Genomic DNA, 452,083 nt, shown 5'->3' on the forward strand with positions numbered 1-452,083 from the left:
GGGCTGCGCTTCCTTCAGCTTCTGATCGACCATAGCGGCCAGATCCGAAGCGGGGAGGGTCAGTTGGTAGCCGCGCTTGAGGCCTTCGTTCTGGGTCTCTGTGACCTGCATGTCATATCCTTCGTATGGTGCGGGTGGAGGGACTTGAACCCCCACGCCTTGCGGCGCCAGAACCTAAATCTGGTGCGTCTACCAATTTCGCCACACCCGCATTGTCCAGTGGCGGCGCCAGCTGGCCCGCCACGAAAATCCGCGCCGTTCTATCAAAGCACTGCACGGGGTGCGAGGGGAAAATCACGCCCAACCGCAAAGGATAGCAGGTATTTGCTTGGGCAGATCGTCCGCTTTCACAGAGAGCGGCTGGCTCTGAGTGGATATGGGCGGGATTTGGGCGGCATCAAGGGCGCTGCACCGCCGCTGCCCGTGCAGCCAGCGACCGAAAGTATATTTCCGTCATCGTATTCTGCACCAACGTGCTTCAACATCGAATCGCCTGTTCAGATCGCGCTCATGCTTTCTGAGGTTCACCGCGAAGGGCGCGCAGATGTCGTTCGGCTACCGAATTCACCTCTGCCCCGACCAGGATCACGATTGCGGAAATCCACAGCCACATCATCAGAACGATTACCGCGCCTAGCGTGCCGTAGGTTTCGTTATAATTCGCGAAATTTGCCGCATACCATGAAAACAAGGCCGAAGTGCCGACCAGACCTATTGTCGCAATCAGCGCACCGGGTGAGACCCAACTGAAATGCGCATCGTTCCGGCTTGGACCCCAGCGATACAGCAGGCTGATCGCCAACATCAGCACGGCAAACATGATCGGCCAGCGGATGGCAGAGACAAAGCCTCTAGTCTCCTCTGGCAGGGGCAGCCAGTTCAGGACCGCAGGCAAAACGGCGATGGTCCCGATCAGGGCGATCAGCAGGAAGATGGCACCGATGGTCATCGCCAGAGAGACGAGATTAAGCTTGATGAAGCCACGCTCTTCCTTCTGGAACCACGCGACGTTCAACGCGTCCATCAGCGCCTTCATGCCGCCATTCGCAGACCAAAGCGTTGCAAGCAGGCCCGCGATACCCGCAAATGACAAGGCAGTCCCGGGAGAGCTTACGATGGATTCGACCTGACCGCGAATGATGTCGAGGGCAGAGGGTGGGATGAACTCTGCCATATTATCAAGTTGTTCGCTGATGACGGCAGGGTCGGCGACAAGTCCGAATATGGATACCAAAGCTGTGATGGCGGGAAATAAAGCCAGCAATCCGAAGAATGTGACGCCGCCCGCGACAGAGGTGACGCGATCCTCTCCGATCTCGCTTACTGTGCCTTTCAGCACAGCCACCCATTCCTTGGGCTTCAACCCCCAGGCGGAGTTTGGCGGGTTTGCGCGAGGGCGCGGAAGCGGGTCATCTTCTTGATGACCCTTGCCAGACCTATCCGATCTGTTTTCGTCCGCGTCTGTTCCCTCATGGCGATTTTCTTCGCCGATCTCGTACCGCTTGCGAATTTCTTCCGGCAGCGGGTCGAAGATGGCTTCGGACACGCTTCTTTCAGGAGGTCTCGCCATAGATCAAAGGTTCCGCATGCGCCGGTCTTCGTCGCTCATCTCTGCCTTGGTGTAACGGGCGGTGCTATCGTCCGATGCCGGTGAGCGCTTCGGATCGTCCGAACTGCGCGTTCCCAGGAACTCCTGCAACCGATCAGCGGCGTCACTGAAGTTGCGCATGATTTCGTCGCTGTTGGCGGACACGGTCCTGAACCCCTCAAGCGCGGTTCCTGCCGCCCCGATCAGCGCGACGATGTTGCGGGCAGCGCTACCAATTCCATCGCCAAACCCTTCAGATTGTTGCGCACGCCTGCGACGAGCGCGTTGGGCCGCTGCCCTTATCTCAGCCGCCTGGTCATCGTAGTCAATGAAATCTGCGTTGGCGCGGGCGCGCATCCGGGCACGCCGCTGCGGCCCCATCGAGGCATAACGCGGCGCGTGACGGGGACGCGGACCCTGTACGGGGCGCGGGCGGTCTTCTTCGCTGTCGCCGGAAACCGCGCCAGCAGCCGCGCGCGCGGCAAGTGCACCGACGGTCAGCGCAAGACCGACTCCGCCCCAGATCAACAGTGTCGATCGTAGGTCCTTGGGCGGCGGCGCGTCGTCAGCAGGAATATGGCCTTCGGGAACCGGACGCGGTCCATGTGGTGTATTGGTGGTCACATCAGCAAAGCGAGACATGGTTCGGTCCCTTTCCCTTTCAAATCGGAGTTACTTGCAAAACGAGCGGCAGCGCAGTTTCGTTCCAGTTTATCCGATGTAGAAATGCTAATCGCGCCGGATATTTCGGTCGACGGAGGTTGCCAACCCGATCCGGGCGGGGCTGCCCCGCTCAACGAAAAACCGCGCCGATCTGATCGGCGCGGTCCCAATTTTTGCGATGAAGGCGTTGCGCTTATTCGCCGGCAGCAGCCGTCGCTTCCGAGCCCTGATCGTCGTCTTCATCACGCGAAGCTGACCCGATATCATCGAACAGTTCCGAGATTTCGAATTCGGCAGCAGCGTCTTCTTCCGCGGCCAGATCCTGAATCGACTTGCCAGCGGCCTGAAGCTCTGCTTCTTCGTTCGAGCGGGCGACGTTCAGCGTAATCTCGGCCTCGACTTCCGGGTGAAGGACGACCTTGATCTTGTGCAGACCAAGCTCCTTGATCGGTGCGCCAAGAACCACTTGCTTGCGGTCGACCTCATGACCGGCTTCGTTTGCTGCGTCTGCGGCGTCACGCGGGGTGACCGAACCATACAGCGCGCCAGCATCGGATGCCGACCGGATGACGATGAAGGTTTCGCCGTCAAGCTTGTCAGCGAATTTCTGAGCGTCGGCCTTCGATTCGTCGTTTTTCGCGACGAGCGCGGCTTTTTGCGCTTCAAACGCGGCGACATTGGCGTCAGAGGCACGCAGTGCCTTTCCCTGCGGCAGCAGGAAATTGCGGGCGTAACCTTCCTTGACCTTCACCACGTCGCCCATGGCGCCGAGCTTGGCCACGCGTTCCAGCAGGATGACTTGCATGGGTCTTCCTCCTTATTTCACAACGTATGGCAGCAGTGCCAGAAAGCGCGCGCGCTTGATGGCCTGTGCCAGCTTACGCTGGTTCTTTGCCGAAACCGCGGTGATGCGCGACGGCACAATTTTGCCGCGTTCGCTGATATAGCGCTGCAGCAGGCGGGTGTCTTTATAGTCGATCTTGGGGGCGTTATCGCCACCGAACGGATCGACCTTACGACGACGGAAAAACGGTTTGTTCGCCATATCTCGATCTCCTTAGTTGTCGCGGTCGCGACGCTCGCGGCGTTCGCCACGCTCTTCGCGTTTCTGCATCTGAACCGACGGACCTTCTTCGTGGGCGTCGACCTTGATCGACATCACACGCATCACGTCGTCATGCAGGCGGGCCAGACGTTCCATTTCCTGCACTGCGGCCGAAGGCGCATCGGTGCGCAGGAAGGCATAGTGGCCCTTGCGGTTCTTGTTGATCTTGTAGGCGAGGGTGCGCACACCCCAGTATTCGCTGTCGATCACCTTGCCGCCATTATCGGCCAGCACGGTGGAAAAATGTTCGATCAGCCCTTCGGCCTGCGTATTCGACAGGTCCTGACGGGCGATCATCACATGCTCATAAAACGGCATGTCAGACCTTTCAGTTTCAAGGCGGCTTCAACGGCGGGAAAACCCTTCCACGCCCCGCCACGAGGGGCCTGCCGGTTTCGCGATTGCGGAAGGATAGGGCCTTATAGCCGGGGATTCCGCTTTTGCAAGGCGATTCGTGCTTGTGCAGGCGCCAGCTTCACGGCTTCGACAGCCAAGGAACTCTGCCGGCGGCTGGCCGTTCATTGTGCAGAATGAAGGAGTATTAAATGACCAATCCATTCAAATCACCTGTATCACTGACCGCGTTCATCCTGACCGGTGTCATGTCTTTGCCCGCCTTCGCGCAGGATGCGGCAACAGATGATGCGCCCGCGACAGAGGCTCCCGCTACTGAAACGCCCGCTGAGGCAGCTCCGCCTGCCGATGGGGGAGGCGATCCGATGCAGCGTCCGGGCAACGACGACACGGTACCGACCGCCGGAACCTACAGCTTCGATCCCGCCCACAGCCAGATCGTCTTTGAATATAACCATATGGGCTTTTCGACCTCGCATGGCTTCGTGAACGGGGTGGAGGGTACGCTGAACATCGATCCCGACGACCCCTCCGCCGCGACGGTAGAGGCGTCCTTCCCGCTCGACGCACTGCGGACGGTGGATGCAGAACTGGATCAGCATGTGATGGGTCCGGATTTCTTCAACGTTACCGGCGAAGTCCCTGTTGTGACCTTCAAATCCACCAGCGTCGAAGCAGATGGCGATGATGAGGCTCGCGTCACAGGCGATCTGACGCTGAATGGTGTGACCAAGCCCGTCACGCTTGAAGTGGAGTTTGAGGGTGCTGGCCTTGATCCCATGACCCAGGCAGAAACGGTTGGTTTCAGCGCCGAAGCGGAAATCAAGCGTTCTGACTTTAACCTCGGTGCGTTTGCGCCTGCGGTCAGCGATGAGGTCGAGTTTGAGATCAACGTCGAAGCGAAGAAAGACGGCTGAACCGCAAAGATGACCAATCTTCGAAAGGGGTCGCGAGATGCGGCCCCTTTTTTGTCGGGGGCCAAGGTCCGGAGGCCCTCGTCTTTGTGCCTGTCCGTGCTATGCCGGGTCGCAGAACAGCGCGGCGATAGGAAGCGGAATGGCACTTGAAGATGCGAAGAACGAGGTGGATCAGGCGTTCACAAGGAAAGATCCGCGAGGCCTCAGCTTTGAGAACGCCTTTGCTGGTGCGACATCCTTTCTGCGGCGGCAATATACCAAGGATATGGCGGGCTTTGATCTTGCGATAACCGGCATTCCTTTCGATCAGGCGGTGACGCATCGCCCCGGCACGCGCTTTGGGCCGCGTGCCATTCGTGAGGCATCGACGCTGCAACCCTACGATCCCCCCTATGGCTGGGGCTACGATCCGCTCGGCGAAATGGCGATTGCGGATGCTGGCGACATGGCCTTCGACTATGCCAATACCCGCGAGGTTCCCACCCGCATAAAGGCACATATCGCAGGATTGCTGGAGCAAGGAGTCGGCACTATCACGCTTGGCGGCGATCATTTCATCACCCTGCCGATCCTGCGCGCCTATGCCGAACGTCACGGTCCCGTTGCGCTGATCCAGTTCGATGCCCATTCCGATACATGGGCCGATGACGACCCCGACCGGATTGACCACGGCACTTTCCTTTACAAAGCGATCCGCGAAGGTATCGTCGATCCCTCTGCCAGTGTCAGCATAGGTATCCGCACCGAGAATCCTGATACGCTTGGGGTCACGATCCTCGATGCGCCATCAGTTCACCGTGATGGCATCGACGCCACTCTGACCCGCATTCGCGACGTGGTGGCAGATCGTCCGGTCTATATCACCTTCGACATTGACGCGCTTGACCCGGCCTTCGCACCGGGTACGGGCACGCCGGTCTGGGGCGGGCTGGCAAGCTGGCAGGCAGCGGCGCTGCTGCGCGGGTTGGCGGGCGTGAACTTGCTGGGCGGCGATGTGGTCGAGGTCTCGCCCCCATATGACACCACAGGTGCGACCGCGATTGCCGGCGCCCATGTCGCCACGGAACTGATCTGTCTTTACGGCTGGACGCGGCGGCGGTAATCCGGGCGGATGTTGCCAGAAGACCGCCTTCAACAGATTGCTCAGCGTTTCGAGTTTCTCGAAGCGAAGCTGAATGCCGGCCCCGCGCCCGATGAAATCGCGGCGATCAGCCGTGAGTATTCAGAGCTGAAGCCGCTCGTCGCCCAGATCGATCATTGGCGCACTGCAAAAGACGGATTGGATCAGGCACAGCAGATGCTTGCCGACGCCGATATGCGCGAACTGGCCGAGGAAGAGATTACGCGCCTCAAGTCTGAGCTTCCGGAGCTGGAGCAGGCGCTGCGCATCGCACTTTTGCCGAAGGATGCCGCTGATGCGCGCCCTGCAATTGTCGAGATACGGCCCGGTACGGGCGGCGACGAAGCGGCGCTTTTCGCTGGTGATCTGCTTGCGATGTATCGCCGCTATGCCGAGACGCAGGGCTGGACCTTTCAGATGCTTGACCTGAGCGAGACAGAACTGGGCGGTGTAAAGGAAGCGATTGCGCGGATCGAAGGCGAAGGCGTTTTCGCACGGCTGAAATACGAATCCGGCGTCCATCGTGTCCAGAGAGTGCCTGAGACGGAATCGGGCGGTCGGATCCACACCTCTGCCGCGACGGTTGCCGTTTTGCCCGAAGCGGCAGAGGTCGATATCGACATCCCGGCCAATGACATCCGCATCGACACTATGCGTGCATCTGGCGCGGGCGGGCAGCATGTGAACACCACCGATTCGGCGGTTCGCATCACGCACCTGCCGACGGGAATTGTCGTGACCAGCAGCGAAAAATCACAGCACCAGAACCGTGCCAACGCGATGGCTGTGCTTCGCGCGCGCCTGTATGATCTGGAACGTGAACGCGCCGATAACGAACGTGCCGCGGACCGAAAATCGCAGGTTGGAAGCGGCGACCGTTCGGAACGTATCCGGACCTATAATTTTCCGCAGGGCAGGATGACGGATCACCGCATCAACCTGACGCTATACGCGCTCGATAAGGTGATGCAGGGCGATTTGACCGAAACCATAGACGCGCTGACGTCGCATGATCAGGCGGCGAAGCTGGCGGCGCAGGAATGAACTTGCAGGACTGGCTGACGGCAGCAGAGCACAGGCTGAAGGACGCTGGGCTTGAGAATGGGAAACATGAGGCGCGCGCACTGGCGCATGCCGCCTTAGAAGGTCGCATTGCGCCGCTGACGGATCGCAGTAAGCCCATTTCTGCCAAGTTGTTGGCCAAGCTGGACCGGATGCTTGACCAACGGGCGGCACGACAACCTCTTAGCCAGATCACCGGAAAACGCAGTTTCTGGAAGCATGATTTTCTGGTCACGCGCGATACGCTCGACCCGCGTCCCGACACGGAAGCACTGGTTGAGGCTGCGTTGAACGCGCAATGGGGCAGCGTTTTGGATCTCGGAACCGGGACAGGGGCGATTCTGATCTCGCTTTTGGCAGACCGACCGGAAGCATCGGGTGTTGGAACTGACATTTCGGAAGATTCGCTTGCAGTTGCACGGCAGAATGCCGCGAAAATCGGCGTGAAAGCCCGGTTCGTCGAATCCGACTGGTTTGCGAATGTGACCGGACGTTTCGATCTGATCGTGTCAAACCCCCCTTATATCGCATTGTCGGAGATGGACGAACTTCAGCCGGAAGTGCGCGATTGGGAGCCGCATCTTGCGTTGACCGATGGGGCTGACGGGCTGACCGCCTATCGTCAGATTGCAACGGATGGACCTGCGCACCTGAACAACGGCGGCACGGTCATGGTTGAGATAGGCTGGCAACAGGGCGAAACGGTCAGCAATATATTCAGGCAGGCGGGGGCTGTGGTCGAAGTGCTGAAGGACCTTAACGGAAATGACAGGGTGATTCGGGCGAGTTATGATAAGACTCTGCCTTGAAACATGCTAAACTAGGCCCACATTCCACCGAAGATTGGGAAATCTTCACTTTTTGCTTGTAACGCTGGCCTTGCCGTGCTTATTGCGGCGCAGGTGTTGGCGGACAGCAGTCCACCGCACTGACCAGCCACGACATTGCTGAAGCCTTCAGGCGGAGAAACCGCACCTCGGGCAAGAGCAGGTTGTCGCGGGCGAGAAGTAATTCCAGACCACTGGATAAAGTCAGGCTAATGAGATCATCGAAATCCCGTTCGCGCTCGAAGTCGAACCGTCAGCGTTCACTCGGTAATGTCGTAAACCGCGTATTTGATTCTTCGGGTCCCGAGGGCAAAGTTCGCGGTACCCCTCAGCAGATCATTGACAAATACCTTGCACTGGCGCGTGACGCCCAGCTGTCCAATGATCGCGTGGCAGAGCAGGCCTTTCTGCAACATGCCGAGCATTACACAAGGATGCTGGGCGAGGCGCAGAGAGAACAGGCAGAACGCCAGCAGCAGCAACAGCAGCATCACCAGAACCAGCAGCAAAATGGTCGCGGCGATGACCATCAGCACCGGACTGGCGAGGATAACCGCGATGGCAACGCGCCGCGGAATGATGGCAACGAACAGCCCCGCGCCGAGGCTCAGCCAGAGCGTCGCGATCAGCCTGACGCCCCTGCCGCCCCGCAGCCCGCCGAACAGGCGGCAGCAGAGGCCCCAACGGTTGAGCAGACGCAGCCCACCCGCGCGCCGCGCAACTCGCGTCGTCAGTCCGCAGCGCTTCCTGACGCGGTAAGCACAGACGCCGAAAGCGGCGAGGCCAGGGTGGAGACGCCGGAGGAAAAGACGCCGCCGCGCCGGACCCGTGCCCCACGCAACCCGTCGGCAGCACCCCGTTCGCGTCGCAAGACTGCGACAGAAGCGACAGACGATACAGCCGCGCCTGACAGCGCCGAGCAGGGTTGATCGTTCAAGACTTTGAAGAGGTAAGGCGGGTCACGAAAGCGGCCCGCCTTACTTTTTCAGGTACTATCAAGGGTCAGACGTGAAATGGTGCAGAAGGATACCGCAATGGAAACTGTCACAGGTGGCTGCCTCTGCGGTCGGGTGCGTATCGCGGCGACTGGTCAGCCTCTTCGGATTGGCATCTGTCACTGCCGCGACTGCCGCAAGCATCACGGCGCGATTTTCTACGCGGCAGCCATTTATGAACGTGATTCAGTAAAGGTTTCGGGCGCAACGCAGGACTATATGGGCCGCCATTTCTGCGCCAATTGTGGCTCCTCCGTCTTTGCCGTCACCGGGGCGGAGTTCGAGTTTCATCTGGGTGCGGTGGATGAGCCGGATGCCTTCATTCCGCAGTATGAATGCTGGACAACCCGACGCGAGGCCTGGCTACCCCCATTTCCGGTCAAGGCGCGCTATCCAAAGGATCGCGAATAAATCCGTGCAGCGATTGCGACAATGCGCGTCAGACGCCGGCACCGTTTTGCCGCGCCTGTTGAAGCAACCGGGCGAGCATGCAGAAATGTTCCAGATCAATCTCTTCTGCCCGCGCGGTCGGTGGGATGCCCGCCTGACCCAGCATGTCCTCCATCTCTGGATGTAGCCCGCGAAGCGAAGCGCGCAACATCTTGCGTCGCTGGTTGAATGCGGCCGCCGTCAGTTGTGACAGGATCGCCGGATCGGCAGGATAGCGCGGCTGAGCCAGAGCGGTCAGATGGACGACAGCCGAGTGAATTTTCGGCGGCGGAACGAATGCTTCTGGCGGCAGCGTCATGACGATCCGGGCGTCAGCCCGCCATTGCGCCAACAGCGCCAGCCGCCCATAGGCTTTGCTGCCGGGCTTCGCCACGATCCGCTCTGCCACTTCTTTCTGGAACATCAGCGTCAGGCTGTCCCAGAAGGGCGGCCATTGCTTTGGGGTAAGCCAACGGATGAGTAGTTCGGTGCCGATATTATAGGGCAGATTTGCCGCGACACGAATCGGCGGAGTCAGGTGCGCCAGCGGATCAATTTGCAGTGCATCGCCGTGCAGGACTGTCAGGCGGTCCGGATAGGCCGCGCCGATTTCGGCCAAGGCAGGCAGGGCGCGTTCATCCTTTTCGATGGCAAGAACATGTCGGGCGCCTTCGGCAAGAAGGCCGCGCGTCAGCCCGCCGGGACCCGGACCGATCTCCAGTATGTCGCTATTGGCAAGATCGCCGGCCTGACGTGCAATCTTGGCCGTCAGATTAAGGTCGAGCAGAAAGTTCTGGCCAAGGTTTTTCTTCGCGCGGAGATCATGCGCCGAAATCACCTCGCGCAGCGGGGGCAACCCGTCAATCGTGCTCATGCGATGCCCCGCTTCTGCGCCATCTCCCAGGCCATGCGCAGCGCAGCAATGGCACTGGCGGCGTCCGCGCGACCTTGCCCTGCAATGTCAAAGGCTGTCCCGTGGTCGGGCGAGGTGCGGATAAAGGGCAGGCCAAGCGTGACGTTGACCCCACCGGCGAAATCCAATGTCTTGATCGGGATCAGAGCCTGATCGTGATAGGCACAGACCGCCGCATCGTAGCGGCTGCGGGCAGGGGCGTGAAACATGGTGTCGGCAGGCAGAGGCCCTGAGAGGTTCAACCCGTCATCCCGCAGCTGATCAAGAAGACCCGCAATCCAGCCGATTTCCTCTTGCCCCATTGCGCCACCCTCACCCGCATGAGGGTTAACGCCTGCGACCGCAATCCTTGGTGCAGCAATGCCGAAGTCACGGATCATGCCCGCATGGGTGATCCTGATCGCGTCCTCAAGCACCTTTGGCGTCAGCGCATGCGGGACTTCAGAAAGGGGAATGTGGATTGTCGCTGGGACGACGCGGCACGGCGGTTGAACATTTGTCGAGGCCAGCATCATCACGACATCAGCGCCGCCAGCCAAATGCGCGAGATATTCGGTATGCCCTGGATAGGGGAAGGACGCGCCATCCTTCAGCGCCTTCTTGTTGATCGGCAAAGTGCAGATAGCCGAAACCTGTCCATCCGCTGCCAGTGCGACCGCTCGTGCGATCACGTCGATCACGCCTTGCGCATTTGCCGTATCTGCACGCCCAGGCGTTGCCGGCGCTGCAAAATCATGACGAAGGACGGGCAGCGTGCCTTGCGGCAAATCGCTGAAATCAGTGACCTCGGCCCATTTGCAACCTTCCGGCAGATGGCGAGGATCGCCCAGCCAAACCATCGGGACGCCAGCAGCCAGCATCAAAGGCGCGAGTTCCGGCCCTATCCCGGCGGGCTCCCCACAGGTGACGATGACCGGGCGTTGCAAATCAGTTCCGCCGAATAACCGCGTCCGCCATGAGTTCCGCCAGATAGGCATCGGCGGCAGTGGTGATCTTGCGATTGAAGATCTGCTCTCGCACCGATTCGCGCTCGGGGATTGCGTTCGGATCGGCTTCAGTAACCGTTTCACCATCTGCGGTTGCCGTGGCGACAGGCCCGGCGTCCAGACCGGACAGCAGCGCCGGGCGGCGATCACAAAGCATGAGTACTTCACCGGCACCACCACGATCCACGACGGTCGCCTCATTATTGTCCATAGAGGCGAGGCGGATGCCGATGTAATCCGGGATCGCGCCCTGGCTGGCATTCATGCGCTGCACCTGCTGATCGGGCAATCCGTTCGCGAAAACGTAAAGCTCATCACAGGACCGCGCCTTCGCGGCCGCATTCTGTGCATTCGCCATATCGCCAAAGGTCACGGTCATGTAGTCGATCTGCTGTTCGTTCGCACCGGGGCGCAGCTGACCCTGCGTATCGCGCAGATAGAACATGACCACGGCGCCTTCCACCGAAAGGGGTGGTGTCATCTGACCGGGCTGAAGGGCAAGGATGATCTGCCGCAGGCTTGGCGGCATATTGTCGACCTGCATCCAATCCAGCCTGCCGCCACGTGCGCGCGACGGCGTGGCCGAATACTGGCGCGCTGCCTCGGCAAAGCCGCCTTCGGATTGAACGCTCGCCCGGATTTGTTCGGCACGCGCCATGGCGGCGTCTTCCTGACCCGGCGGGGCAGGGATGATCAGTTCGGACAGCAGGACCTGCGTAATCAGCGGCGTTTCGACGATCCGTTTCAGGGCCTGATCGACCTCTGCATCCGACACGCTGACCGTTGGCACGATCCGGCGGCGCACGACCTCTCTCCACGCGACGCCAGCCTTGACGAAGTCGCGATAGGCCTGAGGGTCGATCCCGTTGCGTTCCAGAACCTGAATGAATTCGCCAGTCGTCAGCCCGGCACGACCGGCAAACTCTGACAGCCCCTCTTCAAGACCCTGATCACTGACCTCGACCCCAAGCTGATCTGCGGCCGCAACGCGCAGGCGATCCTCGATCAGGACCTTTTCCACTTCTGCCTCAGTCGCTGCGGGCGCGTTCAGGACTTGCATAAAGCGTTGCCGCTGTTGAATTTCGTAACGGGTGACAACAGAGTTGTTCACATAGATGGCAGGCGAGAAATCCTGCGCCGCAACCGGGATTGCTGCCGGTCCGGTCAAAGTCGCCGCAAGCGCAACGGAAAGAAGAAACTGCCGCATGAACCCATGCCCCCTGTTGATTTGCCGTCAATCTAGCGCAAGCAGTTGCGCCGCGCCACCGTGCCCTTGCCTTCGGGTGCACGCCCGAACCCGCCCAGCCGGATCGACAGGTCGATGTCGGTATCCGGGTCAACCTCTGCCGTATCGGTGAAACGGCGAGAGGCCGCCAGTTCGACGCTTATGCACTCATTACGATAGGCCACACCGAACCCGGCTTTCTGCGCGGCACTTTCCTCGAGATCATAGCGGCCATGCGCGCTTGCCCACCAGCCCTCTGCCACCTGCCAGCCGACCTCACCTGTCAACTCTGACAGATCCTTGGTCCGATCCTCGAAACGATCGGCCTCCATCCACAGATAGCCAAGGCTGAACTGCAGGCCAGGACGCAGCCAGCCCACGCGCAATTCGTCGCGCGTGATGTCGAGATTGTCGTCAAGCAGGGCGCGATTGGCGATCGTCAGTCCCGAATTGTTGGCATAGTGACCGGCAATCAACCAGTCAGAGCTTGATCCGCGCTGAATCAATGGTGTGACATCATCGTCAGAGACATCGCCGTCGCGGAAAACGCGCCCTGCTGCAAGTGCCAGCGACCAGCCCGTCGGATCGAACCGGGTCCAGGTGACGCCGACATTCGCCCGCAGACCGGTTTCCTGCACATCCCAGCCGGGATAGCGCGACAGGGAAAAAAGATTCCCCTCGTCAAACTCGACCTGACGGCTGTCTTCATTTGGAATGTCGTCCTGGTTCCGCTTTGGCGACCAGACGAGCTGTGCGACGGGTTCCAGAACATAGGACGCATAGCCGTCGCTGCCGGTCATTGGAAAACGAAGCTCTGTCGAAAGCCACGGGGTTACGCGCGTGGCAGTATCGTCAAAGCGTTCATCGTCGCGAATAGTGTAGAAATCGGCGGTCACCCCGGCTGCCCCGGTCGCGACGAGTCCGCCGCCCAGAATCTGGGTGCGCTGCCAGTCCAGTGCCAGCGAGCTGCGCGCCATGTCTCGTCCGATTTCGTCATCGCCAGATGGGCGTCGGCGTGCATGCGTCGACCATTCCAGTTCAGCGACACCGCCCCCTGCACGCCAGCGTTGCACCCACATCAGATCCGCGACCTGCGCCGGAGAGGTGGAGTTATCCTCGTCATCGCGCAAGGAATGATAGTTCCCGATGCGTGCCCAGACCAGCTTGTCGGCTGTAACCCTGTCGAGGGTCAGGCCGCTCCACAACCGATCCGCGTCGGAAATATCGTAGTCCAGCAGATAGCCTTCGTCTGAAGCAAGCTGAACCTGCATGCCCAGCCGATAGCCGCGCGGCAATTCCCATTGTGCCGCGCCAAACAGATAGCCGCGCGTTTCCCCGTCGCGGATATCGTCACGCGTGATCGCCCCGTTCCACTCCATCGCGCCGTTCCAGAATGCCTGACGATAGCGCAGCATGAGCGTTTGCGTATAGGAGGCAGAGATATACGGCGTGATCGTCAGATCGGCGTGATCCCCGAGTGTTTTGAAATAGGGCACCATAACCCCAAAACCCAGTTTGGAGGTCGTCCGGAATTGAGGGCGCAGAAAACCTGACATTCGGTCCACTGTCGGGTCGGGCGCTGTCACACGCCCCGGCCATGCGGCGATGGGAAGGCCGAATGCACGAAGTTGCGGGTTGTCGAAGATCAGAATGTTTTCCTGATCGTCATGCACGATCTGACGGGCGCGTATTTCCCACAGAGGCACCGGGTCATCTGCGCAGATACGGCAGGACGACGCCACAACATGGTTGAGCGTCGTAAACCGTCCATCGCCCGTTAGCGTAACCTCGGTCGCCGCAAGCTGCATCTCACGCGCAAGAACCATGCGGGCACCCCGTAACATACCCTCGCGTAAGTCCTGACTCAGCTGGGCCTGATCCGCGATCAGGATCGCGTCGTCTTCTGTCCCGGCAAGCGCCGGCCTGGTCAGGTGGATCGGCCCGGTGATGGTCATTTCGCCAGTGCTGCCATCGTATCGGACCTGATCGGCAACCAGCCGCGCGCCCTGATACCACACGACGACGCCGCCCGATGCGGTCAGCGTTCTGTCACCCGACAATGTGATGTAATCCGCCAAGAGAGTCGCGGATTCGCCATCGGCCAAGCCTTCGTCGCCACTGATCGTCACATTTTTCGGCCGGTTGCTGACAGTTCGTGTCAGCCTGCTCAGCTCTGTTCCATCGGCATAGGGCGCGTTGGTGTCGCTTTCTTTGGTGGGCGCAAGTGCCGGGCCGTCAGCACCGTCATAGGCGGGATCATCCATCCACCAGGGTGTGCCGGACAGTTCCTGAGCAAGGGCTGGTTCAGCCGCAAGGCAGATGGCTGCGATTATCAGGCGGTTCATCATCCGTCCTCAAGCTGCAATAGGGCGCCAACGGCAAATAAAAGCGCGATGACAGGCGGCGCCCAGCCGGCAAATGCCGGGGCAAGGCCCGCGCTGTCGCCCAGAATCTGCGCCATGCTGCGTAAGAAGAACAGGCCCAACCCCGCGGTAAAGGCAGCCATGACCAATCCACCCGTCTTTCGGCCCCGCAAATGCCGGATTGTGAAGACTGATGCAATCATGACCATTGCTGCCAGTGTAAGGGGCAGCGCAAGCTCCATTTGCAGCCAGACACGGTGCCGAAGGGCAGAGAAGCCGGCGCGTTCAAGCCCGGCAATATAGTTTGGCAACTCCCAGATCGGGACCGCTTGAGGGCTGCCAAATCCGTCCCTGATGCGATCGGCGGTCAGCTCGGTGGGCAGGTTAAGGCTATCGGTCCGGCTGGCGCTCGCTTCGGGGTTCGGGTCCTCCAGCGACCATTGCTTCACATCGGACAGTTGCCAGTTGCCCTCGGTCAGGATTGCCTCTTTTGCCTCGATCCGGGTGGCAGGGCCAATCTCCGGCTCGTAGATAATAAAGCTCGCATCATAAAGCCGTGTCGCATCCGGGCTGGTTCGCGCGGCGCGGATCATCATCTGGCCACCCTCGCCACCGATGGCCTGTCGCAACCAGACGGCATCCTCGCTGAGGCTGACGGTTTGCGACGTGCCGGATTCAATTCGCGCGACCGCTGCAGAATAGTGCGATTCAGTTGCGGCGACCATCGGGTTCAGGACTGCCACGGCAAAGGTACCGATCAGGGCTGCCATGAAGGCCGGAGCGGCCACGCTGGACAGTGCAGACCGGCCAGACGCACGAATGGCCACCATCTCCGATGTTCGCGACAAAGCAAGAAACAGCATAATGCCTGCCAGCAAGCCCACCAACGGCAATATGTCGTAGAAGCTGCCCGCAACAGACAGCGCTGATAGTCGAGCCGCCCCGCCAAGTGTAATGCCATCGTCGGAAAAACGCCGGATCTGTTCCACCATGTCGATCAGCAGCAGAATGGCCAGAAATACACCCGCCAGCAGCAGGAATGCGCGCAGATAACGCAGCGCAAAATAGCGGGCAAGGATCACGTTGCCTCCTCCGCCTGATGGCGGGGCCGCCGTGGTCGCGCCGCCAGCCACAGAAGGACAACACAGATCAGGCTGCCAGCGGCGGATGGCAGGTAAACCAGCGGCCATTTGGATGCGTCGTCACCCGCCTGATTGGAGGCCCAGTTCGTCAGTAACTGCACAAAGATCAACGCCACCACGGCCCAAGCGATCTGCCGCCACACCCCGAAACGGGAAAACCCGCCGACCAGAAGCGCCGCGAACCCGAGCATCGCTGCGACGGGCGACAGAAGCGGCTGGGCGATACGCTCATGTGCCTCCAACCGGGCGCGATCAGCTTTGGCCCCGGTTGCGTTTAGCAATGTCTCATCAGGTGATAAAAGGCGCAGGGTCGAATAGTCTCGCAAATCGCGCCCGCTGCTGCCGGAACCGCCGATCAAACCGCCGAGGTCATAGGCCATATCCTCGAACCGGGTCACGGAAATGCGCGGCGTCTCGCCTAACGATTGAAGCGCCTGGATCATGCCATCCATCATGATCAGCTTAGGCCCGGTCTCGGACCTGACGATCAGCGCTTTTTCGGCACTGTAAGAAACCGCGGAATCGGGTTCGCGGGCGTCTTCCAGAAAGATACCCTCAAGCTCTCCGATCGGTGAGATCTCGCGGATGAAAAGGGTGATGCCGCTGACTGGATATTGGAAAACCCCCGGATTAAGGAACTGCGCCGTCACATTCTCTGCAATCTGCTCTTGCCGGTCGGCTAGCCGTGCGCGCGCCAATGGGACAAGGGCATGAACCAGAACCGCCACCATCAAGCCGACCATCAGACCGAAGACCAGAACCGGCCGGGCAAGACGCCAGGGTGACAGCCCGGATGCCTGCATCGCGACAAGTTCGGATTCGCCGGACATACGATTGGTCCCGTAGGCGGTGGCGGCAAATGCCGCGACAGGCAGAACGACAGAGATGACAAGCGGCAGGGTCAGGATCGTGAATTCCAGCACCACAAGCGCGGTCTGGCCGTCGCCTATCAATGTTTCGAACAGTGATACGGCCCGGTTCACCCAGTACACCGCCACCAGCACAAGCGCGAAGAAGCCGAAAAAAATCAGCATCATCTTCAGGATGTATCGGTCGATGCGGGTCATGTTTGGTTCCTGCGGTTCGACCCTGATTAGCCCTTGCTGCGCAATTGGGAAAGCCCGACGATCCTATCTTCATCTGGTCAATCAGTTGATGCAGCGATAGGTTTCGAGCCGGCATAAACAGGAGCGCATTGCATGACCCATCCGGTTGAGATTCAGTTTACAGAGACAGCAACCGAAGGCCTGACCGACCGCAAGGGCCGAATTGCGATGGTTCTGGACGAGGGTGCAAAGCTTCCTGCAAAGCTGCCTCGCAGCGCAAGAAACGCGATTGCCCGTGGCGCCGGATCACGTGATTTTCAGAAGCTGAAGGCCGGTGATGCAATCACCATAGCATGGCCGGCCGGATGGGAAGCCGAATCGATCATGCTTGTGAAGCTGCCCCGCAAAGCTGGCGTGGGCGATGCGCGCAAGGCGGGCGCGAGTATCGGTGCCGCACTCGGTTCCGGTGAGGTTCTGGTTATTGCAGGGAACCATCCGAGGTCGTCCGAGATCGCACTCGGTCTTGCGCTGCGCGGCTATGATTTTTCGACCTACAAGACACAGAAAAAAGATTCGGATGCGCCTGACGGCGATACAGAACGCCTGCCGCAATCCGTTCAGGGCCGAAACGCGCGTGATGCTGTGCTGAATGATGCCGCAGGGGCCGAGGCAGCCCGTCCGGCTGAAACCGAAGAAACCGATAGCGATCCCGCACGCGCAAAGGTTACTTTCATGTGTGCCAAGCCAGAGGAGCTGGCGAAGGTTTCCGTCGACAATGCGGCCGTTGCGGAAGGGGTCTTTTTCACCCGCGATCTGGTAAATGAGCCGGCGAATATCCTGACCACCAGCGACTTCGCGCTCCGGCTGAAGGCGATGGAGGCGATTGGTCTGGATGTTGAGGTGCTTGAAGAAGATCGGCTCGAAAAACTAGGGATGCGCGCTTTGCTGGCGGTCGGGCAGGGGTCTGTCTCGCCCTCCAAGGTCGTTGTGATGCGATGGAATGGCGGCGACGCAGATGAGGCGCCGGTCGCGCTTGTCGGCAAAGGGGTCGTTTTTGATACCGGCGGCATCTCCATCAAGCCGTCCGCCGGTATGGAAGAAATGACGATGGATATGGGCGGCGCGGGCGTTGTCGCAGGCACGATGCGCGCGCTTGCCTTGCGCCGGGCGAAGGCCAATGTGGTCGGTCTGGTCGGGCTGGTGGAAAACATGCCCGACGGTGCGGCCCAACGTCCGGGCGATATCGTCCGCTCGATGAAGGGTGACACGATTGAGGTCATCAATACGGATGCGGAAGGGCGCTTGGTGCTGGCCGATGTGCTCTGGTATGCGCAGACGCAATTCGAACCCAAGGCCGTGGTTGATCTCGCGACACTGACGGGCGCGGTGATTATTGCCCTTGGTCATGACAATGCGGGCATTTTCGCCAACGATGATAAGCTTGCTGCCCAGTTGCTGGACGCAGCCAAGGCAGAGGGCGAGGGTGCCTGGCGTCTGCCGCTTGGCCCTTCCTATGACAAGCTTATCGACAGCCGCCTTGCCGATATCAAGAACACGGGCGGACGTGCGGCGGGGTCCATCACGGCGGCGCAGTTCCTGCAGCGCTTCATTCGCGAGGAGCAGGCTTGGGCGCATATCGACATTGCCGGTGTGGCACTGCCACCCGGCGGGTCGGATCTGGCACCCAAAGGCGCTTCGGGCTGGGGCGTCATGACGCTGAACCGGCTGATCCGCGACAATTTTGAGGGGTAAGCTGGCCTTATGGGCAATGCCTTGTTCTATCACCTGACGCGCTCAAACGCTGAAACGCTGTTGCCGCAGCTTATCGGCAAGGCGATGGGTGCAGGCTGGCGGGTGGAAGTGCGCGGACAGGATATGGCGAGGCTTGAGGCGCTTGATACGGCCATGTGGATGGGTGACGGCTTTCTGCCGCATGGCATGGCGGGCGGGGCGCATGACGAAAGGCAGCCGGTTCTGCTGCGACAGGCAGACAGCCCGCCCGCTGCCAATGGCCCGCAATGTGTCATGGCCATAGACGGTGCGGAAGTCGCTGCCGCAGAGGCGGCTGCCGTGACGCGCGTATGCATCGTATTTGACGGGAATGACTCGGCTGCATTAGATCGAGCCCGCGAACAATGGCGCAGTCTGTCAGCGGCGGGAATTGCGGCTGAATACTGGTCAGAGGCCGGTGGACGATGGGAAAAGAAGCGCTGAGCGCCTATCGCTCCAGCACCATCGTTTCGCCTTCGAACCCGACCCGCGCAAACCGGCGCAGATAGGTCATACCCAGCAAAGAAATATCCAGATCGCCCTGAACGACGTCGGCGCTGACATCCTGATCGCTGATATTACCAATCTCAACCAGCCCGATCGTGACCGGCGCGGTCGATACGGTCCCATTGGCGGTGGAAGCGAAGCCTACGAATCTGAGCGTGTCGACATCAATCCCGGCACGCTCTGCATCGGCTTGGCGCAGCGCAATATCGCTTGCGCCTGTATCGACCATGAACGGGATTTCGGTGCCGTTCAACCGCAGATCAATATAGAAATGCCCGTCACTGGCCATAGGCAGTTCGATACGGTTGCCATCGACAATCTGCGGCGGGGCGACATGGCTGCGAATATCGTCCCAAAGCCCAAAGCCCGCGATCAGCGCAAGGAAAATAAGGCCCCACGCCAGCATTTGCCGGATGGATTTGCTGAAATCATTCCGCATCTCGGTGATCAGATAGCCGCCGAGCGCTAGCAGCAGCAACACGAAATATGCAATCCGTGGCCAATTGTCATTCATGAATAAAGCCCCGTGCCGCGCAGCCCATCGATGATGAATTGCACAGAGAGCGCGGCCAGAAGCATCCCCAGCAGTCGGGTGACGACCATGGTGCCCGTTCTGCCCAGCAAGCGCGACAGCGGGCCTGCTAGAAAGAAAAACAGCATGCAAAGCCCGAGGACGGAAAACATGACGATATGGATGATCAGGGCGTGGACCGCGCCGGGCTCTTGCCCGACCAGCAGGATCATGGTCGCTAATGCACCCGGTCCGGCAAGCAGCGGGGTGGCAAGCGGAAAGACCGAGGGGTCATGATCTTCATCGGCCGATTGCCCTTCTCGCCGCTCGGTCCTGCGCTCAAAAAGCATGTCGAGGGCGGTCAGGAACAGCAAAATCCCGCCAGCGATGCGGAAGGCCGACAGTGAAATCCCGACGAACTCAAGAATCTTTTCGCCGGCCAGCCCGAACATGGTCAGCAGGATCGCGGCAATGATCGTCGCGCGCCAGCCGATACGCAGCCGTTGCGCATCGGTCATACCCGGTGTCAGCGCGATAAAAAGCGGTGCCAGCCCGACAGGGTCAATGACCACGAAAAGTGTAACGAAAGCAGTGATGATCGAGGCCATATCCATGCCTCGCTTATGGCCCACCATTCGTTCGCTGCCAAGACGCAGCATCTCTGGATCCCGGATCCAAGGCGCGACGAAGTTCTGCAATTGTTTGTGAACGCCGCGATTGGGGGGGCAGGTCGGCCCAGAGCCGTCATGTTCCGGCACTTCCGTGTTGATGATGGATTTCCCGTGGGTCTGGGGGGCGGCGCATGGAATTCGACATAACTTCACGGGCTGTGATGCATCGCATGCAACCGAAACTTCGCTTTGCAAAACCCCAACAGACACCCTAGATGTATTGCGTCATCGGGCGATCCTGCCCGAGGAGGGATTAAGACATGCTGAATAATATCGGTCTTCCTGGCCTTCTGCTTATCGCCGTTGTCGTGCTTGTCCTGTTCGGGCGCGGAAAGGTGTCCTCGCTGATGGGCGAAGTCGGCAAAGGGATCAGTTCGTTCAAGAAGGGCGTCAAGGAAGGCAGCGAAGAGGTTGAAAGCTCCGGACATGAGCTTTCAGATGATCTGAAGCGCGAAGAGGCCCGTCGTGACGAAAAACTGCGCGACGTAACCCCGGAAGATCAGAACCGGCTTTGAGGCCATTTCAGCGCGATGCGCTGTCTTAAACGGGGTGAGGTTGCCGCGTGTTGGATATCGGCTGGAGCGAGCTTTTGCTCATTGGCGTCGTCGCGCTGATCGTGATCGGTCCGCGCGACTTGCCGCATATGTTTCGTGCGCTCGGCCGGATCACCGGCAAGGTCAGGTCCATGGCCCGGGAATTTTCGTCGGCGATGGAGGATGCGGCGCGTGATTCGGGGCTCGATGAGGCGACGAAATCACTTAAGGACGTTCGCAGCCTGACATCGAAACGCTCGCTTGGTGTTGATGCGCTTGATCGCGCGGCTGACAGGTTCGAAAAATGGGACCCGAAAATCCCGTCGTCGCGTGCTTCCGCACAACCTGATCCCGCGGCAACCGGCAAGGCCCCGGCAGAGGGGCAAAGCCCGGCCTCGGCGCAGTCGGCAACAGACGCGCTACCCCCAAAACAGGAAGAGCCTTCCGGCCAGCGTCGCCTGCACGCCGTCCGGCGCAGTGAGTCAAAGGACGCCTAAGGTGAATGCGAAGACCGACAAACGGGACGACATAGATGACAGCTCTGCCCCGCTGATTGAGCATTTGGCCGAGCTTCGCACCCGTTTGATCTGGTCGGTTCTGGCTTTCGTGATCGCTATGGTTCTTTGCTATGCGGTCTGGAACCCTGTCTACAATTTCCTGACCCGTCCGATCTGTTCGGCGCTTGAAGGGCGCGGCCAGGAATGCGGCCTTATCCTGCTGAAGCTGCAGGAGGGGTTCTTTGTTGCCATTCAGATCAGCTTTTTCGGCGGCTTCATTCTGGCCTTTCCAATCATCGCCTATCAGCTTTGGCGCTTTGTCGCGCCGGGTCTGTATCGCAGCGAAAAGCAGGCTTTCCTGCCATTTCTCATCGCGTCGCCGGCGATGTTTTTTCTCGGCGCTGCATTTGCGTATTACATAATTCTTCCGATGGCGTACGACTTCTTCCTTGGCTTCCAGCAGGGACCGCTTGCGTTGCCCGACGATCCGGAAGCCAGTGAAGTCGCATCAACCGCTATGGCGGGGATCGTGTTTCAGGGCTCTGTCAGTGAATATCTGGCGCTGACGACGAAGTTTATTCTGGCCTTTGGGCTTTCCTTCCAGCTGCCGGTCGCCTTGACGTTGCTTGGCAAAGCCGGGCTGGTGTCCTCCGAAGGTCTGGGCAGCATGCGCAAATATGCGATCTTGCTGATCCTGCTGCTGTCTGCCGTTGTCACGCCGCCCGATGTCATCAGTCAGGTGGTTCTGTTTACCGTCGTCTACGGCCTTTACGAGGTCTCGATCCAGCTGGTGCGCCGCATCGAACGCCGCCGCAACGAAGAGCTTCGCGCCCAGGGGTTGCCCGTAGAAGATGAATGACGACACGCTGACACGCATTGCCGAGGCGTTGGAACGCCTTGCCCCGGCACCAGAACCGGACCCCAGCTTTGCCGAGGCTGATGCTTATGTCTGGCACACCAATCCGGACCGTCTGGAAGCCGTGACGAAGGTCAACAGGGTGGAGCTGTCGCAGCTGGTTGCAATAGACCGATCGCGCGACACTCTGCTGGCGAACACCTTGCAATTCGCGCGGGGCCATGCGGCCAACAACGCCCTTCTGTGGGGTGCACGCGGGATGGGTAAATCCTCGCTCGTCAAGGCTGTCCATGCCGAGGCACGCGCGCAGGGCCTGCCGCTTGTGCTGGTGGAAATCGCGCGCGAGGATCTCGACAGTGTTGGCCGCCTGCTGGCTGTGCTTGGCAAGGCAAAGGGTCAGCGCTTTTTGCTTTTCGCGGATGATCTGTCATTCAGTCACGACGATACTCAGTATAAGTCGCTGAAGGCGGTGCTGGATGGCGGGCTGTCGGGGCGACCGGATAATGTGATCCTTTACGCGACATCGAACAGGCGTCACCTGATGCCGCGCGATATGATCGACAATGAACGTTCAACCGCGATTCATCCGGGCGAAGCAGTTGAGGAAAAGGTGTCCTTGTCCGACCGTTTCGGGCTCTGGCTGGGCTTTCATCCTTGTGCTCAGGATGAATATCTGCAGATGATCCGCGGCTATTGCGATGCCTACGGGCTGGAGATTGACGACGACGCCCTGCGCTCGGAAGCCATTGAATGGCAGGCGACGCGGGGTGCGCGCTCAGGTCGCGTGGCGTGGCAATTCTTCACTGATCTTGCCGGGCGTAAGGGCATCAGCCTGTAAATTTGGCCGCCTTTTGTAAAATGGAAGATCATGCAAACACTTGCGTGATTCTCTTGCTTGGTTTCATTTGTAAATGATGAGCCAGAAATCACAAACCGCCAGACTGTCAGCCGGCACGCGCATCCGCCAAATGCGGTTGGCTCAGGGTCGCGCTCAGGCCGAGGTCGCGCATGAGGCGGGCATTTCACCGGCCTATCTGAACCTGATCGAGCATGACCGGCGCAATCTGACGGCGGATGTCCGGGCCCGACTGGCGCAGGTTCTTGGCGCAACGGAGGAGGAGCTGGAGTCCGGCCGCGAAGAATCGCTGCTGGCCGGGCTGCGTGTGGCCGCCGCGACTGCACCATCTGGCGTGGTTGTCGAAACAGAGCGTATGGCAGAGCTGGCAACACGGACGCCGGGTTGGTCGGCGCTGATTGTCGCGCAGTCGCAGCGGGTTGATGCTCTGGAACGGCGACTGGCTGGCCTGTCCGACCGAATGACCCGCAATCCATACTTGTTGGACACGCTGCACGAGGTTCTGTCGGCCGTTACGTCGCTTCGTTCGACCGCGTCGATTCTTGTGCAAGAGCCGGACATGCAACCCGATTGGCGCGGGCGCTTTCATGGCAATCTGGACGAGGACAGCAAACGCCTTTCAGTAACCGCGCAATCTCTTGTCGCCTATCTGGAAAGCTTCGAGCAGGATGCAGCGCTGCTGCCCCCTCAAGAGGAGTTTGAGGCGTGGATTGCCGATGGTCGTCCAGATGGTGGCCTTGCAACCGATGCCGCAAAAGAACTGGCAACCAATTGGCTTGGGCTTGAAGAAGCGGATCGTCAAGCGCTGCCCGATTCAGTTTTGCGAGACTGGGCAGGGGACAATCCGTTTGAGCTAGCGCTGATGGTCAACCAGCCAATTGACCTGGTTCTGCGCAGGCTTGGTATTTTCGAGGCGGAATCGGGGTTGATGGTTTGCGACGGGGCCGGCGGTGTCATTTTCCGCCGTCCTGCCCGCGGAATGGGCGCATCCCGTGCCGGTGATCCCTGTGCAATGCTGCCGATATTTGAGGCTCTTGCGCAGCCCGGCAATCCGATTGAACGCGTCGTTGAGACCGAAACCGGGCAGCGTTTCGTCGCGACTGCCTTCGCGCGACGCTTGCCCGCGGATACACTTGCGGCCCCGGTCCTAAGTCAGGCCTCTATGCTGCTTCGCCCGACCACCCAGGACGCCGCAACGGTCGTCGCAGTCGGACCGACCTGTCGTATCTGTCCGCGCACCGAATGTCGCGGGCGCCGCGTCGCTTCGATCCTTCAGAGATGACGATTGGCTTTGCTGGCGGCTTTGACAAGGCGATGCGAGCCGTGCCTAATCTGCGCCGACTTGGGGGGACCGCTATGTCTTCGGGAATTGATATCCTGCTCATTGAAGATGAGCCGAACATCGCCGAGGCGATACAGTTTATTCTGTCGCGCGATGGCTGGCGGGTGGAGCATTGGTCCGAAGGCGGTGATGCAATGGCGCGGATACGCCAGCATCTTCCCCGGCTGATTATCCTCGATGTTATGTTGCCGGTGCGGTCCGGTCTGGAGGTGCTGGAAGACCTTCGCAAGGTTAAAAAAGTTTCTCACACGCCCGTCCTTCTGCTAACCGCACGCGGCACCGGCGGAAACGGGGGTATCAGTGCCGGTTCCGCCGACAGGATCTTGTCGAAACCGTTCGACAATGCGGAGTTGCGGCAGGTGGTGCACGAAATTCTGGGTGCCAAGGGATGAGCCTTCCCAGTGACCGCCCGATCTTTCTGGAACGTGCAGCCTACCGGCGCCGCAGGCTGCAGGACGCCGCTCGTCTGCTGCCGATTGTAACGATTCTGGCCATGCTGCTGCCAATCTGGCTGTTGCCGGTCCTGTTGTCCGGTGCGGCGGGAATGGTGATCGTCTTTTCCATTTGGCTGGTCGTGATTGTCATCTCGGCGGCATTGCATGTGCGTCTGGGGCGTGCTGCGCGTGAGGCTGCGGCGGATGAGCTTTGATACACTCATCTTTGTCGCTCTGTTCTATGTCGGGCTGCTGTTTGTTATCGCATGGGCGGCCGACAGGGCCGCTTCTCGCGGGCGGACGCGTTGGTCTGACAAACCGCTTGTCTACACGCTTTCGCTGTCGGTCTATTGTACGGCATGGACCTTCTATGGCGCTGTCGGCTACGCCAGCCGTTCCGGTCTGGAATTCGTCACGATCTATCTTGGCCCGACAATTGTGCTTGCGGGCAGTTGGTGGGGGCTTCGCAGGCTTGTGCGCGTCGCCCGGATGCATCGCGTCACCTCTGTCGCAGACCTGATTTCGGCCCGGTTCGGAAAGTCTAACCCGCTGGCGGCGCTGATTACGTTGATCGCCCTGATCGCGGCAACGCCGTACCTAGCGCTGCAACTTCAGTCCATTTCGCTTTCATTTGCGGCCTTCAGCGCGATGGACATGCCCTCTGGCCCGCTGGAAAGCTGGGTCGCCGTGGGTCTGGCGGTTTTCGCCATCCTGTTCGGTACGCGTAACGTCGCCGCGGATGAACGTCATCACGGTGTTGTCATGGCAATCGCTGTTGAGGCGGTGGTGAAGCTGATTGCCTTTATCGCCTTGGGCACATGGGTGATATGGGGGCTGGCAGGCGGTCCGGCCGATGTGCTGGCAAAAATTGCCGAAAGGGCAGCGCAGCCTGATGCCGCAGGCTGGGCGCTGCGCCCCGACAGATGGACCGCGCTGATCGCGATTTCCGCTGCCGCCGTGCTGACACTGCCCCGGATGTTTCAGGTTCTTGTTGTCGAGCCTGCCGATGAAACGCCGCTGAACTCTGCCGCATGGGCCTTCCCGGCCTATCTTATGGCAATGTCCCTTTTCGTTCTGCCGATTGCTGTGATCGGAAAGGAATTGCTGCCCGCAAATGCCTCACCCGACCTGTATGTTCTGCATCTGCCATTGTCGCAGGGCGCCGATAAGCTGGCGCTGCTGGTTTTTCTAGGAGGGTTAAGCTCTGCCACGTCGATGGTGATTATCAGTGCGATTGCACTGGCAACCATGATCTCGAACCATTGGCTGGTTCCGGTGTTTCTGGCATTGCGCAGGATCGACGCATCCGATGCCGCACCCGCCGATATTCGGGGTCCCCTGCTGGCCTCTCGCAGGATTGCTATTCTGGCGGTGATTGGTGCCGGTGCGGGCTATCAGGCCATCGGCGGCGGTCAGGCGCTTGCAGCAATGGGAACGGTTGCTTTTGTCGGTGTGGCACAGCTTCTGCCTGCCATGCTTGGCGGGCTGATCTGGCGTGGCGGCACCAGAATCGGTGCATATCTGGGTATTTGTGCAGGTGCGGCGTTATGGATGGTATGGGTCTTCCTGCCGTCGCTCGGAGTTGTCCGAGTTCCTGATTTCGGGCCGATAGACCCCCTTGCCGGTGCCGTTTTTTTATCTCTCGGCCTGAATGCAACCCTGTTCACCGTTGTCTCGCTTCTGACCCTGCCAGACCCGCAGGAGCGTGTTCAGGGCCTTTCCTTTGTCCACGCGGTCGCGCCAGAGGCAGCCGCCGCGACATCTGCCATACGGCCAGCAAGCGCGGTGCGCGCCGAAGCATTGCTGGCGCTGACGCGTCGGGTCTGGGGCGGGGATGAGGCGCTTTTGTTCTTTCGCTCCGAAGCGGACAGGCAGGGTAAATCCGGGTTCCTGCCGGACGTGAATTCAGGATTTCTGTCCCGCCTTGAGCGGCGTCTGGCAGGCGCGATGGGGACGGCCACCGCTCATGCCATGCTGGCACAGGTGGCGGGTCAGCGTCAGACCACGATGGCCGAACTGATGGCCGTCGCAAGCGAAGCCCATAGTGCCAAAGAGCGCGCGCGGCAGCTTAAGGACGACTCGGATGAATTGGCGCGCACCGCCCGTCGGTTGCAGGAAGCCAACGACCGACTGACCGCGCTTTCGGTTCAGAAGGACGCGTTTCTGGGGCAGATCAGTCATGAGCTACGCACGCCGATGACCTCTGTCCGGGCATTTTCAGAACTGTTGAAACTGCCCGACATTTCGACGGAGGAACGTGAACGCTTTGCTAGCATCATCCACGAAGAGGCGTCGCGACTGACGCGCCTGCTGGACGATTTGCTTGACCTGTCAGTTCTGGAAAGCGGCGAAGCGCGCCTGTCGCCGACTGTCTTCAATTTGCACGACCTGATTTCCCGCGCCATAGAGGCCAGCTCTGCACTGGATAGCGGGAAGGAGTTGAGGGTTGATCGCGATATCCCTGCCGAGCAGATCATGCTTATCACCGACGCTGATCGCTTGTTGCAGGTGTTGATCAATCTTGTTGCGAATGCCCGGAAGTATTGCGACGCCGCCCGGCCTCTTCTGACGATCCGAGCGCGAAGGTTGCCGCATAGTGTTCAAATCACGGTCATGGATAACGGTTCGGGCATTCCTGCAGAGAAGCAGGATCTTGTGTTCGAAAAATTCTCTCGCCTGAACGATCCTTCTCGTGCGGGGGGCGCGGGGCTGGGACTTGCCATTTCTCGGGAGGTGATGACGGCATTGGGCGGTGCCATCACCTATCTGCCAGGCTACGATGGTGCCGCGTTCAGGCTGGAACTTCCGCTGCGTCCTCCGAGCCTCGGGCAACCTGACGAAGCCGCCTAAACTGAATATCAACCTCTGCTGTGCAAACTGTTGGCCGATACGAATTACGCGGGCGGCACATGGACACACAGGAAGACTCGGCCAAGCGGAAAGCGGGCCGCGCGCAGGAACGCCGGGGCGGAGGTGGAACGCGCGCGCTTCTTGCCATGTATGTGATGGGTGCCAACCCGGCAGGCGCGGTAGAGGAAGGGTCAGATACCGGCCCCAAACAGACCCGTGAAAGGGCTATTTCCAACGCAATAGGCCGCGCAGCGCAGCGTTGCTATGATCTGCCAAGTTTTCCCATTCAGGCGTCAACCGGACGCAACACGATCGCTGAGATCGTCGAAACGCTGCCAGAGCGTTCGCTGGTCCTGATCGTCGAAGGAGAGGAAGTACCCCATGGCATCGTCGCGCTTTCGCCAGGCCTTCTTGCCGCCATTATCGAGGCGCAGGCAACAGGACGCGTGTTCGCCCACCCGCCTGTAGAACGGCGACCGACCCGAACGGATGCATCACTCTGCGCGGATTTTGTTAACACAGCTTTGTCCGAACTGATTGACGAACTGGGCCAGGTAAATGCCATATCTGCGCCCGGACGCTTTCGCTATGCAAGCTTCGTAGAAGATCCGCGCCCGTTGGCGCTGATATGCGATGACATACACTATGACCGCTTTAAACTGGACATACGATTGGGCGAAGGTGGGGTGAGAGAGGGGAGCTTTCTGGCGTATCTGCCCGCCAGGGTGGATGAACACGCGCAGGAGCGCGTGCGAGCGCCTGATATAGATTCAAGCCGGGTTGAACCCGCTAAACAGCAAAGAAGCCTTCATGGCGCAGTGCAGGCCATACCCGTTGCGTTGGAAGCTGTCCTCTGCCGAAAGTTGGTCAAACTTCATGAGATCCGGTCGTGGAGCGCCGGCACAACGATTTCCTTGCCGGCCGGTGCAATGGGCAGGACTCAGCTGGAAACGCGCCCGAACCTGTGTCTAGCGGTCGGTAAGCTGGGTGAGATGTACGGACAAAGGGCGATCCGGATTCGCGGGGAAGCGGCCGGCTCAGCCGAACCAAGCCTCTCTGATCCCGGTGAAACGTCTATTGATGCCGATCCTAGCAGCTCGGAGCGCGACTTGGTCGGCGCGCGGCCGGCAGCCGCTTCGCCATCGGTCGAGGCAAACGTTTTTGCCGACCAGGCTGAAGGCGATGATGTCCTTATGACGCCGCTGCCCGAACAAGAACCACCCCTTTGTGATATAAGTTCACCTGATGCATTTCGTCAGGAGGGCGGCATCTGGCCCGATGAAGTGGGCAGCGATCAGGATGAAGCCATCTGACCGGTGAACCGGTACAAAGCGCAAACTCCGAGAACCCTGGTCTTTCCGACCTGTCCTTCGACGCGCTGCATTTGCCACGCCAAAAGTGTAAATTGGTGCTTCCGCGCTTTTGCACTTGAAATATGAACAGTCTGGTCGCATTTAACCTCGGCCCGCGGCTCCCGCAGGCAAGCTATCAAGGAGTGACCATGGCCAAGGAAGAAATGCTCGAATTTCCCGGCGTCGTGAAGGAACTCCTGCCTAATGCGACATTCCGGGTCGAGCTTGAGAACGGCCATGAGATCATCGCGCATATGGCGGGAAAAATGCGGAAGAACCGCATTCGTGTCCTCGCAGGCGACAAAGTTCAGGTGGAAATGAACACATATGACCTGACGAAGGGCCGCATCAACTATCGGTTCCGCTAAACGATTAATTCGTCGCGGCGGGTCGCGGCTGTTTTCACCGTCCGCATTTCGGGATAGGTCGATGCGATCTGAATGATCGGCATTGATATGAATAGCAACCGACCACGACTTGTCCTCGGCTCTGCCAGCCCGCGGCGGCTGGAACTACTTGGCCAGATTGGCTTCGCCCCTGACGAAGTTCGGCCTGCCGACATTGACGAGACACCGCTGCGCGGGGAGGCCGCGCGAGATTATGTTCGCAGGATGGCGACAGAGAAATGCGCGGCTGTAACGGCAGCGCGTGGCGAATCTGTGCTGACGGCTGACACGGTTGTCGTCGCCGGGCGGCGCATTCTGGGCAAGCCCGTCGACCGTGACGAAGCGCGCAGCTTCCTGGCGCTTCTGGCCGGGCGGCGCCATCGGGTCATGACGGCTGTCGCATTGAAATATGACAGCCAGTATTGGCAGCGTCTGGTCGAAACCACAGTCAAACTTCGACCGCTGGAAAATTCAGAAATTGAAGCTTACCTGCGCAGTGACGAATGGCAGGGCAAGGCGGGCGGATACGGCATTCAAGGTCGCGCGGGGGCTTTTGTCAGTTGGATGTCGGGTTCATTCAGCGCAGTGGTTGGCCTTCCGCTGTCAGAAACCGCGACCCTGTTGCGTATGATAGGGCTCACCCCTTCGGAAAGGGCATGATCGGATGAAGGGAAACCAGCTTCTGCTTGGTCAGATATTTGGGCGCGATGCGGCTGCATATTGCGTTGATGGTCGCCTGCAGGAACTTGCAATCGATCCCGGCGCGCTCGTTGCATTTGCGCCGGGCGCGATCCTTCGTGGAAAGGTTAACCGGCTGCTGAAAGGGCAGGGCGGCGTGTTTGTCACCTTGCCCGACGGTGAAAGCGGCTATCTGCGGGACCGTTCCGGGTTGAGAGAGGGGCAAACGCTTCTTGTGCAGGTGAACGGCGTCGCGGAAGAGGGAAAGGCGATTCCGCTGTCGTCGCGCCTGCTGATTCGCGGGCGCTACTGCATCGCAACCCCGGATAGACCGGGGGTGAACGTGTCGCGCAGCATCCGTGACAGCGAGCGACGCGATGAACTGAGATCGCTGGGCGAGGGGCTGCTGGCGGGCCGAAGCTGCGGCCTGATTATCCGCAGCGCGGCTGACATCGCCGCCGAGGATGTTGTCGCAGATGAAATCGCCCAGCTTCTGGATCTGGCTCTCGCAATTTCAAATGATGACACCGGACCCGTCGAACTTCTTCTCGACGCCCCGGCGCCCGCCGATATTGCATGGCGGGACTGGGCGGATGCCGAGGGCGCTGATCCGCGGCAGGACGGACCGCTTCCGGATCATGTGGCGGACGCGATTGCAGATTTGTTGCACACGACCGTCCTTTTGCCGGGCGGCGCACGTGCTGAGATAGAGCCGACGCGGGCCTTGGTAGCAATAGATGTGAACACCGGGCGCGATACCTCGCCAGCGGCGGCTTTGAAGGCCAATATCGCCCTTGCCAGAGAGTTGCCGCGACAGTTGCGCCTGCGTGGCCTCGGCGGCCAGGTCGTCATCGACTTTGCGCCGATTTCCAAACGCGAGCGCGGAACGCTTGAACAGGAACTGAAAAAGGCCTTCAGGTCCGATGGCGCGGATACGGCGTTGTCCGGGTGGACGCAGTTGGGTCTTTTCGAACTCAGCCGCAAAAGGGATCGAATTCCGCTGTCGCTTTTTGCAAAGGAGGCATGATGTCGCGCTGTCCGATCTGTGAAAAACCAAGCAATCCCGCCTATCGTCCGTTCTGTTCAAAGCGCTGCGCGGATGTGGATCTGGCCCATTGGTTGCGGGGGGACTACGTCATTCCAGGAGACAAGGCCCACCCGACATCGTCAGAAAACGATGAATGACGTTTTCGCACTGGACAGCGCTGCGAGGCTTGCGTAAATACGCCCCACCTCAGCCAAGGCTGACGTGCCCGGATAGCTCAGTTGGTAGAGCAGCGGATTGAAAATCCGCGTGTCGGTGGTTCGAATCCGCCTCCGGGCACCATTTAACCACAAACATCAGCAAATTCAGATGGTTGCGGGACTTCTGTTTGTCTGATTCTCTTTCCGTCAACCTTTTGGTCCGAGTGTGTGTCGCTAATGCGATCTGCCTTCGATGACCGATAAAACCAGCGGAGTGTGTCGTGGTGCCACCGCTGTTGGACACGACGATGCTGTGGGGTTCTCGGCGGAGCAGGTGCCGGTACAGCGCCGCCCGGATTCTGCGCGACCTGTCTCGTCATCACGTGGTTATGCATCCTGACCCTTCTGTATCGTAGATCTGCTAGCGTGACCCCGTCACGTGTCCCGGCCAGGACCCGTGACGGGGTGGTGCGCGACGTCTGACCCTTGTGGCATGGCCACGCTTCTTAGCCTGTCGGCACCGCCTCTCCTTCATTGTCTCGAACAGTTGCCAGCGGCCCTCGTGGGACCGCGTATCAGAAGGAGGAGAGCATGGAGAAGGTAACACACGGTCGGATCATCGGGATAGATGTGAGCCGAGACTGGCTCGATATTCACTGCCTTCCGGACGGTCAGCGTCATCGCATCCCCAATACCGATAATGGCCATGTCGCGGTGTCCGATCTCGCTCACGACCAGAGAGCCGTCGTCTGTTTCGAAGCGACGGGTGGGCAGGAATGGCGGCTCTGGTCCTATCTTCAGGATGCAGGCGTCGAGGCCCGCCAAGTGCCGCCGGCCCAGGTCAAGGCCTTCGCGCGCAGCCTTGGAACCCGAGCAAAGACCGACAGGATCGATGCCGAACTCATAGCGCGCTTCTTGGTCTTCAGACCCGAGGCAGGACGAACACTTCCCGCCGAACATCTACGTCTTCTCAGGGCCTTGACCACCAGACGGGTACAGGTGGTCGAGATGCGAAAGCGGCTTCTGGCGCAGATCCGGGCGCATCAGAAATCGGGAACGGCAGAGCTGTTCGAGGATATCGATGTGGAGTTGAAGGAGAGGTTGGATGTTGCGATCACCGAGTTGGAAAGCAGAATTTCAGAGCTTTTGGGGCGCTACAGGCATCTCGCGGACACCGCGCGGATCCTTCGTTCCGTTCCCGGCATCGGACCAGTCGCCAGCTCAACGCTGATCGCCGAACTTCCCGAACTCGGCGCTCTCACCGGCGAAGAAGCTGCGGCCCTGACCGGTTTGGCACCAGTGGCGCAGGACAGCGGAACGTTGCGTGGCAAGCGCGCAATCGCCGGTGGTAGACGCGCCCTACGACATGTCATGTTCCAGGCAGCGCTGGTTGCCTCGCATCATAACCCGACACTCAAAGCGTTCGCTGATCGGCTCCGTAAAGCCGGGAAACCACACAAGGTCATCGTCACGGCCGTCGCGCGCAAGCTCGTCATCATCGCCAATGCTCTGTGCAAAAGCCGACGGGAATGGGAGCACAGACACCCCTGAAAGATACAGTTGCTAGGTAAGTGGCGAGTACTGGGCAAAAGCTGGATCCTTGAGCATGCCAAATTGCTTATCAAGAACAACCGCGGCAATCCGGTTCATGCGTCGCAAGGACGCCTTTGCCACCACAATTATTGGCTATGCCCGCTAGGTTTTCACCTGCCTCTGGTGCTGTCGAAGCGTCGATGAAATGTCGAATTTTAAAGGGAATGGTCTTTCGGGGATCATAAAATTTCAGATAATCCATGGTCATAAATCTGCCCCGAGACGGTTTACATTCATGCTGCCATTGGGGCAGTTTAGCGATGTAGCCAAGGCAGGCCTGCTTCGCGGGCTCGAATGGGTGGGAGTGCGGATCTTTTGCGTCACCGCGTGATGCTGTTTGGTTCTGCTGCCCAAGAGAAAATCGAAAGGTCTCATGTTGAACGCAGACGCTGCGCTATCGGTTGAACGATTATTCAAGGTGTTCGGAGAGCAACCTGAAAGGGCGATCGAACTTTACAATAATGGGTTGGACAAGGACGAGGTATTCGCAAAAACCGGCATGACGATCGGCGTCTGCGACGCCAATTTTGAGGTTCGGGAGGGCGAAATTTTCGTCGTCATGGGGCTTTCCGGGTCTGGCAAGTCGACGTTGGTGCGTATGCTGAACCGGCTGATCGAACCGACTGCTGGCGCGATTGTGGTGAAAGGTCAGGACATTGCCAAAATGTCCGAGAAGGAACTGAATGACTTCCGCCGCAAGCATATCTCTATGGTGTTTCAGTCGTTTGCTCTGATGCCTCACATGACGGTGCTGCAGAACGCCGCATTCGGTTTGGAACTGTCAGGTGTGCCGCTGGCAGAGCGTGAAAAGCGGGCACAGGCCGCACTGGAGCAGGTCGGGTTGGGGCAGCATCCGAAAAGTTATCCCAACGAATTGTCGGGCGGTATGCAGCAGCGCGTCGGGCTGGCGCGGGCACTGGCGAATGATCCTTCGATCCTTCTGATGGATGAGGCTTTTTCCGCCCTCGACCCGCTGATCAGAACCGAGATGCAGGATGAATTGCTGGAGTTGCAGGAAAAGGAAAAGCGCACCATCATCTTTATCTCTCATGACCTGGATGAGGCGATGCGGATCGGTGATCGGATCGCCATCATGGAGGCAGGGCGTGTCGTACAGGTGGGCCGGCCCGATGAAATTCTGAACAATCCGGCAGATGACTATGTACGCTCCTTCTTCCGCGGTGTGGACATCACCGGGGTGATCTCCGTCGGCGATATCGCACAGAAAAAACAGGTGACTGTGCTTGATGGTGAGGGCAAGATCCACTCGGCGCGCGAACGTATTGCCGCTGCCGACCGCAACTACGCCTATGTGGTCGATGGTGCGCAGAGGTTCCGGGGTATCGTCTCGGCCCGAAGTCTTGAGGCCGAAATGAAGACTGCGAATCCGAAAATATCGAACGCATTCTTGCCGGATATTCCGACGCTTTCTTCCCGTGATGTGATCGGCGACGTGATCGGTGCGGTGAACTCAGCGCCCTGCGGTTTGCCGGTCGTTGACGAAAACGGCCGATATCGTGGCGTCGTGTCTCGGGCCGTCCTGCTCGGTGCTCTGGAGAGGGAGGGCGAAGATGGCTGATCATCTTTCCGAAGAAGGCATAGTGCTGGCACAAGCCGATACGGCTGGGGACGCTGCCGATCCTTGGGCGCAGGGCGGTGCAAGCTCGGAAGCAGCACCCGGAGAGGCCCCGGTTGGTGCAAGTGCTGGCGGCGAAGCTGAAACCGGCGCTCAGGAAGCCGCCGGGGCCGATGCAGACAATCCTTGGGGTACAGGTTCCACCGATGCAGCCGAAACGACGACGCCGGACTGGCTGTCTGGTGGCGGCGGCGCGCAGGAACGGAGCTTTGATTTTCTGAACCCCTTCGATCAGGCTGTCATCCCGATCGAGTCCTGGGTTGAGGATGCATTGGACTTCGTCGTTTCGAACTTCAGGCCGGTCTTTCAGGCGATTCGCTGGCCGGTGGATGGCGTATTGACGGCCATCGAATCGGCACTTCTTGGCGTGCCCTCGCTGATCATGGTCGCTTTGATCGGGCTGCTTGCGTGGCAGGCGGCGGGCCCAAGGCTGGGAATTGGTGCACTGGTCTCCTTCGTTTTCATCGGCCTTATCGGCGCGTGGGATGAGGCGATGGTGACGCTTGCGCTTGTGTTCACCTCGGTCTTTTTCTGTATTCTCATAGGTCTTCCGGTCGGGATCTGGCTGGCGCGAAATGACCGTGCGGCAAAGATCATGCGTCCGATCCTCGATGCGATGCAGACAACGCCGGCCTTCGTTTATCTGGTGCCTATCGTGATGCTGTTCGGGATCGGGAATGTTCCGGGCGTCGTTGTCACGATTATCTTCGCCCTGCCGCCACTGATCCGTCTGACAAACCTGGGCATCCGGCAAGTGCCCGCTGATCTGATCGAGGCCGCCAAAAGCTTCGGCGCATCTGATCGCCAATTGTTGCGCAAGGTGCAGCTTCCGGTTGCCATGCCGACGATCATGGCAGGGGTTAACCAGACCCTGATGCTTGCATTGTCGATGGTGGTTATCGCCTCGATGATCGCGGTAGGCGGTCTGGGGCAGATGGTTCTGCGCGGTATCGGCAGGTTGGATATGGGACTGGCAACTGTCGGAGGTCTGGGCATTGTACTGCTTGCCATCATCATCGACCGCATGACGCAGTCGATGGGCGTATCCAAGCGGGATCGCGGAAATGTCGCATGGAATGAACGTGGCCCGGTCGGCCATGTCCGCAGGCTGTTGGGCCGTCGAGACGAGGGGCGGTCAGAACGGGCCAATCCGGCGGAGTAAATTTCACTCTCGAACCCACGCACGGCGCAAACAGCCGTCAAAGAAATCGAACCCGAAGAGCTTCAACGGAGGAAGTAGACATGCTCAATAAAATGACACGCAGCAGCATCGCGGCACTGACAGCGGCGGGAATCGGCCTGTGCTCGGCCAGTGCAGCGCTTGCGCAGGACATGCCCGGTGAAGGCGTGACTGTCACCCCGCTGAAATCCTCGATTGCCGAGGAGACGTTCCAGACGCTTCTGGTGATGAAGGCATTGGAAGAACTGGGCTATGAGGTCGAGGATATCCGCGAACTCGAATACGCGGCGGCCCATGTTGCCATTGCGAATGGCGACGGCACATTCCTTGCCGATCACTGGAACCCGCTTCACGTCGACTTCTTCAACGAAGCAGGCGGGGATGAGAAAATCTACCGTGAAGGCGTTTATTCGCCGGGTGCAATCCAAGGATACCTGATCGACAAGGCGACCGCCGATGAACACGGCATCACCAACATCGAACAGATGAAAGACCCGGAAATTGCCGCGCTGTTCGACAACAACGATGACGGAAAGGCCGATCTGACCGGCTGTACGCCGGGTTGGGGTTGCGAACAGGTGATCGAGCATCAGCTGGATGCGTTCGAGCTGCGCGATACCGTGACGCATAATCAGGGCTCTTATTCGGCGATCATTGCTGACACGATCACCCGTTTCCAGAACGATGAGCCGATCTTCTACTATACCTGGACGCCTTACTGGGTGTCCGGCGTGCTGGTGCCGGGCGAAGATGTCGTCTGGCTGGAAGTCCCGTTCTCATCCCTTCCCGGCGAGAGGTCCGAGGTTGATACGACGCTGCCGAACGGTAAGAACTACGGTTTCCAGGCCAATACGCAGCATATCGTCGCCAATAAAGAGTTCACGGATGAAAATCCGGCGGCGGCGAAGCTGTTTGAAATCATGGAAGTGTCTTCGAACGACATCAGCGCACAGAACCTGCTGATGCAGGATGGCGAAGATTCCGAGGAAGATATCGAACGCCATGCGACTGGCTGGATCGAGGCCAACCGCGAAACCTTCGACGGCTGGCTGGAGGAGGCCCGCGCCGCTGCCGAGTAAGTCGGCGTCGCCAGTCTTGGCGCAGCAATATGAAATTTATCCCGGCCATACGGCCGGGATTTTTCGTGGCGATCGGCATTGACCGATTCTACTGTAGCGCCGCAGAGAAGCGTCAGGTTGTTCGGCAGTCACGCCCTGGATTGAGAAGGCGAAGCATTTTTTTGCGACAGCCCACATGATGCGATGGCTTTGTCGAGGGACTTTGCGGTTCCTTCGGCTCAAACGCATGTTCCGGCCGGCGGGGAACAATATAAATAGAAACAGTGTGTTATGACCGGCATGAATAACTAAGCGCTGAACACTGTTCGGTTCCTGCTGAGAATGATCGGCCAGGCTTTGACAGAGCCGAAGAATTTTCGAACATTTACCGGTCGCAAACGCGGCTGATCTGTAGCGGGTACTTTACCAATATGCTTGTTGTTTCCGAGCGATAGCGTATCATTCAGCCATGTTTCGTAACCTCATGTCACGCCTGTTCGATCAGGATGAGAAAAGTGCTCCGCTGCAAGAACAGGACGCGGAAGTCGCGATTGCGGCCCTGCTTGTGCGGGTTGCCCGCGCGGATGACCGCTATACGGCGCAGGAAGCGGCGCGGATCGACCATATTCTGGCAAGACGGCGTGGGCTGGATGACAATGAGGCGGCAGAGCGTCGTGCAGCCGCCGAAATGATCGAGGGGGAGGCACCAGATACGGTACGCTTCACACGGCAGATCAAGGACCGCATCGCTCTGGATGACCGGACGGGTGTGTTGGCGGCCCTGTGGGAAGTCACCTATATCGACGGAAAGCGCTCGCCAGATGAGGAATCGCTGGTCCGGCTTGTTGCCGGGCTATTGGGCATCAGTGACCGCGATTCTGCCCTGATCCGACAACGCGTTCTTGCCGATCTTGGCGTAAGCGAAAGCTGACGCGACCTTTCAAGACCAGCTTACTTCGGCCAAGAAGATGTATCCTGCGCCATAGATCGTCTTGATGAGTTGCGGGTTCTTGGGGTCTTCGCCAAGCTTGCTGCGCAGCCGCGAGATACGGACATCTATGGCGCGATCGAAGCTGTCGCCACCAGCCGAACCAAGCGATTCCTGCATTTGCGCACGAGAGATCAGGCGGCGAGCACTTTCAAAGAAGATGCGCAGGATCTCTGCTTCGGCATGGCTCATCGGCGTTTCGCTGCCTTCGGGCGAGGTCAGAAGGTAGCGGTCGAAATCTGCGGTCCAGCCGGCGAACCTTGCACGACTGCGCTGATCCGTAGCCGTCTTGCCAGTGGGACGGCGCAGTCGCGCGCGCAGCCTCGCCAGAAGCTCTGCCGGCTCGAATGGCTTGATGATGTAGTCATCCGCGCCCAGTTCCAGCCCAATGACACGGTCCTGCACTTGCGCGCGCCCGGATACAATGATGATAGCCGCGCCCGACTGCATCGCCAGCCGGTGGACCAGTGCCAGGCCGTCGCGGTCCGGCAATCCAAGATCGACCAGACATGCATCCGGGGTGATATGACGAAGCGCTGCCTCAAATTCTGTCGCGCGGGCAAAGCCCATGATGCGGAACCCTGCCGCCTCCAGTGCATCTGACATGATTCGCCTGATCTCCGGCTCGTCCTCAAGAATGGCGACGAGTTGCTTCTCGCTGTCTTCAGTCATTCAGCACCCTGTTAAACGTTTCTGAAAGCGATCCTGCGTCGAACGGTTTGGTCAGAACGACCCCGCCCACGGATTCACGCAGTGGATCGCCCGGCGGAAGGGCGGTCATCAGCACCGTCGGCGGACCCGAAGAGGTGCTGAGTTCCGAGCCTAGACCATCACCCAGCTGGATATCCGACAGAATAACCGAAATTTCGGGCAGGTCCGCAAGTTGCCTTGCCTCGTGAAGGGTCGCCGCCTCTACCACCGAATGACCCATGCCGGTCAGCATGGTACGCAGCACTTCGCGCAACTCGTCATCATCTTCGACCAGAAGGATCATCTGAGGGCGCACCGGATAGTAAGGCAGGCGCAGGCGGGCGCGCGCCCCAGGCGTCTCGCCCCGGTTGGAAAGATGGAGCGTGCCGCCCGCTAGCTTTGTCTGATCGAAAACCATCGCCAGACCAAGCCCCGAACCCTGTCCCTGCTTCGTTGTGAAAAATGGTTCTGTCGCGCGGGTAAGCGCTTCTGGCGTGAAACCAGGACCGGTATCGGTCACGATGATCTCCAGCCAAGGGGCTGCGGCGCGGGCTTTTACCTTTATTTCGCCCGGCTGACCGTCGAGAGCATCGCGGGCGTTGAGGATCAGGTTAAGAATTGAATCCTGCAATTGTCCCGGATCAACCATCAGCGGCGTGTCGGAAAGATCGCATTGCAGTTCCAGAAGCATATCCGGCCCCAGACTGGGGCGGGCCATGTTGCACAGATCCTGTAGCAACGGCCCTACCTGCACCGGCTCTCGAGTGGTTCCAGGTGGTGCCGCGATCTGGCCGATCCGATCCAGCAGTTGCACCCCGCGCCGCGTGGCTGCCAATGTCGCCTGCACGTCGCTTTTAGCGTCATCTGGCAGGTTGGCGCGAGAAAGCCGGTCCTGAAGTCCAAGTATGACGGTCAGCAGGTTGCCGAAATCATGCGCCAGACCGGATGTGATCTTTGCGGCAAGCTCTCGGCGGGAGGCATGCGTAAGCGCCTCTCGCACCTCGACCTCGGCGGTGACGTCAGTTGAAAGGATATAAACGCCATTTCCCGCGCGATCCGGCGTCAACGCAATACGAATTCGGCGCCCCGATTCGGCGTCGCTCATCTCAAAGACCTGGCTGCGTCCGGCAAGCGCATTTTCCAGATAACGCCGCAGAACCGCAAAATTCGCCGGACCAAGGACCTGTTCGACCGTCAGCCCGACAATGTCGCTGCGACGGCCCGGAAATATCTGCGGAAGCTGCCCGTTAGAAAACAGATAGCGGAAATCGGGGTCCATATGGGCGATATGCGCGGCCACCATTTCGGTAACCTGGCGTGTCCGCGCTTGCGTCTCGGTCACGACCCGCTTGGTTTCCTGCAAAGCCGATATTGTGGCAGCCAGCTTGCGGTTTGCAGCGGCCAAGCGCTCTGCGTGATCCAGCACCTGCTCCGATAACACCTCAGAGCGTACTCGCAGAAGCTCTTCTTGGCGGCGCATGTCGGAGATGTCGGTATAGACCGTAACCCATCCGCCTTGCGACAGCGGCGCGCCTTCAACAGCCAACCATTGTCCGTTAGATCGCTGACGTTCCATGTAATGGGGCTGAAAAGTTCGCGCTTGCTCGACCCGCACGCGTACAGCTTCATCGGGATCGTCTTGCGGGCCATACTCACCCCGCACGACAAGGTAGCGTACTATATCTTCGAAATATGCACCGGGTCTGGTCAGGTTATCGGGCAGGCCAAGCAGTGTTTGGAACTGGCTGTTCGCTACCGCAAGGCGTAAATCGGAATCGAAAATGGAAATGGCCTGACCGATGAGGTTCAGCCCCGACTGCATCAGTTCAGCCCGTGAATTTCCGATGATCATCCCATCCTCCGAGCATCTGATTAGCACCGTGACCGGGTTTCGTGAAGCGCGTTACAATTTGTTAGAATCGCGAAAAATTCCAGCAAGTATCAGGCGCCAGGTTACGCATACCAATCAGTGGACGAATAAGAATCCGCACTGGTTGGCAGCCGACCCCCGCCAACGGGCCGGAAATGGGAGGAGACATGGCGAACACAGCCGAACCCGCCGCAGCGGGTCTGCAATCCATACCCGCGCTTCTGGCGCGTAACGCCGAAAGGCTGGGTAATCGCCCGGCCTATCGGGAAAAGGAATTTGGCATCTGGCAAAGCTGGACCTGGTCTCAAGCAGCCGAAGAAATCCGGGCACTGGCCTTGGGGATGCTGAATCTGGGTCTGGAAAGGGGCGACCATGTTGCCGTTATCGGCCGGAACCGTCCCGCTCATTACTGGGCAATGATGGCCGCGCAAATGTGCGGTGCGATTCCGGTTCCTCTTTATCAGGACGCCGTCGCGGAAGAGATGGCCTATGTCATGAACCACTGCGGCGCACGCTTCGTCGTCTGCGGTGATCAGGAACAGGTCGATAAGGTGCTGGAGATCGGCGATGACGCGCGGTCGGTCGAGCAGGTCATTTATACCGACAAGCGCGGTATGCGGAAATACGACCACGGCCACATGAACGCGCTTGCCGATGTGCAGGAAGAGGGGCGGGCCGCAGCGCAACGTCTTTCCGCAGAGCTTGACGCCCGCATCGCCGAGCTGGATTACGACAGCACATGCGTGATGCTTTATACCTCTGGCACGACGGGCAAGCCCAAGGGCGTTGTCCTGTCCAACCGCAACATTATCGAAACGGCGAAAAATACCAGCGAATTTGACGGCCTGACCTATCGTGATGAGGTTCTGGCCTATCTGCCGATGGCATGGGTGGGCGATTTCATCTTCTCGATGGGTCAGGCGACGTGGACCGGCTTTACCGTGAACTGCCCGGAAAGCGCGGCCACCATGATGACCGATCTGCGAGAGATCGGTCCAACCTATTTCTTTGCACCGCCACGCGTGTTCGAGGGTCAGCTCACCAATGTGATGATCCGGATGGAAGATGCCGGTCGTTTCAAGCGGTGGCTCTTCAAGCGCTATATGGCCGTGGCCAACCGCGTCGGCCCTTCGCTTCTGGATGGCAAGCCGGTGGGTCTGGGCGGTCGGCTGTCTTATGCCCTGGGTAAGCTGTTCATCTATGGTCCGCTGAAGAACACGCTGGGCTATAGCCGCATCCGCGTGGGCTATACGGCGGGCGAGGCGATCGGGCCGGAGATTTTCGATTTCTACCGCTCGCTTGGGATCAACCTGAAACAGCTTTACGGCCAGACCGAGGCATCGGTCTTTATCACCCAGCAGCCCGACGGCGGCGTTCGTTCCGATACTGTCGGCGTGCCATCACCAGGTGTGGAGTTGAAAATCGGTGACACCGGCGAAGTGTTCTATCGCAGCCCGGGCACCTTCGTCGAATATTACAACAATCCGGAAAGCACCGCCTCGACCAAGGACCCCGAAGGTTGGGTTGCCACCGGGGATGCCGGTTTCTTTGAAACCGAAACCGGCCAGCTTCGCATCATCGACCGGGCCAAGGACGTGGGCAAAATGGCCGATGGCAGCATGTTCGCGCCGAAATTCGTTGAGAATAAGCTGAAATTCTATCCCAACATCCTTGAAGCCGTGGTGCTGGGAAATGGCCGCGACTACTGCACCGCGATGATCAATATCGACCTGAACGCGGTTGGCAACTGGGCAGAGCGGAACAACATCCCCTATGCCTCATATCAGGAACTGGCCGGGCATCCGCAGGTCTATGCGACGATCAAATCCCATGTCGAAGAGGTCAACCGTTCCGTCGCCGAGGATGAGATGCTGTCCGGCTGTCAGATCCACCGCTTCCTTGTTCTGCATAAGGAACTGGACGCCGATGACGGGGAACTGACCCGCACCCGCAAGGTCCGCCGCAATGTGATCGCAGAGAAATTCTCTGATCTCGTCACCGCGCTCTATGACGGTTCCGACAGCGTCTATACGGAAACCGAAGTCACCTATGAGGACGGGCGCAAGGGCAAGATCAAGGCGACGCTGAAGGTTGAAGATGCGGCCGTTGTGGCAGGCGAACAGCAGAAGGTGGCGGCAGAATGATGGAAGCGAATTTACACGACACCCCCGCACCGACTGAGGGCTACACCACCGCAGATGGCCGCCAGATCGGCCCCGTGGTGATGGACCTGAAGAACATCACCCTGCGCTTCGGCGGCGTGGTGGCGATCAAGGATATCAGCTTTGACATTCGTCAGGGAGAGATCCGCGCCATTATCGGGCCGAACGGTGCGGGCAAGTCCTCGATGCTTAACGTCATCTCGGGCTTCTACACTCCGCAAGAGGGCGAGGTTTGGTTCAAGGGTTACAAACGCGGCCCGATGCGCCCCTATCAGGTGGCGCGGCTAGGTATCGCGCGGACTTTCCAGAATATCGCGCTGTTCGACGGCATGTCGGTTCTGGACAACATCATGACCGGGCGGCTGAACAAGATGAATGCGGGCTTCCTGTCGCAAGCGCTCTGGTGGGGTGCCGCAGAACGCGAAGAGGTCGTCAACCGCGAACAGGTTGAAAAGGTCATCGACTTTCTGGAAATCCAGAACATCCGAAAGACGCCGGTGGGTCGCCTGCCATACGGGCTGAAAAAGCGCGTTGAACTCGCCCGCGCTTTGGCTGCCGAACCGCAGATATTGCTGCTGGACGAACCCATGGCCGGCATGAATGTCGAAGAGAAAGAGGACATGTCCCGCTTTATCCTCGACGTGAACGACGAATTCGGCACGACCACTGTCCTGATCGAACATGACATGGGCGTGGTCATGGACCTGTCCGACCGCGTCGTCGTCATGGATTACGGCCGCAAGATCGGCGACGGCACACCGGATGAGGTGCGCGGCAATCAGGAAGTCATCGACGCATATCTGGGGGTGGCCCATGACTGACGCTATTCGCAAGGGGGCCCGCTGATGGACCAGCTTCTTTTCGCATCCGAGGTCTTCATCAACGGTCTGATGACCGGGGTGATGTATTCCCTCGTCGCGCTTGGCTTTGTACTGATCTACAAGGCATCTGGCGTGTTCAACTATGCCCAGGGCGTGCTGGCGCTGTTTGCCGCGCTGACGCTGGTGGGCATTATGGAAGGGCAGATCCCCTTCGCGCACCTGATAAACGCGGTTTTCGGCACGCATCTCAGCCATTTCGGATGGACCGTTCCCGCCGTGCTGGCGATCATCCTGACGGCTGGCGTCATGGTGATACTGGCGATTCTGATTGAAAAGCTGGTGCTGAAACATCTGGTCGGGCAGGAGCCGATCATTCTGTTCATGGCAACCATAGGCCTGGCCTATTTCCTTGAAGGCGTGGGCGACGTGATGTGGGGCGCCGACATTAAAACCCTTGATGTGGGGCTGCCGCAGGGCATTTCCGATGCGGTTGAGCAGACGACTGCAAACTGGTTCGGCTATGGTTTCTTCATCGACCGGCTGGATATCTGGGCGACGATTATCGCGGCCCTGCTGGTCGCGGCCCTGGTGGCCTTCAGCCAATACACCAAGCAGGGCCGTGCGATGCGCGCTGTGGCTGACGATCATCAGGCGGCGCTTTCGGTCGGGATCAGCCTGCAATTCATCTGGATCATGGTCTGGTCCATCGCCGGTTTCGTGGCACTTGTCGCGGGCATCATGTGGGGCACCAAATCGGGCGTGCAGTTCTCGCTGTCGCTGATCGCGCTCAAGGCGCTGCCGGTGCTGATGCTGGGCGGCTTCACTTCGATCCCCGGCGCGATTGTCGGCGGACTTATCATCGGCGTGGGCGAAAAGCTGTTCGAGTTCTTCGTCGGCCCCATGGTCGGCGGCGCGACCGAGAACTGGTTCGCCTATGTGCTGGCGCTGATCTTCCTCGTCTTCCGGCCGCAGGGCCTGTTCGGCGAACGCATTATTGAGAGGGTTTGACGATGTTCTACCGCGAGGCAGGCGATTTCAAGACGACCTATCGCGACGATGGGCAAACGTTCCCGATCAAGCTGGACCGCTTGGGCTACTACGCGATCCTGTTCGTAGCCGCCCTGGTGATCCCCTTCATCATCAACGACTACTGGGCCAACGCGATCCTGCTGCCGTTTCTGATCTATGCGGTGGCGGCCATCGGGCTGAACATCCTTGTGGGCTATGCCGGACAGGTCAGCCTTGGCACCGGCGGGTTCATGGCGGTGGGGGCGTATTCGGTCTATAAGCTGATGACCGCCTTCCCGGATGTCAGCATCATCATCCATATCCTTCTGGCAGGCGGAATGACCGCGCTTGTCGGCATTGCATTCGGCCTGCCCAGCTTGCGGATCAAGGGCTTTTATCTGGCCGTAGCGACGCTGGCGGCGCAGTTCTTCCTTGTCTGGCTGTTCAACAAGGTGCCGTGGTTCTACAACTATTCCGCCTCGGGTCAGATCAACTCGCCTGAAAGGACCGTGCTTGGCTGGGCCGTCACCGGACCCGCCGCCAGCCCGTCGGCGAAATATATCATCTGCCTTCTGTTCGTCATCTTCGCGGCATGGGTGGCGCGGAACCTGACGCGCGGCACATATGGGCGCAAATGGATGGCCATCCGCGACATGGACATCGCGGCGGAAATCATCGGGGTGAACCCGCTCAGCGCGAAGCTGTCGGCCTTTGGTGTCAGTTCGTTCTTCGTGGGTATCGCCGGTGCGCTTCTGTTCGCCGTATATCTGGGCGCGGCAGAGGTGACCGAGGCGTTCGGTATCAACAAATCCTTCCTCGTCCTGTTCATGGTTATCATCGGCGGGCTGGGATCGATCTTCGGCAGCTTTGCGGGGGCCGCGTTCCTCGTGATCCTGCCGGTGTTCCTGAAAAACGTCCTTGTCGGCACGCTTGGCTGGCCGACGGACCTTGCCGCCCATTTCGAACTGATGATCGTGGGCGCGCTGATCATCTTCTTTCTCATCGTCGAGCCGCACGGACTTGCGCGGCTGTGGCGCTTGGTGAAAGAGAAACTGCGGCTGTGGCCGTTCCCGCATTGATAAGCAGAACCGGTGCATCCGGCAAATTAACCCTTGGGAGGAGACCAAGTATGAAACTGAAATTTACCGCACTGGCAGCCGCAGCCATGATGGCCGCAGCACCCGCCATGGCCGATCTGATCGTGCCGAACCTGTCCTATCGCACCGGCCCTTATGGCGCGGGCGGCACCCAATATGCCGACGGGTTCAACGATTACTTTACCCTGCTGAACGAACGCGATGGTGGCATCGGCGGAGAGATCATCCAGGTCCCTGAATGCGAAACCGCCTATAACACGGAAAAGGGCGTCGAATGCTATGAGGCGACGAAGGAAGGCGCATTGGTCTTCAATCCGCTTTCCACTGGCATCACCTATCAGCTGATCCCGAAAGTGTCGGTTGACGAAAAGGTGCTGTATACGCCCGGCTATGGCCGCACTTCGGCCAAGAATGGCAAGGTGTTCGAATGGGTCTTCAACGCGCCGGCCAACTACTGGGACGGGGCTTCGGTCGCGATCAAGTATCTGCTGGATGAGAACGGCGGCGATCTGAATGGTAAGAAGATTGCCCTCGTCTATCACAACTCGGCCTACGGCAAGGAGCCGATCCGCACCCTTCAGGAACTGGGCGAAAAGCACGGGTTCGAACTGATGGAAGTCCCGGTCGAGGCCCCCGGCCAGGAACAGAAATCGCAATGGCTGCAGATCCGCCGCGACCAGCCGGATTACGTGCTGATGTGGGGCTGGGGCGTGATGAACCAGGTGGCCATTCAGGAAGCCGCCAATATCCGCTTCCCGATGGAGAATTTCATCGGTATCTGGTGGGCCGGTTCGGAACTGGACGTGCAGCCCGCGGGCGATGGGGCCAATGGCTATAAATCGCTGACCTTCAACGGTGTCGGCACGGATTATCCGCTTTATGATGACCTCCAGACCCATGTCATCGACACCGGCAAGGCGTCGCAGGGCGGCGAGCATGTCGGCTCGGCCGTGTATTCGCGCGGCATGTATGCCGCAGTCGTCATCGCCGAGGCGATCCGCAAGGGTCAGGAAATGGCGGGCACGTCTGAGATCACCCCGGCGCAGCTTCGCGAAGGGTTCGAACAACTGGAGATGACGGATGAACGGCTGGTGGAAATCGGCCTGCCCGATTTCGGCCCGGCCTTCTCGCTGTCCTGTGCAAATCACGGCGGCAACGGGATGGCGCGTCTGCAGCAATGGGATGCAGAAGCCGGTCAGTGGAACCTGATCACGGAGTTCACCGAACCCGATGCCGAGATCCTTGATCCCCTGATCGCCGAGGATTCGACTGCTTACGCCGCTGAAAACAGCCTTGAAGAGCGTAGCTGCGAATAAGCCACTTACCCCGGCGGATTGTTCGCCGGGGTCACCACCTGCCGTAAGGAAACGCCATGCTTGACGCCACGCCAACGACCGAGAACCTGCTGGAAGTCAACAATATCGAGGTGATTTATAATCACGTCATCCTCGTGCTGAAGGGCGTCAGCCTGTCGGTGCCGAAGGGCAGCATTACCGCGCTTTTGGGCGGCAATGGTGCTGGCAAGACGACGACGCTGAAGGCGATTTCCAACCTGCTGGCATCTGAACGCGGAGAGGTCACAAAGGGCAGCATCACTTATCGCGGAGAGCGTGTGGCCGATCTGAACCCGGCCTCGCTGGTCAAGAAGGGCGTCATACAGGTCATGGAGGGCCGGCATTGCTTCGAACACCTGACGGTCGAGGAAAACCTGTTGACCGGCGCCTATACGCGCGGCGACGGTGCGGCGGCGGTCAAGGCCGACCTTGAAATGGTCTACAATTATTTCCCTCGCCTGAAAGAGCGTCGCAAGTCGCAGGCGGGATACACCTCGGGCGGTGAACAGCAGATGGTGGCGATGGGACGCGCGCTGATGTCGCGTCCTGAAACGATCCTGCTGGACGAACCCTCGATGGGTCTTGCCCCGCAGCTTGTCGAACAGATCTTCGATATCGTGAAGGCGGTGAACGAAGGCGAGGGCGTGACCTTCCTGCTGGCTGAGCAGAACACCAATGTCGCCCTGCGCTTTGCCCATTACGGCTACATTCTGGAGAATGGTCGGGTCGTGATGGACGGTAAGGCCGATGCATTGCGCGAAAACCCGGACGTCAAGGAATTCTATCTCGGCATGTCTGACAAGGGCAGGAAGAGTTTTCGCGATGTCCGCTCTTACCGGCGTCGCAAACGCTGGCTGTCGTGAGGTAAGCGTCCGACATGTGGCAGAGCGGAAGAATGGGGGAAATGTGATGGGCGGATTCTACGACGATCTGGAAATGCGCAGCGATGAAGAGCGTCACGAATGGCTGGAAACATCGCTGCCAATCGCAATCGGTCGCGCAAAAACAGCCCCGGCACTTGCGCGGCTTCTTCGCGATGTGGAGCCTAATGATATCCGCGATCGTGCAGCGCTTGCTGCTTTGCCCGTCATCCGCAAGGCGGAACTGACCGAAGCCCAAAAGAAGAACCCGCCCTTCGGTGGGTTTGCGACGCGGTTGGCGGCAGAATTCGATTATATCTTCCAATCGCCCGGTCCCATTTATGAGCCCGGCCGACGTGGTGCGGATTGGTGGCGCCTTGGCCGCTTCTTGCACGCCTTGGGCGTCGGAAGGGGCGATATCGTCCAGAACTGCTTTGCCTATCACCTCACCCCGGCCGGAATGATGTTCGACAGTGCAGCGCATGCCGTCGACGCCGCCGTGTTGCCCGCGGGTACCGGGCAAACGGACCTTCAGGTGCGCGCTGCCGCGGATATCGGATCAAATGTTTACGCAGGCACACCGGACTTTCTGAAGGTGATCCTGGATCGTGCGGATGAGCTTGGCGAAAAGCTGGCCATAACACGCGCTGCCGTCGCAGGCGGGGCGCTCTTCCCGTCTCTGCGCAGTCACTACGCGGATCGCGGGATCACGACGCTGCAATGCTATGCCACGGCGGATCTCGGCAATATCGCCTATGAATCTGAAGCGATGGAGGGGATGATCGTTGATGAGGGCGTGCTGGTAGAGATCGTTCGCCCCGGCACCGGCGACCCGCTGCCCGATGGCGAGGTTGGAGAGGTTGTGGTCACAACGCTGAACCCGGACTATCCGCTTGTGCGCTTTGCGACGGGCGACCTGTCTGCCGTTATGCCCGGCACATCGCCATGCGGGCGGACAAATATGCGCATCAAGGGATGGATGGGACGCGCAGATCAGACCACGAAGATCAAGGGCATGTTCGTTCGTCCGGAACAGGTGGCCTCTCTGGTGGCCCGGCACCCAGAAATTTCCCGCGCCCGCGTCATTGCCGATCGCGCGGGAGAGATGGATACGATGACCGTCCAGATCGAAAGCCCGCGCGGGGCCGAATCCGAATATGCAGGCTCTGTTGTTGAGGCGCTGAAGATGAAGGGTCGGGTTGAAATCCTCGCACCCGGAAGCCTGCCGAATGACGGATTGGTGATCGAGGACCGCCGCAAATACGACTGATCGCATCAGGCGTTCAGAACGTGGGCCGGCGAATGTCTTGCCAGCGGCCGCCCTGATTCAGAACTTCTGCGGCACGTACAGGTCACGCGGAAGAACGTCACGCTCGTAATCCGGATTGAAAACCCGATCCGGCAGCGTAATGTTGTCATGCGGGATTTCGGTATATGGCATCAGCGAAAGCAGATGCGCCATGCAGTTGAGCCGCGCGCGCTTCTTGTCATTACCTGGCACGATATACCACGGTGCCTCGGGGATATTCGTGCGCTCGAACATCTCTTCCTTGGCTTTGGTATAGGCCTCCCACCGGACGCGGGCCTGAAGGTCCATCGGTGACAGCTTCCACTGCTTCATCGGGTCATGAACGCGCATGAGGAAGCGCATCTGCTGTTCCTCATCTGTGATCGAGAACCAGTATTTCACCAGCCTGATGCCGGAACGGACCAGCATGCGTTCGAATTCAGGGACGTCGTCGAAGAATTGCTGAACCTGATCTTCGCTGGCGAAACCCATGACCCTTTCGACGCCGGCGCGGTTATACCAGCTGCGATCGAACAGCACGATTTCGCCGCCGGCGGGCAGGTGCGGGACGTAGCGTTGGAAATACCACTGCGTTTTTTCGCGGTCGGACGGGGCGGGCAGCGCAACGACGCGGGCGACGCGTGGGTTAAGGCGCTGCGTGATCCGCTTGATCGCGCCCCCTTTGCCGGCGGAGTCGCGGCCCTCGAAGATGACGACGACCTTTTCCTTATAGTGGCTGACCCAGTCCTGAAGCTTGATCAGCTCTGACTGAAGACGCAAAAGCCCTTGAAAATAAGCCTTTCGGTCCATCTGGTTGGGGTGGGTATCGCGATAGATCTGCTTGATTTCCTGGCTGAGAACGGCGTCCTCAAGCTCAAGCTCATAGTCCTCGTCCAGCGTGTCCTGAAGCTCTGCTTCGAGCCAGTCCTGCGGTTGGTCTTCCATCACGTCCTCCGGGTCAACATGGCGGATATAAGCGCGAATTGTGACGGTTTTGTAGGGGCTAAAGGTGTATGATCCGCGTAGAGAACTTGTGTATATCCCGTATATAAAGCGTATATACAGCTTGGACTGGCAATACGCGACCGAAAGCAAGCCCATCCCAAGTCAGATAATTCGCGACCCTCTCTCTTCGCGGGCAGGGGCGCACTATATCCGTTTTGAGGGCGCGTTGCGAGGCAGCCGTCTTAACGAAAACGGCTGGTCACCTTCGCCGATCACTGAAACAGCGCCAGTATGCGTGGCGCCGTTTACATGACATATCGTGCTTGCCGGGCTTTGCCGCGTTCAGACCAGCCTGGCGCCTTCCTTCGCCGCCTCGACAAAGCCGTCGAAGAGGGGCGCAGGGTCGAAGGGTTTGGACTTCAGTTCCGGATGGGCCTGCACGCCGATGAACCAGCGGTGATCGGGGTATTCGACCGCCTCGGGCAATTTGCCATCGGGCGACATGCCCGAAAAGGACAGGCCGGCCTCTTCCAGTTGCGGGATATAGCTGGCATCGACCTCATAACGGTGGCGGTGGCGGTCCTCGATCTCCAACGCGCCGTCATAGGTGTCGGAGATGCGCGAGTCGGGTTTCAGTACCGCCGTATAGGCCCCAAGGCGCATGGTGCCGCCCTTGTCGTCGGACAGGCTGCGCTGCACCTTGTAATTGCCCTGCACCCATTCCTTGAGGTGATAGACGATGGGGGTGAAGCGTTCCTTTCCGGCCTCGTGGTCGAATTCTTCGGAACCGGCATCTTCGATACCCGCCAGATTGCGCGCAGCCTCGATCACCGCCATCTGCATACCAAGACAGATGCCAAGGTAGGGCACATTCTTTTCGCGGGCATATTTCGCCGCAGTGATCATGCCCTCGGTGCCGCGTTCGCCGAAGCCGCCGGGCACGATGATCCCGTGATAGCCGTCAAGCAAGTGCTGGCCGCCCTCTGCTTCTATATCTTCGGCGGCGATCCAATCCGATTTTACCTTAACGCGATTCGCCATGCCGCCATGAGTCAGCGCCTCGGCAATCGACTTATAGGCATCTTCCAGCTGCGTGTACTTGCCGACGATGGCGACCTTGACGGTACCGTCGATATTGGTCAGGCGGTCCATCACCTCTTCCCAGCGGGACAGATCGGGGCGCGGGGCTGGGCTGATCTGGAAGGCGTTCAGAACAGCCTGATCGAGACCGGCGCTGTGATATGCCAGCGGTGCCTCATAGATCGACTTTAGGTCGTAGGCCGGGATCACGGCGTCCGGGCGGACGTTACAGAACAGCGCGATCTTGGCGCGTTCCTTTTCCGGGATCGGGTGTTCGCTTCGGCAGACCAGGACGTCTGGCGCAAGACCAATGGATTGCAGTTCCTTGACCGAGTGCTGGGTCGGCTTGGTCTTCAGCTCGCCCGAGGCAGCCAGATAGGGCAGCAGGGTCAGATGCATCAGGATGCATTCGCCGCGCGGGCGTTCATGGGTGAACTGGCGGATCGCCTCGAAGAAGGGCAGCCCCTCGATGTCGCCGACCGTGCCGCCGATCTCACACAGCATGAAATCGACCTCGTCGTCGCCGATGGCGATGAAATCCTTGATCTCGTTGGTGACGTGGGGAATCACCTGGATGGTCTTGCCGAGATATTCGCCGCGCCGCTCTTTCTCGAGCACATTGGAATAGATCCGACCCGAAGAGATCGAATCGGTCTTGCGCGCGTGGACGCCGGTGAAGCGTTCGTAATGGCCGAGATCCAGATCGGTTTCCGCGCCGTCATCGGTGACGAAAACCTCGCCATGCTCGAAGGGCGACATGGTGCCGGGATCGACGTTCAGATAGGGGTCCAGCTTGCGCAGGCGCACCGTGTATCCACGGGCCTGCAAAAGCGCACCAAGCGCCGCGGAGGCCAGCCCTTTGCCAAGGGAGGACACAACGCCGCCGGTGATAAAGATATAACGCGCCATGCGGCCCCCGTGAGTTCTCGAATCAGTCGTTTTCGCGGCCGCAGATAAGCGCCGTTCACGGGACTAAAGATATAACCGATTTGTCCCGTGGCCGCAACGCGGACCGCAAGTTGTCGTGGGGGCAGAATTCCTGCCCCCAAAGTGTTGGGTATCAGTTGGCCGCCGGAGGCGTGACCGGGCTGTCGGTTGCTGGCGTATCCGCTGCGGGTGCTGCCGGTTCAGCCGGTGCGGCTTCCTCAGCCGGCACAACCTCTGCAGGGGCAACTTCGGCCGCGGCGGGCGCTGTTGCCGCTGGCGCGGCAGCTTCGCCCTCTGGCGCCGGGGGTGCCACGGGGGATCCTACGCCGGGCGGGGGCACATAGGTCGGCAGCGCAGGGGCAGAGCCGTCGCCGGTTTCGCCTGACGTATCCGCACCGATGCCGATCTGGTCCAGCACCGAACCGCCCGAGGTGTTGCGTGCGGCGATGACCGTCAGCGTGAGAGAGGTGGCGATGAATGCCGCCGCAAAAATCCAGGTCATCTTTGACAGCGCGTTCGCGGCCTGACGACCTGTCATGACCCCGCCGCCGCCTCCGCCGCCGCCCATACCCAGCCCACCGCCTTCGGAGCGTTGCAGCAGCACGATGCCGATCAGCAGCAACGCTAGGATCAGATGGACGGTCAGGACGACATTTTCCAAGACTCGGGCCTTTCGATTACGGACGGGCCTATCTAGTCAGCGCAGACAGTGTTGGCAAGACGGGGACGCTGCAAAGCCATCGCAGTGTTCGTTTGTTTTCCGACCATAGGTGAATGATCGCAACGGCTGTTAACCCAGCCCCTTCTTACCCATATCCAGAAACTTCTGGCGACGCTGCTTGATGAGTTCGGCGGGCTTCTTGGCGGACAGATCTTTTAGTAGCGCGGCGATTTCCTTGCCGACCGCGTCGATGGCCGCCTCCGGCGCGCGCTGAGCACCGCCGACGGGTTCGGTCACGATCTGGTCAATGACGCCAAGTTTTTTCAGGTCTTGAGCGGTCAGGCGCAGCGCCTCGGCGGCTTCGCGCATCTTGTCGGCATCTTTCCAGAGGATCGACGCACAGCCTTCGGGCGAGATCACCGAATAGATCGAATGTTCCAGCATGACGATGCGATTCGCGGTGGCGAAGGCGACCGCCCCGCCCGATCCGCCCTCTCCGATGATGACAGAGATCAGAGGAACGCCGATCTGCAGGCATTTCTCGGTCGAGCGGGCAATCGCCTCGCTCTGGCCGCGTTCTTCTGCGCCCTTGCCGGGATAGGCGCCGGCGGTATCGACCAAGGTTATGACGGGCAGCCCGAAACGGTCGGCGAGGTCCATCAGGCGAACCGCCTTGCGATAGCCTTCGGGCCGGGCCATGCCGAAATTATGGTCGATCCGGGATTTCGTGTCGTGGCCCTTTTCGTGGCCGATCACCACGCAGGGGATGTCGTTGAAGCGGGCAAGGCCGCCCATGACGGCCAGATCGTCACCAAAGCCCCGGTCGCCTGCAAGGGGCGTATATTCCGTGAAGAGCCGTTCGATATAATCGCGGCAATGCGGCCTTTCCGGATGCCGGGCGACCTGCGTTTTGCGCCATGCATCGAGGTTGCCGTAAAGCTCCTTGAGCAGGCTGTTCGCCTTTTTGTCCAGGGCGGCCGCTTCTTTTTCAACGTCTACGGACGAATCTTTTTCGCCCATGGTCCGCAATTCTTCGGCCTTGCCTTCGATATCGGCCAGGGGCTTTTCGAAATCGAGATAGGTCATGAGGCTCTCCAGTCGTGTCGCGCCCTTATATGCGTTGCGTGCGAACAGATTGCAACGCGCGACGCTTGTCCGGCGCGCCAAGGGCGCATATCTGGGGAAACATGAAAATACCGTTCATCAATCCCGCGCCGCGGATCAGCGTCATCCGCCTGCAAGGCACCATTCGCAGCGCGTCGGGTCTGGGCGGTGCTGCGCTGAATGATGCGGGGCTTGCGCCGCTGCTGGAACGCGCCTTTACCAAGGGTAAACCCAAGGCGGTTGCGCTGGCCATCAACTCTCCGGGCGGTTCGCCTGTGCAATCGTCGCTTATTGCCGCGCGAATCCGGCGCCTGGCGGAAAAGCATGAGGTGCCGGTTCACGCCTTTGTCGAAGATGTCGCGGCCTCTGGCGGGTACTGGCTGGCGACGGCCGCGGACAAGGTCTGGGCGGATGAATGCTCTGTCATCGGATCTATTGGCGTGATTTCCGGCGGGTTCGGCCTGCAGGACTTCATCGCGCGGCACGGGATCGAGCGGCGGATCTACACGGCCGGAAAGTCGAAATCGCAACTGGATATGTTCCGTCCCGAGAAGCCAGAGGATGTTGCGCGCTTGCAAAGGCTGCTGGATGACATGCACCGGATCTTTATTGCGCAGGTCAAGGCGCGTCGTGGTGACCGTCTGGCAAACAGTGATGAACTGTTCAGCGGTGAATTCTGGCTGGCGCGTCGTGCGCAGGATCTGGGCCTGATCGACGGTATCGGACATCTTGCGCCGAAGATGCGAGCGTTGTTTGGTGACGACATCCGCTTTCAGAGCTTCGGACAGCGCAAATCCTTCCTTCGCCGCTTCGGCATCGCAGGTGCGGATCTGGCCGAGGACGCCATGGGCGCGGTCGAGGAGCGCGCCGCATTTCAAAGGTTCGGCGCATGATTAAATTTGTCATCATCATTCTTCTTCTTTTCGTCGCATTGGCACTTTTCTCTGGCCCAGGCGTTCGTCGTTTCATTGCCAAGATGCTGGGGCTGCCCAATCGTGATCGTTGATCTTCTTTTCATTGTCGCCGGCCTTGCCCTGCTGGTTGTCGGTGGCGATTTTCTGGTGCGCGGTGCGGTGGCGCTTGCCCTTCGGCTTGGCATTGCGCCGGTCATCGTCGGGCTGACGGTTCTGGCTTTCGGCACCTCGGCGCCAGAGCTGATCGTTTCGGTCGCCGCCGCTATTGGCGGTCAGCCGGGGATTGCGCTTGGCAACGCCGTCGGATCGAACATCGCGAATGTGCTGCTGATCCTTGGTGCGACGGCCGTCATCGCCCCGGCGCTGAGCCATGATGATGAGCTGAAGGTCAGTTGGGTCTATGCGGTGACGGCATCCATCCTGCTGATTGTGCTGTGTCTGCTGGGACCGCTGGTCTGGTGGCACGGTGCCATCCTTCTGGCCGGGCTGACAGCAACGCTGTATCTGCAGATCAAGCGGGCGAAAACGCGCACAGGCGACGCGCCAGAGGTGCAGGACGAACATGCAGCGCCACGCAGTATTGCCATCTGGCTTTTGATCGGTCTTGTCGCACTGCCGATAGGTGCGCAGCTGCTTGTCGAAGGTGCCAGCGATATTGCGCGGGGCTTCGGCATCAGCGATGCGGTGATCGGGTTGACGCTGGTTGCAATCGGCACATCCTTGCCAGAGCTTGCGGCATCGGTCGCGTCGGCACTGCGTGGCCGGGCGGATATGGCGCTTGGCAATGTCATCGGCTCGAACCTGTTCAATATTCTGGCGATCCTTGGGATCACGGCGTTTTTCGGGCCGCTTGATGTGCCTGCACAGATGCTGCATTTCGACCTGTGGTTCATGCTGGCGGTCACGCTGGTGATCGGCCCGTTCCTGCTGCGGCACATTGCGGTCGGTCGGGTGGCGGGCGCGGGGCTGCTGACGACCTATGCGCTGTATACCCTGTGGCTGTTGGCGGCATGAGCGTTGGCCTGATCACCGGCTCTGCGAAGCGTCTGGGTCGCGCCATGGCGCTGCAACTGTCGGAAGAGGGGCTGGACATCGCCATTCACTGCCACAGCTCTGGCACAGAGGCAGAGGAAACGGCGCAGGCGGTCCGTGCGATGGGTGTACGGGCAGAGATTTTCGCGGCGGACCTTCTCGATCTGGATGCGGTCGAAGGGTTGGTGCCGACAGTTGCGCAGCGGATGGGGCAGGTCTCTGTTCTGGTCAACAATGCGTCGATCTTTGAACATGACACGGTCCACACCGCTACCCGTGACGGCTGGGACCAGCATATCGGATCGAACCTGCGCGCGCCCTTCATACTGTCGCAGGCCTTTGCCGCGCAGGCCCCGCAGGTCGATAATCTGGGTGCAGAGCCACTGGCAACCGGGCTGATCGTGAACATGGTCGATCAGCGTGTCCTGAAGCCGACGCCAGAGTTCATAACCTATGCCATCGCGAAGGCCGGGCTGTGGGAAATGACGAAGATGCTTGCACAGGCACTGGCCCCCGCGATCCGGGTCAATGCCATCGGTCCCGGCCCGACATTGCAGGGCGCACGGCAGAGCGCGGCTGACTTTGCCCAACAGCGCGGCGCAACCATTCTGCAACGCGGCGCAGACCCCGGCGATGTGGCGCAGGCGCTGCGGTATTTGCTGGGCGCAAAGGCGATAACGGGGCAGTTGATTTGCGTGGATGGTGGCCAGCATCTGGCGTGGCAAACGCCTGATCTGCAAGGCTCGGAATAGGACGGCTTAGCTGCCGCCCATGTCAAACTGTCCACCTTTGCTGCTGCAGCAACAAAAGCATCAAGAATCCGTCATGTATTTCAGTGTTTTGTCGGCGTCAGATAAAATATGTAACAAAAACAACTACGTAACTTTGTGCCTAAAAAATAGGCAGGATAGAAATATGATCCCAAATGCAATGAATTCCGCAGTCGGGCGTATTGCACCCACAGAGTTATCCACAGAATCCGTGGATAGGTTTGCCCTTGCACTCTGTTCTCAGAACTTGCAGCCGAGCACCAGAATCACCCATTTGTAGAGACATGAGCGAATCCCAGCAGAAACTGACAGGCCGCGCCCTGATCGCAGATTACCTGAAGACCCTTGATGCTTCGCCGGGGGTTTATCGGATGCTGGGTGAAAAGGGCGATGTTCTCTATGTCGGCAAGGCGCGCAACCTGAAGGCGCGCGTGTCCAGCTATGCGCGGGGGCAGGGGCATACGGGGCGGATTTCACGCATGATCCGCGAAACCTGCTCGATGATGTTTCTGACGACGCGCACAGAGACAGAGGCGCTGCTGCTTGAACAAAACCTCATTAAGCAACTGAAACCGCGCTATAATGTTCTGCTACGGGACGATAAGTCCTTCCCGAATATCCTGGTCGCGAAGTCGCATCCGTTTCCGCAGATCAAGAAGCATCGTGGTGCGAAATCAGAGAAGGGTGATTACTACGGCCCCTTTGCCGGTGCGGGCGCGGTTAACCGGACGCTGAATCAATTGCAGCGGGTGTTTCTGCTGCGCAATTGCACCGATGCCGTTTTCGAAAGCCGGACCCGGCCTTGCCTGCTGTTTCAGATCAAGCGGTGCAGCGCGCCCTGTGTCGGCAAGATTTCCGAAGGTGATTATGGCGCGTTGGTCAATGATGCCGAGCTTTTCCTGAAAGGGCGCAGCACGAAGATTCAGGCCGATCTGGCGTCCGAGATGGCAGAGGCGGCCGAGGCGATGGAATATGAACGCGCCGCCGCCCTGCGCGACCGGATCAAGGCGCTGACGGCGGTTCAGTCAGTTCAGGCGATCAACCCGCGACGCATTGCCGAGGGTGACATCGTTGCGCTGCACATGGAAAACGGGCAGGCCTGCGTGCAGGTATTCTTCATTCGCGGCAACCAAAGCTGGGGCAATCGCGATTTTTATCCCCGGCTGGGCGGTGTGGAATCGCCTGATGAAGTGATGCAAGCGTTCCTGATGCAGTTCTACGACAACAAGGTGCCGCCGCGTATGGTGCTGCTGTCGCATGGGGTCGAGGATATGGACCTGATGCGTGATGCCCTGTCCGAAAAGGCAGGGCGGAAGGTCGTGCTCGGTGTGCCGATGCGCGGCGAAAAGGCAGAGATGGTAGAAAACGCAATTCGCAACGCCCGCGAAAGTCTGGCCCGGCGCATGTCGGAAAGTGCCACGCAAATGAAACTGCTGGAGGGGGTGGCTGATGCGTTTGATCTGCCCGGCCCGCCCCGCCGGATAGAGGTCTATGACAACTCTCACATCATGGGCTCAAACGCGGTTGGTGGCATGGTCGTTGCCGGGCCAGAGGGGTGGATCAAAAGCCAGTACCGTAAGTTCAACATCAAGGGGACAGAGATCACGCCGGGCGACGATTTCGGCATGATGAAAGAGGTCCTGACCCGTCGTTTCACCCGGCTGCTGAAGGAGGACCCGGATCGCGAATCCGAGGCCTGGCCTGATCTGCTGCTGATTGACGGCGGCGCGGGACAGGTAAGTGCCGTGCATGAAATCATGGCGGAACTGGGGGTCGAAGATATTCCCATGATCGGCGTCGCCAAGGGTCAGGACCGCGATCACGGGAAAGAGGAATTCCATCGTTTCGGCGTGCGTCCTTTTGCGCTGCGGATGAATGACCCGGTGCTGTACTTCATCCAGCGGCTTCGGGATGAAGCCCACCGTTGGGCCATTGGAACCCATCGCGCAAAACGCGCCAAGGCCGTGTCAGCGACGCCACTTGATGAAATCGCGGGCGTCGGTGCCTCTCGCAAGCGGGCGCTGCTTGCGCATTTCGGTTCGGCCAAGGCGGTCAGCGGGGCCGCTGTCGCCGACCTGATGGCGGTTGATGGGATCAGCGAAGGGCTTGCGCAGAAGATCTATGATCATTTTCGGGGATGATCCTGGCGGTTGCTGGTGGTGACAATCCTGCCAGTGCTGGCTATCCCGTAGCAGAACCGAAAGAAGGAGCGCGAGATGCTGAATGTCTATCTGTCAGGTGAAATTCACACCGACTGGCGCGATCAGATTGTCGAAGGCGCACGGGGCCTGGACGTGAGGTTTGACGGGCCCGTCACCGACCACGCGGCCAGCGATGACTGTGGTGTTGCCATCATGGGGCCCGAGGACAACAAATTCTGGCACGACCGCAAGGGCGCGCAGCTAAACGCGATCAGAACGCGCAAGGGGATCGAAGACGCCGATATCGTCGTGGTGCGGTTCGGGGAACAGTACAAGCAGTGGAACGCGGCTTTTGATGCCGGATATGCAGCGGCGCTTGGCAAGTCGCTGGTGATTATGCACGGCCCGGACCATGCTCATGCCCTGAAGGAGGTCGATGCGGCAGCGCTTGCGGTGGTCGAGCGGCCAGATCAGGTGGTTTCGATCCTGCGCTATGTGCTCGATGGGGTGCTGCCGGGATAACAGCGTCAGCCCAGGAAGCGCAGCCGATCCAAAGCGCCTTGCAGAATATAGCCGGCCGCAACCTGATCTATGACCTCTGCCCGGCGCCTGCGAGAGGTATCTGCCTCTAGCAGCGCCCGCTCTGCTGCCACCGTAGACAGGCGTTCGTCCCAAAAGCCGATGGGCAGATCGGTCAGACGTGTCAGGTTGCGGGCGAAGGCGCGGGTGGACTGGCAGCGCGGCCCCTCACTGCCGTCCATATTGCGGGGCAGGCCGAGGATGATGCCAGCCAATCCGCGTTCATCCGATATTTTCAGCAGGGCCGCCGCGTCCTGCGTGAACTTTACGCGCCTGATGACCGTAATTGGTGACGCGACCTGCCGAAGCCCGTCGCTGACCGCAACCCCGATGGTCTTGGTGCCGAGATCCAGACCGGCGATGGCGCCTGCGCCGGGCAGGGCAGAGGCAAAATCGGCGATATCTTCGTGGATCATTCCGTCAGCCCTGCCTGCTGTGCAGCTGCCTGGATCGGTGCAAGAGCGTCGGGCTCCTCCGAAAAGAGGCTCTGCGCCTCGGCATAGATTTCCTGCGCGTGTTCCATATCGCCCAGGACGCCCAGCGATGAGATCAGCCGCGCCCATTCATCGGGTGTGCCGCCCTCTGTTCCCAGCCGGGTTTCAAGCTGCTCGACCATATTGCGGACGAAAGCCTGACGCTCCTCTGGCGACATATCCGCGGCCGCTTGCATGGTTTCTGCATCCGGTCCGGGAGGTGCTGCGGATTGCGGGGGCTGGTAGTCGGGCTGGCCGGCCAGCCATGCGATGTCCTCGATCACTGCCGCGATGGCCTGGTTCCAGGGAGATTCCGGGGGCGTGTCTTCCAGCAGCGCGGCCCAGACAGGGAAGGCGCGATCAGGCCGGCCATTCTGCGCCTGCAGCAGCCCGATCATGTAACGGGCCTGTGGGTTATCCGGGTCGAGCTGAAGCGCGCGTTGGACCTCTGCCTCTGCCTCTGGTGTGATCAGCCCACCGGCTGCTTCGGTCATAAAACCGGCAAGCAGGGCATGATCGGCGGCAGTTGCTGCGTCCCCTTTCGCCTCGATCAGTCTGGACTGCGCCTGCTTTGCGGCGAGGGTATTGCCCAAACGCGCCTCATACCGGGCCAGCAAGGTCAGACCACGCACGTCATTGGGCCGTGTCGCGACCCCCTCGCGCAGTTCTGTCATCAGTGCCGCAAATTCGGCGTCAGGCTGTGGGCCGGGTGCCTGTTCTGGTTGCGCGGCTTCGGCGGCTGCCTGCGAGCTGCGGGCGGCATAGCGCGCCTCTGCCTGAGCGATGCGGGATTTCAGCGCCATATCGGGATCATCCGGTGATCCGATGCGTGCATAGACCAGCCACCCGCCGCCGATCAGTACACCCAATACAACGGCTGCCAAAATGCCATAGCGGCGCGAGGCTGCGTGAGAGCGGTTTTCTTTCTGAAACTGCTGATCGGCGCTCAGCACCTTGCGGCCGATTTCCACCCGCAGGCGCTCGGCCTCCACCGGGGAGATGATGCCGCGCGACAGGTCGCGGTCAACTTCGGTGAGCTGGTCGCGATAAATGCGCAGGTCATATGCGGCCGCCGGTTCCGCGACGGCAGCGTTGGCCCGCCAGAACGGCCACAAGATCGCAAGCGCGACAGTCAGGGTCAGGGCGATGGCAAGCAGCCAGAACATGAGGGATCCTTTTTTCTGCTGTCCTAGTTAAGCCCTTTGTGAGACCGGCAAAACCCCGCCCACGGCGCGATTGCCGGAAGTTTGATGCATATTCCTGCGGCAGATTGTTGCATCTTTGGATCCATATGCCGAGTTGCGCATTATACGACAGACTTGCACATCAAAGCGGAGCAAAAAAATCCATGGCTAACGAAGTCCGGAGCAACAACAACAACCTGTATTTCATCGTCGGCGCGCTCGTCGTCGCCGTATTGGTCATTTTCTGGCTCATGAGCGGTGGGGATGATGTGGCAGAAGGTGAAGGTGCGGGCGGCGATGCCGTCGTCACCGTTGAAACCCCGGAAGCAGAGGCCGAAGCCCCCGCAGCCGACGCCGTTGAAGCAGAAGCCCCCGTCGAAGGCGAAGCGGCACCGGCGAACTGATCCCGGCCGCAAACTGAACAGAGGCCCCGAAGCGCTGCTTCGGGGCTTTTTTCTTTTGGCTGCCATATGTTAAGCCTGCGCCCGGAACCTACGCCGATCACCTTGCGTTGCGTGGGTGACCGCAGCCGGGCAGGCAAAGGGTCTGCCCCAGACAAGAGGATGAGAATATGGCCTTTACGCTTCCCGATCTTCCCTATGCCCATGACGCGCTTGCCGCAGGTGGCATGTCGAAGGAGACGCTGGAATTTCACCATGACAAGCACCACAAGGCCTATGTCGACAAGCTGAATGAGCTGGTCGCCGGAACCGAGTGGGAAGGCAAGTCGGTGGAAGACATCGTCACCGGCACCTATGAAAAAGGCGCAGTCGCGCAAAGCGGCATTTTCAACAATGCCAGCCAGCACTGGAACCACAGCCAATTCTGGGAAATGATGGGGCCGAACCCCGGCGCGATGCCCGAAAAGCTTGAAAAGGCAATCACCGACAGCTTTGGCTCTGTCGATGAGTTCAAGAAGAAGTTCAGCGAAGCTGGCGCCGGTCAGTTCGGCTCTGGCTGGGCGTGGCTGGTTCAGAACAAGGACGGCTCGCTGGAGGTGACCAAGACCGAAAACGGCGTGAACCCGCTGGTCAACGGTCAGACCGCTCTGCTGGGCTGCGATGTGTGGGAGCATTCCTATTACATCGACTTCCGCAACGCGCGTCCGAAATATCTGGAAAACTTCCTGAACAAGCTTGTGAACTGGGAAAACGTCGCATCGCGCATGGCGTGATCCGGCTCTCAGCTTTGATGACGAAGGCCCGCCCGACCGGCGGGCCTTTTCATTTTGATGGGCGTTCGAACCGTGCGCGGCTGAGGATATTTCCGGTCTCGTCGACGGTCAGGCGCAGCACCTTTGCGCGATAGAAGAATGACAGGCGATGGCGTCCTTCGTCGTCGCCTTCGCCCCGTTCGTTTCGTGTGGTTATGGCACCGGTGGACATGGCCCGTGCTATTGCATGTTCGGGCAGGTCCAGCCCTTCGGCAATGATCTTTGCGTCGACGGTGAAGTTGTTGCCCTCGCGTGTGACGTCGGTCATGTGCACCCCCTTGCCAAGCGCTGCCCGGAAGGCGCAGCATTGCAGTGAATGATGGAAGCCTCAAGCAAGCGCCATGACGGATGACAAGCCAAACCCGGATTACGCGTCTCCTGCCTGTATGGCGAGGGAGATTGCACCGGACTATTTCGATCCGTTTGCCCGCGATGAGATCGCGGCGAAGGATGCGGCACGCTGGCGCAAGGCAGAGCGTGCGCGGCTTCTGGCCGAACGTGAGGGGGAGGATGCGGCCGCACGCCAAGCAGCCGACCGGGCGATTGCCGAAAGGCTGGACGACGTGCTTGCGACACGGTTTCACGGGCGCGACGATCTTGTCCTCGCCGGGTTCTGGCCGATCCGCGCAGAGGTCGATCTGCGTGACTGGATGGCGCGCTACAGCGAAAAGGGGTGGCGCATTGCGCTTCCCGTCGTGACCGCGAAGGATCAGCCGCTGATCTTTCGGCCGTGGTCACCCGATGCGTCGATGCGGCCGGGACGCTGGAATATACCAGAGCCGGATACGCGGGCCAGCGTGGTGCCGCAGATCGTTCTGACACCGCTGGTCGGGTGGGACAGCGCACGTTACCGGATGGGATATGGCGGCGGTTTCTATGACCGCACATTAGCGGCGCTGCGCCCGAGGCCCTACGCCATCGGCATAGGTCTGGAAGCGGGGCGCCTGCGCACGATCTATCCGCAAGCGCATGACGTTGCTCTGGACCTGATTGTGACGGACGAAAGCTCGATCTAGGCAGGGGCATCGGTGCGCAGGCTGTGCCGGGCCAATGCCGAGATCAGATCGGTCTGAGTGACGACCCCGACGATGCGAGAGCCGTCAAGAATGGGGATCGCGTCCATTCCATTGCTGGCGAGATTTGGCAACAGGGCGGCAATCGGCGTTCCGGGTGCCGCCACGGACACGCTGGTATCCATAATGCTGGCCGCGGTTGTCGGTGACGCGCCTGCATAACTGGCCCGTATCATCTGCAACTGAAGGATAAGCCCGCGGAACTCTCCATTCCCGTCAACCACTGGAAGCGAAGTAAACCCGTGGCGCAGGAACAGTGCTGCCACATCGTTTATCGGCGTGTCGGGCGAGACGCTGACCAGATCACGCGACATGATCGCGTCGGCTGTTTGCGGCCCGACCAGATGAGCTGCCGCCTGCAACTCTGCCGCCCCGATCAGCCGGGCGAGGTCCTCTACGCCAAGGTTCAGCGACTGGCGATAACGCGTCAGGATATCGACTAACTCGTCCTCGGTCAGGCCGAGCCGTTCGACAGGGACGGGGTCGTGCGTCCCGTGTGGATTGGTTTCCCCGAACTGCCTGAACGGATAGCGCCGGCCGGTCAGGTGCGCGTAGACAGCCGCTGTGATCACAAGCGTCATGGTGCCTGTCATCACGGGCACAAAGGCAAAGCTGAAGCCAATCGGCAGAATGTTCTCTGCCCCAAGCGCAACCGTCATGGCCACTGCACCGCCGGGTGGATGGGTCGCACGCAGCACCGCCATGACAAGAATGGCAAGCCCGACAGAGAGCGGTACGCTCAGCAGCGGTTCAGCGGGCAGGAATGTACAAATCCCGATCGCGACCAGTGCAGAGGCCGTATTCCCGACAATCGCGGGCCAGGGCTGCGCCAGCGGGCTGTTCGGCGCGGCAAAGACCAGAACCGAAGTCGCGCCGAAAGGGGCGATCAGATAGACAGCCAGCCAGATGTCCGGGGACAGCCATATCGCCACCACAGCGGTTGCCATCAGGCCCAGAAATGCGCCGAATCCGGCGCGAAATGCCTCTTGCGCGGGGACAGAGGCAACGGGGCCGAGTGATCGGATGTGCAGATGTCCCAGCAGGGAAGTCACGGCTTGCATGGCATTCTCAGACAGTTTCCGTGATGCCTAAGAATTGGGCGCCTGGGTTGCAACCGCCGAAGCGCGGTTTGAAAAAACGAAGGAAAATCTGGGCGTCGGTGGCCGGCCACCTGGACGAATGTTTCCATTCTTAATGAAAAAGGGGGCCGCAGAGCCCCCTTTTGACCCGTTCAAGGCAATTTCGGTCAGACGATTGTCGCCTCGGTCGCGGCGCGAATCTCGTCCTCGGTGACCCCGTCGGCGGTTTCGACGATCTTCAGACCACCCTCAACCACGTCAAGAACGCCCAGATTGGTGATGATGCGGTCCACCACGCCCTTGCCTGTCAGCGGCAGGGTGCATTCCTTCAGCACCTTGGAATCGCCGTGCTTGTTGGTGTGGTCCATGACGACGACCACGCGGCCGACCCCGGCCACGAGGTCCATCGCGCCGCCCATGCCCTTGACCAGCTTTTTCGGGATCATCCAGTTCGCCAGATCGCCGTTTTCGGCCACTTCCATCGCGCCAAGGATCGCCGCCGCAATCTTGCCACCGCGGATCATGCCAAAGCTCATCGCGCTGTCAAAATAGGATGTGCGGGACAGTTCGGTAATCGTCTGCTTGCCGGCGTTGATCAGATCCGGGTCTTCCTCGCCCTCATAGGGGAAGGGACCCATGCCGAGCATCCCGTTTTCGGATTGCAGCGTAATGTCCTTGTCACCGACATAGTTTGCCACCAGCGTCGGAATACCGATGCCGAGGTTCACATACATGCCGTCTTCCAGTTCCTCTGCCGCGCGGGCGGCCATCTGGTTGCGGTCCCAGCCTTTTGCCTCTTCCGCCATGATCAAGCCTCCTCACGCTTGCGGGTGGTGCGCTGTTCGATGCGCTTTTCATGCTCACCCTGAATGACCCGGTGCACATAGATGCCCGGCAGGTGAATGTGGTCCGGGTCGATAGAACCGCGCGGTACGATCTCCTCTACCTCGGCCACGCAGACCTTGCCGCACATCGCGGCGGGCGGGTTGAAGTTGCGGGCGGTCTTGCGGAAGATCAGGTTGCCGGTGTCATCGGCTTTCCATGCCTTCACGATGGAGAGATCGGCAAAAATTCCTTCTTCAAGGATATAATCCTCGCCGTTGAACTGCTTGACCTCTTTGCCCTCGGCGATGACCGTGCCCACGCCGGTCTTGGTGTAAAAGCCCGGAATGCCGGACCCGCCTGCGCGCATACGTTCCGCCAGCGTACCCTGGGGGTTAAATTCCAGCTCCAGCTCACCCGACAGGTACTGCCGCATGAATTCCGCGTTCTCGCCGACATAAGAGGACTGCATCTTCTTGATCTGCTTCGTGTCCAGAAGCTTGCCAAGGCCGAAGCCGTCCACCCCGCAATTGTTGCTTGCAATCGTCAGGTCCTTCACACCGCTTTTGACAAGCGCATCAATCAGCAATTCAGGAATACCGCTGAGGCCGAAACCGCCAGCGGCGATATGCATGCCGTCGAACAGCAGCCCCTCCAGGGCGGCGTCCGCGTCGGGATAAACTTTTTTCATCACGTCCTCCGAAATGGTCGGCAGTTTTGTCGCAAGGGGGTGACGCCGTGTCAATCGACGGTAGCGTTAACCGTAAGCTTTGATGCGATTTCTGCTGCGGTAAAGGCGGCGATCACCTCTGGCCGTTTGTCAGATGAATAATTAGCACCGATGGGGCAGGTCAGACCTGAGCAGTCAATTCCGGTCAATCTGGCCTCCCGCAGGAAACGGGCGCGTTTCGTCGCGCTGCCGATCAGGCCGACATATGCAGCATCGGTTCGACCTAGTGCCTCTGCTGTCAGGGTGAAATCCAGCCCGTGATCGTGGGTCATGACGACGAATGCCGCGCCGGGGCGGGCATCACGGATGGCCAGTTCGGGCAGCGGCGTCGCAACCGTGCGAACGCAGTCTAACTTGGCAATTTCATCGGTGCGTTCGTCGAACAGCGTGACTTCGAAGGGCAGAAGCGCCATCGTCCGCGCCAATGCCCGTCCGACATGCCCGGCCCCGAAGATCAGAACCTGCGGTGGCAGTGGGTGGGCGGCCGGGGCGCCTTTGTCAAATTCCAGAGTGACCCGCCCGCCGCAGCATTGCCCGGTTTCCGGGCCCAAAGTGACGACGGTGACGGCTTGATCCTCGCCGTTCCGCAACATCTTGCGGGCATGGCCGATCGCGTCGAATTCCAGACGTCCCCCGCCAATCGTGCCGCTTGAACCTGCAGCGGATACAAACATCTCCGCGCCCACATCGCGTGGGGTAGAGCCTTGTGTGTCTTTAATCCGAACGCGGATCATTGTCTCTCCGGGACTGGACCGAGTTTACAATACCCTGATGCGACGAATGCGAAAGGGCGCAGCAACCATGCCGCGCCCAGAGTTGTTGCTTGGAACTTCAGGAAAGCTCAGCCGGCATCCTTGTCGGCCGCCGCCTTTTTCGCAGGGGCTTTCTTTGCCGTGGTTTTCTTGGCGGTCGTTTTCTTTGCCGTCTTTTTGGTGGCCGTCTTCTTTGGCGCGGCCTTCTTGGCGCCCTTTTTCGGTGACTTGGCTGCTTTGGCTGCAATCAGTTCCAGAGCTTTTTCCACGGTGACGTCAGCCGGCTCCAGATCACGCGGCAGGGTGGCGTTGATCTTTTCCCATTTCACATAGGGGCCGTAGCGACCATTCATCACCGCTATCTTACCGCCATCGGGATGGTCTCCCAACTCTTTCAACGGCGCAGCCGCTGTCGCACGACCACGCGTCGGCTTGGCCGCCAGAACCTCGACCGCGCGGTTCATGCCGATGGTAAACACCTCATCGACGTCAGGCAGGTTGGCATATTTCTTGCCGTGTTTGACATAGGGGCCATAGCGCCCGATCCCGGCCTCGACCAACTCACCGTCATCTGGGTGGTTGCCGACGGGGCGGGGCAGGGCCAGCAGTTTCAGCGCCTGCTCCAGATCGACTGCATTGGCGTCCCAGCCTTTCGGGATACTGGCGCGGGGTGGTTTTGGAATTTCTTCTGTCGCCTCCCCCCGCTGGACATAGGGGCCAAAGCGGCCATTTTTCAGGCTTATTTCATCGCCCGCATCATGGCCCAGGACCCGGTCGCCAACGGTTTCCTCGCCATCCGGGGCGGAGAGGGGGCGCGTAAACCGGCATTCCGGATAGCGCGAGCAACCGATGAACGCCCCGCCAGAGCGCGCGGTTTTAAGGTTAAGCCGTCCCTGATGGCAGAGCGGACATTCGCGCGGGTCGCCCCCGTCTTCGCGGGGTGGGTACAGGTGCGGGGCAAGCGCGTCGTCGATGGATTCCAGCACCTCGCCGATGCGCAGATCGGATGTGCCATCCAGTGCCGCGGTGAAATCGCGCCAGAAGCGCCGCAACACTTCCAGATAGGCGCGGTTGCCCGAGGAGATGTCATCGAGTTCCGATTCAAGATTGGCGGTAAAGTCGTAAGAGACATAGCGCGGGAAGTATTTCACCAGAAACGCCGTAACCAGCCGGCCCTTATCCTCGGGGATCAGGCGGTTCTTGTCCTTGCGGACGTATTCGCGATCCTGAATCGTGGTGACGATGCTGGCATAGGTCGATGGCCGCCCGATGCCCAGTTCCTCCATTTTCTTGACCAGAGTCGCTTCGGTATAGCGCGGCGGGGGCTGGGTGAAATGCTGGCGGGCGGCGGCGGTTTTGCTGTCATCGACCAGAACGCCTTCTTCGGCGGCGAACGCGGCGATCTTCTTGGCCGGTTCGCCTTCGCTGATCTGGGGCAAGCGGTTGCTGTCCTCGGAATCGTCGTCGTCGCGGCCCTGATCGTAAACGGCAAGGAAGCCGTCGAACATCATCACCTGACCATTGGCGCGCAGCCCGACCTGTCCGTCGGCGCTGGCGATTTCGACGGTGGTGCGCTCCATCCGGGCGGCTTCCATCTGGCTGGCCAGCGTCCGCTTCCAGATCAGGTCATACAGCGCGCGCTGATCCTTTTCGGAAATACGCAGCTTGTCAGGCGCAACCGACATATCCGTCGGGCGGATACATTCATGCGCTTCCTGCGCATTCTTCGCCTTGTTCTTGTACATGCGCGGCGATTTCGGCAGGTATTGCTCGCCGAAACGCGATTTGATGACGTCGCGGGCGGACATCACCGCTTCGGGGGCCATGTCGATCCCGTCGGTCCGCATATAGGTGATCAGCCCGGCCTCATACAGCCGCTGCGCCGTGGACATGCAGGCCCGCGCGCCGAGGCCCAGCTTGCGCGACGCCTCTTGCTGAAGGGTCGAGGTCATGAAGGGCGGCCACGGGTTGCGCGTGGCGGGCTTGGCGGTGACGCTGCTGACCGTCAGGTCGCGGGCGTCGATGGCAGAAAGCGCCAGCCGCGCCTTCTCGGCGGTCGGAATGTCGAAACGTTCAAGCTTGTCCCCGGCAAGGCTTACAAGCTGGGCGTCGTATTCATCGCCCGAAGGTGTCGCCAGACGCGCGTGGACGGACCAGTATTCGCGGGGCTTGAAGGCCTCGATCTCCATCTCGCGCTCGACGATGAGGCGCAGCGTGACGGATTGCACGCGCCCGGCCGATTTCGCGCCGGGCAGCTTGCGCCACAGCACCGGAGACAGGTTGAAGCCGACCAGATAATCCAACGCACGCCGCGCAAGATAGGCATCAACCAGATCGCGGTCGATCTCTCGCGGCTTGGCCATGGCGTCGGTCACGGCATTCTTGGTGATCGCGTTGAAGGTCACGCGGCTGACCGATTTGCCCTTTTTCAGGGCCGGGGCGAGGGCTTCCAGCAGGTGCCACGAAATCGCCTCGCCCTCGCGGTCGGGGTCGGTGGCGAGGATCAGCGCGTCGTCGCCCGACAGCGCGTCGCGGATCGCCTTGAGGTGTTTCTTGGAATCCGAGGCCACCTCCCAACGCATATCGAAATCGGCTTCGGGATCGACCGAACCGTCCTTGGGCGGCAAGTCGCGAACATGCCCGAAGGATGCGAGAACGGTATAGTCGTCGCCCAGATATTTGTTGATCGTCTTGGCTTTGGCCGGCGATTCGACAACGACGACTGGCATGGGGAACCTCATGACGGATTTGGGCGGGGAACATGGGGGCGCAATCGGGGCGTGTCAACGGGCCGCTGCTTTTTCCCTCAACCCGCGCCGCTGGTGTGGGGCAACGATTTGCTGCGCGGTCTGCATGCGATGGACGTCCCCTGAGGGTGAAGCAGGGTCTATGGGTAACGAGACGGCGCAGTCAGGTTGGTCGAGGATTATTTCCCCGGAAAAGTGAGGGAAATTAAAATATTGCGGAGTTCAGACCAACCGCAGGCCCCGAATGGGCATCGACGTCTAACCTGTTTTGTTATTGCAGCGAAATCCGGCCACCTGCCATGCGGGTCAGTTTTCCCGCCAGTTCAAGCTGAACCAATACCGGCGACAGGATTGACGCCGGAACGCCAAGATCACGGATCAGCGAATCCTCTTCAATCGGGTTGGGCGATAGATGTGCCAGCACCTGCGATTCCAGCGTTGCGGCGTTTTGGGCTTTGCGAGGCGGTAATGGCAGGGCAGGGGAACGGGGCGCAATTGCCGCCATAGCGGAGGTCTCGCGTTGGCGCTGTGCAGGCAAAGGAGTCGTTGCAGCCGTTGACGACAGCTGCGCTGCGCCGGCCTGACGTTCGGTCGAGAGTGCCGGTATCGCCTCCAGCACATCGTCGGCATTGCGAACAAGAATGGCGCCGTCGCGAATCAACTGATTGCAACCACCGGCACGACCATCCACCGGATGACCGGGAACCGCCAGAACCTCTCTCCCCTGATCAAGCGCATTTCGTGCGGTGATCAGGCTGCCCGATTTCACCGCCGCCTCAATGATGACGACGCCCTGCGCCAGTCCGGAAATTATCCGGTTTCGAAGTGGAAAATGCCGCGCGACAGGGGCGACACCAGGCGGCTGTTCAGAGATGAGGCAACCGCGATCGCAGATTGTCGCGGCGAGGACCTTGTTTTCGACCGGGTAAATCTGATCGATCCCGCCGGCGATGACCGCCACCGTGCCATGTTTAACGCTGGCCTCATGCGCGGCGGTGTCGATCCCGCGCGCCAGACCGGCGATTACGGTGTTGCCAGCCTCTGCCAAAGCGGATGCCATGCCGCGAGCCATGCGAAGCCCCAGCGAAGATGCGTTTCGGGCGCCGATGACGGCAATCGTTGGATGCGATAGTGCCGCAGCGTTTCCTTTCACCCACAAGACGGGCGGCGCATCGGGGATTTCACGCAGCGCCGCGGGGTATTCGGGCGAATCGCAGCGGATCAGTATGGCGTTGCCTTTGCGACCGGCTTTCAATTCGGCAAGGGCGGCGGCTTCTGTGCAGGGGCTGTATTCCTTCACCCCGGCCCCACGGGCAATGTCGGGTAACGCGTCCAGGGCGGCGGCGGCGCTGCCATGTTCTGCCACCAGCCTGTGAAATGTCGTCGGCCCGACACGCCGAGAGCGAATGAGGCGGAGGAAGCTGAGATCATCATCCTTCGCGGTGGGTGGGGTGCGGGGGGAAGTGAAAGAAAACAACCTTGGAGCCTTTCCGCCTCATTCAAGGTTGTTATCCATGTAAAATGGTTAAATAACTGTTAGTTACGCAGCACTTTGACAATCTGTGTCACCCACCGCATCAAGCGGCAGCGGACCCGCCGACCGTCAGCCCCCCGATCATCAGGGTAGGAAGGCCAACGCCGACAGGAACCCATTGCCCCTGTTTGCCGCACGTGCCCATACCCGGATCAAGCGCCATGTCGTTGCCGATCGCACGTATATGCTGAAGCGCCGTCGCACCGTCACCGATGAGGGTGGCGCCCCTTATCGGATCACCGACAACGCCGTTTTTCACGCGATAGGCTTCGGTGCAGGAGAAAACGAATTTCCCGTTTGTAATATCGACCTGCCCGCCCCCGAAGCCAACGGCATAGATACCGTCTTTCAGGTCTGACAGGATCGAATCAGGTTTCGAATCGCCGCCCAGCATGAAGGTGTTCGTCATTCGCGGCATCGGCGCATGGGCATAGCTTTCGCGGCGACCGTTGCCCGTCGGTTCCACGCCCATAAGCCGCGCGTTTTGCCGGTCCTGAAGATAGCCCACCAGAATGCCGTCCTCTATCAGGGTATTCCGACCCGGCGCGCTGCCCTCATCGTCAACGCTTATCGATCCGCGCCGGTCAGGGATCGTTCCGTCGTCGATAACGGTCACGCCCGGTGCTGCCACGCGCTGACCGAGCAATCCGGCGAAGGCGGAATGACCCTTGCGGTTAAAATCACCCTCCAGCCCGTGTCCCACGGCTTCGTGCAGCAAAATGCCCGGCCAACCCGGACCCAGCACGATATCCATGACGCCAGCAGGCGCGGGTTGAGCGCGCAGATTGACAAGCGCGATGCGCAGCGCCTCGTCTACCTGGGACTGCCAATGTGCGGGCTGAATCAGGCTGTGAAGCGGGATGCGACCGCCGCCGCCGGTGCCGCCGCTTTCCCGGCGCGCATTGTCTTCGACGATGACTGCGACATTCAGTCGCGCCATCGGACGGATATCGGTCACAAGACCGCCCTCGGGACGCAGGATCGCGACCTCTTGCAGGCTGGTTGCCATAGATGCGCTGACCTGAACGACGCGCGGATCCTTTGCCCGCGCATAGGCGTCGATTTCACGCAACAGGTCGATCCGCGTTGCAATGTCGATGCCTTCCGCGGGATCGACAGGCGCGTAAAGGGGCTTGCCTCCGACTTGCGGTGGAACCGCCAGCGTGCGCCCACCATTCCCGACAGCAAGCCTGACCGTTTCAGCCGCGCGGCGCAGCGATGGCAGCGTCAATTCGGTTGAATGCGCATAGCCGGTGACCTCTCCGGCAACGGCGCGCAGCCCGAAACCCTGACTGGCGGTATAGCTGGAGCCGCGCAGCCGGCCATCGTCGAAGATAAGCGTTTCGGCATGGGCGCGTTCGACAAAAATCTCGCCATCATCGGCACCGAGGGTCGCGTCGCGAAGCACCGTCAGAGCGGCTTCGCGGTCGAAATCGCCTTCGAACGGGCGGAAAGGATCATTGGTCATGCGCGGTCCGAATTAAGCAGTGGTTTCAATTTTCAAACGTGCCGCCGGTTACCGAGGTGACTTGTCGCAAGGCGGGTTTTATGGTTGTAAACAGAAAAAGTTTGACTCGAAAGGGTGGCAGCCGCGCCCCGCTCTCTGGCGTGGTGTGCTGTCGACATAGGCAAGGGATACTCGGATGGTGGCTCCAGCGATGATGCGCCGCATGTTTGCGGCAGGTATGGGGGCGGCGGCGCTGCTTTCGGCAGGCGTAGTGCGCGCGCAAGAGGCCGCTGGCGATGTGCTGGGGGATCTTCCCGTCATCGGCAAGCCGGTGCCGCGCGGGCTGGGTTTCCAGCCAGCGTCCAGCCCCGAAGCCCTGGATCAGCAGTGGCTAGACCACTACGTTCTGATCATCATCGCGGTTGTGACGGTTTTCGTCTGCGCGCTGCTTCTTTGGTGCATCGTGCGCTACAACCGCCGTGCCAATCCGACCCCGGCACGTTTCAGCCATAACACGCCGATCGAAATCACATGGACGCTTGTGCCGATCCTGATTCTGATCGCTATCGGTGTATTCTCGCTGCCGATTCTGTTCCGTCAGCTTGCCATTCCGGAAAATCCCTCTGTGGTGATTAAGGCCATCGGCCATCAATGGTACTGGTCCTATGAATACCCGGAAGAGGGTCTGGTCTTCGACGCCCTCATGCTGCCTGAGGAAGATCTGGAGGCAAATGGCTATGCGCCGGACGAATACCTGCTGGCGACGGATAATCCTGTCGTGGTCCCGGTCGGGCAAGAGGTGCTGATGCAGTTCACCGCGACCGACGTGATCCATTCCTGGACCATCCCCGCCTTTGCCGTGAAACAGGATGCTGTGCCGGGCCGTATTGCGCAGCTGGCCTTTACCGCTACGCAGGAAGGCGTCTATTTCGGCCAGTGCTCGGAGCTTTGCGGCATTAACCACGCCTATATGCCGATTGTCGTCAAGGCCGTCTCTCCCGAGACCTATGCGGCTTGGCTGGAAGGCGCGAAAGTCGAATTCGCTGCTTCGGATCTGGAAACCGCGCAGCCGATTCAGCTGGCGTCGAAGTAAGCGCGCGTGGCCGATACAAGCACATATCAGGCGCCAAACGAGGCCGAATTCGGTGACTTTGTCGCGCTGCTGAAGCCGCGCGTCATGTCTCTGGTCGTGTTCACCGCCTTTGTCGGTCTGATTGTTGCACCTGTCGGGCTTCACCCACTGGTCGCGTTCTGCTCGGTCCTGTTTATTGCGATTGGCGGCGGCGCATCGGGCGCGCTGAATATGTGGTACGACGCCGATGTCGACGCCGTGATGAAACGGACGCAGGGTCGCCCGATTCCGTCGGGCCGTGTCGCGGCGGGCGATGCGCTTGCCATCGGGCTGGCGCTGTCGGGCATGGCCGTCATGATGCTGGGCCTGTCGGCGAACTGGTTTGCTGCGGGCTTTCTGGCGTTCACGATCTTCTTCTATGCCGTCATCTATACGATGTGGCTGAAACGCTCGACCCCGCAGAACATCGTTATCGGTGGCGCTGCCGGTGCGTTCCCGCCCATGATCGGCTGGGCCTGCGCAACAGGCGGCATCGCCATCGAGTCGCTTCTTATGTTTGCGCTGATCTTTTTCTGGACGCCGCCCCATTTCTGGGCACTGGCGCTGTTCATGAAGGAAGATTACCACAAGGCCGGCGTGCCGATGCTGACGGTCACACACGGTCGTACTGTCACGCGTCGACACATCTTCGCCTATACGCTTGTGCTTGCGCCTTTTGCCGTCTGGCTTGGACTGACCTCTATCGGCGGGCCCATCTATATGTCGGTGGCCGTTGTATTGAATGCGCTGTTCATCGCGCGCGGCTGGCAGGTCATGCAGCGCACGGATGAACAATCTTACCGCGATGGTCACAAGGCAGAGAAAAGCTTCTTCAAGCTGTCGCTCTATTATCTATTCGCACATTTTGCCGCATTGCTGGCGCAGCACTGGGTGACGCCGTGATGGCACTACGGACTGAGCATGAGCTTCACTCTCGCCGGAGGTCGCGCAATGTCGGCCTTCTGGTGGTATTGCTGGCCTTCGTTGTGCTGATATTCGGGCTTTCGGTCGTGAAGGTCTCAAACGGCAATTCTGCCGCACTTGAAGGCTTCGACCATCAGGTCAGGCCGGCGCTGCTGCCGCGCGAAGATGGCGTCGAGATTGCGCCAAACGATGATCCCGTCGCGGCGCCCGGCACACCCGCTGCGGATCAAGGTGCGAGGACCGCACCATGAGCTTGCTGCCGCGGGATAAGAACCTTCGGGTCATGGTTTCCTTGATCGGTGTGGTGCTTGTGATGGGTGCGCTGGCTTGGGCGGCGGTGCCTTTTTATAACTGGTTCTGCAAGGTCACGGGCTATGGCGGCACGACGCAGGTCGCCTCGGCAGAGACCGCTTCAGAGCAGGTTGTACTGGATGAAACCGTCACGGTCCGCTTCGACGCCAATACTGAGACGAACCTGCCCTGGACCTTCCGTCCGTTGCAGACAGAAATGGAAGTGCCGATCGGCGCAAGCGCGATGGCCTTCTATGAAGCGGTCAACAATTCGGATCGTCCCATCACCGGTCGCGCCAGCTATAATGTCGCGCCAGAGATTGCGGGCTCTTTCTTCTACAAGATCGACTGCTTCTGCTTTACCGAACAAACCCTTCAGCCCGGGGAACGGGTCGAGATGCCGGTCAATTTCGAGGTTGATCCGGAAATCGTGACAGATCGCGACGCCTATAAGGTTCGCGACATCACGCTGAGCTACACTTTCCACGAATATGATACGCCCGAAACGGCGTCGGCAGCGGGCAGTCAGGCCGCGTTGACGACGGACACGGGTGAGATCAAGATGAACTGACGCAATAGCGGGGACAGCCAATGGCGCATGCAAAGAACCACGACTACCACATTCTGCCGCCATCGCTGTGGCCGCTCATCACGGCTGTTTCGGTCTTCGTGATGCTGTTCGGCGCTGTTCTTTGGATGAAAGACAACGGCCCGTGGATGTATCTGATCGGTCTGGTCGGTGTGCTGTACTGCATGTTCGGCTGGTGGGCCGATGTGGTACATGAGGGCGAGACGGGCGATCACACGAAGGTGGTGCAGATCGGCCTGCGCTATGGCGTGATCCTGTTCATCATGTCCGAGGTGATGTTCTTCGTGGCCTGGTTCTGGGCCTTCTTCAAGAACGCGCTTTACCCGATGGGACCTGAAAGCCCGATCCGTGACGGTGTCTGGCCGCCGGAGGGTATTCAGACCTTCGATCCGTGGCATCTGCCGCTGATCAACACTTTGATCCTGCTGCTGTCCGGCTGTGCCGTGACCTGGGCGCACCATGCACTTGTCCACGACAATGACCGTAAGTCGGCCATTCAGGGCACCGCCATTGCTGTTGTGCTGGGCGTCTTCTTTACCATTCTGCAAGCCTATGAGTACAGCCACGCAGCCTTCGGCCTGTCTGACACGGTCTATGGTGGCGTGTTCTTTATGGCGACGGGCTTTCACGGCTTCCATGTCATCATCGGGACGATCTTCCTGTTTGTTTGCCTGATCCGCCTGATGCGCGGCCAGATGAGCGATAAGCAGCATGTCGGCTTCGAAGCGGCGGCTTGGTACTGGCACTTCGTCGACGTCGTCTGGCTGTTCCTGTTCTTCGCGATCTATATCTGGGGTCGCTGATCCGCATTAGCCTGTCAGATTGAGAACGGCGCAGGGGACTGCGCCGTTTTTCGTTGTCAACTGCAACAGGCCGACCCTGCCGCCTGATGATGCGTTTCGGGCACGCCGCTGGCCTTGTGATGACCTGACCTCTTGGCGCTTGCTGCGCGTTTGGGTAATGGAACAGCCAATATGAGATCATCATGACTGCCAGCCGTTCCATCATTCCGCCGCTTCTTTTCGGGGTCGTCATGACGGCTATCCTGATGAGTCTTGGTTTCTGGCAACTGCGCAGGCTGGACGAAAAGACGACCTTGCTGGCCGAAATCCAATCCGGGATTGATGCTACGCCCGTGCCTCTGCCCGCCGAAATCGACCCGGGCATGAAATATCTGCCTGTGACTGTCGCGGGCCAGACGACGGGCGAAGAAATTCTGGTTCTGTCAGGCACGAAAGAGCGCGGCGGCGGCTACAACGTCATCTCTGCATTCGAAACGGAGGACGGTCGGCGCATTCTGCTGGATCGCGGCTATATCGAACAGGACTATCGGCGCACGGCTCGGCCGCCGGTCGCTTTGAGCGTGGCGGGAAACCTGCACTGGCCGCAGGATAATAACAGTTCGACGCCGGATCCCGATCTGAATGCCGGGATCTGGTTTGCGCGCGATGTGCAGGCGATGGCGAACACGCTGGATACTCAGCCGATATTGGTTGTGGCATCAGAGGTCGAGGGCGAGGCCCAAGGCGTAGACCCGATCCCGGTCGCGATAGAGGGGATACCCAACAGTCACTTGTCATATGCCGTGCAATGGTTCCTGTTCGCTGCGACTTGCGCAGGGATGACAGCATGGCTCATCTGGCGTATCAGGCGCCGGACATATTAGGGGCAGACGATGCGTTATATCTCGACACGGGGTCAGGCCCCGGCCTTGAACTTTGAACAGGCGATGCTGACCGGGTTGGCCCGTGACGGCGGATTGTATCTGCCAGAGACCATTCCGCAGATGAACGATATCGCGGCACTTGAGGGCTTGCCTTATGGCGAGGCGGCCTTGCGTGTCATCAAGCCGTTTCTTGGCGAAAGCTTCTCGGATGCGGAACTGAGACAGGCGCTTGAGAACGCGTATAAGGATTTCGGCCATATTGCCCGCGCACCCTTGCGCCAGCTCGCCCCCGGCCATCACCTGCTGGAACTGTTCCACGGCCCAACGCTCGCCTTCAAAGACTTTGCGATGCAGCTGATCGGCCAGCTGTTCCAGATCGCGCTGAAACGCTCTGGCCAGCGAATCACAATTGTCGGCGCGACGTCGGGCGATACCGGATCTGCGGCGATTGAGGCGTTTCGCGGCTTGGATAATGTCGATGTCTTCATCCTGTTCCCGCATGGCCGCGTGTCAGAGGTCCAGCGTCGCCAGATGACTACGCCCGATGATGACAATGTACATTCGCTAGCGCTTGACGGACATTTCGACGACTGTCAGGCGCGGCTGAAAGATCTGTTCAACGACCATGAGTTCCGCGATGAAGTCGGGCTGGCGGGCGTCAACAGCATCAACTGGGCGCGGGTGCTCGCGCAGGTTGTCTATTATTTCACCGCCGCTGTCAGCCTCGGTGCGCCATCGCGAGAGGTCGATTTCACCGTGCCGACGGGTAATTTCGGCGATATCCTTGCCGGTCTGGTCGCAAAGCGTATGGGCTTGCCTATCGGCAAGCTCGTGGTCGCGACGAATCAGAACGACATTCTGCACCGTGCACTGACAACGGGCGAGTACCGTGTCGGACAGGTCGAACCCTCGATCTCGCCATCCATGGATATTCAGGTCAGCAGCAATTTCGAACGTGCCTTGTTCTGGGCCTATGACAAAGATGCAGCCGCAATCCGCCAGCTTATGGATGAGCTGAAGGCCGGTGGCTTCACCATCAGCCAAGGCGCATTGCAGGCGCTGCAAGAAGATTTCGTTTCCGGTCGCGCGTCCGAAGATGAAACGCTTGAGACGATCCGTACTGTGCGCGAAGAAACGGGCGAGATCCTTTGCCCGCATTCCGCCGTCGGTGTGAAGGTCGCCCGCGAACACCTGCGCAGCGGCGTCCCGATGATTACTCTTGCAACCGCACATCCTGCCAAGTTCCCCGATGCGGTCGAGCGGGCGGTGGGCATTCGACCAGCCCTTCCGCCCCATATGGAGGGACTTTTTGACAGGCCCGAACGGTCCGGGCGGGTTGAAAACGACGTCGCGGCGCTTAAATCGCTGATCCTTGAACGGAGAACCGCTTGACCGACACCAATATCACCACTCTGCCGAACGGGCTGCGCATCGTAACCCGCAATATGCCCGGCCTTCACTCTGCCACCCTTGGTCTTTGGGTCGCGGCGGGCGGTCGCGATGAACGGGCAGAGCAGAACGGCATTGCCCACTTTCTGGAACATATGGCGTTCAAGGGAACCGCCAAGCGTTCCGCCCTGCAGATCGCCGAAGAGATCGAGGATGTGGGCGGCTATATCAACGCATATACATCGCGCGATACGACGGCCTATTACGCACGCGTGCTGGAGGCCGATATAGGTCTGGCACTGGATGTGATTTCCGACATCGTGCTGAATCCGGCCTTCGATCAGCGCGAGATAGAGATTGAGCGCGGCGTGATCCTGCAGGAAATCGGCCAGTCGCTTGATACGCCGGACGATATCATCTTCGACTGGCTGCAAGAGGCGGCCTATCCCGATCAGGCCATCGGGCGGACGATCCTTGGCCCGGCAGAGCGCGTGTCCAATTTTGGCCGTACCGATCTGGCAGGCTTTGTCACCGAACATTACGGTCCCGGACAGATCATCCTTGCCGCAGCCGGTGCGGTTGATCACGACGCAATCGTGCGTCAGGCCGAAGCGATCTTTGGCCATCTGGCGGCGCGTTCGTCACCCGCGCGTGATATTGCGCGTTGGCAGGGTGCTGAAACGCGGCGCGTCAAGGATCTTGAACAGGCGCATTTCACACTTGCGTTCGAAGGGCCCGGCTACCTTTCGCCCGACTATCATGCGGCCCAGATATGGACGGTGGCAATGGGCGGTGGCATGTCCTCTCGGCTGTTCCAGAAGATCAGGGAAGAGCGCGGGCTGTGCTATACGATTTTCGCGCAATCGGGCTTTCACGACGATACCGGCATGATGACGATCTATGCCGGAACAGCCGCTGCCGATCTTGCTGAACTGACGCAACTGACTGTCGACGAACTGAAACGCTCGGTCGATGAAATGAGCGATGCAGAGATTGCTCGGGCAAGGGCGCAGCTAAAAGCAGGCACGCTGATGGGGCTCGAAAGCAGCTCTGGCCAGGCGGAACGCATCGCACGCTCCCTGGCGATCTGGGGCCGGGTGCCAGAGCCTGCCGAAACGGCAGAGCGGCTGGATGCCGTGACGCGTGCAGACATTGCCCGCTATGCCGAATCGCTGATCGCGCGGCGTCCGGCGATGGCGCTTTATGGTCCGGTTGATCGTGCGCCCGCGCTTGATACGCTGATAGAACGGCTTGCTGCATAATGTTTGCCCGGCGTCGTCCGATACGGTTGGAAACCGAACGGATGACCCTGCGGCTGCCGCAGCATTCCGACTTCAGCGGTTGGACAGCGCTGCGAGAGGTCAGCCGTGAATTCCTGACGCCGTGGGAGCCGGTCTGGTCTGCCGATCATCTGTCGCGCAAATCTTTCACGAACCGCGTCTACTGGGCGCAGAGAGCCAGCCGCAATGGCTCTGCCATACCGCTGTTTCTGGAGCGCAACGTCGATGGCGCACTGCTTGGCGCAATCACCATCGACAATATCCGGCGTGGTCCGGCGCAGATGGCGACTATCGGCTATTGGATCGGCGCGCCCCACGCCCGGCAGGGTTACATGACCGAGGCGATTGGTGCTGTTGTCAAACATGCCTTTACGGCGATGGAAATGTCCCGGATCGAGGCGGCATGTCTGCCCGACAATACTGCGTCGCGCGGCGTGCTGGAACGCTCGGGCTTCAAATATGAAGGCGTGGCGCAAAGCTATCTGCAAATCAATGGACGGTGGCGCACGCATGTTCTCTATGCAAACCTGCGCCACGACCGACGAGGCAGAACGGATGCGGGATAAGCGAAATGACAAGCGAAACGAAACTCAACCCGGCTGATGAGGCACTGGCGGCTTCCCTGCCGCAAGGTGTTCTGCGCGAGATCGAGCCGCGCCATCTCGAGGAGCCGCGCGGTCGCTATCACGGTCAGGCCGGTCTGCTTGCTGCGCCACGCAATGTGGATGAGGTTTCGGCAGTCGTCAGCGCCTGTGCCGAGGCCCGCGTGGGCATCGTTCCGCTTGGCGGCGGGACGGGTCTTGTCGGTGGTCAGTTGATGCCAAAGGGGCCTGCACCGCTTTTGCTGTCGATGGAGCGGATGCACGCCATCCGCAATGTCTGGCCTGAAGAAAACGTCATGGTGTCAGAGGCTGGCGTAACGCTTCAGGCGGCCCGCGATGCGGCTGAAGACAAGGGCCGCCTTTTTCCACTGTCGCTGGCGTCGCAGGGAACAGCGCAGATCGGTGGCCTGTTAGCGACCAATGCAGGTGGGGTAAACGCGCTGCGTTATGGCACGGCGCGCGCGCTTTGTCTTGGGATCGAAGCGGTCCTGCCCGACGGCAGCATCATGCGCGATCTGAAGCGTTTGCGCAAAGACAACACCGGCTATGACCTGCGCGATCTGCTGATCGGCGCCGAAGGCAGCCTGGGGATCATAACCGCAGCCAGCCTGCGCCTTGTTCCGCCCCCCGCAGCGAATGGCGTCGCGCTGATGGTTGTTCCTGATCCGGCCGCCGCATTGTCCCTTCTTGCACTGGCGGGCAGGCAGTTGGGTGATTGCGTCACGGCATTTGAACTGATTTCGGGGCAGGGACCGCGCTTCCAGATCGAAACGATGCCCGATTTGCGCCAGCCATTTGAGACACCGCCTGAATGGATGGTGCTGATAGAGATCGGGTTGCCAGGTGGGCTGGAAACCGATGCCGCACTGGAAACCCTTTTTGAAGCGGCAGTTGAAGACGGCTTGGCGGAAGATGGCCTGATCGCGCAATCTGGTCAGCAGGCCGCAGATTTCTGGCGGCTCCGCGAAGAGATTCCTGAAGCCAACCGGCTGATTGGCGCGATCTCCAGCCACGATATTTCCCTGCCACTGTCCGAGGTGCCGCGTTTTATCGAGGATGGGCGTGCGATGCTGGCACAGATAGGCGATATGCGCATCAACTGCTTCGGCCATCTTGGCGACGGAAATCTGCACTATAACGTCTTTCCTGCAGCAGGGCGCAAACGCGGGGAATATGACGAACAGCGCCAGCAGATACAGGAAGCGGTGCATGAGATGGTGGTCGGGCGCGGGGGCTCTTTCTCGGCCGAACATGGCATCGGCAGGTTGAAGGTCAGCGATCTTGAGCGTTGGGGTGATCCGGCCCGATTGGCGGCCATGCGCGCGATAAAACAAGCGCTTGATCCGCTTGGCATCATGAACCCCGGCGCGGTTCTGGCCTGATGGGGCTTGCCCACAAACAATCCCGGCCCTAGCGTCCTGATATGCTTCGCTATACTGCCCGTCGACTGATCTCGCTGCTTCTTAGCCTCGCCGTAGCGTCGGTCGTGATTTTTCTGCTGGTCGAGATGGTGCCGGGCGATCCGGCGACGTTCATGCTGGGTACCGGGGCGCAACCCGATACGCTGGCAGCGCTGCGTGAGCAGCTGGGGCTGAACCAGCCCTTGCCGGTGCGATACGTCAATTGGCTGGGCGCTGTCGTCACGGGCGATCTGGGCAACAGTTTTACCTATAAGACCCCCGTCGCGGGCATGATCCTTGACCGGATGCAGGTCTCGCTTCCGCTGGCGGTGCTTGCCCTTGTTATGGCAATCGTTATCGCGTTTCCGATCGGCCTTTTTGCAGCCGCAAGACGGGGCAGCGCGTCAGACACCGCGGTTATGGGGTTCGCGCAGGTTGGTATCGCCCTGCCGAATTTCTGGTTTGCGATGTTGCTGGTGCTTTTGTTCGCCGTGCGCCTGCAATGGCTGCCGGCGGGCGGTTTCAGCGGGTGGGGTGATCCGGTGGCAGCGCTGCGTTCGTTGTTGCTGCCCGCCATAGCACTGGCGCTGCCGCAGGCTGCGATTTTGGCGCGTGTGCTGCGTTCCTCTTTGATTGAGACGCTGGATCAGGATTATGTGCGCACGGCCCGGGCCAAGGGATTGTCGCGCAGCCAGACGCTGAACAGACACGCGCTCAGGAACGCGCTAATACCGGTTCTGACCATTCTGGGAATGCAGTTCTCGTTCCTTCTGGCTGGCGCGATCATTATCGAGAACGTGTTCTATCTGCCTGGCCTCGGGCGACTGATCTTTCAGGCCATCACCCAGCGGGACCTTATCGTCGTTCAATCGGCGGTTCTGGTACTGGTCGGGGCTGTGATCCTTGTGACATTCATCGTCGATCTCGCCTACGCGGCGGTGGATCCGAGGCTGCGTGTCAGATGAGGTGGACGCTGATCATAGGTGCGGTGCTGGCAGGCATCGCGGTTTTGGCAGCCGCGCTGTCGTTTGTCTGGGCACCGTTTGACGTCACCCAGATGGATGTCGCCAACAAGCTGCAACCACCCACATCGTCGCATTGGCTGGGAACGGACCATTTTGGCCGCGACATCCTGTCGATGGTCATGGTGGGTGCGCGAACCTCTATCGCGGTGGCGTTGATAGCAGTGGGCATCGGAATAGGACTTGGCGTACCGCTTGGGCTGATTGCGGCAGCGCATCGCGGCAGTTGGCTGGACGAGATCATTATGCGGGGCAACGACCTTGTTTTTGCCTTCCCATCTCTGGTCATCGCTATCCTGATTACGGCGGCTTACGGGCCGGGCGCCATCAACGCAATCATCGCAATCGGCATATTCAACATTCCTGTTTTCGCGCGGGTGACGCGCGGCGGGGCAATGCCGATCTGGACGCTGGATTATATCCGCGCCGCGCAGGTTTCGGGGAAGGGGCGTGCGCGCATCAGTGTTGAGCATGTGCTGCCCAACATCGCCAATCTGCTGATCGTGCAGGGAACGATCCAGTTCAGTCTTGGCATATTGGCAGAGGCCGGTCTGGCCTATGTCGGTCTGGGGGCGCAGCCGCCGATACCAAGCTGGGGCAGGATGCTGGCCGATGCACAGACATTCGTGACGCTGGCGCCGCATGTCGCAATTATTCCCGGCATGTGTATTTTCCTGACTGTTCTGGGCCTCAATCTTCTTGGTGACGGGCTTAGAGACGTGCTCGACCCGCGGTTGAAGGTGATGCGCACATGATCGAGACACGCGACCTGTCCGTCACCATTCACGGCAAGCCGATCCTCAGGGATGTGGATCTGAGGCTAGAACAAGGCAGAATTACCGGACTCGTCGGGGAATCCGGGTCGGGCAAGTCGATGACTGCCCTTGCGATCATGGGTCTCTTGCCGAACGGTTCCAACACAGGCGGGCAGGTTCTGCTGGACGGGCAGAACCTTTTGACAACGCCGGAAAAGCAGCTTTGCCGCATTCGGGGCAACAGGATCGGCATGATTTTTCAGGAACCGATGACCGCGCTCAATCCGCTGATGAATATCGGTGATCAGGTTGCCGAAGTGCTGCGTATTCAGCATGGCGTGTCACGCGATGACGCGCTGTCCCGCGCACGCGAAAAGCTGGATCGTGTCGGCCTGCCCGGACCGCGTTTCCCGCTGAGCCTTTTCCCGCATGAGCTTTCCGGCGGTCAGCGTCAGCGGGTGGCCATTGCGCTCGCTATTGCAGAAGCACCAGACTTGCTGATCGCGGATGAGCCGACGACTGCGCTTGATGTTACGACACAGGCGCAGATCCTCGACCTGCTGCGCGATCTGGTGACGACAGAGGATATGTCGCTGTTGCTGATCACCCATGATCTGGCGGTCGTTGCTGGCATAGCCGACCATGTCGCGGTCATGAAAGATGGCGTCGTCGTCGAAGAAGGCCCGACCGAGGCATTGTTCCGCGCGCAGGCGCATCCTTATACGCAGGCGCTGTTTGCCGCATCGCGACATGCGCCTGAACGCGTGCCGGTCATGGCAGACGATGCACCGATCCTTTCAGTGCGCGATGCGGTGCGCGAATATGTCCTTCCGCGCCCGTCAGCGTTCGCGCCACACCCGGTGTTGCGTGCGGTGGATGGCGTCAGTTTTGACATTCACGATGGGGAATCGGTGGGGCTGGTGGGTGAATCCGGCTGCGGCAAGTCGACCCTGACGCGCACGATACTTGGCCTCGACCCGCTGCAAAGTGGTGAAATCAGACTGGAAGGTCAGTCGGTCGCAGCGGGTTCCGACATGTCTGCTACGCTGCGCGCCAAGGTTCAGGTGGTCTTTCAGGACCCGTTTGGAAGCTTCGATCCGCGGTGGCGCGTCGACCGGCTGATTGCAGAGCCCTTCTTTCTGACCGGCCATCCGCCCGATTGGCGCGACCGTGTGGGGCAGGCGCTTGAAGATGTCGGGATAGAGCGCAGCGCGTCGCGGCGATACATCCATGAATTCTCCGGGGGGCAGCGCCAGAGGCTGGCAATCGCCCGAGCGCTGATCATCCGGCCGCGTCTTATCGTCCTTGATGAGGCGGTCAGCGCACTTGATGTGCGCGTGCGGGCGCAGGTGCTGGATCTTCTGGCCGATCTGCGGCGCAGGCATGGCATGGCCTATCTGTTCATCAGTCATGATCTGGGTGTGGTTCGTGGGGTGACCGACCGCGTGCTGGTGATGGACAAAGGCAAGATCGTAGAAAAAGGCGAAACCGCCACAGTTATGGACAACCCGCAGCATCCGACAACGCATAAGCTGATGGCAGCGATGCCGCGTATCCCTGAGGAGTGGTCGCAACCGCAGTCTGTTGCGTGAATTTGGTCATTTCCGATAGTCCTTTGTGGCGGGCCATCAAACTTTGAACAGCGCGGGGTTCGCGCGAAGCTTTCCTTCACCGCCGGCCCGCGCTAGGCATCTGCCATGAGCTTGCCCGCATTTTCCCCCGATCAGGCCGAGGCCTGGGATACCCTGTCAGAAGCACTGGAAAGTGCGGGCGTTGATCTGACCGCCGAACAGGTCATCCCGCCGCAGCCGGGCAAGGGCAGGGTGATGGCGGTCATCGGAAAGGCAGGTTCCGGCAAGACCATGATCCTTGCCGCCCTGACGGCCGCGCTGCGCGAGGCTGGCGTTGACGTTATCAGCGGTGACTACGAAGGCAAAAAACGCAAGGATCGCAGAACGGTTGCGGTGCTGGCGCCGACCAATAAGGCGGCTTTCGTGCTGAGAATGCGCGGTGTTCCAGCAACCACCATTCATCGCATTCTCTACACACCTGTTTATGATCCGGAATACGAAAAGATTGCCGACTGGCTGACCGGCTCTGGCGACCGGCCAGCTATCGAAGGTCTGGGTGACGCCGCGCTTGACCGTGCCAAGCAGTTCTACGATCTCCACGCTTCGATCCCCGGCGCGCTTGCTGCGGCTGGGCTGAGGGGGTCTGACTTCATCAAGGGCTGGAAACGGCGAGAGGATGGTCTGGACATCGGGCTGATAGACGAATCCTCGATGCTGGATGAGCGGCAGTTCGAAGACCTGCGCGAGATTTTTCCGGTGCTGATCCTGTTTGGCGATCCGGCACAGTTGGCGCCCGTCGGCCAATCCGGCGAAATGGTATTCGATAGGCTGGCCGCGCCGCAAAAGCTGACGCTCAGCCGCATACACCGTCAGGCGGGTGACAGTCCGATCCTTGATCTCGCCCATGCGCTGTCGGACGAACATCTGGATTTTGCCGGTTTCGAAAACATGGTTCGCGATGCCGCTGCCTCTGACAATCGGGTGGTCTGGGCAGAGCGCGTGGAATCCGACCTGATGGCACGCAGCCCTGTTCTGGTCTGGCGCAATGCCACGCGCATCCGGCTGATCACGGCCTTTCGTGCCGCGCATGGTGCACCGGGCGACCAGTTGCTGGCAGGAGAGCCGCTGATCTGCGACGGCCTTGAACTGCCCCTGAAGCACCGCAACAAGCGTATTGATCTGGAGGCGCGTGGGCTGATCAAGGGCGCACAGGTTATCTATCTTGGGGCTGGCAAGAAGCCCGGCTTTTCGCGGTTGCACGTGATCGGGGCTGAGGATCCGCGCCTTTCGGCAGCCTCAATCGTGAAGATCGAAACGCCGGATGAGGCAGAGCCGTTTATTCCGTTTGCCGCAAGAATGGGGGCAAGCTTTCTGCATGGTGCGGCTGTCACCATCCACAAGGCGCAAGGCTCGCAATGGCCCGATGTGCAGGTCTTCGCGCCAGATATTTCCGCCGCCGCGTGGTCTGGCCGGAACGAGGCGGGGATCCCCCTGTGGAAGCGATTGACCTATGTGGCAATCACCCGCGCCCAGGAGCGGCTGCATTGGGTGACACGGGCAAGGCTGGCGCGGCCTTCTGGTCCGCTGAGCATCAATGACCTTCCGGTTGCCGCGACCTCGCTGGAACTGGTCGCGCCGGAAACGGCAGCAAGTTGACGCTTTCGGGTTGGCCGTTTGCGCTCAGGAAGCGCGCTTGGCTTGCGGGACGCCACTTTCCAGAGATTTGATCCGCATCTCCAACCGCTCGACAAGCGCGGCGCGAGGGATTCCGGTCTCATTTGCAAGGCGAAGCAGCCCGAATTGCACGCGGGCAAGCTCCTGATAGTAGCGCGCGAAGGTGTAGTTAATGCCTGCACCGGCAACGGCGCCCAGAACCGGTACAGCCTGTGCGCCCACTTTGGTCAGCAGTCGCGTGGCGATTTGTGGTGCGAACCGGGTGACCAGCGATTGCAGGGTCCGCCCGCTTATCGCAAGGCGAGCCGCCAGCAGGGCGGTATCAGTCCCGTCATCCTCATCCAGCGGACCGCCAGTCGCGAAAATCCGCAGCGCTTCGGCCCGGATTTCATCGCTGTGCGTGTCGAGGCCATGCTCATCGGCGATTTCAAGGATCGCGCGCAGAAGAATGGTCACGGTCACAGGCAGCTCGACCATGGCGCCGGCAATACCGGCAGCACCACCAATGGCGCCGGCGGCCGTCGTGCCCAGCCGGTTGAACCAGTCGCCCCGGTCGCGCAGAACGCCGCGCGATGCCGATGCAACGCTGAACGTGCGATTGAGCGCCGAGGCAACGGCACCGTCGATGCGTTTGCGCATGAAATCAGGTAAACGCTGGATAAGTTGCTCTCCACCGCCGCCGACACGGTCGAGGATGTCCATCCCCAGTCCTCTTGCATCGACATAGCGCCGTGCCAGACGGTCGATTTCTTTCAGCACCGATTCATCCGTGATCGGTGGCAGGACAATCTGATTGCGTTCAGCCATGCGGCGCGTCCTTTCGCGGCTCTACGTCCCGGCAATTGCCGGTCTGCAGGGGCTCATCATCACGATGCGGGACGTCTGGGTCATTTTCGCGCAGAACCAGGCCCCGTATATCAACCCATGCGCCGGGTTGTAGTTCCAGCCCGAGAACCCTGTCCGGGTTGGTCGGCGGGGGCATCTCGACCTCTTCCAGCTTTTTGAAACCGAACCGCGAATAATAAGGCGCGTCACCGACAAGCATGACCCGTTGCCAGCCATGATCGCGCGCCTTGCCAAGGCTTTCCTGCATCAGCCAGGCGCCAAGGCCCTCGCCCTGTGCGGTCGGGTGTACCGCGATTGGCCCAAGCAAAAGGACCTTTCGTCCGGCGACACGAACCGGCCAATAGCGAATAGCGGCCCTGACGGTGTCGTCGGCACGCAGCAGCAGGCAAAGCGCGCGCACAGGATCCACCCCGTCGCGCAGGCGATAGGATGACAAAGCCGTCCGTCCCGGCGCGAAACACAGATCCATCAGCGTCTCGACCTCGTGCCAATCTTCCGGCCTTTCCTGGCAAAGTTCCACCCAAACCCTCCGTGATGAGCGCACATCCGGCGCGATGCGTAACACGACTTTCGGCAGTTGCAATAATTCGGTGGACGCTGACAGCGCAGGGGGGCAGGATGCGACCGCAATCAGGAGGCGTCATGTTCTACCGACCAGAGGCCGGCCACGGCCTGCCCCACAACCCCTTCAACGCCATCATCGCACCGCGGCCAATCGGCTGGATATCCACGCGTGGCAAGGATGGCGACAACCTTGCACCCTACAGCTTCTTCAATGCGGTCGCCTATTTTCCGCCACAGGTCATGTTCGCCTCGACCACGGCGAAGGAGGACAGGCCGGGGATGAAGGATACGCTGGCCCATATTGCCGAGACCGGAAGCTTTTGCGTGAATATCGCCTCGGGGGCGCTGATTGACCAGATGAATGCCTCAAGCGCCGGTCTGGCAGCCGGGGTAAGCGAGTTCGACGCCTGTGGTATCGAGGCGGCGGAATGCGAAACGATTGATGCGCCGCGCGTCGCGCGCGCCCCCGCCGCGATGGAGTGCCGGTCGACGAAGATCCAACGCCTGCCGGGAGAGGCGAACTGGCTGGTCATCGGTACCGTTACGGGCGTTCACCTTCGTGACGACTGCGTGAAAGACGGGCGGTTCGATCTGCAACAGGACGGCTGGTTGGCCCGGATGGGCTATCGCGACTATGCGAAGGTGCAGGACATATTCGAACTGGAGCGGCCGGAATGACGCAAAAGACGGTCAAAGACTATATCCGCAGCATTTATGATTTCCCGCATGAGGGGATCATCTTTCGGGATGTCACGACGCTGTTTGCCGATGCGCGGGGATTCAGGATGGCAGTCGACCAGATCCTGCATTTTTATGCCGGTCAGAAAATAGACAAGGTGGTCGGGCTGGAGGCGCGCGGCTTCATCCTTGGCGGTGCGGTCGCGCATCAGCTGTCGACGGGTTTCGTGCCGATCCGCAAAAAGGGCAAGCTGCCGGGCACTGTCATCTCGGAGGCCTATGAACTGGAATATGGCGAAGCGGTGATGGAATTGCACGACGACGCGCTGAAAGAAGGCGAGCGGGTTTTGATCGTCGACGACCTTCTGGCGACCGGAGGAACGGCAGAGGCCGGCATCAAGCTTTGCAAGCGTCTGGGTGCTGACGTTATCGGCTGTGCCTTCGTCATCGATCTGCCAGATCTGGGCGGGCGTGACCGGTTGCAGAAGCTCGGTATGCCTGTTCATGTTCTTTGCGCGTTCGAGGGCGCGTGACGTGACCCCGGCGGACAGGCCGGCAGCGGTTGATAAGGCCAATATCCTTGGCAGTGTCTGGATGGTCGCCGCTATGGCGGCCTTCGCGGTTGAAGATGTGTTCATCAAGGCAGCCGCGCGATCTTTGCCCATTGCCGAAGTTATGGTCCTGTTCGGATTGGGCGGTGCGGTGCTGTTTGCAGGCTTTGCCCTCATTTGTGGAGAGCGGCTGATCTCCGCAGCGGTCTGGTCGCCTGTCATGCGCCTGCGGATGCTCTTCGAGATATTCGGAAGGCTATTTTACACGCTCGCCATAGCGCTTACGCCGCTATCCTCGGCGACGGTGATCCTGCAGGCAACGCCTATCGTTGTGGTCGCAGGCGCCGCTGCGGTATTTGGCGAAAAGGTCGGCATCAGGCGTTGGATTGCCATTCTGATCGGCCTTGCAGGCGTTGTCGTCATCATCGGGCCCGGCACGGACAGCTTCAGCCTGCTTTCCATTCTGGCCGTTGTCGGAATGCTGGGTTTTGCTGGCCGCGACCTCGCAAGCCGCGCCGCGCCAGCAGGAGTGAGTACCGCAATCTTGGGCTTTTACGGCTTTTTAGCGATTATCGTGGCCGGTGCAGCCTACTCGTTTTGGGAAGGCGCTGCTTTCCTCTGGCCCGATGGTGTCAGTGTGCTGAACCTTTCCGGGGCGGTATTCGCTGGAATTGCTGCCTATGCCTGCCTGATGAAGGCCATGCGCACTGGCGAAGTCTCTGCCGTTACGCCGTTCCGATACTCGCGGCTGTTATTTGGCGTCGCCTTTGGCGTGCTGCTGTTCGACGAAACGCTCAGCCCGCAGATGGTTCTGGGCTCTGCCCTCATCGTTTGTTCAGGGTTGTTTATCCTTTGGCGGGGACGGCGGGTTCAGAAGTAAGCTGAACAAAATGAAGGGACGGGGATCGGGTATCACCTGTTCCGCGTTTAGTTGCTGCGACAGTCGGCCTCAGCAGCTTTTTAGGGAACATTTGGCTTTTTAGGGAACATTTGGAGAGAAGGAATTTTGATATGCGATCCTTGTTTTTATCATCTGTTGGTGCGGCGTTTATTCTATCGACCGCTGTTCTGTCGGCTCAGGAAGCGGTTGGCGACGGCCGCTCATCAGGTCCGGCAGTTAACTCAACGGTGTTTTACACGCAGGACATCGCGGCCGTGACCTCCATGACAGAGGTGTTCGGCGATGGTCAGCGACTGACCGCAGTCGCTGTCGAATATACGGCGGAGATAGCGAACGACACGCTTTCATCAGAGCAGTTCAGCGTCAGTGATCGAAATATTCTGCGCGTCTATGCCAATGAGCAGGCCGCCATGTCAAATGAGGGCAGTGACGGAAGGTTCGTGATTCTGGAACTGGATCCGGAGGACGAAAGCGCTGTTACCTTCGCTGCTGGGGTTGATGAGCCTGCACAGGCGGTCGTCGCGCAAACCGGACAGGTTGCGACAGTCACTGGCGATATGATCCCCGCAACAGAGACCGCGATCATCAACACCCGTCAGGTCAATCTGATCGTGGATGATTTTCGTCAGTTTCGCTTTACCGACCCGGAAACAGGGCTGATCCTCAACTATAACCTGTTTATTCCGAATGAATACGACGCTGATCAGGAATACCCGTTGGTGCTGTTCATGCATGACGCCGGGGTGACCGGAACCAATCCGCTGCGCACATTGGAGCAGGGATTGGGGGCTGTCTCTTTCGCTAGTCCGAGGGATCAGCGAAAGCATCCTTCCTTCGTGCTGGCGCCGCAATACCCGGTCTCACTGGCAAATGACGCCTCGCAGACGTCTGTTTACGCAGATATGACCGTTCGTTTGATAGAAGCGTTGCAGCAGGAATATTCTGTCGACCCGAACCGGCTTTACACCACCGGCCAATCAGGCGGTTGTATGACCTCGATTGCACTGAATATTAAGTATCCTGATCTGTTTGCGGCCTCGCTGCTGGTGGCGGGGCAATGGGATGTGTCGCAGGTCGCGCCTTTGGCGCAGGACAGGGTTTTCGCGATTGTTTCTCAGGATGATAAGAAGGCGTATCCAGGTATGTCGGCTATCATGGACACGCTTGAAGGGCAGGGCGCTACCGTCACGCGGGCGGTCTGGAACGGTCGTTCGACGCCCGAAGAGTTTACCCAATCGCTGGAAGACCTTCGCGCCGAAAGCCGTGACAGCAACATCTATTTCGTCGCGTTCGAGGAAGGCACTGTGATTCCCGAAGGAGAAAGCGCTGAAGGGGCGGCGGGGCACGTCAATACCTGGCCCATCGCCTATGACATCCCCGGTGTCCGTGACTGGCTGTTCGAGCAGTCGAAATGATCAGGGTCTCACGGAAGATCAATCTTGCCACGCAAGGGCACGTCTGCATGGGATGCGGCGTCATGACGCTCGATCAGGCGGTGAACGGGCGGGTAACCCTCGTCCTGATGCAGTTGTGTTAAGGCTTCGGTCACGACCGTGTCGCTGACGGTCCGACGGCTGTTGTGACGGATATAATCGTCCCAGGTTGCGATGTGATAGCTTTCCGTCCAGTGATCGGGCTTTTCCAGATCGCGCAGCAACACCCATGATCTTGCGCCGTCGCGGCGCCGGCTGTCGCGGCGTTTGACCATCAGTGACAGGAACTCCTTCGTGTCCTTTGGCGCGATGTGATAATCGACCATAATCATGATCGGCCCGGAACGACCGCGCAGGTCCAGCCCCAGTTCCGGTTCGCGGAAGCGGTTGGCGGGTGTCAGGTCCGACTGGCTGAAATCCGGCATGGGCAGCGCGAGGCCGATCAGGCAGGTGATCAGCAACCCGATTCCCGCGCCGATCAACGCCTCATCGACGCCCGATGCCTCGGCCACGGCGCCCCAAAGCCACGCGCCAGCCGCCATGCCGCCGAAAGTCACCGTCTGATAGAGCGCCAGAGCGCGTGCCACCACCCAGCGAGGCGTCGACAATTGCACGGTGACGTTGAAGAGCGACAGGGTCAGCACCCATGCCAGCCCGGCCGGAAACATCGCCAGAGCATGAGCCCACACACTATCTGTCACTCCGACAAGGATTGCCGAGGCGGCGAAGATCGCCGTACTGAACCGGACGACCCATTCATTGTTCATCCGCGCCCGGATGCGCGTGTTGGTCAAAGCACCGATAATCGCGCCCGCGCCGAAGCAGCCAAGCAGCACGCCGAACAGAAAGGATCCGCCCTCTGGGTGGGATTTCGCCACCAAGGGCAGCAATGCCATCAAAGCGGCCGCCGAGAGGCCGAAGGCGGTTGATCGGGTCAGCACGCGCACAAGGTTTGGCGACAATGCGACATAGCGAAGTCCTGCACCTACGGCAGAAACAAATGGTTCACGCGCGATGGTTCGCTGCGGATAATCCGGTCGCCAGCGGCTCATCGCGATCAGCAGAGGGATATAGCTGAACGCATTGACCATGAAGCCCACGGCCGCACCCCATGCCGCAACGATCAGGCCACCCGCCGCAGGCCCGACCGACCGCATCAGGTTAAACCCGACAGAGTTGAGCGTCACGGCCTGCGGCAGATCCTCACGCGGCACCAAATCGCCCATGCTGGCCTGCCAGGGCGGGTTGTAAAGGGCTTGGCCAAGGCCGATCAGAAAGGTGAAAGCAAGCAGGGTCCAGGGCGTGATCGCCCCTGTCCAGGCAACGAAGGCCAGTATCGCTGACATAAGCCCCATGAATGCAATCGCTGCCATCATGATCTGCCGACGGTCGAAAATATCGGCCAAAGCGCCTGAGATCAGCGCAAAAAGCATGATCGGCAATGTGTTGGACGCTTGCACCAAGGCGATGAGAGTCGCGTTGGTCGTCAGCTGCGTCATCAGCCAGGCGGCGCTTACCGCCTGAACCAGACCACCAAAGTTCGAAATGAGTGTCGCTGTCCACAGGGCGCGAAAAGCGGTGTGCCTGAAGGGCGCGAAGGTGGAAGCTTGGGGTGACATTCCGCGCAGTCTGCCCGGAACTGAAAACCCCCGCAAGCGGGTTGCGGGGGTCTTGGGATTTGGAAGCTGAGCTTGCTCAGGTTGCGCGGTTGATCAGCCTCAGCAACAACAGCAGGATGACTGCGCCGATCGTGGCCCAGATGATTTGCATGATGATGTTGCTGGATTCTCCGGCGAGCCCAATTGCGGGGAACAAGAACGACGCAATCAATGCGCCAACGATGCCGACAACGATATTTACCAAGATACCATGACCGTGACCTTTCACGATCTGTCCTGCCAGCCAGCCGGCGATGGCGCCGACGATAATTGCTACGATGATACCCATATGTCCCTTTTCCTTTCAGATGGTCCTGTAGACGAGCGTGTATCAGCAACGCGCAGTTGCGTCGCAGGTTCCAGTATTGTGCGTATGATTAATTTTCTGCAAGCATTGACTTGCGGCCTGTAGCTGCTGCGGTGATACGCTGACATTTCCGTCGCCGAATTCGGCTTGCACGAATGCGATTCGTGCTTCGGAATTGCGCCGGCCCGAGTTGACCCTTATTCGCCGCAGGGATAAACGGGCTATTAGCCCAACCCAAACGAAGCCGGGGCCCGGCTGTCGCATAAGGGAGCCTTAATAGTGGACTATCTGCTGTCCGAATACCTGCCGATCCTGGTGTTCATCGCCATGGCCTCGGCGCTCGCGCTGATTCTGATGGCCGCGGCCGCGGTCGTAGCGGTGCGTAACCCCGACCCTGAAAAGGTCTCGGCCTATGAATGTGGGTTTGAGGCATTCGACGATGCGCGGGCCAAGTTTGACGTCAGATTCTATCTGGTGTCGATCCTGTTCATCATTTTCGACCTTGAAGTGGCCTTCCTGTTCCCTTGGGCTGCCAACTTCTATCACCTTTCAGAGCTCGCCTTCTGGGGAATGATGCTTTTCCTTGGCGTTCTGACCGTGGGCTTTGCCTATGAATGGAAGAAGGGGGCTCTGGAATGGGCGTGATGGTTGGGCAGAATGTTGCGGGCCCCGACCGCGACGCGCAGGTGCGCGAGCTGTCGAATGAGTTGCAGGACAAAGGCTTTCTGCTGACCACGACCGAGGACATCATCAACTGGGCGCGCAACGGCTCGCTTCACTGGATGACCTTCGGGCTTGCCTGCTGCGCGATTGAGATGATGCAGGCTTCCATGCCGCGTTACGATGTCGAACGTTTCGGCACCGCGCCGCGCGCTTCGCCGCGCCAGTCTGACCTGATGATTGTGGCCGGGACGCTGACCAACAAGATGGCCCCTGCGCTGCGCAAGGTTTATGACCAGATGCCAGAACCCCGCTATGTCATCAGCATGGGCAGCTGCGCCAATGGCGGCGGGTATTATCACTATTCCTATTCCGTTGTGCGCGGCTGCGATCGGATCGTCCCGGTTGATATCTATGTGCCGGGTTGCCCGCCCACGGCAGAGGCGTTGCTTTATGGCATCCTGCAGTTGCAGCGGCGCATTCGGCGCACAGGCACGTTGGTGAGGTAAATCATGGCCCTTTATCCTGATACCGACGCGCTGAGCGATCTTGCGGATCTGGTGCAGGTCCGTTTTCCAGATGATGTGGAATCCGCGACCATTGCCTTCGAAGAACTGACCGTCACCGTTGGTCTGTCCGGCCTGCTTCGGTTGATCGAATTCCTGCAATCCGACGCCAATTGCCGGTTCTCGACCTTGATCGACATCACCGCAGTCGATCACCCCGAGCGCCCGGCGCGTTTCGATTTGGTCTATCAGTTCCTGTCGATGTACCGGAACCAACGTATTCGTCTGAAGGTCGCTGTGCGCGAGGATGAGCTTGTGCCGTCAGCTACCGGTATATTCCCCGGTGCAGACTGGTATGAGCGCGAGGTATTCGATCTGTTCGGGATCATGTTCTCGGGCCATCCGGACCTGCGCCGGATCCTGACCGATTACGGCTTCCACGGCTATCCGCTGCGCAAGGATTTCCCGACCACCGGCTATGTCGAGGTTCGCTATGACGAGTCGCTGAAACGCGTTGTTTACGAACCCGTCAAGCTGACGCAGGAATACCGTCAGTTCGATTTCCTGTCCCCGTGGGAGGGCGCGAAATATGTGCTTCCCGGCGACGAAAAGACCGAGGGCTAAGACATGGATGGTGATATTCGCGTCAATACTTATGACGACGGTTCGCGCGACGCGCTCACCGAAGAACAGGCGATCCGCAACTTCAATCTGAACTTCGGTCCTCAGCATCCGGCCGCGCATGGTGTGCTGCGCCTTGTCGTCGAGCTTGACGGTGAGGTTGTCGAGCGCTGCGATCCGCATATCGGGCTGCTGCATCGCGGCACCGAAAAGCTTATGGAATCGCGCACTTACCTGCAAAACCTTCCGTATTTTGACCGTCTGGACTATTCGTCACCGCAAAATCAGGAACATGCCTGGTGCCTCGCCATCGAGAAACTGACCGGGATTGAGGCGACGCCGCGCGCCAAGATTATCCGTGTGCTGTTCTGTGAAATCGGGCGGATTCTGAACCACCTGCTGGGGATTACGACAGGGGCGCTTGATATCGGTGCGCTGACGCCGCCGCTTTGGGGCTTCAAGGCGCGGGAAGAGCTGATGGTCTTCTGCGAGCGTGCTTCCGGCGCCCGTCTTCATATGGCCTATTACCGGCCCGGTGGCGTTCACGCGGACCTGCCGCCCGAACTGATCGACGATATCGAAGCATGGTGTGAGACTTTCCCGGCGCTTGTCGACGATCTCAACACGCTTCTGACCGAAAACCGTATCGTTAAACAGCGACTGGTCGATATCGGCGTCGTCACAGAGGAGGACGCGCTGAACTGGGGATACACCGGGGTGATGGTTCGCGGTTCGGGCCTCGCATGGGACCTGCGCAAATCGCAGCCCTATGACGGGTATGAGGAATATGATTTCCAGATTCCCGTTGGTAAGAACGGCGACTGCTATGACCGTTATCTGGTCCGCATGGCGGAGATGCGCGAATCCGTCAAGATCATGAAGCAGGCCTGCGAAAAGCTGCGCAAAACGCCGGGCGATGTTCTGGCGCGCGGTAAGCTGGCCCCGCCGAAGCGGGCGGCGATGAAAACGGATATGGAAAGCCTGATTCATCACTTCAAGCTGTATACCGAAGGCTTCAAGGTCCCTGCCGGAGAGGTTTATGCCGCGGTGGAAGCGCCTAAGGGCGAGTTTGGCGTCTATCTGGTGTCGGATGGAACGAACAAACCCTATCGGGCCAAGCTGCGTGCGCCGGGCTTTGCGCATCTTCAGTCGATGGACTGGATGGCGACCGGACATATGCTGTCGGACATTCCGGCCTTCATCGCGACGCTTGATATCGTCTTCGGTGAGGTGGACAGATGAGCGGCTTGCGGATGTCCGTTTTGGTTGGGCTGGCCCTGCTTGGGCTTGCCGCCTGTCAGCGTAACCCGGAAATCGGATTGTCAGCCGAGCGCGGCGGTCCGCAGGTTCTGAACCCGCAGCCGGCCCCCCCGGCGCAATAGAGTTTTCCGGCCTGCACCGGGCCGGACCATGGATTGAGATGCGCACATCGTCGGTTGGGCGCGGATCGCAACAGTAAGGAACGGATAGAAGAAGATGCTTCGCCGCCTCAGCCCTCTCCAGCCGGACTCATTCGAGTTTACGCCAGCCAACCTCGAATGGGCGCGGGCGCAGATGACCAAATACCCTGAAGGCCGCCAGCAATCGGCGGTCATTCCGGTGCTGTGGCGGGCGCAGGAACAGGAGGGGTGGCTGACGCGTCCGGCAATCGAATACTGCGCGAAGCTGCTGGACATGGCGTATATCCGCGTCCTGGAGGTCGCGACTTTTTACTTCATGTTCCAGCTTCAACCCGTTGGTACTGTTGCGCATATCCAGATTTGCGGAACGACCACCTGCATGATTTGCGGTTCGGGTGAACTGATCGCGGTTTGCAAGGAAAAAATCGCGCCTCAGCCCCATATGCTGTCCGAAGATGGCAAGTTTTCGTGGGAGGAGGTCGAATGCCTTGCTGCCTGCGCGAATGCGCCGATGGCGCAGATCGGCAAGGATTATTACGAGGATCTTACGCCCGAAAAGCTGGCCCAACTGATTGATGCGATGGCGGCGGGTAAGGTCCCGGTTCCGGGCCCGCAGGATGGGCGGTTTTCGTCCGAGCCGGCAGAGGATCAGAGTGCGCTGACCAACCTGGTACCGGCGCAAGAACAGAACAATGCCTCGGTCGCTCTCGCCTTGGATCTGAAGGACACGCTCAAGCGTATTGACGGCAGCGAAGTGCCCGTGCTGACGCCTTGGCTTCGCAAGCCTGAAGGTGCTGCAGACGACCGCAGCGGGAACAACATCCAGTCAGAGGACGAACCCCGCCCCGCCGAGGGGCAGCCGGTCGATGAAACCGGTGTGACAGAACAGGAAGCGGCGGTGAAACCCGCCGCAGAGCCCGAAGCCGACGCGCCCGCCGGGTCATCCGATGCTGAGCCGATCGGACGCCAGCCGGTGAAGCTCGAGGCCCCGCGCGAAGGTTCGGCAGACGATCTCAAGCGGATCTCCGGCGTCGGGCCGGTTCTGGAAGAACTGCTCCACTCGCTGGGTATTTACCACTTCGATCAGATATCGAACTGGGATGATGAAGAAATCGCGTGGGTCGACGAAAACCTTGAAGGATTCAAGGGACGCGTCAGCCGTGACGAATGGGTCCGGCAGGCAAGGGAATTTGTCAAGGAAAGTGACGGCAAGACCAGCTAGAATGTAACGATACCTGAACGGGGTGACCGATGCTGAAGAACGAATGCTCTCGCAATTGCTGGCTGGCAGCCGCTGTGGCTGGTCTGTTGGTATGGATATTCAACGGGACCTTCATCGGGGGCCTCGTTCTGGGGCTTATTACGTTCTTCCTTCTTGGCAGCGCTCTGATCTGGCTGGTCTGTACTGGCCGGGGTGGGGCAGCAGAAGATGCCGAGGTCCTGAGCCGCGAAGCCGCGCCTGAAAGCAGTGACGACGGCGTGCTCAATCGCGCTGAGCAGGCGGTGGTCGATGCCGGGAACGCCTTTGCCGCCGGGACCGTTGCTGCTGTCGCCAAAGGCCGTGAAGCCTTGCAGGATATGCGCGACGAATCCAAAAAACCGCACGACGATGACAACCGAGATCACGACCGTGGCGAAGATGAGCGCGAAGACCGTGACGCCGATGACGACAGCATCCTGGAACGCGCGGAAGAGCGGCTGGAGAAAGCCGGTGAGGCGGTAAAAGACGCGATGGGTGCTCTGGCTGCGCGTGGAAAGGACGCGATCAGCACGCTGAAGAACCGTGGCGATGATGATGCGGACGAAGTCTCTCCGGCAGATGGCGGACGGATGAGCCTTGCGGCAAATGTCTCTCCGGCTGGGCAGTCGGCGGTCCCGACCGATCCCGAAGATGCTGCTGCGAAACCCGCTGCGACCCCGGTAAAGCCAGAGCCTCGGACTGCTGCTGCTGACGACACTGCGGAAGCCGGCCAGCCACAGCCAAAAGCGGCTGAGCCGCAGAAGGCCACTGACGCGAAGGCCGATACGGAAGAACCCGTGTCGGCCGCTGGCCCGGACGATCTGAAAGAGATTAAGGGCGTCGGTCCTGCCCTCGAAGGGCTTTTGCACGAAAATGGCGTGACCAGCTTTGCGCAGATTGCAGGCTGGGGTGAAAGCGACATAGATCACTATGCCGAATTGATTGGCCGCATGGGCGGTCGCATCCGCTCAGACGATTGGGTGTCGCAGGCAAAGGTGCTGGCAAAGGGCGGCTCGACCGAGTTTTCGCGCCGCGTCGACAAAGGTGAGGTCTACTGATGGTCGATCGGTCGGCCCATGATGCGGCGCAAATGCGTCTTGTCGCGGTCGTGATGGCCCTGACGGCCATTCTGTGGCTGGCGGCAAACTGGGCCGGACAGCGCTTTGGCTGGCCGTCTAAATATGCGTATCTCGCGGATCTGGCCGCGATAGGTGGTTTTGTCTGGTCGCTGCTTGTGGCCTGGCGTATCTGGCAGCGCGGCAAGGCGCGGTCGGGCAAGGAAGGATAAGAACGGATGCTGTTGCAGGACAAGGACAGGATTTTCCAGAACCTTTACGGGATGGGAGACCGTTCACTGAAGGGCGCACAGTCGCGCGGTTGCTGGGATGGCACCGCCGACATCATCGCGCGCGGCCGCGACAAGATCATTGAAGAGATGAAGGCATCGGGCCTGCGCGGTCGCGGCGGCGCGGGCTTCCCGACCGGTTTGAAATGGTCTTTCATGCCCAAGGAATCGGATGGCCGTCCGGCTTATCTGGTCATCAATGGCGATGAATCCGAGCCTGCGACCTGCAAGGACCGCGAGATCATGCGCCATGATCCGCATACCCTGATCGAAGGTGCGTTGATTGCCAGCTTCGCGATGAACGCGCACGCGTCCTACATCTATCTGCGTGGCGAGTTCATCCGTGAGCGTGAGGCGCTTCAGACAGCGATCAACGAATGCTATGATGCCGGGCTGCTGGGTAAGAATGCGGCGGGTTCAGGTTGGGACTTTGACCTGTACCTGAATCACGGCGCGGGTGCCTATATCTGTGGCGAGGAAACTGCGCTGCTGGAAAGTCTGGAGGGCAAGAAGGGTATGCCCCGCATGAAGCCGCCATTTCCGGCTGGCGCGGGGCTTTATGGCTGCCCGACGACGGTGAACAACGTGGAGTCCATCGCAGTTGTGCCGACGATTCTGCGGCGCGGGCCGGAATGGTTCGCGGGCTTTGGTCGTCCGAACAATGCGGGCACCAAGCTGTTCGGCCTGACCGGCCATGTGAACACGCCCTGTGTCGTTGAAGAGGCCATGTCAATTCCGATGAAAGAGTTGATCGAAAAGCATGGCGGCGGCATTCGCGGCGGCTGGAAGAACCTCAAGGCGATCATTCCGGGCGGCGCGTCCTGTCCGGTCCTGACGGCAGAGATGTGCGAAAACGCGATCATGGACTATGATGGCATGAAAGAGCTGAAATCCAGCTTTGGCACCGCATGCATGATCGTCATGGATCAGTCGACCGACGTGATTGCAGCGATCTGGCGGTTGTCGAAATTCTTCAAGCATGAAAGCTGCGGCCAATGCACGCCTTGTCGTGAGGGCACCGGCTGGATGATGCGCGTCATGGAGCGTCTGGTCACGGGCGAGGCAGAGGTCGAGGAAATCGACATGCTGTTCGACGTCACCAAGCAGGTCGAGGGCCACACGATCTGTGCCCTGGGTGATGCGGCGGCCTGGCCGATTCAGGGCCTGATCCGCAACTTCCGTGGGGAGATTGAAGACCGTCTGAAAGCGAAGAAGACCGGGCGCATGGGCGCCATGGCGGCGGAGTAACGACGTGACGGAAGAGGCGACATCGGTTGCAGAACACCATGACCACGAACCCTTCTGGAAGCGGGCGCGTGGTTTGCAATATCTGAATTTTCTGTCGCAACTTCATTCGGAGATGCTATTCGACACGTATTTTGAGATTGGTACCAACCGAGGTAACAGCCTCTACCCATCGCGTTCGCGTACCGTGGCGGTTGATCCCTACTTCCGGGTGGAGAGAAATGCCATTGGTGTGAAGCCCGAGCTACATTTCTTTCAGTGCAGCTCGGACGAGTTTTTTGAGCGCGATTTCCTGAAGCGCAACGGGATGTCCATCAGCTTTGGATTCCTCGACGGGATGCATCTAAGCGAGTACCTGTTACGGGATTTCATTAATGCCGAGCGTAATTGCCGCGAAGGGTCGGTATTGGCGCTGCACGATTGTTGTCCTTTCAGTTACAAGATGCTGACTCGTGATACTGAAAATTTGCCGTTCCGTGAGGCATGGACAGGCGACGTCTGGAAGCTGATACCGATCTTGAGCGAACATCGGCCCGATCTGAAATTAACGGTCCTCAACTGCAAGCCTACCGGGCTAGTGATTGTGAGCGGACTCGATCCGGAGAATGACACGCTTTCGCGCAAATATGACAAGATCGTCGAAAAATGGGTCGGTATCGACTTGGAAGATTACGGCGTCACTCGCTTCAATGATCTGTTCGAGTATACGGACGCCCAGAGCTTTGCGGATGACGGATTCCCGCTGTTTTCCGATATCGCTTTGAAAAATGTTCAGGCGTTGAAGCCGGTAAAGGTGTCGACATGAGCCTGCTTTCGAACACCAACTTCGCAATGTGTCGGAATGCATTCACGAACCGCTCACCCCTCCGTGTCGGGCAGTCCATGACCGCTCGTGATATGACGCTCTCCATAAACAAATGGAGGCACGAGCCATGAAGAAACTGATCGCACTTACCCTGACCGCAGGAATCCTTGCCGCTCCGGCAATGGCGCAGGCACCGCTCAGTCAGGAAAAATACATCAATGACCGGCTGATCGCCGCGCGTGTCGCGGACCGCGTGCGCCGTGAATGCCCGTCGATTGACGCGCGGATCGTCTATGCGTGGAGCCAGGCGCGCGCTTTGAAAAAATATGCGCAGAATCAGGGTTACTCTTCGGCCCAGATTGACGCATTCCTCGACAGCAAGCCCGATAAGGACCGCATCTATGCTGCGGCCGAAAACTATCTGACCCGCAACGGCGCGGCCAAGGGGGATGCCGAATCCTTCTGCCGCATCGGTCGGGCCGAAATCGCAAGCAAGTCGGTCGCTGGCTCTTTGCTGGTGGCCAAGTAAGGACGTAAAGATGGCAGATCTGCGCACAATCAAGATCGACGGCAAGGAAATCGAGGTCGATCCGAACCTGACCCTGATTCAGGCCTGCGAACAGGCGGGCGTCGAAATTCCGCGCTTCTGCTATCATGAGCGGCTGTCGATTGCCGGGAACTGCCGGATGTGCCTGGTCGAAGTTGTTGGCGGGCCGCCAAAGCCCGCCGCCTCTTGCGCGATGCAGGTCAAGGATTTGCGGCCGGGGCCGGAAGGTGCGCCGTCCGAGGTTCTGACCAACTCTCCGATGGTCAAGAAAGCCCGCGAGGGCGTGATGGAGTTTCTGCTCATCAACCACCCGCTGGATTGTCCGATCTGCGACCAGGGCGGAGAGTGCGATCTTCAGGATCAGGCGATGGCTTACGGCATCGACTTCAGCCGCTACCGCGAACCGAAGCGCGCCAGCGAGGACCTGAACCTCGGCCCGCTGGTCGAAACCCATATGACGCGCTGCATCTCCTGCACGCGCTGCGTCCGCTTCACGACAGAGGTGGCAGGCATCACCCAGATGGGCCAGACGGGCAGGGGCGAGGATAGCGAGATCACCAGCTATCTGAACGAAACGCTGAACTCCAACATGCAGGGCAATATCATCGACCTTTGCCCGGTTGGCGCGCTTGTCTCGAAGCCCTATGCCTTTACCGCTCGCCCGTGGGAGCTGAACAAGACAGAGACCGTCGACGTGATGGACGCGCTTGGCAGCAATATCCGTGTTGATACCAAAGGTCGCGAGGTGATGCGTATCCTGCCGCGCAACAATGACGACGTGAACGAGGAATGGATCAACGACAAGACCCGGTTCGTCTGGGACGGTTTGCGCCGTCAACGATTGGATAAGCCATACGTCCGTGAGAACGGAAAGCTTCGCCCGGCAAGCTGGGCAGAGGCACTATCGGCAGCGGCATCGGCCATGAAAGGCAAGAAGCTTGCAGGGTTGGTCGGTGATCTGGTGCCGGTCGAGGCTGCATTCAGCCTGAAGCAGCTGATCGAAGGTCTTGGTGGCAATGTCGAATGCCGCGTAGACGGTGCGCAGTTGCCGGCTGGTAACCGTTCGGCCTATGTCGGCACGGCCACGATTGCAGATATCGACGATGCAAAGATGATCCAGCTGATCGGCACCAATCCGCGGACTGAAGCCCCTGTGCTTAATGCGCGCATTCGCGCCGCCTGGTCGCGTGGCGCACAAATCGGGCTGATTGGTGCTGCGGTTGATCTGACATATGACTACGCGCATCTCGGCAGTGAGCTTGCAGCGTTGGAGAAGCTGTCGTCTCAGAAGATTTCCGACGAAACGAAGGAAGCGCCGACATTGGTGATTGTCGGACAGGGCGCGATTCAGGGCGAGAACGGCGCGAATGTGCTGGCCCACGCCATGAAACTGGCTGAAAACAGCAACTCCAAGCTTCTTGTTTTGCACACGGCGGCCGGGCGCGTCGGCGCGATGGACGTTGGGGCTGTCACCGAGGGGGGTATGGGCGCGGCACTTGATGGTGCGGATGTGATCTACAACCTCGGCACGGATGAAGTTGAAATTCCGGCCGGCGCGTTCGTCATCTATCAGGGCAGCCACGGCGATCGTGGTGCGCATCGTGCCGATATTATCCTGCCTGCCGCCTGCTATACCGAAGAAAACGCGCTGTTCGTCAACACCGAAGGGCGTCCTCAGCTTGCGATGCGCGCCAATTTCGCGCCCGGCGATGCGCGGGAGAATTGGGCGATCCTGCGGGCGCTGTCAGCCGAGCTTGGCCGGCAACTGCCTTGGGACAGCCTTGCGGCGCTGCGCCGTGCGATGATTGACGCCGTGCCTGTGCTTGGCGCCGTTGATGAGGTGGCCGAAAATGAATGGCAGCCGCTGCCGGTTGAGCCTCTTGGGTCCGGAGAAATCGAGTACGCGATCAGGGATTTTTATCTGACCAATCCGATCTCGCGGTCCTCTCCGCTGATGGCGGAATTGTCGGCAATGGCGGCGGCGCGTGCTGAAGACGAAAAGCTTGCGGCAGAGTAAACGGGGGCCAGTTGGTGACATGCGCCGCAGTCAGATCATCGGGATGGGCGTCATGACGGCGCTGACCGCCATGCTGAGCGCGTGTTCCACCACAACCGATGGTGGGCTGTCGGAGCCGCCTCGCGCGAAGCCCGCGACATTGCCCGTGCGACTGGAAGGACCGACCACCGATACATCCATTCTGGGCGGTGTTTCCACCAAAAGCGGAGAGTTGCTGATTCTTGAAAACGACGGCTCTGTCACGCGCACGCAGGTCGACTCGGCACGCGGTCGTCAGACATTGCGCCAATCGGAAGAGGCCATGTTCAGCCTGACCGATGTATTGGTCGAAGATACAAGCATTCCGTTGGATGAACTGCCAAAGCCGCCGCGGGCGCAGGACATCGCCATCGAAGAATTTGCGTCGCGCCGAAGCTCTGCCCTGCCATCGCGAATTGAGCCGGCTGCGCCCGAGGCATTCAAGGGCGGCACCGTTCAACGTGTCGCGCGCCGGGGGGCGGTTGCGGGTGGCGATATGGTCGCGGTTCAGGTCAGGCTTCAGCAAGGGGTGGACGAAAGCACAGTCTTTGCCTATGCCACCTGCACATTGGCAGCATGGTCAAGATCGACAGATACGCCCTATGCGCGCCATATCCGCACGATTTCCGCCGAAGATGATGGTGATATGGTCGCAGAATCGGTTTTCACCATGTCGAAATCGACGCCTTTGGGCCTGCGGGTAATGGAAAGAGACAAGACTCTGCAGGATTGCAGAGCACACGGTATTCCCGCACGCGTTGCAGCGGTCGGGCCTGTGGAAGGGACGGAATAGAATGGCAGAATTCTGGGCATCCGGATTGGGTCACGCCATCATCCTGCTGGCGCAGGGGCTGGCAATCATCGCCTTTGTGATGATCTCGTTGATCTTCATGGTTTACGGCGACCGCAAGATCTGGGCGGCCGTGCAGTTGCGGCGCGGCCCTAACGTCGTAGGTCCGTGGGGTTTGCTTCAGACCTTTGCCGACGCCTTGAAATACGTGCTGAAAGAGATCGTCGTTCCTGCCGGGGCCGACAAATTCGTCTTCTTCCTGGCACCTTTCCTGTCAATGGTTCTGGCCCTGATCGGCTTCGTTGCCATTCCATTCGGGCCCGGCTGGGTTATGGCCAACATAAATGTCGGCATCCTGTTCATCTTCGCCATGTCCTCGCTTGAGGTTTACGGCGTGATTATGGGCGGCTGGGCGTCCAACTCTAAATATCCGTTCCTTGCTGCCTTGCGCTCTGCCTCTCAGATGATCTCTTACGAGGTGTCGATGGGGCTGATTATCATTGGCATCATCATTTCTGCCGGGTCGATGAACCTTTCGGTGATCGTGGAATCACAGCGTGGGGCAGGGCTGCTGAGCTGGTACTGGCTGCCGCATCTGCCGATGCTGGCGCTGTTCTTCGTGTCGGCACTTGCCGAAACCAACCGCCCGCCCTTCGATCTGGCGGAAGCTGAATCCGAACTGGTCGCAGGTCACATGGTGGAATACGGCTCTACCCCGTATCTGCTGTTCATGGCCGGTGAATATATCGCCATCTTCCTGATGTGTGCCCTGATCTCTATCTTCTTCTTCGGGGGATGGCTGTCACCGATACCCGGCCTGCCGGATGGCGTGCTGTGGATGGTCATCAAGATGTGGTTCTGGTTCTGGATGTTCTCGATGGTGAAGGCTATCGTGCCACGCTATCGCTATGATCAGCTGATGCGCATCGGCTGGAAGGTTTTCCTGCCGCTGTCGCTTGGCTGGGTTGTTTTCGTGGCGATCATGGCGCGCTATGAAGTTCTTGGCGGGTTCTGGGCCCGCGCAGCAGTCGGAGGCTGAGATATGTCGGAGCAAACCATCGCAAATGCACTTGCGAAAGCCAGCGAGACCGACAAAGTGGAATTCGCCCATTATCTGGCCGACCATGCAGGGCTGGATCGTGATTCACAGCATGTCCGCTCGCTGGTCGCCGCATGCGACCGTTTCGTAGCTGAACGTTTGAAGGACCGCTGATCATGGCCCTCGACCTCGCCCGCGCGACCAAATATTTCCTGATGTGGGATTTCATCAAAGGCTTTGGCCTTGGGGTGAAATATTTCTTCGCGCCGAAGGAAACCATCAACTATCCGCACGAAAAAGGCCCGCTGTCCCCGCGCTTCCGCGGGGAGCATGCGCTGCGGCGTTACCCATCAGGGGAAGAGCGCTGCATCGCCTGCAAACTGTGTGAGGCGATCTGCCCGGCGCAGGCCATTACGATTGACGCCGAACCACGCGATGACGGCAGCCGCCGGACGACGCGCTATGATATCGACATGACCAAATGCATCTATTGCGGTTTCTGTCAGGAAGCCTGCCCGGTGGATGCCATTGTCGAAGGGCCGAATTTCGAATTCGCCACCGAAACCCGCGAGGAACTGTTTTTCGACAAGCAGAAACTGCTTGAGAACGGTGACCGCTGGGAGGCAGAGATTGCCCGCAACCTTTATCTGGACGCGCCCTACCGATGAACGATGCTTTCACACGCCTGTTCCAGCAGATGGTCCAATCGGGCCAGGAAATGGCGCGTGCCTATAACCCGGCGCTTGAGCAGGTAGATACGCGGGCCTTCGAAAAGCTGATCCCGACCATGCCTGCCGATGTACTGGAAATGTGGTTTGGTAAGACCTTCAACCGTGAAGGGCTGGACGCAAAGACCCGGCTTTTGCTGACCATCGGTGCGATCACGGTGCAGGGCGCCTTGGCTGAACCGCAATTGCGGCTGACGATCCGTCAGGCGCTTGAGGCTGGTGCGACCAAGCGCGAAATCGCGGAAACTATCTACCAGATGAGCATGTTCGCGGGCTTGCCTGCCATGCAGAAGGCACTGGACATAGCAGCCAGCGTCTATGACGAGGAGGACGAGGCATGATCGCCTTCGCATTCTATTTGTTCGCCGCCATCGCCTGCCTCGCGGGCTTTATGGTCGTCATGTCGAAGAACCCGGTTCATTCGGTGCTCTGGCTGATCCTGACCTTTCTTTGCGCCGCGGGGTTGTTCGTTTTGCAGGGCGCTGAGTTCGTCGCCATGCTGCTGATCATTGTCTATGTCGGCGCGGTTGCGGTGCTTTTCCTGTTCGTGGTCATGATGCTCGACGTTGATTTCGCGGAATTGCGGGGCGAGCTTGCGCGCTTCCTTCCCTTAGGAATCCTGATCGCCGTCGCACTGCTGACCGTGCTGGGGATGAGCTTTGCCGGCTGGCAGACCGCACCGGGTGCCGACGCGCAACTGGCCGCGCCGATCCCGTCCGATATCTCCAACTCCAACGCGATCGGGACAGTGCTGTATGACCGTTACTTCCTGGCGTTTCAGATTTCCGGTTTGATCCTGCTGGTGGCCATGATCGGTGCAATCGTCCTGACGATCCGCCATCGCCGCGACATCAAGCGCCAGAATGTGCTGAAACAGATGTGGACCGATCCGAAGAAGCAGTTGGAGCTGCGCGACGTTAAACCGGGTCAGGGGCTGTGAAGTTCTTCGCGGCCCTATCGGTGGTAGCGGTCGGAGTTTTGCTGCACAGAGCAGAGGGTGATTAAGAAAAGAATCCTCTTTGATGCGTTTCGCGGCGGCGAACTAATATGGCGGAGCAAATTGCGACGTTGCTTTTTGGAGAACCGAGCTCTTGAGGCACCGAGACTACAGCAAAGATGACTGGAAATCCGCAGGTAAGTTGCGGGTGCCAGCTTCACTATTCCGATCTTCTCTGGCAGTAAGCACCTCAAACGCGTGGCGGTTTGTCCGTCTCGCGACTCAATAAGCAAGCGAAAGCGGGGGCAATGGCCTTCACAAGGGACAAGCGAGCGAAAAGATCGGCGTCAGGGGCGGTAAGCATTAAGGCTGACGTCAGGCATGCCGTGCGCGCCCTGTGTCGTGCGCGGAACGATTTCAATATGCTGAACCTGCGGGAAACCGAAGAAACCTGTTCTTGCCGAGCGTATGGCGGCGAGTAGTCAGATAAGAACGACCGGGGCCTGCTGGCGCCAGAACACGAACTGAGGGACGATACGATGATCGGAACGGGGCATTTCTTGGTGGTGGGGGCGATCCTGTTCGTCACCGGCATCTTTGGCATTTTCGTGAACCGAAAGAACGTGATCGTCATCCTGATGTCGATCGAGCTTATGCTGCTGGCGGTCAACGTGAACTTCGTCGCCTTTTCTACACATCTCAACGATCTGGGCGGTCAGGTCTTCACCATGTTCGTGCTGACTGTCGCGGCAGCGGAAGCGGCGATTGGTCTGGCCATCCTTGTGGTGTTCTTCCGCAACCGCGGTACGATTGCCGTGGAAGATGTCAACGTGATGAAGGGCTGAGTCATGGAAAAGTTCATCCTCTTCGGTCCGCTCGTCGGCTCGCTGATTGCGGGTTTTGGTTGGCGCATCATCGGTGAAAAGGCAGCCCAGATCCTGACCACCGGCATCCTTTTCCTCGCCTGTCTGATGTCATGGATCGTCTTCATCGGCTTCGATGGTGTCACGCAGCACATTCCGGTTTTCGACTGGATCGTTTCGGGCGACTTCGTTTCCCGCTGGTCGATCCGTCTGGACCGGCTGACGGCGATCATGCTGATCGTTGTGACAACCGTCTCGGCGCTCGTCCATCTATATTCGATGGGCTATATGGCCCATGACGATAACTGGACCGAGGGCGAGCATTACAAAGCCCGCTTCTTTGCCTATCTGTCCTTCTTCACCTTCGCCATGCTGATGCTGGTGACCGCCGACAACCTGCTGCAGATGTTCTTCGGCTGGGAAGGCGTGGGCGTCGCGTCCTATCTGCTGATCGGTTTCTACTACAAGAAGCCGTCGGCGAACGCTGCCGCGATGAAGGCTTTCATTGTTAACCGGGTAGGGGACTTTGGTTTCCTGCTGGGGATTTTCGCGCTGTGGTGGCTGACCCGCTCGATCTATTTCGACGAGATTTTCGCGCAGGTTCCCGAAGTCGCAGAAACAACGGTCCATTTCCTTTGGACCGACTGGAATGCGGCAAACCTGGTTGGTGTGCTGCTGTTCATCGGCGCGATGGGTAAATCGGCGCAGCTTCTGCTCCACACATGGCTCCCCGACGCGATGGAGGGCCCGACACCTGTTTCGGCGCTGATCCACGCGGCAACGATGGTTACGGCTGGCGTATTCCTCGTCTGCCGCATGTCGCCACTTTACGAATTTGCGCCCTCTGCGTCGCTTTTCATCACGATCATCGGTGCCTGCACAGCGTTCTTCGCGGCAACCGTGGGGCTGGTGCAGAACGACATCAAACGGGTTATCGCCTATTCGACCTGCTCACAGCTGGGCTATATGTTCGTGGCCGCGGGTGTTGGTGTCTATTCAGCCGCCATGTTCCACCTGCTGACCCACGCCTTCTTCAAGGCTATGCTGTTCCTTGGTGCGGGCTCGGTGATTCACGCGATGCATCATGAGCAGGACATGCGCAATTACGGTGCACTGCGCAAAAAAATCCCGCTGACCTTCTGGGCGATGATGATCGGAACGCTGGCTATTACGGGTGTGGGTATTCCGCTGACCCATTTCGGTTTCGCGGGTTTCCTGTCGAAAGACGCCATCATCGAAAGCGCATGGGTCGGCAACGGCTTTGCCTTCTGGGCATTGGTGATCGCGGCCGGGATGACCAGCTTCTATAGTTGGCGCCTGATGTTCATGACTTTCTTTGGCACCGAACGCGGTGACCATCACGCGCATGAGCACGCACATGAATCTCCGCCCGTCATGACGATCCCGCTTGGCGTTCTGGCCATCGGCGCGATTTTCTCGGGCATGGTCTGGTATGGGGACTTCTTCGGCGACCGGATCAATCAGTTCTTCCATATCGGTGGGGCCGAGTCGCATGAAGCGGCTGAGGGCGAGCATGGGGAGGCCGAGCCTGCCGGGCACGCCAGTGACGCACAAGCGGGTGGCGAAGCCGTTGCGACCGAAGCCTCAGCACAAGGCGAACATGCCCCCGCCGCCGCCGCAGAGGCGGAACATGCCGAGGGTGGGCTGAACACCGATGTGCCGGCCCCGGTTGGTGGTGCGATCTACATGCATCCCGACAACCACGTGATCCATGAAGCCCATGAAGCGCCGAAATGGGTCAAGGTTTCGCCCTTCATCGCGATGCTGATCGGTCTGTTCACCGCCTGGATGATGTATATCCGCCATCCCGAAGCCCCGGCGAAGCTGGCCGCAACGCAGCGCCCGCTTTACAACTTCCTGCTCAACAAGTGGTATTTCGACGAGATCTACGACCGTGTTTTCGTCCGGCCCGCCCGCTGGCTGGGTCGCGTACTTTGGACGGAAGGCGATGGCAGGGTTATCGACGGCAGCATCAATGGTGTGACGATGGGGCTTATCCCGCGACTGGCGCGCTTTGCTGGCCGGTTGCAATCGGGCTACATCTTCCATTATGCGCTCGCCATGGTGGCAGGTATCCTTGGCCTGCTGATCTGGGTGATGATGCGCGGGAGCATGTAAGATGACCAATATTCTCTCGATTATCACCTTCCTGCCGATCGTTGCTGCCCTGATCCTTGCAGTTTTTCTGCGTGGCGATGACGAATCCTCGCGGCGCAATGCGAAATGGCTGGCGCTGATCGCCACTTCCGCGACCTTCGTGATCTCGCTTTACGTTCTGTTCGGCTTCGATCCGGCCAATACCGGCTTCCAGTTCGTCGAGGATCGGAACTGGATCATGGGGCTGCGCTACAAGCTGGGCGTTGACGGCATTTCGGTCCTGTTTGTCATGCTGACCACCTTCCTGATGCCGATCACCATCCTGTCGACATGGGAGGTGCAAAGCCGCGTCAAGGAATACATGATTGCCTTTCTTGTACTGGAAGGGCTGATGATCGGCGTGTTTGTCGCGCTCGATCTGGTGCTGTTCTATCTGTTCTTCGAAGCCGGTCTGATCCCGATGTTCCTGATCATCGGGATCTGGGGCGGGCAGAACCGAATCTACGCGGCATTCAAGTTTTTCCTTTATACGTTCCTTGGCTCGGTCCTGATGCTTGTGGCGATGGTCACGATGTATCGCGCCGCCGGCACGACCGATATCGCCCAGCTTCTGGAATTCGATTTCTCGTCCGAGCCGATGCATTTCCTGGGCTGGACGATCTTCGGCGGATTGCAGACGCTGCTGTTTTTGGCCTTCTTCGCAAGCTTTGCGGTCAAAATGCCGATGTGGCCGGTGCATACCTGGCTGCCGGATGCGCACGTTCAGGCCCCCACGGCCGGGTCGGTGGTGCTGGCCGCTGTGCTGTTGAAAATGGGCGGCTACGGCTTCCTGCGCTTTTCGCTGCCAATGTTCCCGGTCGCCTCTGACATCTTTCAGCCGGTGGTGTTCTGGCTGTCAGCCATCGCCATTGTCTATACCTCGCTGGTGGCATTGGCGCAGTCGGACATGAAGAAGCTGATCGCCTATTCTTCCGTAGCGCATATGGGCTACGTAACGATGGGTGCGTTTGCCGCCAATCAGGCAGGCATTAACGGCGCCATTTTCCAGATGCTGTCGCACGGTTTCATTTCCGGGGCGCTGTTCCTGTGTGTTGGCGTGATCTACGACCGGATGCACACACGCGAAATCGACGCCTATGGCGGTCTGGTTAACCGCATGCCGAAATATGCGCTGATTTTCATTTTCTTCACGATGGCCAATGTCGGCGTTCCCGGCACTTCTGGCTTCGTCGGTGAGTTCCTGACACTCCTTGGCACGTTCAGGGCAAACACCTGGGTCGCAACCGTGGCGGCCACTGGCGTTATCCTGTCGGCTGCCTATGCGCTGTGGCTATATCGCCGGGTCACGCTTGGATCGCTGATCAAGGAAAGCCTGAAGACAATCACCGATATGACCCCGCGAGAGCGTTGGATCTTTGTGCCGCTCGTGGTCATGACATTGTGGCTGGGGATTTATCCGCGCGCGGTGATAGACATTACCGGCCCAAGCGTCGAGGCATTGGTGAACAACTACGCTGCCGCGACGGAAGACCTGGCTGCCGATCCTGCTGCGTATCGCATGGTCGAGGCCACACCTGCGGCAGAAGCCGCCACGGCAGAGCACTGAGAGGACCGTCATGACTTCGCTTGATTTCACGATCATCATGCCGGAAATCCTATTGGCGGCTTATGCCATGCTGGCACTGCTCGCCGGGGCCTATTTCGGCAAGGATGCGATTGCGCGGCCCATTCTGTGGGCCACGGTCGCGGTCCTGCTGGCGCTCGCCTTCTATGTAGAGGTCGGCGTCGCGCCCGAGGGCGAAGCCTTCTACGGCATGTTCATCTCTGACGCATTCTCGCGCTTCTCGAAGATCGTCATCCTGCTTTCCGCCGCCGCGGTCGTCGCCATGAGCGCCGATTACATGGAGCGGCGCGGGATGCTGCGTTTCGAATTTCCGATCCTGATCGCCCTGTCCGTGACGGGGATGATGATCATGGTCTCTGCCGGTGATCTGCTGTCGCTTTATCTTGGGCTGGAGCTGCAATCGCTGGCGCTTTATGTGGTGGCGGCAATGCGCCGCGAATCCTCGCGTTCGTCCGAGGCGGGGCTGAAATATTTCGTTCTCGGCTCTCTCAGCTCTGGGATGCTGCTCTATGGTGCGTCGCTGATCTATGGCTTTGCGGGTACAACAAGCTTTGCCGGGATCATCAATGTTGTGCATGGCGGTACGCTGCCTGTTGGGCTGCTGTTCGGTATGGTCTTTGTGATGGTCGGTCTGGCATTCAAGGTTTCGGCGGTTCCGTTCCACATGTGGACGCCGGATGTCTACGAAGGCTCCCCCACGCCGGTGACGGCATTCTTCGCCTCGGCACCCAAGGTTGCCGCGATGGCACTGCTGGCGCGCGTGCTGGTCGATGCGTTTGGTCAGGTGCCGGGCGATTGGGGACAGATCCTTGCGGTGCTGGCGGTACTGTCGATGTTCCTTGGTTCCATCGCCGGCATCCGTCAGACGAATATCAAGCGTCTGATGGCCTATTCCTCGATCGCGCATATGGGCTTTGCGCTGATGGGGCTGGCTGCGGGTACCGCGCTTGGCGTGCAGTCTATGCTGCTTTACATGGCGATTTATGCGGTGATGAATGTTGGCGTTTTTGCATGGATCATGTCGCTGGAGCGGGATGGAGAGCCGGTGACCGATCTGGCCAGCCTGCATCAATTCGCGAATGGAGAGCCGGTGAAGGCCTTTGCCGTGATGATCCTGCTGTTCAGCCTTGCGGGTGTGCCACCGATGCTGGGCTTCTTCGCGAAGCTGGGCGTGCTGAATGCGGCTGTGGATGGCGGTATGACATGGCTGGCGGTTGCGGGCGTTATCGCATCTGTTATCGGCGCGTTCTATTATCTGCGCATCGTCTACTACATGTATTTCGGTACCGATATTGAACCCGTCGGCAGCCGTATGGCACCAGTATCCGTGGTCATGCTTGTGGCTTCGGCAGCAATCGTTCTGCTGGGTGCTATCACCACATTCGGGGTGGATCGTGCGGCTGGCCGTGCGGCTGATGCGCTGATGTTAAGTGAGGGTGTCGTCGTCGAACAAGCGGCTGCGCCCGCTGCGCAACACGGTGGCTGATCAACATCCCTGGCCTGAGGGCGTTGCGCGGCATGTCCTGCCGCGCAGCCCATCCACCAATGCCGAAGCGCTGCGCATGGCCCCGAAGCTTGCCGGCCAGGCATGGATAATCACGCATGACCAGTTTCAGGGACGCGGTCGCCGTGGTCGTGACTGGGCTATGCCGAAAGGGAACTTCGCGGGTTCTCTGGTCTTGCGGCCGAAAGGCGGCGCCTCCAACGCAGCACTTTATAGTTTTGTTGCTGCATTGGCGCTTTATGATGCGCTTGGCCTGGCCGCTGGGCCATCGGCGCGTCTGGCGCTGAAATGGCCGAATGACGTCTTGTTGAACGGTGGCAAGGTCGCCGGAATTCTTTTGGAAAGTACGGGGCAGGGCGGCGAGGTCGCGGCACTCGCCATCGGGATCGGCGTGAACCTTTTTTCGGCCCCTCCGACCGATCCCGAGGCCGCATTTGCGCCGGTGAGCCTGCGCGAGGAAACCGGGATAACGGTCGGTGCAGAAGAGTTTCTCGATTTGCTGGCACCCAGCTTCTCGGCGTGGGAGCGACGCTTCCTGACCGAAGGTTTCGTCCCCATCCGCGATGCTTTTCTTGCCCGCGCCGCACGACTTGGTGAAACGATAAAGGCGCGGACAGGGACGGCTGAATTCGTCGGACGGTTTGACGGGATCGACGAAGCCGGATCGCTTATTCTGAGCACTGCCTCCGGACGCCAACTTATTCCTGCTGCGGATGTATTCTTCTGATGCTGCTTTGTATTGACACCGGAAATACCAACACGGTCTTCTCGATCTGGGATGGCGAAAAGTTTCTGTCGCATTGGCGCATCGCCACCGATCACAAGCGGACCGCGGATGAGTATTATGTCTGGCTGCAGACGCTGATCTCGCTGACCCATTTCGAACTGGATATTGATCGTTGCATTATCTCTTCGACGGTTCCGCGTGTCGTGTTCAATCTGCGCGTGCTTTGTAACCGCTATTTCAACACGCGCCCGCTGGTGGTCGGCAAGCCTGACTGCCTGCTTCCGGCAGAACCCCGTGTCGATTCCGGTGCCACCGTCGGGCCCGACCGAATTGTCAACACATGGGCCGCGCATGAGCGCCTCGGCGGTGATGTGATCGTCGTCGACTTTGGAACCGCCACGACCTTTGACGTCGCGGCGGACGATGGCGCCTATGTCGGCGGTGTGATTGCGCCCGGTGTTAACCTTAGCCTGGAGGCGCTGCATATGGGCGCGGCATCTTTGCCGCATGTTGATGTCACCAAGCCCGCGCGCGTGATCGGCACGAATACGATCGCCTGTATCCAGTCAGGAATCTTTTGGGGCTATATTGGTCTGGTCGAGGGCATCATCGGCCAGATACGCAACGAACAGGACAGGCCGATGAAGGTTATTGCAACCGGCGGCCTTGCTCCGTTGTTTGAACAGGGAACGGATGTTTTCGACAGCATCGAAGACGATCTGACCGTCCACGGGCTGCGGCTCATCTACGATTATAACAAGGAGGCGGGGAATGTCTGACCGGCTGATCTATCTGCCGCTTGGCGGCGCAGGCGAAATTGGCATGAACGCCTATGTCTATGGATATGGGCCAAAAGGTAAGGAACGCCTCATCGTCGTCGATCTGGGTGTAACCTTCGGCGACATGGACACGACACCGGGTGTCGATCTGATTATGGCCGATACGGCGTGGCTGCAGGCCAACAAGGACCGGATCGAGGCGATATTTATCACCCACGCGCATGAGGACCACGTCGGTGCGCTTGGTCTGCTGTGGGACCGCTTGGAAAAGCCGGTTCACTGCCGGAAGTTCACCGGCACGTTGGCGAAGATGAAGCTGGAAGAACGTGGCCTTTCGCCTGATGCCGTGCGCATCCACGAACCACGGCCCGATGTCGTCGAGGCTGGGCCGTTCAAAGTCCAGTTCGTGCCGATCAGCCACTCGATCCCCGAAAGCTCCGCGCTGATCATTGATACGCCTGCCGGTCGGATCGTGCATAGCGGCGATTTCAAACTGGACGGAACGCCGGTTGTCGGCGAAGCCTTCGATCCCATTCTGTGGCACGAGATTGCCGGCGAAGCGGGCGGCATAAAGGTTCTGGCCTGCGATTCCACCAATGTGTTCAACCTGCATCCCGGCCGGTCAGAGGCGCTGCTGGCGAACCCTCTGCTGGACTTCGTTATGGCGCAACCGAATCTCGTCGCTGCGACAACGTTCGCCTCCAATGTCGCGCGCCTGAAATCGCTGGCCGAGGCAGGCGTGGCGGCAGGCCGGAAGATCTGTCTGCTTGGCCGTTCGATGCGCCGGATGACACAGGTTGCGCAGGAAACCGGTGTTGTGTCCGACTTTCCGAACACGATCAGCCCTGAAGAGGCGGCAGAACTGCCCCGAAATGAGGTCATGCTGATCGTCACCGGCAGTCAGGGCGAACGCCGCGCGGCCTCCGCCCAACTCGCGCGCGGTTCCTATCTTGGTATCCGCCTGCAAGAGGGTGACAGCTTCCTGTTCAGCTCCAGCGTCATTCCGGGGAACGAGCGAGGCGTGATCCGCATCATGAACCAGTTTTCTGAAATTGGTGTCGATGTGTTTGACGGGCAGGACGGGACATTCCACGTCTCCGGCCACGCCAACCGGCCCGATCTGGAGGCGGTGCACGATCTGCTGAAGCCTGCAATTCTGCTGCCAATGCATGGCGAACACATGCATTTGCGCGAACACGCGGAAATCGGGCGAGAGAAGGGCATTGCCTCAATCGTCGCGACGAATGGTGCTGTGGTGGATATCACGGGCGACAGGCCCGAGATCGTCGACAACGTCGAAGCGGGACGAATCTATCTTGACGGGTCCGTTCTGATAGGCGCGTTTGACGGCGTGATCCGCGACCGGATCCGCATGGCACTGAACGGTCATGTCACAGTCAGCGTGATCGTTGATGAAGAGGACAATCCCTTCCCGGACGCCTGGGTCGAACCGATGGGCCTGGCAGAACGCGGGCGCTCCAACCAGCCGGTTGCCGAGCAGATCGAGTCTGAACTGGCCGAATTCCTGGAGCGTGCAGATGCCAAGACCGTTGCGGATGACAAAAAGATCGAGGACGCGGTGCGCAAGATTACCCGTCAGGTCACCATGGAAGAAATCGGCAAAAAGCCAGAGGTTACGGTCATCATAAGCCGACTGGCGCCTTGATCGCTGAATGGCGCAGCAGTTAGGCTCGGCAGCCTTAGACACGTCTTGGAGGCGGACGCGATGACTGCGACGGCATATCTGGCGGTCATCGCTCTTGCTCTGACCATGTTCGCCACGGGTCTTGGTCTGCGTGGCAGGGACTTGCAGCGCGTCGCCAAGATGCCCGGTTCAACGGTGCTTGGCCTTGCGCTGCAGTCGCTGCTGATGCCGATTTTCGTTGCGATGCTTGCCAAGGCTATCGTCCCCGCGTCGTCAGAGGGATTTGGCCTCGTCCTTGTTGCTTTGGCACCGGCCACTGTAAGCAGCCATGTTTTCGTAGGGCTTGCAGGCGGGAATTTGGGTCTGGCGCGGACCTTGACGCTGTGTTCGTCCTTCACGTCGCTGATCGCGTTCTTCTCTTTAGGTTTGGATCAGCTCTTCCCGGGGCTGGTGCAACTTATTCTGCTGGCTTATGTGATACCATTGTTGCTGGGGCTTGCATTGCCGCTTTTGCAAGCCAATCTGGCGCAGGCCATGGAGCGCCGGATGATGGTCTACGCCTCTGCGCTGACGGGGCTGACGGTTTTGGCGACGCTGTGGTCATGGTTTGAATGGGGTCACATTTCGCTGTTCTTCCTTTCGCTGACCATCGCATTCTGCTGCGGCCTGTTCGCATGGGGTGCGGGTCGAATGTTGGGTGCCGCGAAGGGCGAGGCGATAGGCTTGTCGCTGCTTATGCAGAACTTTGCGCTTCCTCTTGCAATAACTTGGGTCGCGGACGCGCAGAAAATGACTGTCGCGCCTGCGCTCTACGCCATTGCGATGTATCTGGCATCCTTCGTGCTTATCGCTGTGTGGCGCCGTTTCCGCTGATCTTCGCGGCTTGACGGATGCGACGCGGCTTGCCACATGCTGCGCCCATGTCTGACAAGCCCTTCGATCCGAATCCGACCCACCGCAATTTCTACGGCCGACGCCATGGCAAGACCCTGCGTCGTAGCCAGAAGGGCTATCTGGCCGAGGATCTGGGGCCGTTGCAGCCCACCGGGATTACGCTTCAGGACAACCCTGACCGCACGCCAATCGACCCCGCCGCGATTTTCGGTGACGACCGCCCGATCTGGCTGGAGGTCGGCTTCGGCGGGGGCGAACATATGGTCCATATGGCCGCAACCTATCCGCAGATGGGCATCATCGGGTGTGAACCCTTCATCAACGGCGTGGCCATGCTGGTGGGAAAGATCAAGTCCGCTGGGGTGGAGAATGTCAGCGTGCATCCCGGCGATGCGCGCGATCTGATGGATGTGCTGCCCGATGGCTCGATCTCAAAGGCGTTTCTGAACTATCCCGATCCATGGCCCAAGACACGGCATCATCGCCGGCGTTTTGTCACGCCAGAGCATTTGCTGCCGTTGCACCGGGTCATGGCACCGGGGGCAGAGTTCCGCGTCGCCACGGATATTCCATCATATGTCCGCCAGACGCTGGAAGAGGTGCCGAAAGCAGGTTTCCAACTTGAAAGCCTGCGTGCCGTCGCTTGGCCGGACTGGCTGTCTACCCGCTATGAACAAAAGGCGCTGCGCGAGCAGCGGACACCGACCTATATGTCGTTCAGGCGGGTTTGACGGGCAGTATTAGGCCAAGCGCGACTGCCTTTCCGGTCGGAAAACGCGACGCTTGCTGGAAGATCGCGCGAATCAGGATGCCTCGCGTTCGGCTCGCTTGGCGTCATCCCACAGACCATCCATTTCCGCTAAGTTCGATTCATCCGGGCGTCGGCCCTGCGCTTGAAGCTGCGCCTCGATAAAGCGGAAACGGCGGGTAAATTTGGCATTGGCGCCCCGTAGCGCTTCTTCGGGGTCGATATCCAGATGGCGGGCGAGGTTGGCGACCACGAACAGCAGGTCGCCGAATTCCTCGGTCAGATGGTCGTGATCAGCGCTTTCTCGGGCCTCGACCAATTCGGCAGTTTCCTCGGCAATCTTGTCCAGCACATGTTCCGCGCCCGGCCAATCGAATCCGACGCGGGCGGCGCGGTTTTGCAGCTTCACCGCGCGCGTAAGTGCCGGAAGACCCAGGGCGACCCCGTCCAACACGCCCTTTTCGGCCTTGGCAGCACGCTCGGCCGCTTTGATCGTTTCCCAATCCTTAACCTGCTGGGCCGCTGATTTGTCACGCGATTCGTCGCCAAAGACATGCGGGTGCCGGTCAATCAGCTTGTCAGATATCTTTGCGGCCACGTCTGCAAAGTCGAACATGCCCTTTTCGCTGGCCATCTGAGCGTGAAAAACGACCTGCAACAGCAGATCGCCCAACTCTGCGGGGAATTCGTCCCATGCTTCGCGTGCGATGGCATCGGCCACCTCATAGGCCTCTTCGATTGTGTAGGGAGAGATTGAGGCAAAATCCTGTTCGATGTCCCACGGACATCCCGATTCAGGGTCGCGAAGCGCCGCCATAATGTCGATCAGGCGCGTGATTTCGTCCTGATTCCGGTCGGTTGACCCTTGCTTCAGGGCGGCACTGTCAGACATGGCGATCTCCTTCGCGATCAGGGGTGCCATAGCGGACGGGGCAAGTCCACCATGCACAGCAGCCGCAGATCAAGTAACAGATTTGGCAGCTTTCTTGCCATTGACGCTTGTGAAGATTAGGTTGCGCGGCAATTCAGGGCTTTCTGGCCCCACTCCTTCTGACCTGACCTTCCGAAAGGACCGCCGATGTTCGTTTCTCCTGCCTATGCGCAAGCCGCCGGTGGCGCCGGCGGTGCGGCCGCTATTACGCAGTTTATCCCGCTGATTCTGATCTTCGTGATCATGTATTTCCTGATCCTGCGCCCGCAGCAAAAGCGCATGAAGGAACATAAAAACATGGTTGCGGCGCTGAAGCGGGGCGATCAGGTCATCACCCAGGGGGGGCTGATCGGCAAGGTGACCGATGTCAAGGAAGGTGAAGTCACCGTCGAAATCGCGCAGGGCGTCAAGGTCCGCGTTGTTCGCGCCACGATTTCGCAGGTCCTGAACGCGACCACCCCTGCCGCCGCAAATTCCTGAGGGCTTTTTAAGGCTTTTCCGACATGCTGGATATTCCGCTTTGGAAACGCGTCCTGATTCTGGGCGTGGTGGCAATCGGCCTGATCTGGGCCTTGCCGAACTTCTTCTATGGCCGTGTAGAGGCCCATAACGACGCGGTTGCCGCATCCGAAGCAGCGGGCTTTGTCAGTGATGAACAGCAGGCGGCCATAGATGCATGGCCGAACTGGATGCCGAACGGATTGGTCAACCTTGGTCTCGACCTGCGCGGCGGTGCCCATCTGCTGGCGGAGGTGAACGTTGCGGAAGTCTACAAATCCCGCATGGATGCCCTCTGGCCGGAACTGCGCCGGGTGCTGGCAGAGCAGCGCGACACCATCGGTGCCGTGCGCCGCGTGCCGGGTCCCGAAGACGAGTTGCATGTCGAAATCGAGAATGCAGATCAAATGGCAGCGGCGGTCGCTGCTGCGCGCACTCTTGCGACGCCTGTCGTCTCTCTCAGCGGTGCGGGGCAGAACGATATCGAGATTTCTGCTTCGGGCAATCAGTTGCAGATCAATCTGTCGGATGCCGAAAAAACCGCGACTGATGACCGAACCGTTCAGCAATCGCTGGAAATCGTTCGCCGCCGCGTCGATGAGGTCGGCACACGAGAGCCGACGATCCAGCGTCAGGGTGCGGACCGTATTCTGATTCAGGTGCCGGGCATCGGGTCTGCCGCTGAACTGAAAGAACTGATCGGGACGACCGCGAAGCTGACATTCAACCCCGTGATCAGCCGGACGACGGATGCGAATGCCGCGCCCGGTGTCGGCAATGCGCTTCTGCCCTCGATTGATGAAGAGGGCGTGTTCTACATTGTCGAGGATAGCCCCGTTGTAACAGGTGAAGAGCTGACGAATGCCCAACCCGGCTTCGACCAGAACAGCCAGCCTGCGGTGAACTTCAACTTCAACCCGTCGGGCGCACGCAAATTCGGCGCATACACCGCCGCCAATATCGGCCAGCCCTTCGCGATTGTGCTGGATGATGAGGTGATCTCTGCCCCGGTCATCCGTGACGCGATCACGACCGGTGCTGGCCAGATTTCCGGTTCCATGGATGTCGCCAGTTCCACCCAGCTTGCGGTCCTGCTGCGCGCCGGTGCGCTTCCGGCGGAACTCACGTTTCTTGAGGAACGCACCATCGGACCGGAACTGGGACAGGACAGCATCGATGCGGGCAAGGTTGCCTCTGCGGTGGGCTTTGTCGCTGTCATCGTGTTGATGATTGCCAGCTATAGGCTGTTCGGCGTGTTTGCCGCGATTGCGCTGACGCTGAATATCGGGCTGATCTTTGGTATCCTGTCCCTGATCGGCGCCACGCTGACGCTGCCTGGTATCGCCGGTATTGTGTTGACCATCGGTATGGCGGTTGATGCCAATGTTCTGGTTTTCGAACGTATCCGCGAAGAGCTGAAGCGTGCCAAAGGACCGGCACGGGCGATCGAGCAGGGCTACCGTCACGCGATGTCGGCCATTGTCGATGCCAACGTGACCACTCTGATTATCGCGGCGATCCTGTTTATGATGGGCTCTGGCCCGGTCAAGGGCTTTGCCGTCACGCTGGCCATCGGTATCGTGACATCCGTCTTTACGGCGCTTTGGGTGACGCGTCTGATGATGGTGATCTGGTTTGATCGCGCTCGCCCCAAGACGATAGAGGTTTGATATGGCTTGGCGACTGAAACTCGTACCTGACGAGACGAAGATCGATTTCTTCCGGTTGCAGACCTATACCTTCGGTCTGTCGGGGATTCTGGTCGTGGCTTCGCTGATTTGCCTGTTCGTGATGGGTTTGAACTTCGGCATCGATTTCCGTGGTGGAACAACCATCCGGACCGAGGCGACGCAGCCTGTCGATGTCGGTGCCTATCGCGATGCAATTGCGCCGCTGAATCTTGGCGATGTTGCAATCAGCGAAGTTTTCGATCCGACCTTCGGGCCGGAAGAACATGTGGCCCAGATCCGCATTCAGGCGCAGGAAGGGTCAGAATCCGTCAGCCCTGAAACCATCACCCGGGTCGAAGCTGCGCTGCAACAAGTCGATCCGACCCTGACCTTTCCTTCCGTCGAATCTGTGGGCCCCAAGGTTTCAGGCGAATTGATCCAAACCGCCATCAACGCGGTTCTGGCGTCTTTGCTGGCGATCTCGGCTTACATTTGGCTGCGGTTCGAATGGCAGTTTGCCGTTGGGGCTTTCGTGTCGCTTATCCACGACGTCGTCATAACATTGGGCGTGTTCAGCCTGTTTCAGATCAAGTTCGACCTGACGATTATCGCAGCGCTGCTGACCATTCTGGGTTACTCGATCAACGATACCGTGGTTGTCTTTGACCGCTTGCGGGAAAACCTGATCAAGTTCAAATCAATGGCCCTGCGCGATGTGATGAACCTGTCGGTCAACGAAACCCTCAGCCGGACCGTGATGACCTCTGGCACGACGCTTGTGGCGCTGATTGCGCTGCTGGTGCTGGGCGGTGACGTGATCCGCGGCTTCGTTTTTGCGATCACCTTCGGGATCATTATCGGGACCTACTCGTCGATTTATGTCGCGAAGAACATTGTGCTGTGGCTTGGCGTGAAGCGCGACTGGTCCAAGCCCGATCCCGAAAAACTGCCCGATCAGTTCCGGGAATCGCCCTGATGAAACTGACCGAGGTTCAGTTCCCGTCCGGCGCAAAGCCTATCGACGGTTACGGACCCGGCTTCTTCCGCGTGGGCGGTACGGTGCATCAGGGTGGTATCGTCGCATCGCCAAGCGGTGTTGCTGGCTGGTCGGGACTGGATGATCGTGCGCCGCTGAAATCGCTTTCGGGGCAGGTCGATGTTCTGCTGCTGGGCATGGGCGCGGATATCGCGATCCCGCCGCGCGATCTGCTGGACGCGTTACAGCAGGATGGCCTGATGGCCGAGGCCATGTCATCTCCCTCAGCCGCACGCAGCTATAACGTCCTGTTGGCAGAGGGGCGGCGCGTCGCCTGTGCGCTGCTGCCCTTATGAGTTTGCTCTCGGTCCAAGAACTCGCCGTAGCGCGCGGCGGGTTGTGGGCGGTCGAGGGTGTTTCCTTTTCAATTAATCCGGGAAGAGCGCTGATCCTGCGTGGTCCCAACGGTATCGGCAAAACGACACTGTTGCGCTGCGTCGCGGGGCTGCAACCGTCGGTCGCCGGGCGAATAGCGTGTGAAGCAGAGAGCATCGCCTATGCGGCCCATGCGGACGGTCTGAAAGCTGCGCTGACGGTGTCGGCCAACCTGCGTTTCTGGGCCGACATCTTCGGCCAGCCGGACATCGCACCCGCCCTGACAGCGATGAATCTGCGCGATCTGGCAGGGCGCGCGGCGGGCAGCCTTTCGGCGGGACAGAAACGGCGGCTTGGGCTCGCGCGGCTTCTTGTCACGGGCCGCCCGATCTGGGTTCTGGATGAACCGACGGTTTCGCTGGATGCGGATTCTGTCGCGCTGTTCGTGGCTGCGGTTCGCCATCATCTGAAAGGCGGGGGCGCAGCGCTGATCGCGACGCATATCGACCTGCATCTGCCAGAGGCGGATGTTCTCGATCTGACGCCATACCGCGCAAAAGCCGATACGCCGCGCGCCATTTCTGCCGGCTTCAATGAGGCTTTTGCGTGACACAGGCCTCATTTGAACCTGTGCCGCGCCGCCGAAGGAGAGCATCGTGATCGCCCTGCTGATGCGCGATCTCACGCTTGCAACACGTGCTGGCGGTGGCTTTGGCCTCGGTCTCGGCTTTTTCCTGATCCTCTGCACGTTGGTGCCCTTCGGCGTCGGCCCCGAAGGCGAAACCCTGTCAAGGATCGCGCCCGGCATTCTTTGGGTCGGTGCCCTGCTGGCCTGCCTGCTGTCGCTCGACCGTATATTCGCATTGGATTACGAAGACGGCTCTCTCGATCTTCTGGCAACGGCGCCGATCCCGCTGGAGGGGGCAGTGCTGGCCAAAGCCGCCGCGCATTGGATAACGTCGGCCCTTCCTCTGGTCGTGGCCGCGCCACTGTTCGGCCTCCTGCTTCAATTGCCGCGGCAAGCCGTCATTCCGCTGCTGCTGTCGCTGCTGATCGGCACACCGGCGCTGTCGATGCTCGGCGCTTTTGGCGCTGCCCTGACCGTCGGTCTGCGCCGGGGCGGCCTGCTGCTGTCGCTGCTGGTCCTGCCACTTTATGTCCCGACGCTGATTTTCGGGGCAGAGGCAACGCGGCGCGGTGCATCGGGGATGGAATTTACGACGCCGCTGATTTTCCTTGCCGCGATCACTTTGCTGACGCTGGCGCTGATCCCCTTCGCCGCGGCTGCGGCATTACGTATCAACCTGCGGTAAAGACTCCGCCAGCTAAAGCGGGTAAAGACTTCACCCGGACCCCGCCACGCGCTAGGAAACGCCCATGTCGATCTGGGAATATGCCAACCCCGTCAAGTTCATGAAAACCTCGGGCAGGGTGTTGCCTTGGGTCGTGGGTGGTGCTGCGCTTTTCACCGTGACCGGACTGATCTGGGGCTTTCTGACACCGCCCGATTACCGGCAGGGGGCATCGGTCAAGATCATGTTCCTGCATGTGCCAGCCGCGATGATGGCGATTAACATATGGCTGATGATGCTCGTCGCCTCGTTGATCTGGATCATCCGCCGTCACCATGTCAGCGCATTGGCTGCCAAGGCCGCCGCCCCGATCGGTGCGGTCATGACCGTAATTGCCCTTGTCACCGGCGCGGCATGGGGCCAGCCGACCTGGGGCACATGGTGGGAATGGGACCCGCGCCTGACCAGCTTCCTGGTGCTGTTCCTCTTCTATGTCGGCTATATCGCGCTGTGGGAGGCCGTCGAAAACCCCGACAGCGCCGCCGATCTGACCGGGGTGCTTTGCCTCGTCGGTTCGGTCTTCGCGCTGCTGTCGCGCTATGCGGCGATGTTCTGGAATCAGGGGTTGCATCAGGGAGCGTCCCTCTCTGTGGCCCCCGGCGAAAGGATGAGCGAGATCTACCGCTACCCTCTCTACCTCTGCATGATCGGGTTCTTTTTGCTGTTCCTCGCCCTGCTGCTGATCCGCACCCGAACCGAAATCCGCATCCGCCGCACCGCCGCCCTGCAAGCCAGAGAAACCCGCCTATGATTGAACTTGGTAAATATGCCGTTCCGGTGGCGCTGTCATACGGCGTCGGTCTGACGCTTCTGGCGCTGCTGATCTGGCAAAGCATTGCCCGCAATACCCGTGCCCGTCGTGCACTTGAACAGCAGGAGGGCCGACAGAATGCGCGTTAAACCTCTGATGCTGATCCCGCCGGTGGTGTTTCTGGGGCTGGCTTTGCTGTTCCTGTGGGGGATGGGCCGCGACGATCCCGATGGCCTGCCCTCGACCCTGATCGGGCGAGAGGCACCGCCGCTGCCGGAAACGACCCTGCCGGACAATACCCAGCTGACCGGCGACATGCTGCGCGAACCGGGCGTGAAGCTGGTGAATTTCTGGGCAAGCTGGTGCCCGCCTTGCCGGGCCGAGCATCCGACGCTGACCGAATTGTCCGAACGGTTGCCGGTCTATGGCGTCGATCTGAAGGATAACGAAGCCGACGCCTTGCGCTTTCTGGCAGAGGACGGCAACCCGTTTCACGCCATCGCCACCGATCCGCGCGGTCGCGCCGCGATTGACTGGGGCGTCACTGCCCCGCCCGAGACCTTTATTATTAACGGTGCAGGAGAGATCCTTTACCGCCACGCCGGCCCCTTGATCCGCGAAGATTACACCAACCGCTTCCTGCCCGAACTGGAAAAGGCACTCGCCGCCGAACCCCGCTGACCGTAGCGTGCGCTTCAGCGCACCACCCCCACGCACCTATTCCAGATCGTCCTGAATCCAGACCGGGCTGTGATGGACATCCACCGTCCGCAGCCTTCCCGGCCCGAGGTTCCAGAACTTATGCGGCACATCCGGCGGCCCGATCAGCACATCACCCGCCACCGCATCAATCACCTGATCGCCGACCTGATAGCGGCCATTGCCATCCAGCACGACAAACGTCTCGGCATAGGGGTGCGTGTGCAGCACTGGCCCCTTGCCGATCTCGTCGGTCTCATAGAAGGCGAGCGTGATATCTGTCCCCATCCGCTCTCCGGTGAGGCTGCCACGCCATGTATCGGGAAAGCGTTCCCATTCAGACTGGGTGATTTTCTGGGTCTTGACCATGATGCTCTCCGCTTTTTCCGGCCCTCGCCGGAAATACCAACCCATCGCGACGAAAAGCGCAACAGAGGGCGAGCGCATGCCCGTGGGATGGCGCCATAAAGGGCCGGGTTCAGCACTTTATCGCGCGCGCCCCATGTCTTCGCCGGGCGAAGGGACCAGCGTCACCAAAGCGCCTGCCCGCCGGGACGGGCAGACGCTCAGCCCGCGGGCTGCGCCCTTTTTTCTTGCGAGGTTCAAGATGCGAATGTCGGCTTTGAGACCATATTAACTAATGCTGCGCAATGCATCAGTGTCTGCTATCTGCATAGGGACGTGGTGAAGTGCTGCCGAATTGGGCCATGCCAATCAAAAATCAGGAAGACAACCGATGCCATCTTTTGAACTCTTGTCTGCCTTCGTGGTCGCGACAGCCGTTTTTGCCTACATGCCCGGTCCGGCAATGCTTTACACGGCCGCTCAGACGATGGCACGCGGCCGCAAAGCGGGTTGGTTGGCCGCACTTGGGATACACATTGGGGGGTACGCCCATGTGGCTGCAGCGGCTCTTGGCCTGGCGATTCTGTTTGAAGCCGTTCCCATCTTGTACACATTGTTGAAGTTTGCAGGTGCCGCATATCTGATCTGGCTCGGCGTGAAGCTCTTCTTTTCGCGGGACAATATTACGATGTCAGTTTTGGAAGTGGATGCAAAGTCGCCAAAGCGGGCATTCTGGGAAAGTGTCACAGTGGAGGTCTTGAACCCGAAAACAGCCATCTTCTATGTGGCCTTCCTTCCTCAGTTCACCGATTTGAGCGCTACTTTTCCGATCTGGCTGCAACTGTTCATTTTGGGGACGATCGTCAACCTCATGTTTTCGAGCGCCGACGTCATCGCGGTCGTATTGGCCGACAAGGTGTCTTCGGCACTTCGCCGTTCTGCAACAGCTGCGAAGGTTGCGCGCCGAATCGGTGGGAGCATTCTGGTGGGGCTTGGGGTGAACGTCGCTGCTTCTCGGCAATAATGTATAAGCGCCTGCCTGCTGACTATCAGGAGCCATTCTCGAGGGTATCGCAAAGGACCGCTCCGTCCCGCGTTTCGGACCTCCGCTCACCTCCTCAAAAAGGCACATCATCCTCAGCCCCCATGGGCTGCACATAGCCTGCCTTCACATTCTTGAAACCGGCCTCGAACTGGATTGTCAGCGTGTCTTCGGCGATGCCCATGATGCTGCCCTCGCCGAATTTCGGGTGGGTCACGCGGTCGCCGACGGAAAAGCCCACGGCCTCGGCGTCGATGACCACGGCGGCGGGGGTGCGGGGCTTGGCGCGTTGGTCGCCGCGTTCTGCCATGCGCTTCCAGCCGGGGGAGTTATAGACATCGGCATTGGCGGCCCGGCTGTGCATGGACGCCCCGAAATCGCCTGAGCCTGCGGCCACTGCAGCCGCGCCATAACCTTGCCCGTAAAGGCCCGGCGCGGTCAGGACTTCGATATGTTCCTCGGGCAGTTCGTCGATGAAACGCGAGGGCAGGGATGACTGCCATTGCCCATACATCCGCCGGTTGCCGGTGAAACTGATCGTCGCCAGCTTCTCGGCCCGGGTGAGGCCGACATAGGCAAGACGCCGTTCCTCCTCCAGCCCCTTCATGCCGCTTTCATCCATGCTGCGTTGGCTGGGGAACAGACCGTCTTCCCATCCCGGCAGAAAGACGATGGGATATTCCAGCCCTTTCGCGGCGTGCAGCGTCATGATGGAGACGGCATCCTGTGCCTCGTCATTGTCGCGGTCCATGACCAATGCGACATGTTCCAGAAAGCCCTGAAGATTGTCGAATTCCTCAAGCGCCTTGACCAGTTCCTTGAGGTTTTCCAGCCGCCCCGGCGCATCGGGCGATTTGTCATTCTGCCACATGGCGGTATAGCCGGTTTCATCCAGAATGCGCTCGGCCAGTTCGACATGGTTGGCCGTCGAATCCAATGCGTCGGCATGAAAGCGCCCCATCGCATCGACGAATTCGCGCAGATTGGCAGCACCCTTGCCGCCCAGAAGACCGTTGGCAATCACCGATTGCGCGCCGATCAGCAGCGGCTCGCCCAGATCGCGGGCCTCTTGCTGGATCGTCTTGACCGCCTTGTCGCCGAGCCCGCGCTTCGGCGTATTCACTACCCGCTCAAAGGCCAGATCGTCGGTGGGGGAGACCGCCAGCCGGAAATAAGCCATCGCATCGCGGATTTCCTGCCGCTCATAGAAACGCGGGCCGCCGATCACGCGATAGGACAGGCCGATGGTCAGGAAGCGATCCTCGAACGCCCGCATCTGATGGCTGGCGCGGACAAGGATCGCCACGTCGTTCAGATCGTGCTTGCCGACGCTGCGCCGCGTGCCGGAGTGGAAATCCTCGATCTCTTCGCCGATCCAGCGGGCCTCTGCCTCGCTGTCCCAATGCCCGATCAGCCGGACCTGCAAGCCGTCCTGCGCATCGGTCCACAGCGTCTTGCCAAGCCTGCCCTTATTGGCGGCAATCAGCCCCGAAGCCGCCCCAAGAATCTGCGGGGTGGACCGGTAATTCTGTTCCAGCCGGATGATCTGAGCGCCGGGGAAATCTTTTTCGAAGCGCAGGATATTGCCGACTTCTGCCCCGCGCCAACCATAGATCGACTGGTCATCATCGCCCACGCAGCAGATATTGCGATGGGCCTGCGCGAGCAGCCGCAGCCACAGATATTGCGCGACATTGGTGTCCTGATATTCGTCCACGAGGATATAGCGGAAGCGGTTCTGCCATTGTTTCAGGATATCCGGATGGGCCTGAAACAGTGTCACGCAATGCAGCAGCAGATCGCCGAAATCGACCGCGTTCAGCGCCAGAAGGCGCTGCTGATAGGCGCGGTAAAGCTGCACGCCCTTGCCGTCATAGGCAGCACCTTCATTATGGCTGACCTTGTCGGGCGTCAGCGCGCGGTTTTTCCAGCCGTCGATCATCCCGGCAAGCTGGCGGGCCGGCCACCGCTTTTCGTCGATGTTTTCCGCCGCGATCAACTGTTTCAAAAGGCGGATCTGGTCGTCGGTATCCAGAATCGTGAAGGTCGGTTTCAGATGAAAATCGCCCGCGCCGATCAACTCGGCATGGCGGCGCAGGATCTTCACCGAAACGCTGTGAAATGTCCCCAGCCACGGCATCCCTTCAATCGCATCCCCCAGTAGCCGCCCGATCCGGTCGCGCATTTCCCGCGCGGCCTTGTTGGTGAAGGTCACGGCCAGGATCTGTCCGGGATGCGCACGCGCCGTCGCAATGATATGCGCGATTCGCGTTGTCAGAGCACGCGTCTTGCCGGTGCCCGCACCCGCCAGCATCAGGACCGGGCCATCCAAAGCCTCCACCGCCTGACGTTGGGCATCATTCAGCCCGTCCAGATAGGGCGGCGGGCCAGAGGGCATGCCCATGGCGCGTTGCGACAGGCTCAGCTTGCGCTCGGCCGCTTCGAAGGGATCGTCATCCATCATTCACCGATCATAGCCGCGCAGGGCCGCGGCGAAAAGTGGTGTTCGCTAATTGTTCGTTAAATTGTCGATGCCCATCGCAGAGCGCCTCAAGTGACCAGAACGGGACGTCATCAGCCCCGGTGCTGAAGGCTGGCGAAGGTCGTCGGGTCAAGACTGTCCTGCGCGAAGGTCTCACCATTGACCAGCATCGACACCGCATCATGGGAATGCAGCGATTCCTGATGGCTGGCGATGACGCGGAAATCGCCCACGCGCGGCTCGGCAATCAATTGCTCGGCGAAACTGCGCACGGCATCTTCGACAAAGATCGGGTTGGCGGCGTTCAGTTCAGCGAAAGCCTGCTCATCCTCGCGCTTGACCATAACCTGCGTTTCGGTTGGCACGGCACGGCGGCACAGTTCGATCATATCCTCGAACCACAGCCGGTCGCTTCCTTTCATCTCGACAGAGATTCGCGCGACCGAGCGCTGCGAATGCGGTGTTGCCAGCCGCCCCCGGCTTTCCCGGGCATGTTCGGAAAGCTCCAGCGAGCAGGGGCAGGTCGAGGAATAGACGTAATCCACATGCATGATCCGCCGCCGCTCGCCCTGATGTTCGATCAGTTCAAGCGCGACATCGTAATATTGCCAGCCCGACAGGCCAGAGCGCAGCGAATCCACCCGCGTCGGATAGGAAAACCGCATCTGGATTCGCGCATCCATACTGTCCAGATCGTCCTTGTAATCATCAAGGGCCGTCTGCAGCACATCGAGGCTGAATTCCTTATCCGCATGGGCATAAAAACTGCGCATGATGCGCGACATGTTGATGCCCTTGCGATCCGCCTCCAGGCTGACGGTGCCGGTGACGCTGGTTTCCAGAGTGATCTCTCCGCCGTCCTTCAACTGATAGCGGATCGGCAGGCGGAAATTGGAAATCCCGACATGCTGGATCAGGACATTTGCGCCCACGATCAGGCTGGCCGGTCCGTTCTGAAGGTCGGGCAGGCTGGCCTTGTATTGCGGATCGACCTTGAAGTCGGCGTCATATTCGCGGGCAAGTGCCGGATAGACCGTCGGCGGGCGCGGCGTGTTCACGGGCGTCTCCATTGCAGTTCGCTGCCTGAATATAAGGCGAAACCCCGTATTCCAAAGGGGGTTCCGGCGGAAAAGGACCGATCATCGCTTTTCCCGCCGATCTTTGACACGCTATTCCAGTGCCTGTGTCAGATCCGCGATCAGGTCGTCGGGATGTTCCAGACCAACGGACAGGCGCACCAAACCCGGCGTGATGCCAAGGGTCAGCCGGTCCTCTTCGCTCAGGCGCTGATGCGTCGTCGTGGTCGGATGGGTCACGATGGATTTGGCGTCGCCCAGATTGTTGGAAATCAGGATAAGTTCAAGCTTGTTAAGCGTGTCGAACGCCGCCTGCTGGCCGCCTTTGATCTCAAGCGCGATCATCGTGCCGCCCGATCCCATCTGCGACATGGCCAGATCGTGCTGCGGGTGATCGTTCAGGCCGGGATAGATGACCTGTGACAGCCGTGCATGGCCCTGCAATGCTTTGGCAATGACTGCCGCGCTGTCAGCCATCGCCCGCACACGTAGATCAATCGTCGCAAGTCCGGTCAGCATCAGCCAGGAGTTGAACGGGCTGATCGCGCCGCCGGAATGCTTCAGATAGGGTTCCGCGACCTCGCGGACGAACTGCTTTGTGCCGCAAATTACACCGCCAAGCGCACGGCCCGCACCATCTATATGCTTGGTGGTGGAATAGATCACCACATCCGCGCCCTGTTCCACGGCACGGGAAAAGACCGGCGTGGCAAAGACGTTATCAACCATCACCACCGCGCCGACCGCATGGGCCAGTTGCGCCACAGCGGCGATGTCGATCACCTCCAGCGTCGGGTTCGACACCGACTCGAAGAAAACGGCAGTCGTGCCGGGTCGGATCGCGCTGCGCCACTGATCCAGATCGGTGCCGTCAACCAGCGTGACCTCGACGCCGAAACGCTTCAGCACATCAAGAATATACAGGTTCGATCCGAACAGTGCGCGCGCCGCCACGACATGACTGCCCGACTGGCAGACCGCCATCAGCGCCCCATTCACCGCCGCCATGCCAGAGGTGGTCGCAAAAGCGTCCTCCGTGCCTTCCAGTGCCGCAATCCGGTCCTCAAACATGCGGTTTGTCGGGTTGCCATAGCGGGCATAGATGAACTCGTCATCGCCTGCCTGCTGGAACCGCGCCTCGGCCTGTTCGGCGGTGTCATAGGCAAAGCCCTGGGTCATGAACATCGCCTCGGCCATCTCGCCATATTGGCTGCGACGGGTGCCGGCGTGTACGGCAAGGCTGCGTTTGTGCAGTTTGCGATTGTCCATGATGGGCCTCTTTTGTTGCAGTTTTGCGTTACTCTGCTGCCGTGGTCTTGGCAAGGCTGCTGCCAGTGAAGCAAGGCAGGGACGTCCAGTCGTTGCGCCAACCGAAACTATATCTTGTAGATTGTCACCACCTTGTCACAAGGCGGTCACGCCGCTGTCGCGTGGCAGGTCTATCCCGCAAGCAGCGGAAACTGCCGAAGATATTGGTCATGGCGATTTTACCGATCAATGCCGGACGGCCCCATGCGCCGGGCTTGCTGCCTTTGGCGGCACGGCTTGAATCAGACGCGCCGATCATCGTCATGATCCACGGATATCGTTACTGCCCCTTTCGCCCGGAACACGATCCGCACCGGCATATCCTTGGCCTTGACCCGCACCTGCCAGGCGCGCGCCGTCTACGGTCATGGCCGCGTGCTCTGGGCTTCACCGCCGATGGGGACGAGGGGCTGGGAATTGCCTTTGGCTGGTCGGCCCGCGGTTCGCTGGCATCGGCCTATCGCAAGGCAGGACATGTCGGCGCGGAACTGGGGCGGCTGATCGCCGAAATTTCGCAAAGAGCAGGGCGTCCGGTGCACCTGATCGGCCACTCCCTTGGTGCGCGTGTGGCCTTGCAGGCTGTTGCTGCCACTCAACCGGGCAGCGTCGGTCGCCTGATCCTGATGTCGGCGGCCGAATTGCAGCCAGAGGCAGAGACCGCGATGGACAGTCCCGCTGGCCACAAGGCAGAGGTGATAAATGTCACTTCGCGCGAAAACGATCCCTTCGATCTCGGTCTGGAGTTGCTGGTTGCCCGCGCCCGCAGCCGGGCGCTTGGTCTGGGCCTGTCCGCGCCGCGCCGGAACTGGCTGGACCTACAGATCGACGGGGCAGAGATGCGGGCAGGGCTGGCGGCACTGGGCTTTGACATCGGCGATGAAGCGTCCCGCGCCTGCCACTGGTCACCCTATCTGCGCGAGGGGCTGTTCGATTTCTACCGCGTCGCACTGGCGCAGCCGTGGGCGCTGCCGCTTCCCTTGCTGCGCGCGCATCTGCCAACCGGACAAAGCCGCCGCTGGTCAAGGTTGCTTCAGCCGCCGAAACGGCTTCAGTCCTTTTCCTTCTCCAACGCGTAACGGTTGAACAGCCCGGCATTCGCCATGAAAAAGGCGAACATGATGACCGGCAGCCCGAAGGTTTTGAAGTTTACCCAGGCTGTATCGGACATCGTGCGCCAGACGAACTCATTGGCAACCGCCATGAATGCAAACAGCAGCACCATCCGCAGGGTCAGCTTCATCCAGCCCTCGTGCTGCATCGGCAGGGCCTCGCCCATGACCAGTTCCAGCCAATTCTTGCGCAGAAGCAGCCCCAGCCCCAGAAGCCCCGCGAAAATCGCATAGATGATCGTCACCTTCATCTTCAGGAAACGCTCGTCATTCAGCCAGATCGTCAGCCCGCCGAACAGCACCACCAGAACCAGCGTCAGCAATTGCATCGCCGACAGCTTGCCGGTCAGCCGCCACAGAAGGAATGTCGTCAGCGCCAGAACCGGCACGAATATCATCGTGGCGACCACGAAACCGCCATATTCGGTGCCGCCAAGCATGACTGTACGGTTGCGCATGAACATGAACACGACGAAGAATAGGGCGAGCGGGCCATATTCCAATGCTGGTTTCACCCAGGGTGCTGGCTGCTTCATACTGTCTCCTGATCGGGCCGGTCACTGACCGCTGCCCTTTTCGCGCAGCGCGGGGCGACGGGCAAGGGCAGATCAGTCCAGCCGGACCGTAGCGAAGATCTCACCGGGTCTTGCGCCGCGCATTTCCTGAACAATCAGGGCGTGGCGCGTATCCTCTGGCAGGTCGGCCGAACGTCCGGCGCCCAAGGTGACCGTCAGGCGCAGCGGCGCTCGCCCGTCCCATCGCGACAGCTCATCCGCGCTGACGACGACATTGTGCATTTCAAGATTTTTGCCCGCATTCTCGCCGCTGCCCACTTCGACGCTGCGCGCCGGCAGATAGCGGATAAGCTGAATTGCAATGTCACCGGGCAGATTGGTCAACGGCGAAAGCTCTATCTCGCTGCGCGCCCCATCAGAGCGGCGCGAGATCGCAACATGATCGCCCTCTGCCATTTCTTGCTTCACCGCAGTCATCAGCGCGGCCGGGTTGGGGTTGTCGATCGCCGTTTCCCCGGCGACGATCACCTGCGGTGTGAACAGGCTGCGTGCGCCGCGAGACAGGTTGTAACCCTTTTGCCGGATGCTGAATTCGGGGCGGGCGAAACTGTCGCTCCAGCCAAGGTAATCCCAGTAATCCACATGCCAGCTGAGGACGAGCACATCCCGCCGCCCCTTCAGATTTCCCATCATTTCCTCTGCCGGGGGGCAGGCATCACAGCCCTGCGCCGTGAACAGCTCTACCACGATGGGAGATGGCGTACGCGGACCTTGCGGAATTTCGGGCTGCGGGGACTGCTGTGTGTTGGCAGAGGTCGGCGATCTGCGCCGCAACGCATCTGAACCGGGTGGTCCGCCGCCGCCCATCGCGTCATCCATTGCGTCAATCACGGCGTCGACGTCATCCATGATGTCGGAATAGTCGCCTTTGCTCCCCGGCTGATCCACGTCCTGCGTCTGCGCGTCACCAAATCCATCACCGGATACGAGGCCGCTTTCCGCACCATCGGCATCGTCTAAATCGTCAGCCGTTGCAGCGTGTGGACCAAGGCCGAGCGTCAGAGAAAGCAGGATAGGCAGAACGGTCTTTCGCAGCATCACAAATCGTATGTCCTTTCCTGCCCGTGCTTTTTTGTCGATGATTGCACACGGGGTTAGGCCATTGCCGCCGAAATCCCAAATCAACCGTGTGTTATGTGGCCCGACCGCACAGGCAGTTGCACTTGTGCAACAAGCTGAAATGCGGTATACATTCGTATACATTTTGTTGCGCTGCCCTTGAAAGACAGCCCCGAATGGGGCATCTCAGTTTCGAACTGTATGCCGTACCCATCCATTTGACAGGGAGGCCACCATGCCCATCGTTACCGGAACCGATACCGCCAAAACCCGACGCACGCTTGAAGCTGCAGGGCAAAGCGTTGACTACTATTCCATTCCTGCCGCTACCGAAGCTGGCCTCGGCGATTTTTCGAAATTGCCTGCCGCGCTGAAAGTGGTGCTGGAAAATATGCTTCGCTTTGAAGATGGCGGGCGCACCGTGTCCGTTGACGACATCAAGGCATTTGCCGAATGGGCGGAAAAGGGCGGCAACAACCCGCGCGAAATCGCCTATCGCCCGGCCCGGGTGCTTATGCAGGACTTCACCGGCGTTCCTGCGGTCGTTGACCTTGCTGCGATGCGCGACGGCATTACCGCGCTTGGCGGTGACGCACAAAAGATCAACCCGCTGAACCCGGTTGATCTGGTCATCGACCACTCGGTCATGATCGACGAATTCGGCACGCCCCGCGCCTTCCAGTTCAACGTGGAGCGCGAATATGAGCGTAACATGGAACGCTATACCTTCCTGAAATGGGGGCAGAAGGCGTTCAACAACTTCCGCGTCGTGCCGCCAGGAACCGGCATCTGCCATCAGGTCAACCTTGAATATCTGGCCCAGACCGTCTGGACCGACAAGGATCAGGACGGCCGCGAAGTCGCATACCCCGATACACTGGTGGGCACCGACAGCCACACCACAATGGTTAACGGCCTGGCCGTTCTGGGCTGGGGCGTCGGCGGGATCGAGGCAGAGGCCGCGATGCTGGGTCAGCCGATCTCGATGCTGATCCCCGAAGTCGTGGGTTTCCGCATCTCCGGCGCGCTGAAAGAGGGCGTGACGGCGACCGACCTCGTGCTGAAAGTTGTCCAGATGCTGCGCGAACATGGCGTGGTCAGCAAATTCGTCGAATTCTACGGCGACGGGTTGGCGAACATGCCGCTGGCCGACCGCGCAACCATCGCCAACATGGCCCCCGAATACGGCGCCACCTGCGGCTTCTTCCCGATTGATGAAGAAACCCTGCGCTATCTGGAACAGACCGGCCGCGACAAGGACCGCATCGCACTGGTCGAGGCTTATGCCAAGGAAAACGGCCTCTGGCGCGATGAGAACTACGATCCGGTCTATACCTCGACCCTGCATCTGGACCTGAACGATGTCGTCCCGGCCATTTCCGGCCCCAAGCGCCCGCAGGATCACACCCCGCTGGACGTTTCGGCCAAGGCCTTCTGGGATCTGGTCATGGGCGAACGCTTCAAGGACGAATCCGAACGCGCCGAGATCCGCTGGGATGCCGAAGGTGGCGCACGCGAACCGGGCTATGTTCCGGGCGGCCGCCATCGCGGCTTCTCCGAAGGCGAGGTCGAAGGGCAGGATTACAAACTGCATGACGGCTCTATCGTCATCGCGTCCATCACCTCCTGCACCAACACTTCGAACCCTTATGTCCTGATCGCCGCCGGCCTCGTGGCCCGCAAGGCGCGGGAACTCGGATTGGACCGCAAGCCGTGGGTGAAAACCTCACTGGCGCCGGGATCGCAGGTCGTGTCCGAATATCTGGAAGCCGCCGGCCTTCAGGACGATCTGGACGCCATCGGCTTCAACCTTGTCGGTTACGGCTGCACCACCTGCATCGGTAACTCCGGCCCGCTGGAGCCCGCGATTTCCAAGTCGATCAACGAAAACGACCTGATCGCGGTGTCTGTTCTGTCAGGCAACCGCAACTTCGAAGGCCGCATCAGCCCGGACGTCCGCGCCAACTATCTGGCCTCGCCGCCGCTGGTTGTGGCCTATGCGCTTGCCGGTGACATGAACATCGACCTGACCCGCGACCCCATCGCGAAGGACAAGAACGGCAATGACGTCTACCTGAAAGACATCTGGCCCTCCTCGAAAGAGGTGGCGGATATGGTCCACAGCGTCGTCACGCGAGAGATGTTCCAGGAAAAATACGCCGATGTCTTCAAGGGCGATGAACGCTGGCAGGGCGTCGAAACCACCGATAGCGAGGTCTATGACTGGCCCGCGACCTCGACCTATATCCAGAACCCGCCTTACTTCCAGGGCATGTCCAAACAGCCCGGCGAGATCGAAGATATCAAGGGTGCCCGCGTCCTTGCGGTCCTTGGCGACATGATCACCACCGACCACATCTCGCCCGCCGGTTCGTTCAAGGAATCGACCCCCGCCGGTCAATATCTGACAGAGCGTCAGGTCCCCCCGAGGGAGTTCAACTCCTACGGTTCGCGTCGCGGTAATCACGAGGTCATGATGCGCGGCACCTTCGCCAATATCCGCATCAAGAACGAGATGCTGGATGGCGTTGAAGGCGGCTATACCAAGGGGCCGAAGGGCGAACAGCAGGCGATATACGACGCCGCCATGCAGTATGAGGCGCAGGGAACCCCGCTCGTCATCATCGGCGGTGAACAATATGGCGCCGGTTCGTCGCGCGACTGGGCGGCCAAGGGCACCAACCTTCTGGGCGTCAAGGCCGTGATCGCCGAGAGTTTCGAGCGTATTCACCGTTCGAACCTCGTTGGCATGGGCGTGATCCCCTTCGAGTTCACCGAAGGCGACACCCGCAAATCGCTGAACCTGACCGGTCAGGAAGAAATCACCATCGAAGGCCTGGGCGAAGTGAAGCCGCTGCAAATCGTCGATGCCAGGGTGAAATATGCCGACGGCACCGAAAAGACGATCAAGCTGAAGGCCCGCATCGATACGGAGGTAGAGATCGACTATCTGAAGAATGGCGGTGTGCTACACTACGTTCTGCGGAACCTCGCAGCTGCGTAAACCCGGCAAGACAAACGGAACGAAAAACCCCCGGCCATCGCGCCGGGGGTTTTTTGTTTCGGCGGCAGCTGTGGGTTCCCGCCCAAGGCTATTGCAGCGGCTCGGCCTTGCCCGACGCATCGAACGAAAGGTTCGAATTGGGTAGGAAATCATCTATGATGTGGAACTCATCCATATCCTCAGTCGAGGTCTTATCATAATAGTCCAGTACCGCCTTGAAGAAGGTCGTTAAGTCTTTTGCAATAATCGGTCGATACTTGTCATCGTGATAGAAGGCCAGAAGCTGGTTCGCATCACCTGTATGGATACCTTGCGGATCGACCACCAAGTAATCGCCACCACCATTGTGGAACAGCGGCAACCATGCTTGATGCCACCAGTTTTTCAGATGAAAATCATATCCGATCATACTGTCAAATTCGGCTTTCGTTTGCAGCAACTCCGACAATGGCTGGAAGGCCATATTGTTGGCGAAGGTCGTGAAACCGGTTGGGTCTTGTCCGTCGTGCCAAAGGTATAGGGTCCTGACCTCATCAGGCAGGACGATCTGATATCGCGCTTCCATTCTTTCGATCTGTTCAGCGGATTGCGGAGGACGCAGGCTGGCGGCGAGTTCGGGGTGCTTGCTTTTCAGCAGCATATCAAGTTCGGATAAAAGCTCAGCCAAACTAGTTTGGGCCGATGCGGATGATGCGCCCAAAAGTGCGGCGAAAAATGCAAATAACTTAGCCATTGCCATACCGTCTTCTGTCGGAGTTAAGGTGCAAGGTTTCAACTCCAAGCATTTGCCGCGTCGCAGGAAAGTGCAAGTCATGCCCGGATCGAAGCTGCGAGAGTTTGGCAACATTGTCCGCATCAACTTCGAACAGAGTTTTTGACGCAGCGCCGATCAGCCTCGGAACAGCCCTTCGATTCGCGCGGCTTCTTCGGCCATGCCCCAGGGTGGATTGACCGTAAACATCCCCGATCCGACCATCCCATGGCCCGGTTTCGCTGGCGGGAATTGCACTTCTGATGTCAGCGCATCGGGAAAGGCCCCTTGTAATTTCTTATGCATCCGGCGCTCTCGCCCATCGCTCAGCAAGGGATACCACAGGATCAGCGTGCCGACATTCCATTTCCGGGCGATGTCTCCAATAAATGCTGGAATTTCCGCATAGTCCGACTTCACCTCATAGCTCGGATCGACAAGCATCAGTCCTCGCCTTGGGGTCGGCGGCGTCACCGATCTGGCCATCGCGAAACCGTCCTGTTTGTACAGTGTCGCATGGCCCGCGACCTCTGCCAGTGCCTCATGCTCGGCCGGGTGCAGCTCTGCCAGATGCGCGCTGTCGCCTTTGCGAAGGAAATGACGTGCAATCAAAGGCGAACCGGCATAGGCATCAGCGCCATAGCGCGCCCTGATTGCCCCAATCGCCCGCATCAGCGGATGCCCATCCGCCAGCCAGTTCTGCGCCTCTGCCCGTCCGATCCCGGCCGCGGCCTCTCCGGTTTTACGCGCCTCATCCGATGACAGATCGTATAATCCTCGTCCGGCATGGGTTTCGAGATAACTCAACGGCTTATCCTTCGCCGTCAAGTAATCCATCACCCACGCCAACAGCGCGTGCTTATGCAAATCCGCGGCGTTCCCGGCATGGTAAATGTGCTGATAGGACAACATTCGCCCTTATTTCCACGCCTGCGCAGAAATGAAAAGCGGCGACGCCCAGGGAGGAGGAGGGGCGCCGCCGCGACAACGCTGGCCCAGGGAGGAGGAGGGGCCGCGTATAACTGCGACACAGGCAGGGAGGAGGACGCCCGCGTCGCGCACACGAACCCAGGGAGGAGAAGGGGGTCCGCGTATAGGAAGCGACACAGACAGGGAGGAGAGGCCCGTATCGCTGACGTCACACCCTCGGGAGGAGGTGAGGGCTGACGTATTCTTACTAGCGGCGCCCCCGCAGGGAGGAGGAGGGCGTGGGCGCCGCTGTCACCACAAGGCTAAGGGAGGAGGTATAGCCTTGTCGTATCTGGTCGGCGGCACCTCCAGGGAGGAGGAGGGGAGGTGCCGCCTAAACCCGGACCCAGGGAGGAGGGAGGGTCGGGTATTCTATTCTTACTTGCCCCAGGCCGCTTCGCTAGCGATCCGGGTGATCATGCTGCGGTGGATGCCCAGGTCATCCAGTTCGCGTGCCGACAGGCTGGACAGTTCGGAAACGGTCTGGCGATAAACGGCGCGACGGGCGCGGGCTTCCTGCAGACGAGCAAACAGGCCCATGATGCCAGTTCCGGCGGCCCGTTCGTTGTGGGCGGTGTGGGTAAGAGTGTTCGTTGCAGCCATTGTTTTCATCTTCGTCTATATCGGTTCGTATTCACGGTGCGGCGTATCCGCGCCGTTGGGATGAAGATGGACCCAATGCTGCGCTTGCACAACGTCCAATACCTCAATGCTGCCATGCAGCAATTGCAATGCATCTCTGGGTTGTGCCGCTAATGTGACGGATTCGTTAAAGGAATTCTGATCACGCCGCCGTTATCGCGTGTCGTTTTCTCTGAAAACAGGCGTTTTTGTTCTCGGCCCGGATTGCTCATATTGCTGAATTCTGCGCTATCGCGGCAACGGTTCCGAGTGACGCTGCGTCACCAAACTCACTCACCGTTCCGGCGAAATAATCTTATTTGCAGACCAGTTTTCTTTGCAGCCTGCTATGCGGGGCAACAGGACCGCTTTGTTGGGTGGAGAACAGGCGGCGCGAGACGTGCTCAATGGCTGAATAGGATGCCAGTATCATGCGTTGTCTCGCGCGAGGGCTTTGGCGTCGTGACTGCACATCATGCAAACAGCTATGCGTACGCATCGCAATAGCCCTGCTGACTGTAAATCTGGAAATCCGGTGTTCTCGCCGCGTTCCCAATCGGTCGAAAGCCGACCGAGACTCCGGCTGGGAAAACGTGGGAACGGGTTGTCCGATGCCCGAATCACCGAGCCGTGACCTGTCGTGATTCGGGCGGTTCTGCCCTGCTCAGGTGGGAAGATCGGCGTCTTTGTCAGCCTCGTCTGGAAATTTTTGGGATTTTCCGGGATTTCGTTTGGCAAGATCTAAAAACACTACATATTGTGTAAAATTATAGTGTTTGATCTAGGACTGCTGCAGATCGGACATGCGAATTTTTATGTTCTCGAATTGTTCACGGTCAATCACGAATGCTCACGCGGCGCCGGTCCACTCTTTTCCATTGCGTCCCATAAATTCCCATGCCATCAAAGAAGCACGGAGACGGGCTAAAAGGGCGATCAAGACCCTGAAGGCGATAGCAGGCTTCATACAGGCACCCGCTTCCGAAAACGACGGTCCCAAATGTGCGAGCAGCACCTCCCCCAAGGTGGCACCAGGGACCGCCCCGCCAACGAGCGGGACCCAGAGATGGGAACGAGGGCGGCGGATCGGGCAGTGGCAGCGGCCCGGTCCGCCTTTCTTTTCCGGAGACGCCGGAAAGGAAGGGACAGGATCGAAGGAAGGGCCCGCCGGTGGCGCGCAAGTTCAGAGGCTCGGAAGAGGTAAAAGTGGATGGCAAGGGTCGCATGTCGATCCCGGCCCGCTTTCGCCGTATTTTCGAAGCCGGCGATCCTGACTGGAACCCCTCTGAACGGGTCCGCATGATCGTGGTTTACGGCCCGGATAGCTGGCAGAAGCTGGAATTTTACACCGTCGAAGCGGCAGAGCAGATCGACGAGGAAATCGACCGTTTGCCGCGCGGTTCGCAGGAACGCCTGTGGCTGGAAACCCTGATGAATGGTTTGGCCACCGAGGCGGAGATTGACACGGATGGTCGTCTGGTCCTTCCACAGAAGCTGCGCGACAAGATCGGTCTTGATAACGAAGCTTTCTTTACCTCCAAGGGTGATTTTATCGAGGTCTGGAATCCTGAAAGCTATTCCGCCTCCAGTGGCTCTCTTGAAGCGTTCATGTCGCAATTCCCGGACGATTTCGATCCGCGCAGTTTCCTTGCCAAACCTGCTGCGCCTGAAGGGACGGAGGGCTGAGGCAATGGCCGCGCCCGCAAATCCCAAAGAAAATCCGCATATCCCGGTTCTCATCGAACCCTTGATTCGGGCTGTCGAACCTGTCTCTGGCGTCTGGATTGACGGCACCTTCGGTGCTGGCGGCTATACACGGCGCTTGCTGAAGGCCGGGGCGGAGAAGGTCATCGCCATCGATCGGGACCCAACTGTCTTCCGGATGGCGGCAGGCTGGATTGACGAATATGGCGATCAACTGGAGCTGCGCGAAGGCACATTCTCGGACATGGACAGCATCGCGGGCGGTGTGGTTGACGGCGTCGTTCTGGATCTGGGCGTAAGCTCCATGCAGCTGGATCAGGCGGAGCGCGGCTTTTCCTTTCTGCGCGAAGGGCCGCTGGATATGCGGATGGGAGATGACGGTCCCGACGCGGCGGGTCTGCTGAACAGTGCAGACGAGGCTGAGATTGCCGATGTTCTGTATCATTATGGCGAGGAACGCGCGTCGCGGCGTATTGCCAGGGCGATAGTGGCTGCACGGCCGCTAAGCACGACGGCGCAGCTGGCAGAGGTTATAGCGAGCCAGTTGCCGCGCCCGAAACCCGGCCAGAGCCACCCGGCAACGCGCAGCTTTCAGGCGGTTCGAATCTGGGTCAACGACGAATTCGGTCAGCTGGCAGAGGGGCTTGCGGCAGCCGAGAGGGCACTGAAACCCGGCGGCAAACTGGCCGTGGTCAGCTTTCATTCGCTGGAAGACCGCGTTGTGAAGCGCTTTTTCCAGTCTCGCTCTGCGACCGCAGGCGGCGGTTCGCGTCACGCGCCCGCAGAGATCGTCGATGCCCCGACGTTCACGCAGCCCTACCGTCGCGCAATTGGCGCTGACGAGGGTGAGTTGGCCGTCAATCCTCGCGCACGCAGCGCGTTCCTGCGGGTCGGCATTCGAACCGACGCCCCCCCGCGCGAACTTGACCGTGATGCCATTGCCTTGCCGCGCTTGCGGCAGAAGGGCGGTGCGCGATGAAGTCTATCCTCTACTTGCTGGTGGCAATGGTGGTCATGGGGCTGGCCTTCTGGGCCTATCGCGAAAATTACCGCACGCAGGACGCGCTGAACGAGATGGAGGCGGTCCAGCGTGAGATTGCCGGTTTGCGCGAACAACTGGTCGTGCTGCGGGCGGAATGGGCCTATCTGAATCGGCCTGCGCGTCTGCGCGAACTTGTGCGGCTGAACGCCGATAAGCTCCAACTCGACCCGATCACCTCGGACCAGTTTATCGAAACCAGCAAAATTGATTATCCCCCGCCGCCGGTGAAGCACCCGCCGCGCCGGCCCGAGAATTTCGTTCCGCCCACCGGGGGCGCCATTACCGACGATGATCCGACCCCGTCCGAACAGGAGGCCCAGTGATGATCCGTAAACCTTTGCGTCCATTGGCCCGCATTCTTCGCGCCAGAGAAACCGGTCAGGACCCCGATGAGATCGAGGCCGCAAACCGGGCAGAGCGACACGCGCAAATTCAGGACCGGGCGCGAAAGCGGGCCGAGGGTCGGCTGGTGTTCATGGCCCTTGGTTTTCTTGCGGCCTTTTCCGTCGTGGGGTTCCGAATGGGCGCCTTGGCGGCATCTGATCCGGCAGAGCCGCGCGCGCAGGCGACGGGTGCCCAGATCATCAGCCAACGCGCCGATATTACGGATCGCCGGGGACGGGTTCTGGCAACGAATATGCTGACCTATAGCCTGTATGCACAGCCTAACCAGATGGTTGATGGGCGCGGTGCTGCCGACGCGCTCGCACGGATCTTCCCGGACCTGGACCGCGAACGGCTGGTCAAGGACTTCACAGACCCAAAGCGCAAGTTTCTGTGGGTGAAGAAAAAGCTCAGCCCAGAGCAGATGCAGGCGGTTCACGATATTGGCGAACCGGGGCTGCTGTTTGGGCCGCGTGAAATGCGGCTATACCCGAATGGGCGCATTGCCAGCCATATTCTTGGCGGGTCCGCTTTCGGTGTCGAGGGCGTGAACAGTGCTGAAGTGATCGGCACGGCGGGCGTAGAAAAGGCCTTTGACGGATGGTTGCGCAACCCCGCGAATGAAGGTGCGCCGCTGACCCTTTCGATTGATCTGACGGCACAATCCGCGATGGAGGAGGTCCTGTCCTCTGGTATGCGCCGGATGAATGCGAAGGGTGCGGCCGGGGTGCTGATGGAAATCGAGACCGGCGAGATCGTGGCGATGGCCAGCCTTCCGGATTTTGATCCGAATGATCGTCCTCGTCCCGCACTGAAGGGCGATCCGTCGGACAGCCCGCTGTTCAACCGGGTGGTGCAAGGCCAGTATGAACTTGGCTCGACCTTCAAGATCTTCCCGGTTGCGCAGGCGATGGACCTGAAACTGGTCAATCCGAATACGCATATCAACTCCAACAGTCCGATGAAGATCGGCAAATACAATATCAATGACTATCACAACTACGGACCCAGCCTGTCTGTGTCGGATATCATTGTGAAGTCGTCCAATGTCGGAACGGTTCGGATTGCGCAGATGATCGGGGTGGAGCGGCAGAAGGATTTTCTTGAACAGCTTGGCTTCTTCGAGCCGACAAACGTCGAGATGGTCGAGGCGCCGACGGGCAAACCTATCGTTCCGCCGCGTTGGCCTGCGGTGACGGCGGCGACGGTCAGCTTTGGCCACGGCCTTGCGGCCAGCCCGCTGCATCTTGCCTCGGCCTATGCGACGCTGGCCAATGACGGGCGCAAGGTCACGCCGACGCTGGTTCACGGCAAGAAACGCGCCGTGGGGGAGCGCGTGATTTCATCGGATGCAGCAAAGCTTTCGGTGAACCTGCTGCGTCAGGTCGTTGTGCGCGGGACTGCAAAATCGGGCAATGTCGAGGGCTATGAGGTGGCGGGCAAAACCGGCACTGCCGACAAGCCCCGGCCCGGCGGCGGCTACTATGACAATAAGGTGGTGGCGAATTTTGCATCGGTCTTTCCCTATGAAGACCCGAAATACGTGCTCGTCGTGACCTTGGACGAACCAACCGGCCAGCTTGGCGGTGGTGAAAGCCGCGTTGCTGGCGCAACAGCCGTGCCGGTTGCGGCGGATGTCATCAGAAGGCTTGCGCCGATCCTTGGATTGCGCCCTGTCGGCACGACCGATCTGCCTGACATTGAAGCGCCGCCGAAAAACAAGGTAAAGGTCGCCGCGAATCACTGACGAGGCAAAAATGAGCGATGGCGCAAAGCGGCTTTCCCGACTGGGTCTGAACGCAATTGGAGGACGGGACCCGGATGTCACCGGAATCTCGGTCGACAGCCGCACTGTAAAGGCGGGCCATCTGTTCGCGGCACTGCCGGGCTCTGCGATACACGGCGCGGAATTCATTCAATACGCGCTGCGCATGGATGCAGGTGCCGTTCTTACCGATGCCGCAGGCGCGGCGATTGCAGCCGATGTGCTGCGCGGCTGGGACGGCGCGCTTGTCGTGGCCGAAGACCCGAGGCAGGCGCTTGCCGGTGCAGCTGCGCTCTGGTTCGGACGGCAGCCGGAAAAGATCGTCGCTGTTACCGGCACCTCTGGGAAGACCTCGGTCGCGAACTTCACCCGGCAGATATGGCAGGCGCTTGGGGCTAAGGCGATCAGCCTTGGCACCATGGGCGTGCAGGGCGATTATGAGGCCAAGCTGGCCCATACCACGCCGGAACCCGTCACGCTGCACCGTATTCTTGCGGCAGCGGCGGATGCCGGTGTCACGAATGTGGCGATGGAGGCCTCGTCCCACGGCTTGGATCAGCGGCGCCTGGATGGCGTGCGGGTCATGGCGAGTGCCTTTACCAATTTCAGCCAGGATCATCTGGATTACCACGCCGGGTTTGATGAGTATTTCGCCGCCAAGGCATTGCTGTTCAACCACATCCTTGATGCCGGTGACGCGGCAGTCATCAATGTCGATGGAGAGCGCGGGCGCCAAATGGCTGACATCGCGCGCGACCGTGAACTGAACCTGACGACAATCGGCACGGCAGAAGGCTGCGATTTCCGCATTCTGGGTCAGCGTTTTGACGCGACGGGTCAGCAGCTGCGCTTCAGTATTGCCGAGCAGACCCATCTCGTCCGGCTGAATCTGATCGGCGGTTTTCAGGCCGAGAATGTTCTGGCGGCGGCGGGACTGGCGATTGCTTCGGGCGATCACCCGGATGCCGTTATCGAGACGCTCCAGCATCTGGAAACGGTGCGTGGCCGGATGCAGCTTGTCGCGCAGCGTGAAAATGGCGCAGCGGTTTTCGTTGACTACGCGCATAAGCCGGGGGCGGTGATTGCCGCGCTCAAATCGCTGCGCCCGCATGTGATGGGCCGGATCGTCGTTGTCCTTGGTGCGGGGGGTGATCGTGACAAGGGCAAGCGTCCGCTCATGGGTCAGGCAGCGCGTGAACATGGTGACGTGGTCTTTGTCACCGACGACAATCCGAGAACCGAGGATCCTGCCGCAATCCGCGCAGAGGTCATGGCCGGGGTCGGCCCCGACGCCGTTGAGGTCGGCGACAGGGCCGAGGCAATCCTGCGCGGTGTCGACGCCTTGCAGCCCGGCGATGCCTTGCTGATTGCCGGGAAGGGCCATGAGACCGGGCAGATCGTGGGCAGCGATGTGTTTCCGTTTGACGATGCAGAACAGGCGTCGGTCGCGGTGGCGGCTCTGGACGGAAAAATCTGATGGTTCTTTGGACTTCACAGGATGCGGCAGCTGCAACCGGCGGGCAGGTCACGGCGGATTGGCAGGCGAATGGTGTCAGCATTGACACCCGGACGATTCAGCCCGGCGATTTGTTTGTCGCGCTGAAGGATGTTCGCGACGGTCACGATTTTGTCGCGCAGGCACTGGAAAAAGGCGCGGCTGCGGCACTTGTCAGCCGGGTTCCGGATGGGGTGGCGGCGGATGCACCGCTGCTGATCGTCGATGACGTGCTTAAAGGGCTGGACGCGCTCGGCCGCGCAGGGCGTGCGCGCATGGGCGGCAAGGTGATCGGTGTCACCGGCTCTGTCGGCAAGACCTCGACCAAGGAAATGCTGCGTGCGGCATTGGCTTCGCAGGGCAGGGTTCACGCGGCAGAGGCATCCTATAACAATCACTGGGGCGTGCCGCTGACATTGGCGCGTATGCCCGCGGACAGCGACTTTGCGATCATCGAAATCGGCATGAGCAATCCTGGCGAAATAGCGCCACTTGCCAAGATGGCGCGTCCGCACGCGGCGCTGATCACGACAATCGCTGCCGCCCATATTGGCGCATTCGGTCATGTTGACGGGATTGCACATGAAAAGGCGGCGATCTTTCAGGGGCTGGTGCCGGCGGGGGCCGCGATCATCCCCACCGATCTGTCAACGACGCCGATCCTGCGCGAAGCGGCGGATGAGGCAGGCGCACCGATCCTCTGCTTCGGTGAAGATGGAGAGGCGCGGCTGATTTCTTCGACGCCGGAAGGTGAAAGCCTGAAGGTTCGCGCGGCGCTTTCGGGTAAGCCGATAAACTTCGTCCTGCACTCTGTCGGGCCGCATTTTGCGCAGAATGCGATCGGTGTTCTGGCGACGGTCAGTGCGATTGGGGGCGACGTTGTCGAAGCCGCGAAAGGGCTGGGCGACTGGCTGCCACCCAAGGGGCGCGGCGCCGTCGAACAACTGGGGTCGATCAGGCTGATCGACGACGCATTCAACGCCAACCCCGATTCCATGCGTGCGGGCTTGGGCACGCTGGCACGGCTTCCGGGTGGGCGTCGCGTGGCGGTGCTTGGCGATATGCTGGAGCTCGGGCCGGATGAGGCGAAGCAGCACAGCGACCTTGCCAGCGATCCGGTCATGGCATCGGTCGATCTTGTTCACGCCGCCGGTCCCCTGATGCGCCATTTTTACGAAGCTTTGCCACAATCCAAGCGTGGGCTGTGGTCAGAATCCGCCGATGGACTGGTCGAACGGCTGGACGAAATGTTGCAAGACGGCGATACGGTGCTGATCAAGGGCTCCAAAAGCTCATATATCAGCCGCGTCGTCGAGGCGCTGCGCAAGGCCGGGGACACGGCCAAAGGAACGGGGACGTAGGACGATATGCTTTATTGGCTGTACGAGATCACGGGCGGAGAAGGCCCGTTCAACCTGTTTCGCTATATCACCTTCCGTGCGGGCGGCGCGTTCTTCACCGCTCTGATCTTCGCCTTCATCTTCGGTCGCCCGCTGATCGACGCCTTGCGCCGCGTCCAGAAGAAGGGCCAGCCGATCCGCGATGACGGACCAGAGGGCCATTTCGTCAAGGCGGGCACCCCGACCATGGGCGGCATTCTTATCCTGTCGGCCTTGCTTGTCGGAACGCTGCTCTGGGCGCGGCTGGGCAACGCTTATGTCTGGATCGTGCTGATGGTAACATATGGCTATGCGGCGATCGGTTTTGCCGATGATTATGCCAAGGTGTCCAAGCATAATACGAAGGGTGTGCCGGGACGGGTTCGCATGGCGCTTGGGCTTGGGCTTGCGATGATTGCTGCGGTCTGGACGATGTTCCTTCACCCAGATGCGCTGTCCGGGCGGCTGGCTTTCCCGTTCTTCAAGGACCTTTTGCTGAATCTGTCCGTCATCTTCGTTCCCTTCGCAATGATCGTGATCGTTGGGGCAGCGAATGCCGTGAACCTGACTGACGGGCTGGACGGGCTGGCAATCATGCCGGTGATGATCGCGGCGGCGACCTTTGCCGTGATTTCCTATGCTGTCGGCAGCGCCACATTCGCCGATTATCTTGGCGTCCACCGGGTTCCCGGCACGGGCGAGCTGGTGGTGTTTGTTGCCGCGCTGATTGGCGGGGGGCTGGGCTTCTTATGGTACAACGCCCCACCCGCCGCCGTATTCATGGGCGACACGGGCTCTCTGGCGCTTGGCGGCGCACTGGGCGCGATGGCCGTGGTCACGAAGCACGAAATCGTTCTTGCGATCGTCGGCGGGCTGTTCGTGGTCGAGGCGCTGAGCGTCATTATTCAGGTGCTTTACTTCAAGCGCACCGGAAAACGTGTTTTCCTGATGGCCCCGATTCATCACCACTTCGAGAAGAAGGGATGGAAGGAAAGCCAGATCGTGATCCGGTTCTGGATCATCGCGCTTATCTTGGCCCTGATCGGGCTGTCGACACTGAAACTGCGCTAGGAGCCGGCAATGATCGTTACCGCCAACCTGCCCAGCCGCGATTTCGATGCGACCGAGGCGTTCTACGCGCCACTCGGCTTCGTGCGAAGCTGGCGCGACACCAACTGGATGATCCTGACACAGGGCGAAACCCAGATCGAGTTCTTCCCGCACCCTGACCTGAAGCCCGAGGAAAGCTGGTTCAGCGCATGTTTTCGCGTCGACGATCTGGATGCGCTGCATGAAACCTACGGCAAATTGGGATTGCCCGGCGACGGCATCCCGCGCCTGCATCCGGGCATCCAGCGGATCACGGACGATCTGCGTATGTTTGCCATCGTTGATCGTGATGGAAGCCTGATCCGTTGCTTGGGTCCCTAGGCCGCATTGCGGCGCGAATAACAGCACCTTACGATGTCTCCGCAATTCAGGGTGCCGGTCTGCGCACCATTCATGAGGTGAACGAATGATCCCGGTCCAAGGTGTTTCTGGTCAGACCATCGCCGTTCTGGGCCTGGGTCGGTCCGGCAAAGCGACCGCCACTGCACTGCAGGCTGGCGGAGCGCAGGTTGTCGTCTGGGATGATGGGCAAGAAGCCCGCGCGCAGGCAGAGGCCGATGGGCTGGAAGTGCGCGACCTGACCCGCGATGACGCCTGGACCGGCATTGCCACACTTGTGACTTCTCCCGGTATTGCGCATCTGTATCCCGCGCCCAACCCTGTGATCGCAAAAGCGATGGAACTTGGTATCCCGGTCGACAACGATATCGGCCTGTTCTTCCGCAGCTTCGCGACCCGCGACTGGGACAGCTTCGATACGATGCCGCGCGTCATCACCGTGACTGGTTCTAACGGCAAATCCACGACAACGGCGCTGATCCACCACATCCTGAAATCGGTTGGCAGACCCACACAGATGGGCGGCAATATCGGGACCGGCGTGCTGTCGCTTGAACCGGCGCATGACGGCGAGGTCGTGGTGATCGAACTATCCAGCTATCAGACCGATCTGGCCCGAGCGCTGACGCCGGATGTTGCCGTCTTCACCAACCTCTCGCCGGACCATCTTGACCGGCATGGCGGTCCGGGTGGTTATTTCGCGGCAAAGCGGCGGCTGTTCGCGGAAGGTGGTCCTGATCGCTGTGTTATCGGCGTTGATGAAGTCGAGGGGCAGTATCTTGCCAACCAGATGGCTCAGGGTCCGGCCGATGACCGTGTGATCCGGGTGTCCTCCGGCAAGAAGCTGGACGGGTTTGGTTGGGCCGTTTACGCGAAAAAGGGCTTTCTCAGCGAATACAGGAAGGGTCGGCAGGTCGCGTCAATCGATCTGCGTGACATTGGCGGTCTGCCCGGCGCCCATAACCACCAGAACGCGTGCGCTGCTTATGCGGCCTGTCGTTCGGTCGGCGTCGCACCGAGAGAAATCGAGGCTGCCTTTTACAGCTTCGCCGGGCTTCCGCATCGCAGCCAGACTGTGCGCGAAAAGGACGGGGTGCGCTATGTCAACGATTCCAAAGCGACCAATATCGACGCGGCAGAGCAGGCGCTGCAAGCGTTCAAGCGCATTCGCTGGATCGCAGGTGGGCTTGGCAAAGATGGTGGCATAACCGCGCTGCAACCTTATTTGGGCGAGGTCGTAAAGGCCTATCTGATCGGCCATTCGGCGCGCGATTTTGCCCTGCAACTGGGCGACACCCCGCATGAAGTGGTCGAAACGATGGAAGCGGCTGTCGCCAGAGCTGCCGCCGAAGCTCAGCCGGGCGAGACTGTGTTGCTGGCCCCCGCTGCCGCAAGCTTCGATCAGTATCCGAATTTCGAGAAACGTGGAGAGCACTTTGTCCGGCTGGTCAACGAGATCTGACGCGCAAGCGTCTGGTCGCGCAAGAAAAGCCCGGCCGCGCAAGAACTGTGGCTGGCCTGCTGCTTCGCCAGGGGGCTAAAAGGGGACGGTTGCTATGGGCGACTTGCCGAAAGGAATTGTGCGGACATATACCCGGCCCGCCCGTCGCCGTCGCGAATCTGAACCCAATCGCCCGAGCGCTCTCCGACGGCGGTGACCATCTGACCGCGCGACAAACGGCCAACGACTTCATTCGAAGTGCTCGGGCCCGCGCGGAAGTTCACCGAATTGCCGGTGACGTAAAGCGTATCGGTCGGTGCCTCTGCCAGGTTTTCTTGCGGCGTTTCGCCCTGATATTCGGGCGAGGGGCGCAGTTCTGGTCCCGGAAACTCTGGCTGTTGCTCCGGGGTCTGTTCGACCTGCGGTTCGTCGACGACTGCAACACCGGCGTCCGTTGCCTCTGACGGAACAACCTGTTCTGTCGGTTCGGGTGACGCCGCAACCTCTTCGGCCGCAGGTTCCAGCCGTCTGCCGTCACCCTCGCCGAACACGACAAGTATTGTCACAAACGCCAGCAGCGTCAGAAAGATCAGCTTGAACATTACCATCCCTGTCCGGCCAGATGGCCGGTTCCGTATTCGCGATACGGATTCGAAACGCTTCTGACAAGCTGGACGTTCCGGTAGCTTTTGCCGCTTTGCACAATTTCCGGCTGGACCGGGGGGCAGACGCGGCATAAATCCGTAGCATGTCCGACGATCTTATTCCCGAAGAACCCGAGAACCTAAGTTCCGAACCGCTCTCTCGCGCGATCGGAGAGCGCTATCTGACATATGCGCTGTCCACGATCATGAACCGTGCCTTGCCTGACGCGCGTGACGGGCTGAAACCAGTTCACAGGCGCATCCTTTACGCGATGCGGGAATTGCGGTTGGCGCCGAACGGCCCATTCAGGAAATCGGCCAAGATTTCCGGCGATGTGATGGGTAACTATCACCCGCATGGCGACGGCGCGATCTATGATGCGATGGCGCGTCTGGCGCAGGATTTCGCCATGCGATACCCGCTGGTCGACGGGCAGGGGAACTTCGGCAATATCGACGGCGACAGCCCGGCAGCTTCGCGCTATACCGAGGCGCGGCTCGCCAGCCCCGGCGATGCGCTGATGCAAGGTCTCAACGAAGATTCGGTTGAGTTCCGGCCCAATTACGACGGCACGCTGACCGAACCCGTCGTGCTGCCGGCGGCATTTCCAAACCTTCTGTGTAACGGCGCGTCAGGCATCGCGGTCGGCATGGCCACGAATATTCCGCCGCATAACCTGCACGAGGTCATCGATGCCTGTCTGCATCTGATCAAGACGCCGGATGCGCGTGACGATACTTTGCTGAATTTCGTGCAGGGGCCGGATTTTCCGACAGGCGGCGTGCTTGTGGAAGATGCTGAGACATTAAGGGAAGTCTACCGCACGGGCAGGGGAAGCCTTCGCCTTCGCGCACGGTGGTCGCAAGAGGATCTGGGCCGAGGGATGTGGCAGATCGTCGTATCCGAGATTCCCTATCAGGTTCAGAAGTCCCGCCTGATCGAACGGCTTGCCGAACTGATCCAGACGAAGAAAATGCCGATCCTTGCCGACGTGCGCGACGAATCCGCCGAGGATGTGCGCATCGTGCTGGAACCCAAGACCCGCAGCGTCGATCCCGCACAGCTTATGGCTGCGCTGTTCAAGGCATCGGATCTGGAGATCCGCTTTGGCATGAACATGAACGTGTTGATCGACGGGCGGGTGCCGAAGGTCTGTTCGCTCAAGGAGGTGCTGCGGGCGTTCCTTGATCATCGCCGCGATGTGCTGCTGCGCCGCTCCAACTTCCGCCTTGGCAAAATCGCCGCCCGGCTGGAGGTGCTGGAGGGCTATATCATCGCCTTCCTGAATCTTGACCGGGTGATTGAGATCATTCGGAATGATGACGATCCGAAGGCTGGCCTTCTGGCCGAAAACTGGGGGAAGGATCTAGGGACAGAGATCTTCCTGACAGAGGTCCAGGCCGAAGCCATCCTGAACATGCGCCTGCGCGCGTTGCGCCGCCTGGAGGAGATGGAGCTTCGGGCAGAGCGTGACAGCCTTCTGGAAGAGCAAGAGGGTCTGAATGCACTGGTGGCCGACGAAGATCTGCAATGGACCCGGATAACCGAAGAACTGCGCGAGGTGCGCAGCCAGTTCGGGAAGTCCGCCGATGGTGGAATGCGGCGCACCGAAATCACCACCTCGGTGGATGTGCAACCGCTCGATCTGGATGCCATGATCGAGAAAGAGCCGGTGACGGTCATCCTGTCACGGATGGGCTGGATCAGGGCGATGAAAGGCCATCAGCCGCTGGATGCCGAGGTCAAGTTCCGCGATGGTGACGGCCCGTTCATGGCGCTTCACGCCGAAACGACCGACAAACTCATGCTGTACGGATCAAACGGTCGCTTCTATACGCTGGCAACGAACGACCTGCCCGGTGGGCGTGGCTTGGGCGAACCTGTGCGCCTGATGGTTGATCTGCCGAATGACGCGGGCATTGTAGATCTGTTCCCGTGGCGGGACGGTGTGAAATATCTGCTGGCATCCAAGGCGGGCGACGGCTTCATCGTCAATGCACCTGATATCCTTGCTCAGACCAAAAGCGGCAAGCAGGTGCTCAACGGCGATGCGCTGCTGTGCAGAAGCGTCTCTGGCGATCATGTCGCGACGGTCGGCGAAAACCGCAAGATGCTGGTCTTCCCGCTGAATGAGCTGCCCGAGATGGCGCGTGGCAAAGGCGTTCGCCTGCAAAAATTCAAGGATGGCGGGCTGTCTGACGCGGTTTGCCTGACATTGGCCGAGGGGCTGCGTTGGCAGGAAAGCGGCGGCCGCACCCGGACAGAGCCGGATCTGACGGAATGGCTGGGCAAACGCGCGAGCGCAGGCCGAATGGCACCGCGCGGCTTCCCGCGGGACAACAAATTCAACTGATTCCGGATTGTCCGAGACGATCTTTTTTGACGGCGGATAGTCGAAAGTAAAACGGGGCGGATCTGACACCGCCCCGTCGTCGTAGGTACCGTCTGCGCCACTGAGGGCGCTCCACCGGTCTGTCTTAGCTGTTGATCTGCGGCGGCAGAATGACCGGATCGGGGGCTGTTTCCGCCGTCTGGTCGTGTGCCTTGCCTGCGCATCCGGCAAATGCTGGCAGCGCTGCCAGGCTGAATGCCGCAGCAAAGAGTGCTGCAAAGAATTTCGTCATGCGTGCTCCTTTCGTGTTGATGCACGTCCGGAATGATAAGGCGACGCTTCAGGTTGCCGCCTTATCCGAGCGTTGCATGATTAGCCGATTCGATCAATCGGCAGGCTCAAGGCCGCTATTTCCCGCGAACGTCCTTGTTTCCGTGAACCATTGGGCCAACGAGGTCCTCTTTTTTCCAGAAGCGGTAGAAAACGATCACGACCACATGAAGTAGAACAAGGATAAGGATCAGGTTCGCGCCGAACTCGTGATAATCCTTGGCGGCGTCACTGGTAGAGGAACTGACATAGCCCGCAAGCGGTCCCACATCCACGAAATTTTCCGATTCAGACATCATCCCGGTCAGGACTTGCGCAACAAGGGCAGCAAGCATCGCGATCACCGAAAGCGCGCCAAGCGGGTTGTGTCCCGGCCAATAGCTCGGCTCTCGCAAGAACATATGCCGCACGTAATCCCCGACTGCTTTTGGTCCGCGCAGGAAGTGTGAAAAGCGGGCAGGGGCCGGGCCGATAAAACCCCAAATCAGTCTGAAGGCCAGAAGAAAGGTAACGGCGTAGCCAAACCAGAAATGCCATTTCATGCTGGTGGGACCATAATTGCCCAGCAGCCAAGCCCCAGTTACAAAAAAGGCTAAAAGCCAGTGAAACCCGCGCAGAAGCGGGTCCCACAGCTTTACCTGGCGGACCTCTGGACGATCCGCCATGACTTAGTCCTCGCGATAGTCATCGTGGCATGCCTTACACGCACCGCCGAGTTTCTGAAGCAGGGGAGCAAGCGCTTCCTGACCGCCGCCTGCCGCTTCGCCTGCACCGGCGGCCGCTTCCCGCAAGCCAGCAAATTTCGTCGCGAAATCTTCGCTGTTCTCCCAGATTGCGGGCAACGCGTCCGTCTCTGCGCCATCGTCAGGCGACGTGCCTTCGATGAACAGTCCGGGCAGGGCGTAATTGCCGAGAGCTTCGACGTTACTGCCAGCGGTTGTGGCGGCTTCGGCATTATATTCAATATCCCCTCTGGCCATGCCGGAAAGTGTGCCCATCGAGATTGCGAGCATCTTCATATAGCCTTGACGCGCTTCGATGGCGTCCTCTGCAGCATCTGCAAGGGCTATGGCGGGTAGGGTCGCGATCACGCTGGCGAGTATAAGCTTGCGCATTCTGTCCTCCTTGAAGGGCGATGAATTCAGGTCGTAGGTCTATCCATTTCTGCTTTGCGCACATTGAATCAGGCGCATGATCGAAGCTTATTCCAGAAAAGTAACATCTCAAATGATAACCGCCGCCCGATTGCCGGGCGGCGGTCACGAGATCGTCAGCTATTCAGCTACAAAGTCAGCTATAAAGATTCTGCACGCCCACCTCTTGGTGGATCTGATTGATCATCTGGGGTTGCAGATTCAGTGCCTGGGCAAGCTGGTGCAGATACTGTGCCTCTTCCTGGCTGTCGAAGTCGATGGCCATAACTGACATCAGATAGACCTGCGGGCCAAGGCCTTGTGGCACGTCACGGGCAAGCGCTTGCGCATCAACGGGTGCCGCCATCTGTTCCCGGATGAACTGGCGCTCTTCATCGTCAAGATCGCCAAGCTCGCCCATAAGGCGCTCTTTCTCTGCATCGTCGATTTTTCCGTCTGCCTTGGCAGCCTGGATCATCGCGCGCAGCATCAGTCCGGCGACGGCGTTCTGCTCTGGCGTGGGTGCAACTTCCGGCTCACCGCCATTGCTCAGTGAGTCGTTCAGCAATTCGCCGAATGACGCGTCGTTCTGTTGTTGCGATCCCTTGTTGGCCAGCGAACCCGCCGCAGTGCCGCCAAGCAGCCCGCCCAGCAAATCACCCAGACCACCGCCGCTCTGGCCGGTGCGGCTTGTCTGACTACCCCCGGTCAGTTGGTCGAGAATGCCGCCAAGCCCGCCCGATGCGCCAGTCGAATTCGGCCCGCCATAGCGACGGCCGCTGCCCGCAGTGGTGCCGCCTGTGTTGCCTCCCAGCAGCCCGCCCAGCAGGTCACCTAGCCCGCCAGAGCCTTGCGAGCCCGATTGCGTACCGCGCGTGATCTGGTCAAGCAGCCCGCCGCCGCTGCGGCGCGAGCGCGTGTCCGAGCCAGAGGCAGTTTGCGTCTGATTGCGGTTTTTCATCATCGTGCTCATGCCTTTTGCGACCAGAACACCGGCAGCGACACGGGCGAGGGATTTCATTAAACTCATTGCTGTTCTCCACCTTCAGCAGAAAATACCGCATAGGATGCGGCATCCATCAGAATTCTAACGCAAATTTTTCTGGATGGTTCCCCCTGGTTACGTTTTGTTGGCTGACGCCGCGTGCCCTTGATTTTTCCCGATTCTGAATTTATCTCCGCCACCGATAGAAATACGGGGACCGGTCCGGCGATTGCCCCGATCAAGGAGGCCTTCATGGCAAAAGCAAAGTTTGAACGGAACAAGCCGCACGTTAACATCGGGACGATTGGCCACGTTGACCACGGCAAGACGACTCTGACGGCTGCGATCACCAAGTATTTCGGTGACTTCCAGGCCTATGACCAGATCGACGGTGCGCCGGAAGAGAAGGCGCGCGGGATCACCATCTCGACCGCTCACGTCGAGTATGAGACCGACACCCGTCACTATGCCCATGTCGACTGCCCCGGCCACGCCGACTACGTCAAGAACATGATCACCGGTGCCGCGCAGATGGACGGCGCGATCCTGGTTGTGAACGCCGCTGACGGCCCGATGCCGCAGACCCGCGAACACATCCTGCTGGGCCGTCAGGTCGGCATTCCCTACATGGTCGTCTACCTGAACAAGGTCGACCAGGTGGATGACGAGGAACTGCTGGAACTGGTCGAGATGGAAGTCCGCGAACTGCTGTCCTCCTACGACTACCCGGGCGACGATATTCCGATCGTCAAAGGCTCGGCTCTGGCCGCTCTGGAAGGCCGCGACGAGGAAATCGGTGAAAAATCGATCCGCGCGCTGCTGGAGGCCGTGGACAGCTATATCCCGACGCCCGAGCGCGCCGTGGACCAGCCGTTCCTGATGCCGATCGAAGACGTGTTCTCGATCTCGGGCCGTGGTACGGTTGTGACCGGCCGGGTCGAGCGTGGCGCTGTCAATGTCGGCGACGAACTGGAAATCGTGGGCATCCGCGACACCAAGAAAACCACCTGCACCGGTGTGGAAATGTTCCGCAAGCTGCTGGATCGCGGTGAAGCTGGGGACAATATCGGCGCTCTGCTGCGCGGTATCGAGCGTGACGGTGTTGAGCGTGGTCAGGTTCTGGCCAAGCCGGGTTCCGTGACCCCGCACACGAAGTTCGAAGCAGAAGCTTATATCCTGACCAAGGAAGAAGGCGGCCGCCACACCCCGTTCTTCGGCAACTATCGCCCGCAGTTCTACTTCCGCACGACGGACGTGACCGGGACGGTGAAGCTGCCGGAAGGCACGGAAATGGTGATGCCGGGCGACAACCTGAAGTTCGAGGTCGAGCTGATCGCGCCCATCGCGATGGAAGAGAAACTGCGCTTCGCCATCCGCGAAGGCGGCCGCACCGTCGGTGCTGGCGTGGTGTCGAAGATCATCGAGTGATGTGATCCCGTGGCGGTGCGCTTTAGCGCACCGTGCCAGAGACAACAGAAAGCCCGTCCCGAAAGGGGCGGGCTTTCATGCATCACGTCGCAGACCGCTTCTTTACTTCGCGCGGATGAAGGCCCTTCTTGGTTGCTGATATCAGCATCAGCGGATAACGATGACCCCTTTGAAAGACGGGAGTGTTCATTGACTTCGATGAGCCGCGAATGTCATTGGAGTTGAAAAAGGAAAAGGGAGTTAATGATGCATGTGATCGTGCACGCGGGTAGCCTAAAGACTGGATCTACCTATTTGCAGTCGGTCATATTGCGCAATCGCCTCAAGCTGTCTGAGGAAGGCGTGCTGGTGCCCTCGACAGGCATTGTGTCGGAGCACCATTACGATATTGCACGAGCTGCTGGATTTGGGTTCGCAGGTCAAAAGCTCTCGGACGAAACGGGACGAGAAATCCTTCAGGCTCTGTCGGATGAACTTGCGTCTTCGCCTCATCAGGCGGCTCTTCTTTCGTCGGAGCATTTTGACTTGGGTGTCGAGGCTGGGGCGATCCGCCGACTTCGCGAAGCTCTGGCTGATCACGAAGTATCGCTTGCTATATTTTTGCGCAATCAGGTGGATCTGGTACAGTCGCTCTATTTCGAGCATCTGAAATGGGGCGGGCTGAACGAATACAATAGATTCGTCCTTCATAAGGTTAGGGAAGGGGCTCTGTGGTATGAAGAGCGCATTGCGCTTTGGAAAGATGGCGGATTTAAAGTTAATGTTTTCGACTATCAGGCTGAGCGTGGCGATCTGGCCGGACGGCTGTTCTCCTTGCTGCCTCAACCACCATCACTTGCCAACCTGTCACTGCCTTCTGTGCCGCGCAATGAATCCCTGTCTCCAGAAGCGATGGAGTATATGCGCAAAATAAACCTGACCATTGCGGATGCCGCCGACAGACGCGAATTCTACGTCGGCCTGTACAAAACCTTGCACCAGAATGGTCCGCGTTGGGTCAGATCGAGACAAATGCCGCTGCCGGAGTCCCTGCACGCGCTTTTGCCTGAACTCACCAAGCGTAATCGACGGCTGGCCGAAATGCTCGGCGAAGGGGAAGGCTTTTTGCAAGGGGACCTTGTCGACTATGCTGCACAGCGAGAACAAGGCGACGCACTTGATATGGAAGGGTTCCTTTCTGACATTAAACACATGAACCTACCGATTCCGGAGGGCGTGATGTGACCGGAATGGCCAGTTCCAGCGAGTGGTCCAAGCTGTCCAGCCAAAGCGGCGGGCTTTTCGGTGTGGCTCCTTGTCACTTTCCGGCGCCACGGCTTTGATCTTCAAATTAGCCGATCCAACGGGGCGCAAATGATCTTGTCGCGAGGACGCGGGTATCTTTTCATCCACATTCCCAAGACCGGCGGGACCTCCATGGCGCTTGCCCTCGAAGCGCATGCGATGAAAGATGATCTTATGCTGGGCGATACGCCCAAAGCATTGAAACGTCGTCATAAACTGTCGCGCGCGGCTGCTCGGGGTCGGTTGTGGAAGCATTCAACCGTCGCTGATCTGGAAGGTGTTCTGGCACCTGACGAGGCTGTGGATCTGTTCGTCTTTACGCTGGTTCGAAATCCGTGGGACCGTGCCGTCAGCTATTATCACTGGCTGCGGGAGCAGACATTTGCCCATCCGCATGTTGCACTTGCGGGGCGATCGTCGTTCGCAGAATTTCTGAGGTCGCCTTCTGTTCTCGGGACGTTTCGCCGTGGCCAGTCGGAAAGCTATGTGACCACCAGTGGGGGCGTGATGTGCTGTGATCTTTTCATCCGGCTGGAGCATCTTGATCAAGACCTTGCCCCGCTAGAGCGGAAGCTGGGTTTCTCAGTATCGCTGCCTCGAATGAATGAGAGTAAACGGCTTCGCGATTATCGGGAATATTATAGCGATGAAACCGTAGCGCTCATCGGCGAGGCGACGGCGCGCGACATTGCGCTGTTCGGATATCGGTTCTAGTCCGGTTGTCGCTGTCACCGGTCGGATAGCGCGGAAAAACCGCGCCCTTGCGATCATGCTGACATCTATTGTCAGTATTTATGACCCACTATCACAGGGGTTCGCACAACGCAGGAGTGTTTCGCTTGATTGATCATATTGGACTGGCAGTTTCACACTTGGACGTCGCCCGCCGATATTATGAGGCCGTCTTCTACAAGGAGGAGGCATTATGAAAACCTATCATGGAAGCTGCTTCTGCGGTGGGGTCGCCTTTGAGGCTGACGGAGATCTGGCGGATGGAACCATGCGCTGCAACTGCCGCTTTTGCCGGAAGATGCGATATTGGGAAATGCGGCTGCCCGATCCCGACGGTTTCCGCATCACGTCGGGGAAGGAATTGCTGGCCGAGACGCCTGCTTCCGCTGGATCGGAAACGAATGACATCCATAACTGGTTCTGCTCTCGCTGCGGAATACGGCTTTGGACGGAGGGCGATATAGAGGAAATGGGCGGCCGTTTCGTTCAGGTCTGCGTCGCAGCACTGGATGACGCGACCGAGGAAGAACTGATAAACGCGCCGATCTTCTGGGCCGATGGGGCCAATGACAACTGGTGGAACCCGGCGCCAGAGACGCGTCATCTGTGATCTGCCAATGGAAAAGGCCGCGGCGAATATGCCGCGGCCTGATCCTGTCTTACGAAATCCCTCAGACGGCAGCCTTGTTAACCCCGCCTTCTGCGATCTTGGTCATCTGGCGGTCACCGTCCCAGGTGTTGTCCAGACATTCCTGCAGCTTGGCCGCATCGCCGTCCAGTCCCAGACGGTTCGCAAAGGTTCTGACGCAGCCATAGCCAGCAATCGCGTAATGCGCCATGCGCTGATACTGCGTGATGACTGCCGCATCCTGAGCGTCTTCATCGGCATATTCGGTTTCAAGCGCGTGTTTGCGGGCCTCTGTCACCAAGCCCTCCATGCCTTTGCAATGCTCGCCCGTCGGGTCGACGCCATGCTCGTTGCAAAGCGCGCTCAGCACCTCCATCCCATCGGCAATGCCCTGATTGCCTGCGATCAGCGCCTTTGAAAGTTCTTCCGATTTTGATGCGCGGCCCATTTCGGTCACGATCGGTTGCGACTGCTTGCAGGCGGAATAGAGGTCGCGAAGCTGGTCGAGATACAGATCCTTGAGGTTTTTGATGGCCATATTGGGCCTCCTTTCCAGAATGTTGGTCATCCGCCGATGTGGCTGGGATGGTTCGCATGGCCAACGCATCGCTCGAAAAGGCGTTCCGGCGAGTAGCAAAGATCAACCTGTCTGCGGTCATGATTGCGGCCAAGGCTTGACTCGCGCCCTCCACTGCGGCACCGCACAAACTCCAGCCGCAGGATTGCGGGCGGGTTTGAGGTAAGATCAATGTTTCGCTGGTTTGAAAGCAGGCTCGATCCGTATCCTTCGGATCGGCCCAAGATGCCGCCCCGCACGTTCTGGGGGTTCCTGTTTCACTACGCCCATGGCGCATTGCCCTGGCTGCTGCTGCTATCGCTCGGCTCGGCTTTGATCGCGGTGATCGAGGTGGCTCTGTTCGGCTATCTGGGTGATCTGGTTAACCGGTTGTCAGACACGCCGCGGGATCAGTTCTGGGCTGTCGAAGGCCGCCGGCTTGCCGCGATGGGGCTGCTTTTGCTGGTGGTGCTGCCTTTGTCCAATGCGTTGGCCAGCATGATCATGCATCAGACGTTGCTGGGGAACTTTCCGCAGCGTATCCGCTGGCAGGCGCATCGCTATCTGCTTCGCCAATCGGTCGGCTATTTTCAGGATGAGTTCGCAGGCCGGATTGCGCAGCGGCTGATGCAGACCGCACTCGCCGTGCGCGAAGTGGCGATGAAGATTATGGATGTCGCCGTTTATGTTCTGGTCTATTTCATGGGTGCCATCGTGCTGGCGGCCAGTCAGGACTGGCGGCTGGGGCTGCCCTTTGTGCTGTGGGGCACGGCTTATGGCATGTTGCTTTGGTATGTGGTTCCGCGTCTTGGAAAGATCGCGCAGCAGCAGGCAGACGCGCGCAGCACGATGACGGGGCAGGTTGTGGACAGCTACACCAATATCGCGACCGTCAAGCTTTTCTCGCATTCGGACCGCGAAGAGGCGTGGATGCGGACCGGAATGGACGGCTTCCTTCAGACCGTTTATCGGCAGATGCGTCTTGCGGCGACGCAGGACATCGCACTGACGACAATAAACGTGCTGCTGGTGGCTGGTGTCACTGCACTGGGGCTTTCGCTTTGGACCGGCGGCCATATCAATGTTGGCGCAGTTGCAGTGGCCATTCCGCTGGCTCTACGCTTGAACAATATGTCTCACTGGATCATGTGGGAATTTGCGGCGTTGTTTGAAAACGTCGGGACGGTGCGCGACGGGATATCGTCGCTGGCGCTGCCGCGTGCGGTTCAGGACAGGTCAGATGCAGTACCCCTAGCACCGGGACCGGGCGCAGTCGCGTTCGAGTCCGTGACCTTCCGATATGGCGCCGATGAAACCGACAGACCGCTTGCGGTGCTGGACGATCTGACCCTGCGCATCGCCCCGGGAGAGCGGGTTGGCCTGATCGGCCGCTCTGGCGCGGGGAAGTCCACGCTGATCAACCTTCTTCTGCGCTTTCATGATCTGGAAAGCGGGACGATCACGATTGACGGGCAGAATGTCGCTATGGTGACGCAGGAAAGCCTGCGCAAGGCGATTGGGGTTGTGACGCAGGACAGCAGTTTGCTTCACCGTTCAGTACGGGAAAATATCGCCTATGGTCGTCCGGATGCGAGCGAGGCCGAGATTGTCGAGGCCGCCCGCATGGCAGAAGCGCAGGAATTCATTCCCGCATTGTCCGACAGCAAGGGGCGTCACGGGCTGGATGCGCATGTGGGTGAGCGGGGCGTAAAGCTGTCAGGTGGTCAGCGCCAGCGTATCGCCATCGCGCGTGTCGCGCTGAAAGACGCGCCCATCCTTGTTCTGGACGAGGCGACCTCGGCTCTGGACAGTGAGGCAGAGGCAGCGATCCAGTCGAGACTTGATGTTCTGATGGAAGGCAAGACCGTGATTGCCATCGCGCATCGTCTGTCGACCATCGCCGCGATGGACAGGCTGGTGGTCATGGATCAGGGCCGAATTGTCGAGCAGGGGACACATACCGAATTGCTGGCGCAGGACGGCATCTATGCACGTCTCTGGGCGCGGCAATCGGGTGGCTTTCTGGTCGCGGATGACAGTGCTGCAGCCGTCGCTGAATAACGCGCGGGCAGATATTGCTGAACGCCGGTGGGGCAGGATGCCGTTCTACGATCCCTGCGCGGGATGATTGGCAGATTGCAACGCTACCCTCTTGCGCCGCGCGTCGTTCCGCACTAATCAGGCGCGCGGCTTAGGGGTATAGCTCAGTTGGTAGAGCATCGGTCTCCAAAACCGAGGGTCGTGGGTTCGAGTCCCTCTGCCCCTGCCAGTCGCCGGTGCAATATGCGCCCTTACGCGTGACCGTATCGCGAAAAGCCCGCTCATGACCATTCGCGTTCACATCGGCGCTCATAAGACCGCAACGACAGAGATGCAGCAGGCATTCCGCCGCATGCGTGCGCGATTCGCAGAATCCCGCATGGCCGTTGTCGGACCGAAGGGTTTGCGCGGCGATTGGGTTTCATTGCATCGTGCATTGTTCACGGATGATACTGAAGCGCGCGCTCGTGCGAAAACAAGGTTTGGGCGTTGGCTGCGCAGGCACGACAATCACGTCATCTCGGAAGAGAATATCATCGGGGGGATCCATCGTCGCCGTATATTCGGAGGCAATAATCAGCTTTATCCTGATGCGGCGGTAAATATCGGCCTTCTGAGAGAGCTGTTGGGCAACCCCGAGATTGAGCTGTTCCTGTCGATTCGTGACCCGGCAGAGTTCGTGACCTCTGCCTATGGTCAGGTTTTGCGCGAAGGCGTGGCGCAGGACATAGAGGATTACACCGTCGGCTATGACGTTGCGGCGCTCTCATGGGCCGATCTCGTGGAACGGCTGCGCGACTGTGAGGGCGTGAGTCGCGTCATCTGCTGGCGCTATGAGGATTACGCGCAACTGCGACCAGAGGTCATGACGATGTTGTTCGGCCCTGAACTGGCGGCCCTTGTTCCACCAGCAGAAAGGCACAATGCCGGATATTCGCAGGCTGCGTACGATCAGTTCATTGAGTGGGTGATGGACGACGTGGATGAGCCATTTGTCGAGTTGCTTAAGCGTGCGCGGGACATGTATCCAAAGCTGCCCGGCGATCCGGGCATGAGGCTGTTTCCACCGGAAACCTACGAACGCAGCCGGGAATTCTACGCCAAGGATGTCGCCCGCCTGTCCCGGATACCGGGCGCAACCCTGCTTTGGCCTGCTGGTGAAGACCCGGCTGACTTGCCCGCTTGAAAATATCACGGCTCCGGTTTATCTGGACCGCTGCAACACGAGGATTCTCATGGCCAACCCCGTTCAGTTTCTGTCACAGGTGCGCGCCGAAGCCGCCAAGATCACATGGCCGACCCGCCGCGAGGTGGTGACGACGACGATCATGGTTCTCATCATGGCGACGCTGGCTGCGATTTTTTTCTTCCTCGTCGATCTTGTGATTCGCACGGGCATGGCGGCTTTGCTTGGGGCTGTCAGCTAAAGGTGACAACGGCTCGCTGAACGATTGGCGACAATTCGTTATTTAGTGCTGTCTGATTTACCGATATCCGGTGTGGTCAGGGTTGCAATTGGTTGCAGGCGGCTGTATGTCCGCCCGACCTGCCCGAAAGTCGGCGTGCACGATTCGTTGCGCGCCGGTTTCATTTTTCGGGCCGAACAGAATTGAACCGGACGGCCTGCCGTCCAGACAACGAAGAAGAAACAGGGGTCGATCGGAACATGGCAAAGCGTTGGTATTCGGTCAGCGTCCTGTCGAACTTTGAGAAGAAAGTCGCCGAGGCGATTCGGCAGTCGGTTACGGAAAAGGAACTGGAAGATCAGATTGATGACGTTCTGGTCCCGACCGAAGAAGTGATCGAAATTCGCCGCGGCAAGAAAGTGACGTCCGAACGGCGTTTCATGCCCGGCTACGTGCTTGTGCACATGGACATGAATGACCGCACCTATCATCTGGTGAACTCGATCAACCGGGTGACGGGTTTTCTTGGTGCGCAGGGCAAGCCGATGCCGATGCGCGATGAAGAGGTCAATCTGATCCTGCATCGCACCGGTGAGGGCGGGGCAGAGGCCGCGCCGCGCAATCTCATCCGCTTTGACGTGGGTGAAACGGTGAATGTGACCGACGGCCCGTTTGAGGGCTTCTCGGGCACTGTGGAAGAAGTCGACGATGCGGCTGCCCGCATCAAGGTGACGGTCTCGATCTTTGGCCGTCCGACGCCGGTCGAACTGGAATTCACGCAGGTCGCCAAGACCGCGTGATTGGTTGCGGGAGGCGTGAGCCGTACCGCTATGTCGGCCCCAAGCGGGGCGTGATGAAGAAGGAGAGGCCAGATGGCCAAGAAAGTTGTCGGGCAGCTGAAGCTGCAAATCAAAGCGGGTGAAGCAAACCCGTCCCCGCCCGTCGGTCCGGCCCTGGGTCAGCGCGGCATCAATATCATGGAATTCTGCAAGGCGTTCAACGCCAAGACGCAGGAAATGCAGAAGGGTTCGCCCGTCCCGGTGGTCATCACCTACTATCAGGACAAGTCGTTCACTTTTGAAACCAAGACTCCGCCCGCGTCCTTCCTGCTGAAGCAGGCCGCCGGCCTGAAGCCGGTCGGCAAGCGTAACCGCGCCAAAGGCTCGGAAAAGCCCGGCCGTGCAAATGCCGGTTCGGTCACCACCAAGCAGGTGCGTGAAATCGCCGAAGTGAAGATGAAGGACCTGTCCGCGAACAGCGTTGAGGAAGCGATGAAAATCATTGCCGGTTCCGCACGTTCGATCGGCATCGAGGTGAAGGGCTAAGTCATGGCAAAGATTGCAAAGAAAAAAGCCGCCGCCCGCGCTGCCTTCGAAGGCAAGTCGAACATCTCGGTCGATGAGGCTGTGAAGCTGGTCAAGGATAATGCCTCGGCCAAATTCGATGAAAGCGTCGAGATCGCGATGAACCTGGGTGTTGACCCGCGCCATGCCGACCAGATGGTCCGTGGTGTGGTCCAGCTTCCTGCCGGCACCGGTAAGGACGTCCGCGTCGCCGTTTTCGCCCGTGGTCCCAAGGCTGACGAAGCCAAGGAAGCCGGTGCGGAAATCGTCGGGGCCGAAGATCTGGTGGAATCGATTCAGGGCGGCAAGATCGACTTCGATCGCGTCATCGCCACCCCTGACATGATGCCGCTGGTCGGTCGTCTGGGTAAGGTCCTGGGCCCGCGCAACCTGATGCCGAACCCAAAAGTCGGCACCGTGACCATGGATGTCGCGCAAGCCGTGGCCGCCGCCAAAGGTGGTGAGGTTCAGTTCAAGGCCGAGAAAGCTGGTGTTGTCCATGCAGGCATCGGCAAGGTCAGCTTCGACGCCGACAAGATCGCACAGAACGTCCGCGCCTTTGTCGAGGCTGTGAACCGTGCGAAGCCGACGGGCGCCAAAGGCACCTATGTCAAGAAAGTCTCGATCAGCTCGACCATGGGGCCGGGTGTCACGATCGACGTTTCTGACGCTGTTGCCGCGCAGTAATTGAGTTTCGGCGGGGAAACCCGCCGGATGGCGGGGCGGAGCATTCCGCCCTGTCCTGTCCGAGACGGAGGGTGGGGGAAACCCCTTAATTTCCTTCCTGAGATGGGATCAAGAACATTTTCCGAACTTCGTTCGGGTGATCTTGGGACCGTCACGGACCCGACCCGAGGCCCATCCGGGCCAAGGGAAAGTGAGAGCCGGGGAGGAATCCCCAAACTTGGAGTTAACCGTGGATAGAGCACAAAAAGAACAGGTGGTCGAAGAACTCGGCCAGATCTTTGAAAGCTCTGGCGTCGTGGTGGTTGCCCACTACGAAGGGATGACGGTTGCACAGATGCAGGACCTGCGCGCGCGTATGCGTGAAGAAGGCGGGTTCGTTCGCGTTGCCAAGAACAGGCTCGCCAAGATCGCCCTGGAAGGTAAGCCCTGCGAAAGCATCGGCGAATATCTGACAGGCATGACCGTGCTGTCCTATTCGGAGGACCCTGTGGCTGCGGCCAAGGTCGCCGATAAATACGCCAAGGATAACGAGAAATTCGTGATCCTCGGCGGTGCCATGGGTGACACGGCGCTTGATCCGGCCGGTGTGAAAGCCGTCGCTGCGATGCCGTCGCGTGAAGAGCTTATTGCTTCGATCGCTGGCTGCATTGGCGCGCCTGCTTCGAACATCGCCGGTGCGATTGGCGCACCTGCTTCGAACATCGCGGGCATTCTTTCGACGCTCGAAGAGCGCGAAGCTGCCTGATGCAACATCTTCCCGACGTGTGGACGAAATCCGACGTTGGAACACAAACTTGGAAAGAACGGAAAAATGGCTGATCTGAAAAAACTCGCCGAAGAAATCGTGGGCCTGACCCTGCTGGAAGCCCAGGAACTGAAAACCATCCTGAAGGATGAATATGGCATCGAGCCCGCTGCTGGCGGCGCTGTGATGATGGCTGGCCCGGCTGCTGGTGCAGGCGAAGCCGCTGAAGAGAAAACCGAATTCGACGTCGTTCTCGTCGAAGCCGGTGCGAACAAGATCAACGTGATCAAAGAAGTTCGCGGCATCACCGGTCTGGGCCTGAAAGAAGCCAAAGACCTCGTCGAAGCTGGCGGCAAAGTCAAAGAAGGCGCTGCCAAGGACGAAGCCGAAGAGATGAAGAAGAAGCTCGAAGCGGCTGGCGCCAAGGTAGAGCTGAAGTAATCCGGTTTTCGGATGAAGACATGGGCAGGGTCCGGGATTTCCCGGTCCCTGCCGAACCTGTCTTGAAGGACGCTGATCGGATGCCTACATGGCATCAGCTTCCTTCAGGGCATGTTCAGGTTCGGGAGCCGCGCGGTGGGACGTGCGGCAGGTATTGAACCAGAACCCCTGACATTCGCAGGCCGCACGCTCCGGGCCCCGACGGTGCGCGCGCGTCAAGACGAAAGGTGCAAAACCCCATGGCGCAGTCATATGTCGGCCAGAAGCGCATCCGGCGCGGCTACGGTAATATCCGCGAAGTTCTCGAAATGCCGAACCTCATCGAGGTTCAGAAATCCTCTTACGACCTGTTCCTGAACTCGGGCGACAGCGATACCCATTCCGATGGAGAGGGTATTCAGGGCGTTTTCCAGTCGGTCTTCCCGATCAAGGATTTCAACGAGACCGCGACGCTGGAATTCGTGAAATACGAGCTGGAAAAGCCGAAATACGACGTTGAGGAGTGTCAGCAGCGCGACATGACCTACGCTGCGCCGCTGAAGGTGACGCTGCGGCTGATCGTGTTTGATGTCGATGAAAACACCGGCGCGAAATCGGTCAAGGACATCAAGGAACAGGACGTTTTCATGGGCGATATGCCCCTGATGACGCAGAACGGTACGTTCATCGTGAACGGGACCGAGCGTGTTGTCGTGTCCCAGATGCACCGCTCTCCCGGCGTGTTCTTCGACCATGATCGCGGAAAGACGCACAGCTCTGGCAAGCTGCTGTTCGCCTGCCGCATCATTCCTTACCGCGGCTCCTGGCTGGACTTCGAATTCGACGCCAAGGATCTGGTATTCGCGCGTATCGACCGCCGCAGGAAGCTGCCGGTGACAACGCTGCTTTATGCGCTTGGCATGGATCAGGAAGGCATCATGGATGCATTCTATGATACCGTCGGCTTCAAGCTGGAAAAAGGCAAGAAGGGCGCAGAAGGCGGCTGGGTCACGCGCTTCTTCCCCGAGCGTATGCGCGGCTCGCGTCCGGCATTCGATCTGGTGAATGCAGCGACTGGTGAAGTCATCACCAAGGCAGGCGACAAGGTTACCCCGCGTCAGGTCAAGCAACTGCTCGACGGCGGCAAGGATATCGACCTTCTGGTTCCGTTCGATCAGATCGTGGGCCGCTTCATCGCGAAAGACATCGTCAACGATGAAACCGGTCTGATCTATGCCGAAGCCGGTGACGAGATCACGGCTGAATACGACAAGGACGGCGAGCTGTCGGGTGGCTTGCTGAAGTCGCTGCTGGACAATGACATCACCGACCTGCCGGTGCTGGACATCGATAACGTCAATGTCGGCGCCTATATCCGCAACACGATGGCGTCGGACAAGAACATGAACCGCGAAGGCGCGTTGATGGACATCTACCGCGTCATGCGCCCGGGTGAGCCGCCGACCGTTGAAGCGGCCTCGGCCATGTTCGATAGCTTGTTCTTCGATGCAGAGCGTTATGATCTGTCCGCCGTTGGCCGGGTCAAGATGAACATGCGTCTTGACCTTGATGCGCCGGATACGCAGCGTACGTTGCGCCCGGAAGATATCGTGGCCTGTGTCCGCGGTCTCGTTGAACTGCGTGACGGCAAGGGTGAGATCGACGATATCGACCACCTTGGCAACCGCCGCGTCCGTTCGGTCGGCGAATTGATGGAGAACCAGTATCGCGTCGGCCTGCTGCGCATGGAGCGCGCGATCCGTGAGCGGATGTCCCAGACCGAGATTGATACGGTCATGCCGCAGGATCTGATCAACGCCAAGCCGGCGGCGGCCGCAGTGCGGGAATTCTTCGGCTCTTCGCAGCTGTCGCAGTTCATGGACCAGACGAACCCGCTGTCGGAAGTCACGCATAAGCGCCGTCTCTCGGCGCTTGGGCCGGGCGGTCTGACCCGCGAGCGTGCGGGCTTTGAAGTCCGCGACGTGCACCCGACCCATTACGGCCGGATGTGCCCGATCGAGACGCCGGAAGGTCAGAACATCGGTCTGATCAACAGCCTCGCGACCTTCGCGCGCGTCAACAAATACGGCTTCATCGAAACCCCCTACCGCAAGGTTGTCGAGGGCAAGGTCACCGACGACGTGGTCTATATGTCCGCGACCGAGGAAATGCGTCACACCGTGGCGCAGGCCAACGCGCAACTCGACGATGACGGCAAGTTCATCAATGAGCTGGTCAGCACCCGTCAGGCGGGTGACTTCATGCTGAACCCGGTCGACGCCGTCGATCTGATCGACGTGTCGCCCAAGCAGTTGGTTTCGGTTGCCGCAGCACTGATCCCGTTCCTTGAAAACGATGACGCCAACCGCGCCCTGATGGGTGCCAACATGCAGCGCCAGGCAGTTCCGCTTCTGCGGGCCGAAGCGCCGTTTGTCGGTACCGGAATGGAAGCGACCGTTGCCCGCGATTCCGGCGCAGCGATCATGGCCCGTCGCGGCGGTATCATCGACCAGGTCGATGCGCAGCGTATTGTTGTCCGCGCGACTGAGAACCTTGGGGCCGGCGATGCCGGCGTGGACATCTATCGTCTGCGCAAGTTCAAGCGGTCCAACCAGTCCTCGACCATCAACCAGCGTCCGCTGGTGAAAGTGGGTGAGAAGGTCGTGAACGGTCAGGTCATCGCTGACGGTCCCTCGACCGATCAGGGGGAACTGGCCATCGGTCGGAACGTGATCGTCGCGTTCATGCCGTGGAACGGTTACAACTATGAGGACTCGGTCCTGATTTCCGAGCGGATCCACCGCGACGACGTCTATACCTCGATCCATATCGACGAATACGAAGTCGCGGCCCGTGATACCAAGTTGGGTCCGGAAGAAATCACCCGCGACATCCCGAACGTCGGCGAAGAGGCGCTGCGCAACCTCGACGAGGCTGGCATCGTCTATATCGGTGCCGAAGTCGGGCCGGGTGACATTCTTGTCGGTAAGATCACGCCGAAGGGCGAAAGCCCGATGACGCCGGAAGAAAAGCTTCTTCGCGCCATCTTCGGTGAAAAGGCGTCCGATGTGCGCGACACCTCGCTGCGTCTGCCGCCCGGTGCTTACGGGACCATCGTCGAAGTCCGCGTCTTCAACCGTCACGGCGTCGACAAGGACGAGCGTGCGCTGCAGATCGAACGTGAAGAAGTCGAACGCCTGTCGCGCGACCGCGATGACGAGCTGGCGATTCTGGAGCGTAACATCTATGCGCGCCTGAAAACGCTGATCTCGGGCAAGACCGCCGTGAAGGGTCCGAAGGGCGTCAAGTCGAACAGCACCGTCGATGACGAGTTGCTCGGCTCGATCTCGCGCGGGTTGTGGTGGCAGCTTGCCATTGGCGACGAAGACACCGCAAAGGAAGTCGAGGCGCTGCACGATCAGTTCAACGCGCAGAAGAAAGCGCTCGACAACCGTTTCGACGACAAGGTCGAAAAGGTCCGTCAGGGCGACGACCTGCCTCCGGGCGTGATGAAGATGGTCAAGGTCTTTGTTGCCGTGAAGCGCAAGCTTCAGGCCGGCGACAAGATGGCTGGTCGTCACGGCAACAAGGGTGTTGTGTCCAAGGTCGTTCCGATCGAAGACATGCCGTTCCTTGCTGACGGGACTGCGGTCGACATTGTGCTGAACCCGCTTGGCGTGCCTTCGCGTATGAATGTCGGTCAGATTCTGGAAACCCATATGGGCTGGGCCGCGCGCGGTCTGGGGATCAAGATCGATGAGGCACTGGAAGCCTTCCGTCACGGTTCCGGCGATATGTCCGGCATCCGCGAGGCCATGAAGAACGGTTATGGCGATGAAATGTACGCCGAAACCTTCGACGGCATGGCGGATGAGCAACTGATCGAGCATGCCGAGGCCGTGCGCACCGGTGTCCCGATCGCGACTCCGGTCTTTGACGGTGCCAAGGAAGGCGACGTCGACGATGCGCTGCTGCGTGCCGGTTTTGACACGTCGGGTCAGTCCATCGTGTTTGACGGCCGCACGGGTGAGCCTTTCGCACGTCCCGTCACGGTCGGTGTGAAATATTACCTGAAGCTTCACCACCTGGTCGACGACAAGATGCACGCGCGTTCGACCGGTCCGTACTCGCTCGTTACCCAGCAGCCGCTGGGTGGTAAGGCGCAGTTCGGTGGTCAGCGTCTGGGTGAGATGGAGGTCTGGGCCCTTGAGGCTTACGGCGCCGCCTACACCCTGCAGGAAATGCTGACGGTGAAGTCGGATGACGTGGCAGGCCGGACCAAGGTCTATGAAAGCATCGTCAAGGGCGAGGACAATTTCGAGGCCGGCGTGCCGGAATCGTTCAACGTTCTTGTCAAAGAGGTCCGGGGTCTGGGCCTCAACATGGAACTCCTGGATGCGGAGGAGGAAGAGTGACGGATCATCCCGTGGTGGTGCGCCGAAGCGCACCCTACGGGGTCCGGAACTGCCCCTCCCTCGCGCCACTCATTAGGAATTGAAAATGAACCAGGAAATCGCCAACAACCCGCTGAACCCGCTGGCCCAGCCGCGGCAGTTCGACGAAATCAAGATCTCGCTGGCATCACCCGAGGAAATCCTCGCGTGGTCCTATGGCGAGGTGAAGAAACCTGAAACCATCAACTACCGCACGTTCAAGCCGGAACGTGACGGCCTGTTCTGTGCGCGTATCTTTGGCCCGATCAAGGATTATGAATGCCTCTGCGGCAAATATAAGCGCATGAAGTATCGCGGCCTTGTCTGCGAAAAATGCGGGGTCGAGGTCACGCTGCAAAAGGTCCGCCGTGAGCGTATGGGCCATATCGAGCTGGCCGCACCCGTTGCCCATATCTGGTTCCTCAAGTCGCTGCCGTCCCGCATCGGCCTGATGCTGGATATGACGCTGCGCGATCTGGAGCGGATCCTGTATTTCGAGAACTATGTCGTCATTGAACCCGGACTGACCGATCTGACCTATGGTCAGCTGATGACCGAAGAAGAGTTCATGGACGCACAGGACCAGTTCGGTGCCGACGCCTTCACCGCCGATATCGGCGCCGAGGCGATCCGCACCATGCTGGCCAATATCGACCTGGATGCGACGGCAGAACAACTTCGTGAAGAGCTGAAAGAAGCCACGGGCGAGCTGAAGCCGAAGAAGATCATCAAGCGTCTGAAGATCGTAGAAAGCTTCCTGGAATCCGGCAACCGCCCGGAATGGATGGTCATGACCGTCATTCCGGTCATCCCGCCGGAACTGCGTCCGCTGGTTCCGCTGGATGGCGGGCGTTTCGCGACCTCGGACCTGAACGACCTGTATCGACGCGTGATCAACCGGAACAACCGTCTGAAGCGCCTGATCGAGCTGCGTGCGCCCGACATCATTGTCCGCAACGAAAAGCGGATGCTGCAGGAATCGGTTGATGCGCTGTTCGACAACGGCCGTCGCGGCCGCGTTATCACGGGCAATAACCGCCGCCCGCTGAAATCGCTGTCGGACATGCTGAAAGGCAAGCAGGGCCGCTTCCGCCAGAACCTGCTGGGTAAGCGCGTGGACTTCTCGGGCCGTTCGGTCATCGTGACCGGGCCGGAACTGAAGCTTCATCAGTGCGGGTTGCCGAAGAAGATGGCCTTGGAACTGTTCAAGCCGTTCATCTATTCGCGGCTTGAGGCGAAGGGGTATTCGTCGACCGTCAAGCAGGCCAAGAAGCTGGTCGAGAAAGAGCGTCCCGAAGTCTGGGATATTCTGGACGAGGTTATTCGTGAGCATCCGGTTCTGCTGAACCGTGCGCCGACGCTGCACCGTCTGGGTATTCAGGCGTTTGAGCCGATCCTGATCGAAGGCAAGGCGATACAGCTTCACCCGCTGGTTTGTTCGGCCTTCAATGCCGACTTCGACGGCGACCAGATGGCCGTGCACGTCCCGCTGAGCCTTGAGGCCCAGCTGGAAGCCCGCGTTCTGATGATGTCCACGAACAACGTTCTGTCGCCCGCCAACGGCGCGCCGATCATTGTTCCGTCGCAGGACATGATCCTTGGTCTCTACTACACGACCATGATGCGCGAAGGCATGAAGGGTGAGGGCATGTCCTTCGCCAATGTCGATGAGGTCGAGCACGCCCTTGCCGCAGGCGAGGTTCATCTGCATGCCAAGATCAATGCCCGTCTCAAGCAGATTGATGAAGACGGCAATGAGGTTATGCAGCGCTTCGAAACCACGCCGGGCCGTCTGCGCCTTGGCGCGCTGCTGCCGCTGAACGCGAAAGCGCCGTTTGAGCTTGTGAACCGCCTGCTGCGCAAGAAAGACGTGCAGCACGTGATTGATACCGTCTACCGCTACTGCGGCCAGAAAGAGGCGGTGATCTTCTCGGACAAGATCATGGGTCTCGGCTTCCGCGAAGCGTTCCGCGCCGGTATCTCCTTCGGCAAGAACGACATGGTGATCCCGGATAACAAGTGGGACATCGTGGGCGAAGTTCAGGATCAGGTGAAAGAGTTCGAACAGCAGTATCTGGACGGTCTCATCACGCAGGGCGAAAAGTACAACAAGGTTGTCGATGCCTGGTCGAAATGTAACGACCGCGTCACCGACGCCATGATGTCCACCATCGCCGCAACCCGCAAAGACGACGCGGGCGCGGAAATGGAGCCGAACTCGGTCTATATGATGGCGCATTCCGGTGCGCGTGGTTCTGTCACCCAGATGAAGCAGTTGGGCGGGATGCGCGGCCTGATGGCCAAGCCGAATGGCGAAATCATTGAGACGCCGATCATATCGAACTTCAAGGAAGGTCTGACCGTTCTTGAATACTTCAACTCGACCCACGGCGCCCGGAAGGGTCTGTCGGATACCGCGTTGAAGACGGCGAACTCGGGTTATCTGACCCGTCGTCTGGTTGACGTGGCGCAGGACTGCATCGTGCGTGAGTACGATTGTGGCACCGAACAGGCGATCAATGCCTCTGCTGCGGTCAATGATGGCGAAGTCATCTCTCCGCTGAGCGAGCGTATTCTGGGCCGTACCGCGGCAGAGGACGTGCTGGTTCCGGGCACGGATGAGGTCATCGTCCGTCAGGGCGAGCTGATCGACGAGCGCAAGGCCGATACGGTCGAGGCCGCTGGTGTTCAGAACGTCCGCATCCGCTCGGCCCTGACCTGTGAAAGCGAAGACGGTGTCTGCGCCATGTGCTATGGTCGCGACCTGGCCCGTGGCACGCTGGTCAACATTGGTGAAGCTGTCGGCATCATCGCCGCCCAGTCCATCGGTGAACCCGGCACGCAGCTGACGATGCGGACGTTCCACATCGGCGGTGTTGCCCAGGGTGGTCAGCAGTCCTTCACGGCTGCGAACCAGGAGGGCACCGTGTCCTTCGAGAATGAGGCGACCATTACCAACGACATGGGCGAGCTGATCGTCATGGCGCGGAACATGGTGCTGAACCTGATGAACAAGCAGGGCGAGCCGGTGGCTTCGCACAAGCTGTTCTACGGCTCGAAGCTGATGGTGAAGGAAGGCGAAGAGGTCATCCGTGGCCAGAAGCTGTTCGAATGGGACCCCTATACGCTGCCGATCATCGCGGAAAAGCCGGGTGTCGCAAAATTCGTTGATCTTATCTCTGGCCTCTCGGTCCGCGACGATACCGATGATGCGACGGGTATGACCCAGAAGATCGTGACCGACTGGCGCTCGACCCCGAAAGGCGGCGATCTGAAGCCGGAAATCATCGTTGTCGGTGCTGATGGCGAACCTGTTCGCAACGATCAGGGCAATCCTGTGACCTATCCGATGTCGGTGGACGCGATTCTGTCCGTCGAGGACGGGCAGGAGATCAAGGCCGGTGACGTTGTGGCGCGTATCCCGCGCGAAGGTGCCAAGACCAAGGACATCACCGGGGGTCTGCCCCGCGTGGCGGAACTGTTCGAGGCGCGCCGTCCAAAGGACCACGCGATCATCGCCGAAATCGACGGCTATGTGCGCTTTGGCAAGGACTACAAGAACAAGCGTCGTATCGCGATCGAACCGGCGGAAGAGGGGCTGGATCCCGTCGAATACATGGTGCCGAAAGGCAAGCACATCCCGGTGCAGGAAGGTGACTTCGTGCAAAGGGGTGAGTATATCATGGACGGCAATCCGGCCCCGCATGACATCCTGCGGATCATGGGGATCGAGGCTTTGGCCGACTATCTCATCGACGAGGTGCAGGACGTCTATCGACTGCAGGGCGTGAAGATCAACGACAAGCATATCGAAGTGATCGTTCGCCAGATGCTGCAGAAGATCGAGATCCTGGACAGCGGCGACACCACGCTGCTGAAAGGCGAGCATGTCGAGCGCGACGAGTTCGAGGAAGAAAACGCCAAGATCGAAGCCAAGGGCGGCAAGCCCGCGACGGGTGAGCCGGTTCTGCTGGGCATTACCAAAGCGTCGCTGCAAACGCGCAGCTTCATTTCGGCCGCGTCCTTCCAGGAAACGACCCGCGTGCTGACCGAGGCCTCGGTTCAGGGCAAGCGCGACAAGCTGGTTGGTCTGAAGGAAAATGTTATCGTCGGCCGTCTGATCCCAGCCGGTACGGGTGGCGCGACAATGCGGTTGAAGAAGATCGCAGGCGACCGTGATGCGGAAGTGATCGAGGCACGTCGTGCAGAGGCCGAGGCCGCGGCAGCGTTGGCCGCCCCGACCGAGTTCGCAGAAGCGGTCGATACCTCCGCCGAAGAAGTTTCTGCTGACGATTGATCTTTCTGAGACGCTAGATACTGAAAGGGCCGGGCGGGAATGCCTGGCCCTTTCGCATCCGACTTTTGGGAAGCACCGCCAGCGTGTCATGCTTAACGTTGTACGGTTCGGCATATGCTTTGGCTGAAGCTGCTCAACCAGCGATACTGCCCAAAACGTTCGGCATTGAATCGCCTATGTGCAATGCCTAGATTTAGCTGACGCAGGGGGTCCGTGTTGCCGATCTTGGGACTCGCGCCCTCGGGCTTGAAAGGAAGAACATGACCGATATCATTCATTCGCATCCCGTGCTGCCGCTGCGCGATATCGTGGCGTTCCCGCACATGGTCGTGCCGCTTTTCGTCGGTCGCGACAAATCCGTGAGGGCACTCGAAGCGGTCATGGCCGATGACCGTCCGATCCTTCTGGCAACGCAGAAAGACGCGGCGGTCGATGAGCCGACCGATGAAGGTATTTACCGTGTCGGCGTTCTGGCCAATGTGCTGCAACTGCTGAAACTGCCCGACGGCACCGTCAAGGTGCTGGTCGAGGGGCAGCGCCGTGTCGAAATTACGAAATTTCTGGATAATGCGGACTATTTTGAGGCTGAAGCAACACCTCTGATCGAAGAGCAGGGTGATGCAGACACCGTGACTGCGCTGAGCAATGCGGTTGCCGAAGAGTTCGAGAAATATGTTAAGATCCGCAAGAATGTCCCGGATGAGGTTGTCTCGTCCGTCGCGGAATCGACCGAACCCGAAAAGCTTGCCGATCTGGTATCTGGCCACCTTGGCATCGAAATCGCGCGTAAGCAGGAGCTTCTGGAAACGCTCGTCGTCGCTGAACGGCTGGAGAAGGTATACGGCCTGATGCAGGGCGAAATGTCTGTTCTGCAGGTAGAGAAAAAGATCAAATCGCGCGTCAAAACCCAGATGGAGAAGACGCAGCGCGAGTACTATTTGAATGAGCAGATGAAGGCCATTCAGAAAGAGCTCGGCGATGGTGAGGAGGGTTCGGACGAACTCGCCGAACTGGAGCAGAAGATCGCAGAGACCAAATTCAGCAAGGAAGCCCGCGAAAAGGCGGAATCCGAACTGAAGAAGCTGAAGTCTATGTCCCCGATGTCGGCAGAAGCGACCGTCAGCCGCAACTATCTGGACTGGCTGCTGGCCCTGCCGTGGGGTGTGAAGTCTCGGACGAAGAAGGATCTCGGCAAGGCCGAGCAGGTCCTTGATGCCGATCACTATGGGCTGGAAAAGGTCAAGGAACGCATTGTCGAATATCTGGCCGTGCAGGCGCGCAGTCAGAAGCTGAAAGGCCCGATCCTCAGCCTCGTTGGTCCTCCCGGCGTGGGTAAGACTTCGCTTGGCCGCTCGCTGGCGAAGGCGACGGGTCGCGAATTCATTCGCATCAGCCTTGGTGGTGTGCGCGATGAAAGCGAGATCCGGGGTCACCGCCGGACCTATATCGGCTCCATGCCCGGCAAGATCATTCAGGCGCTGAAAAAGGCCAAAACCACGAATCCGCTTATCCTGCTCGATGAAATCGACAAGATGGGGCAGGATTTCCGTGGCGACCCGGCAAGCGCGATGCTGGAGGTGCTGGATCCCGAGCAAAACTCGACCTTCGTGGACCACTATCTTGAGGTGGAATACGACCTGTCGAACGTCATGTTCGTGACCACGGCCAACAGCTATAACATGCCCGGGCCGCTGCTCGACCGGATGGAGATCATTCCGCTGGCCGGCTATACCGAGGATGAAAAGCGTGAGATCGCGCGCCGTCACCTGCTGCCCAAGCAGGTCAAGGCGAATGGTCTGCGCAAGGGTGAATTCAGCGTCACCGACGACGCGCTGACCCATGTCATCCGCTATTACACGCGTGAGGCTGGCGTACGTTCGCTGGAACGCGAAATTGCCAAGCTGGCGCGTAAGGCGGTGACAGAGATCCTCAAGGGCAAGGTCAAGACTGTCGAGGTCGACGCCGCGAAGGCCGAGGAATATCTGGGCGTTCGCCGCCATCGCTATGGTTTGGCCGAGAAAGAGGATCAGGTCGGCGTCGTGACAGGGCTTGCATGGACGCAGGTCGGTGGCGATCTGTTGCAGATCGAGGCGCTGAAGCTGCCCGGAAAAGGGCGCATGAAGACGACAGGTAAGCTTGGCGATGTGATGAAGGAATCCATCGACGCCGCGTCCTCTTTCGTGCGTTCCGTCGCGCCAGAGCTTGGCATCAAGCCGCCGGAGTTCGAGAAGCGGGACATCCACGTCCACGTGCCTGAGGGTGCGACACCCAAGGACGGCCCGTCGGCTGGTCTGGCGATGGTGACCTCTGTCGTGTCGGTGATGACTGGCATCCCGGTCCGCAAGGATATCGCCATGACTGGTGAGGTGACATTGCGCGGCAATGCGCTTGCGATTGGCGGGTTGAAGGAAAAGCTTCTGGCGGCCCTTCGTGGCGGCATCAAGACGGTGCTTATCCCTGAAGACAATGCCAAGGATCTGGTCGAGATCCCGGCAAACGTGAAAGAGGGGCTGGATATCATCCCGGTTTCCAACGTCCGCGAGGTTCTGAAACACGCGCTTGTGCATATGCCCGAGCCTGTCGAATGGGACGAGGCGGCCGAAGAAGCCGCTGAAGCCGCGCGTCAGGCGGCCGCCCGTGGCGAGCGTGACGGTGCGACCCGCACGGCACATTGACAGGAAAGGGGCGCGGTTGATTCCGCGCCCCCTTTCGCTTCTGCGTCGGCGCTGCGCCGAAACCCCTTGCGCAGCAATGCAGCCGGGGCTATCTAGCGCCCCACGGGTGATTAGCTCAGCGGTAGAGCGCTTCGTTCACATCGAAGATGTCAGCGGTTCAAATCCGTTATCACCCACCATTATTCCAAGAGCGCTAAGGTAAGCTTTACGGTCGCGCAGCGCCCTTAAGTGGGGCGGCTTCGCGAAGTCGTTTGTTGTCGGAATGACCTGCTGCGGAGCACACGCCGAAGGAATGCGGACGTGTAGACTTCCTATGGCGGGCTTCCCCGGCTTACGAGCGCCATTCTCCTTGCGCCTATTTTGCCGGAATGCGACAACCGCCTGATGGAAATACGCCTGAAAGCCCTGTTCGTTCATCTGCTAACTGCCTCTGGTGCGGTCTTCTCTATGTTGGCGATGCTTGCCGCCGTGGAAGAGCGGTGGTCGCTGATGTTCTTCTGGCTGATTGTCGCGCTAGTTGTCGACGGTATCGACGGCCCGCTGGCGCGGCGGTACCGGGTCAAGGAAACCTGGCCGCTATACGATGGCGTGCTGATGGATCTCATCATCGACTTCCTGACCTATGTGTTCATACCGGCCTTTGCGCTGTTCAAATCAGACCTGCTGCCGGGCTGGACGGGGTGGTTCGCAATCATTGCGATCACTTATGGATCAATTCTATATTTCTCTGACACGCGTATGAAAACGCGTGATAATTCCTTTGCAGGGTTTCCTGCTTGCTGGAATATGGTTGTTCTCGTCTTATTTGCGTTGAAGCCGAATTTTTGGCTTATCCTTCTTATCGTCGCGGTGCTGACCGTGGCGATGTTCACCAACGTAAAGTTTGTCCATCCGGTCCGCACGCAACGCTGGCGGGCCATCTCCTTGCCGATGGCTGCCGCGTGGGTGGCTTGTGGGATATGGGCGATCCTTGTCGACTTTCATCCGTCCAGCTGGGCCAACTGGGGCCTTGTGATCACAAGCCTCTGGCTGATCTTCGCGGGTGGATTGCAGCAACTGACAGAGCCGCGAGAGCACTGACGGCCGCCAGCTTGTGCCAGGCCAACGTGGATAGGCCTTGATTACCGGCGATATTTTCCCATTATACCGCCCAGCTTAGACCTTTGGGGGGAACAATGTTCCAACGCTGGACGATCACAACCGCTGCAATCGCACTTCTCACGACACCCGCTCTGGCCCAGCAGGATGGCATTACGCTTGGCATGGTGCTGGAGCCGCCGAGCCTTGATCCAACGGGCAATGCCGCTGCCGCTATCGACGAAATCGTCTATTCCAATGTGTTTGAGGGGCTGACGAAGTTCGCGCCCGACGGCACCATCCAGCCAGCTCTGGCGAGCAGTTGGGATGTGGAGGATGACGGCAAAACCTATATTTTCCACCTGCAGGAAGGCGTGAAGTTCCACGACGGTGCGGACTTCAACGCTGAAGATGTCGTGTTTTCGCTGGATCGTGCGCGGGCCGATGATTCGACCAATCCGCAGAAAACGCTGTTCGAGGGCATCGAAACGGTAGAGGCCGTCGATCCTGTCACCGTGCGGATCACACTGTCCGCCGCGGATGGGATGTTTCCGTTCAAGATGGCTTGGGGCGATGCGGTGATGCTGGATGAGGCCTCGGTTGCCAATGAAGCGACCCAGCCCGTCGGCACAGGGCCGTTCCAGTTCGGAGAATGGCGTCAGGGCGATTCCATTCGTCTTGATGCGTTCGAGGGCTATTGGGGCGACAAGCCGGCACTGAAGACCGCCACCTTCCGCTTCATCGGTGATCCGACCGCTGCCTTTGCGGCGATCATGGCAGGCGATGTCGATGCCTTTCCCATCTTTCCCTCGACCGAGACTCTGGCGCAGCTGGAGGCCGATCCCCGCTTCAAGGTCATCGTCGGCACGACAGAGGGTGAGACGATCCTGACGATGAACAAAGCCGTACCGCCGCTCGACAATGTTCAGGTACGAGAAGCGATTGCACATGCCGTTAACCGGCAGGAGATCATTGACGGGGCAATGTTCGGCTACGGCACGCCGATCGGCACGCATTTCGCGCCGCATCACCCGGACTATGTCGATCTGACCGAGCAGTCGGCCTATGACCCAGAGCGTGCCAAGGAATTGCTGGCAGAAGCCGGGATAGAGGACCTGACCCTACGTCTGGCCCTTCCGCCCACGCCCTATGCTCGTCGTGGCGGGGAGCTGCTGGCGGCGCAACTGCGTGCCGTGGGCATCGAAACTGAGGCGACCAATATGGAATGGGCGCAATGGCTGGAGACGGTCTATACGGGCAAGGATTACGATCTGACCATCATCAGCCATGTCGAGCCCATGGATATCGGCATCTATGTGCGCGATGATTACTATTTCAATTACAGCAATGATGAGTTGAAAGAGGTACTGGCAGAGGCAAACAGCACAACCGACGATGCCCGTCGTTCCGAATTGCTGAAGCAGGCGCAGACGATCATAGCCGATGACTATGCAAACGGATACCTGTTCCAGCTTGCCAAGACCGGCGTTGCAAATGCCAAGATCGAAGGGTTGTGGGAAAACTCACCGACCCCTGCCAATGATCTGTCTCAGGTTCGCTGGACGGAGTAATTAGGGCGTAAAGCGATGAAGGGGCGCCGGTCTGCGGCGCCCTTTTCAGTTGAGCATATGGTGTGAGTTACAAGGTTTCGGCCGATCAGTTGCGCAAAACGATACAGCTCAGCCCGACCGAACGCGCCCTTTGGCAGAAGCGATTTGCCTCTGATCTGGAATTCCAGCCGACCTGCGCGGTGTAGACCCGCGGCGCGCCTTTGCGCAGGGTGCGCCTGACATAGCTGACGCGCTTGCCGTCAAGGATCGGGCTGAGGGCACGGTTGAAGCGGTTGGCCTGACTTTGCGCGCCTGCGCGGGTCCGGTGTGACGCCAGGATCACGCCCCAGGGCAGAACGGGGTCACTGGCCTGCGACGGCGCAAACTCTCGCAGGGTCCGGTTTCCGGCAAGCTTTGTACAGGCGGGCAGGAAGGCTGTGTCACCATCCAGACGCAGGTCCAGTTTATCCGGCGTCGGCGGATCGTCGCGCCAACGCCAAGCGTTGAAGCCGGTGATGGCTTCGACATAATCCTGCGTCTCGTAGGGCAGGGTGCCACCGTCCTGAAGAAAGCGTGCCGCCCGGTTCTCGCCACCGTTATAGGCGACAGCGGCCAGCCCGATGGAGCCGAAATAGTCGCGCAACCGGCGCAGGTAGTTGGCTGAAACCTGAATCGCCTCTGCCGGGTTGTATGGGTCATGCAGCCCGACGATCCGCGCCGTGCTGGGGATAAACTGGGCGATGCCTTCGGCCCCGGCAGGAGAGACCGCGCTCGGCTCGAACCGGCTTTCCTTCCAGATCAGGCGCGCGAGAAAATTCTTGTCCAGACCCTCTCGCGAAGCGGCGCGTTCGATGGTCCGGCAGACATCGGCGACATAAGTTTCAGCGCGAATACAATGCAGGCCATCATCTGTGCAGCGTTCGTTTTTGGCTGCCGTTTTCGGCGCCCTTCCGTCGATGGCGTCAACGGCAGGCCGTGCCAGAGCAGTCTGCCCGCTCAGGCACAGAACCAAAACAGCAGTCAGGAATCGTCGCATTCGACCGCTCTCGCATTAACCCGTCTGTCATCGGGATTAGCAAATTGCCGGACCGGGTGAAACCTCGATCCGGCATTAGAGCGGTGATCGAATGTCAGCCCAGATCGGCTGCGGCCTTGCGCGCGCGCCGTGTGATTTTCTGTGCCTTGCGTTGGGCCTTTCGCGCCTTCTCCTGAGCTTCTTTTGCCGCGACGGTAAATTTCTTCTTGCCCTTTTCAGACGCCTTCGCAGCGGCCTTTTCAGCCTTTGCCAGTGCCTTTTCGGCCTTTGCCATTTGACGGTCGGCCTTCTCGGTCAGTTCCTTCACGGTCTCGGCGGTTTGCTTGTCGTTGATGGCTTGATTATCAGCCTGTTTTGGCGCCTTGCTCCGCGCTGATCCAGCGGTCCTGACGGGTGGTTTGGCCTTGGCGCGGCCCTGTGCGGGTTCCCTGCGTTTCGCGACTGCTGAAACGCCATTGTCAGCCGCGGATGAGGTGGATGACGCCTGAGCGGCCACCGCTTTCGGTTGAGCTGCCTTACGCGGGCCGTTGCCGCGACGATCACTCGTCTGTTTTGAGCGGGAAGAACGGGCACCCCGTGCCGCAGGTTTGCGCGGTTCCTGCGGTTTCGTGGCCCTGCGGCTTCTGGCGGCTGCCACCCCATCTGCCTTACCTGTTTTGCCGTTCGTCTTGGTTGCCCTACGGCGGCGGTTGCGCTCATTCACTGCACGTCGCGTCGCTGTTTCAAGATAGGCAGAGCGCGGGCGCGCACCCTCGGCGGCCGGTTTGCCCTCCTCGGCTTTGATGGCGCCATCCCGCGCGGCCTCCAGTTGGACGATCAGCTTTGCCAGATCTTCATCAGATTGATTGCGTAGCTTCGGCTGGCGGGATTGTGCGGAAAGCTCCTGCTCATCGGCGGAAAGGACCTTACGCTCTTCATTGGCAAAATTAGGCATGGGGTTCCCCAAAACGAACAATACCAAACTCACATAGCCTAAATGGGCCAATTAGAAAAGTTAATCAGGTATATACATTAAAAAGCCCCGGTGAATGTCGCCGGGGCTTTCCGTATTGGTGTGTTCAGGATCAGCCTTCGATGATCACGCTTTCAACGGGGCTGGTGCCCGGTGCAGCGGTCGTCATCGGCGTCTGGTTCGCGGGGATCGCGTAACCTTCCGGCGATTCAACGACCGGACCTTCGTAGCGAACGCTTTCCGACTGCGAACGGACATGAACGGTGGTGCCGTTCGGGATCCGGTTAAACAGGTCCATAATGTCCTGGTTGAACATGCGGATACAACCGGCCGAGGTCGCCTTGCCGATCGAGGAATCGTCCAGCGTGCCGTGGATACGGTAGTAGGTGTCGCGGCCATTCTGATACAGATACAGCGCACGCGAACCCAGCGGATTGTCCTTGCCGCCTGCCATGCCACCTTTCAGCGGGCCGTAAAGTTCCGGCTGCGTGCGGACCATGTTTGGGGTCGGGGTCCAGCTGGGCCATTCCGCCTTGCGCGCAATGGTCCCGTTGCCTGCGAAGTTCTTGCCGGCTGCGCCAACGGCGACGCCATAACGCTCTGCCATGCCGCCTGCCTGCACATAGTACAGAACACGCGCGAACGGATCGACGACAATGGTGCCTGCCTCCTCAGGGCCATTGTAAGGCACGGTCGTGCGCATCGTGCGTTCATTCAGATAGGCGGATTTGACAGCGCTGATCTGAATGGGCTCCCCATTCGGGCCGGTATCGGTGCGGGCTTCGTAATAGGCGGGGACGACCTTGGTCGGCGCGGCTGGTGCCGTTTGGGTGGTCGGGGCACAAGCGGCCAAGCCGACGACCACGGCAAGCGCGATAGAGATGAGGCGCATTCTGACTTCCTTCCATTTCCCCCGGGGCAGACCAAGGGCGCGAAAACGATACGGGCAAACAGATATCCGCCCTGCATATACTAGGGCTATCGCCCCTGACGACGGTCAAACGCAAGGTGTGGCGCCGCAGGTTCCCATAGATTTGAACGAAATGCGACCTTTGCGCCGCACCCGTGTCACTTTTGCCGCACCGCCTTTTTCCGCTGTGGTACGGGCAGCATCGGGGCTAGATAACGGCCAGTGTGGCTCTGGTCCACTTCGGCAACATCCTCTGGCGTGCCGCTCGCCACGATCTGGCCGCCACCGTCACCGCCTTCCGGGCCGATGTCGATGATCCAGTCGGCTGTCTTGATGACGTCGAGATTGTGCTCGATCACGACAACCGTATTGCCTTGTTCGACAAGGTGATGCAGCACTTCCAGCAGCTTGCGCACATCTTCGAAATGCAGGCCGGTTGTCGGTTCATCAAGAATATACAAGGTCTTGCCGGTGGAAGCTCGTGACAGTTCTTTGGCCAGCTTCACCCGCTGCGCCTCGCCGCCGGACAGCGTCGTCGCCTGCTGGCCGACCTTCACATAGCCAAGGCCGACCTGCATCAGCCCATCCATCTTGCGCCGGATCGAGGGTACTGCCTTGAAGAATTCCTGAGCCTCTTCGATGGTCATGGCCAGCACATCTGCGATGGATTTGCCCTTGAACAGCACCTCAAGCGTTTCGCGGTTATAGCGCTTGCCGTGGCAGGTTTCGCATTCGACATAGACGTCGGGCAGGAAATGCATCTCGATCTTGATGACGCCGTCACCCTGACAGGCCTCGCAACGCCCGCCCTTGACGTTGAAGCTGAACCGGCCGGGCTTATAGCCGCGCGCCTTGGATTCCGGCAGGTTGGCGAACCAGTCGCGGATATGGTCGTAAGCGCCGGTATAGGTCGCCGGGTTTGACCGCGGGGTGCGGCCGATGGGACGTTGGTCGATGTCGATCACCTTGTCGAGGTTTTCCAGGCCCTTGATCGTCTCACAAGGAGCAGGGGCCTGACGTGCGCCGTTCAGCCGCTGTGATGCGGTTTTGAAAAGGGTTTCAATGGTCAGCGTGGACTTGCCGCCGCCCGACACGCCCGAGACGCAGACGAACTTGCCCAAGGGAAACTCGGCGGTCACATCCTTGAGGTTGTTGCCGGTCGCGCCGACGACGGTGACAGACTTGCCGGTACCCTTGCGGCGTTCGGCAGGTACGGCGATTTCGCGTATTCCGGCCAGATACTGCCCGGTCAGGCTGGCACTGTCCGCGGCGATTTCCTCTGGCGTGCCTTTGGCGACGACCCCGCCGCCATGCACGCCCGCGCCCGGCCCCATGTCGAACACATAATCGGCATTGCGGATCGCATCCTCGTCATGCTCCACCACGATTACCGAGTTGCCCTGATCCCGCAGCCCTTTCAGCGTGGTAATCAGCCGGTCATTGTCACGCTGATGCAACCCGATCGATGGCTCATCCAGCACATAGAGCACGCCGGTCAGCCCGCTGCCTATCTGGCTGGCCAACCGGATTCGCTGGCTTTCCCCGCCCGACAGCGTGCCCGCCGCGCGGCTGAGCGTCAGGTAATCAAGACCGACATTCACCAGAAAACCCAGCCTTTCGCGGATTTCCTTGAGGATCGCGACGGCGATTTCATTCTTCTGCTTGCTCAGATGGTTCGGGGCGTCGGTGATCCAATCGAGCGCCTCGTGAATCGATTTCTCGACGACCTGCCCGACATGGTGATCGGCAATTTTGACTGACAGCGCCTCGGGGCGGAGGCGATAGCCGTTGCAGACCTGACAGGGGCGGTTGTTCTGATACCGCTCCATCTCCTCTCGGACCCAGTTCGAGTCGCTTTCGCGCAACCGGCGCTGCATGTTGGGGATGACGCCCTCAAACTTTCGCGTGACCTCGTAGATGCGACCCGCATCGTCGAAGCGGAACTTGATTTCGTCCTTGCCGGAACCATAGAGGAACAGCTTCCTGATCTTCTCCGGCAGATCGCGCCACGGGGTTTTCTTGTCGAAGCCGTAATGCTTGGCAAGCGCGTTGATCGTTTGGGTCAGGTAAGCGGATTTCGACTTGGCCCAGGGCGCAATGGCCCCGCCCGCAATCGACAGTGCCTGATCCGGCACGACCAGATGTTCGTCGAAGAACAATTCCACCCCAAGCCCGTCGCATTCGGGGCAAGCGCCCATCGGCGCGTTAAAGGAAAACAGCCGCGGTTCGATTTCCGGCAGGGTGAAACCGCTGACCGGACAGGAGAAGTTTTCGCTGAAGGTGATACGTTCGGGGTCGCCTTCCGCCGGGGCGGTTTCCAGAATGGCGATGCCGCTGGCCAGATCGAGCGCGGTGCGCAATGAATCGGCGAGCCGGGTTTCCAAACCTTCGCGCACGACAAGACGATCGACCACCACGTCGATGTTATGGCGGTATTTCTTGTCGAGTTCCGGGGCCTCGTCGATTTCGTAAAACTCGCCATCGACTTTAACCCGCTGAAAGCCCTGTTTGCGCAGTTCGAGGAATTCTTTCTTATACTCGCCCTTCCGGTCCCGCACGATGGGGGCGAGCAGATAGCCGCGCGTTCCGTCCTCCATCGCCATGATCCGGTCGACCATGTCCTGAACCTGCTGCGCCTCGATGGGCAGTCCGGTGGCCGGGCTGTAGGGGGTGCCGACGCGGGCGAAGAGCAGGCGCAGATAATCGTAGATTTCGGTCACCGTGCCGACGGTCGAGCGCGGGTTCTTGCTGGTCGTCTTCTGCTCAATAGAAATCGCCGGGGACAGCCCGCTGATATGGTCCACATCCGGCTTGCCCGCCATGTCGAGGAACTGTCGCGCATAGGCCGACAGGCTTTCGACATAGCGGCGCTGCCCCTCGGCATAGATCGTGTCGAAGGCAAGGCTAGACTTACCTGAACCCGACAACCCGGTGATGACCACCAATTGGTCACGCGGAATATCCATATCCACGTTCTTCAGATTATGCTCGCGTGCGCCGCGAATTTCGATGAACTTCTGTTCCATGGACATGTCCCGCCGTTCTGGCCCAAGCGCATCAGATAATCATTGCGCCGCAATGCACAAGCTGACAGAACATTAACAGAACAAATGGAGGAGTGAAATGGCTGTTCAGCACTATTCCGGAAGCTGCCAATGCGGCGCAATCGCCTTTGAGGCAGAGCTTGATCTGAGCGAGGTAAATGCCTGCAACTGCTCACGCTGCCGCAGGCTTGGCAGCGTGTGGAGCTTTGTGCCTGCTGAAGCGGTGAAGGTGGTCGAGGATGGGGCGACAACGGAATTTCTGTTTAACAAGAACGCGATATCGCATCTTTTCTGTCCGGTATGCGGAATCGAGGCCTATGCGAAGGGCAAGCGGGGAGAGCAGGAGGTCTACGGGATCAACGTGAACTGTCTGGACGGCGTTGATGCGCGCAGCCTTTCGGTGACGATGATCGATGGTGCCAGCTTCTGACCGGCTTAGGGGCGCTGCCCCTCGCCGCTGGCGCGGCTCACCCCGAGGTATTTGTCCACCAAAGACGATCAGCGGCGTTTGCCGAAGAACTCTTGCAGCAGGTCGCGCGATTCGGTGGCGGAGAGGCCGTCGGTGATCTCCGGTCGGTGGTGACATTGTGGGTGGTCGAAGACCTTGGCACCATGACGCACGCCGCCCATGCGCGGATCGTTGGCACCGTAATAAAGCCGCGCAATGCGCGCGGCGGAAATGGCGGCAGCGCACATCGGGCAGGGCTCCAGCGTGACCCAGATCTGGTATCCGGGCAGGCGTTCCGAGCCTGCGATCCGACAGGCGGCACGGATAACCTCAATTTCTGCATGTGCGGTCGGGTCGCTTTTTTCGCGTGTGCGGTTGCCGCTGCTGGCGATGATATTGCCCTGAGCATCGGTTATGACCGCGCCGACCGGCACCTCGCCGCGGCCGGCTGCAGCGCGGGCTTCGTCAAGAGCGCGTGGCATATGTGAGGTGAAATCGCTCATGCCGCGTTGTGACGCGCGGCAAGGATTCTGGCAAGCGGTTGGGAAATACTTCACTTCGGCGGGCAGAGGGCGTAATCATGTGCTTTCGCCGCAGGGATGCGCCAAAGGAGAATCGCGATGACCGACCCGAAGAACCCCGAAAAACCCGCTGACGCCGACCGAATCGCCAAGGTCATGGCACGCGCCGGCGTCGCCTCTCGTCGTGAGGCGGAGCGAATGATTCTGGAAGGCCGCGTGGCGGTGAATGGGAAGAAGATCGACAGCCCGGCCCTGGATGTTCTGCCCTCGGATAAGGTGACAGTTGACGGCAAGAAGCTGGACGAACCGCAGGAAACGCGGCTGTGGCTGTATTACAAGCCGGTCGGGTTGGTGACATCTGAAAATGACGAGAAGGGGCGGCAGACGGTTTTTGATGCGCTGCCGCGTGATCTGCCGCGCGTCATGAGCGTCGGGCGGCTGGACCTGAACTCGGAAGGGTTGCTGCTGCTGACCAATGATGGCGAGTTGAAGCGGCGGCTGGAGCTTCCGGAAACCGGCTGGCTGCGGCGCTATCGTGTGCGGGTGAACGGTCAGCCCAATGATCTGACCTTCGCGCCCTTGCGGCGCGGTGTCGAGATCGACGGCGAAGAATTTGCCCCGATGGAGATCAAGCTGGACAGCCAGCAAGGTGCAAATGCCTGGCTGACGGTTGGCATTCGCGAGGGCAAGAATCGTGAGATCCGCCGGGCGATGGCCCATGTCGGGCTGCAGGTGAACCGACTGATCAGGATCGGCTATGGTCCGTTCAAACTGACCGGGATGGAGGAGAACGAGGTCAGGGAAATCAAGCGCCGCGTGCTGCGCGATCAACTGGGCGGGCTTTTGACCGGTGAGCCTGAGGAGAAGGAGCGGCCATTCCGTGCGCGTGGCGCGGATGAAGAACGTTGCGGCCCTCGCCGTGATGGGGCGCGTGATGATCTTGGTCGCGACGTGGCGCCTCGTAAATTCGGAGCGCGGTCCGACGGCAATTCACCGCGTTCGCGCGTTGGCGCGGAAGGACGTTTCCGTAAGGAGCGTGATCGTGAGGATGGGCCGAAGAAATTCGGTGCGGTCCGGCAGGACGGCAGTGGCCGGCCCCGTCGTGATGATGGTGAGCGCGGTTTGTACGAGCGCGGCGATCGGGATGGTCAAGGCCGAGGCAAGCCCAAATTCAACAAGAATGCCGCGTCAGATGGTGCTGGTAAGCGGTCGTTTGGGCGTGATCCTGATGGCGAGCGTAAGCCGCGCGGCGGCAGAGATAGAGATGCGCGAGGATCGGATGAGGGGCGTCGCGGCAAGCCTTTCGGCAGGTCAGCTGACCGCCCGCATCGCGACCGCGACGAGACGCGGGGATTTGGCGGAGGTGATGGTGGCAAGCCACGACCACGCTCTGGCTTCAAACCGCGTGGGGAGGGGCCGAAGCGCGACGGTGGACCAAAGCCGCGCGGTCGCGATGGCGGTGGCAGACCGGGTGGCGGGAAGCCGGGGGGCCGTGGCGGCCCCGCGAGATCAGGTCGCAAAGGAGGGCCCCGCCGTCCCAAGGGTTAATCATTTCGTCAGGATCAGCTTGCCCGCGCGGGTGATGCGCAAATTGTAAACCTGATCGTTCAGCACGATCAGCGCCTGATTGCCTCCGGCGGTCAGGCTTTCTGCTTCATGGGTCGGCAGATTGTTCACCGGAACAATGCCGGCGCGGACGAATTCAGCGGGACGTGTCGCGGTCATAGCGTTTCCTTTCGAGAGCTGTCGAAAGTGAAATTGCGCGACCCGCCCCGGAATGTCAAAGTGTTTTTATCGGATATTATTTCTGCATGTCAGAACAGGCTGAAATACGCTGCGAAAGCTGCCTCAGGATTTCCTGATAGAGCATTGGTCCTGCGTCTATTTTTGCTCCGTTCGGTGAAATTTCGCCGCCTGTTTGCAGGTCGGTGCCATCAATTACCGCTTCAATCATGCGTGGCGATTGCCCGGCTTCGGTTAGGGCGCAGGTTGCACCGGATCCGTCGATCATTTCGCGGACCTCTCGGATGCGCGATGCCGATGGAGCGCTTGCATCGCCGATTGAGACCGTGATCGCCGCGGGCATTCCGTAGTGATCGGTAAAATAGCCATAGGCATCGTGGAAGGTAACAAATGGCTGCTCTGTCGAGCCTGCAAGCTCGGTCGTTATCTCGGCGTCCAGCGACTCGATAGTTTCTGCTGCTGCGGCAGCATTGTCGCGATAGGTCTCGGCGTTTTCGGGATCCATCTGGGCGAGGCGTTCGGCAATAAGTGTAAGCCATAGTTGGCCGTTTTTCGGATCGAGCCACGCGTGCGGGTCGGTTCCGGTGTGTTCGTGCCCGTCCTCGTGATCATGATGATGATCTTCGCCTTCGTGATCCTCATCCGTGTGGCTGTGATCGTCCTCACTGCTGCCGAATTGGCGCAGGTGCGTGCCAGGCTGGTGTAGCAACTGCATTTGCCGATCGGCACCCAGCGTATTGGCTGCGTCAGCCAGCCAGATCGTCATTTCCGGACCGATCCAGACCAGAAGGTCAGTATCCTGCAGGGCTTTGGCCTGACTCGGGCGAAGCTGAAAGTCATGGGGATCGCTTTGTGCATCAAGCAGTGAATCGACATTGCGTTCGTTGCCCATCACCTGCTGAACGAGAGAGGCAGTGACCGGCATGTCGGTCAAAACCTGAGGTGCCTCTGCCAGGGCGTGGGCAGGCGTGAAGGCCAGACCCATCAGAAAATATGCGCGCATTTCTGCTCCATTCCTTGTGAAACGCGGGAAGACATGTATGTAATAACATAACAAGTCAACCCGAATGTGATAATATAACATGATCAGGATCTTTGAGCGCCACGATCACGGCGAATGTGCCAGCACCGCCTTGGCGCGGGCCGAAGAGGTAAGCGAGGCCCAGGGGCTGCGCCTGACCCCGGTGCGCCGCAGGGTGCTGGAAATTCTTCTGGAGAGACACCGTGCCTTCGGCGCCTATGAGGTATTGGAGAGGCTGGCGGCCGAAGGGCTGGGCAAACAGCCCCCCGTCGCCTATCGCGCGCTGGAGTTTCTTGTCGAGAATGGGCTTGCCCATCGCATCCAGCGTCTCAATGCCTTTACAGCGTGCCAGGCCAGCCATGCGGACGGTGCAGCGCCTGCATTTCTGATCTGCCGGGGATGCCAGGCTGTTGCCGAGATGGATGCAGTCGATCTGCGCGCCGAACTGTCCGACATCGCAATGGAAGCGGGCTTTGCCGTTGAGCGGACAACGATTGAGGCGCTCGGGCTTTGCGCCCGCTGCGCCCGTGGTGACGCATGAACGTCGCCAAGCTTGCTCCAGTCGTCGAAGCGCAGAAGCTCACGGTACGGCATAAGGATTCAGAGAGCTATATTCTCAATGACGTTAACCTGACGATCATGCCGGGGGAAATCGTGACAGTGGTGGGGCCAAACGGTTCTGGCAAGTCGACGCTGGTTCGAGCCATTCTCGGTCATGTGAAGACAGCGCGTGGCACCGTTACGCGTCAATCCGGCCTGCGAATCGGCTATGTTCCGCAGCGCGTTCATATTGATGACCGCATTCCGATGACCGTGCGGCGCTTTTTATCCTTGCCCGATAGGGTTGGTGATGCGGACGCGGCGGCGGTGTTGGCGCGAACGGGTGCCGCCGGATTGCAGAACCGGCAGATCACGCGGCTGTCCGGCGGGCAGTTTCAGCGCGTATTGCTGGCGCGTGCGCTGTTGCACGAGCCCCAGCTTCTGGTGCTGGATGAGCCGACGCAGGGCTTGGATCAGCCGGGTATCGTCGAGTTTTATCAGCTCATCGAGGATATACGGCGTGAAACCGGAACCGCGATCCTTATGGTCAGCCATGATCTGCTGGTCGTCATGCGTGCCTCGGATCAGGTGATATGCCTTAACGGGCATGTCTGCTGCCACGGCACGCCGCAGGCCGTCAGCGCAGCCCCGGAATATCAGGCGCTGTTCGGTGCGGAATCTGCACAGACGCTGGCATTGTATCGCCATCACCATGACCATAGTCACGATGGGGCGGGTGCGTCGCATACTCACGATCACGGACATCACCATGTTTGACGATTTTCTGATTCGCGCAGTTCTGGCCGGTCTGGGGGTCGTTCTTGCCGCCGGGCCGCTGGGTTGTTTCGTGGTTTGGCGCCGCATGGCCTATTTCGGGGATGCGACGGCTCATGCGGCAATATTGGGCGTGGCGCTGAGCATTGCGATCGGCGGGCCGGTCTATATCGGAACCCTGCTTGTTGCGCTTGCGATGGGCTGGCTGGTGGCACATCTCGCCGGAAGAGGAGAGGCGATTGACACCGCGCTTGGTGTGTTGGCGCATGGTGCGCTTGCCTTTGGTCTGATCGCCGCCAGCTTCGTTCCGGGGCTGCGAACCGACCTGAACAGCTGGCTGTTCGGCGATATACTGATGGTGCAGCCGGTCGACCTTCTCTGGGTCTGGGGCGGTGCCGGTCTGGTTGTGGGACTGTTGTATCTGCGGTGGAATCGCATGATCACTGCGACCGTCAATGAAGAACTTGCGATGGCCTCTGGTGTTTCGCCTGACCGTGAAAGACTGATTCTCACACTGGCGATGGCGGTTACGGTCGCGGTTTCGATTCGTGTCGTCGGGGCGCTTTTGGTTTCAGCGCTGCTTGTGATTCCTGCGGCCTCTGCCCGTGGATTCGCGCGCGGACCAGAGCAAATGGCGATCCTTTCGACTGTTATCGGGGCTGGTGCGGTCGTTCTCGGCCTTGCAACCAGTCTTTATGCCGATACACCCGCAGGGCCCTCTATTATTGGGGCTGCAACTGTTGTATTCCTTGTTGGGCTGGTGTTTCGGCGGGGTTCCGCCTGATGTGGGACACCCTTGGCCGAGCTTTGCGCAGGCAGGAACTGGCCGATGTGGAGCGTGTTGTGAAATATGCAACAGTTAACGCAAAGCCGCCGGGGATTTGATTTAATCCGACTTTCAAAGCCAATCAGTTTGTGAGACTGTCGCTCCGATGCTGCTGCTATCAGTAGCTTTCACAAGACCAAACGGAGCATGATCATGACCAAATTTGCTACCTTCGCCCTGGCCCTCGGCCTGACCACCTCCACCGCTCTGGCCGGCGGCTATGTCGAGCCGATCGTGGAAGTCGAGCCTGTTGTTGTTGACGCTGGCCCGTCGCCTTCGTCGAACGCTGGCCTGGTTGTCCCGGCCCTGCTGCTGCTGGGCGTTATCGCCGCTGTCGCTTCGGATGACGATGACGACGACGACGACGACACCACTGCCGAATAATCATCGTCCGCTAGGACTTGATTTGAGGGGTTGGCTTTCGCCAGCCCCTTTTCATATTGTGAGCAGCTTACGATGTTTCGGCCGTAGTTACGATCCAAACAAAGAAAAGCCCGGCAATACATGGCCGGGCTGCTCTCTTAGCTTTTGTGCCGATCGGCTCAGGGCCGGATCGTCTGGATCGTGGCATAGCCCAGTTCCGGGCTGATCCATTGCCGCGAGATGGGGATTTGGCCCGAAGAGGTCACGAGGTAAGAGTTCTGAACTTCTACACCCCCGCCCTGACAGGCCTCGACCACCTGCGTCGCGCTCCAACCCGTTCCCGCGAAAGAGAAGTTCTGCCCTTCGCCCAATGCGACCGTGCAATTCAGGTTGAGCGGGCGCTCCACGCTGTCTCCTCCGATATAGCGGTTGACGCGGGTGGATTGTCCCGCACGGCGAGAACGGATCAGTGAGGCCGAGTTGCTGGCCTCTGCGACGGACAGGTCATGCCCAAGACCCTTCGTGCCAATCAATATGCCGCCGCGCATGATCAGCGCCTGTTCGTTCGTGGTCATATAGGTGCGCATCCCACCATTCTCGCCGGTCATGGCCATGACCTGCGTCGCGCCTGTGCTTTCCAGCGTAACCAATAGAAGCGGTGCCGGGTTAGCGGCAAGTGCGCGGGCGGCCATCTGTTCAGGCGACAGAGGCGCCGGTTGCTGGGCCTCTGCGTCACTGCCGCCGGTCACGCGCGCAGCGACCGGGGCGGCCGCCTGACGCAGCTGCCCCAGGATCGAACTGCCACCTTCAGGATCGGAGGTTCCGCAGGCCGAAAGCAGGACCGCAGCCGCCAGTGTCGAGGCTGTTTTCAGCATATTGGTCATCGCCAGAATTTCCCCCATCCGTCATAGAGATTGCCGGTATGGCTTTCGCGGACTTTATCATAAAGCCGACCATCCACGCGCAGGCGCGAACCGCCATCACGCGACAGTGAGCGTATCGTGCCACCTACGCGGTTCGTCGAGGGCTGGCCGGTGGCCCAGCTGACCGGAATGGACAGCCGGACACCTTTGTCGAAGGAGCCTTCGCCAAATTCCTCTTCGCTCATATCGGTTTTCGTGGCGTAGGCCCCAACGCGCCAGCCGTTTTCAAATTCGCGATTGATTTCGACCGTAGCACCTTTGTCGCCGGCGAGGTATTTGCCGATATCGACCTGCCCCCAGATACCGCCGCCGAAGTCGTAATAAGCGGATACATGGCCGGTCGTAACCTCATAGTCGCGGAAGCTGAACAACTGATCGAAGTCGCGCTTGCGCACCCTGTTCACCTCGGCACCCAGGGCAAGCCTGGAATCGACGGGCTTCCACAAGACTTCAGCCGAAACACCACCATAGGCACGTTCAAGCAAGCCAACTGTTACGCGGGTGTAAACCTGCTGTGTGGGTTTGGTGTACCAGGCCAGCGTAAGCCTCGGGATGACCGGGTCATTGTTGCCCGAGTACATTCGCCCGTCGGAACGCACGCGCGGAACGCCGAATTCGTTCACATCGGTCCCGAGCTCATCATATTCCTCGGGTGTCAGGCCGCCGCCTGGCGCTTCCTGCTCTGTCGTGCCGAAAAGGCGCTGCCGGATGGTGCCGGACAGGATCAGGCCCGGAACGATCTCATATCGCGCGCTCGCAGTCGCCCCGACCTCATAGCGATAAGGCTCATCGGGGTCGAAAAGGCTAACTGAGGCATAGGGTTTGATACCCCAGCTAAACTTCGGATAAAGACCCGGCGTGGCGACCAAAGCTGCGTCGCGCTGCGGTGCATCGACGATTTCGGCCCTTTGCGCGATATGTGCAGCGGCGGTGTTTTCCAGCTGCTCGACATCCGAGCGGCGCAGCACCACCGAGGAAGCCGGCATCCCGTTTTCCATCGAGGTGATCACGAAGGTCTCAACCGATGGGGGCAGGGCACGGGTCATCAGACGCGCCGTGCGCCCGATCGCTTCAGCCTGCGACAGATAGCGCCGGTTGTCGATACGCACCTCGGCCCGGTTGGCTGACAGCGCCATTGATTGCAATTCCTGCCCTTCGTTATCCAGAGCCTTTGCAAGCGCGTTCTGGATGACCGGATGTGCCGTTGCATCTGCCGTCCACGCGCCCGACCAGCCTTCAGGGTCCGCATTGCGTGCAGGACGCGGACGGACCGGTGCCGGGGCGGGCTCAAGCCCGGACGGGAAAGGGGAGTTGCGGGCATTCAGTGCGACAGAGCCGCGAATGCCGAACACATTGCCACCTACAGTATATGCCCCAATCTGATAGGTTTCGCCAATGCGGTAGTTCACACCAAGGTTGATCTTGCCGTCGGGTTCCTCGGCGCCGCCGTTCACCTCTGGCTCATAGTCGTCATAGGAATACTCAGCCAGCACCGACAGGCTGTCCGTCGCCTGCCACTCGACAGATGCAAAGGGTTTCGCGGTACCCGTAAACCAGTCGTCGACATTCGGTTTACCGCCCTCGTCCCCATATTCGGTTTGCCGCCATGCACCGGCCAGACGGCCCCAGCCGACGCCGCCCGACACACGCAGGCGCGGCGAAATGGTCTTTGTCGCAACCAGGTATTCGCCGGAATAGACGCCCGTGCCCATGAAATCGCGCAAACCCACCGCGACAGAGGGCTGCCAACCCTCATTCTCGTTCAACAGCTTGAACTGCATGTCAAAGCTGCGGTCTTTCAGCGAATCCCGTTGCGGGTCGAGGCCGTCGATCTGCGAATAGCGCAAGGCGGCCGTCAGGCGCGGCACCGGTTGAAAGCTAAGCGTCACACGCCGGCCATAGTCGCTTTGGCTGACGGTGGCAGACAACTCCCCCTCCGGCGGGGAGTTTGCGCTTGGCGTGTCGATCACGCCGGGCATGCCATAGCTGTTCAGCGTCTGAGCGAAGGTGGGCGATCCAACCCCTAGGGCGCTGACCGAGATCGTCAGAAGCGCTGTCGAGGCGAGAAGCACGGGGCTTATTCGGCTGTGCATGTATTCGTCCTTGGCGATAGGTTCGCGCGACTATAGGTGGCGGCGCGGCTTACGCCAATGCCGTCGCGCATTGGGGCGGCAGGTTTCCGCCCCGGTGTTGCGCATATGCCGGACGCAGGAAGCGTCCGGAATTTGCCGGCTGGATCAGCCCTGTTCGGCAGCGCCGTCTGCGGCTTCGGTGCTTGCCGCTGCCTCTGCCGGCATGGCGCAGCCCTGTTCGCGGCGCGAGCCGACACGAAGCAATGCTGTCATCGGGAACGTTTCACCTGACATGCTGTCGGTGCATTCGGCACTGCGGATATTCAGCGCAAACACGGAACCGCCCCATTCGCCGATATACTCGACACCTTGGCGATACACGATCCGGTTCACGGCGACATTTGTGCCGGACTGGTTCTCTGGCGTCTGGTAATTCGCTGTTCCACCGGCGACATCCACGCGCCAGAACGGCTCGTTTCCGCGGGCCATGAAGCCGGTGGCGTTCAGCGTCCGGGCTTCGGCGGTGGCAACCTGCGCGCGCTCGCCCTCTACCTCGACGGGGACGTCGTTGGGCGAAACGGAAGGTGCGACAAGCGGCGTCTGCATCGGATCTGCCGGTGCCGGTGCTGGCTCGACCTCTTCGGGCTGGTCCCAGGGCATGCGGAAATCCTGCAGGGCCTGCTCATCACAGGCGGCAAGGCCTAGCGGCAAAAGCGCCACGGCGTAGCGGAGTTTCATCGGTCTGTCCTTCGTTTTGGATCCGTTATATGCGGTTCTTCTGGCGGGTTTCGCCTGCCATAGCGCAATCCATACATATGCAGCAAGCACCGCGCCAGCCATGCACCCGAATGCGTCGATCGGGTATTGCCTTCTTTTTGTGCCGGATCGGCTATAATGCCTACAAAATGGGCAGAAACGCGATTATCGAGGGCCTGTGATGGCGCAAACTGCTTTAGAAACTCGCAACTGCGCCAATCAGAGGCGTTAAGGTGTCGATGATGATGATAAAAGAAAAACGACCCATGCAACCGATCAGCCTCGGCGAGATCACGCTTACGGTGCCGGTGTTTCTGGCGCCGATGGCCGGGATCACCGATCTTCCGTTCCGGCGTATGGTTGCGCGTTTCGGGGCGGGGCTTGTGGTGTCAGAGATGGTCGCCTCAACCGAGATGGTCACCAGCCGCCCGTCCCCGAGGGCATCGGTTCGTGCCCGCGCGCTGACCGAGGGCGGAACACCCGTTTCTGTTCAGATTGCGGGACGCGAGGCCGCACCGATGGCCGAAACGGCCCGGATCGTCGCGGGTATGGGGGCAAAGGTCATCGACATCAACATGGGCTGTCCTGCCAAAAAGGTGACGGGCGGGCTGTCGGGTGCGGCACTGATGCGCGATCTGGATCATGCACTGAGCCTTGTCGATGCGGTGGTCGGCGCTGTCGACCTGCCTGTCACGCTGAAAATGAGGCTCGGTTGGGACAGCGATTGCTTGAACGCGCCTGAACTGTCGCGTCGGGCAAGCGATGCAGGGGTCAGGATGTTGACCGTCCACGGACGGACCCGGTCGCAATTTTATACCGGGCAGGCGGACTGGGCCGCGATCAGAAGCGTTGCAAACCTGCCCGATCGACCCCCGTTGGTTGCCAATGGCGATATTCGCGATGCTGGCAGTGCGCTTGCAGCGCTGCGTGCATCCGGGGCAAATGCAGTGATGATCGGGCGCGCTGCTCAGGGCGCACCGTGGAAGCTTGCGGAAATCGCCCACAAGCTGCATGGCACGCCCGCACCGATGATCCCGACGGGTGCTGCGCTGTCGGACCTCGTCTCGGAACATTATGAGGAGATGATTTCCTTCTACGGTGCCGAGGTTGGCCTGCGGGTCGCGCGCAAACATCTTGGTTGGTATGCCGAGGCCAATGGCGTGGCGCATCACAAGCAATTGCTGTTTCGCGCGGCAAGCCCGTCGGAGACGCTGCGAGCGATAGGCGATGTTTTTCAGGACGCTGTCGGCGCGCAGGCCGGGGCTGCCGCATGAACTTCGCCGCAAACTTCGCCCCCGGTCCCTGCTTTGACGCTTTGCCACTGCCCGGCCTTATGCTGGATGATGGTCTGCGGCTGGTCGGGCTGAACGATGCGGCAGAGCTGTGGCTGAACCTCTCACGGCGCAGTGCGCTTGGCCACAAGCTGGATGATGAGATGATCCAGTCACGAATGCGTATCGCGCCGGACATCGCGCCGCTGATCCGGCGCGTTCATGACAATCACGGCCCGGTCGGTCAGCCACGGGTACGGTTCGAACTTGGCGATCGAGCGGGCAGCCACCAGCCGCGCTTCGGTGACCTGCACCTTGGCGCAGCCCCGGACAGCCTTCCGGGCGGGGTGATCGTCCTTATCGCGCCGACCGATGCAGCCGAGGTGATGGAGCCGGGCCACGCCGCCCGCAAGGCCGCGCGTCAGGCCATCGGAATGGCTGAAATGCTGGCCCATGAGATCAAGAATCCTTTGTCGGGCATCCGGGGCGCAGCCCAGCTTTTGTCGATGAATGTCGGTGATGAAGATCGGGAGTTCACGGATCTGATCGTGACGGAATCGCGCCGTATCGTTGCGCTTCTCGACCAAGTCGAACGCTTTGGCGACACGACTGCCCCGAACCTGAAAACGGTCAACCTTCACGATATTCTCGAGCGAGCGCGACGCTCTGCCGAGCTTGGTTTTGCCCGGAATCTGGAAGTCATAACCGAATACGACCCTTCGCTGCCCGATGCTTTGGGCGATGATGACCAGCTGATGCAGGTTGCGCTGAACCTGTTGAAAAACGCGGCAGAGGTGTTGGAAAAGGGCGTTGGCGGTCGGACGATCCGCATCCGCACCTTCTATGATGGTGCGTTGCGGCTTGGTCCGACGCCCGATTTCCCGCGCGGTCGAAAGCTGCCGCTGCAAATAGAAATTGAAGATGATGGGCCGGGCATCCCGGATGCCATCTCTGCCCAGATATTCGAGCCATTCGTTTCGGGGCGCGAGAACGGGACCGGGCTGGGCCTCGCGCTCGTGTCCAAAATAGTGACGGACCACGGCGGCTGGCTGCGCGTAGATTCGCGCCCCGGTCGCACCATTTTCCGATTTTCATTACCGAAGGCCTGACACTCATGGACGGAACCATTCTGATTGCCGATGACGACCGCAGCATTCGCACGGTCCTGACGCAGGCACTGACCCGTGCCGGGTGCCGCGTACATGCGACTGGCAGCCTTCAGCAATTGCTGAAATGGGTCGAGGAAGGGCGCGGCGATCTGGTCGTGACCGATGTGATGATGCCTGACGGCAACGGCATCGACACAATTCCGGCCATCCGCAGGGCACGTCCGGAAATGCCGGTTATCGTGATCTCGGCGCAAAACACCATTGTCACGGCGATACGCGCAACCGAGGCCGCCGCCTTTGACTATCTTCCCAAGCCGTTCGATCTGCCGGACCTGCTGTCGCGCTCTCGCGAGGCGTTGTCGCGGCGTCCCCGCAAGGCCGATCTCAGCGTCGACGAAAGCAAAATCGCCATCCCCACTCCGGCGGGGCGAGAGCCGGAAATTCCCCTGATCGGTCACGCCGCGCCGATGCAGGCATTGTTCCGGCTGGTGGCAAAGGTTTTGAATGCCGATCTGCCGGTCATGGTAACCGGACAGGCTGGTGTCGGGAAAACCACGATTGCCAAGTCGCTGCACGAGTTATCCGAACGCAGCGCCAGCCCGCTGGTGGTGCTTACCCCTGCGGACGGGGATTCCGCTTCCCTGGCGCGCGCATTGCAGGATTCGCGCGGTGGCACCCTGCTGGTCGAAAACCCGGCAGGGTTTGACCCCGCTGCGCAGACGCGGCTGCTGGCGCTGTTGGAACAATCAGACGGTGCGGACGATGCGCCCCGGCTTGTATCGACGGCGGGACCGGATCCGCAAAGCGACATGGATGAGGGTCGCTTGCGTGCCGACCTGTTCTATCGCTTGGCGGGCGCAACCATCGCCGTGCCGCCTCTGGGCTCTCGTCGCGATGATATTCCGGCTCTGGCGAAGCACCTGATGGCGCGTGCCGCCGCGCAGGGACTGGCAGAAAGGCCGCTGAGCGATGCGGTCCTGTCCGAACTGCGCAGCCTCGACTACCCGGGCAATGTGCGGCAACTGGAGAACCTTCTGCGTCGGCTTGCCCTGACCGGATCTGGTCCGGTGACGCCGGAAGAGCTGCGCGATCTGCCCGGTCAGCCGCCACAGCAGGCCCCTTCGGATTCGAGACCTGCGGCACCGCGCGGCACGGGAAACCCCGGCCAGCTTTCCGCCTCTGTCGCGGATCATTTGCAGCGATATTTCGATTTGCACGGAGACGAGCTGCCGCCGCCTGGCCTCTACGAACGTGTTCTGCGTGAGATCGAGGTTCCGCTGCTGGAAATCGCGCTTGACGCGACTGGGGGCAACCAATTGAAATGCGCGGAATTGCTGGGAATTAACCGCAATACGCTACGCAAGAAACTGAGCGATCTGAATATTCAGGTGACACGCCGCCGTCGCGTGATGTAAAACGGTCACAGCGGCGCGAAATCCGTCGCGTTTGCGCAACAAGACGCCGCCGGTAAGCGGCGCAGGATCGAGCAGAACGAGTTCATGTCAGCACCTGGACTGACATCATTACGCGGTGGCCAACTGGCCGACAAAGTGGCCCGTATGATCGCGCGCCGCCGCCTCCGGACGGGGCTGACGCTGGCGCTTGTCGCGGCAGCGCCGGTGCTGGCGATTTTTACCGTTATCGTATTGGGCAAAGTCGGCGTGACAGGTGGTTCACGGTTGCTGAGCCTCGCCCTGGTGCTGGATTTCGTCTACCTTCTGCTGGTTCTGGGGCTTGTGCTGATGCGCGTTGCTCAGATTGCTGCAGCGCGAAAACGCTCCAGTGCCGGGTCGCGACTTCATGCGCGGCTTGTCGGCATCTTTGCGCTGATCGCGATGGTGCCAACCGTGCTGGTCGCGCTTTTCGCTGGCGTCGTTATCAATATCGGATTGGAGGGCTGGTTCTCTGATCGCGTGAAAGAGGTGGTGACAAACGCGCAATCAGCCGCCGTCGCATACGAGACCGAACACAGCGATGATCTGACGGTCGATGCAAGCAGCATCGCCGAGGCGCTGCGAGAGTCCGCGCGCGCCGATCCGCTGATAAACGACGGTGATCTTCGCGTGATCCTGACCGCGCAGCAGAACCTCATTCAGCGCGGTCTGCGCGAAGCCTATGTGATCGATGCAGCCGGTGAAATCCACGCGCGCGGTGAGCGGTCCTATTACTTCTGGTATGTGGAGCCAACGCCCGAACAGTTCGACAAGGCCCGTTCCGATGGTGTCGTTCTGATCGAAGATTGGGATCAGAATTCTTTCCGCGCATTGGTCGCGCTGCCGCCGCTTGCCGACCGCTTCCTCTATGTCTCGCGCGAGGTGGATGGCCGCTTGCTGGGCCTGCTGGACGATACGCGCGAAACGATCGGTGAATACCGAGAGCTTGAGAAGGACCGGGGCAGGGTCCTGCTGGAGTTCTCTCTGGTGTATCTGGGCTTCGCGCTGTTGCTTGTCGGCGCGGCGATGTGGCTGGCGCTTTGGTTCGCGGAAAGGCTTTCCCGGCCAATCGGCAGGCTTGCGGAGGCATCCGAACGTGTCGGTGAAGGCGATCTTGATTTGCAAATACCCGAGGCCGATACCGGCGACGAAATCCAGACGCTTGGCCAGTCGTTCAACCGCATGACCCGCCAGCTGAAGGCACAGCGGGAAGAACTGGTCGAAAGCCACCGCGACAGTGACGAAAGGCGGCGGCTGTTCGACTCGGTTCTGTCCAGCGTCACCTCTGGCGTGATCGGGCTGGATGAAGACGGCGATGTTGACTTCCTGAACCGATCTGCCGCCCGCATGGTCGGCGTGGATCCGGCGCGTGATCATGACCGCCCGCTGTCCGAGGTCGTTCCGGAATTTGCGCCGCTGCTGGAACGTCTGTCAGGTTCTGTCGCGGAATCCGTTCAGGATGAAATCCGGCTGGTGCGTGAAACGCGGATGGAGAGCCTGCTGGTGCGCATGGCGGTGCGGCATGGCATAGATGGCGGGCTGGAGGGCTATGTTGTCGCCTTCGACGATGTAACGGAACTGGTCAGCGCGCAGCGTATGGCTGCATGGGGTGATGTCGCACGCCGCGTTGCCCATGAGATCAAGAACCCGCTGACGCCGATCCAGCTTTCGGCAGAGCGTTTGCGCCGCAAGTTCAACAAGATCGCCGTTGATGAGGCAGAGCGTGAGAGTGTCGATTCCTACGTCGATGTCATTATCCGCCAGACCAATGACTTGCGCCGGATCATTGATGACTTCTCGCGCTTCGCGCGCATGCCCGAACCCGACCGCAGAGAGACCGATATAGCCAAGCTTCTGCGCGATACGCTGCTTCTGCAGCAAGATGCGGTAAAGGCGGAACTTGTGTCCGATATTCCAGCCGATCCGGTGCGGATCGACTGCGACGCAACGATGATGGCGCAGGTGTTCACCAATCTGATCAAGAACGCTGCCGAAGCCATTGATGACTACCGGGAAGACGCGCCCGAAGGCTGGCGACCCGAAATCCAGGTAGCTCTGACCGAGAACCCCGATGCGGTGACGATCTCCATCGCAGATAATGGTCACGGCCTGCCCGAAGACCGCTCAAGACTGTTTGAGCCCTATGTGACCCTGAAAAAAGGCGGGACCGGCCTTGGCCTGCCTATCGTGAAGAAGATCGTTGAAGAGCACGGCGGCAGCTTCATCCTTACCGATGCGCCCCAGCGTGGCGCCCTTGCCGAGTTGCGGCTGCCCCGTGAACGCAATCCCGTGCGTATTGCACGCAAAAACAAAGAGCAGGACCAGATATGAGTGACATTCTGATCGTTGACGACGAAAAGGATATCCGAGAGCTGATCGCGGACATCCTGGAAGATGAAGGCTTTTCGACCCGGACAGCGGCAAATTCGGACGATGCGATAGAGGCGCTGAATGATGCAGAACCCGCGCTGATGATCCTTGATATCTGGCTGAAAGACAGCCGGATGGACGGCATCGATATCCTCAAGCAGGTAAAGCGCAACAATCCCGATGTGCCTGTCATCATCATATCCGGACACGGCAATATTGAAATTGCGGTCGCTGCCATCCGGCAGGGGGCCTATGACTTCATCGAAAAGCCTTTCAACATCGACCAGCTCATGGTGGTCATCAATCGCGCGATGGAAACCAACAGGCTGCGCCGCGAAAATGCGCAACTGCGCCGGGGCGAGGTCAAGGCGGCGGACATGCTGGGAAACTCTGCCTCTTTCAAGCGGATGCGCGACCAGCTGGACAAGCTGGCGAAATCGAATGGCCGGGTCATGCTGTCGGGAGAGCCGGGCGCGGGCAAGGAACTCGCCGCGCGCTATATCCATGCCCAAAGCCCACGCGCTAGCGCGCCCTTCATCGTCGTTCCCTGCGCGACAATCGAACCCGAACGCATGGAAGAGGTTTTGTTTGGCCGTGAAAGCCCGGACCGCGGCATTGAACCCGGCCTGCTGGAACAGGCGCATGGCGGGGTGATCTATTTCGACGAGGTGGCCGATATGCCCGTCGGCACGCAGCCCAAGATCCTGCGTGTCCTGACTGAACAGCAATTCGCTCGTGCGGGCGGATCAGACAAGGTGCGCGTAGATCTGCGGGTCATTTCTTCAACCAATCGCGATCTGCCTGCTGAAATCGCCGCTGGCCGCTTCCGTCAGGAACTTTTCGACCGGCTGAACGTCGTGCCGCTTGCGATCCCGTCGCTTGCCGAAAGGCGAGAGGATATTCCGATGCTCGCGGCCCATTTCGCCCAGCAATTCCACGAAGAACAGGGCCTGCCGCTTCGCGATATCGGTGAGGACAGCTCGAACGCGCTTCAGGCGATGGAATGGCCTGGCAATATCCGCCAGCTTCGCAATGTGATAGAGCGGGTGCTGATCCTCGCAGAAGATACCGGGCCGATCACCCCGGCGGAGCTGCAAGGACAATCAGCCGAGGGCGAAGGTGCCGATACGTTGACTCTTGGCCCCCGCATCACCGCACTTCCCTTGCGCGAAGCGCGAGAGCTTTTCGAGCGCGAATATCTGGTCAACCAGATCAATCGCTTTGGCGGAAATATCAGCCGCACCGCGCAATTCGTCGGGATGGAACGCAGCGCCCTTCACCGCAAGCTGAAATCGCTTGGCGTTGTCGGTGGTCGAGCCGTTGAGGAAGAAGAGAACGCCTGAACAGAAAAGCGGCGCTGACCATTTGCCGCGCCGCTTTCTTTGGTGGTCAAATACCTCGGGGGTCCGGGGGCAGAGCCCCCGGTCCTGTCCCTTCAGGTTCAGGTTGCCGAACGCAGTTGTTGCAGAAGCGTGGTGTTGGCGTAACCGTCCTGCTCCACCCCGATCCGGCGTTGGAAGGCCTTGATCCCGGCAATGGTGTTTTCGCCAATCGCGCCGTCCGGCTCACCCACATTATATCCCAGACGGTTCAGCAACCGCTGCACTTCTTCTTTCTGGTTATGCGTAAGCGATCCCGCCTCACGCGGGAAACTGCCGACAATCCCCGGCCCGCCGCTGATGCGGTTGGCCAGCATCGCCACGCCCAGCGAATAATTGTCCGATGCGTTATAGGCACGCAGCGCCATGAAGTTCCGGGTAACAAGGAAGGCCGGACCAGAGCGGCCTGCCGGTGCAATGATTCCACCCGATGGCAGCGATTGACCGCTGACCGAATGTACGCCCTGTGCCGCCCATGCGCTGCCGGATTTGGTGTTGCTGCGGCCGGTCTGGCTATAGTTGAAGCCCTGCGGCAGCCGCACCTCGACAACCGCCGGAAGCCCCGTCACCCAGCCGGAGCGGCGCAGATATGCAGCCGTCGACGCCAGCGAATCCGTCGGATCGTCCGACCAGATATCGCGGCGACCGTCGCCGTTGAAATCGACGGCATATTCCAGATACGACGTTGGCATGAACTGCGTGTGCCCCATCGCACCGGCCCAGCTACCCAGCATACCCGAGGGGTTCACGTCGCCCGCCTGAATGATCTTGAGCGCGGCGATAAGCTGTCGCGAGAACATTTCGCCCCGGCGGCCGTCATAGGCAAGTGTCGCGAGCGACGGAATGATCTGCATCCGCCCGCGATTGCCGCCAAAGTTGGATTCCATCCCCCAGATGGCCATCACGATATTGCGATCGACGCCGTAACGGCTTTCGATCTGACCAAGCGTGCCGGAATAGGTCCGCGCCAGCCCGCGACCTTTGGTGGTGCGGCTGTCGGATGCCGCGCTGTCCAGATATTCCCATACCGGGCGATTGAACTCTGCCTGACGGCGGTCCAGCCGTATGACTTCGGGATTATAGCGGGCAATGCGCATCGCATTGTCATAGACGGTTGCGCTGACGCCGGCGGACAGTGCACGTGACCGGAACCCTGCGATCCAGCGTTGCAGCCCCGCTTCAGAGGCGGGAGAGGCCGATGGGATCGGATCGGGCGATACCGATGAACCCGAGGATACGGTTGCGACCGATCCGCCGCCGGTCACTCCACAGGCCGAAAGGATGGCCAATGTCGCTGCGGTGATCGTCATTCTGGTGAATTTGCTGCTCATTCTATCCCTGCTCGTTGGTGATTGAGGTGATTTCTTTGCAACGACGATAGCCTAGTGTCCGGGTAAGGAAAACCGGACGGATCGGGTCAAAAAGCTTCGGCGGAAAATCGCGCATGACTAGTGCAACGTCTCCTCGTCGCCCGTATCGCCGAAAAGAGGTTCCATCTGGGCGATAATGACGGCGTTCTCGTCCAGGGCGCGTTGCATCAATGCGCGCTCCTGCTCGTCGATTTCATGGCCTTCGGCCTCGCGTTCGGCCAATGTGCCATATCCGGTGACATCGAGAGGCGACATTTCGGCCTGTTTCAGGATTGCCACCGTTTCACGCACGGCCTCTGCTTCGTCCTTGCCGGAGGCATAGCAGACCAGACCTGCTCCGGTTGCGCCCTTTGGCAACCCATCTCCTTTGGACCTGCCGACCTGAACCAGCAATGTATAGACTTGTTGCGCCATCGCGCCCCTCTTACTTTTCGCTGATGAAAGGGAGTGCGCGATGAGCAAGAGTTTGGCAAGGGTAGAGGCAGCGCTGAAAGATGCGGGCCTGAACACCGAGATTCGAGAGATGGATGACACGCGCACCGCCGCCGACGCCGCGGCGGCTGTCGGTTGCGAAATTGATCAGATCGCCAAATCCATCATCTTCAAGGGTGAGGAGGATGGTCATGCCGTGCTTTTTCTGACGGCAGGTGGCAATCGGGTCGATCCGGCGAAGGCCGAGCAGGCGGCAGGCCAGCCGCTTGGCAAGGCGGACGCCGCGCTGATCCGGTTGGAAACCGGCTTTGCGATTGGCGGTGTGGCGCCGGTCGGACATCTTCGCGACATTGCGGCGTTCATCGACCCGCGTCTGCTTGAGTTTGACGTGGTCTGGGCGGCGGCAGGAACGCCGCGCCATGTATTTGCGATTATCCCCGACGATCTGGTCCGTCTCAGCGGCGCGACGAGCGCGGATTTTACAAGCTGATGGAGTGGCGCGGCGAAGGCACAGTCATCGGGCGTTTCCCGCATGGAGAGAATGCGGTCATCCTTGATGTGCTCAGCCGCGAAGCAGGGCGCGTGGTTGGCCTCGTGCCGGGCGGGGCGGGGAGGTCGAAGTCGGCTTTGCTTCAGTTGGGCGCCAGGCTGTCGGTCCAGTGGCGGGCAAGGCTGGAGGATCAGCTGGGCACATTTACGGTGGAACCGGTCCGTGCGCGACCGGGCTTGCTGGGCGATGCGCTTGCATTGGACGGGGTGAACGCGACCGCCTCCCTGCTCCGGTTTGCGCTGCCAGAGCGTGATCCCCATCTCCGTCTTGCCGATACGTCCGAGGCGCTGTGGGACGCGATGGACGAAGGACTGGACTGGGCGGCTGACTATGTGCGTTGGGAAATGCTGCTGCTGGACGAGATGGGCTTTGGGCTTGACCTGACACGTTGCGCGATCAGCGGGGCCAAGGGTCCGCTATGCTATGTCAGTCCATCCTCTGGCCGGGCGGTCACCGCCGAGGCAGCGGGCGAATATGCGCCGCGCCTGTTGCGTTTGCCTGCGATGCTGGGCGGTCCACCCAGCAATGATGACCTGCAGCATGCGCTGCAACTGACCGGGCACTTCCTGCACAAATGGCTGGCGGCGGGCCATGTCGCCAAAGCGCTTCCCCCTGCGCGTGACCGGCTGGTGTCAAGGCTGAACAGGCGCTGAGGCGCCGCGCTGAACCCAAGGCGGACGCTCAGAACACCTCATCACCACGAGCCTCACGCCGCTCAAACACCATCATCAATCCTGGCCCGTTGAGAACAAGCTGACCATGATCGCGCCGCACAGAGATCGCCTGGCGTAACATGTTCAGGTATTCTGCCTCTGCCTGCATCCGCGCAGCGTCAGCGCAGGCCATAGACGTCGAGGACAGATCAAGGGCACCAAAAGCAGGTGCCGTGCCTTCCCTGCGGCCCGAATAGGCGTTGCACGGTCCCACACCTGTCAGCCGGTCATCATCAAGGCGCAGTGATACGTCCTGCACCCAAGGCAGTCCGTTTACCTCGGTCAGGATCCAGTCGATTCCGTCGATGCGCTCATCCTCGGGCAGGGCGGGGGCAGTACATCCGGCAAGAAGCGCAAAGGCGACGAATCGGAGGATCTGGGTCATGGCGTCTCCTAGCGGCAGAAATTCAAGCGATGCGGTTCAACTCTTATCCCGGCCATTCTTTCCGAAAAGCCGAGCGCATTACAGAAAAGAAAACCCCCGCGGGCAAATGCCAACGGGGGTCTTTGAACCTTATTCGGTTCGCTCGTCTTACAGAGCGCCTTCGCGCTGTGCCTTTTTACGGGCCAGCTTGCGGGCGCGGCGCACGGCCTCGGCCTTTTCACGGGCCTTCTTGACGGACGGCTTCTCGAAATGTTGCTTCAGCTTCATTTCACGGAACACGCCCTCGCGCTGAAGTTTTTTCTTCAGTGCGCGCATCGCCTGTTCGACGTTATTGTCGCGAACGTTCACCTGCATGTGGTTGTCACCACCTTCCTAGGTTAAAGTTGATCGAAATTGCAGGAAGCAGCCATATAGGCTGCATTTGTGCATTTGTCCAGCCCGGAGGGGAATATGACCGACACGCGCGACAGACTGGCTACGGCCGCCATCCAGCATGTGCCATTCGAGGGTATGAACGAAAAGGCGCTGCGGGCGGGCGCCCGTGACATCGGCCTGTCCGGGGATGTCGCCATCGCCTTTTTTCCCGGCGGCGGCGCCGATCTGGCGGCATGGATACACCGGCGCGACGATCGGCGGCTGGCTGAATGGATGGCCGAAATGCCCGGCGGCAAGATCCGCGACCGAATTGCCGACGCGATCTGGCAGCGTCTTGAGTTCGCCGATGCCGAACTCGTCAGGGCCGCGTCCGCGACGATGGCACTGCCGCAGAACCAACCGCTCGGGGCGCGTCTGATCTGGGAAACCGCTGACACGATCTGGAATGGCCTGAGCGATAGCTCGCGCGACGTGAACTGGTATTCGAAGCGTATGACGCTTGGCGCTGTCTATGCGGCCACCGTGCTGTATTGGCTGGGCGATCCGTCCGAGGATCATCGCGATACCCGCGCATTTATCGACCGCCGTATCGACGGTGTCATGCGGTTCGAAAAAATGAAAGCCTCTGCAAGAAAGGTGCCTGGTGTCAGTGTGCTGACAGATCTCGCAACCGGCTGGATCCGTGCGCCCAAGTCAACGACCCAGGAGGGCGAGGTATGACGGTTCCCGATTCGATGCGCGCGGTCGAGATCTCGGAATCCGGCGCTCCAGAGGTGCTTGTCGAAACGAAAAGGCCGGTGCCGATGCCGGGACACGACCAGATCGTGATCCGGCTTGCATATGCCGGGGTGAACCGGCCCGATGTGGCGCAGCGACAGGGGACATATGCACCGCCACCAGGCGCATCCGATCTTCCCGGTCTGGAGGGCGCGGGAACGGTTGTGGCCCTCGGCAGCGGCGTCAGCGAATGGAACATCGGCGACAAGGTTTGCGCCCTGCTGCCCGGTGGCGGATATGCCGAATATGTGGCCTGCAACGCACGCCATGCGCTGCCGATCCCCGAAGGGATGACGATGCGAGAGGCCGCGGCCCTGCCCGAGACCGCCTATACCGTGTGGTCGAACGTCATCATGCGCGGCGGATTACAGGCCGGCGAGCGTTTTCTGGTTCATGGAGGGTCATCGGGTATCGGTACGATGGCCATCCAATTGGCGCGCTCTATCGGCGCAAGGGTCTGGGCCACGGCTGGCTCTGACGAAAAATGTCGTGCGATCTCTGCCCTCGGGGCTATAGCGATAAACTATACGACCGAGGATTTCGTGAAGGTGTTGCAAGAAGCGGGTGGTGCCGATCTGATTCTGGATATGGTTGGCGGCGACTACATCGCGAAGAACCTGAAATCGCTGGATATGGATGGCAGGCTTGTGCAGATTGCCTTTCTGCAGGGCCCGAAGGCAGAGATCAACTTTGCCCATGTCATGACGCGCAGGCTGACCATTACCGGCTCAACCCTGCGACCGCAATCGGATGGTGCAAAGGCGGCGATTGCCGCGCAATTGCACGAAAAATTGTGGCCCATCATCGCCGCTGGCAAGGTCCGTATTCTGATCGACAGTGAGTACCCGCTGGCCAGTGCGGCAGAGGCGCATCGGCGCATGGAAAGCAGTGCACATATCGGAAAGATCGTGCTGAAGGTAGCAAACGACTGAGCGCCCGGCTGCTTAGCGCACCCTCTCCATGATCACGGCATCGCGGTCACAATCGCGGCGTATATCGGGTGCGCAATCACGGGGCTCAAGGTCTTTGGTCAGGCAGATGCGGACCTCTTGCAGGTCCTCGCCACGGCAGGTGACGGTGATGCCGTCGGCGCTCATGCCGGGGTTGTATTCGATAAACGCATCCTCGATCAGCTTCGGCGGGATCGAAATATCCTTGTCCAGGTCGACGAAATAGTCGGGCAGGGTGACAACGTCCCAAGCGTCCCGGGTCGCGTCATAGTAGCCCGCTGCCGACAGGCCTGTGCAGCGTCCGTGCTTTTGCCATTGATACCATGCCAGCCCGCCGGAGCCCATGATATCGGACATCGCTTCACTTTCACGCCGGGACGGATCGCGTTCGGCGGTTCGGCAGTTCGATGGCCAGCCCTGTTCATATTGCGGCCACAGGCCATGAAGGTTGAAATCAACCTTCTGGCCTGCGTCGCATTGGGTCGTGCCGCGCTTGTCGCCAGCGGATGCGCACCAGTTGGGGGACCAACTCAGCGCCAGAACGTAATAGTCGAAATCACCCGCGCGGTGGTTCTGGGCGGCAGCTGGCAGACCGATACTGCTCGTGATGATGGCGGCGATAAGATGACGCATGATGCCCCTCTGTCGGCTTTGTTGTCCTTTCATAGGGGATTGCGCCCGCCCGCGCATCCCGCGAAGTCACGATTTGGCCTTCCCCTTTGCCGCATTCGGGCCTATATAGGCTGCGAATTTTCCCGAAAACGTGGATGGCTTCGCCAAAACGCCGTTTTCCCGGCCGGGAAAGATATGCCCAAGGAGAAGTCCGATGAACAAACCGCTTATGGCCAAAGCCACCGCCGTCTGGCTGATCGACAACACAACGTTGAGCTTCAAGCAGATCGCCGATTTCGTTGGGATGCATGAACTGGAAATTCAGGGCATTGCCGATGGCGACGTGGCGACTGGTGTCAAAGGCTTCGATCCCATCGCCTCGCATCAGCTTGACCATTCCGAGATTGAGAAGGGTCAGAAAGACCCTGCATACAAGCTGAAGCTGAAGCATAACCCGGCTGCCGAGGGTGAAGAAAAGCGGCGTGGTCCGCGCTACACACCGCTGTCCAAGCGTCAGGACCGTCCGGCGGCCATTCTTTGGCTGGTGAAGTTCCACCCTGAACTGGCGGACTCGCAGATCGCAAAGCTGGTGGGCACGACCAAGCCGACCATTCAGGCGATCCGCGAGCGGACGCATTGGAATATCCAGAACATTCAGCCCATCGACCCGGTGGCTCTTGGCCTCGCCAAGCAGTCCGAACTGGATACCGCCGTGCAGAAGGCTGCGAAGAAGAGCGCGGCCGAAGGCGGTGTGATGTCCGATGATGAGCGTCGCAAGCTCGTGTCGACCGAGACGTCGCTTTCCATGACCGAAGAGCCGCGCTTGCCGACGGCGATTGCCGGTTTGGAAAATTTCAGCCTGTCGCGCGATGATGAGGAAGAAAAGCCAGAGCAGGATCTGGATGCTGACAGCTTCTTCAACCTGCCGGAATCCGACGAGAATGACGACGACAACTGATTCTTCGGAATTGGAAAGCGCGGGCAGCCTGATCGGGCCGCCCGCGCTTTTTTATTGGAACGATGTGTCGGCGTTTTTTCGCCTCAAAGAATGGTCAGGCGACGGGCTTGTGGCGATATCGCCAGACTTTCAGCACCGATCAGCCGCCGTTGATAACGGCGTCCGGCACCTCGTAGCGCTCATTCCCGATCTCGATGACGGTCAAATCGCCGCGACGTTCAGTCGTCTGATTTGCGACCGGGACAGGTGCGCCGTTCTGGAACCGGATCTCGCGCGAACCGCCGTCGGGCCAGTTCACGCGCAGGGCAGCAGCGCCATGCCCGTTGCGCGTTACGCTGAAGGCGCAGTCTCGGGTCGGCATCCCAAGGAAGTCGAACAAGGCAGCGAACCACTGGCCGCGTTATCGGCAGCAGGCGCGACGGAATTGCTTTGCGCAGGCTTGGGTGCCGGCTTTGGCGATGTCGCTGATGGCTCGGCCGGCCGGGCTGTTCCGCCAAGCGGAATTTTTGTCGGTGGTGCGACGGGCGGTCGGGTTGCAACGACAGCAGGCCGGTCAGCGGGGGCTGTTGTTCCCTGAGGTGCAGCAGGCGCCGCGGCCGGCGGTTGGGACGGGGGCGTAATATCCGATGGTGGTTGAATCGCGTTGTCTCGCGGTGCGGCATTGGCTGACGGCGCTGCGGCTGGCGCCTCTGCGCTATCGGCAGGTTCCGTTGTCTGTGTGAGAAAGTCGCTCGCCGCCCAACCGCTCAGCGCATCACCGCTCGTCGTCTCGACCCGGCACCAGTTCCGGTCATCAACCGTTTCGCAGCCCAGATTGCGCAGGGTCGCGTCATTCGCAACAGTTCCCGCAATCGCCGAACCGGTCGATGCTTCGGAACGGATGTTCAGCCTGCCGGTAATTCCTGTCACTTTCCAATAATCAGGCTCGGCATTCAGAGAGTTGGCCACGTCATTGCTCTGCGGTGTGCGCCCGGCAACGTCGATGGTCAAAGAAAAACGGGCGGCTTCATTCTCGCGTCCCGCGCTTGGCATCAAATAGGTGCGGATCAGGTAAGTGCCGCTTTCCGGCAGGGTCAGATCCGCCGACAGGCCAGAAGTGCTGCCGATATAAATTGCCTGAGATTCGCCCGGCACATCACCCGGCGCGTAGATGTTGAAGTAGGCCGACGGGTTGTCGGTGTTCATGCGGACGGTCATCCGCTGACCTGCCTCTGCCACAAGGGTGAAATCTGCGGTGTCTCTGCCAACGACCTGACCGCTGACTGCCGTTCCGGTGGCGCCGACGGCGAAAATGACCGGTTGCGTCGTGCTTTCGGCTGCGACCGGCAGCGCCAGGCAGGCCGCAAGCGCTGCGCTGCAGAGGATTCTTCCAAACATAACATGCCTCATTCTTCGTTATTCTGCCCAACCGCTTCGCAGGCGGTTTTATTTGTGATTAGCGCAAAAGCGGCCGAATGCCTCTCTGCAAACGGCCGGATTCGCGATTTCGTGTTCGTGCGTGAGCAGTCCGTCAGATAGACAGGCAGATATATTTCAGCTCCAGAAAGTCGTCGATCCCGTGGCGGCTTCCTTCGCGTCCAAGACCGGATTGCTTGACCCCGCCAAAGGGTGCCACCTCGGTCGAGATGATGCCGGTGTTCACGCCGACGATCCCGTATTCCAGCCCTTCCTGAACGCGGGTGATCCGACCGATGTCACGCGCGTAGAAATAGCTGGCCAGGCCGAAGATCGTGTTGTTGGCTTTTTCGATCGCCTCTTCCTCTGTCTTGAATCGGAACAAGGGGGCGAGGGGGCCGAATGTTTCCTCTGTCGCCACTTTCATGTCGTCCGTCACGCCTGTCACGACGGTCGGTTCGAAGAACAGACCGCCTTTTCTCTTGCCGCCGGTTGCGACCTTGCCGCCACCGTCAAGAACATCCTTGATGTGATCCTCGACCTTTTCCACCGCGTCCTCATTGATAAGCGGCCCGGTTGTCACGCCATCTTCCAAGCCGTCGCCAACGCGCAGTTTTTCGACGGCAGCGGCCAGTTTGTCGGCAAAGGCGTCATAGACCCCGTCCTGAACGTAGATGCGGTTGGCACATACGCATGTCTGGCCGTTGTTGCGGAATTTCGATGCCATGGCCCCTTCGACCGCAGCATCAAGATCCGCGTCGTCAAACACGATGAAGGGCGCGTTGCCCCCCAGTTCCATGCTGCATTTCAGAACCTGATCGGCAGCCTGCCGCAAAAGGATGCGGCCCACCTCGGTCGAGCCGGTGAAGGTCAGCTTGCGAACATTGGGGTTTTCGCAGAATTCCTTGCCGATCTCGGAAGAGCGCGAGGAGGGAACGACATTGAATATACCCTTCGGCAGACCGGCCCTTTCGCCCAGCACGGCCAGAGCAATTGCCGAAAGCGGTGTTTCCGCCGCGGGGCGCGCGACAAAGCCGCAACCGGCGGCCAGTGCCGGCGCGCATTTGCGGGTGATCATCGCATTCGGGAAGTTCCAGGGCGTGATGGATGCGGCGACGCCAATCGGCTGGCGGATCACGGTCAGGCGCTTGTCAGGCATGTGGCCAGGGATGGTTTCACCGTAGATCCGCTTTGCTTCTTCGCCGAACCATTCGATGAAGCTGGCACCATAGGCGATCTCGCCTTTTGCCTCGGCCAGCGGTTTGCCCATTTCGGCGGTCAGTATACGGCCCAGATCGTCCTGATTTTCCATCATCAGATCGAACCACTTGCGCATGATCTGTGCGCGTTCTTTGGCGGTACGCGCGGCCCAGTCTTTCATCGCTTTTGCTGCGGCTTCTATGGCGCGCGCGGCATCATTGCGTGTCAGGTCGGCTACTTCGGCAATCACGTCTCCGCGGGCTGGGTTTGTGACGGCAAAAGTCGAACCATCTTCTGCATCCACCCACGCGCCATCTACATAGCCACGGGTCTCCAGAAGCGAGGGGTCCTTCAATAGCATCTTAAGGTCTGTGGGGTGCTGGTTCATCTCTCTCTCCTCGGATTGTGTTGTTATTACGCTGGCGCTTTTGGGCTGCAATGACAAGTGAAAGCCCTGTGCCAAAATATAGGCATGATGTGATGCAACCTATCGCTGCCCAGCGGCGTTGGAGGGCAACGTCAAAATGTTCCCTCTTGACGTTATCTCTCAGGGGCGGCGCGTTCATGCGTGTCGCCCCTCCCCCTTTCCGGGCCAGAAAGTGGGTTGACGGATGCACACGATTATCATTCAGAACGACTATGCCGTTGCTTCGGCTCGACTATGGGCATTGGTCACAGAGGTCAGCCGGTTTCAGCAAGCGATGCGGGGTGTTGTCGCCTTTGAAGCTTTACCCGGCGAACGGATTGAACGCGGGCAGCGCTTCCTGTCGCGCCGATCAACGCTCGGTCTGCGGCTGGTCTACGATGTCGAGGTGCTTGCATGTGATCACGAGCGTTTGATCCTGCGCGAAACTCATGGGCGTTCGGGTAAGCAAATCTTCAAGCACACCCTCGCGGTGACCCCGGCGGCTGACGGCAGCCGTCTGACCGACAAGATCGAGGTTGAGGCAGGCCCGCTCAGTCTGATTTCAGCCTATCTCGCCCGACGTCACTTTGAGGCCCAGCACCGGGCCAGGCTGCGCACTCTGGGCTCGGAAGGCTTCTAGGGCCCACATCGTCTTGATGGCTTAACCTTTGTTGCAGCAAGAATATGTGATGCAACGGTGAGCCGGATGACGTTCTTTCTTCCGCAATCGGGCCAGTGCTGCCCGTACAAGGAAAAGGAGACTGCTATGCGTAATCTACTTGGAATGACTGCCGTCGCGTCTATGGCTCTGGCTGGTTCGGCTTTCGCCCAGACGATGGCCACAGCCGGTACTGATCTGAACATGCGCGCGGGCCCCGGTGTCCAGCACGAGGTCACTGGCGTGATCGCCGGTGGTGATGAAGTGACGGTCAATGGCTGTATTGAATCGGCAAACTGGTGCGAAGTCGTTTACAATGATATGACCGGCTGGGCATATGGAGACTATATCGCGGCCAAGGTTGGTGAAGAATTCCTGCCGATCTATCCCAACCGCGAAGAAGTCAATGTAACGGTGATTGAAGCGCCCGAGATTGACGAGGCCGAGCAGGGCCAGAACGCCGCAGTCGGTGGCGCAACGGGTGCCGCTATGGGTGCGCTGATCGCAGGGCCGCTGGGTGCCATCGTCGGTGCCACAGCCGGTACGGCCGCCGGCGCCACAGCGACAGAGCCGACGCAGGAGGTCACAACCTATATCGAGGCGAACCCGCAAGAGCCGGTGATCCTTGATGGAGAGGTCGTGGTCGGCGCGGGCGTCCCGGAAGAGGTGACGCTGTATGAGGTGCCGGATGCGCCTGAATACCGCTATGTCACGATCAACGGGCAGCAGGTTCTGGTGAACCCCGAGAACCGCCAGATCATCTATATCTACCGCTGATCCGGTTTGAAGTCAGCATTGGGGCGGGGCACATTGTGTCCCGCCTTTGCTATAGTTGCGACCAGCAAGGCTGAAGATCGCCGGCCTTCGGGGTTGCTGCGTGAACCCCCCGCGCGATGGCCCGTGCAAGCGTCGATGCGGCTGCGTGGCCCAGTTGAAATGGTGTGACGACGGGGTCAGGCAGATCCTTTGCCCCGGTCGAGACTGCAAAAACCAGATCGCCATCGAATGGGGTGTGGCTTGGCACCAGAGCGCGGGCCATCCCGTCATGCGCGGCCGTTGCCATGCGCTGAAGCGCCGGTTTGCTCAGCTTTGCGTCGGTGGCGACGATCGCAATGGTGGTCGCTTCGCCCAGTTGCTTCTCAGGCAGGAATTCCGCGCCCGGATCCGCCTGTTGTGAAATGCCCAGCCCCCCGAACTCATCGCCCAATTCCCAAGGTGCGGCCCAGAACTGTCGCCTGCCGGGTGCAACGGCAGAGCCAAGGGCATTGACCACCACCAACGCGCCGACCGTGATGCCACAGTCCAGCACGGCGGAGGCGGATCCCAAACCGCCCTTGAGTTGCCGCGTCATCGCGCCGGTTCCGGCACCGTTCGTGCCGATGGCGAAATCAAGCGCGGCATTGCTCAGTGCCGCGCGTCCAAGGTTGGAATATGGGTTTTCAGTCCATTGCTTATCGCCACCATTCGTCAGGTCGAACACGATCGCACCCGGCACAATGGGCACCCTTACTGTTCCGACCTCGAACCCACGGCCCTGGGCGCGCAACCCGTCCATCACGCCATCACCCGCTGCAAGACCGAAGGCAGAGCCGCCTGACAGGAAGATCGCGTCGACCTCTTGCACCAGTTTGTCGGGCGCCAGCAGGTCGGTGTCGCGCGTGCCCGGCGCACCGCCCATCACATGAACGGCGGCGGCAAAAGGTGCATCGCCGCATAGAACGGTCGTCCCGGAACGCAGATGGTCGTCACTGGCATTGCCGACCTGCAGCCCGGTGACGTCGGTGATCAGGTTTCGCTTTCCACGCTGCATCCTCGGCCTCCGATGCTGTTTTCTGCGGTCAATGTGACGGCGTTTTTAAGGCGGGGCAAGTCGAGCAAGGCAGGCTCGATGTATCGGAGGGTGTGGATGGTAAGGTATGCGAAAACGAAGAAGGGGCAGGGCCCACGGCCCCGCCCCCTTCAGTTGATTTGCCTAGATATCAGTCCCCGACCATGGTCGGATCGCTCTCTGGCATGGGCGGCTTCTTCAGCAACCGGCGCAGGAAGATGGGCGCGATGAAGCCCAGAATCGCTGCGATCCACAGGCCGATGGCGATGGGGGTGCTGAACAGATAGGTCCAGTCGCCATTGGACAGCACCATCGCCCGGCGCAGGTTGTCCTCCATCGCATTGCCCAGAAGAATGCCCAGGATGACAGGCACGGTCGGTATGTCCAGCTTGCGCATGACATACCCAAGCACACCGAAGCCAACCATCATCAGCATGTCGAAGCTGGACCCGGTCAGTGAGTAGATGCCGACGAAGGCGATCATGGTCACGCCCGGCAGCAGGACCCATGCTGGCACCGACAGGATATGCACGAACACCTTGACCATCGGCACGTTCATCAGAAGCAGAACGATATTCGCGATCAGCAGAGAGGCGATCAGCGACCAGATAACCTCTGGCCGTTCGGTGAACAGCAGCGGTCCGGGCGTGATATTCAGCGTCAGAAGAAGCGCCAGCAGAACAGCCGTGGTGCCCGATCCAGGCACACCAAGCGTCAGCATCGGAACCAGGGCACCGCCAGCGGCAGAGTTGTTGCCAGCTTCTGGTGCTGCCACGCCTTTTGGGTTGCCCTTGCCGAAGGTGTCCTTGTCGCGAGCGATCGACTTCTCGGACATATAGGCAAGGAACGATCCCAGCGAGGCGCCCGCACCCGGCAGAACGCCCGCGATGAAGCCGATGCCGGTTCCGCGCAGCATGGCACCTGATGTGCGCTTCAGCATCTTCCAAGGCACAAGAATCTTGCCCAGCTTCACGCCGATGGCACTGTCCTTGCCGTGGGTTTCGATGAAGAAGAAAATCTCTGCCACGGCGAAAAGGCCAACGATGGCGACAAGGAAGTCTATGCCATCCTGCAGGTGCAGGTCACCGAAGGTGAAACGCGGCATACCCGTTGTCTTGTCCAGCCCGACCATTGCAAGCGCCAGACCGATGGACGCGGACAAAGCAGCTTTCGCCTGATTGTTCGAACCCATTCCGCCAAGCGTGCAGAATGCGAGCATATAAAGCGCGAAATACTCTGCCGGGCCGAATTTATAGGCCACACCGGCAAGGTAGGGGGCGAAGATCATCAGGCCGATGGTGGCAAGGAACGCTCCGACAAAGGATGCCACCCCTGACACGACAAGCGCCTCTCCGGCCATGCCTTGTCGCGCCATCGGATAGCCGTCCAGCGTGGTCATCATCGCAGGCTCGTCACCCGGGATGTTCAGCAGGATCGAACTGATCCGCCCGCCATACATCGCACCGTAATAGACCGACGTCAGCAGGACGAGCGCCGATATCGCATCCAGACCCATCGAGAACGAGATCGGGATCAGCAGGGCCACGCCGTTGGACGGGCCAAGCCCCGGCAATGCGCCGATGATCGTGCCGACAAAGGCGCCTATGATCGCCAGCAGCAGGGTGAACGGTGTCAGGGCAAGGCCAAAGCCCATCGCAAGGTTTGATAGCGTTTCCATGTTCTACATCCCCCATCCGACGGGAAGCCCGCGCAGGCTAAGTCCAAGCACCAGGCGGAACATGACCCAAAGGCCGATCCCAAGACCGACACCCGTAATGGCCGCACGCAGCGGTTTGCCACCGATCTGCCAGCTGAGAATCCCCGATGCGATTGCCGTCGGAATGATGAATCCAAGAGGCGAAATCGCGTAGGCATAGGCGATCAGCACAACAAGCGCGATTCCAAGCTGCGCCAGCATCGGACCTGTCGGCCATTCCGCCTCTGGGTCGGGGCGCAGGATCATGACCAGCGAGCTGACAATCATCACCGTCGCGATCATATAAGGGAACAGGCGCGGGCCGACAGGGTCAGACATGAAGCTGGTCTGAATGCCAAACGCGCTGAGGATATACCCCAACGCGATGACAATCATGACCGCTCCGAAGATACGGTCGCCGCGTATCATTGCAGCAACCCGATTTCTTTGGCGATTTCCTGAATTTCGGCGACGTTCTCGGCGACGAAGGCTTCGAAGTCAGCGCCATAGACATTGTACGGCGCAAGGCCGTTTTCGACCATGGTCTGCTGCCACTGCTCGCTTTCGCCGACCTGTTTCAGCCAGTCGACCCACTTGTCGTAGTCCTCATCGCTGATGCCTTTGGGAACGTAGATTCCGCGCCAGTTCATTGCGGTGATGTCGACGCCCTGTTCCTTGGCGGTTGGCACGTCCTCGAAACCTTCGATCCGTTCATCCGACAGCACAGCAAGCGCGCGGACGTCACCGGATTTGATAAAGCCGGTGATTTCGGACAAATCGCCTGTCATCGCCTGCGCAAAGCCGCCGACTGTTTGGGTAATGGCATCGGCACCGCCGTCGAGCCCGATATACTTGACAGCGCGGGCATCACCGAAGCCTGCCTTGTCCAGCATCATCAGCACCTTGAGATGGTCAAAACCACCCACCGCAGAGCCACCAGCAAAAGCAACCGCGTTCGGATCTGCCTTCACCGCGTCGATCAGGTCGGTCAGACTCTGATATTCGCTGTCCTTGCCGACAACGATAACGCCCGGATCACCGCCGATAGCGCCGACCCAGCGAACCTGATCTGCTGTAGCACCCGCAAAAGCGTTCTCTGCCAGGCGGGTTGTCGTTGCGGAACTTGCAGCGACAAAGACGGTGGGGTCTTCGTTGCGATCAGCGACAACCTGCGCGAAGGCAACGCCGCCCCCTGCGCCGGTGACGTTGGTGACCTGCACCATATTGGGCACCAGGCCGAGATCGGTCATGATTCTGCCGATCTGGCGGCAGGTGAAGTCCCAGCCACCGCCGGGATTGGCCGGCGCGATGCATTCTTCGGCCATTGCCGGTGCCGCCGTACCCATGATCAGCGCAGCAACTGCTGCACGAGTCCAGTTTTTCATCTTGTCCTCCCATTGAATGCGCAGTGTGCGCGGACTTGCGACGATTAAAATTTGATGAAAAACTGACACCAACCTGTCACGGAATGACAAAAAGTTGAGCAGATGAGATTCCTGCTGGTTGAAGATAGCGACGAATTGGCCAAAGCAGTCGCGATGCGGCTGGCCCTTGACGGGCACGGGGTGGACCGGGCCGCGACATTGTCGGAAGCAGCGGAATTTCTGGAAAGCGCGCCATACGACCTGATATTGCTGGACATTTCCTTGCCAGACGGCGATGGCCGCGATTTTCTGGCGCGAGAGCGGATGGCGCGGCGAGATACGCCTGTGATCATGATGACAGCCAGTGCTTCGGTCAGCGACCGGATCAGCACGCTTGACCGGGGGGCCGATGATTATATCACCAAGCCTTTCGACTTTGCCGAATTGCAGGCCCGTTGCCGCGCCGTTCTGCGCCGTCATGCCGGTGCCGCCGACAGCCGCCGGCACTTTGCCGGATTCACCTTCGACGCGCTTGCCGCGACGCTGACGGTTGGCGATGAGGTCAGGGAATTGCGCGCCCGCGAACTCCGCCTGCTGGAAATCCTTTTATCGCGTCCCGGTCAGACCTATTCAAAGCCACATCTGATCGACAGACTGTTCTCTTTCGACGAGGAAGTCAGCGACAATGCCATCGAAGTCTATATCGGCAGGCTGCGCCGCAAGCTGGAAGGATCCGGCGCGCGGCTGGAGACCCTGCGCGGCGTCGGCTATCGCCTGATTCCGGAATGAGGACGCCGATTGCCGCAAATCCGGCCGGCTTCTCGCTTCGGCGCAGGCTTGTCTGGCAGTTCGTCGCGCTGTCGGTCGTGCTGGTCATCGTGCTGTTCTTCGCGGTGCGGCTTGTGGCGGAACGTGCGTCCCGCGCCAGTCAGGATGCGGTTCTGGGGGCAGCGGTGATTTCGGTCAGCGACGGCATCCGTCCTGTCGAGGATGGTCTGGAATTCGATTTGCCCTATGCCGCGTTTTCCATGCTGGGCGCGATGGGGAATGAGCGTATCTTTTACAGCCTCAGTCTGGGGCGACGGCTGGTTTCCGGTTATGAGGACCTTCCACCGCCGCCAGAGCAGCCGACGGATTTGTCCCCCATCTTCTACAATGGCGAATACAATGACAGCGCCCTGCGTCTGGCGGCGGTGACGCGGCGGGTGCTGCTGGACGATGCCATGCAAGAGGTGACGGTCGTTCTGGGCCAGACCCGCAACGGTCAGGCTGCTATCGCGCGTGAAACCGCCCGCAGCGCTGCGTGGGTCGGCTTTGGGTTCCTGTTGCTGGTGGTGCCGATGGCGTTGCTTGCCGCGCGTGCCGTGATCGGGCCGGTCGATCTGCTGACAGGTGCTGTCACGCGACGTGGGCCACAGGACCTCAGACCGGTGCGCCATCCCGCGCCGAGGGAGCTGTTGCCGTTGGTTGGTGCGCTGAACGGTTTCATCGCGCGGCTTCGCGCGACGTTGCAGCTGACGGAAACCTTCATTTTCGAAGCTGCCCATCGCATCCGCACACCCTTGTCACTGGTCAAGGTTGAGGCCGAAATCGCCCTCTCTGAAACCAGTGAGGATGAGACGCGGGCACGCCTGCGGCGGATGTTGCGTGCGATCAGCGAAAGCAGCCGCTCTGCCAGCCAGATTCTGGACCACGCGACGGTGCTGTACCGCAGCGAACAGTTCGAACCGGCGCCGGTCGATCTGGCCGCGCTTGCCTCGACGGTGCTGCGCTCTGTCGAGCCTTTGGCCGAAATGCGAGAGGTGGAAATCGTGCCACAGGGTCTGAGCGCACCATGTGTGGTGCCGGGCGATAGCCGGATGCTGGAGGTCGCATTGCGCAATATACTGGATAATGCGCTGAAATATTCCCATGATGAGGGGCGGATTCAGGTTCACCTGCGGCAGGTCGACGGACAGGCTAAATTGACGGTCATGGATGAGGGCAGGGGCCTTGTTCAGGATGACAAGCACCTTCTTGGACGCTTTCAGCGCGGCAGCAATGTCGCCGATGTTGTAGGATCGGGTTTGGGCCTGACCATCGTGGAAGAGGCAGCACTTGCTCATGGCGGTCGCTTCACCCTGACACCCGGAGAGGAGAAAGGCACATGCGCGACCTTGTCCTTGCCATTGGCCTCTTCCTAGGTCTGGCATCGCCCGCCCCGGCGTTCGAGATAGAAGAGGAGCGGATATTCGGTAATCCGGAAGGTGCCGAGATTTCCGTTATCTCGACCACTGACCTGCCCGCAATCGAGGCCGTGCTGGACGCATTCGTTGCCGCCAACCCCGACACCCGGATCAGCTATGTTCAGGCCTCAAGCGTCGAGGTGTTTCGCGCCGTGCGTGATGAACGTGCCGCTTTTGATCTGGTCATGTCCTCTGCGATGGATCTTCAGATGAAGCTGGCAAATGATGGGTTCGCGGCCTCCGTTTCGCCCGATCTGCATGATCTGCCTGACTGGGCCCGCTGGCGAGATCAGCTTTTTGGCGTGGCGCTTGAGCCCGTACTGGCCCTTGCATCGCGAAGTGGTCTGGGCGATTTGGCGCCCCCTCGTACCCGCAGGGATCTGATCGCGATGCTGCGAGAGAACCCTGACAGGTTCGAAGGTCGCGTCGCCACCTATGACCCGCAAACCTCCGGCGTTGGTTATTTCCTGATTTCTCAGGACAGCGGCCAGTCAGAAGGCTTCTGGCGCTTGGCAGAGGTGATGGGCCGATTGAATGCGCGGCTCTATTGCTGCTCTGGTCAGATGATCGACGACCTTCGCGCGGGCCGCATCACAATCGCATATAACGTCGTTGCCAGCTATGCCGCGCGCTATGCCCCTGACGATCCGGACCTGATCCGGCTGGTCCTTGAAGATTATACCTTCGCCATACTTCGATCAGCGCTTGTGCCGGTCAATGCGCCCGACCCCGCGCGCGCGACGGAGCTTCTGTCATTCCTGCTAAGCCCGGACGCGCAGGAAATCATCGCGGCGAATGCCGGTGTGGCGCTGATACCGGGTACGGGGGCGGCGCCATCGGTTCATTTGCGGCCGGTCAGGCTTGACGCGGGGCTTCTGGTGTATGGCGATCAGTTGCGGCGGGCCGGCTTGCTGGCGGAGTGGAATGCAGCCATGGTCCAGCCATAACGCATTCGGGACTGGCATGAATGTCACGCAGGCGAGCGCCAATGTAGCATCCGATTGACGCCGCCTGCCTTATCGCGAAGAAAAGGCTGCATCCGCTGTGCGGATTTAACCCATTCGGGACGTTCACATGACATCAGGCGCAAAGACGGCAGAACTTATCGGCCTTCCGCTTCTGGGCGTCATTTTCGCAATGTCCGTGCTGGAATATGGCGGCGCGGTGCTATTCGCGTGGATCGCAGGAGTGCTGTCCATCCTCGCCATCGCTATGAGTGCGTCGCGCCTGAAGCCGACACATTACATTTTCATCGCGATCGGGGTCCTGCTGACATTGCTTGCGGCCGCAACCCGCGAAGGTTGGTCCAGCGGCGTTGGCCGTGCTGTACTCAGCGGCAGTCTTGTGGTGGGTGTTTTTACTGCGCTCAGTACATTGCGCAGTGCTGCGGCGGGGTCTCGGGACATCATCGAATGCGGGCGCTTTCTGGCCCGGCAGCCGCCGGGGCTGCGATATCTGGCGCTGACTGTCGGCGGGCACCTGTTCGGGTTGATCCTGCTATACGGATCAATCGCCCTGTTGGGCTCACTGGCGACCGAAAGCACGGCGAAGGAACCCGATCCCGAGATCCGCTATCACCGGACACGCCGTATGCTTGTCGCGATACAGCGCGGGTTCATCTCTACCCTGACCTGGTCGCCGATGGCCTTTGCAATGGTCATCAGCGTGGCGCTTGTTCCCGGCGCAAGCTGGAACAGGGCGGTCCTCCCCTGTCTGGTCAGCGCGGCGCTGCTGCTGTTTGGCGGCTGGGCACTGGACACGATCTTCAAGCCGAAGCTGTCGCATCCGCCGCCGCCGCGTGCGGTAGAAACCGGAAGCTGGTGGCGCAATCTTCGCCCCCTTCTTTTGCTGTTGACCGCCGTTGTCGGTGGTACGGCCCTGCTGCATTTCACCACCGGGGTAGAGGTGATCGGCGCGGTCATGTCTCTTATCCCAGTTGTCGCGCTGATCTGGGTCTGGTTGCAGGCTGTGGGGCAAGGGCTGTCTGCTCGTGACTATGTCGGGACGCGGGTCAAGCAGTATCTGTTTGTCGAGGCGCCGGCTTATCGCGGCGAGATTGCCTTGCTGTTCATGGCAGCCTTTATTGGTAGTCTGGGATCATTCCTGTTGGTGCCGCTGGTCCGGTCATGGGGTGTTGATCTGTCGGTCGTTCCTGCATTGGGCATCCTGATCCCGCTGATCTGGATTATCGTTCTGGCGGGCCAGATCGGCATGAATCCGATCCTCGCTGTGTCGTTGATCATTCCTTTGTTGCCGACGCCCGAGGCGATGGGGGTCTCGCCAAGCGTTGTCGTGGCAGCGATTACAGCGGGATGGGCGCTGAGCGGCGCGACCTCACCCTTTACGGCATCGGTGCTGCTGCTTGGCTCTCTGGGGCAGGTGTCTGCACGCCGCGCCGGGCTTGTCTGGAACGGACCTTATGTGGTGGTCATCGGTTTGGCGCTGTCGATTTGGGTGGCAATCCTCAGCTTTATTCTGTGATGACTGGCCGGTGATGTCTCAGCCCTGAATGCGGATGAAAATCGCATCAGCGATGTCGTCCGGCAGTGCCTTCGCGCCTGTCAATCTGGCCAGATCATGCGCGCACAGGCCGATTTGCGGCAGATCACGGGTCGCGAAGATAAAGTCGAGATCGGTTGGACGCCTATTGCTGTTTTCGAGGCTTCCACGACGAACCACACAGCGAAACGGCGCGCGAACCATGACATTCAGATTCATGACCGGCGGGCCGATCAACGTGCAGTGACAGCCATCATCGCCGCTGAACCGAAATGGCGCAGAGGACGCATCGAGCCTGACCGACCCGCCTGCTGCATCAAGCACCAGACTTCCACCGCAGACCACCGTCAGACACCGATCGACGCCGGGCAGCGCCGAAAACGGCCCCGAGCGGTCGACCCGCGCCGTGCTGATCCGCCAATCGAAATCGTCGAAACCAGCACCAGGCGGATGGCAGACGACCTCTGCCGTCTTTCCACCGCCGTTCTTCCATGCCGTGAAGCGCCTGTCTGCCGCCCGGTACACCTTTGTCAGTCCGGTCAACTTCCCAATATCCGGGGAAGCCGCAACCCATTCTGACGGGCGCAGTCGATGGCCTCCTGATAGCCGGCATCAGCGTGGCGCCAGACGCCAGATGCCGGGTCATTCCACAAAACCCGTTCCAGCCGTTTTGCGGCCTCCGGCGTTCCATCGGCGCAGATCACCACACCGGCATGTTGCGAAAAGCCCATGCCGACGCCGCCGCCGTGATGCAGGCTGACCCATGTCGCGCCGGATGCGGTATTCACAAGAGCGTTCAGCAACGGCCAGTCGGATACCGCGTCAGAGCCATCCTTCATCGCCTCTGTCTCGCGATTTGGCGAGGCGACCGAACCCGAATCCAGGTGGTCCCGACCGATCACCACCGGCGCCTTCAACTCGCCCGAGGCGACCATTTCGTTGAACTTCAACCCGGCACGATGGCGGTCACCCAGCCCGATCCAGCAGATCCGCGCAGGCAGACCCTGAAAGGCGATCCGTTCCCGCGCCATGTCCAGCCAGCGGTGAAGATGTTCGTTTTCCGGGAACAGCTCTTTCATCGCCTGATCGGTTTTATAGATATCCTCCGGGTCGCCGGACAGCGCCGCCCAACGGAACGGGCCGATGCCCTTGCAGAACAGCGGGCGGATATATGCGGGAACAAAGCCGGGAAAGGCAAAGGCGTTCTCCAGCCCTTCTTCCTTGGCGACCTGCCGGATATTGTTGCCGTAATCCAGCGTCGGCACACCCGCGTTCCAGAAGCCGACCATTGCCGCGACGTGTTCCTTCATCGCGGCGCGTGCTGCGGCCTCCACTTCTTTCGGGGCGGTTTCCTGCTTGGCACGCCATTCCGCCACGGACCAGCCCTTGGGCAGATAGCCATGTACCGGATCATGGGCCGATGTCTGGTCGGTCACAATATCAGGGCGGCCGTTCGGCATCGGCTCACCCGCTTTCATCCGGCGCAGGATTTCGGGAAAGACCTCGGCAGCGTTTCCGATCAGGGCAACGGACTTTGCCTCTCCGTCCTTTGTCCAGCGGTCAATCAGGGCAAGCGCATCATCAAGGTTGTGCACCTTTTCATCACAATAACGGGTGCGAATACGGAAATCCGCGCGGGTTTCATCGCACTCTACGGCCAGACAGCAGGCCCCCGCCATCACTGCGGCTAGGGGCTGTGCACCGCCCATGCCGCCAAGTCCTGCAGTCAGAATCCATTTACCCGTCAGGTCGCCGTCATAGTGCTGCCGCCCAGCTTCGGCAAAGGTTTCATAGGTACCCTGAACGATCCCCTGCGTGCCGATATAGATCCAAGAGCCTGCCGTCATCTGGCCGTACATCATCAGGCCTTTGCGGTCCAATTCGCTGAAGTGATCCCAATTGGCCCAATGCGGAACAAGGTTGGAATTGGCGATCAGCACGCGCGGCGCGTCGGTATGGGTGCGGATGATGGCGATTGGCTTGCCGGACTGCACGATCAGGGTTTCATCGGCCTCCAGCTCCTTGAGCCCGTCAACGATGGCGTCGAAATCGTCCCATGTCCGCGCTGCCCGACCAATACCGCCATAGACGACCAGCTCATGCGGGTTCTCGGCAACGTCTGGGTGCAGGTTGTTCATCATCATCCGCAGCGGAGCCTCTGTCTGCCAGCTTTTGGCATTCAGCGTTGTGCCGGTCGGTGGGTAGATGTCGCGGGTGTTGTGACGCGGATCGGTCATGTGAACTCCTGTCAGGTGATCTCGCCGTTCCAGATGCGGCGGTGAAGCGGGTTGAAGCCGATGCGATAGACCAGTTCGGCAGGCGTCTCGATATTCCAGATGGCAAGATCGGCGCGTTTGCCGGGGGCAAGAGTGCCTGTGTCGGACAGGCCAAGCGCCTTTGCGGCGTTGCGGGTCGTGCCCAGCAGGCATTCCTCGACCGTCAGGCCAAACAAGGTGGCGGCCATGTTCATCGACAGCAGCAGAGAGGTCAGTGGCGAGGTTCCGGGATTGCTGTCTGTCGCAACCGCCATTGCCGTACCAGCCTGCCGGAAAGCGTCGACAGGTGGCTTCTGCGTTTCCCGCAGAAAGTAGAATGCACCGGGCAGCATGACCGCGACGCTGCCTGCCCGCGCCATCGCCTGCGCGTCGTTCAGCGCGGCATATTCAAGATGATCGGCCGACAGCGCGCCGTATTCCGCGGCTAGTCTGGCGCCCCCCAGATTGGACAACTGTTCAGCGTGAAGTTTAACAGGAAGGCCCAGTTCCCGCGCTTTGTCGAAAACGCGCGCGATCTGTGCGGGAGAGAAAGCGATGCCTTCGCAGAACCCGTCCACCGCGTCGACGAGTCCTTCTGAATGGGCAGCTTCCAGCCCCGGCAGGACCACATCGGTGACGTAGTCATCGTGCCGGCCCTTGTATTCCGGCGGGAGCGCGTGCGCGCCCAGATAGCTGGTGACGATGCGCACCCTGCGTTCTTCGCCGAGCTTTCGAGCCACGCAAAGCATCTTCAGCTCTGCCTCGACCGACAGGCCATAGCCTGACTTGACCTCTACTGTGCCGACACCTTCGCGGATCAGCGCGTCCAAACGGGGCAGGGCTGCCGCAAGAAGTGCGTCCTCACCGGCATCGCGCGTATCGCGCACGCTGGACACGATGCCGCCGCCGCTTCGTGCAATCTCCTCATAGCTTGCCCCGGCAAGGCGCATCTCAAACTCTCGGGCGCGATTGCCGCCATAGACAAGGTGCGTGTGACAGTCGATCGGCGCAGGGGTGATCCAGCGGCCCTCACAGTCGATGACTTTATCCGCATTGGTCGCCACATCTTCGGCATGGCCAACCTGCGCAATGCTGCCACCGTCGATGAGAATGGCGCCATTCTCTATGATGCCAAGACCATCTGCATCGGGGTGCATCGTCGCAAGGCGGGCATTCTTGAATAGTGTTTTCATCAGCTTGCCTCAAACTCCCTCTGCTGAATCAGGTTGAGATCTTGCGCAGAACCCCGGCGAAGCGCGGCGCAATTTCGTCATCAAGCGGATGGTGGCGGTTATTGATAACCTTCCGTCCCCACACATAGACATCACGGATCGCGCTGTCGCCGAGCGCGAAGATCCAGCGGTCAAGAAGCTGGTCTTGCGCAGCGGTTGCGATGAAGGGGTTTTTGTCATCAAGCACAACCCAGCTTGCCGGAGCACCAACCGCAATATGACCTGAACCGACACCCGCCGCGCGATGGCCGCCCGCTAGCGCACCCTCAAAAAGGCTGCGTCCCGTGGATCGGCCCTCTGAGCCCGCAAGACAGTTGCGGGCCTGATCGCGCAGACGCTGGCTGTATTCCAGCATGCGCAGTTCTTCCGCGACGGAAACCGATACGTGGCTGTCCGTTCCGATCCCGAAGGCGCCGCCCGCTTGCTGAAAGTCGCGGGCCGGGAAAATGCCGTCACCAAGATTTGCTTCGGTCATCGGGCAAAGCCCGACGACTGCGCCCGACGAAGCGATGCGGCGCGTTTCATCGGTGCTCAGATGCGTGGCGTGGATGAGGCACCAGCTCTTATCCACGGGCTGTTCGTCCAGCAGCCATTCAACCGGGCGGCGGCCAGACCATTTCAGGCTGGCCTCAACCTCTTTCATCTGCTCTGCGATATGGATGTGGATCGGGCCCGGATTTGGCAGGTTGCCAATGATCTGGTCGATCTGCTGTGGTGTGGCCGCGCGAAGCGAGTGAATCGCACAGCCGCAAGCCTGCCCGCGCTTTGCCGCTTCGGCCCGAACACGGTCGAGAAGCGACAGGTAGTCGTCTGTGTCGTGCAGGAACGGACGCTGCCCTTCTGTCGGTGCCTGGCCCCCGAAGTCGGAATGCGCATAGAAAACCGGCAGCAATGTCAGGCCGATTCCGCTTTGCTCGGCAGCCGCAAAGTGCCGCAGCGAAGCCTCTGCAGGGTCGTCATAGTGCTGCCCTTGCGGACCATGATGCTGATAGTGGAACTCTGCCACATGGCCGAAGCCACCTTTCAGCAACTCGATCTGCAACATTGTGGCGACTGTTTCGATGTCGTCAGGCGTCATCGTGGTGACACAACGATACATCTGTTCGCGCCACGTCCAGAAGCTGTCGCCACTTGGTCCCGCAACTTCGGCCAATCCGGCCATAGCGCGTTGGAACGCGTGGGAATGCAGGTTGGTCATCGTCGGCACCAACGGTCCTGCCGCCAGTTCAGCGCCGTCCGGGCTGCTATCGGTTTCGATCGCGCTGATATTGCCGGATGAATCGACATGGATCGTCACATCGCTTTCCCAGCCGCCGGGCAGCAAGGCCTGTCTAGTGAAGATGCGTGATTCCATTGATTCCTCTGGTCTTATATACTTGTATATGGAACCTATTCTCCCTAAGCTTTCAACAGTTTTTTTGACGGGGGCCAGAATTGAAGCAGAGAAATGCCGTTCTCGACCCATCGGCGCTGTCGAAGGCCATGCCGCTTTACGAGGCGGTTAAGCAGCATTTGGAAGAACAGATCCGGCGCGGCGTTCTGGGGCCGAATGATCGAGTGCCGTCCGAAAATGAGATCGTGGCAGAGCTTGGCGTCAGCCGCATGACGGCGAACAGGGCCTTGCGAGAGCTGGCGGCGTCAGGGCGAATTGTCAGGGTTCACGGCGTCGGATCGTTCGTGGCAGAGCCGAAGCCCAGCTCTACCCTGCTTGAGGTTCGCAATATCGCCGACGAAATCGCAGAACGCGGACATGTCCACACAGTTCGGGTTGATCTGCTGGAGGAATGTCAGGCGACAAGCAGCCTGCAGGAATGGTTCGGATGGTCCGGCAGTGGCGCATTGTTTCACTCTACGATGGTGCACTATGAGGATGGTATCCCGATCCAGATCGAAGACCGCTTCGTAAATCCTGACGTTGGCCCAGACTATTTGTCACAGGATTTCAGCCAGCAGACCGCCAATGCCTATCTTGCGACGGTCGCGCCGATTACACGCGCCGATGTCAGTATCGAGGCCGTTTTGCCCAGTCAAAGTGAGGCATTGTCGCTGCAAATTCAGCCGGGTGCGCCGTGCCTGAAGCTAAAAAGACGGACATGGGATCGCGACAGGGTCGTTACGGTAGTGTTTGCGCTTCATCCCGGCAGCAGGTTCGAACTGACGAATTCCTCGGGGCCGCAACCAGCTTAGGTTTTGCGGGCCGGTTGTGGTTCGCAGTTGGCGGGCGTAGACATCATGCGACACAAACCGATGGAGTAGTCCATGTTCGAGAATGTTCTGAAAGGCAAATCCGCAGTCGTGACCGGATCGAACTCCGGCATCGGTCTGGGCATTGCGCGAGAGTTGGCGAAGGCGGGCGCAAGCGTCGTGCTGAACAGCTATACCGATGATGAGACCGACCATAAACTGGCCGAGGATATGTCCAAGGAGTTCGGTACTGACGTTCGCTATATCCAGGCGGATATGTCGAAGCCCGAGGAATGTCGCGCGCTGATCGAAAAGGCCGGTGCCTGCGATATCCTGATCAACAATGCCGGAATCCAGCACGTCGCGCCCATCGCGGAATTCCCGACCGAGAAATGGGATGCAATTATCGCGATCAACATGTCTTCTGCTTTTCACTGCACGGCGGCCGCATTGCCTGCCATGCAGAAAAAGGGGTGGGGCCGGGTGATCAATATCGCATCCGCTCATGGTCTGACGGCCAGCCCCTATAAGTCTGCCTATGTTGCGGCGAAGCACGGCGTTGTCGGGCTGACCAAGGTGACGGCACTGGAAGAGGCGGGCAAGGGGATCACCTGCAACGCAATTTGCCCCGGCTATGTGCTGACACCGATCGTGGAAAAGCAGATCCCCGATCAGATGAAGACCCACAATATGAATCGCGAGGACGTGATCAAGAACGTCATGCTTGCGCGCCAACCATCCGGCGACTTCGCAACGGTTGAACAGATGGGCGGGACGGCAATCTTCCTGTGCAGCCCGGCGGCTGACCAGATCACCGGCACGACGATCAGTGTTGATGGCGGCTGGACCGCACTCTGATCGCAAGCCGGGGCGCTTTGCGTCCTGGCTTGATCGCTGGTCGAAGCGGCGGGCTGAAAAGAACCGCCGTTTCAAGATACCCTGTCACCTCGGTGTGAAACCCGATGAGAAGGGTGATCGGACGGCGCCGGTAATCGGCAAGAACGCCAAGCACGACAAGTAGGCCCGCTTATGCGGCAAGTTCAATCTCTTCCGCCTCGATTTCGCTTTGCAGGAAGCGCAGAAATGCCTTGATGGCCGGGCGGTTTCTGCGGGCATGAGGGAAAACCAGCCAATAACTGTTTGTGGATCGCCAGCAGTCTTTGAAAGGCTGCACAAGTGATCCTGTCGCTAATTCAAAGCGGAAGAAACGAGGGTTCAGCATGGCAACGCCTTCGCCGGCAAGTGCTGCCCGGCCAAGATGCGATTGTGCCTCGATCTCGAAACGGCGGTCTTTTTTGCAAGATAGTTCGGGCACGCCATTCATTGTCAGCCACCCATCCCAACCCCTGTAGCTGTTGTTGAGCCAGGGCAGGTCGATAATATCCTCTGGTTTGGTAACGGCACCATGTTTTTGCAGCAGCGCAGGTGACAGCATCGGCGTTACATCGGAATGAAACAGGAAATGCGAGACGAGGCCATCCCATTCGCCTGCGCCGTGGCGCAAGGCAACATCGACATCCTGCCGCGCGAAATCCACGACTTTATCGTCAGTCTCCAGCCGCACGGCGAGGTTCGGCTGCTGCAACTGAAACCGGCCGAGGCGATGCACGAGCCAGTTGCTTGAAATGGTCGTCATGGTCGAAATCGACAGCGTTTCCTGCTGACCTTCGGTTGCCGAGAAAGCCTCTCGCAGCAAATCGAACGCATCGGTTGTCGGTCCCGCAAAGCGCTTGCCAAGCGTCGTCAGTTCCAGCCCCTTTGGATTGCGCAGGAACAATTGCCCACCCAGCCGTTCCTCCAGCAGTTTTATCTGATAGCTGACGGCGGCTTGCGTCATCCCCAGCGTTTCCGCCGCCCGCGTAAAGCTCAGCTGGCGGCTGGCGGCGTCGAACACACGTAAAGCGGCGAGTGGCGGCAGTTCCATAAGCTGTCCTTATGTGATCTTGCGGTCGTTTTGTTGGTGTTCCGACCGTTTAAATAGCATTCTGATTCCATCGAGAGAAGCAGGAATAGCCCTAAAAGCGAATCCCTGCGGAATTCTGAAGCAGACGCCCGTTCCGGCGCCCCAGGTGACACAAGGTCGCTTTATGGGGTTGGAACAATGCGTCGCCATGAAAGGGAGAGACGAGATGACCATGACCCCGATCGAGCTGCCCAACGTGGCATGTATGCAATCAAACCTCGCGCGCCTGTTTCAGCGTGTTGCCAACTGGCACGAAAAGCGCCATCACCGCGCCGCCATGCGCAGATCAATCGCTGATGTGCCCGAGCAACTCAGGCAGGATATTGGCTTGGACGGAGGCGCAGCCATGCGACCCACGCGAAGCAACGGGCGAAGCCTTGACCATCACCATGTTCACGATGAATTCCCGCGCCTATGGGGATTGTGAACAGCAAAGCGGCCCGTGCGAACCCCTGTCGCGCGGGCCGTGATGTTTTGGTAAATTCGCTCAGGACAGCGCTTTCGCGACCTCTGCAGCCGACGATTTCGTCAAATCCTTGGCGAGCTCTTTCTTCAGCTTGCCCTCAAGCTCTTTGTGGTAGTGTTTGCGCAACGTCCCCAGCGTCGATGGATCGGCGACAATCGCGACCTCATCCGCTTTGTGGCGCAGGACAATACCATTCAGCCGCTCGGCCAATTGCTTGGCAAAGGTTGCCTCATCCTCATCCTTCGGCGAACGCTCATGTGGGGCATGGCCTTCGCCTTCATCGGAAAGGTTGCTCGGCGTCAGGCGCTGCACCTCTGTCAGTTCGATACCTTGCTTGGCGGTGTTGCGATACAGAATGGCGTGATGACCATCAGCAACGACAACGAGTGCATTATGTTCAAGCATGACTGCTCCTTGCTTTGTCTGGCAAGAAAACGTGTCAGCCGGATCAGGGTTCCTGACAGCCGTCGCAGAAGGATCGGATGCGTCGAATTGCCTCCGTCAGGGTCTCATCGCTTGCGGCGTAGCTGACGCGGAAATGCGGTGACAGACCGAAAGCGGCGCCGAACACGATTGCGACCCCGGTTTCGTCCAGAAGCGCATTGGCAAATGCCTCATCATCGCGGATTTCAGTGCCAGCAGCGGAGACCTTGCCGATCAGGCCTTCGATTGACGGATAAACATAAAAGGCCCCCTGCGGCATCGGGCATTCAATTCCGGGGCAGTCGTTCAACCCATTCACCACCAGATCGCGGCGACGCTGGAAGGCTTCGCGCGACATTTCGATATAATCCTGCGGCCCCTCCAACGCTTCAAGCGCGGCATATTGGCTGATCGTGCAGGGGTTTGAGGTGGATTGCGATTGCAGCTTAGCCATCGCCTTGATCAGCGGTTTCGGGCCCGCGCCATATCCGATCCGCCAGCCGGTCATGGCATAGGCCTTGCTGACACCGTTCATGGTCAGCGTGCGATCCTTGAGGCGCGGCTCTACCTCGGCAGGGGTAACGAAGGTGAAGCCATCGAAAACGAGATGCTCGTAAATGTCGTCGGCCAGTACCCAGACATCGGGAAAATCCAGCAGGACATCGGTCAGCGCTTTCATTTCTGCCGCCGAATACGCAGCGCCAGTCGGGTTGGAAGGAGAGTTCAGGATCAACCATTTGGTCTGGGGCGTAATCGCGGCGCGCAGTGCTTCGGGGTCAAGCCGAAAGCCATTTTCCGCAGGACATGGCAGGATGACCGGTTCACCACCGGCAAGCCCGACGATATCAGGGTAGCTGACCCAGTAGGGTGCCGGAATGATGACCTGATCGCCGGGGTTCAATGTCGCCAGCAAGGCATTGAAAAGGATCTGCTTGCCGCCCGATGCCACGGTGATTTCGTCGGTGGTGTATTCCAGCCCGTTCTCTCGCGCGAATTTCGCTGAAATCGCGCGTTTCAGCTCTGCCATGCCATCGACGGCGGTGTATCGCGTATGACCGGCGTCGATGGCAGCTTTCGCCGCATCGCGGATGTTTTCCGGGGTGTCGAAATCAGGCTCGCCCGCCGAAAGTCCGATAATATCGCGACCCTGCGCCTTCAGTTCAGCCACACGCCCCGTCATGGCGACCGTCGGAGAGGGCTTGATGCGGTTGATAGCGTCGGAGAGAAAGCCCATGACGTGCTCCTTGGTTTTGTCCTGCAACCGTCATAGGGTGCGCGCCGGCATGCGACAAGCGAGGGAAATGATGGAAAGTGACGAAACCCGGCTGAAGCGCCTGCAGATGCGCAGTTGGCGACGCGGGATGAAAGAAATGGACCTGATCCTCGGGCCGTTTGCAGACAGCCAGCTATCCTCCTTGTCTGACGAACTGCTTGAACAGTACGAGCAGGTGATGGGCGAAAACGATCAGGATCTGTATCGCTGGATCATCGCCAGATCGAACGGCGAGGCTGCCGGACCCGACGAGATTGCAGCCGTGCTGGATGTCATCGCCAATGCCGCATTCGGACGTTTCAGCCCGGATAATGAGCATTTTAAGAACTCACCCAAGAAGATGCGCAAAGATTAACTCAAGATTCGGCTTTTCGGGTCATCTTCCCCTTATCAAGAGGATGATGATATGCAGGCAGTAAGGCCCAGATTAGAATGTGAAACCGAAGGCAGCAATGTCGAGGCATATTTCCGCTGCCTTCAGCTTCTCGACCGGATGCACCGGCTGATGCTCGATCTTATCAAGGATGATTTCGAAAGGCTGGGTCGCGCAGATCTAACCCCGGTTCAGGCGCTGCTGCTGTATAACCTCGGCGAGGCAGAGGTGACCGCGGGAGAGTTGCGCAGCCGCGGCATGTATCAGGGATCGAACGTGTCCTATAACCTGAAAAAGCTGGTCGGGATGGGCTATGTTCATCATCAGCGCAACGATCAGGACCGACGTTCGGTAAAGGTAAAGCTGACGGACTCAGGTCAGTCGGTCTGCGAACAAATCGCCCAGCTTTTTGCCCGTCACGCGTATGAACTGGATATGTCGGGCGTTCTGGACGACCCGCCGCTGGAACGCGTCGATCAGCAGTGGCGCAGGATAGAACGCTATTGGAGCGAGCAAATCCGGTATATCTACTGAAAACCCTGCCTGGCAGAGGTTCGGGCGGCTTGCAGATCAGATCACCGCCTCTTCCAGGAACGGTTCGTTCAGAGGTATGCGTTCGAAGCGAAACGGGCTTAACTCAAGCGTCTGGAATGCGCCGTCGACAATAAGCTCTGCCACGGCGCGGCCAACCGCTGGCGATTGCTGCAATCCGTGACCTGAGAATCCGTTGGCAAACATGAAGTTGCTGATGTCCGGATGAAAGCCGACGATGCCGTTATGGTCAAGCATGTTGTATTCGTAGTGGCCCGTCCAGCATTGCCTGACTTTCAGCGCGTCAAAGGCGGGAATGCGATGCCATAGGGCAGGCCAGATCCGGTCCTCGAACTCATCATGGCAGATTTTGAAATCGTCATATCCGGCGGGGCCGTTGTCCAGTGGGGTGTTTCCGGTCAGGAACAACTCCCGCTCAGGCCGCACAAAGGTGCCCGAGAGGTCGATCATGTTCGGCATCCGCCCCGGAATAGGCGTGCAACTGGCAAAGACAAAGCTGTAGCGCTTGAATGGTGCGACCGGGATCGACAGCCCCGCCATATCGCGAACCTGCTGCGCACGGGGACCGGCCGCATTCACGAATGTGCCGCATTCGATCCTTTCGCCCGTCGCAAGATGGGCAGCGGTGACGCGGCACCGATCGACGTCCAGCCCGATCACGGCATTGTCGATATACTCGATCCCACTGCACCGCGCGGCTCGACGCAACCCGTTCAGCAGCCCCATCGAATCGAACCAACCCTCGTCACGCGAACCCCAGGCGCCGCCGCCAAGATCATCGACGTTTAACCAGGGAAAGCGATCCTTCAGCGGGCCGGGATCGAGGAAAATGGTGTGGGCGCCAAGGCCGCGCTGCAACTCCACGCGCTCCTTTGCGGCGTCGACGCCTTTTGGTGAAACGCAGTAAAGATAGCCGTGCTCGCGGAAGCCGAGATCCGGCAATGGTTCGTCAGCGTAGAAGGCGGCCATGCGTTCGGTGAAGCTGCCGATGAACTTGATCCCGAACTGGCTGATCTTGCCGGCATATAGGCCGGGCAAACATGCGGTCATGGCGCTGACGGGAATGTTGGCGGCGGAACTTGGGCCCTACGGAATTAGGGTTAACGTCGTCGCACCGGGATATACCCGGTCCGACGCGCTGAAAGCGCGGATTGCGGCGGGCGAACGTGATCCCGAAGCAATAACCGCCAGTACCGCTTTGCGTAAGTTCGTCGCGCCCGAAGATGTGCCCGAAGCAGCGTTGTGCCTGTGCTCGGACCGGGCCGCGCCCATCACAGGGGTAACGCTGCCCGTCGATGCCGGTTGGCTGACACAGGCGCCATACGCGCATTACTTGCGCGGCAATCCGATAAGGGATAGCTGACCGGGTCCGTCAGGAAAATTCCCGCGATGGTTGAATCGGGATGAAAAGGAAGCAGATGCCCAAGCGCAAACCACTCTCGACCCTTGTCTGGGAAAGCCTGTCGGGAAAGATCGCCTCGGGCGAGTTGGGGCCCGGTGCGCGGCTTCCGACCGAGGCGGAACTCTGCGCTGAATATGAGGTAAGCCGGACGGTGGTCAGGGAGGCCATCGCCAGATTGCGCTCCGCAGGGCTGGTGATCCCCCAGCAGGGTCGTGGGATGTTTGTCAGCGAGGCGCCATCGCAGCCCGGCTTCATGATCCCGGATGACGAACTGCGAACGCTTGCGGAAACCATCGCCCTGCTGGAATTGCGGCTGAGCGTCGAGGTCGAGGCGGCGGGCCTTTGTGCTGAACGGCGCAGTGACGCAGAGGCGCAAGAAATTGCGGAGTTTATGGAAGAGGTCGATGCGCGCCGTGCCGATCCCTCGGTGGTTGAAATTCACTATGACTATGATCTGCACCTGCGCATTGCCAAAGCCGCCCGGAATGCGTTCATGCTGGCATTTCTGGAATATCTTCGCCCGCTGATCGTGCCGCGCTTTCAGCTTGGTCATATCGTCACAGCGGATCTGAAGGACGGATATTACGCGCGGATCCATGATGAGCATCAGCGGATCGTCGCGGCCATTGTTGCGGGCAATCCGACGGCGGCGCGAGAGGCGATGCGCCGGCATCTGATCAACAGTCTTGAACGGCTGAAGGCGCTTGGCGCTGCGGCTGGTATCAGCGCCGACCGCTCGCCCGATGTCGATGCAGCGCGCGCGTTGTTTGCCGTTCTTTTGCAAAACAACGACGCTGAGGGCGTGAGTTAACACGCAAGCGCAACTTTACAATATGATGAGATGGTCCCGCCCGGCAAAGCTGTTGGGCCGTGTATGATTGCCTGTCAGAATGGTGTTTGCGCGCAGAGGCCATAGTTTTACTTTCCTGTTTGCCGAATTTCCTGATTTCTTAGAACCGTTCTTAACCGGAAGCTTCCTTAACGGTTCAAGCAAAGCGAGGTGTGAATGGCGACGGCATTGGTCACAGGTGCATCCGGCGGGATCGGTCTGGCCATTGCGTTGCAGCTGGCCCGCAAGGGGCACCGCGTCTATGCCATTGCCCGCAGCGAGAAGGCGCTGAACGACATGCGCGCCGCTCAGGCGGGGATCTGGCCGATCTTGCTTGATGTCACCGATCGAGAGGCTGCGGCGGCTGCACGGGACGGGCTGAAGATAGGCCTGCTGGTGAATAACGCCGGTGCCATGCGACCGCTAGGCAAATTTCGCGGATATGGATCAGGCCGATATCGACACCGCGCTTGAGGTTAATTTGAGCGCGGCCATCGCGCTGACCGGGCTGATTGTGCAACAGATGCTCAGGCGCGGGTCGGGCATATCCTGTTTACCGGATCGACAGCGGCGCATGCAACCGTGCCGAATATGGCGATCTATTCCGCCACAAAAGGAGCGATCGCTTGCTTTGCGGCAGGGCTTCGGGCGGATCTCTCGCCCTTCGGTATCCGCGCCGTCCACTGATGGAATTAGCCGACGCGGAATGGGATGCGTCGAACGAAATTAACATCAAGGGCACCTATCACATGATGGTGGCGGCGAGATTTTGGAAACGGCGGACCCGGAAACCTTCTTCTCTGTGCCGAAGTACGAACGGACGCAGCAGTTTCTGTCGCAGGTCATGGGGGACCGATCGCGATTTCAGGAAAGGCTTGCTTTTGATTGCGCCGCGACTTTGCGAGGCAAACGCGCTTCGGATGGCAAATTCCTGAAATGCCGGGCAATGTTGCAAAGGTGAACTTTCATGTCTGTCACGCTTCTTTGTTTTTTCGCGCCGCCGCGCGTCGCAATCTGAAGGGAAAGAAACATGCGGAACTCGCAACCCATGCAGCACATAAGCAGCGCAACTCAACCACGGCATGGCGGCCAGCTTCTGGTCGAATGTCTGCTGGCGCTTGGTGGGCGCAAGGCGTTCGGGGTTCCGGGCGAAAGCTATCTGGCCGTTCTTGATGCGCTTCATGACACAGAGGGGCGGCTGGATTTCGTTTTGTGCCGCAACGAAGGTGGTGCCGCGTTCATGGCGGCGGCCTGGGGCAAGCTGACGGGCCAGCCGGGACTGTGTTTCGTCACGCGCGGACCGGGCGCCACCAACGCCTCTATCGGCATTCATACGGCAATGCAGGACAGCGCGCCGATGCTGGTATTTGTCGGTCAGGTCGGCACGGACATGAAGGGCCGTGAGGCGTTTCAGGAAGTCGATTATCGTGCCGTCTTCGGCTCGTTGGCGAAATGGGCTGTCGAAATCGACGATGTTGATCGCATTCCGGAAATCCTCTCGCGTGCATGGATCACGGCGATGACCGGGCGGCCCGGTCCCGTGGTGATCGCGCTGCCAGAGGATATGCTGACCAGCCTCACGGATATACCGGCTCTGACGGCTCTGCCGCGGGTAACGGAACCAGCCCCTGCACCTGATGCAGTGGCCGAGGCGCAGAGGCTGCTGGCCGGTGCAAAGCGTCCGCTGATCCTGATGGGCGGCTGCAACTGGACGCCGGAAGGGCGCGCGGCGTTGCAGCGCTTTGCCGAAGCCTCTGACATTCCGGTCATTGCCGCCTTTCGCTATCAGGATCAGTTCGACAATCACTCTGAGGTATATGCGGGTGAGGCAGGGGTAGGGATGCCGCCCCATGTCAAAGCGTTGATCCGCGATGCCGATGCGATCCTTGCCGTGAATGTCCGCTTTGGTGAGATGACAACCGATGGCTACACGCTGCTGGATGTGCCGGTGCCGCGGCAAAAGCTGATCCATGTCCACGGATCTGATCGGGAAATCGGCAAGATCTATCAGCCGGCGCTTGGTATTCATGCCGGGCCGAACGCCTTCGCGGCGGCGCTGTCCCCGGTTGCCGGGCAATGGGCGGATTGGCGGGCAAAGGCGCGCGCCGACTGGAACGACAGCCTTTCGGTGCCGCCGCAGCCCTCGCCCGTCGATATGGCCGCAGTCATTGCCCATCTGCGAGAGGTGCTGCCCGACGACGTTATCCTGACCAATGGCGCAGGCAATTTCACCGTCTGGCCGAACAAGTTCTTTCCCTTTGGTCCGAGAGCCCGGCTTCTGGCCCCGCAATCCGGTGCGATGGGCTATGGCCTGCCTGCTGCGATTGCGGCGCAGGTTGCCCATCCGGACAGGGTGGTTGTCTGCTTCGCGGGGGACGGTGATTTCCAGATGAACTGTCAGGAACTGGGGACCGCGAAGCAGGCAGGTGCGCAGCCCATCGTTCTGATCCTGAACAATGGCACCTATGGCACCATCCGCGCCCATCAGGAACGGAATTATCCCGCCCGCGTGTCCGGGACAACGCTGGAAAATCCAGATTTCGTCGGCCTCGCGCGTGCCTATGGTTTCCATGTCGAACAGATCAGCCGGACAGAAGAATTTGCCGCCGCATTCGACCGCGCGCTCAGCTCTCCGACTGGTGCGGTGCTTGATCTGGACATCTCGGCAGAGGCGCTGACGCCGCGCCAGACCCTGACGCAAATGCGCGATGCCGCCCTAGCTGCAAAGGACACCAAATGAACTCAGCGATCCGCCTTGGCGCCGATATCGGCGGGACGTTCACCGACATTGCTCTCGATTGCCGGGGGCAGATGTTTTCGACCAAGGTACTGACGAACTATGCCGCGCCGGAACAATCCATTCTGGACGGGATTGACGTGGTTCTGGCTGATGCAGGTATCACGCCCGCTGATCTGGAAATCGTGATCCACGGCACGACGCTGGCCACCAACGCCCTGATAGAGAGGCGCGGCGCACACACGGCGCTGATCACGACCGAGGGTTTCCGCGATGTGATAGAAATGCGGACCGAGAACCGCTTTGAACAATATGACCTGAACCTGCGCCTGCCTACACCGCTGATCCCGCGCGAGGATCGGTTTCCCGTGAAAGGCCGTATTAGTGCGCAGGGCGAAGAGCTGCAACCGCTGGACGAAGCCGCATTGGCAGAACTGGCCGACCGCATCGCCGCAGATGGTTTCGGTGCCGTCGCCATCGGCTTCATTCATTCCTATATGAACCCCGCCCACGAACAACGCGCACGAGAGATTATCGCCGCCAAGACAGATGTGCCGATCTCCATCTCGGCCGAGGTCTCGCCACAGATGCGCGAGTTTGAGCGTTTCAATACCGTCTGCGCCAATGCCTATGTCCGGCCGCAGATGCAGGATTATCTCACGCGGCTTCAGGTGCGCCTGAAGGAAATGGGTGCCGCTTGTCCGGTTTTCATGATCCATTCCGGCGGCGGTCTGATCGGGGTGGACACCGCTGCAGATTTTCCCGTCCGGCTGGTCGAATCCGGCCCGGCAGGCGGCGCGATCTTCGCCGCCGACGTGGCCCAGCGCTTCGGGCTGGAAAAGGTTGTCAGCTATGACATGGGCGGCACGACGGCCAAGATCTGCCTGATCGAGGATTTCGCGCCCAAAACCGCCCGCACATTCGAGGTCGCGCGGACCTATCGCTTCTGCAAGGGTTCGGGGATGCCTATTTCCATTCCGGTGATCGAAATGATCGAGATCGGGGCAGGGGGCGGGTCGCTGGCATGGGTCGATGCCATGGGACGCATCCAGACCGGCCCGGAATCGGCGGCCTCTGAACCCGGACCTGCTTGCTATCAGCGCGGCGGTGAAAGGCCTGCGATCACCGATGCCGATCTGGCGCTTGGCAAGCTGGATCCCGACAATTTCGCTGGCGGTGCGATCAAGCTTTCGGCTGCCAAGGCAGAGGCCGCCATTTCGCGTGAGGTCGGCGAAAAGCTGAACCTTGCGACAGAGGCTGCCGCCTTCGGTATTGTCGAGGTGGTTGACGAGAACATGGCCAATGCCGCCCGCGTCCATGCGGTGGAGAACGGCAAGAATATCTCTGACAATATCATGATAGCCTTTGGCGGCGCGGCACCGCTTCATGCGTCTCGGCTGTGCGAGAAGCTGGGTATAGACCAATGTCTGATTCCGTCCGGCGCAGGCGTGGGCTCAGCCATCGGCTTTTTGAAGGCACCCTTTGGTTATGAGGCGCTGACTTCGCAGGTGGTGCGAATAGCCGACTTTGATCCGGCGCGTATCAACGCGCTGCTGGATGAATTGAAATCAACCGCAGAGAAATTCGTGCGAGAGGGTAGCACAGGCAAAATCCAGCGAGAGATCACGGCCTTCATGCGCTATGTCGGGCAAGGCTGGGAAATCCCGGTGAATCTGCCAGACCGGCCCTTCAACGATGACGATGCTGGATGGCTGCGCGACGCATTCCGCGAAGCCTATGCACGATTTTTCGGGCGCGCCATTGACGGGCTGGACGGGCTGGAAATCGAAATCGTGACATTCTCGGTCAAGGCGCAGGACGAGCGCCCTGCACCAGAGCCGCATCAGCTGGTTGTCGGCCGGCCCGGTCCGTTCAACGGCGCCAGCCGCGACGTTTTCGATCCATCAAAGGGCAGAATGGTTGCAACCTCGATCATCGAACGTGCGGATTTGCCACCCGGTGCGCGCATCAGCGGCCCGGCGATCATCACCGAGCGCGAGACCTCGACCGTTGTGACCTCCCCGTTCGACGCAGTGATGCAGACGGACGGATCTCTGCTGCTGACCCGGAAGGAGGTGCAGGCATGAAGGGAAAACCGGTTGATGCCAATAGCGAGATCCGTATGCAGGTCATGTGGAACCGCCTGATTTCGGTCGTCGAAGAACAGGCGCTGACACTGCTGCGCACGGCGTTCTCGACCTCTGTGCGTGAGGCGGGCGATCTTTCGGCGGGTGTGTTTGACCCGCAGGGCCGTATGCTGGCGCAGGCCGTGACCGGGACGCCGGGACATGTGAACACCATGGCCGAGGCAGTCGGAAATTTCATGGCGGAATTCCCGCCGGATCAGATGTTTCCCGGCGACACCTATGTGACAAACGATCCGTGGTTGGGGACAGGCCACCTGCACGATATCACGATGGTCTCGCCTTCGTTCAAGGGTGACACGCTGGTCGGTTTCTTTGCCTGCACGGCCCATGTGGTCGATGTCGGCGGACGCGGCTTCGGCGCGGATGGTAAATCCGTCTATGAGGAAGGCATCCAGATCCCGATCATGAAATTCGCCGAGCGCGGAGAGGTCAATCGCGACCTGATCCGCATCCTGCGCAGCAATGTGCGAGAGCCCAATCAGGTGATCGGCGATTTCTATTCTCTTGCTGCGTGCAACGATGTGGGGCATCGCCGCCTGATCCAGATGATGGACGAGATCGGGTTGGAATCGCTCGACTCGCTGGGGGAGTTCATATTTTCGCGCACCCGCACCGCGACCTTGGAACGCATTGCGGCACTTCCGCAGGGCGCATGGTCGAATGAACTGACGGTCGATGGCTATGACGAACCTGTGCGGCTGGTTGCAACGCTGGAAAGCCGCGGGGACACGGTCAATGTCGATTTCACCGGCAGCGACCCGGTCAGTCGCTGGGGTATCAATGTCCCGATCATCTACACGAAGGCCTATGCATGCTATGCGATGAAGTGCGTAATCGCCCCGGACATTCCCAACAACTGGGCCTCGCTGGAGCCGTTCACGGTTTCCTCTCCGGTCAATATCCTGAACGCACAGCGTCCCGCCCCGGTCAGCCTTCGCCATGTTTTCGGCCATATGGTTCCGGACCTGGTGCTGGGCGCACTTGCGCAGGCATTGCCGGGGCAGATCCTGGCGGAAGGGTCGGGCGCGTTGTGGAATATCCATATCTCCGCCCGTCCTCTGCCGGGGCAGGAGGGGCGGAATGCCGAAATCCTGATGTTCAACTCTGGCGGTATGGGGGCAAGACCCGAACTTGACGGGCTGTCCGCGACGGCTTTTCCGTCAGGTGTGATGACCATGCCGATCGAGGCGACGGAACATACCGGCCCGATCGTCATATGGCGCAAAGAGCTGCGGCCGGATTCTGCTGGCGATGGACAGTATCGCGGCGGCCTCGGCCAGGTGATCGAAATCGAAGCGGCGCAGGGCCATCAATTCGACTTTTCCGCCATGTTCGACCGCATCGCCAATGCGCCGCGCGGTCGGGAAGGTGGTTTGGACGGCAAGCCGGGGTCGGTGGCCTTGGACGATGGAACGCAGATGCGCCCGAAAGGATGGCAGCATGTGCCGCCCGGTCGCAGGCTGGTCCTGCAACTGCCCGGCGGTGGCGGATATGGCGACCCTGCCAGGCGCAGCAATGAGGCGCGGGCGAATGACGCCTCAAAGGGCTATGTATCAGGGCGCAAAGAATGAGTTTTATCTCGGAACGCCTGTCGGTTGTGAAGCCTTCGGCTTCTATGGCAGCCTCGCAGGCGGCGAAAGCACTGGCGGCAACATGCGTGGATGTCATCGACCTCGGTCTGGGCGAGCCGGATTTCCCGACACCGGCACATATCGCGGAAGCCAGTCACAAGGCCGCGATGAATGGCGAAACGCTTTATACCGCGTCTGCCGGGACGGCGGCGCTGCGTGAAGCGGTGGCGGCCAGTTTTGCCGCGCAACGGGTTGGACTATGCGCCGGACGAAATCGCCATCGCAAATGGCGCAAAGCAGGTCATCTTCAACGCGTTGATGGCCACCCTGAATGACGGGATGAGGTGATCCTGCCCACGCCCTATTTCGTCAGCTACCCAGAGATGGTGAAGCTGCTTGGCGGTGTGCCGGTGACGCCCGCATGTCGGGCTGAAAACGGTTTCCGCCTGACCCCGAAGTTCTGTGGGCGGCGATCACGCCCCGCTCGAAATGGCTGTTCTTGAACTCTCCGCCCGAAGGTGCCTTCGATGCCTATATCGGCTGCGACGAATTGATCGGCCGGCAGACGTCAGATGGCAGGCTTCCCGAAAGCGACACCGATGTGTCGGCCTACCTTCTGGCGGAAGGGCATGTTGGCTCTGTTCCCGGATCGGCCTATGGTTTGTCGCCATACCTCCGCATCTCGACAGCGACGTCAGATGAGGTGCTGACAGAAGCCGTGACGCGGATTTCCCGCGCCGTCGCCGCATTGCAACCCGCCAAGGAGACCACATCATGAGCCCGCGTTTCGACACCATCCTGATCACGGGCGCTGCCGGACGCCTAGGCAGCGAGTTGCGCCGTGGGCTTGCACCGCTTGCGCGAAAGCTGCGTCTGGCCGATGTCGACAAGATCACCGATCCGAAATCGAATGAAGAGGTTCTGACCTTCGATCTTTCAGATATGGATGCGGTGATGAAGGCCTGCGAAGGCGTCGATGCCATCGTCCATTTCGGCGGCGCGCCCCATGAACGTCCGTGGCAGGAGGTTCTGGATTCGAATATCCGCGGCAGCTATCACATCTATGAGGGCGCACGAAAACATGGCGTCGGGCGCGTGATCTATGCCTCATCCGTTCACGCGATTGGCTATCACGAACTCGAAAGTCATATCGACACCGCCGCGCCGCACCGTCCGGACAGTCTCTATGGCTTGTCCAAATGTTTTGTCGAAGATCTGGGCCGTCTTTATTGGGACAAGTTCGGGATCGAAAGCGTGATGGTGCGCATCTTCTCATCCTTTCCGGAACCTGCGGATCGCCGGATGCTGTGGTCATGGCTGTCATTTGACGATTGCGTCCGCCTTGTGACCGCCGCACTGACTGCGCCCCGTGTCGGCTTCACGGTCACGGTCGGCATTTCGGACAATATGGTCAAACCTGTCGATAATCGCCTTGCCGGGCATTTGGGCTTTCACCCCAAGGATAACACCGAACGCTTCCGCGAGGCGCTTGAGGCGCGCACGGACAAACCGGATCCGAACGCCCCGGCGGTGCGCTGCCTTGGCGGCTGGTTCGTGGATATCGGGCACCCTGATGATGAGAGCACGGAATTGAGCTGAGTACGCCTCAGGCTCCTAGCATCGCAGCGTGTCGCGCTTCTGCGCGTGTTTTTCAGAAACGGGCAGTGGCGAAGGACGATAACGTCGCGCCACAGGTCGCGCAGGCAAATCGGCAGCGTGTGCCAATCTGCAAAGCAGGTTGCAGGATGCGTTCCGGCGCACCCCTGCGCCATGACCTGATGAAGCACAGGTAAATGCACAATCACAGTTTCTAAGGATGACTGGCTGTCAGACCAGACCAATTCGAACCAATCTCAGAAACCGGCTTTCTGCTGTTCTTACGCTGCAGCAAGTCCACGCCATTCGGAGAGGGCGGCGGATCGGTTGGCTTTGAAATGTTGGCGCTTCGAAAGGTGGCGATCGAGATTGAAGTGGTTGCTGATATCGGCATGGACGGAGGCGAATTTCCGCAGGTTGCCCATGCTGCGAAAACCCATCATCGCCCGCGCGCGTCGCCGGAACGGCTGGTGCGAATTCTCAGCCCTGTTGTTCAGGAGCCGCCCCGTCATGTGCCGATCTGTTGCACCGATCTTGCGAAAGGCGGCCGGGTAGGATCGCAGCAGGTCCGTGACGATTTTTTAGGCAGGCCGTAGCGCCTGATCATTTTTTTGAGGAATTGCAATGCCGCTTTTCGGTCCCGCCGTTTGCTGACATACACATCAAGAACCTCACCCTCGTGATCGACGGCGCGCCACATATAATGCTGTACGTCGTTGATCTTCACGAAGACCTCATCCAGATGCCAGCACCATTTTGGTCCGCCATGAAATCGGGCAACCCGTTTGCGGCGGATTTCGGAGGCGAAGACGGGACCGAACCGTTGCCACTAGAAGCGCACCGTTTCATGGCAGATGTCGATTCCGCGTTCATGCAGCAGATCCTCGACATTTCGAAGCGAAAGCGGAAACCGTATATCCATCATCACAGCAAGGCGGATGATCTCGGATGCGGTCTTGAAGTAGCGGAAGGGAGAAGTTTTCGGCATGCCGGAAAGGTGGGGCGGCCATTAACCGCACGCAAGATCGGTTATCTTGACAGAGCCCCCCGACCTGCTCGAGGCCATCGTCAGCAACGATGACACCTTCACCTATGGCAGCATCGTCACCGTCCGGATCGGGGATCGGGCCCGAGGACTATATCACGGCGCTGACCGATGCCGTCATCTGCGAACTGAAAGACATGCGCGCGGACGCCCACCGATCACCCAAGAACTGGAACGACTTCCTGCAGGAATTCGTTGACGATCCCGACATGACGAAGATCATTTGCCGTGACACCGCGACTTGCCCTTCATTGCGCACGGTCCATGAAACCGTCGCGCCCCCGGGCAAGTTGGCCGCCGTTGACCACTGCAAACTGGATATCGCAGACACGCGGAACTGGCCCGATAGCGTTATGCCCCGTCAGGCAGTCTCCGCTGCAGCAAAGGAAAGTATTTCTACCACCTGAACAACCGCGTCAGAATGGGCAGCAGGGAGGCGCCGATCAGGCTGGGATCGTCGTCATTGTGTCCCAGAACCAGTTCCGGCAACGGGATTTCACGGCCCCTCCCATCGTCGGCTTTGAGTACGGCGGCCCGGATCAGCCTTTCGCGCAGATCGACGGGGGCCTCCCCTCCGAAAATGACGACCGCCGGATCGAGCAAGGCGATGATCGCACGCAATGCGATATTCAATTGCGGCGCTACCAGAGCGACCCAGCGGTCGACTGCAGGCCAGTTCGGGTCATAGTCGGCGCGTAGCTGAGCGATACTTTCGACCGCGATACCGTCCTTGTGCAATTCTTTCAGCAGGATTTGCAGCGCCGGTCTGATCTGGTTTTCTTCTTCGGTATAGACGCGCGATATTTCACCGGCATTCAGGTTGCAGCCAAGATACGGACGACCATCAAGCACTACGCCTGCGCCGAAGCCGAAATTGAACGACAAATAGGCAAATTCGGAATGCTGGCGGCCTGCGCCGGTCCACAGTTCCGCAATCGCCCCCAAAGTGGCATTATTCTCGGCAAGCGCCGGGAGACCCTCCATTGGGCCGAAACGACTTTGGAGCTCGATTTTGTCCCATCTGTCCAGACGGGCCGGAGTGCGAAAAGACGTATCGCCAGTGCTGCGGAAGCCCTGCATGGACACCCCCAGCCCGGCAATTCGGTTCGGCGGCAAGCCAAGCTTTTCGATTGTGGCAAAAATTCGGCTCTGAGTTTCAGCGATGACCCGGTCGGGTTCGTTCGGCTCTGCGTCCAGCGTTGTCGACCATCTGATTGTCCCGCCCAGATCGACGACGCAAAGGCGGCAGGTGTCAGTATCCACAGCCAGACCGAAACCGAATGCACCATCCGCACGCGTTGCAAGTTCAGGGCTGGGCTTGCCGCGGCCTTTGATCTTCGGCGGCAAGCTGTCCAGCAGGCCATTGGAAACCAATTCGGAACTGAGACGGTGAACTGTCTGCTGCGGTAGGCCTGTCGCAGCTGTCAGATCAGAACGCGAGATCGCCTGCGATTGCCTCACCATATCGAGAATCATCGAGCCGCTGCGCGATATGTCAAAAATACCGTTGTATGTCATCGCACTGAGCCGCAGCCTGCCTCTTCGCTTTCGGATGTTTAACACGCCACATCGGCGGGGTGAATTCCGCAGGGGCAAGGTGATGGTCGGACTGTCACGTTAATTTCACTCATGATGGGTAATATTGATTCGAGTGATCAACAAAAGGGGGCGGTCATCGCCATGACGGGCTTATCCGCTGATAATCTGGTAATGCGGTTCGACAAGTTCACGGCTGTCGATGGGATCGGTTTCGATGTGACCCCCGGCGAGTTTGTGACGCTGCTTGGTCCATCGGGCTGCGGCAAGACTACCTTGCTGAAGATGATCTCTGGCTTTCTGACCCCGACCGAAGGACGGATCGTCATCGGGGATAAAGACGTGACGCGATTGCCGCCTGAGGCGCGTGATACTGCGCTGTGCTTTCAGTCATACGCCCTGTTTCCGCATCTTACCGTGCGCGAAAACCTTGAATTCGGGCTGAAGCAGAAGGGTATGTCTGCCCCGGATCGCAAGGCGCGGGTCAATGAGGTGGCCGAGCAACTTGAGCTGGGCGCGCAACTGGACAAGCTGCCCAACCAGCTTTCGGGCGGTCAACAGCAGCGTGTCTCGCTGGGCCGCGCTTTGGCGATGCGACCCGGCGTCATCCTGTTCGATGAGCCGTTGTCCAATCTGGACGCCAAGCTGCGCGATCAGGTCCGGGTCGAAATCCGGCGTATTCAGCGTGAGAACGGCCTGACCGCGATCTATGTCACCCATGACCAGTCCGAGGCGCTGGCCATGTCCGACCGCATCTTCGTGATGAACAAGGGCCGTGTTGAGCAGGCCGATAGCCCGGAAGCCATGTATTATCGCCCGCGCACCAAATTCGTCGCCGACTTCATCGGTTCCGCGAATGTATTCGAAGGCATCGCGTCGGGCGGCATGATCGACACGCCAATCGGGCAATTGTCTACCGGGAACAGCACAGCGCAGGGAAAGACCGCGCTTTGCTGGCGTCCCGAGGCAGCGCGGATTTCAGAGACTGGAACGTTGTCCGGACGGGTCGTTCATCGCGCCTTTCAAGGGGCATTCACCGATCTGCTGGTCGAGACGAATGGTGCCGCCTACCGGCTTCAGGCACCGCGCACCGAACTGGAAGAGGGTGAAACCGTCCGCTTCTCAATCGCGCCCGACGACGTCATCCTGCTGGAGCAAGGGTCATGAATATCCGTAAGGCGGTAACGCTGATATTGCTGCTGTTGCCCGGACTTGGCCTGATCCTTGGGCTGATCGGCACGGTGGTCTGGATCGCTTTCGCGCAGTCTTTCGGGATGTATGCCGTGATAGGCGACAGTCTTTTTACCCTTGATTTCTGGTCGGAAATGCTGGGCCGAAAGCTGTATTGGCGGTCGGTGAATTACTCGCTCTATATCGGGTTCATCAGCGCCATTCTGTCCGTAGCACTGGCCTATCCGCTGGCGATCTGGCTGCGCAAACCCTTTCCCGGTTCGATGGCCATCGGCGCCATTCTGAAAGCGCCGATGCTGGTTCACGGGCTGGTCGCGGCATTCCTGTTCATCAACATCGTCGCCTATCACGGGCTGGTCAATCAGTTCATGCAGTGGATCGGCATCTGGGACGAACCGCGGCGACTGCAGAACGATCCGAATGCCGTTGGCGTCGTGATCTTGCAGGTCTGGAAGAACGTTCCCTTCGCGTTACTGCTGCTGACCGGCGCGGTGCAGAGCATTTCTGACGATGTGCTGGACGCCGCCCGCGATATGGGTGCGGGAAGCTGGGACCGTTTCCGCAAGGTGATCGCGCCGCTGTCGGTGTCGGCCATGCAGGCGGCGATGATCATCATCTTCATCGGGGCGTTGGCTGATTTCAGCTTTCAGGTGATCGCGGGCCCAACCAACAAGCAATCGCTGGCGCAGCTTATGGTCAGCTTCAAGGGGCGAGGTGACTGGCACTCGGCGGCCGTGGTCGGTGTCACGCTGATGGTGCTGGCCATGCTGGGATCCGCCGTGATCGCCATTGCCTCGCGATTCATCCTGCGGGGGAAACTGAGATGAACCACAAGCTTCTGAACCGCAGCCTGATGATCCTGCTGCTGATTGGTTGCGCAATCTGGCTGGTGCTGCCCTTCGGCATGGCGATCCTGTGGTCGCTGGTCGATCCATCCCAGCCATGGACCGCCGACAAGCTGCTGCCACCGGCCATGTCCTTCTATCGCTGGACGGATATGTGGCAGAACTCGCTGCTGAAACAGGCACTCGCCACCTCCTATTCGCTGGCCCCGCTGGCCGCGATCCTGTCGCTGCTGCTGGCGCTGCCGACCGCATATGCCTTTGGCCGCATCCGTTTTCCGGGCCGCGAGGTCGCCAAGATGGCCTGTCTGCTGCCGCTGGTGGTTCCGGGCTTCGTCACGGCTATCTTCTTCACATCGCTGCTGTTTCAACTGGGGCTGAACACTTGGCGCTTCGGCGCGATCCTGTTCGCCCATGCGGTGCTGGCGCTGCCCTATGCGATCCGCATTCTGACCGTCAGTTTCGAGCAGGTGCGGCAGGACCATATCGACGCGGCGCGCGATCTTGGCGCATCGCATTGGCAGCGCTTCAAGGTGGCTTATCTGCCGGCGCTGAAACCGGGCATTTTCGCCAGTCTGCTGATCGTCTTCATCCAGTCGATCGAGGAATTTGCCATCGCCTATATCGTCGGCACGCCAGATATTGTCACGATCCCGACATTGCTTTTTTCGGCACTTGGACAGGACTTCGTCCGACCGAATGCCGCGGTGCTGTCGCTGATCCTGGTCGTTCCCAATGTGATCCTGATGCTGATCCTCGAACGGCTGCTGAAATCCGCCAACCCCTCCCTGTCCTCTGGAAAAGGCTGATGCGGATCCCCCCGAAAACCATGGAGTTTCCAATGTTCAAGACCATCCTGACCACTGCCGCGGCGCTTGCGCTTGGCACCACCGCTGGCTTTGCCAACGACCTCGAAGGAAAAAGCTGGGACGAAATCGTCGCCCAGGCCAAGGAAGAGGGCGAGCTTAACTGGTTCGTCTGGCATCTGACCGACGATCTGCGCCGCTTCGTTCAGCCTTTCGAGGAAGAATACGGCATCAAGGTGACCATCCCCGAAGGCACCGCGCAGGGCAATGCCGACAAGCTGCTGGCCGAGCGTGATCGTGATACCGGCGATATCGACGTCTTCGCCTGGGGCATGAACGATTTCGCGCAGGTCGATCCCGCGACGCTGTTCTATTCGCTGGATATGCTGCCCGAGGATGAGGGACGTGTGTCTGAACTCGCCGGTGTCGATGGCGGCGAACAAATCCTTGCCTATTGGGGCAACCAGACGGGCATCGCCTATGACCCCGCTCAGGTAATCGAGGCAGACCTGCCGCAGACCCCCGAAGATTTCGCGGCTTTCTGGGACGCCAATCCGGGAAAATTCGGCTTTAACTATGAAAATGGCGGCTCCGGCCCGTCTTTCTGGCAGAACATCACCCGCGTGATCGCCGATCTCGACCCGACCGACGGCACCAGCGATGAGGCGCGTATGGCCTCTGTCCAGCCGGCCTTCGATTTCTTCAACGAACATGCTGAAAACTACGTTATCACCACCGGCAACGCCGACAGCATCACCCGTATCTCTGACGGTGAACTGTGGATGGCCCCGGCATGGGAACATCACCTGGCCGGCCTGCAAAAGCGTGGCGAGGTCCGCGAGGATATCGCGTTCTACATCCCGGAAATGGGCATGAATGGTGGTGGCAATGGTGTCGCAATACCGCTGAATGCTGAAAACCCTGCGGCGGCGGCTGTGTTCATCAACTGGCTGACCTCTGCCGATACGCAATCGGCGCTGAACCGCGATTTCGGCACTGCGCCGATGAATGCTGCGGCCGATGACAGTAACGCTTTGGTTCCCCAAGATCAGCGCGACCGTCTGCGTGTTTGGCAGGCAAAGCCATTTGCGGATGACCTCACCGCGGCTTTTATCGATAACGTGATCCTTGAACGTTAATCCACATCAGATTGCCGCGTCGCCATCGGGCGGCGCGGTCAGCTATGAGAAGATGGAATGAATAGACCCACGAATTGCTTCCGCGACTTCAACCCCAATCGCATCGGCGGTCATCGCGAACACTGGATTGACGTGCTGACCGGGCGCAATACCGACGCGGCGTATCCTGCCTCCATTACGCCACCGGGAGCAGGCGGAAAATTCACCCCCGGTGGTGCGGTTCTATCGCATCCGGGCAACACGTTCCTGTGCCATCTTTCGCCAGGAACGCTTGCGCATCGTGCCATGGCCGAGTTCCAAAGACTTCTGCTGGAACTGCCATCCGCGCGCTACTGCACGCCTCTGCCGCAAGCCAGCTTTCATATGACTGTCTTCTGTGGCGTTTCCGGGGATCCGCTCGGTACAGATGGATGGCCTTCGGGTCTGGCAGCCGATGCGTCGCTGCGCGTGGTGAACGATTGCTTCATGAGCCGTCTTGAAGGGCTGACGCTGCCGGGGCCTTTCACCGTTAATGCCACCTGCCCGAGAGAGGGTTTCGTCCTGCATTTGGAGCCCAGAGACCGTGCCAGTCATGATGCGCTCTGGTCATGCCGGGACAAGTTGCGCGACCTCACCGGGCTCGATCGCGCCGATCATGATGATTACGGGTTTCATGTTTCGTTGGCTTATCTCACCGCTCATATGCCCGTCGATATCGCCGACCGGCACCTGCGCGATGTAGAGGAAATCTTTGCGGCGCTTTCTCCGGACATGCAGGATATCCAGCTCGGTCCCGTCGAGTTTTGCAGCTTCGAGACCATGCATCATTTCGAACCTCTCATGGTCATACCTCAGCAGCCGGTAACTTCATGCTGAGTACGTCCCAGACCGATGCTTTGATCAATATCGTCCGCGAAGCCGGGAGGCGGGAAATCATTCCTCGTTTCCGGGCGTTGTCGGATTCTTCCATACGACGCAAAAGTTCGGCAGACGATCTTGTGACCGATGCCGATGTCGCGGCGGAGACGTTCATTATGCGTGAAGCCAAGACGCTGTTTCCGGATGCCGCTTTCGTCGGTGAAGAAGCCGGGCTGGACGACGTCGCCATCGATGCAGCACTCGGGTCCGATATTTGCGTGGTGATTGATCCGATCGACGGCACATGGAATTTCGCGCACGGTCTTTCGCTCTTCGGAACGATCCTTGCAGTTGTCAGCCGTGGGACGACAGTTTTCGGACTTTTATACGATCCGGTTCTCGATGATTGGATTATGGCGCGGCGCGGTGAGGGAAGCTGGTTCTGCCGCCCGGGCGCGCAGCCACGCAGGCTACGACTGGCCCAGTCGGAACCGGGGCCGAAATCAAAAGGCTACCTGCCGCTGTTTCAGTTTGAAGACGACAAACGCCCCACCATCGCCCGGGCGATGGCCGATATGGGGCGTGTCACCAGCCTTGGCAGCTCCTGCCACGAATACAGACAGCTGCTGCTTGGCGCGGCCGATTTCAACATGAGTGCATTGCTGAATGTCTGGGATCATGCGGCGGGTGCGTTGGCGGTAGAAGAGGCTGGCGGCTGTGTGGAACTGGCTCACAGTGAGGCATATTCGCCGAAAATGAAGCAAGGTTGCCTGATAGCTGCGCGTAGAGGCGATATTCTGAAGCAACTGACCAAAGTTACTACGGAATAATGCGTTGGACTTTGAGCCAGAGGCATATCCGGAGGTGGCGATATGCTTCAGTGTCTGCCTGGGGTCAGGAACCATTGATTTCCGGCTTGCGGCATGATTCACGGCTCGACAAGCGAGCGGTAAACATGTCTGACCTATTCTGATTGAGCGACGCGCAGATGGCGCGCCTTGAGCCCTTCTTCCCCAAGTCCCATTGCACGCCCCGCGTTGATGACCGACGGGTTCTGAGCGGCATTATCTTCTTCAGTCGCAACGGCTTCCGTTGGTGCGATGCACCCAAGGAATACGGGCCACGCAAGAGGCTCGACAACCGTTGGAAGCGGTGCAGCGACAAGGGTATCTTCGCTTCGATGATGGTCGGTCTGGCCGCCAGTCACGGTGAGGAAAAGACTGCGATGATCGACGCGACCTACCTCAAAGCTCACCGCACGGCGTCCAGTTTGGGCATCAAAAAAAAGGGGGCGAGGCCGCCTGATCGGCAGGACGAAGGGCGGTATGAACACCAAGTTGCATGCCATATGCGATAGCCATGGCCGCCCGCTCAACCTGTTCGTGACAGCAGGTCAGGTCAGCGACTACATCGGGGCGCGGGCTTTGCTGAGCAGTATTCCTGATGTTGACTGGTTACTCGGGGATCGCGGCTATGACGCGGTTTGGCTCCGAGAGGCCTTGAACAACAAGGGGATATGCGCCTGCATCCCTGGTCGGAAGCAACGCAAAAAGCCCGTCCGGTACCACAAGAGAGGCTACAAACGACGCAACCGCATCGAGATCATGTTCGGCAGGCTGAAAGACTGCGACGCGTCGCAACTCGATACGACAGATGCCCAAAGGTCTTCCTGTCCGCCATCGCCCTCGCAGCCCTCGTCATTTTCTGGCTATGAGTCCTGAGCATAAACGCGCCTGTTATCAGTATTAACGGGGATCGGCCCATTTTATCACGAAAAAACAGGGATATGATGCTACAGAGTCGACTTCAAACCCCGGAAAAGCCTGTTATTTGGCCGATTTTTTGCAAAACTCCCTGTTAGCGCCTGTTCCGGGCAAACGTATCTGCCCGTCCCGATCGCAGAGACCGGCGCACAAACCGGCGCCGGAAATCGTCGGAACAGAGCAAAATCCAGTCGCCGGAATGACGGAAGTGCCCAAGATCATCGCGTAACTTCAAACCCATGGCAGAAGCCACGCAGCGCAGAGTTCGAGAGGATGACTGGCTGGGGCGGTAGGATTCGAACCTACGGTACACGGTACCAAAAACCGCTGCCTTACCACTTGGCTACGCCCCAACGGTGCGGGCGTATGTATCGCCGGTCGCAGGGTGGTGCAAGGGGGTTTTCGAAAAACTTGCGGACGGATTTCTGCCCGCGTAATGCGGCGCAATGGATTGTGATATTCTGATCATTGGCGCGGGTGCAGCGGGGATGTTCTGTGCCGGAACCGCGCGGGCTGGCGGGGCCTACGTCATCGTGTTGGACCATGCAGCGAAGCCGGGCGAGAAAATACGCATTTCGGGCGGGGGAAGGTGCAACTTTACCAACCTCGCCACGTCGCGAGAGCGTTTTCTGTCCGAGAACCCGCGCTTCTGCGCTTCGGCACTGGCGGGCTACCGGCCACGGGACTTCGTTGCTCTGGTAGATCGCGCGGGAATTGCCTGGCATGAAAAGGCGCTTGGCCAACTGTTCTGCGACGGGAAGGCCACGCAGATCACTGAGCTTCTGATCCGCCGGATGGAGGGTGCGGAGCTGTGGCTTCAGACGCAGCTTCAGCAGCTGGAACGTTCGGCCGAGGGCTTTCTCGCCAGAACATCGCGCGGTGTCGTTCGCGCAAGCCGTGTCGTGGTCGCTTGCGGTGCCAAGTCGATCCCGAAGATGGGCGCGACCGGTTTGGCCTATGATCTGGCGCGACAATTCGGGCTGCGCATTGTCGAAACCCGGCCCGGCCTCGTGCCGCTGACCTTTGCCGAGCAGGAGCTTGCGCTGTGTAAGCCTCTGGCCGGCATTTCGGTCGAGGCGGAGGTTCGCCACGCAAAAACCGTGTTCAGTGATGCGCTGCTCTTTACACATCGCGGTCTGTCCGGGCCTGCGATCCTTCAGATCTCCAGCTTCTGGCGACCGGGCGAAGAAATCACCGTTAATCTGGCGCCAGAGACTGACATGGCCGCGTTGCTGCGCGAGCGGCGCGGACAGGGTGGCCGGGTAAATGTTGCCACCGCCATCGGCAGTGCCCTGCCTGCGCGATTGGCCGATACAATTGTCGCTGAGCTGGGTCTGGACGGCGCGCGGCTTGCCGATCAGAACAACGCGGTGCTCGACCGTATCGCGACCCGGATCAATCGCTGGCAGTTGCGGCCCGTCGGGTCCGAGGGTTACCGGACGGCAGAGGTCACGGTAGGCGGTGTCGACACCCGTGATCTGGATGCCCGAACCATGCAGGCCCGTGACGTTCCGGGCCTGTATTTCATCGGGGAATGTGTCGATGTGACCGGCTGGCTTGGTGGGTATAATTTCCAATGGGCCTGGGCGTCGGCCCATGCGGCGGGGGTTTCGCTGGCCGGAGGCTCGCGCTAAAAGGCGAGGCTTCACGAAAGGGCCGGATATGAGCAGGTTTTCCTTCAGCCTTAACGCAACGGATGGACGCGCGCGCGCAGGTGTCATTCAGACGCCGCGCGGCGAGATTCGCACGCCGGCCTTCATGCCGGTCGGTACGGCAGCGACGGTCAAGGCGATGTTACCGGAATCGGTGCGGGCGACCGGGGCGGATATTCTGCTGGGCAACACCTATCACCTGATGTTGCGACCCGGTGCTGAGCGGATCGAACGGCTTGGCGGGTTGCATAAATTCATGAACTGGGATCGGCCCATCCTGACCGACTCGGGCGGGTTTCAGGTCATGAGCCTCGCCGATCTGCGCAAACTGACCGAGGACGGAGTGACCTTCGCCAGTCATGTGGACGGATCGCGCCATTTCCTTACACCGGAAACCAGCATGGAAATTCAGCGCCAGCTTGGTTCAGATATTGTCATGGCCTTTGACGAATGTCCGGCCCTGCCCGCGACCGAGGAACGCCAGGCCGAGGCAATGCGCCTGTCGATGCGGTGGGCGCAGCGGTCGCGCGACGCGTTCGGCGACCGGCCCGGACATGCGCTGTTCGGCATCATGCAGGGCGGCGTGATCCGGCATCTGCGCGAGGAAAGCGCCGGGGCGCTGAAGGCTATCGGCTTTGACGGATACGCCATTGGCGGCCTTGCCGTGGGCGAGGGGCAAGAGGCGATGTTCGGCGTGCTCGACTATGCCACCGATCTGCTGCCACAGGCGCAGCCGCGTTACCTGATGGGTGTCGGCAAGCCCGATGATGTGGTCGGCGCGGTGCAGCGCGGGGTGGATATGATGGATTGTGTCCTGCCCTCTCGTTCCGGCCGGACAGGGCAGGCCTGGACACGGCGCGGGCAGGTGAACATCAAGAACGCCCGTCACGCCGACGATCCGCGCCCGCTGGACGAGGATTGCACATGCCCGGCCTGCACCGGATACAGCCGTGCCTATCTGCACCATGTTTTCCGCGCCGGAGAGATGATCTCGGGAATGCTGCTGACATGGCATAACCTGCATTATTATCAGGATCTGATGTCGGGCTTGCGCGACGCGATAGCCGCGCAAAGCCTGAACGACTATGTCGCGGCTTTCCACGCTGACAGGGCTGGGGGCGATATCCCGCCGCTCTAGCCCATCCCGATCGGCAAATATGCGAATTTTCTTCCAAATTTGCGCAGAATTCCCTATTCCGGTCGGCACCGGCGGACGAACCGCCCAGTGCACGAAAGGTCCAGATGTCAGAGTTCACAACAATCACAACGACCGACGCGCTCGCGGTATTTTGCGAAGAAGCGAAGGCGCAGCCCTACGTCACGATAGATACAGAGTTCCTGCGAGAGCGGACCTTCTATTCCCGGCTTTGCCTGATCCAGATGGCGCTGCCGCCCTCGTCCACCGGCAAGGAAACCGGCGGTCCGGCCGTGCTTGTCGATCCGCTGGCACCCGACCTGTCGCTGGAGCCGCTGTATGACCTGTTCCGCCATGAAGGCACGGTGAAGGTCTTTCATGCAGCGCGGCAGGATCTGGAGATTTTCTTCCACGATGCAGGCATCTTTCCTTCGCCGCTTTTTGACACGCAAATCGCCGCAATGGTCTGCGGGTTTGGCGAGCAGGTCGGCTATGAAACCCTTGTCCGCAAGATCGCGAAGGACAGTCTGGACAAGTCATCGCGTTTCACCGATTGGTCGCAGCGGCCCTTGTCCAAGGCGCAACAGGAATATGCGATAGCCGATGTGACACATCTGCGGGCCATTTATGAATACCTGCGCGCACAGTTGGACAAGACCGGGCGCGGTCCCTGGGTGTCCGAGGAAATCGCCGTCCTGGTCGATCCGGAAACCTATATCACCCGGCCCGCCGACGCATGGCAGCGGGTGCGGACCCGCACAAACTCTCCGCGTTTTCTGGCCGTCGTGCGTAAACTGGCAGAATTCCGCGAGGAATATGCCCAAAGCCGCAATGTGCCACGCTCGCGCGTGTTCAAGGATGACGCCTTGGTAGAGCTTGCCTCGACCCGGCCGCAGACAGAGGCAGATCTTGGTAAATCACGGCTGCTGATGCGTGAAGGCAGGCGGCCCGAAATTGCGCAGGGCATACTTGCTGCCGTCAAGGCAGGACTGGAGGACCCTGATCCGCCGCGTCTGCCGAAGGAAACCCACAACCCGCCGGGCAATGCAGCACTTGGCGAATTGCTGCGTGTGCTTCTGAAGGCAAAGGCCGAACAGACCGGCGTCGCTCCGAAGCTGATTGCCACGACGTCCGAACTTGACTCGATCGCGCAGGGCGACCGGAACGTACCAGCTTTGCATGGGTGGCGGGCAGAGGTGTTTGGCCAGGATGCATTGCGTCTGGCGGGCGGAGAAATCGCCCTTTCTGCGGAAGGGGGGGCCATCCGGGTCGTCGAATTGGTTTGAGGGTCACGCTGCGACCGCTTGTTCAGGCGGATGTCCAACAGATCTACCGGGGCCTGCAAGAGGCCGGCACCTCTAAATGGTTGCATTCCCTGCCTTGGCCCTACCGCATGTCCGATGCGGCGGATTTCGTTCTTCGGCTGGCGCAGGGCTGCGATCAGGCAATCACCGTCGATGGCGAATTTGCCGGCGTCATCAGATGTATCGGAGAACCGGGATACTGGGTGCTGCCACAGTTTCGGAATAAAGGCGTCGCGACCCGCGCAATGGTTATTGTCCTGCAGGATCGTTTCGCCGAAGGCGCGGTTAAGATTGAAGCCGGGCATCTGGTCGGCAACGCAGCCTCACGCGCCGTGCTTCTGCGTCTGGGATTCGTGGATTGCGGCACAGATCAGGTCCATCACAATGCAACCGGCAAAGAGGTAAAGCGTCATGTGATGGTGGTAACACCGCAGGCTTTTGCTGAAAGCCACGCGCTGCGGGACGCACCCGAACTGCGGGTGGTGACCCGACGGATTGTCATGGACAGGCTGATGCCCGATGACGTGCCCGCAATACATGCCATCCTGACCGAGCCGAGCTGCGCGCGCATGCTGATGCGCTTTCGTCGAGATCATTCGGTCGAGGATATAGCGACCATGCTTGCCGACGACATTCGCCCTGACACACGCCCGCTAAGGCTGGCAGTGCGACTGGCCGGGCGCTGTGTCGGGACGGTCGGCGTCGACAAGGGAAACGAGCCTGCCGTCTTCTACTGCATAGCGCCTGATTGCCACGGCAAGGGCATCGCCTCGGAAATCCTGCCGCCGTTCTGCGATGCGGTTAAACGGCGTTTCGAACTCGCGTCCCTGAAGGCAGAGGTGTTCTGCGACAACCCTGCCTCTCGCCGTGTGCTTGAAAAAGCCGGATTCGAAGTCGCTGGCACAAAGCTTATGATCTCTGCTGCACGAAACGCGCCTGCAGAGGGGTGGATCATGCGCCGGTCCTGAAAACACTTACCAGCGAAGAACGACAGCGCCCCAGCTTAAACCGCCACCGATCGCTTCGGTCACGATGACATCACCCTCGGCGAATGTCCCTGCATCCGCCGCGACAGACAGGGCCAGAGGGATAGAGGCAGCGGATGTATTGCCATGATCCGCGACGGTCAGCACGACCTTTTCCATCGGCAGATGCATCCGCTGCGCCGTGGCGGCGATGATGCGGGCATTTGCCTGATGCGGCACCAGCCAGTCGACATCGCCGGCGCTAAGCCCTGCTTTTTCGATGGCGCGATGCGCAGTTTCGGCCAGCTTTTCGACAGCGTGGCGGAACAGGACATTGCCCTGCATCCGCAGCTTTCCTGACGTGCCTGTCGTCGCTACACCACCATCGACGTAAAGGATATCGCGGTAACTGCCGTCGCTGTTCAGGTCATGGGCCAGAATGCCGCGTTCACCGGCTTGCACCGCCTCCAGAACGATTGCCCCGGCCCCGTCGCCAAACAAAACACAAGTGCCGCGATCTTCCCAGTCCATCAGTTTGCTGAACGTCTCGGCACCGATCACAAGCACGCGCTCCGCCTGACCGGACCGGATAAGGCCGTCGGCATTGGCAAGCGCAAAGACGAACCCGGCGCAGACGGCCTGAACGTCAAAGGCAAAGCCGTGCTTCATGCCGAGACCTGCCTGAACCATCGTGGCGACCGATGGAAAGGTCAGGTCGGGCGTCGAGGTGGCAACGATGATGGCATCGATTTGCTCCGCCGGGATGCCCGCGTTCTGCAACGCACGCTCTGCGGCCTTGATCGCCATCTGCGATGTGGTCTCACCTTCAGCCGCGAAATGGCGGCGCTCTATCCCGGTGCGCGCACGAATCCATTCGTCCGATGTGTCGATCTTGTCTTCGAACCAGGCGTTTTCGATCACGCGTTCAGGCAGATAGTGGCCTGTACCGCGAATGACGGCGCGATGTGTCACGGCGCAGCCCCCTCTGTGGATGAGGTGTTTGTTGCGTGCGACCCGTCCACATTCGCGGCGACTTCGGCGACACGCGCCGCGAGACGGTCCTGAAAGCCGGACTGCACAAGCTGAAAGGCCAGCTTGATCGCCGCCGACACGCCCGTCGAATCGGCCGAGCCGTGGGATTTGACGACCATGCCGTTCAACCCAAGGAAAACACCGCCATTCACCCGACGGGGGTCGATCCGCTTTTGCAGCCGCTTGATGGATGTCAGTGCCAGAAACGCGGCCATCTTGGACAGTGCAGAGTTGTTAAACGCCTCACGCAGGAAATCCCCGACAAGCTTCGCCGTTCCTTCGCCCGTTTTCAGCGCGACGTTGCCTGTAAACCCGTCGGTCACGATCACATCGACCCGGTCCGAAGGCAGATCGCCGCCTTCAACGAAGCCGACATAGTCGAAACCGCCGGTCTCCTGTGCTTGCTGGATCAGATCATGCGCCTCGCGCAACTCGGCCCGGCCCTTATGTTCCTCGGTTCCGACATTGAGAAGGCCGATACGCGGACGCGGCAGGTCCAGGCCGTTCCGCGCATAGGCTGCACCCATCAGTGCATATTGCAGCAGATCGGTCGCATCGGCGCGAATATCGGCGCCACAATCCAGCATGACATTAAAGCCCTGCGGATTGCGAGACGGCCACAGGCAGGCAATCGCCGGGCGGTTCACACCGGGCAGTTTGCGCAGCCGGATCATCGACAGCGCCATCAGCGCCCCGGTATTGCCGCAGGAAACGGCAATCGAGGCCTCGCCCGCGCGCACCGAATCAACGGCAGACCACATTGACGTGCCCTGCGCGTTGCGGATCACCTGACCGGGTTTGTCGCCCATCGAGACGACGCCTTCGGCATTGCGGATCACACAGCGTTCGGCCAGGCCCCTTTTCTTCGCGATCAGTCGCGAAAGCTCGGGCTCGGGCCCGTGGACGATAAAGCTGATGTCAGGGTTCTTTTCGGCACTTTTCTCGATTCCCGCGACGACTGCCGCGGGGCCGTGATCACCACCCATCGCATCAACGGAAATGACCACGCTGCCCCCATTCGAGGGGCGGCGTGGTGCATCTTGGTCCGCGTTCTGCGTCATGCAGCTACGTCAGCCGCTCAGGCCGCGTCGTCGTCCAGGTCGATCTCGGTCGACTGAGCGACGACTTCACGATCAGCGTAATGGCCGCAGGACCGGCAAACGTGATGCGGGCGTTTCAATTCGCCACAGGACGGGCATTCATTGGGGTTCGCCGCCGACAGGGCGTCATGCGCGCGGCGCATGTTACGCTTGGAACGGGTCACTCGGTTCTGAGGGACAGCCATGTCTCAACCTCGGGTCAGGGGCCGCGCAATCAATGCGGGGCCGGTGTAAAAACGGATCAGAGCCGCGGCAATAGGCGACAACCGTCCCGGTGGCAAGCAAAAAGCCTGTACGGGTTGATTGGCCCGAGCGCGCGGCCCGTGAACGCCGGAACATAGCGATTCTGCGTCATTGTGCAAGGCCGTATTAGCCATATTCCTTGCGCATTGGCCCGACTGTTGCCGCGTGGACCAGATCATCGGGCGTGTTCACATTGAGAAAGGCGTTCTGCTGACCGTCAAATATCGCCATCACGGCGTCATGCCGGTCAGCAAAGTCGCGGATTCGCCCCTGACCGGCGATGAGCGTCTGTCGCAGATCGCTCCGCAAACTGACCGGCCACAACCCGAATACCGGATGCAGGCGCAACCGGCGGTTCGGATCGTAATCGGCTGCCAGCGAAAGCCCCGATCCGCCCGCCTCTCGCAACCTCTGAACAAGGTCGCCGGGCGGAAACGGTGTATCACCCGCTGCAGTAACCACTGCCTCAGCCCCGATAGCGGAAGCCCAATCCATCGCAGCGAGTATTCCGGCGAGAGGGCCGGGAAAATTCGGCAGACTATCCGGCAGCACCGGCAAGCCGAATGCGGAAAACCGCGCCGCATCGCCATTCGCGCTGATCGCAATGGGCTGGGCCTGCGGCCTCAACCGATCCAGGACATGTTGCAGCAATGGTTTGCCATTCAAGGGCAGCAGCACCTTGTCGCCGCCACCCATGCGCATGGCCCGCCCGCCGGCAAGGATAACGGCGGGCAGGGCGGCCATCAGGCCGCGCCCGCCGTGACCAGCCCCTTGGCCAGATTGCGGAACGCCTGCGATGTCGCGCAATCCGGTGTGCTGATGGTGACCGGCGTTCCCGCGTCACCCGCCAGCCGGACGTCGATTTCCAGCGGCATCTCTCCCAGGACGGGCACGCCCAGCTTCTCAGCCTCGGCAGCGACACCGCCGTGGCCGAAAATATGCTCGGCATGTCCGCAGTTCGAGCAGACATGCACAGACATGTTTTCGATCAGCCCGAGAATCGGGACGTTCAGTCGTTTGAACATGTCGATGGCCTTGCGCGCATCCAGAAGCGCCACATCCTGCGGGGTCGACACAATGATCGAGCCATCGACATGCGCCTTTTGCGACAGGGAAAGCTGAACGTCGCCGGTGCCAGGTGGCAGGTCTATGATCAGGATATCCAACTCTCCCCATTGCACCTGAAACAGCATCTGCTGCAACGCGCCCATCAGCATCGGGCCGCGCCAGATGATCGCCTCTTCCTCTTTGGTCAGCAGGCCGAGGGACATCAGCTTCACGCCGTGCCCTTCCATCGGGATGATCGTCTTGCCGTCCGGGCTGGCGGGTCTGCCGGTCACACCCATCATGCGCGGCTGGCTGGGGCCATAGACATCCGCATCCAGCAACCCGACCTTACGTCCCTCTGCCGCCAGTGCCACGGCGAGGTTCGCTGATACCGTAGACTTACCCACACCGCCCTTGCCAGAGGCAATGGCGATAACTTTTTTCACACCCGGCACTCGTTCCGGCGCGTGCGGGCTTTTTGCCTTCGGTTTCAGATCCGGTGCTGCTTTCTCGTTATGCGCGGTCAGCACGCCGCTGACCTTGGTCACACCGTCAAGCGCCCGGATCGCGGCCTCGGCCTGCGACAGCGCGGCCTCCATCGCTTCGGCATGGGCCGGGTCGATCTCCATCACGAAGCGGACCTCTCCGCCCTCGACGGTGATTGCGCGCGCGATGCCCGCGTCAATCAGGTTCCCGCCCGAAACCGGGTCTGCAACGCCGCGCAGCGCTTCTGTCACGGTTTCCTTGGTCAGGGCCATGACGGGTTTACGCTTGCGCCAGAGCATCAATCACCGGTCCGAAATCGCTTGCCTTCAGGCTGGCTCCGCCGACGAGGGCGCCATTCACATGGCTGATCGCGAAAATTTCCGCAGCATTGCCCGGCTTGACGCTGCCGCCATAAAGCAGCGTGAAATCCGCACCGTCGTCAAACCGCGCCGCCAGTTTCTCGCGCATCAGGGCGTGAACCTCGGCGATCTGGTCATTTGTCGGGGTGCGGCCCGTGCCGATGGCCCAGACGGGTTCATAGGCAATCACGCTGTTCGCCGCCGTCGCACAATCCGGCACCGAACCGGCCAGCTGGGTCGCAATGACATCCAATGTTTCACCCGCATCGCGCTGCGCCTCGGTCTCACCTACGCAGATCACCGTCACCAGACGCGCCTCATGCGCCGCGACGGCCTTGGCCGAAACCTGTTCATCGCTTTCGCCATGATCGGCCCGGCGTTCCGAATGGCCCAGAATGACATGGCTCGCACCCGCATCCTTCAGCATCGCCGCAGAGATATCACCCGTATGCGCACCCGATTCCTTCGCATGGCAATCCTGACCGCCAATCGCGATTTCACCGGCATGGGCGACCGCAGCCGTCACCAGCGTCGCCGGAGGGCAGATCAGCACGTCACAGCCATTCTCCCGCGCGGCAAGCGCATCCAGCTCTGCCAACGCGGCGGTCAGCCCGTTCATTTTCCAGTTTCCGGCGGCGAGTTTCTTCGGGGCCATATCGTCCTCCTTATGGTCGGGGGAAGGGATAGGCCCGCAACGTGCGGGCTTCAAGCCTTGGGCGCAAGCTCACCCGTTTCACGGTCGAGCGAGAAGGACACCGATTCACCGCAGCCGCAAGCGTCAGTCACGTTGGGGTTGCGGAATTTGAACCCCGACTCCAGCAGCCCGGTTTCATAGTCGATTTCCGTGCCGAACAGGAACATCTGCGCGGTGGGCGCGATCAGAACACGGGCGCCGTTCTGTTCGATGATCTCATCGGACTTATCGGCCTCGGCCACCATATCCATGGTGTATTCCATCCCCGCACAGCCGCCTTTCTTCAGCCCGATCTTCAGGCCGAAAGCCTCCTTGCCGGCCATCAGCCGGGAAATCTGGCGTTCCGCCGCCGGGGTGATCGTGACCGGGGCCTGTCCGGGAATAGAGAACATGGTGTCAGCCTTTGTTTGCGCTGTGTCAAAGGTAGGGGCAGGCAGGCTTTTTCTCAAGGGTTCTGGCCCGGCGGGCTTGCGCCCTTGATTCCGGGCCGGGATTTAACCCAGAGGGTCTTCACCATGGATCGCATCGGAAAACGCGCTGCGATAAAGCCGCGACAATTCCGCCAGATTACCCGCATCCTCGCCCATCTGCACGGCCATGCCGCCGAACTGGCCGACTTCGGTCGCGGTCACGCCCGCCGCCTCGGCAGCTTTCAGCAGCGCATCCGCGCCCGCCGCGTCGCAGGCGACCAGATAGCGGGCCTGATCCTCGCCATAAAGCTGAGCGATATTGTCCGAGTGCAGGCGAATGCCGATCCCCGCCGCCTCAGCCATCTCAAACGCTGCAAGCGCCAGCCCGCCATCGGAAAGGTCGGCCGCACAGCGGATATGGCTGCGATTGTCACGCAGGAATTCGCCGTTGCGACGTTCGGCGTCCAGATCTACCGCAGGCGCATCGCCCGCCTCAATCCCGAAGGCTTCGGCGGCAAGGGCCGACTGGCCCAGATGCCCCGCCGTTGCGCCGATCACAATCGCCACATCGCCATCTTCGGCCACGCCCGCGATAAGCTCGTCCAGCGAAGCCAGCAATCCGACCGCGCCAATGGTCGGCGTCGGCAGAATGCCCTGGCCGTCGGTTTCGTTGTAAAGCGAGACATTCCCCGACACGATGGGCATATCAAGCGCGGCAACGGCTTCACCAATGCCTTTGATCGCGCCGACGAACTGACCCATGATCTCGGGTTTTTCGGGGTTGCCGAAATTCAGGTTGTCAGTCGTCGCAAGCGGTTTCGCGCCCACGGCGCACAGGTTGCGATAGGCTTCCGCGACGGCCTGCTTGCCGCCCTCGACCGGGTTCGCCCTGACATAGCGCGGCGTCACATCGGCGGTAAAGGCAAGCGCCTTTTCCGTCCCATGCACCCGCACTACGCCCGCGCCAAGACCGGGGCGGCGTACCGTGTCCGCGCCGACCTGCGTGTCATATTGTTCCCACACCCATGCCTTATGCGCATAGTTCGGGCTGCCGATCAGCGCCCGCAATGCCTTCAAGGGCGTGATCTCGGGCAGGGCGGGCATCGCCTCTGCCGCCGGAGTTTCCACCCATGGCCGATCATATTCCGGCGCGCTCGACGACAGTTTCGACAGCGGCAGATCCGCCATCACCTCATTGCCATGCAGGATCAGGAAACGGTCCTCGGCAATCGTTTCGCCCACAATCGCGAAATCCAGATCCCATTTTTCGAAGATCGCCCGTGCCTCGGCCTCTTTCTCGGGCTTGAGCACCATCAGCATCCGTTCCTGAGATTCAGACAGCATCATCTCATAGGCTGTCATATTGGTCTCGCGCTGCGGCACGTGGTCGAGGTTGAGCTGGATCCCCAAGCCGCCCTTGTCGCCCATTTCAACCGCCGAACAGGTCAGCCCTGCAGCCCCCATATCCTGAATCGAGATCACCGACCCGGATGCCATCAGCTCCAGACATGCCTCCATCAGGCATTTTTCGGTGAACGGGTCGCCGACCTGCACGGTGGGGCGCTTTTCCTCGATCGTGTCGTCGAATTCGGCACTTGCCATCGTCGCGCCGCCAACCCCGTCGCGGCCGGTCTTGGCACCCAGATAAACCACCGGCATCCCGATGCCCGATGCGGCGGAATAGAAAATCGCGTCCGCATCGGCCAGCCCCGCCGCAAAGGCGTTCACAAGGCAGTTGCCGTCATAGGCGCGGTGAAACCGCACCTCGCCGCCGACATTCGGCACGCCGAAGCAATTGCCGTAAGACCCGATTCCCTCGACCACGCCCTTGACCAGATGCGCGGTTTTGGGGTGTTCGGGCCGGCCAAAGCTCAGCGCATCCATCGCCGCGATGGGCCGTGCGCCCATGGTGAACACATCACGCAGGATGCCGCCCACGCCGGTCGCGGCGCCCTGATGCGGCTCGATGTAAGAGGGGTGGTTGTGGCTCTCCATCTTGAAGACCACCGCCTGACCGTCGCCGATATCGACCACGCCCGCATTCTCACCCGGCCCGCAAATGACCTGAGGTCCAGAGGTCGGCAGCGTCCGCAGCCATTTCTTAGACGACTTGTAGGAACAGTGCTCGTTCCACATGGCGCTGAAAATACCAAGCTCGGTAAAGCTCGGCTCACGCCCGATAATCTCCAGAATGCGCTGATATTCATCGGGCTTCAGCCCATGCGCGGCGATCAGATCCTCGGTGATCTCCGGTTCGTTCATGGCTGGTCCCCTTATCTTGCGCAATCGCCCGCCTTTTACGGTCACAGCCTTGCAAGGGAAAGGGGGCGAAACGCCTGCAAGTGCGCAAAAAAAAAGCCGGGCACGAAGCCCGGCCTAAGTCCAACAGGGAGGTGAAGGCTCCAAGAGTTGCCTCAATCAGCGCCTTCGAAGCCTGATTTAGGTGCAGGATGCCGTGTATACAAGCTTTATCTTGCTGCAGATGCAGCATAGCCGATATGCGCAGTACACATGGCAAACCGTACGGTCTACGTTAGGTTAGGGCTCTGCCGTCCGCCCAGTCCTGCAGCGCGGCATTGTCCGGAAAAGCGATCTGACCGGCTTTGGCTGCATGCGCAGAAACCGGTCCCGCCTTGCGGCGCAGAAACGGAACGCTGTCCGCCCTTTTTAATCGCGCGCCACGACCTCGGAAATAATGTGCCTCTCGCGCGCCGAAGTAGAAGGACACAATCGCGCCCAGAAGCCACCAAAGCGGTTCTGGAACGGCTTGCAGTCCCGACATCCGGCGGGCGAATCCGGCAGGCTCTGTCATGGCATAGGCAAACAGACCGATCGTGCCGAACGTCATCAGCGGACGAGGCAGCCGGTTGATTCCATTGATCAGGCTGTCAAACCAACCGCACCGTTGCGCCGAAAACTCTGCAGAAAACTGGGTCATCGCGTGATGGTAGCCCGCCTCATCCAGCTCCATCCGCCGTGTCGCGTTTTCGCGAAAGGCGTCAGTGACATTCACGGCAGCGTCAGACACCGTTCGCGCCGTGCCGCCAATCCCGATAAAGCGCTCGATCATGCCCATGCAGCGGTCCTCTCGCGATGCTGGCTTTCTGTCAGGCGGTATCTGCCAGAGATGAAGCTCTCGGCGCGCTTGATCCAGCCGCCTTTGCCGCCCTTGCGGGTTTTCGCATATTTGCGGCTGGCAGGGCGACCATCGGCGATGGCATAGTAATAGTTGCGCCTCTCTATACCATATGCATCGACGATATGGTCGGGCGCGGCCTTTGTCGCAGCTGTCACCGCCGCTGCTGTGCGCGGTCCGATCACGCCGTCATCGCTCGCCGGAAAACCCATGCGGCTGACCATGCGCTGCAATATCTTCACCGCATTTGCGCCCGCATTTACATACATATCGAAAACCGTGGCATGCAGGACGGTCGGCAGTTTTCCGATTCCGGGCCGCTCGAAATAGTGCCGCTTGAAGATCGCTGCGGCCCGATCACGGCTCAACGCCTTTACATCCGCTGTGTTGACGTGACCGTCGCCGTCGATATCCAATCCAAGCCGCCGCATGGTGCCGATGGTGACGCCGTATTTCGTTGCCCCGCCCGGATCATCCTGATCATTCACAAAGCCGCCCTCGCGGGCAACAATTTCAGCCGCGATTTCATCCACTGTTTTCATCCCGTCCCCCATCTGCATCGGAACGCGACAAACCTGCCTGAGAGGCCTTAACCCCCTGTTAACGATGCGAGCGTTGCTAGCTGCCCGGCTCTTCGTAGACGCCCGTTTCTTTCAGCGAATCAATGACTTCGCGCGGGGTGTAATTCTCGTCATGCTTGGCCAGAATTTCAGAGGCGACGAAGGTTTCTCCGACCATTTCGCCGGTGCCGATCATGCCTTGTCCCTCTTCGAACAGGTCTGGCAGAACGCCGGTGAACTCAACCGGAATAGTGTAGGCGCCATCCGTAACGCGGAAACTTATCACTTCACCATCGCCGCGTGTGATACTGCCATCCTCGACCAGCCCACCCAGACGAAACACCTCCCCGTCCGTAGGCGGCTCTTCCATGACCTGGGTTGGTGCGCGGTATAGGTTAATCCCGTCGCGGAACCCGTATCCGATCAGAAAGGCAGCCAGACCCAAAGCGATGGTAGCGGCAAGGATAACCTGAATTCTTCTTTTCTTTTTAAGGGATTTCATCGAAAACCTCAGGCAGATTCGAAGGCCATCCTCTGGCGCAGGAATTGCGTCGCCTTGGAAGATACACGTTCGGGATTACCCGTCGTCAGACATTTCGATTGCGTCCCGCTACCGGAAAATTCGGGGCGGCGTTGCAGATAATCTGCAAGACTGTCGGCGACCAGGCTGGCCTGACTGAACAGCGTGACATCCGCACCGAGCGCCTTTTGAAAAGCGTCCTGCATGAATGGGTAATGCGTGCATCCCAGGATCGCCGCTTCGGGATGCGGCATCCGGCGTTTCAGCGCCTCGACATGGCTGGTGATAAGGGCTTCGGCAAGGATCTCATCGCCGTCCTCGATGGCATCGACCACGCCGCCACAGGGCTGCGCCTCGACATCCACGCCGATGGCGCGAAAGGCCAGTTCGCGCTGAAAGGCGCGGCTGGCAACGGTGGCGGGCGTAGCGAACAGGGCGACATGCTTCACCGCAACCTCTCTTGGGGGAGAGTTATCACCCCATTGCCTTTCGGTCAGCGCCTCGATCAAAGGCACAAAGACCCCCAGGACCCGCTTGTCCTCTGGCACGAATTTTTCCTGCATCCGGCGCAGCGCGGCGGCAGAAGCAGTGTTGCAGGCCAATATCACAAGATCGCAGCCTTCATCCCACAGCCGTTCCGTCGCGGCGCAGGTCAGGTCATAGATGTCATCTGCAGTGCGGACACCATAGGGCGCATGAGCGTTGTCGCCGAAATAGACAAGCGGCAGATCGGGCAGCCTGTCACGGATGGCCTTGTAAACGGTCAACCCGCCCAGACCCGAATCGAAAACGCCTACCGCCATGTGCCGCCCCTGTCACTACAGATCGCGACATAAGCCGCGACCTGTAAAAAGTCCATGAGGGCGGGTCATTCCGCCGCATGTGCCAGCGGCGTTCCCCCATCTTCGAAAGCGGCCAGCAATTCCGCCCGACGAGCCTCCGCCGCCTCGGCCGCCTTGTCCTTGATCAGGCCATAGCCCTTCACGGTGAGCGGCAGCCGCGCAAGCTCTCGCGCGATTTCGACGGTGGCGGGTGTCACGCGGGGCAGGATAGTGTTCATATCATCCTCGAACTGCGCGATGGCCGCACGCTCTGCACGGCGTTCCGCCAGCCAACCGAAGGGGTCATAGGGCTTACCGCGCAGCCCCTTCATCTTCGCCAGCATCCGGAATGCGGGCAGGATCCACGCGCCGAACTCGCGCTTCTTCGGACGGCCATCTGCGTCGCGCCCCGGCAGGATCGGCGGGGCGAGGTGGAAGGACAGCTTCGTGTCGCCGTCGAACTCTCGCGCAACGCCGTCAGCCGTTTTCAGGTGCAGACGCGCGACCTCGTACTCATCCTTATAGGCGAGCAGCTTGAAATAACCCTCTGCCACATCCTCGCGCAGCTCCTGCGGCGCAGCAGCAACCAGATCGCGGAAGCGCTGCGCATAAGCCTCATCCTGATAGTCGACAAGGAAGGCGGCGCGGTATTCGACCGGGTCAGGCTTTTCTGCTGCCTTCGCGGGTGCGGTCGCCCGTGCCACCGCTTCGGGGTCGGTCATGGCCCAGCGGCCAATCGCGAACGCCCGCTTGTTTTCCTCGACCTTGGCGCCGTTCAACTCGATCGCTGTCAGGATCGCCTGTTCGGTCAGCGGAATCAGTCCCTGCTGCCACGCCGCACCCAGCACCAGCATGTTCGAATAGATCGAATCGCCCAAGGCCGATTGCGCAAGTTTGTTCGCGTCGAAAAACGCCACCCTGTCGCCAAGCCGTGCTTCAAGCGACATCTTCAGCCGGTCAGCAGGGATCTGGAATTCACGGTTTTTCGTGAACTCACCAGTGATGATCTCGTGGTCGTTGACCACCGCGCCTGTCCGGCCATGCGTCATCAAGCCGATGGTCTTGGCACCCGCCGTCACCACCAGATCGCCGCCGATGATGCAGTCGGCTTCACCCACCGCGACGCGGATAGCGCTGATATCTTCGGGCTGGTTGGCCAGCCGCAGGTGGATGTGCACCGCGCCGCCTTTCTGGGCGAGGCCGGCCATCTCCATCATGCCGGCACCTTTGCCGTCGATATGCGCGGCCTGCGCCAGCACGGCGCCGATGGTCACAACGCCGGTGCCGCCAACGCCTGTGATCACAAGATTATGCGTACCCTCAATCGCGGGCAGAGCGGGTGCTGGCAGTTCGGGCAGGTCCATCGCCGCGGCCTTCGGCTTTTTCAGCTTGCCGCCCCGGACAGAGACGAAGCTGGGACAGAAGCCGTTTACGCAGGAATAGTCCTTGTTGCAGGACGACTGTTCGATCTGCCGCTTGCGGCCAAGTTCCGTATCCAGCGGAACGACCGAAACACAGTTCGACTGCACCCCGCAATCGCCACAGCCCTCGCACACTTCGGGATTGATCCAGATGCGCCTGTCCGGGTCGGGGAAAGCGCCCTTTTTACGGCGGCGACGTTTTTCCGCAGCACAGGTCTGGATATAGATGATCGCAGAGGTACCGCCGATCTCGGCCATTTCCTTCTGAACCGCCATCATCTTGTCGCGCGTTTCCATCCGCAGCCCGTCGAACTGGTTGGGGTCCACGTCTTCCTTGTCGTCATAGACCACGACGACAGGCTTGACCCCCATCGCCACCAGCTCCCGCGCAATCTGCGGCGCGGTCAGCCCGCCTTCATTCGGCTGGCCGCCGGTCATCGCAACGGCGTCGTTATACAGGATCTTATAGGTGATATTGGTGTTCGTATCGACGGCATGGCGGATCGCCAGGATCCCCGAATGATTATAGGTTCCGTCGCCAAGGTTCTGAAAGACATGTGGCCTGTTGGAAAATGGCGCCTCGCCAACCCAGTTCGCGCCCTCGCCGCCCATATGGGTGAAGCCGCTGGTTTCGCGGTCCATCCATTGAACCATATAGTGACAGCCGATCCCGGCATAGGCGCGACTGCCGTCCGGCACGCGGGTCGAGGTGTTGTGCGGACAGCCAGAGCAGTACCACGGCGTCCGCACCGCAATTTCCGGCGCGTTGTCCGCCCGGCGCGCGGCGCTCAGCTTTTCCATGCCGGCACGGATGCCTTCTGTGCCGCGCCCTTCTTCGATCAGGATCCCGCCAAGCTTTTCGGCAATCATCACCGGGTCGAGCGCATAGCGTGTCGGGAAAACCTCTTCCCCCGTGCGGTCATGCTTCCAGCCGATCACGCGACGACCGTGGCGGTTATCAAAGATCGCCTCCTTGACCTGCACCTCGATCAGCTTGCGCTTTTCCTCGACCACGATGACCAGATCGAGCGGCTCCGACCATTCCTGAAAGGTCTTCATATCCATCGGGAAGGTCTGGCCGATCTTGTAGGTGGTCAGCCCAAGACGATCTGCCTCTGCCTCATCAATGCCCAGCAGGGCAAGCGCATGGACCAGATCCAGCCAGTTCTTGCCGGCCGCGACAAAGCCTATCTTGGCCCCCGGCTTGCCCCAGATCCTGCGGTCGATCTTGTTAGCGCGCGAAAATGCTTCGGCGGCGAAACGCTTGTAATCGATCATCCGCGCTTCTTGCAGAACCGGCGTATCACCCAGACGAATGTTCAGCCCGCCATCCGGCATCTTGAAGTCAGGCGTCACGAAATCCAGCCGGAACGGGTTGCCGTCAACAACCGACGTGGCCTCGACGGTATCCTTCATGGTTTTCAGCCCGGTCCAGACGCCCGCAAAACGCGACAGGGCAAAGCCGTATAGACCGTAATCCAGAATTTCCTGCACCCCGGCAGGCGACAGAACCGGAATATAGGCATCCACCATCGCCCAGTCCGACTGGTGCAGCACGGTAGAGCTTTCGCCGGTATGGTCATCACCCATCGCCATGACGACGCCACCATGGGCAGAGGAGCCCGCCATATTCGCATGACGCATCACATCGCCTGTGCGGTCTATGCCCGGACCCTTGCCGTACCAAAGCGCGAAGACGCCGTCATACTTGCCTTCACCGCGCAGTTCCGCCTGCTGGCTGCCCCAGATCGCCGTCGCGGCCAGATCCTCGTTCAACCCCGGCTGGAACATGACGTTCTCGGCGGCAAGAAGCTTTTCTGCCTTCATCATCTGCAGATCAACGCCGCCCAGCGGGCTGCCGCGATAGCCGCTGACCAAGCCTGCAGTGTTCAGCCCCGCGCGCGTGTCGCGCGCATGTTGCATGAGCATCAATCGAACGAGTGCCTGCGTACCGTTCAGCAGTACCTGCGATTTGTCCAGATCGAAGCGATCGGCCAGTGAAAAGGCCTTTTGTGCTGGAACCCCCATCTTGCTCCTCCATGCTGGCGGCGGTTCACCCATATATATGTCAGCATTTCTGACCCACCAAGGGAAATCTGCTGTTTTGCATATGTTGCCGAAAACGCGTTCAAAGCGTAAGAGTTGCAACGAATGCATATCTCATGAGCAAAAAGGCATAACATGGACTGGGATAAGCTGCGGATTTTTCACGCTGTCGCCGATGCCGGCAGCCTGACACATGCCGGTGATTCGCTGCGCCTGTCGCAATCCGCTGTCAGCCGCCAGATACGAGGTCTGGAGGAACAGCTTGGCGTCACCCTGTTCCATCGCCATGCCCGCGGGTTAATTCTGACCGAGCAGGGCGAACTGCTGTTCAACGCCACATCCGAAATGGCGCGCAAGCTGGACATGGCCGAGGCGCGGATCCGCGATTCGGAAGAAGGCGTCATGGGCGAGCTGAAGGTGACCACGGCCACCGGCTTCGGCACGCTCTGGCTGGTGCCGCGGCTCAACAAGCTCTATTCGCTCTACCCGGATCTGAAGATCAACCTGATCCTTGAGGAACGTGTGCTGGACCTTCCCATGCGAGAGGCCGATGTGGCCATCCGCATGAAGGAACCCAGCCAGTCAGACCTGATCCGGCGGCGGCTGCTGAACATCCGGATGCGGCTTTATGCCACGCGCAGCTATCTGACCGATGCCGGTCGGCCCATGTCGGTGCCCGATCTGGCGCGGCACCGGGTGCTTTGTCAGGACCCTGCTGTGCCGCAGGTGGCCGCAGGCAAGCTGCTGGTTCAGCAACTGCTGGAACAGAACCCCCGCTCTCTGCTGATGGTGAACAACTATTTCGGCGTCCTTCAGGCGGTGCTGAACGATGTGGGGATCGGTGTTCTGCCTGACTATCTGACCGCCGACTTTCCCGAGCTTGTGCGGGTGTTTGACGATGTCGAATCTGGCGAGGTGCCCGTGTTCCTGGCCTTCCCGGAAGAACTGCGCAGTTCCCGCCGCGTCATCGCGTTCCGTGATTTCGTGGTGGACGAGATTCAATCCTATCGCAAAGCCCAAAGCGCGGCCTGACAGGGCTGCGGCAGGTCGTCGCGCCTCTGTTGCTGGTTTCGGCCGGCAAGCGGCGCTATGCTGCGCCCCGCAAGGGAGCCCTCTATGATCGCCGAGCTCGGACATTTCGCCCTCATCCTCGCCTTCGCGGTATCGCTTTTTCAGTGCATAGTGCCGCTGATCGGCGCCGGTCGCGGCTGGCCTGCGTGGATGGAGGCAGCGCGGCCAGCCGCAATCGCGCAATTCGGCCTTGTCGGGCTGTCTTTCGCGGCGCTGACCGTGGCCTTTGTGACCTCTGACTTCTCGGTGCAGCTGGTCTACAATAACTCTCACAGCGCGAAGCCGATGATCTACAAGATCTCCGGCGTGTGGGGGAACCATGAAGGCTCGATGCTGCTGTGGGTGCTCATCCTTGCCTTGTTCGGCGCTGCTGCCGCTGCATTCGGCGAGCACCTTCCGCCAAGTCTGAGGGCAAGGGTGCTGGCCGTTCAGGCGGCCATTGGTGCTGCCTTCTACGGCTTCATCATCTTTACCTCCAACCCATTCCTGCGCTTCGACGTGCCGCCCTTCGACGGGAGAGACCTGAACCCGCTGCTGCAGGATCCCGGCCTCGCATTTCATCCGCCGTTTCTCTATCTCGGCTATGTCGGCCTCAGCATGGCGTTTTCTTTTGCCGTGGCTGCCCTGATCGAAGGCCGGGTCGATGCGGCATGGGCGCGGTGGGTGCGTCCCTGGACGCTGGCGGCATGGGTGTTCCTGACGATCGGCATCGCGCTTGGTTCATGGTGGGCCTATTACGAACTGGGCTGGGGCGGATTCTGGTTCTGGGACCCGGTGGAAAATGCAAGCTTCATGCCCTGGCTGCTGGCCGCAGCGCTGCTTCACTCGGCGATAGTCGTGGAAAAGCGAGAGGTCCTGAAAAGCTGGACCATCCTGCTAGCGATCATGGCGTTCGGCTTTTCACTGATCGGCACGTTCATCGTCCGGTCCGGGGTCCTGACATCGGTGCATAGCTTCGCCTCTGACCCGACGCGGGGCGTGTTCATCCTAGGCATCCTCGCCGTCTTTGTTGGCGGTGCGCTGACACTTTTCGCGGCTCGCGCAGGCTCCATGCAGGCGAAGGGGGTTTTTGCCCCGATATCCCGCGAAGGGGCTTTGGTTCTCAACAATATTCTTCTTGCGGTCGCGGCTTTGGTCGTCTTTGTCGGCACCGTCTGGCCGCTGGTGGCAGAGATGTTCTTTGACCGGAAACTGTCTGTCGGGCCGCCCTTTTTCGAAAAGGCATTCACGCCCTTCATGATCGTTCTGGCCTTCGTTCTTCCCGTTGGGGCGATCATCCCCTGGAAGCGGGGCAATCTGCGTCGGGTGCTCATGCCGCTGCGCGGTGCCATTTTCCTGACGCTTGCGGTGATGATTCTGGTCTTCGCCGTCTCGACCGGGCGCAGCGGGCTGGCGGTCATCGGTGCCGGTCTGGGGGCCTGGCTGATCTTTGGCGCATTGGCTGAACTGTGGTTCCGCACCGGCTCTGCGGGGCTGTCGCGCCTGCGCCGCCTGCCGCGTGCCGATTGGGGTAAGGCGCTTGCCCATGCCGGTCTGGGTGTCACCTTCATCGGGATCAGCCTGCTGATGGCGTGGCAGGTCGAGGACATCCGAACCGCGCGCATCGGCGAGAGCTTTCAGGTCGGGGGCTACGACATCACCCTGTCTTCCGTCGAAGAACTGCCGGGCCCCAACTATATCTCGACAACAGCAACGCTGAGCGTTGCGAAAGGCGGGCGCGCGGTGGCGGTGCTGCATCCCGAAAAGCGCATCTATCCCGTGCAAGCCATGCCGACCACAGAGGCAGGCATAGACAACGGCTTCTTTCGCGACATCTATTTGGTGATCGGGGATGAGCAGCAGGACGGAGGATGGGCCGTGCGCAGCTATATCAAGCCCTTCGCGAACTGGATCTGGTTCGGCTGCGGTTTCATGGCGCTTGGCGGCTTCATCAGCCTGTCCGACCGGCGCTATCGCGTCGCGGCGGGCGCAAGGCGGAAGACAGCCGCTGCGGTGCCGGCAGAATGAAACATCTGCTGCTGATCCTGTTGCTGGTTGCGACGCCGGTGCTTGCCGTGCAGCCGGACGAGGTGCTGGACGATCCGGTATTGGAAACACGCGCCCGCGACATTTCGAAGCTTCTGCGCTGCCCGGTTTGTCAGGGCGAAACCATCGACGAATCCAACGCCGCTATCAGTCGCGACCTTCGTCTTTACGTGCGCGAACGCCTTGTCGAAGGCGATAGCAACGAAGAGGTGATCGACGCCGTGACCGACCGCTATGGGGAATTCGTGCTGTTCGAACCCCGCGCCACAGGTGGCAACCTGATCCTTTATCTGGCTGGTCCGCTGATGGCGCTGATCGCGGTTATCCTCGGATGGCGCTTCATTCTCAGCAGACGCGAGGCCAGGACGGCAGAATCCACGACCCCGCTTTCGCCCGAGGAAAAGGCCAGGCTGGCCGAAATCATGAAAGATTAGCGCCGGATTATCCGCCGTGACGCGACGGCGGGGCTTTTCGCCGCAGCACCGCCGCGCCATTCTGCCCCCAAGCAGGAGGATTGCCATGACATATGAAACCATCACCTTCGCAAAGAAGGACGGAATCGCGACGCTGATGCTCAACCGTCCGGAGGTCATGAATGCGCTGAGCACGAAGATGCGCGCAGAAATCACACAGGCTCTGGAAAGTCTTGATGAGGATGTGCGCTGTGTCGTGATGACCGGGGCAGGGGCCGGTTTCTGTTCCGGGCAGGATCTCAGCGATGCGGCGGCCGCCGCCGATATCGAGGGCACGCTGCGCCGCGAATATGAGCCGATGCTGAACGCGGTGATCAATTGCCGCGCCCCTGTGATCGCCGCCGTCAATGGTGTCGCGGCAGGCGCAGGTGCAAATCTGGCACTGGCGGCTGATGTCGTGATCGCGGTCGAGAGCGCATATTTCACACAGGCTTTCACGAAGATCGGCCTGATCCCCGATGCTGGCGGCACGTGGGTCCTGCCGCGCCTTGTCGGGAATGCACGGGCTGCGGGCATGATGTTGTTCGCCGACAAGATCCCGGCACCTCAGGCGGCAGAGTGGGGGATGATCTGGCAATCCGTGCCAGAGCCGGAGTTTGTCGAAACGGTCGGTGCGCGGGCCAGCCAGCTCGCCTCTGGTCCGACCGGCGCTTATCTGTCGGTTCGCGAAGCGCTGCGGGCGTCGGGCGCCAATGACTTCGCAACTCAGCTTGAACTGGAAGCGAAGCTACAAGGCAAAGCCGGTCGCAGCGCCGATTTCGTCGAGGGTGTCACCGCCTTTCAACAAAAGCGGCAGCCAAGTTTTACGGGGCGTTAAAGCGTTGAACTCGAAACTTGAATTTGGACTTCCCGGCGATGTTTTTTCGTGCTTCCATCCGATTGTGACGATGGACTATGTCAGCACCATTGCCATTGGCACTTCGGGTTCGGTTTAAGCGCGACGTCGTGAAAGTTTTGAGCGGGCTGAAGAGGGCTTTCCGGTTTGAAGTGTCCCTGGTTTGATGGACGGTTCTGCAGAAGCCCAGTGGGAGGTCCTGGCGGACGCACTTCGCGAGAAGCACGCGATTCTCTGCACCCTCACCGCGTTCGCCGTAGTGGGCAACGTCCTGTCTGATACAGTCATGGATCGTGGTAGAACATAGGTGATATCGCCGGTTCATTTCTGGTTTGGTGCGCTCATCGTGGAATCCCGTTGCAGCAGATCCTGGGTGATGTTGAAAGCGTGATCGCTTCCCGTGGTGCGCTTGAACTTGCGGCTGCGCAGAATCTGTATGACGTTCTGGTACATCAGACTGCCGACGCGATGCTGGCCGACATGCAGGCCAACCTGATCCGTTTCGCAGTCATGCGCAGCGTACCATAAGGTTCCTTGTCGGCGGCTTATAACAATTCGAAAGTGCCGTCCTCAGGAGAGTGCAGACAGCCAAGCCAAGCACTGCATCCAGCCACGCCAATGCCACCTTCCGGCGGCGTGAATAACTCGATGATAGTATCACCCCGCTCTAAGAACATAACTTCTGTCCTGCTGTCAGGCTGAAGCAGGGTGTGTTTTGCGACGATTTTACAGCCAATTTTCAGGAACAGCGAGGCTTCCTTACCGACCTCGTCACAGCAAATTCCAATATGATCGTGTCCCCAATGCGGTGAGCCGGTACTACCCTTTTTTGCACATAGTTCGATCAGGCTGCCTTCGGGACCATCAAAAAAAACATACCGGACGCCCTGTTCCCAGAACTCATCTATTTCTTCGGGGCCGTTCGGTGTCATCGTATTGGCCAGGGTTCCGCCACGCGCCAGGCATTCGTGCATCGCAACATCGGTGTCGGGAACGGATAGTGCCAGATGTTGTGCTCGCAGCGCGCCGACAGTCTCGAATCTTTCGACAACGCGAAGCCTCTGATTTCCGAGCACCAGCTCAAGGCCAAACGCGTCGTCATGCGCCAAATCAAAGCCAAAAACTCTCTTGAGCATCTCGACGCCCGCAGCGACGTCGCACAAAGAAAGAACTGGTATGATTGCAGCGCCGTCCGACAATGAAAGCTTCATTGCTGTCTAACCTTCGCTTTATGTGTTTGAAGAGCGTGCCCACAGGTTGATGTCCGCTTCCACCGCATATTGATCAATCTCTTCGAGCTCTGCGGGGGTGAAATCGAGGTTATCAAGCGCCCCTACGCAATCCAGAACCTGTTGTGGCCGTGACGCCCCGATCAGGGCGGAGGTGATTGCGCCGCCGCGCAGGACCCAGGCAATTGCCATCTGGGCCAGTGTTTGACCACGCCGTTCCGCAATTGCGTTAAGCTTTCTGATATTGCCCAGCACTTCATCGGTCAGCATGTTCTGACTCAAAGAAGAATCGCTTGTCGCTCGACTACCCTCGGGCACGCCGTTCAGATACTTGTTCGTGAGCATCCCCTGGGCGAGCGGCGTGAAGACGATGGAACCAATGCCAAGCTCGGAAAGTGTATCCTTCAGACCATCTCGTTCGATCCACCGGTTAAACATATTGTAGCTTGGTTGATGAATGAGACATGGCGTTCCAAGTTCGCTAAGGATCGCCTCTGCCTTCCGCGTCATCTCAGAATTGTAAGAGGAAATCCCGACATACAGCGCTTTTCCGGATCGAACGATCTGGTCAAGGGCACCCATTGTTTCCTCAAGCGGCGTTTCGGGATCGAACCGGTGGGAATAAAAGATGTCGACATAGTCGACCCCAAGTCGGGCCAGGCTCTGATCGCAGGATGCCAAAAGGTACTTCCTGCTGCCGCCGTTGCCGTATGGGCCGTCCCACATCTCCCAGCCGGCCTTGCTTGATATGACCAATTCATCCCGGTAGCCGCGAAAATCGTTTCGCAGGATTTCGCCAAAGGCCTCTTCGGCGCCACCGGCCGGCGGGCCATAATTGTTCGCCAGATCAAAATGGGTGATCCCGCTGTCGAAGGCGGCCTGACAGATAAGACGCTTTGTCTCATGGGACGTATCGTGACCGAAATTATGCCAAAGCCCCAACGAAATCGCCGGTAGTTTCAGACCGCTCTTGCCGCAAGTGTTGTACACCATTTTATCATAGCGGTTGGCACTTGGTTGGTAGTTCATTTGTTTGCCTTTTCCTTGATCCGGTATCCATTTGCGACCGTTGCTGCCCGGTCTCAGAATGGCTGCCGTGCAATGTGGTTCCAGTGTCCGTTTTCAGTGAATTCGGGATTCGACCATGTCACGCTGGCGAGCTGCGTCATCCCTGTCCGAGGCCGGACCATAACCGCCGCCCCCCGCCGTTGCAATTTCCACAATCTGGCCCGGCCGCAAGTCGATCATACCATCAAACCGATCAACGCCGTCACCAAGGTCGAGGACGGTGCTGCTGCCATAATCCCCGCCTTCAAGACCCCAGGGGCGCGACGTCAACCTTGATGTATCGATAGACAGCCGGCACTCAGCTTCGACGCGATAGACCCTTCGCACGCCCATACCGCCTCGATAAGTGCCGGCGCCGCCAGAGCCGTCAACCAACTCGTAACGTAAGAGCGAAAGGGGGAACTCCCGCTCCAGCCCTTCGACGGGCAGGTTAGAGGTATTGGTCATATGAACCTGAATGCCACTTAAACCATCTGCTCCGGGCCTGGCGCCCCCGCCACCGGCGATCGTTTCAAGATAAACCCAGAGATCACCGTTGGAGCGTGTCCCGGAGAAAGTAGCCCCAGTACAGCAGCCGTTGCCCGCCGCTGCAATTCGGCCCGGCATTGCTTTGGCGAGTGCGCCCAGTATCAGGTCCGCCACGCGCTGACTTGCCGCAATTCTGCCGTCAACGGCAGCCGGGTGCTCGCAGTTGAGAATCGATCCCTTCGGCGCCTCGACCGACAGCGGACGCGATAAACCCGCATTGGGTAGAATGGTGGGGTCGATGGCAGATTTTACAGCATAGAAGCAAGATGCAAGCAGGGCCGTATAGACCATGTTCAGCCCCGCCTTGATTTGCGGCGGTGCTTCGAACACCAGCCGCATGTTGTCCCCGTCGACGGTAATCGCCACTGAAAGGTCCAGTCTTTCCGCCGTCTGGTTGCTTTCGAACACATCGCTGAATTCATAGGTGCCATCTGGAATTTGGCTAATCCCCGCACGCATCTTTCGCTCTGCATAATCAAGTAGTGCATCTCCGGCCTGCAGCACCGTTTCCACGCCGTATTTACGACAAAGATCCTGCATGCGAAGAACCCCCAGCTTGTTGGCGGATAGCTGTGCACGCAGGTCTGACAAGCGCTCTCCGGGCACCTGGCAATTCAGCAGAAAAATGTCCTGTACATCATCTTGCAGCTTGCCTTCCCGGTACAGCCGTACAGGAGGTATGCGAATACCTTCCTGATAGATATGCGCATGTCCGCGGTCCGCAAAATCGGCGTGATGGGCAGTATTGATTGACCATGCAACAAGGCGGTCCTCGACATGGATCGGCTCTGCCAGCACGATGTCGGGCAGATGCGTCGCCCCGCCGACATAGGCATCATTGCCCATGAACACGTCACCTGGCCGGATCTCGCTCGTGTCATAGCGTTCTGTAATGTGGGAAATGATCCCGATGAAGCTGCCGAGATGCATCGGGATGTGCTCGGCCTGGCAAAGTGTATTTCCACGGTGGTCAAACAGTGCAGTCGAACAGTCGCGCCTCTCTTTGATGTTGGTCGAATAGCTTGACCGAACCAGGGCCTCACCCATTTCTTCGACGATTGAGGAAAAGGCGCTGCCGATGACCTCGATAGTGATTGGATCCAGATCGCTCATCTGGCGTCCTCCAGGATAAGGTTGGAATAGTCGTCCACATATGCGTTCATTTCGGGCAAGACCAAGGTGGTTGTGTCCATCTGCTCGACGATGGCAGGACCGCGGAATTTATGCCCCGGCCTAAGGTCTTTCCGCTGATAGATCGGGCAATCAACGGTGCCTTGCGTTTCCGAGAGCCAAACCGGACGCGTCGCGGCAGGGACAGGCTCTTCGCCATCTTCAATCGAAACCGCCCGTTGGACCGCCGCTTTCTTGACGAGCCCAACGGCTTCAAGACGCAGCGTGACCAGCTCGACCTTTTCGTCTGGCGGTGCGAATCCGTAACGCTGTTGATGAGCCTCTTCGAAGCGTTCACGCAATGTGGCGAAGGATTGATCTGAAACCTCGCCATCCGGGAACGAGACCTGAAGCTCGTAGTTCTGGCCAAGATAGCGAAGATCGGCAGTTCGCTGCAGAACCCGGTTTTCGGCGGCTATACCTTCATGGTCGAACCACTCACCGGCCGAAACCTCCAGATCCGACAGAGCGGTCGAAACAGTGTCCGGTGTGAGCGTTGACAGGTCGGACAAAAGGCTTTGCGCAAAATCCGCCTTCAAATCTGTCATGAGCAGTCCGACCGCACATAGTGCGCCGGGCGTGGGCGGAACAATAACCCGTGTCATGTCAAGTTCACGCGCCAATCTGGCGGCGTGAAGCGGGCCACCTCCCCCGAAGGCCATAAGCGCATAGTCTCTGGGGTCGTGACCTCGCTGAACGGAAATTACCCTGATCGCCTTCGCCATATTCGCGGTGGCGACGTGGATGATGCCCTGCGCGGTTTCTTCGGTCGACATTCCAAGCTGGCCGGCCAAACCGCCGATCGCATCCTTCGCCTTGTCGAATGCGACCTTCATCCGGCCGCCAAGAATGCGTTCCGGGTTCAGTATCTGTAGCACGATGTTCGCATCGGTCAGCGTTGGGGCGGTGCCGCCAAGATCGTAGCAAACCGGCCCTGGGTTCGCGCCGGCGCTCTCAGGGCCCACCTTCAGCAAGCCGCCCGTATCGACATATGCGATCGAACCTCCGCCGGCGCCAACCGTATGTATGTCCAGCATTGGCGCCTTGATCGGATAGCCGTGGACCTCAGCTTCACCAGTCTTCTTGCACTGGCGCCCTTTCAGCAGCGCAACATCGGACGACGTTCCACCAACATCAAAGGTGATGATGTCATCGAACCCTGCATAAGCAGCAATTTCCTGCGCGGCGATTACGCCGGTCGAGGGTCCGGATAGCAATGTCCTGACCGGAAATTGGGCCGCAGTTTCAAATCCAATTACGCCCCCGTTCGATTGCGTCAAATGCGGCGCTATCCGTAGGCCATTGCCGATCAGCCGATCTTTCAACCTTCGAATATAGCGCTGCATGACAGGGCCGAGGAAGGCATTCACAACCGTGGTTGAAAACCGTTCATACTCCCGGAACTCGGGCGCTACCGCGTGTGAGGTGCATACGAAGACGTCCGCCAGCTGTTCTTTGACGTGATCTTCAACGATACGCTCATGCTGCGGGTTCATGAAGCTGTAAAGGAAGCCAATGGCGACAGCCTCGATATCCTTGTCGGCCAATCCGTTGACGATTTCGCGCAACTGCTCTTCGTCCAATGAAACTTCTACCGTTCCATCTGCCCTAAGCCGCTCTTTTACGTTCAGCCGCAGGTCGCGAGGTACGAGAATCTGAGGTTTCTCAGCGAACATGTCATACAGGCTGGGCCGCTTCTGCCGACCGATCTCCAGAAGATCGCGGAAACCATCAGTGGTCAAAAGCGCGGTTTTTGCGCCTTTGAGCTCGATCAGGGCATTTGTCGCAACGGTGGTTCCATGTCCGAAGAAGCTGACCTGTGACAGATCGCCACCTACATTCTGAAGCCCTTCGGAGACCACGTCCAAGATTCCTCTGGACGGATCGTCTGGCGTAGAGGCGCTCTTCCATATCTCCATCCGTCCCGTCTCTTCTTCGAACAGGCAAATATCCGTAAAGGTCCCGCCGGAATCCACGCCAATGCGCCAGCTCATACTGATTTCATCCCATTGTGATAGTGTTGAGGTCGTTCACGCCGCATCATCCAACGCAGGCTGAGCCGCCTTTCGCGACGTGCGAAAGCGCCCCAAAGCAAAGGGTGATGCGTCTACAGTCGTTTTCTTGCCCATGACGATCTCTGCCATCATCTGGCCTACGGCCGGGCCAGCTCCAAAACCATGTCCCGACAGCCCGGACGCGATGAACAGGCCGGGAACGCTGGCGACTTTATCAATGACCGGGACGCCGTCAGGGGTTGCGTCGATGATCCCGCTCCACGCATGTGTCAGGCGCGCATTGGCGAAGGCGGGCACCGTTTGCCTTAGATTGCGCAGCGTCTTGCGGATAAGCCAGACGGGTGGTTCCGGATTGAGAATGCGCATTTCCTCAAACGGCGTGCTTTGGTCCAGCGACCAATTGCGCCGTATCGCCCATTCGCTCAGGAATTCGCGCCCCAATCGCAGACGTATCTGCCGCCAGCTCTTCAGATAGACGGGAAGGAAGTCCGGCAGCAGCCTGAAACTGTCGGGAACGATCGGCGCAATGTCACGATTTCGCGGACCCAGAGTAAACCCGCCGTCGAGACGAGGGCGAAGACCAAAATTTAGTGTCCCAACCGGAAGCCGGGGCCCACCGTCATTGTTCTCGATCCTTGCAGCAGTGGCGAGCAACTTGAGCTGAGGAAAGTCGACGCCGAGGTTGCCTAGAAACAGTCGAGACCAGACACCGCCGGCCACCACAACGCGACTGCACCTGATCGCACCACGTTCGGTCACGACGCCCGAAACCTGTCCCGCCTCGGTCTCGACACCGCGCACGGCGCAATCCTGCAGGATTGTTGCGCCAAGACGGCGTGAGGCCTCTGCCATTGCGGGCACAGCCTTGGAAGGTTCGGCAAGGCCGTCCGATGAGGTGTGAAGTCCGTAAAAACCGCTCGTAGGAAAGTCGGGCACAAGCTGTTTCATCTCGGCCTGGGACAGCTCCTGGAGGGGTAGCCCATATTGCCGTCCGGTCTGTGCCCAGCCCTTGGCTTGCTCAACCTCCCAGTCCTTTTTGCAAAGATAGACAATCCCGGTCTCGCGATATCCGGCATCAATTCCAAACCTTCCCTGCAGATTTCGCCACAAGTTGAGACTCTGAATGGTAAGCGGCATCTCCAGCGGGTCGCGCCCCATCTGCCGGGTCCAGCCCCAATTGCGAGAAGATTGCTCGCCTGCGATACGCCCCTTTTCGCAGAGGCAGACGGAGTACCCGGCCTCTGCAAGAAACAATGCCGTTGCGGTTCCGGCGATCCCTCCGCCGATGACGCATATATCGACCGCCTCGGGAAGGCGGGGGGCGGACTGTACATGGTCGAGGGACGGAATGGCTGCCCACTTCGTTGTTGATGTAGCCATCTGCCTCTCGCTTCCCGATGTCGAATTGGAACTGTTCATAAAGCCCATACTATATTGAGCGTTTGTGATGATAGATGACCGTTAATAATCGAGTCAAGCATAAACAATCAATAAAGAGAGAGAAAGCGTAGCAAGGGCAGCCAGGTCGCTCCATTCATTCGCGCTATTTAAGTGTGTAAACTAGGGTTAGCGCATAATTAATTGACTTTGATGATCGTTTATGATCGTATGTGCACATCGACACATTTGATTTTGCGCGAATCATACAAAACTGGATCATCGCGCCTGCTCGAATGAACGATTCTTGAAAGAGGGAGGAGTGCAAAATGACAGCGACGCTGAAACTTACCGCCGCATCGACGGCCATCAGTCTATTTATTGGCTCAACTGCGGCCGTGGCCGAGCCGGTCAAATGGGATTTTTCGGATGAATACGACCTTAGCGGAACGACGGGACGTACCGCGGCGTACTGCATCGAAGAAATCGAAAAAATCGCCGGAGATTCAATCGATATCACCTATCAAGGTGGCGGCGCACTTGGCTTCAAATCATCGGACCATTTTGACGCGGTTCAGGACGGCAGTGTGCACGCGGCCGTGACCCTGCTGACGCAGATGAGCGGCATTGATCCGATCTTCAACCTTAGCTCGATCCCATTTATCGCGAGCACCCCCGAAGAGGCCTACATGCTGTGGCAGGCGGCGCGGCCCGAATATGAGAAGGTCTTTGCAGACAATAACATGGTGCTTTTATGGGCCCTGCCAAACGCGCCGAGCGGTGTGCACGCGAACGTAGCCATTGACTCGGTCGATGCGTTGAAAGGGCTGCGCATTCGGACCTATGACGTCAACAGTACAGAAACCTTCAAGGAAACAGGGGCTGCACCGCTACAGATTGCCTGGTCCGACTTGGTGCCCCAACTCTCCACCGGAGGCATCGACGCTGTGCTGACATCTGCGGAGGGCGGTGAGCAGATCTCGATCTGGGACTATGTCACCGATTTTACCGAGGTTAACTACGCGATGGCGCTGTTCGTTGCTCACGCTAATAAGGATGCCTTCGACGCGCTGCCGGAAGACGCTCAGGCCGCGCTGACCGACACGATAGCTGACTGTGACAAGTACGCCTGGTCGGTGATGGAGGAAACCCGCACCAGCCCCTATGAGAATATGCGTGAAAACGGTATGACAATCACCTTGGACGAAGACGTCCCGTCCGAGGTTTACGATGTACTGCGTGAAGCCGCGTCTACGGTGCGCGATGCCTGGCTGGAGGAAACAGGCGAGCGCGGGCAGGCGATTCTGACCGCTTTTGAAGATATGCGTCAGTAGGCGCGCAAAATGGCAGAAAAATCTTCGCTTCACGAGTCGGAACAACCTGCCGACGCGATCGAACGCGGACCGGCTTGGTTGCGGGCAATCGGGCTGGTTTCTTCAACTCTGAACAAGATCGCGGCGGGCCTGGCCGCGATCCTTCTTGCGCTGATGGTTGGGCTGATCATCGTCGAAATCGTCATGCGCTTCTTCTCGCGCTCTACCTTCATGACAGACGTTCTGGTCGGATACGGTGTGGCAGCGATCACCTTTCTGGCGCTTGCATGGACGATGGAAGAAGGAAGCATGATCCGCATCAGCGCCGTCACGAACATGCTGGGATCGAGAGGGCGCTACTGGGCGGAAGCATTTGCTACGATCACCACCGGTGTCCTGGTGCTCTGGCTGATGACTTTTGTCTATCGGACGATGTCGCGCATGTGGTCGCGCGGCACGACCAGCGAACACTACCTGCCAATCCCGCTTTGGATTCCCGAAGCGATTTTATTGACCGGGCTAGGGCTGCTGGCACTGCATCTTTTCGTTCGGCTTCTGCGGCTTGTCGTGGTCGGCCACGACGGAAATGAAAGCCTCAATCTCTGAGATAGGAAACTCCATGACCCTTGCCTCCTCATCTCTCATCCTGATGGCCATGGTGGTCGTCTTCCTGGGCTCCGGAATCTGGATTTTCGCTGGCCTCACCATGATCGGCGTCGGTTCGCTTTACTTTATTCACGAGTTCGACCTCGCCCGCATCGGCAGCATTGCGTCCAAGGTCATTGCGTCCAGTGCTGTATCGTGGGAGTTGGCAGCCATTCCGATCTTTGTATGGATGGGCGACATGATCTTCAGAACAGATCTGTCGCAACGCCTTTTTCGTGGTCTGTCGCCGCTTGTTTCACGGATTCCCGGCGGGCTCTTACATACAAACGTGATAGGGTGCACGATTTTTGCCGCCATATCTGGATCAAGCAATGCGACAACCGCCACGGTTGGGAAAATCACGATACCTGAACTGATGAAGCGCGGCTACAACACCGATCTTGCATCTGGATCGCTCGCGGGCGCAGGAACCTTCGGGCTGCTGATCCCACCTTCCATCGCGATGATCATCTACGGTGTCCTGGCAGAGGTATCGATCGTCAAGCTATTTGCTGCTGGTGTTGTGCCGGGCGTGATGATGGCTGTGCTTTATTCGGGGTATATCATACTGGTGTCGCTGCTGAAGCCGGGCATAGAGCCCGCTGATCGCCAGCCTGCCAGCCTTGCTGAGATGGCACAAGGGTTGTGGGAGCTCTTTCCCATCCTGCTGCTGATGACCCTGGTACTGGGGTCGATCTATACTGGACTCGCAACACCGTCCGAGGCTGCGGCGGTCGGTGTCGCCGTTACGCTTGTTATCGTGCTGGTCACGCGGCAGTTTTCCTTCGCCATGATTTCGGCCTCGCTCATGGCGACAATCCGCATATCGGCGATGATCTGTATTCTCATTGCGACTGCATCATTCCTGTCCGCGGCTTTGGCATTCATGCACTTGCCGGTAATGATTACCGAATCGATCACGACGATGGAGCTTTCGCCGCTGGGTTTGCTGGCAATCCTTGCACTGCTCTACATCCTTCTGGGCATGTTCATCGACGGGACATCCATGACTGTGATGACAGTTCCTATCGCGGTACCGCTGATCGTGCAGGCTGGGTTCGATCCTATCTGGTTCGGCGTGTTCCTGGTGATCATGATCGAGCTGAGCGCCCTGACGCCGCCAGTCGGCCTGAACCTCTACATCCTTCAGGGACTGACATCTCAGGGGCTTGGGCGCACCGTAAGGGCTGCGTTGCCGTTTTTCATCCTGCTTTGCTTCGGTACGCTTTTGCTTGTGGCGTTTCCTCAAATTGTGTTGTGGCTACCCAACATGCTCTGATTCAGTTGACCCTGTTGGTCCGACGGCCGAAAATGGCAAGAGCGTTCGCAAAAAAATATGCGCCAGCCATCCGAGGAAGAGAAACGTGAGTGACCCAACCGAGCCCAGCAACGAAGAACTGCTTCCGGCGGAACGCAGGGAACTCATGATGGATTGGTTCAATATTCACTTTTCAGGAACGACGCAGGACCTTGCGGAACGTTTCAACGCTTCGGTATCGACAATACGCCGCGATCTGGACTTGCTGGCGAAAGAAGGATTTCTAAGCCGCACCCACGGGGGTGCGGTCCGTATGCGCCAATCCGCGACCTACGAACCCAGCACGGATCTCGCTCGACGCACCGCGGTAGAGGAAAAGGCCGCGATCATTGCGGAGGCTGTGACGTATATTCAACCGGATCAGAGCATCCTGATCGACACCGGCACGATCATGCATGATCTGGCGGACGCCATTTCGAAGCTGGATTTTCCACTTACTGTCATCACCAACGATATCTGCGTCGCGCACAAGCTGACATATAAGCCGCTGATCAAGCTGCTTGTCCCAGGAGGCTCGAACAGATTCGGGGCGTTCAGCCTTTACGGCGAGCCGGGCATATCCTTTCTTGAAAATGTGCGTTGCGACCTGCTGTTCCTTACCGCCCAAGCCATTGACTCGAACTGTGCGTCTGACACCGTGCTGGAGCTGGTGGAGGTGAAACGCGCGATGATCGCGGCATCTACAAAGACGATCTTGCTGGCAGACAGCAGTCGCTTCAAGTCGCGTGCTCTGTATAAAATCTGCGACCTGAAGCAAATTCAGCGGGCTATAACTGACATGGGCTTGGATGTGGAAGAGCAGGAGCGCATCCGTTCCCACGGAGTTGAGCTGACCAGCGTCGACCTTTAAACTTAGCGACGTTTTGCCGCATATTCTTTTGACCGTTCAATTATGAGTACGCCTTCGTTACGAGCCCAAATACTTCCAGTGAGCCTGATAGTTGAATGGTTGATGCCGCAGCGAACCCAACCAAAAATGCTAATCATACATGATAGCTTAAAAATTCTTTCGCATATTTGACGGTGATGCCGGTCCCTTTCAGAATATCCTTCGGTTGTGCCCGCACTGACGTTGGTGGTCTTCTGCGGATAATGTCCATGATTGATCACGGACATCTTGAGGCACGTTATTGCGGGCAAGAAGTCGCAGAGGAAGCGGTTCTGGTCTGACGAGGAGAAACGCTCGATCTGCGGTCAGCTGCGCGCGCCGGGCGTCTCGGTGCCGCCGCGGTATGCGATGAGTTCGAACCTGGTCTTCACCTGGCTGCGTGATCCGCGCTTTGCGCCGGCCGAAGTTGACGTGCCTGAAGATCCCGGAGATGGCAGCTTCTTCTTACCAGTCGAGATCACCGGCTTGGCCGCCGAGCCTGATCCTGGATCTGACCTTGAGGCGCGCGGGCCGACGGGTGATCCAGTTCTTGCGCGGCGGGTCGAGATCACGCCGTCGGACGGACGACGGATCGTGCTGGAGGGTCCGACGCAGCTCTCGTCGGTTCTGGGGCTGGTCCAGGGCCTGATGACTTGATCCCGATGCAGAGCAACACGCGGATCTGGCTGGCGGCCGGGGTCACCGGCATGCGATGCGGGTTCAACACGCTGGCGGCGTAAACCGAGAAGACGCCGGAGGAAGACCCGTATTCGGGCCACCTGTTCGTGTTCCGCGGGTGCCGGGGGGATCTTTTGAAAATCATATGGTGGGATGCGCAGGGGGCCCGGTTCTTTCGCGACCGTATTCCGGACTGTCGCTATTACTTCATGCAGGGTTGCAACGGGTTGCACGGCATGAGGTGACTTCGTGCTGGCATGCGCTGACCCGATTCACTCAGTCTCGCCAGCATACAGTGCCGTGAATAAAGGTCTGATTACGCCCTAAAGCGTTTTCTCAATGGCAGGTTGGATGGCAGGTAAGATTAAGATGTGGCAATATTTTTAATAAAATCAATGATATGTGGCGGAGACGAAGGGATTCGAACCCTCGATACCATCTCTGGTATACTCCCTTAGCAGGGGAGCGCCTTCGACCACTCGGCCACGTCTCCGTCGACGCGTTTAGCAGCGGTAAGCAGGCGACCACAAGAGGAAATCTCAGGATTTCAGGATCGTGGTTTCAGGCGATGCGGATCAGCAGGACAACTCCGCCCACGATCATGGTGACTCCTGCCAGTTTGCGCAGCGATGTGCCTTCGCGAAACAGGCGGGCGGAAAGGATCTGAGCGAACAGGACCTCTACCAATGCGACGGTTCGCACATTGGCGGCAGATGTCAGTGCAAAGCCGATGAACCAGAAGAGCGAGGCGCAGGCGCCGAGCGCACCGGCGGCGAGTGATATGCGCCAGCTTCGTGCAATTGCGCTCAGTGCCGGACGGTCGCGCCAAAGCATCCAGCACAGCATGGCCGCTGCCTGCATAAACAGGCCGATAACCAGTATGACGCTTGCGCGCAGAACGGCACCGTCGCCGGGAAGGGTCAGGATTGCGCCCCGAAAGCCGATTGACGACAACCCGAACAGAGCACCCGCCGTGATCCCCGTCGCGACATTGCGAAGATTGGCCCGGGACCACTGCGCGCCCGAAACCAGGATCACGCCAAATACTGCCAGCAGGATCGCGCTGAGTCGCGGAAGGCCGAGCGGCTCTGCCAGGAACAACGCGCCGAAGATTGCAAGTGTCACCGGCTCTGTCTTCATCAATGCCGTAGCCACGCCGAAACCCTGCCCGCGCATTGTCACCAGCATGAAGGCGGTCCCGGCAATCTGAGTGCCTGCACCAACTGCGGTCCATACCAATGTCGCGCCGGATATTGGGGGCAGGGGCGACGTGGCTGCCAATGCCAGCAGCCATAAGATCGCGAAGGGCAGACCGAAGAAGAAGCGGACGGCGGTTGCGCCGATGGTACCGATCTGGCCGCTCAGCCCAGCTTGCGCCGCATTGCGCCCGGTCTGCGCAAGGGCGGCAATCAATGTGGCGATGACCCACATGCGTCAGCTATTGCGCACGGTATCAACCATCAGCGCAACATTTTCAGGGTCCGCATCGGGTGTGATCCCGTGGCCCAGGTTAAAGATATGCGGGCCGTTGCGGAAGGCAGATACGATGGCGCGGGTCTCATCTATCAGGGCCTGCCCGCCCGTGACCATATGACGCGGGTCCAGATTGCCCTGTACGCATCCGTCGGTCTGAAGATTCGCTGCCGCCCATTGCGCGTCGACTGAATTGTCGAGCGCGACACAATCCGCGCCGGTTGCCCTGGCAAAACCTTCATAGCGGCTGCGGGCCTCTCTGGGGAAGGCGATGACGGGGATTGTCGGGTGGCGCTGATTCAGGGCCGATATGATGCGGGTCACAGGGGCAATCGCGAAATCATCGAAATCCTTGCCTTTCAGACTGCCTGCCCAGCTGTCGAACAACTTGACGACCTCTGCACCGGCGTCGATCTGTGCTGACAGGTATTCGATTGTTGCATCGGTGATGCGATCAATCAGCATCGAGAATGCGGCACGGTCGGCGTCCTTGAACCGATGGGCCGGACCCTGATCGGGTGTTCCGCGCCCTGCGATCATATAGGTCGCGACGGTCCAGGGGGCACCGGCAAAGCCAATCAGGGTTGTGTCTTTCGGCAGCTCTCGCGTGAGAATGCGCAACGTCTGATAGATGGGGGCAAGCGTATCATGCACGGCATCGGCAGGCTTCAGTGCCGCGACCCCGCCGGCATCGGTGACGGTCGACAGGCGCGGTCCCTCGCCGGTCACAAACCAGAGATCGGCACCAAGCGCCTGCGGCACCAGCAGGATATCCGCAAACAGAATAGCGGCGTCGAACCCATAGCGGCTGATCGGCTGCAGGGTCACTTCGGCGGCGAGTTCGGGGTTGTAGCACAGCGACAGGAAATCACCGGCCTGCGCCCGCGTCGCGCGGTATTCCGGCAGATAGCGTCCGGCCTGCCGCATCATCCAGATCGGCGGCGTGGGCAGGCGTTCCCCGGCAAGGGCGCGCAGGATTTTCTTGGTCATGGATGCCTCGCTTTCCGCGACCGTTCAACGCAGCCCGCCCGGCATTGTCAAGCGGGCTTGCCGGGGCTATGGCTGGCCAATGATCGATTGGCCCAATTCCGAGAACACGCTGAAAATCGGCACGCGCGGCTCTCCGCTGGCGCTTGCACAGGCGTATGAGACCCGCGACAGGTTGATGCAGGCGCATGGCCTGGCCGAGAACAGTTTTGAGATTGTGGCGATCAAGACCACTGGCGACCGGATACAGAACCAGTCCCTGCAGTCCATCGGCGGCAAGGGCCTGTTCACCCGCGAGATAGAGGATGCGCTGCTGGATCGGCGGATCGACATCGCTGTGCATTCGATGAAGGATATGCCGGTCTTGCAGCCCGACGGGCTGATCATCGATTGCTACCTTCCGCGCGAGGATGTTCGTGACGCTTTCGTCAGCCATGACTTTGCGACCATCGCTGATCTGCCGCAGGGGGCTGTGGTGGGCTCATCCTCGCTGCGCCGACGTTCGCAGCTGCTGTATCGTCGCCCGGATCTGCACATGGTCGAGTTTCGCGGCAATGTTCAGACGCGGATGCGCAAGCTTACGGATGGTGTGGCGCAGGCGACCTTTTTGGCGATGGCCGGGCTGAACCGGCTTGGTCAACCCGAACTGGCGCAAAGTGCCATAGATCCCGAAGAGATGCTGCCAGCCCTTGCGCAAGGCGCGATCGGGGTCGAGCGCAGGCGGGACGATGAACGCGTGGCCTCGCTTCTGTCTGCGATCACTGATGCTGACACGACCGCTCGTGTCGAGGCAGAACGTGCGTTTCTGGGGCGACTTGATGGTTCCTGTGAAACGCCGATTGCTGGGCTGGCCGAACTTGACGGCGAGCACCTTTGGCTGCGCGGCGAAATTCTGTTGCCGGACGGGTCGCGCAGGTTTGACGGTGAGCGGCGCGGAAATCGGGCGGACGGGCCCGCGATGGGTCGCGATCTGGCGGAAGAGTTGCTGGCGAAAGCGCCGGACGATTTTCACGACCTTATCGGTGTCAGCGCCATGCGCGGCTCTCCCCCGGTTCGCTGATGGCACGAACGCACGGGTCGCGCGCTGAGATCACCGGGCCGCTGATCCGTGAATCGGCGCGAAAGCTCTTTGCGCGACACGGTTATGCCGCCGTTTCGATGCGCCAGATTGCGGGCGAGGTGGGTGTGCAGGTCGGCACGCTCTACGCCTATACCAGCGATAAGCAGGCGCTGCTGGCCGATCTTCTGCGCGATCATATGGTGGGTCTGCTTGATGAGTGGCGCGACGATCCGGATCTGCCGCCGTTGGCTCGGTTGGAGCGTTTTATCAGGTTTCACATCGACACCAGCCTTGATCGGGCAGACAGCGTGTTTCTGTCCTATATGGAACTTCGCAATCTGACGCCGGAAAACCATGCCGAGATCGTGGGCCTGCGGCGGCGATATGAGGCAGCCTTGAACGACATTCTTGATGATGGTGTCGCGGCGGGCGTGATGCGGATCGGCGATACGCGGCTGACGACCATGGCGCTGATTGCGATGCTGACCGGGGTGACGAATTGGTATCGTGAGGGCGGGCGTCTGGATCGTGCGGCTTTGTATCGGCACTATGGCACGCTCGCCTTTGGTGCCGTCGGCGCATAGGGGCTTGTCGGGACGCGCCTCTACGCCGATATTCACGAGCATGTCGATCTCGCCCAGCTTTCTTGACGAATTGCGCAACCGCGTTCCGGTCAGCCGGATCGTGGGCAAGAAGGTGACCTGGGATCTGCGCCGCTCCAATCAGGCCAAGGGTGACTGGTGGGCGCCTTGCCCTTTTCACGGCGAAAAGACCGCGTCCTTCCATGTCGATGACCAGAAGGGTTTCTATTACTGCTTCGGATGTCACGCCAAAGGCGATGCGCTGACCTTTCTGCGCGAATCCGACGGGCTGGATTTTATCGAGGCGGTCAAGGTGCTTGCTGCCGAAGCCGGCCTGCCCATGCCCGAACGCGACCCGGCTGAGGCCAAAAAAGCCGACCGCCGAAGCGTATTGGCCGACGCCATGGAGGCCGCGACCCGGCATTTCCGCATGCAGCTTGGGACCGGGCAGGGGGGTGCCGCGCGTGAATATCTGTCGGGCCGCGGTCTGGATCAGGCGGGGATCGACAGGTTCGAGCTCGGCTTTGCGGCTGACACCCGGCAGGGGCTGCTGAGCGCGCTTAAGGAAAAGGGCATCCCACAGGACGTGATGGATGAGGCCGGGCTGATCATCGTGCCGGATGATGGCGGCACGCCCTATGATCGTTTCCGTGGCCGAATTATCTTCCCGATCCGCGATGCACGCGGGCGTGCCATCGCTTTCGGCGGTCGCGCGATGGACCCGAATGCGCGGGCGAAATACCTGAACAGCCCGGAAACCGCGCTGTTTGACAAGGGTCGCAACCTCTACAACGTCGCGGCTGCCCGTTCCGCCGTGTCGAGGGGGGCGCCGCTGATCGTGGCTGAAGGCTATATGGATGTCATCGCCCTGTCGCTGGCGGGGTTCGAGGGTGCGGTTGCGCCCCTAGGCACCGCGATTACCGAGGATCAGCTGCGCCTGATGTGGCGCATCTCTCCCGAGCCGGTGATTATGCTGGATGGTGACGCAGCCGGGCAACGCGCGGCATTGCGACTGATTGATCTGGCCCTGCCAATGACCGGTCCGGGGCAGGCGTTGCGCTTTGTGACCCTGCCCACCGGGCAGGATCCAGATGATCTGATCCGTGCGCATGGGGCGGGAGCCTTGCAGAAGCTTCTGGACGGGGCGCGACCGCTGGTTGATCTGCTGTGGGAGCGCGAGGTCGAGGGGCGGGAATTCGACAGCCCCGAACGCCGCGCCGCATTGGATGCCAGCCTACGCAAGTCCATCGCGCTGATCCCGGATGAGGCGACGCGCAATCACTATACCGCCGCACTGAAGGAACGCCGGTTCGAACTGTTCGGCGGCAGGCGCGGGGCAGGGCGGCTGACACCCGGTCCCCGCGACTGGCGCGGCAGGCGCGGGCAGCCTGAACCCGCACGAGCACAGACCAGGGCGACGCCACTTGGTCAGCAGGATGCGGGAGATGCCACGCTGGAAAGCATGGTGTTGGCGCTGTGTGCGGCCTATCCGGGCCTTGCCAGCCGCGTCGAATCCCGGCTGGAATTGCTGGCCCCCGTTGATGAGGGGCGTGCGGCCCTGTGTCATGACCTGCTGGCCGGAACTGACAGCGCCGCCGGTCGCGCCGCCCTTGCGCGGATCATGGAGGATGCCTATGTCCGCGCCTCGCCGCTGATCCGTCAGCCTCAGGATGCCGAGAAGGCGGCGGTCGTGCTGGGAAATATCCTCGACAAGATCGAGGCACGTCGGGCCGCTATGGCCGAACTCTCAAGGGCCGAGGCCGAGATTCAGGGGATGGTCGATGAGGGCCTGACCTGGCGGATGAGCGAATCGGCCCGCGCGCGCCATCTGGCCGAGAAGCCCGCGATTGAGGACAGCACTGATCTGAACGAGGACAGGGGCGCATTGTCGGCCCGTCTGGCATCTTATTTTGACACCCGCCGGACAAAAGGTGGCGGGTGATTCTCTGAATAACCATCTGAGCCGAATCACCCGGCCTAGGAACCAGTCCGCATCTTGTCTAAAAAGGTGCGAACACCCATCTGATTCGCAGCCAACCGAATCACTACGCTGACAGGATGCTCATGGCCGCCAAGGACGAAGACAACTCCCGCGACGAAAGCCAGGACAACGACCACTCCCTCGACGTTTCGCAAGCGGCGGTCAAAAAGATGATCGCAGAGGCGAAAGAGCGTGGTTACATCACTTATGACCAGCTCAACGCCGTGCTTCCGCCCGAGCAGGTCAGTTCCGACCAGATCGAAGATGTGATGTCCATGCTGTCGGAGATGGGCATCCAGGTCGTGGAGAATGAAGAAGAAGGTGAGGATGGCGAAACCGGCGGAGAGGTGGTGACCACCTCCACCTCGCGCGAAGTTGCCGTCGCCACTTCTGAAACGGAAAAACTTGACCGCACCGATGATCCGGTGCGCATGTATCTGCGCGAGATGGGCAGCGTCGAACTGCTGTCGCGCGAGGGCGAGATTGCCATCGCCAAACGGATAGAGGCCGGGCGCAACACCATGATCCTCGGGCTTTGCGAAAGCCCGCTGACCTTCAAGGCCATCACCATGTGGCGGCAGGAGCTTCTGGACGAAGACATTTTGCTGCGCGATGTCATCGACCTTGAAACCACCTTCGGCCAGTCGATGGATGACGAGGACGAAGAGGAATTGACTGCGGGTGCCGCCAACACTACCACCCGCCCCGAATCCGAGGAAAAGCAGGAAACGGATGCCGATGGCAATCCGATGCAATCGGATGACGATGACGAGGATGACGGCGCCAACCTGTCGCTGGCTGCAATGGAAGCCAGCCTGAAGCCGCAGGTTCTGGAAACGCTGGAAGCCATCGCGCGCGACTATGAAGATCTTGCCAATATGCAGGATCAGCGGATGTCGGCGACGCTGAATGAAGATGGCAGTTTCTCTTCCACGGATGAGGACGCCTATCAGAAGCTGCGCAGCGAGATCGTGACGCTGGTGAACTCTCTTCATCTGCACAACAACCGTATCGAAGCGCTTGTCGACCAGCTTTATGGGATCAACCGCCGTATCGTCACCATCGACAGCGGTATGGTGAAACTGGCCGACGCCGCACGGATCAACCGCCGTGAATTCATCGACGCGTATCGTGGTGCCGAACTCGACCCGGCATGGGTCGAGCGGATGTTGGAGAACAAGGGTCGTGGCTGGCAGGCGCTGTTTGAGCGTTCGCGTGACAATGTCGAAAAGCTGCGTGGCGACATGGCAGAGGTCGGCCAATATGTCGGCGTCGACATTCAGGAGTTCCGCCGCATCGTCAGCCAGGTTCAGCGCGGCGAGAAAGAGGCACGGCAGGCCAAGAAGGAAATGGTCGAGGCAAACCTGCGCCTGGTGATCTCGATTGCCAAGAAATACACCAATCGTGGCCTTCAATTCCTTGACCTTATTCAGGAAGGCAATATCGGCCTGATGAAGGCGGTGGACAAGTTCGAGTATCGCCGCGGTTACAAGTTCAGCACCTATGCAACCTGGTGGATCCGTCAGGCGATCACGCGATCCATCGCCGATCAGGCCCGCACGATCCGTATCCCGGTCCATATGATCGAAACGATCAACAAGCTGGTGCGCACCGGTCGCCAGATGCTGCATGAAATCGGCCGCGAACCGACGCCGGAAGAACTGGCCGAAAAGCTGCAAATGCCGCTGGAAAAGGTCCGCAAGGTGATGAAAATCGCCAAGGAACCGATTTCTCTGGAAACCCCGATCGGGGACGAGGAAGACAGCCAGCTTGGCGATTTCATCGAGGACAAGAACGCCGTTCTGCCTCTGGACAGCGCCATCCAGGAAAACCTGAAGGAAACCACGACGCGGGTGCTGGCCAGCCTGACCCCGCGCGAGGAACGGGTTCTGCGGATGCGCTTTGGCATCGGCATGAACACCGACCACACGCTGGAAGAGGTCGGTCAGCAGTTCAGCGTGACCCGCGAGCGGATCCGCCAGATCGAGGCAAAGGCGCTACGCAAGCTGAAACATCCTTCGCGCTCGCGCAAGTTGCGCAGCTTCCTGGATCAATGATTGGTCAATAAAAGCTAATTGGCGTAGTAAGTAGTTGCGCCAATTAAGTAAAATGCCCTAGCTGGTATTAACACGATTGGATACTTTGCTATGGTTCTGTCACATATTCTCTATCGAAGCTCGGGTCGGCTGGATCAATTCAAGCAAGATTGTGAGGATATTCTTGTAAGCGCGCGGCGTCAGAATCAGGAATATCGCCTGAGCGGGTTTCTTCATGCCGAAGACGGAATTTTCGTGCAATGGCTGGAAGGACCGGCAGAGGCGCTCGACTTTGTCGCTGGTAAGATTCTTGCCGATCCGCGTCATCGCGACATCGCAATTCTTGCAAAGGGCGAGATAGCAGAACGTCAGTTTCCGCGTTGGTCTATGGGTTTTTCCACTGGTGAGAGTGCACCGTTGTTCGAATATCTGGCCGAGCAGGATATAAATACCCATGACAAACGCGCTTATGCCAGCGGTATCCACCGCTTCCTGCTGGAGCGCGTGGCCTGAAGGCTTGCGACACTCTGCCTGATCCGCTAGGCACAAAACAAGAACACTGGCGGAGAGCATATGCCCGAAATATTGCAGCTTTGGCTGTCGGACCCGTTGACGGCGGGCAGGATCGTATTTGTGCTCATCTTGCTTCTGGTGTTGGCACTGATCTTTTTCTGGCGATCACGCAAACAGAATGCCACGCTGAATGCAGAACGAAATGTTCTGAAGGTCGAACTGCAAAAGCGCGACGACGACATCAGGCGACAGGCTGACCAGATAAATGCGCTGCGTGTCACAGCCGATGAAACTGGCAAGCAGGCGCGGGCAGAGGCGCTTCGGGCCGGGCAGGCCGAAACCCGTCTTGAAGATCGTATCGCGCGCTTGGCGGAGCTATCGGAAGAACGAGATGGGTTGAACGATGCGCTGTATAACGCGCGACAAACCGTATCGGGCCTGCAATCCGATCTGGCGCAGGCGAGGCTGGCCGCCGAAAAGGACCGCGAACGCGCCGAACACGATCTCGCCCAGATACGCGAATTGCGCGAGGAAATGACCCGCCAGTTCCGGCTGATGGCTGATGAAACGCTGCGGGTCCAGGGCGCGGATATGCAGAAAAGCCATGGCGAGCAGCTCAACGCGCTGCTCAACCCGTTCCGCGAACAGGTGCTGCATTTTCAGCGAGAGTTGCGTGACCGGAACCGCATCCTTGATGAAGAGGGCGCGCGCCTGCGCGAACAGATCGCAAATATCGGCAATGAAGCAAGCGCTTTGACCCGTGCGCTAAAAGGCGACAAGCAGAAGCAGGGCGCCTGGGGCGAAATGATCCTTGAGCGAATACTTGAGGAATCGGGCTTAGAGCGTGGAATTCATTACGATACGCAATCCAGTTGGACGGATGAAGACGGCAGGACATGGCGTCCGGATGTAATCGTTCGGATGCCGCAGAAGAAACTGCTGGTCGTCGACAGTAAGGTCAGTCTGATTGCCTATGAGCAGGCGGTAAATGCCGAGGATGATGCGGCGCGAACGGCAGCGCTGAAACGCCATGTAGAGGCGATACGTTCGCATGTCACGGCGCTGTCGGCCAAAGGTTATGATCAGCTTGACGACGGTGCGGTCGACTATGTTCTCATGTTCATCCCGATCGAAGGCGCGTTTTCCGAGGCCCTGCGGGTTGACCCCGGCCTTGCCAGCTTTGCGATGGATCGTCGTGTCGGTTTGACGACACCGACGACGCTGATGCTGACCCTGCGCACCGTAGAACATATCTGGATGGTTGAACGGCGCGAAAGCAACGCGTTAGAGATCGCAAAGCGCGCCGGTCAGCTTTACGACAAGGTTGCGGGCTTTGTTGATGCGCTTGATGGTGTTGGGGCGGCTTTGGGCAAGGCTACCGATGCGCATCGGGTCGCGGTAGATCGTCTGTCACGCGGCAATGGCAATGTGATCCGGCAGGTCGAAATGCTGCGCGAACTGGGCGCGCGGACGACGAAACGGCTTTCAATGGATCACGATAAGCTTGATGGGCTGCCACCGCCGGATGAGGCGGAAGAATGATCTCTGTCCTGACGGTCCGGACGGTCGGGCCGGGTTTCTACGAAATCACGGATAAGGTGTCCGGGCTGCTGAAAGGGCAGGGCGACGGTGTACTGACGCTCATGATCCGCCATACCTCGGCCAGCCTTCTGATACAGGAAAACGCTGACCCGGACGTGCAGCGCGATCTGGCGACATGGCTGGATCGTCTTGCGCCGCAATCTGACGCGCGCGGAATGGAATGGATCACGCACAGGCTTGAAGGTCCTGATGACATGCCCGCCCATATCAAGGCGGCAGTGCTGCCGGTGTCGCTACAGGTTCCGGTGCAGGGTGGACGGATGCTGCTGGGACGCTGGCAGGGCATCTACCTGGTGGAGCATCGTGCCCAGCCCCATCAGAGAGAGGTTGCCGTTGCCTTCGCGCCGATATGACCCGTATCTGGTGGCATTAACCCTTAAATCTACAAATTCTGTTGCGCTTCGCGCTTTGCTTGTGGATAACTTGGGCATCAGATCCAGATAAGGATATAGGATGCGCTGCCCGTTCTGCGGAAATGTCGACACTCAGGTCAAGGATTCCCGCCCGGCCGAGGATAATGCAGCCATCAGGCGCCGGCGCTTCTGTCCCGCCTGCGGCGGACGCTTCACAACCTATGAACGCGTGCAGCTTCGCGATCTGGTGGTGGTCAAGACGAATGGACGGCGTGAGGATTTCGATCGGGACAAGATGTCACGCTCTATCCGCATCGCGATGCAGAAACGGCCGATAGAGCCAGAGCGGATAGATCAGCTGATTTCCGGCATCGTGCGGCGGCTGGAGAGTATGGGCGAAACCGATATCCCCTCGAAGGTGATCGGTGAGATCGTGATGGAAACGCTGGCCCGGATCGACAATGTCGCCTATGTGCGCTTTGCCAGCGTCTACAAGAATTTTCAGGATGCGGGGGATTTCGACAAGTTCGTCTCGGAATTACGCCCACCGACGGCTGACGACAAAACGTGAGCGACGATCGTCGGCACATGGCCCACGCGCTGTGCCTGTCGCAGCGCGGATTGGGAAATACCTGGCCTAATCCTGCAGTCGGATGCGTTATCGTCCGCGACGGGCGCGTCGTTGGTCGTGGCTGGACGCAACCGGGCGGCAGACCCCATGCCGAACGGATGGCTTTGGATCAGGCAGGCGACGCGGCAAGCGGCGCTACGGCTTACGTCACGCTGGAACCTTGCGCCCATCATGGTCGGACGCCGCCCTGCGCCGACGCGCTGATTGCCGGCGGGATCGTCCGTGTCGTCACTGCGCTGACCGACCCCGATCCGCGCACGGCGGGACAGGGACATGCGAAACTTCGCGCGGGCGGCGTGGCAGTGAAAGAAGGAGTGCTGAGCGATCAGGCCGCTTTTCTTCAGCGCGGCTTTCTGAAGCGGATCACCGAAGGCATGCCGATGGTGACGCTGAAGCTTGCGACCAGTCTGGATGGTCGTATCGCAACCGCCTCGGGCGAAAGCCAGTGGATCACCGGACCACGGGCGCGCCACCATGTGCACCTGATGCGCAAGCGGCACGACGCCGTGATGGTTGGCGGCGGGACGGCACGCGCTGACCTGCCATCGCTGAATGTGCGCGGCTTTGGATCTGTGCGTCAGCCCGTCAGGATTGTGGTGTCATCGCAGGCTTTGCCTGCGCTGCCGACCGAAGACGATGCGCACGGCCCGCTCTGGCAGGTGTCGGGTGATCTGCATGAGGTGATGCGAGAACTTGGCGGACGTGGTCTGACCCGCATTTTCTGCGAAGGCGGGGGCGGGCTGGCGGCAGGGTTGTTGTCGGCCGGTCTTGTCGATGACCTGCTGCTTTACAGCGCCGGGATGGTTTTGGGGGCCGAAGGACGGCCGGCGATAGGGGGGCTGGATTTTGGTCAGTTGGCCGACGCGCCGCGCTTCGCGTTGCGCCGGTCACTTCGTCTGGGCGATGATCTGTGTCAGCATTGGGCACGGCATTAGCGACGCCAGATCCACGAATGACCTGCCAAGGCGCCCTGCATCTTGGCCAGTACACGCAGCTTGCGGTTGCGGCTAATGCTTGTCTGATCCGCCAGCCGATCCAACGCGACCTCTGGCGGGCACGGCAAGGCGCTGAGCGGATCGAAATAGCGCGGATAGGCGATTAGCGTGGCATAGGTCAGACCGTCCAGCCCGGGACGCGCCCTTCGTCGAGCCGGAACGGGGCCGAGATCACGTGTCAGGCCCCAGCCGGCATAGAAAGGCGCGCCCAGCGTGGTGACCGGTATATTCCTCAACAAGGCCTCAAAACCCAATGTCGAGGTGATCGTCCAGACTTCATGAACCTGTGACAACAGCGCGATCGGGTCGGCTTGATTTGCGACATGGTCAGCCAGTCGGGACACATCAGCCGGGTCGATTTTTCCGGGACGCAGCCCCGCCTCAACATCCGGATGCGGCTTGTAGATCAGGCAGGCTTCGGGGTTTTCGTCACGCACCCGCTGGAGCAGTGCCAGATTTGTCCGCTCCTTGCCCGCGCCCAAACGGATCGACGCATCGTCCTCAACCTGACCCGGCACGATGATACGCTTGCGACCGTCGCTTGTGGGAAGGGCGGCGCTTCCTGAAAGATTGTATTTCGAGAGGCCGGCCTGAACCAAGGCTTGTCGCAGCGCAGCGGCACGGTCGACAGCGCCCGCAGGCAGGGGGGAGGCGATCAGCTTCTCCAACCGCGAGGGCTTGCTTGGATCATAATAGATACCAAGATCATCCGAAACCAGCGAAAGCGGCGGTACCAGCTCTGCGCCCAAGCCGCGAGAACGCAGAAAGCCATCCTCCACGCGCATCGGCATCGCGTCTTTCAGTTCATCGGCGCGACCGGCCCACGCCAAGGTTATCGCGGTCGAGGGCTTGCTGGTAAAACGAATTTGCTTCGCCTCTCCGAATATCTTCGACATGAAGGGCCGTTTCCAAAGCCGGATTCCATAGGCGAGGTGGCCTGCCTGATCCTGCCGCCATGCCTTGGCCTCTGCCTCGATCTGGTTAAGCGCGCCGTCAAAATCGGTCAGCCGGTCTCGGCACGGATCATACCAGAGCGGCGCAATCAGATGGCTTGCAGCAAACAGCGCCTCGACCGGGGCCGGGCCGCGTCTGTCCACCGCCTGCTCATCGTCGCTTAGGCCCCAACCGGCATAGAAGGGCTGACCAAACAGGCGCGGTCGATGCCCGGCCAGAATGGCCTCATATCCGAGTTGAGAACTGACGGCATAAACGGCTTTCGCGCCTGCCAGAAGCGCCCAGGGAGACAGGGGGGTGTCGTGAAATGCCTCTCCGTCGCGCAGGTCGGATGGTGTCAGATGTCCGGGCCTTATCCCGCGCGCGGTCTCTGGATGACTGCGAACGATGATCTTTGCGCCGGGGTTTTCGGTGCGGGCTACGTCCAGCATCGCCAGAAACTCTGGCCGCCCTGCACCCATCAATGACGCGTCGCCTTTTGTCTGGTCTATGACCAGAATATAGCCCGGTTCTGGCGGCGCGAGCGCCGGCAGGTGGGCATTGTATTTAGACAGATCAGCCGCGATCAGACGCTTGATGCCGAGGCTGGCTTTTTCATGCAGTGGCAGCGTCGCGCCAGAGGTAACCAAATTCTCCAGCAGAGAGGGTGCGCCGGGATCGAAATGCAGACCCACCGGATCTACGATCAGCCCTACAGGGCCGCGCTTCGCGACGGTTCCGGTTGCCCTTCCCGGCAATATGGATCTGAGAAAGGCATCTTCGACGTGCAAAAGCCCTGATCCGCGGCGCGCAGCGATGACACGTCCGCGATAAGCCGTCGGCGAGCTTCCCCAGACAGCGACAAGATCCTCACCTCCCGGCAGGCCAAATGTCGGCTGCCACCCCGCCAGCTTCAGAATGCGCGAAACCCGCCCGCGAAACATGCCGCCATTAAATGCAAAAAGCCTCCGGGGGGATACCCCGGAGGCTTGATGACGAAGTTCCGGTATCACTCGGCGAGCGCCTGCAGGTTTCTGGCCGAAGCGGCGCTGCCTGTGATCGCGCCAAGGATTTTCTGCCACTGCACGTACGGCGCTTCGGTGACATACAACGTATCGCCGTCACGCAGCAGGAAGTCGCGCGCCAGGAACAACCCGTTGGGTCGCGTCAAATCAAGGACATAGGCCATGCGCTGTGTGCCACTAACGGGCTGGCCCAGCACGGCCGAGGCGACTTGCGCGGGTTCATCGCGCAGGACAAACACGCCCGTCGGGTCAGCGGTTTGTGTCGCCAGGCCGCCGACCATCGCGACGCCTTCGATCGCGTTGATCTGTTCATTGCCCAGCGGCACCTTTGTCTGCCCGCCAAGCGCACCAAGGGCAGTAAAGCTGCGCTGATCCTCTTCGACCATGATCACGTCGCCGGGGCGCAGCGCGATGTCATAGCTTGGGTTGAAGTACAGATCGGTCAGCCAGACCTTGCCAGTTTCACGACCACGCTTCACCGTGACAACCGCGACCTCGGGCTCGACGTTAACGCCACCGGCCTTTGCCAGCATGGATGACAGCGTGCGGGTCGGCCGCTCAATCGGGTAAATGCCCTGACCGAAGACCTTGCCCATGACCGACACGGTTGCGCCATCACCGGCCACGCGGGTCACTGTCACCTGCGGATCCGGGGTCTGGCTTTCCAAACGCTGCGTGATGATCTGGCGCAACTGATCCGGAGAGTTGCCCGCCGCGCGCACACGGCCCGCATAGGGAACGAAGATATAACCGGCGCTGTCAACCTGAAGCTGCTGCAACTGGGTGGAGCTTTGACCAAGCCCGGTCAGCAGCCCGTCATCGACGTTTTCCCAGACCATCAGCCCAAGCGTATCGCCGGGCCGGATCTCATCCGCGCCGACAGAGCCCGCGCCGAGAAATTCATTGCTGAAGCCATAAGCCGGCGTGTAGTTCGCCGTCCTGTTGACGTGGTTGTTAACATAGATGACATGCGCATCGCCGCCGTTTTCAACTGCGCCCGACAGGATTTCCTTTTTGTTCGGACCAGAGCGGGGCAAACCGCAGGCCGATAGCGCAGTCACTGCGATCATGGCAAGGATCAGCGGCACACGTATGCCGCGATTGGTTGCGGTTCTTGTTATCGAGAGGGTCAAACTCTTCACTCCTGCTTCTTACCTTGCCGGAAAACGCCTCGGCGCAACGTTAACTTGTGATTCGACATTTTTCCATAACGTATTGCGATTCAGTGTGAATCGGCTCCGGGCCTGTGGCGCATTTCTGCCTGCCCATTCGCCAGTGCGTCATAGGGATCTATCGGTGCCAGCATCATATCGACGACCAGTCGAAGCGCAGGGGCGCGCGATTTCGCGGCGTAGAAACCACCGGGAATTTGGCTGGTTTCAAGAAGGTAGTCCCGATAACGCCAGTACAGTCGCAAATTTGGCCGCTCCGGTTGCCTGAAGAAATCGGCAAGGTTCTGCTGAGAAACAAGCTGTGTCTTATCGAACACAGCCCTACCCATGGCTTTCACGGGCAGGCCGCGCCAAAGCGCCTGTTGAGCCGATGTCGAGTTTACAGTGATGACAGAACGCGCCTGACCCAGAAGCGGCGCAAGCTTGCCACCCGGTACATGGTGCACCCGGTCCGAAATGCCCAGTTTTTCGGCCTTTTTGATGATATCCAGACGCTGTTGAGAGCGACCGTCTTCCAGCGGGTGGGCCTTGAAGGTCAGGTGATGGTGGCGGGGTGCATTGGCGGCAAAGGCTTCCAGCACCTCATCGGTGAACTGCCGCATGGTGCGGTAGCTGGAATGGGCGCGGAAGCTGGCGTCATGTTCTAACTGCATCAGGACCAACGAAAACGGATGCCCGCTGCGCCGGATGCGCGAAGTGACGAAGGTTCGATAGGCAGACAAGAACGGGGCCATTAGCAACCGACGCAGGTTCAGCAGGAACTCCTGCATCACTGATATGTCGCGATGCGTCCGATAGCCGGGGAACCTACCGTTCGCGACAAGCACCATGAAATGGTAGACGGCACCATAGAATTTGTGCTGGCGCATATCGCCCCAGCGTGTCGGCGGGCGCGGCACATCGCTTTGGCTGCCGCGCAGAACGGAACGCATTTGGGGGATCGTGATATCCATAAGTCGAGAGTTGCCATTCGTCCCGCCTCGTTCATAGGTTATCCAGAAGGGGCGAAGGTAGCCTTCCTCGAAGACATGAAGTGTCAGGTCGTTGTCTGCTGCAACCTTACGGGCGGCAGCGTGAACCGGACGAACATCGCCGTAAAGTACGATGTCGGTCACGCCTTTCTCGTCGATGATCCGGGCCAGATGATCGGGCCATGACTCGGGCCCGTCACGATGCAGAATCACACTTTCCATATCCGACCAGAAGAAAGAATCGCCGGCGTTGAAGGCGACACGCCAGACCTTGGCACCTGTTTCGGTCAGCAACTCGCCCAGTCGGCGGAAGAATGGACCGTGGGGCCCCTGCAGCATCAGGAAAACCCGCTGCTCTGGCGACAAGATGGCGCTAGCGAATTGTTCCTTAGGCGCGATATTCAACGATAATCTCTACTTTTCAAAGCCATAGGAGGCGTTTCCCCCATGTAATTTCGCAGGTTCCGGGCTTGTTGAAAAGTGTTTAGTTCATCAATAGCTTGTCGTCTCAGTTTACATCGCGCCAATTGCTTCAGGAGACGGCATGTTCACGGGCATTATCACCGATATCGGTAAGGTCGCAAAGGTCGAACAGCGCGGCGACATGCGGGCGCGGATCACGACAGCTTATGACATGTCCAGCGTGGACATGGGTGCCTCTATCGCCTGCAATGGTGTCTGCCTGACCGTCGTGGACAAGGGCGCTGACTGGTTCGATGTCGATATCTCGGCAGAGACGATCTCCAAAACGAATATCGGACACAATCGCTGGCCCGTGGGAACGCGACTGAATCTGGAAAGGGCGCTGAAGGTCGGCGATGAACTGGGCGGTCACATCGTATCCGGCCATGTTGATGGGGTGGCAGAGGTGGTCGAGATGCACGATGAAGGCGATAGCCTGCGCCTGACCTTTGAGGCCCCTGCCGAACTCGCGCGTTTCATCGCGCCCAAGGGATCGGTCGCTCTGAATGGCACTTCACTGACGGTGAACGAGGTCGATGGCAACCGCTTCGGCGTCAACCTGATACCGCACACACAAGAGGTGACGACTTGGGGAGACGTCAAGCGGGGCGATAAGGTTAACGTGGAGATCGACACGCTGGCGCGCTACGTCGCCCGTTTGACAGAGGTTGGATAGCCTGCCGGCAGAAAATACGAAACGTTTTTCGGCCTCGCTGCCACTATGCTCACCTGCCGGCTTTCGTTTTGTTTGGATTTTTCTCGGATTGGTGGACGGTTATGGGCTCGTTGCGTCCATCTTTCAGCACAGAAGTTGCGATCCACAAGATCACTTGCAGGCCTGTTGCACGGATCGCGTTCTGTCGTGACGACGAACCTGCGGCGACTTAGGCCTCTGAAGCCCTGCGCCTCCATCAACCGTTCAATGCGGCTTGCGATCGACATGGACGCATTCATCAGCCAGTTCAGCATGAATGCGCGGTGCGCCACAGGCTTGCCTTTGATGCCTCATGAATGGTGGCGATCCGGTCGGTCAGCGCATCATCTGCAATCTGCCGGGCACTGGGCGAGCGGCTACGAGAGGCATCAGACCGCTGCGGGAGACGCCCAATATGCTTCACATCAACTGGATTGAGTATTCGGCCTGTTTCGCGGTCATGAAGTTGATGACTTCCGCGATGACACGTCGTCTTGTGCAGATCAGGCCGCGGGCTTTGACAGCAGGCCTGGATCCTTGGCGCAGCTGATTTACTTCACGGCGACGTAGATGCAGTTCATCCAACTCCGTGCCCGTCAGACGGTCATCGCGTGCGCCCTCGTCGGCAACGCCCTGTCTGATCCAGTCATGGATCGTGGCAGCGAAGGGGTCATATTGCCGCGCCAAGCGTTCAATACTGTGCGAGACTCGCGCCAGCACAACCAATCGCTCCCTGAATTCCACCGGGTAATGGGTCCTTGCTGCTGGACGACAAACGCTTTTCTGCATCATTGAAAACTGCCCATCAAACCGGCGGAAATCAGCATTAATGTTTTCGGCGCATCTTTCGACGATTTGAGAGTAACTATTGGTTGCCAGCGTGTCCTGCGGCCGCGATTTTGCTGTCTATCAATCAGATATGGGGCGGTAACCGTCAGGCTTGAATGCTCTGCCGAGCTTTGGAAGTGACAATTAGTGTCTGCCAGAGCCCTCGGTCATATACTAATGCCATACATGGGCTGTCGTCATTTCATCACTCAGTAATTCCCCGTCCGCTTGATGCCCGCATCGCTGGTTGCCATTACCGCGTCGAGGTGTTGTTTCAGAAGCCTGATCTGTTCTTGCTCAAAGCCGGGCTGGCCCCAGAGTGATGTGAACTCTCCGGGGTCTTCTTTCAGATCGAATATCTCGGCCTTGCCCGCGTCGTGATACATGCAGGTCTTGTAGCGGCCGTCAAAGACCATCGTGGCGTGACTTTGATGCGGCATGCCGGCAAGTGCCTCGTTAAACTCGCAGACGACGTGGGGTTTGTGCGTGAGCGTCTGCCCACGCAGCATCGACACCAGCGATTTACCCTGCATGTTTTCGGGGATTTCGACCTTGGCGATTTCCAGGATTGTCGGTGCGAGATCGATCAGTTCCACAAGCGCATCCGTTCGGCTGCCGGGTTTGGTCACGCCGGGCCATTTGATGATAAGCGGCACATGGACCAGCCCTTCGAAGAAGCGGCAGCCCTTATACAGCATGCCGTGATCGCCCATCATTTCTCCATGATCCGAGGTGAAGATGACGATGGTGTTCTCAGCTTGGCCCGTGCGTTCCAGTGCGTTCAGAACGGCGCCGACACGGTCATCGATCATCTCGATCATTGCGTAATAGCAAGCCTTGACGTAGCGCGCGTCATAAGTGTCGGGTGGGAAGTCAAACAGGTTGCGCTTTTCCAGCGGTATGGCGGACTGGTCTATATCATCCGCCGGGTCATAATGCCGGACGTCCTGGATTTTCTTCCATTGCTGGTCAATGTCCCAGAACCCCTCCTGCCGGTCGGCATCACTTTCGCGATACAGCGGTAGCGGCATATCCGCGGGATCATAGCGATCCAGAAACTCTTTCGGTGGGAAGAAGGGCGGGTGCGGATCAACGGCATTAAGATTCATAAACCATGGTGCATCGTGCTTTTTTTCGATGAAAGCGGTCGCGCGTTCGCCCCACCAGGTCGCCTGCTGCATTTCCATCGGGAAGCCCTCGCCATAGTCGCGGGGCGAGGATTGCAGCAATTCAGGATAAAGCTTCAGCGGATCCGCTACTGCGTGCTTCTCTTTCAGCCATTCATCATAGGCACGCCCGATTGGCCAGCAGTCGCAAAGCTCTGCGTGATCATAGCCGTCCTCAGGGATCAATTCGATTCTGTCCTCAGAGCGGGACAGGTGATGCTTGCCCAGAAGGCAGGTGTGATAATCGGTATTGTCTTTCAGTATCCGCGGCAGGATACGCTCTGCGGCGGGGAAATGATCGTTACCGTTGCGATGGACGTGGTGCGAGGCCGGATAGCGCCCGGTCATGAAAGACGCGCGGCTTGGCGTGCAGATTGGTGCCTGACAATAGGTGTTCATGAACGACATGCCCTCTTGGGCGAGGCGGTCCAGATTGGGCGTGTTGATTGCCGAGTTTCCATGCGCGGCGATTGTGTCGTAGCGCTGCTGATCCGTCGTGATCCAGAGAATGTTGGGGGGCGTCGTCATCTCGCATCCATTAATATCGCAACTGGCGGAGGCCACCCCAAAAAAGGCGCCTCCGCGGACAGGAATAATTGGCTCTTAGCGGACGGAGTTCACCACTTCCATGAAGCGCTTAACACGGTCGCCGTCGACCGCATTCCATGTGTCGCCGTCGATTTTGAAGTGAGTGCCGATGATGCAGCCCGAGGCGACTGACAGCACGTCTTTGATATTGTTGATGTTCACACCGGTATTGGCAAAGACCGGAACCAGATCGCCGACCGTTTCGGCGACCTTGCGCAGGTCTGAACTGTTGGCGGGCTGGCCCGTGATAGGACCGGAGACGAGGATTGCGTCGGCAAGCGAGGAAAAGATCGCAGATTTCGCGCGCAGTTCGATGGGGCGCTGATCCAGCGAATGGGCGAATTCGGCGTTGATGTTGAAGAACAGTTTAAGGTCTTTCTGGCCGAGATTACGCTTTAGCCGGGCAGGGGTCGCCGCGTCGGGCGCCCAAACCCCCATATCAGAGGCGAACACACCCGTGAATATCTCGCGCACCCATTTCGCGCCGGTTGCATTGGCGACGGCCACCGAAGCGGTCGGATCCCAAAGGTAGTTGACGCCGAACGGCACCTTCAGGTGCGGTTTGCAGGCGGTGATGACCGCGGTGTAGGCGGCAATCGATTCGGGCGTCGCTTTCAGCAGGTATGGGCGGTCGTTTTCATTGCCGAACATGATTGCGTCAACGCCGCCATCCTGAAGCTTCTCGATATCCGAGATGGCGTTCTCGACAAGTTTGTCCATACCGCCATCGGCATCATAGAGCGGCGCGCCGGGAAGGGCGCCGATGTGACACATGGCGATGACGGCCTTGTCGGATTTGAGGAAATCGAACATGAGGAGCGGCTCCAGTTTGTTTGATAATGTTTGATTTGGCAAAGAATTGCACATAATTCAGCCAATGGTCAACACATAATGATCGATTTCCATGTATATTAGTTCATATATGGTGATTAATGTTTGCAATCAGGGTCTTTTGCGTTTAGAAATGTTTGACATGTCGCCCGACGGCATCGCATGCGCAAGGGCGCCGACAGCAGACTTCAGGGAGGAAGATGTGAACAAGGTAAAAACATCAGCGGAGGACGTGCTTCTGGCGCGGCGTCATTTCCTGGGTGCGGCAGCCGCTGCGGCCGCGCTAGGCGCGGGATTGGTTCCGCGCGGTGCATTCGCGCAGGAGGGCGCATGGTCGCTTCGGCCCGGCTCGGAGGTTGACAGAATCAACTTCGTGGTCTGGCAGTTCGGAAACATCTACGACGAGATAGCCGCGCAATTTGAAGCGGACTGGGGTGTTCCGGTAGAGAAGATCATCGAGCCCAACATTGATCCCCAGATCGCCAAGCTGACATCCATGTATGCGGCGGGCGAAGATATCGATGTGCTGGTCTCGCCGCTGCAAACGATGGCCAGCTATATCGACCAGGGCATTGCCGCGCCACTGGATGGGTTGCCGGGACTGGAAGACTATGCTGCTGACATGACGCCGCTGGCCCGCAGCATCGCAACCCGCGACGATCAGATCTGGGGTCTGCCCTATCTGTCGATCGCCTGGAATTTCATCTATAACAGCGAGCTTCTGGAAAAGGCCGGATTCGCGGATAAGCCCTTCACAAGCTGGGAAGAACTGACCGAGCAATGCCTCAAGGCGAAGGCGGATGGCGTGTCGAACTATCCGCTGCTCTGGGTTGCGGGTGCTGCGTTCGATCCTCTGCCGGGAACATGGTTCGCGCAGGTCGCCAATCGCGGCGGGCGGGTTTTTGCGCCAGATATGACACCAGAGCTTGGTCCGGGTTCGGTCGCGCGCGAAGCACTGCAATACTTTCAGGACAGCTTCCTCAAGCACGAGATCGCCGATCCCGACTCGCTGAACCTGAAATTCCTGCCGGCGGTCAAGGTGTTCAACACCGGCAACCACATCTATCTGGGCGCGCTGCATAACTATTACATGAACTTGGTCAATGATCCGGCGCAGTCACCCATTGCCGGCAAGGGGCGCATCCACCCTCTCCCGGGCGACGGCAAGACGCTGGCTGTAACATGGTATTACATGCTGTCCGAGGCGACGCGGGACCGTGAATGGGCGTGGAAACTGCTGCAGTATCTGGGCGGCAAAACCAAGGATGGTGCCTACACCCAGGCCCTGAAGCTGGCAAAGGATTCGATGCTGGCGCCCGGTTACAGCTCGGTCATGAACAGCCCCGAGCTGCGCGAGGTCTGGTCGCAGCGGGTGGATGTCGACGCGATGCTGGGCATTTTCGACAAGGCCGTTCCCTATACCGACGTCGTGCCCGCCGTAAATGAGCCTTGGTATCCCCAGTGGAACGAAATGCTGAATGTCGAACTGACGGCATGTCTGCGCGGTCAGATCACCGCGGACGAGGCTTGCGACAACATGGTCGCCAATATCGACAGAGCGAAAAGCTAAGGGTTGGGGCCGCGCCCCTGACCTGGCGCGGCCCTTTCCGAACCGCTTTCACTGGAGTTCAAGATGACCATCCGGAACGCCGGCGCCCCCAAACAAGGGGTTGTCAGCCGTTTACTGAAGAAAGAGGCCTCGCCCGGGCGTTTGGCCTTTGGCATGAACTTGCCGTCCATGATAATTTTTGCCGTCATTCTGGCATATCCGATTTTCTTCGCAGGCTACCTTTCCTTCCACGATGTCGGCGTGCGCGAACTGCGCAGCGGCGAATACCCATGGGCAGGCTGGGGCAATTATGCAAAGCTTTTCGACGACCCGGTATTCTGGAAAGCGCTACGCACAACGTTTCTTTTCGTCTTCGTGTCAGTGATCCTTGAGGTCGTGATCGGCCTGCTGATCGCATTGGTCATCAGCAACAGTAACGTCCGACTGTCAAAGGTGACCAAGTTCCTGATCCTTGTTCCGTGGGCTGTGCCGCCGATCGTCAACGGCTTCCTTTGGTCCTTCATTTTCAACACGCAGTTCGGATATCTGAACCGGGTGCTGTATAACCTCGGCTTTATCGACCAATATGTGAACTGGCTGGGCAATACCGAAACGGCCTTCATGGCGGTGGTCATTTCCTATGTCTGGCGCACAACGCCGTTCAATATCCTGCTGTATCATGCCGCACTGCAAGGCATCCCCGATCATCTTTATGAAGCAGCCGAGCTGGACGGCGCCAGTGCCTGGCGTAAATTCCGCTATATAACCTTGCCACTGCTGCGGCCGGTCCTCGCGGTGACGCTGATCCTGCGGACGACCTTCGCCTTCATGGTATTCGATGAAATCTTTGCGATCACACAGGGCGGGCCCGGTGACGATACATGGGTCGCTGCCTGGTATACCTACAAGACCGCGTTTCAGCCGCCATTTGATATCGGCGTGGGCTCGGCCTCGGCCTATGTGCTGGCGTTGATCGTGGGGCTGATTGCGATCTTCTATATCAAATTCGTCTACAAGAAGGTGGAGTACTGAGCCATGCGCAAGATGACGCTTCGTACCCGCATCCTGATGAATCTGGCGAATCTCGCCTGTATTGCCTTTCTCATCCTGCCGCTGGTGCCCGTCGTTCTGGGTGCGTTCCAGAGTGAGCGTGGATTGCAGGCGGATGTGCATGCATTGCTGCCGGTGGAATACACGCTGGACAACTTCCGACTGATCCTGTCCGGAGGCACCAATAAGGGTACGCTGTTTCAGGACATCAGCTATCTGCCGAATTCGGTCACCTGGTTTCCGAACGCTTTCCTGAACTCCGTGATCGTCGGCGCCGGTGTGACGTTTGGCGTGCTCGTTCTGGCCAGCCTGACCGCGTTTACCGTGACGCGGCTGCACGTGCGCTGGACCGGCTGGCTGATGCAGATCAACATGATCAGCCGGATGGTGCCGCTGATCGTGCTGATGGTGCCGCTTTTCGTGGTTCTGCGTGGCTTCGGCCTGCTGAATTCGCTGACCGGGCTGATTATCACCGAAATCGGGCTGCTTTTGCCCTATGCGATCATCATCCTTGTCCCCTACTTCCAACAATTGCCGAAAGAGCTGGAAGAATCCGCGCGTCTTGACGGCTGCACACGGTTCACGGCGTTCTTCCGTATCCTGCTGCCGCTTTGCAAGCCAGCATTGGCGGCAACCGGTGTCATCATGTTCATCATCTCGTGGCATGAGCTGCTGATTGCGCTGATTATCGTCGCAAAACCCGAGGTGATGACCGTTCCGGTGGTTCTGGCCGGCCTCGTTTCGGACCACTTCGTCTTCTTTACCGTAATGATGGCAATCTGCCTTATCGGCCTGCTGCCGACGCTGGCGCTTGTCCTTTTGTTGCAGAAATACCTGGTCAAGGGCCTGACGGCCGGCGCCGTGAAAGGATAACCGATGGCAAACTTGCAAATCCAGAAGCTCAAGAAAGCCTACGGCTCTCTGCAGGTCATTCACGATATTGACGTCGATATCGACGATGGGGAATTCGTCGCCCTCGTCGGGCCATCGGGATGCGGTAAATCCACGCTGTTGCGGATGATCGCGGGGCTTGAGGATGTGACCGGCGGTGCAATCATGCTGGATGACAGGCTGATCAACGAAGTTGCGCCCAAGGATCGCGATATTGCGATGGTCTTTCAAAGCTATGCCCTCTACCCGCATATGACAGTCGAGCAGAACATGGGCTTTGCGCTGAAAATGGCGGGCGTAAGCGCCGAAGAGATCAAATCGCGCGTGGCCGAAGCAGCGGCAACGCTGAACCTTACTGAATATCTCGACCGCTACCCCCGTCAGCTTTCGGGCGGCCAGCGTCAGCGTGTGGCGATGGGGCGTTCCATTGTTCGTAGCCCCTCCGTCTTCTTGTTCGACGAACCGCTGTCCAATCTGGATGCGAAGCTGCGCGTGCGGATGCGGACCGAGATCAAGGCCCTGCATCAACGCTTGGGCGCGACTTCGGTCTATGTGACCCATGATCAGATCGAAGCGATGACCATGGCTGACAAGATCGTCGTCATGCGCTCGGGCCATATTGAGCAGGTGGGCGCGCCGCTTGAACTGTATGACAACCCGGCCAATGTTTTCGTTGCCACCTTCATCGGCTCTCCGGCGATCAATCTGTTGAAGGGAAGCTTCGTTGCGGGGATCGATGGCTGGAATGTCGATTTGGGGCATGGTGTGCTTGTTCCCGCACCAGCGGTCGCTGCGACGCAGGGACAGGCCGTCCTGTTCGGCATCCGGCCCGAGCATCTGGAAATCTCGGATACGCCAGACGCGGTTGATTTCACCGTCGATGTGATCGAGCCGACGGGAAGCGAGACCATCATCACCGGGCGCATCGCAGGTCAAGAGGTGCAAATGACCCAACGCGAACGCGTGGATATGCGCCCCGGTCAGGTTCTGCGCGTGCGTCCTGCGGCTGGCCAAATCCGCCTGTTCGATGCCGAAACCGAGGTCCGATTGGCATGACGGCGACCGATATCTGCTGGATGGACGCCACCGAACTGGCCGAATGCATTCGTGCGAAGCGGCTGTCTCCGGTTGAGGTGACACAGGCTTTTATCCATCGGATCGAGGCCGTTAATCCCATCGTGAACGCCTATTGCATCCCGATGTTCGACATTGCGATGGAAAAGGCAAGGCGGGCCGAAGCAGCCCAGATGGCCGATGATTTCTGGGGCCCGCTGCATGGGGTCCCATATGCGATCAAGGATTCCGACGATTATGCAGGTCAGAAAACCACGCTGGGTTGTCTGGTCCATCAGAATCGTGTGGCAGTCGGGCATTCGCCAATTGTCGAACGAATGGAGGACGCAGGCGCGATCCCGCTGGGCAAGACGACCACGCCAGACATGGCCTGGATTGGCCTGACCTATTCAAAGCTTCATGGCGAGACCCGGAACCCCTGGGATCTGGGCCGCAATCCGGGCGGAAGCTCGGGCGGCTCGGCGGTGGCGGTGGCGGCCGGAATGGCGCCTTTGGCGACGGGCACGGATGGCGCTGGATCGGTTCGGATACCGGCCTCATTCTGCGGTGTTTTTGGGCTGAAGCCGTCGCATGGGCGCATCCCTTTGATGCTGCCGAACGTGAACCAGCATACACACTATGGCCCGCTGGCCCGCAATGTCCGCGATGCCGCATTGATGATGGATGTCTGCGCCGGACCCGATCCGCGCGATCTGTATTCGTTGGAGGGGACACCACCCGGCTATCTCGACAATCTCGACAAACCTTTGACCGGCAAGCGCATCGCCTGGAGCGCTGATCTCGGTTTCGTCACCCGGCTCGACCCAGAGATCCGCCAGATTTGTGAAAAGGCTATTTTGCGGTTTGAGGATCTGGGCGCGATTGTGGAGGAGGCGCGGCTCGACCTTTCCGGCACGATGGAGATCGCCAAGCGCAATTGGTCCGCGATCATGTCGGCGCTGGTGCTGAACGTCAACGCCGATCACGTGGAGGAGTTCGATCCGGCTCTGGTCGCTTGCGCCCGTCAGGCGCAGGCGCAGAGCGTGGGCGCCTTCCTGCACGACAAGATCCGCATGTTCCCTATCTATCAGCGGCTGGTCGGCTATTTCGAGATCTATGACCTGATCTTGACACCGACCGTTGCGTGCCTTCCGCTGAAGAATGGGCAGATTGTGCCGGAGAGCTATCCGCAGACTGAGTGGGACTGGATGGAATGGGCGCCCTACAGTTCACCCTTCAATCTATTCCACAGCCCGGCAGCTTCGATTCATGCGGGATTCTCGAAAAGCGGTTTGCCGGTTGGATTGCAGATCGTCGGTCCGCGATTTGGTGATTTACAGGTCTTGCAGGCGTCGCATCAGTTCGAACGCGCGTTCAACCCAACTTTCACCAGGCCGCAGCTTGCGGCGGCCGAACCTGCGGCCGCGATCTGACGACCGGTCAACCATTGGAAGCGATCAAGATATGTCTGACTATGTAATTGGCATCGATATCGGCACCACCTCGACGATTGGTATTCTGATCGAATTGCCCGACCGTGTTCTGGCGCAGGCAAGCCGCCCAGCCACCCTGTCCTCACCCCGGCAAGGATGGGCAGAGGAAGACCCCGAAGAGTGGTGGCAAAACACCTGCCAGATCATTCCCGAACTGCTGGATACGGCCGGCGTCGCTGCAAGCGATGTCCGGGGCATCGGGGTGGCTGGAATGCTTCCCGCCGTAATCTTGCTGGATGAGGCAGGCGTTGTCCTGAGACCGTCGATCCAGCAAAGCGACGGGCGTTCGGGTGCCGAGGTCGCAGAAGTGGCTGCCGAGGTTGACGCGGCAGAATTTCTGGCCCGCGCGGGCAATGGTATCAATCAGCAGCTTCTGGCGACCAAGCTGCGATGGATCGAAAAGAATGAACCCGGTGTCTTCGCCCGTATCGCCACCGTGATGGGTTCTTACGACTATATCAACTTCCGGCTTACCGGCGAAAAGGCGGTCGAACAGAATTGGGCGCTTGAAGCAGGTTTTGTGAATCTCAGCACAAATGAGCTGGACGGGGATCTGATCGCAATTGCGCACATTCCGTGCGATGCCATTCCCGTCAAGCGCGCCTCGCACGAGGTGATGGGCCATGTCAGCGAAGCGGCGGCGCAGGCTACCGGCCTGCCCGCGGGAATTCCGGTGATCGGCGGTGCGGCCGATCACATCGCCTCGGGCTATGCCGCCGGGGTCACCCAACCCGGGGATGTGCTGCTGAAATTCGGCGGTGCGGCTGATATTCTGGTTGCAAGCAAGACACCCCAGCCCGATGCCCGGATGTTTCTGGACTATCACCTTGTGCCGGGCATGTTCATGCCGAATGGCTGCATGGCCTCGGGCGGCTCTGCGCTGAACTGGTTCGCGGCCAAGCTGGCGCAGGGCGAGGCAGCGGCGGCCGATGCGGCCGGGATCTCGTTGCATCAACATCTGGACAAGATTGCGGGCGAAACGCCTGCGGGCGCGGACGGCGTGCAGATCATCCCTTATTTTCTTGGCGAGAAAACACCGATTCACGATGCACAGGCGCGTGGTGTGATACATGGCCTGTCACTTAACCACGATCTGCGTCACATATGGCGTGCCCTGCTGGAGGGCTTTGCCTATGCCTTCCGCCACCATGTCGAAGTCTTCCGGGAAATGGGACATCCTTCGACCCGGTTCCTTGCCTCGGACGGTGGTTCGAAATCGCGATTCTGGATGCAGATTTGCGCCGATGTGCTGCAACAGCCGGTGCAACTTCTCCACGGTCATCCGGGCTCTTGCCTCGGCGCGGCTTATATGGCCGCGGTCGGTGCCGGGTTGACGGACAATTTCGCAGGCGTGGCAAAGTTCATCAGCCAGGGCGAGACAATCGATCCTGACCAGGCAAATGCTGCCGTTTATGACGATGGCTATCGCCGTTTCCGGTCTACCTATGATGCGATGGTCGCAGCAAGAGAGAGGAGCGTATGAACATTCGTGCGATTATCTGGGATATCGATGGCACGCTTGTCGATAGCGAGCCCCTGCACCTGCGCGCGCTTTTGCATGTTTGCGAACACCATGGCGCAGATATCTCTGATTTGCCGGACGACCATTTCGTCGGAGTAAACGTCAACGACGTCTGGACCGCACTGTCCAATCGCTTTCCCGCCGGTCTGACGATGGCCGATTGGCTGGATCAGCTGAACGGCTATTACATTGATCACGCGTCGCGACTTGCGCCCATCAAGAATGCTGTCCAGGCTGTTCGGCAACTGCATGCTATGGGCATTCGGCAGGGTGCTGCGTCAAATTCGAACCGCCGCGTGGTCGATGCCAATCTGCGCGCCCTGGGCCTGTCCGACATTATTGAGCTTTCGGTCAGCCTTGACGATGTAACGCGCGGAAAGCCCGATCCTCAGCCCTATCTTCGCGCCCTTGATCGCATGGGGTTGGATGTGGATCGAACCTGCGCAGTCGAGGATAGTGCTACAGGCGTCGCAAGTGCGCGGCGGGCAGGTATGCGGGTGATAGCCTTGGGCGACAGCCAGCTAAACGCGCGGTATCACGTTCAGAACCTCGCTCAACTTCCGGATTTAGTAATCAAACTGTCTCATGAATGCACATTTTCCACGAATTCTTGATCGATTTTATCACGTCCGATTGTCTTCTGCGCCAAACTGTCAGAGTTTGATCGGGTAGGCTGAGCGGACGATTTTGAAATGAATTCTAGTGTTGGAAGAAAATTACCGGCCACCCTCAGGCGCAAAGAGATATTGTCCGCGCTTGAGCGTGATGGCCATGTAACCATCGTCGATATTGCAGAAAAGCTGCGGGTTTCAGATATGACCGTGCGCCGCGATCTGGAAATGCTGGCGGAAGAAGACCTGCTGGTGCGAACCCATGGCGGCGCGCATCTGCCAGAGATTTTTCAGGAGCGGCCCCTTGACCGGAACGAACCAAGCGCCGCCACCCGCGCAAGCATAAACCGTGCTGAGAAGCAGCTGATCGCGGCCAGGGCCTTGCGCCTGATCGAGCCGCAGACCACCGTCGCGCTGGACATTGGCACGACTATGCAAGAACTGGCGGCCGTGCTGGACGATTCTTCCGTCAGGGTCGTCTCAACTTCGTTGCGGGTTCAGCAGAAACTGGCCGAACGTCAGATGACGGTTTTTGTCCCCTGTGGAAGGCTTGGCGGTCCAGAGCCTTCGATCAGTGGCGCGCAGACGATCTCTTACTTGCAGAATTTCCATTTCGATGCCGTATTTCTGGGGGTTGCCGGCATCACTCTTGATGGGACCTTCGACTACTCGATCGAAGATGCCGAAATCAAGAAGGCACTGATCCAGCGTTCGCCGAAAAGGATCTTGCTGGCAGACAGTTCGAAATTCGGCGCGGTTTCTGCCGTGCGCGTCACAGGTTTCGAGGTGATCGACATGCTGGTCACAGATGCAGACCCGCCCGGCCCGCTGAAGACCCGGCTAGAGGCCGCGGGGACGCAAATCGTGATCGCGTCGGCCTGATATCGCGCGCCTAAAAAGTAAACAAAATTGAACAAATTAAGTTGTATTGAGGGTTTTTTTGTGTAATTATGTTGAAAACATAGGGACACACATGACAAAAACAGTCTTGATCACCGGTGCCGCCAATGGAATTGGCCTCGCCTCTGCCCGCGCATTTGCTGCAAGCGGTTACAACCTTGTGCTGACCGACCTCAACGAAGAGCTTTGCCGTGAACGCGCGGCAGAGATTGATGCTGATGCAATTACGCTTTGTGTCGATGTCCGGGACAAGGCCAGCATTCTGGCGGCATTTGACGCGGGCGGTGCGAAGTTCGGCGGAATTGATAAGGTACACGCAAATGCCGGCGTTTCGTCGATGAAGCCGGCGCTGGACTTGTCCGAAGAGGATTGGGATTTCAATTTCGATATCAATGCGAAAGGCGTGTTTCTGACCAATCAGGTCGCTGTGGGCCATTTCCTTGACCGCGGACTTAAGGGCGTCATCGTGAATACGGCCTCGCTTGCAGCCAAGGTCGGGGCCCCCTTGCTGGCGCATTACTCCGCGTCGAAATTTGCGGTGATCGGCTGGACACAGGCATTGGCGCGTGAACATGCAAAGGACGGTATCCGCGTAAACGCGGTCTGCCCCGGTTTCGTGCGCACCCCGATGCAGGATCGTGAGATCGAATGGGAGGCAAGCCTGCTTGGCACGACGCCGGACAAGGTGCTGCAATCTTATATCGATCAGACGCCCCTTGGCCGGCTGGAGACGCCGGAGGATGTGGCCGACGTCGTGGTCTTCCTTGCTTCCGATGGCGCAAGGTTTATGACCGGCCAGGGCGTCAATGTCACGGGCGGCGTCTATATGACCTGATATTGGCGATCGCCGCACGAAGTGATCGGCGCGGGCAAGTCTCTGGAATTACTGATGAATCAAATATCTGCACGGGACGCGCCGCGCGATGCGTTCCCTGGCAACTTAATTTTCAAAGAGTTCAGCGCAGCTGAAATAGGCGCCATTGCGCATCTCTATCGCGGTGAGGTTTACCGCAGCACCATTTGGCGCAGCCGACTTGATATGACGACAAATTGGACAGTTGTTCTGACAGGCGTTTCGCTCACGGTTGTTTTCGGTTCTGTCAGTGCCTCTCCGCTGCCGCTGATTCTTGTCGGGCCGCTTGTCGCTGTATTTCTTCTGCTGGAAGCGCGACGTTATCGCTATTTCAACGTTTGGCGGGCGCGGGCCAGATTGCTTGAGACTGACTTCTATGCGCCCATGCTGCGCGGCAAACAGGGGCGGATGGATGGTCGCTGGAACGTGCTGCTTGCAGCGGATTACGACACCCCACGCTTCCATATCAGCTATCTGCGTGCGGTCGGGCGAAGGTTACGCAAGAATTATATCTGGGTGTTCCTGATGCAGGCGCTGACCTATTCGGGTAAGATTTTCATACATCCGACCCCGGCCATGTCGATGTCCGACATCTTTGAGCATGCACGCATCGGCCCGGTGTCTGGGCAGGTGGTTATAATGGCGGGCGTTGCATTCCATGCATTTTGGGTCGCCCTAGCGGCGGTTACATATCTCATGGAACGCCGGGTCCGCAGGCGGCAGCAGACATTGATTACAATATCCTGATTGTGACGCCTGGAGCGCAACAAAAGCAAACAAACAGACACAAATATGTTTGCTTATGTTCATATATGTGTTAACAGGTTCAAACAGTCGCGTTTGGACGACGGTATATGCTGCGCGGCGCTATCTGAGGAGGGAAATATGAATACCAAGCACGCATCGCTTGCCACAAGAAGGGTCGCCCTGGGCATTCTCGGCGCGGCCAGTGTGGCCCTTGCAATGGGCAGCGCTGCTTTCGCGCAGGATCTCAAAGGTGAGGGTGAGGTCGTGGTGGCACATTGGGGCGGCATCGACGGTGCCGCGGTCGAATCGCTGCTGCCGCGCTTCACGGAAGAAACAGGTATCGATGTCGTCGGCGTTGAGGTGGGCGACGCCGACTATGGTCCCAAACTTGTTCTTCAGCAGCGCACCGGCAATGCCGAATGGGACGTGGCACTTGGTATGTTGGTCGATCATTTCAGCGCCGTAGATCAGGACGGAATGTTCGCCGGACTGGACACATCGAAATGGGATCCCGACGTCGTAAGCGCCTATATGGATGCCGGGCTGATGGGTGAAAACTGGGCGGCGGGTCCGTCCGAAGGTCTTTGGCTGCTTTACGGTCCGGCGCTTGACGATAATCCCCCGACGTCTTGGGCGGACTTCTTCGATCTGGAAAAATACCCCGGCAATCGCGCGATGTCTGCCGGCGGCGCAGGGATATTGGCCAATCTTCAGTACGCATTGATCGCCGATGGCGTGTCGCCGGATGAGCTTTATCCGCTAGACGTGGACCGCGCCCTCGCCAAGTTATCGACGATCCGCGACAACCTCGTGCTGTGGGAGGCGTCGCCGAAGGGGATCGAGGCGCTCGTCGCGGGTGATGTGGTCATGGATTGGGCTTTCGGCCCTTCTGTTTTCCGCGCCTTAGATGCAGACCAACCCGTTCGTCTGGCAATAGAAGGGCTTCAAACGGCGGTTGACCGGACGCGCGATGCCGTGCTGGCCAACGGGGCCAATCAGGAAAACGCGCAAATTTTCCTGACCTGGTGGAAGCAGCCCGAGATTCAGGCAGCCTATGCCGAGGCGACCAAAGGTGGCTTGATAGTGCCAATCGACGCGGTCATCGAAAAGGTCGATCCTGCGCTTCAGGACAGTCTGCCATTCTCGTCCCAATATGGCGACGACGCATTCTTCTTCCTCGATGATCCTTGGTATAACGAAATAGACCCGGATACCGGAAAGACCAACCTGGACGGCGTGATCGCCGCATTCACTGCCTGGCGGATCGGCCTTTAAGTACTGCGTTCAGCAAGGGGCGCAGTGTCGCCCCTTGCTAAGAATTTTCAAGAATTCGCAGGTGTCAGATGAATTTTCGCGGCTTTCTTCCGGTTGTTCCACTTGTCTTCTTTGTTTCGATCGTTTCGCTCTTACCGATCATCTATTTCCTCATAAGCGCGTTCCAGACGCCTGCCGGAGAGTTTACACTTCGAGAAATCCAGAATGTGTTCCGGCAGCCCGCCTATCTGGCGTCGATCTGGAATACCATCAAGATCGCACTTGTGGTTGATCTTCTCATCCTGTTTCTCGCTTATCCCGTTGCGCTGACGATCCATCTTTCAGAAGGCTGGCGGCGCACCCTTTTGCTGATCTGCGTACTCCTGCCGTTTTTTACCTCGGTGCTGGTGCGCACCTATGCCTGGTCCGTCGTGCTGGGGTTGGAGGGGCCGGTCAATAATGCGCTTGTCGCGACGGGAATTCTGGATGAGCCTTATCTGCTGGGGCACTCGACCATTGGTACGATGATCGGGCTTGTCCATATCCTGATGCCGCCCGCTGTGCTGGTGATCTACACGATCATGGGGCGGATCGATTCCGACCTGATGGTTACCGCAAGAAGCCTCGGCGCTGGTAATCTGCGCGCATTCTTTACCGTCTTCTTCCCGCTTAGCCTTCCGGGTGTCGTTCTTGGCGGGTTGCTTACCTTCGTCATGGCCCTTGGGGCTTTCGTTATCCCTCAACTCCTGGGCGGGGTCGGCAACCTGATGTTCGGTCAAATCATCGTTCTGATCGCAACCGTTTCGCTTGACTGGAATTTCGCGTCGGCCATGTCGCTGGTCTTTCTGGTCCTGCTGGCTGTCCCGATATATGCCCTTGTCCGGGGTGGCCAGTTTGGCGATGTGTCGGGTGAGGGGCGTGGCACTCAGCCATCGCGTATCGGTGGTCTGATCTGGCGCGCGCTCACGCCCATTGCAGCCTTTTTGGCGCAGCTTGTCGCCCCTGTCCTGGCATGGCTCGACCGGGTCCCGACGTATTTCAGCGCTGCCTTGCGGCTCACGATTGCGATTGCAGTCGTAATTTTTCTGATTGTCCCTGAAGCGCTGATCGTCGTCTTGTCTTTTGGCGATCCTGACTATCTGTCCTGGCCTCCCCAACAGCTCAGCGGTGAGGGCTATGCGCTGTTTTTCGAGCAGGAGCCCTGGGTGCGCGCATTGCGTCAGAGTTTCCAGTTCGGCGTCGTCACAATGATCGTTTCCGTGCTTATCGGCTCGGCAGCGGCATACGGGATTGTGCGAGGACGCTTTCCCGGTAAGTCGGTGATCATCTCGCTTGCTTTGGTGCCGTTGATCCTGCCCGAGATCGTGCCGGCCATTGCGTATTACATCGCGGCCTCTGCCTTTGGTGTTTCGGGCACGGCCGCGGCGATTGTTGCGGGGCAGGGCGTAACGGCAACAGCGCTGGTGCTGTTGGTGATGTCGGCCGTCTTCCGGTCGCTGAAGGTTGATATCGAATATGCGGCGCGCGCCTGCGGTGCAGGTCCGGTCCGTGGCTTTTTCGACGTGGTGGTTCCCATCGTCTGGCCCAGCCTTATCGTCGCATCTTTGTTCAGCTTCCTGAATGCCTTCGACAATCTGCTGATCCCGCTGTTCATGGGGGGGCGTTATCAAACTTTGCCAGTGTATATGTGGCTTCAGATGCGCGAGGCGACCAGCCCGATGATCACGGTCGTCGCCTCCATCATGATCCTTGTCGTTATCCTCTTCGGCGTGCTTGCGAATTTCGCACAGCAGATTCAGGCGCGCCGACTGGCGCAGCAGTAACACAGATAGAAAGAGATCTCTTCATGAGCGATGGTGTTGAAATTGTTGGCCTGAGCAAAAACTATGGTGCCTTTGTCGCGCTGAACGATGTGAATATGTCGATCCGCAATGGCGAGTTCATTACCCTTCTGGGGCCATCAGGAAGCGGCAAGACGACGCTTTTGCAGATGCTCGCGGGACTTACCGCACCAAGCGGCGGCGACATCCTGATCGGGGGCAAAAGCGTCGTGGCGCTTCCAATCGAGAAACGCGAAATCGGGCTGGTTTTTCAAAGCTACGCGCTTTTTCCGCATATGACTGTCGCGGGTAATGTGGGCTATCCGCTGAAGATGCGTGGCGTGGCGCGACCTGAAATTGCTCGTCGCGTCAACGAAGTTCTGGAACTGGTCGAGCTGACGAATTTTGCAAAGCGCCGTCCCGCGGAGCTGTCGGGTGGGCAGCAGCAACGGACAGCGATTGCGCGCGCGCTCGTCTTTGAGCCTTCGGTCATGCTGCTTGATGAACCACTGTCGGCGCTGGATCGCCGTTTGCGCGAGCATATGAAGTTCGAGCTGCGCCGGCTTCATGACATGATCGGCACGACAACGATTTTTGTGACCCATGACCAGGACGAGGCTCTGGCTTTGTCGGATCGCATTGCGGTTCTCGATGGCGGTAAGCTTCAGCAATTCGGCACCGCCGACGAGATCTATCGCCAGCCGAAAACGCGCTTCATCGCCGAATTCATGGGCGAGACGAATATCATCGACGCGACAGTCAGGCGGGGTGATACCGGTCTGATCGCCGAGGATGACGGCGGGCGCCAAATTGTGATCGGGCAACCGGACGGGATCAACGAGGGAATGAAGGTCGCGCTTGGAATCCGTGCGGAGCAAATATCGCTGAAACGCAGTAATCTCGCTGTGGATGGCTGGACGGGGACGATAAAAAACAAGTTTTTCCTTGGAAATTCTTATCGCTATATCGTCGATTGTGCGCCCCATTCCATTGTCGCGCAGGTTTCTGCTCCGCATGCGGACGAACAGATTGCCACAGGCGATCTGGTTGCCCTCACCTGGGATCCGGCGTCTTTGCAATTGCTTCCTGCATGATTTGTGCGCATGCCGTATGGCCTGTGGAAATCAGGATTTCCATCTTGCGGGATTCCTGATTCAGACTTCCGAAAAGGAGGTTTGAATAAGCGAAGAACGGTTCGTGCTGACGGATCAGCTTTGGCAGCGGGTTGAGCCGCATCTGCCGGGGAAGGGCAGCGATTCCGAGGTGGCAGCCAAGGATAGCCGCTTGTCTCTGGAAGCGATTTTCTGGCGTGCGCCCACGGGGTATCCATGGCACGATCTGCCGCCCGGCTTCTCAGCGATAACGGTTCTTCTTACGTCGCTGCCAATCTGACACCCGCCGATGTCAATCATGGCCGAGGCGCCAAAATCCTGAAGATGAGAGAGGAGATTATGAAGCAGACAATCCGAAAACGTCGGTTGCAGCATCAAGCCACTGCCGCTTAAACTTGAACGGAAACCGAACCAGAGCATCCGTTACAAAACGGCCCGAGAAGTCCGAAAAACTCTGACAACGGACACGTTCGGCAACCGCATATCCCCTTGCGATTGCCCCTTTTGCCGTTGGGAAGAACTGAGACAAGGAGCAAATATATGCTGACAAGACGACATTTCATACAGACCACGACAGCCCTGTTCTCGGCCTCGATCGCAAGCCCGCTAATGGCCAGCAGCTGGCCCACCGCGGCACAGAAAGCCGAGTGGGATGCACAGGTGACGCCGCCGGGTTACGATCCGGCCACCTCGAATCCGTGGGGACTTCATCCGCGCTTTCTGCCGCAGCGCGTCATTGCGAATTACGGGTTGGTGCCCGGAGATATCCATGTCGATGCGGTAGCGCGTTATCTTTATCATATCGAAGAGGGCGGCACGGCAATGCGTTATGGCGTGGCCATCGGGCGCGGTGATCTTTACGAGCCGGGCGTCTACACGATCCAGCGGAAGGTCGAGTGGCCGCACTGGACGCCGACACAGAATATGATCGAGCGCGAACCGGAGGTTTATGCCCAATATGCAAATGGGATGGAGCCGGGACCGGAAAATGCCCTCGGCTCACGTGCTCTATATCTCTATGTCGGGGATCGCGATACGATGCTGCGCATTCACGGCACACCTTTCCCACGCTCTATCGGCAGTCGTGCAAGTTCGGGATGCGTACGCATGGTCATGCCCCATATCAACAGCCTGTATCCCCGTGTAGAGAAAGGCTCGACAGCCTATCTCTACTCTCCTGAAGGCAGCGTTGCCTCTGTCAGTTGAACAGTGACCGGCCAGATTGCAGACCGCCGGGTCTTTGTCCGGCGGTCTACTCATTTTAGATGCTTGGCGCTCTGCAAAGTTGGTTACCGTTGGCGGCGCGCAAGGGAACGCGTGTGGTCTCTACCTGGCCTGCGTGATAATACCAGTAGCAGCCATCCGTTTCATCAAACTCGGCCGAAAACAGATCCTGGTTCGGCCCGGCCGCCGCGATGACCTCTGGCGGGATGGTATAGGGTGAGGTCTCCTCGACAGCGACATCGGGCGTTCGGGCCGCACATCCGGCAAGGACGAACAGCGTCAAGGATATTGCGGCAGTGCTTTTTTGCATTGGAGACTCCTTGGTTCAATATGGGGACGTCGCGCCACGGTGTCACGACGCGCTTTCTTTGGTTATGCGGCTCTGGATCTCGCTCCCGCGTGCCGGCCATGTGAGTTTGATATAGGCCAGAACCGCGATTTTTGCAGCGTCATTCATGACATCTCCGAAACCGGGCACGTCGCTTTCATATTCGTTGTCGAGCACGGCGGCGTCACGCTGCATCCCGACATAATCGTCTGTCTCAGTCATCTGAACCTCGAAGCCGGCCCTGATCGCCAGATCGGCCCAGGCATCGCAGCAGCCGCAACCTGGATCTTTCAAGACGCGAAGCAGGTTCGGATTTGCGGCAGGCCCCGTCATTTCAAAACCGAGCGCAGCGGTCGTCGACAACATCGTCGCGGCGGCGGCAAGGATCGCCCTGCGACGCCAGAAATGGCGGTTACTCATATCTGATTTCCTTAACGAAACGATGCGCCTGGGTTCATTCGTTCATGTCGTGGCGCAGATAGTCGGCTTCCGGCCTATTGGGGCCAAGCGGCGTCAGAGAGCAACAGATCGTGGAGGGGGTATAGGCACACGCAGACTGGCTGAGTCCATATTCCGCAATGAAAAACTCTGTCGGGTACGGCGTGGCAGGCGTGCCGCGTCTGGCGTGATTTCAGCGTCGCTGATGGCGGCGCAGGCCGCACAATCGTCATGAGAAGATTTCTGCTGCGGAGCGCAGCATTTATGGGTGACCAGCGATACGGCCGAGTTCGCCGCCGAGACCGTCGAAGATGCCTCTGCCGACGCGGCACCGGTCAGCGCCAGTGGCATCGTCACGACCAGCAGAATGGCAAGCAGGCACGCTAGCAGAAATCGCATCAGTCCCGCACTTTTTCCAGCAGTTCGACAACTTCGCGGAACATCACGCGCTGTCGGTCCTGATCGCCGGACTGGATCGCTGCTTCCATGCAGCTTCGCGCGTGATCCTCGATCAGAAGGCGCTCGACTCCGCGCAGGGCGGATCGGATTGCGGCGGTCTGGGTCAGGATGTCGACGCAATAGCGCCCATCCTCGACCATGCGCGACACGCCCTGCACCTGACCGTTCAGACGTGACAGCCGCTTCAGAATTGATTCCCGATTCTGCTTCTCATGCGCCAAGGGCAAGTTCCGATCTGACATATCCAATTCTTGGGTTATACCCTCATGGGGTATGCGGCAAGCTCCAATATACCCCCTCAGGTGTTGACGTCAGAGAACCATGGATCGAAATCACAATCATTCACACGGGCATTACGATCACGGTTCACATGGTCGCGTCCCCCGATGATGCCGAGCCCGAAAATACAACTGAACCGGTTTGCGGGATGAAGGTGACGATCAAACCGCATGCCCGTCGTCAAGGCGGCTCAACGTCGAGATATCTGTACTCGATCTGGTAATGTTCCGCTTTTCTGTTCCTGCGGGGGTTGAAATCATCGTCGGGCATGACGGAAGGTGTTTTAACGAAATCCGCGATGGTGCCATGAAATCACCTATCACTGACTATCTGAAAGATGTGCTTGAGGATACGAGGCAGGGCGATGCCGGAGAGGTTGCGGCCTATATCCCGGAACTTGCCCAAGCCGATCCCGACCGCGTTGCCATCGCCGTAGCGACGGTGGACGGGGTTGTGTATTCAGCTGGTGATGAGGATTACCGCTTTACGATCCAATCCATGTCCAAGCCCTTCGCTTATGCCTTGGCGATCAGGGATAACGGGCTGGATCATGTGCTTGCCCGCATCGGGGTCGAGCCGTCCGGAGAGGCTTTTAACGAAATCTCGCTGGAAAGCGACACGGGGCGACCCAAGAACCCTATGATCAATGCAGGCGCCATCGCTACCCATGCGCTTGTCGGCGGGTCGGTGTCTCAGCGCGACCGAAATGCTGAAATCATGACGATGTTCTCGGCTTTCGCGGGGCGCGATCTGGAAGTCGACGAGGCTGTGTTTTCGTCAGAACTGGACCACGGACATCGCAATCTCGGCCTTGGTCATCTGATGAAGTCCTTTGGTGTGATTGAGGACAACCCTGTCGATGCGGTTGAAGGCTATATTCGGCAATGCGCGCTTAAAGTTGATGTCAGGGATCTTGCGATCATGGCCGCGACGCTGGCGAATTACGGACAGCATCCGGTCAGTGGCGACAGGCTGCTGCAACCGTCGACTGTCAGGCAGGTGCTTTCGGTGATGACAAGCTGCGGGATGTATGATGCCGCAGGTGACTGGCTGACGACGGTTGGCATTCCGGCAAAAAGCGGCGTTGCGGGCGGCATTATCGGTGTGCTGCCGGGGCAGGTTGGGATTGCGGTCTTCTCGCCGCGCCTTGACGAACATGGCAATAGCGTGCGTGGCGTGAAGATGATGGAGCGTCTTTCGCGCGATCTTGGAATGCATATCATGGACGTGTTCCGTCCATCCCGCTCGGCGCTGCGCAATGTCAGTTCCCGCGAGCTGCCGAACGGCGAGCAGGCGACCGTTTATGAGATGCAGGGCGACATGATTTTCGCTACGATGGAATCGGTCCTGCGTCATCTGGACAACAATCCGCTACCCGATCATCTGGTGGTCTTCGATGTCACGCGGGTGGACGAATTCCATGATGTTGCCAAAAGAATGGCCGCTGAAGCCGGTGCAAGGCTGATGGATGAAGACGGACACCGGGTTGTTCTGATCGACCCTGACAAGGTGATCGCCGGGTTCGAGACGAGCCATGGCGCTGAGCTGGAATCCTATGCCAAGATCGATCAGATCCCCCAGACGGACAAAGCGGTTCGCAACTAGCGCGACCACTGCTTTGTGGCGCCTGCTAGAGGATGCGCTCTACACATCTGGCGCTTGCCGTGCCGAATCTCTGCGGGCAGCGGCATGCCGCCTTTGCCGAACAGAGGGAAACAAGGCGGGATCGTCTGTCGGCAGCGGTGTGGTCGCCAGAATCGGAAAGAACCTGATCATCCGGCGATTCAGCATGCGAAGTCCTTCCTAGCGCTACCAGCGCACTGACTGAAGCGACGGTCACGATGGGACGACAGCACCACCTCACCGAGCCCTTGGCACATCGGAAAAAAACGCCTCCATATGCAAAGATAGAACTAAATCGCGCGGTTTCTTGATATCGCCCGATCTAGCGAAAATGCACCTGCGCCCAGGAAGACATTAACCGTCAGCACTGCCAGCCAAAGAATTCTTGGCGCAATGACGTCGATCGGTTCGATGCCGTGGCCGAAGATATCGGTTGCCGTCATCACGGCGATGAATCCGATCATGGCCAGCGACGATAGCCGCGAAAACAGGCCAAGCAGGATCATCGCAGGTAGAAGAAACTCTGCAATCGTGCCAAAGCCCACGACCAGATGTGCCCAGAAGGGAAGGTTGGCCGGATTATAGCTGTTGGTCTCGGCCAGTCTCGGGACGATCTGGACATATGCGCCCGCGCTCAAGCCAAATCCGTCCAGCTTGGTCAGGGCCGAGCGCCAGAAGAACGGGCCGAGCGACAGGACAAACCCGAGCCGCGCGATCAGGGGAACTGCCTGACCGGCGTGCCGGTCCAGAACGTCTGTGATGGTAGTAAGGATGCGGCTCACGGTACTTCCTCGAACGCATGGTGACGCAAGAGGCAGGTGAGGATGGCGGCGCGTTCTTCCAGCCCGTCCAATGCTGAATCGATATCTGCGCCATTGCTGATCCGTGTCAGTGCCGTGACGGTGCCGGTTGGGGCGGGCCTCAGCATCAGCGTCAAGGCGGGACGGGTGATCAATATCTCTCCGGTCTCGCGCGGCTGTCCGGTTTTCAGGCTGAGGGCATGGTTGCGGATGCGCAGAAGCGGCCAGCCACTCGACATGAAACGCAGCGAAGGATGCAGGCTGGGTCGCCACCGGGCCAGTTCCGCGCGTGACATGGCGGCGACGTCCTGAGCGGCAACCGGAACGGCGTCCCGGGCATTGACGCTGCATCGGCATAGCTGTTCCAGCCGGGCGATGTCTGGCAGATATTCAAGCCTGGCCGCCGGTGGAAAGCCTGAGAGCCAAACCGGAAACGCCGCGCCCCAATTCGCCAGGATCGGCGTTGCCGGCGGATGCGCAGCCGTAAATATCCGCGCTGCGGCCATCATGAAATCTTTGCCGACAAGGCTGGTCACGACAGGGAAGTTATCCGCTAGCGCCCTGCTGAGGGCAACATTGACGTTGTTGCGATAGATGGCAAAGCGCCGCGACGCATTGCCGCCCTGGGGCAACTCAATTCCTTTTGGCACCGCAGGCAAGGGTGAACGTAAAGCGTCGACGAACGGGGTCACACTGCAGCCCTTTGCTGCAAAATGATGCATGCCCGCATTGCCTCATGGGCCAGAACGGTGAAGTCCGGCACGTCATTGTCCCATTCAATCAGCGTCGGCACAGGGCCTGTCTGTCCAACCACGTCGCCAAAAAGTGCCCAAACCGGATCCGGCACCGGCCGCGAATGGGAGTCTATTAGCAGGCCCGCCTCTCCGGCATCGCCATCAGGCCCGGCCAGATGGATCTCTCCGACCTTTTCCAATGCGAACCCGGCAATATATTGACTGGCCGAGTTGCCAAGATTGTTGGCCGAGATGAATACATTTGCCACATCAAGCAAAAGCCCGCATCCTGTGCGGCGGCTGATTTCGGCCAGAAAGTCGGGTTCGGACCATGTGCTTTCGGAGAAGGCAAGATAGCTGGCGGGATTTTCCAGAAGCATCCGGTGGCCCAGCCTATCCTGGACCTGCAAGATATGATCGCAGACCCTTGCCAATGTTGCCGCGGTATAAGGCAGCGGTAAAAGATCATTGTAATATGTGCCCTCATGGGTGGACCAGGCGAGATGTTCCGAAAAACTCGCCGGTTTCAGCATATCCACCAGCCGAGCCACCCGATCCAGATGATCGGCGTTCAGTTTTTCCGCGCCGCCTATCGACATGCCGACTCCGTGAACCGATATCGGGAAGCGCTCAGCCATCTGCGCCAGTAGCGCCATACGCGGGCCGCCATCCAGCAGGTAATTCTCGGCATGGATTTCCAGCCAGTCCACCGGGCCGGCGTCTTCGATCAGGTCTTTGGCATGAATGGATTTGAAGCCTACACCGACTGAATTCGGCAGTGTCATCACAATCTCCGTGAATTGAAAAGCTGGCGCGGTTTCGGCCGCGCCAGACTGATCGTTGCAATCAGGTCTTGGGAAGGTCACGCATCAGCGGCTCAAGCGAGCCCATGCGCGACATGCCGTCATCCATCGCGGGCAATTCCAGGTCCGCGCAGGTGCCGGCCGGAACCAGTGACCACGCGTTGCCCTGATAGTCGACGGTTGAAGTGCCCGCGCATGTCGTCCCGGCGCCCGCTGCACAATCGTTTTCCCCGGCCATGGCGACGCCATAGCATTTCTCCATCTCCCCGCTTGCATTGGCGCCGTCAGCATGGGCGGAGAAAGACGCGGCGGCGATCGCGGCGGCGCTCAACGCGAAATATTTGACGTTCATAGTAATATCCTTTCCTGTTGATGAAGCGGCAACTGGCTTCACTTGCCTTACGAAGCCATCACCCTGGGCGTTACAGCGCCGGGCCATTTTTTCGTTAACCTCTGTAACAACGGCGCGGACTTCCACGTAAATGGGTCAGATGATGGATGAAGCGGAAGTTGAAAGCTTGATGCGCGCGGGCCTGTCTGGCGATGCGGTGGCCTATCGCAGTTGCCTGACCGCACTGGTGCCTGTTCTTCGGCGCATGGCCCGGCGGGCCTTGCCCGACGGCGCACGCCATTTGTCTGAGGATGTGGTGCAGGAAACATTGCTTGTGATCCATATGAAAAGGGCCAGCTGGGATCAGGGAAGGCCGCTGATGGCTTGGGTGCGGGTTATTCTGCGCCACAAAGCGATCGACATGCTTAGGCGTCAAAAAGGCGGCACGCATATTCCGGTCGAGACCATGGCCGAGATTTTACCTGCGCCCGACGCGCCCGATCCGCTTGCCGGGCATCTGCTGGAACAATTGCTGAACAGGTTGGCGCCGCGCGACGCCGCACTTATCCGGGCCCATGCTCTTCAGGGACGAGACGAAGTCGAAATTGGCAGTGCGTTCAGCCTGAGTCCTGGCGCATTCCGGGTGGCGCTACATCGCGCGCTAGGACGTTTGCGGAGCGTGGCACAGAAGGAGAATGAGAAATGAAAACAGAAGAACTGATCGCCGTTCTCGCCGCCGACACCAAAATCAGCCGCCCCTTGCTGGTTCTGCGGCTGCTTTTGGGCGCTATGCTATCGCTGGCATTGCTTCTGACATTCTGGCAATTGCGCCCGGATCTGGGCACGGTGCTGTCAAGGCCGCTGGTGCTGGCCAAGCTGATGCTGCCGTTGTCCTTTGCGTTGATACTGTGGATATTGCGGTCCCGGTGGGACGATGCCCGGCATTTGTGGGTCTTAGCGCTGCCGGCGCTTGCGGCGGCAATTCTCTTTGTGGTGACGATGCCACGCGACGGGCTGGCAGCGGCGATAGTCGGTTCGTCATGGTCAGTCTGCCTCGTTTCAATCCCGTTTCTTGCGCTTCCAATCGCGGCGGGTATCTTCTTTGCTCTGCGCCGCATGGTCATCACCGATCCGGCGCGGAACGGGCTGTTTGCGGGCCTGATGGCTGGCGGAATCGCGGCGACAATCTACGCACTTCACTGTAACGAGGACGCGCCTGCCTTTTATACAGTTTGGTATTCTGCGGGTATCTTGATTTGTGGTGCCGCTGGTCGAATTTCGGGTCGCCGGGTGTTGGGCGTTTGAACGCCTGCTATGGCGGCTTCGATCTGCCCGACAGTGCATCTTGCAGCAGCGGCGCCAAACGCCCCAATGCATAGCCGATCGAAAGGGGCGACATGAAGCTGAGCGCACCGGTTAATTCAGGATCTGCCCAGACAGAGCGCATTTCGCGCGCAAGCCGCGTCTGCTGATAGACCGGCATGTCCTGAATGTGTTTTGCCGTTTCTGGGGAGACCAGCCACAGAACAGCATCAATATCGAACAGGTCGATCCGTTCCGGGCTGACTGAAAACTGACCATTCGGTTGCACCAGTTCGTCGAATTCGGCGGGGGTGTTCATGCCAAGCTTTTTCAGCAGCAGATTGGCGCCGGCATCACTGCGATAGCCGACGAAATGGTCGTTGGTGAAAAAGCCAATCGTTGCCGATTTTCCCGAAAATTCTGGGTTGGCCGCGGCCAATTGGCTGATCTGCCCATCAATCCCCGCCATGATGAGTTCCGCTTTCGCCTCTGTTCCGGTGGCCTTTGCAATCAGTCGCAACTCGGCCTGCCAGGGCGCGCTCCAGACCGGATAACCCTCGGGCGGGCCGATTACAGGGGCGATGCCGGAGAGCAGTTCGTATTCCGAAGGCGAAAGGTTGAAGAAGGATGCGACGATCAGATCAGGCTGCTGAGCATAAACCCATTCGATATCCACCTCGAAGCCATTCTGGACCTCTGGCCTTGCGTTCAGGGACTTGCGGGCGTCCTCGGCCCATCCCCACGTTGCGAAAGGGTGGCCGCCGAACCATTCATGCACCCCAATGGGCGCTATGCCGAGTGCATAGAAGAAATCCTGCTCGTGAAAGCCGACTGAAACGACACGTTTGGGAGGTGCGGCTATTGTCGTTGTTCCAAGCGCGTGGCTGACTTGACGGGGCCACCCGGTTTCAGCGCGTAGCGAGGCGGGCAGGGCGATGCCGACGCTGGTAAGTTTCAAGAACATTCGGCGGTCTATTGAATATCGTGTCATCGGCTTTCCCTATAATGGCAGCACCAGAGGGGAGCCATGGAGCGGGTCCGTAATCACCTTGGTTTCCAGCCCGAAGACGTCCTTCAGGATGTCATCTGCAATAACTTCGTCAGCTGTCCCTTGGGCAATCACCTGTCCGCCCCGCATCGCCACAACATGTCCTGCAAAGCGCGCCGCAAGTGTAATATCGTGCAGAACCATGACGATGCTTCGCCCGTCCGCGCGGTTCAGCGCCTGAAGCAGTTTCAGCAGATCAATTTGGTGGCGCAGGTCCAGGAATGTCGTCGGCTCATCCAGCAAAAGCCAACTGGTTTCCTGCGCCAGAGCCATCGCGATCCAGACCCGCTGACGCTGCCCGCCCGACAAATCAAAGACGCGGGCATCGCGCAAATCGGCGACAGATGCGGCATCCATAGCTCGCGCGACAGCGGCGTGATCTTCACGACCCATCGGACGGAACGGGCGAAGCCAGGGGGTGCGGCCATGGGCGACCAATTCGTTCACGCGGATGCCTTCCGGCGCGATGGGCGATTGCGGCAGAAGCGTGATGCGTTGGGCAATGGCCTTTGGACGCAGGTTGGTCAAATCATGCCCGTTCAGCAACACCTGCCCGGATTGTGTTGCGACAAGGCCGCCGAGCGCCCGCAGCAGCGTCGATTTCCCGCAGCCGTTCGGGCCGATGATTGCGGTGATACGGCCCTGCGGAATGTGAATATCCAGATCGCGCAGGATTGGCAGCCCGCCATAGCCGAGCGTCAGGCGTCTTGCCTCAAGACTCATGCCGCTTTCCTTTCCTTGTCGCTTTGCCAGAGCAGCCAGATCAGCCAGGGTGCGCCCATTAACCCTGTGAAAATTCCTGCGGGCATCAGGGCATAGGTCGCGAACAGCGTGACCATCAGATCCGCCAGCAGCATAATCAAGGCCCCGATCATGGCCGCACCAATCAAATCCGGGTCGGCGCCATCGGCCAGCCTGCGCGCAATGGGTCCAGCCATCAGCCCGACGAAACCAACCGGACCGACCACAGCCACACCTGCCGCGATGAGCGCGGCGGTCGTCAGGACCAATGCGGGACGGGTCAGATGCACTGCGATGCCAAGGCTTTGCGCCAGATCATCGCCAAGTTCCATCCTGTCGAGCGAGCGCGCCAGCATCGCCAAAGCTATTATCAGCAGCGGCAGGACAGACCAGATCAACCTTGCTTGCGGCCAGTGCCGTCCGTTCAGCGATCCCGTCAGCCACAGCATCGCATCGCCCGCGACCGTATCGCTGGCACGGCTGAGCAGCAGCCCGGTCACGGCGCTTGCTGTCAGCGAAATGCCGATGCCCGTCAGGATAAGACGGCTGACCTCTGGCTGGCGACCGGCCAGTAGCAGCAGCAGAACGGTGGCGGACGTTGCGCCAACAGTCGCGCCAAGTGCGGCACCGAACCCAGCCAACCCCGTCAACAGGACCGCAACGGCACCAAGTGAGGCTCCGGCGGTCACTCCAAGCATCTCGGGTGCGGCAAGCGGGTTGCGGAACAGCGACTGGCTGACAGCCCCCCCAAGACCGAAGGCCACACCCGCGCCCGTCGCGGTGAGCAGCCGCGGCAGGCGCAGCTCATAGGCCAGAAACCACGCCTGTGCCTCTGACCCGTGGCGCAGCATGTCTGCCAGATCGCTGATTGTGATGACCGTGCGCCCAAGACAGAGCGCGGCGAGAAATACAATCAGCAAGGAAGCGATGACCGACCCGCGCTGCTTCATCGCGATACCCGTCCGATCAGGGTAAGAAAGGCCGGGCCGCCAATCAATGACAGGATGATGCCTGTCTGGATTTCGGCCGGTCGTGCGACGATTCGCCCGATGCTATCGCAAACCAGCAGAAGCGACGCCCCCAACGGGCAGGCGATTATCAGTCCGGGGATTATGGTTGGCCCGACCAATCGGCGCGTCAGATGCGGGACAATCAGACCGACAAAACCTATGGGACCGGCCAGTGCGACACTGCCACCGGCCAGCAGTGCGACCGCCGTCAGCGATAATGCCGCAGTCACCTCGGTCGAGACGCCAAAGCTGCGGGCCGTATCCGCGCCGAGCGCAAAGGCGTCGATCCGCCGCGCCAGCAGCGCAGCAAGGATCAAACCGGCCAAGAGCAGGGGCCACAACGATGCCAGCCTGTCCGCATCCGTACCCAGCGATCCGATGGTCCAGAAACGGTAAAGGTTGCGGGTATCGTTATCCAGAAGCACGATTGCTGACACGAAAGCCATGCAAAGCGCAGATATCGCGACCCCCGCCAGCGTCAGGCGAAGTATGCCTGCGCGGTCGCTTGCCCTGGCGCCGCGTCCAAGCAGAAAGACCGCTACTGCCGCAAGTGCCGCACCGCAGACAGCCAGGAAAGAAAGGCTTAGCGGATTGGTCGTATCGATCAGCCAGATAGCCAGCACGACGGCAAGCGCGGCGCCGGCATTCACGCCCAATATTCCCGGATCCGCCAGCGGGTTGCGGGTGATCTGCTGCATCACCAGCCCAGCCGCCGCGAGCGAGGCGCCTGCGGCAATTCCGGTCAGGCTGCGCGACAGCCGCATATCCATAATAATCGCACTGGTTTCGTCGGTGCCGCCGCTAAACAGCGATGCCAAAACCTGGGAGGGCGCCATCCCGCGCGCGCCAAGCATCAGCGATGCCAGAACCGCGGCGCATAGCATAATCATCGCCAATAGGATTGCCCGTCTGATCGGAATCGCAGTACCCGCTTCGCCAAATTTCGTGATCGGGCTGGCACTAGGCTGGCCGGGCTGGTGTAAGTGCGTGGCAGCACGCAGTCAAATCGAAATCCGCTGGCGTTATAGTTGACATTGCTGGGTTTTACTCGAATAGAGACGCACACCAAGGCATGTCCCAGGCATTAATCGACCGGTTACACCGGTTCATTTATCTTTTGCCTTTGGAGTTCTCTCATGCCTCGTAGATCAACCGCCCAGCCGGCTGCGTGCGCGCCATCCAGTTTCTTGCGGTATACGACTGCACTGATGTCGCTCTTGGTTCTGCCCTTTTCAGCTTTCGCGCAGGACCGGCAGGTAGCAGATACCATCGTTCTTCCGGAACTCGTGCTGCAGGCATTGCCTTTTACAGGTGAGATCGAGGGTTATCTGGCCCCTGGAACCGAAACCGGCGTCAAATCCGGTGTGCCTCTGGAAGAGGTTCCGCAGTCGATTTCCGTTGTGACTTCGACGGAACTTCAACGTCGCGCACCTTCGCAGGTTGAGGACGCGATCAAATATACTGTTGGTGTCAACGCCTCGACCTGGGGGACGGATGACCGCTTCGATCAGTTCGCGATTCGCGGCTTCGATCTGGGCTCCGGTTCGCTTTACCGCGACGGATTGCCGCAGAAAGTGCTGGGATTCACGGCGTTCTCATCCCATCCCTACATGCTGGAACGCGTGGATGTGCTGCGTGGCCCGGCGGGCGTCCTTTACGGGTCGAACGATGCGGGCGGCATGGTCAATCTCGTCACCAAGCGGCCTGTCTTTGAACGCAAAGCCGAGGCGCGGCTTGGCTATGGCAGCCATGATTCCGTTGAAATCGGCTTCGATTACGGCGACGTCCTGAACGCCGACAATACCTTGGCCGGCCGCATCACCGGGCTGTGGCGCGACGGATCGACCGAGATCGACAACTCTGACGACGACCCGGCCTTTCTTTCCGCCGGTTTGACCTGGGCGCCAACCGATTTAACTTCTGTCACCCTTTTGGCGCATATCCAGAAAGATGATCGCACGCCGACCACGTTCTTCCCCATCACGGGTGAGGATTACGATGCCGCATTTGGCGCTCTGCCGGATGATTTCGGCTATGCCGCCTCGCCCTATAACGACTTCAGAACAGAACAGCGGTCCGTGGGCCTCGAGATCACGCATGAATTCCTGCCCGAGCTGGCTCTGAATTCGCGCATCCGCTATGCCCATCAGGATACCGATTATCGTCACCTCTACCGTGACGGGATCAGCTCAAAAGGGATCAGCTATACCGCCTTCCGTCAGGTCGAGGATGCGCGCACAATCGGCGCCGACATCAATCTGGAATGGCGGCGAAGCTTTGGTGGAGCCGAAAACAGTTTGACGGCTGGGCTGGATTATCACCGCGCCGAACGCGACGCCGAGCAGTATTACAAATACGGCGCCTACACGATGCCCTTCACCAATATTTCCTATGATTTCGATGTGGCCGATCCGGCCCTGTCGGGACGCAGTCGGAAGACCTATACCGAGAAGGGGATATATCTGCAGAACCACCTGAATTTCGGTCAGGGCACGACGATCACGGCGGGCCTGCGCCGCAGCTGGCTGGAGAACAAGGCCGAAGACCGTCTGGCCGATACGACAAGCCGCCGCAAGGATTCCGCGACGACCGGCATGATCGGGGCGACCCATCGCTTCGCCAATGGCCTGGCCCCCTATGTCAACTATTCAGAAGGGTTCATCCAGAATGCCGGGATCACGATAGATGGCGATCCGCTGGACCCTTCGCGCAACAAACAATTCGAGATCGGCCTGCGCTATATGCCCGCATCCGGCGATTTGTTGCTGAGCGCCGCCGCTTTTGACCTGCGAAAGACCAATGTCGAGGATTACTATTTCGACGAAAACGGCAATATCGACTACACCCATTCGACCCAGGTTGGCGAAATCCGTGCCCGTGGTGTCGAGTTGGAGGCACGCGGCCGTCTGACCGGCAGCTTGCAGGGTGTGCTGGGCTATACCTATCTGGATACCGAGATCACCGAATCCGCCAATGCCCGCAAGAAAGGCAACGACAACATCATGTCGCCGCGGCATCAGGTTTCGTTGTGGCTGGATTGGGATGCAGAGCGGCTGCTGCCGGGTCTGACAATTGGTGGTGGCCTCCGCTACCAGTCGGACTCTTATGCAACGCAGTTGAACGGGCGTGTGACACCATCGCATACCACTGCCGATCTGGCCCTGCGCTATGAGGCCGATGAATATGCATTGGATCTGGGCGTCACCAATGCCTTCGACAAGGAATATTACGGTGTCTGCTATGACAATCTTGGTTGTGCCTATGGAGAGGGCCGCAGGGTCAATCTGACACTCAGCCGCCAGTTCTGACATGGCTGCTGCGCTGATAAACGAAGGTGTCGCCGATTGTGGAGGCACCCGCTGGTTCGATCTTGCTGACAGCCAGACGGGTGCTGTCCGGCGTATATTCCTTTGGCGGCCGCCCGGCGAAGCACCGCAGGCAGGTTGGCCCGCGCTTTGGCTGCTAGACGGCAATGCTGTGATCGGCACGGCCGTAGACATCATGCGGGCGCAGGCCTTCTGGCCAAGTGGCACGAATGTCGGCTGGGGCGCACTGGTCGCGGTTGGTTATCCAACCGATGACGCCTACGACACCTTTCGCCGAAGCTGGGATCTTGGCCCGCCACCGGGCCGGACCTATCCGCCCTTCAAAGAAGGGGGGCCAGATGTTCGCACCGGCGGTGGGGCAGAGATGGCGCGCTTCATTCTTGAAGATGTCCGCCAGTTTCTGACCGACTATGTCGTATTGGACATGACGCGCCAATCGCTGTTCGGTCATTCCTTTGGCGGGTTGTTTGCACTATGGCTGATGCTCACGCGTCCCGGTGCCTTTCGCACATGGATCGCCGCAAGCCCCGCTATCACATGGGAGGACGGCTTTCTGCTGGACCACCTCAAACGTTTTGATCCTGAAGGCCGCAAGCTTTTGGTCCATCTTTCTGCAGGGGAATGGGAAGGTGACGAGCTTGCGCCATTCCAACGTGGTCGCGCCGACTCATCAGATCGGCTGGCACAGAAAAAGCAGACACAGACCGTGGCGGCAGCGCGCGATATGGCCCGGCATCTGTCTGATCGTGGCTTGCTTGCAATGTTTGAGGTCTATTCAGGCGAAACACATATGTCAGTTCTACCTGTAGCGGTTAATCGGGCCGTGCATTGCGCGTTTGCGATCGATCCCGTTATTGCGCAATCTTGAGGAGCGATGACCAGCGAATAGTTCTTGAAGCGCCAAGAGCCGTGATAAGGTTCCGGTTGGTGGAGTAGCCCCAATCGGTGCGGCCAGTTCGGCACAACTGAACAACCCCATCGCGGCCAAGGTTTGCACAGCTAACCAGATTGGCAATGCTCCGGCAGAGTGTATGACCAATCATTTTCCAGCTGAGACTGTTCTTTCATTTACGGAAAGTTGCGTTACATTCGACGCGGTTTTCGAACCTCGGCGCCACTGGCTCGGGGAAACGTGCGTTTCACGTAGGAATTCCCGGTTAAAGTTGGATTTTGTGTTGAAACCGCTGTCCAGCATCGCGTCAGTCACACTCGCGCCCTCATCAATTCGGCTGCAAGCATGCCGGATGCGCCACGAATTGATATAACGGGACACATTGTTTCCAGTTGAGCGATTGACTGCCCCGGACAGGCGTTTTTCCGGCAGATGCAAACGGCGCGCCAGACGCGACAAGGTCAAATTAGGATCAAGATGCAGCGGCTCTCGCGCCAGCAGGGTTTCCAGTCTTTCGATGATCTCAGCATCGTCGCTGCCAGCTTCACGCGGCGGCGCGGGGGCGCAATCCGCTTCGTCACCTGACGCACCAGCGGCGGAGGGGCTGACGCTCAGAGTGCCCAGAAGCAAGAGCACAAGCGAGGAGAAGATGGTTATTAACCATCCGGTCCACCTCTCGTTTCCAGTTAGAAACGCGGCGGCAATGAAAAGGTCGCTGAGCGCCGATGCAATAAGTGCCCAGCCAAGAACCTGCCAGAGCATTGCCGGGACCTGTCCGGCTTCCAACCGGGCCAATGGCATGTCTGACGAATTTCGCAACCGGAGCAGGATCGCGCCGCCATAGCCCGCAAAGACAAGCGGGACTATGAAGTCTGTCGTCTCAGGGGCGAAGATTCGGCAGAACACGGCAAAGGCCGGTGCCGCACCATGTATGATAATCGCGCGTATCGGGATGCGCGAGACCATCGCATCCTGAAAGGTGATCCAGGCCAATGGGGGTATAATCGTCGCGCTCACAGGCAGGATTGGGCGCAATCCGCTTACGCCATAACCACCGACCAACATGACAAGCAGCGATTGAAAGGCGCAGATGGTCAGAAATGACAACAGAAACGGCCTGCCCCCCGCCAAGAAAGTGCGGATGGCAATATAGCCAAGAACGAGGGCGACGAAGGCGGGAATCGGAAGCATGGGCATCCGGCGACTATTGTCCAAAAACCGGATTCTGACGACCTGAATCCCGAAAACAGTACGTGATCATACATATTTTCTTACGATGATGGGACAACGCCCAAGAACGGAAGTTTTTGTGAAACGCCTTGCTCTGCTTTACTGCTTGCGCTCTGCACGGCTTTGTCCGTTTCACGGATGAAGAACGGATAGGCGTCGTTGGGTTTTCGTCGGGTCGTGCCACGGCGCTTGATCTTGCGGGCGACCGATTAAATGGTGAGTTTCAGGAAAAAATTGCGCCAATGTCGCAGACGCGACTGACAGCGCCTTTTTCCGGCTCGGGGGCGTCAGCATTGCAGATCACCCCGGCTTCGAAATCGATGCCGGCGACTCGCGCATCACGTCGGTGGAAATTGTCGATCCCGGGTTTGGAGGGTCTGCCGACCCGGCAACCCTCACCAGCCATCGCAATGCCAAAGCAGTCCAGCCATCCGAGCGGACCGCTTCTGGTTTCACTATCTGCCGCCATATTCGCCTGATCTGAACCCGATAGAAATTGCATTTGCCCGGCTCAAGGCGCATCTCGGGCGCATCCGTGCCCGCAGCTTCAAACAAGTCTTTCAGGCCTCGGCAGGGTCTGCGAACTCTTCGACCAAACCGAGTGCTCGAATTACTTCAATGCTGCAGGAATTGTCACAGGTTAAAACCTGGATGCTTTAATCGCTGATTCCCCCGTAGATAAGCCGAAGCGAAAGAACGATCAGCATCAGGTTGAGCGCGATCCTGAACCGCCGTTCATCCATTCGGTTCAGCACCAGCTTGCCGAACAATGTGCCAAGAAACCCCGCAGCTATCATAGCGGCGATGAACCCTGCCCAGCTTGCGAAGCAAAAGCCCAGTACTGCGAAGGCCAGTGATTTCACGCCGTGCTGGACGGTCATAAGCGCGGCATGGGTTGCGACATGGGCATGTCTCGGCAGTTTCTGGGACTTCGTGAAGGTTGCAACGAAAAGGCCGGTTGCGCCGAAAAACATGGTCAGAAAGCTTGAGATCACGCCGACTGAAAAAGGCCAGTCGCGCACGGCTCCCGGCGGTTTGCCAAGAACCGACCACATGACGAACCCACCCACGCCGATCTGCACCCAGGCGGGCGGCAGGTTTACGACGACAGAGCCGCCGATTGCGGCGCCTATGGCTGAACCAGCCGCGAATGCTGGCAAGGCGGGCCAGTAGATATGCCTGAATGTGACCGCTGCCCGGCCGATATTTGAGCCGATCTGGATAACGCCATGTGTGGGGATCAGCGCCGCCGGTGGCACAAGCGTTGCCATGACCGCCAAAAGCAAAGCGCCGCCGCCGATCCCGAATGCGACGGTAATCAGCGATCCGGCAAAGCTTGTGGCAAGCAAGATTGCGAAAGTGGCATCGGCCATCCCATCCGGCATCAGCGTCGCGGTCAAGTCGATCATTCTACTCCCGGCCTTCATGGCATTGTCATGGGGTTATGCGCGGAGTTGCTGGTTCGAAAGCCCTAATCAGCCTGACTTGTCCCTGCCGGTGCGCATTCCGATTGCCGCGGCGACCAAGGGTGCCCCGAGGATCACCAGCGTCAGCCTCACAAGATGGTGCACGACGATGAAGCCCAGATCGGCCCCTGCGACGATGGCAAGCACTGTCATTTCGGCCTGCCCACCCGGCGCGAAGGACAGGAAGCCCTCCATCGGCGAGGCGAGTCCAAGCAGAACTACAGCCTCTGTCACCGCGAATGCGAGAATGGCGAGGATGACGACAAACACCATCCCTGACAGAACGATCCGGCGCAGTTCCAACAGCGTGACGCCGACATATCCGACCCCAATCCCCATACCGATGAAAAACTGGGCGGCCAGAATAGCCTCGCGTGGTGGTCGGTGTTCGATCATGCCGGTCAGGGACATCAGGGCTGTGACAATCATCGGCCCCAATATAGCTGCGCCAAAAAGCCCCACGCGCTTCGCGATGGCCCAGCCGGCGATTGCGGCAACGCTCATCAGCAAAAGCTCGCGCAGCGGCAGCTCTGACGCAGGTTCGCCGATCGGTTGAACAAGCGGACGGTCCATCGCATAGACGAGTATCGCTGGCACGATTGTGACGATCACCAGCACCCGTGTCGCGTGAATCAGTGATAGTGCCCGGACATCGCCGCCCGCTTCCTTGCCGAAGATCACCATGTCCTGCAGGCCGCCCGGCATGGCGGCGAAATATGAAGTCGGCAGGTCAAAGCCACAGACCTTATGAAAATACGGGACGCCGATCAGGCCAATGGCTGCGATGTAGATCGGGACGAAGGCCACCGATCCGGCCATTTGCGGAAGCTGGTGCATGACCTCCGGCGTGATCGACGCGCCGACGGCGACGCCAAGGATGGTTCGGGCTGCTTCAGAGATCGGTGCGATACCTTGCAAGGGTGCGCCCAGCAATGCCGCAATCAGGCAGGCAAACATTGGGCCGAACAGAAAAGGCAGCGGCATGTTCACAAAGGCAAACACCGTTGTCCCAACGGCCGCGAGCAGCAGCGTTCCAAATCGTCGCAGGGTGAAGGGATTTGTCATGACAAAGCAACTTGACGCATTTGTATCCAGTCGTATACGAAAGGATGCATGAATAAAACCGGAAAATTTTCTGACGCAATCGCTGCCCCGGCCGAGCGCGGCCTGCACGGCGATAGTGTCTATGAACGCCTGTGCGAGGATATCAGGTCTGGCGTGCTTTCCCCCGGGAGTCGCTTGCGCGAGGCAGAGATCGCAGAACGGCACGCTGTCAGCCGCACACCTGTCCGCGAAGCAATCCGCCGGCTGGAGGCAGAGGGGCTGGTCGATCATTTGCCGCGCAGCGGGGCGATCGTCAGGAAGCTGGATTATTCCGAGACGATGGAGCTCTATGAGATGCGGACTGTGCTGGAAGGCACAGCAGCGAGGCTGGCCGCCCGCGCCGCATCGTCGGTCGAACTCGAGGAACTTCAGGCGATCAATGACGAGATGCGCGAGGCTGACGGTCACGCAGACAGGCTGGTCACTTTGAACCGGCAGTTCCATCACCTGCTGCATGAGGCGGCGCGAAATCGTTTCCTTATCAAATCAATGGCCTCGGTCGACAACACTTTACTGATACTCGGCGCGTCGAGCATGCATCTGCCGGAACGCGCAGTCGCTGCGGTTGATGAACATTCAAAAGTTCTCGACGCGCTTCTGGCGCGAGACGGTCTGGCCGCTGAAAGTGCAATGCGCCGGCATATGGAACGCGCCCAGTTCGCCCGACTTAAGATATTGCGCCATTCAGCAGAGCTATCCTGAACCGGTTTTTCGCGATCAACCAGATGCGCGCCCCTGAAAGCGGCCATCTCGATTTGAGACTTCGCGACTTGGCGGCAAGTCGCAGAATACCGTTTCGATCTGATTGTTTCGGGTTGCCGATGAATACCGTTGAATAACAGGAGAACACAAGATCGCCGCGCAGGACGCTATGAGAGCTGCAAGCCTGCCGTCGCCCAGCTTGAACATGCACAAGGGGACGGGTTAGACAAGAATCTTCAGGTTCGATCTGCGCGGCCCTTGATGATGTTTAGCGCTGCAAGTCCGCGACGGGCTGATTCACGCCTTGCTCCTCCGGTGGGGGAAGGCTCTCGTCGGCGTGGACATCTTCCTGTCCGAACACTCGGTTCCAGCGGATGGATGACCAGAGCGCGATGCCGATCAGGGCAGCGCCGCCAAGGCCGGTCACGACTTCGGGGATCTCGACGAAAGATTGCAGGAACATGATGATCGACAGGGCGATGATCGCGTAGAACGCGCCATGTTCCAGATAGCGGTAATGCGTCAGCGTACCTTTCTCGACCAGCATGATCGTCATAGAGCGCACGTACATCGCACCGATCCCCAGCCCGATGGCAATGACAAACAGATTCTGGGTCAGCGCGAAGGCGCCGATTACACCGTCAAAGCTGAAGGAAGCGTCTAGGACCTCCAGATAAAGGAACGCGCCCAGACCGCCTTTTGCGCCGGCCTCCAGCACCTGTTGGTGGCTGTCCAGAAAGCCGCCCAGAACCTCGACAAGCAGGAATGTCAGAAGGCCCCAGATTGCTGAGCGGAAGAACACTTCAGATTCCGCATCGGGCAGGAAATGTGCGAAAATCAGGATCATCACCAACACGAATGCAACTTCGATGCCGCGGATGGTCGCATAGTGCTGCATCTTGTCTTCGATCCACGGTAGCCAGTGCACGTCCTTGTCGTGATCGAAGAAGAAGCTGAGCCCGACCATCATCAGGAATGTCCCGCCGAACGCCGCAATCGGCAGATGCGCCTCATGCATGATATGGGCATATTCCTCCGGCTGGGTCGCGGCCAGAACCATCGCCTGCCACGGCCCTATTTTCGCGGCAATAACAACGATTAAGAGCGGGAATATGATCCGCATGCCGAAAACGGCGATAATAATGCCCCATGTCAGGAAGCGATGCTGCCAGACGGGCGTCATGTCTTTCAGTTTGTTCGCGTTGACGATGGCGTTGTCGAAGGACAGCGAAATTTCCAGCACGGCGAGGACGGCGCAGATGAAAAAGATGCTTAGCATCCCGCCGAAACTGCCGGTCATCTGCCAGCCCAGTGCGGCCCCGAGGGCAAGGCCGGCTGCGGTGACGATGAAAGCCCATTTGAAATAGTGCATAACTCCGCCTTTCGAAGCGGAGTGGTCAGAGGTCTGCATGACAAAATCCCGGTGCGGCGGGTCAGGTTTCAGTGCCGACATCACGAATGTGCCGCCACATCCGCCAGAGGGGCCCGGTCACCACTGTATCGTCAGCGCCTGTTCGGCACGACACCTGACCAAATAGCGACGACGCAGCGCGTCTTCAATTGGCGTTCAAGTCTACGGACGCAAAAATGTCTCTGCCGGTGCCACGCTGCAACGCAGTCTGCAATTTTGGCCGGAGTTCAGGAGCCGGCGACTTTCTGCACGCGATTTCGTTTGCTGCGACGCGCCGCGATGATCCCCACCAGCCACAAGACGCCCAACGTCCACGACTCGACCGCCAAGCGGAACGCCACGCTCGCCCCATCGGGATCGGTCATCAGCGCGTCGCCGATAACGGACAGCATCACGCAGGCGATGAAGGTGACCAGACCGCCGCGTCCAATCATAGCAAGGGCGCGTCCGATGACGGTATCGGCCAGCCATGCCATTGGCCGGGCAAGGGGGACAGCGACCAGCCACGCTGCGGCGAGGATGCCGACATACCGCACCCAATCCATCGACCATTTGTCGACAGAGCCGACAATGTCGCGGATCTGATAGTAGATTTCCTTCAGCTCAGGCCCATAGCGCCAAAGTTGCGCCATCGCGACGCCGAAGATCGAATAGGCGACCGCCAGGAGAGTCAGCGTGGTCGCATGTTGGCGCAGGATGGGCATGAAGCGTGTGCGGAACAGACCCATCGCGACGCCGGAATGGAACAGCAACTGCCATGCGAACGGATTGAACAGCATACCGTTCGCCCCACGCTGGTTCGGCAGCAGATCGTTCAGTGGAATGGACATTGCCCACATTGCCAGAGAGCCGAGGGCAAACGCCCAGGGCCAGCGAAGCATCAGCGGGACGGTTATCGGCGTGAAAGCCAAGACGACCACATAAAGTGCCAATACATCCAGCAGGTTGGGCTGCATCCATAATGTGCCGAGCGTCACGATATACCCGATCGGAAACTCGAATATCCAACGAGCATAGGCGCCCCAGACGGCAGTATGCGGAAGCCCCGCCTCAACAAGGAAGCGAGAGACAAGGGCAAGTAGAATGCCGCCCAGAACCAGTGCCAGCCAAACCTGAAACGCGCGACGCAGAAAGCGCTTTTGGGCTGCGCGGCGCCCAGCCTTGGCCTCGACCGTCAGCCAGACCAGGCCAACAAGAAAGCCTGATAGCAGCACGAACAGCTCTGCTGCGTCGAAGACGGCGAAATTGGCGAGCGTAAAATGACGCAAGACGCCATCGGGCATGTGGTCAACCATGATCGCGGCCAACGCATAGCCGCGCAACATATCCAGAGCAGCAATTCGTTTCATCTTGGCAGGCCGGACCAGATATTGATCAGATCAGGATCGTTCAGAAGCGCCTGCCGCTCTGCCGTGTCGAGGAATTGCAGAGCTTGTGCCTGATTCTCGGCAACGGCAATCTTTGCCGCGGCAGAGACCTCTGCCAATCGTTCCGCAACTGGTCGCGGCGGCAGTGGCGGAATAAGCGCGATATAATTGCCGCGTGCTTCGGCATCGCTTCCAAGAATGGTTGTTGCGTTTTCCGGCGTGCGCAGGTGACGCGCCTGATTCACGGATTCAGACATGACAGGCGGCACGATCCGCTCCTCTGGTGTGACAAGCAGTCCTGCCGCGCGCGCCCAGCGACCCAGCAATGGCGAGGCGCTCCACCGTGATGTCAGAGGTGCGAGGATCAGGCCAGCAAGGATAGGTGACAGCCATATCAGCTGAGCCGGGGCGAGATAGATGATCGCAACACCCGTCGCCAGACCCGCTGCGACATGAATCCAGTGTCTGCGGATGACGACGCGCCAGCTTGGCATAAAGCCCTTGCGCACCTGACTTTCCCAGCCGGAATTCCGACCGATCAGAATTTCGCAGATCTGTCGTGTCTGGATCAGCATCTGAACCGGGGCGATCAGGGCCGACATGATGATCTCGAACGCGGCGCTGATCAGGATGCGGGGCCGCCCGCCCGCACCCTCGGCCAGTGGCCGTCGCCACGCGCGACCGATGGCGATGAATTTCGGGACGAGCAGAAGCGCAGCAGAAGCGGCCAGCAGCCACATCATTCGTCGCGCGTCAAAGGTCGGCCAATCGGGGAAAAGCTGATAGGTCGATGGGAAATAGACGGGGCTGGACAGGATGACATTGGCGGTCAGGATCAGCCCGGTGATGATCAGCAGCAGCCAGATCGGGCTCATCAGAAACCCCAGAACACCGATCAGGAAATGCGCACGCGTGATCGCGGTAAAGCCACGGGCACCGATCAGGCGGAGGTGTTGCAGGTTGCCTTGCGCCCAACGGCGTTCTCTCACCGCCATATCCAGCAGGGTAGGCGGGCTGCCTTCGTAGCTGGCGCGCAGATCCCAATCCAGCCGGACCTTCCAGCCCGCCCGCCGCAACAACGCAGCCTCGACGAAATCATGTGACAGGATCGTGCTGCCCCAAGGCGGCTTGCCCGGCAGTTCGGGTAACCCGCAGCATTCAGCGAAAGCGGACACGCGGATCATGGCATTGTGGCCCCAGAAGTTGCCGTTGTCGCCCGACCAAGCGGCCACACCGCGCGAAATCGCCGGGCCGTAGATGCGCCCGGCAAACTGGATCAGTCGCGCGAATATGGTTTGTCCGTGCACCAGTATCGGCATTGTCTGGATCAGCGCAAGCGCCGGATCGGCGGACATGCGCGCCGACATTTGCCGGACGACATCGCCCGAAACCACGCTGTCTGCATCCAGCACGACCATCTGGTCATAGCGTCCGCCCCAGCGGCGGACAAACTCTGCAATATTGCCGGATTTTCTGCCCCTATTGTCGGTTCGGCGGCGATACCAGACGGGGATAGGGGCGCGGTCGCGCAATTTCACCGCGCTCAGAGCCTCTGCCACCAGCAGATCGGGGTCACGGCTGTCGGACAGAACGAAAATTTCGCAGCGATCAGCCATGCCCAGATGTGCAAGCTCTTCGGCAACTGCCGCCAGCAGACCCATGCTTTCGGCGGGGTCCTCGTGGTAGATTGGCATGACGATGGCGATGCGGGCATTGCCGTCATCCGCCGGCGTTTGCTGCTGGCGCGCCAGCAGACCGGCCAGCATGGAAAAGAAGCTGAACCCGATCCACGCGAATGTAATCGTGAACAAAGCCAGCAGAACATATTGCATCGGCTGGATATTCGTTCCGAAAGCAGCCCACATCTGCCATGCGCCAAGCACGGCGATCAGAAACGCACCCCCGAAAGAAACGATCCGGGCCGCACGAACTTCCGGTGCCGGCGCAACGAAGGCAGGGCCGTCAGGTGAAGGGGCCGAGAAATCCTGCTCCGGCATGTCCAGCCTGGCCTCTGGCGGCAGCGCTTGTGGCGGAAGCAGATTGCCCTGATTGGCGACATCAGCACCAAGAAGCGCAGGGCCGGACCGGCTGCGATTGTCGTTTTCCGAAATATCGCTCAAGGCCTATCCCTCGGACCAGCGGTAAAGCCAGGTTTCGGTCAGATTGCCCTCTGGCCCCTTCAACACTGCGCTCAGATCAGATGCGGCGGCACCGTCGGGCACATATTCGAACGACAGCCTGAGGATGTCCTCCTCTGGCAAGCGCAGAAGATAGGCGTTTTCAACATCGCCGCGCGCCGCGCTCAACTGGATCTCCGGATCGTCCCGTCCATCGAAGGGGCGCAGGTCGAAATCGACGAAGAAGCTGCGTACGTCCTGACGGTTGATGGAAAGTCCGGAACGGGTAGAGACGATTTGCGCCAGTGTCGTTTCGGCAATAACGCCGTTGCCGAAGCTAAGCTCATATCCGAAATCGGTCCGGTTGCCAGCGGTAAGGGCCTCGGACGGTTGCCAATAGGTGACGATATTGTCGTGGAACTCGCTGTCCACTGGAATTTCGATCAGCGTGACATTCCCGTGGCCCCAGTCACCCGTCGGACGAATCCATGCCGAAGGGCGCTTTTCATATCGCGCCTCGGCATCTTCATAATCGGAAAAATCGCGCGGGCGCTGAATCAGGCCAAAGCCGCGCGGGTCCTGATCGACAAAGGCCGATATCTGCAACTTGGCCGGGTTGCTGAGGACCCGCCAGAGCTGCTGGTCAGAGCCGGTCCACATCCGCAGACCGTCGCTGTCGTGAACTGCGGGGCGGTAATCGTCCTGTCCGGCACCATCGGCGGGGCCAAACCAATACATGGATGTCAGCGGCGCGATGCCAACTTCGGTCAAATCGCGGCGGGGAAAAAGGGCGACGCGGGTGGTCAGCACCGTCGCGGCCCCCGGCGCCATAACGAACTCATATGCGCCAGCGACAGAACGGCTGTCCAGCAGAGCCTGAATGGTGATCGTCCCGGTTTCCGGGTTCGGATCATGGATCCAGAACTCATTGAAGACCGGAAACTCCTCGCCCTCGGCGCTGCCGGTTCCGATGGCAAGGCCGCGTGCCGAAAGGCCATAGTGGCTGCCCCGACCAAGGATGCGGAAATAAGATGCACCCTGAAACACGGCGAGTTCGTCCAGAACATCAGGACGGTTCAGCGCGCTGCGGATACGGAACCCGGACCAGCCCATCTCACCCGGATCCGACTGGTTGGCATCCTCGGGAAAGAAATTGGGATCGAAATCGAAAACCGAGGGGTCAAACGGCATCGGGCGCGGAACGCCGCCGGTCACAAAGTTAATGCGCACCGGTTCATGAAAAATCATGCCCGGCGGCAGCAGGTCCAGCCCGAAGCCCGCGATATCGGCCCACGGGTCAGCGTCACGGCGAAAGCGGATCGCGCGATAGGCATCATAGCTGATGTCGGCAAATGCGCCGGATTGAGGGCGCGAGGGATTTTCCCATTCGCGCGAGGCGACATTGGCTGCGATCGACGCCACGCTTTCGAACCCGAAAGGCGCTGCCGGTTCGGACGAATCGGTTTGCGGCGCTGCATCCTGCGCAAATATCATCGACGAGGGCCCCATCGTCACGGCAGCAGATATCGTTCCAAGGAAAAGTCGACGTTTCACGCTGGCAGCCTTCAGAAATGCGATACGGGTGGCAATTATTTCATCACGATGACAACGGCAAGAAACGCAAAGTCCATCACAGTTCAATGAGCGGAATTTCACACAGATTGCCACGGGCCGGGCGCAAACGGCAAGCACACAAAGGCTAAGGTCGATCACCACTGTCCGCCGGACGCGGTCATTCAGCCTTCTTCCCATCAGATAAACAAGGAGCGGGCCAACGGTTGCGAAGCTGAGGCCGCAAGTTATGTTGACAATATTAGTCGGATTTGAAATATGCCCGCGGATCGGCGCAGGCCGTTAAGCAAGTTTTAAGGATACGAGAGTTCTAATGGACCAGAACATATTCCGCAGATACGGACTAATCGCGGGCATCGCCTTGTCTGCCTTTGCCGCAACTCAGGCAAACGCGCAGCACATCGGCGAAATGTTCACGTTCTCTGGCTCTGATCTGCCGCACGACCTTTCGCCTTGGGGCATGTTCATGAATGCCGATGTCGTCGTGAAAGCGGTGATGATCGGCCTGGCTTTCGCATCCGTGGTGACATGGACCGTGCTGATCGTTAAACTGGTCGAGATCTGGGGCGCAAACCAGAATGTGCGGAAGGTCTCGGAAGTGATCGCACGCTCGGCAAATCTGTCCGACGCTGTTGCCGCGACGAAGGGGCGCAAGTCCCCGGCCGCGCGTATGCTGCGTGCAGCCCAGACAGAGTTCGACCGTTCGGTCGCCGCAGTTGACGGGGCCGGGATTGACGGTCTGAAAGAGCGGATCAGATCCTACCTGTCCAGCATCGTCGCTTTTTCCGGGCGGCAGGCGGGCATCGGAACCGGCTTGCTGGCGACGATTGGCTCGACCGCGCCTTTCGTTGGCCTTTTCGGGACGGTATGGGGGATTATGAACGCCTTCATAGGCATCTCTGAATCGCAGACCACCAACCTCGCTGTTGTCGCACCGGGCATTGCAGAGGCGCTTCTGGCCACGGCACTCGGCCTTGTGGCTGCAATTCCGGCGGTGGTGATCTACAACTATTTCGCCCGTGAGATCACCGGCTATCGCCTGCGTCTGAACGAGGCTGCTTCCGGGATCGAGCGTCTCGTCAGCCGCGATCTGGATTTCTACAGCCGGTCGGGTCACTGACATGGCTGGCAGGTTTCAGGAAGGCGACAGCCTGGAGGACAATCACGAGATCAACGTCACACCCTTCATTGACGTGATGCTGGTGCTGTTGATTATCTTCATGGTCGCAGCGCCTCTGGCGACGGTGGATATAAATGTGGACCTGCCCGCATCCCGCGGTGCTGCGTCGGAACGCCCGGATCAGCCGGTCTGGCTGACGGTATCGCCCGATCTGACGCTTTCGCTTGGGCAGGAGCCTGTGGCAGAGGGGCAGTTGCTTCCGGCACTTGAGGCCGTGACTGACGGAGATCGCGAAACACGGATATTCCTGCGCGCCGACAAGGCCGTCAGCTATGGCGATGTGATGGAGGTCATGAACCAGCTTCGCGATATTGCCTATACGAAGATCGCGCTTGTCGGGCTGGAAAGTGCTGCAGCCAACGGGATGGCGGTCGAAGAAACGATCGGCGCGACACCGGAAGCAGCCGCGGCAACGGCTGCGGGGCCGGAACAATGACGGGCGATAGCTGGGGCGGTGATTTCGCCCGGTGGGGTGTCGGCGGTGCGGCGGTGTTGGCGCTGCATGTCGCGGCGGGATATTGGATTGTCCAGGCAGCCGAGCGTGGCGATATGGCGGGCATCCCCGAACCCGTATTGATTGATTTGGCCCCCGCGCCGGAGGCTGCACCTGCCCCGGAAGAAGGTGGTCAGGAACAAGTGACCGAAGCCGAGGCAGCGCCAGAGTCTGCGCCGGCGGAAGAACCGCACGAAGAGCCGGAACCCGCATTCACTCCGCCAGAGCCCCAGCAGCTTCCGCCGGTCGAGGATTTCGCTGACCTTATCCCGGAGCCGGTCGTCGCCCCTGATTTTGAGCCGCCGCCACTGACAGAGCTGCCACCGATTACTGACTTTTCGGAGCTTCTGCCGGATTCCGCGCTGCTGCTTGCGGCTTCCGAGCGGCCTGTGTCCCGCCCTGTGCGGCGAGAGCCAGAGCCGCAACCGCAGCAGACGAGGCGCGAACAGCCGCGTCAGCAACCGCAGCCTCAAACACAGCCCCAACAGCAACAGACGCAGCAACGACAGCAGCGGCCGCAACAGTCACAACAGTCACAACAGGCTCAGCAGCAGCCGCGTCAGGGCACGCAGCAACGGCAACGGTCTGGCGGCGGTGGCGGACAACCGCAGGGCATCGCCAACGCGAGCCCGCGGCAGATGGCGAGCTGGCAATCGAAGGTGCAGTCGCGTATTGCCTCGCATATGCGCCGTACTCGTGTGCCGGGCGCGCGTGGCGGTACCGTGACCGTTCAGGTTCGCATCACGATCGCGGGAAACGGCGCGGCGTCAGCGCGCCTCGCCGGCTCCACCGGCAATGCACAAGTTGATGCGGCCGTGGCGCGTAGGGCGGCAAGCATGCCGGGCATGCCGGCCCCTCCGAACCGGCAGGCTGCGTCATTCGTGTTGCCAATTCAGATCCAGCTGCGCTGACGGGCGTGAACTGATCGCCTGTCAGGCCGATAATGCCCTGAGTTGCCTCACGTCCGCGTTGTCCTCAGATGGGGTGAGCATGCCAAGCTGGGTATTTGCCTCTGTCGGAAGACATGATGCTGACCAGTGCAGACGAACACTGTTACAGGCCGTTTCGCCTTCTCGGAAGAGTTGGCCACATATCTGCATGCGTGCGGTCAATGAAAAGCAGAGTTTGGCGAAATCGTCATTGCCCATATCAGCCTGACAGATAGCGCTGGACAACGCCGACGAACAGGTCTGACATGCTACAGTTCGGAAGGCGAGGAAGCCCCTAACAGGGTGCTGAAATAATCGACCCTCGACGGCTATGTGAGAACATGATTCACCCTTGGCACGTTAACGGCGGAGGTGATCTGGTCGTTGTTTGGCGATGTCGATTTGGAAGAGCGCATCGCGCCGCGGCGCCGGCTGCGCAAGATCAGACAGGTGGTCAACGATGCGATGGCCAGCCTCGATGCGGCGTTAGGGTCGCTCTACATCGATTTCGGCCGCCCCTCGATTGCGCCGGAATGGCACACCCCACCGGAATGCCGAGGTCGTTCGGGCAGTCAATCGAACCGGTGGCATTCCTGCCCTCACTCAGGGGCGAGACGCGTTCGAATGCCACCCATGCATCGAGCACAGACCCGGACGCGCGGCTCTACAGGAAATCCCCCGGCACCGAACGCGCCAAGATGCAGCGCGTTCGCGTGACGCAGCCGTAATGCAGGGACAGCGTTCCGGATCCGGAACTATTTCAGAGGCCTGTTAAGTTGGGCTTATGCTCGTAGCATGAGCCTATACTTATGCCGGTGCGATAAAGACCTGATTCGCGGGGCTTTCCATCTTGCTCAGAATTCGGCTCGAACGAACAGGTTTCTGTAGCGGCAGATGTCCTAACGGCGCACGAAATCAATACTAAAAAGAAGATTTTTATGTCTCAGCTTTCATCAAGCAGGTGAAGTAGAGTGGCAAACTGCATTCGAAACGGCGCGGAGCAACCGGGTCAATAGTAGCTATAGAGAACCTTTTTGATGAGGCGCGAGTTTCGCAAATGGTAAGCCCCGCGCCCGACGTTTTGTCAACGAGGCGATCGGGGATGCCCGGTTGTTCGAGGCGACAATCAAACGCATTGATAGGTTGTCAATATCTGCGACATTCCGACCCGGACGGTCACTCTTTCGCAAAAATTAAAGTGAACAGGAAGGAATATGGTCGTTCTGCACGAACTAATCTCCTCCTAAGAAATTTTTGAAGGAACGGAGATCGAAGCACCGAAACATAGCTCTGCGCGTGTTCCGTAGGGAGCAGTTTCGATCCGTCAGCCCGGGTCGCTCTTGTGGCCTTATTACTCGCGCCGCTCCATTTTGGTTCATGTCTGTCGAGTAGGATGACTGGGGTTCATTCGGCGTCTGCGCCAGGAGCGTATCGGGATCTTGTCAGTATGATATCGTCAAGAGGGAAGGGCATTGGCAGAACTGTCTGTTTAGCCTAAATCAGTTTACTAAATGAATCAATTTACTCTGCTATTTTGCACGAGTAAAGCGGATAAATTGATCAGATATTGTCTGTTAAGGCGAATAAATTCATGGCCTTACCGAAATTTTGTCGGTAGGCTCATTGGGAAGTTGTGAGGAACCCATGCAGCCCAGCATTCGCCACATGCGTATGTTTCAGACCTTGGCTGAAACGCATTCTGTTACCCGGACAGCTGAGATTTGCCATGTCTCGCAGCCCGCCGTGACACAGGCGATCAACAAGCTGGAACGCGACGCAAACCAGCCGCTGTTTCTACGCACACCTCAGGGGATATTTCCGAACGAAGCCGGGCAGGCCATGGTGCGCAGAACGCGAAGGGCGTTGTCTTTTTTGGATGCGGCGATGGCAGATATGGGCCGTGCAATTCGATTTCAGGCAACCCGGCCGCAGTTGCACGCCCTGATTGCCGTTACCGAGACCCAGAATTTTACCCTTGCCGCGCGACAACTTGGTCTGGCGCAGCCGACGGTGCACCGCTCTACGTCGATGCTTGAACAGGCGTCGGGCGTACAGTTCTTCGAACGCACAGCGCATGGTCTGATCGCGACCAAGGCCGCGCGCCAGCTTGCACAGGCAGCACGTCTCGCCTTTGCAGAAATGGATCAGGCAGAGTGCGATCTCGCTGCGTTGGCGGGGCAAGAGGCAGGCCGTATCGTTATCGGCGCGCTTCCATTGTCACGTTCGACGATTCTGCCTGAGGCGATGCTACGGTTCCGGTCCTTTCATCCAAGCGTGCCGTTTGAAATTGTTGACGGGCGGTATGACGAACTTCTTGTAGGCCTACGGCAGGGCAATATAGATATTGTGATCGGTTCCCTTCGCGTTCCAAGCGCTGTCGGCGACGTACAGCAAGAACGTCTTTTCGACGACTCTGTCGTCATTGTCGCAGGGCGTGGTCATCCGCTGTTGAAGCGCGATGAAGTGTCACAGGAAGATCTTCAGTCTTATCCTTGGGTGATCCCCCGGAAAGGCTCGCCCGTTCGGGCGGGGCTGGAAACGCTTCTGCCGGACGAATGCATCCGCCGCGCTATCGTCACATCTTCTGTCATTATGCTACGCGAGATCCTTGGCGATTCCGATTGCCTTGGTGTCCTGTCCACCGCTCAGGTCCGGACACAGGCTGAGTCTGCCGCCTTGGGGACGATCCCATTGGAAATGCCGGGTTCAAATCGACCGATCGGAATAACCACCAGAGCAGGGTGGGAGCCGACAGCCATGCAGCAAAAATTTCTTGATCTGCTGCGCGAGGGAGCGACGAAAATCGATTCAACCACGCTGTCGGACTAGGGTTGAGACTCAATCGGCCGAGCGAATGATGGGTGCTGCGATTGAGATTGCGGCGGCGAAGTTTTTTTGCGAGTTTGTCGTATCTTGTTGCGATGCGTCGCCAGTCCTTTAGGCGACAGAAGGCGCGCTCGATCCTGTTGCGCCGTCGATATGCTTTTTGATCATAAGGGATCGGTCTTTTGCGTGACCGCGTCGAAGGGATGACCGCTTCGGCGTCGCATTCGACAAGGGGCTTGCGAAGGCATCTGTCAGAGCATGGATTTTCGCCTGGCCGTGGCCGCGCTCACCCCGAGGAGCGGCCCTGCTGACCGGGCCGAGTTTCCCTTGGCAACGTACGCGCAAATCCGCTCCCGAAGGTCCAAAGAGTAAGGTTTGCCCATAATCCAGCTCCCAAAAGAAGTGAATCAGACAAACCGCCTCATGTGAATCCCATTTTGGTTCAGGTCAAACGCAAACCGCTTTAGCGGCGAAGGAGGTCGGTCCATCGCGCCCTTGATCGCCCAAGGCGCGATAATGGCATTGGCGGTGAGGCCAGCGTTGAAGGTCTGTGTGCCCCATGACCGGAACCGGGCGTCCATGACCAGCGGACCCCCACGAGATGCCCAACCCCGAAGACGGGTCAGGTTTATCTTCACCGAGGCTTCATTTCGCAGGCCTTCGTGCATTAATAAAGACAACGCGCTCAGGCTGGGCTGGCATCGCCGGGATACGATATTTGAACCAGTCTTCGCTCTGCTGCTTTACCTTGGCCCGGCGACGCTCGGCGGCCACCAGCGACGTTTTTGTGCGTATGGCCAGATTTGCGGAGGAACTTGTCGATCGCACTCAGATGCGCATGCACGCCGGTCGCGTCATGCAAGGCGGACCTCAGCCCCGGCATGGTGATATCACCGTCCTGCGCTATCATCTCGGCGAAGAACGCGCGATACGGATCGAGTTTTCCCTTACCCTGGCGGACCTTATGGGGTGGCGCAAGGCTGACCCGTCCGCCGGATCGAAAGCGACAATCCGGCCCCGGTCACCGGCGACAGTCTCGGGCGCAGCGCTGCCACGCGCCCGCTTAATCCTCCTTCAATCAATCGCTGGAACTGCGTCCGAAGCGCGCCCGATAATGCTGCAGATATGATCATTCCTCCCAAACAGGATGAATCACAAATCAGGCTTCAAGGGAATCCAAACGATTCAGCGTTTTGGCAGGCCGCTGTAGATGAAGGTTGCCGCCAAGATTCTGGATCGTCCCGCGAATGCACGGCGCTTCAGATTGTTTCTTTTGTTTTTGCTCATCAGTACCAGCTGTGTTTTCACGACCATCCTTGAGTAAAAAAAACGGGGCAAAAGTTGCCCCGTTTACAACCTAATGTCTGACGATACAGACCATTTACAGATCCATCAGAAGGCGGCGCGGGTCCTCAAGCGCTTCTTTCACGCGGACAAGGAAAGTTACCGCGCCTTTGCCATCAACGATCCGGTGGTCATAGCTCAGCGCCAGATACATCATCGGGCGGATGACGATCTCGCCGCCAACGACCATCGGGCGATCCTGAATCTTGTGCATCCCAAGAATCCCCGATTGCGGCGGGTTCAGGATGGGCGAGGACATGAGCGAGCCGTAAACACCACCGTTTGAGATAGTGAATGTGCCACCCTGCATTTCATCCATGGTCAGCTTGCCGTCACGGCCCTTTTTACCAAGTTCGCCGATCTCTTTTTCGATCTCGGCAAAGCTTTTGTCATCGGCATCCTTGACGACCGGGACAACCAGACCCTGCGGGGTGCCGACGGCCACGCCCATATTGACGTAGTTCTTGTAGACGACCTCGGTGCCGTCTATTTCGGCATTGACCTCTGGTACCTCTTTCAATGCATGGCAGCAGGCTTTGACGAAGAAGGACATGAAGCCAAGCTTGACGCCATGCTTCTTTTCGAACTGGTCCTTGAACTCGTTGCGCAGCTCCATGATCGCCTTCATGTCCGCCTCATTATAGGTGGTCAGCATGGCGGCGGTGTTCTGCGCGTCTTTCAGACGGCGGGCGATGGTCTGGCGCAGGCGGGTCATCTTCACCCGCTCTTCACGCTCGGACTGATCGGCGCTGCGCGGTGCGGTAGCGGCCTTTGCCGGTGCCTTGTCCGACTTGGCCGGGGCGGATGCGGCCTTGGCCACGTCTTCCTTCATGACCCGGCCGTCCTTGCCCGATCCCTGAACAGCGTCGCGGCTGATGCCCTTTTCGGCCATGGCCTTCTTGGCCGATGGCGCGTCTTCGACATCGCCGCGCTCTTTGACGTCTTCAGGTCCCGCACCCGGAGATCCGACATCGCCCGCTTCTTCGACTTCGGGATCCTCTGTCTCGGGTTCCTGCTCATTCGCCTCACCGGAAGAGGCGGCACCTTCCGCACCTTCGGTGATGACGGCAAGGCGAGCACTGGCATCGACAGTGGCACCCTCTTCGGCGATGATTTCCGCCAGAACGCCAGCCGCAGGTGCGGGCACTTCTACCGAAACCTTGTCGGTCTCCAGTTCGCACAGCATCTCATCGGCGGCTACGGCGTCGCCAACCTTCTTGAACCACGTCGCGACCGTCGCTTCGGTCACGGATTCGCCCAGGGAGGGCACCATTACATCAACTGCCTTACCGCTCATCTTCTTCTGTCCTTCCTGAGCATTGCTGGCCGGCTTTTTGGCGGCCGGTTCTTCGTTCGCGGCCGGTTCGGCAGCTTGGTTTGTTTCATCGGCGGGCGCAGATGCGGCGCCCTTACCGGTTTCATCTATCTGGGCCAACAGTGCATTCGGCGCGACGGTTTCCCCCTCCGTGGCAACGATCTCCGCCAGCACACCCGCGGCTGGGGCAGGGACCTCTACCGTCACCTTGTCGGTTTCCAGCTCACACAGCATTTCATTGACGGCAACGGCATCACCCGGTTTCTTGAACCAGGTGGCGACCGTCGCCTCTGTGACGGATTCGCCCAATGCAGGCACGCGGACTTCGGTTGTCATCAGTTATCCCTCAATGCTGAGTGCGTCATTGACGAGCGCTTGCTGCTCGGCCTTGTGACGCGAGGCCAGACCGGTTGCGACAGATGCCGCAGCCGCACGGCCTGCATAACGCGCGCGAGCCGCCTTGTGTTCCAGTTTGTCCAGAACCCATTCCAGATTCGGCTCGACAAATGTCCAGGCCCCCTGGTTCTTAGGTTCTTCCTGACACCAGACGATATCTGCATTGGCGAAGCGTCCAAGCTCTTTGGTCAGTGATTGGGCGGGGAACGGATAGAACTGTTCCAGCCGCATCAGATAGACGTCTGTGATGCCACGCTCATCCCGCTCTTTCAGCAGGTCGTAATAGACCTTGCCAGAGCAGATGACGACGCGCTTGATCTTGTCATCGGCGACTAGTTCCGTTTCTGAATTTCCGCGCTCTGCATCGTCATGCAATACCCGGTGGAAGGTCGAGCCGGTCTGGAACTCTTCGGCCGTCGAGACCGCCATCGGGTGACGCAGCAAGGATTTCGGCGTCATGATCACCAGGGGTTTGCGGAAGCTGCGCAGGATCTGACGGCGCAGGATATGGAAGTAGTTGGCTGGCGTCGTCACATTCGCGACAATCCAGTTATCCTCGGCGCTCATTTGAAGGAAACGCTCCAGCCGGGCAGAGGAGTGTTCAGGCCCCTGACCTTCATAACCATGCGGCAGCAACATCACGAGGCCCGACATGCGCAGCCATTTCTTCTCACCCGATGAAATGAACTGGTCGAACATGATCTGCGCGCCATTGGCAAAGTCACCGAACTGGGCTTCCCACAGGGTCAGCGCGTTGGGTTCTGCCAGCGAATAGCCATACTCGAAGCCAAGCACCGCATATTCAGACAGCATGGAGTCGTGGACCTCATAGCGGGCCTGACCTTCGCGGATGTTGTTCAGGGGATAATAACGCTGCTCTGTCAGCTGATCGACAAAGGCCGAATGGCGGTGGCTGAATGTGCCGCGGGTCGAATCCTGACCGGTCAGGCGCACCGGGTGGCCATCCAGCAGCAGCGAGCCAAAGGCCAGTGCCTCGCCGGTCGCCCAATCGAAGCCCTTGCCAGAGTTGAACATTTCCTTCTTGGCTTCGATCAGCCGTCCCACCGTTTTGTGCAGGCTGATATCGGCGGGCGGCGTCGTCAGCGCCTTTCCGATTGCCGCCATGCTTTCCGCCGGAATGCCGGTATCGCCGGGGGTGTATTCCGTGCCCTCTTTCTCGAACCCGGTCCATTTGCCGTCCAGCCAATCGGCCTTGTTGGGCTTGAAACTCTTGCCGATGTCGAACTCTTCGTTCAGATGCGCCTGGAACGCAGCCTTCATGTCCTCGATCTCGCCTTCGGGGATCAGCCCGTCGGCGACCAGCCGGTCAGTGTAAAGTTGCAGGGTCGTCTTGTGGCCCTTGATTTCCTTATACATCAGCGGGTTGGTGAACATCGGCTCGTCACCTTCGTTGTGACCGAAGCGGCGATAGCAGAAGATGTCGATGACCACGTCCTTGTGGAATTTCTGCCGGAACTCGGTCGCGACCTTGGCGGCGTGGACCACCGCTTCGGGGTCGTCGCCGTTTACGTGGAAGATCGGGGCTTCCACCATCAGCGCGATATCGGTCGGATAGGGCGAGGTGCGGCTGAAATGCGGCGCGGTGGTAAAGCCGATCTGGTTGTTCACCACGATATGGATGGTCCCGCCGGTGCGGTGGCCGCGAATTCCGGAAAGCTGCAAACATTCCGCGACGATGCCCTGACCTGCGAAAGCGGCATCGCCATGCAGCAGGATCGGCAGGACCTTCGTACGTTCAGGCGAGTCCTTCAGCTGATCGCCCTTTGCGCGGGCCTTGCCCAGCACGACCGGGTTCACGGCCTCGAGATGCGAAGGGTTCGCGGTCAGCGACAGGTGCACGACGTTCTCGTCGAATTCACGGTCCGAGGATGCGCCGAGGTGATATTTCACATCGCCCGAGCCATCCACGTCCTCGGGCTTGAAGCTGCCGCCCTGAAACTCGTGGAAGATCGCCCGGTAAGGCTTGTTCATCACATTGGCCAGAACCGACAGTCGGCCACGGTGGGGCATGCCGATGACGATTTCCTTCACGCCAAGCGCGCCGCCGCGCTTGATGATCTGTTCCATCGCCGGGATCAACGATTCACCGCCATCAAGGCCGAACCGCTTGGTTCCCATATATTTGACATGCAGGAACTTCTCGAAGCCCTCCGCCTCGACCAGCTTGTTCAGGATGGCGCGGCGTCCTTCACGGGTGAACTGGATTTCCTTGCCGTAGCCCTCGATCCGCTCTTTCAGCCAGGCGGCTTCTTCCGGGTTCGAGATATGCATGTATTGAAGCGCGAAGGTGCCGCAATAGGTCCGCTTCATGATCTCGTTGATCTGACGCATAGATGCGACTTCCAGCCCGAGAACATTGTCGATGAAGATCGGGCGGTCCATGTCGCCCGCCTTGAAGCCATAGGTTTCGGGCTGCAACTCACCATGATCTGGAACCTCACGAAGCCCCAGCGGATCCAGCTCGGCGTGAAGGTGGCCGCGGATCCGATAGGCGCGGATGAGCATCAGGGCGCGGATCGAATCCAACACCGCCTGACGCATCGCATCGGGCGTGATTTCCTTGCCCTTCTCGGTGGCCTTGGCTGCAATCTTTTCCATCGCGGCAGTCGCCTCGGCCTTGGAGGCCATCGGCCATTCTCCGGTCAGCGCGGCGATATTCTCTCCAGTCGGGGCAGGCGGCCAGTCGGCACGCTTCCAGCTTGGTCCGGCAGCTTCGGCTTGCGCATCTGCCGCGTCATCGCCAAGGGCAGCAAAGTACCGGTCCCATGCCTCATCCACTGCTGCCGGGTCCTTTGCCCATTGGCCGTAAAGCTGTTCGACATAGGTCGCGTTATGTCCCTGAAGGAAGGACGAGTCGTGAAAGTCGGCGTTTTTTGGTTGGTCGTTCATGATGTTTGCTCCAGCGGGCTCGGCCCGAAGCGGTTGGTTCCCGGCTGTGATTTCTTCAGCAGCCCGATGGCAATGAAAATTGTTGAGACGATGGCGATCAGGCACAGGAACAAAAAGATGAAAACCTGTGCCCGAGACGCGGCAATCCCGGTATCGGCGGCACGTCCGATGACGATCAGCCCGGCCAGTGGCAAAAGCGGGAAGATCAGCCACCAGCCGCTTTCGCCTACATCATGCAGGCGCCGGACGGTCACTGTCAGACCGGGCACGAACGAACTGCAGAAGAAGATGACAAATGGCAGGAACGGGTCCTGCGGCGCGGGCTGGCTATTGAACTGCATCACATAGAACAAAGCGGACAGGCAGATCAGCACGACCAGAAGGAAGGCGACGAACCACCAATATTCCGCACGCTGCGCACGGCCCGAGAAACGCCAATATTTCCCGAAGACGCTTTTCACAGCTTCGCGCATGGTCATGGAAGGCGCTGCGGCTGATTGCGCAAGCTCTTGCCGCCACGCCTTGCCGCCGATTGGCTGCGCTTTTTCGACGGGTCGCTCGGCTTCCCTGGCGTCGGGCGGAGGTTGAAGGGTCGCGCGTTCCATCACCACCTCACGCACAGTAGATATCGATCATGCGCGTGCCCGGATCATCAAGCGGCGAAACCTGCGAGACGGGGGTAACATAGTCCACGCCCCGGCTTTCAAGCCGACACAGCGCCGCTGCAGCGCGGGCATCGGCATCGGGTGGCGCAGAAGAGGGATGATAGATCAGGCGCCATCCAAAATCGCGCCGCGATACGGTCCGCACCGCATCCGGCGGCAAGCTTGTGGCGCGGGGCAGATTGGTGCTTGCCGGTACGCCGCCACGCAGCAGTTCATCCGTGGTGCGTGGCCCGCAGGACGACAACGTCAGCACAGCCGCTGCGAACAGCGCCGGGGGGGCAATCCGCCGCCCCGCAGACGCGGGGGCTGGGTCGGCTTTGGCGTGGCTGGTCTTGTCCATCTAACCTGCTGCACAATTTATCCGCATCCCCATAGTTATGATGGGGATGCGCTATGTCAAATCATCAGCTTTTGATCGCCTTCAGCACGGCTTCACCAAGCTGGGCGGGGCTGTCGGCAACGACGATACCGGCGGATTTCATCGCCTCGATCTTCGATTCCGCATCGCCCTTGCCGCCCGAAACGATGGCGCCGGCATGACCCATCCGACGACCCGGAGGAGCCGTGCGCCCGGCGATGAACCCGGCGGTGGGCTTCCATTTGCCCTTCTTCTTCTGCTCGGCAAGGAATTCGGCGGCTTCCTCTTCTGCCGAGCCGCCGATTTCGCCGATCATTATGATGGATTCGGTTTCATCATCGTCAAGGAACATGCGCAGCACATCGATATGCTCCATCCCCTTGATCGGGTCGCCGCCGATGCCGACAGCCGAGGACTGGCCGAGACCCACGTCAGAGGTCTGCTTCACGGCCTCATAGGTCAGCGTACCTGAACGCGAAACGACGCCGACCGAACCGCGGCGGAAGATGCTGCCCGGCATGATGCCGATCTTGCATTCGTCGGGGGTCATGATGCCGGGACAGTTCGGGCCGATCAGGGTCGAAGCCGAACCCTCAAGCGCGCGCTTGACCTTCATCATATCCAGCACCGGAATGCCTTCGGTGATCGCCACGATCAGCGGCACTTCGGCGTCGATGGCTTCAAGGATCGAATCCGCCGCGAAGGGCGGGGGCACATAAATCGCCGTCGCATTCGCGCCGGTCTTCGCCACAGCCTCATGGACCGAGTTGAAGACGGGCAGATCAAGGTGATCCGTCCCGCCCTTGCCGGGCGTCACGCCGCCGACGACCTGCGTGCCATAAGCAATCGCCTGTTCGGTGTGGAAGGTCCCCTGAGAGCCGGTGATGCCCTGGGTGATAACCTTGGTGTTCTTGTCTACGAGGATCGCCATCGGGATTATCCTTTCACCGCTTTAACGATTTTTTCTGCGCCGTCCTTCAGGTCGTCGGCGGCGATCACGTCCAGGCCGGATTCGTTGATGATCCGTTTGCCTTCTTCGACATTGGTGCCTTCAAGGCGCACGACCAAGGGGACCTTCAGCCCGACCTCTTTCACGGCGGCGACGATGCCTTCCGCGATGATGTCGCAGCGCATGATGCCGCCGAAGATATTCACGAGGATACCTTTGACGTTTTCGTCCGAGGTGATGATCTTGAACGCCTCGGTCACCTTGTCCTTCGTCGCGCCGCCGCCGACATCGAGGAAGTTCGCCGGTTCCGCGCCATACAGCTTGATGATGTCCATCGTCGCCATGGCAAGGCCCGCGCCGTTGACCATGCAGCCGATTTCACCATCGAGCGCGATATAGTTCAGGTCGTATTTCGACGCGGCGAGTTCCTTGGGGTCCTCTTCGGTCTCGTCGCGCAGGGCGAAGATGTCGTCATGGCGATAGAGCGCGTTGTTATCGAAGCCCATTTTGGCATCGAGCGCTTTCAGATTGCCGTCTGTGGTGACGATCAGCGGGTTGATTTCCAGCATCTCCATGTCCTTCTCGATGAAGAGACGATAGAGATCCTTGACCAGCTTCACGCATTGCTTGACCTGGCCGCCCTTCAGGCCAAGGGCGAATGCCACGCGACGGCCGTGGAAATCGGACAGGCCCGAGGCCGGATCGACGCTGAAGCTGACGATCTTTTCTGGGGTCGAAGCCGCGACTTCCTCAATATCCATGCCGCCTTCGGTCGAGGCGACGAAGCTGACGCGGCTGGTCTGACGGTCGACCAGCAGGGCGAGATAAAGCTCGGTCTCAATGTCCGAACCGTCTTCGATATAGATACGGTTGACCTGCTTGCCAGCTTCGCCAGTCTGATGCGTGACCAGCGTGCGGCCCAGCATCTGGCGGGTCATTTCTTCCGCTTCCGAGGTCGATTTGGCCAGACGCACGCCGCCCTTATCGCCCGCTTCGGCTTCCTTGAATTTGCCCTTGCCGCGGCCACCTGCATGAATCTGGGCCTTTACGACCCAAAGCGGGCCGTCCAGTTCACCGGCTGCACGCTTCGCATCTTCGGCACGGGTCACGACGCGACCGTCGCTGACCGGGACGCCATAATCGCGCAGCAGCGACTTGGCCTGATATTCGTGGATGTTCATGGCAAACCTCTGTTTGATACGGTTTGCCCGTCTGTCTGGCACATTAAGACGCGGGGATGAACCTACTTTTACGCCCACCTTCCAAGTTAGCTACAAAAAATGCATGTTGTGATCACGCAAAGAAATGCTGTGATCACATAATTTATGAAGGGTGATAGTGGGCTTGCTGGAACAACCGGCAAGTCGGGAATCGAATGGGAAATGAAACGGCTTTTCGTGCTTTCCGGGCTGAAACTTAGCGACGCCAATCGTGCATTCAGGCCCGGCGGTTGGTTGCGCCTGCCGGCCGACCAATTCAATCTGTGGCGACTCGAAGGATGGATTCAATGCGCTCCGAAACAATTCCCCGACCTGCACGATGGGGTATCGTGGCAACAATAGATGAACCGGCAAGCCTGATCGCCGCCTGGGTTGCCTATCACCTCACAATCGGCGCGAGCGAGATTCACATCTTCTTCGACCGACCGAATTCAGAAGCCCGGAGCCTGCTGGAAGGGATGAGCGGCGTTTTCCTTCATGCTTCTGGGGAGGATGGGTGGAGAGGCCTCACATCCGGCCGCCGACCGGGGCGGCATCAGGCACGTCAGGCATATAACGCGACGCGCATCCTGAATGAAACAACGCTCGATTGGCTGGTGCATTGTGACGCGGACGAGTTCCTGAGGGTATCGGACCCGCTTGGAGATGAACTGGCGAACGTTCCCGACAATATCGAATGGCTGCTGATCGAGGTGCAAGAGCGTGTCTGGACCGGCGCCGAAACTGAAGGCGATATTTTTGCTGGGGCGTTTCGGCTCCCGCTGGCTGATTTCGAATTGATAGGACCGGGACTTTATGGCGCGGCGCGGGCCATGCGCATGAATGCAGGGCTAAGCGGGCACGATGTCGGTAAGGCTTGTGTGCGGGCAGGCAGGGGGCATGTCATGAACATTCACCGACCGGCGAGGCACAGGCATTCAAAGCGCTGCGATCTGAGATTTGCAAAATGCCGGAGCGCATGCCTGACGCATTTCAACGGAATGACTCGTTTGCAATATATCATGAAGATGCTTCGGCGCGGCCTCGTATTGCTTGATGGGCTGCCCTCCCCTTCGTCTGCGGCGCGCAAACAGCAATTTGAGACTGCGCTGTCACATGCCGGCGATGCAGAGGCGTTGAATATGTTGTGGCAGGATATGCAGTATATCAGTGCGGAAGAGCTGGAAATTCTGAAGGAGTTGGAAGCTATCCGGTTCGACGATCTGAATATTGCAGAGATTGCGCAAAAAATGTTTCAGAACAGGCTGCGCCTGAACCCGGCCGATTTTGACCGCACACTGATTGCATACGAGGCCGCGGCGATTGGCGAACTAGTCGATCGGCTGGGCTTTGCGCCCGACGCGGTTATGGCAGAAGTACCCCGTTAAGCGAAGAAAATGCGAGAAACGATAGTGCAAAAATGAAAACGACGCGCCATGAGGCGCGCCGTTTCGTGTTCTTGGAAATGATCGCTCAGGCCAGCGACGAATCGATCTGCTTGCAAGCGTCGACAAGGCCTTTGACTGCATCGACCGACTTGTCGAACATCGCTTGTTCGTCCTTGTTCAGCTTGATGTCGATAACCTTTTCGATCCCGCCCGCGCCGATCACGGTCGGCACGCCGACATACAGGCCCTTCAGGCCATAGGCGCCGTCAACATAGGCTGCGCAGGGCAGAACGCGCTTCTGATCTTTCAGGTATGCTTCCGCCATTTCGATGGCAGACGTCGCTGGGGCGTAAAAAGCCGAACCGGTTTTCAGAAGGCCAACGATCTCGGCGCCGCCGTCGCGGGTGCGCTGAACGATTTCGTCCAGCTTTTCCTGGCTTGTCCAGCCCATCTTGGCGAGATCGGGAAGCGGGATGCCTGCAACGGTCGAGTAACGTGCCAGCGGCACCATGGTGTCACCGTGGCCGCCCAGAACGAAGGCTGTGACGTCGCGCATGGACACACCGAATTCCAGCGACAGGAAGTGACGGAAACGCGCCGAATCGAGCACGCCGGCCATGCCCACGACCTTCTCGGCCGGAAGGCCCGAAAACTGCTGCAGCGCCCAGACCATCGCGTCGAGCGGGTTGGTGATGCAGATAACGAAAGCGTTCGGGGCGTGCTGTTTGATGCCCTCACCAACCGATTTCATAACTTTCAGGTTGATACCGAGCAAGTCGTCGCGCGACATGCCCGGCTTGCGCGGCACACCGGCGGTGACGATGCATACATCGGCGCCCGCGATATCGGCATAGTCGTTGGTGCCCTTCAGCACGGCGTCGAATCCCTCGGCCGGGCCGGATTCAGCGATATCCAGTGCCTTGCCTTGCGGCACGCCTTCGGCGATGTCGAACAGGACGACGTCACCCAGTTCTTTCATGGCGGCGAGGTGGGCCAGTGTGCCACCGATCTGGCCGGCGCCGATAAGTGCTATTTTGGGACGAGCCATGGTTTCCTCCGGGAAATGGTCTATTGGTCGTGGCATGGGTTAGACGCTCATAAACGGGCTTTCAAGGCGCGATTCGCGGCATGGGGTGGCAAGTGGCCGAGTTAACGCAAACATCATGGGTTCTGGCGATTTTGGCGGCGATTGCGGTTGGCATGTCTAAAGGCGGCCTGACCATGATCGCCACGATGGCCGTCCCGCTTATGGCGCTGAGCATGTCGCCAGTCGTCGCGGCGGGAATCATGCTGCCGATATTCGTGGTTTCTGACATCGGCGGGCTGATCGCGTTCCGACGCAGTTTCGACCGGCGTGTGTTATGGACGCTGTTGCCAGGCGCAATCATAGGCATCGGCCTTGGCTGGGCGACAGCACACCTGATCAACGACGTGGCTGTCATGGGGCTCGTCGGCGTGATCGGTGTATCTTTCGCGTTGAATGCGCTTTTCCGGTCTTCCGGGCAAAAGCTTCGCCAACCGTCGCCCGCCGCAGGCAATTTCTGGGGTTCGGTGGCTGGCTATACCAGCTTTGTCAGCCATTCGGGCGCGCCGCCTTATCAGGTTTACGCTCAGCCTTTGGGGATGAGCAGCCAGTTGTATGCTGGCACGACGACGGTGTTCTTCGCGATCGTGAATGCCGTGAAGCTTATACCTTACGCCGCGCTCGGGCAGTTGAGCATGGCGAACCTTCGGGTCTCGCTGATGCTGGTACCGGCAGCGATATTCGGAGTGTGCCTAGGCCTGTGGCTGCTGCGTATCATGCCGCAGGCCTTGTTTTACAAGCTGATCACCTGGGCGCTGCTTCTGGTATCGCTGCGTCTGATATGGAGCAGCGGTTCTGCGTTGTTCGGCTGAATGTTTCGCGTAGTTCATGGGTCCAGTTCGGACGTTCAACCAGCAGGCGCTGATTGCGGCAAGCTGAAATTGGTGCCACAACTATGCACAGATTCATCCAGCCGGAGGCCAGCCAGATGTTCATCTTAATTGTCGGGGTCGCACTGTGGTGGGCCGCGCACCTGTTCAAACGTGTTGCACCACGCCAGCGGGCGCAGCTTGGCGAGCCGGGCAGGGGAATGGTCACCGGCGCATTGATCCTGTCGGTCATTCTTATGGTGTGGGGCTATCGCAGTGCGCCAATGGGGGATGTCTGGTGGGGTCCCTCGCCCATGATGAAGGGAATCAACAATCTGCTGATCCTGCTGGCATTCTACCTGTTTGCCGCTTCGGGTATGAAAACCGGCATAACCCGCAGGATTCGGCACCCGCAACTGACAGCATTCGCGCTTTGGTCGGTGGCGCATCTGCTGGTAAACGGCGACGCGCCTTCGCTGATTTTGTTCGGCGGGCTGCTGCTCTGGGCTGTCGTTGAAATCATTGTAATCAACCGCGCAGATCCGAATTGGCAGGCGCCCGCGCATCCGGTTCCAATCCGCCAAGAAGCGATGGCGTTCATCGGCGCGATCCTTGTATTCGGAGTAGTGGGACTGATCCATGCTTGGCTGGGCTATAACCCCTTCGGGGCATGAGGAAGCAAAGATATGGCAACAGTTTTCCGGTTCCTGACAGAGGATGATACGTCCGCATTCTGTCACAAGGTCAGCGCGGCTTTGGACAAGGGATGGGTTCTGCACGGTCAGCCGGTCATGGCCTTCGATCCGATCAAGGGAATCATGCGCTGCGGGCAGGGCGTTACCAAGGAAATTGACGGTGCATATAGTCCTGATATGAAGCTTGGCGAGCAGTAGCAGTGGTCTCGATCCGTGCGGTGTCACACGGAAGATTGCTGCCTGTTCGTAACTCAGCGGGCAGCGTTTCCCGACGATCGCTTGTCTGTGATCACAGCGCCAGATACTGTGATCACAAAGTGCGGATTTATCTACATTTTTGTCATGGGGCTGGACAAGTACGGGTGACAGGCGCGAAAAAAGCCGTATGACATCTTGCGAAATCCAGCCAGCCCGCGCGCCAGCTGCTGCCGTGGGCCCGCAATAAAGACTGAAAGGGGACAACATGGCTGACGTGAACCGGGATAACCGGCCGCTTTCACCTCATTTGCAGGTCTACCGGCTGCCATTGGCCGCCATAACCTCGATTTTGAACCGCGCGGCGGGCCATGGCATGGTTGCTGGTTTGCTGCTTCTGGCATTCTGGCTGCTTGGTGCCGCCGTTGGTGGCGGTATGTGGGAAAGCGCCGATTGGCTGACGCGCAGCTGGTTCGGATTTCTCGTGCTGCTCGGTTCTTGCTGGGCGCTGTGGTACCACTTCCTGGCCGGTATCCGTCATTTCTTCTATGACGCGGGCGAAGGGCTGGAGATCGAGACCGCGCATAAGACCAGCATCGCGATCATTGCAGGTTCGGTCGTCCTGACCCTGCTGAGCCTTGTCATCTACCTTCTGTAAGGGGACACCATGCGTTACGTCACCCCCCGCAAAGCCGCCGTCGGAATGGGCGCGTCCCATACCGGGACCGAACATCACTGGTGGATGACGGTCAGTTCCGCCGCATTGGCGCTGCTGACGCCGTCCTTCCTGATGGTCATCGGCACGGCGCTGCAACTGCCTGATCGTGCTGACATCCTGCTGTATTTCACGCGTCCCTATCCGGCGATTGTCGTCGCGATCTTCATGACGCTTGGGATGATGCATTTCATCAAAGGCACGCGGATCATGATCGACGACTATTTCGATCATACCGCACGTAAGGTGGCTATCCTGTTTTCGGTCGTTTTCGGCTGGGCGGTGATCGCCATGACACTTTTCGCACTCGCGCGCGTACAACTTGCCTTCGCACAGGCCGTCTGAGGTTCCCATGGCTGAGAATAACGAAAACCAAGCGACCGAAGCGGCCGATACGAAATACCCTTACGAGGTTCATGATTACGACGTTGTCGTCGTGGGTGCCGGTGGTGCGGGCCTGCGTGCGACGCTCGGCATGGCTGAACAGGGCCTTCGCACGGCCTGCGTGACCAAGGTCTTCCCGACCCGTTCGCATACCGTCGCGGCGCAGGGTGGGATTGCCGCCAGCCTGTCCAATATGGGGCCGGATAACTGGCAGTGGCATATGTATGACACGGTCAAAGGCTCTGACTGGCTGGGCGATACCGACGCGATGGAATATCTGGCGCGCGAGGCACCCAAGGCTGTTTACGAGCTGGAACATTACGGTGTTCCCTTCAGCCGGACCGAGGAAGGCAAGATCTATCAGCGCCCCTTCGGCGGCCATACGACCGAATTCGGCGAAGGCCCGCCCGTGCAGCGCACATGTGCCGCTGCCGACCGCACCGGCCACGCCATCCTGCACACACTTTATGGCCAGTCGCTGAAGAACAATGCTGAATTCTTCATCGAATATTTCGCGCTCGACCTGATCATCACCGATGGCAAATGCACCGGCGTCGTCTGCTGGAAGCTGGACGATGGCACCATGCATGTCTTCAACGCCAAGATGGTGGTGCTGGCCACGGGCGGTTATGGCCGCGCCTATTTCAGCGCGACCTCAGCCCATACCTGCACCGGCGATGGCGGCGGCATGGTGGCCCGCGCCGGTCTGCCGCTTCAGGATATGGAATTCGTGCAGTTCCACCCGACCGGCATCTATGGCTCTGGCTGCCTGATCACCGAGGGCGCACGTGGGGAAGGCGGGTATCTGACCAACTCCGAAGGCGAGCGCTTCATGGAGCGTTATGCCCCGACCTATAAGGATCTTGCGTCCCGCGATGTGGTCAGCCGCTGCATGACCATGGAAATCCGCGAAGGCCGCGGCGTGGGTGAGGAAAAGGATCATATCTTCCTGAACCTCATGCATCTTGATCCCGATACGCTGGCCGAACGTCTGCCGGGTATTTCTGAATCGGCCAAGATCTTCGCCGGTGTCGATGTGACGCGCGAGCCGATTCCGGTTCTGCCGACCGTTCATTATAATATGGGCGGCATTCCGACGAACTATTGGGGCGAGGTGCTGAACCCGACCGAAGAATCGCCTGATCAGGTATTCCCCGGCCTTATGGCCGTGGGCGAGGCTGGCTGCGCATCTGTGCATGGCGCGAACCGCCTCGGCTCAAATTCGCTCATTGACCTTGTCGTCTTTGGCCGTGCTGCGGCGATCAAGGCGGGCGAAGTCGTCGATCCGGGCACGCCGGTCCCGGCGACGAATACGGCAGCGGTAGAGCAGATTCTCAACCGCTTCGACAGCATCCGAAACGCCAATGGCGGGACGCCGACCGCACAGTTGCGGGACCAGATGCAGCGCACCATGCAGGCTGACGCCGCCGTCTTCAGGACTGACAAGACGCTGGCAGAAGGCGTTGAGAAGATGAAGGAAATCGCAGCGAAGATTGACGACCTTCACGTCACGGATCGCGGGTTGATCTGGAACACCGACCTGATGGAAACGCTGGAGCTGACCAACCTTATGCCCAACGCGATGGCCACCATCGTTGCGGCAGAGGCGCGCAAGGAATCGCGCGGTGCTCATGCCCATGAGGATTATCCGGATCGCGACGATGAGACATGGCGCAAGCACAGTCTTGCGTGGGTTGATGGCAACAATGTGACATTGGAGTATCGCCCCGTCCATCTTGATCCGCTGACGAAAGAAACAGAAGGTGGTATCGATCTGAAGAAGATTGCACCGAAAAAGAGGGTTTATTGATGCGTCTGATACTTTCCCTTGGCGCGGCGTCGCTGATCCTGGCCGGTTGTGTGGCCCGCGTTCCGCCAAGCCAGCCGTCCTCGCCGATCCCGACACCTGCACCTGCACCGGCGCCCAGCCAGCCGTCCACCACGCTGGACAGCTCGACCCGCGCAGTTGCACGCGATGTAGTTAACCGTGAGATGGCAAAGCGCCTGCCGGGTCGCAACGTTGCGCCATATACCGATTGCGTGATCAACAACGCCTCGATGGCGGAGCTGTCAGATATCGCATCGCGCGGCGTGAATGACAGCGGCTCTGCCGCGTCTTCTGTCGCCACGATCGTGCAACGTCCGGCAGCATCGCAATGCGTTGCCAAGGTGGCGGCGACCGCCTGATGCACTATGTGGCGATCCTGACGGCAGTTTTCGCACCGGCATTGCTTGCCGGTTGCGGACCGCTGCCGCTTCAGGATGCCGAGCAGGTCTGTCTTGAAGATGCCCGCGCCGCGACCGGTCCCCGTGGATCGGTTGGCGTGGGTGTCGGCACCGGCAGTGGTGGCCCGCGCACTTTCAGCCGCTTCGAGGTGTCGGTTTCGTCCGATTACATCATGGGGCGCGATCCGGCTCAGGTCTATGCATCCTGCGTGCAGCGCCGCGCCGGACAGCCCCCTTCGCGACCGCTTTACGACCAGCCCGGCTGGTCGGGCAGGGGCTGATGCTGGCCACCCGCCAAATAACAAAGGCAGGGCGTCACTCGCCCCTGCGCCACCGCGGTGTGGCACCTGACTGCAAGCTACGGCCCATATGCGGCCATCAATTCGACGCCTTCCAGGTCCGCAGGGCCCAGAAGAAAGGAGCCTGAAAATGGTCGAGTTTTCCCTTCCCAAGAACAGCAAGATCAGGGTCGGCAAGACCTGGCCGAAGCCGGAAGGCGCGACCAATCTGCGCAAGTTCAAGATCTATCGCTGGGATCCGGACACGGGTGAGAACCCGCGGTTGGATACCTATTTCGTTGATCTGGACAAATGCGGACCGATGGTTCTTGACGCGCTCATCAAGATCAAATCAGAGATCGACCCTACCTTGTCCTTCCGCCGTTCCTGCCGCGAGGGGATCTGCGGCTCCTGCGCCATGAACATCGACGGTGGCAACCATCTGGCCTGTATCTATGGTATTGACGAAGTGAAGGGCGACGTGAGCATTTATCCGCTGCCGCATATGCATGTCGTCAAAGATCTGATCCCGGACCTGACGCATTTCTATGCACAACATGCCTCGATCAATCCTTACCTGATCACCAAGTCGCCGGAACCCGGTAAAGAGTGGAAACAGTCCATCGACGACCGCAAGAAGCTGGACGGTCTGTATGAGTGCATCATGTGCGCGTCATGCTCGACCTCTTGCCCAAGCTATTGGTGGAATGGCGACAAATATCTTGGCCCGGCAACGCTGCTTGCGGCCTATCGCTGGATCATCGACAGCCGCGATGAGGCGACGCCGGAACGTCTGGATCAACTGGAAGATCCGTTCAAGCTGTATCGTTGCCACACGATTATGAATTGCACCAATACCTGTCCGAAAGGGCTGAATCCGGCGAAGGCCATCGCTGAGATCAAGCACATGCTCGTCGACCGGATCGTCTGAGCAGTCAGTACGACTTTCTCAGACGCCGCGTTGCAGCTTGATAACGCTGCGGTGCGGCGTTATCTTTGGTGTGGGAGGAACCACGAGACCCGAGGTTCACCATGACCAACCCAAAGCAGAGCGATACAGCAAAGCCTGACGCCAAATCGGCAGCAGCCGTTTTGGAGCAGATGTTTGCTTACTTCAGCTATGAAGGTCTGCCCAAGGCAAAAGGCGCCTGAGCTTTCCGCTGCGCGGGTCACAATCCGCGCAGCGATCCTTTGGCTGACCGGGCGCTGTGAAACTGGCCCTATTCCTGCAAGCCGTCCTCGGCCAATGCACTGAGAAGAAACTTCTCAAACGCATCAAGGTCGACGGGGTCGAACTGGCCAAAACCCTGCATCCAGATCGTGGCCTGACGCAGGCCATCAGGATCAAGCCGGCACCATGTGATGCGGCCGCGCCGTTCCTGCTGGATCAGCCCTGCGGCTGCCAGAACGACAAGATGTTTCGACACGGCTGCCAGACTGACGTCGAAAGGCGCGGCGACGTCACTGACCGCCATGTCATCTTCCAGCAACATGCCGAGAATGCGCCTGCGGGTCGGGTCCGCAAGGGCCGAGAATATCTGGTCCAGGCGTTTTTCGGGTTCGGACATAGTGTGAATTATGGCTCAATACTCAACTTGGCGGTTGAATTATGTTGCAGGCGCGTGGGCGTTGCAACCGCCTAGTAGGGTCGCGATGAAATAAAATATGCAATGATAACAATATACTAATCCGATACCCGATCTGCTTGACTCGGGGCGTCCTGAACCCTATCACCGCCCCCGAGATAACAGGGGTGTGAATCTTGCCTGATCGTGACGACGGCACGCCGGATCCTGAAAGGTTAAGGCGGCTGGAAGAACGGCTGGCGCAAGTGAAGCTTCCCAAAGCGCCCACCAAAGCGGCGATCAATATGCGTCATGCTGATACGGCCTGGCGAATGGTGATCGAACTGGTGTCGGGACTCGGGATCGGGTTCGCCATCGGTTACGGACTGGACAGTTTGTTCGGCACGATGCCGATCTTTCTGATCCTGTTCCTGCTGATCGGGCTGGCGGCTGGCATCAAGGTGATGTTGCGCACCGCTGAAGAATTGCAGCGCAAGGCTGCGCAGAACGGGCAGGGTGATCTGCCGCAAACGAGGGATGATACACGTGGCGACGGAAGCTGATACCGGCCTTGCTTTCCACCCGATGGACCAGTTCATGGTCAAGCCGCTGTTCGGCGACGGTGCGGTTCACTGGTACACCCCGACCAACGCAACCCTGTGGTTTGCGCTGACTCTGGTCGCGATCATCGCACTTCTGGTTTTCGGCACTCGTGGCCGTGCCGTCGTGCCTAACCGCGTACAGTCCATCGCAGAGATGACCTATGGCATGGTCTATAAAATGCTGGAGGACATCTGCGGCAAAGAGGGGCTGAAGTATTTCCCCTATGTCATGACGCTGTTCTGCTTCATCATCTTTGCGAACTATCTCGCGCTGATCCCGAAAAGCTTTTCGACCACGTCGCATATCGCGGTGACGGCGGTGCTGGCGATTTTTGTCTTTGTCGGCGTAACCGTACTGGGTTTCGTCAAGAACGGGATGCATTTTCTGGAATTGTTCTGGGTCAAGTCGGCCCCGCTGGCGCTGCGCCCGGTTCTGGCCATCATAGAGGTGATTTCTTACTTCGTGCGCCCGGTCAGCCACTCTATCCGACTTGCGGGTAACGTCATGGCCGGTCACGCCGTGATCAAGGTTTTCGCCGCTTTCGCTGCCGTGCTTTGGATCGCACCTATCGCGATTGCCGGTATCGTCGGCGTCTATGCCTTGGAAGTGCTGGTCTGCATCATCCAGGCATATGTGTTCACCATCCTGACCTGCGTCTATCTGAAGGACGCGCTGCATCCGTCGCACTGACGGGCAAGGTTCAGGTCATCAATCCTTCCATTCCATAAAGCCTCAAGGAGCAAGAAACATGGAACAAATGGGTCAGTATCTCGGCGCGGGTCTCGCATGCATCGGTATGGCGGGCGCCGCCATCGGTGTGGGCAATGTTGCCGGCAACTACCTGTCGGGCGCGCTGCGTAACCCGTCGGCTGCCGCTTCGCAGACCGCCACGCTGTTCATCGGCATGGCCTTCGCTGAAGCACTGGGCATCTTCTCGTTCCTGGTTGCGCTGCTGCTGCTGTTCGCAGTCTGATCTTCTGCCATCCTTGCGGTTGGGTGGGGGCACAGCTTCCCCCACCTGATTGTAACTTGAACGGCCAGAGGTAGGACATGTTCAGCCTGTTGCAACAAGCGGCCACGACGGCTGCTGATACCGGAACCCACGCGGATGCCGCGAATGAAGAAGCTGCGGCCGCTGCTGCCACTGCTTCGGCAGAGCACGGCACGGAAGCAGCCGGTCATGGCGCGGAAGCGGCTGGCCATGCGACCGAGGTTGCGGAACATGCCGTCGGCATGCCGCAGCTCAATACAGAGTATTTCGGCAACCTGATCTTCTGGTTGCTGGTCACGCTCGCGCTGCTTTACTGGGTTCTTTCGAAAGTGGCGCTTCCCCGTATCGCGGGTGTCATCTCGGACCGTCAGGGCGTCATTACCGGCGATCTGATGCAGGCCGAGGAATACAAGAAAAAAGCCAAGGACGCTGAGGCCGCCTATAACGAGGCGCTTGCCAATGCCCGCTCCGAGGCGAACAAGATCGTTGCCGCGCAGAAAGCCGATATTCAGAAGGATCTGGATAGCGCCATCGCCAAGGCGGATGCTGAAATCGCCGCGCGCACGGCTGAATCGGAGAAGCGCATCGGCGCGATCCGTGAAAGTGCAACGGCAGATGCGCGTACAGTCGCCCGTGATGTCACGGCAGAGCTTGTGCGTGCATTTGGCGGCAATGCGGACGAAAGCGCGATCAACGCGGCTGTCGATGCACGTCTGAAAGGGGCAGTCTGATGAAGAAACTCTCCATCCTGCTGTCGCTTTCCGCGACCCCGGCACTGGCTGCAAGCGGACCGTTTTTCAGCCTTCGCAATACGGACTTCATCGTTACGATTGCGTTTCTGGTCTTCGTGGGCATCCTTGTTTACTTCAAGGTTCCCCAGATCATTGGCGGCCTTCTGGACAAGCGGGCCGAGGGTATTCGGGCCGATCTGGAAGAGGCAAAGCGCCTGCGTGAAGAAGCGCAGGAGATCTATGCCACATACGAACGTCGCCAGCGTGAAGTGCAAAGTCAGGCTGACGATATCGTCGCGAATGCGAAGCGCGAGGCATTGGCGCAGGCCGAGAAGGCGAAGGTCGATCTTGACCATTCGATCGAGCGTCGACTGAAAGCGGCTGAGGATCAGATTTCCTCTGCCGAAAGCGATGCCATCCGCGCGGTGCGTAACAGCGCGGTTCAGACAGCCGTTGCCGCTGCCAGCGAAGTTCTGCGCCAGCAGGGCGTGGCGGCGGACCGCAGTGCAGAAATCGATCAGGCCATCGAAGAAGTGGCGCAACGTCTGCACTGACCCCACCCATAGGGACAGGGAGTTGAAGGCCCGGCGCTTGTATGACGCCGGGCCTTTCTTACTGTGTTTCCGTTTCGTTATCGGCGCAGGCACGCGAACCCGTTGATACCATCGCACGAAAGAGAAAAGGCCGGGCAAAGCGCCCGGCCTCAGCTTCTTCTATGCTGTCATTATCAGCGCGTCGGGCGGATCAGGATTTCTACGCGGCGGTTCTGCGCCTTGCCGGACTCGGTATTGTTCGAGGCGACCGGCTGGCTTTCACCGCGACCAATCATTGCGAGACGGGCGGAGGATACGCCAGCAGCAGTCAGGATACCGCCAACCGATTGGGCGCGGCGCTGCGACAGGTCGAGGTTATACGCCTCGGACGCGGTGGAGTCGGTGTGGCCGTAGATTTCAACACGGCTGTTCGGATAGCGCTGCAAGCTTTGCGCCAGACCATACAGGTCGTTCTGCGCCTGGCCAGAGACCGCCGCGCTGTCCGATGCGAACAGCAGACCCGAGGGCAGGATAACCTGCAGGTAGTCGCCGCGATTGATGATCTGCACGCCCGGCGTGGTCATGACCTGACGAAGGTCCTGCTCCTGACGCTCAAGGATATTGCCCGCCACAGCGCCCGCCGCCGCTCCAAGGATGGCACCGCGCGCCGCATCACGACCCTGATTATTGTTATCGTCGTCGCGCTGCGCGCCATAAAGCGCACCTGCGGCGGCGCCGATCAGTGCGCCTTGCTGCGTGCGCGACATATTGCTGCCGGGCATGGTGCCGTCTGGATTGGTACATGCGCCCAGACCGATAATGCCTGCCGCACCGATAAGAAGGGAAACCCGCATGTTCATATGCTCGCCTTTCGTCATTTGCCTATTGTGCCGCAAAGGCACGTCTTGTTTTCAAAACGTCGCGATACTTGCACAGGTTCCCGGCAAATCCTAGCCGAAGCGCAGTTACCCGGCTGAAATCAGGTCACATTCTCACGATAAATCTGACGCGATACCTCTCATTCCGTCGATCCGCGCTTGAACTGCGACGCACCTGCGGGCAAAGACAGGCCAAATGGCCCGCTTGCCCAAACCCCTGCCTTATGCCCAGCAGGTCGCGATATTTTCGCGGCTGCGCGATGCTGAACCTTCACCTGTGACGGAGCTGCAACATGGCAATGCCTTCCAGTTGCTGGTGGCGGTCGCTTTGTCGGCGCAGGCAACCGATGCGGGCGTGAACAGGGCGACGAAATCGCTGTTCGAACAGGTTCAGACCCCGCAGCAGATGCTGGAACTGGGTGAGGAGGGGCTGACAGAGCATGTCAAAACCATCGGCCTTTTCCGGCAGAAGGCGAAGAACGTGATGAAGCTGTCACGCATTCTGACCGAGGACTATGATGGCGAGGTGCCTGACAGCCGGGCGGCACTGATGTCCCTTCCGGGGGTAGGACGCAAGACCGCAAATGTCGTTTTGAATTGCATCTTCCACTTTCCTGCGCAGGCCGTGGACACGCATATCTTTCGCGTCGGCAACCGGACGCATATTGCACCCGGTCGCGACGTCGAAGAGGTGGAGCGTGCGATTGAAGACAATGTCCCCGCCCAGTTCCAGCAGAACGCCCATCACTGGCTGATCCTGCATGGCCGATATGTCTGCCAGGCGCGTCGCCCGCGATGCACGATCTGTCCCATAGAAGATCTCTGCCCGTATGAGGAGAAAACCGTATGAGCGCATTTGATGTCATCGGCATCGGCAACGCCATTATCGACGTAATCGCCCCGATCGAGGATGATGACCTTCAGTCGTTGCAGGTCGAAAAGGGCATCATGCAACTCGTCGAGCGTGAGCGGTCGGAATATCTGCTGGCTCAGCAGGCGCAGCGCGGCAAAGCGCGGTTGGTGCCGGGCGGCTCGGTCGCTAACACGCTGGCTGGGATCGGCCGAATGGGGCTGAAAACAGCGTTCATCGGTCGGGTCGCGGATGATGAGTTGGGACAGGCCTATGCGCGCGATACCCAGGCGGAGGGCACGCAATTTGTGAATGCCCCGGTGCAGGGCGGCAATCTGCCGACCTCGCGATCAATCATTTTTGTTACGCCTGACGGCGAGCGTTCGATGAATACCTATCTTGGGATCTCGGCCAATCTTGGTCCCGATGATGTTGAAGAACAGGTTTTCGAAGGGAATCGCTGGCTTTTCCTGGAGGGTTATCTGTTCGACAAGCCCGCCGGGAAATCGGCATTTCTTGCGGCCGCAGATGCGTGCCACAAATCTGGCGGGCAGGCTGGGATTGCGCTGTCAGATCCGTTCTGCGTTGACCGCCATCGTGACGATTTCCGCAGCCTCGTTTCGCAATCGCTCGATTACGTCATCGGTAATGTTCACGAATGGGAATCGCTTTATCAGACGAATATCGACGAAGCGCTTCGGCTGGCGACAGCGGATTGCGACACGGTGATCTGCACCCGTTCGGGCGATCCTGCTTTGCTGTTCCGCCGTGGCAAGCGGGTGGAAGTCCCTGTTCACCGTGTGACCCCGGTCGACGCCACAGGCGCCGGCGATCAGTTCGCTGCCGGTCTGATCTTCGGTCTTGCATCGGGCTGCGATCTGGAAACGGCCGGACGCATGGGTGTCATGGCCGCGTCAGAGGTGATCAGCCATGTGGGCGCCCGGCCAGAGCGTGACCTGCTGGCTGATTTTCAGGCGGCCGGTCTGATCTGACGCTCAGCTGCTTTCCGGTGGCTGAGAGGTCGGCTTTGCGCTGCGCCCGAAATCGGGTGCGGCGGTGTCCTGACCGGCCTCGATAATGCCCCTGCGGATCGCGCGGGTCCGGGTGAAATAGTCGTGCAACTGGTCGCCGTCTTCCATCCGTATCGCGCGTTGCAGCATGAACAGTTCTTCGGTGAACCGGCCGAGGACGTCCAGCACAGCCTCTTTATTGGTCAGGAAAACATCGCGCCACATCGTCGGGTCTGAAGCCGCGATACGCGTGAAATCGCGGAAGCCGGCGGCTGAATACTTGATGACCTCGGACTCCGTGACCCGTTTCAGGTGATCCGCCACGCCGACCATTGTATAGGCGATAAGGTGCGGGGTGTGGCTGGTAACGGCAAGCACCAGATCATGGTGCGCGGGTTCCATATCCTCGACATTCGCGCCGAGCGCACGGATAAAGCGGCGCAGACGCGAAACCTCGTTCGGGTCGCTTTCCGGCAGCGGTGTCAGAAGCCACCAGCGATTATGGAACAACTCGGCGAAACCGGAATAGGGGCCGGAATGTTCCGTACCGGCCAGCGGGTGGCCGGGTATGAAGTGGACACCGGCAGACAGGTTAGGGACGACCTGATCTATCACCTCTTGCTTGACCGACCCCACATCCGTGATGACGGCCCCCGGTTTTAGGTGCGGTTTGATATCGGCCATCACCTTGCCCATTGCACCGACAGGCACGCACAGAATGACCAGATCGGCGTCCCTTACCGCAGCGGCAGGGTTATCGACGATCTCATCGCAAAGGCGCAAGTCACGTGCGGCCGCGCGCGTCTTGACGCTGCGCGAAGTCCCGGTGATCCGCGCGGCCGCGCCCGCTTCACGCGCCGCCAGAGAGATGGAGCCCGCAATCAGGCCCAGACCGATCAGCGCGACCTTGTTATAGATGACACTCATCCATCAACCCCTTTCAGCCATAAAGCGGCCAATGACATGGGCAACGCGCCTGCATGAAGGCTCATCCCCGATTGTGATACGCAGACAGTTCGGCAGTCCGTAGCCCGCAACACGCCGCACGATGATGCCGTCCTGTTTCAGCGCATTGTCGCAGCCATTCGCGGTTTCCTCATCCCTGAAGCGGGCGAGGACGAAATTCGTGTGGCTCTCATCGCAGCCGATGCCAAGATCGTTCAGCGCGGATTGCAGCCAGATGCGCCAACGGTTGTTTTCATTCTTGCAGCGTTTGACATGGTCCTGATCGCGCATCGCTGCCTCTGCCGCTGCCAGTTGCACAACTGACAGGTTAAAGGGTTGGCGCACGCGATTCATCACGTCAATCAAAGGTCGTTGCGCATAGCCCCATCCAATTCGCAGCCCGCCGAGCCCATAGATTTTTGAGAAAGTGCGCGTAGCAAGAACGTTGGGAAAGGCATCGGCAAGCTGGAAATCGAGACGAAATTCTTCGCCTGCAAATTCGGTATAGGCGCCGTCATGGACCAACAGAACATCGGGGCGAAGCGCCGATGCGAGGGATTGGACCTCTGCTTCCGATAACATCGTGCTTGTCGGGTTGCCCGGATTGGTCAGGAAAACGATGCGCGTATCTGCTGTGACGGCATCCAGTATCGCTTGTATGTTCACACGTCTGTCAGTTTCGGGCACGACAACAGGTTTTGCACCGGCAGCACGGGCGAGTATCGGATACATGGAAAAACCATGCTCTGTCATGATCACTTCATCGCCGGGGCCCGCGAAGCACTGGGTCGCAAATTGCAGGACTTCGTCCGAACCTGCACCGCAGATGATACGATCAGCGTCAAGTGTATGGGTTTCAGCAATCGCACTGCGCAGACCGGCATGGTCGGTGTTCGGATAGCGGTGCAACTGGTGTGTCGCACGTATGGCGGCCTCTTTGGCCTTGTCCGAAGGACCGTAAGGGTTCTCGTTCGACGAAAGCTTGACCACGTTGTCGCGCCCTTCGACATGTGCGGCACCGCCGACATAAAGCGAGATATCCATGATGCCGGGTTGCGGCGTGATGCTTGGCTGGTCGGACATGGCGGCCTCCATTGGACCTGCGTTACTTATCCGGGGCGCAAGCAGTTGGAAAGCGGGACAAGTCGGGTTTTCTGCATTGGTGCGCTTGTCGCCCGCACATTGCCGGGGGCGGATCGCGATCAGCCGGATATTCAGCGTTGCGCCACCCGCAACGACCGCCCTAGTCTGCATACATATCAGAGGAGAGAGAGAATGACCGATGAGCTGGGTTTTGACACGCGCGCCATTCATGCAGGAACGCCGCCGGATCCGGCGACGGGGGCAAGGCAGGTTCCGATTTATCAGACCACGGCCTATGTGTTCCGCGATGCCGATCACGCGGCCAAGCTGTTCGCGCTGCAAGAGGTCGGCTATATCTACTCTCGCCTGACCAATCCGACGATTGCGGCATTGCAGGCACGGATTGCCGATCTGGAAGGCGGCGCCGGGGCGGTTTGCTGTTCTTCCGGTCACGCGGCGCAGATACTGGCACTTTTCCCGCTTATGGGGCCGGGCAAGAACATCGTGGCATCGACCCGGCTTTATGGCGGCACGGTCACGCAATTTAGCCAGACCATCAAGCGTTTTGGCTGGTCAGCGAAATTCGTCGATCTGGACGATGTTGAGGCGGTGCGCGCGGCGATTGACGACGATACACGCGCGATATTCTGCGAATCGATCTCTAACCCGGCCGGTTATGTGACCGATATTCCGGCGATTGCAAAAGTCGCTGACGAGGCTGGGTTGCCACTGATCGTCGATAATACGCTGGCCACGCCCTATCTGTGCAAACCGATCGAAATGGGCGCGACGCTGGTGGTGCACAGCCTGACCAAGTACATGACCGGCAATGGCACGGTCACCGGCGGTGTCGTGGTCGACAGCGGTAAATTCGACTGGTCGGCATCGGGCAAGTTCCCGTCGCTGTCAGAGCCGGAGCCAGCTTATCACGGCCTTAATTTCCACGGGGCTCTGGGGCCGATGGCATTTACCTTCCACGGCATCGCAATCGGTTTGCGCGACCTTGGAATGACCATGAACCCGCAAGGCGCGCATTACACGCTGATGGGGATCGAGACTTTGGCGCTGCGGATGCCGCGCCATGTCGAGAATGCCCAGAAGGTCGCGGAATGGCTGGAGAATGATGCGCGTGTTTCCTCTGTCACATATGCGGGGCTGGCTTCGTCGCCGTGGAACGCAACGGCCAATAAACACTATCCGAAAGGTGCAGGGGCGCTGTTCACCTTTGCGCTGAAGGGTGGCTATGACGCGGCGGTGAAGCTGGTCGACAACCTCAAGCTGTTCAGCCATGTGGCAAATCTTGGCGATGCGCGGTCGCTGGTGATCCACTCGGCCTCGACCACGCACAGCCAGTTGACCGATGAACAGAAGGTGGCGGCGGGTGCCGGACCCGATGTTGTCCGGCTGTCAATCGGGATCGAGGATGCAGACGATCTGATCGCCGATCTGGATCAGGCGCTGACCGCCGCATCAGCCTGACCGAGTGGCCCGGCCGTTTATCCGGCCGGGCTTGTTTCTTCAGTTGGACGGAGCTGCTTCGATATCCTCTGCAGCATCAGCCTCTTCGCCGCTATCCGCGGAAGGCGCGACGTTCAAGGTGGTTTCTGAATCAGGCGTTGCCTCATCTTCGGCACCCTGATCTGCGCTGCCTTCGGGTGCCGTCTCCGACTGCACCTGTCTATCGGCCTCCGAAGCATCGGGCAGGTCCGGGGCTGTTGCCGCGTCACCCGCAGGATCGGTGGCCTCCGTCGGCATCGGCTTCGGCTCCATCGGCTTATCACCCTTGCCCGGCATATCGCAGCCCGCGCCGGGAAGCGCAAAACTGACATCCACATCTGCGGTAAAGGCGACTTCGCCACCCTCGACCGGAATGCTTTTTGCATCTGCCTCGGCACCCATAGCACGCATCATGACCGGGCCGGGCGGCACGGCGTCATTCTTCGGCTCTCCAATGCGAATGATGGGGCCAAGCTCTACCCCAGCGGCTTCTGCCATGACCGATGCGCGGTGGGTCGCGTCTTCAACCGCCATCTGCAGCGCTTCGTCTTCAGTCGCCTGCGAGTCTTCGCGGATAAAGCGGATGCCCTGCATTTCGTTCGCGCCAGCGGTCACGATGCTGTCCAGAACTTCCCCGGCGCGGTTGATCTCTGTCACCCGCACCGTCAGCAGGTTCTGTGCCATATAGCCGTCAATCGACGGGGCATCGCCGTTTTCGGGATAGTTCATCAAGGGGTTCAGTGACAGGCCAGAGGTCTGGATGTCGTCCTGATTGACGCCCGCTTCGCCAAGCGTATCCAGAACCGCCTGCTGACGTTCCGAGTTTGAGCGCATTGCTTCGGCGGCGGTCTCTGCCTGGGTCGTGACGCCAAGCGATATCATCACCTGATCGGGTGCAACGCGCGATTCTCCGTGACCCGAAACGCTGAGGATACCGGGCTTGGCACAAGCGCCGTGAGATGGCGGCGCCGCAAATGCCGGCGCACCAAGCAGCAGAATACTTGCGGTTCCAGCAAGTGCTGCGGTGATCGGTCTGGTCGAAAAGGCTGACATATCAACTCCTCATTGTTCTGTATTCGGGCGATAACGCGGGAAAATGCTGTTTTGTTCGATCACATCCGCGCGTGTTCTTCCCATAGGCGTCTGTTCGGGTTATTCAGGTAAAAAAACAACGCCGGCCGACAAAGGCAGAGCATATGAACGAGCAGAGTGCAAAAGGGGCTTTCGCCTCAGGTGATGACTTCGCATTGGGCTTTCAGCCCGATGGCGTCCAGTTGTTACACCGCGACCATAATGATTGGGAAGAACTGGGCAAAGCGCCATTCAACGGTGATCTTCGCGATGGTCTTGTTGGTTTCGTGAAGCAATTGCGGGTCGCAAATGCGCCCGGTGTGGCTTTGGTCATCCCCGAAGACCAGATCCTGTATACTGATCTGGTTCTGCCAGAGGCTACCGATACGCAGGCGGCGCTTAAGGCCGGGCTGGACGGGCTGACGCCCTATCCGGTCGATGAGCTGGCATATGACTTTTCCCCCGCAGACGCGAAGCCCGGTGCCAAGGTGAAGGTCGCCGCCGTCGCGCGTCAGACCCTGCAAGAGGCCGAGGATTTCGCTGTTCGTCACGGCTTTGCGCCCAGCCGGTTTGTTGCGGCCCCGGCATCCGGGCAGTTCCCGCACGCGCCTGATTTCGGTTCAACGGAGCTGGCCGCAGAGTGGAGCCTGGCAAGCGCGGAGGTTGCGGAACTTTCTGCGGCTGAGCCTCGGCATGCATCGGAAATGGCAGGGGCTGAACAAGTGGCGTCTGCACATACTGCTGCGCCTTCTGCGGTGGGCGAGGTGGATACGGCAGCCTCAACCAAGGTCGAGATCGTCGCAGACCCGATTGCGCTGCCAGAGGCCGCCCCCCAAGACAATGGCGGCCCTGCGATTTCCCGCATCACATCTCATTTCGTCGTGGCAGGTGCCGCCTCAGCTGGTGCTGGTCCAGCTTTGGCGACAAAAACGACCGCTGCTTCGGTCAACGATGGAACGATTATGTTGCCCGGTGAAGCGCCCTTCGTGGAGGCCGATAAAGCCGCCGTAGTCGAAGAAACGAAGGAAGATTCCGAGGCAGCGGAGCCGGAAATTTCCGCCGCGCATGAACCGCGTCCCGCCAAACCGCTGCCAGAGCGGGCGCGGATCTTCCATGAAAGGGCAAGCGCCGCGCGGAAGGCCCGGCCCGTGTCCGATGTGCCGTCGCGCGCTGCGGCGAACGGCGGAAAGCGCAGCGGTCTGGGCGGGGCATTGCCCTTGGTCGGGTTGCTGGTCCTGGGTTTGGGCATCTCCGCCGTAATGATCGGCGGCGACCCCGAGCCCGCACCGACCGCGACCGAGCGGCAGGCAGAGGTGCAGTCGCCCGACACGAAGGTTATCGCGGCAGAGACAGAAACCGTTCCCGCAGTCGAAACACAGACGCCCGATAATGTGGCGGCCGCTGAGACGCAGGCGGTACAGGCTGATGATGTGACGAATGATACTGCGGTCGTCGCCGAGCAAGCTGCCACCACCAACGAAACTTCAACGCCCGTAAGCGATCAGACTGGCCCCGACCCCGTGCAGGTACAGGCGGAATTTGGCACAGCTGTACCCACTCAACAGACGGCGCAGACGGTGCCATTCCCTGACGATATTGCGCCGCTGGCGGATGCGCCTTTGGTTGCTGCGCAGGAGGCGGCGATCGAGGCGGCGGTGACTGCTGCCTATGCGACGGCTCAAATGCCTGAACAGGCAGCGGAGCCCGCGCAGGAACTGCCGACAGAAACACAAGAGGCTGCTACTCCCGCAACAACAGCGCCCACTCGCGCTGCCAGCGATGACAGCTCTGGTACGGCTACTGCACAAGACACGCCATCGGTGACGCGATCCGCGCGTCCGATGTCACGCCCGGCCAATATTTCGCAGCGTTCCGCACCCCCTTCCGCACCGACCGCTGGCCGTAGCTCGAACCAAACGGCATCCGTGGCGGCGGCTCCACAACAGAACAATCGGCCGGCTTCACGTCCGGCGGCATCAAGTGGCAATAACACGACATCCTCTGCACCCAATCCCGGGGCGCCGGACAGCGCGACGCTGGTTTCTTCGGCCCGCCCGAAAAGTGCTCCGTCGCGCAGCGAGCCGGCCAGCCAGACGCCCGATGCAAGGCCCTCTGTCCCGCGCAGCCCCCAACCTTATGAGCAGCGCGATCGTCCCGAACCAACCGGCACGAGGCCACCGCCGAAGCCGGTAACACAGTCGTCTGTCGATGGCGCCGTGCAGCATATGCTGCCGGCGCCTCGTCATTTTGCGATGTTCTCTGTTCGCGATCATGATGCGATGCTCTCGCATATGGACAGGCCGTGGATCCGGATTGCAAAGGTTGCAGCACCATCGCCCGTCCGGACGGCGCAGACCCGCCCGGTTCGCCGCCCGACGCGGACCGATGCATCCACTTCCGCTGTCGACGCGGCAGTGTCAGAAGCAATTGGTGCTGAGCGCCCGGCGGCACGTTCGTCGACAACTGCCCAGGAAAACGCCGCACCCGCTGCATCGGCGGCAGCCGCACCCGCCGCCGGTTCGGCCAGGATCAGCAGCTCTGCCCGTCCAAGGCAGAGACCCGGAACCTTGACTGGTGCAGCCAGTGCAAGCACCGCCGGCATTTCCCAGGCCACCGATAGCGCGGTCGAGCAGGCCATCGCGTCAGCCGTCGACAGTTCTTCGGCAGTTCCGGGGCGCGTTGCGTTGCTTCCGCTGACCAGTTCGGTCCGACCGTCATGGCGCGGCAACAGAAGCGGCGGCGGCAACTCTTCCGCCACGGACGACGCTGTTTCTTCCGCGATGGCCAATAGTGGCGGCACCGAGGGCACGCTGGCACCAGAGCCGGAGCAGGATGCCGGAGAAAGCAAGGCGGAAGCAGAGGCCGCGGCACTTGCGGAACGGCGCAGGCTGGATGAAGAACTTCAGCGCCAGGCAGAGCAACGCGTCCGCGAACGTGCCGCGTCAGATGCGCGGGCTGCAGCGCAGGCAAAGGCTGCAGCAGAAGCGCGGGCGCGGGCGCAGGCAGAAGCAGAAGCCGCCGCCGCCGCCAGACGCAATCAGCAATACCGCCCGCCAGAGGTGGATAACGAGCCAGAGGTCGCATCGGCGCAAAATGCGCCTGCCAACGGCAGGGTGACAAGCTCCGCCACGACCAAGGGCATCGACCTGAACGCGACGCAGCTGATTGGGACTGTTGGTGCCGGAAAAGCCAGCCGTGGTCTGATACGGCTGCGTAATGGCCGGATCGTCACTGTGCGCCTTGGCGACAAGATCAATGGCGGTCAGATTTCCTCTATCGGAAATGGCGGGTTGAAATATGTGAAAGCAGGGCGCGAATATAGCTTGCCGATACTCAACGGTCGCTGATTCCAAATGTCCGATTTTCTGCTGCTTGCCACCGTCTATTTGTTGACGATGTTAATTGCCGTGCCGGTCTCGACCCGGCTTGGTCTGGGATCGGTGCTTGGCTACCTGATTTCGGGAATTATAATCGGGCCCGTGCTTGGTCTTGCTGGTCATGGCGAGATGCACGATCTGCAGCATTTTGCGGAATTTGGTGTGGTGATGATGCTGTTCATCATCGGGCTGGAGCTGGAGCCGCGCAGTCTTTGGGGGATGCGCCGCAGGCTGGTGGGGCTGGGCGGATTGCAGATTGCCGGTACGATGGCGCTGATTTTTGCCGCGTCTATGGCACTGAATCAGACTTGGCAGGTGGCGCTTGCGCTTGGCATGATCCTTGCGCTGAGCTCTACCGCGATCGTCCTTCAGACCCTGTCCGAAAAGAACCTGATGCAGACGCGGGGCGGGCGCGATACCTTTGCGGTGCTGCTGACCCAGGATATCGCGGTCATCCCGATGCTGGCGCTGATGCCCCTGTTGGCCAGCAATCCCGGCGGCGCAACCAGTGAAGAATCAGTCGGCGGAGCGTTCATGGCACAGCTTCCCGGATGGGGTGCCGCACTGGTGACACTCGCTGCGATCGCATTCGTCATATTGGCTGGCAACTACGCTGTCCGTCCCCTGTTCCGCTTCGTTCATTCCGCGCGCCTGCGCGAGATGGATACCGTCATGGCGTTGTTCATCGTTGTCGGCATCGCATCCTTGATGAGCTTTGTCGGATTGTCACCGGCACTCGGCACGTTTCTGGCGGGCGTTATGCTCGCAAGCTCAGAGTTCAAGCATGAGCTGGAATCGCAGATAGAGCCTTTCAAGGGCCTGCTGCTGGGCCTGTTTTTTATCACCGTCGGCGCAGGGATGGACTTTCAACTTCTTGCCGAAATGCCGGTGATCGTGATCGGCGTGACGGTCGTGCTGATCGCAATCAAGGCAGGGGTGCTTCATCTGATTGCCCGGATCGTGAAGATGCATCCACGGGATCGCTCGCTGTTTACTCTGTCGCTGGCACAGGCGGGCGAGTTCGGCTTTGTGCTGACCTCCTACGCCGTGGCGCTGAACGTGTTGCCTGACCGCGTTGCGCAAGGGTTTCTGCTTGTCATCGCGCTGTCCATGCTGATGACGCCGCTGCTGTTCATCGCGAACGATCAGATTAGTCGTCGACTGGTCGATCCGATGGGCGAGAACCATCGCCCGGACGAAATCGACGATCAGCAGCCGATCATCATCGCGGGGGTGGGCCGGTTCGGGCAGGTGGTGAACCGGCTGGTGACGTTTTCCGGCCTGAAGACGACGGTGCTGGATCACGATCTGAAGCTGATCCAGCTGATGCGCAGGTTTGGTTTCAAAGGCTATTTCGGCGATCCGACGCGACCGGAAATACTTGCGGCGGCAGGTTTGGACAAGGCACAGATCCTTGTGGCCGCATTGGATAACCCCGAAAGCAACCTGAAGCTTGTAGAATATGCGCGCGAAAAGCGGTCGGACATCACGATCATCGCGCGGGCGCGTGACCGAATTACGGTTTACCAGCTTTACAAGGCGGGTGCCGATCATATCGTGCGCGAGATGTATGATTCCAGCCTGCGCGTCGGGCGCTATGTCCTCGAGAATGCCGGTTTCTCGGAATATGAGGCGCATGAGGCCGAGGCGATCTTCTACAAAATCGACCGTGCAAGCCTGCGCGATCTGGCAAAGCTATGGGATCCTGAAAAGCCGACCGAGGCCAATGAACCCTATATTGAACGCACACGCCGGGTGAATCAGGATCTGGAAGCCGCCCTGATGGAGCGGTTTTCGCATGGCCCCGCCGCAGGACCGATCAAGGCCGATGACGATCCGGAGCCCGAACATGGGCTGAAAGACTAAGGGCAGGGCAGGAGGCGGCTTTTTAGCCGGCCACCCGCGCAGTAAAAAGGCCGCCCTGAGGGCGGCCTTCTGATGGTCTTAGTTCACGCTCAGGCAGCGCGAGCCAGAAGCACGTCATCGACCTTTTTCTGTGCGCCAGCGGCGTCGATCCCGCCAACAGCCGCAACCTCACGGGTGAGGCGGTCAAGAGCTGCTTCGTACAGCTGACGCTCGGAATAGGACTGCTCACGCTGGTCGTCGTTGCGATGCAGATCGCGCACGACTTCGGCAATGGCCAGCAGGTCGCCGGAGTTGATTTTCTGTTCGTATTCCTGCGCACGACGCGACCACATTGCGCGCTTCACGCGGGCCTTGCCTTTCAGCGTGGTCAGCGCCTGCTCGACCAGATCAGGACTTGCAAGGCTGCGCATACCGATTTCGCTTGCGCGGGCCGTGGGAACGCGCAGGGTCATCTTGTCTTTTTCAAACGAAATCACGAACATTTCCAGCGACATGCCGGCGACTTCCTGCTCTTCGATCGAAACGATCTTGCCCACGCCATGCGCAGGATATACGACGAAGTCATCGGGGCGGAACTCGGATTTCTTAGCTTTCGACATTCATTATTCCTTCCAGCTGGCGCGAAGCTGATCCATGCGTCAGTCGCGCAAAAGGCCTCACGGCAGGGGCTCCCCCTTTCCGTCAGACCGAATTTTCAGAACATTGATCCATCGGGCAGACGATGGATGGCCTTCCTTTCCATGCCGGGACAGGGCGTTCACCCGGCTGTTTATGACAATAATATATCACAAAAATCGGGCTGAAAAAAGCCGCGTATCTGCGATGCGGATTTGTTTCGAAAAGAAAGAAAAAACAATTATTATTCAGCCCATAACATCGCATTCTTGATGTATTAGGGACTGGTGTCACCTGAAAGAATCAGTCGCCTTCGCCGGGGTTCGGGCTGAAGTATTTTTGCAGCTTGCCGGCGACGCCGTCCATCTCCTGATAGCCGTCCATCGGTTCCTTTTTACGTGTGATAACCGGCCACGCTTCCGAGTATTTCCGATTGAACTCCACCCAAGGTTCCATGTCGGGTTCGGTATCCGGACGGATCGCGTCGGCGGGGCATTCGGGTTCGCAGACGCCGCAGTCGATGCATTCGTCCGGGTGGATCACAAGCGTGTTCTCACCCTCATAGAAACAGTCAACGGGACATACCTCGACGCAGTCGGTGTATTTGCACATGATGCAGTTGTCGGTAACGACGTAGGTCATTCGGCGTATCCCTTGTGGTATTCAGCCTTCACCTAGACCGCTGTTCCCTGCCTTTCAAGGCCGTATCGAAAGGCAAAGCGCCGCGAATTGCAGACTCTGACGCCTGTGACAGCGTCTTGCGGGTTTCGCCTTTTATAGGGATCGGCGGATGTAGAATGACATGGACACGGCCCTGCCGGCGTACCGACAGCACAGCAAGGATATGGGGGCCAAGCGCCATGTCGCCCCACCAGCCATAGAAACGAAGGTCCTCGCCCTTTGGTGCGTGGTACACAGCGGTAATCGGCTGAATCGCGAAACTGCCGGGAATATCCGGGTCCAGAAAGCCCTGAAACAATGCAGGCTTGAAGGGCAGCACGCGCAGACCATCGCTGGACGTGCCTTCTGGGAAAAACAGCAGGCGGTGGCCAGCTTTGGTGCGCGCCGCGAACTCTTCTGCCTGAACGCGGGCGAGCTTTGGGTCGCGGGTCACGAAATGGGTGTCGGTCACGCGGGTGAGGATATTGATACCGGGCCATGTCGAAACTTCGGACTTCGCGACAAAGAAGACTGGCATCGCGGCGTTCAGGCTGAAGATATCAAGCCAGGAGGAGTGGTTCGCGACAACAGCGCCGGGGCCGCGCATCGGCTCTCCGCTGCTGGTCCAGGACAAACCAATGCACCACAAGACGCATCTGCACACGCCCTGAACAAAGGGTCCGGTGACGGGCCTGCGCGGGCCGCTGAACAAGCGCTCCATCAGGCGCAACGGAATCAGGATGATCACACCGATTACCAGGACGGCGATGCCCGGAATGCCGCGGCGCAGGATGCGAAGCCATCCAGACAGGCCCGGTCGCCCATATTCAGGCGGTGGCAGGTCCGCCCAGCCGGTGTGGATCACGCCTTGTTCTGCCATCGTGATGTATAATAATCGCGGTGCTTCTGCGACATTGCGGCGGTATCCATCAGCAGCAGCACATCTGTCGTGTTGAACTCACGGTCAAGAAACGCGCCTTCCCCGACCGTTCCGCCAAGGCGCAGATATGCCTTGATAAGTGCGGGCATCGCGACCATCGCGGCCCGCCTGTCAAGATCAGACGGCTCGATCAGGTTCATGGGCTGAAAGCCGTCCTTTTGCGCCACCGGACGCAGCGCTTCGGGCGCCAGGTGGTGGCGATGCAGCCAGCTTAGCGGTTGTGCCAGGGCGTCGGTATCGAGGCCGTGAAAAGAGGCGACGCCAAACAGAATGTCGATGTCGAGTTCCAGGACATATTCTGCCAGTGCATTCCACATCAGAAACATAACTGCACCGCCGCGATATTCGGGCAAGACGCAGGAACGGCCCAATTCCAGCAGCTTGCGCCCGGAATTCTTCAACTTTGTCAGGTCATATTCGCTGTCGCAGTAAAAGCGGCCCAGTCCGGCCGCCCGGCTGCCTGGAAGCAGGCGATAGACGCCGACCACATGATCGAGCGCGGCTGGGTCGCGGCGCTTGTCGACAAGAACCAGATGGTCCACGACCGCGTCGAATTCATCCCGCTCCAACCGCTCGTCATGATCAACCAGCGGACCGTCACCGCCAAGTTCTTCGATAAAGACCTGATAGCGAAGGCGTTGCGCGGCCAGCAGATCAACCTCTTCCGTCGCGATACGGATGTCGAAGAAGTTGCTGTCGGGGTTCATCGTCTGCCTGTCGTCAAGGTCGGTACAGGTCTAGGCAAGCGGAAACCCCATTGCAACCATTCGCTTGCCGGATCAGGTGCAGAAAATATCTTGATTCAACTTTAAGTTGAGTTAGAAAAAGATTATGCCCCGTTTAATCGGTATCACTTTCGACCAGTTCCAGTTCGACCCGGCTTCCGTCGATCACGCGCTTTCCTGCCTCGGAAAAATTAACCGTGATCCGGTCACCGATGCGCGACTGAACCTGTCCCACGCCCCAGTCGGGCGCCTGAGGGTGGCGCACCATCATGCCCGGCTCTAGAATTTCGTTCATTATGAAAGCTCCTTGAGTATGGAATACGCCCCCGACGACATCGCCACAATCCCGGAGCATCAAACGGATTCTACGATCCGTCTGGTTTCGCTGGTTGGCTCGCGGCTGTGTCATGACCTTGTTTCTCCGCTTGGCGCTATCGGTAACGGCATAGAGCTGTTGCAGATGGTGAAAGAGCAGGCGGGGGAAAGCGAAGCCCCGGAAATGCAATTGATAGAGCAGGCACTGCAGGCGGCGCGCGCTCGGATCGACGGGTTCAGGGTTGCCTTCGGTTCTGCTGCTTCGGGGCAGAAAATATCCGCCAGTGATTTCGCGGCTCTTGTGCGAAATCTCTGCGTCTCAACCGAACTGCAAATCACCCTGCATAACGACCTGGCGCAGCCGCGTTCCGATGTGAAAATGGTCCTGTTGGCGCTGATGTGTCTGGAAAGTGCCCTGCCTTGGGGAGCGCGCATCCGAATCAGCCAGCAAGGCGGACGCTGGTATCTGGCCGCCGTGGCGGAGAGGACGAAGCGGGATCTGGCACTGTGGTCATGCCTGAACGCGCAGAACGGATCAAAGCCGAATGTTGTAGCGGCAGAGGTTCAGTTTCCGCTGCTCAGGCTGATGGCGGATGAACTTGCCCGACCGCTGTCATGGGAAGCGACGGAAACCGGGGCTCAAATACGCTTTTGACATTCTGTGTCGCGATGCTCGGAAAAAAATGGTCCGAGCATCGCGATTAATGGCGCTAATCGCGCGTCGTGCCGTCGCCAGTCACCAGATATTTGAAGCTGGTCAACTGATCCGCGCCGACGGGTCCGCGCGCATGCATTTTGCCGGTGGCGATGCCGATTTCCGCGCCCATGCCGAACTCTCCACCATCGGCGAACTGGGTTGAGGCGTTGCGCATCAGGATGGCGCTGTCCAGACGTTGGAAGAAGCGTTCGGCTGTCGCGTCATTCTCCGTCAGAATCGACTCGGTGTGGCCCGATCCGTTTTCGCGGATATGCGAAATTGCGCCATCGACCCCTTCCACCAGACGCACCGCGATGATGCTGTCCAGAAACTCTTTGCCGAAATCATCGGGCGAAGCCGGCTTCGTTCCAGCGATCTGCGACAGTTCCCCGTCAGCGCGAACCTCGACACCAGCGTCCAGAAGGTCGCGGATCAGAACGTCACCGTGCTTGTCGAAAAAGCCCCGATCAATCAGCAGACATTCCGCAGCGCCGCAAACACCTGTGCGGCGGGTCTTTGCGTTCAGCACGACGCGGCGCGCCTTGGCCAGATCGGCGTCCTTATCTGCGTAGATATGGCAGATGCCTTCGAGATGGGCGAAAACCGGAACCCGCGCTTCTCGCTGAACAAGTCCGACCAGACCCTTGCCACCGCGCGGGATAATGACATCAATCCATTCCTGCGCCCGCAGCATGGCGGCCACCACCTCGCGGTCGCGCGTCGTGACCATCTGGATCGCAGCCTCGGGCAGTTTGGCGGCACGCAGGCCCTCGACCATACAGGCGTGCAGCGCGGCAGAGCTGTTGATGGAATCGCTGCCACCACGAAGGATCACAGCATTTCCCGATTTCAGTGCAAGCGCGCCTGCATCGGCGGTAACATTCGGACGGCTTTCATAGATGACGCCCAGCACACCAAGCGGGGTAGAGACACGCTGAATATGCAGGCCGGTCGGACGATCCCATTCTGACAGGACACGCCCGACCGGGTCGGGCTGTTCCGCGATGGCGCGCAGGCTGTCGACAATGCCGCGCAACCCATCCGGCGTCAGTGTCAGCCGGTCAATCATCGCCTCTGACAGGCCCTTTTCACGCGCAAAGTCCAGATCCCTGGCGTTGGCCTGCAGAATCTCGGCTTCGCGTGTGCAAACGGCGTCTGCCGCAGCGATCAACGCGGCATGTTTGCGTTCTGCATTGGCAAAGGCCAGTTCGGCTGCTGCGTCCCGCGCGTCGCGGCCCATTCGGGCGACAAGCGCATCTGCGGATTCAATCGCGCCGTCCATGTTTGCTCCTTCCCCGTTTGTCCGGGTTAAATGGTCCTACTGTCGCGCATCGGCAAGTGCTGCGACGCCTGGCAGGTCCTTGCCTTCCATCCATTCCAGAAATGCACCACCTGCTGTCGAGATGAAGGTGAAATCTTCGGCAATGCCTGCCTTGTTCAGCGCAGCAACCGTGTCACCGCCGCCCGCGACAGAAATCAGCCTGTCTTCACGCGTCAGCTTCGCCGCCTCTTGCGCCGCGGCATTTGTTGCCGCGTCGAATGGTGCAATCTCGAACGCGCCGAGGGGGCCATTCCAGATCAGCGTCTTCGAGGATTCAAACACCCCACGGATCGCTTCAACCGTCTGTGGTCCTGCGTCAAGGATCATGGCATCGGCAGGGCATGCGTCGACCGCCACGGTTTCGGATGCAGCACCTTCCTTGAATTCGCGCGCCACTACGACATCGACGGGAAGGTGGATCGCGCAGCCGGTCTTCTCAGCCTTTTGCAGTATCTCACGCGCGGTATCAGCCATGTCACGCTCGGCAAGTGATTTGCCGACCTCGATCCCCTTGGCGACGAGGAATGTGTTGGCCATACCGCCGCCGATCACCAGATGATCGACCTTCTCGATCAGGTTCGACAGCAGGTCCAGCTTGGTCGAAACCTTTGCACCGCCGACAACGGCGACAACCGGGCGCTGCGGTTCGCCAAGCGCGGCGTTCAGGGCATCAAGCTCTGCCTCCATCAGCTTGCCAGCGGCGGAAGGCAGCAGTCGGGCAAGCCCCTCGGTCGAGGCATGGGCGCGATGTGCGGCTGAAAAAGCATCGTTCACATAGACCTCCCCCAATGCGGCGAGAGATGCGGCGAAGGTTGGATCATTCGATTCCTCGCCCGGATAGAAACGGGTGTTTTCCAGCAGAACAACATCACCTTTCTGCATCGCCGCGACGGCGCGCTTGGCCGGGCCGCCAATTGCCTCTTCCGAAAAGGTGACACTCTGGCCAAGTGCTGCTTCCAGTGCCGGAACCACCTGCTTCAGCGACATCGTATCGACACGCTGCCCCTTCGGGCGGTCGAAATGCGCCAGCAGGACCGGCTTGCCGCCGGCCTCCTGAATCGCCTTGACCGTCGGGACGATTTTCTCGATTCGGGTCGTGTCGGTGACCTGACCGTTATCCATCGGCACATTCAGATCGACGCGGGTCAGCACAACCTTATCTTCCATATCCAGATCTTCGATGCGGTGGAATTCCATGTCAGCCTCCGAAGCTTGTTTGACCGGGGTTTTCGGACATACTCACAGGATCGTCAATCTATGTGACGGTGCCGCCGTGACGGGATCGTGCGTTGCAGGGCGCATAACTACAGTTTAGCTGTATGTGCGACTGACAACAGAGGAGGCCCGGAATGGCCGAGATCAAGGATCCCGAAAACACGATCATTATCGAGCTGAAGGATGGCCCCGTCACGATCGAGCTGCTGCCCGACGTTGCCCCTAAACATACCGAGCGTATGAAGGAACTCGCCCGCGCCGGAAAATACGACAACGTCGCCTTTCACCGGGTGATTGATGGTTTCATGGCCCAAACCGGCGATGTCGAGCACGGCAATATGGAAAACGACTATAATCCGCGTCGTTGCGGCACCGGCGGGTCGGAGCTGCCTGATGTGAAGGCAGAGTTTTCGAAGCTGCCGCATGATCGCGGAACGCTTGGCGCGGCGCGGTCGCAAAATCCTGACAGCGCGAACAGCCAGTTCTTTATCAACTTCAAGGACAATCATTTCCTGAACGGTCAGTACACGGTCTACGGCCGCGTGATCGAAGGCATGGAGCATGTCGACAAAATCGCCAAGGGTGAGCCGCCAGCGAATCCCGACCGCATGATCTCGGTCAAGGTGGCCGCCGATGCGTAATTTGATTCTGGTGCCGGTATTAGCCCTTGCTGCCACGGCCGCCACGGCAGAGGGTCTGCCAGGTGTCACCGATGGTCCAGGGCCCAACCTTGTGATCGAGGTCGCGGATTCGGCAGGTGAAGCAAAGGGAACGATCGTTCTGGACCTTTACGCTGACAAAGCGCCGAACCATGTCGCCCGTCTGACCGAACTTGCGACCTCGGGCGCTTATGATGGCGTCGTCTTTCACCGCGTGATTGATGGTTTCATGGCCCAGACCGGCGATGTTCAGCACGGAAAGCAGGGCGGTGATACCGCGATGGCCGGCATGGGCGGCTCTGACCTGCCCGATCTCGCGGCAGAGTTCAGCGATGTTTCGTTCCAGCAAGGCACTGTTGGCATGGCCCGTTCGCAGGACCCTAACAGCGCGAACAGCCAGTTCTTCATCGACCTTGCGCCTGCGACCTTCCTTGACGGGCAGTATACGGTCGTCGGGCAGTTGGTCGATGGCTGGGACGTGCTGAACGCGATCAAGAAGGGCGATGCCGCCGCAAATGGTTCGGTTGAAAACCCTGACTATATGGCGCGCGTGACGGTTGCCGAATAAAACCACGAACGACAAAGCCCCGCCAAAGCGCGGGGCTTTGCTTATCGGTGGTTGGTACAGATTGCCGTCTGCCTGAGGATACCCCGATGACGACCCTTTATATCGACGCCGATGCCTGCCCTGTGAAGGCAGAGGCGGAACGCGTCGCCACCCGCCTGCGCGTCCCGATGATTCTGGTGTGCAATGGCGGTATCAGACCATCGCAAAACCCGCTGGTATCACTGGTGGTCGTCAGTGAAGGCCCTGACGAGGCGGACAAATGGATCGCCGATCAATGTGGCCCCGGCGATGTGGTAGTGACGGCGGATATCCCTCTGGCCGATCGCTGCCTGAAAGCGGGCGCGCAGGTGGTCGAGCCCAATGGCGAGGTGCTGAGCCTTGCCAATATCGGCCCCAGACTGGCAACGCGCGACCTGACGCAGGATATCCGCTCTGCCAACCCGTTCCAGCAGGGCAGCGGCAAGGGCTTCGGCAAGGCCGACCGGGCGCGGTTTCTGCAGTCGCTTGACCGCGTGATGGCGGCGGCGCTGCGGGTGGGGAAAGGGTAGCCTCCCTTAGGCGCGGGGAATGGCTGGGCCAGTGACCGAACAGCTTTGAGTAAAAATGTCCGCTTTGAGCCCTCTTTGACCGATGCTGCGCGCTGAACCGATGTCTGGTTCGAGGTATGGTGCGAGGGCACGGTCTACGTGTCGTCTCCGGAGTTGTTCAGGATGACAGGATGTCCGCAGCTCTGTGATCCGCGTCCACGCCATCGATCAAGAATACTTCGCCTTCAGCGTTTTTAGTCCGCAGCGCCTTAATGTGTTGATAGGCCGAGGATGTGTACCACGCCTGGGCCTTCGCATTGTCCGGAAAGACGATCACGATCAGGTCGCCGACGAACGTTCCTTCGAGCATGTGCTTCTTCCCGCCGTGAATGATGAAGTGTCCCTCGAACGGCGCCAGCGTGGCATCAATGGCTTCGAGATAGGCGACGATCTCTGCGCCCATCTCGACGTTGCGCAGACGGCCGATGGCATAGCAAGTCATTGGAATCTCCTGTCCAGAAGTCATGCGACGGCAGCAGCATGTGGCCGCGCGGCCCATTCGAGGCCCGCGAGCAGCGCAACGACTGCTGCCTGCATCAGAAGGAAGAGCCATCCCAGACCATTCGGCGTGATCAGCTCGGTTATTGGCAGGATCACACTGCCCAGAACCCAGAGCACGTTGCCTGCAACAATCATCTGCACGGCCCAGGCAGGGACAGTCGTGGCTCGGGCGCATACTGCCATGAAGACCGCAATCGGCAGCAGAAGCAGGCCCGCAACGAATAAGAGCAATCCGGGGATCGCCGTCAGTCCTGCGATCGGCCCGGATGCGACGACCAACAGCATGCCCATTGCCGCGCAGGTCGCGGCATCGAGGGCTAGAATGGTCTGCAAGGAAAATCGGCGTCCGAGTTTGGTCATGGTTCCCTCCATCTACTGGTGGCCACGCTTCGTGGGTGGCGAAATGATGGAGTGATCATCGTGCAGCCATGATCTCGCGTCGATTACCTCAGAGGTAATGGTCGTGCTGGCCGCTGTCGGTTACGATACCGGGATGAAAGCGCATCCGGACAGTATCGGGGTCCTGTTAAGGCAGTGGCGTCAGCGCCGCCGCCTCAGCCAGCTTGCGCTCGCGCTCGACGCGGGCGTCTCCCAACGGCATCTCAGCTTCCTGGAATCCGGGCGGTCGCGGCCAAGTCGCGACATGGTTCTTGAACTGAGCCGCCAGCTCGACGTGCCGTTGCGGGATCGCAACGTCATGCTTCATTCCGCCGGCTACGCTCCGTTCTTCCCACAGCGACCGTTGGATGTGCCTGAGCTTTCCGTGGCGAGGGAAATCATCGACCGAATCCTGCGCGGCCACCTTCCCCATCCGGCACTGGCGGTGGATCGTCACTGGACATTACTGTCTGCAAATACAGCCGTGTCCCACCTGCTGGCTGGCGTTGCGCCTCACCTTCTGAACGGGGACGTGAATGTTCTGCGCTTGAGCCTCCACCCGGAAGGACTGGCGTCACGCATCCTCAATCTGGCCGAGTGGCGCCATCACGTCCTGACCCGCCTCGGCCATGAAATCGAGCACTCCGCCGATCCGGTGCTCGCGGGACTAAGGGACGAGCTAGAGGCGCTCCCGCTTCCAGGGACGGGGCGGCCGGATCATGCGGTACTCGGACAAACTCAGGCGATCGCGGTGCCTCTCCGGCTCAAAAGCGACGCCGGGCCACTGACCTTCCTGACCACGACAACCGTCTTCGGAACGGCGGTCGACGTCACATTGTCTGAGGTCGCGATCGAAGCGTTCTTCCCGGCGGACAAGGAAACGGCGGATATTATGGCGGCGCTCGACGACGGAACATGAATGCCGACATTCGAGCGGACGAACCGAAAGCGCGCTTCGTCCCGCATAGCTGCCAGTCGAACTCCGCCCGTTTCGGCGAACGAAAAGGCCGGGAATTATCCCGGCCGTCCATTCATCCGATCTGCACCATCCGGTGCTTCTTTTTCCCGACGGATACTTTCAGCCCGTCCCCGATGATCCCCGCATCGACCTGCACCTGCGGATCGCTGACCGGATCGTTATTCAGCCGCAAGCCGCCTTCGGCGATCAGGCGCTTGGCCTCTTTGCCTGATCCGGTGATGCCGGTCTGTGACAGAAGCTGGATGATCGAGACGGGCAGGGCGTCAGCGGCAATTGTCACGATTTCCAGATCGCCACCCGCGCCGCCTTGTTCAAAGACCTCACGCGCTGTCGCCTCGGCAGAGGCAGCAGCTTCCGCGCCGTGCAGCAGCGTCGTGACTTCGTTAGCCAGACGGATCTTGCCCTCGTTGATCTCGGACCCCTGCAAAGCGCCAAGCCGGTCGCATTCATCGACTGGCAGTTCGGTATAAAGCTTCAGGAAGCGCCCGACATCGGCATCGGTGGTGTTGCGCCAGAACTGCCAGAATTCATAAGCGCTCAGCATATCGCCATTCAGCCAGATCGCACCGCCCTGCGATTTGCCCATCTTGCGCCCGTCGCTGGTCGTCAGCAGCGGCGTGGTCAGGCCCCAGACCTCGCGGTCCAGAATGCGCCGGGTCAGGTCGACGCCGTTGACGATATTGCCCCATTGATCGGAACCGCCCATCTGAAGGCGGCAGTCGTAACGCCGGTATTGCTCCAGGAAGTCATAGGCCTGCAGGATCATGTAGTTGAATTCGAGGAAGCTCAGCGATTGTTCGCGATCCAGCCGGGATTTGACTGACTCAAAGGATAGCATCCGGTTGATGCTGAAATGCCGCCCGATATCGCGCAGGAAATCCAGATAGTTCAGCCCGTCCAGCCATTCGGCATTGTTTAGCATCATCGCCTTGCCGTCGCCATAGTCGAGGTAGCGGGCAAAGACTTTCTGGATATTGTCGATATTCGACTGGATCTGGTCCGGGCCCAGCAAGGGGCGTTCATCACTGCGGAAGGAGGGGTCGCCCACCTTGGTTGTGCCGCCGCCCATCAAGGTGATCGGCCTGTTGCCGGTTTTCTGGAACCAGCGAAGCAGCATGATATTCAGCAGGTGGCCGACATGCAGCGAGGCCGCCGTGGCATCGTAGCCGATATATGCCGTCACCGGCCCGTCGATCAAAGCGTCGTCAAGCGCGGTCAGATCAGTGCAATCGGCCAGAAAGCCGCGTTCCATGATGATGCGCAGAAAGTCTGATTTGGGGGTCGGTGCCATATTGGTTTCCTTTCGATAGGCTGGATATATCGGGCGGGCCAGAGAAGGAAAAGACGTGTCGCGTATGTGCCCATGTGCGGATGGCGGGGTGTGGCGCTCTGCGGCGTACAGGGCGTCACGGCAGGGGCGCAGGTCCGACATAACCACCACAGCGAAGGCGCGTGTGACGCGAAACCGGTATTTTTTCGAAATCGCACCTTGACGCGTCCGATGGGGCCGCGTAAATCCCCGCTACCCCGGCGGGCGATCATGCCGGGGTTGGTGAGCATGCGGTTGTAGCTCAGTTGGTTAGAGTACCGGCCTGTCACGCCGGGGGTCGCGGGTTCGAGCCCCGTCAACCGCGCCACCACCATCGCCCGAAAATGATGCGCGGTTGTAGCTCAGTTGGTTAGAGTACCGGCCTGTCACGCCGGGGGTCGCGGGTTCGAGCCCCGTCAACCGCGCCATTTTGCACTTTTTGCTAAATAATTGAATCTAAATTCTTGAAATGTAATAATAAATTAGTTGTTCGACGCTCCTGATTTCGAAAGTAGGGCAAAGGCTCTGCCAAAACAGTGTTATGAATGTTTTTTCAGAGTAAGATCAGAATTGTTTCAAATTTTCTAATAATTTGAGAAGAACCGCATCGCGTTTTCGAACGACTCCTCAAAGCTATGCCGAAGCTTGCCACTATTGGCGAGATGTTCTTCTGCCAAGACCTTCTTGCGTTCCAGCCTGCTTATCTTCCCAATGTCCATAAACATCCCTGTCACCGATATTCGCCGGGCGGTTGTTGATTATCAAGCGTCGTCAATGAAGGGCTTGGCGCGGCTCCGGGCTCGTTCGCGGGGCAAGTCGAGTGCGCGGCCGGAGCGGAGGCAGGCTGAGAGCTCTCGCCTCAGTACCCCGTGTTATTGAATTTATAGCACCCGGCAGTTGGCTTCATGGCTGATGCGCATGATCGGATATTCGGGGAAGACCGCCTTCCGGGATCGTTAGATCTGCGCCGGACTCCAGCAGATGACCAGCGTCGGCTTTGCCGGAGAACGGCCCGCCGTCCTTTCCATGCCACGATGGGTTCTCCGAAGGCGATACCGTCCGTTATGGCAACGAGGCCGCACGGCCAATCCTGAGCGCAGTCGCGCAGGACGTGTTGGCTGCGAGCTTGCTGATTTTTGGACGCTTGTTTGTCGAGGCGGTGCTGTGGATCGTGCGCACCGGCGCGCCTTGGCGTGATCTGCCAGATGTGTTCGGAGCGTGGAATGCGGCGTTTCGCCGGTTCAGTCGCTGGAACTGCAAGTGGGTCTGGTGGCGGATATTCGAGGCGATGTCCGATGACCCGGATTTCGAGTATCTGATCGTTGACAGCACCATCATTCGCGCTCATCAGCACGCCGCCGGGGAAAAAAGGGGCTGAAGGTCAGGCCATTGGCCGCTCTCGCGGAGGCTTGAGCACAAAATTGCACATGGCCGTGCGCGGCTTGGATGCCCGTTCCGCTTCGCACTGACCGCCGGACAGAAAGGCGACGCGACGCAGGCCGAAGGCCTCATCGCCGACCTGCCCGCCGACATCGTCATGGCTGATACGGCATATGACAGCGACGCCATACGCCAGATCATCGCGGACAAGGGGGCCATCGCAGTGATCCCCAACAACCCGTCCCGAGCACTGAAATATTCGCTCGCCCGTGATCTCTACGCCCAACGGCATCTCGTGGAGTGCGGCTTGTCCAGGCTCAAACAGTTTCGAAGGGCCGCAACCCGATACGAGAAAACGGCCAGAAACGACCTTGCTGTCATCACGATCGCTGCAATCATCCTATGGAACAGGTAACGGCCCGCCACAGCGTTCAGGCGCTCATCGCCCTCGTATCGCCATTGCCCGCGCCATTCTTACGATGGTGTTCAACCGGATATTTGTTTTCCGAGGCGCCTTATCAACAAGACGACACAGCCTATCCCGCAGCGGCTGTCTGAGGCAGGAGCCAGACACCTTCCGCAGGGGTTTGGCTTACCGCCAGCCGGCAGCCATATGCTTCGCTCAGCAATTCGTCCGTCAGAACATCTCGTGGCGTTCCATGCCCAATCACCCGGCCTTTCTGTAAAAGCACCACATGATCGGCAAACATCGCGGTCAGGTTCAGGTCATGCATCACGGCGACGACGCCGCCCCCACGTCTGGCATAATCTGCCGCAAGATTCATGATCGACAGCTGATGCGCGATATCCAGGCTGCTGACAGGTTCATCCAGCAAAAGCCAGCTTGGGCCATTTTCCGTTTCAGGCCGCCAGACCTGTGCCAAGGCGCGTGCAAGCTGAATCCTCTGCTGCTCGCCCCCCGACATCTCCTGATACAGGCGACCTGCATGTCCGGGCAGATCGACCGCCGATAGCGCGGCACGGATGAGCGCGGTTCGCTCGGCCTCTCCTTGCGCGGATTGTGTCAGGCCGATCCGGACGATCTCTGTCGCGGTGAAGGGGAATGACAGTGCGGAATGCTGTGGCAGGACAGCGCGCATTGCCGCCAGTTCAGATGGCTCCATCCCCGCGATGTCGCCCCCGTTCAGTGCTACGCTGCCACCATCCGCGCCAATCTCTCCGGTCAGGGCGCGTAGCAGCGTCGTTTTGCCCGATCCGTTCGGCCCGATGATGGCGGTTAACTGTCCGGCGCGTGCGGTCATGTCGACTGAATGAAGGACATCCCGACGGCCAAGACGAACCCGCAGACTGCGCGCGATCAGGCTCATCCGTCCAGCATCCTGCGATTCGACAGCAGGACCCACATGAAAAATGGCCCGCCGATCATGGCTGTGATGATCCCGATGGGAAGCTCGGCAGGGGCGACCACGCTGCGGCTGATCATATCGGCAATCAGCAGCGTTACGGCACCCAGCAGGGCCGCGTTTACCAGCAGCCAGCGGTGATCCGGCCCGGAGATCAGCCGAAGCAGATGAGGCACGATGATCCCGACAAAGCCAATCCCGCCAGAAATTGCGACGGCCGCACCCGTCGCAGCAGCGGTGATCAGGATGGATGCCGTTTTCATGCGTTGGACGCGAATGCCGACATGCGCGGCCGCGGACTCCCCCAGAGCAAGGCCGTTCAATCCGGTGGCGAGCCTTGGCGCAAGGAGCAGCGCGATTGCAATCACGGGTCCAGCGGCGGCCAGCTTTGTCCAACTTGAACCAGCGAGCGAGCCCAGCCCCCAGAATGTCAGGTCGCGCAGCTGCTGATCATTGGCGCGATAGATAATCAGCCCGCCGATGGCCGATATCATCGCTGCAAGGGCGATCCCCGCCAGCAGCATCGTGGCGACAGAGGTTCGCCCTTGCCTCGTCGCGATGCCATAAAGGGTGAACATCGCAAGCCAGCTTCCAGCGAAGGCGGCAATCGGAACCAGATACCACCCACCGATCGCCCAAGGCAGCATCCCGCCCAGCACGATGGCAGAGATTGCACCCAATGACGCCCCGGCGCTGACGCCAAGCAAGCCCGGATCGGCCAGCGGATTGCGAAACAGCCCCTGCATGATCGCCCCCGAAACGGCAAGTGCGGCGCCCACCAGAATGCCGGTCAGCAGGCGGGGCAAGCGGATGTTCAGCAGAATGACCCTGTCAGTCGTTTCCACCTGCTGGCCCGTAAGCCAGTCCGCCACGATAGCCGGGGCCGAGATGCCCGATGCGCCGTGACCCAACGAAAGCAACGATACGGTTAACAGCAGCAGCGCCAGCCAGATGCAAAGCACCCGTCCAAGATGGCGGCGATCACCTTCCAGCCGTGCGGAGTTTATGTCGATGGACGCCATCAGCCGTCTTCATAGATTGCGTTATGCAGTTCCAGTGCGGCCCGACCGGTGCGCGGTCCGAAGCCAAGCAGATACAACCCGTCCATACGAATGACGGACTTTGTCTTGGCCGCCGGTGTGGTCGAAATTGCGGGCATGGCGAAAAGCTGATCGTCAGGCGCGTCGTGGTCGCTGGTTGTCTCTCCACGATTCATCATCAGGATCACATCCGGCGCCGCGGCCGTTATCGCCTCATCCGTTAGGGGTTTATAACCTTCCAGGCCCTGAACCGCGTTGTCAGCGCCTGCCAGCCGGATGATGGCGTCTGCTTCCGTGCCCTGGCCAGCGGCCATGACCCTTCCACCCTGAAGCGACAGGATGAACAGGACACGTTTCCGCTGTTCTTCATCGGTCGCCTGCGCGAGCTTATCCATATCGGCCTCCAGCTTTGCAACCGGACCATCGGCGGCTTCCGGCACGCCAAGGGCATCGGCGACAGACTGAATTTTCTCTGCCAGTCGTTCGGCGTCCGCGCCGGCTCCGATTGTCTCGAACGGGATACCTGCTTGCTTCAACACATCAATGGCTTCGGGGGGGCCAGCACCTTCTTGCGAAAGGATCAGATCAGGCTTGACCGACAACACCCCCTCGGGCGAGAGCGCCCGCATATAGCCAACATCGGGCAATTCCTGAGCCTCGGCAGGGTAGCTGGATGTCGTGTCGCGCGCGACCAACCGGTCTTCCTGACCAAGTGCATAGACGATTTCCGTGATGGAGCCGCCGATTGCCAGAACCCGTTTTGCGTCGGGATGTGGTTCGGTGGCAACGGAAGGGGTCGAAATAAGCGCAGCGGATACGACTGTGGAAGCGAGCGCGAGGTTTCTGTATCCGAGCCGCCTCATTGCGACACCTCATGGGAGGGAAGGCCGGCGACGAGTTTCGCCCAGCCTTCAGGATCACCGCCTTTTTCCGGACGCATTCCGAAACACTGAAAGATCAGCTCGCCGTGTTCGTCAAAGGCCTCGACCGAGATGGCAGGGCCGCGCTTGGTCGGCTTGTCGACCAGCCAGACCTCTGCGACGTGGTCGCCGCGCAGATGCAGGTTAAACCGCTCATCCAGCACATTCAGCCACGGACCCATCGGCTTCACGTTGTGGAATGTGCCGGAATGGATCTCGATACAGCCGGCATTGCCGACGAAGAACATGACGCCTTGCCCGCTTTCCTGAACGCGGTCCAGAAGCAGGGGCACAGCTTCTGGCGTCAATCGTCTTGCAAGCGGCGCACCTGCGACCCGATAGGCGCCCAGCCTGTTCATCTTCAGCCGCCGGACGAGGGTATTGAACTGGTGGGTGTCGGTCATCTTGACCCACTCTTCACGCAACGTGTCCGCCCGATCTTCTGCGATTTTCGCGCCTTCCGGTTCGGTGCGTTGCGTAAATTCACTCTGTGATTCCTGATCGGGCAGGGCCAGATCCGTGCGCAAACGATCCCATGCCGCAAGATCAGAGGTTTCGCGCAGGTGCGCCTTGTGGATCGCGCCACCTGCAGCATCGAACACCTGAACAGAGCGGCGCGTCCCGTCCTTGCCTTCGCTTTCGGCGGCGTAGGCATGGACCCAGTGGCGCGGAAACATCCGCATGTCGATTTCGTGGTCCAGCGTCATCGCGGCATGATCGCCATCGTGGAAGTCGTTATAGGTGCCGATCTTTTCGATCACGCAAGAGCGGTTGCGCGTCAAAGCCATAACTTCACCCAAGGCCGTGATTGCCGGGATCAGACGGCCAAGCGTCGGGTCGATACGCACCACACCGTGGCCCAGATCGGCCTCGACCAATGCTGCCTCCGATACGCCCAGTTGCTGCGCAAGGTCGTAGGGCCGAACCGTCGAGTCGCGCTTCAGGTCGCGAAGTTGTGCCGGGGTGTGTTCGTTCATTCCAGTCTCCGTCAGCGAAGATTCAGGCTTTCTCGGCGTGAATCGTCATTACTTGACTTTTTTAGTCTAGAATATTTGAAGCCGCAAGCTGTCAGCGTTGAGGCGGCGATGCAAAATGCCACATTATGTCAGGTCAGTCGGACCGTCCGAAAGCGCAACATCCGAGGCTGCTACTTTCATTCGTCCTTAGATAAGAAGAATATTTCCCGGGTATTTATACTGGCGCGATATGTGTCGATCCTGACAGCCTCAGGAGGGTCAGTTTTCGTCCATCGCCGCGCTGATTTTCGCGCTCGCCCCACTGAGATCGCCCAATTTTTCGCCTTTCTCGATCCGGCCACGGAACCGGCCGGCCCGCGCTTGCCGTTCCTTGGCTTCGGCCAGAACATCCGGCGCTTCATCTGCGGGCAGAACCAGAACGCCGCACGGGTCCATTAGGACAAGATCGCCGGGCAGAACCGGCACACCGCCGCAGGAGACAGGCACGTTGATCGCGCCGCCAAGATCGTTCAGGCGGGTGGTGATCGGCGAAATGCCGGTGCAGTAGACGGTCATCCCTTCCTCGATAATCTCGTCATGATCTGTGCAGGGGCCGTCCAATACCACAGCCACCGCGCCCGCGGTTTTGGCTGCAAACGCGACACCGCCGCCAAGGCAGGCATGACGCGTATCGCCAAGCCTGTCGATGACAAGAACATCACCCGGCCGCAGAAGCGAGATTGCATGGTGCAGCAGCGTTGAATCCGTCGCCGGAATCGCCACCGTGAAAGCAGTGCCTGCAACGAGTCCTTCGGGCTGCAAGATTGGACGCAGATCCTTACGCATAAAACCCCGATGCCTGAAGTGCCCGATGGTCGCGATCTCCACATCGCTGAACCCCGAAACCAGTTCCGGTTCTATCTGCGCAGGAACGGGTCCGATCTTGTATCTGTTCATGACATGGCCTCGCGCTGAGTTGGTATGTCCTGCCAATCGCGGCCGGGAACCGCCGAAAGCAGCTCTTTGGTGTAGTCCTTCTGCGGATTCTTGAAAAGCGCGGCGGGTGTATCCTCTTCAACGATTTCACCCTGACGCATGACCGCGATCCGATCGCATATGCGTGACGCAACGCGAAGATCGTGGGTGATGAACAACATGCCGAAGTTCAGCCGCTTCTGAATATCGGCCAGCAGATCAAGGATCTGCGCCTGCACGGATACATCAAGGGCAGACACGCTTTCATCCGCAATCAGCAGGTCGGGTTCGACAGCCAATGCGCGCGCGATGCAGATCCGCTGACGCTGGCCACCGCTGAATTCATGCGGAAAGCGATCCGCCGCGTTCCGGTCCAGCCCGACGGCTTCGATCAGGTCAAGCGCACGGGCGCGCGCATCGGTCCGGGACAGTCCGTGGATGATAGGACCTTCGGCAATAGCACTGCCCACGCTCTGGCGAGGGTCGAGCGCGGTATAGGGGTCCTGGAAGACGATCTGCACGCGTTGGCGCGCGTCGCGCAGGGCGCGTCCTTCCAGCCCGGTGAACGCGCCATTGTCGATGATGACATCACCTCGGTCAGGCTCGACCAGGCGAATGACGCATTGAGCAAGCGTGGATTTGCCGCTTCCGCTTTCGCCGACCAGGCCAAGCGTTTCGCCGCGATGGATCGTGACATCGACATTACGCAGCGCATCGACCTTGCGGGTCGTGCCGAACATTGTGCGGCTGCGATAGGTTTTGCCCAATCCAGCCGCTTTCAATACAGGCTCGCCCCCACTCGTTGGCGTCTGCTTGGGTGCAAGGCGCGGCACCGCCGCAATCAGCTTTTTCGTATAGTCGGCCTGCGGGTCTCGCAGGATTTGGTCTGTCGTCCCGAGTTCGACCAGCTCGCCCTGCCGCATGACGGCCACGCGGTCGGCAATCTCTGCCACGACACCGAAATCATGGGTAATAAACATGATGCCGGTGCCATGTTCCCGCCGAAGGTCCAGCATAAGTTGCAGGATCTTCGCCTGTGTCGTCACGTCAAGCGCAGTCGTCGGTTCATCGGCAATAAGCAGCGCCGGATCGAGTGCGAGCGCGGTGGCAATCATGACCCGCTGGCATTGCCCACCCGAAAGCTGGTGCGGATAGGCGCGCAGCATGGCTTCGGGATCAGGCAGGCGGACCTCATCAAACAGCTCGATCACGCGGCGCCGGATCTCCTTCTTACCCAGATCAGTGTGCAGGCGGAAGGTTTCCGCGACCTGATCGCCGACCCTGTAAATGGGGTTTAAGACCGCAGCCGGTTCCTGGAAGATCATCGACAGCCGACTTCCCGACAGGTCTCGGCGCAGACGAGGGGAGATGCGCAGCATGTCGTGCCCCTCAAAGGTGATCTGACCAGAAGGCCGCGGCAGGTTGCTTGGCAGCAGGCCCATCGTCGCAAGCGCTGTCAGGGACTTTCCCGATCCCGTTTCGCCGACAATACACAGGATCTCACCTTTGTTCAGCGTGAAGGAAAGGTCGTGGACGGCAAAGGGCCGGTCTGCTCCGGGCGGAAGCGGAACACTCAGATTCTGAACGTCGAGCAGGGGTTCAGCCATCACATCGCTCCGGGTTGTAGATTGCGTGGGTCGGATTTACGCAGTACCTCGACAACCCGGGCGCAGTGGCTGCACAGGTGATCTACGATGCGTTGACCCGCCTGTTCAGACGAAGGCCCGGCATCGCCGCCCAGCATTCCGTTTGGCGCGATTTCATGGGCATCCAGCGGCAGATTGACCTGAATGCCGTCAATCGTCACGCCCTGAACTCCTGCAGTCGGAAAGCCCATGACCCGCGCGGGCCGCGCAGGCAACGCAAGGTCCATGCGCATTTGTTCCGGGCGAAGATACATTGATACGGACGTTACCGGATCGCCGCCATGCCCGCGCGATTTGCGGGCGTCATCGCCGTGGATTTCTGTCCAGAGGCTTTCGGGGATCGAACGCCACAGATCGACAGAGGCGACACTTACCCCCAACCGCCGTTTTATATCCCGGCAGACCTCTTCAATCAGGCTTGCATTGGTCGAGTGCCCGTTAAGGATCAAAAGCCGGTCGATACGATGATCCAGAAACGACTCGATCATGTCGTTCAGAACGGCGCGGAACGTCGCCGCGCGCAATTGGATACCGCCGGCGAAGCCCCGAAAGAACTCGGCATAGCCGAAGGGAAGGCAAGGTGCTGCGATTGCGCCGGATTGTTCTGCGATGCGAAGCGCGATGGCCTCGGCTAGCTGATAGTCGCCCATGGGGGCATGGGGACCCTGTTCCTCATGACTGCCGAGGGGCAGCAGGATGACAGGCTCGTGCTTCAGACGGTCGCGAAATTCCGCGACCGTCATGTCTTTCAGCGCGTGTTTCGCGCCTTTGTTATCGTCACTCACGAGGGCAACGTCATGTATTCGCCGAACATGCGCATTTCCCCGTCCGGACGCGGGACGAACTCGATGTCCGAGCGATGCGCCCAGTTATAGACGCTTTTCCACAGATAAAAGCCGGGCGTGACATCCTGCCAAGCCTGCGAAAGCTTCAGATATGCGGCCTTGCGCGTTTCGAAATCGGTCGCCTGCTCGAACTCCCGACCGGCAGCAAGATATTCCTCGGTCGGGTCCCAGGTTTTCCAATGTGCCGTGGCACGGCTGGACGTTGGGCCCCAGTCCAGCCAAAGCGGCTGATAGGGATCGCCGGGAATGAAGTCGGTCGACATCGACATATTCATCATGTGGTAGGGGCGGGTATAGACCAGCTCGAAATTGTCCAGAACCTCTGCTACGACATTAACGCCGACTTGCCGCCATTGTTCGATCATGATCTCTGCGGCGGCTTCGTAATTCGGATAGAACTGCCGCGTGATGTGCCATTGCAGCGGCTGACCGTCATAGCCAGACTTTTCAATCAGCGCACGCGCAGCCTCTGGATCGTAAGGCAGCGGGTTCGGCATATCCGGATCGTAGAAATCGCCGTATTCAGGGAAGTTGAAAGGCACATCCGGGTGGAAGGTGGTGTCGCCGAAAAGCGCCTCGACAATGGCATTCATGTCGATGGCCTGAACCATGCCTTTACGCAGGTTCACATCCACCAGCGGATTATCCTCAGGGTCGGGACGAGTGTTGAAGGCAAAGGCGGGGTAGTTGCTGGCTAGCGCACGGGCAAGCGTGACATTGTCGTAGCTTTCCATCTGCGCTTCCTGATCGGTCGGGATATTCGCCATAAAGTCGAACTCGCCCGAAACGACGCCAGCCATGCGCGCGGCAAATTCCGGCACGATGCGCCAGATCAGCTTTGCCGCGGGCGGCGGCCCTTCCCAGTAGTCGTCAAATGCCTCCATCTCCAGCACCTCGCCAGAGCGGAACAGCGTAACCTTGTAGGGGCCGGTGCCAATGGGTGCCTGACCGAACGCATCCACACCCATGTCCAGATAGGCCTTTTTCGGCACGACAAAGCCGATATAGCCTGTCAATTTGCCGGGGATGTAGGGGTCTTCACGTTCTGTCTCGATCTCGACTGTCAGATCGTCAATCGCCTCAACCCGCGTGAAACCCGCCGCAAAGGTCTTGCCGCGCGGCTCAAACGGCTCGTCTCCCCACAGCCGTTCCGGGCCAAGCGTGAAGGCCACATCTTCGGCAGTCATCGTCTCGCCATTGTGGAATTTCACGCCTTCGCGCAGCTTGATGGTCCAGACCTTGCCGTCCTGCGTCCACTCCGTTGCCACGCCCGGCTTCAGAACCAGACCCTGCTCATCCGCGATATAGTCGCGCTCTACCAGATGCGAATAGATGTTGGGAAAGAAGCGCCGCGTCGTGGTCGAGATACCGTTGACGGTGTTGATATTCGCCCAAAGGTTATCGACAGCGATCGTCAGTGTCGGTCGCGTACCTTGCGCATGCGCCCATTTCTTCGGCAGCAGCAATGTCGCCGCCCCCGCGCCGAGTGAATAGGTTCCGAAATCTCTTCTGGTGATCATCTTGTAATCTCCTTGTTGCGATTTTCAGGTCGTTCGTTGTTTCAGCATCGGATCCAGCCGGTCGCGCAGGGCGTCACCCAGAACCGACATCGACAGCGTAATCAGAAAGATCAGCAGCCCCGGCCAGACCGATATCCACCACGCGGTCGACAGATAGTCGCGGCCATCGCCCAGAATTTGCCCGAGGCTGGTATTGGGTGGCTGGATGCCAAGGCCCAGGAAGGACAGCGATGTCTCCAGCAGGATGATCTGCGGGAAGGTCAGCGTGACCTGCACGATCAGGGCAGAGGCGATATTGGGAAGGATGTGGCGCAGATACAGGCGGTCAGGCCGTGCACCAAGTGCGACGATGGCGCGCGCATAAGGCTGCGCCCGCGCAGACAGCACGACACCGCGCGCAAGACGGGCATAGGTTTCCCAGCCGAACATCCCCATCAGGATGATGAACAACAGCATTGAATTACCGAAGAACGCCAGAAGCGTCAGGGCAATCAGGATGAAGGGCAAAGATGCCTGAAGGTCGACGACCATCATCAGCGCCTCTTCGACCCAGCCGCGGAAATGGGCGGCGATAAAACCGACAAGAGTCCCGAATATGGCGCCGATCAGCGTGCCAAGCAGCGCGACCGACAGGGACATGCGCAGCCCTGCAACCAGCCTTGCTACCATATCGCGACCGATACGGTCTGTGCCCAGTGGAAACTCTGCCTCGCCGCCCAGCCAGACAGGCGGTTTAAGCCGGCTTAGCAAGGCCTGATCAGTGACGGCATGGGGGGTGAAGATATTGCCGATTACGGCCACCCCAATCGCCAAAATCAGCACGACAGAGGCGCAAACGACGATGATATTCGATCCGTGTCTCATCGTGCCGCCTCGCGTATACGGGGATCAAGAAGACCGTAAAGCAGGTCGACGATCAGATTCGCGATGACCATTGTCGCGGCGATGACCAGCACCAGCCCCTGAACAACCGCCAGATCGCGCTGAGATACGGCGACCACCAGAAGTCGACCGATGCCCGGCCAGGCAAAGACGGTTTCAACCACAATGGCACCCGCCACCAGCTGACCAAGGTTCAGACCAACAACCGTCACGATGGGAATGGCGGCATTTGGAAAGGCATGAAGCATCACCCGTTTGCCGAATGGCACGCCCTTGGCCGCCGCCGCCCGCATGAAAGGCTTTTCCAGAACCTCCAGCATGGCAGAGCGGGTGAATCGAGCCAGCGAGCCTGCTGTAAAGGTCGCCAGCGTGATTGCAGGCATGACCAGATGCTGCCACGTGCCGATGCCCGACGACGGCAGGATCTGCCACGTCAGTGAAAACAGTAGGATCAGCAATATGCCAAGAAAGAAGTTGGGCAAAGCGAAACCGAAGACCGCGACCGTCATGATGGCCCGGTCGATCAGGCTGCCGCGCCGAAGTGCCGCGATGATGCCTGCGGGTATCCCGATCAGCGCGGCCAAGGCGAATGCTGCCAGCCCCAGTTGCAGTGTTGCTGGAAGCCGTTCGCCAATGATCTCGATCACCGGGCGGTGATCGCGTAGCGATGTGCCGAACTGCCCTGTGGCCATCTGACCGATGTAATTGACGTATTGCACGATCAATGGCTGATCCAGCCCCCATGCACGGCGGAACTGCTCAATCTCGGCGGGCATCGCATCGGCACCCAGCAGCGCCTGTACCGGGTCGCCGGAGGTGCGCAGCACGATGAATGTGAACGTCACGACCAGCCAAAGCGTCAGAATCGTGCGGAGAAATTTGATTAACCAAAAACGAAGCATCGTGGGGAAGGGTGCCTCTCTTGCATGGAATTGAAAGCGAACCACGCGAATCTATTAGAATCAATTCCCAAATATCGGATGATTTGATACGTTTTGCATATGAATACAGGTATCGACTTGAGACAGCTTCGCTATTTCGTCTGCCTCGCCGAAGAACTTCATTTCGGCAGGGCGGCAGAGCGTCTGGGGATCGCGCAGGCACCGCTGAGCCAACAGATTCGTGCGATGGAGGAACGCCTTGGCGTCACCCTGTTCCAACGCACCACGCGGCGGACGCGAATGACTTCAGCCGGTGAAACCCTGCTCAGCCACGCGCGAGAGTTGATTGACGGCATGGACCGGGCCGTCTCACACACCCGAGCCATGGCCGGTCAGTCGACCGGACGGCTTACGATTGCCGGGGTGAATATGGCGATGACCCATGTCATCCCCCCGATCCTGGCCGAATTTCGCAGCAAATGGCCGGCGGTCATCGTCGATATCGAACATCTCGGCACGTCAGAACAATTGCGGACGCTTGAGACCGGAGAGGTGAATATCGCCTTCATCCGTCCGACAGAGCAGGCGGCTTTCATGCAGGTCGAAACATTGCTTCGCGAAGGTTTCGTGGCCGCGCTGCCGAAGGGGCACCGGCTGGCAAGCAAGTCTGAAATCGCGTTGCGTGATATCGCGGATGAGCCGCTTGTCGGCTATGCGCCGATCCTCGGTGCGAATTACGCGATGCTGCTTCGCGACGCTTTCCGGCGAGAGGGGCTTACACCGCGTTTCGTCCAGGAATGCACGCATACGACATCGGTTGCAGCACAGGTGGCCTCGGGTCTGGGGCTGGCGGTCATGCCCTCATGGATTAGCAACATCCACTCGCCATATCTGGATTTCCGGCCGGTGCCGGAACTGCCCCGCGCCATTGAACTGGTTGTCGCGTGGCCAAAGGGAGAGACCTCGCCGCTGGTGCAGGACTTCATCAGCGTCACCCGTCAGGTCGCGGCGCGAATTGGCGAACAGAAAGGATTTGCTGTTCCCGACTGATCCTCAGACGAGGATGTCTATCTCATTCGGCATGCGCCCTTCGTGCACGGCAAGCATATTGTCCATCATTCGCTGAATGGACCTTGCAAACCCGGCCGAAGAGCCCGCGGCGACATGCGGCGTGAGGATGACACGATCAAGGTTCATCAGTGGATTGTCGGGCTGGATCGGTTCGATTGAAAACACATCGACACCCGCGCCGCGCAGCTTGCCCTGCTGTATCGCGTCGGCCAGATCCTGCTCGACCAAAACTCCGCCTCTTGCCGCGTTGACCAGAATGGCATCGGGCTTCATCAGCGCCAACTTGTCACGGTCAATCAGGTTGCGCGTGCTGTCGTTCAACTCGCAATTCAGCGTCACAACGTCCGCGGCTACCAGCATATCGTCAAGCAGCGCGTGGCTTGCGCCGGTTTCGGCCTCTTCCTCGGCGGAAAGCGGGGTGCGCTTGCTGTAAAGCACCCGGCAGCCGAACCCTTTCAGAAGCCGTGCCAGTGCCTTGCCGACATAGCCCATGCCGACAATGCCGACAGTCTGACCCGACAGTGTCGTGGCGGTCGGCGCAAGCTGCGCCTTCAGCCAGTCCCCGTTGTGGATACCAACATGGCCGCGAACGATATTGCGATTGACCGAAAGGATCAGGGCAAGCGTCGTTTCTGCCACCGCAATGGCGTTGGAACCTGTCAGCCGCATGACGCGCACGCCATGCTTTCGCGCCGCCTCAAGGTCAATGCCGTCATAACCGACGCCCCATTTGTGGATGCCCTTCAAGCCGGGCGTTGCCATCATCGCCCCGGTCACGGCGACGTCACTGGCAATAGCGAAATCTGCCCCTTCTATGGCTGCCATCTGTGTGTCGCTGTCGCGGGCGGTTGCGTTATCAAGTCGCCACCCCTCGGGCAGGTGGCTGCGCATGAGGTCCAGCCGCTGGCTGGTTGTCGGGTCCAGAAATACGACGCGGGTCATGCCTGCTCCTTCAATCGTCGGTCAAATCTTGAAACGCACGCCCGGTCGCGCAAGCCCGCCGCCCTGCGCCATGACAGTGCCATCGGCCCGCCAGCATGCGGCACCGGTCATCATGCCGTCATCCGAAAAGCCGATCGCATTCATGCCACCGCCAATCGTCTTGACCAGCCGGACGTCATGGCCCCTGTCGGTCAGAACATCCCGCATGGAAGCGTAGGCCGGTTCCAGCTCGACATGGTGCCCGTCGGTCCAGATACGGGGTGCCTCGACCGCCTGCTGAAGGCTCATCCCGTGGTCGATGATATTGCTGATGGCCTGCATGGCAGAGGGGAAGATCCGCACGGCACCGGGCAGCCCAAGCGCAAAGCACGGCCGTCCGTCACGCAAAGCGATCATTGGCGCCATAGAGGTTGGCACCCGTTTGCCCGGTGCGATGGACAGCGCATGTCCGGGATGAGGGTCATAGTTCAGCATGTAGTTGTTCGGGATGATCCCGGTCCCGGGCACCATATATCTGGCACCGAACAGGCCGTTGATGGTATGCGTTGCGCAGACGATATTCCCGTCGCGGTCTGCAACCGTCAGATGGGTGGTGTCACGGCTTTCATGCGCAGGCCGGGCAGGGGGCTGCGTACTGCCACCATTTCCGCGAATGCGCGACTGGCTGGATTGCGCATATTCCTTCGAGGTGTAGCGGGCCACGGGCACATCGACGAAATCCGGATCGCCAGAGGCTGCGCGACGGTCCTCAAACCCGATACGCATGACCTCTGCCAGCAAGTGAAGCAATTCGGCAGAGCCAAAGCCCATTGCAGCAATATCGTGCTGTTCCAGCAAGTTCAGCATCTGCACGATATGCACGCCGGATGATGCCGGCGGTGGCGGTCCGGCGATGGTATGGCCGCGATAGTCGCCGAAGATCGCCTCGCGCTCTATCGCGCGAAAGGCTGTCAGATCTTCCATGGTAAGGTGGCCGACAGCGCCGTTGCGTGCCTTCATGCTGTCGATCAGAGCCTGACCGAGTTCTCCGCCATGCAGGGCGGTATCGCCGTCGCGCTGAATGATGCGCAGACTGTCAGCATAATCCGCCATCGTCAGCCGCGTTCCGGGTGTCACGGGCTGCCCATTGGGCAGAAACAGCGCCGATATGACCGAATCGTTCCGAAGGTCCTGCTCATGCTCGCGCAGGGCGCCGTTCAGGTAATGGCTGACGGTAAAGCCACGCGACGCGGCCCTGATCGCAGGTTCGACAACGTCAGCGAAAGGCAGCTTGCCAAAGCGTTCATGCATCAGGCACCAGCCGCGCAGATTGCCCGGTACGGCAACTGCGGATGGTCCGATAGTGTTTCGAAGATCTGCGACCTCCATGTAGTTTGGGCCAGCGTCAGAGAGCGGGGCGAACATGTCGGGTCGCGCCATCTGGCCTGCGGTCGACATGGCGTCGATGACGACGTGATGGCCATCGGACAGCCGCAGATGCGAAATACCGCCGCCTGCGATGCCGACCATCATCGGCTCCACCACCGTCAGGGTGAACAATGCCGCCACTGCAGCGTCAATCGCGTTTCCACCGGCCGCCAGCATCTCATTCCCGGCGGCCGAACCGAGGGGTGAGTTGGTCACAACCACGCCAAGTGCACCAGAGGCTGGGCGCTTTTCACAGGTGAAGGGAAGGGTCTTGTCGTCGTAGGTCAACTTATCGGCCATGCAACATGTGGAACGGGCTGGTTCCTACAATAACCTCGCCCGTCATTCAGCTAAAGGCAAGAGGGTGCCCGGCAAGGCAATTCTGCGACTTTCAAATACTGGTCCTATCGGCGGTCCGCTTTACCCCCAGCAGGGAATCTGTGGTCGTCCCGCCCATATGGGGAAATAGCTGCGGGTCGTTTGCACAGATCTGCTTGCAGCCGCCATGACGCAGATTATCAGGTCCGGTCTGACAGGCAGCGAGACGCGGATCAGATTTTGTTTGTAGTGGGAAGCCTGTTCCTTACCGGCCCAGCCGTTGCGCCCCGCCTTTCTCTACAGCGTTGCCATTGCGGTATACCTGCGCACAAATATAGGGGTGCAGCGGTTCGGTACGCAGGCTGGCTTAAGGCTGCAATTCGAAATGTGCGAGTCCTATGGTTGTAAACCTGCCGCAACCAGATGACCACCGCCCGTGTCATGCAACATCAGCCGGTCCGGGCCATGTCCGAGCGGCCATACGGGGCTAGGGACTTCGGTTGTCATCCTTGCCGCCGATGGGCGCACAAAACTGGGGTCGGGAACCGGCACGGCCTCGATCAGCCGGCGGGTATAGGGGTGCTGCGGATTGCCGAATATCTGGGCGCGGCTGCCTGCCTCGACGATCTGGCCAAGATACATGACCGCAATCCGGTCGCTGATGTTTTCCACAACTGCCATATCATGGCTGATGAACAGATAGCTGATACCGAATTCGGCCTTCAACTCCGCCAGCAGGTCCAGCACCCGCGCCTGCACGGAAACATCCAGGGCAGAGACGCTTTCATCCGCGATGATCAGCTTTGGTTGCAGGGCGAGGGCGCGTGCGATGCAGATACGCTGGCGCTGCCCCCCGGAAAATTCGTGCGGGTAGCGCTCGATCTGATCGGCTGACAGCCCGACGCGGTCAAACAGGGTTCGTACGCGGTCGCGCCGTTCGGTCGGTGTGCCGATGCGGTGAATGGCAAGCGGCTCTGCCACCAGATCGCCAACTCGCTTGCGCGGGTTGAGCGCGGCTGCGGGGTCCTGAAAAACCATCTGAACGTCCCGACGCAGCGCGGCACTGGCGCTCAGCCCGTCTTGCGGGACGGTATGCCCCGCGACCGTGATTGAGCCCAGATGCGGGACAAGCCCGGTGATTGCGCGGGCGATGGTGGATTTTCCGCAGCCGGATTCGCCAACAAGTGAAAAGGTCTCTCCGGCGCGGATGTCGAAGCTGACATGTTCCACGGCATGAACGCGATGGGTTGTGCGCCCAAGCAGGCCGCCGTGGATGTCGTAGCGGACCTGCACATCCTTCAGTCGTGCGATTGGTTCCGCTTTGACCGGCACAGCGCCGCTGCCATCGCCCATGCGCGGTACGGCAGCCAGCAGGGAACTTGTATAGGCTTGGGCTGGTGCTTCGAATATCCGCGCGACTGGCGCGGTTTCAACCATCCGGCTCGATTGCATGACGATGACGCTGTCTGCCATTTCCGCGACGACGCCCATATCATGCGTAATCAGAATGACCGCCGTGCCTGTGTCGCGTTGCAGGTCGCGCAAAAGATCCAGAACCTCACGCTGAACCGTGACATCAAGCGCCGTGGTCGGCTCATCCGCAATCAGCACATCGGGCTTTAGTGCCAGAGCCATTGCAATCATGACGCGCTGCCGCATCCCGCCAGAAAGTTCGTGCGGGTATTGCCGCATCCGCTGTTCGGGTTGAGAAAGCCGTACCGCTTTCAGCGCCGCAAGCCCCTGCGCCTTGGCGTCGGCTGTCGGATCGTGAGTGCGGATTGCCTCGGCCAACTGGGTTCCGATGGTCAGAACCGGGTTCAGGCTCGTCATCGGTTCCTGAAAAATCATAGCGATGCGGGCACCGCGAATGTCACGCATTTTACGCTCGGGCAGGGTGGTCAGCTCCTGCCCGTTCAGTCGGACAGAGCCGGATGCGATCTTTACCCCCGTTGGCAGCAAGCCCATCACCGCAAGTGAGGTGATCGACTTGCCGGACCCGGATTCGCCCGCGATGCACAGCGTTTGGCCGCGCGACAACGTGAAGGACAGGTCCGAAACCAGCGATTTAGGGCCCGCTTGCGTGTCGACTGCGACGGTCAGGTCGCGAACGGAAAGCACCGGATCGGTCATTCAAAGACCGCGCGTGGGAAGTAGAAACTGACCACCCAGTTCGGCATGTCCACGATTTCCGAAATCCGCAGATCGCCGCAGGTCGAGACCAGCATATAGGCATCAACAGCCGACATGCCACGTGTCGCACACAGGTGATCGACCATGCCCGCCACCGCATCGCGTGCGCCGCTCATCAGGTCCGGGCCGATCCCGGTCGTGACCTCATATCCTTTGGCGTCCAGGTGCCGCGTCACCGGGCCGGTCGTGGTGAAGCGCGGCATCTTCAGGTTGGCGCCCTTGACCAGATCGAATTTCAGCGCGACATCCATCGGGCTTTCGATGGCGGTGCCGCAGACCTCTCCGTCGCCCTGCGCGGCATGTGTGTCGCCGACGCTGAACAGCGCACCCGCGACCTCGACCGGCAGGTAAAGCTCTGTCCCTTCAGCCAGATCGCGGATGTCCAGATTTCCGCCGACACGGCGCGGCGGCACGATGGAGTGTGATCCGGGTTCGGCCAAAGCGCAGCCGATGGTCCCGGCGAAGGGCTTCAACGGCACGCGGCCTTCCTTACCGAACAGCGCCGGTTCCTTTGTCCCCGCGTCATATTTCCAGATCGTCAGCGCCGGATCGGTGAACTGATCGGCCAGCAAGCCGAAACCGGGAATGTTGGCCGTCCAGCCCCATGCAGAACCCTCTGCCTCTGTCGGGAAGAACTGCTGAATGGTTATTTTCAGCGCGTCACCGGGTTCGGCCCCTTCGATCCAGATCGGGCCGGTCACAGGGTTGATCTTGCCGAAATCGAGCGCCCCGAGGTCCTCGACGGTAGAGGACGGGCCAAGCTGGCCCGCCGATGAATCCATGCATTCGAAATAGACCGATTGGCCCGGCTCCACCCGCTGCACCGGTGCAATCGCGTTGTCCCAGCCGAAGTGATGCTGCGCACCGTGGATCGTGTAGTTACAGTTGCCGCACATCTTATTCACTCACATAGACATAGTCGTAATTGACGGGAATAGAGACCGGATCGACGTAAAGCGCGTCGTAACCGCCCATCCGCTCGGACTTCATGGTGAAGCGCTGTTCGTTGAAGACAGGTGCCCAGGGTGCATCTTCCATGACACGCATATAGACATCCGACCAGGCCTGAAGGCGGGCCTCCGACTGATCCTCGCCTGCCATCGAATCCGCCTCGGTCGCGGCGGCGTCCAGCTCTTGGTTACAGTATTTCGACCAGTTCCAGCCACCAGGTTCCGCGCCCGCGCAGCCAAGGATCGGTCCATAGAAATTCGACGGGTCCGGGAAGTCGGCAATCCAGGCCATCCCGCCAGACCAGATCATCGGTGCGCTGCCATTGCCGCCCGCCTCGATCACATTGGCCTGAGCCAGCGAACGGATCTCCGCATTGATGCCGATCTGCGAAAGATCCTGCTGGATCGCTTGGGCAATGCGTGGGTTGGGATCGGTGTTCATGACGTAAAGTTCGGTATCCACCCCATCCGCATAACCCGCATCGGCCATCAATTGCCTGGCGGCTTCGATATCGCCATCGATGCCGGCATAGCCTTCGGTATAGCCCGGCATCGACGGGGGCAGCGGCTGGGTGGCGGGCACCGCGCGATTGTTAATCATCTGCACGATACGATCTTTGTTCAGCGCCATATTCACGGCGCGACGAACCTCTACCTTGTCGAAGGGCGGGGTTTCGACATTCATGGTGATATAGCCGGTGTGAAGCTGCCCGCCTTCGACAACGCGGGCGGCCTGATCTGGATCGCTCATCACCTCTTCGAATTTGGCGGGCGGGATGCCGTCGCCGGGGACGTCAACCTCGCCATTCTGCAGGCGCAGCAGGGCCACGACAGGTTCCTGCCCGATTTCGAAGGTGATGCTGTCCAGATAGGGCAGCCCGTCGCGCCAGTAATCGGCGTTCTTTTCCAGAACGACCCGCTGGCCAACCGTCCACTCGCCCAGCTTGAACGCGCCGGTCCCGACCGGGTTCTTGCCGAAGTCGGCACCGGCTTCGTCCACAGCCTCTTTCGGCACCACTGAGGCGAAGTTCAGCGCCATCAGGTGAAGGAAGGTCGCGTCCGGACGGCTGAGCTCGATCTGAACGGTCTGCGGGTCGATTACGGTCACACCGGCAAGCCCTTCGGCCTCTCCCGCGGCTGCTTCATCATAACCGCTGATTGAGCCAAAGAAGCCCGCGCCCGGTGACATCGTTTCCGGGTCGGTCACCCGGTCGAGCGAATATTTCACATCCTCCGCCGTCATCTCGCGCCCATTGTGGAACTTCACACCGGGGCGCAGCTTGAATGTATAGGTCAGCCCGTCCTCGGACATCTCATAGCTTTCGGCAAGGCCGGGGCGCAGATTCGTCGTGCCAGGTTCGTAATCCATCAGCCCGTCGAAGATCGACTTTATCATCGACCAGTTCTGCCAGTCATAGCCGATGGCCGGGTCCAGCGTCGCCACATCGTCCTTGTAGGTGATGATGATGCTGCCGCCAGGCGTCGCGTTTGGATCAAGCGTTTCCTGCGCTGCGACCGGTAGCGCCATTGCGGCGACGAGCGCTGTCGAGATCATAAGTTTTTTCATTTATCCTCTCCTGTTGTTACCGCAGCTTGATGCGCGGATCTATGAATGGGGTGATGAGATCGGCCAGCAGGTTGCCCAGTACGATGGCCACGGCCGAGGTGATGGTGACGCCCATGATGATCGGGATGTCGACCCGCTGGATCGCCTGCCAGGCAAGCTGACCGATGCCTGGCCAGCCAAAGACGCTTTCGACGACGACGACACCGCCCATGAAGATGCCTATATCCATGCCGATCATGGCGATAACAGGCAGGATCGCATTGGGCAGGGCATGGCGCAGGACGACGCGGGCGCGGCCAAGGCCCTTGGCGCGGGCGGTGCGAATGTAATCGGCGCGAAGCACGTCCAGCATGGAGGACCGCATCATCCGGCTGTACCAGCCCGCGCCCATGATCCCCATGGTGACAGAGGGGAGCACCAAATGCGAAAGCGTTCCGTAGCCGCCGATCGGGAACCAGCCCAGCTTGACCGCAAAGACGTAAAGCAGCAGCAGCGCGACCACAAACTGCGGCGCGGAAACGGCGGTAAAGCTGACCACCATGAGCGAGGTGTCCAGCGGTTTCCCCCGGTTCAGCGCGGCCACCACGCCAAGGGTAAGACCGATCAGCAGTTCGGCCAAAATGGCACCCAGCATCAGTTGCAGAGTCGCGGGCAGGCGGGCGGCGATCAGGCTCGCGACCTCTGACCTTTGCAGATAACTGCGACCCATATCGCCATGCAGCAGACCCCACAGGTAATTGCCATATTGCACCCAGACCGGCTGATCGAGGCCAAGCTGGCGGCGGATGTTCTCTACCACCTCGGGCGTGGCAGAGCGTCCGGCGATCTGACGCACCGGATCGGCAGGCAGGATATAAAGCAGCAGAAAGGTGATCACGCTGACGCCCAGCAGGATCAGCGCGGACTGAAAAAGGCGCCGGATCAGATAAGCTGCCATCAGCGCCGCCCCCTTTGCGTCGGGTCGAGGACTTCGCGAAGTGCATCGCCGACCAGATTGAAGGCAAGTGCCAGCAGCAGAATCGCGGCGCCGGGTATAAAGACCAGCCAGGGCGCTGATTGAAAATAGGTCTGGTTCTCGAAGATGATATTTCCCCAACTTGGTGTCGGTGGCTGAACACCCACACCCAGATAGGACAGCGTCGCTTCCAGCAGCACGGTGGTTGAAATCCCCAGCGTTGCCCAGACGATGATCGTCGGCCACAGATGCGGCAGCAGATGGTGCCACAAGATGCGTGCACCCGATGCGCCCAAGGTGCGCTCTGCCGCGATAAAGTCGCGTTCGGTAAGAGCGGTTGTTTCGGTGTAAACGACGCGGGCGGTCTGAACCCAGTTCACCATCGCGATGACAAGCGCCACGATCCAAAGCGAAGGCCGGAAGATCGCGGCAAGGCAAATCGCCAGCAGCAGGGCAGGGAACGCCATCATGAGATCGGTGAAGCGCATCAGTACCGTGCCGACCCATCCACGCACCCATCCCGCCGTAAGCCCGACCACGGTGCCAAGCCCAACCGCAATTCCGTTTGCGATGATCCCGATAATCAGCGAGGTCCGCGCCCCATAAAGCAGTCGCGAAAACAAGTCGCGGCCCAGCAGATCAGTCCCCATCAGCCACGGTCCGCCCGGCGGCATCGGCGCGCCTTCCAGCGTCAGCCCGTCGAAATTCTGCTGATCCGGCGGATAGCTTGCGAGCCACGGTGCCGCGATGGCCGCACCGACGATCACAAGGATCAGCAGCAGCCCCAGTACAGCAAGCGGCCGGCGCAGCAGCCTTGCGAATGCGCCGCGTTCGACCGGTGGCGCAAATGGGGCGGGAGTCATCGGCGTGGTGGTATCAGTCATGAACCGCTTCCGTTGCTTTTGGGGTGGTCATGGCGGGCGATGATCCGCGCCGCCGCGGCCTCGAAGCTTTCCCGGCGGTCGGTTGCCATGCGGCGCAGGCTGGCAAATGCGACCTCGTCGCTCATACCCTGCGCCATCAGGGCCATGACGGCACGCACGACGGTTTCGCGGGCAGACAGCCGTTCCCTCAACTCTTCAATCCTGCTGGCAGAGCGGTGATGAGCCTCGAACGCGGCACGGGCGATCAGCAGCGCCGAATAGACCCCATTATCACCGACCGGCTTCAACAATTGCGCATGGGCGCCATGCGACAGCGACCATTCGATCCGGCCAGGCGCTTCCGAGCCGATCAACGCGATCATGGGCATCGGACTTTCCCCCGGCTTCCATGCAAACTGCGTGTCAAAACCCATATCGACGTCGAAAAACAGAAAATCGACGGAAAGGTCCGGTGGCAGTTCTGGCCAGTGGGATTCGACGGAAAGGCCAATCGCGCGAAGCTGCCTTTCAATGGCCGAGACATTGCCGTGGGGGCGGTGCAGGATGGCGGCCCTTGCCCCTGCCAGATCAAGAATGCGGACGCGCCCGCTCATGTCACGATCCGAAGGCTGGGCCGACGATGATGTCGCTCTGGTCGGGTCAGATAGGGGTCGCCGGGTCTGGCGGGCAAGCTTTGCTGAACAACGAAACGACCGCCTTCCGCCTTGGCAATCAGTGCGGGCAGTGCCGTGTGATGTGTTTGTGCGTCTATCGGCCCCGCGCCGTTATCCAGTGCCAGAAGGTCGGCAAGCGGCAGGTTTTCACCGCCCGGATGCGCGTGGAAAAGGCGGGCCATTTCCATGGTCGAGGCATAGGCCGCTGCCTCATGTGAATTGGCAAAATCGAGACCCGGTGCATGGAAATAGGGCCCTGCTGCGATCAAACCATCGGCGGCCTCGCCCATCAGGGGTAATTCGCATTCGGTCAGATTGCACGACAGGATCGGCAGGCCCGGCATACGCGCCTTCAGCGCCTTGACGAATGAATATTGCGACGGCCCGATCAGAGAGTTCATGATGAAGTCAGGCCGGATCTCGATGATCTCATCGACCATGTCCTCGACGCCCGTCTCACCAAGCGAAAGATGCCGCTCGCCGGTGATTTCGCCGCCGGACGTCGTGACAACCTCTCTGGCCAGCCGGTTGATCTCCCATCCCCAGATATAGTTTGACGCGACAAGGTGCATCCTTTTGCCGAAGCGCGGCATGGCCCAGTCCAGCAAAGGCAGCAAATGCTGGTTCGGACAGGCGTGCATGTAGACGACATGATCCGATGCCTCGAACCCTTCATAGGGGACTGCATACCAAAGCGTCGCGTCGGCGCGTTCCAGCACCGGCAGAACTTCCTTACGGCTCCACGATGTGACACAACCAAGGATGTGTCGCGCAGTGCTGTCTTTCAGGATGCTTTTGCATTGTGGAGCATATAGGTCGATCTGACCTTCCGGGTCACGCACGACCGGGGAAAGTTCGATAGCGAATGCGGGATCCTCATTCACTTTGCGTATCGCGTTCATTGCGCCGGTGAAACTGGCATTCGAAATTGCCGCGTAGCCGCCTGTGCGGGACAGCAGAATACCGATTTCGATCCGTCGTTTCATGTAACCTCCCCTACGGCAAACGAAAAAGGCCCCACTCCGCCGAAGGCGGATGAGGGGCCCTGATGCCGTTCGCGTCACGCAATTTCCCTAACGATTGCGGATCACACGGTCGCTGGTCAAGAGTGTTCTGCGTTCAGGATGCCAGAAAACGGCCGGATTCCGCGCTTGCCCTGTTCTTTGGCAGTCGGTGCGCCGTCAACCGCCACCTGTCATAAGAGCGGGGCCGGTATAACGGTCAAGCTGCTTCATCGCGCAGTTTTCGGATCGCCAACCAGCTTGCAAGAGCCATCGCGCCCGCCGTTGCAAGACACAGCGGCAGCCCCCCGATCTGATAGCTGAGGCCCGATAGCAGCGTTCCAACCAGACGGCCCGCTGCGTTCGCCATGTAGTAGAAGCCGACATCGCGGGTGATCCGCGCAGCCGAACCGAATGCGAGGATGAGGTAGGAGTGAACGGAAGAGTTTACCGCGAACACAAAGCCGAACAGTAGCAGCCCGACGATCAGCAATGCGGTCAGCCACGGGGCGGGACCGTCCGCGATAAGTGCTGCGACGGCAAGGGCAAATGGTATCGGGACGAGCATGGCCGCCCATAGGATTGCCTTCCCGACAACGGCCTGTTCAGGCTGGCTGCTGCCGCCCAGAATTCGCGGTGCGAAAGCCTGAACCGCGCCATAGGCGATGATCCACAGCGCCATGAAGCCGCCGACAAGAAAGAACGCCTCGCGCCGCCCCTCTGCCGAGCCATCGGACAGGACGGAGTGAAAATAGATCGGAATGCCGACGACGAACCAGACGTCCCTTGCGCCGAAAAGGAACATGCGCGCAAGGCTCAGTCGGTTTACTCGGACATCGCGCGACCGCCATCCCGACCATTTTTCCGCCGACTTCATGCGGCCGGGAAGCCCCGCAGGCAGAAACAGGATGACCGCCGTCAGGATCGCCGCCAATATCGCTGCCATACCCAGAACGGCGGCGTGAAAGCCGGCAAGCGCCAGCAGCGCTGCGCCAAGGAAAAAACCCAGCCCCTTGATGGCGTTCTTTGACCCGGTCAGCGCTGCAACCCAGCGAAACAGCCCGCCATCTTCAGAAGGCGCCAGAAGCTTGACCGCCGATTTCGAGGACATCTTGGCAAGATCCTTGGCCACGCCAGAGACACCCTGAACCGCCATGACGAAGGTGACAGAGGCAGCGATCGACCATGTAGGGTCAAGCTGCGACAGCGCGATAAGCGCCCCGATCTGAAGTGCAAGGCCGCTATACAATGTCGCAGCCAGGCCGAAGCGGGCGGCCAGCCAACCAGCGGCAAGGTTGGTCACAATTCCTGCGACTTCATACAGCAGGAACAACCACGCCAGCTGAACGGGCGAAAATCCAAGGCTGTTGAAATGCAGCAGTACAAGCATCCGCAATGCGCCATCGGACAGCATGAAGGCCCAATAGGCGGCAGTCACCGCCGCATAGGCGCGCAAGGGGTTCGGGGCAGCAGCGGTATTGTTCACAACGACCCCGCAATCATGCGGGTGATATCGGCCAGGCGGCAGGCATAGCCCCACTCGTTATCATACCAGGCGTAGATCTTTACCTGCGTGCCATTGACCACCATCGTCGAAGGGCCATCAATGATGGATGAGCGGCGATCATTGGTGAAGTCGCCCGATACCAGCGGCCGCGTTTCGAAGCCGAGAATACCCTTCAACGGGTCTTCAGATGCGGCCTTGAACAAGGCGTTGACCTCTTCGACGGTGGTTTCGCGCTCGACCTCGAAAACGCAGTCGGTCAATGACGCGTTCAGCAAAGGCACCCTCACGGCATGTCCGTTCAGCCTGCCTTTCAGTTCCGGATAGATAAGCGTGATCGCCGTGGCGGAACCTGTTGTCGTCGGGATCAGATTGGTCAGGGCAGAGCGTGCACGCCGCATATCCTTGGCCGGACGGTCGACGATGGTCTGGGTATTGGTCACATCATGGATCGTCGTGATGGAGCCGTGACGAATGCCGATATTTTCGTGGATGACCTTGACCACCGGCGCAAGACAGTTCGTCGTGCAGGATGCAGCAGTCACGAGGTTCTGCGAGCCGTCGTAAAGGTGATGGTTCACGCCATAGACAAGGTTCAGCGCACCGCCATCCTTGACGGGCGCGCTGACGACCACCTTTTTCACGCCAGCCGCATAGTAGGGTGCAACCTTTGCAGCGGTCTTGAAAACGCCGGTGCAATCTATCACGAGGTCGACCCCAAGCTCTGTCAGGGGAAGGGCATCAATCGCCTTTTCATGCGTCAGCCGAACGCTCTTTCCGTTCAACATCAACCCGTCGTCGGTCGCAGATACAGGCGTCTGCCAGCGACCATGCACACTGTCAAATTCCATCAGCAAAGCGTGTTGTTCGGCATCGCCGGCAGGATCGTTCAGCAGGACGATCTCGCCGCCCGCGCCGCTGTCGATCAGGTCACGCAGGACCAGCTTGCCGATCCGGCCTAGGCCGTTGAGCGCTATTCGTGTCATGCTCAGGCTTTCTCATCAGCTTCGGTGCCGATTTCATCGACGCGGCTTTGCAATGACAGCCGGTCCAGGCTGGCGATTGGCAATTCCACAAAGGTAGAAATGCGGTGCCGCAAAGCGCCATAGGTCTGCGCGAAGGTCAGTGCTTTCTCGGCATCCGTTCCCTGCGCCTTCACCGGGTCGGGCAGGCCCCAATGGCCGGTGATCGGCTGGCCGGGCCAGGGCGGGCATTCTTCGGCGGCCGATGTGTCGCAGACGGTAAACACGAAATCCATCACCGGGGCGTCGCTTTGCTGGTACTCTTTCACATCCTTTGAGCGGAGTTCCGTCGTATCGTGTCCGTTCCGCTTCAGAACCTCCAACGCAAAGGGGTTCGGGCCAGTGCTGGGATGGGTGCCGGCGGAAAAGGCGTTGAACTTACCTTTACCCAGGTCGCGCAGAAGCGCCTCGGCAAAAAGTGAGCGGGCGGAGTTGCCCGAGCAGATGAACAGGACGTTCCAGATTTTGTTTTCCATTTTCGGGTTCTCCTTCGATGTCGCGGAAAGCGATGCCAGCAGGTCCGGTCGGGCCCGCCCGACATCAATTGCCAGATAGCCAATGAGGCCTTCGGTCGTGTCCAGATTTACCGCGTAAAGCAGCGAGCGGCCCTGCCGCGTGGCTCTGACCAGACCGGCGGAGGTCAGGTCAGACAGGTGATGCGACAGGGTGTTGGGCTTCAACCCCAGAGCCTGAGCAATCTCGGTCGGTCGCGCCCCTTTCGGGGTGAAGCGCATGAGCAACCGAAATACCGACAGCCGACCGGGGTGGCCAAGTGTTGAGAAGGCGAGAGAGGCTTTTTCGTTTTCCATAATTCCTAAATACAGGAATTATGGAAATATGACAGTGAAGTTTTTACGACGTTTTGACGACCGAGCGCTCAGCGCGTGGGCGGTCAGGCCGGAAATTTCTCTCTGGTGCGATTTGCGAAAGCGACGAGGGACAGCATGACCGGCACCTCAACCAGAACGCCCACGACCGTCGCAAGTGCCGCGCCGGAGTTGAGGCCAAACATGCCGATCGCAACGGCAACTGCCAGCTCGAAGAAGTTGGATGTGCCGATAAGCGCGCATGGCGCGGCAATCTTGTGGGGCACGCGCCACGCCCATGCCCAAGCATATGCCAAGGCGAAGATACCGTAGGACTGGATCAGGATCGGAACGGCAATCATGACGATGAGCAGAGGCTGCGCAAGGATCACCTGCCCCTGAAAGCCGAAAAGCAGAACAACCGTCAGCAATAGCCCGAGAATCGATGCAGGCTTAATGCGTTGGGTAAAGCTGGCGACTGCATCGGGCCCCCCGTCTGCCAGCAATCGGCGACGCGTCAATGCGCCCGCGATCAGGGGAATGACGATATACAGCAAGACCGAGAGGATCAGCGTTTGCCAGGGCACGGAGATATCGGTGACACCAAGAAGCAGCGCCACGATAGGGGCATAGGCCAGCACCATTATCAGATCGTTTACCGAGACCTGTACCAGCGTGTAGTTGGCATCGCCCTTGGTCAGTTGCGACCAGACGAACACCATCGCGGTGCAGGGTGCTGCCCCCAGCAGGATCAGACCGGCGATATATTCGGGCGCTTTCGCGGGGTCTATCAAGGCAGCGAATACATGGTTGAAAAACAAGATGCCGAGAGCTGCCATGCTGAACGGTTTGATCAGCCAGTTTACGATCAGCGTGATGACGAGCCCCTTCGGTCGTTTTCCCACATCCTTCAGCGACCCGAAGTCGATGGCGATCATCATCGGATAGACCATTGCCCAGATGAGGACCGCGACGACAAGATTGACCGAGGCGAACTCAAGTCGGGCCAACGCGCCGAACAGGCTGGGCCAGATGTTACCCAGCACCAAACCCACAAGGATGCAAATCGCGACCCACAGCGTCAGCCACCGCTCGAATATGCTCACAATCTTTCCCTCATCTGACCGGCGCCCTTTGCGCTGCTTAAGCTGGCCGACAGCACTGCTGCTGCATCAGCTAACTTGTTCAGCGCATCAGGACCACCGGCACCTTGCACGAACGGATCATCGCAGTCGTTGTCGATCCGATGATCAGGCTGCGTATACGCGAATGGCCATAGGCGCCCATCATCAGCATGTCATATCCCGCCTCATCCACCAGCTTCGCCAGTGCGGTTTCCGGCTGTCCCGGCACGATCAGCGTCTCGGCTTCCAGACCGGCGGCTTTCAGGGCCGCGGCCGCTTCGGTCAGTGCCGCCTTTACGTCCGCGTTTTCGGAACCGACCGTCACCAGATGAAGGCTCAGACCCTTGAAGGTCGGGCTTGTGGCGATGTGATCCAGCACTTTTCTGGCGGATTCCCCACCGTCATAAGCGACGAGAACCTTTGATACCGCCCGGAAAGAGCGGGACGCGACCAGAACCGGCTTGCGGGTCGCGCGAACGATACGTTCCAGATTCGATCCCAGGTGGCCCTTCGCGAAATCTGCCGCCTCGCCGCGCTTTCCGATGATGATGGCCCTTGCATCTGGCTCTGCGGCTGCAACGGTTTCCAGAAGATCACCGTGCCGCAAACGCGTGGTTATATCGGAAAGCCCGGCCTGTTCCACAATCTGCCGCGCGTCGTCCAGCACCGCGCGGCCCCGCTGGCCAATAAGCTTGGCACGTTCCGCATCGAGGCTGGCCAGCTTTTCCAGAAGTGCGCTGCGGGCGCCCAATGCAATCGCCCCGGAATGATCGTCCGTCGCGGCGACCTCTCTCCGGCCAAGGACGTGGATCAGTTCCACCGGCGCAGATGTCCGGCCCGACAGCCACGCAGCATACTGGCACACGCTGGCAGAGTAGACAGATCCGTCAACAAGCGCGACGATCTTCTTTGGTTCATCCGACATTGCTTCCCCCCTTAATGCGCCACAAGCTTATCCATCGCGCCCGGCTTGTCATGGATTGCAAGCTTGTCGACAATGGTTTCCGAGGCTGCGTTCATGCCGACAATTTCGACCTCGGCACCGTCCCGGCGAAACTTCATGACTGCCGTGTCGAGCGCCTGAACCGAAGAAATGTCCCAGATATGCGCACGGCTGACATCAATGACGACCCGGTCCAACGCCTCTTTGAAGTCAAAGGCGTTCATGAAATCCTCGACCGAGCCATAGAAAAGCTGTCCCTCGACAATGTACGTGCGCGCGCGCCCATCACTGGAAATGGTAGAGCTTACGCTGAACAGCTGCGCGATTTTCGCGGCGAAGAAAATGCCCGAGAGCAGCACGCCAACCAGCACGCCGATGGCGAGGTTATGGGTGTAGACCACGGTCACCACCGTCGCGATCATGACGATGGAGGATGAACGGGGATGGGTTTTCAGGTTCTTGATCGACGACCACGAAAAAGTTCCGACCGATACCATGATCATGATCGCGACAAGGGCGGGCATCGGAATGCGCGCAACCCAATCGCCAAGGAAAACCACAAGGATCAGCAGCACGAAGCCCGCGGTGAAGGTGGACAGGCGACCGCGGCCACCCGATTTCACATTGATGATCGACTGCCCGATCATGGCGCAGCCTGCCATGCCGCCAATGAAAGCCGTGGCGGTATTGGCGATACCCTGACCGACGCATTCCTGATCGCGGTCGGACCGGGTGTCTGTCAGATCGTCCACGATATTCTGCGTCATAAGGCTTTCCAGAAGCCCGACGACAGCCACGGCCACGGAGTAGGGCAGAATGATCATCAGGGTTTCAAATGTCAGCGGGATGTCGGGGATCAGAAACACCGGCAGAGCATCGGGCAGGGCGCCCATGTCGCCAACGGTGCGCACATCCCAGCCGAAGATCAGCGTCAGTGTCGTCAGTATGACGATGGTGATGAGTGGCGACGGGACTGCCTTGGTTATCAGCGGAAACAGATAGATGATCGCAAGCCCTGCGGCGACAAGCACGTAGGTCAGCCAACCGACATTGGCCGGGTCAAGCTCTGGCAACTGCGCCATGAAGATCAGAATGGCAAGCGCGTTCACAAAGCCGGTCATCACTGATTTCGAAACGTAGCGCATGACAAAGCCAAGCTTCAGCAGCCCCGCGCCGATCTGTATCAGACCGGCAAGCACGGTTGCTGCCAGCAGGTATTGCAGACCGTAATCGCGCACGAGGGTCACCATCAGCACCGCTGTGGCCGCAGTTGCGGCAGAGATCATGCCGGGCCGTCCACCGACAAACGCGATCAGAACCGCGATGGAAAAGCTTGCATAGAGCCCGACCTTCGGGTCGACACCCGCTATAATCGAGAAGGCAATCGCCTCTGGGATAAGGGCAAGCGCCACGACAAGACCGGCAAGCAGATCGGCTCGCACATTGCCAAACCATTGCCTGCGATAGATTTCGGGTGAGATCATGCGAATTTTCCTGCTCGACCGGGGCTAAAATGTCCGCGTATCGGGGTTTGATCTGATTTTCAGTTCAGGTTGTCCGGCGGATAGGCGGCCGGAAGAGCCACCCGGGAATCTCACCCAGGTCCATGTTCGCTGATGCGGCATTTACATGCCTTTCGGCCGGAATCCAAGATGCTGCGCGGGCAAAGTGGACGGACAACGCTGGCATGACGGCGACATGCGCATCTGGCCCGGTATCGACGGTTGACATTCTTGCCCCGCGCACGGCTTTCGGATAACCGTCCCGGAAACCCAGCTGATAAAGGCACGCCCATGCGTCTTTCGCGTTATTTCCTGCCCGTTCTCAAAGAGGACCCTAAAGAGGCCCAGATCGTCAGCCACCGGTTGATGCTGCGTGCCGGGATGGTCAAGCAGCAGGCGGCGGGGATCTATTCGTGGTTGCCGCTGGGCCAAAAGGTGCTGCGCCGCATCGAACAGATCGTGCATGAGGAACAGCAGCGCGCCGGGCATATCCCTGTGCTGATGCCGACCCTGCAATCGGCGGATCTGTGGCGCGAGAGCGGCCGCTATGATGCCTATGGCGAGGAATTGCTGCGTATCACCGATCGCCACAAGCGTGACATGCTGTATGGCCCGACCAATGAAGAGATGATTACGGACATCTTCCGGTCGCATGTGAACAGCTATAAGGACCTGCCGCTGACGCTGTATCACATCCAGTGGAAGTTCCGCGACGAGGTCCGCCCGCGCTTCGGCGTGATGCGCGGGCGTGAGTTCCTGATGAAGGATGGCTACAACTTCGACCTGACCAAGGAAGATGCGCTCCACGCCTATAACCGGCATCTGGTGACCTATCTGCGCACCTATGAACGCATGGGCCTTCAGGCCATTCCGATGCGGGCTGACAGCGGTCCGATTGGCGGGGATGACACGCATGAATTCCTCGTGCTGGCCGAGACCGGAGAGTCCGAAGTTTTCTATGACAGCGAGATCACCGATCTGAAATTCGGCGACCGCGAGATCGATTATGACAGCGTCGAGGAATGCCGCGCCGTGCTGGAAGAGTTTACGTCCCGCTACGCGCGAACGGATGAGACACATGACGAAGCCGCGTTCAATCAGGTTCCCGAAGAGCGCCGCCGCACGGCCCGCGGTATCGAGGTCGGGCAGATCTTCTATTTCGGCACCAAGTATTCGGAACCGATGGGGGCAACGGTCGTCGGACCGGATGGGCAACGGACGCCGGTTCATATGGGCAGCCACGGCATCGGCGTCAGCCGTCTTGTCGGCGCCATTATCGAGGCAAGCCATGACGAAAAAGGGATCGTCTGGCCTGAAGGCGTGACCCCTTTCCATGTTGGCATCGTGAACCTGAAGCAGGGTGATTCTTCGGTCGATTCGGCTTGCGAGGCGATGTATCGGGACCTGAAATCGAAAGGTTTCGACGTTCTCTATGACGATCGCGACGAACGCGCGGGCGCCAAGTTCGCGACGATGGACCTGATCGGCCTGCCCTGGCGGATCACGGTCGGACCGCGTGGGTTGCAGTCAAACAAGGTTGAACTGACGTCACGCAAAACCGGCGAATCCGAAGAGCTGTCGCCCACCGACGCCATCGCGCGTCTGGAAAATATCTATCAGCCCATCTTTGACGCGGGCAACTGAGGACCGGGGCGCTGCCCCGGACCCCGAGGTATTTGGACACCAAAGACGTTTAGAGTGACAGTTGCGCGGCCAGTTTGCGCACCTGTTCGCTGTCGGCCTTTGCGGCAGCAAACAGCGTTGCCTGGCTGGAGTGGATCATCGCGTCAGGCAATATCTTCAGGTGGTTGGCGCGCAGGGTTTCCCCGCTGCTGGTAATATCGGCGATTGCTTCCGCGGTGAGGTTCGCGACGGTCCCTTCGGTGGCGCCCTGACTGTCGACAAGCTGGTAATCCGCCACTTCGTTTTCCGACAGGAAGGCGCGCACGAGGCGGTGGTACTTGGTCGCGATGCGCAGCCGGAAGCCATGTGTCCCGCGGAATTGCCGGGTGATTGCGGCGAAATCATCGAGGTTTTCGCAATCCCGCCAGCAGGCAGGAACGGCGAGGACAAGATCGGCATGTCCAAAGCCAAGGGTTGCGACCTCATACACATCGGAGCGCCAGCCGGCGAGTTTTTCGCGCACGAGATCAGAGCCCGTTACCCCCAGATCTATGCGTCCGGAGGCGAGTTCGCGGGGAATTTCGCTTGCCGACAGCAGCGCCAAAGTCAGATCCGCGCCCTCGACGCGACCGGCATATTCGCGATCCGATCCGCTGCGTGACAAGGTGATGCCGCGTTCGCCGAACCAGCGAAACGTATCATCCATCAGGCGACCCTTGGAGGGGACAGCAAGCTTCAGCATGCGTCCTCCATCTCTGCCAGCAGGCCCGGACGGATGATGCCTCCGACGGCCGGGATGGCCCGGCCCGCGCCCAGCTGTGCGGTCAGTGCGTCATAGCGGCCGCCCGAGGCGACCGGGGGCCAGTCGGTTTGTTCGGCGGTGAAGGTGAAGGTCATGCCGTCGTAATATTCCATCGTTTCGCGACCATGGCTGGCCGCAAACCGGATTGTCGTCGGGTCGATGTCCCGCTTTTCCAGCTGATCCAGCCGCTGTGCCAGACGGTCTACTGCATCGGAGATGGCGGGGATTTCTTCGGTCAACTGGCGCAAAGCGTCCAAGGCATCGGGTGCCGGAGCATCGACGCTGAAAAGGCGCGTCAGCCGGTCACTCCATTCGGCGGGCAGGGGCGTTTCGCGCGCTTCGGCCTTCAGCGTTGCGATCCGCGTTTCCATTTCGGTTCCTGTCCTAAGCCCGTTCCAGGGGGCCGTGACCTCTGGCAGGTGGCGGTATTCCGCGGGGGCAGAGAAACGCGCCATCAGGCGTGAGAAGCGGATAGGGCGCCAGATGTGGTGCAGCAGGGCGTCGCGTCGCGCCTGCGACACGGGTAAGGCGCGAACGGCGTCAAGAAGAATATCCATATCACCCATCGTGGCTTGCAGGCCATAGGGGGACAGCAAGCGATGAAACAGGGCGAAGACCTCGGCATCAGCGGAAGGTTCGTGGGCGAATATCTCGAACCCGGCCTGCAGATATTCATTCTCCCGTGGGTTTTCGGGGCGGGTTTCGCCGTGGTCCTGTTTGCGGAATACCTCGCCCAGATAGCAGTAGCGCGCGGGTTCCGCCCCTTCCTGCATATGCATACGAACGACCGGCACGGTGAAATCGGGGCGAAGGGCCACTTCGCCACGGACCGGGTCGCTGGTGACATAGGCCCGCGCACGGATATCCTCGCCATACAGATCCAGCAGGGTTGCCGCATCCAGCAGGATATCGGGTGCGACCTCAACCGCGCCGGCGTCCCGGAAGGCCGAAAGCAGCCTTTGACCGATGGCCTGCTTTGCCGATTTGTTTACCATCTGGCCAGCATCTCGCGGACGGCCGCGACGAGGTTGCCGCGCGGAACCTCCGTCTGGGCGGGCTGTGATTTCCATTCCTCATGGCTGACTTCCGAGGCGAGCTTGGCGCCGAGGATCAGGTCCTTGATCTGAACGACATCACGTTCCGCTTCGTCGCCGCCCTGAATGACAGCAATCGGCGACTGACGCTTGTCGGCGTATTTCAACTGGTTCCCGAAGTTCTTCGGGTTGCCGAGATAGACCTCCGCCCGAATGCCAGCGTGGCGAAGCTCTGCCGCCATGGCGTGGTAATCGGACATTCGATCACGATCCATGACCGTGATGACGACGGGACCATCGGCCTGCGTTCCGGCCAGACCCTTGGCGCGCAATGCGGCCAGCAGACGGTCAACGCCGATTGACAGCCCCGTCGCCGGGACCTTCTGGCCGGTAAAGCGCTCTACCAGGCCGTCATAGCGCCCGCCGCCCGCGACGCTGCCGAACTGGCGTTTGCGCCCCTTCTCGTCGAGGATTTCGAAGGTCAGTTCCGCTTCGAACACAGGTCCTGTGTAGTAGCCGAGGCCGCGCACGATAGAGGGGTCGATAACGGCACGGTCTTCACCAATGCCGAGCCCGCTCATCAGCGCCGCGATCTGGGACAGCTCGTCGACGCCTTCGATCCCGATTTGCGATGCACCGACCGCGGCACGCAGGTTATTCAGGGTCGCCGTGTTATCGCTGGCCTTGGATGTCAGGAAGGCCAGCACCGACGTGGCCTGCTGATCGGTCAGGCCGACACCGTCGATTTCCGCCCCGCTGTCATCCTTGCGTCCGGTGGTCAGCAATTGGCGAACGCCGAGCTCACCGACCTTGTCGAACTTGTCAATCTGGCGCAGCACGTCATCGGCCTTGTCTTCGCCGATCTCCGCGGCCTCAAGAACGCCATTCAAAATCTTGCGGTTGTTGATCCGTACGATGTAGTCGCCGCGCTCGATTCCGGCGGCTTCAAGCGCGTCAGCCAGCATGGCGCAGATCTCGGCATCTGCCGCGACAGAGGCGCTGCCGACCGTATCGGCATCACATTGATAAAACTGCCGGAAGCGCCCCGGACCGGGCTTTTCATTGCGCCAGACCGGGCCCATCGCATAGCGGCGATAGGGTGAGGGAAGATCGTTGCGATATTGCGCCGCGACGCGGGCCAGCGGGGCCGTCAGATCATAGCGCAGCGCCATCCAGTCGCCGCGCCCGCCGCCCGGGACGTCCTCTTCCTGCCAGGCGAAAACGCCTGCATTGGGCCGGTCCACATCGGGCAGGAATTTTCCAAGCGCCTCGACCGTCTCAACCGCCGAGGTTTCAAGCGGATCGAAGCCGTGCAGATGATAGACCTCTGCAATACGGTCCAACATCTGCTTGCGTTCGGTCACATCCGCGCCGAAATAGTCGCGGAAGCCCTTGGGCGTCTCGGCTTTGGGGCGGGGATTTTTCTTCTTGTCCTTGGCCATGGAACCTGTCTCCATTCTCGGATGCGGACTTAGCGGAGATGAATGGAATGGACAAGTTACAGCCGCTGGAAGAAGGCATCGCGCATCTGACGCGTATGGTGGAAGAACTGTCAGACATTGTCGCGCGGCAGGAACAGGAGATTGTCCGCCTGAAATCCCGCGTCGGGATGCTGCTTGAGAGAGAGGCAGAGCGTGAGGTCGCGGATGGTAGTTCTATCCCGCTGGCCGATCAACGGCCACCTCACTGGTGAGGCAGCAGGCAGCGGCTGTTGGTTCTGGCACCGCTGGACAGGATTCAGATGGCGGATGGTTTCGGACGCATCCGCACTCAGATAAAGCCCAGTTCCAGCCGTGCTTCTTCGGACATCATGTCCATGCCCCATTGCGGCTGGAAGGTCATCTCGACGTCGACCTCACGAACGCCGGGCACGGCCTCAACCGCATCGGCGACCCAGCCCGGCATTTCACCCGCCACGGGGCAGCCCGGCGCGGTCAGGGTCATGATCACATCCACCTTGCCCTCATCCGATATCGCAAGGGTGTAGATCAGGCCGAGATCGTAGATATTCACCGGAATCTCGGGGTCATAGACGGTCCGGCACGCCTCTACGACCTGATCGTAAAGCTTGTGTTCCGTGGTCGAAGGGCGAATCAGCGGTTCGCCTTCCTGAAGATTGTCGTCCATGCGCGTCTTCCCGTAATGTCGCATAATATATATGGCACAACTGCCCCCGCTTCCAGTCCCAGTGCGGCCGAATGAGGTAAAGACGATGTCCGTGACGATCTATCATAACCCGAGATGCTCGACTTCGCGAAACGTTTTGGCAGCGATCCGAGAGCGCGGTGTGGAGCCGACGGTGATCGACTACCAGAAAGCACCTTTGTCACGTGATCAGTTGCGGCAGCTTGCCTTGGACAGCGGGCTGGGCGTGCGCGGATTGTTACGCCAGAAAAACACCCCCTATGAGGAACTTGGCCTGGGCGATGAGCGTCTGGATGATGAGCAATTGCTTGATGCGTTGGAAGCGAATCCGATCCTGCTGAACCGGCCGATTGTCAGCGGCCCCAAGGCAACGCGTCTGGTTCGGCCGATGAGTGTGCTGGATGACGTGATCTGATCCGAGCTATTCCTGCGGAGCGTCTTCCGACAGAAGGTTGGCCTCGCCATCATCCTTGCCCTGTTCCACCATCCGCTCAAAAGCCTCGTCTGGTTTGATATCGACAGGCGCAGTGGGGCCCTGCATTGGCGGCTCTGGCCTTGCTGCGATCGTTTTTTGCGGCTCGTCGGGGCCGGGTTGGCCCGTATCCACGAATGAGGGCATTTCGTTCAGGTTCACACGATAGATCGGCTCGGGCAGGCCATAGCCTGCAGTCTCAAGCGCTTCTTTGACGATCCGAATTGCTTCGCCCCGCGCTTTGTTGAATTCCGTCCCTTGCTGCGTCACCCATCCGCTGAACCGCATGAGCACGTTAGAGTCACCGATTTCCTGAACCCATACGGCAGGTTCTGGCGCGGTCAAAACGAAGTCGAGCGTTTGCAGCGTCGATAGCCCAAGCTCCCGGACCTTGCCCAGATCGGACTCTGCGTCGACTCCGAGATCGAAGGTGAAACGCCGTTCGGGATGGCGGGTGAAATTCGTGATCACGGCCTTGAAGACGGCCGCGTTCGGGATACGAATGTGATTGCCGTCAAGCGAAAGAAGCGTCGTGGCACGGCTGGTCAAACGTATGACGCGGCCGGTATTGCCCTCGATTTCAACAAGATCGTTCGGCCTGAACGGCTGGCGCAGCGACAGCATGACGGATGCAATGAAGTTTTCCACCGTGTCGCGTACCGCGAAACCAAGCGCGATACCGATGATCCCCGCGGCACCGAGGAAGGTGCCAAGCAGTGCGGTGGCACCCAGGATATCCAGTGCCATGATGATGGCAGCCAGCCAGAACGCGAGCCGGATGGCAGTGCGCAGAATTTCTGCGATGAATGGATTCGGGGCGATACGGTCCCAAGGTTGACGCAGTCGCGCAATGACACCCCCAAGCCAGCCGATCAGCAGCGCGGAAACCAATGCAACGGCAAGCAGCGGCGCAAAGGCGATGGTTTGGAAAAATCGGTCACGGAAACGTTCTGCGACCGGCGCCAGCCGCGCGCCAAGATCGGTGTTTTCCATGACCCGGTTTTCAATCTCGACCACGCCGTCAACGCGGGCGACCAGCCGGTCCAGCCGGTCGACAGCGGCGCCATCAAGTGCTGTCCCCTCCAGCCGGACAATGCCGGATTCGACCGTCACGCTGACATCGCCGTAGCCTTCAAGCTCTGACAATATGGCGCGGATACGATCCCCGATGGCAGAATCGGATTCTGCATTGGCCGCGACAGTGATTGTGCCCGCTGGTTGCGCGGCTTCCTGTGCGGGCGATGATACAGGCGCAAACGCCAGCATAACCGCCAGAAGAAGCGCAAACAGACGCATCAAGCGACCGAAATCGGGTCAGATTTCGCCAGGGCATCAAAGCGCATGAGGCTGGCGACAAGCGCGGGCATATCATCCAGCCGGATCATGTTCGGCCCGTCCGACGGCGCGTTATCCGGGTCCTCATGGGTTTCGATGAACACACCGGCGACGCCCAGAGAGACGGCGGCGCGCGCCAGCACCGGCGCGAACTCCCGCTGCCCGCCGGAACTCGCACCCTGGCCGCCCGGCTGGGCAACGGAGTGGGTGGCATCCATGATCACCGGATAGCCCGTCTGCGCCATGATCGGCAGCGAGCGCATATCCGAGACAAGCGTATTATAGCCAAAGCTCACGCCGCGCTCGGTCAGCAAGATCTTTTCATTCCCTGTCGATGCGACTTTGTCAGCCACGTTGGGCATATCCCAGGGCGCTAGAAACTGACCTTTCTTGATGTTGACGACCGCACCGGATTCCCCTGCGGCCAAAAGCAAATCGGTCTGTCGCGACAAAAATGCCGGAATCTGGATGACGTCGACGACAGAGCCAGCGGTTTTTGCCTGCTCCGGGTCATGAATGTCGGTCAGAATGGGACAGCCGATCTGATTGCGCACCTCCTCCAACATACGCAGACCCTTATCCATGCCAATGCCGCGCTCGCCCTTCAGAGAGGTGCGGTTTGCCTTGTCGTAGCTGGCCTTGAAAACATAGCCCGCGCCATGATCGGCACAGGCCTTTGCCATCACCTCTGCAATCATCAGCGCGTGGTCCAGCGTTTCAAGCTGGCACGGACCGGCGATAAGTGTCAGCGGCTGATCGTTGCCGCAAGTGATGTCGCGGATCTGGACATGTTTCATGTGGATACCTGTTCGCGCAAGATGGAAGCCGTCAGAGACAGCATCAGATAGATCCCCCCAAAGATAAGAAATGCCACGATCGTATTCGAGAGGGCCTTAGGGTACGAAGGATCGCTGGGCACGACAGGTGATACCGAAAGCGAAAGGTAACGGACTTGCTTATTGGCCTCAATCCGGGCCAGCTCAAGCTGTTCAGCTGCGGATGCCAGCAATTGCTGTCGCGTCGCCAGATCGGCTTCTGCAATACGCAGGCGACCACTGATCTGCGCAAGCGACCCGCGCGTTTCACTGCCTTCGGTCAGTTGAGCGCGGCTTTGAGCGATCAGTTCACTGAGCCTTTCAATATCACCCTCAACGCCCGCCACGCGGCTGGCATTTGGCTGAGGGTTGGACTGCAACTGTGCGAGTTCCAGTCGTTTTTCTGTCAGCTGCGATTGCAGTTGGCCAATCTGGCTCATGACCAGCGAACTTTCTGAATCCGCGTCAAGCACCCCAAGCTGTTGCTGCAGGTCCTGCACCGCATCCTGCGCGTCCCGGACACGTTGCTCGGCCGCCTCATAGTTTTGCTGCGCACCCTCCATCTGGTCAGAGCGGACACGCGATGTCATGTCGTCGACCATCTCCTCGGCATAGCTGATCAGCGCAAGGGCAAACTCCTCGCTCAAGGCGGGGTCGGGGGCGATGACGGTCATATCCAGCACGCCTTCTGTCGGATCATAGCCGACTTTGACCATGTTCTTGTAGGTCTTGAAAACGTCGTCATCGCTTGCATCCGCCGGCAAGCGCAGCAAAGGATCGATCGACGGGTCCTGAAACGCGGATTTGAAGCCCAGTTCTTCATCCAGCCGTAACATGGCGTTTTTCGATGTCAGATTGCTTTGAACGGCGACGGAATCCGGGTTCAATTGCAACCCGCTGAGGATCGAGTTGCCAGAAGCAACGGCCGCGGAATCGGCTTGCTGGATCAGGAACTGCGACTTGGTTTCATACAGCGGCGTGGCGACGGTGAAGTAATACCATCCCGCGATCGCTGTTGGAATCACGACCATGATCAGCAGGCGAACCGCCAGCCAGAACCGCTTGATGCGGCGCCGGCGCGCAATATCACGCTGGATCCGATAGATTTCCGCCGCACGCCTTTCTTCGGTCAGCGCCTCGCGAGAGGGCAGATCGGGCCTTTTGCCGGGAATTTGTGCCGGAGTGATTTGTCCAAGTTGCTGCGATGGTCCCGGTACGCTTGGTTCGCGACGAAGCGCGATCTGATTTCCGGTGTCCTCAGAGGTTCGACTGTTACGCGCTGCGACCTCTGCTGCGCCGGCACGCGCCACGACGCGGCTGAGCGATGAACGGTGGAAGGGGTCTATGTTACGCTCGCGCAGAACAATGACGGCGGCTTCGTCGCTGTCTACGTCGATTCCATGCATCGCTGCGATTCGTCGGGCAAGGCGCAATTGCCGACCGGTGAGCCCCTCTGCCCTGACGGCCTTGATCCGATCTTCAAGACTGTCACCGGTGGGCGTCGTTGCCCCGGTGTCAGGCTGCATGGCCGCACGGGTTTTATCCTGAGCATTGTCACTATTTGCTGCGGCGCGCCTTGCGATTTCTGCTGCATCTGCGGCTTCACGTCCGGCGCCTTCCTGCACACCGAGTACGGCCTCGCTGCGTTTGCGCCGGTAAATTCGCACCTTAGGCGGTGTAGTCATAGTATTGTTTCGCCTCGTCCAGCGTTTCGAACATGTAAAGTCGGCCGTCGCGCAGAACGGCGGCTTCCCGGCAGAATTTCTCCAGCACATCTGCCTGATGCGATACGATCACGACAGTCGAATTCTTCAGCCGCTCGGTCAGGACCTGACCGGCTTTTCGGTTGAATTCCACATCGGTGGCCGTCGGCATGCCTTCATCAATCAGGTAAATGTCGAATTCCAGCGAAAGCAACAAGGAAAATACGAAACGTTGACGCATTCCGGACGAATAAGTGCCGACAGGCATATCAAAATATTCATCAATATCGGTCAGCCAACGCGTGAAAGCAGCGACATAATCCGGGTCCAGGCCGTATATGCGGGCAATGAACCGCGCGTTCTCGTTGGCGCTTTGGTTGGAGACGACGCCACCCATGAAGCCCAGCGGAAAAGATACCCTGCAATCGCGTCGAATGATCCCTTCATCAGGCTTTTCCAGACCACACATCATATTGATGATCGTGGTTTTGCCGGTTCCGTTCGGTGCAAGAATACCCAGTGATCGTCCGAGTTCGACCCGGAAAGAGGCCTGGTCGAGGATCACCTTGCGCTGCGTTCCCGTCCAGAACGATTTTGACACATTGTCGAATTCCAACATCACCGCTTACCCGGCAACCGGCGCGTCGGCCAGATCGCATATTGTCACTGATCCCGACCCGATGGGACCAGGACACGCGCAAGTTACGTTCTCCGTTGGCCGAAGTCCACCAATCCCTTATGACGTGATTTATCAAATGTTTATGAAAAGCTTCAGAACCTGTTTCGACCTGAATGGTTTGGCATCATGACCAATGCGGATTGCCTTCGTGAAAAGATCGCCATGTGCAGAATTTGCGCCGAGCGGTTTGCGGCGACAGCCACCGGGCACAGACCGCGCCCTGTTGTCTGGTTCGAACCGTCCGCGCGCCTCCTTATCGTAGGGCAGGCGCCGGGGTTGCGCGTGCACGAAAGCGGTAAGCCATTCGACGACGCATCGGGCCGACGGCTTCGGGACTGGATGGGTATCGGGCCGGAACAGTTCTATGACAAAACCAAGGTAGCGATTGTACCGATGGCGTTTTGTTTTCCCGGCTACGATGCCAAAGGCTCTGATCTGGCGCCGCCTGCGATTTGCGCTGCCACTTGGCGCGATCAGGTTATGGCGGTTTTGAAACCCCGGCTCACCCTTCTCATCGGTGCTTACGCGCAACGCTGGCATCTTCGTAAACGGATTCCGGTCTCTGACGCTGTGGCTGGATGGCGCGACAACGCTCCCGAAGTGTTTCCCTTGCCTCATCCGTCGTGGCGTAATACCGGATGGCTCAAGCGCAACGACTGGTTTGAACGCGATTTGCTGCCCGAGTTGCGGTCCCGTGTGCATGAGGTACTTGATGACCCCGCTTGATAACCTTTGCCCTTCACCTTTCCATGAGCTGCCAGACGCGCAGCGTGCCCGCGTTCTGAACCGGTTGGGGGATACCGAACTTTTCGTGGCACTCGATGCCGATCCGGTGGGTGATCGTGTCAGGATTCGCCTTTTCGATCTGCCTCAGGGCAGGCTTGCCATTGCTGCCGATGAAGAGGACCGCGTCGCAGCGTTTTTCGATGCGCCAACCGGACATGTTGCGATGCCCGGCCGGGCGTTGGCGGCGATGCTGGCCGCCGAGGATGTCTCTTTAATGGTTAATCCCGGTGCGGCTTCGGAAATGCTGCTGGAGCCCTCGGTCCTGGGCTGGCTGGCCGCTGCCCTGTCCCAGGCACCGGCAGAGGAGCAAGCAGAGCCGGCAAGGCTGGCGGCACCATCCGCGCCGATGGTGGCTGCATTGGCAGAGCCGCTGGCGACGCGTCTCGCCGATATGGAGGACATTGCAGAGACAGCGGCACTTGTATCGGCGCAGTGGCCGGACGGTGCAGCAGGGCACCTGCTGGTGCTTTCCGGCGTTGATGAGGGAAAACGTTCCTTGGTTGCCAAGGCACTCGGCGAATTGCTGGCGTTTCTTCCGCCACTGCCGGAAAGTTGCGATGTCGCATTTGACCTGCCTTTACCGGATGCAGCCTTGATCCTTCGGGTTGAGAAAAGCGAGGCGCCGCAAGTCGCGCAACGCGGGCCGACCGCACCGGGCAGCGATCCGGACAAGCCACCGATCCTGCGCTTCTAGTAACCCTTGTCCCTGTCGACGAGGAAGAGCGGTTCTTCACCACGCATCACACGCCGCAGATTCTCCGCAACCACCTTGGCAGCCGTGTCGGCCCTTGTCTCTGACGCGATATGCGGCGTGACCGTAACGGACGAATTGCTCCAAAAAGGATGGTCCGGCGGCAATGGTTCCGTCCGGAAAACATCCAGAACAGCGTGGCGAACCTGACCGCTATCCAGTGCTGCCAGTAGGGCTTCGTCGTCAATCAGCGTACCACGGCCCGGATTGACGATCGCGGCACCCTTCGGCAGCATGGCAAGCCTGTCGCTGTCCATCAGATTCTGTGTCTCTGCTGTGTCTGGTAACAGTATCACGACGATTTCAGCGCGTGTCAGTGCCTGTCGCAGTTCGTCACCCGAGTAAGCGGTGATACCGTCTGCACCACGTCCGGAAGCCGACCAGGTCGCAACATCGAAGCCCAGACCATGCAGAGCGCGGGCGACGGCCTTACCCAACGCACCGGCCCCCAGCACTGTGACCTGCCGCTGATGCGCCAATGGGGGAACGATATCGTTTCGCCAGATCCCGTCCTGTGCGTAGTTGTCCATCCCCAAATGCATACGCAGAACCCAGCCGCAGCAGTATTCCACCATGCCCTGTTCCAGACCGGGATCAACCATGCGGGCAAGCGGCTGGGTCAGCGTCCGGTTGGTCACGATACGCTCGACACCGGCCCAGAGGCTCTGCACGAGTTTTGCATTGCGGTATGGGCTGAGATCCTCGATCTCGCCCCCCGGCGCATAGATGATCGCGTCAAAGCCTTCCGGATCGCCCTTCAGCAGAAATTCCGCCTCAGGGCAGGCTGCTGCCAGCGGGCCTTGCCAGCGGTCCCAGTCGGGTGCGGAAAAGAGAACGCGCATCGCTGCTCCGAAATCGTAAAGCTCACCTTGTTTCTAGCCTGCATGGCCGCCCGAGAAAACCTCGGCTGAAAACGAGGCAGCAGTGAATGCGTCCTTCACCGTGGCCGGTGGACATGCGCCGACTGAACCATGCCGAAGGCCATCAGCAGGATCATCATCGCCGTCCCGCCATAGCTGACCAAAGGCAAAGGCACACCCACAACCGGCAAGAGGCCCATGACCATCGCCATGTTGATCGAAAAGAAAAGGAAGAACGTGCCAGCGATGCCGATGGTCAACAGGCTGGCAAAGCGGTCGCGGTTGGTCAGTGCCGAGTAGAGGCAGAAGCCGATAATCAGCGCATAAAGCAACAGCAGTGATCCGGCGCCGACAAAGCCGAACTCTTCCGCCAGCGTCGTGAAGATGAAATCAGTGTGCTTTTCCGGCAGGAAGTTAAGCCGCGATTGGGTGCCTTCCATGAAGCCGCGACCGGACCAGCCACCGGAACCGAGCGCAATCTGCGCCTGTATGATGTTATAGCCCGCGCCTTGTGGGTCCTGCGTCGGATCAAGAAAGGTGTCGATGCGGCGGAACTGATAGTCGTGCAGAAGCTGCCAGGGCTGCCCACGGCTTTCCAGAACCGTCCATACCAGTCCGACACCCGCCGCGATCACCGCTCCGAAATACCAAAGGCTGACTCCGGCCGCGAACATGACGATACCACCACCCATCAACAGCAATAGCGAAGTCCCAAGGTCAGGCTGCTGCAGCACAAGTGCCGTCGGGATCAGGATAAGCACGACAGGGATCAGGACCCAGAGCGGGCGGGACACTTTGTTCAGGTCCAGCCAGTCGTAGTAAGCGGCCAGCAACAGGACCAGGGCGATCTTCATCAGCTCTGACGGTTGCAGCCTGATCGGGCCTAGATCCAGCCAGCGTTGTGCGCCCATACCGACATCGCCGAACAAATCCACGGCCACCAGCAGCAAAACGCAGGCAAAATAGGCAAAGACGGAAATGCCGCGCCAGAACCAGATCGGAACGAAGCCAAGCGCGATCATGGCGATCATGCCGACGGCAAAACGTTCCATCTGCGGGCGGGCCCAAGTCTCGATATCTCCGCCTGCCACGGAATAGAGCATCAGGAACCCGCAGGAGGCAACGGCGGCAAGCAGAAATATCAACGGCCAGTTAAGATTGAACAGCTTGCTTATCCCGCGCGGCGTCTCTGCGACCTTATAATCAAGATAGCTCATCAGGCGCGCGTCCTTGCGCCGCCAGATGTCGCGACCGGCGCAATCAGGCGCATGTTGCGGTGCATTTCTTCTATCTGCCCGCGTTGCCCGTCGGGATAGGCGCTCAGGGGCGGGACACCGCCCGCCAGGGCATAAAGCATGATGTCGCGTGCCACCGGTGCCGCCACCGCTGATCCGCCACCGCCGTGTTCGACGACGACAGCCACCGCATATTTCGGCGCGTCAAACGGCGCGTAACAGACGAACAGCGCGTGGTCGCGGCGGTTCCACGGAAGCTGTTCGTTACGTGTGACGCCGCGCGCGCGCTCGGCCGCGGTAATGTTGCGGACTTGGCTGGTGCCGGTCTTGCCGGCCATGCGCCATTCCTCGGTAACGATCCGAGAGCGTGCCCCCGTTCCGCCTGTTGCGTTCATGACCGCGTCCATCCCACGCTGAGCGGTGCGCAGATGGGCTGGTGTCAGGCCCAGATCGGCAAATTCGGCTACCGGCTCCGGCACGCCGTCGATGGCACGGACGAGGCGCGGCTTGACCTCTCGCCCGGTGGCGACGCGCGCTGTCATCACCGCCAGTTGCAAGGGCGATGCAAGCACAAAACCCTGACCGATCGAGGCGTTGAGCGAATCGCCTATCACCCAGGGCTGGTCGTAACGTTCCTGCTTCCATGCCCGGTCCGGTGCGATGCCGGTGGCGACAGCGGACATGGGCAGGTCATGTTCAACACCAATCCCCAGCCGTCGGGCCATTTCTGCGATGCGATCGATGCCGACTGCGCGGGAGAGTTCGTAATAATAGACGTCGCAGGATTTCTGCAGGCTCTGAACCGCATCGACATGGCCATGCCCGCCACGACTGTGGCAGTGAAAGCGCCGGCCCGCGACATCCAGCCCGCCATTGCAGAAAAAGCGGCTGCCTGCGTTGATGACCCCGGATTCAAGACCGGCCATCAGGGTGACCATCTTGAAAGTTGATCCCGGCGGATAGAGACCCTGCACGGTCTTGTCGGCCAGCGGGCGATGGTCATGCTCCATCAGGGCCTTGTAGTCGGCCGAAGATATGCCGCGCACGAACAGGTTGGGATCGAAAACCGGGTTAGAGGCGATGGCCAGAATGTCACCATTGGTCACATCGATGACCACCGCAGCAGAGGATTCTTCGCCCATCCGTTGCACGGCATAGTTCTGCAGACCGGTATCCAGCGTCATCTGGACAGTTGCACCCTGCTGACCCTCTTGCCGGGACAGTTCGCGCATTTCTCGACCGGCGGCATTGACCTCGACCTTGCGAATACCGGCCTTGCCGCGCAGGACCGGCTCCAGCTTGCTTTCGACGCCGACCTTGCCGAACTGAAACTCGGGCAACATCAGGACGGGGTCGGGGTCTTCCATCTTCGAAAGGTCATAGTCCGAAACGCGGCCTACATAACCAAGCACATGAGCAAAATCGCCGTCGCGCGGATAAACCCGCGACAAAACCGATTCAGGCAGCACGCCGGGCAGGGCGGGTGCATTCACGGCGATAGAGCTGAATTCGTCCCAGCTAAGATGATCGCCAATGCTGACCGGCGTGGCCGCGCTGCGCTTGCTGATGGTGTCCAGCAATTCCTGCGTCTCCTCGTCCGACATCGAAACCAGCATCCGCAGCTTCGCCACAACCTGTTCGACATCGCCCGACAGTTCGCGGGTGATTGTGGCGCGGTAATTCTGCTCATTCCCGGCGATGACAATGCCATTGCGGTCGTGGATCAGGCCGCGCACCGGGGGCAGAAGGCGGAATTTGATCGAGTTGTCGTCTGAAAGCAGGCGATATTCGTCCGCATGTTCGATCTGCATCGACCGCAGCCGCCATGCCAATGTGCCGATCACGCCCGCCTGAATGATCCCCAGCATCACCCCGCGACGAGAGATCATCCGTGCGCTGTCGATAATATCCTTTGGTGATTTGCGCATTAATGCACCATCATTTCAATCTCTGCCGCAGAAAGCCTGCGTATGCCAATCATATGCAGCGCCAGCACGACAACCGGGTAGGCTGCGACCGTTGCCAGCCATTGTAGCATCACAGGTGCCAGCGGGGGAACGGGCAGCAGGAACAGCATCATAATCAGCCTGTAGCCGATCAGCATCAAGCCAATAAGGGCGCCGACCCGCATCCATTCAAACACAAATGCCTGATCGGCCCAACGCTGGCTGCGTGGCCGCAACATCTCCGTCGCGACCAGAACGAAAAAGCTCCACAAGCCGATGGGGCGATCCAGCAGAAAGTCCCCGATAAGCGACAATGCGACAATGATTGCGACGGGCAGTTGATCGGGCCTGCGCAGAACCCATGCAAGGGTCAGGGCAAGCATAATATCGGGTCCGGGCAAGCCGGGCTCACCGGGGTTGAGTGGCATGAGACGGAAGAACAGGGCAACAAGGCCGATGCCGATATATCCGGCTGTCGCCACAATCTTCCGGCGTTTGACGATGTCGTTCATGTCGGGGCGGTGCCGCGGGCATTGGCGGCGGGATCAGGTCGCGCCGCCGGGGCAGGCGGCATTTGCGGACCGATCAGGCCCGGCTCTGGCGGAAGGATCAGTGCGCCGCCATCCTGAAGTCGCTCTGCGGGGTGGCTGCGAAGCACGCGCAGGAACTCCAACCGACCGTAATCGGCAGCCATGCGCAGGCGTAACCGGCCATCGCTGTCCTCAACCACCTGTCCGATCAGGATATCAGGCGGAAAGACGCCGCCGTCGCCAGAGCTTATCACGCGGTCACCGGGGCGCACGTTCTCCGGCCGCTCGATGAAGTCGAGCGTCGGCAGGGTGGAGTTGTCACCGGTCAGCAGCGCATTTTCGCCCGATGGCTGTACCATGACCGGTATACGTGATGACGGATCGGTCAGCAGAATCACACGGCTGGTCTGATTGCCCACGCCAGAGATGCGGCCGACCAGCCCCAGACCGTCCATGACCGCCCAGCCATCAACGACACCATCGCGCCGTCCGACATTCAGAAGAACCGATCGCCGGAAGGCAGTGCCGCTGTCAGTCAGAACAACCCCGGTAATCGAGGTCAGCGCCGGGTCCAGGCTGACGTTATTCTGCGCCAGAAGTTTTGCGTTTTCCTGCTCCAGCTGGACTGCTGCTTCTTTCCAACGCTCCATCTCGCGCAGTTCGCGGCGCAATTCCTGATTTTGTTCATAGATGCGCGAATAGCTTTGCAGGCTGGACACCATACGCGTCACGC

433 protein-coding genes, 8 tRNA genes, 10 pseudogenes and 1 other annotated feature (2 of these 452 only partly in view) are annotated in these 452,083 nt (G+C 59.6%); of the genes and pseudogenes, 257 read left to right on the forward strand and 194 right to left on the reverse strand.

Going from position 1 to position 452,083, the window contains the following annotated elements:
• The 7 genes from tig to rpsF all read right to left on the reverse strand — a co-directional run.
• Positions 1-111, reverse strand: the 5' end (the start) of a protein-coding gene (gene tig, locus PAF20_RS01415; protein ID WP_271071980.1) for a trigger factor. 1,224 nt of this gene lie to the left of the window's left edge; only the first 111 of its 1,335 coding nucleotides appear in the window; its start codon is at positions 109-111; its stop codon lies beyond the left edge, outside the window.
• Between the two features lie 15 nt (positions 112-126).
• A tRNA-Leu gene (locus PAF20_RS01420) sits at positions 127-211 on the reverse strand.
• Between the two features lie 297 nt (positions 212-508).
• The gene (locus tag PAF20_RS01425) at positions 509-1,546 is read right to left on the reverse strand and encodes a YihY/virulence factor BrkB family protein (protein WP_271071981.1); all 1,038 of its coding nucleotides are present in this window, start codon (positions 1,544-1,546) and stop codon (positions 509-511) included.
• 27 nt (positions 1,547-1,573) lie between these two features.
• Complete coding sequence (locus PAF20_RS01430; protein ID WP_271071982.1) at positions 1,574-2,230, reverse strand: hypothetical protein; 657 nt, start codon at positions 2,228-2,230, stop codon at positions 1,574-1,576.
• A 214-nt stretch (positions 2,231-2,444) separates the two neighbouring features.
• Positions 2,445-3,056, reverse strand: a complete 612-nt coding sequence (gene rplI / locus PAF20_RS01435; protein WP_271071983.1) for a 50S ribosomal protein L9 — start codon at positions 3,054-3,056, stop codon at positions 2,445-2,447.
• 12 nt (positions 3,057-3,068) lie between these two features.
• Positions 3,069-3,296 (reverse strand): 30S ribosomal protein S18, encoded by a 228-nt coding sequence (gene rpsR, locus PAF20_RS01440; protein ID WP_090520233.1) that lies wholly within the window; start codon positions 3,294-3,296, stop codon positions 3,069-3,071.
• A gap of 12 nt (positions 3,297-3,308) precedes the next feature.
• Positions 3,309-3,674, reverse strand: a complete 366-nt coding sequence (rpsF, locus tag PAF20_RS01445) for a 30S ribosomal protein S6 (RefSeq protein WP_271071984.1) — start codon at positions 3,672-3,674, stop codon at positions 3,309-3,311.
• A gap of 227 nt (positions 3,675-3,901) precedes the next feature.
• Here rpsF and PAF20_RS01450 point away from each other — a divergent pair, with 227 nt between their 5' ends.
• The 6 genes from PAF20_RS01450 to PAF20_RS01475 all read left to right on the forward strand — a co-directional run bounded on the left by PAF20_RS01450 (position 3,902) and on the right by PAF20_RS01475 (position 9,042).
• The gene (locus PAF20_RS01450) at positions 3,902-4,627 is read left to right on the forward strand and encodes a YceI family protein (protein WP_271071985.1); all 726 of its coding nucleotides are present in this window, start codon (positions 3,902-3,904) and stop codon (positions 4,625-4,627) included.
• Between the two features lie 139 nt (positions 4,628-4,766).
• Complete coding sequence (gene speB, locus PAF20_RS01455) at positions 4,767-5,729, forward strand: agmatinase (protein ID WP_271071986.1); 963 nt, start codon at positions 4,767-4,769, stop codon at positions 5,727-5,729.
• A 9-nt stretch (positions 5,730-5,738) separates the two neighbouring features.
• Positions 5,739-6,791: a peptide chain release factor 1 gene (prfA, locus tag PAF20_RS01460; protein WP_271071987.1), complete on the forward strand. Its 1,053-nt coding sequence runs from the start codon at positions 5,739-5,741 to the stop codon at positions 6,789-6,791.
• Positions 6,788-7,618, forward strand: a complete 831-nt coding sequence (gene prmC, locus PAF20_RS01465; RefSeq protein WP_271071988.1) for a peptide chain release factor N(5)-glutamine methyltransferase — start codon at positions 6,788-6,790, stop codon at positions 7,616-7,618. Before prfA ends, prmC begins: the two co-directional genes overlap by 4 nt.
• A gap of 230 nt (positions 7,619-7,848) precedes the next feature.
• Positions 7,849-8,565: a DUF4167 domain-containing protein gene (locus PAF20_RS01470; protein ID WP_271071989.1), complete on the forward strand. Its 717-nt coding sequence runs from the start codon at positions 7,849-7,851 to the stop codon at positions 8,563-8,565.
• 105 nt (positions 8,566-8,670) lie between these two features.
• Positions 8,671-9,042, forward strand: a complete 372-nt coding sequence (locus PAF20_RS01475; RefSeq protein ID WP_271071990.1) for a GFA family protein — start codon at positions 8,671-8,673, stop codon at positions 9,040-9,042.
• A gap of 28 nt (positions 9,043-9,070) precedes the next feature.
• Here the strand turns inward: PAF20_RS01475 and rsmA are convergent, their stop codons facing one another.
• The 6 genes from rsmA to lptF are packed head-to-tail and all read right to left on the reverse strand — an operon-like array spanning position 9,071 to position 16,756.
• Complete coding sequence (gene rsmA / locus PAF20_RS01480) at positions 9,071-9,934, reverse strand: 16S rRNA (adenine(1518)-N(6)/adenine(1519)-N(6))-dimethyltransferase RsmA (protein ID WP_271071991.1); 864 nt, start codon at positions 9,932-9,934, stop codon at positions 9,071-9,073.
• Positions 9,931-10,899, reverse strand: a complete 969-nt coding sequence (gene pdxA, locus PAF20_RS01485; protein WP_271071992.1) for a 4-hydroxythreonine-4-phosphate dehydrogenase PdxA — start codon at positions 10,897-10,899, stop codon at positions 9,931-9,933. The genes rsmA and pdxA overlap by 4 nt, the downstream gene beginning before the upstream one ends.
• A 1-nt stretch (position 10,900) precedes the next feature.
• Entirely contained in the window at positions 10,901-12,166 is a 1,266-nt protein-coding gene (locus PAF20_RS01490) for a peptidylprolyl isomerase (RefSeq protein WP_271071993.1), read from the reverse strand.
• Positions 12,167-12,198: 32 nt separating this feature from the next.
• Positions 12,199-14,529, reverse strand: a complete 2,331-nt coding sequence (locus PAF20_RS01495) for an LPS-assembly protein LptD (protein ID WP_271071994.1) — start codon at positions 14,527-14,529, stop codon at positions 12,199-12,201.
• On the reverse strand, positions 14,529-15,629 hold the full coding sequence (lptG, locus tag PAF20_RS01500; protein WP_271071995.1) for an LPS export ABC transporter permease LptG: 1,101 nt from the start codon (positions 15,627-15,629) through the stop codon (positions 14,529-14,531). The genes PAF20_RS01495 and lptG overlap by 1 nt, the downstream gene beginning before the upstream one ends.
• The gene (lptF, locus tag PAF20_RS01505; RefSeq protein ID WP_271071996.1) at positions 15,626-16,756 is read right to left on the reverse strand and encodes an LPS export ABC transporter permease LptF; all 1,131 of its coding nucleotides are present in this window, start codon (positions 16,754-16,756) and stop codon (positions 15,626-15,628) included. The genes lptG and lptF overlap by 4 nt, the downstream gene beginning before the upstream one ends.
• Positions 16,757-16,888: 132 nt before the next feature.
• Between lptF and PAF20_RS01510 the strand changes: the two genes are divergently transcribed.
• Together PAF20_RS01510 and PAF20_RS01515 are read left to right on the forward strand one after the other, a co-directional pair.
• Entirely contained in the window at positions 16,889-18,487 is a 1,599-nt protein-coding gene (locus PAF20_RS01510) for a leucyl aminopeptidase (protein ID WP_271071997.1), read from the forward strand.
• A 9-nt stretch (positions 18,488-18,496) separates the two neighbouring features.
• Positions 18,497-18,949, forward strand: coding sequence for a DNA polymerase III subunit chi (locus PAF20_RS01515; RefSeq protein ID WP_271071998.1), 453 nt, complete (start codon positions 18,497-18,499; stop codon positions 18,947-18,949).
• Between the two features lie 4 nt (positions 18,950-18,953).
• Here the strand turns inward: PAF20_RS01515 and PAF20_RS01520 are convergent, their stop codons facing one another.
• Positions 18,954-19,526 (reverse strand): retropepsin-like aspartic protease family protein, encoded by a 573-nt coding sequence (locus PAF20_RS01520; protein WP_271071999.1) that lies wholly within the window; start codon positions 19,524-19,526, stop codon positions 18,954-18,956.
• Positions 19,523-20,137: a MarC family protein gene (locus tag PAF20_RS01525; protein ID WP_271073228.1), complete on the reverse strand. Its 615-nt coding sequence runs from the start codon at positions 20,135-20,137 to the stop codon at positions 19,523-19,525. The genes PAF20_RS01520 and PAF20_RS01525 overlap by 4 nt, the downstream gene beginning before the upstream one ends.
• A gap of 317 nt (positions 20,138-20,454) precedes the next feature.
• Here PAF20_RS01525 and PAF20_RS01530 point away from each other — a divergent pair, with 317 nt between their 5' ends.
• From PAF20_RS01530 to PAF20_RS01600, 15 genes are all read left to right on the forward strand, one after another.
• A complete protein-coding gene (locus PAF20_RS01530; protein ID WP_271072000.1) occupies positions 20,455-20,709 on the forward strand; it encodes a twin-arginine translocase TatA/TatE family subunit in 255 nt (84 codons plus the stop codon).
• Positions 20,710-20,756: 47 nt separating this feature from the next.
• Positions 20,757-21,224, forward strand: a complete 468-nt coding sequence (gene tatB / locus PAF20_RS01535; RefSeq protein ID WP_271072001.1) for a Sec-independent protein translocase protein TatB — start codon at positions 20,757-20,759, stop codon at positions 21,222-21,224.
• A 1-nt stretch (position 21,225) separates the two neighbouring features.
• On the forward strand, positions 21,226-22,083 hold the full coding sequence (tatC, locus tag PAF20_RS01540; RefSeq protein ID WP_271072002.1) for a twin-arginine translocase subunit TatC: 858 nt from the start codon (positions 21,226-21,228) through the stop codon (positions 22,081-22,083).
• On the forward strand, positions 22,076-22,918 hold the full coding sequence (locus PAF20_RS01545; protein ID WP_271072003.1) for an ATP-binding protein: 843 nt from the start codon (positions 22,076-22,078) through the stop codon (positions 22,916-22,918). Before tatC ends, PAF20_RS01545 begins: the two co-directional genes overlap by 8 nt.
• Before the next feature lie 76 nt (positions 22,919-22,994).
• On the forward strand, positions 22,995-24,218 hold the full coding sequence (locus PAF20_RS01550) for a helix-turn-helix transcriptional regulator (protein WP_271072004.1): 1,224 nt from the start codon (positions 22,995-22,997) through the stop codon (positions 24,216-24,218).
• 74 nt (positions 24,219-24,292) lie between these two features.
• A complete protein-coding gene (locus PAF20_RS01555) occupies positions 24,293-24,670 on the forward strand; it encodes a response regulator transcription factor (RefSeq protein ID WP_271072005.1) in 378 nt (125 codons plus the stop codon).
• Complete coding sequence (locus PAF20_RS01560; protein ID WP_271072006.1) at positions 24,667-24,927, forward strand: hypothetical protein; 261 nt, start codon at positions 24,667-24,669, stop codon at positions 24,925-24,927. The genes PAF20_RS01555 and PAF20_RS01560 overlap by 4 nt, the downstream gene beginning before the upstream one ends.
• Positions 24,917-27,562, forward strand: a complete 2,646-nt coding sequence (locus PAF20_RS01565) for a sensor histidine kinase (RefSeq protein WP_271072007.1) — start codon at positions 24,917-24,919, stop codon at positions 27,560-27,562. The genes PAF20_RS01560 and PAF20_RS01565 overlap by 11 nt, the downstream gene beginning before the upstream one ends.
• Positions 27,563-27,621: 59 nt before the next feature.
• A complete protein-coding gene (locus PAF20_RS01570; RefSeq protein ID WP_271072008.1) occupies positions 27,622-28,875 on the forward strand; it encodes a FliM/FliN family flagellar motor switch protein in 1,254 nt (417 codons plus the stop codon).
• 188 nt (positions 28,876-29,063) lie between these two features.
• Positions 29,064-29,282 carry a translation initiation factor IF-1 gene (gene infA / locus PAF20_RS01575; protein ID WP_271072009.1) on the forward strand — a complete coding sequence of 73 codons (219 nt, stop codon included), beginning with the start codon at positions 29,064-29,066 and terminating at the stop codon, positions 29,280-29,282.
• Positions 29,283-29,369: 87 nt separating this feature from the next.
• On the forward strand, positions 29,370-29,960 hold the full coding sequence (locus PAF20_RS01580; RefSeq protein WP_271072010.1) for a Maf family protein: 591 nt from the start codon (positions 29,370-29,372) through the stop codon (positions 29,958-29,960).
• Positions 29,961-29,964: 4 nt separating this feature from the next.
• The gene (locus PAF20_RS01585; RefSeq protein WP_271072011.1) at positions 29,965-31,005 is read left to right on the forward strand and encodes a ribonuclease E/G; all 1,041 of its coding nucleotides are present in this window, start codon (positions 29,965-29,967) and stop codon (positions 31,003-31,005) included.
• The gene (locus tag PAF20_RS01590; RefSeq protein WP_271072012.1) at positions 31,005-31,163 is read left to right on the forward strand and encodes a DNA gyrase inhibitor YacG; all 159 of its coding nucleotides are present in this window, start codon (positions 31,005-31,007) and stop codon (positions 31,161-31,163) included. The genes PAF20_RS01585 and PAF20_RS01590 overlap by 1 nt, the downstream gene beginning before the upstream one ends.
• 66 nt (positions 31,164-31,229) lie before the next feature.
• Positions 31,230-31,305, forward strand: a tRNA-Phe gene (locus PAF20_RS01595).
• A 449-nt stretch (positions 31,306-31,754) separates the two neighbouring features.
• Entirely contained in the window at positions 31,755-32,714 is a 960-nt protein-coding gene (locus PAF20_RS01600) for an IS110 family RNA-guided transposase (protein WP_271071052.1), read from the forward strand.
• Between the two features lie 70 nt (positions 32,715-32,784).
• On the opposite strand, the gene PAF20_RS01605 is transcribed toward PAF20_RS01600, so the two are convergent.
• Positions 32,785-32,958: a hypothetical protein gene (locus tag PAF20_RS01605; protein WP_271072013.1), complete on the reverse strand. Its 174-nt coding sequence runs from the start codon at positions 32,956-32,958 to the stop codon at positions 32,785-32,787.
• A 171-nt stretch (positions 32,959-33,129) separates the two neighbouring features.
• On the opposite strand from PAF20_RS01605, the gene proV reads away from it, so the two are divergent.
• From proV to PAF20_RS01625, 4 genes are all read left to right on the forward strand, one after another.
• The gene (proV, locus tag PAF20_RS01610; RefSeq protein WP_271072014.1) at positions 33,130-34,335 is read left to right on the forward strand and encodes a glycine betaine/L-proline ABC transporter ATP-binding protein ProV; all 1,206 of its coding nucleotides are present in this window, start codon (positions 33,130-33,132) and stop codon (positions 34,333-34,335) included.
• On the forward strand, positions 34,328-35,554 hold the full coding sequence (gene proW, locus PAF20_RS01615) for a glycine betaine/L-proline ABC transporter permease ProW (RefSeq protein ID WP_271072015.1): 1,227 nt from the start codon (positions 34,328-34,330) through the stop codon (positions 35,552-35,554). The genes proV and proW overlap by 8 nt, the downstream gene beginning before the upstream one ends.
• Positions 35,555-35,634: 80 nt before the next feature.
• Positions 35,635-36,651 carry a glycine betaine/L-proline ABC transporter substrate-binding protein ProX gene (gene proX, locus PAF20_RS01620; RefSeq protein ID WP_271072016.1) on the forward strand — a complete coding sequence of 339 codons (1,017 nt, stop codon included), beginning with the start codon at positions 35,635-35,637 and terminating at the stop codon, positions 36,649-36,651.
• 448 nt (positions 36,652-37,099) lie between these two features.
• Entirely contained in the window at positions 37,100-37,561 is a 462-nt protein-coding gene (locus PAF20_RS01625; RefSeq protein ID WP_271072017.1) for a tellurite resistance TerB family protein, read from the forward strand.
• 9 nt (positions 37,562-37,570) lie between these two features.
• On the opposite strand, the gene PAF20_RS01630 is transcribed toward PAF20_RS01625, so the two are convergent.
• Both PAF20_RS01630 and PAF20_RS01635 read right to left on the reverse strand, forming a co-directional pair.
• Entirely contained in the window at positions 37,571-38,290 is a 720-nt protein-coding gene (locus PAF20_RS01630) for a response regulator transcription factor (protein ID WP_271072018.1), read from the reverse strand.
• Positions 38,283-40,160 carry a PAS-domain containing protein gene (locus PAF20_RS01635; protein ID WP_271072019.1) on the reverse strand — a complete coding sequence of 626 codons (1,878 nt, stop codon included), beginning with the start codon at positions 40,158-40,160 and terminating at the stop codon, positions 38,283-38,285. The genes PAF20_RS01630 and PAF20_RS01635 overlap by 8 nt, the downstream gene beginning before the upstream one ends.
• A gap of 185 nt (positions 40,161-40,345) precedes the next feature.
• On the opposite strand from PAF20_RS01635, the gene PAF20_RS01640 reads away from it, so the two are divergent.
• Genes PAF20_RS01640 through PAF20_RS01670 form a run of 7 tightly spaced genes read left to right on the forward strand, consistent with a single transcriptional unit; the run spans position 40,346 to position 48,730 of the window.
• A complete protein-coding gene (locus PAF20_RS01640; protein ID WP_271072020.1) occupies positions 40,346-42,322 on the forward strand; it encodes a long-chain fatty acid--CoA ligase in 1,977 nt (658 codons plus the stop codon).
• Positions 42,319-43,161, forward strand: coding sequence for an ABC transporter ATP-binding protein (locus tag PAF20_RS01645; RefSeq protein ID WP_434802932.1), 843 nt, complete (start codon positions 42,319-42,321; stop codon positions 43,159-43,161). Before PAF20_RS01640 ends, PAF20_RS01645 begins: the two co-directional genes overlap by 4 nt.
• 21 nt (positions 43,162-43,182) lie before the next feature.
• Positions 43,183-44,169, forward strand: a complete 987-nt coding sequence (locus PAF20_RS01650) for a branched-chain amino acid ABC transporter permease (RefSeq protein ID WP_271073230.1) — start codon at positions 43,183-43,185, stop codon at positions 44,167-44,169.
• Between the two features lie 2 nt (positions 44,170-44,171).
• Positions 44,172-45,248, forward strand: a complete 1,077-nt coding sequence (locus PAF20_RS01655) for a branched-chain amino acid ABC transporter permease (protein ID WP_271072021.1) — start codon at positions 44,172-44,174, stop codon at positions 45,246-45,248.
• 50 nt (positions 45,249-45,298) lie between these two features.
• Positions 45,299-46,582 carry an ABC transporter substrate-binding protein gene (locus PAF20_RS01660; protein ID WP_271072022.1) on the forward strand — a complete coding sequence of 428 codons (1,284 nt, stop codon included), beginning with the start codon at positions 45,299-45,301 and terminating at the stop codon, positions 46,580-46,582.
• A 56-nt stretch (positions 46,583-46,638) separates the two neighbouring features.
• Complete coding sequence (locus PAF20_RS01665) at positions 46,639-47,463, forward strand: ABC transporter ATP-binding protein (RefSeq protein ID WP_271072023.1); 825 nt, start codon at positions 46,639-46,641, stop codon at positions 47,461-47,463.
• 46 nt (positions 47,464-47,509) lie between these two features.
• Positions 47,510-48,730 carry a phenylacetate--CoA ligase family protein gene (locus tag PAF20_RS01670; RefSeq protein ID WP_271073231.1) on the forward strand — a complete coding sequence of 407 codons (1,221 nt, stop codon included), beginning with the start codon at positions 47,510-47,512 and terminating at the stop codon, positions 48,728-48,730.
• 57 nt (positions 48,731-48,787) lie between these two features.
• Here the strand turns inward: PAF20_RS01670 and ppk2 are convergent, their stop codons facing one another.
• The 4 genes from ppk2 to PAF20_RS01690 form a co-directional block, all read right to left on the reverse strand.
• Complete coding sequence (gene ppk2, locus PAF20_RS01675; protein WP_271072024.1) at positions 48,788-49,693, reverse strand: polyphosphate kinase 2; 906 nt, start codon at positions 49,691-49,693, stop codon at positions 48,788-48,790.
• Between the two features lie 342 nt (positions 49,694-50,035).
• Entirely contained in the window at positions 50,036-51,682 is a 1,647-nt protein-coding gene (gene pyrG / locus PAF20_RS01680; RefSeq protein WP_271072025.1) for a CTP synthase, read from the reverse strand.
• A gap of 151 nt (positions 51,683-51,833) precedes the next feature.
• On the reverse strand, positions 51,834-52,361 hold the full coding sequence (gene secG, locus PAF20_RS01685; RefSeq protein ID WP_271072026.1) for a preprotein translocase subunit SecG: 528 nt from the start codon (positions 52,359-52,361) through the stop codon (positions 51,834-51,836).
• A 129-nt stretch (positions 52,362-52,490) separates the two neighbouring features.
• Positions 52,491-53,447 carry an acetyl-CoA carboxylase carboxyltransferase subunit alpha gene (locus PAF20_RS01690; protein WP_271072027.1) on the reverse strand — a complete coding sequence of 319 codons (957 nt, stop codon included), beginning with the start codon at positions 53,445-53,447 and terminating at the stop codon, positions 52,491-52,493.
• 101 nt (positions 53,448-53,548) lie between these two features.
• On the opposite strand from PAF20_RS01690, the gene PAF20_RS01695 reads away from it, so the two are divergent.
• The 5 genes from PAF20_RS01695 to PAF20_RS01715 all read left to right on the forward strand — a co-directional run bounded on the left by PAF20_RS01695 (position 53,549) and on the right by PAF20_RS01715 (position 58,844).
• Positions 53,549-54,358 carry a S49 family peptidase gene (locus PAF20_RS01695; protein WP_271072028.1) on the forward strand — a complete coding sequence of 270 codons (810 nt, stop codon included), beginning with the start codon at positions 53,549-53,551 and terminating at the stop codon, positions 54,356-54,358.
• A 102-nt stretch (positions 54,359-54,460) separates the two neighbouring features.
• Positions 54,461-55,393, forward strand: a complete 933-nt coding sequence (locus tag PAF20_RS01700) for a calcium/sodium antiporter (protein WP_271072029.1) — start codon at positions 54,461-54,463, stop codon at positions 55,391-55,393.
• Positions 55,390-56,163, forward strand: a complete 774-nt coding sequence (locus PAF20_RS01705; RefSeq protein ID WP_271072030.1) for an SDR family oxidoreductase — start codon at positions 55,390-55,392, stop codon at positions 56,161-56,163. Before PAF20_RS01700 ends, PAF20_RS01705 begins: the two co-directional genes overlap by 4 nt.
• Positions 56,164-56,465: 302 nt before the next feature.
• The gene (uvrC, locus tag PAF20_RS01710) at positions 56,466-58,322 is read left to right on the forward strand and encodes an excinuclease ABC subunit UvrC (RefSeq protein WP_271072031.1); all 1,857 of its coding nucleotides are present in this window, start codon (positions 56,466-56,468) and stop codon (positions 58,320-58,322) included.
• A gap of 75 nt (positions 58,323-58,397) precedes the next feature.
• Complete coding sequence (locus PAF20_RS01715; RefSeq protein WP_271072032.1) at positions 58,398-58,844, forward strand: YtoQ family protein; 447 nt, start codon at positions 58,398-58,400, stop codon at positions 58,842-58,844.
• Between the two features lie 5 nt (positions 58,845-58,849).
• Here the strand turns inward: PAF20_RS01715 and ruvX are convergent, their stop codons facing one another.
• Both ruvX and ccmI read right to left on the reverse strand, forming a co-directional pair.
• Positions 58,850-59,317, reverse strand: coding sequence for a Holliday junction resolvase RuvX (ruvX, locus tag PAF20_RS01720; RefSeq protein ID WP_271072033.1), 468 nt, complete (start codon positions 59,315-59,317; stop codon positions 58,850-58,852).
• The gene (ccmI, locus tag PAF20_RS01725) at positions 59,314-60,540 is read right to left on the reverse strand and encodes a c-type cytochrome biogenesis protein CcmI (RefSeq protein ID WP_271072034.1); all 1,227 of its coding nucleotides are present in this window, start codon (positions 60,538-60,540) and stop codon (positions 59,314-59,316) included. The genes ruvX and ccmI overlap by 4 nt, the downstream gene beginning before the upstream one ends.
• Before the next feature lie 182 nt (positions 60,541-60,722).
• Here ccmI and PAF20_RS01730 point away from each other — a divergent pair, with 182 nt between their 5' ends.
• Both PAF20_RS01730 and PAF20_RS01735 read left to right on the forward strand, forming a co-directional pair.
• Positions 60,723-60,962, forward strand: a complete 240-nt coding sequence (locus PAF20_RS01730) for a hypothetical protein (RefSeq protein WP_271072035.1) — start codon at positions 60,723-60,725, stop codon at positions 60,960-60,962.
• Between the two features lie 167 nt (positions 60,963-61,129).
• Positions 61,130-61,732 carry a superoxide dismutase gene (locus tag PAF20_RS01735; RefSeq protein WP_271072036.1) on the forward strand — a complete coding sequence of 201 codons (603 nt, stop codon included), beginning with the start codon at positions 61,130-61,132 and terminating at the stop codon, positions 61,730-61,732.
• A gap of 49 nt (positions 61,733-61,781) precedes the next feature.
• Here PAF20_RS01735 and PAF20_RS01740 read toward each other — a convergent pair whose 3' ends face one another.
• Positions 61,782-62,039, reverse strand: coding sequence for a DUF6522 family protein (locus tag PAF20_RS01740; protein WP_271072037.1), 258 nt, complete (start codon positions 62,037-62,039; stop codon positions 61,782-61,784).
• 73 nt (positions 62,040-62,112) lie between these two features.
• Here PAF20_RS01740 and PAF20_RS01745 point away from each other — a divergent pair, with 73 nt between their 5' ends.
• Positions 62,113-62,787: a 5-formyltetrahydrofolate cyclo-ligase gene (locus PAF20_RS01745; RefSeq protein WP_271072038.1), complete on the forward strand. Its 675-nt coding sequence runs from the start codon at positions 62,113-62,115 to the stop codon at positions 62,785-62,787.
• Here PAF20_RS01745 and PAF20_RS01750 read toward each other — a convergent pair.
• From PAF20_RS01750 to tldD, 7 genes are all read right to left on the reverse strand, one after another.
• Complete coding sequence (locus PAF20_RS01750) at positions 62,784-63,905, reverse strand: HPP family protein (protein WP_434802933.1); 1,122 nt, start codon at positions 63,903-63,905, stop codon at positions 62,784-62,786. The two genes, PAF20_RS01745 and PAF20_RS01750, sit on opposite strands and share 4 nt — an antisense overlap.
• A 185-nt stretch (positions 63,906-64,090) precedes the next feature.
• Positions 64,091-64,729, reverse strand: coding sequence for a 3-oxoacid CoA-transferase subunit B (locus PAF20_RS01755; protein ID WP_271072040.1), 639 nt, complete (start codon positions 64,727-64,729; stop codon positions 64,091-64,093).
• Positions 64,730-64,731: 2 nt separating this feature from the next.
• Positions 64,732-65,436: a CoA transferase subunit A gene (locus PAF20_RS01760; RefSeq protein ID WP_271072041.1), complete on the reverse strand. Its 705-nt coding sequence runs from the start codon at positions 65,434-65,436 to the stop codon at positions 64,732-64,734.
• Between the two features lie 50 nt (positions 65,437-65,486).
• Positions 65,487-66,209, reverse strand: a complete 723-nt coding sequence (gene xdhC / locus PAF20_RS01765; RefSeq protein WP_271072042.1) for a xanthine dehydrogenase accessory protein XdhC — start codon at positions 66,207-66,209, stop codon at positions 65,487-65,489.
• Positions 66,210-66,316: 107 nt separating this feature from the next.
• Positions 66,317-68,956 (reverse strand): type I DNA topoisomerase, encoded by a 2,640-nt coding sequence (topA, locus tag PAF20_RS01770; RefSeq protein ID WP_271072043.1) that lies wholly within the window; start codon positions 68,954-68,956, stop codon positions 66,317-66,319.
• 289 nt (positions 68,957-69,245) lie between these two features.
• Entirely contained in the window at positions 69,246-70,451 is a 1,206-nt protein-coding gene (gene dprA, locus PAF20_RS01775) for a DNA-processing protein DprA (protein ID WP_271072044.1), read from the reverse strand.
• A gap of 100 nt (positions 70,452-70,551) precedes the next feature.
• Positions 70,552-71,976 carry a metalloprotease TldD gene (gene tldD / locus PAF20_RS01780; protein ID WP_271072045.1) on the reverse strand — a complete coding sequence of 475 codons (1,425 nt, stop codon included), beginning with the start codon at positions 71,974-71,976 and terminating at the stop codon, positions 70,552-70,554.
• A gap of 175 nt (positions 71,977-72,151) precedes the next feature.
• Between tldD and coxB the strand changes: the two genes are divergently transcribed.
• From coxB to PAF20_RS01850, 14 genes are all read left to right on the forward strand, one after another.
• A complete protein-coding gene (gene coxB, locus PAF20_RS01785; protein ID WP_271072046.1) occupies positions 72,152-73,048 on the forward strand; it encodes a cytochrome c oxidase subunit II in 897 nt (298 codons plus the stop codon).
• A gap of 6 nt (positions 73,049-73,054) precedes the next feature.
• Complete coding sequence (gene cyoE, locus PAF20_RS01790; RefSeq protein ID WP_271072047.1) at positions 73,055-73,969, forward strand: heme o synthase; 915 nt, start codon at positions 73,055-73,057, stop codon at positions 73,967-73,969.
• Positions 73,969-74,241 (forward strand): cytochrome c oxidase system small membrane protein, encoded by a 273-nt coding sequence (locus PAF20_RS01795; protein ID WP_271072048.1) that lies wholly within the window; start codon positions 73,969-73,971, stop codon positions 74,239-74,241. Before cyoE ends, PAF20_RS01795 begins: the two co-directional genes overlap by 1 nt.
• Positions 74,238-74,852, forward strand: coding sequence for a cytochrome c oxidase assembly protein (locus PAF20_RS01800; protein WP_271072049.1), 615 nt, complete (start codon positions 74,238-74,240; stop codon positions 74,850-74,852). The genes PAF20_RS01795 and PAF20_RS01800 overlap by 4 nt, the downstream gene beginning before the upstream one ends.
• Positions 74,853-74,872: 20 nt before the next feature.
• Positions 74,873-75,673: a cytochrome c oxidase subunit 3 gene (locus PAF20_RS01805; RefSeq protein WP_271072050.1), complete on the forward strand. Its 801-nt coding sequence runs from the start codon at positions 74,873-74,875 to the stop codon at positions 75,671-75,673.
• Between the two features lie 182 nt (positions 75,674-75,855).
• Positions 75,856-76,536, forward strand: a complete 681-nt coding sequence (locus PAF20_RS01810; RefSeq protein WP_271072051.1) for an SURF1 family protein — start codon at positions 75,856-75,858, stop codon at positions 76,534-76,536.
• 9 nt (positions 76,537-76,545) lie between these two features.
• Positions 76,546-77,928 carry a threonine synthase gene (gene thrC / locus PAF20_RS01815; RefSeq protein WP_271072052.1) on the forward strand — a complete coding sequence of 461 codons (1,383 nt, stop codon included), beginning with the start codon at positions 76,546-76,548 and terminating at the stop codon, positions 77,926-77,928.
• Positions 77,925-79,187 (forward strand): M16 family metallopeptidase, encoded by a 1,263-nt coding sequence (locus PAF20_RS01820; RefSeq protein WP_271072053.1) that lies wholly within the window; start codon positions 77,925-77,927, stop codon positions 79,185-79,187. The genes thrC and PAF20_RS01820 overlap by 4 nt, the downstream gene beginning before the upstream one ends.
• The gene (locus PAF20_RS01825; protein ID WP_271072054.1) at positions 79,187-79,771 is read left to right on the forward strand and encodes a GNAT family N-acetyltransferase; all 585 of its coding nucleotides are present in this window, start codon (positions 79,187-79,189) and stop codon (positions 79,769-79,771) included. The genes PAF20_RS01820 and PAF20_RS01825 overlap by 1 nt, the downstream gene beginning before the upstream one ends.
• Positions 79,772-79,776: 5 nt before the next feature.
• Positions 79,777-81,189: an FAD-binding oxidoreductase gene (locus PAF20_RS01830; RefSeq protein ID WP_271072055.1), complete on the forward strand. Its 1,413-nt coding sequence runs from the start codon at positions 79,777-79,779 to the stop codon at positions 81,187-81,189.
• Between the two features lie 41 nt (positions 81,190-81,230).
• The gene (locus PAF20_RS01835; protein ID WP_271072056.1) at positions 81,231-82,172 is read left to right on the forward strand and encodes an ABC transporter permease; all 942 of its coding nucleotides are present in this window, start codon (positions 81,231-81,233) and stop codon (positions 82,170-82,172) included.
• Entirely contained in the window at positions 82,169-82,984 is an 816-nt protein-coding gene (locus PAF20_RS01840; protein ID WP_271072057.1) for an ABC transporter permease, read from the forward strand. Before PAF20_RS01835 ends, PAF20_RS01840 begins: the two co-directional genes overlap by 4 nt.
• Complete coding sequence (locus PAF20_RS01845) at positions 82,981-84,576, forward strand: ABC transporter ATP-binding protein (protein WP_271072058.1); 1,596 nt, start codon at positions 82,981-82,983, stop codon at positions 84,574-84,576. The genes PAF20_RS01840 and PAF20_RS01845 overlap by 4 nt, the downstream gene beginning before the upstream one ends.
• 105 nt (positions 84,577-84,681) lie before the next feature.
• A complete protein-coding gene (locus PAF20_RS01850; protein WP_271072059.1) occupies positions 84,682-86,211 on the forward strand; it encodes an ATP-dependent DNA helicase in 1,530 nt (509 codons plus the stop codon).
• A 24-nt stretch (positions 86,212-86,235) separates the two neighbouring features.
• On the opposite strand, the gene PAF20_RS01855 is transcribed toward PAF20_RS01850, so the two are convergent.
• Complete coding sequence (locus PAF20_RS01855) at positions 86,236-87,036, reverse strand: EcsC family protein (RefSeq protein ID WP_271072060.1); 801 nt, start codon at positions 87,034-87,036, stop codon at positions 86,236-86,238.
• Positions 87,029-87,595, reverse strand: coding sequence for a GNAT family N-acetyltransferase (locus PAF20_RS01860; protein WP_271072061.1), 567 nt, complete (start codon positions 87,593-87,595; stop codon positions 87,029-87,031). The genes PAF20_RS01855 and PAF20_RS01860 overlap by 8 nt, the downstream gene beginning before the upstream one ends.
• A gap of 122 nt (positions 87,596-87,717) precedes the next feature.
• On the opposite strand from PAF20_RS01860, the gene PAF20_RS01865 reads away from it, so the two are divergent.
• The 4 genes from PAF20_RS01865 to PAF20_RS01880 all read left to right on the forward strand — a co-directional run bounded on the left by PAF20_RS01865 (position 87,718) and on the right by PAF20_RS01880 (position 91,184).
• Positions 87,718-88,317, forward strand: coding sequence for a flavin reductase family protein (locus PAF20_RS01865; protein ID WP_271072062.1), 600 nt, complete (start codon positions 87,718-87,720; stop codon positions 88,315-88,317).
• Positions 88,314-88,850, forward strand: coding sequence for an adenine phosphoribosyltransferase (locus tag PAF20_RS01870; RefSeq protein ID WP_271072063.1), 537 nt, complete (start codon positions 88,314-88,316; stop codon positions 88,848-88,850). Before PAF20_RS01865 ends, PAF20_RS01870 begins: the two co-directional genes overlap by 4 nt.
• Positions 88,822-89,748, forward strand: coding sequence for a DMT family transporter (locus PAF20_RS01875; RefSeq protein ID WP_271072064.1), 927 nt, complete (start codon positions 88,822-88,824; stop codon positions 89,746-89,748). Before PAF20_RS01870 ends, PAF20_RS01875 begins: the two co-directional genes overlap by 29 nt.
• A gap of 131 nt (positions 89,749-89,879) precedes the next feature.
• Positions 89,880-91,184: a prolyl oligopeptidase family serine peptidase gene (locus PAF20_RS01880; RefSeq protein WP_271072065.1), complete on the forward strand. Its 1,305-nt coding sequence runs from the start codon at positions 89,880-89,882 to the stop codon at positions 91,182-91,184.
• A gap of 8 nt (positions 91,185-91,192) precedes the next feature.
• Here the strand turns inward: PAF20_RS01880 and PAF20_RS01885 are convergent, their stop codons facing one another.
• Positions 91,193-92,821: an MFS transporter gene (locus PAF20_RS01885; RefSeq protein ID WP_271072066.1), complete on the reverse strand. Its 1,629-nt coding sequence runs from the start codon at positions 92,819-92,821 to the stop codon at positions 91,193-91,195.
• Positions 92,822-92,897: 76 nt separating this feature from the next.
• Positions 92,898-93,149 carry a GlsB/YeaQ/YmgE family stress response membrane protein gene (locus PAF20_RS01890; RefSeq protein WP_271072067.1) on the reverse strand — a complete coding sequence of 84 codons (252 nt, stop codon included), beginning with the start codon at positions 93,147-93,149 and terminating at the stop codon, positions 92,898-92,900.
• Between the two features lie 297 nt (positions 93,150-93,446).
• Here PAF20_RS01890 and ndhC point away from each other — a divergent pair, with 297 nt between their 5' ends.
• The 27 genes from ndhC (at position 93,447) to trmB (ending at position 117,950) form a co-directional block, all read left to right on the forward strand.
• The gene (ndhC, locus tag PAF20_RS01895; protein ID WP_271072068.1) at positions 93,447-93,812 is read left to right on the forward strand and encodes an NADH-quinone oxidoreductase subunit A; all 366 of its coding nucleotides are present in this window, start codon (positions 93,447-93,449) and stop codon (positions 93,810-93,812) included.
• Positions 93,812-94,336 carry a NuoB/complex I 20 kDa subunit family protein gene (locus PAF20_RS01900; protein ID WP_271073232.1) on the forward strand — a complete coding sequence of 175 codons (525 nt, stop codon included), beginning with the start codon at positions 93,812-93,814 and terminating at the stop codon, positions 94,334-94,336. The genes ndhC and PAF20_RS01900 overlap by 1 nt, the downstream gene beginning before the upstream one ends.
• Positions 94,337-94,339: 3 nt before the next feature.
• A complete protein-coding gene (locus PAF20_RS01905; protein ID WP_271072069.1) occupies positions 94,340-94,957 on the forward strand; it encodes an NADH-quinone oxidoreductase subunit C in 618 nt (205 codons plus the stop codon).
• A gap of 3 nt (positions 94,958-94,960) precedes the next feature.
• Complete coding sequence (locus PAF20_RS01910; RefSeq protein ID WP_271072070.1) at positions 94,961-96,196, forward strand: NADH-quinone oxidoreductase subunit D; 1,236 nt, start codon at positions 94,961-94,963, stop codon at positions 96,194-96,196.
• Positions 96,193-96,336, forward strand: coding sequence for a hypothetical protein (locus tag PAF20_RS01915; RefSeq protein ID WP_271072071.1), 144 nt, complete (start codon positions 96,193-96,195; stop codon positions 96,334-96,336). Before PAF20_RS01910 ends, PAF20_RS01915 begins: the two co-directional genes overlap by 4 nt.
• 94 nt (positions 96,337-96,430) lie before the next feature.
• Positions 96,431-97,576 (forward strand): NADH-quinone oxidoreductase subunit E, encoded by a 1,146-nt coding sequence (locus tag PAF20_RS01920; protein ID WP_271072072.1) that lies wholly within the window; start codon positions 96,431-96,433, stop codon positions 97,574-97,576.
• Between the two features lie 29 nt (positions 97,577-97,605).
• Positions 97,606-98,652 carry a helix-hairpin-helix domain-containing protein gene (locus PAF20_RS01925; RefSeq protein WP_271072073.1) on the forward strand — a complete coding sequence of 349 codons (1,047 nt, stop codon included), beginning with the start codon at positions 97,606-97,608 and terminating at the stop codon, positions 98,650-98,652.
• Positions 98,652-98,882: a DUF5337 domain-containing protein gene (locus PAF20_RS01930; protein ID WP_271072074.1), complete on the forward strand. Its 231-nt coding sequence runs from the start codon at positions 98,652-98,654 to the stop codon at positions 98,880-98,882. Before PAF20_RS01925 ends, PAF20_RS01930 begins: the two co-directional genes overlap by 1 nt.
• Before the next feature lie 9 nt (positions 98,883-98,891).
• The gene (gene nuoF / locus PAF20_RS01935; RefSeq protein WP_271073233.1) at positions 98,892-100,187 is read left to right on the forward strand and encodes an NADH-quinone oxidoreductase subunit NuoF; all 1,296 of its coding nucleotides are present in this window, start codon (positions 98,892-98,894) and stop codon (positions 100,185-100,187) included.
• A gap of 4 nt (positions 100,188-100,191) precedes the next feature.
• Positions 100,192-100,989, forward strand: coding sequence for a class I SAM-dependent methyltransferase (locus tag PAF20_RS01940; protein WP_271072075.1), 798 nt, complete (start codon positions 100,192-100,194; stop codon positions 100,987-100,989).
• 127 nt (positions 100,990-101,116) lie between these two features.
• Positions 101,117-101,518 carry a DUF5333 domain-containing protein gene (locus PAF20_RS01945; RefSeq protein WP_271072076.1) on the forward strand — a complete coding sequence of 134 codons (402 nt, stop codon included), beginning with the start codon at positions 101,117-101,119 and terminating at the stop codon, positions 101,516-101,518.
• 10 nt (positions 101,519-101,528) lie between these two features.
• Positions 101,529-103,553 (forward strand): NADH-quinone oxidoreductase subunit NuoG, encoded by a 2,025-nt coding sequence (gene nuoG, locus PAF20_RS01950; protein WP_271072077.1) that lies wholly within the window; start codon positions 101,529-101,531, stop codon positions 103,551-103,553.
• Positions 103,554-103,572: 19 nt separating this feature from the next.
• Positions 103,573-104,364, forward strand: a complete 792-nt coding sequence (locus PAF20_RS01955; RefSeq protein ID WP_271072078.1) for a YNQ4 family lipoprotein — start codon at positions 103,573-103,575, stop codon at positions 104,362-104,364.
• A 1-nt stretch (position 104,365) separates the two neighbouring features.
• Positions 104,366-105,400, forward strand: coding sequence for an NADH-quinone oxidoreductase subunit NuoH (gene nuoH / locus PAF20_RS01960; RefSeq protein WP_271072079.1), 1,035 nt, complete (start codon positions 104,366-104,368; stop codon positions 105,398-105,400).
• Positions 105,401-105,403: 3 nt separating this feature from the next.
• Positions 105,404-105,574, forward strand: a complete 171-nt coding sequence (locus PAF20_RS01965; protein WP_271072080.1) for a hypothetical protein — start codon at positions 105,404-105,406, stop codon at positions 105,572-105,574.
• A 2-nt stretch (positions 105,575-105,576) separates the two neighbouring features.
• Entirely contained in the window at positions 105,577-106,068 is a 492-nt protein-coding gene (nuoI, locus tag PAF20_RS01970) for an NADH-quinone oxidoreductase subunit NuoI (RefSeq protein WP_271072081.1), read from the forward strand.
• Entirely contained in the window at positions 106,065-106,469 is a 405-nt protein-coding gene (locus PAF20_RS01975; RefSeq protein WP_271072082.1) for a carboxymuconolactone decarboxylase family protein, read from the forward strand. Before nuoI ends, PAF20_RS01975 begins: the two co-directional genes overlap by 4 nt.
• Positions 106,466-107,068 carry an NADH-quinone oxidoreductase subunit J gene (locus PAF20_RS01980; RefSeq protein ID WP_271072083.1) on the forward strand — a complete coding sequence of 201 codons (603 nt, stop codon included), beginning with the start codon at positions 106,466-106,468 and terminating at the stop codon, positions 107,066-107,068. Before PAF20_RS01975 ends, PAF20_RS01980 begins: the two co-directional genes overlap by 4 nt.
• 536 nt (positions 107,069-107,604) lie before the next feature.
• On the forward strand, positions 107,605-107,910 hold the full coding sequence (nuoK, locus tag PAF20_RS01985) for an NADH-quinone oxidoreductase subunit NuoK (RefSeq protein ID WP_271072084.1): 306 nt from the start codon (positions 107,605-107,607) through the stop codon (positions 107,908-107,910).
• 3 nt (positions 107,911-107,913) lie between these two features.
• Positions 107,914-110,067 carry an NADH-quinone oxidoreductase subunit L gene (gene nuoL / locus PAF20_RS01990; protein ID WP_271072085.1) on the forward strand — a complete coding sequence of 718 codons (2,154 nt, stop codon included), beginning with the start codon at positions 107,914-107,916 and terminating at the stop codon, positions 110,065-110,067.
• Between the two features lies 1 nt (position 110,068).
• Positions 110,069-111,652 (forward strand): NADH-quinone oxidoreductase subunit M, encoded by a 1,584-nt coding sequence (locus PAF20_RS01995; protein ID WP_271072086.1) that lies wholly within the window; start codon positions 110,069-110,071, stop codon positions 111,650-111,652.
• A 10-nt stretch (positions 111,653-111,662) separates the two neighbouring features.
• Positions 111,663-113,156, forward strand: coding sequence for an NADH-quinone oxidoreductase subunit NuoN (gene nuoN, locus PAF20_RS02000; protein ID WP_271072087.1), 1,494 nt, complete (start codon positions 111,663-111,665; stop codon positions 113,154-113,156).
• The gene (locus PAF20_RS02005) at positions 113,149-113,901 is read left to right on the forward strand and encodes a biotin--[acetyl-CoA-carboxylase] ligase (RefSeq protein ID WP_271072088.1); all 753 of its coding nucleotides are present in this window, start codon (positions 113,149-113,151) and stop codon (positions 113,899-113,901) included. The genes nuoN and PAF20_RS02005 overlap by 8 nt, the downstream gene beginning before the upstream one ends.
• On the forward strand, positions 113,901-114,680 hold the full coding sequence (locus tag PAF20_RS02010) for a type III pantothenate kinase (RefSeq protein WP_271072089.1): 780 nt from the start codon (positions 113,901-113,903) through the stop codon (positions 114,678-114,680). The genes PAF20_RS02005 and PAF20_RS02010 overlap by 1 nt, the downstream gene beginning before the upstream one ends.
• Positions 114,673-116,346, forward strand: coding sequence for a ribonuclease J (locus PAF20_RS02015; RefSeq protein WP_271072090.1), 1,674 nt, complete (start codon positions 114,673-114,675; stop codon positions 116,344-116,346). Before PAF20_RS02010 ends, PAF20_RS02015 begins: the two co-directional genes overlap by 8 nt.
• 60 nt (positions 116,347-116,406) lie before the next feature.
• Positions 116,407-117,198, forward strand: a complete 792-nt coding sequence (locus tag PAF20_RS02020) for a hypothetical protein (RefSeq protein ID WP_271072091.1) — start codon at positions 116,407-116,409, stop codon at positions 117,196-117,198.
• Positions 117,199-117,245: 47 nt separating this feature from the next.
• Positions 117,246-117,950: a tRNA (guanine(46)-N(7))-methyltransferase TrmB gene (gene trmB, locus PAF20_RS02025; protein WP_271072092.1), complete on the forward strand. Its 705-nt coding sequence runs from the start codon at positions 117,246-117,248 to the stop codon at positions 117,948-117,950.
• A 72-nt stretch (positions 117,951-118,022) separates the two neighbouring features.
• Here trmB and mazG read toward each other — a convergent pair whose 3' ends face one another.
• Entirely contained in the window at positions 118,023-118,859 is an 837-nt protein-coding gene (gene mazG, locus PAF20_RS02030; protein ID WP_271072093.1) for a nucleoside triphosphate pyrophosphohydrolase, read from the reverse strand.
• Between the two features lie 186 nt (positions 118,860-119,045).
• Between mazG and yajC the strand changes: the two genes are divergently transcribed.
• The 9 genes from yajC (at position 119,046) to PAF20_RS02075 (ending at position 125,201) form a co-directional block, all read left to right on the forward strand.
• Entirely contained in the window at positions 119,046-119,378 is a 333-nt protein-coding gene (gene yajC, locus PAF20_RS02035) for a preprotein translocase subunit YajC (protein WP_271072094.1), read from the forward strand.
• A 23-nt stretch (positions 119,379-119,401) separates the two neighbouring features.
• Positions 119,402-121,066 (forward strand): protein translocase subunit SecD, encoded by a 1,665-nt coding sequence (secD, locus tag PAF20_RS02040; protein WP_271072095.1) that lies wholly within the window; start codon positions 119,402-119,404, stop codon positions 121,064-121,066.
• 1 nt (position 121,067) lies between these two features.
• Positions 121,068-122,042 (forward strand): protein translocase subunit SecF, encoded by a 975-nt coding sequence (secF, locus tag PAF20_RS02045; RefSeq protein WP_271072096.1) that lies wholly within the window; start codon positions 121,068-121,070, stop codon positions 122,040-122,042.
• Positions 122,042-122,398 (forward strand): Mth938-like domain-containing protein, encoded by a 357-nt coding sequence (locus PAF20_RS02050; protein ID WP_271072097.1) that lies wholly within the window; start codon positions 122,042-122,044, stop codon positions 122,396-122,398. Before secF ends, PAF20_RS02050 begins: the two co-directional genes overlap by 1 nt.
• Complete coding sequence (gene ccmA / locus PAF20_RS02055) at positions 122,395-123,027, forward strand: heme ABC exporter ATP-binding protein CcmA (RefSeq protein ID WP_271072098.1); 633 nt, start codon at positions 122,395-122,397, stop codon at positions 123,025-123,027. The genes PAF20_RS02050 and ccmA overlap by 4 nt, the downstream gene beginning before the upstream one ends.
• A gap of 46 nt (positions 123,028-123,073) precedes the next feature.
• Complete coding sequence (gene ccmB, locus PAF20_RS02060; RefSeq protein ID WP_271072099.1) at positions 123,074-123,730, forward strand: heme exporter protein CcmB; 657 nt, start codon at positions 123,074-123,076, stop codon at positions 123,728-123,730.
• Positions 123,731-123,794: 64 nt separating this feature from the next.
• Positions 123,795-124,520, forward strand: a complete 726-nt coding sequence (locus PAF20_RS02065) for a heme ABC transporter permease (protein ID WP_271072100.1) — start codon at positions 123,795-123,797, stop codon at positions 124,518-124,520.
• On the forward strand, positions 124,517-124,669 hold the full coding sequence (gene ccmD / locus PAF20_RS02070; protein ID WP_271072101.1) for a heme exporter protein CcmD: 153 nt from the start codon (positions 124,517-124,519) through the stop codon (positions 124,667-124,669). Before PAF20_RS02065 ends, ccmD begins: the two co-directional genes overlap by 4 nt.
• On the forward strand, positions 124,659-125,201 hold the full coding sequence (locus tag PAF20_RS02075; protein ID WP_434802934.1) for a DsbE family thiol:disulfide interchange protein: 543 nt from the start codon (positions 124,659-124,661) through the stop codon (positions 125,199-125,201). Before ccmD ends, PAF20_RS02075 begins: the two co-directional genes overlap by 11 nt.
• Before the next feature lie 36 nt (positions 125,202-125,237).
• Here the strand turns inward: PAF20_RS02075 and PAF20_RS02080 are convergent, their stop codons facing one another.
• Entirely contained in the window at positions 125,238-125,666 is a 429-nt protein-coding gene (locus tag PAF20_RS02080; protein WP_271072102.1) for a cupin domain-containing protein, read from the reverse strand.
• Between the two features lie 289 nt (positions 125,667-125,955).
• On the opposite strand from PAF20_RS02080, the gene PAF20_RS02085 reads away from it, so the two are divergent.
• Positions 125,956-126,588 (forward strand): LysE family translocator, encoded by a 633-nt coding sequence (locus PAF20_RS02085; RefSeq protein WP_271072103.1) that lies wholly within the window; start codon positions 125,956-125,958, stop codon positions 126,586-126,588.
• A 94-nt stretch (positions 126,589-126,682) separates the two neighbouring features.
• On the opposite strand, the gene PAF20_RS02090 is transcribed toward PAF20_RS02085, so the two are convergent.
• The 3 genes from PAF20_RS02090 to metZ all read right to left on the reverse strand — a co-directional run bounded on the left by PAF20_RS02090 (position 126,683) and on the right by metZ (position 131,433).
• Positions 126,683-129,070: an ATP-dependent helicase gene (locus PAF20_RS02090; RefSeq protein WP_271072104.1), complete on the reverse strand. Its 2,388-nt coding sequence runs from the start codon at positions 129,068-129,070 to the stop codon at positions 126,683-126,685.
• 110 nt (positions 129,071-129,180) lie between these two features.
• On the reverse strand, positions 129,181-130,158 hold the full coding sequence (gene folE2, locus PAF20_RS02095; protein ID WP_434802935.1) for a GTP cyclohydrolase FolE2: 978 nt from the start codon (positions 130,156-130,158) through the stop codon (positions 129,181-129,183).
• Positions 130,159-130,257: 99 nt separating this feature from the next.
• Entirely contained in the window at positions 130,258-131,433 is a 1,176-nt protein-coding gene (gene metZ / locus PAF20_RS02100; RefSeq protein ID WP_271072106.1) for an O-succinylhomoserine sulfhydrylase, read from the reverse strand.
• Between the two features lie 209 nt (positions 131,434-131,642).
• Between metZ and PAF20_RS02105 the strand changes: the two genes are divergently transcribed.
• Positions 131,643-132,548, forward strand: coding sequence for an alpha/beta fold hydrolase (locus tag PAF20_RS02105; protein WP_271072107.1), 906 nt, complete (start codon positions 131,643-131,645; stop codon positions 132,546-132,548).
• Here PAF20_RS02105 and PAF20_RS02110 read toward each other — a convergent pair.
• Together PAF20_RS02110 and PAF20_RS02115 are read right to left on the reverse strand one after the other, a co-directional pair.
• Positions 132,521-133,117, reverse strand: coding sequence for an inner membrane-spanning protein YciB (locus tag PAF20_RS02110; RefSeq protein ID WP_271072108.1), 597 nt, complete (start codon positions 133,115-133,117; stop codon positions 132,521-132,523). The genes PAF20_RS02105 and PAF20_RS02110 overlap by 28 nt on opposite strands.
• 72 nt (positions 133,118-133,189) lie before the next feature.
• Positions 133,190-134,194 carry a DUF1223 domain-containing protein gene (locus PAF20_RS02115; RefSeq protein WP_271072109.1) on the reverse strand — a complete coding sequence of 335 codons (1,005 nt, stop codon included), beginning with the start codon at positions 134,192-134,194 and terminating at the stop codon, positions 133,190-133,192.
• 256 nt (positions 134,195-134,450) lie between these two features.
• On the opposite strand from PAF20_RS02115, the gene acnA reads away from it, so the two are divergent.
• Entirely contained in the window at positions 134,451-137,219 is a 2,769-nt protein-coding gene (gene acnA / locus PAF20_RS02120) for an aconitate hydratase AcnA (protein WP_271072110.1), read from the forward strand.
• An 88-nt stretch (positions 137,220-137,307) separates the two neighbouring features.
• Here the strand turns inward: acnA and PAF20_RS02125 are convergent, their stop codons facing one another.
• The 3 genes from PAF20_RS02125 to PAF20_RS02135 form a co-directional block, all read right to left on the reverse strand.
• The gene (locus tag PAF20_RS02125) at positions 137,308-137,952 is read right to left on the reverse strand and encodes an SMI1/KNR4 family protein (protein WP_271072111.1); all 645 of its coding nucleotides are present in this window, start codon (positions 137,950-137,952) and stop codon (positions 137,308-137,310) included.
• Positions 137,953-138,108: 156 nt separating this feature from the next.
• Positions 138,109-138,882, reverse strand: coding sequence for a 23S rRNA (adenine(2030)-N(6))-methyltransferase RlmJ (locus tag PAF20_RS02130; protein WP_271072112.1), 774 nt, complete (start codon positions 138,880-138,882; stop codon positions 138,109-138,111).
• A gap of 435 nt (positions 138,883-139,317) precedes the next feature.
• Positions 139,318-139,551: a DUF1127 domain-containing protein gene (locus PAF20_RS02135; protein ID WP_434802936.1), complete on the reverse strand. Its 234-nt coding sequence runs from the start codon at positions 139,549-139,551 to the stop codon at positions 139,318-139,320.
• A 1,179-nt stretch (positions 139,552-140,730) separates the two neighbouring features.
• Here PAF20_RS02135 and mraZ point away from each other — a divergent pair.
• The 9 genes from mraZ (at position 140,731) to murD (ending at position 150,240) form a co-directional block, all read left to right on the forward strand.
• Positions 140,731-141,246: a division/cell wall cluster transcriptional repressor MraZ gene (gene mraZ / locus PAF20_RS02140; RefSeq protein WP_271072113.1), complete on the forward strand. Its 516-nt coding sequence runs from the start codon at positions 140,731-140,733 to the stop codon at positions 141,244-141,246.
• Positions 141,247-141,250: 4 nt separating this feature from the next.
• A complete protein-coding gene (gene rsmH / locus PAF20_RS02145; protein WP_271072114.1) occupies positions 141,251-142,243 on the forward strand; it encodes a 16S rRNA (cytosine(1402)-N(4))-methyltransferase RsmH in 993 nt (330 codons plus the stop codon).
• The gene (ftsL, locus tag PAF20_RS02150; RefSeq protein WP_271072115.1) at positions 142,240-142,629 is read left to right on the forward strand and encodes a cell division protein FtsL; all 390 of its coding nucleotides are present in this window, start codon (positions 142,240-142,242) and stop codon (positions 142,627-142,629) included. Before rsmH ends, ftsL begins: the two co-directional genes overlap by 4 nt.
• Entirely contained in the window at positions 142,629-144,437 is a 1,809-nt protein-coding gene (locus tag PAF20_RS02155) for a peptidoglycan D,D-transpeptidase FtsI family protein (protein ID WP_271072116.1), read from the forward strand. Before ftsL ends, PAF20_RS02155 begins: the two co-directional genes overlap by 1 nt.
• 10 nt (positions 144,438-144,447) lie before the next feature.
• Positions 144,448-145,932 carry a UDP-N-acetylmuramoyl-L-alanyl-D-glutamate--2,6-diaminopimelate ligase gene (locus tag PAF20_RS02160; protein WP_271072117.1) on the forward strand — a complete coding sequence of 495 codons (1,485 nt, stop codon included), beginning with the start codon at positions 144,448-144,450 and terminating at the stop codon, positions 145,930-145,932.
• Complete coding sequence (locus PAF20_RS02165; protein WP_271072118.1) at positions 145,932-147,311, forward strand: UDP-N-acetylmuramoyl-tripeptide--D-alanyl-D-alanine ligase; 1,380 nt, start codon at positions 145,932-145,934, stop codon at positions 147,309-147,311. The genes PAF20_RS02160 and PAF20_RS02165 overlap by 1 nt, the downstream gene beginning before the upstream one ends.
• Positions 147,312-147,317: 6 nt before the next feature.
• Positions 147,318-148,400 (forward strand): phospho-N-acetylmuramoyl-pentapeptide-transferase, encoded by a 1,083-nt coding sequence (gene mraY, locus PAF20_RS02170; protein ID WP_271072119.1) that lies wholly within the window; start codon positions 147,318-147,320, stop codon positions 148,398-148,400.
• A gap of 9 nt (positions 148,401-148,409) precedes the next feature.
• On the forward strand, positions 148,410-148,760 hold the full coding sequence (locus PAF20_RS02175; protein WP_271072120.1) for a DUF8817 family protein: 351 nt from the start codon (positions 148,410-148,412) through the stop codon (positions 148,758-148,760).
• Positions 148,761-148,845: 85 nt separating this feature from the next.
• Entirely contained in the window at positions 148,846-150,240 is a 1,395-nt protein-coding gene (gene murD / locus PAF20_RS02180; RefSeq protein ID WP_271072121.1) for a UDP-N-acetylmuramoyl-L-alanine--D-glutamate ligase, read from the forward strand.
• A 92-nt stretch (positions 150,241-150,332) separates the two neighbouring features.
• On the opposite strand, the gene PAF20_RS02185 is transcribed toward murD, so the two are convergent.
• Positions 150,333-150,821 (reverse strand): SH3 domain-containing protein, encoded by a 489-nt coding sequence (locus tag PAF20_RS02185; protein ID WP_271072122.1) that lies wholly within the window; start codon positions 150,819-150,821, stop codon positions 150,333-150,335.
• Positions 150,822-150,967: 146 nt separating this feature from the next.
• Here PAF20_RS02185 and parC point away from each other — a divergent pair, with 146 nt between their 5' ends.
• The gene (gene parC, locus PAF20_RS02190; RefSeq protein WP_271072123.1) at positions 150,968-153,217 is read left to right on the forward strand and encodes a DNA topoisomerase IV subunit A; all 2,250 of its coding nucleotides are present in this window, start codon (positions 150,968-150,970) and stop codon (positions 153,215-153,217) included.
• 124 nt (positions 153,218-153,341) lie between these two features.
• On the opposite strand, the gene PAF20_RS02195 is transcribed toward parC, so the two are convergent.
• From PAF20_RS02195 to PAF20_RS02210, 4 genes are all read right to left on the reverse strand, one after another.
• On the reverse strand, positions 153,342-153,488 hold the full coding sequence (locus PAF20_RS02195; protein WP_271072124.1) for a hypothetical protein: 147 nt from the start codon (positions 153,486-153,488) through the stop codon (positions 153,342-153,344).
• A 115-nt stretch (positions 153,489-153,603) separates the two neighbouring features.
• Positions 153,604-154,191 carry a cytochrome b/b6 domain-containing protein gene (locus PAF20_RS02200; protein WP_271072125.1) on the reverse strand — a complete coding sequence of 196 codons (588 nt, stop codon included), beginning with the start codon at positions 154,189-154,191 and terminating at the stop codon, positions 153,604-153,606.
• Between the two features lie 3 nt (positions 154,192-154,194).
• Positions 154,195-154,641: a c-type cytochrome gene (locus PAF20_RS02205; RefSeq protein ID WP_271072126.1), complete on the reverse strand. Its 447-nt coding sequence runs from the start codon at positions 154,639-154,641 to the stop codon at positions 154,195-154,197.
• Positions 154,642-154,816: 175 nt separating this feature from the next.
• Entirely contained in the window at positions 154,817-155,689 is an 873-nt protein-coding gene (locus PAF20_RS02210) for a tellurite resistance TerB family protein (protein ID WP_271072127.1), read from the reverse strand.
• 207 nt (positions 155,690-155,896) lie between these two features.
• On the opposite strand from PAF20_RS02210, the gene tuf reads away from it, so the two are divergent.
• The 4 genes from tuf to PAF20_RS02230 all read left to right on the forward strand — a co-directional run bounded on the left by tuf (position 155,897) and on the right by PAF20_RS02230 (position 159,698).
• Positions 155,897-157,072 carry an elongation factor Tu gene (tuf, locus tag PAF20_RS02215; RefSeq protein ID WP_271072128.1) on the forward strand — a complete coding sequence of 392 codons (1,176 nt, stop codon included), beginning with the start codon at positions 155,897-155,899 and terminating at the stop codon, positions 157,070-157,072.
• 246 nt (positions 157,073-157,318) lie between these two features.
• The gene (locus tag PAF20_RS02220; RefSeq protein ID WP_271072129.1) at positions 157,319-158,296 is read left to right on the forward strand and encodes a hypothetical protein; all 978 of its coding nucleotides are present in this window, start codon (positions 157,319-157,321) and stop codon (positions 158,294-158,296) included.
• 129 nt (positions 158,297-158,425) lie between these two features.
• The gene (locus PAF20_RS02225) at positions 158,426-159,070 is read left to right on the forward strand and encodes a sulfotransferase family 2 domain-containing protein (RefSeq protein ID WP_271072130.1); all 645 of its coding nucleotides are present in this window, start codon (positions 158,426-158,428) and stop codon (positions 159,068-159,070) included.
• A gap of 211 nt (positions 159,071-159,281) precedes the next feature.
• Entirely contained in the window at positions 159,282-159,698 is a 417-nt protein-coding gene (locus PAF20_RS02230; RefSeq protein ID WP_271072131.1) for a GFA family protein, read from the forward strand.
• 61 nt (positions 159,699-159,759) lie between these two features.
• Here PAF20_RS02230 and PAF20_RS02235 read toward each other — a convergent pair whose 3' ends face one another.
• Entirely contained in the window at positions 159,760-160,254 is a 495-nt protein-coding gene (locus PAF20_RS02235; protein WP_271072132.1) for a DUF892 family protein, read from the reverse strand.
• A 210-nt stretch (positions 160,255-160,464) separates the two neighbouring features.
• Between PAF20_RS02235 and PAF20_RS02240 the strand changes: the two genes are divergently transcribed.
• The 15 genes from PAF20_RS02240 (at position 160,465) to PAF20_RS02310 (ending at position 180,966) form a co-directional block, all read left to right on the forward strand.
• Complete coding sequence (locus tag PAF20_RS02240; RefSeq protein ID WP_271072133.1) at positions 160,465-162,333, forward strand: ABC transporter ATP-binding protein; 1,869 nt, start codon at positions 160,465-160,467, stop codon at positions 162,331-162,333.
• A gap of 132 nt (positions 162,334-162,465) precedes the next feature.
• Positions 162,466-162,541 (forward strand) — tRNA-Trp (locus PAF20_RS02245).
• A 54-nt stretch (positions 162,542-162,595) separates the two neighbouring features.
• Positions 162,596-163,498, forward strand: a complete 903-nt coding sequence (locus tag PAF20_RS02250) for a hypothetical protein (RefSeq protein WP_271072134.1) — start codon at positions 162,596-162,598, stop codon at positions 163,496-163,498.
• Between the two features lie 49 nt (positions 163,499-163,547).
• Complete coding sequence (secE, locus tag PAF20_RS02255; protein ID WP_271072135.1) at positions 163,548-163,739, forward strand: preprotein translocase subunit SecE; 192 nt, start codon at positions 163,548-163,550, stop codon at positions 163,737-163,739.
• Positions 163,740-163,978: 239 nt separating this feature from the next.
• Positions 163,979-164,518: a transcription termination/antitermination protein NusG gene (nusG, locus tag PAF20_RS02260; protein WP_271072136.1), complete on the forward strand. Its 540-nt coding sequence runs from the start codon at positions 163,979-163,981 to the stop codon at positions 164,516-164,518.
• 72 nt (positions 164,519-164,590) lie between these two features.
• Complete coding sequence (gene rplK, locus PAF20_RS02265; protein WP_271072137.1) at positions 164,591-165,043, forward strand: 50S ribosomal protein L11; 453 nt, start codon at positions 164,591-164,593, stop codon at positions 165,041-165,043.
• 3 nt (positions 165,044-165,046) lie between these two features.
• Positions 165,047-165,748, forward strand: coding sequence for a 50S ribosomal protein L1 (gene rplA / locus PAF20_RS02270; RefSeq protein ID WP_271072138.1), 702 nt, complete (start codon positions 165,047-165,049; stop codon positions 165,746-165,748).
• 229 nt (positions 165,749-165,977) lie between these two features.
• Positions 165,978-166,493: a 50S ribosomal protein L10 gene (rplJ, locus tag PAF20_RS02275; RefSeq protein ID WP_271072139.1), complete on the forward strand. Its 516-nt coding sequence runs from the start codon at positions 165,978-165,980 to the stop codon at positions 166,491-166,493.
• Between the two features lie 66 nt (positions 166,494-166,559).
• Complete coding sequence (gene rplL / locus PAF20_RS02280; protein ID WP_271072140.1) at positions 166,560-166,934, forward strand: 50S ribosomal protein L7/L12; 375 nt, start codon at positions 166,560-166,562, stop codon at positions 166,932-166,934.
• 239 nt (positions 166,935-167,173) lie between these two features.
• Positions 167,174-171,328, forward strand: a complete 4,155-nt coding sequence (rpoB, locus tag PAF20_RS02285; protein WP_271072141.1) for a DNA-directed RNA polymerase subunit beta — start codon at positions 167,174-167,176, stop codon at positions 171,326-171,328.
• Between the two features lie 85 nt (positions 171,329-171,413).
• Positions 171,414-175,643 carry a DNA-directed RNA polymerase subunit beta' gene (gene rpoC / locus PAF20_RS02290; protein WP_271072142.1) on the forward strand — a complete coding sequence of 1,410 codons (4,230 nt, stop codon included), beginning with the start codon at positions 171,414-171,416 and terminating at the stop codon, positions 175,641-175,643.
• 260 nt (positions 175,644-175,903) lie between these two features.
• Positions 175,904-178,318 (forward strand): endopeptidase La, encoded by a 2,415-nt coding sequence (lon, locus tag PAF20_RS02295; RefSeq protein ID WP_271072143.1) that lies wholly within the window; start codon positions 175,904-175,906, stop codon positions 178,316-178,318.
• Between the two features lie 104 nt (positions 178,319-178,422).
• A tRNA-Val gene (locus PAF20_RS02300) sits at positions 178,423-178,497 on the forward strand.
• 205 nt (positions 178,498-178,702) lie between these two features.
• Positions 178,703-179,398 (forward strand): CDP-alcohol phosphatidyltransferase family protein, encoded by a 696-nt coding sequence (locus tag PAF20_RS02305; RefSeq protein WP_271072144.1) that lies wholly within the window; start codon positions 178,703-178,705, stop codon positions 179,396-179,398.
• 95 nt (positions 179,399-179,493) lie between these two features.
• Positions 179,494-180,966 carry an ABC transporter substrate-binding protein gene (locus tag PAF20_RS02310; protein ID WP_271072145.1) on the forward strand — a complete coding sequence of 491 codons (1,473 nt, stop codon included), beginning with the start codon at positions 179,494-179,496 and terminating at the stop codon, positions 180,964-180,966.
• An 85-nt stretch (positions 180,967-181,051) separates the two neighbouring features.
• On the opposite strand, the gene PAF20_RS02315 is transcribed toward PAF20_RS02310, so the two are convergent.
• From PAF20_RS02315 to uvrA, 4 genes are all read right to left on the reverse strand, one after another.
• The gene (locus PAF20_RS02315; RefSeq protein WP_271072146.1) at positions 181,052-181,981 is read right to left on the reverse strand and encodes a lytic transglycosylase domain-containing protein; all 930 of its coding nucleotides are present in this window, start codon (positions 181,979-181,981) and stop codon (positions 181,052-181,054) included.
• Positions 181,982-182,075: 94 nt separating this feature from the next.
• Entirely contained in the window at positions 182,076-182,915 is an 840-nt protein-coding gene (locus PAF20_RS02320) for a hypothetical protein (RefSeq protein ID WP_271072147.1), read from the reverse strand.
• A 130-nt stretch (positions 182,916-183,045) separates the two neighbouring features.
• Complete coding sequence (locus PAF20_RS02325; protein WP_271072148.1) at positions 183,046-183,825, reverse strand: L,D-transpeptidase; 780 nt, start codon at positions 183,823-183,825, stop codon at positions 183,046-183,048.
• Positions 183,826-184,001: 176 nt separating this feature from the next.
• Complete coding sequence (uvrA, locus tag PAF20_RS02330; protein WP_271072149.1) at positions 184,002-186,869, reverse strand: excinuclease ABC subunit UvrA; 2,868 nt, start codon at positions 186,867-186,869, stop codon at positions 184,002-184,004.
• Between the two features lie 97 nt (positions 186,870-186,966).
• On the opposite strand from uvrA, the gene PAF20_RS02335 reads away from it, so the two are divergent.
• Positions 186,967-187,317, forward strand: coding sequence for a GFA family protein (locus tag PAF20_RS02335; RefSeq protein ID WP_271072150.1), 351 nt, complete (start codon positions 186,967-186,969; stop codon positions 187,315-187,317).
• A 68-nt stretch (positions 187,318-187,385) separates the two neighbouring features.
• On the opposite strand, the gene PAF20_RS02340 is transcribed toward PAF20_RS02335, so the two are convergent.
• Complete coding sequence (locus tag PAF20_RS02340) at positions 187,386-187,838, reverse strand: nucleoside deaminase (RefSeq protein WP_271072151.1); 453 nt, start codon at positions 187,836-187,838, stop codon at positions 187,386-187,388.
• Positions 187,839-187,955: 117 nt separating this feature from the next.
• On the opposite strand from PAF20_RS02340, the gene PAF20_RS02345 reads away from it, so the two are divergent.
• Complete coding sequence (locus PAF20_RS02345; RefSeq protein ID WP_271072152.1) at positions 187,956-189,404, forward strand: pseudouridine synthase; 1,449 nt, start codon at positions 187,956-187,958, stop codon at positions 189,402-189,404.
• Here the strand turns inward: PAF20_RS02345 and hemP are convergent, their stop codons facing one another.
• Together hemP and PAF20_RS02355 are read right to left on the reverse strand one after the other, a co-directional pair.
• Complete coding sequence (hemP, locus tag PAF20_RS02350) at positions 189,405-189,581, reverse strand: hemin uptake protein HemP (protein WP_271072153.1); 177 nt, start codon at positions 189,579-189,581, stop codon at positions 189,405-189,407. It abuts the gene before it with no gap.
• A gap of 76 nt (positions 189,582-189,657) precedes the next feature.
• Positions 189,658-190,602, reverse strand: a complete 945-nt coding sequence (locus PAF20_RS02355) for a zinc ABC transporter substrate-binding protein (RefSeq protein WP_271072154.1) — start codon at positions 190,600-190,602, stop codon at positions 189,658-189,660.
• 79 nt (positions 190,603-190,681) lie between these two features.
• Here PAF20_RS02355 and PAF20_RS02360 point away from each other — a divergent pair, with 79 nt between their 5' ends.
• From PAF20_RS02360 to PAF20_RS02375, 4 genes are all read left to right on the forward strand, one after another.
• Positions 190,682-191,161 (forward strand): Fur family transcriptional regulator, encoded by a 480-nt coding sequence (locus PAF20_RS02360; protein ID WP_271072155.1) that lies wholly within the window; start codon positions 190,682-190,684, stop codon positions 191,159-191,161.
• Positions 191,158-191,937: an ATP-binding cassette domain-containing protein gene (locus PAF20_RS02365; RefSeq protein WP_271072156.1), complete on the forward strand. Its 780-nt coding sequence runs from the start codon at positions 191,158-191,160 to the stop codon at positions 191,935-191,937. The genes PAF20_RS02360 and PAF20_RS02365 overlap by 4 nt, the downstream gene beginning before the upstream one ends.
• Complete coding sequence (locus PAF20_RS02370) at positions 191,930-192,718, forward strand: metal ABC transporter permease (protein WP_271072157.1); 789 nt, start codon at positions 191,930-191,932, stop codon at positions 192,716-192,718. Before PAF20_RS02365 ends, PAF20_RS02370 begins: the two co-directional genes overlap by 8 nt.
• A gap of 189 nt (positions 192,719-192,907) precedes the next feature.
• A complete protein-coding gene (locus PAF20_RS02375; RefSeq protein WP_271072158.1) occupies positions 192,908-193,144 on the forward strand; it encodes a hypothetical protein in 237 nt (78 codons plus the stop codon).
• A gap of 158 nt (positions 193,145-193,302) precedes the next feature.
• Here the strand turns inward: PAF20_RS02375 and PAF20_RS02380 are convergent, their stop codons facing one another.
• From PAF20_RS02380 to PAF20_RS02390, 3 genes are all read right to left on the reverse strand, one after another.
• Positions 193,303-194,025, reverse strand: a complete 723-nt coding sequence (locus tag PAF20_RS02380) for a YjbF family lipoprotein (RefSeq protein ID WP_271072159.1) — start codon at positions 194,023-194,025, stop codon at positions 193,303-193,305.
• The gene (locus PAF20_RS02385; protein ID WP_271072160.1) at positions 194,004-196,139 is read right to left on the reverse strand and encodes a YjbH domain-containing protein; all 2,136 of its coding nucleotides are present in this window, start codon (positions 196,137-196,139) and stop codon (positions 194,004-194,006) included. The genes PAF20_RS02380 and PAF20_RS02385 overlap by 22 nt, the downstream gene beginning before the upstream one ends.
• Positions 196,140-196,283: 144 nt before the next feature.
• On the reverse strand, positions 196,284-196,856 hold the full coding sequence (locus tag PAF20_RS02390; RefSeq protein ID WP_271072161.1) for a hypothetical protein: 573 nt from the start codon (positions 196,854-196,856) through the stop codon (positions 196,284-196,286).
• Positions 196,857-197,119: 263 nt separating this feature from the next.
• On the opposite strand from PAF20_RS02390, the gene dusB reads away from it, so the two are divergent.
• From dusB to ntrX, 5 genes are all read left to right on the forward strand, one after another.
• A complete protein-coding gene (dusB, locus tag PAF20_RS02395) occupies positions 197,120-198,148 on the forward strand; it encodes a tRNA dihydrouridine synthase DusB (RefSeq protein ID WP_271073236.1) in 1,029 nt (342 codons plus the stop codon).
• On the forward strand, positions 198,145-199,254 hold the full coding sequence (locus PAF20_RS02400; RefSeq protein ID WP_271072162.1) for a two-component system sensor histidine kinase NtrB: 1,110 nt from the start codon (positions 198,145-198,147) through the stop codon (positions 199,252-199,254). The genes dusB and PAF20_RS02400 overlap by 4 nt, the downstream gene beginning before the upstream one ends.
• A gap of 5 nt (positions 199,255-199,259) precedes the next feature.
• Positions 199,260-200,669, forward strand: coding sequence for a response regulator (locus PAF20_RS02405; RefSeq protein ID WP_271072163.1), 1,410 nt, complete (start codon positions 199,260-199,262; stop codon positions 200,667-200,669).
• A 144-nt stretch (positions 200,670-200,813) separates the two neighbouring features.
• Positions 200,814-203,018, forward strand: coding sequence for a sensor histidine kinase NtrY-like (locus PAF20_RS02410; protein WP_271073237.1), 2,205 nt, complete (start codon positions 200,814-200,816; stop codon positions 203,016-203,018).
• A complete protein-coding gene (gene ntrX / locus PAF20_RS02415) occupies positions 203,015-204,400 on the forward strand; it encodes a nitrogen assimilation response regulator NtrX (protein ID WP_271072164.1) in 1,386 nt (461 codons plus the stop codon). The genes PAF20_RS02410 and ntrX overlap by 4 nt, the downstream gene beginning before the upstream one ends.
• A gap of 98 nt (positions 204,401-204,498) precedes the next feature.
• Here ntrX and PAF20_RS02420 read toward each other — a convergent pair whose 3' ends face one another.
• Positions 204,499-205,767: a lytic murein transglycosylase gene (locus PAF20_RS02420; RefSeq protein WP_271072165.1), complete on the reverse strand. Its 1,269-nt coding sequence runs from the start codon at positions 205,765-205,767 to the stop codon at positions 204,499-204,501.
• A gap of 117 nt (positions 205,768-205,884) precedes the next feature.
• Positions 205,885-206,220, reverse strand: a complete 336-nt coding sequence (locus PAF20_RS02425; protein WP_271072166.1) for a DUF8846 family protein — start codon at positions 206,218-206,220, stop codon at positions 205,885-205,887.
• 40 nt (positions 206,221-206,260) lie between these two features.
• Between PAF20_RS02425 and PAF20_RS02430 the strand changes: the two genes are divergently transcribed.
• Positions 206,261-206,728 (forward strand): YbaK/EbsC family protein, encoded by a 468-nt coding sequence (locus tag PAF20_RS02430; protein ID WP_271072167.1) that lies wholly within the window; start codon positions 206,261-206,263, stop codon positions 206,726-206,728.
• Positions 206,728-207,441, forward strand: coding sequence for a DNA repair protein RecO (gene recO, locus PAF20_RS02435; protein ID WP_271072168.1), 714 nt, complete (start codon positions 206,728-206,730; stop codon positions 207,439-207,441). Before PAF20_RS02430 ends, recO begins: the two co-directional genes overlap by 1 nt.
• Positions 207,442-207,469: 28 nt before the next feature.
• Here the strand turns inward: recO and PAF20_RS02440 are convergent, their stop codons facing one another.
• A complete protein-coding gene (locus PAF20_RS02440) occupies positions 207,470-207,886 on the reverse strand; it encodes an META domain-containing protein (protein ID WP_271072169.1) in 417 nt (138 codons plus the stop codon).
• A 147-nt stretch (positions 207,887-208,033) separates the two neighbouring features.
• Entirely contained in the window at positions 208,034-208,240 is a 207-nt protein-coding gene (gene rpsU / locus PAF20_RS02445) for a 30S ribosomal protein S21 (protein ID WP_147098363.1), read from the reverse strand.
• Positions 208,241-208,336: 96 nt separating this feature from the next.
• Here rpsU and PAF20_RS02450 point away from each other — a divergent pair, with 96 nt between their 5' ends.
• Both PAF20_RS02450 and PAF20_RS02455 read left to right on the forward strand, forming a co-directional pair.
• A complete protein-coding gene (locus tag PAF20_RS02450) occupies positions 208,337-208,981 on the forward strand; it encodes a COQ9 family protein (protein ID WP_271072170.1) in 645 nt (214 codons plus the stop codon).
• Positions 208,978-209,970 (forward strand): NAD(P)H-quinone oxidoreductase, encoded by a 993-nt coding sequence (locus tag PAF20_RS02455; RefSeq protein ID WP_271072171.1) that lies wholly within the window; start codon positions 208,978-208,980, stop codon positions 209,968-209,970. The genes PAF20_RS02450 and PAF20_RS02455 overlap by 4 nt, the downstream gene beginning before the upstream one ends.
• A gap of 12 nt (positions 209,971-209,982) precedes the next feature.
• On the opposite strand, the gene PAF20_RS02460 is transcribed toward PAF20_RS02455, so the two are convergent.
• Entirely contained in the window at positions 209,983-210,621 is a 639-nt protein-coding gene (locus PAF20_RS02460; RefSeq protein WP_271072172.1) for a ribonuclease T2 family protein, read from the reverse strand.
• A gap of 193 nt (positions 210,622-210,814) precedes the next feature.
• Between PAF20_RS02460 and PAF20_RS02465 the strand changes: the two genes are divergently transcribed.
• Entirely contained in the window at positions 210,815-211,558 is a 744-nt protein-coding gene (locus PAF20_RS02465; RefSeq protein ID WP_271072173.1) for a DUF1013 domain-containing protein, read from the forward strand.
• A 139-nt stretch (positions 211,559-211,697) separates the two neighbouring features.
• Here the strand turns inward: PAF20_RS02465 and PAF20_RS02470 are convergent, their stop codons facing one another.
• The 3 genes from PAF20_RS02470 to PAF20_RS02480 form a co-directional block, all read right to left on the reverse strand.
• Positions 211,698-211,937 carry a hypothetical protein gene (locus PAF20_RS02470; protein WP_271072174.1) on the reverse strand — a complete coding sequence of 80 codons (240 nt, stop codon included), beginning with the start codon at positions 211,935-211,937 and terminating at the stop codon, positions 211,698-211,700.
• Complete coding sequence (locus tag PAF20_RS02475) at positions 211,889-212,935, reverse strand: SH3 domain-containing protein (RefSeq protein ID WP_271072175.1); 1,047 nt, start codon at positions 212,933-212,935, stop codon at positions 211,889-211,891. Before PAF20_RS02475 ends, PAF20_RS02470 begins: the two co-directional genes overlap by 49 nt.
• A 133-nt stretch (positions 212,936-213,068) precedes the next feature.
• Complete coding sequence (locus PAF20_RS02480) at positions 213,069-214,541, reverse strand: NAD-dependent succinate-semialdehyde dehydrogenase (protein ID WP_271072176.1); 1,473 nt, start codon at positions 214,539-214,541, stop codon at positions 213,069-213,071.
• A 223-nt stretch (positions 214,542-214,764) separates the two neighbouring features.
• Between PAF20_RS02480 and PAF20_RS02485 the strand changes: the two genes are divergently transcribed.
• Both PAF20_RS02485 and PAF20_RS02490 read left to right on the forward strand, forming a co-directional pair.
• Complete coding sequence (locus PAF20_RS02485) at positions 214,765-215,199, forward strand: hypothetical protein (protein WP_271072177.1); 435 nt, start codon at positions 214,765-214,767, stop codon at positions 215,197-215,199.
• Positions 215,200-215,325: 126 nt separating this feature from the next.
• Entirely contained in the window at positions 215,326-215,994 is a 669-nt protein-coding gene (locus tag PAF20_RS02490; RefSeq protein WP_271072178.1) for a DUF1236 domain-containing protein, read from the forward strand.
• 49 nt (positions 215,995-216,043) lie between these two features.
• Here the strand turns inward: PAF20_RS02490 and PAF20_RS02495 are convergent, their stop codons facing one another.
• From PAF20_RS02495 to PAF20_RS02510, 4 genes are all read right to left on the reverse strand, one after another.
• Positions 216,044-217,027 carry a P1 family peptidase gene (locus PAF20_RS02495; protein ID WP_271072179.1) on the reverse strand — a complete coding sequence of 328 codons (984 nt, stop codon included), beginning with the start codon at positions 217,025-217,027 and terminating at the stop codon, positions 216,044-216,046.
• 169 nt (positions 217,028-217,196) lie between these two features.
• Positions 217,197-218,723, reverse strand: a complete 1,527-nt coding sequence (locus tag PAF20_RS02500) for a tripartite tricarboxylate transporter permease (RefSeq protein ID WP_271072180.1) — start codon at positions 218,721-218,723, stop codon at positions 217,197-217,199.
• Positions 218,724-218,726: 3 nt separating this feature from the next.
• Positions 218,727-219,170, reverse strand: coding sequence for a tripartite tricarboxylate transporter TctB family protein (locus tag PAF20_RS02505; protein WP_271072181.1), 444 nt, complete (start codon positions 219,168-219,170; stop codon positions 218,727-218,729).
• Positions 219,167-220,126 (reverse strand): Bug family tripartite tricarboxylate transporter substrate binding protein, encoded by a 960-nt coding sequence (locus PAF20_RS02510; RefSeq protein ID WP_271072182.1) that lies wholly within the window; start codon positions 220,124-220,126, stop codon positions 219,167-219,169. The genes PAF20_RS02505 and PAF20_RS02510 overlap by 4 nt, the downstream gene beginning before the upstream one ends.
• Before the next feature lie 102 nt (positions 220,127-220,228).
• On the opposite strand from PAF20_RS02510, the gene PAF20_RS02515 reads away from it, so the two are divergent.
• The 4 genes from PAF20_RS02515 (at position 220,229) to PAF20_RS02530 (ending at position 224,811) form a co-directional block, all read left to right on the forward strand.
• Positions 220,229-220,894, forward strand: coding sequence for a response regulator (locus PAF20_RS02515; RefSeq protein WP_271072183.1), 666 nt, complete (start codon positions 220,229-220,231; stop codon positions 220,892-220,894).
• On the forward strand, positions 220,891-222,288 hold the full coding sequence (locus tag PAF20_RS02520) for a sensor histidine kinase (RefSeq protein ID WP_271072184.1): 1,398 nt from the start codon (positions 220,891-220,893) through the stop codon (positions 222,286-222,288). Before PAF20_RS02515 ends, PAF20_RS02520 begins: the two co-directional genes overlap by 4 nt.
• Entirely contained in the window at positions 222,252-223,277 is a 1,026-nt protein-coding gene (locus tag PAF20_RS02525; RefSeq protein WP_271072185.1) for an ABC transporter substrate-binding protein, read from the forward strand. The genes PAF20_RS02520 and PAF20_RS02525 overlap by 37 nt, the downstream gene beginning before the upstream one ends.
• Before the next feature lie 127 nt (positions 223,278-223,404).
• Entirely contained in the window at positions 223,405-224,811 is a 1,407-nt protein-coding gene (locus PAF20_RS02530) for a hypothetical protein (protein WP_271072186.1), read from the forward strand.
• 18 nt (positions 224,812-224,829) lie between these two features.
• Here PAF20_RS02530 and PAF20_RS02535 read toward each other — a convergent pair whose 3' ends face one another.
• The 4 genes from PAF20_RS02535 to hutF are packed head-to-tail and all read right to left on the reverse strand — an operon-like array spanning position 224,830 to position 229,670.
• Positions 224,830-225,372 (reverse strand): HutD/Ves family protein, encoded by a 543-nt coding sequence (locus PAF20_RS02535; protein WP_271072187.1) that lies wholly within the window; start codon positions 225,370-225,372, stop codon positions 224,830-224,832.
• Positions 225,369-227,066, reverse strand: coding sequence for a urocanate hydratase (hutU, locus tag PAF20_RS02540; protein ID WP_271072188.1), 1,698 nt, complete (start codon positions 227,064-227,066; stop codon positions 225,369-225,371). Before hutU ends, PAF20_RS02535 begins: the two co-directional genes overlap by 4 nt.
• Before the next feature lie 11 nt (positions 227,067-227,077).
• Entirely contained in the window at positions 227,078-228,277 is a 1,200-nt protein-coding gene (gene hutI / locus PAF20_RS02545; RefSeq protein ID WP_271072189.1) for an imidazolonepropionase, read from the reverse strand.
• A 28-nt stretch (positions 228,278-228,305) separates the two neighbouring features.
• On the reverse strand, positions 228,306-229,670 hold the full coding sequence (gene hutF / locus PAF20_RS02550) for a formimidoylglutamate deiminase (RefSeq protein WP_271072190.1): 1,365 nt from the start codon (positions 229,668-229,670) through the stop codon (positions 228,306-228,308).
• A gap of 80 nt (positions 229,671-229,750) precedes the next feature.
• Between hutF and hutC the strand changes: the two genes are divergently transcribed.
• Positions 229,751-230,503: a histidine utilization transcriptional repressor HutC gene (gene hutC / locus PAF20_RS02555; protein WP_271072191.1), complete on the forward strand. Its 753-nt coding sequence runs from the start codon at positions 229,751-229,753 to the stop codon at positions 230,501-230,503.
• A 72-nt stretch (positions 230,504-230,575) separates the two neighbouring features.
• On the forward strand, positions 230,576-231,358 hold the full coding sequence (locus PAF20_RS02560; protein WP_271072192.1) for a 3-hydroxybutyrate dehydrogenase: 783 nt from the start codon (positions 230,576-230,578) through the stop codon (positions 231,356-231,358).
• 169 nt (positions 231,359-231,527) lie between these two features.
• Here PAF20_RS02560 and PAF20_RS02565 read toward each other — a convergent pair whose 3' ends face one another.
• From PAF20_RS02565 to PAF20_RS02575, 3 genes are all read right to left on the reverse strand, one after another.
• Complete coding sequence (locus PAF20_RS02565) at positions 231,528-232,424, reverse strand: LysR substrate-binding domain-containing protein (RefSeq protein WP_271072193.1); 897 nt, start codon at positions 232,422-232,424, stop codon at positions 231,528-231,530.
• A gap of 526 nt (positions 232,425-232,950) precedes the next feature.
• Complete coding sequence (locus PAF20_RS02570; protein WP_271072194.1) at positions 232,951-233,334, reverse strand: host attachment family protein; 384 nt, start codon at positions 233,332-233,334, stop codon at positions 232,951-232,953.
• A 43-nt stretch (positions 233,335-233,377) separates the two neighbouring features.
• The gene (locus PAF20_RS02575; protein WP_271072195.1) at positions 233,378-234,586 is read right to left on the reverse strand and encodes a pyridoxal phosphate-dependent aminotransferase; all 1,209 of its coding nucleotides are present in this window, start codon (positions 234,584-234,586) and stop codon (positions 233,378-233,380) included.
• Between the two features lie 70 nt (positions 234,587-234,656).
• On the opposite strand from PAF20_RS02575, the gene PAF20_RS02580 reads away from it, so the two are divergent.
• Together PAF20_RS02580 and PAF20_RS02585 are read left to right on the forward strand one after the other, a co-directional pair.
• Entirely contained in the window at positions 234,657-234,980 is a 324-nt protein-coding gene (locus tag PAF20_RS02580) for an FAD assembly factor SdhE (RefSeq protein ID WP_271072196.1), read from the forward strand.
• A 51-nt stretch (positions 234,981-235,031) separates the two neighbouring features.
• Complete coding sequence (locus PAF20_RS02585; RefSeq protein ID WP_271072197.1) at positions 235,032-235,532, forward strand: winged helix DNA-binding protein; 501 nt, start codon at positions 235,032-235,034, stop codon at positions 235,530-235,532.
• Positions 235,533-235,568: 36 nt separating this feature from the next.
• On the opposite strand, the gene PAF20_RS02590 is transcribed toward PAF20_RS02585, so the two are convergent.
• Positions 235,569-236,600, reverse strand: coding sequence for an NAD(P)/FAD-dependent oxidoreductase (locus tag PAF20_RS02590; protein ID WP_271072198.1), 1,032 nt, complete (start codon positions 236,598-236,600; stop codon positions 235,569-235,571).
• Between PAF20_RS02590 and PAF20_RS02595 the strand changes: the two genes are divergently transcribed.
• The 9 genes and pseudogenes from PAF20_RS02595 (at position 236,599) to PAF20_RS02630 (ending at position 245,835) form a co-directional block, all read left to right on the forward strand.
• On the forward strand, positions 236,599-236,913 hold the full coding sequence (locus tag PAF20_RS02595; protein ID WP_271072199.1) for an SDR family oxidoreductase: 315 nt from the start codon (positions 236,599-236,601) through the stop codon (positions 236,911-236,913). The genes PAF20_RS02590 and PAF20_RS02595 overlap by 2 nt on opposite strands.
• A gap of 55 nt (positions 236,914-236,968) precedes the next feature.
• Complete coding sequence (locus tag PAF20_RS02600) at positions 236,969-237,763, forward strand: FadR/GntR family transcriptional regulator (RefSeq protein ID WP_271072200.1); 795 nt, start codon at positions 236,969-236,971, stop codon at positions 237,761-237,763.
• 195 nt (positions 237,764-237,958) lie between these two features.
• Positions 237,959-238,468: pseudogene (locus PAF20_RS02605) on the forward strand (SDR family NAD(P)-dependent oxidoreductase).
• A 361-nt stretch (positions 238,469-238,829) separates the two neighbouring features.
• On the forward strand, positions 238,830-240,521 hold the full coding sequence (locus tag PAF20_RS02610; RefSeq protein WP_271072201.1) for a thiamine pyrophosphate-binding protein: 1,692 nt from the start codon (positions 238,830-238,832) through the stop codon (positions 240,519-240,521).
• Positions 240,518-242,605, forward strand: a complete 2,088-nt coding sequence (locus tag PAF20_RS02615; RefSeq protein ID WP_271072202.1) for a hydantoinase/oxoprolinase family protein — start codon at positions 240,518-240,520, stop codon at positions 242,603-242,605. The genes PAF20_RS02610 and PAF20_RS02615 overlap by 4 nt, the downstream gene beginning before the upstream one ends.
• Entirely contained in the window at positions 242,602-244,236 is a 1,635-nt protein-coding gene (locus PAF20_RS02620) for a hydantoinase B/oxoprolinase family protein (protein WP_271072203.1), read from the forward strand. The genes PAF20_RS02615 and PAF20_RS02620 overlap by 4 nt, the downstream gene beginning before the upstream one ends.
• Entirely contained in the window at positions 244,233-244,571 is a 339-nt protein-coding gene (locus PAF20_RS18805; protein ID WP_353620604.1) for an aminotransferase class I/II-fold pyridoxal phosphate-dependent enzyme, read from the forward strand. The genes PAF20_RS02620 and PAF20_RS18805 overlap by 4 nt, the downstream gene beginning before the upstream one ends.
• 164 nt (positions 244,572-244,735) lie before the next feature.
• Positions 244,736-245,014 (forward strand): aminotransferase class I/II-fold pyridoxal phosphate-dependent enzyme, encoded by a 279-nt coding sequence (locus PAF20_RS18810; RefSeq protein WP_353620605.1) that lies wholly within the window; start codon positions 244,736-244,738, stop codon positions 245,012-245,014.
• Entirely contained in the window at positions 245,011-245,835 is an 825-nt protein-coding gene (locus tag PAF20_RS02630) for an NAD-dependent epimerase/dehydratase family protein (protein WP_271072204.1), read from the forward strand. Before PAF20_RS18810 ends, PAF20_RS02630 begins: the two co-directional genes overlap by 4 nt.
• Before the next feature lie 278 nt (positions 245,836-246,113).
• Here PAF20_RS02630 and PAF20_RS02635 read toward each other — a convergent pair.
• A pseudogene (locus tag PAF20_RS02635) lies at positions 246,114-246,820 on the reverse strand (IS6 family transposase).
• 89 nt (positions 246,821-246,909) lie between these two features.
• Between PAF20_RS02635 and PAF20_RS02640 the strand changes: the two are divergent.
• Positions 246,910-247,284, forward strand: a complete 375-nt coding sequence (locus tag PAF20_RS02640; protein WP_271072205.1) for a hypothetical protein — start codon at positions 246,910-246,912, stop codon at positions 247,282-247,284.
• Here PAF20_RS02640 and PAF20_RS02645 read toward each other — a convergent pair.
• Complete coding sequence (locus tag PAF20_RS02645) at positions 247,274-248,395, reverse strand: ROK family protein (RefSeq protein ID WP_271072206.1); 1,122 nt, start codon at positions 248,393-248,395, stop codon at positions 247,274-247,276. The two genes, PAF20_RS02640 and PAF20_RS02645, sit on opposite strands and share 11 nt — an antisense overlap.
• Positions 248,396-248,557: 162 nt before the next feature.
• Between PAF20_RS02645 and PAF20_RS02650 the strand changes: the two genes are divergently transcribed.
• The 7 genes and pseudogenes from PAF20_RS02650 (at position 248,558) to PAF20_RS02680 (ending at position 254,942) form a co-directional block, all read left to right on the forward strand.
• A complete protein-coding gene (locus PAF20_RS02650) occupies positions 248,558-249,580 on the forward strand; it encodes an ABC transporter ATP-binding protein (RefSeq protein WP_271072207.1) in 1,023 nt (340 codons plus the stop codon).
• Positions 249,577-250,431 (forward strand): ABC transporter permease, encoded by an 855-nt coding sequence (locus PAF20_RS02655; protein ID WP_271072208.1) that lies wholly within the window; start codon positions 249,577-249,579, stop codon positions 250,429-250,431. Before PAF20_RS02650 ends, PAF20_RS02655 begins: the two co-directional genes overlap by 4 nt.
• Positions 250,428-251,255 (forward strand): ABC transporter permease, encoded by an 828-nt coding sequence (locus tag PAF20_RS02660; RefSeq protein WP_271072209.1) that lies wholly within the window; start codon positions 250,428-250,430, stop codon positions 251,253-251,255. The genes PAF20_RS02655 and PAF20_RS02660 overlap by 4 nt, the downstream gene beginning before the upstream one ends.
• Before the next feature lie 32 nt (positions 251,256-251,287).
• Entirely contained in the window at positions 251,288-252,391 is a 1,104-nt protein-coding gene (locus PAF20_RS02665) for an extracellular solute-binding protein (protein ID WP_271072210.1), read from the forward strand.
• Positions 252,392-252,448: 57 nt separating this feature from the next.
• Complete coding sequence (locus PAF20_RS02670) at positions 252,449-253,246, forward strand: DUF1868 domain-containing protein (protein WP_271072211.1); 798 nt, start codon at positions 252,449-252,451, stop codon at positions 253,244-253,246.
• Positions 253,240-254,058 carry an inositol monophosphatase family protein gene (locus PAF20_RS02675; protein ID WP_271072212.1) on the forward strand — a complete coding sequence of 273 codons (819 nt, stop codon included), beginning with the start codon at positions 253,240-253,242 and terminating at the stop codon, positions 254,056-254,058. The genes PAF20_RS02670 and PAF20_RS02675 overlap by 7 nt, the downstream gene beginning before the upstream one ends.
• Positions 254,059-254,216: 158 nt before the next feature.
• Positions 254,217-254,942 (forward strand): annotated as a pseudogene (locus PAF20_RS02680) (IS5 family transposase).
• A gap of 327 nt (positions 254,943-255,269) precedes the next feature.
• Here PAF20_RS02680 and PAF20_RS02685 read toward each other — a convergent pair.
• Positions 255,270-255,344 (reverse strand) — tRNA-Gln (locus tag PAF20_RS02685).
• Positions 255,345-255,437: 93 nt separating this feature from the next.
• Here PAF20_RS02685 and PAF20_RS02690 point away from each other — a divergent pair.
• The 4 genes from PAF20_RS02690 (at position 255,438) to PAF20_RS02705 (ending at position 260,050) form a co-directional block, all read left to right on the forward strand.
• Positions 255,438-256,625 (forward strand): BaiN/RdsA family NAD(P)/FAD-dependent oxidoreductase, encoded by a 1,188-nt coding sequence (locus PAF20_RS02690; protein ID WP_271072213.1) that lies wholly within the window; start codon positions 255,438-255,440, stop codon positions 256,623-256,625.
• A 28-nt stretch (positions 256,626-256,653) separates the two neighbouring features.
• Positions 256,654-257,781: a tRNA guanosine(34) transglycosylase Tgt gene (gene tgt / locus PAF20_RS02695; RefSeq protein ID WP_271072214.1), complete on the forward strand. Its 1,128-nt coding sequence runs from the start codon at positions 256,654-256,656 to the stop codon at positions 257,779-257,781.
• A 104-nt stretch (positions 257,782-257,885) separates the two neighbouring features.
• Positions 257,886-259,064, forward strand: a complete 1,179-nt coding sequence (rnd, locus tag PAF20_RS02700) for a ribonuclease D (protein ID WP_271072215.1) — start codon at positions 257,886-257,888, stop codon at positions 259,062-259,064.
• Positions 259,061-260,050 carry a GNAT family N-acetyltransferase gene (locus PAF20_RS02705; protein ID WP_271072216.1) on the forward strand — a complete coding sequence of 330 codons (990 nt, stop codon included), beginning with the start codon at positions 259,061-259,063 and terminating at the stop codon, positions 260,048-260,050. Before rnd ends, PAF20_RS02705 begins: the two co-directional genes overlap by 4 nt.
• Positions 260,051-260,056: 6 nt before the next feature.
• Here the strand turns inward: PAF20_RS02705 and PAF20_RS02710 are convergent, their stop codons facing one another.
• The 13 genes from PAF20_RS02710 to PAF20_RS02770 all read right to left on the reverse strand — a co-directional run bounded on the left by PAF20_RS02710 (position 260,057) and on the right by PAF20_RS02770 (position 273,904).
• A complete protein-coding gene (locus PAF20_RS02710) occupies positions 260,057-261,019 on the reverse strand; it encodes a beta-ketoacyl-ACP synthase III (RefSeq protein WP_271072217.1) in 963 nt (320 codons plus the stop codon).
• Entirely contained in the window at positions 261,016-262,140 is a 1,125-nt protein-coding gene (gene plsX, locus PAF20_RS02715; protein ID WP_271072218.1) for a phosphate acyltransferase PlsX, read from the reverse strand. Before plsX ends, PAF20_RS02710 begins: the two co-directional genes overlap by 4 nt.
• Positions 262,141-262,157: 17 nt before the next feature.
• On the reverse strand, positions 262,158-262,364 hold the full coding sequence (rpmF, locus tag PAF20_RS02720; RefSeq protein ID WP_271072219.1) for a 50S ribosomal protein L32: 207 nt from the start codon (positions 262,362-262,364) through the stop codon (positions 262,158-262,160).
• 184 nt (positions 262,365-262,548) lie between these two features.
• The gene (mobA, locus tag PAF20_RS02725; protein ID WP_271072220.1) at positions 262,549-263,166 is read right to left on the reverse strand and encodes a molybdenum cofactor guanylyltransferase MobA; all 618 of its coding nucleotides are present in this window, start codon (positions 263,164-263,166) and stop codon (positions 262,549-262,551) included.
• Positions 263,166-264,227, reverse strand: coding sequence for an Mrp/NBP35 family ATP-binding protein (locus PAF20_RS02730; protein ID WP_271073238.1), 1,062 nt, complete (start codon positions 264,225-264,227; stop codon positions 263,166-263,168). Before PAF20_RS02730 ends, mobA begins: the two co-directional genes overlap by 1 nt.
• A gap of 7 nt (positions 264,228-264,234) precedes the next feature.
• A complete protein-coding gene (gene tpiA / locus PAF20_RS02735) occupies positions 264,235-264,969 on the reverse strand; it encodes a triose-phosphate isomerase (protein WP_271072221.1) in 735 nt (244 codons plus the stop codon).
• Positions 264,970-265,019: 50 nt separating this feature from the next.
• Positions 265,020-265,400 carry a HesB/IscA family protein gene (locus PAF20_RS02740; RefSeq protein WP_271072222.1) on the reverse strand — a complete coding sequence of 127 codons (381 nt, stop codon included), beginning with the start codon at positions 265,398-265,400 and terminating at the stop codon, positions 265,020-265,022.
• Between the two features lie 102 nt (positions 265,401-265,502).
• Positions 265,503-267,680: a phosphoribosylformylglycinamidine synthase subunit PurL gene (gene purL / locus PAF20_RS02745; protein WP_271072223.1), complete on the reverse strand. Its 2,178-nt coding sequence runs from the start codon at positions 267,678-267,680 to the stop codon at positions 265,503-265,505.
• Positions 267,681-267,951: 271 nt separating this feature from the next.
• A complete protein-coding gene (locus PAF20_RS02750; protein ID WP_271072224.1) occupies positions 267,952-268,494 on the reverse strand; it encodes a holin family protein in 543 nt (180 codons plus the stop codon).
• Positions 268,485-269,096: a holin-associated N-acetylmuramidase gene (locus tag PAF20_RS02755; RefSeq protein ID WP_271072225.1), complete on the reverse strand. Its 612-nt coding sequence runs from the start codon at positions 269,094-269,096 to the stop codon at positions 268,485-268,487. The genes PAF20_RS02750 and PAF20_RS02755 overlap by 10 nt, the downstream gene beginning before the upstream one ends.
• Positions 269,097-269,172: 76 nt before the next feature.
• Entirely contained in the window at positions 269,173-269,616 is a 444-nt protein-coding gene (ccmE, locus tag PAF20_RS02760) for a cytochrome c maturation protein CcmE (protein ID WP_271072226.1), read from the reverse strand.
• A gap of 8 nt (positions 269,617-269,624) precedes the next feature.
• Entirely contained in the window at positions 269,625-270,437 is an 813-nt protein-coding gene (gene murI, locus PAF20_RS02765) for a glutamate racemase (RefSeq protein ID WP_271072227.1), read from the reverse strand.
• 65 nt (positions 270,438-270,502) lie between these two features.
• Positions 270,503-273,904: an indolepyruvate ferredoxin oxidoreductase family protein gene (locus PAF20_RS02770; protein ID WP_271072228.1), complete on the reverse strand. Its 3,402-nt coding sequence runs from the start codon at positions 273,902-273,904 to the stop codon at positions 270,503-270,505.
• Positions 273,905-274,057: 153 nt separating this feature from the next.
• Between PAF20_RS02770 and PAF20_RS02775 the strand changes: the two genes are divergently transcribed.
• The 4 genes from PAF20_RS02775 (at position 274,058) to PAF20_RS02790 (ending at position 278,308) form a co-directional block, all read left to right on the forward strand.
• A complete protein-coding gene (locus tag PAF20_RS02775; RefSeq protein WP_271072229.1) occupies positions 274,058-274,954 on the forward strand; it encodes a LysR family transcriptional regulator in 897 nt (298 codons plus the stop codon).
• A gap of 84 nt (positions 274,955-275,038) precedes the next feature.
• Positions 275,039-277,000: a heme lyase CcmF/NrfE family subunit gene (locus PAF20_RS02780; RefSeq protein ID WP_271072230.1), complete on the forward strand. Its 1,962-nt coding sequence runs from the start codon at positions 275,039-275,041 to the stop codon at positions 276,998-277,000.
• Entirely contained in the window at positions 276,997-277,452 is a 456-nt protein-coding gene (locus tag PAF20_RS02785) for a cytochrome c-type biogenesis protein (RefSeq protein WP_271072231.1), read from the forward strand. Before PAF20_RS02780 ends, PAF20_RS02785 begins: the two co-directional genes overlap by 4 nt.
• 85 nt (positions 277,453-277,537) lie before the next feature.
• Positions 277,538-278,308, forward strand: coding sequence for an enoyl-CoA hydratase-related protein (locus PAF20_RS02790; protein ID WP_271072232.1), 771 nt, complete (start codon positions 277,538-277,540; stop codon positions 278,306-278,308).
• 342 nt (positions 278,309-278,650) lie between these two features.
• On the opposite strand, the pseudogene PAF20_RS02795 reads toward PAF20_RS02790, so the two are convergent.
• The 6 genes and pseudogenes from PAF20_RS02795 to PAF20_RS02820 all read right to left on the reverse strand — a co-directional run.
• Positions 278,651-278,853, reverse strand: a pseudogene (locus PAF20_RS02795) (IS3-like element IS1133 family transposase); the annotation flags it as partial.
• A gap of 18 nt (positions 278,854-278,871) precedes the next feature.
• Positions 278,872-279,537 (reverse strand): VOC family protein, encoded by a 666-nt coding sequence (locus PAF20_RS02800; protein ID WP_271072233.1) that lies wholly within the window; start codon positions 279,535-279,537, stop codon positions 278,872-278,874.
• 18 nt (positions 279,538-279,555) lie between these two features.
• Entirely contained in the window at positions 279,556-280,584 is a 1,029-nt protein-coding gene (mgrA, locus tag PAF20_RS02805) for an L-glyceraldehyde 3-phosphate reductase (RefSeq protein WP_271072234.1), read from the reverse strand.
• 93 nt (positions 280,585-280,677) lie between these two features.
• Positions 280,678-282,264: a hydantoinase B/oxoprolinase family protein gene (locus PAF20_RS02810; RefSeq protein ID WP_271072235.1), complete on the reverse strand. Its 1,587-nt coding sequence runs from the start codon at positions 282,262-282,264 to the stop codon at positions 280,678-280,680.
• Positions 282,261-284,315, reverse strand: coding sequence for a hydantoinase/oxoprolinase family protein (locus PAF20_RS02815; RefSeq protein ID WP_271072236.1), 2,055 nt, complete (start codon positions 284,313-284,315; stop codon positions 282,261-282,263). The genes PAF20_RS02810 and PAF20_RS02815 overlap by 4 nt, the downstream gene beginning before the upstream one ends.
• 36 nt (positions 284,316-284,351) lie before the next feature.
• Positions 284,352-285,716, reverse strand: coding sequence for an NAD(P)/FAD-dependent oxidoreductase (locus PAF20_RS02820; protein ID WP_271072237.1), 1,365 nt, complete (start codon positions 285,714-285,716; stop codon positions 284,352-284,354).
• 326 nt (positions 285,717-286,042) lie between these two features.
• Here PAF20_RS02820 and PAF20_RS02825 point away from each other — a divergent pair, with 326 nt between their 5' ends.
• From PAF20_RS02825 to tnpB, 6 genes and pseudogenes are all read left to right on the forward strand, one after another.
• On the forward strand, positions 286,043-287,047 hold the full coding sequence (locus PAF20_RS02825) for a TRAP transporter substrate-binding protein (RefSeq protein ID WP_271072238.1): 1,005 nt from the start codon (positions 286,043-286,045) through the stop codon (positions 287,045-287,047).
• A 9-nt stretch (positions 287,048-287,056) separates the two neighbouring features.
• Entirely contained in the window at positions 287,057-287,632 is a 576-nt protein-coding gene (locus tag PAF20_RS02830) for a TRAP transporter small permease (protein ID WP_271072239.1), read from the forward strand.
• A 13-nt stretch (positions 287,633-287,645) separates the two neighbouring features.
• The gene (locus PAF20_RS02835; protein WP_271072240.1) at positions 287,646-288,950 is read left to right on the forward strand and encodes a TRAP transporter large permease; all 1,305 of its coding nucleotides are present in this window, start codon (positions 287,646-287,648) and stop codon (positions 288,948-288,950) included.
• Positions 288,904-289,839, forward strand: coding sequence for a DeoR/GlpR family DNA-binding transcription regulator (locus PAF20_RS02840; protein ID WP_271072241.1), 936 nt, complete (start codon positions 288,904-288,906; stop codon positions 289,837-289,839). The genes PAF20_RS02835 and PAF20_RS02840 overlap by 47 nt, the downstream gene beginning before the upstream one ends.
• Positions 289,840-290,106: 267 nt before the next feature.
• The gene (locus PAF20_RS02845) at positions 290,107-290,514 is read left to right on the forward strand and encodes a transposase (protein ID WP_271072242.1); all 408 of its coding nucleotides are present in this window, start codon (positions 290,107-290,109) and stop codon (positions 290,512-290,514) included.
• A 104-nt stretch (positions 290,515-290,618) separates the two neighbouring features.
• Positions 290,619-290,780 (forward strand): annotated as a pseudogene (gene tnpB / locus PAF20_RS18915) (IS66 family insertion sequence element accessory protein TnpB); the annotation flags it as partial.
• Between the two features lie 158 nt (positions 290,781-290,938).
• Here the strand turns inward: tnpB and PAF20_RS02855 are convergent.
• From PAF20_RS02855 to hemE, 3 genes are all read right to left on the reverse strand, one after another.
• A tRNA-Ser gene (locus tag PAF20_RS02855) sits at positions 290,939-291,028 on the reverse strand.
• Positions 291,029-291,096: 68 nt separating this feature from the next.
• Positions 291,097-291,966, reverse strand: coding sequence for an EamA family transporter (locus PAF20_RS02860; protein WP_271072243.1), 870 nt, complete (start codon positions 291,964-291,966; stop codon positions 291,097-291,099).
• 3 nt (positions 291,967-291,969) lie between these two features.
• Complete coding sequence (gene hemE / locus PAF20_RS02865; RefSeq protein WP_271072244.1) at positions 291,970-292,998, reverse strand: uroporphyrinogen decarboxylase; 1,029 nt, start codon at positions 292,996-292,998, stop codon at positions 291,970-291,972.
• Positions 292,999-293,077: 79 nt separating this feature from the next.
• Between hemE and hemC the strand changes: the two genes are divergently transcribed.
• The 9 genes from hemC to ribD all read left to right on the forward strand — a co-directional run bounded on the left by hemC (position 293,078) and on the right by ribD (position 302,687).
• The gene (gene hemC / locus PAF20_RS02870; protein WP_271072245.1) at positions 293,078-294,055 is read left to right on the forward strand and encodes a hydroxymethylbilane synthase; all 978 of its coding nucleotides are present in this window, start codon (positions 293,078-293,080) and stop codon (positions 294,053-294,055) included.
• On the forward strand, positions 294,055-294,639 hold the full coding sequence (locus tag PAF20_RS02875) for a TetR/AcrR family transcriptional regulator (protein ID WP_271072246.1): 585 nt from the start codon (positions 294,055-294,057) through the stop codon (positions 294,637-294,639). The genes hemC and PAF20_RS02875 overlap by 1 nt, the downstream gene beginning before the upstream one ends.
• 40 nt (positions 294,640-294,679) lie before the next feature.
• Complete coding sequence (gene dnaG / locus PAF20_RS02880; RefSeq protein ID WP_271072247.1) at positions 294,680-296,578, forward strand: DNA primase; 1,899 nt, start codon at positions 294,680-294,682, stop codon at positions 296,576-296,578.
• Between the two features lie 122 nt (positions 296,579-296,700).
• On the forward strand, positions 296,701-298,674 hold the full coding sequence (rpoD, locus tag PAF20_RS02885; protein WP_271072248.1) for an RNA polymerase sigma factor RpoD: 1,974 nt from the start codon (positions 296,701-296,703) through the stop codon (positions 298,672-298,674).
• A 90-nt stretch (positions 298,675-298,764) separates the two neighbouring features.
• Positions 298,765-299,166 (forward strand): BLUF domain-containing protein, encoded by a 402-nt coding sequence (locus PAF20_RS02890; protein ID WP_271072249.1) that lies wholly within the window; start codon positions 298,765-298,767, stop codon positions 299,164-299,166.
• A gap of 60 nt (positions 299,167-299,226) precedes the next feature.
• On the forward strand, positions 299,227-300,708 hold the full coding sequence (locus PAF20_RS02895; protein WP_271072250.1) for a DNA recombination protein RmuC: 1,482 nt from the start codon (positions 299,227-299,229) through the stop codon (positions 300,706-300,708).
• Positions 300,705-301,121, forward strand: a complete 417-nt coding sequence (locus PAF20_RS02900; protein ID WP_271072251.1) for a secondary thiamine-phosphate synthase enzyme YjbQ — start codon at positions 300,705-300,707, stop codon at positions 301,119-301,121. The genes PAF20_RS02895 and PAF20_RS02900 overlap by 4 nt, the downstream gene beginning before the upstream one ends.
• A gap of 100 nt (positions 301,122-301,221) precedes the next feature.
• Positions 301,222-301,692: a transcriptional regulator NrdR gene (gene nrdR, locus PAF20_RS02905; protein ID WP_271072252.1), complete on the forward strand. Its 471-nt coding sequence runs from the start codon at positions 301,222-301,224 to the stop codon at positions 301,690-301,692.
• A 17-nt stretch (positions 301,693-301,709) separates the two neighbouring features.
• Positions 301,710-302,687: a bifunctional diaminohydroxyphosphoribosylaminopyrimidine deaminase/5-amino-6-(5-phosphoribosylamino)uracil reductase RibD gene (gene ribD, locus PAF20_RS02910; protein WP_434802948.1), complete on the forward strand. Its 978-nt coding sequence runs from the start codon at positions 301,710-301,712 to the stop codon at positions 302,685-302,687.
• Here the strand turns inward: ribD and PAF20_RS02915 are convergent.
• The 3 genes from PAF20_RS02915 to PAF20_RS02925 form a co-directional block, all read right to left on the reverse strand.
• Positions 302,684-304,624, reverse strand: a complete 1,941-nt coding sequence (locus PAF20_RS02915) for a capsule polysaccharide biogenesis protein (RefSeq protein ID WP_271072254.1) — start codon at positions 304,622-304,624, stop codon at positions 302,684-302,686. The genes ribD and PAF20_RS02915 overlap by 4 nt on opposite strands.
• 65 nt (positions 304,625-304,689) lie before the next feature.
• Complete coding sequence (locus PAF20_RS02920; protein WP_271073239.1) at positions 304,690-305,775, reverse strand: polysaccharide biosynthesis/export family protein; 1,086 nt, start codon at positions 305,773-305,775, stop codon at positions 304,690-304,692.
• A gap of 152 nt (positions 305,776-305,927) precedes the next feature.
• A complete protein-coding gene (locus PAF20_RS02925) occupies positions 305,928-307,187 on the reverse strand; it encodes a capsule polysaccharide biogenesis protein (RefSeq protein ID WP_271072255.1) in 1,260 nt (419 codons plus the stop codon).
• Between the two features lie 205 nt (positions 307,188-307,392).
• Here PAF20_RS02925 and PAF20_RS02930 point away from each other — a divergent pair, with 205 nt between their 5' ends.
• Positions 307,393-307,986 carry a riboflavin synthase gene (locus PAF20_RS02930; RefSeq protein ID WP_271072256.1) on the forward strand — a complete coding sequence of 198 codons (594 nt, stop codon included), beginning with the start codon at positions 307,393-307,395 and terminating at the stop codon, positions 307,984-307,986.
• A 438-nt stretch (positions 307,987-308,424) separates the two neighbouring features.
• Here the strand turns inward: PAF20_RS02930 and PAF20_RS02935 are convergent, their stop codons facing one another.
• The 3 genes from PAF20_RS02935 to PAF20_RS02945 all read right to left on the reverse strand — a co-directional run bounded on the left by PAF20_RS02935 (position 308,425) and on the right by PAF20_RS02945 (position 311,399).
• Positions 308,425-308,796, reverse strand: coding sequence for a hypothetical protein (locus PAF20_RS02935; RefSeq protein ID WP_271072257.1), 372 nt, complete (start codon positions 308,794-308,796; stop codon positions 308,425-308,427).
• A 245-nt stretch (positions 308,797-309,041) separates the two neighbouring features.
• Complete coding sequence (locus PAF20_RS02940; RefSeq protein WP_271072258.1) at positions 309,042-310,526, reverse strand: sulfatase family protein; 1,485 nt, start codon at positions 310,524-310,526, stop codon at positions 309,042-309,044.
• Positions 310,527-310,601: 75 nt separating this feature from the next.
• Positions 310,602-311,399, reverse strand: a complete 798-nt coding sequence (locus tag PAF20_RS02945; protein WP_271072259.1) for a BtpA/SgcQ family protein — start codon at positions 311,397-311,399, stop codon at positions 310,602-310,604.
• 220 nt (positions 311,400-311,619) lie between these two features.
• Here PAF20_RS02945 and PAF20_RS02950 point away from each other — a divergent pair, with 220 nt between their 5' ends.
• From PAF20_RS02950 to PAF20_RS03020, 15 genes are all read left to right on the forward strand, one after another.
• Entirely contained in the window at positions 311,620-312,987 is a 1,368-nt protein-coding gene (locus PAF20_RS02950) for an extracellular solute-binding protein (RefSeq protein WP_271072260.1), read from the forward strand.
• A gap of 168 nt (positions 312,988-313,155) precedes the next feature.
• Complete coding sequence (locus PAF20_RS02955) at positions 313,156-313,998, forward strand: carbohydrate ABC transporter permease (RefSeq protein ID WP_271072261.1); 843 nt, start codon at positions 313,156-313,158, stop codon at positions 313,996-313,998.
• A gap of 12 nt (positions 313,999-314,010) precedes the next feature.
• Positions 314,011-314,889, forward strand: a complete 879-nt coding sequence (locus PAF20_RS02960; RefSeq protein ID WP_271072262.1) for a carbohydrate ABC transporter permease — start codon at positions 314,011-314,013, stop codon at positions 314,887-314,889.
• Positions 314,890-314,892: 3 nt separating this feature from the next.
• Entirely contained in the window at positions 314,893-315,963 is a 1,071-nt protein-coding gene (locus PAF20_RS02965; RefSeq protein WP_271072263.1) for an ABC transporter ATP-binding protein, read from the forward strand.
• Positions 315,960-317,393 carry an amidase gene (locus PAF20_RS02970; RefSeq protein WP_271072264.1) on the forward strand — a complete coding sequence of 478 codons (1,434 nt, stop codon included), beginning with the start codon at positions 315,960-315,962 and terminating at the stop codon, positions 317,391-317,393. Before PAF20_RS02965 ends, PAF20_RS02970 begins: the two co-directional genes overlap by 4 nt.
• 31 nt (positions 317,394-317,424) lie before the next feature.
• Positions 317,425-318,936: an FGGY-family carbohydrate kinase gene (locus tag PAF20_RS02975; protein WP_271072265.1), complete on the forward strand. Its 1,512-nt coding sequence runs from the start codon at positions 317,425-317,427 to the stop codon at positions 318,934-318,936.
• Positions 318,933-319,589: an HAD family hydrolase gene (locus PAF20_RS02980; RefSeq protein WP_271072266.1), complete on the forward strand. Its 657-nt coding sequence runs from the start codon at positions 318,933-318,935 to the stop codon at positions 319,587-319,589. Before PAF20_RS02975 ends, PAF20_RS02980 begins: the two co-directional genes overlap by 4 nt.
• A gap of 78 nt (positions 319,590-319,667) precedes the next feature.
• Positions 319,668-320,468, forward strand: coding sequence for a DeoR/GlpR family DNA-binding transcription regulator (locus PAF20_RS02985; protein ID WP_271072267.1), 801 nt, complete (start codon positions 319,668-319,670; stop codon positions 320,466-320,468).
• A 91-nt stretch (positions 320,469-320,559) separates the two neighbouring features.
• Complete coding sequence (locus PAF20_RS02990; protein ID WP_271072268.1) at positions 320,560-321,321, forward strand: SDR family NAD(P)-dependent oxidoreductase; 762 nt, start codon at positions 320,560-320,562, stop codon at positions 321,319-321,321.
• Positions 321,322-321,375: 54 nt separating this feature from the next.
• Positions 321,376-322,086: a DUF2270 domain-containing protein gene (locus PAF20_RS02995; RefSeq protein WP_271072269.1), complete on the forward strand. Its 711-nt coding sequence runs from the start codon at positions 321,376-321,378 to the stop codon at positions 322,084-322,086.
• Positions 322,087-322,224: 138 nt separating this feature from the next.
• Positions 322,225-323,361, forward strand: a complete 1,137-nt coding sequence (locus PAF20_RS03000) for an ABC transporter substrate-binding protein (protein WP_271072270.1) — start codon at positions 322,225-322,227, stop codon at positions 323,359-323,361.
• Between the two features lie 68 nt (positions 323,362-323,429).
• Positions 323,430-325,163 (forward strand): ABC transporter permease subunit, encoded by a 1,734-nt coding sequence (locus PAF20_RS03005; protein WP_271072271.1) that lies wholly within the window; start codon positions 323,430-323,432, stop codon positions 325,161-325,163.
• Between the two features lie 23 nt (positions 325,164-325,186).
• Positions 325,187-326,254, forward strand: coding sequence for an ABC transporter ATP-binding protein (locus PAF20_RS03010; protein WP_271072272.1), 1,068 nt, complete (start codon positions 325,187-325,189; stop codon positions 326,252-326,254).
• A gap of 103 nt (positions 326,255-326,357) precedes the next feature.
• Positions 326,358-326,552 (forward strand): transposase, encoded by a 195-nt coding sequence (locus PAF20_RS03015; protein WP_271072273.1) that lies wholly within the window; start codon positions 326,358-326,360, stop codon positions 326,550-326,552.
• A 260-nt stretch (positions 326,553-326,812) separates the two neighbouring features.
• On the forward strand, positions 326,813-327,478 hold the full coding sequence (locus tag PAF20_RS03020; RefSeq protein ID WP_271072274.1) for a L,D-transpeptidase: 666 nt from the start codon (positions 326,813-326,815) through the stop codon (positions 327,476-327,478).
• Positions 327,479-327,533: 55 nt separating this feature from the next.
• Here PAF20_RS03020 and PAF20_RS03025 read toward each other — a convergent pair whose 3' ends face one another.
• From PAF20_RS03025 to PAF20_RS03040, 4 genes are all read right to left on the reverse strand, one after another.
• Positions 327,534-327,806 (reverse strand): flagellar basal body L-ring protein FlgH, encoded by a 273-nt coding sequence (locus tag PAF20_RS03025; protein ID WP_271072275.1) that lies wholly within the window; start codon positions 327,804-327,806, stop codon positions 327,534-327,536.
• 42 nt (positions 327,807-327,848) lie between these two features.
• On the reverse strand, positions 327,849-328,244 hold the full coding sequence (locus PAF20_RS03030; protein ID WP_271072276.1) for a hypothetical protein: 396 nt from the start codon (positions 328,242-328,244) through the stop codon (positions 327,849-327,851).
• A gap of 93 nt (positions 328,245-328,337) precedes the next feature.
• Positions 328,338-328,661, reverse strand: coding sequence for a hypothetical protein (locus PAF20_RS03035; RefSeq protein ID WP_271072277.1), 324 nt, complete (start codon positions 328,659-328,661; stop codon positions 328,338-328,340).
• Complete coding sequence (locus PAF20_RS03040) at positions 328,661-328,963, reverse strand: metal-sensitive transcriptional regulator (protein ID WP_271072278.1); 303 nt, start codon at positions 328,961-328,963, stop codon at positions 328,661-328,663. Before PAF20_RS03040 ends, PAF20_RS03035 begins: the two co-directional genes overlap by 1 nt.
• Before the next feature lie 343 nt (positions 328,964-329,306).
• Here PAF20_RS03040 and PAF20_RS03045 point away from each other — a divergent pair, with 343 nt between their 5' ends.
• The gene (locus tag PAF20_RS03045; RefSeq protein ID WP_271072279.1) at positions 329,307-330,605 is read left to right on the forward strand and encodes a glutaminase; all 1,299 of its coding nucleotides are present in this window, start codon (positions 329,307-329,309) and stop codon (positions 330,603-330,605) included.
• Between the two features lie 308 nt (positions 330,606-330,913).
• Here PAF20_RS03045 and PAF20_RS03050 read toward each other — a convergent pair whose 3' ends face one another.
• The 4 genes from PAF20_RS03050 to PAF20_RS03065 form a co-directional block, all read right to left on the reverse strand.
• Positions 330,914-331,405, reverse strand: coding sequence for a DoxX family protein (locus PAF20_RS03050; protein WP_271072280.1), 492 nt, complete (start codon positions 331,403-331,405; stop codon positions 330,914-330,916).
• On the reverse strand, positions 331,402-332,145 hold the full coding sequence (locus tag PAF20_RS03055) for an HvfC/BufC N-terminal domain-containing protein (RefSeq protein WP_271072281.1): 744 nt from the start codon (positions 332,143-332,145) through the stop codon (positions 331,402-331,404). The genes PAF20_RS03050 and PAF20_RS03055 overlap by 4 nt, the downstream gene beginning before the upstream one ends.
• Positions 332,112-332,942 (reverse strand): MNIO family bufferin maturase, encoded by an 831-nt coding sequence (gene bufB, locus PAF20_RS03060; protein WP_271072282.1) that lies wholly within the window; start codon positions 332,940-332,942, stop codon positions 332,112-332,114. The genes PAF20_RS03055 and bufB overlap by 34 nt, the downstream gene beginning before the upstream one ends.
• A 61-nt stretch (positions 332,943-333,003) precedes the next feature.
• A complete protein-coding gene (locus PAF20_RS03065) occupies positions 333,004-333,312 on the reverse strand; it encodes a BufA1 family periplasmic bufferin-type metallophore (RefSeq protein WP_271072283.1) in 309 nt (102 codons plus the stop codon).
• Positions 333,313-333,454: 142 nt separating this feature from the next.
• Here PAF20_RS03065 and PAF20_RS03070 point away from each other — a divergent pair, with 142 nt between their 5' ends.
• Both PAF20_RS03070 and PAF20_RS03075 read left to right on the forward strand, forming a co-directional pair.
• Entirely contained in the window at positions 333,455-333,997 is a 543-nt protein-coding gene (locus tag PAF20_RS03070; RefSeq protein ID WP_271072284.1) for a sigma-70 family RNA polymerase sigma factor, read from the forward strand.
• Complete coding sequence (locus tag PAF20_RS03075; RefSeq protein ID WP_271072285.1) at positions 333,994-334,596, forward strand: DUF1109 domain-containing protein; 603 nt, start codon at positions 333,994-333,996, stop codon at positions 334,594-334,596. Before PAF20_RS03070 ends, PAF20_RS03075 begins: the two co-directional genes overlap by 4 nt.
• Before the next feature lie 7 nt (positions 334,597-334,603).
• Here the strand turns inward: PAF20_RS03075 and PAF20_RS03080 are convergent, their stop codons facing one another.
• From PAF20_RS03080 to PAF20_RS03095, 4 genes are read right to left on the reverse strand one after another with little or no spacing between them, the layout of a single operon-like run.
• The gene (locus PAF20_RS03080; RefSeq protein WP_271072286.1) at positions 334,604-335,551 is read right to left on the reverse strand and encodes an ABC transporter substrate-binding protein; all 948 of its coding nucleotides are present in this window, start codon (positions 335,549-335,551) and stop codon (positions 334,604-334,606) included.
• Between the two features lie 42 nt (positions 335,552-335,593).
• Positions 335,594-336,364: an ABC transporter ATP-binding protein gene (locus tag PAF20_RS03085; RefSeq protein ID WP_271072287.1), complete on the reverse strand. Its 771-nt coding sequence runs from the start codon at positions 336,362-336,364 to the stop codon at positions 335,594-335,596.
• Complete coding sequence (locus tag PAF20_RS03090) at positions 336,361-337,332, reverse strand: FecCD family ABC transporter permease (RefSeq protein WP_271072288.1); 972 nt, start codon at positions 337,330-337,332, stop codon at positions 336,361-336,363. Before PAF20_RS03090 ends, PAF20_RS03085 begins: the two co-directional genes overlap by 4 nt.
• Positions 337,329-338,282: a FecCD family ABC transporter permease gene (locus PAF20_RS03095; protein WP_271072289.1), complete on the reverse strand. Its 954-nt coding sequence runs from the start codon at positions 338,280-338,282 to the stop codon at positions 337,329-337,331. The genes PAF20_RS03090 and PAF20_RS03095 overlap by 4 nt, the downstream gene beginning before the upstream one ends.
• 318 nt (positions 338,283-338,600) lie before the next feature.
• Here PAF20_RS03095 and PAF20_RS03100 point away from each other — a divergent pair, with 318 nt between their 5' ends.
• Both PAF20_RS03100 and PAF20_RS03105 read left to right on the forward strand, forming a co-directional pair.
• Positions 338,601-340,700: a TonB-dependent siderophore receptor gene (locus PAF20_RS03100; protein ID WP_271072290.1), complete on the forward strand. Its 2,100-nt coding sequence runs from the start codon at positions 338,601-338,603 to the stop codon at positions 340,698-340,700.
• Between the two features lies 1 nt (position 340,701).
• Complete coding sequence (locus PAF20_RS03105; protein ID WP_271072291.1) at positions 340,702-341,586, forward strand: alpha/beta hydrolase; 885 nt, start codon at positions 340,702-340,704, stop codon at positions 341,584-341,586.
• Positions 341,587-341,757: 171 nt separating this feature from the next.
• Here the strand turns inward: PAF20_RS03105 and PAF20_RS03110 are convergent, their stop codons facing one another.
• Positions 341,758-342,801 (reverse strand): helix-turn-helix domain-containing protein, encoded by a 1,044-nt coding sequence (locus PAF20_RS03110; protein ID WP_271072292.1) that lies wholly within the window; start codon positions 342,799-342,801, stop codon positions 341,758-341,760.
• A gap of 465 nt (positions 342,802-343,266) precedes the next feature.
• Here PAF20_RS03110 and PAF20_RS18920 point away from each other — a divergent pair.
• Positions 343,267-343,357, forward strand: a pseudogene (locus PAF20_RS18920) (transposase); the annotation flags it as partial.
• Positions 343,358-343,496: 139 nt separating this feature from the next.
• Here the strand turns inward: PAF20_RS18920 and PAF20_RS03120 are convergent.
• Together PAF20_RS03120 and PAF20_RS03125 are read right to left on the reverse strand one after the other, a co-directional pair.
• The gene (locus PAF20_RS03120) at positions 343,497-344,249 is read right to left on the reverse strand and encodes a sulfite exporter TauE/SafE family protein (protein ID WP_271072294.1); all 753 of its coding nucleotides are present in this window, start codon (positions 344,247-344,249) and stop codon (positions 343,497-343,499) included.
• Between the two features lie 66 nt (positions 344,250-344,315).
• Positions 344,316-345,371 (reverse strand): AbrB family transcriptional regulator, encoded by a 1,056-nt coding sequence (locus tag PAF20_RS03125; protein WP_271072295.1) that lies wholly within the window; start codon positions 345,369-345,371, stop codon positions 344,316-344,318.
• A gap of 48 nt (positions 345,372-345,419) precedes the next feature.
• Here PAF20_RS03125 and PAF20_RS03130 point away from each other — a divergent pair, with 48 nt between their 5' ends.
• Positions 345,420-346,112: a GntR family transcriptional regulator gene (locus tag PAF20_RS03130; RefSeq protein WP_271072296.1), complete on the forward strand. Its 693-nt coding sequence runs from the start codon at positions 345,420-345,422 to the stop codon at positions 346,110-346,112.
• 268 nt (positions 346,113-346,380) lie between these two features.
• Here the strand turns inward: PAF20_RS03130 and PAF20_RS03135 are convergent, their stop codons facing one another.
• From PAF20_RS03135 to PAF20_RS03150, 4 genes are all read right to left on the reverse strand, one after another.
• Positions 346,381-347,523, reverse strand: coding sequence for a DUF475 domain-containing protein (locus tag PAF20_RS03135; RefSeq protein ID WP_271073240.1), 1,143 nt, complete (start codon positions 347,521-347,523; stop codon positions 346,381-346,383).
• 227 nt (positions 347,524-347,750) lie between these two features.
• Positions 347,751-348,872, reverse strand: a complete 1,122-nt coding sequence (locus PAF20_RS03140) for an OpgC domain-containing protein (RefSeq protein WP_271072297.1) — start codon at positions 348,870-348,872, stop codon at positions 347,751-347,753.
• A complete protein-coding gene (mdoH, locus tag PAF20_RS03145; RefSeq protein ID WP_271072298.1) occupies positions 348,869-351,010 on the reverse strand; it encodes a glucans biosynthesis glucosyltransferase MdoH in 2,142 nt (713 codons plus the stop codon). The genes PAF20_RS03140 and mdoH overlap by 4 nt, the downstream gene beginning before the upstream one ends.
• A gap of 3 nt (positions 351,011-351,013) precedes the next feature.
• The gene (locus PAF20_RS03150; RefSeq protein WP_271072299.1) at positions 351,014-352,561 is read right to left on the reverse strand and encodes an OpgD/OpgG family glucan biosynthesis protein; all 1,548 of its coding nucleotides are present in this window, start codon (positions 352,559-352,561) and stop codon (positions 351,014-351,016) included.
• Positions 352,562-352,892: 331 nt separating this feature from the next.
• Here PAF20_RS03150 and exbB point away from each other — a divergent pair, with 331 nt between their 5' ends.
• The 5 genes and pseudogenes from exbB to PAF20_RS03175 all read left to right on the forward strand — a co-directional run bounded on the left by exbB (position 352,893) and on the right by PAF20_RS03175 (position 358,010).
• Positions 352,893-353,699 carry a tonB-system energizer ExbB gene (gene exbB, locus PAF20_RS03155; RefSeq protein ID WP_271072300.1) on the forward strand — a complete coding sequence of 269 codons (807 nt, stop codon included), beginning with the start codon at positions 352,893-352,895 and terminating at the stop codon, positions 353,697-353,699.
• Between the two features lies 1 nt (position 353,700).
• Positions 353,701-354,195, forward strand: coding sequence for a TonB system transport protein ExbD (gene exbD / locus PAF20_RS03160; RefSeq protein WP_271072301.1), 495 nt, complete (start codon positions 353,701-353,703; stop codon positions 354,193-354,195).
• On the forward strand, positions 354,192-355,163 hold the full coding sequence (locus tag PAF20_RS03165; RefSeq protein WP_271072302.1) for a TonB C-terminal domain-containing protein: 972 nt from the start codon (positions 354,192-354,194) through the stop codon (positions 355,161-355,163). Before exbD ends, PAF20_RS03165 begins: the two co-directional genes overlap by 4 nt.
• Positions 355,164-355,553: 390 nt before the next feature.
• Positions 355,554-355,715, forward strand: a pseudogene (locus PAF20_RS03170) (IS5/IS1182 family transposase); the annotation flags it as partial.
• A gap of 1,110 nt (positions 355,716-356,825) precedes the next feature.
• On the forward strand, positions 356,826-358,010 hold the full coding sequence (locus PAF20_RS03175; RefSeq protein WP_271072303.1) for a LysR family transcriptional regulator: 1,185 nt from the start codon (positions 356,826-356,828) through the stop codon (positions 358,008-358,010).
• A gap of 9 nt (positions 358,011-358,019) precedes the next feature.
• Here PAF20_RS03175 and PAF20_RS03180 read toward each other — a convergent pair.
• A pseudogene (locus PAF20_RS03180) lies at positions 358,020-358,251 on the reverse strand (transposase); the annotation flags it as partial.
• An 881-nt stretch (positions 358,252-359,132) separates the two neighbouring features.
• Here PAF20_RS03180 and PAF20_RS03185 point away from each other — a divergent pair.
• Entirely contained in the window at positions 359,133-359,327 is a 195-nt protein-coding gene (locus tag PAF20_RS03185) for a hypothetical protein (protein WP_271072304.1), read from the forward strand.
• Between the two features lie 61 nt (positions 359,328-359,388).
• Here PAF20_RS03185 and odhB read toward each other — a convergent pair whose 3' ends face one another.
• The 6 genes from odhB to sucC form a co-directional block, all read right to left on the reverse strand.
• A complete protein-coding gene (odhB, locus tag PAF20_RS03190) occupies positions 359,389-361,002 on the reverse strand; it encodes a 2-oxoglutarate dehydrogenase complex dihydrolipoyllysine-residue succinyltransferase (RefSeq protein WP_271072305.1) in 1,614 nt (537 codons plus the stop codon).
• A gap of 3 nt (positions 361,003-361,005) precedes the next feature.
• A complete protein-coding gene (locus PAF20_RS03195; RefSeq protein WP_271072306.1) occupies positions 361,006-363,972 on the reverse strand; it encodes a 2-oxoglutarate dehydrogenase E1 component in 2,967 nt (988 codons plus the stop codon).
• A complete protein-coding gene (locus tag PAF20_RS03200) occupies positions 363,969-364,577 on the reverse strand; it encodes a DUF805 domain-containing protein (RefSeq protein ID WP_271072307.1) in 609 nt (202 codons plus the stop codon). The genes PAF20_RS03195 and PAF20_RS03200 overlap by 4 nt, the downstream gene beginning before the upstream one ends.
• Positions 364,578-364,584: 7 nt before the next feature.
• On the reverse strand, positions 364,585-364,977 hold the full coding sequence (locus PAF20_RS03205; RefSeq protein WP_271072308.1) for a hypothetical protein: 393 nt from the start codon (positions 364,975-364,977) through the stop codon (positions 364,585-364,587).
• Between the two features lie 64 nt (positions 364,978-365,041).
• A complete protein-coding gene (gene sucD, locus PAF20_RS03210) occupies positions 365,042-365,926 on the reverse strand; it encodes a succinate--CoA ligase subunit alpha (RefSeq protein WP_271072309.1) in 885 nt (294 codons plus the stop codon).
• Between the two features lie 5 nt (positions 365,927-365,931).
• Complete coding sequence (gene sucC, locus PAF20_RS03215) at positions 365,932-367,125, reverse strand: ADP-forming succinate--CoA ligase subunit beta (RefSeq protein WP_271072310.1); 1,194 nt, start codon at positions 367,123-367,125, stop codon at positions 365,932-365,934.
• Between the two features lie 326 nt (positions 367,126-367,451).
• On the opposite strand from sucC, the gene PAF20_RS03220 reads away from it, so the two are divergent.
• Positions 367,452-368,531, forward strand: a complete 1,080-nt coding sequence (locus tag PAF20_RS03220) for a glycosyltransferase family 2 protein (protein ID WP_271072311.1) — start codon at positions 367,452-367,454, stop codon at positions 368,529-368,531.
• Positions 368,532-368,616: 85 nt separating this feature from the next.
• Here the strand turns inward: PAF20_RS03220 and mdh are convergent, their stop codons facing one another.
• Entirely contained in the window at positions 368,617-369,579 is a 963-nt protein-coding gene (mdh, locus tag PAF20_RS03225) for a malate dehydrogenase (RefSeq protein WP_271072312.1), read from the reverse strand.
• A 92-nt stretch (positions 369,580-369,671) separates the two neighbouring features.
• Here mdh and PAF20_RS03230 point away from each other — a divergent pair, with 92 nt between their 5' ends.
• The 9 genes from PAF20_RS03230 (at position 369,672) to PAF20_RS03270 (ending at position 375,848) form a co-directional block, all read left to right on the forward strand.
• A complete protein-coding gene (locus PAF20_RS03230; protein WP_271072313.1) occupies positions 369,672-370,427 on the forward strand; it encodes a sulfite exporter TauE/SafE family protein in 756 nt (251 codons plus the stop codon).
• Positions 370,428-370,543: 116 nt separating this feature from the next.
• The gene (locus tag PAF20_RS03235; protein WP_271073241.1) at positions 370,544-371,098 is read left to right on the forward strand and encodes an NnrU family protein; all 555 of its coding nucleotides are present in this window, start codon (positions 370,544-370,546) and stop codon (positions 371,096-371,098) included.
• A gap of 12 nt (positions 371,099-371,110) precedes the next feature.
• Positions 371,111-371,317 (forward strand): DUF1737 domain-containing protein, encoded by a 207-nt coding sequence (locus PAF20_RS03240; protein WP_271072314.1) that lies wholly within the window; start codon positions 371,111-371,113, stop codon positions 371,315-371,317.
• 265 nt (positions 371,318-371,582) lie between these two features.
• A complete protein-coding gene (gene sdhC / locus PAF20_RS03245) occupies positions 371,583-371,972 on the forward strand; it encodes a succinate dehydrogenase, cytochrome b556 subunit (protein ID WP_271072315.1) in 390 nt (129 codons plus the stop codon).
• Between the two features lie 9 nt (positions 371,973-371,981).
• The gene (locus PAF20_RS03250) at positions 371,982-372,374 is read left to right on the forward strand and encodes a succinate dehydrogenase, hydrophobic membrane anchor protein (RefSeq protein ID WP_271072316.1); all 393 of its coding nucleotides are present in this window, start codon (positions 371,982-371,984) and stop codon (positions 372,372-372,374) included.
• Positions 372,375-372,381: 7 nt separating this feature from the next.
• Positions 372,382-374,223 (forward strand): succinate dehydrogenase flavoprotein subunit, encoded by a 1,842-nt coding sequence (gene sdhA, locus PAF20_RS03255; protein ID WP_271072317.1) that lies wholly within the window; start codon positions 372,382-372,384, stop codon positions 374,221-374,223.
• Positions 374,223-374,600 (forward strand): hypothetical protein, encoded by a 378-nt coding sequence (locus tag PAF20_RS03260; protein ID WP_271072318.1) that lies wholly within the window; start codon positions 374,223-374,225, stop codon positions 374,598-374,600. Before sdhA ends, PAF20_RS03260 begins: the two co-directional genes overlap by 1 nt.
• Positions 374,570-374,920 carry a hypothetical protein gene (locus PAF20_RS03265; RefSeq protein WP_353620606.1) on the forward strand — a complete coding sequence of 117 codons (351 nt, stop codon included), beginning with the start codon at positions 374,570-374,572 and terminating at the stop codon, positions 374,918-374,920. The genes PAF20_RS03260 and PAF20_RS03265 overlap by 31 nt, the downstream gene beginning before the upstream one ends.
• Positions 374,921-375,068: 148 nt before the next feature.
• Positions 375,069-375,848 (forward strand): succinate dehydrogenase iron-sulfur subunit, encoded by a 780-nt coding sequence (locus PAF20_RS03270; protein ID WP_271072319.1) that lies wholly within the window; start codon positions 375,069-375,071, stop codon positions 375,846-375,848.
• A 289-nt stretch (positions 375,849-376,137) separates the two neighbouring features.
• Here the strand turns inward: PAF20_RS03270 and PAF20_RS03275 are convergent, their stop codons facing one another.
• Positions 376,138-376,485, reverse strand: coding sequence for an ArsR/SmtB family transcription factor (locus PAF20_RS03275; protein ID WP_271072320.1), 348 nt, complete (start codon positions 376,483-376,485; stop codon positions 376,138-376,140).
• A gap of 194 nt (positions 376,486-376,679) precedes the next feature.
• On the opposite strand from PAF20_RS03275, the gene PAF20_RS03280 reads away from it, so the two are divergent.
• The 5 genes from PAF20_RS03280 to PAF20_RS03300 all read left to right on the forward strand — a co-directional run bounded on the left by PAF20_RS03280 (position 376,680) and on the right by PAF20_RS03300 (position 379,361).
• Entirely contained in the window at positions 376,680-377,045 is a 366-nt protein-coding gene (locus tag PAF20_RS03280) for an AtpZ/AtpI family protein (protein WP_271072321.1), read from the forward strand.
• The gene (locus PAF20_RS03285) at positions 377,020-377,775 is read left to right on the forward strand and encodes a F0F1 ATP synthase subunit A (RefSeq protein WP_271072322.1); all 756 of its coding nucleotides are present in this window, start codon (positions 377,020-377,022) and stop codon (positions 377,773-377,775) included. Before PAF20_RS03280 ends, PAF20_RS03285 begins: the two co-directional genes overlap by 26 nt.
• A gap of 58 nt (positions 377,776-377,833) precedes the next feature.
• A complete protein-coding gene (locus PAF20_RS03290) occupies positions 377,834-378,058 on the forward strand; it encodes a F0F1 ATP synthase subunit C (RefSeq protein ID WP_101498791.1) in 225 nt (74 codons plus the stop codon).
• 77 nt (positions 378,059-378,135) lie between these two features.
• Positions 378,136-378,807: a F0F1 ATP synthase subunit B' gene (locus PAF20_RS03295; protein ID WP_271072323.1), complete on the forward strand. Its 672-nt coding sequence runs from the start codon at positions 378,136-378,138 to the stop codon at positions 378,805-378,807.
• Positions 378,807-379,361: a F0F1 ATP synthase subunit B gene (locus PAF20_RS03300; protein WP_271072324.1), complete on the forward strand. Its 555-nt coding sequence runs from the start codon at positions 378,807-378,809 to the stop codon at positions 379,359-379,361. Before PAF20_RS03295 ends, PAF20_RS03300 begins: the two co-directional genes overlap by 1 nt.
• A 173-nt stretch (positions 379,362-379,534) precedes the next feature.
• On the opposite strand, the gene PAF20_RS03305 is transcribed toward PAF20_RS03300, so the two are convergent.
• Positions 379,535-380,200 carry a YiaD family glycine zipper/OmpA-like lipoprotein gene (locus PAF20_RS03305; RefSeq protein ID WP_491899796.1) on the reverse strand — a complete coding sequence of 222 codons (666 nt, stop codon included), beginning with the start codon at positions 380,198-380,200 and terminating at the stop codon, positions 379,535-379,537.
• A 214-nt stretch (positions 380,201-380,414) separates the two neighbouring features.
• On the opposite strand from PAF20_RS03305, the gene nth reads away from it, so the two are divergent.
• Positions 380,415-381,068, forward strand: a complete 654-nt coding sequence (gene nth / locus PAF20_RS03310; protein ID WP_271072326.1) for an endonuclease III — start codon at positions 380,415-380,417, stop codon at positions 381,066-381,068.
• A complete protein-coding gene (locus tag PAF20_RS03315; RefSeq protein WP_271072327.1) occupies positions 381,065-382,060 on the forward strand; it encodes an adenosine kinase in 996 nt (331 codons plus the stop codon). Before nth ends, PAF20_RS03315 begins: the two co-directional genes overlap by 4 nt.
• Positions 382,061-382,063: 3 nt before the next feature.
• Here the strand turns inward: PAF20_RS03315 and PAF20_RS03320 are convergent, their stop codons facing one another.
• Positions 382,064-383,005, reverse strand: coding sequence for a prephenate/arogenate dehydrogenase family protein (locus tag PAF20_RS03320; RefSeq protein WP_271072328.1), 942 nt, complete (start codon positions 383,003-383,005; stop codon positions 382,064-382,066).
• A gap of 3 nt (positions 383,006-383,008) precedes the next feature.
• Positions 383,009-384,106: a histidinol-phosphate transaminase gene (hisC, locus tag PAF20_RS03325; RefSeq protein WP_271072329.1), complete on the reverse strand. Its 1,098-nt coding sequence runs from the start codon at positions 384,104-384,106 to the stop codon at positions 383,009-383,011.
• 192 nt (positions 384,107-384,298) lie between these two features.
• Here hisC and PAF20_RS03330 point away from each other — a divergent pair, with 192 nt between their 5' ends.
• Positions 384,299-385,585, forward strand: coding sequence for an O-acetylhomoserine aminocarboxypropyltransferase/cysteine synthase family protein (locus tag PAF20_RS03330; RefSeq protein WP_271072330.1), 1,287 nt, complete (start codon positions 384,299-384,301; stop codon positions 385,583-385,585).
• 39 nt (positions 385,586-385,624) lie between these two features.
• Here PAF20_RS03330 and PAF20_RS03335 read toward each other — a convergent pair whose 3' ends face one another.
• Positions 385,625-386,656 (reverse strand): SIMPL domain-containing protein, encoded by a 1,032-nt coding sequence (locus PAF20_RS03335; RefSeq protein WP_271072331.1) that lies wholly within the window; start codon positions 386,654-386,656, stop codon positions 385,625-385,627.
• A 143-nt stretch (positions 386,657-386,799) separates the two neighbouring features.
• Between PAF20_RS03335 and PAF20_RS03340 the strand changes: the two genes are divergently transcribed.
• Positions 386,800-390,021 (forward strand): hypothetical protein, encoded by a 3,222-nt coding sequence (locus PAF20_RS03340; RefSeq protein WP_271072332.1) that lies wholly within the window; start codon positions 386,800-386,802, stop codon positions 390,019-390,021.
• A 6-nt stretch (positions 390,022-390,027) separates the two neighbouring features.
• Entirely contained in the window at positions 390,028-391,917 is a 1,890-nt protein-coding gene (locus PAF20_RS03345; protein WP_271072333.1) for a monovalent cation:proton antiporter-2 (CPA2) family protein, read from the forward strand.
• Between the two features lie 89 nt (positions 391,918-392,006).
• On the opposite strand, the gene PAF20_RS03350 is transcribed toward PAF20_RS03345, so the two are convergent.
• The 5 genes from PAF20_RS03350 to PAF20_RS03370 form a co-directional block, all read right to left on the reverse strand.
• Entirely contained in the window at positions 392,007-392,516 is a 510-nt protein-coding gene (locus PAF20_RS03350; protein WP_271072334.1) for a CarD family transcriptional regulator, read from the reverse strand.
• A gap of 319 nt (positions 392,517-392,835) precedes the next feature.
• Positions 392,836-393,174, reverse strand: a complete 339-nt coding sequence (gene fdxA / locus PAF20_RS03355) for a ferredoxin FdxA (protein WP_271072335.1) — start codon at positions 393,172-393,174, stop codon at positions 392,836-392,838.
• 28 nt (positions 393,175-393,202) lie between these two features.
• The gene (olsA, locus tag PAF20_RS03360) at positions 393,203-394,072 is read right to left on the reverse strand and encodes a lyso-ornithine lipid O-acyltransferase (protein WP_271072336.1); all 870 of its coding nucleotides are present in this window, start codon (positions 394,070-394,072) and stop codon (positions 393,203-393,205) included.
• Positions 394,054-394,839 (reverse strand): L-ornithine N(alpha)-acyltransferase, encoded by a 786-nt coding sequence (olsB, locus tag PAF20_RS03365; RefSeq protein ID WP_271072337.1) that lies wholly within the window; start codon positions 394,837-394,839, stop codon positions 394,054-394,056. Before olsB ends, olsA begins: the two co-directional genes overlap by 19 nt.
• Positions 394,840-394,972: 133 nt before the next feature.
• Positions 394,973-395,152, reverse strand: coding sequence for a DUF3553 domain-containing protein (locus PAF20_RS03370; protein WP_271072338.1), 180 nt, complete (start codon positions 395,150-395,152; stop codon positions 394,973-394,975).
• A gap of 18 nt (positions 395,153-395,170) precedes the next feature.
• Between PAF20_RS03370 and PAF20_RS03375 the strand changes: the two genes are divergently transcribed.
• Positions 395,171-395,827, forward strand: a complete 657-nt coding sequence (locus tag PAF20_RS03375; RefSeq protein WP_271072339.1) for a histidine phosphotransferase family protein — start codon at positions 395,171-395,173, stop codon at positions 395,825-395,827.
• A 55-nt stretch (positions 395,828-395,882) separates the two neighbouring features.
• Here the strand turns inward: PAF20_RS03375 and PAF20_RS03380 are convergent, their stop codons facing one another.
• The gene (locus PAF20_RS03380) at positions 395,883-397,151 is read right to left on the reverse strand and encodes a glutamate-5-semialdehyde dehydrogenase (protein WP_271072340.1); all 1,269 of its coding nucleotides are present in this window, start codon (positions 397,149-397,151) and stop codon (positions 395,883-395,885) included.
• Positions 397,152-397,187: 36 nt separating this feature from the next.
• Positions 397,188-398,387: a phosphoglycerate kinase gene (locus tag PAF20_RS03385; RefSeq protein WP_271072341.1), complete on the reverse strand. Its 1,200-nt coding sequence runs from the start codon at positions 398,385-398,387 to the stop codon at positions 397,188-397,190.
• 152 nt (positions 398,388-398,539) lie between these two features.
• Between PAF20_RS03385 and PAF20_RS03390 the strand changes: the two genes are divergently transcribed.
• The 3 genes from PAF20_RS03390 (at position 398,540) to PAF20_RS03400 (ending at position 400,180) form a co-directional block, all read left to right on the forward strand.
• Positions 398,540-399,046: a peptidylprolyl isomerase gene (locus PAF20_RS03390; RefSeq protein WP_271072342.1), complete on the forward strand. Its 507-nt coding sequence runs from the start codon at positions 398,540-398,542 to the stop codon at positions 399,044-399,046.
• Positions 399,039-399,632: a peptidylprolyl isomerase gene (locus tag PAF20_RS03395; protein WP_271072343.1), complete on the forward strand. Its 594-nt coding sequence runs from the start codon at positions 399,039-399,041 to the stop codon at positions 399,630-399,632. The genes PAF20_RS03390 and PAF20_RS03395 overlap by 8 nt, the downstream gene beginning before the upstream one ends.
• Before the next feature lie 86 nt (positions 399,633-399,718).
• Positions 399,719-400,180 (forward strand): YaiI/YqxD family protein, encoded by a 462-nt coding sequence (locus PAF20_RS03400; protein WP_271072344.1) that lies wholly within the window; start codon positions 399,719-399,721, stop codon positions 400,178-400,180.
• Positions 400,181-400,337: 157 nt separating this feature from the next.
• Here PAF20_RS03400 and PAF20_RS03405 read toward each other — a convergent pair whose 3' ends face one another.
• Together PAF20_RS03405 and PAF20_RS03410 are read right to left on the reverse strand one after the other, a co-directional pair.
• Positions 400,338-400,661: a DUF1330 domain-containing protein gene (locus PAF20_RS03405; protein ID WP_271072345.1), complete on the reverse strand. Its 324-nt coding sequence runs from the start codon at positions 400,659-400,661 to the stop codon at positions 400,338-400,340.
• A gap of 20 nt (positions 400,662-400,681) precedes the next feature.
• Positions 400,682-401,080, reverse strand: coding sequence for a hypothetical protein (locus PAF20_RS03410; RefSeq protein WP_271072346.1), 399 nt, complete (start codon positions 401,078-401,080; stop codon positions 400,682-400,684).
• 97 nt (positions 401,081-401,177) lie between these two features.
• Here PAF20_RS03410 and PAF20_RS03415 point away from each other — a divergent pair, with 97 nt between their 5' ends.
• Positions 401,178-402,017, forward strand: coding sequence for an MmyB family transcriptional regulator (locus PAF20_RS03415; protein WP_271072347.1), 840 nt, complete (start codon positions 401,178-401,180; stop codon positions 402,015-402,017).
• 112 nt (positions 402,018-402,129) lie between these two features.
• Here PAF20_RS03415 and tyrS read toward each other — a convergent pair whose 3' ends face one another.
• A complete protein-coding gene (gene tyrS / locus PAF20_RS03420) occupies positions 402,130-403,368 on the reverse strand; it encodes a tyrosine--tRNA ligase (RefSeq protein ID WP_271072348.1) in 1,239 nt (412 codons plus the stop codon).
• A 269-nt stretch (positions 403,369-403,637) separates the two neighbouring features.
• Here tyrS and PAF20_RS03425 point away from each other — a divergent pair.
• Both PAF20_RS03425 and PAF20_RS03430 read left to right on the forward strand, forming a co-directional pair.
• Positions 403,638-403,714, forward strand: a tRNA-Asp gene (locus PAF20_RS03425).
• Between the two features lie 23 nt (positions 403,715-403,737).
• Positions 403,738-403,814: transfer RNA gene (locus tag PAF20_RS03430), tRNA-Asp, on the forward strand.
• Between the two features lie 277 nt (positions 403,815-404,091).
• On the opposite strand, the pseudogene PAF20_RS18925 reads toward PAF20_RS03430, so the two are convergent.
• Positions 404,092-404,532, reverse strand: a pseudogene (locus PAF20_RS18925) (IS30 family transposase); the annotation flags it as partial.
• Between PAF20_RS18925 and PAF20_RS03435 the strand changes: the two are divergent.
• Positions 404,528-405,181 (forward strand): annotated as a pseudogene (locus tag PAF20_RS03435) (IS5 family transposase); the annotation flags it as partial. The pseudogenes PAF20_RS18925 and PAF20_RS03435 overlap by 5 nt on opposite strands.
• Positions 405,182-405,302: 121 nt before the next feature.
• Here PAF20_RS03435 and PAF20_RS03440 read toward each other — a convergent pair.
• The 10 genes from PAF20_RS03440 to PAF20_RS03485 all read right to left on the reverse strand — a co-directional run bounded on the left by PAF20_RS03440 (position 405,303) and on the right by PAF20_RS03485 (position 415,816).
• Positions 405,303-406,094: a heme ABC transporter ATP-binding protein gene (locus PAF20_RS03440; protein ID WP_271072349.1), complete on the reverse strand. Its 792-nt coding sequence runs from the start codon at positions 406,092-406,094 to the stop codon at positions 405,303-405,305.
• Positions 406,091-407,152 carry a FecCD family ABC transporter permease gene (locus PAF20_RS03445; RefSeq protein WP_271072350.1) on the reverse strand — a complete coding sequence of 354 codons (1,062 nt, stop codon included), beginning with the start codon at positions 407,150-407,152 and terminating at the stop codon, positions 406,091-406,093. Before PAF20_RS03445 ends, PAF20_RS03440 begins: the two co-directional genes overlap by 4 nt.
• Positions 407,152-408,033, reverse strand: a complete 882-nt coding sequence (locus tag PAF20_RS03450; RefSeq protein WP_271072351.1) for a heme/hemin ABC transporter substrate-binding protein — start codon at positions 408,031-408,033, stop codon at positions 407,152-407,154. Before PAF20_RS03450 ends, PAF20_RS03445 begins: the two co-directional genes overlap by 1 nt.
• Positions 408,030-409,067, reverse strand: coding sequence for a hemin-degrading factor (locus PAF20_RS03455; protein WP_271072352.1), 1,038 nt, complete (start codon positions 409,065-409,067; stop codon positions 408,030-408,032). The genes PAF20_RS03450 and PAF20_RS03455 overlap by 4 nt, the downstream gene beginning before the upstream one ends.
• A gap of 258 nt (positions 409,068-409,325) precedes the next feature.
• The gene (locus PAF20_RS03460; protein ID WP_271072353.1) at positions 409,326-410,003 is read right to left on the reverse strand and encodes an RraA family protein; all 678 of its coding nucleotides are present in this window, start codon (positions 410,001-410,003) and stop codon (positions 409,326-409,328) included.
• Complete coding sequence (locus tag PAF20_RS03465; RefSeq protein ID WP_271072354.1) at positions 410,000-411,628, reverse strand: ABC transporter ATP-binding protein; 1,629 nt, start codon at positions 411,626-411,628, stop codon at positions 410,000-410,002. The genes PAF20_RS03460 and PAF20_RS03465 overlap by 4 nt, the downstream gene beginning before the upstream one ends.
• Complete coding sequence (locus PAF20_RS03470; RefSeq protein WP_271072355.1) at positions 411,628-412,452, reverse strand: creatininase family protein; 825 nt, start codon at positions 412,450-412,452, stop codon at positions 411,628-411,630. Before PAF20_RS03470 ends, PAF20_RS03465 begins: the two co-directional genes overlap by 1 nt.
• On the reverse strand, positions 412,449-414,032 hold the full coding sequence (locus PAF20_RS03475; protein ID WP_271072356.1) for an ABC transporter substrate-binding protein: 1,584 nt from the start codon (positions 414,030-414,032) through the stop codon (positions 412,449-412,451). The genes PAF20_RS03470 and PAF20_RS03475 overlap by 4 nt, the downstream gene beginning before the upstream one ends.
• 24 nt (positions 414,033-414,056) lie before the next feature.
• Positions 414,057-414,896 (reverse strand): ABC transporter permease, encoded by an 840-nt coding sequence (locus tag PAF20_RS03480; RefSeq protein ID WP_271072357.1) that lies wholly within the window; start codon positions 414,894-414,896, stop codon positions 414,057-414,059.
• The gene (locus PAF20_RS03485) at positions 414,893-415,816 is read right to left on the reverse strand and encodes an ABC transporter permease (RefSeq protein ID WP_271072358.1); all 924 of its coding nucleotides are present in this window, start codon (positions 415,814-415,816) and stop codon (positions 414,893-414,895) included. The genes PAF20_RS03480 and PAF20_RS03485 overlap by 4 nt, the downstream gene beginning before the upstream one ends.
• Before the next feature lie 99 nt (positions 415,817-415,915).
• On the opposite strand from PAF20_RS03485, the gene PAF20_RS03490 reads away from it, so the two are divergent.
• Positions 415,916-416,845: a LysR substrate-binding domain-containing protein gene (locus PAF20_RS03490; RefSeq protein ID WP_271072359.1), complete on the forward strand. Its 930-nt coding sequence runs from the start codon at positions 415,916-415,918 to the stop codon at positions 416,843-416,845.
• Positions 416,846-416,848: 3 nt separating this feature from the next.
• Here the strand turns inward: PAF20_RS03490 and PAF20_RS03495 are convergent, their stop codons facing one another.
• From PAF20_RS03495 to PAF20_RS03565, 15 genes are all read right to left on the reverse strand, one after another.
• Entirely contained in the window at positions 416,849-417,808 is a 960-nt protein-coding gene (locus PAF20_RS03495; protein WP_271072360.1) for a 2-hydroxyacid dehydrogenase, read from the reverse strand.
• Between the two features lie 21 nt (positions 417,809-417,829).
• The gene (ggt, locus tag PAF20_RS03500) at positions 417,830-419,515 is read right to left on the reverse strand and encodes a gamma-glutamyltransferase (RefSeq protein WP_271072361.1); all 1,686 of its coding nucleotides are present in this window, start codon (positions 419,513-419,515) and stop codon (positions 417,830-417,832) included.
• A 414-nt stretch (positions 419,516-419,929) separates the two neighbouring features.
• Positions 419,930-421,663 carry an ABC transporter ATP-binding protein gene (locus tag PAF20_RS03505; RefSeq protein ID WP_271072362.1) on the reverse strand — a complete coding sequence of 578 codons (1,734 nt, stop codon included), beginning with the start codon at positions 421,661-421,663 and terminating at the stop codon, positions 419,930-419,932.
• Positions 421,660-422,619: an acetamidase/formamidase family protein gene (locus tag PAF20_RS03510; RefSeq protein ID WP_271073243.1), complete on the reverse strand. Its 960-nt coding sequence runs from the start codon at positions 422,617-422,619 to the stop codon at positions 421,660-421,662. The genes PAF20_RS03505 and PAF20_RS03510 overlap by 4 nt, the downstream gene beginning before the upstream one ends.
• A gap of 1 nt (position 422,620) precedes the next feature.
• Entirely contained in the window at positions 422,621-424,240 is a 1,620-nt protein-coding gene (locus PAF20_RS03515; RefSeq protein WP_271072363.1) for an ABC transporter substrate-binding protein, read from the reverse strand.
• A gap of 16 nt (positions 424,241-424,256) precedes the next feature.
• A complete protein-coding gene (locus PAF20_RS03520) occupies positions 424,257-425,177 on the reverse strand; it encodes an ABC transporter permease (RefSeq protein ID WP_271072364.1) in 921 nt (306 codons plus the stop codon).
• Complete coding sequence (locus PAF20_RS03525) at positions 425,177-426,079, reverse strand: ABC transporter permease (protein WP_434802937.1); 903 nt, start codon at positions 426,077-426,079, stop codon at positions 425,177-425,179. Before PAF20_RS03525 ends, PAF20_RS03520 begins: the two co-directional genes overlap by 1 nt.
• Complete coding sequence (locus PAF20_RS03530) at positions 426,076-426,672, reverse strand: ANTAR domain-containing response regulator (protein WP_271072365.1); 597 nt, start codon at positions 426,670-426,672, stop codon at positions 426,076-426,078. The genes PAF20_RS03525 and PAF20_RS03530 overlap by 4 nt, the downstream gene beginning before the upstream one ends.
• Positions 426,669-427,718, reverse strand: coding sequence for a transporter substrate-binding protein (locus PAF20_RS03535; protein ID WP_271072366.1), 1,050 nt, complete (start codon positions 427,716-427,718; stop codon positions 426,669-426,671). Before PAF20_RS03535 ends, PAF20_RS03530 begins: the two co-directional genes overlap by 4 nt.
• A 235-nt stretch (positions 427,719-427,953) precedes the next feature.
• Positions 427,954-429,219 (reverse strand): organoarsenical effux MFS transporter ArsJ, encoded by a 1,266-nt coding sequence (gene arsJ / locus PAF20_RS03540; RefSeq protein ID WP_271072367.1) that lies wholly within the window; start codon positions 429,217-429,219, stop codon positions 427,954-427,956.
• Positions 429,216-430,223 carry an ArsJ-associated glyceraldehyde-3-phosphate dehydrogenase gene (locus tag PAF20_RS03545; protein WP_271072368.1) on the reverse strand — a complete coding sequence of 336 codons (1,008 nt, stop codon included), beginning with the start codon at positions 430,221-430,223 and terminating at the stop codon, positions 429,216-429,218. The genes arsJ and PAF20_RS03545 overlap by 4 nt, the downstream gene beginning before the upstream one ends.
• A gap of 2 nt (positions 430,224-430,225) precedes the next feature.
• On the reverse strand, positions 430,226-431,068 hold the full coding sequence (locus PAF20_RS03550) for a metalloregulator ArsR/SmtB family transcription factor (RefSeq protein WP_271072369.1): 843 nt from the start codon (positions 431,066-431,068) through the stop codon (positions 430,226-430,228).
• 83 nt (positions 431,069-431,151) lie between these two features.
• A complete protein-coding gene (gene arsB, locus PAF20_RS03555) occupies positions 431,152-432,171 on the reverse strand; it encodes an ACR3 family arsenite efflux transporter (protein ID WP_271072370.1) in 1,020 nt (339 codons plus the stop codon).
• 79 nt (positions 432,172-432,250) lie between these two features.
• The gene (locus tag PAF20_RS03560) at positions 432,251-433,114 is read right to left on the reverse strand and encodes a universal stress protein (RefSeq protein WP_271072371.1); all 864 of its coding nucleotides are present in this window, start codon (positions 433,112-433,114) and stop codon (positions 432,251-432,253) included.
• A gap of 11 nt (positions 433,115-433,125) precedes the next feature.
• On the reverse strand, positions 433,126-434,616 hold the full coding sequence (locus tag PAF20_RS03565; protein ID WP_271072372.1) for a SulP family inorganic anion transporter: 1,491 nt from the start codon (positions 434,614-434,616) through the stop codon (positions 433,126-433,128).
• Between the two features lie 67 nt (positions 434,617-434,683).
• Positions 434,684-434,741: a sequence feature (sul1 is cis-regulatory element that is thought to sense ions involved in sulfur or methionine metabolism; They are found in Alphaproteobacteria), on the reverse strand.
• 184 nt (positions 434,742-434,925) lie between these two features.
• On the opposite strand from PAF20_RS03565, the gene proS reads away from it, so the two are divergent.
• Complete coding sequence (proS, locus tag PAF20_RS03570; RefSeq protein WP_271072373.1) at positions 434,926-436,278, forward strand: proline--tRNA ligase; 1,353 nt, start codon at positions 434,926-434,928, stop codon at positions 436,276-436,278.
• A gap of 49 nt (positions 436,279-436,327) precedes the next feature.
• Here proS and hisG read toward each other — a convergent pair whose 3' ends face one another.
• The 3 genes from hisG to hisS are packed head-to-tail and all read right to left on the reverse strand — an operon-like array spanning position 436,328 to position 439,535.
• Entirely contained in the window at positions 436,328-436,999 is a 672-nt protein-coding gene (gene hisG, locus PAF20_RS03575) for an ATP phosphoribosyltransferase (RefSeq protein WP_271072374.1), read from the reverse strand.
• On the reverse strand, positions 436,993-438,054 hold the full coding sequence (locus PAF20_RS03580) for an ATP phosphoribosyltransferase regulatory subunit (RefSeq protein ID WP_271072375.1): 1,062 nt from the start codon (positions 438,052-438,054) through the stop codon (positions 436,993-436,995). Before PAF20_RS03580 ends, hisG begins: the two co-directional genes overlap by 7 nt.
• Positions 438,048-439,535 carry a histidine--tRNA ligase gene (gene hisS / locus PAF20_RS03585; RefSeq protein WP_271073245.1) on the reverse strand — a complete coding sequence of 496 codons (1,488 nt, stop codon included), beginning with the start codon at positions 439,533-439,535 and terminating at the stop codon, positions 438,048-438,050. Before hisS ends, PAF20_RS03580 begins: the two co-directional genes overlap by 7 nt.
• A 47-nt stretch (positions 439,536-439,582) precedes the next feature.
• Between hisS and PAF20_RS03590 the strand changes: the two genes are divergently transcribed.
• Positions 439,583-439,786 carry a SlyX family protein gene (locus PAF20_RS03590; RefSeq protein WP_271072376.1) on the forward strand — a complete coding sequence of 68 codons (204 nt, stop codon included), beginning with the start codon at positions 439,583-439,585 and terminating at the stop codon, positions 439,784-439,786.
• 77 nt (positions 439,787-439,863) lie between these two features.
• On the opposite strand, the gene PAF20_RS03595 is transcribed toward PAF20_RS03590, so the two are convergent.
• The gene (locus PAF20_RS03595) at positions 439,864-440,220 is read right to left on the reverse strand and encodes an SUF system Fe-S cluster assembly protein (RefSeq protein ID WP_271072377.1); all 357 of its coding nucleotides are present in this window, start codon (positions 440,218-440,220) and stop codon (positions 439,864-439,866) included.
• Between the two features lie 85 nt (positions 440,221-440,305).
• On the opposite strand from PAF20_RS03595, the gene arsC reads away from it, so the two are divergent.
• The gene (gene arsC, locus PAF20_RS03600; protein WP_271072378.1) at positions 440,306-440,653 is read left to right on the forward strand and encodes an arsenate reductase (glutaredoxin); all 348 of its coding nucleotides are present in this window, start codon (positions 440,306-440,308) and stop codon (positions 440,651-440,653) included.
• Between the two features lie 6 nt (positions 440,654-440,659).
• On the opposite strand, the gene PAF20_RS03605 is transcribed toward arsC, so the two are convergent.
• From PAF20_RS03605 to PAF20_RS03620, 4 genes are read right to left on the reverse strand one after another with little or no spacing between them, the layout of a single operon-like run.
• On the reverse strand, positions 440,660-442,006 hold the full coding sequence (locus tag PAF20_RS03605; protein WP_271072379.1) for a mechanosensitive ion channel family protein: 1,347 nt from the start codon (positions 442,004-442,006) through the stop codon (positions 440,660-440,662).
• Positions 442,006-442,842 (reverse strand): 3-deoxy-8-phosphooctulonate synthase, encoded by an 837-nt coding sequence (gene kdsA / locus PAF20_RS03610; protein WP_271072381.1) that lies wholly within the window; start codon positions 442,840-442,842, stop codon positions 442,006-442,008. The genes PAF20_RS03605 and kdsA overlap by 1 nt, the downstream gene beginning before the upstream one ends.
• Positions 442,839-444,545 (reverse strand): KpsE/RkpR family capsule polysaccharide export protein, encoded by a 1,707-nt coding sequence (locus tag PAF20_RS03615; RefSeq protein ID WP_271072382.1) that lies wholly within the window; start codon positions 444,543-444,545, stop codon positions 442,839-442,841. The genes kdsA and PAF20_RS03615 overlap by 4 nt, the downstream gene beginning before the upstream one ends.
• Positions 444,529-445,182, reverse strand: coding sequence for an ABC transporter ATP-binding protein (locus tag PAF20_RS03620; RefSeq protein WP_271072383.1), 654 nt, complete (start codon positions 445,180-445,182; stop codon positions 444,529-444,531). The genes PAF20_RS03615 and PAF20_RS03620 overlap by 17 nt, the downstream gene beginning before the upstream one ends.
• A gap of 186 nt (positions 445,183-445,368) precedes the next feature.
• On the opposite strand from PAF20_RS03620, the gene PAF20_RS03625 reads away from it, so the two are divergent.
• Together PAF20_RS03625 and PAF20_RS03630 are read left to right on the forward strand one after the other, a co-directional pair.
• Positions 445,369-445,968 (forward strand): uracil-DNA glycosylase family protein, encoded by a 600-nt coding sequence (locus tag PAF20_RS03625; RefSeq protein ID WP_271072384.1) that lies wholly within the window; start codon positions 445,369-445,371, stop codon positions 445,966-445,968.
• On the forward strand, positions 445,955-446,722 hold the full coding sequence (locus PAF20_RS03630) for an SseB family protein (RefSeq protein WP_271072385.1): 768 nt from the start codon (positions 445,955-445,957) through the stop codon (positions 446,720-446,722). Before PAF20_RS03625 ends, PAF20_RS03630 begins: the two co-directional genes overlap by 14 nt.
• On the opposite strand, the gene PAF20_RS03635 is transcribed toward PAF20_RS03630, so the two are convergent.
• The 5 genes from PAF20_RS03635 to mreC all read right to left on the reverse strand — a co-directional run.
• Positions 446,719-447,621 (reverse strand): 2-hydroxyacid dehydrogenase, encoded by a 903-nt coding sequence (locus PAF20_RS03635; RefSeq protein WP_271072386.1) that lies wholly within the window; start codon positions 447,619-447,621, stop codon positions 446,719-446,721. The genes PAF20_RS03630 and PAF20_RS03635 overlap by 4 nt on opposite strands.
• Positions 447,622-447,716: 95 nt before the next feature.
• Entirely contained in the window at positions 447,717-448,856 is a 1,140-nt protein-coding gene (gene rodA / locus PAF20_RS03640; RefSeq protein WP_271072387.1) for a rod shape-determining protein RodA, read from the reverse strand.
• On the reverse strand, positions 448,856-450,802 hold the full coding sequence (gene mrdA / locus PAF20_RS03645; protein WP_271072388.1) for a penicillin-binding protein 2: 1,947 nt from the start codon (positions 450,800-450,802) through the stop codon (positions 448,856-448,858). Before mrdA ends, rodA begins: the two co-directional genes overlap by 1 nt.
• Complete coding sequence (locus tag PAF20_RS03650) at positions 450,802-451,332, reverse strand: rod shape-determining protein MreD (protein WP_271072389.1); 531 nt, start codon at positions 451,330-451,332, stop codon at positions 450,802-450,804. Before PAF20_RS03650 ends, mrdA begins: the two co-directional genes overlap by 1 nt.
• Positions 451,329-452,083 carry the 3' portion of a rod shape-determining protein MreC gene (gene mreC / locus PAF20_RS03655; RefSeq protein ID WP_271072390.1) on the reverse strand. It continues 184 nt past the right edge of the window, so 755 of the gene's 939 nt are visible here — the last part of the coding sequence; its start codon lies beyond the right edge, outside the window — the gene reads right to left on this strand; the stop codon is at positions 451,329-451,331. Before mreC ends, PAF20_RS03650 begins: the two co-directional genes overlap by 4 nt.

Source organism: Paracoccus albus (assembly GCF_027913035.1).
Classification (GTDB): Bacteria; Pseudomonadota; Alphaproteobacteria; order Rhodobacterales; family Rhodobacteraceae; genus Paracoccus; species Paracoccus albus.

What these genes read in the sequence shown, in the direction of transcription:
- PAF20_RS01430 (WP_271071982.1), bottom strand. Translation starts at nt 2,230, where the DNA reads ATGTCTCGCTTTGCTGATGTGACCACCAATACACCACATGGACCGCGT.
- rplI (WP_271071983.1), bottom strand. Translation starts at nt 3,056, where the DNA reads ATGCAAGTCATCCTGCTGGAACGCGTGGCCAAGCTCGGCGCCATGGGC.
- rpsR (WP_090520233.1), bottom strand. Translation starts at nt 3,296, where the DNA reads ATGGCGAACAAACCGTTTTTCCGTCGTCGTAAGGTCGATCCGTTCGGT.
- rpsF (WP_271071984.1), bottom strand. Translation starts at nt 3,674, where the DNA reads ATGCCGTTTTATGAGCATGTGATGATCGCCCGTCAGGACCTGTCGAAT.
- PAF20_RS01450 (WP_271071985.1), top strand. Translation starts at nt 3,902, where the DNA reads ATGACCAATCCATTCAAATCACCTGTATCACTGACCGCGTTCATCCTG.
- speB (WP_271071986.1), top strand. Translation starts at nt 4,767, where the DNA reads ATGGCACTTGAAGATGCGAAGAACGAGGTGGATCAGGCGTTCACAAGG.
- prfA (WP_271071987.1), top strand. Translation starts at nt 5,739, where the DNA reads ATGTTGCCAGAAGACCGCCTTCAACAGATTGCTCAGCGTTTCGAGTTT.
- prmC (WP_271071988.1), top strand. Translation starts at nt 6,788, where the DNA reads ATGAACTTGCAGGACTGGCTGACGGCAGCAGAGCACAGGCTGAAGGAC.
- PAF20_RS01470 (WP_271071989.1), top strand. Translation starts at nt 7,849, where the DNA reads ATGAGATCATCGAAATCCCGTTCGCGCTCGAAGTCGAACCGTCAGCGT.
- PAF20_RS01475 (WP_271071990.1), top strand. Translation starts at nt 8,671, where the DNA reads ATGGAAACTGTCACAGGTGGCTGCCTCTGCGGTCGGGTGCGTATCGCG.
- rsmA (WP_271071991.1), bottom strand. Translation starts at nt 9,934, where the DNA reads ATGAGCACGATTGACGGGTTGCCCCCGCTGCGCGAGGTGATTTCGGCG.
- PAF20_RS01490 (WP_271071993.1), bottom strand. Translation starts at nt 12,166, where the DNA reads ATGCGGCAGTTTCTTCTTTCCGTTGCGCTTGCGGCGACTTTGACCGGA.
- PAF20_RS01495 (WP_271071994.1), bottom strand. Translation starts at nt 14,529, where the DNA reads ATGAACCGCCTGATAATCGCAGCCATCTGCCTTGCGGCTGAACCAGCC.
- lptF (WP_271071996.1), bottom strand. Translation starts at nt 16,756, where the DNA reads ATGACCCGCATCGACCGATACATCCTGAAGATGATGCTGATTTTTTTC.
- PAF20_RS01510 (WP_271071997.1), top strand. Translation starts at nt 16,889, where the DNA reads ATGACCCATCCGGTTGAGATTCAGTTTACAGAGACAGCAACCGAAGGC.
- PAF20_RS01515 (WP_271071998.1), top strand. Translation starts at nt 18,497, where the DNA reads ATGGGCAATGCCTTGTTCTATCACCTGACGCGCTCAAACGCTGAAACG.
- PAF20_RS01520 (WP_271071999.1), bottom strand. Translation starts at nt 19,526, where the DNA reads ATGAATGACAATTGGCCACGGATTGCATATTTCGTGTTGCTGCTGCTA.
- PAF20_RS01525 (WP_271073228.1), bottom strand. Translation starts at nt 20,137, where the DNA reads ATGGATATGGCCTCGATCATCACTGCTTTCGTTACACTTTTCGTGGTC.
- PAF20_RS01530 (WP_271072000.1), top strand. Translation starts at nt 20,455, where the DNA reads ATGCTGAATAATATCGGTCTTCCTGGCCTTCTGCTTATCGCCGTTGTC.
- PAF20_RS01545 (WP_271072003.1), top strand. Translation starts at nt 22,076, where the DNA reads ATGAATGACGACACGCTGACACGCATTGCCGAGGCGTTGGAACGCCTT.
- PAF20_RS01550 (WP_271072004.1), top strand. Translation starts at nt 22,995, where the DNA reads ATGAGCCAGAAATCACAAACCGCCAGACTGTCAGCCGGCACGCGCATC.
- PAF20_RS01555 (WP_271072005.1), top strand. Translation starts at nt 24,293, where the DNA reads ATGTCTTCGGGAATTGATATCCTGCTCATTGAAGATGAGCCGAACATC.
- PAF20_RS01560 (WP_271072006.1), top strand. Translation starts at nt 24,667, where the DNA reads ATGAGCCTTCCCAGTGACCGCCCGATCTTTCTGGAACGTGCAGCCTAC.
- PAF20_RS01565 (WP_271072007.1), top strand. Translation starts at nt 24,917, where the DNA reads ATGAGCTTTGATACACTCATCTTTGTCGCTCTGTTCTATGTCGGGCTG.
- PAF20_RS01570 (WP_271072008.1), top strand. Translation starts at nt 27,622, where the DNA reads ATGGACACACAGGAAGACTCGGCCAAGCGGAAAGCGGGCCGCGCGCAG.
- infA (WP_271072009.1), top strand. Translation starts at nt 29,064, where the DNA reads ATGGCCAAGGAAGAAATGCTCGAATTTCCCGGCGTCGTGAAGGAACTC.
- PAF20_RS01580 (WP_271072010.1), top strand. Translation starts at nt 29,370, where the DNA reads ATGAATAGCAACCGACCACGACTTGTCCTCGGCTCTGCCAGCCCGCGG.
- PAF20_RS01585 (WP_271072011.1), top strand. Translation starts at nt 29,965, where the DNA reads ATGAAGGGAAACCAGCTTCTGCTTGGTCAGATATTTGGGCGCGATGCG.
- PAF20_RS01590 (WP_271072012.1), top strand. Translation starts at nt 31,005, where the DNA reads ATGTCGCGCTGTCCGATCTGTGAAAAACCAAGCAATCCCGCCTATCGT.
- PAF20_RS01600 (WP_271071052.1), top strand. Translation starts at nt 31,755, where the DNA reads ATGGAGAAGGTAACACACGGTCGGATCATCGGGATAGATGTGAGCCGA.
- PAF20_RS01605 (WP_271072013.1), bottom strand. Translation starts at nt 32,958, where the DNA reads ATGGATTATCTGAAATTTTATGATCCCCGAAAGACCATTCCCTTTAAA.
- proV (WP_271072014.1), top strand. Translation starts at nt 33,130, where the DNA reads ATGTTGAACGCAGACGCTGCGCTATCGGTTGAACGATTATTCAAGGTG.
- proW (WP_271072015.1), top strand. Translation starts at nt 34,328, where the DNA reads ATGGCTGATCATCTTTCCGAAGAAGGCATAGTGCTGGCACAAGCCGAT.
- proX (WP_271072016.1), top strand. Translation starts at nt 35,635, where the DNA reads ATGCTCAATAAAATGACACGCAGCAGCATCGCGGCACTGACAGCGGCG.
- PAF20_RS01625 (WP_271072017.1), top strand. Translation starts at nt 37,100, where the DNA reads ATGTTTCGTAACCTCATGTCACGCCTGTTCGATCAGGATGAGAAAAGT.
- PAF20_RS01630 (WP_271072018.1), bottom strand. Translation starts at nt 38,290, where the DNA reads ATGACTGAAGACAGCGAGAAGCAACTCGTCGCCATTCTTGAGGACGAG.
- PAF20_RS01635 (WP_271072019.1), bottom strand. Translation starts at nt 40,160, where the DNA reads ATGATCATCGGAAATTCACGGGCTGAACTGATGCAGTCGGGGCTGAAC.
- PAF20_RS01640 (WP_271072020.1), top strand. Translation starts at nt 40,346, where the DNA reads ATGGCGAACACAGCCGAACCCGCCGCAGCGGGTCTGCAATCCATACCC.
- PAF20_RS01645 (WP_434802932.1), top strand. Translation starts at nt 42,319, where the DNA reads ATGATGGAAGCGAATTTACACGACACCCCCGCACCGACTGAGGGCTAC.
- PAF20_RS01655 (WP_271072021.1), top strand. Translation starts at nt 44,172, where the DNA reads ATGTTCTACCGCGAGGCAGGCGATTTCAAGACGACCTATCGCGACGAT.
- PAF20_RS01660 (WP_271072022.1), top strand. Translation starts at nt 45,299, where the DNA reads ATGAAACTGAAATTTACCGCACTGGCAGCCGCAGCCATGATGGCCGCA.
- PAF20_RS01665 (WP_271072023.1), top strand. Translation starts at nt 46,639, where the DNA reads ATGCTTGACGCCACGCCAACGACCGAGAACCTGCTGGAAGTCAACAAT.
- PAF20_RS01670 (WP_271073231.1), top strand. Translation starts at nt 47,510, where the DNA reads ATGGGCGGATTCTACGACGATCTGGAAATGCGCAGCGATGAAGAGCGT.
- ppk2 (WP_271072024.1), bottom strand. Translation starts at nt 49,693, where the DNA reads ATGGAAGACCAACCGCAGGACTGGCTCGAAGCAGAGCTTCAGGACACG.
- pyrG (WP_271072025.1), bottom strand. Translation starts at nt 51,682, where the DNA reads ATGGCGCGTTATATCTTTATCACCGGCGGCGTTGTGTCCTCCCTTGGC.
- PAF20_RS01690 (WP_271072027.1), bottom strand. Translation starts at nt 53,447, where the DNA reads ATGACCTATCTCGATTTCGAAAAGCCCCTGGCCGATATCGAAGGCAAG.
- PAF20_RS01695 (WP_271072028.1), top strand. Translation starts at nt 53,549, where the DNA reads ATGAAAATACCGTTCATCAATCCCGCGCCGCGGATCAGCGTCATCCGC.
- PAF20_RS01705 (WP_271072030.1), top strand. Translation starts at nt 55,390, where the DNA reads ATGAGCGTTGGCCTGATCACCGGCTCTGCGAAGCGTCTGGGTCGCGCC.
- uvrC (WP_271072031.1), top strand. Translation starts at nt 56,466, where the DNA reads ATGAGCGAATCCCAGCAGAAACTGACAGGCCGCGCCCTGATCGCAGAT.
- PAF20_RS01715 (WP_271072032.1), top strand. Translation starts at nt 58,398, where the DNA reads ATGCTGAATGTCTATCTGTCAGGTGAAATTCACACCGACTGGCGCGAT.
- ruvX (WP_271072033.1), bottom strand. Translation starts at nt 59,317, where the DNA reads ATGATCCACGAAGATATCGCCGATTTTGCCTCTGCCCTGCCCGGCGCA.
- ccmI (WP_271072034.1), bottom strand. Translation starts at nt 60,540, where the DNA reads ATGTTCTGGCTGCTTGCCATCGCCCTGACCCTGACTGTCGCGCTTGCG.
- PAF20_RS01730 (WP_271072035.1), top strand. Translation starts at nt 60,723, where the DNA reads ATGGCTAACGAAGTCCGGAGCAACAACAACAACCTGTATTTCATCGTC.
- PAF20_RS01735 (WP_271072036.1), top strand. Translation starts at nt 61,130, where the DNA reads ATGGCCTTTACGCTTCCCGATCTTCCCTATGCCCATGACGCGCTTGCC.
- PAF20_RS01740 (WP_271072037.1), bottom strand. Translation starts at nt 62,039, where the DNA reads ATGACCGACGTCACACGCGAGGGCAACAACTTCACCGTCGACGCAAAG.
- PAF20_RS01745 (WP_271072038.1), top strand. Translation starts at nt 62,113, where the DNA reads ATGACGGATGACAAGCCAAACCCGGATTACGCGTCTCCTGCCTGTATG.
- PAF20_RS01750 (WP_434802933.1), bottom strand. Translation starts at nt 63,905, where the DNA reads ATGCAAGCCGTGACTTCCCTGCTGGGACATCTGCACATCCGATCACTC.
- PAF20_RS01755 (WP_271072040.1), bottom strand. Translation starts at nt 64,729, where the DNA reads ATGGCGGAAGAGGCAAAAGGCTGGGACCGCAACCAGATGGCCGCCCGC.
- PAF20_RS01760 (WP_271072041.1), bottom strand. Translation starts at nt 65,436, where the DNA reads ATGAAAAAAGTTTATCCCGACGCGGACGCCGCCCTGGAGGGGCTGCTG.
- xdhC (WP_271072042.1), bottom strand. Translation starts at nt 66,209, where the DNA reads ATGATCCGCGTTCGGATTAAAGACACACAAGGCTCTACCCCACGCGAT.
- topA (WP_271072043.1), bottom strand. Translation starts at nt 68,956, where the DNA reads ATGCCAGTCGTCGTTGTCGAATCGCCGGCCAAAGCCAAGACGATCAAC.
- tldD (WP_271072045.1), bottom strand. Translation starts at nt 71,976, where the DNA reads ATGACCAATGATCCTTTCCGCCCGTTCGAAGGCGATTTCGACCGCGAA.
- coxB (WP_271072046.1), top strand. Translation starts at nt 72,152, where the DNA reads ATGGTGGCTCCAGCGATGATGCGCCGCATGTTTGCGGCAGGTATGGGG.
- PAF20_RS01795 (WP_271072048.1), top strand. Translation starts at nt 73,969, where the DNA reads ATGGCACTACGGACTGAGCATGAGCTTCACTCTCGCCGGAGGTCGCGC.
- PAF20_RS01800 (WP_271072049.1), top strand. Translation starts at nt 74,238, where the DNA reads ATGAGCTTGCTGCCGCGGGATAAGAACCTTCGGGTCATGGTTTCCTTG.
- PAF20_RS01805 (WP_271072050.1), top strand. Translation starts at nt 74,873, where the DNA reads ATGGCGCATGCAAAGAACCACGACTACCACATTCTGCCGCCATCGCTG.
- PAF20_RS01810 (WP_271072051.1), top strand. Translation starts at nt 75,856, where the DNA reads ATGACTGCCAGCCGTTCCATCATTCCGCCGCTTCTTTTCGGGGTCGTC.
- thrC (WP_271072052.1), top strand. Translation starts at nt 76,546, where the DNA reads ATGCGTTATATCTCGACACGGGGTCAGGCCCCGGCCTTGAACTTTGAA.
- PAF20_RS01825 (WP_271072054.1), top strand. Translation starts at nt 79,187, where the DNA reads ATGTTTGCCCGGCGTCGTCCGATACGGTTGGAAACCGAACGGATGACC.
- PAF20_RS01830 (WP_271072055.1), top strand. Translation starts at nt 79,777, where the DNA reads ATGACAAGCGAAACGAAACTCAACCCGGCTGATGAGGCACTGGCGGCT.
- PAF20_RS01835 (WP_271072056.1), top strand. Translation starts at nt 81,231, where the DNA reads ATGCTTCGCTATACTGCCCGTCGACTGATCTCGCTGCTTCTTAGCCTC.
- PAF20_RS01840 (WP_271072057.1), top strand. Translation starts at nt 82,169, where the DNA reads ATGAGGTGGACGCTGATCATAGGTGCGGTGCTGGCAGGCATCGCGGTT.
- PAF20_RS01845 (WP_271072058.1), top strand. Translation starts at nt 82,981, where the DNA reads ATGATCGAGACACGCGACCTGTCCGTCACCATTCACGGCAAGCCGATC.
- PAF20_RS01850 (WP_271072059.1), top strand. Translation starts at nt 84,682, where the DNA reads ATGAGCTTGCCCGCATTTTCCCCCGATCAGGCCGAGGCCTGGGATACC.
- PAF20_RS01855 (WP_271072060.1), bottom strand. Translation starts at nt 87,036, where the DNA reads ATGGCTGAACGCAATCAGATTGTCCTGCCACCGATCACGGATGAATCG.
- PAF20_RS01865 (WP_271072062.1), top strand. Translation starts at nt 87,718, where the DNA reads ATGTTCTACCGACCAGAGGCCGGCCACGGCCTGCCCCACAACCCCTTC.
- PAF20_RS01870 (WP_271072063.1), top strand. Translation starts at nt 88,314, where the DNA reads ATGACGCAAAAGACGGTCAAAGACTATATCCGCAGCATTTATGATTTC.
- PAF20_RS01875 (WP_271072064.1), top strand. Translation starts at nt 88,822, where the DNA reads ATGTTCTTTGCGCGTTCGAGGGCGCGTGACGTGACCCCGGCGGACAGG.
- PAF20_RS01880 (WP_271072065.1), top strand. Translation starts at nt 89,880, where the DNA reads ATGCGATCCTTGTTTTTATCATCTGTTGGTGCGGCGTTTATTCTATCG.
- PAF20_RS01885 (WP_271072066.1), bottom strand. Translation starts at nt 92,821, where the DNA reads ATGTCACCCCAAGCTTCCACCTTCGCGCCCTTCAGGCACACCGCTTTT.
- PAF20_RS01890 (WP_271072067.1), bottom strand. Translation starts at nt 93,149, where the DNA reads ATGGGTATCATCGTAGCAATTATCGTCGGCGCCATCGCCGGCTGGCTG.
- PAF20_RS01900 (WP_271073232.1), top strand. Translation starts at nt 93,812, where the DNA reads ATGGTTGGGCAGAATGTTGCGGGCCCCGACCGCGACGCGCAGGTGCGC.
- PAF20_RS01905 (WP_271072069.1), top strand. Translation starts at nt 94,340, where the DNA reads ATGGCCCTTTATCCTGATACCGACGCGCTGAGCGATCTTGCGGATCTG.
- PAF20_RS01910 (WP_271072070.1), top strand. Translation starts at nt 94,961, where the DNA reads ATGGATGGTGATATTCGCGTCAATACTTATGACGACGGTTCGCGCGAC.
- PAF20_RS01915 (WP_271072071.1), top strand. Translation starts at nt 96,193, where the DNA reads ATGAGCGGCTTGCGGATGTCCGTTTTGGTTGGGCTGGCCCTGCTTGGG.
- PAF20_RS01920 (WP_271072072.1), top strand. Translation starts at nt 96,431, where the DNA reads ATGCTTCGCCGCCTCAGCCCTCTCCAGCCGGACTCATTCGAGTTTACG.
- PAF20_RS01925 (WP_271072073.1), top strand. Translation starts at nt 97,606, where the DNA reads ATGCTGAAGAACGAATGCTCTCGCAATTGCTGGCTGGCAGCCGCTGTG.
- PAF20_RS01930 (WP_271072074.1), top strand. Translation starts at nt 98,652, where the DNA reads ATGGTCGATCGGTCGGCCCATGATGCGGCGCAAATGCGTCTTGTCGCG.
- PAF20_RS01945 (WP_271072076.1), top strand. Translation starts at nt 101,117, where the DNA reads ATGAAGAAACTGATCGCACTTACCCTGACCGCAGGAATCCTTGCCGCT.
- nuoG (WP_271072077.1), top strand. Translation starts at nt 101,529, where the DNA reads ATGGCAGATCTGCGCACAATCAAGATCGACGGCAAGGAAATCGAGGTC.
- PAF20_RS01955 (WP_271072078.1), top strand. Translation starts at nt 103,573, where the DNA reads ATGCGCCGCAGTCAGATCATCGGGATGGGCGTCATGACGGCGCTGACC.
- nuoH (WP_271072079.1), top strand. Translation starts at nt 104,366, where the DNA reads ATGGCAGAATTCTGGGCATCCGGATTGGGTCACGCCATCATCCTGCTG.
- PAF20_RS01965 (WP_271072080.1), top strand. Translation starts at nt 105,404, where the DNA reads ATGTCGGAGCAAACCATCGCAAATGCACTTGCGAAAGCCAGCGAGACC.
- nuoI (WP_271072081.1), top strand. Translation starts at nt 105,577, where the DNA reads ATGGCCCTCGACCTCGCCCGCGCGACCAAATATTTCCTGATGTGGGAT.
- PAF20_RS01975 (WP_271072082.1), top strand. Translation starts at nt 106,065, where the DNA reads ATGAACGATGCTTTCACACGCCTGTTCCAGCAGATGGTCCAATCGGGC.
- PAF20_RS01980 (WP_271072083.1), top strand. Translation starts at nt 106,466, where the DNA reads ATGATCGCCTTCGCATTCTATTTGTTCGCCGCCATCGCCTGCCTCGCG.
- nuoK (WP_271072084.1), top strand. Translation starts at nt 107,605, where the DNA reads ATGATCGGAACGGGGCATTTCTTGGTGGTGGGGGCGATCCTGTTCGTC.
- nuoL (WP_271072085.1), top strand. Translation starts at nt 107,914, where the DNA reads ATGGAAAAGTTCATCCTCTTCGGTCCGCTCGTCGGCTCGCTGATTGCG.
- PAF20_RS01995 (WP_271072086.1), top strand. Translation starts at nt 110,069, where the DNA reads ATGACCAATATTCTCTCGATTATCACCTTCCTGCCGATCGTTGCTGCC.
- nuoN (WP_271072087.1), top strand. Translation starts at nt 111,663, where the DNA reads ATGACTTCGCTTGATTTCACGATCATCATGCCGGAAATCCTATTGGCG.
- PAF20_RS02010 (WP_271072089.1), top strand. Translation starts at nt 113,901, where the DNA reads ATGCTGCTTTGTATTGACACCGGAAATACCAACACGGTCTTCTCGATC.
- PAF20_RS02015 (WP_271072090.1), top strand. Translation starts at nt 114,673, where the DNA reads ATGTCTGACCGGCTGATCTATCTGCCGCTTGGCGGCGCAGGCGAAATT.
- PAF20_RS02020 (WP_271072091.1), top strand. Translation starts at nt 116,407, where the DNA reads ATGACTGCGACGGCATATCTGGCGGTCATCGCTCTTGCTCTGACCATG.
- trmB (WP_271072092.1), top strand. Translation starts at nt 117,246, where the DNA reads ATGTCTGACAAGCCCTTCGATCCGAATCCGACCCACCGCAATTTCTAC.
- mazG (WP_271072093.1), bottom strand. Translation starts at nt 118,859, where the DNA reads ATGTCTGACAGTGCCGCCCTGAAGCAAGGGTCAACCGACCGGAATCAG.
- yajC (WP_271072094.1), top strand. Translation starts at nt 119,046, where the DNA reads ATGTTCGTTTCTCCTGCCTATGCGCAAGCCGCCGGTGGCGCCGGCGGT.
- secD (WP_271072095.1), top strand. Translation starts at nt 119,402, where the DNA reads ATGCTGGATATTCCGCTTTGGAAACGCGTCCTGATTCTGGGCGTGGTG.
- secF (WP_271072096.1), top strand. Translation starts at nt 121,068, where the DNA reads ATGGCTTGGCGACTGAAACTCGTACCTGACGAGACGAAGATCGATTTC.
- PAF20_RS02050 (WP_271072097.1), top strand. Translation starts at nt 122,042, where the DNA reads ATGAAACTGACCGAGGTTCAGTTCCCGTCCGGCGCAAAGCCTATCGAC.
- ccmA (WP_271072098.1), top strand. Translation starts at nt 122,395, where the DNA reads ATGAGTTTGCTCTCGGTCCAAGAACTCGCCGTAGCGCGCGGCGGGTTG.
- PAF20_RS02065 (WP_271072100.1), top strand. Translation starts at nt 123,795, where the DNA reads ATGTCGATCTGGGAATATGCCAACCCCGTCAAGTTCATGAAAACCTCG.
- ccmD (WP_271072101.1), top strand. Translation starts at nt 124,517, where the DNA reads ATGATTGAACTTGGTAAATATGCCGTTCCGGTGGCGCTGTCATACGGC.
- PAF20_RS02075 (WP_434802934.1), top strand. Translation starts at nt 124,659, where the DNA reads ATGCGCGTTAAACCTCTGATGCTGATCCCGCCGGTGGTGTTTCTGGGG.
- PAF20_RS02080 (WP_271072102.1), bottom strand. Translation starts at nt 125,666, where the DNA reads ATGCGCTCGCCCTCTGTTGCGCTTTTCGTCGCGATGGGTTGGTATTTC.
- PAF20_RS02085 (WP_271072103.1), top strand. Translation starts at nt 125,956, where the DNA reads ATGCCATCTTTTGAACTCTTGTCTGCCTTCGTGGTCGCGACAGCCGTT.
- PAF20_RS02090 (WP_271072104.1), bottom strand. Translation starts at nt 129,070, where the DNA reads ATGATGGATGACGATCCCTTCGAAGCGGCCGAGCGCAAGCTGAGCCTG.
- folE2 (WP_434802935.1), bottom strand. Translation starts at nt 130,158, where the DNA reads ATGGAGACGCCCGTGAACACGCCGCGCCCGCCGACGGTCTATCCGGCA.
- metZ (WP_271072106.1), bottom strand. Translation starts at nt 131,433, where the DNA reads ATGGACAATCGCAAACTGCACAAACGCAGCCTTGCCGTACACGCCGGC.
- PAF20_RS02105 (WP_271072107.1), top strand. Translation starts at nt 131,643, where the DNA reads ATGGCGATTTTACCGATCAATGCCGGACGGCCCCATGCGCCGGGCTTG.
- PAF20_RS02110 (WP_271072108.1), bottom strand. Translation starts at nt 133,117, where the DNA reads ATGAAGCAGCCAGCACCCTGGGTGAAACCAGCATTGGAATATGGCCCG.
- PAF20_RS02115 (WP_271072109.1), bottom strand. Translation starts at nt 134,194, where the DNA reads ATGCTGCGAAAGACCGTTCTGCCTATCCTGCTTTCTCTGACGCTCGGC.
- acnA (WP_271072110.1), top strand. Translation starts at nt 134,451, where the DNA reads ATGCCCATCGTTACCGGAACCGATACCGCCAAAACCCGACGCACGCTT.
- PAF20_RS02125 (WP_271072111.1), bottom strand. Translation starts at nt 137,952, where the DNA reads ATGGCTAAGTTATTTGCATTTTTCGCCGCACTTTTGGGCGCATCATCC.
- PAF20_RS02130 (WP_271072112.1), bottom strand. Translation starts at nt 138,882, where the DNA reads ATGTTGTCCTATCAGCACATTTACCATGCCGGGAACGCCGCGGATTTG.
- PAF20_RS02135 (WP_434802936.1), bottom strand. Translation starts at nt 139,551, where the DNA reads ATGAAAACAATGGCTGCAACGAACACTCTTACCCACACCGCCCACAAC.
- rsmH (WP_271072114.1), top strand. Translation starts at nt 141,251, where the DNA reads ATGGCCGCGCCCGCAAATCCCAAAGAAAATCCGCATATCCCGGTTCTC.
- ftsL (WP_271072115.1), top strand. Translation starts at nt 142,240, where the DNA reads ATGAAGTCTATCCTCTACTTGCTGGTGGCAATGGTGGTCATGGGGCTG.
- PAF20_RS02155 (WP_271072116.1), top strand. Translation starts at nt 142,629, where the DNA reads ATGATCCGTAAACCTTTGCGTCCATTGGCCCGCATTCTTCGCGCCAGA.
- PAF20_RS02160 (WP_271072117.1), top strand. Translation starts at nt 144,448, where the DNA reads ATGAGCGATGGCGCAAAGCGGCTTTCCCGACTGGGTCTGAACGCAATT.
- PAF20_RS02165 (WP_271072118.1), top strand. Translation starts at nt 145,932, where the DNA reads ATGGTTCTTTGGACTTCACAGGATGCGGCAGCTGCAACCGGCGGGCAG.
- mraY (WP_271072119.1), top strand. Translation starts at nt 147,318, where the DNA reads ATGCTTTATTGGCTGTACGAGATCACGGGCGGAGAAGGCCCGTTCAAC.
- PAF20_RS02175 (WP_271072120.1), top strand. Translation starts at nt 148,410, where the DNA reads ATGATCGTTACCGCCAACCTGCCCAGCCGCGATTTCGATGCGACCGAG.
- murD (WP_271072121.1), top strand. Translation starts at nt 148,846, where the DNA reads ATGATCCCGGTCCAAGGTGTTTCTGGTCAGACCATCGCCGTTCTGGGC.
- PAF20_RS02185 (WP_271072122.1), bottom strand. Translation starts at nt 150,821, where the DNA reads ATGTTCAAGCTGATCTTTCTGACGCTGCTGGCGTTTGTGACAATACTT.
- parC (WP_271072123.1), top strand. Translation starts at nt 150,968, where the DNA reads ATGTCCGACGATCTTATTCCCGAAGAACCCGAGAACCTAAGTTCCGAA.
- PAF20_RS02195 (WP_271072124.1), bottom strand. Translation starts at nt 153,488, where the DNA reads ATGACGAAATTCTTTGCAGCACTCTTTGCTGCGGCATTCAGCCTGGCA.
- PAF20_RS02200 (WP_271072125.1), bottom strand. Translation starts at nt 154,191, where the DNA reads ATGGCGGATCGTCCAGAGGTCCGCCAGGTAAAGCTGTGGGACCCGCTT.
- PAF20_RS02205 (WP_271072126.1), bottom strand. Translation starts at nt 154,641, where the DNA reads ATGCGCAAGCTTATACTCGCCAGCGTGATCGCGACCCTACCCGCCATA.
- PAF20_RS02210 (WP_271072127.1), bottom strand. Translation starts at nt 155,689, where the DNA reads ATGAGTTTAATGAAATCCCTCGCCCGTGTCGCTGCCGGTGTTCTGGTC.
- tuf (WP_271072128.1), top strand. Translation starts at nt 155,897, where the DNA reads ATGGCAAAAGCAAAGTTTGAACGGAACAAGCCGCACGTTAACATCGGG.
- PAF20_RS02220 (WP_271072129.1), top strand. Translation starts at nt 157,319, where the DNA reads ATGCATGTGATCGTGCACGCGGGTAGCCTAAAGACTGGATCTACCTAT.
- PAF20_RS02225 (WP_271072130.1), top strand. Translation starts at nt 158,426, where the DNA reads ATGATCTTGTCGCGAGGACGCGGGTATCTTTTCATCCACATTCCCAAG.
- PAF20_RS02230 (WP_271072131.1), top strand. Translation starts at nt 159,282, where the DNA reads ATGAAAACCTATCATGGAAGCTGCTTCTGCGGTGGGGTCGCCTTTGAG.
- PAF20_RS02235 (WP_271072132.1), bottom strand. Translation starts at nt 160,254, where the DNA reads ATGGCCATCAAAAACCTCAAGGATCTGTATCTCGACCAGCTTCGCGAC.
- PAF20_RS02240 (WP_271072133.1), top strand. Translation starts at nt 160,465, where the DNA reads ATGTTTCGCTGGTTTGAAAGCAGGCTCGATCCGTATCCTTCGGATCGG.
- PAF20_RS02250 (WP_271072134.1), top strand. Translation starts at nt 162,596, where the DNA reads ATGACCATTCGCGTTCACATCGGCGCTCATAAGACCGCAACGACAGAG.
- secE (WP_271072135.1), top strand. Translation starts at nt 163,548, where the DNA reads ATGGCCAACCCCGTTCAGTTTCTGTCACAGGTGCGCGCCGAAGCCGCC.
- nusG (WP_271072136.1), top strand. Translation starts at nt 163,979, where the DNA reads ATGGCAAAGCGTTGGTATTCGGTCAGCGTCCTGTCGAACTTTGAGAAG.
- rplK (WP_271072137.1), top strand. Translation starts at nt 164,591, where the DNA reads ATGGCCAAGAAAGTTGTCGGGCAGCTGAAGCTGCAAATCAAAGCGGGT.
- rplA (WP_271072138.1), top strand. Translation starts at nt 165,047, where the DNA reads ATGGCAAAGATTGCAAAGAAAAAAGCCGCCGCCCGCGCTGCCTTCGAA.
- rplL (WP_271072140.1), top strand. Translation starts at nt 166,560, where the DNA reads ATGGCTGATCTGAAAAAACTCGCCGAAGAAATCGTGGGCCTGACCCTG.
- rpoB (WP_271072141.1), top strand. Translation starts at nt 167,174, where the DNA reads ATGGCGCAGTCATATGTCGGCCAGAAGCGCATCCGGCGCGGCTACGGT.
- rpoC (WP_271072142.1), top strand. Translation starts at nt 171,414, where the DNA reads ATGAACCAGGAAATCGCCAACAACCCGCTGAACCCGCTGGCCCAGCCG.
- lon (WP_271072143.1), top strand. Translation starts at nt 175,904, where the DNA reads ATGACCGATATCATTCATTCGCATCCCGTGCTGCCGCTGCGCGATATC.
- PAF20_RS02305 (WP_271072144.1), top strand. Translation starts at nt 178,703, where the DNA reads ATGGAAATACGCCTGAAAGCCCTGTTCGTTCATCTGCTAACTGCCTCT.
- PAF20_RS02310 (WP_271072145.1), top strand. Translation starts at nt 179,494, where the DNA reads ATGTTCCAACGCTGGACGATCACAACCGCTGCAATCGCACTTCTCACG.
- PAF20_RS02315 (WP_271072146.1), bottom strand. Translation starts at nt 181,981, where the DNA reads ATGCGACGATTCCTGACTGCTGTTTTGGTTCTGTGCCTGAGCGGGCAG.
- PAF20_RS02320 (WP_271072147.1), bottom strand. Translation starts at nt 182,915, where the DNA reads ATGCCTAATTTTGCCAATGAAGAGCGTAAGGTCCTTTCCGCCGATGAG.
- PAF20_RS02325 (WP_271072148.1), bottom strand. Translation starts at nt 183,825, where the DNA reads ATGCGCCTCATCTCTATCGCGCTTGCCGTGGTCGTCGGCTTGGCCGCT.
- uvrA (WP_271072149.1), bottom strand. Translation starts at nt 186,869, where the DNA reads ATGGAACAGAAGTTCATCGAAATTCGCGGCGCACGCGAGCATAATCTG.
- PAF20_RS02335 (WP_271072150.1), top strand. Translation starts at nt 186,967, where the DNA reads ATGGCTGTTCAGCACTATTCCGGAAGCTGCCAATGCGGCGCAATCGCC.
- PAF20_RS02340 (WP_271072151.1), bottom strand. Translation starts at nt 187,838, where the DNA reads ATGAGCGATTTCACCTCACATATGCCACGCGCTCTTGACGAAGCCCGC.
- PAF20_RS02345 (WP_271072152.1), top strand. Translation starts at nt 187,956, where the DNA reads ATGACCGACCCGAAGAACCCCGAAAAACCCGCTGACGCCGACCGAATC.
- hemP (WP_271072153.1), bottom strand. Translation starts at nt 189,581, where the DNA reads ATGACCGCGACACGTCCCGCTGAATTCGTCCGCGCCGGCATTGTTCCG.
- PAF20_RS02355 (WP_271072154.1), bottom strand. Translation starts at nt 190,602, where the DNA reads ATGCGCGCATATTTTCTGATGGGTCTGGCCTTCACGCCTGCCCACGCC.
- PAF20_RS02360 (WP_271072155.1), top strand. Translation starts at nt 190,682, where the DNA reads ATGATCAGGATCTTTGAGCGCCACGATCACGGCGAATGTGCCAGCACC.
- PAF20_RS02365 (WP_271072156.1), top strand. Translation starts at nt 191,158, where the DNA reads ATGAACGTCGCCAAGCTTGCTCCAGTCGTCGAAGCGCAGAAGCTCACG.
- PAF20_RS02370 (WP_271072157.1), top strand. Translation starts at nt 191,930, where the DNA reads ATGTTTGACGATTTTCTGATTCGCGCAGTTCTGGCCGGTCTGGGGGTC.
- PAF20_RS02375 (WP_271072158.1), top strand. Translation starts at nt 192,908, where the DNA reads ATGATCATGACCAAATTTGCTACCTTCGCCCTGGCCCTCGGCCTGACC.
- PAF20_RS02380 (WP_271072159.1), bottom strand. Translation starts at nt 194,025, where the DNA reads ATGGGGGAAATTCTGGCGATGACCAATATGCTGAAAACAGCCTCGACA.
- PAF20_RS02385 (WP_271072160.1), bottom strand. Translation starts at nt 196,139, where the DNA reads ATGCACAGCCGAATAAGCCCCGTGCTTCTCGCCTCGACAGCGCTTCTG.
- PAF20_RS02390 (WP_271072161.1), bottom strand. Translation starts at nt 196,856, where the DNA reads ATGAAACTCCGCTACGCCGTGGCGCTTTTGCCGCTAGGCCTTGCCGCC.
- dusB (WP_271073236.1), top strand. Translation starts at nt 197,120, where the DNA reads ATGATAAAAGAAAAACGACCCATGCAACCGATCAGCCTCGGCGAGATC.
- PAF20_RS02400 (WP_271072162.1), top strand. Translation starts at nt 198,145, where the DNA reads ATGAACTTCGCCGCAAACTTCGCCCCCGGTCCCTGCTTTGACGCTTTG.
- PAF20_RS02405 (WP_271072163.1), top strand. Translation starts at nt 199,260, where the DNA reads ATGGACGGAACCATTCTGATTGCCGATGACGACCGCAGCATTCGCACG.
- PAF20_RS02410 (WP_271073237.1), top strand. Translation starts at nt 200,814, where the DNA reads ATGATCGCGCGCCGCCGCCTCCGGACGGGGCTGACGCTGGCGCTTGTC.
- ntrX (WP_271072164.1), top strand. Translation starts at nt 203,015, where the DNA reads ATGAGTGACATTCTGATCGTTGACGACGAAAAGGATATCCGAGAGCTG.
- PAF20_RS02420 (WP_271072165.1), bottom strand. Translation starts at nt 205,767, where the DNA reads ATGAGCAGCAAATTCACCAGAATGACGATCACCGCAGCGACATTGGCC.
- PAF20_RS02425 (WP_271072166.1), bottom strand. Translation starts at nt 206,220, where the DNA reads ATGGCGCAACAAGTCTATACATTGCTGGTTCAGGTCGGCAGGTCCAAA.
- PAF20_RS02430 (WP_271072167.1), top strand. Translation starts at nt 206,261, where the DNA reads ATGAGCAAGAGTTTGGCAAGGGTAGAGGCAGCGCTGAAAGATGCGGGC.
- recO (WP_271072168.1), top strand. Translation starts at nt 206,728, where the DNA reads ATGGAGTGGCGCGGCGAAGGCACAGTCATCGGGCGTTTCCCGCATGGA.
- PAF20_RS02440 (WP_271072169.1), bottom strand. Translation starts at nt 207,886, where the DNA reads ATGACCCAGATCCTCCGATTCGTCGCCTTTGCGCTTCTTGCCGGATGT.
- rpsU (WP_147098363.1), bottom strand. Translation starts at nt 208,240, where the DNA reads ATGCAGGTGAACGTTCGCGACAATAACGTCGAACAGGCGATGCGCGCA.
- PAF20_RS02450 (WP_271072170.1), top strand. Translation starts at nt 208,337, where the DNA reads ATGACCGACACGCGCGACAGACTGGCTACGGCCGCCATCCAGCATGTG.
- PAF20_RS02455 (WP_271072171.1), top strand. Translation starts at nt 208,978, where the DNA reads ATGACGGTTCCCGATTCGATGCGCGCGGTCGAGATCTCGGAATCCGGC.
- PAF20_RS02460 (WP_271072172.1), bottom strand. Translation starts at nt 210,621, where the DNA reads ATGCGTCATCTTATCGCCGCCATCATCACGAGCAGTATCGGTCTGCCA.
- PAF20_RS02465 (WP_271072173.1), top strand. Translation starts at nt 210,815, where the DNA reads ATGAACAAACCGCTTATGGCCAAAGCCACCGCCGTCTGGCTGATCGAC.
- PAF20_RS02475 (WP_271072175.1), bottom strand. Translation starts at nt 212,935, where the DNA reads ATGTTTGGAAGAATCCTCTGCAGCGCAGCGCTTGCGGCCTGCCTGGCG.
- PAF20_RS02480 (WP_271072176.1), bottom strand. Translation starts at nt 214,541, where the DNA reads ATGAACCAGCACCCCACAGACCTTAAGATGCTATTGAAGGACCCCTCG.
- PAF20_RS02485 (WP_271072177.1), top strand. Translation starts at nt 214,765, where the DNA reads ATGCACACGATTATCATTCAGAACGACTATGCCGTTGCTTCGGCTCGA.
- PAF20_RS02490 (WP_271072178.1), top strand. Translation starts at nt 215,326, where the DNA reads ATGCGTAATCTACTTGGAATGACTGCCGTCGCGTCTATGGCTCTGGCT.
- PAF20_RS02495 (WP_271072179.1), bottom strand. Translation starts at nt 217,027, where the DNA reads ATGCAGCGTGGAAAGCGAAACCTGATCACCGACGTCACCGGGCTGCAG.
- PAF20_RS02500 (WP_271072180.1), bottom strand. Translation starts at nt 218,723, where the DNA reads ATGGAAACGCTATCAAACCTTGCGATGGGCTTTGGCCTTGCCCTGACA.
- PAF20_RS02505 (WP_271072181.1), bottom strand. Translation starts at nt 219,170, where the DNA reads ATGATACGCGGCGACCGTATCTTCGGAGCGGTCATGATTGTCATCGCG.
- PAF20_RS02510 (WP_271072182.1), bottom strand. Translation starts at nt 220,126, where the DNA reads ATGAAAAACTGGACTCGTGCAGCAGTTGCTGCGCTGATCATGGGTACG.
- PAF20_RS02515 (WP_271072183.1), top strand. Translation starts at nt 220,229, where the DNA reads ATGAGATTCCTGCTGGTTGAAGATAGCGACGAATTGGCCAAAGCAGTC.
- PAF20_RS02520 (WP_271072184.1), top strand. Translation starts at nt 220,891, where the DNA reads ATGAGGACGCCGATTGCCGCAAATCCGGCCGGCTTCTCGCTTCGGCGC.
- PAF20_RS02525 (WP_271072185.1), top strand. Translation starts at nt 222,252, where the DNA reads ATGCGCGACCTTGTCCTTGCCATTGGCCTCTTCCTAGGTCTGGCATCG.
- PAF20_RS02530 (WP_271072186.1), top strand. Translation starts at nt 223,405, where the DNA reads ATGACATCAGGCGCAAAGACGGCAGAACTTATCGGCCTTCCGCTTCTG.
- hutU (WP_271072188.1), bottom strand. Translation starts at nt 227,066, where the DNA reads ATGACCGATCCGCGTCACAACACCCGCGACATCTACCCACCGACCGGC.
- hutI (WP_271072189.1), bottom strand. Translation starts at nt 228,277, where the DNA reads ATGAAAACACTATTCAAGAATGCCCGCCTTGCGACGATGCACCCCGAT.
- hutF (WP_271072190.1), bottom strand. Translation starts at nt 229,670, where the DNA reads ATGGAATCACGCATCTTCACTAGACAGGCCTTGCTGCCCGGCGGCTGG.
- PAF20_RS02560 (WP_271072192.1), top strand. Translation starts at nt 230,576, where the DNA reads ATGTTCGAGAATGTTCTGAAAGGCAAATCCGCAGTCGTGACCGGATCG.
- PAF20_RS02565 (WP_271072193.1), bottom strand. Translation starts at nt 232,424, where the DNA reads ATGGAACTGCCGCCACTCGCCGCTTTACGTGTGTTCGACGCCGCCAGC.
- PAF20_RS02570 (WP_271072194.1), bottom strand. Translation starts at nt 233,334, where the DNA reads ATGCTTGAACATAATGCACTCGTTGTCGTTGCTGATGGTCATCACGCC.
- PAF20_RS02575 (WP_271072195.1), bottom strand. Translation starts at nt 234,586, where the DNA reads ATGGGCTTTCTCTCCGACGCTATCAACCGCATCAAGCCCTCTCCGACG.
- PAF20_RS02580 (WP_271072196.1), top strand. Translation starts at nt 234,657, where the DNA reads ATGGAAAGTGACGAAACCCGGCTGAAGCGCCTGCAGATGCGCAGTTGG.
- PAF20_RS02585 (WP_271072197.1), top strand. Translation starts at nt 235,032, where the DNA reads ATGCAGGCAGTAAGGCCCAGATTAGAATGTGAAACCGAAGGCAGCAAT.
- PAF20_RS02595 (WP_271072199.1), top strand. Translation starts at nt 236,599, where the DNA reads ATGGCGCTGACGGGAATGTTGGCGGCGGAACTTGGGCCCTACGGAATT.
- PAF20_RS02590 (WP_271072198.1), bottom strand. Translation starts at nt 236,600, where the DNA reads ATGACCGCATGTTTGCCCGGCCTATATGCCGGCAAGATCAGCCAGTTC.
- PAF20_RS02600 (WP_271072200.1), top strand. Translation starts at nt 236,969, where the DNA reads ATGCCCAAGCGCAAACCACTCTCGACCCTTGTCTGGGAAAGCCTGTCG.
- PAF20_RS02610 (WP_271072201.1), top strand. Translation starts at nt 238,830, where the DNA reads ATGCAGCACATAAGCAGCGCAACTCAACCACGGCATGGCGGCCAGCTT.
- PAF20_RS02615 (WP_271072202.1), top strand. Translation starts at nt 240,518, where the DNA reads ATGAACTCAGCGATCCGCCTTGGCGCCGATATCGGCGGGACGTTCACC.
- PAF20_RS02620 (WP_271072203.1), top strand. Translation starts at nt 242,602, where the DNA reads ATGAAGGGAAAACCGGTTGATGCCAATAGCGAGATCCGTATGCAGGTC.
- PAF20_RS18805 (WP_353620604.1), top strand. Translation starts at nt 244,233, where the DNA reads ATGAGTTTTATCTCGGAACGCCTGTCGGTTGTGAAGCCTTCGGCTTCT.
- PAF20_RS02630 (WP_271072204.1), top strand. Translation starts at nt 245,011, where the DNA reads ATGAGCCCGCGTTTCGACACCATCCTGATCACGGGCGCTGCCGGACGC.
- PAF20_RS02640 (WP_271072205.1), top strand. Translation starts at nt 246,910, where the DNA reads ATGACACCTTCACCTATGGCAGCATCGTCACCGTCCGGATCGGGGATC.
- PAF20_RS02645 (WP_271072206.1), bottom strand. Translation starts at nt 248,395, where the DNA reads ATGACATACAACGGTATTTTTGACATATCGCGCAGCGGCTCGATGATT.
- PAF20_RS02650 (WP_271072207.1), top strand. Translation starts at nt 248,558, where the DNA reads ATGACGGGCTTATCCGCTGATAATCTGGTAATGCGGTTCGACAAGTTC.
- PAF20_RS02655 (WP_271072208.1), top strand. Translation starts at nt 249,577, where the DNA reads ATGAATATCCGTAAGGCGGTAACGCTGATATTGCTGCTGTTGCCCGGA.
- PAF20_RS02660 (WP_271072209.1), top strand. Translation starts at nt 250,428, where the DNA reads ATGAACCACAAGCTTCTGAACCGCAGCCTGATGATCCTGCTGCTGATT.
- PAF20_RS02665 (WP_271072210.1), top strand. Translation starts at nt 251,288, where the DNA reads ATGTTCAAGACCATCCTGACCACTGCCGCGGCGCTTGCGCTTGGCACC.
- PAF20_RS02670 (WP_271072211.1), top strand. Translation starts at nt 252,449, where the DNA reads ATGAATAGACCCACGAATTGCTTCCGCGACTTCAACCCCAATCGCATC.
- PAF20_RS02675 (WP_271072212.1), top strand. Translation starts at nt 253,240, where the DNA reads ATGCTGAGTACGTCCCAGACCGATGCTTTGATCAATATCGTCCGCGAA.
- PAF20_RS02690 (WP_271072213.1), top strand. Translation starts at nt 255,438, where the DNA reads ATGGATTGTGATATTCTGATCATTGGCGCGGGTGCAGCGGGGATGTTC.
- tgt (WP_271072214.1), top strand. Translation starts at nt 256,654, where the DNA reads ATGAGCAGGTTTTCCTTCAGCCTTAACGCAACGGATGGACGCGCGCGC.
- rnd (WP_271072215.1), top strand. Translation starts at nt 257,886, where the DNA reads ATGTCAGAGTTCACAACAATCACAACGACCGACGCGCTCGCGGTATTT.
- plsX (WP_271072218.1), bottom strand. Translation starts at nt 262,140, where the DNA reads ATGACGCAGAACGCGGACCAAGATGCACCACGCCGCCCCTCGAATGGG.
- rpmF (WP_271072219.1), bottom strand. Translation starts at nt 262,364, where the DNA reads ATGGCTGTCCCTCAGAACCGAGTGACCCGTTCCAAGCGTAACATGCGC.
- mobA (WP_271072220.1), bottom strand. Translation starts at nt 263,166, where the DNA reads ATGGCCGCCCTGCCCGCCGTTATCCTTGCCGGCGGGCGGGCCATGCGC.
- PAF20_RS02730 (WP_271073238.1), bottom strand. Translation starts at nt 264,227, where the DNA reads ATGGCCCTGACCAAGGAAACCGTGACAGAAGCGCTGCGCGGCGTTGCA.
- tpiA (WP_271072221.1), bottom strand. Translation starts at nt 264,969, where the DNA reads ATGGCCCCGAAGAAACTCGCCGCCGGAAACTGGAAAATGAACGGGCTG.
- PAF20_RS02740 (WP_271072222.1), bottom strand. Translation starts at nt 265,400, where the DNA reads ATGTTCTCTATTCCCGGACAGGCCCCGGTCACGATCACCCCGGCGGCG.
- purL (WP_271072223.1), bottom strand. Translation starts at nt 267,680, where the DNA reads ATGAACGAACCGGAGATCACCGAGGATCTGATCGCCGCGCATGGGCTG.
- PAF20_RS02750 (WP_271072224.1), bottom strand. Translation starts at nt 268,494, where the DNA reads ATGGGCATGATCGAGCGCTTTATCGGGATTGGCGGCACGGCGCGAACG.
- PAF20_RS02755 (WP_271072225.1), bottom strand. Translation starts at nt 269,096, where the DNA reads ATGAAAACAGTGGATGAAATCGCGGCTGAAATTGTTGCCCGCGAGGGC.
- ccmE (WP_271072226.1), bottom strand. Translation starts at nt 269,616, where the DNA reads ATGAAATCCCTTAAAAAGAAAAGAAGAATTCAGGTTATCCTTGCCGCT.
- murI (WP_271072227.1), bottom strand. Translation starts at nt 270,437, where the DNA reads ATGGCGGTAGGCGTTTTCGATTCGGGTCTGGGCGGGTTGACCGTTTAC.
- PAF20_RS02770 (WP_271072228.1), bottom strand. Translation starts at nt 273,904, where the DNA reads ATGGGGGTTCCAGCACAAAAGGCCTTTTCACTGGCCGATCGCTTCGAT.
- PAF20_RS02775 (WP_271072229.1), top strand. Translation starts at nt 274,058, where the DNA reads ATGGACTGGGATAAGCTGCGGATTTTTCACGCTGTCGCCGATGCCGGC.
- PAF20_RS02780 (WP_271072230.1), top strand. Translation starts at nt 275,039, where the DNA reads ATGATCGCCGAGCTCGGACATTTCGCCCTCATCCTCGCCTTCGCGGTA.
- PAF20_RS02785 (WP_271072231.1), top strand. Translation starts at nt 276,997, where the DNA reads ATGAAACATCTGCTGCTGATCCTGTTGCTGGTTGCGACGCCGGTGCTT.
- PAF20_RS02790 (WP_271072232.1), top strand. Translation starts at nt 277,538, where the DNA reads ATGACATATGAAACCATCACCTTCGCAAAGAAGGACGGAATCGCGACG.
- PAF20_RS02800 (WP_271072233.1), bottom strand. Translation starts at nt 279,537, where the DNA reads ATGAAGCTTTCATTGTCGGACGGCGCTGCAATCATACCAGTTCTTTCT.
- mgrA (WP_271072234.1), bottom strand. Translation starts at nt 280,584, where the DNA reads ATGAACTACCAACCAAGTGCCAACCGCTATGATAAAATGGTGTACAAC.
- PAF20_RS02810 (WP_271072235.1), bottom strand. Translation starts at nt 282,264, where the DNA reads ATGAGCGATCTGGATCCAATCACTATCGAGGTCATCGGCAGCGCCTTT.
- PAF20_RS02815 (WP_271072236.1), bottom strand. Translation starts at nt 284,315, where the DNA reads ATGAGCTGGCGCATTGGCGTGGATTCCGGCGGGACCTTTACGGATATT.
- PAF20_RS02820 (WP_271072237.1), bottom strand. Translation starts at nt 285,716, where the DNA reads ATGGCTACATCAACAACGAAGTGGGCAGCCATTCCGTCCCTCGACCAT.
- PAF20_RS02825 (WP_271072238.1), top strand. Translation starts at nt 286,043, where the DNA reads ATGACAGCGACGCTGAAACTTACCGCCGCATCGACGGCCATCAGTCTA.
- PAF20_RS02830 (WP_271072239.1), top strand. Translation starts at nt 287,057, where the DNA reads ATGGCAGAAAAATCTTCGCTTCACGAGTCGGAACAACCTGCCGACGCG.
- PAF20_RS02835 (WP_271072240.1), top strand. Translation starts at nt 287,646, where the DNA reads ATGACCCTTGCCTCCTCATCTCTCATCCTGATGGCCATGGTGGTCGTC.
- PAF20_RS02860 (WP_271072243.1), bottom strand. Translation starts at nt 291,966, where the DNA reads ATGTGGGTCATCGCCACATTGATTGCCGCCCTTGCGCAGACCGGGCGC.
- hemE (WP_271072244.1), bottom strand. Translation starts at nt 292,998, where the DNA reads ATGACCAAGAAAATCCTGCGCGCCCTTGCCGGGGAACGCCTGCCCACG.
- hemC (WP_271072245.1), top strand. Translation starts at nt 293,078, where the DNA reads ATGATCGATTGGCCCAATTCCGAGAACACGCTGAAAATCGGCACGCGC.
- PAF20_RS02875 (WP_271072246.1), top strand. Translation starts at nt 294,055, where the DNA reads ATGGCACGAACGCACGGGTCGCGCGCTGAGATCACCGGGCCGCTGATC.
- dnaG (WP_271072247.1), top strand. Translation starts at nt 294,680, where the DNA reads ATGTCGATCTCGCCCAGCTTTCTTGACGAATTGCGCAACCGCGTTCCG.
- rpoD (WP_271072248.1), top strand. Translation starts at nt 296,701, where the DNA reads ATGGCCGCCAAGGACGAAGACAACTCCCGCGACGAAAGCCAGGACAAC.
- PAF20_RS02890 (WP_271072249.1), top strand. Translation starts at nt 298,765, where the DNA reads ATGGTTCTGTCACATATTCTCTATCGAAGCTCGGGTCGGCTGGATCAA.
- PAF20_RS02895 (WP_271072250.1), top strand. Translation starts at nt 299,227, where the DNA reads ATGCCCGAAATATTGCAGCTTTGGCTGTCGGACCCGTTGACGGCGGGC.
- PAF20_RS02900 (WP_271072251.1), top strand. Translation starts at nt 300,705, where the DNA reads ATGATCTCTGTCCTGACGGTCCGGACGGTCGGGCCGGGTTTCTACGAA.
- nrdR (WP_271072252.1), top strand. Translation starts at nt 301,222, where the DNA reads ATGCGCTGCCCGTTCTGCGGAAATGTCGACACTCAGGTCAAGGATTCC.
- ribD (WP_434802948.1), top strand. Translation starts at nt 301,710, where the DNA reads ATGGCCCACGCGCTGTGCCTGTCGCAGCGCGGATTGGGAAATACCTGG.
- PAF20_RS02915 (WP_271072254.1), bottom strand. Translation starts at nt 304,624, where the DNA reads ATGTTTCGCGGGCGGGTTTCGCGCATTCTGAAGCTGGCGGGGTGGCAG.
- PAF20_RS02920 (WP_271073239.1), bottom strand. Translation starts at nt 305,775, where the DNA reads ATGATCGCAGTGACTGCGCTATCGGCCTGCGGTTTGCCCCGCTCTGGT.
- PAF20_RS02925 (WP_271072255.1), bottom strand. Translation starts at nt 307,187, where the DNA reads ATGCTGCAGGGGCCCCACGGTCCATTCTTCCGCCGACTGGGCGAGTTG.
- PAF20_RS02930 (WP_271072256.1), top strand. Translation starts at nt 307,393, where the DNA reads ATGTTCACGGGCATTATCACCGATATCGGTAAGGTCGCAAAGGTCGAA.
- PAF20_RS02935 (WP_271072257.1), bottom strand. Translation starts at nt 308,796, where the DNA reads ATGATGCAGAAAAGCGTTTGTCGTCCAGCAGCAAGGACCCATTACCCG.
- PAF20_RS02940 (WP_271072258.1), bottom strand. Translation starts at nt 310,526, where the DNA reads ATGACGACGCCCCCCAACATTCTCTGGATCACGACGGATCAGCAGCGC.
- PAF20_RS02945 (WP_271072259.1), bottom strand. Translation starts at nt 311,399, where the DNA reads ATGTTCGATTTCCTCAAATCCGACAAGGCCGTCATCGCCATGTGTCAC.
- PAF20_RS02955 (WP_271072261.1), top strand. Translation starts at nt 313,156, where the DNA reads ATGATAATTTTTGCCGTCATTCTGGCATATCCGATTTTCTTCGCAGGC.
- PAF20_RS02960 (WP_271072262.1), top strand. Translation starts at nt 314,011, where the DNA reads ATGACGCTTCGTACCCGCATCCTGATGAATCTGGCGAATCTCGCCTGT.
- PAF20_RS02965 (WP_271072263.1), top strand. Translation starts at nt 314,893, where the DNA reads ATGGCAAACTTGCAAATCCAGAAGCTCAAGAAAGCCTACGGCTCTCTG.
- PAF20_RS02970 (WP_271072264.1), top strand. Translation starts at nt 315,960, where the DNA reads ATGACGGCGACCGATATCTGCTGGATGGACGCCACCGAACTGGCCGAA.
- PAF20_RS02975 (WP_271072265.1), top strand. Translation starts at nt 317,425, where the DNA reads ATGTCTGACTATGTAATTGGCATCGATATCGGCACCACCTCGACGATT.
- PAF20_RS02980 (WP_271072266.1), top strand. Translation starts at nt 318,933, where the DNA reads ATGAACATTCGTGCGATTATCTGGGATATCGATGGCACGCTTGTCGAT.
- PAF20_RS02985 (WP_271072267.1), top strand. Translation starts at nt 319,668, where the DNA reads ATGAATTCTAGTGTTGGAAGAAAATTACCGGCCACCCTCAGGCGCAAA.
- PAF20_RS02990 (WP_271072268.1), top strand. Translation starts at nt 320,560, where the DNA reads ATGACAAAAACAGTCTTGATCACCGGTGCCGCCAATGGAATTGGCCTC.
- PAF20_RS02995 (WP_271072269.1), top strand. Translation starts at nt 321,376, where the DNA reads ATGAATCAAATATCTGCACGGGACGCGCCGCGCGATGCGTTCCCTGGC.
- PAF20_RS03000 (WP_271072270.1), top strand. Translation starts at nt 322,225, where the DNA reads ATGAATACCAAGCACGCATCGCTTGCCACAAGAAGGGTCGCCCTGGGC.
- PAF20_RS03005 (WP_271072271.1), top strand. Translation starts at nt 323,430, where the DNA reads ATGAATTTTCGCGGCTTTCTTCCGGTTGTTCCACTTGTCTTCTTTGTT.
- PAF20_RS03010 (WP_271072272.1), top strand. Translation starts at nt 325,187, where the DNA reads ATGAGCGATGGTGTTGAAATTGTTGGCCTGAGCAAAAACTATGGTGCC.
- PAF20_RS03020 (WP_271072274.1), top strand. Translation starts at nt 326,813, where the DNA reads ATGCTGACAAGACGACATTTCATACAGACCACGACAGCCCTGTTCTCG.
- PAF20_RS03025 (WP_271072275.1), bottom strand. Translation starts at nt 327,806, where the DNA reads ATGCAAAAAAGCACTGCCGCAATATCCTTGACGCTGTTCGTCCTTGCC.
- PAF20_RS03030 (WP_271072276.1), bottom strand. Translation starts at nt 328,244, where the DNA reads ATGAGTAACCGCCATTTCTGGCGTCGCAGGGCGATCCTTGCCGCCGCC.
- PAF20_RS03035 (WP_271072277.1), bottom strand. Translation starts at nt 328,661, where the DNA reads ATGCGATTTCTGCTAGCGTGCCTGCTTGCCATTCTGCTGGTCGTGACG.
- PAF20_RS03040 (WP_271072278.1), bottom strand. Translation starts at nt 328,963, where the DNA reads ATGTCAGATCGGAACTTGCCCTTGGCGCATGAGAAGCAGAATCGGGAA.
- PAF20_RS03045 (WP_271072279.1), top strand. Translation starts at nt 329,307, where the DNA reads ATGAAATCACCTATCACTGACTATCTGAAAGATGTGCTTGAGGATACG.
- PAF20_RS03055 (WP_271072281.1), bottom strand. Translation starts at nt 332,145, where the DNA reads ATGCATCATTTTGCAGCAAAGGGCTGCAGTGTGACCCCGTTCGTCGAC.
- bufB (WP_271072282.1), bottom strand. Translation starts at nt 332,942, where the DNA reads ATGACACTGCCGAATTCAGTCGGTGTAGGCTTCAAATCCATTCATGCC.
- PAF20_RS03065 (WP_271072283.1), bottom strand. Translation starts at nt 333,312, where the DNA reads ATGAACGTCAAATATTTCGCGTTGAGCGCCGCCGCGATCGCCGCCGCG.
- PAF20_RS03070 (WP_271072284.1), top strand. Translation starts at nt 333,455, where the DNA reads ATGGATGAAGCGGAAGTTGAAAGCTTGATGCGCGCGGGCCTGTCTGGC.
- PAF20_RS03075 (WP_271072285.1), top strand. Translation starts at nt 333,994, where the DNA reads ATGAAAACAGAAGAACTGATCGCCGTTCTCGCCGCCGACACCAAAATC.
- PAF20_RS03085 (WP_271072287.1), bottom strand. Translation starts at nt 336,364, where the DNA reads ATGAGTCTTGAGGCAAGACGCCTGACGCTCGGCTATGGCGGGCTGCCA.
- PAF20_RS03090 (WP_271072288.1), bottom strand. Translation starts at nt 337,332, where the DNA reads ATGAAGCAGCGCGGGTCGGTCATCGCTTCCTTGCTGATTGTATTTCTC.
- PAF20_RS03095 (WP_271072289.1), bottom strand. Translation starts at nt 338,282, where the DNA reads ATGATTATGCTATGCGCCGCGGTTCTGGCATCGCTGATGCTTGGCGCG.
- PAF20_RS03100 (WP_271072290.1), top strand. Translation starts at nt 338,601, where the DNA reads ATGTCGCTCTTGGTTCTGCCCTTTTCAGCTTTCGCGCAGGACCGGCAG.
- PAF20_RS03105 (WP_271072291.1), top strand. Translation starts at nt 340,702, where the DNA reads ATGGCTGCTGCGCTGATAAACGAAGGTGTCGCCGATTGTGGAGGCACC.
- PAF20_RS03110 (WP_271072292.1), bottom strand. Translation starts at nt 342,801, where the DNA reads ATGCTTCCGATTCCCGCCTTCGTCGCCCTCGTTCTTGGCTATATTGCC.
- PAF20_RS03120 (WP_271072294.1), bottom strand. Translation starts at nt 344,249, where the DNA reads ATGATCGACTTGACCGCGACGCTGATGCCGGATGGGATGGCCGATGCC.
- PAF20_RS03125 (WP_271072295.1), bottom strand. Translation starts at nt 345,371, where the DNA reads ATGACAAATCCCTTCACCCTGCGACGATTTGGAACGCTGCTGCTCGCG.
- PAF20_RS03130 (WP_271072296.1), top strand. Translation starts at nt 345,420, where the DNA reads ATGAATAAAACCGGAAAATTTTCTGACGCAATCGCTGCCCCGGCCGAG.
- PAF20_RS03135 (WP_271073240.1), bottom strand. Translation starts at nt 347,523, where the DNA reads ATGCAGACCTCTGACCACTCCGCTTCGAAAGGCGGAGTTATGCACTAT.
- PAF20_RS03140 (WP_271072297.1), bottom strand. Translation starts at nt 348,872, where the DNA reads ATGAAACGAATTGCTGCTCTGGATATGTTGCGCGGCTATGCGTTGGCC.
- exbB (WP_271072300.1), top strand. Translation starts at nt 352,893, where the DNA reads ATGGACCAGAACATATTCCGCAGATACGGACTAATCGCGGGCATCGCC.
- exbD (WP_271072301.1), top strand. Translation starts at nt 353,701, where the DNA reads ATGGCTGGCAGGTTTCAGGAAGGCGACAGCCTGGAGGACAATCACGAG.
- PAF20_RS03165 (WP_271072302.1), top strand. Translation starts at nt 354,192, where the DNA reads ATGACGGGCGATAGCTGGGGCGGTGATTTCGCCCGGTGGGGTGTCGGC.
- PAF20_RS03175 (WP_271072303.1), top strand. Translation starts at nt 356,826, where the DNA reads ATGCAGCCCAGCATTCGCCACATGCGTATGTTTCAGACCTTGGCTGAA.
- PAF20_RS03185 (WP_271072304.1), top strand. Translation starts at nt 359,133, where the DNA reads ATGATCATTCCTCCCAAACAGGATGAATCACAAATCAGGCTTCAAGGG.
- odhB (WP_271072305.1), bottom strand. Translation starts at nt 361,002, where the DNA reads ATGACAACCGAAGTCCGCGTGCCTGCATTGGGCGAATCCGTCACAGAG.
- PAF20_RS03195 (WP_271072306.1), bottom strand. Translation starts at nt 363,972, where the DNA reads ATGAACGACCAACCAAAAAACGCCGACTTTCACGACTCGTCCTTCCTT.
- PAF20_RS03200 (WP_271072307.1), bottom strand. Translation starts at nt 364,577, where the DNA reads ATGGAACGCGCGACCCTTCAACCTCCGCCCGACGCCAGGGAAGCCGAG.
- PAF20_RS03205 (WP_271072308.1), bottom strand. Translation starts at nt 364,977, where the DNA reads ATGGACAAGACCAGCCACGCCAAAGCCGACCCAGCCCCCGCGTCTGCG.
- sucD (WP_271072309.1), bottom strand. Translation starts at nt 365,926, where the DNA reads ATGGCGATCCTCGTAGACAAGAACACCAAGGTTATCACCCAGGGCATC.
- sucC (WP_271072310.1), bottom strand. Translation starts at nt 367,125, where the DNA reads ATGAACATCCACGAATATCAGGCCAAGTCGCTGCTGCGCGATTATGGC.
- PAF20_RS03220 (WP_271072311.1), top strand. Translation starts at nt 367,452, where the DNA reads ATGCGCTCCGAAACAATTCCCCGACCTGCACGATGGGGTATCGTGGCA.
- mdh (WP_271072312.1), bottom strand. Translation starts at nt 369,579, where the DNA reads ATGGCTCGTCCCAAAATAGCACTTATCGGCGCCGGCCAGATCGGTGGC.
- PAF20_RS03235 (WP_271073241.1), top strand. Translation starts at nt 370,544, where the DNA reads ATGTTCATCTTAATTGTCGGGGTCGCACTGTGGTGGGCCGCGCACCTG.
- PAF20_RS03240 (WP_271072314.1), top strand. Translation starts at nt 371,111, where the DNA reads ATGGCAACAGTTTTCCGGTTCCTGACAGAGGATGATACGTCCGCATTC.
- sdhC (WP_271072315.1), top strand. Translation starts at nt 371,583, where the DNA reads ATGGCTGACGTGAACCGGGATAACCGGCCGCTTTCACCTCATTTGCAG.
- PAF20_RS03250 (WP_271072316.1), top strand. Translation starts at nt 371,982, where the DNA reads ATGCGTTACGTCACCCCCCGCAAAGCCGCCGTCGGAATGGGCGCGTCC.
- sdhA (WP_271072317.1), top strand. Translation starts at nt 372,382, where the DNA reads ATGGCTGAGAATAACGAAAACCAAGCGACCGAAGCGGCCGATACGAAA.
- PAF20_RS03260 (WP_271072318.1), top strand. Translation starts at nt 374,223, where the DNA reads ATGCGTCTGATACTTTCCCTTGGCGCGGCGTCGCTGATCCTGGCCGGT.
- PAF20_RS03265 (WP_353620606.1), top strand. Translation starts at nt 374,570, where the DNA reads ATGCGTTGCCAAGGTGGCGGCGACCGCCTGATGCACTATGTGGCGATC.
- PAF20_RS03270 (WP_271072319.1), top strand. Translation starts at nt 375,069, where the DNA reads ATGGTCGAGTTTTCCCTTCCCAAGAACAGCAAGATCAGGGTCGGCAAG.
- PAF20_RS03275 (WP_271072320.1), bottom strand. Translation starts at nt 376,485, where the DNA reads ATGTCCGAACCCGAAAAACGCCTGGACCAGATATTCTCGGCCCTTGCG.
- PAF20_RS03285 (WP_271072322.1), top strand. Translation starts at nt 377,020, where the DNA reads ATGATACACGTGGCGACGGAAGCTGATACCGGCCTTGCTTTCCACCCG.
- PAF20_RS03290 (WP_101498791.1), top strand. Translation starts at nt 377,834, where the DNA reads ATGGAACAAATGGGTCAGTATCTCGGCGCGGGTCTCGCATGCATCGGT.
- PAF20_RS03295 (WP_271072323.1), top strand. Translation starts at nt 378,136, where the DNA reads ATGTTCAGCCTGTTGCAACAAGCGGCCACGACGGCTGCTGATACCGGA.
- PAF20_RS03300 (WP_271072324.1), top strand. Translation starts at nt 378,807, where the DNA reads ATGAAGAAACTCTCCATCCTGCTGTCGCTTTCCGCGACCCCGGCACTG.
- PAF20_RS03305 (WP_491899796.1), bottom strand. Translation starts at nt 380,200, where the DNA reads ATGAACATGCGGGTTTCCCTTCTTATCGGTGCGGCAGGCATTATCGGT.
- nth (WP_271072326.1), top strand. Translation starts at nt 380,415, where the DNA reads ATGGCCCGCTTGCCCAAACCCCTGCCTTATGCCCAGCAGGTCGCGATA.
- PAF20_RS03315 (WP_271072327.1), top strand. Translation starts at nt 381,065, where the DNA reads ATGAGCGCATTTGATGTCATCGGCATCGGCAACGCCATTATCGACGTA.
- PAF20_RS03320 (WP_271072328.1), bottom strand. Translation starts at nt 383,005, where the DNA reads ATGAGTGTCATCTATAACAAGGTCGCGCTGATCGGTCTGGGCCTGATT.
- hisC (WP_271072329.1), bottom strand. Translation starts at nt 384,106, where the DNA reads ATGTCCGACCAGCCAAGCATCACGCCGCAACCCGGCATCATGGATATC.
- PAF20_RS03330 (WP_271072330.1), top strand. Translation starts at nt 384,299, where the DNA reads ATGACCGATGAGCTGGGTTTTGACACGCGCGCCATTCATGCAGGAACG.
- PAF20_RS03335 (WP_271072331.1), bottom strand. Translation starts at nt 386,656, where the DNA reads ATGTCAGCCTTTTCGACCAGACCGATCACCGCAGCACTTGCTGGAACC.
- PAF20_RS03340 (WP_271072332.1), top strand. Translation starts at nt 386,800, where the DNA reads ATGAACGAGCAGAGTGCAAAAGGGGCTTTCGCCTCAGGTGATGACTTC.
- PAF20_RS03345 (WP_271072333.1), top strand. Translation starts at nt 390,028, where the DNA reads ATGTCCGATTTTCTGCTGCTTGCCACCGTCTATTTGTTGACGATGTTA.
- PAF20_RS03350 (WP_271072334.1), bottom strand. Translation starts at nt 392,516, where the DNA reads ATGTCGAAAGCTAAGAAATCCGAGTTCCGCCCCGATGACTTCGTCGTA.
- fdxA (WP_271072335.1), bottom strand. Translation starts at nt 393,174, where the DNA reads ATGACCTACGTCGTTACCGACAACTGCATCATGTGCAAATACACCGAC.
- olsA (WP_271072336.1), bottom strand. Translation starts at nt 394,072, where the DNA reads ATGGCAGAACAAGGCGTGATCCACACCGGCTGGGCGGACCTGCCACCG.
- olsB (WP_271072337.1), bottom strand. Translation starts at nt 394,839, where the DNA reads ATGAACCCCGACAGCAACTTCTTCGACATCCGTATCGCGACGGAAGAG.
- PAF20_RS03370 (WP_271072338.1), bottom strand. Translation starts at nt 395,152, where the DNA reads ATGAACGAAATTCTAGAGCCGGGCATGATGGTGCGCCACCCTCAGGCG.
- PAF20_RS03375 (WP_271072339.1), top strand. Translation starts at nt 395,171, where the DNA reads ATGGAATACGCCCCCGACGACATCGCCACAATCCCGGAGCATCAAACG.
- PAF20_RS03380 (WP_271072340.1), bottom strand. Translation starts at nt 397,151, where the DNA reads ATGGACGGCGCGATTGAATCCGCAGATGCGCTTGTCGCCCGAATGGGC.
- PAF20_RS03385 (WP_271072341.1), bottom strand. Translation starts at nt 398,387, where the DNA reads ATGGAATTCCACCGCATCGAAGATCTGGATATGGAAGATAAGGTTGTG.
- PAF20_RS03390 (WP_271072342.1), top strand. Translation starts at nt 398,540, where the DNA reads ATGGCCGAGATCAAGGATCCCGAAAACACGATCATTATCGAGCTGAAG.
- PAF20_RS03395 (WP_271072343.1), top strand. Translation starts at nt 399,039, where the DNA reads ATGCGTAATTTGATTCTGGTGCCGGTATTAGCCCTTGCTGCCACGGCC.
- PAF20_RS03400 (WP_271072344.1), top strand. Translation starts at nt 399,719, where the DNA reads ATGACGACCCTTTATATCGACGCCGATGCCTGCCCTGTGAAGGCAGAG.
- PAF20_RS03405 (WP_271072345.1), bottom strand. Translation starts at nt 400,661, where the DNA reads ATGACTTGCTATGCCATCGGCCGTCTGCGCAACGTCGAGATGGGCGCA.
- PAF20_RS03410 (WP_271072346.1), bottom strand. Translation starts at nt 401,080, where the DNA reads ATGACCAAACTCGGACGCCGATTTTCCTTGCAGACCATTCTAGCCCTC.
- PAF20_RS03415 (WP_271072347.1), top strand. Translation starts at nt 401,178, where the DNA reads ATGGTCGTGCTGGCCGCTGTCGGTTACGATACCGGGATGAAAGCGCAT.
- tyrS (WP_271072348.1), bottom strand. Translation starts at nt 403,368, where the DNA reads ATGGCACCGACCCCCAAATCAGACTTTCTGCGCATCATCATGGAACGC.
- PAF20_RS03440 (WP_271072349.1), bottom strand. Translation starts at nt 406,094, where the DNA reads ATGAGCCTGATCGCGCGCAGTCTGCGGGTTCGTCTTGGCCGTCGGGAT.
- PAF20_RS03445 (WP_271072350.1), bottom strand. Translation starts at nt 407,152, where the DNA reads ATGGCGTCCATCGACATAAACTCCGCACGGCTGGAAGGTGATCGCCGC.
- PAF20_RS03450 (WP_271072351.1), bottom strand. Translation starts at nt 408,033, where the DNA reads ATGAGGCGGCTCGGATACAGAAACCTCGCGCTCGCTTCCACAGTCGTA.
- PAF20_RS03455 (WP_271072352.1), bottom strand. Translation starts at nt 409,067, where the DNA reads ATGAACGAACACACCCCGGCACAACTTCGCGACCTGAAGCGCGACTCG.
- PAF20_RS03460 (WP_271072353.1), bottom strand. Translation starts at nt 410,003, where the DNA reads ATGAACAGATACAAGATCGGACCCGTTCCTGCGCAGATAGAACCGGAA.
- PAF20_RS03465 (WP_271072354.1), bottom strand. Translation starts at nt 411,628, where the DNA reads ATGGCTGAACCCCTGCTCGACGTTCAGAATCTGAGTGTTCCGCTTCCG.
- PAF20_RS03475 (WP_271072356.1), bottom strand. Translation starts at nt 414,032, where the DNA reads ATGATCACCAGAAGAGATTTCGGAACCTATTCACTCGGCGCGGGGGCG.
- PAF20_RS03480 (WP_271072357.1), bottom strand. Translation starts at nt 414,896, where the DNA reads ATGAGACACGGATCGAATATCATCGTCGTTTGCGCCTCTGTCGTGCTG.
- PAF20_RS03485 (WP_271072358.1), bottom strand. Translation starts at nt 415,816, where the DNA reads ATGCTTCGTTTTTGGTTAATCAAATTTCTCCGCACGATTCTGACGCTT.
- PAF20_RS03490 (WP_271072359.1), top strand. Translation starts at nt 415,916, where the DNA reads ATGAATACAGGTATCGACTTGAGACAGCTTCGCTATTTCGTCTGCCTC.
- PAF20_RS03495 (WP_271072360.1), bottom strand. Translation starts at nt 417,808, where the DNA reads ATGACCCGCGTCGTATTTCTGGACCCGACAACCAGCCAGCGGCTGGAC.
- ggt (WP_271072361.1), bottom strand. Translation starts at nt 419,515, where the DNA reads ATGGCCGATAAGTTGACCTACGACGACAAGACCCTTCCCTTCACCTGT.
- PAF20_RS03505 (WP_271072362.1), bottom strand. Translation starts at nt 421,663, where the DNA reads ATGACCGATCCGGTGCTTTCCGTTCGCGACCTGACCGTCGCAGTCGAC.
- PAF20_RS03510 (WP_271073243.1), bottom strand. Translation starts at nt 422,619, where the DNA reads ATGTGCGGCAACTGTAACTACACGATCCACGGTGCGCAGCATCACTTC.
- PAF20_RS03515 (WP_271072363.1), bottom strand. Translation starts at nt 424,240, where the DNA reads ATGAAAAAACTTATGATCTCGACAGCGCTCGTCGCCGCAATGGCGCTA.
- PAF20_RS03520 (WP_271072364.1), bottom strand. Translation starts at nt 425,177, where the DNA reads ATGGCAGCTTATCTGATCCGGCGCCTTTTTCAGTCCGCGCTGATCCTG.
- PAF20_RS03525 (WP_434802937.1), bottom strand. Translation starts at nt 426,079, where the DNA reads ATGACTGATACCACCACGCCGATGACTCCCGCCCCATTTGCGCCACCG.
- PAF20_RS03530 (WP_271072365.1), bottom strand. Translation starts at nt 426,672, where the DNA reads ATGAGCGGGCGCGTCCGCATTCTTGATCTGGCAGGGGCAAGGGCCGCC.
- PAF20_RS03535 (WP_271072366.1), bottom strand. Translation starts at nt 427,718, where the DNA reads ATGAAACGACGGATCGAAATCGGTATTCTGCTGTCCCGCACAGGCGGC.
- PAF20_RS03545 (WP_271072368.1), bottom strand. Translation starts at nt 430,223, where the DNA reads ATGACACGAATAGCGCTCAACGGCCTAGGCCGGATCGGCAAGCTGGTC.
- PAF20_RS03550 (WP_271072369.1), bottom strand. Translation starts at nt 431,068, where the DNA reads ATGGAAAACGAAAAAGCCTCTCTCGCCTTCTCAACACTTGGCCACCCC.
- PAF20_RS03560 (WP_271072371.1), bottom strand. Translation starts at nt 433,114, where the DNA reads ATGTCGGATGAACCAAAGAAGATCGTCGCGCTTGTTGACGGATCTGTC.
- PAF20_RS03565 (WP_271072372.1), bottom strand. Translation starts at nt 434,616, where the DNA reads ATGATCTCACCCGAAATCTATCGCAGGCAATGGTTTGGCAATGTGCGA.
- proS (WP_271072373.1), top strand. Translation starts at nt 434,926, where the DNA reads ATGCGTCTTTCGCGTTATTTCCTGCCCGTTCTCAAAGAGGACCCTAAA.
- hisG (WP_271072374.1), bottom strand. Translation starts at nt 436,999, where the DNA reads ATGCTGAAGCTTGCTGTCCCCTCCAAGGGTCGCCTGATGGATGATACG.
- PAF20_RS03580 (WP_271072375.1), bottom strand. Translation starts at nt 438,054, where the DNA reads ATGGTAAACAAATCGGCAAAGCAGGCCATCGGTCAAAGGCTGCTTTCG.
- hisS (WP_271073245.1), bottom strand. Translation starts at nt 439,535, where the DNA reads ATGGCCAAGGACAAGAAGAAAAATCCCCGCCCCAAAGCCGAGACGCCC.
- PAF20_RS03590 (WP_271072376.1), top strand. Translation starts at nt 439,583, where the DNA reads ATGGACAAGTTACAGCCGCTGGAAGAAGGCATCGCGCATCTGACGCGT.
- PAF20_RS03595 (WP_271072377.1), bottom strand. Translation starts at nt 440,220, where the DNA reads ATGGACGACAATCTTCAGGAAGGCGAACCGCTGATTCGCCCTTCGACC.
- arsC (WP_271072378.1), top strand. Translation starts at nt 440,306, where the DNA reads ATGTCCGTGACGATCTATCATAACCCGAGATGCTCGACTTCGCGAAAC.
- PAF20_RS03605 (WP_271072379.1), bottom strand. Translation starts at nt 442,006, where the DNA reads ATGCGTCTGTTTGCGCTTCTTCTGGCGGTTATGCTGGCGTTTGCGCCT.
- kdsA (WP_271072381.1), bottom strand. Translation starts at nt 442,842, where the DNA reads ATGAAACATGTCCAGATCCGCGACATCACTTGCGGCAACGATCAGCCG.
- PAF20_RS03615 (WP_271072382.1), bottom strand. Translation starts at nt 444,545, where the DNA reads ATGACTACACCGCCTAAGGTGCGAATTTACCGGCGCAAACGCAGCGAG.
- PAF20_RS03620 (WP_271072383.1), bottom strand. Translation starts at nt 445,182, where the DNA reads ATGTTGGAATTCGACAATGTGTCAAAATCGTTCTGGACGGGAACGCAG.
- PAF20_RS03625 (WP_271072384.1), top strand. Translation starts at nt 445,369, where the DNA reads ATGACCAATGCGGATTGCCTTCGTGAAAAGATCGCCATGTGCAGAATT.
- PAF20_RS03630 (WP_271072385.1), top strand. Translation starts at nt 445,955, where the DNA reads ATGACCCCGCTTGATAACCTTTGCCCTTCACCTTTCCATGAGCTGCCA.
- PAF20_RS03635 (WP_271072386.1), bottom strand. Translation starts at nt 447,621, where the DNA reads ATGCGCGTTCTCTTTTCCGCACCCGACTGGGACCGCTGGCAAGGCCCG.
- rodA (WP_271072387.1), bottom strand. Translation starts at nt 448,856, where the DNA reads ATGAGCTATCTTGATTATAAGGTCGCAGAGACGCCGCGCGGGATAAGC.
- mrdA (WP_271072388.1), bottom strand. Translation starts at nt 450,802, where the DNA reads ATGCGCAAATCACCAAAGGATATTATCGACAGCGCACGGATGATCTCT.
- PAF20_RS03650 (WP_271072389.1), bottom strand. Translation starts at nt 451,332, where the DNA reads ATGAACGACATCGTCAAACGCCGGAAGATTGTGGCGACAGCCGGATAT.